Consider the following 414,070-nt stretch of genomic DNA (forward strand, 5'->3'; position numbering starts at 1 on the left):
ACGGCTGAAGTCGCTATCGCAGCCACTGCCCCATTTGGAGGCAGGTCAGCAAGCTGACGTAACTCGGCGTCCCACCAATGCTCTCTTGCGGCACACAGCTTGCCCGGCTCGCCGCAGGGAATTTGGACCAGCCGTTGGCGACTTGTTGCTTAGCCTTCTGTTCGTCGTTGATGCAGTTCTTCAGCGGCTGGCCGACAGAAAGTCCGGCGGCGGCAGCGATATCAAGCTTGCAGCTCCGCGCCACATCGAATTTCGGCACACCGTCAGCTACTGGCATGACCAGCTGCGAGCCGAGCACGATCATCGAAATCGAAATGGGCATTTCTTCCCTCCTGAAGTTTGGTTCATGGCCACGGTGAGGCCGCCCGACAATAATGGTTGTCGAAGCATGGCCTCGTCTATGCAAATTCGGCCTTAGGAGGATGTGTCCCTCATCCCACCGAGCGGGGCAGTAGCCTAAATCAGCGCCGTGGCGGTTTCTGCATAGTCGGCACAGTGGAGTTTGTTAAACTCCCAACATCGTAGTTCTACTTCGCAACCGGGCTGGATCGGCAACGCGCAAGAGGCCGGCATGACATCAAGAGCGCAAGCATCCTGCTTCGGGACACTCACCATTGAGTTCGAGCACCGAAGTTGCACCCAGGCCAGAAAGGCGTTCGAAGCTCGCCGGAGTCGCGGTTCAAACTCGGGTAGCAGGTCGATGCACCCGTGACGGCTCCTGCAAAGCGCAGAGTTCAGCAGGAATAGCCCGATAGGCTTGCCGACTGTCAGGTCCGCGGCGCGACATTATAAAGCCGCCTTTCATCACCTGCCAGTTTGGTTCGCGAAGAAGCATTCGATCAGGTTAAAGGGACCGCAATGCCGAAAGTGAAGGATATTCAGCATCCGAACCCCGTGGCGGGGACGACCATTGCGAAGCGTCAATCCGCCAGTACGGCGCCTACACAGAACAAGGTTTTGAGGTGATGCCGGAGGACGCGCGTCGCCCGGCGATCGTGCTCACTGGTATTGAGAATGCTTGGCCGGAGTGCGAATCCGCGAATCAGCCGTTGTACCGTAGACGAGAAAACAAGTGTGTTGGCAACTAGTACGTACACGCCGCTTTAGCCCGTCACCCCGGTGGCCGAATGTGGGCCTACTCGTGCATCGCTATCTAATCGAGCTGCAGTCGTACGCGCAACTGCTCGACTTTCGCTTCGGTTAGATCAGCCGATGCTGGTCAGACCGGGGAAGTGCTCCAGCAGCCATTCTGACACTGCGGGCATCAGGCCTGTCAGGAACATCACCCCAGCGAGGACCAAGAACGCGCCCATGGTCTTTTCAACGATGCCAAGATACGCCCGCGCACGGCCAAGCACCTGCATGAAGCGGCCGGTAAAGGCAGCCGCAATCAGGAAGGGAACGCCCGTCCCGGCCGAATAGGCAAGCAGCAACAACGCGCCCCGGCCCGCAGTATCTTCGGCGCCCGCCATCAGCAAAACGGCAGCGAGGATGGGTCCGGCGCAGGGCGTCCAGCCGAACGCAAAGGCGAGCCCCATGACGAACGCCCCTGTCAGACCCGCCGGGCGATTCTCGACCTGTACGGTTGCGCTCCGATAAAGCAGCGGAATCCTGAACAGGCCGAGGAAATGCAGGCCCATGACGATGATCAGGGCGCCCGCGACCATGCCGAGCATCGACAGATGAGAGGAGATGAAATGGCCCGCGAGCGAGGCGCTTGAACCTAGGGCGACAAAGACCAGGGAGAAGCCCGCTACGAAGGTCAATGCCGAGACCAGGACGTGCGGCCGCAACTCCGGTCTGTCGCCTGACAGATCCGTTACGGAAACACCGGCCATGTAGCAGAGGAAGGGCGGCACCAGCGGCAGTATGCAGGGTGAGAGAAAGGACAACAGACCGGCAACAAAGGCCGCCCCGAGCGTGACGTCCAGACCCATTGCGTACCCTCACATCTATCACATATGCGAATTTAATGATATAAAGGGCTGAAGAAGTCCAGAGTTGTCACAGGATGCTCAGGTTCACCGCCCCCTTCGCCACTGTCGCGGGCTTTGCGCTGCTCTCGATGGCTCCCTTGCGCGCTGCGGAGCTCGTCATGTTCGAGCGCGCCGGCTGCGTCTGGTGCGCGCGTTTTGACGCCGAGGTCGCGCCGATCTACAGCAAGACCGAGGAGAGCCGGACCGTGCCGTTGCGCCGCGTAGACCGGGACGGCCCTTTACCGGCGGACCTCGCCCGGATCGATCCCGACGCCTTCACGCCGACCTTCGTTGTGGTAGATGAAGGACGCGAGATTGGGCGTATTCGCGGCTATCCGGGGGATGCCTTCTTTTTCGGGCTGTTGGGGCGGATCCTGACCAGCTTAGGATCAGCGTCCGGCCGGTCCTGACCAGCCGTTCTTGAGGATTGTGAAGCAATGCCACTGCCAAAGCTCAAAGATATCGAGGGTTCCGCCGAGCTCGAGAAGATGATCGAGAAGGCGCGCGAGGCCAGCGACATGTTGAAGGCGCTCTCGCACGAATCGCGATTGCTGCTGCTTTGCATCCTGGCAGAGGGAGAGAAGTCGGTCACTGAGCTCGAGCAGTTCCTGGGCGAACGTCAATCGACCGTGTCCCAGCAGTTGGCCCGCCTTCGCCTCGACCGTTTGGTAACGACGCGGCGCGACGGCAAAACAATCTACTACAGTCTCGCCAATGAGGACGTACGCAAAATCCTTACCGCTATCTACGACGTGTTTTGCGAGCCGGTGCGCCGGCGCCGCCGCTAGATCTGCGGCGCTGGATATTTGCATCTTTCTGGCGCAGACTTCTCGAAAAGGGAAGATTGCGAGACCTCCGTGAGGAAATGCTGACCCCTTCGATCGTCGCGTTCGCCTGCGGGCTTACTGCCGGCGCCATACTCGGCGTCGCAGGCCGGGCGGGACGATTCTGCACACTCGCGATGCTGGAAGACGCGTTCTTCGGATCGGATCTTCGCCGGTTGAAGTCCTTTGCGCTCGCAGCAGCTGTTGCCCTGCTGGCAACCCAGACGCTGGTCGAGTTCGGCATCGTCGATCTGTCGCGCTCGATCTACCTGACGCCGTCAATCGGGCTCGGCGGCGCGATCATCGGCGGCCTGATGTTTGGCGTCGGCATGGCGCTGGTAGGCACCTGCGGTTTCGGAACATTGGTGCGGATCGGCGGTGGCGACCTGCGCGCCATCGTCGTTTTCCTCGTGCTCGGCCTTGCGGCGCTGGCCGCCATGCGTGGCCTGACTGGGATGCTGCGCTTAACACTGATCGAGCCGCTGACTTTGCGTCTTTCCGACGGAACCAACCAGACTTTGATGTCCCTGTTCGGCGTGGGTCCCGGTGCCGCCGCGCGCCCTGTCCTGGTCGCAATCATCGTCGCTGCACTCGGATTTTGGGCCCTGGCGGATGGCAAGCTCATCCGCTCGCCGCGACTGCTGGCGTCCGGCCCCGCCGTCGGCGGCGCGATTGCGTTCAGCTGGTTCGCGACAGGCTGGCTCGCGGACGACGAATTCGATCCGGCCCGCGTCAGCTCGCTGACCTTCGTCGCTCCGCTCGGGGACGCCATCCTCTACATCGCGACCTTCTCCGGCGCGCGTCTGAACTTCGGCATCGGCTCGGTCGCCGGCGTCATTGGCGGCTCGCTTGCCGCGGCGATGCTCGCGCGTGGCTTTCGCTGGGAAGCCTGCGACGATGCGCGCGAATTGAAGCGTCATATGGCTGGCGCGCTGCTGATGGGCACCGGCGGAGTAATGTCGATGGGTTGCACCATCGGACAAGGCTTGAGCGCATTCTCAACGCTTGCTGTGTCTGCCCCGTTGACAATGCTGGCCATTGCCTGCGGCGCGCGGCTCGGCCTCGAATTTACCATGACTGGGGAGTGGTGGCCGACGATCCGGAGGTTCTTCGGAGCACGGACCTGACGCGGCTCCCTGCCACCGCAAAACCTGCCGGACGATTGCCCAAACAGGAGCGAGCGCAACGTCCTCCTTAGCTAGGGATGGGGCGCTTTTCGTTCGGTGACCGCAGCGCGATATAAATCGCCGGGATGACGAGCACCGTAAGGAGCGTCGACGACGCCAGTCCAAACAGAAGTGAGATCGCCAGTCCCTGAAAGATCGGATCGAGTAGGATGGTCGCGGCCCCGATCATCGCAGCAAGCGCGGTCAGAAGGATCGGCTTGAAACGGACGGCGCCGGCTTCCAACACCACCTCGCGAAGCGACTTGCCGTCCGCGCTGCTGTGCCTGATGAAATCCACCAGCAGGATCGAGTTGCGCACGATGATGCCGGCAAGCGCGATGAATCCGATCATCGAGGTCGCGGTGAATGGCGCACCCAGCAGCCAGTGCCCGATCAGGATGCCGATCAGGGTCAGCGGGATCGGCGTCAGGATGACGAGCGGCAGGCGGAAGCTCCTGAACTGGGCGACGACCAACACGTAGATGCCGAGGATCGCCGCGCCGAAGGCGGCGCCCATGTCGCGGAAGGTTACCCAGGTGATCTCCCATTCGCCGTCCCACAGCAGCGTTGGACGCGATTCGTCCGCCGGCTGCCCGTGCAGGCTGATCACAGGCTTCGGCAGCTTGCCCCAATCATGGGCATCGACGCGATCGGCAACCGCGAGCATGCCGTAGAGCGGTGCCTCGAAGCGCCCGGCGAGCTCGGCCATCACCATGTCGGCGAAGCGGCCGTCGCGGCGGAAGATTGTCGGCGAGCCCTCCTCCATGGTCGCCTTCACGACCTGGCCGAGCTCGACCACCGTCTTGCTGCCGGGCAAGGTGTTGGCCGGCACCGGGGTCGAGGCCAGTGCCTCATCCCAGACCAGATCACGCTTTCCAAGATGCACCGCGATCTCGATCGGATTGCGGTCTTCGCCGCGATGCGAGTAGCCGATCGAGGTGCCGCCGAACAGGACCTGGATCGTGTCGTAGACGTCGCGCTGCTCGACGCCGAAGAATTCGAGCCGGTCCTGGTCGATCGATAGCCGCAACCGCGGCCGCTTTTCGCCGATGGAATCATCGAGGTCGACGATGAACGGAACTTCCGCGAAGACCTTCTTGAGCTCGGCCGTAACCGCACGGCGCGTGGTCGCATCGGGACCGTAGACCTCGGCGAGCAGCGTCGAGAGCACCGGCGGCCCAGGCGGCACTTCGACCACCTTAATGCTGGTGCCCGCGGACGGAGCCAGCGCCTTCAGCTTCTCGCGGAGCTCGAGCGCGATGTCATGGCTGGCGCGCTTGCGCTCGCCGCGTGCGGTCAGGTTGACCTGCACCTCGCCGAGCTCGGGCCTTTCCCGCAAATAATAGTGCCGCACCAGGCCGTTGAAATTGAAGGGAGCCGGCGTGCCGGCGTAGGACTGCAGCGAGGTGACCTCCGGCAATTGGCGCGCGATCTCGGCCGCGCCGAGCAGCGTGCGCTCGGTCGCCTCCAGGCTCGCTCCTTCCGGCAGGTCGACGACGACCGCGATCTCGGACTTGTTGTCGAACGGCAGCAGCTTGACCGTCACCGACTTGGTCGCAAACAGCGTCATCGACAGCAAAGTGGCGATGCCGACGCCAAGCAGGAATATCCAGGCCGAACGCTTGCTGCGGACGATCGGCGCTGCAAAACGCCGATAGAGCCGGCCAAGACGGCCTTCATTGTGTTCGGCGTGAGCCGCAGCCGCTCCGCCCTTCGGCGCGAGCTTGAGCATCAGCCAGGGCGCGACCACCATGGCGACGAAGAACGAGAACAGCATCGCCGCCGACGCATTGGCCGGGATCGGCGCCATATAGGGACCCATCAGCCCGGACACGAACAGCATCGGCAATAACGCGGCGACGACCGTGAGCGTCGCAACAATGGTGGGATTGCCGACCTCCGCAACAGCTTCGATAGTCGCCTGCAAGCGCGGCCGACCGTCGCGCATGGCCCAGTGGCGCGCGATATTCTCGACCACAACGATGGCGTCGTCGACCAGAATGCCGATCGAGAATATGAGCGCGAATAAGCTGACGCGGTTGATAGTGTAGCCCATCAGATTGGCCGCGAACATCGTGAGCAGGATCGTCGTCGGGATCACGACGAAGGTCACCAACGCCTCGCGCCAGCCGATGGCGATCGCGATCAGCACCACGATCGAAATCGTCGCGAGCCCCAGATGGAACAGCAGCTCGTTGGCCTTCTCGTTGGCGGTCTCGCCATAGTCGCGCGTCACCGTGACCTGGATGTCGTCCGGGATGAGACGCGACTTCAGGCCTTCCAAATGTTTGGCAATGTCATCGGAGACGACAACGGCATTGGCACCGGCACGCTTGGCAAGCGCTAAGCTGACCGCGGGTGTCCGTATCCAGTGCCCCTTGCCGTCTCGCGCATCGTTCCATACCCGGTGCTCGATGGTGCTAGGCCCTACGATGACGGAGGCCACATCCTTGACGTAGACCGGCCGCCCGTCGCGGGTTGTGATGAGCAGAAGTCCGATGTCAGGAATGCCCGAGAGCGTCTGGCCGGCCGCGATGTTGCGAACGGCGCCGGCATTGCGGACCTGACCAGCCAGGAACGAGCGATTGGCATCCTTCACCTTGGCAACGAGCTGCTGCAGCGTAATTCCGAACAACGACAGCTTCTCCGGATCGGGCTCGACTCTGATCTGCTGGGCCGCGCCGCCGGAAATGTAGGTCAGCCCGACATTGTCGACCTTCATCAGCTCCGCGCGCAGCTTGTCGGCGAGCTCGTAGATGCCCTTGTCGGTCCACCGGCTGGCGGCCTCCGGCTTCGGCGACAACGTCAACACAGTCACCGCGACGTCATTGATGCCCCGGCCGACGATCAGCGGCTCGGGAATGCCGACGGGAATGCGATCGAGGTTCGCGCGGATCTTCTCGTGCACCCGCAGGATAGCATCCTCGAACTTGGTGCCGACCAGGAAACGCGCGGTGACCATGACGCGGTCGTCCTCAGTCTGGCTGTAGACATGCTCGACGCCGTCGATAGCCTTGACGATCGATTCTAGCGGTTTCGTCACCAGTTCCACAGCGTCGGGCCCACGCAGGCCATCCGCATTGATGCGGATGTCGACCATCGGCACGCTGATCTGCGGCTCTTCCTCCCGAGGAATCACGATGACGGCAATGAGGCCGACGACGAGCGCCGCGATCAGAAATAGTGGCGTGAGCGGCGATCCGATCGTCGCCCTGGTCAATCGTCCTGACAGCCCGAGATTCACGGCCGCACCAGTTGGTCGCCAGCGACGATGCCGGACAGGATCTCGAGGCCGTCCGGAAGCGCAGGCGTGGCCATGTCACGGCCGCGCTGCACCGGCACCTCGACCGAGCCGTCCGCGTTGCGAAGCTGGACATAGTCGATGCCGAACCGCGTCCTCACATAGCTTGCCGGAATCACGAAAGCGGGCCGCGATGCGCCCGAAATCCAGACCCGAAGCCTGTCACCTACGAAATATTCGCCGAGTCCCTCGACCGTTGCATCCGCGATGACACGCCCCTCTTCGATCTGCGGATAAACGAGCTCGATCACACCCCATTTGGACGCCTCGCCACCGAGCTCCGCGCCATCGACGCGAATCCTGTCGCCGGCCTTGAGAAGGCGTGCATGCCGCTCCGGCACCCGCAGCCGCAGCTTGAAATTCTGCTGGGCCACGGTGGCAATGGCATCGCCGGGCAGCACCACGGAACCGACGGTGACGAGCTTCTTCAGCACGCGACCATCCGACGGCGCCAGCACCTGCCCCTCACTGAGCTGCTGATTAATCACCGCCCGCTCGGCGGTCTTGGCCCGCAGGCCATTCTCGGCGACGTTCAAGGCGGTGCGCTGCTCGTCGAGCTTGACGCGCGGCAAGGTGCCACGCTCGACCAGTCCCTCGATGCGTGTGAAATCGGTCTGCGCCTGATTGGCCTGCGCCTGCAACGCTTCGATCTGTGCATCGAGCGACTTCATTTGCAGGGCGAGCTTGTCGTCGCCGATCGCAGCAATCGCCTGACCGGCGGTGACACGATCGCCTTCCCTCACCTTGAGCTGGACCACGGTACCGCCGATGCGGCCGCGTGCCGGCACCACGCTAATGCTCTCCACCGTCGCGAACACGGCTTTTTCGTCGGCAACCGTCTGTTGCGCAACGGTGAGCAGTTCGGCCGCCTCAAGGCGGGGCGGGACAGAAGCGGCGCCAAATGCTGCCGCCAATCCCAAGGTGAGCACAACGCGTCGCATGAGGCGTACCCGCATAAACATGTGACCATCGCCGCGTTGCGCGGCGTCCTTTCAGTTAATCGGCATTTTCAGGACGGCAGTGTTGATCTCGCTCAACGCGCCGCGGCTCAATCGCTCGTAGCGTTCATTTTGTCCTTGCGGACTTCGGTGCGCAGAAAACTTGGTAGAGCGTCTTCAGAACTTCGCGCGCCGGCTCGCTCGCGATCGAATAGTTGACCGTCTGCGCATCCCGCCGCGCGAACACCAGGCGATCCTTGCGAAGGAGCGCAAGATGCTGCGAGACCGTGGAATAGCGCAACGACAGGAATTCGGCGAGATCGCCGACCGAGCGCTCGCCGTCGATAAGCTGGCAAACAATAAGGAGCCGGTGCCGGTTGGAGAGCGCCTTCAGGAGGTCACTCGCCTGATCCGCCGCGCGCTCCATGATCTCGCTATCAATTTTCATACTTGTTTATATACACATATTCGAATATGTAGTCAATCATCACAGAACGGCTGGGATTAAACCGGCGGCGCATCGAGTCCAATACGGAGAGGTACCCATGGCGGAAGTCGTCGTAATCGGAGCAGGCCTGAGCGGAACGCTGATGGCCTATGAATTGCTGCCCCAGTTGAGAAAGGACGATCGCGTGAGCGTGATCTCGCAGGGCGCGGTCTATCACTTCGTCCCATCGAACCCTTTCTACGAGCGCTTCCTCCTCGACAAGCTCAACATCAACAAGATCAAGGAAATCAGGACCGGCACATGAGTGCAACGCACCAGGTCGTCTGTGGCCATTGCGGGCGGACCAACCGCCTGCCCGCCGAACGCGCGCCGCAAGACGCGCGCTGCGGCGCCTGCCATCAGCCGATGTTCACCGGGCATCCGATCGAAGTCGACGAGGAAGGCTTTGGCCGCCACGTCGCCAACAGCGACATCCCGGTGCTGGTCGACGTCTGGGCGCCCTGGTGCGGTCCCTGCCGCGCCATGGCTCCTCAGTTCGAACGCGCGGCACGCGAGCTGGAGCCGAGGGTCCGAGTGCTGAAACTCAATTCCGAAAATGCACAGGCCCTGTCGTCGCGTCTCAATATTTCGGGCATCCCCACCCTGCTGTTGATGCGCGGCGGCCGCGAAATCGCCCGCCACGCCGGCGCGATGGATGCACGCAGCATCGTCGCCTGGACTGAATCCGGTCTCGCAAATTCGTAAGTTCACTTTGATTCGGAGTATCCCATGAATGTCGACAAAGCCGTTCTCGCCTTCGCAGGATTCGTCGTCCTGCTCGGCCTCGCGCTCGGGACCTATGTGAACGCCTACTGGTATCTGCTGACGGCGTTTGCCGGGCTGAACATGCTTCAGGCCTCGTTCACCGGCTTCTGCCCGGCGGCGATGATCTTCAAGAAGCTCGGCCTGCGCGGCGGCTGCGCGTTCTCCTGATCGCGCGCCTTAAGGAGACAAACGATGACCTATCATTTCTCGAAGACCGTCGATCTGCCGTTCGAGGCTGCGGTCGCGGCCACCACCGCGGCCTTGAAGAACCACGGCTTTGGTGTGCTTACGCAGATCGATGTCAAGGATACGCTGCAGAAGAAGATCGGCGCCGACTTCCGGCCCTATCTGATCCTCGGTGCCTGCAATCCAAAACTCGCCTACCAGGCCCTGACGCTGGAAGACAAGATCGGGACAATGCTTCCTTGCAACGTCGTGGTTCAGCAGCGCGACGGTGGCAAGGTCGAGATCTCTGCGGTCGACCCCGTCGCCTCGATGGCCGCGATCGAGAACCCGGAACTCGGCGCGGTGGCAAACCAGGTACGAGAAATGCTCAAGCAAGTCCTCGCCGAGATTGCCTGAGCCCCCGGCGCCGATTGCGAGGAATTTGCCCATGACCGACGACACATTGATCGAAGGCCCGCTCTACGAGAAGCGCAAGAAGGTCTACCCGCAGTCGGTCCACGGGCGTTTCCGCCGCATCAAATGGGCGATTCTGTGCATCACGCTCGGGGTCTACTATCTGCTGCCCTTCGTACGCTGGGATCGCGGGCCCGGCCTGCCGAGCCAAGCGGTGCTGGTCGACCTGCCGCATCGCCGCTTCTATTTCTTCTTCATCGAGTTGTGGCCGCAGGAGGTCTATTACTTCACAGGCCTGCTCATTATCGCCGCCATGACGCTGTTCCTGATGAATGCGGTCGCGGGGAGGATTTGGTGCGGTTACATGTGCCCGCAGACGGTGTGGACCGACCTGTTCTATGCCGTCGAACGCTGGGTCGAAGGCGACCGGCGCGAGCGCATACTTGGCGATAAGCGCGGCTGGACCTTCGATCATCTTCGCCGTGTTGCGCTCAAGCATTTCCTCTGGATCACGATCGCGTGGTGGACAGGCGGCGCCTGGGTGCTCTATTTCGCCGATGCGCCGACGCTGGTGAAAGAGCTCGCAACCTTCGAGGCGCCTTTCCTCGCCTATCTCTGGATCGGCATCCTGACCGCTACCACCTACCTCTTCGCCGGCCACGCGCGCGAGCAGGTCTGCATCTACATGTGCCCGTGGCCGCGCATCCAGGCGGCCCTCATCGACGAATGGGCACTCAACGTCACCTATCGGCGTGACCGAGGCGAACCGCGGATGTCGGTGAAGAAGGCGGAACTCGCCCGCACTCATGGTGACGTCGCCGGCGACTGCGTCGATTGCCACCAATGCATCAATGTCTGTCCGACCGGCGTCGACATCCGCCACGGCATCCAGCTCGGCTGCATCCAGTGCGGCCTCTGCATCGATGCCTGCGACAATGTCATGCGCGAGATCGGCCGGCCCGCCGGGTTGATCGGCTACGACACCGACATCAACATGGAGCGCCGCCGCGACGGAAAGGCGCCAATCTACCGGATCTTTCGCGCGCGCACGCTGATCTACGTTGTTGCCATCGTAATCGTCGGCAGCATCATGCTGTATTCGCTCGCCACCCGCAGCACGATGGACGTCAACGTTCTGCATGAGCGCAATCCGCTGTTCGTCAAACTCTCGAACGGCGGTGTCCGCAACGACTATACCGTACGCCTTCTCAATAAGGGCGCGGAACGAGGCTTCGCGCTCGACGTCACCGGCCTGCCAGGCGCAATGTTGCGGATTGCGGGCATCGACCGCAAGCCCGACGGCCGACTGGTCGTCGAAGTCGGACAGGACCAGACCCGAGAGGTCAGGATGTCGGTGCAGGTCGGACCGGCGCAGGTGCCGCAGCAGGCGGTAGACGTCGCAATCGAGATCACGGACATCACCAGCGGACAGACCGCCAGCACCCGTGACCATTTCGTACCATCCGACCGATAAGCGCGTCGCCGTGGCGATGCCGCTCGCGACGGTGGATCGACTTTGGCGTGCCGTTGTCGCCGGCCTGTGCGGCAATATCGCGCACGGCACGCTGATGTTCCTGAAGGAGCGGATGGGCTGGCTGCCGACGTTTCAGCCCTATCAGGACCTCCAGCGCATGCTAGGCGAGGCGTTCGGCAGGTCAGTGCAGCCGGCACTCCCCTGGGTGTTGTCGTTCGTCAACGGAACGCTGATCATCAGTCTCGTCTTTTCCCTGATCTACGGCCGGCTACCCGGCCGTAGCGGCGCGGCGAAGGGTTTTGTCCTCGGCCTCGTCGGCTGGGGCGCCATGGGACTTTTCCTGTTTCCCATGCTCGGCCGCGGCCTGTTCGCATCCGGCATAGGGCTCGGATTGTGGCCCGCAGCCTTCTCGCTCGCAATGGTGCTGGCCTATAGCATCTTCGTCGGCATCGCCTATGCGGCGCTCGATCGAACGCGATCAAGGCTCGGTTGACATGACTGCTCGAATTGACGTCTGGCGAAGATATTTCCGATCTTCTCGATCATGATCTCGCCCGATCTAGGCAGCGAGCCAGCGAGCGAGGTCCTCCGGTTTGGGAAGTCCACCCGCATGCACCACTTTTCCGTTGATGACGATACCTGGTGTGGATGCGATTCCGTAGTTCGCGATGGCTTCGTAATCAGTCACCTTTTCGATGGCCACCGGAATGCCAAGCTTATCCGCCTCGGCCTGCAGCATCGCGGCCGTTGTGACGCAGCGTTTGCAGCCGGGTCCCAGCACCTTGATTTCTTTCATGGATGATCTCCGATCGTTAGCTGAAGAACGCGTTGAACAAAAATCCGACGGCAAGTATCCCGGTCGCGACGACTCCGATGAAGACAGCGATGAGCTTGAGACTAAGAACCTTCCGCAGGATGATCATCTCCGGAAGCGACAAGGCGATCACCGACATCATGAAAGCCAGAACTGTTCCGAGCGCGGCGCCCTTCGCGAGAAGGGCTTGAACAACCGGGATAGTGCCGGCCGCGTTCGAGTACATGGGAATTCCGATCACGATCGCGGCGGGCACAGACCACCATGCACCCCGGCCCATGACCGAGGCGAGAAGGTCCGAAGGGACATATCCATGGATGAATGCCCCGGCCGCAATGCCCATGATGATCCAAGGCCAGACCTTGCCCACGATATCTCGCACGGCTTCGAGGCCGGCCTGGATTCGGTCAACGGCTGTGAGGCTCTCCTGCGGCAGTTCGGCGACATTGCCACGAAGATTGCGGACCCATTCTTCCAACCAGCCTTCGAGATGCAGTTTGCCGATCACCCAGCCAGCCGCGATCGCAACAAACAGTCCGAACGCAAGATATGTGAGCGCGACTTTCCAGCCGACCAGGCCAAACAAGAGCCCGAGCGCCACCTCGTTCACCATGGGAGCTGAAATCAAGAATGAGAAGGTGACGCCAAGGGGAACGCCGGCACTGACGAAGCCGATGAACATCGGGACGGCGGAACAAGAGCAGAATGGTGTAAAGATGCCGAGCGCCGCCGCTAGGATGTTGCCGGCTCCTTCCCGCCGACCCGCCAATAGAGCCCGCGTCTTCTCGGCTGAAAAGAAACTGCGCACCACTCCCATGGCAAATACCACGAGAGTCAGCAACATAAGGACCTTCGGCGTGTCGTAGGCAAAAAAGCTGAGCGCCTCACCCAGAGGGCTGTCATGATCGACGGCTACCAGCGCGACGAGCAAGTCGGAGAACGGAATGAGCTGGCTGTAGATGGCGCCCCAGATCAGCAGGGCCACGATCGTTCCCATAACCCACTTGGGGCTTGAGGGAGCACCACCCCGCGTGCGTTCGACCGTTGAGAGCGTCATCCGGCTTGACTTTCCAAGTTGATCCTCAATGCGAGCCCGGCATGAGCGCCTGGTACATCAATAACCTTAGCGCGGGCTCGGCAGTTCGCCTTGACCCATCTCAAGAGCGACGGGAGCTCCAATTTGATCATCGAGCCGCGCGCAGCCGGAGCTCCATTGATTGGGACACAGCTCCAGTGCAGCGGCGAAAAACGAGGGCGAAGGTCACCTACCGAATTCGCCACGGTGCTGGCTCGTCTTACCTCGATTGCGAAATGCGATCACTTAATGGAAGATTTTGTGCCAGCCTCGATAGCGTCAGGCAACGTGTTGATCGGGCGGCCGGCCGACAATTAAAGCAGATGGCCGATATCGACCGATACGCTCGCCGATCTCCTGATTTCAAGTCCACCGCAAACTCAGTCGGCAATTCTCTACTTCCAGCTCCCCCCCCTTCGCCATCTGCGCCAGCGTGCGATAGAGCGATTCGTGAGTCAGCCCGAGCTCGACGGCCCAATCCTTCTTCGACTGGTTCAAGTCGACGACCCCCGCCTCGCCCTCGGTCTCGATGAAGTGGACGATCCGCTCACGCGCGGTCTTGAGGCTCAGCCTTTCCGCGTGGGCGCGCACCTTCCGAAGCTCCCGCGCGAGATGGGCAATCCATCTGTCGCGAAAGTCATTGACGGCAAGCGCTTGGGTGAAGGTTTTTCGCTTGATCGCCAACAGCCGTGTCGGTTCCGCAGCGACTGCGTCGCAGTGGTAGGTCGGCTGGTCGAGGCTTGCTTCGGCCAGAAAGCCGCGCCGCGTCCGCTGCAGAACGATCTCGCTGCCAGTTTTGGATTGGCGGAGCAGCCGAACCTCTCCCGAGAGCACGAAGAACATCGTCTGGGGGCGGTCGCCGCGACGGAACACGGCGCCCTGGCGCTGGATTTCCAAGGACCGCGTGAGCCGCCGGGCCGACTCCGGCAGGGCCGCCAGAAGCGGCGATCCAAGCGACAAGGACTTCCAGTCCGGAGCCGGATGGGATTGAACCCTGAGTTCTTTTTCGATGGTAGGCATATGATCAAGATCATATGCCGTCACCCGCCCTGCGTCTATGGTCTTCCAGGAAACTCAGGAAACTTGCCATGCGCACACTTCTCGCCGTCGCGGTCACGGGCGCCGTGATGCTTTCGGCAGGCCTTGCCGCCGCCCAGCACCACGAGCATCAGAACCACATGGACCACATGAGCCACAAGGACCACGGCGTCTCCGCAGCCGACACGCGTGAATTCGTGAAATTTCCGTCGGAGCTCGTCGAGCACACGATGGCCAATATGCGCGATCACCTCCTTACGCTGCAGCAGATCAACGAAGCCCTCGCCGCCGGAGAGCCGGAAAAAGCCGGGAAGATCGCCGAGAAGCGTCTGGGCATGAGCTCGCTGCGACTGCACGGCGCGGCGGAAGTGGCCAAGTACATGCCGCAGGGCATGCAGGACGCCGGAACTTCGATGCACAAGGCCGCAAGCCGGTTCGCCATCGAGGCACAGAACGTGGGGGTCACCGGCGAGATGAAGCCCGCTCTCGGGGCCCTGGGCGAGGTGATGAACGCCTGCGTGGGCTGCCACGCCAGCTACCGGCTGAGATAGCTCGGTCGAGGCGGGTTGGCCGACGCTTCTAGATTCCAGAGCAAGTGAGGACGCTATGAAGAAATGCCTCCGACGGATGCGCGACGCGGCCAGGCTAGTCGCGACGATTGCCACAATGGGGACGTGCGTTGCGGGCGGTGCATCTACGGCCGCCGACAATCCCCATCAGCATTCGAACGGCTTTCATCACTCGTTCAGCCGAGCCGACGTTTGGGCCAAGGAATTCGATGATCCGAGCCGCGAGGCCTGGCAGAAGCCGGACCAAGTCCTCGATGCGCTGACCCTCGATCGAAAGGCGCTCGTCGCGGATATCGGGGCCGGTACCGGCTATTTCAGCGTCCGCATCGCCAAGCGAGACCCGGAAGGAAAGGTTTTCGCGATCGACGTCGAGCCGGACATGCTGCGCTTCTTGAGCGAACGCGCCCGCCGCGAACACCTGACCAACGTTTTTCCGGTAGTTGCGAACCAGGAAAGCCCGAATATTCCGGAGCCTGTCGACGTGATCCTGATCGTCGACACCTACCACCACATCGACGATCGCACCGGCTATTTCAGTCGTCTGAAAAAATCGCTCCGCCCCCAAGGACGCCTCGCGATCGTGGATTTCAAGCCGGATTCTCCGGAAGGTCCGCCCCCCGAGCATCGGATTTCTGCCGAGAAGGTCACCGAGGAGCTCAAGACGGCCGGGTATTCGCTCGTCGCGGCGCACTCCTTCTTGCCCCGGCAATACTTTCTGGTGTTCACGGCGTCCGGCACGTGATCATCACTGTGTCGTCGGCTTCAGCTTCGGTTTGTGGGGACGAAAGTGGCAGGTGACACGGTGTCGGGCGCAGCGATCGAGGCCGAAGGCCTGACGCTCTACTACGGCGACCGCGCGGCCGTGAATCGGGTCACGTTCTCGGTCGGCCGAGGCGAGATCTTCGGATTTCTCGGTCCCAACGGCGCGGGAAAGAGCACCACGACCCGGATGTTGACCGGCTTCCTCGCTCCCAGCGAAGGATCGGTACGCCTTGCCGGCACCGACGTGGCGAGAGATCCGACGACGGCGCGGGAGCTTATCGGCATCGTTCCGGAGGAGGCGAACGTCTACGCGGACCTGACGGTATGGCAGAACGTCATGCTAATGGCCGAGCTCCACCGGGTCGGCCGGCGCCGTCGCACGGAACGAGGCGCCGAACTTCTCGGCTTGTTCGGCTTGGACGACCGACGGCGCCAGAAGGGGCGCGAACTGTCCAAGGGGCTGCGCCAGCGGCTGATGCTTTGCGGTGCCCTCGTCAGCGATCCCGACATCCTGTTCCTGGACGAACCGACCAGCGGGCTGGACGTGGCGAGCGCGCACATGATCCGGGACATCGTCGTGCGCCTTAATCGCCAGCGCGCGATGACCGTGTTCATCACCACCCACAACATCGAGGAAGCGGGCAACCTTTGCCACCGCGTCGGGATCATCGATCGGGGGCAGCTCGTCGCCATCGACACGCCGCAGCACCTGCGGAGGACGGTCGAGTCGCGTCGGTCGGTCGAGGTGCGCTTTGAAGCCGCGATTGTCCCGCCCGGCGACTTGCTGGACGGACTTGCGACCTCGGAAGTCGTTCCGCTGGCCGATGGCTTCCGCCTTTACACGGCGCACCCTGGTCCGCTGGCGCAGGAGATCGCGACGCGCGCATCGGCAAGAGGGCTGCGCCTCTCAGCGCTCAGCACCCAGGCGCCCAGCCTCGAGGATGTGTTTTTGCACATCACCGCCCACGGGCTGGCGCCGAGCGAGGCGGTTGCTTATGTCGGCTGATCGGACCTGGGCCAGGATTTTTCGGCAAGCCCACGCCGCCTACGTGATCGCAAAGAAGGACGCGGTCATCTACTACCTGAAGCCGCCAGTGGTCAGCTTCGGGATCATCTTTCCCCTTTTCTTCTATCTGGCGTTCGCGGCCGGCCGGAACGTACCGACCGAGAACATGGTGCCCGGCATCATAGCCATGGCGTTGTTCTTCACGGCTTCTTCGGTCGGCCCGCTGATCACGCCTTGGGAACGCCAGGCGCGGACCTACGAACGCCTGGTAACGTCGCCCGCCTCGCTCTGGGCCATCATCGTCGGGGATGCCGCCGCCAGCGCGCTGTTCGGCATTGCGCTCTCGCTGATCCCACTGATGCTAGGATACGCGCTGGCCGGAAGCGTCATCGTCCAGCCGCTGAACTTCTGTTGCGGGATCGTCCTCGGCTCGCTCGCATTCTCCGCGATGGGAATCTTGATCGCATCGCGCGCCACCGACACACCTTCCGAGATTATGATGCTCGCCAATCTCGTCCGGTTGCCGCTGATTTTCATCAGCGGGGTATTCGTGCCACTCCCCGACATGCCGGAATGGGGGCGGCGTGTCGCGCCCTTGTCGCCATTGTCCTATGCGGCCGACCTCATTCGCATCGGGATGGGCGGAACCGGATATTTTCCTCCCTGGCTGGACGTGATTGCGTTGGTGGCGTTCGCTTGCGTGCTCATGTTCTTCGCACATCGCCTCCATCGACGTGCGCAGCGCGCCGGTTAGGCATCTCGATCGTGGGCTACGGTCAAGGAGATGGCCTCGCGCCAAGCGACTGAGCGCCGACGATCCGAGCAGGCGACATCTCGAGCTTTCCGTCGCGCAGCCGGAAAATGTGGTCGAAGCGGTCGAGGATCATCTCGTCGTGAGTCACGCAGATGATCGCCGCATCCTGTTCGACGGCGATCCGGCGCAGCAGGTCCATCACGATCCTGGCACGCTGCGAGTCGAGCGGTGCGGTCGGCTCGTCGGCGAGAATGATGCGGGGCCGGTTGGCGAGCGCGCGCGCAATCGCGACGCGCTGCCCCTCGCCGCCGGACAATTGCGCGGGCATCGCATGTTTGCGATGGCCGACTTCGAGGTAGTCCAGCAATTCGACCGCACGTGCCAGGGCCGCAGACGAACTGAATCCCGCAAGCTGCAGCACCACGGCGACGTTGTCGGCCGCGTCGAGGAACGGGAGCAGATTGGGATACTGGAAAATGAAGCCGATCTTGTCCAGCCGCAGCCGGCGCAAATCCGCCTTGAGCCAGTGGTCGTCGTAGACTGTTTCGCCGTCGAGGGTGATGCGTCCGCTGCTCGGCTGCAGGATGCAGGCGATGCAGTTGAGAAACGTGGTCTTGCCCGATCCGCTCGGGCCCATCAGACCGACGACCTGACCGGGATAGACCTCCATGTTGATGTCGACCAGCGCGTCGACCCGTGCGACCCCCACGCCGAAATACTTGGAGAGGCGCTCGATGCGGACGATCGCTGGTTGGCCGAGCTCGGGCATGGTCCTATCCCGAGCTCGCCAGCGCTTCCGCCGGGTCTATCTTGAGCGCGAGCCGGATGCCCAGCGTGCTGGCGGCGAGGCAGATCACCACCGTCACGACGAACACGATGGCGACGCTGTCGAAGTCCAGCACCAACCGCCGTGGAAAGTAGGGTTTGAAGAGGAGGACGAGCGCGAGTCCTATGAAGTAGCCGAATATCCCCATCGACAGGGCCTGTTCGACGATGAGGCCTATAATGGTCCGATCCGGCGCACCGACGAACTTGAGCGTGGCGATCGAGCGCACCTTGTCCATGGTCAGCGTATAGACGATCAAGGCAATGATGACGGCGGACACGATGATGAGCAGCACCATGATCATGAGCTGCTGCTTGCGCGATTTCTCGATGACCTCCTTGCTCAACAGACGCTCCTGATTGTCTTGCGTCAGCGTCTTGAGGTGTTTCCAGCGCGAAAGCGCGGCGGCAACCTCATTGACAGGGACGTAAGGCGACACCTTGGTGATGACCGCATTTATCTGGTCGCTCGTCTGCAGGGCTCCTCCCCGCGCGACCTCACGCCGCTCGGCCGAGGGAGAAAGCTCGAACTGTAGCGCCTGCGCGTCATGCAACGTGATGTAGCCCACGGGATCGCCGGAAGAGGTGAGTTCATCGCGCATCAGCCCGACGACGGTGAACTTATGACCATGGGTACCCAGGGGGACCTCTTGCCCGAGGGCGAGGCCGGCGGAACGGTCGACGACCATTTCGTAGTGGCTGCGCAAGATATCCCTTCCGGCCAGCAGTCTGCGCGGCCCGCCGGGCCGGTCGTGTTCGAACCCGATGAGGAAGAGGCGGAGCGGCTTGCCGTTCAACTCGGTCTGGATCGACTGATAGGTGACCGCGCCCGCACGCTCAACGCCGTAGACCCGGGCCACAATCTCCCTGGTGTCGCCCGGGATTCGCGATGACTCGGCGAAGGGCCCGTTGGTCCCTGCCTGCACTACCCAGAGATCCGCGTCGGCCGCGCGGGCCTGCCTCAGCGCGTCGTCGATCAGGCCGCCATATACACCGGTGATCACGATCACGATGCCGAGCAGCAGGCTCAATCCGAAGTTTGTCAGGACGAAGCGCAGCAGATTGTGCTTGATGTCCCGATACGCCAGATTCATTTGCGTCGCTCTGCGGCGATTTTGGCCGCGCGGCCGATACGCAGCCCACTGCGCAATTGGTCGACCGCGAGGGCGCTGTCCGGCAGACCGTCAGCAACCTCGTAGCGGCCATCGAGCAGTCGGTGGCCGAGCATCACTTCCCGCTTCTGCAGGCGCCCATCCTCGACGGTCCAGATCGTCCCTCGACCCTGGCCGAGCCCCTCGATCGCAGCTTCCGGAACCAGGAGTGCCTGTGGCAGCCGCTGCGTCCGGATATAGACCTCGGCCTGTTCGCCCAGGTTGAAGCTGTCCGGTATGCGATCGAACGCGATCTCCACCCGACGCTCTTCGTTGACGCGATCGCTTTCCGGTTCGATCCGGGCGACATGTCCCTGCAACCGTTGACTGGGAAGGGATCGCAGGACAAACTCGGCAGGCTCCCCCACGCGGATTTCCCCGGCCTTGCTCTCGTCGATATAGGCGAGCACCCAGACCGATTTCGGGTCGATCAGCGTGAACACCGGCTCTCCGGCCCCAAGCGCCGATCCGAGCTCCTTCAGCCGGGCGGTGACCGTGGCGTCGTAGGGAGCCGTAAGGGTGTGAAAGTCCAGCGTGGCCGCTTGCTGCTGCTGCTGCGCCTTGGCGTCGCCGATGTTGGCCTCTGCCACCAGCACGTCGCTATTCGCCAGGTTCAAATCCGCGAGTGCCGCGTCTTGAGTCGTTTTTGCGGTCTCCGCCGCCTCGACGGAGGTGGAGTTGGTCTGAATCAGTTTTTGCTGGCGTCCGCTGATCCGCGTGGCATTGGCATAGTTGGCTTGCGTCTTCTCGACGCTGGCCTTGGCCCTCTGAAGATTGGCCTCGGTCTGCTCGATGGCCGCCTTGGCCCTGGCGAGCTGTGCCCTCTGCTCGCGGTCGTCGAGACGGGCAAGGACGGCGCCCTTGGTGGCGCGATCACCGACATCCGCACCAAGTTCGACGACCACACCGGAAACCTTGAAACCCACTTTGGATGTGACGCGGGCCTCGACGGTGCCGAGGCCGAAAACCTGGACCGGCACATCTCGCACTGTTCTTGCGACTTGGACGTCGATCGGCCGGGCGAACACCGTCCAGGCCAGAATTCCGGCACCGACGAATGCCGCGAGCCCGACGACAAGCGCAATTGCTCGTCTTGGAGCAATTGAGTTGGCCCACCTCTTCCAAAGGTGGCCCAGCCCGAATCCGACGAAAAAGGCGGCGACGACTGTTCCCGCGATGATGAGCGAGGCGGTTTGCGGAAACGTAAGAGACCCGAGCACATGCGGCTCCGCCCGCCCGAACAGTACAAGAAGCACTCGTCCAGCATGCCAAGCGACGCCCAAGGCGGCCAGCACCAGGCCGGCCTTGATGGGATTGAAGGGCTTTGTGCGGCCCTCCCGAGTCGAGCGATGCGAATCGTCAGCCATTGTTTGCATGAGGGACTCCGCGCCTCGAGCAACCTCGTAGCACCGGCACCCGCGGCAGAGATTGATGAGAATCAAGGATTTCGAGATGACTCAGCCGGCGGGTGAGCGTGCAGCCTGCCCCGGTCGAAGTGTCGGCCGGCGATGCCGCGTTAACATGCGACGACGCCGGTATCGGCCAGCATGTGCCGGTGCCGAAGTTCAAAGGGAGCAGTCTCAGCTCAGTTTGCGCCGGCGAGCGCCCGACATTCCGAGCGTGAACGCGACGGAGAGCGAACTGCAGCCGGCCATTCGGTCTTTGCCGGCGCGTCCGTCATATCCATGCGGCTCTCCTGCGCATGCGTCACGCCGACTTCCGCTACGACTGGGCCTCTTCGCCGCCGCCTCCTCGCTCCTCACCGGCGATAAACATCAACATTTCCTCTTGCCGGCCGTCGCGCAGCCCTTTCGGCCAATCGTCGGCGTGGCCCCTGCCGTCACAGTCCTTCTTCTGTTGAAGCGAGCTTGCATCAAACCAACGGGAGCCAATCAACTGCGTTTCGCGTATTGGTCTTGGACTAGCTTTCTACTGTTGCGGCACCGAGCTCTTGGTTCCGTGCATGAACAACAGCATCTCTTCCATAGTGAGCTTGCCATCCTTGTTGGTGTCCATAGCTTTGAATATTCGTTCGTGAGCGACCTGAAATTCCGATAGCGAGATCGTGCCATCGCCATCGGCGTCCATGAGCGCAAACATCATGCGGAACATGATGGGGGGACCCATCGCGTCACTGCCCATCATGGCGCGCGCCTTCATAGCTCGCCCCATCATACCTCCCATCATATCTCCCCGGCCCATCATCGCCCCGGATTGGCCTGTAGAGGACGTTCCTTGCGAGGACGCCGGTTCCTGGTCCTGTGACGGATGATGGGCTTCGTGATTGCTGTCGATTGAGCGAGCGCGGGATAGCAAAAGGCTGTAAGCAGCAGTGCTGCAGCAATCGTTGGAAATCGCATGGGTATTCTCCGATTTTAGTCTGGGGTATCAACGGTGCCGATCTGAACCGAGTTCGGCTTGAGGCAAATCAACACGCGGTGCGCGAGCGACCCTGCTGCGATGCAGCAGACAGCCAGCTTTGTTTTTGACCTAGGTCAATGCCCTGCGATGCGAGCTCGATCACGCCGAACTCATCGCGGTCAAACGTGCGAGCACATCTTCGACTTCGTCTGACCTCGTAAATTTTCCCAAGCTAAAACGGATTGCTCCCATTCCAATGTTCTCGGGCACGCCCATCGCGGCGAGAACGGGCGAGAGTTCAATCCGCCCCGAGTGGCACGCCGAACCCGTTGATGCCGCCACATCGCTGAGCTGTCCCAGGATGTCCGCCCCGATCCTGCCGACAAACGACACATTGAGGGTGTTGAGCAACCGATGCGTCGCGTGGCCATTTAGGACAACGTGATCGCTGAAACGACTTTGCAGGCCGTGCCACAATTTATCTCGCAGGGCCCGGATGTGCTCCATGGGAGCGAGGTCCTGCGCCAACTCGGAGGCTGCCCCGAGGCCAACCGCGAGCAACGCGCTCTCTGTCCCCGCGCGGCGGCCCAGCTCATGACCGGCGCCGTGGATCAACGGCTCCAATTCGAGACCGCCGCGCACGTAGAGCGCACCGACGCCTTTCGGCGCATAGAGTTTGTGACCCGCGATCGACAAGAGGTCCACCCCGAGTTCGTTGATGTTTGTCGAAATCTTGCCGACCGACTGCGCAGCGTCGGTGTGAAAACGGATGCCGTGCTCCCGCGCGATCTCGCCGATCTCCTCGATTGGCTGGATGGTGCCGACCTCGTTGTTGGCGTGCATGATGCTGATCAGGGTCGTCTGCGGCGTGATAGCGCGTCGGACGTCGTCCGGATCGACGCGGCCTGTTGGGTCCACCTGGACACAAGTAATCGAGGCGCCGAAGCGCTCGAGAAATCGACAGGGCGCAAGAACAGCCGGATGCTCGATGGATGTGACCTGCCATCCGCCGCTGACGCGTTCGACCAACCCATGGGAAAAGATGTCGAGATCGGGCACCCGCGCGGCGAGCCGCTTGGTCCGATCCGCCCATTCGCGGCCACTGGTCGCCAGGATGGCCATGTCGCGTTTGAGGTCCTCCATGACGGCGAAGCCATCCGAATAGCTCACCAGGATCTTGAGGACCGTCACCTGGAAGTTCACGCCCCCTCCGGATCAATCAGCGCCATATCGTGGGCGCACGGGACAGGGCGTCGCGGCCGACCTGCCTGAGGCCCTCGGGAGAAACCTCGCCGTTGGTGGCAGCCTCTAGGATTTTCGATGCGACGTGAGTACGAGCTCCAATCTCGCGGCGCGAGACCCTTTCGCAGACTTCATCAAGGACCACGCGCAAAAGCGCGGTGATTTCCGGGTCGAACATGAAGGGCCCCCACACGGAAGCCACACCCTAGCCCGGTTTTGTCGGCTTGGGATTCAGGCATGTTAAGCTTCGCGACAAATGCGCTCGGAACTTTGAGGAGCAGAGCGCTGCGCCGACGCCAGTATGCAGTCGACGCCGACGGCGGCGCGTCGACTACCACACGCACGAGTGGGGGTCGCGATCTGCTGGTCGCTTCGGTGCGATCTCTCAACCACACCGACGTCGGCTTGCCGGGTGCGAACAGACCAAGCTCGAAGATGGCTGCGACGCCCGCAAGTGATCCGAAGCGGTCATTCCGACCCTAGCCGAAGGGCCGGTGCATATGATTGAATAGCCCGGATCGTCCGAACGCGGAGGCAGTCCCATGGACAAGCTCAGCTTTCAAAATCCCCTTTTCCATACCTATGTAATTGCCGCCTGTATAATGATTCTCAAAGCCGTCATGATGTCGTGGTTGACGGTTGCTCGGATGATGCAGGTAAATGGCGGATTTCGCTCGCCGGAGGACGTCAAGAAGACGATCCTCAACCCCAATCCAAATGCTGAACAATTGGCGCCCAATGAATACGTAAATCGCATTCGGCGAATTCAGCTAAACGATCTTGAAAATTTGCCGTTTTTCTTGGTTGCTGGGTTTCTCTTCATTTTGACCGAGCCATCCATAGCGCTCGCCCAATGGCTGCTTTATGGCTACGTCACCTCACGGCTGTTGCATTTTGCCGCGTATTTCACGGCAAGGACGCACGACACGCGCGCAACGCTCTGGACCCTAGGTTCTCTGATTTTGATCTATATGAGTTGCTGGACGCTTTTTGTTGCATTCCGTCAGTAACAATGTCCCCATCGCTACCGTTGAGGCGGTGCCGCTACATGTCGGCTCAGAGCGGTAGACCGGAAGTTTGCAGCGGAGTGCTAGACTGACGCTTTTGACCCCGAGCGGACCTTGAGCGCCGCTACCACCCTAGAGTTCGAGCAAATCCCGTCCAGCTATAATTTCGCCGGAGAACGCTTTGCGAGCTTCATCCACGAACACCTGATCGGGCACAGCACCATTCCCCGGTACGAAATGACTTAGCACCAGCTTTTTGACGCCTGCGGCTTGAGCCACTTCGCCCGCCTGTTCGACGGTGAGAGCGTTCCCTGAAATGCTTTTGAAAAGATCATCTGCAGTGTCCTTGTCGAACCTGCCCGCCTTCACAGCTTGATCGAGCGCCCTGCGCACTCCCGAAAGATGCTGCGCCTCGCATACGAACACGTCGACGCCCTTGGCAAGCTCTATCAAAGCGTCGGTCTTTCGAGTATCTCCCGAAAAAACGACCGAACGATCAGGCGCCCGTGATCTCCGTACCCACCATCACCATGGAGGGAGACGGATGCAATGAACGTGTTCGTCCTTGCGGTGGACGAGGGAAGCCTCGCGGCGGCGGGGCGCAAGATCGGCCGCTCCCCGGCGGCCGTCAGCCGCGCCATCGCCTTCCTTGAGGAGCGGGTCGGCGCCGAGCTGCTGCACCGGACGACGCGATCGATCAGGCTCAGCGAAGAGGGCGAGCACTACGTGGCGGTCTGTCGCCGCCGAGTTGGAAGAGGCAGACGACATCGCGGCCGGACCGCGCACGGCGCCTCGTGGCCTGCTGACGATAACCGCACCCGTGGTGTCGGGCGAGATGGTGCTCCGACCGATCCTCGATGCGTTTCTCGACGCCTATCCGACGGTCTCGGCAAAGCTCCTGCTGTTCGACCGTTCGGTCAATCTGATCGACGAGGGTGTCGACGTCGCGCTCCGCATCGGCCATCTCGCCGATTCGACGATGGTCGCGGTGCGGGTCGGCGGGGAGCGCGGCAGCCGCTCGACGTCGTTCATCGGAATCCTTCATCTTCGGTTTTTGGCGGTTCTGATCTTCAACATCGGGAATTCGCTCCCTCTCTGCCGCTCGTTCATCCAGCCTCAGGTAATCTCTCCGCGGGGTAGAGATAGCTTCCCGCTCCCGGCTTGTTAGGCTCCCTGCCCAGTCTCGAAAAATCGCTCGACGTCCCCGTCCGTTTTGGTTTCGATGGTTCGCATCCACCTCATCGGCCCGAATGGCGTTTCGCGCGGCTTACCCGGGAGCTCCACCACAACTGCGATCGAGTTGGAGGAAAAGCGAACTTCGGCAAGCACGGTACGGATCCTTTGTATGATCAAGCGTCTGAGGCGAACGAGCTCGTCGCCTGGACGCGCTTTCGAGCCGGCGGGCGAATGCGCGCGCCTCTGCCCAGGAAGATCTCGCTTCGAGCAGATCCATCCGTGCCAACTCCGCTTTCGCGGCCCGGTCGCGGTCGCGCTCTGCAGCGACTATCCCTGCCCTGAGCTCGTTGATTTTCGCCTTGAAAACCGGATCGTCCACGCGACCCGCCGATGCCCCCATTTGCTTGCTGTGTTCGCGACTGGTTTCATAGCCCTATTCGCGAAACCGCTCGCGGCCCCACACGCACCATTGATAGTGGATCGCCACGGGCACGAAATAGTCTTCCGTTCTCACCGGCGGCAGCCCGTCGTTGAAATGCAGAAGCTTGTCCTGGCGCACGATGAGCCCGCAATCGATCAGCTTCTGAAGGGTCGCTTTCGAACAGCGCGGAATCTGGTTGATGGCGATGGCCTCGAAGGCGAGGGTCGCGGCTCTGGTCATGCCCTTGCAAGGATGATCGGTCATGTACTTTAAATCGTGGTTTCGATTTTCTGCTGCTCAGAAGTATTTCGCTCTCGCGCGATGCTTCTGTTCGAAGGCGACAACGCCGGGATCGCCCAGGCGCCGCTCCACTTCGGCATGGCGCAACGCCTTGCGGAGGCACTGGAGCACGAGGCCGTCCTCCTGGAGCCTCTCCGCAATCGCCATCGCGCAGTCGCCCTCCGGATAGTGGTCGACATTGCTGCTCTCGGCGACCTCGATGCACTCCAGCAACCATTCGATCAAAAAGCGTCCTGCGCAGTCCAACGCGAAATCAGGTACGGCGCCGCAGCGCGCGACCATCAAACGCTGGATCCGCTCGACGAGCTCCGCGTCGGAAATATTGGTCTCGATCCGTCCGTAGACGCTACCACCGCGTGCGAAGGCGCCTCCGTAGCGCGTCATCTCTATGTCGAGCCCGAGGTCGAGTTGTTCGTTGATGAAATCGCGGATGCCCGCCATGAAGATACGGACAATCTCGGTCCTGACGTCGGGATGGAAGATCGAGGCCGCGACGGCATCCACGAACGTGTCCGGATCGTAGGGATGGACGCACTTCGCCGCCGCCTCGAACGCCAACCGTTCGATCGCCGCATGGTATGCGCGCTCCCAGCCCGTGCCGTCGAACGCCATGTCGTAGAGCTCTTCCGCCTCGAAGTCCGAGTCCGTCACCGCCACCTCCCGAATATCCATTGGCGAATTATGCCGGCGCGCGGGGGCGAGACAACGAAAAACAAATTTAGTCAATTTGACAAAAATCTTTTGCTGTGGAGAACGGCCGCGATCTCGATTTCGCACCGCCTATAACAAGAACACAGAGTCGAGTCCGGGTTCGGGGGCATGGCTTTTCGTTTGGGGCAATGCCTCAAGGAGTTTGCCGACTTCCATGTTAACTACCTGCATCCCAGCAAGCGCCGTCGTGCCGGTCCAGGATGGGTCAATCGCTTGGCGAAGCGGAGACCATCGTCGCGCAGCTGTTTTAGGGTCTTATTCACGTGGACGGTAGACAAAGCCTTCACGCGCCTGCACTCCCGCGAAGGCATTAACCAATTGCTGCCGTGAGGCTTGAAGCCGTTTACAAGAAAACTTAAGTAGGTGGCTTCGGTTGTACGCATCTGCCATGTGTTTTCCGCGTTCCGCGCGGGTAGGTTTTGCTTTTTTCCGCGTTCGCGCGGGTCCGTTATCAACACCATTAGAACTCCGCGTCCAAGCTTTAGCTTGTATGAAACGGAGACTGCTGTGGTCACACAGAGTTCGGCAGTTCTATGGCTTTCGGAGAAGACGAATGAAGCGGAAGGGTTTGAAGCCAGTGGAAGTTGGTGAGTTTGTGCGGGAGTGGGTTGCGCCGGGCGGTGATGTCACCGGGCAAACCACGGACACAGAGCTCCAAGTCATCTGTGATGCCTATCTGAACCAGGCAAGGGAAGAGGGCTGCGCGGTCGATGGCTCGCTCATGGACGGGCTTGTCGAGCTGCGAGATTGGGTCCGCAGCCGCTGAATGCTTGAACCCGCCGTCACGGCGGGTTCTTTTTAAATTGCATCTGCTTCTTGGATCGACCGGGGTGTACGGTGGCTCGGCTTAAATGAGATGCGATGTAGCGCCCCGGCAACCAAGACGATATTCCCGATGCTTCGCGCCGCTGGTGTTCTCGAACGACACTGTAGATGGCGCACACGGGGTCGCAATAGCGAAGGAAGTTGTGGAAGAATCTCTTCCATCGATTCCCTGCTGGCTTCTTGGTATTAGCCGCGTCAGTGCGAGTTGTTCACCTACACGTTGGCGTTAACGGCGGTCATGGGGTGCTGAGCCCGAGCGGTCATCACGCCAGCCCACCGCTTCCGCAATTCCTCGTCGACGTAGCGCGGCTGCTGCTGGATCCCGTACGCATGCGCCGCCTCAATCCGGGCCTTGTAGTGGATGAGCACGCGGTGAGTGGTGACGACGAAGAGGACCGACTTACTCCACAGCGACGGCTGGTTGGTTAGCCAGCCCACCGCCCGCTGGGCGTGGTGGACGTCGCCGGCGCACACCGCGACGTCAAAGTCCAGGCCCCCCCGGAACGTCGTAGTCGTGCGGCCCGACCTCGCTGTCGATGTCGGCTGCGATGAAGACTTTCATGAGACGAACGATCGTGTGCGCTGCGGCAGAGAGGCAACGCTATTAAGCGGTGCGTCTGATCACGAAAGATAAGCGCCGAACGCTTGCTACGGATTTGCTACGGAGTTTTTCGCCGAAGGACCCATGGCCATAAGCGATTGACTTTATTGCATTTTTGGTAGCGGGAGAGGGACTCGAACCCCCGACCCCAGGATTATGATTCCCGTGCTCTAACCAGCTGAGCTACCCCGCCACAGGGTCGCGAGGGCCGAAACAAGCCGACCTCGCGAACGCGCGGCATATAAGGAAGGGGGCGGCGGGCTGTCAATCCGAGTTTGGCAAAGCTTCCACCTTCGCCAAGGCTTCCGCCTTCGCTAAAGCTTCGGCGGGACATGTCGGCGGGGGATTTGGGCCTTTTGGCGCTGAATCCGTCATGGCCGGGCTGGTCCCGGCCATCCCGGCCGGCCACAAGAACGTGGATGCCCGGGACGAGCCCGGGCATGACGACGAGATTGGGATGCGGAACAGGCTCCGCCTACGCCAAGGCTTCGGCGCGACGAGCTATTTCGGCCGCACCGTCGGGTCGCCGCCGGGGCTGCCGGGGGGCGGGATGACGGGCATGGCGCCGTTCGTGCTGGGCGCCGGGGCGTGCATCTCGGGATCGACGCCGGAGGGCGGGCAGAGCACGCCGTCCGATTTTGCCAATTTATCGCCGAGCGGTTCCCGGGACTGGCCGGTGGTGGTGCCGTCGGCCGAGCGGTTCGGGCGGTCCTGCGGCGTGCAATTGGTCGCATGCTGCGGGGATGGCGGCGCGGTCGCTTGCGGCGGCGTCGCCGGGGCGGGCGGAGCCTGCGCGATCGCGCTGCCGGAGGCGGCGATCAGGAGACTGGCCAGAATGATGTTTGATGTCGTGCGCATGGGAGGGAAACGCGCGGGTCAGCCCGCGTGTTCCGCACCCCCGATCACGATTTGAGGTAGCGGATCAGCGAAAAGTGGCCCATCGGCGGCATCGGGCGGCGCTCGGCCAGCGTAACGCCGCCGTGTTTTGCGGCCCAGTCGACCAGGCGCTGCCATGGAAATTCCGGGCGCCAGCCGAGGCGGCGGGCGAGCGGCGCAAACGCGAGCTCGGAGAGTTTGCGCAAACCTTTTTCGGCCCCGATGTGGTTGACCAGGATCAGCTCGCCGCCGGGCTTCAAGACGCGCATGAACTCGTCGAGCGTGCCTTCGGGATCGGGCACCGCGGTGATGACGTATTGTGCGACCACCGCGTCGAAGAAGTTTTCGGGGAAGGCGAGGTTCTTCGCGTCCATCACCGAGAGTACTTCGACATTGCTCAAGCGCATCGCGCGCACGCGCGATTGCGCCTTGCGCAGCATCGGCTCGGAGATGTCGACCCCGCAAATCTTCGTGGTGCGCGCATAGTCGGAGAGCGACAGCCCGGTGCCGACGCCGACGTCGAGGATGCGGCCGCCGATGCGATCGGCCTCGGCGATGGTCGACTGCCGGCCGGCGTCGAACACCTTGCCGAACACGAGATCATAGACCGGCGCCCAGCGGCCATAGGCCTTCTCGACCCCGGCCCGCGAGATGTCTGCTGCCATGCCCCCTGCCCTGCCTAGATTCTTATTTTGCGCATGATCTGTTCGGAAAACCGCTGCACACTTTTCCGGATCATGCGCTTAGCCGCGGACCGCTTCTGCGAGCGGCCTCGTCGTGCTGCTTGCGGCCTTCGCGGCGGCGCTTTGAATGAAGCCGCCGCCGAGCACGCGGGCCTGGCCGCCAGGTGCGTCGTAGAACACGCAGGCCTGTCCCGGCGAAACGCCCTCTTCGCCGGCGACGAGCTCGACCTCGTAATGGCCGTTCGCGCCGCGCAGCCACGCCGGCTGGGGCGCGCGGGTCGAGCGCACGCGCACGAACATTTCGAGGCCATTGCCGATGGCGCGGTCGATGTCGCCATCGCCGATCCAGTTGACGTCGCGCAACACGATGCGGTGCATCTTCAGCGCCTCGCGCGGGCCGACGACGACGCGGCGGTTGGCGGCCTCCAGCCGCACCACGAACAGCGGCGCGGCGGCTGCGATGCCGAGGCCGCGGCGCTGGCCGATGGTGAAATTGGCGATGCCGTTGTGCCGGCCGAGCACGCGGCCGTCGAGATCGACGATGTCGCCGGGGTCCATCGCGTTCGGCCGCAGGCGGGTGATGATGTCGGTGTAGCGCCCGGTCGGCACGAAGCAGATGTCCTGGCTGTCGTGCTTGTCGGCGACGGCAAGACCGAAGCGCCGCGCCAGCTCGCGCGTCTCGGGCTTGGTCATGTCGCCGAGCGGAAAGCGCAGATAATCGAGCTGCTCCTGCGTGGTCGCGAACAGGAAGTAGCTCTGGTCGCGATCGGCGTCGGCGGCACACACCAGCGCGCGCGAGCCGTCGGCGCGGCGGCGCGAGGCGACGTAATGACCGGTGGCGAGCGCGGTGGCGCCGAGTTCGCGCGCGGTCTTCAAGAGGTCGCGGAACTTGACCGAGCGGTTGCACTCGATGCACGGCACCGGCGTCTCGCCGAGCGCGTAGCTGTCGGCGAAATTGTCGATGACGGATTCGCGAAAGCGATCCTCGTAGTCGAGCACGTAATGGGGAATGCCGAGCTTGGCGGCGACGTCGCGGGCGTCGTGGATGTCCTGGCCGGCGCAGCAGGCGCCCTTGCGATGGGTCGCCGCACCATGGTCATAGAGCTGCAGCGTGATGCCGACAACGTCGTAGCCTTCCGCCTTCAAAAGCGCAGCCGTCGTCGATGAATCGACGCCGCCTGACATGGCAACGACGACCCTGGTATCCTCAGGACGGCCTTCGAGATCCAGACTGTTGAGCATGGGCCTTAAAGCGTTGTGGACGGCGGCGCTGGGCGATCCGCTGGGTGCTTCCGGCGGGACAAAGGCAATCCCCGGGAACCGAGAGTTCCCGAAGGGCGCGGCCTGCCCGGTCGAAAGCGGTTGAGAGCTCTCTCTTTAATATAGGCGGCCTTCCGGTGAAGCAATCACGGACCCCGCAAGGTTTACGGCAATTCTTGCCGGGGAGGCAGAAATGGCGGGGCTTTGGGAGGCTCCGCGGCGGGGCGCGAATTCGTCAACGCATTGATTTGATTGGATAAAATTCCTACCCACAAGGGTGGCCCGCTCCTTGCTACCTCTCATGGCGAAGATGTTTCCAAGGGGTTGCCTGTGGTCGGTCGAACGTCAGATGTCGTGGCAAGCGTGCAAGTCCCAAGCGCGCAGCAAAAGCCTGCCCGGTCGCAAGCGCCGAAAGACAGGTCCAACGACTCCTTTGGCTCGCTGGTGGACAGCAACACCCAGGCGATCAGCGACAGCGCGGCGTCCTCCGTGCAGGACTCCCCGCGCCGCACCGATTCCTCGTCCTCCGCCTCCGACAAGAGCCCGCGCGATCGCTCAGCGAGCGACCAGTCCTCGCAGAGCAAGGCCAGCGACGACGCCAACAATTCCGCGCCCGCCAAAAACGACATCAAGAACGACGCCAAGAGCGACGCCAAGAACGACTCGACGGCTGATGCGGCCAAGGCTGATAGCAAGACCAAGGACAAGCCGGAGGCGTCCGACGCCAAATCGGCCGACAAATCTGCGGACAAATCCGACGAGACCAATGCGGACAAGGCCGGCGGCATCGATGGCCTCGCCGCCGCCGTCGATACCGCCGCCGCCGCGCAAGTCGACGCGACGCAGGCCGCCGTACCCGATCCGAATGCACTCGTGGTCGCCGTGCCGGTCGATTCCAACGCGGCTGCAAACCAAGCCGCCGGCTCCGCCTCCTCGCCGCTGACGATTGCCGCCGCCGGCATCGCCGCCAGCGCATCCATCGCAGCGCAGATCGCCGGCACCAAGACCGATACCGCGACGCCGGGCGACAAGAGCGCCAAGACCGCAAGCGCCAAGGTCGATGCCGACACCTCGGCAGTGCTGGCCGATGCCGCGACCGGGACCACCGATTCGACCGCGGCCGATGCCAAGACCAATGGCGGCCTGATCGCCGCCGTCGACCAGGGCACGCCAAAAACCTCGTTCAAGGCCGCAGTCACTGCGCAAGGCGCGAGCGACGTTTCCAATATCGGCCAGGACACCGGCAAGGCCAACGCCGCGCAGACCTCGGCGACGGCAGCGTCCGCCACCGCGGCGCATCCGCACGCCGACAAGCCGCCGATCGACGCGAACGCGGGCGACACCAAGGCTGGGACTTCCGACCGCACCGCCGATGCGGCACCGGCGACTGCGACACCGCATCCCCATGCGGGCACGCAGGCCGCTGTCCCCACCACCGACACCGGCGCGCAGGCGGCCTCCGCCGTGCAGGCGTCACTGACCAATACGACTTCGGCCGCGACCGCATCGACCGCGACGCTCACGGCGACCGCAGCCACCAATACGGCCATTCCGATCACCGGCGTGCCGATCGAAATTGCCGCCGCCGCACGCGCGGGCAAGACCCGGTTCGACATCAGCCTCGATCCGCTCGACCTCGGCCGCATCGACGTCCGCATCAATGTCGACCGCAACGGACAGGTCACCTCGCATCTCACCGTCGAGAAGCCGGAGACGCTGCAGATGCTGCGGCAAGACGCTCCCCAATTGCAGCGCGCGCTCGACGATGCCGGCCTGAAGACCGGCAGCAACGGGCTGTCCTTCAGTCTGCGCGACCAGAATTCATCGGGCCAGAACTCCGGCCAGAACAACGACAATGGCGGCAATGCCCGCCGGCTGATCGTCAGCGACGAGGACGCAGTTCCCGCGGCCCCGGTCGGGCGCAGCTACGGCCGCATGCTCGGATCGAGCAGCGGCGTCGACATCAGAGTGTGAGGAGTATTCGATCATGACCACCACGAATGCCGCCACCGCCCCTTCCGTCGTCTCGGGCACGACCGACCTGCCGAAATCCTCGTCGAACCCAAGCCTGGGCTCGACCACCGGCGCGACGCTCGCCGGCAACTTCCAGACCTTCCTGACGCTGCTGACGACGCAGCTACAGAACCAGAACCCGCTCGATCCGCTCGACACCAACCAGTTCACCCAGCAGCTGGTGCAGTTCGCCGGGGTCGAGCAGCAGCTCAAGACCAACGACTCGCTGTCCCAGCTCGTCACCCTGCAGCAGACCACGCAGGCGACCCAGGCGCTGGGCTTCGTCGGCAAGACCGCCCTGGTCGACGGCACCACCGGGACCATGACGAATTCGTCGGCGACCTGGCATCTCAACGTGCCGAGCGACGCCACGGTCGACATCACCATCGCCAATGCCAGCGGCCAGACCGTGTTCACCGGCAAATACACCGCCGGCGCCGGCACCGACGTTCCGTTCACCTGGAACGGCCAGGGCAATGACGGCACGCAATGGCCCGACGGCAAGTACACGATCTCGGCCACGGGCAAGGATGTCGCCAACAACAATGTCGGCATCGCTGCGCAGGTGCAGGGCACGGTGTCATCCGTCGACCTGACCCAGTCGCCGCCGCTGCTGACCATCGACGGCGCCAGCTACACGCTGAGCCAGGTCAAGAGCATCATCGCGACGGCCAGCAATTAAAGGCGAAATGCCCCTGGATAACGGTGTCGTCCTGGCGAAGCCAGACCCATTGCCACCGAAAGTCGCTTTGGTTCGTAACCCCGAGTCGTCGTAGCGACTCCTCCCTGGGGTAATGGGTCCTGGCTTTCGCCAGGACGACAATTGGGGTCTTGCAGCGCCGCGCGCAGGCCTCGTTCGTTAGTAAAGTATTTACGAACACCCCCTTCGGCCCGCCTGGACGCACCGTCCCGCCGGCCGAGTCGGCTGCGTTCCAGCCATTTTCAACGAGAATTGTATTGAAGCCTTAGGCTTAGCGGATTTTTAAGCCGGCGCGCGTAGGGTTCCTGAGTGAGTTCAGTGGTTGAGAGTTTGTGAGTACGCCATGACAGAACCCCATCGCCCGAGGGTAAAATACGTCATCGGGCCGGACGGTAGTCCGTTGACGATTGCGGATCTGCCTGCACCCGGCACCAAACGCTGGGTCATCCGCCGCAAGGCCGAGGTCGTCGCCGCAGTTCGTGGCGGTCTTCTCTCCCTCGAGGAGGCCTGCAGCCGTTACACGCTGACGGTTGACGAATTCCTCTCCTGGCAGTTTTCGATCGACCAGCATGGTCTGGCGGGACTTCGCACCACCCGTATCCAACAATATCGCCAGTAGGCAATCCGGAAATCTGCGGCTTTTGACGAAAATCGGCCTCGTCTTGCGAGGCCGATTTTTTTCATGCTTCGTTTTGGCGCGACTTTTGTCGCAGCTCTTAACCTTCGTTAACCATATCGAAACCATCACCTAGGCAATAATTGCCCAGTCGGCCTTTCCTGTGAAAGCAGCCGAATCTGTCGGGGCGGTTGCTTGCAAGGTCTTGCGGACTTTCTGAAGGGTATCGGAGCCGCCCGGTTCGGGGCGATGATCGCGGTCACCGCCGCGCTCGTCGGCTTTTTCGCGTTCGTCATCATGCGCGTCACCACGCCGCAGATGACGACGCTGTTCACCGACCTCAGCGTCGAGGACTCCTCGGGCATCATCAAGGACCTGGAGCGTCAGGGCATCCAGTTCGAGCTGCGCAACGAGGGCACCATCATCATGGTGCCCAAGGACAAGGTCACCCGGCTGCGGATGAAGCTCGCCGAGGGCGGCCTGCCCAAGGGCGGCGGCGTCGGCTACGAGGTGTTCGACAAGTCGGATGCGCTCGGCACCACCTCTTTCGTCCAGAACATCAACCATCTCCGCGCGCTGGAAGGCGAGCTCGCCCGCACCATCCGCGCCATCGACCGCATCCAGGCCGCCCGCGTCCATCTGGTGCTGCCCGAGCGCCCGCTGTTCTCGCGCGAGGCGCCGGAGCCGTCGGCCTCGATCGTGGTGCGGGTCCGCGGCGCGCTGGAAGCCCAGCAGATCCGCGCCATCCGCCACCTCGTCGCCTCGGCCGTGAACGGGCTGAAGCCGCAGCGGGTCTCGATCGTCGACGAGACCGGGCAGCTGCTCGCCGACGGCGCCCAGACCGATCCGGACCAGCAGATCGGCGACGAGCGCCGCACCGCCTTCGAGAAGCGGATGCGCAAGCAGGTCGAGGACATCGTCTCCTCCGTGGTGGGGACGGGACGCGCCCGGGTCCAGCTCTCCGCCGATTTCGACTTCAACAAGGTCACCCAGACCTCGGACAAGTACGATCCCGAAGGCCGCGTGCTGCGCTCGAGCCAGACCCGCGAAGAGCAGAGCATGACCGCCGACAACAACGGCCAGGTCACCGTCAACAACGAATTGCCGGGCAACCAGCAGAACGGCGGCGTTGCGGCCAAGGACCAGAGCAAGAAGAGCGAAGAGACCAACAATTACGAGATCTCCCGCACCACCAAGACCGAGGTGACCGAGGCCGGCCGGGTCAACCGCATCTCGGTCGCGGTGCTGGTCGACGGCATCTACTCCAAGAACGAGAAGGGCGATCTGGCCTACCAGGACCGCACCAAGGAGCAGCTCGACCGCATCGCCACGCTGGTGCGCTCGGCGATCGGCTTCGACCAGAAGCGCGGCGATCAGGTCGAGGTGGTCAATCTGCGCTTTGCCGATGCCCCCTCCACCCCCCCGATCGCCGAGCCGAGCGGCTTACTCGGCATGCTCCAGTTCACCAAGGACGACGTCATGTACTTCGTCGAGCTCGGCGTGATGATGCTGCTCGGCCTGGTCGTGCTGTTCCTGGTGGTCCGGCCGCTGGTCAAGCGCATCCTGGCATCCGACGAAGTCGCAGCCGCCATCTCCGGCGCCCTCACCGGTCCGGCGAGCGACGAGGCCGCGCCTGCCAGCCAGGCGCTCTTGCCGAGCGGCGCCGCGAGCGCGATCGACGTCGCCACGGTCCAGGGCCAGGTCCATGCCCAATCCGTCCATCGCGTCGGCGAACTCGCCGAGCGCAATCCCAACGAGACCGTCGCCATCATCCGCCAATGGCTGACCGAACCCACGAAATAATCGAGAAGTGATCTGATATGGCCGCCGCCCTGCAAAACGCCAATTCCAACGACATCACCAGCGTGATCTCCACGCTCGGTCAGCGTGCGGGCAGCCGCGGAGGCGCGAAGACCGAAGCGGTGGCGGGGCCGAAGCGCGCCGCGATCCTGATGCTGGCGCTCGGCGAGCAATATGGCGGCAAGATCTGGTCGCTGCTCGACGACGACGAGGTGCGCCAGCTCTCCCTGGAAATGTCGACGCTCGGCACTGTCGAGGTCGACACCGTGGAGGACATGCTGCTCGAATTCGTCTCGCGGATGTCGGCCTCCGGCGCGCTGATGGGCAATTTCGACGCCACCGAACGGCTGCTCCAGCAATACCTGGCCCCCGAGCGCGTCAACGGCATCATGGACGAAATCCGCGGCCCCGCCGGCCGCAACATGTGGGAGAAGCTCTCCAACGTGCAGGAAGAGGTGCTCGCCAACTATCTCAAGAACGAATATCCGCAGACCATCGCGGTGGTGCTGTCGAAGCTGAAGCCGGAACACGCCGCGCGCGTGCTCGGCATCTTCCCGGAGGACCTGGCGCTCGACGTCGTCAACCGCATGCTGAAGATGGAGGCGGTGCAGAAGGAGGTGATCGAGAGCGTGGAGAAGACGCTGCGCACCGAATTCATGTCCAATTTGTCACAGACCCGCCGACGCGACGCCCACGAGGTGATGGCGGAAATCTTCAACAATTTCGACCGCCAGACCGAAACGCGCTTCATCACCTCGCTGGAAGAGGACAACCGCGAATCGGCCGAGCGGATCAAGGCGCTGATGTTTACCTTCGACGACCTCGTGAAGCTGGATTCCGGCTCCGCCCAGACCCTGATGCGCAACGTCGACAAGGACAAGCTCGGCGTCGCGCTCAAGAGCGCCAACGAGGACGTCCGCAACTTCTTCTTCGGCAACATGTCCTCGCGTGCGGCAAAAATGCTCCAGGACGACATGGCGGCGATGGGCCCGGTCCGCCTGCGCGACGTCGACGAGGCTCAGGCGCTGCTGGTCAACCTCGCCAAGGATCTCGCCGCCAAGGGCGAGATCATGCTGACCAAGAACCGCGCCGACGACGAGCTGGTGTATTGATGGCCGCTCCGGCAAAATTCCTGTTCGACAACGACTTTGCAGCGCCCGACCGGACGCGCGAGAAGGCCGCCACCGCGGCCGAGATCGCCCAGAAGGTCGCGGAAGCCGAGGCGCGCGCCTATCAGGACGGCTTCGCCGCCGGCCAGCGCGAGGCCAAGGCCGAGAGCGACCGCCGTGTCGCGCTCGCCATGGAAGAGATCAACATCGCCATCCGCGGCATCGCTTCGGGCATCGGCAACATCGAATCCAAGATGGAAACCGAGGCGGTCGACGTCGCGGTCGCGGTGGCGCGCAAGCTGTGCGCCGATCTGGTCGCCGCCGAGCCGCTCGGCGAGATCGTCGCGCTGGTCAAGGACTGCTTCTCGCATCTGGTCGCGACGCCGCATCTCGTCGTCCGCATCAACGACGCGCTCTACGATTCCGCGCGCGAGAACATCGAGCGCCTGGCTAGGCAGAACGGCTTCGAAGGCCGGCTGGTGATTCTGGCCGAACCCGAGATTGCCACCGGCGACTGCCGGATCGAATGGGCCGATGGCGGCGTCGTGCTGGAGCGCGCCGCCATCACGGCCAAGATCGACGAAATGGTGGGACGCTATGTTGCGTCCCGCAGGGGGAGTTAAGCCATGAGCGACACTGACGGACAGGTCCCGCTGCCTGATCTCAACGGCCCGATGCCGCCTACCGGCACCGACGTCGGCTACAACGAGGACGAATACGCGACGCGCGCCGCCGCCGACCTCGAGGCCGTGTTCGACGTTCCGGTGCAGGTCTCGGCCGTGCTCGGCCGCTCCAAGATGGACGTCAGCGAGCTGTTGAAGCTCGGACCCGGGACCGTGCTCGAGCTCGACCGGCGCGTCGGCGAGGCCATCGACATCTATGTCAACAACAAGCTGGTCGCCCGCGGCGAAGTGGTCCTGGTCGAGGACAAGCTCGGCGTGACCATGACCGAAATCATCAAGACTGAACGCGCCTAAAGCGACGACGCGCGGCAGCGCGTCCAGACGGACAGGAGACTGATATGCGGCTTCTCATCGTTGGCACATTGAAGGGCCAGCTCACCACCGCCACCAAGATCGCGATGGCGAACGGCGCCACCGTGACCCACGCCGAGGATAACGAACAGGCAATGCGCGTGCTGCGCGGCGGCAAGGGTGCCGACCTGCTGCTGGTCGACGTCGCCCTCGACATCCGCGATCTCGTGATGCGGCTCGAGGCCGAGCACATCCACGCGCCGATCGTCGCCTGCGGCATCACCAACGACGCCCGCGCCGCGGTCGCCGCGATCCACGCCGGCGCCAAGGAATACATCCCGCTGCCGCCGGACCCGGAACTGATCGCGGCGGTGCTGGCTGCCGTCGCCAACGATTCCCGCGAGCTGGTCTATCGCGACGAGGCGATGGCCAAGGTGATCAAGCTCGCCCAGCAGATCGCAGGCTCGGACGCTTCGGTGATGATCACCGGCGAATCCGGGACAGGCAAGGAAGTGCTGGCTCGCTACGTCCACACCCGCTCGGCCCGCGCCAAGCGCCCGTTCATCTCGATCAACTGCGCCGCGATCCCCGAGCATCTGCTGGAGTCCGAGCTGTTCGGCCACGAGAAGGGTTCCTTCACCGGCGCGATCGCCCGCCGCATCGGCAAGTTCGAGGAGGCAACCGGCGGCACGCTGCTGCTCGACGAAATCTCGGAGATGGACGTCCGCCTGCAATCGAAACTGCTCCGCGCCATCCAGGAGCGCGTGATCGACCGTGTCGGCGGCACCAAGCCCGTCCCGGTGGACATCCGCATCATCGCGACCTCGAACCGCAACCTGGTGGACGCGGTGCGCGAGGGCACGTTCCGCGAGGACCTCTTGTTCCGGCTCAACGTCGTGAACCTGAAGATCCCGCCGCTGCGCGAGCGTCCCGCCGACATTCTCGAGCTCGCCCAGCACTTCGTGAAGAAATACGCCGAAGCCAATGGCGTGCCGATGCGCCCGATCTCGGCGGAAGCGCGCCGGGTGCTGTCCACCAACCGCTGGCAGGGCAACGTCCGCGAACTCGAAAACACCATGCACCGGTCAGTCCTGATGGCGCAGGGCGACGAGATCGGCGCCGATGCGATCCTCACGCCCGACGGCGACCGCCTCGACCTCGCCAAAACCGTGCCGGCCGTGGCCCATGCCACCATGGCCGCCGAGCAGGTGACGCGGGCCCTGGTTGGCCGCACCGTCGCCGACGTCGAGCGTGACCTGATCCTGGAGACGCTGAAGCACTGCCTCGGCAACCGGACCCATGCCGCCAATATCCTGGGCATCTCGATCCGTACGCTGCGCAACAAGCTCAACGAATATTCCGACGGCGGCATTCCGATCACGCCAGCGGGAACGCCGGGTGAATATCCACGCATGCCGATGGTGGGGGCGTAGGCGCTCTACGCTGACTGAGAGAAACGAATGCCCGGGCTGGTCCCGGGCATTTTTCTTTGAGAAGAACGCAAAGCAGTCACCACAATCCGTGGCTTCCGGCGAAAGTCAGGATCCATTACTCAGTGCGAACGGTAAGCCACGCCGACCCATTCGGAGCTACTCTTCCGCCGCGTGAAGCAGTTCACAATCAAACCACAACAAGATGGTTAAAGTCCTCGAGCCGCGCGACGTGATGTCGGGCAGAGCCGCATTGGTCTCGCGAAACGTCCTTTACATCGAAAGGGCATCCCATGAAGAACTCGTCGTGGACCATCTTCCGCCTCTCATTGATTGTAACGCTGCTCGCAGCGTCGGCGCCGCTTGCGCGCGCCGACGTGATCATGGATTGGAATGCAAAGGCCGACGCGATCGCCACTGAAAAGCAAATCCTTCCAGCGCCCCACAGCCGTGCCTTGTCTATGATGCACGTCGCGATGTTCGAGGCGGTCAACGCGATCGATCGCCGGTACGCGCCTTACAAGCTTGCCCTATCCGCGGATCGTTCGACGTCGCGGGGAAGCTGCGGCCGCAGTTGCGGCTCACGACGTGCTGCTGTCGCTCTATCCGGACCTCAAGCCGGAGCTGGATGCGGCGCTGACGAGTTCTCTGGTGCCGATCGCCGACGGCGAGTCCAAGATCGCGGGCATCGGCCTCGGCAAGGAGGCCGCGATGCAGATCATCGCGCTTCGTGAGAACGATGGCAGCGCCGCCCTTGAAACTTACCGGCCCCTGACAACGGCGGGTGCCTACGTTCCGACGACCGTCCCGCTGTTCTCGATCGCGGGCGCGACGACGCCCTGGGTCATGACGTCCGGATCTCAGTATCGCCCCGGCCCGCCGCCGGCGCTCGGTTCAGAGCTGTGGACCCGGGACGTCAACGAAATCCGCGAGGTCGGCAGCCGAACAAGTGTGATCCGGACGCCCGAGCAAACCACGGTCGGTCGATTTTGGTTCTTTGTCGGTGCCCGCACCTACAATCCGATCGTGAGGCAGGCGGCAACGGCCAAGGGCATGGATCTCGTCGACTGCGCCCGGCTGTACGCGCTGACCTCAATTGCCGGCAACGACGCCTTCGTCGCCGTTTTCGACGCGAAGTACCACTACAATTTCTGGCGGCCGATCACGGCCATACGCAACGCCGACCTGACATCGAACGCAGCGACGCCTCGCGACGCATCCTGGCTGCCGCTGGGGGACACGCCGATGCATCCGGAATATCCCTGTGCTCACTGCATTACGTCGGCAGCGATTTCGACCGTGCTCCAGACCATCGTTGGAGATTTCGGCGAGTTCTCGGTGACCAGCCCCACGGCACCAGGCGTCACCCGCAAATGGACGCGGCTCCAGGACTATAGCGACGAAGTCTCCAACGCCCGTATCTGGGCCGGCTTTCACTATCGGTTCTCGACCGAGATCGGCAAGGAGATGGGCCGGAAGATCGGCGCGCTGACCGTCGCCACGCAGCTTCGCGGCGTGGAAGCGATGGCGGAGCCGAGGCGTTAGCCGGTTGCCACACGCTCAACTTCGTTCTGGCGAAAGCCGGGACGACGTGGAAGGCACGGTGCGTCCAATTCCGTGGACCGGCGACATGGCCGCACCGCGTTCTCCGACTAGGTCACACCGGCGCTAGGCCCTATAACCCGCGTGAGAACCACGCGAGGGTCAACATGTCTCAAGCTCAAATCACGGACTGGCTGGCGACGCAGCGGCAGGCGATGATCGACCTGCTGCGCGATGTCGTGAACATCGATTCCGGGTCGTATGACAAGGAAGGCGTCGATGCGGTCGGGGCGCGGTTCGAGCGGCATTTCGCCGAGCATGGCATTCCGTTCCGGCGCGAAAGCCATGCCACATTCGGCGATGCCATCCATGCCGAAGTCGCAAAGCCCGGCAGCAACGAGAAGCCGGTGCTGTTGATGGGACATCGCGACACCGTGTTCGGCAAGGGCGAGGCCGCGCGGCGTCCGTTCACGATTCAAGACAAGCGCGCCTATGGTCCTGGTGTTGCCGACATGAAGTCCGGCGTCGTCATGAACATATTCGTCGCAACCGCGTTCCACAAATTCGGCGGCAACCCGCACCCGATCAAGCTGCTGATCACCTCGGACGAGGAGATCGGCTCGCCCTCCTCGCGGCCGGTGATCGAGCGCGAAGGGCGCGCCGCGCGCGCCGTGTTCAATTCCGAGCCGGGCCGCCCGACCGGCAATATCGTCACGGGGCGCAAGGGCGGCATCTTCATGCATGTCGCGATCACCGGCAAAGCCGCGCATTCCGGCGCCAATTTCGCCGCCGGCGTCAGCGCGATCGGCGAGCTCGCGCACAAGATCGTCCATATCCACGCGCTGACTGATCTCGACAAGGGCATCACGCTCAATGTCGGCCTCGTCTCGGGCGGGCAGTCCGTCAACACGACGGCGCCTTACGCCGAAGGACAGATCGACCTGCGCTACGTCGATCCGGCGGACCGCGCGAGGGTGATGGCCGCGATCGAGACCATCATCGCGACGTCCTACGTTCCTGGCACCAGCGCGACGCTGACGGTCAAAGGCGAGTTCGTGCCGGTGGTACAGAGCGCCGATTCAAGGGCGCTGTTCGAGAACTATCAGGCCGCCGCAAGGCAGGCCGGCCTCACCACGCTCCAGGGCGAGTTCTCCGGCGGCTGCGCCGATTCCGGCTTCACCGCCGCGGTCGGGACACCGACCATCTGCGGGCTCGGCCCGGTCGGCGGGCTCGCGCACTCGCCGGAGGAATATCTCGAGCTCGACAGCATCGTGCCGCGCGCACAGGCGCTGGCGCTGGCGATCTTGCGGGGGTAAAAACAGGTGCCGCGCCCGCCCGCGAAAACCTCACGAATAGCTCGGCGCATCCGGCCTGCGGAAGATCTGGATGGGGTCGCCCGGCACGATCGGATGGCCGCTGAACATCGCATAGGCATAGAGCGCGAGATAGGCGATCGCGAGCGCGCCGACCGCATAGAAGGCCCAGGTCGCGACGCGTTTCATCATTGCGCTCCATTGCTGTCCCGGCGGGAGGCTCAGGCAGCGCTTCTAGAGCGATGAGGAGGAAAACGCCAGCCTGCACGGCCTGTCGCCGGCGGCGATCAAATGCCGCGCCGTACCTGGGTGGGAACGCTGACGTCCGCAAGCCGGAGTGCGTCTTCGTCCTGATCCACCGCCACGTACTGGCCGTGCCAATAGGCCAGCGCAGCGTTGCGGGTCGAATTCCTGACGTCTCTGACACGCCCGATGATGATCCCGTGCGAATGGCGCTCGAAGATCTCTTCGACCTCGCAATCGACGGCGGACAATGCGCCAACCAGCAGCGGAACACCCGAGACCGCCGTCACCCATCTGGCGCCCGCGAAACGATCGGCACCCTTGAGCCCGCCCTTGCCGGCAAAGCGCTCGGCGATGTCGAGCTGATCGGCCGCGAGGATGTTCACGCCGAAGGCGCCGTGGCGCCGGATCAGCGGGAAGGAGGAGGCGTCGCGGTTGATGCTGACGATCAGCGTCGGCGGATCGACCGAGAACGAGCTGACCGAGGTGACGGTCATGCCGGTGATGTCCTTGCCCCGTCCGGCGGTGATGACGCTGACGCCGCCGGTAAGGTGGCGCATGGCGCCGCGGAAATCGGCGGAGGAGACGGCATTTTCGGTCATGAGATCGCGGGGCACTACATTCATGGCTTCGTCCCCAAGCGGGGTCCCTGTCTATCTAGGTACGATCGTCCGCCGACAAAAGGTGGCTCAGGATCGAGCCTTCGAGACCCGCGAGCTCGGCCGAACCGCGTTGGCGGGGCCGGGCCGTGTTAACCACGACGTCATGGGCGATCCGCCCTTCCTCGATCACCAGCACCCGGTCGGCCAGCGCGACCGCCTCGGCGACATCGTGGGTCACCAGGATCGCGGTAAAGCCCTGGTCGCGCCAGACGCGCTCCAGCAACCGTTGCATCGAGATGCGGGTCAACGCGTCCAGCGCGCCAAGCGGCTCGTCGAAGGCGAGCACGCGGGGGCGCGAGACCAGCGCGCGGGCAAGCGCCACGCGCTGCTTCTGGCCGCCCGACAGCACCGAGGGCCACTGGTCGCGCTTGTCGGTCAGTCCGACTTCGGTCAACGCCTTATCGGCGCGTGTATGCGCATCACTGGATGGACGATCGCGGCCAAGGCCGACCTCGACATTGGAGAGAACGCGGGCCCAGGGCAACAGCCGAGGCTCCTGGAACATCACGCGGATATCCTCGGGCTTCACCGCGTCGCCCAGCGAGATGCTGCCGGCTTCGAACTTCTCCAGGCCGGCGATGAGGCGCAGCAGCGTGCTCTTGCCGCAGCCGCTCTTGCCCACGATGGCGACGAACTGGCCGGCGGGGATCTGCAGGTCGATGCCACGCAGCACCTCGTTGTCGCCGTAGGATTTGCGCAGGCCGCAGATGCTGAGCGGCAGGCCAGAGGTCTGCACCGGGCGCTCCTCGCGCACGACGCGGGCGTGAGGCGCGAAATTGGCCCGGCTGGCGAGTTCGGTGTCCGGAAGGGAGGTACGAAGGGCTGTCTGCATGTGATTCCCAGTATGTCTGCTCAGCGTTTCCAATAAGCGGGGTGCCAGGAGAGCGTCAGGCGCTCCAGCACGCGGGAGGCGCTGTCGGCGAGCTTGCCGAGCAGCGCGTAGATCAGGATCGAGAGCACCACGACGTCGATCAGCATGAACTCGCGCGCCTGCATCGCCATGTAGCCGAGCCCCGAGGACGCCGCGATGGTCTCCGCGACGATCAGGGTCAACCACATGATGCCGAGGGCGAAGCGGATGCCGACGAAGATCGAGGGCAGCGCGCCCGGGAAGATCACGCGGCGGAACAGCTCGCCGTCGCTCATGCCGTAGATCCGCCCCATCTCGATCAGCTGCGGGTCGACGGTGCGGATGCCGTGCAGCGTGTTGAGGTAGATCGGGAAGAACACGCCGAGCGCGACCAAAAACAGCTTCGCGCTCTCGTCGATGCCGAACCACAGGATGACCAGCGGGATCAGCGCCAGATGCGGCACGTTGCGCACCATCTGCAGCGTGGTGTCGGTGAGCTTTGACGACAGCTGCGACAGGCCATTGGCGAGGCCGAAGGCAAAGCCGATGCTGCCGCCGATCAGGAAGCCGATCGAGGCGCGCCAGAACGAGACCCAGATGTTGCGAACGAGCTCGCCGGAGAGCAGCAGCTTCCAGCCCGCAAGCAACACGTCGCTCGGCGCCGGCAGCACCCGCGTCGGCACGAAGCCGGTGACGCTGGCGACCTGCCAGATCGCAATGATGGCGAGCGGCACGATCCACTGGATCAGGCCGTCGACGCGCGGCAGGCGCAAACTGCGGGGAAGTGAAACGCTGTCGATCAGACTCATGACTGCGACACCTTCTGTTGCGGACGGAAGTCGCTGCCGACCGTTTCACCAAAAGGACCACCGTTGAAGTGCAGCCTGGTCACGTTGCTGGGCTGCTCCAGCGAGAGCAGCGGAAACACCAGCTCGGCGAAACGATAGGCTTCTTCCAGATGCGGGTAGCCCGACATGATGAAGGTATCGATGCCGATGTCCTGATACTCCCGAATGCGGGCCGCGACCGTCTGGGCGTCGCCGACCAGCGCCGTGCCAGCGCCGCCGCGCACGAGGCCGACACCGGCCCACAGGTTCGGCGCGATCTCGAGCTTGTCGCGCTTGCCGCCGTGAAGCTGCGCCATGCGCTGCTGGCCAACCGAATCCATCCGCGCAAAGTTCTTCTGCGCGGTCGCAATCGTTTCGTCGCTGACGTGCTTGATCAGCTCATTCGCCGCACGCCAGGCCGCGTCATTGGTCTCGCGGACAATCACGTGGAGCCGGATGCCGAAGGATAGTTTTCGACCGCGAGTTGCTGCGACCTCCCTCACCCTCGCGATCTTCTCGGCGACTAAGGCCGGCGGCTCGCCCCAGGTGAGATATTTGTCGACGGTGTCGACGGCGACGTCGATACCGGCATCCGACGAACCGCCGAAATAGAGCGGCGGACGCGGCGACTGAACCGGCGGAAACAGCAGCTTGCCGCCTTCGACATGGATGTGCTTGCCCTCGACATTGACGGTCTTGCCGGCGAGCAGCTCGCCATAGACGTTGAGGAACTCGCGGGTGACCTCGTAGCGCTCGTCATGGGCGAGGAAGATGCCGTCGCCCTTGTTCTCGACGGGATCGCCGCCGGTGACGACGTTGACCAGGAGCCGGCCGTTGGTGATGCGGTCCAGCGTCGCGGTCATGCGCGCGGCCACGCTCGGCGATTGCAGGCCGGGCTTGACCGCCACGAGATAGCGCAGCCGCTCGGTGAACGGCGCGACCGAGGAGGCGACGATCCAGGAATCCTCGCAAGACCGCCCGGTCGGCAGCAGCACGCCGAAATAGCCGAGCTGGTCGGCGGCCTGCGCGATCTGGCGCAGATAGTTGAAATTGACCTCGCGGCCGCCGATGCCGGTGCCGAGATAGCGGCCGTCGCCATGGGTCGGCAGGAACCAGAGGATGTTGGCGTTCGCTTGCTTGCTCATTTGTTTGCTCATGATCCTGGCTTCCGGGCCACGTCGGAAATCTTGATGGATTTGGGAATCAGGTTGAGCGCGAAGAACGCGTCCGCAACCTGCTGCTGATTGGCGATGACGGCATCGGTCAGCGGCTTGATGCCGTAGGATTGCCGCTTCAGCGCGACCTCGACCACCGGGACTGACAGGCCGATGGACGGCGCCAGCTGCTCGGCAACTGCGTGGATGTCGCCCTTGGCCCAGTCATCGACCGCGCTCAGCTCGGCCAGCACGGCGTCGACGATCCTCGGATTGGTTTCGAGGAATTTCTTCGAGGAGAAATAGAACTGGTAGTTGGCGACGATGCCGGTGCCGTCGGCGAGCGTGCGGGCGCCGGTCGCGGCTTCCGCGGCGGCCTGGAACGGATCCCAGATCACCCACGCATCGACCGCGCCGCGCTCGAAAGCGGCGCGCGCATCGGCTGGTGCGAGAAACACCGGCTCGATCTCGGAATATTTGACGCCGGCTTTCTCCAGCGCCTTGACCAGGAGGTAGTGGACATTGGAGCCCTTGTTGAGCGCGACCTTCTTGCCTTTGAGGTCGGCGACCGATTTCAGCGGGCTGTCTTTTGGCACCAGGATCGCCTCGCCCTTCGGCGCCGGCGGCTCGTAGGCGACATACTGGATCGGCGCGCCGGCGGCTTGCGCGAAGATCGGCGGGGCTTCGCCGGTGTTGCCGAAATCGATCGCGCCGATATTGAGCGCCTCGAGCAGCGGCGGGCCGGAGGGGAATTCGGTCCACACCACCTTGTAGCCGTCGGCAGCTAACTTCGGCTCCAGCGTGCCCTTGCTCTTGAGCAGCACCAGCTTGCCGTATTTCTGGTAGCCGATGCGGACGACCTTGTCCTGTCCGTAGGAGGTGCCGACCGCGGCGGCGACGATGCCGATCGACAGCACGATGGCTGCGATCAGACGCTGGATGATACGCCTCATGTTCAAACCCTTTTGAATGGGAAGGCTGGTTGGCACGATCAGGCTGCCGGGTTGCGCCAGACGATGTCGCGGATCACGATCGGCTTCGGGATCAGGCCGAGCTTGTGGAAGCGGTCGGCGACGCCCTGCTGGGTCGTGACGATGTCGTCGGTGACCGGGCCGACCACGAAATTCGCGCGATTGGCGGCGACGGTCTGGATGTCCAGTGGAACGCCGGTGACCGCGGCGAGCGATTTGGCGACCTCGTCGCGGTGCTGTTCGGCCCATTGACCAGCCGCGGTCGTCACATCGATGATCTGCTGCAGGATGGCGCCGTGATTCCTGGCGAATTCGCGGTTGGCGATGAAGAAGGAATTGGTCTTGGTGACTTCGCGCGCATTGATCAGGATGCGGCCGCCCTGCTTGGTCTCGCCGATCGCGAAATACGGATCCCAGATCGCCCAGGCCTCGATGCTGCCATTGGCAAAGGCAGGCCCGGCATCCGGCGGCGTCAGATAGACCGGCGTGATATCGGCATAGGTCAGGCCGGCTTTCTCGAGCGTCTGCACCACGATGTTGTGGGCGCTGGAGCCCTTGGTGAAGCCGACGCGCTTGCCTTTCAAGTCGGCGATGCCGCGGATCGGCGAATCCTTCGGCACCAGGATGCCCTGCCCGTTGGTGATGGGCTGGCCGGCGGCATAGACGATCGCCGCGCCCGCGGCCTGGGCGAACACCGGCGGGGAGTCGCCGACCGCGCCGAAATCGATGCTACCGACATTCATTGCCTCCATCATCGGAGGCCCCGACGAGAACTCGACCCATTTCACGTCGATGCCCAGGGGCGCGAAATGCTTTTCCAGGGCGGCCTGCTGACGCGTGATAACCAGCACGCCGGTCTTCTGGTAGCCGACACGAATGTCCTTCACCGCGCCTTGTGACGTTGCTTGCGCGTTGGCGTGCGAAACGAATGCGGCGGCTGCCGCAGTTCCAACGGATAGTTTGAGAAAATCCCGACGTTGCATCCGACACTCCCGGCCGCGTGCGGCCGTCCTTCATTCGTGCTCGGGAATGATGGGGCGGCTTATCGGAGGTGTCGAGACGCGCGGAAAAATAGCGATGCATGCACTGCGCACGTGGCGGAGCGCATGATTAATCTTTCGATCCACGGAGCGAACGCAGGGGATATTTTTCCGCACGCGAATGTGAAAAACGCACGCAACCGAGCCGAGAAATTAAAAATCGCGAAAACAACCCCATGCACAGTAGCCGGGGCGCGCGAAAACAATGACTTACGCTTATCCGAAATTGACCTTGACTCGTCGGGCAAAACAGGAGCAGGATGGCATCGTGGCGGCGTTGCGGATGGACCGGTCCCTGCCGGCCTAATGCAGCCATCTCACCGGTAGATTCTGCAGCCCGCGAAAGGCCCATCCGCCGATCCGTACCGGCTCGTCGTCGGCGATCTCGAGCCGGCCGGCACGGGCGAACAAGGTCGGCAGTGCGACGTCGGCAATCATGGCGCGCGAGGCCCAGGCGCCGGCGCAGAAATGCGGACCGGCGCCGAACGCGACGCTCTTGGCCGTATCACGCCGCACGTCGAACTGGTCGGCGCGCTCAAAATGCTTCTCGTCGCGGTTGGCGGAGCCGAACATGAGGAATACGCGTTCATCGGTTTCGAACGCGACGTCGCGGATCGTCCACGGCTTTGCGATGCGCCGCGGCGACATGCCGATCGGCGAGATCCAGCGGGCATATTCCTCGAAGGCCTGGAGCCACGTCACCTCGCCCTTGCGCACGAGATCGAGCTGGTCGGGATGGGTCAGCAGCGCCCACACCGTGCCGGCGATCGCCTTGCGCGGCTCGTTCTGGCCGCCGGAGATCGCGAGCTTGACGTTGGCGCGCACGCTCTCCATCGCCATGCCGGACGCGAGGAGCACGCCGAGGATACTCTGGTCGGGATGCTTGCGCATCACCGGCAGGATGTCGTCGATCGCGGCATCGATGCCCGACGTCGCTGCATGGCAACGCGCCTCGACGGCCGCGTCGCCGCTGTAATTGGCGATGCCCTCGATCATGCCCTGTGACCAGGCGTCCATGTCCGCAAAGCCGATATTGGTGAGGCCGGTGATCGACTTCAGGCATTCGCCGGAGAACGGCAACGCGAAGTCGCGCATGAAATCGATCCGCCCGGGCTCGATCGCGTCGATGATGCGGTCGGCATGGGCCTGGAACAGCGCGGCCCAGTGCGCCTTCACCGTCTTCGGCGACACCGTTGGAAACATCGCGCGGCGCTCGACCTGATGCGCCTCGCCGTCCTTGCGCATCATGTTGTGGCCCATCAGCCGGTTCATCAGGCCCGCGGGCTGGTGCGAGGAGAACACGTCGATCTGCTTCTCGGAGATCGAGATATCGTCGCGGCTCGTCAGCAGTGTCGAGCCCAGCTGCGGCACGAAGGCGATCGGCGCCTCCTTGCGCATCGTTGCCAGCATCGGATATGGATCGGCCCAGAATGCGGCCGGGTCGATGTCGATGCGCGGCGCGGTGCTCAAGCTTCGCTCCATTGCTGTTCGCCACCGAGGTTAGCGGCTTCAGGAGGCGCCGTCTGTCCCCAGCGATTGGGACAGCTTCAGTTCAGGCCGCGCGGGCCGGCGAGCAGGCGCAGCACGATCGCAAACAGCTCGCTTTGTGACGAGATGCCGAGCCGCTCATAGGCGCGCTTGCGATAGGTTAGCGTCGAATGCAGGCTGATGCCGAGCGTCTGCGAGATCGCCTCGGAGCTGAAGCCGGAGAGGATGCGCCGGCAAACGTCCTGCTCGCGCGGGGTGAGGCTGGCGAGCGGCGCGCGCGTCGCGAAGAGCGCGGCGAGAGACTGCTCGGTCGTCGCAGCCGAGCCGTGCTGGAAATGGCGTGCCACGCTCGCACTGATGGCCGGTGCGATGGCCTGAAGCCGCGCACGCTGGGGGGCGCTGAAGCGGCCCTGGACAGCGATGCGATAGAAATTGACGTAGAAGCAGGTGTCGTCGACCCAGATCGCGGTCGCGCATTTGTCGACGATGCCGGAATCCACAAAGAACATTTTTCGGTAGCGGGCGCCGTACATGCGCGGCGCGAAGGCGGGCAGCACGAGCGTGGCGCGGCCCTCGCCTTCGAACAGCGCATCGCGGTTGGGATCGGATTGGTGGAACTGGCCGGCATAGGCAGCGCCGAGATCGCCGCCGATCGGGATGTTGCCGGCATCGAGCAGGCAGTGTGCGGCGCCCGCGCGGCTCAGCGCGAACACCATGCAATGCCCGACCCCGGCCTGCCGACGCAACGTCTCGATCAGGACATCAGGGAAATCCGGGCGACCGATGGCAAGCACGGCGGGCGTGACATCCCCAGCTGCCGGATTTGCGGGCGTCCCGCGAGGGCGCATCGTTTTCTCCCCATCGCCCTTTTGACGAAATTTATCAGCAATGGCCGCGCAGCGGAAGGCGGGTGTCGCCCGATATCTCCTGCCACGTCGCCGAGCCGGCGGACGAAGGGGCTCAGGAAGCACTTTTGGCAGAATCCTGTCCATTGCTTTTCCCTTGGCCAGCTCATCGATCAGCTTGTCCAGGTAGCGGATCTCTCGCATCGTGGGTTCTTTGACGTCCTCGACCCGGACGCCGCAAACCACGCCTGTGATCAGGGTTCGCGAAGGATTGATCTTTGGGGCCTTCGCAAAGAAGGTTTCGAAGTCCGTCCCCTGCTCCAGTTGAGCTTCCAATTCCGTCTGACCATAGCCCGTCAGCCAGGAGATGACCTGATCGACCTCTGCTTTGGTACGTCCTTTCTTCTCCGCCTTCGCAACGTAAAGCGGGTAAACGCTTGCGAAGCTGGTGGTATAGATCCTGTGTTTCGCCATAACCACTCCATGGATCTCGCTGCGGCCGAAGGCCTTATACGATATCATCGATGGAGTTGCCTGTAGAGGTTCTGACTGAGAAGCCCCGCGAAGCAATATACGGCGGCAAATGCGCTCCATCAAAGCGCCAGTGATATCGGTCACTGAGCGTTCAAGGCAGTTGCGGCACTCTGCATCGTGCCAGCGCAACCACGTTCCGGGCGGCCGCTGAGGTGACTGTCTCGACAGTGTTTTGCCGGCACCCCCTGCTAGGTTAGCAGAATTCGCACCCAGCAGGGTATGCTCGGATGTGAAGCTTACTCGCCATGTTCGGGTTGATCTCGTAGTCGGCGAGCTTGGCGAGACGCTTGGTCATGGCGTTGTAATAGGCGTGCACCCAGGCGTGCGCGGCGTCTGCGCTGACGAACTGGAAGCCGAGCGCACCAAAGCCCTGGCGGCCGGCGCGCTCGATGGTCGGCAGCTGCGAGCAGGCCATCCACAATGGCGGATGCGGCTTCTGCACCGGTTTTGGCACGACGTTGCGCAACGGGATGTCGAAATATTTGCCGTGGTGCTCGCTTCCTGCGTCCTTGAACATCGGGAAGATCGCGGCGACGGCCTCCTCGAACACCTCTTTCTTGGTCTCCATGTCGCGGCCGAACGGCGTGAGCTCGGTGATGGAGGCGCTCTCGCCCATGCCGAATTCGCAGCGGCCGTTGGAGAGCAGATCGAGCACCGCGACGCGCTCGGCGACACGTGCGGGGTGGTTGGTCGTGAGCTGGAGGATGCCGTGGCCGAGCCGGATGTTCCTGGTGCGCTGGCTCGCGGCTGCGAGAAACGATTCCGGCGAGGGCGAATGCGAGTATTCTTCGAGGAAGTGATGCTCGACAACCCAGGCGTGGTCGTAGCCGAGGCTGTCTGCGAGTTCCATCTGCGAGAGCGCGTTCTGATAGAGGCTGAGCTCGTCGCCGGCCACCCACGGCCGTGGCAGTTGCAGCTCATAGAAGATGCCGAACTTCATGACGCCGTCTCTCCCAGGTTTTTTTGCAGGTTTTCTTGCAAGTTTTCTTGCCGTTTATGTTTTTGTTGCGGGCATCTTAATGGGCGGGGCGGCGCTGTCTACGCAGTCGCAATTCCGCCTTGCGGGAGAAGGTGCTTTTCGGCACGGCGGCCATTCAGGACCACGCCGATGAAGGTGAAGCGCACCAGCAGATGATAGCTCGCCAGCATCGGAGGAAGCGCGACGACGAGAAGAACACCGAACTTGATCAGACCGGGCCAGTCGAGCTGCGACAGCGCGACCTGCAGCGCCATCACGATCGGCAGATGGATCAGATAGAGCCAGTAGGATGCATCGGCGAGATAGCGCCAGGTCGGGCTGAAGCCGGACATGAAGCGGAGCGCGAGGCCGATGACCGCAAAGGTCGAAATCCATATCGCCGGCGCATACAGGATCACGGAGACAAGCCGGAGCGTGGCGAAGCCGAAAGGCAGTTTCGGTGCACCCGGCGCGGACGTCATCGCCCCAACCAGCACGAAACTGATCAGGATCAGAGTGATTGCGAGCAGAAGATGCGGGAGCCAGCGCCGCTCAATCAGTCGCAGCAGATCGATCTGCCGATGCAGCAGCCAGCCGATCGCGAAGGCGGTGCCGAAGCCAATCCAGGCCTGCGCGTTGGTGACGAGCGATTGATCCGGCGTCCTCACGCCCGTCACGTTGATCCAGCGTTGGTCGAGGCAGAAGGCGGCGCCGATCGGGATTGCCAGAACAAGGGGGGCCAGCGGACTTTTCATGATCCCGGCGAAGACGCGGTCAATCACCGCTCGCCACCTGCCTGACGCATTTAGCCAGACAAATGCGCCGCGCAGCAGCAGCACGACGACATAAAGCTCCAGCAGCACATAGATGAACCAGAGATGGGTCAGGGGGAAATTCGGCAGCACCGGTGGCCAGCTGCGGGACCAGCCGCCGTTCGGGAAATGAGACGCCCAGATCGCGATGAAGTACATGGGCGTGAACAGGATCGGCCAACCGATCACGAGCGGCAGCCCGATTCTCAGGAGCCTGTCGCGGACGAAGCCCCTGACGCCCCGGCGATGAAAGCTCATGCGCGCGAAGAAACCCGCCATCAGGAAGAAGGTCGTCATCCGGAAGACGTGGATGGTGAAGGTCAGCAGGCCCAGGAGCAGGCTTGGATGGGTGTCCTGGATGAACCAGAACCGGGGCGTGGCGGGCACGAACGACATGGCCGCGTGCAGGACGATGCCGAGCAGCAGGGCGCCGCCCCTGAGTGCGTCGAGAGCGTGCAGCCGGTCCGATGCAGGGGTGGCGGCGGTCGAAGGTGACATGGGTGGGCTCATTCGGCTGGCGAGAGGATCTGCCGGACAGTCTGCCCAATCCGGGCGCGGCGCTCTTGCCTGATCCAAAAATCGGCTAGCCGATTTCGCGGCGCGGCGGGCTAAGTTCAGCGCTGTCGGGCCGGCTCAGCGCCTCACGCCGGAATTCGGTCGGGGTCATGCCGGTTTCGGCCTTGAACGCGCGATTGAAAGGTCCGATCGACTGGAAGCCCGCATCCATGGCGATGGTCAGCACCGGGACGTCCCGTTGCGTCACGTCGGACAGCGCGAGCCTGGCGTCCTCGATACGGTAGCGGTTCAGGAAAGCGTTGAAGTTGCGATAGCCCAGCCCTTCATTGATCGCCTGGCGCAGCCGATGCTCGGGTACGTCGAGCCGAGCCGCGAGCGCCCCGATCGCGAGACCTTCCTGCCGGTAGGTTCGCTCCACCGTCATCAGATGGTCGAGGCGCCGGAGCAGGATCGGGTCGACGACGACCCGACCCGCGGCTGGGCCGGCGGCCGGGGGTTGCCTCCCCGCCTCGCCGGATGCGATCGCGGCCGTGGCGTCATTGACGGCCATCGCCGGCGCGCTGAACAGGCCGATGCCGGCAAGCATGGCCACCACGAACAGCCCGAGCGCGGTCGGGAGACTGCCCGGCGCGCCAGGAACCGCGACGGGAATTGCGGCGAAGCCGGCGACGGCGACGGTCGCGATGAGCACGACATTGATCGCAAGCATCGCCAGCCGCAGTCGGCGTCGCCGCGCGACCAGATCGGCTCGCCAGGTCTTGACCGTCTGAACCGCAGCAGCGAGGGCCAGCACCAGGGTGGCCAGAGCCAGGACTCGGCCGCCTGCGCCGGCCAAAGCGGGCCAGTTCGCCCAGGCCAGCGTGATCGCAAATCCGAAAACCACGATGCTCAGCCACAGGGCGCCGTGCCAACGCCTCAGCACGAAATCGTCGTCGAACGCCGCGCGCGCCCACAGCCAGAAGACGGCAGGCTGCGCGGACAGGATCGGCAACACCCACCACCACGCCGTTTTGGGGAGATTGGGCGCCGTCGCGATCGCATAGAACATGCCGCCTGCGCACATCGCGATGCCCAGCAAAGCCTGTTGGCCGGTTGCACGACGCAGCAAGGCCACGAGAACGATCAACAGGAACACGCCGCTGGCCGCGCCGCGAAGTCCGAGATCGATCGCCGTCAGCCCTGTCGCGTTCACAACCCGGATCCCCGTTCGATGCCAAACTGTCGCATCGCCTTCGCACGGGTACAACCCAAACTTGCCGTCGTGGCAACGGCCGCAGCGACAGCCGCAGATTGGCGGATTGATCCAGATCAACGCGGCAGCGGCCCGAATGCATCAAAAATGCAGCAAGGCAACGGCCCGGATGCCGTCCCAATCCCCCCATTCAGAGAGACGAGCATGTCGGCGCGTGACGACACGACCGGGCGTGTGCGCCGCAAGCGCATGGAGATTTTCGCATTCCTGTTCCTGACCGCGGTCGTGATGCCCGTCCTCGCGGTCGGAACGGTCGGCTCCTACGGCCTCGCCGTCTGGATCTACCAGATGTTCGCCGGCCCTCCCGGCCCACCGCCCTCCCTGCATTGATCCCTTAAAGCGAAAGACAGGCATCATGGCCCACGCCACACTCAACCGCCGTGCCTTGATCACCGGCCGGGTGCTCAGCGCCGAGCGCGTCATCGCCCCGCCCGGTTGCGAAATCGCCAGCATCATCGTGCAGGCGCGCCCCGAGCGCCTGGACCAGCTGGAAGCCGCGATCACCGCCCTTGCCGGCTGCGAGATCCACGGCCGCGACCCGCGAGGCAAGCTCATCGTCGTGACCGAGGCGCCTGATTCCGGCAGCCTCGGCACCCTGCTCAACACCATCCAGTCGCTGCCGGACGTCTATTCGGCGGCGCTCGTCTTTCACGCCATCGAAACGGCTTAAGGCCGGGAGAGTCGTCATGACATCGCCAAAGCTCGACCGCCGCCAGATGCTGAAGCTCGAGGCCGCCGCCATCGCGGCCGCCGCTGCGGGCATGCCGGCACCGGCGCTCGCCGCGAACCTCATCGCCGAGCGCGACGTCGCCGAACTGAAATGGGACAAGGCCGCCTGCCGCTTCTGCGGCACCGGCTGCTCCGTGATGGTCGCGACCAAGAACAACCGCGTCGTCGCCACCCATGGCGACACCAAGGCCGAGGTCAATCGCGGCCTCAACTGCGTCAAGGGCTACTTCCTCTCCAAGATCATGTACGGCCACGACCGCCTGACGCAGCCGATGCTGCGCAAGACAGGTGGCAAATACGACAAGAACGGCGAGTTCACGCCTGTGTCCTGGACCGAAGCCTTCGACATCATGGAGGTGAAGTGGAAGGAGGCGATCAAGAAGCGCGGGCCGAACGGCGTCGCCATGTTCGGTTCCGGCCAGTGGACGGTTTGGGAGGGCTATGCGGCCGTGAAGCTGTTCAAGGCCGGCTTCCGCACCAACAACATCGACCCCAATGCACGGCACTGCATGGCCTCCGCCGTGGCCGGCATGATGCGCACCTTCGGCATCGACGAGCCGGCCGGCTGCTATGACGACATCGAGGCCACCGACGCCTTCGTGCTGTGGGGCTCCAACATGGCGGAGATGCATCCGATCCTGTGGACGCGCCTCGCCGACCGCAGGCTCTCCGCGCCGCATGTCCGCGTCGCCGTGCTCTCGACCTTCGAGCATCGCTCGTTCGACCTCGCCGACATCGGCATGATCTTCAAGCCGCAGACCGACCTTTACATCCTCAACGCCATCGCCAACCACATCATCAAGACCGGCCGGGTCAACAAGGACTTCGTCGCCGCGCATACCATCTTCAGGCGCGGCCAGACCGACATTGGTTATGGTTTGAGGCCCGAGCATCCGCTGCAGAAGAAGGCGACAGGCGCGGCGAAGGCCAACGATTCCACCGAGATGAGCTACGACGAGTACGTCAAGTTCGTCTCGGACTACACGCTGGAGAAAGCGGCGGAGATGTCGGGCGTGCCGCTCAATCGCCTGGAGGCACTGGCCGACCTCTATGCCGATCCCAAGACCAAGGTGGTCTCGTTCTGGACCATGGGCTTCAACCAGCACACCCGCGGCGTCTGGTGCAACAACCTCGTCTACAACATCCATCTTCTGACCGGGAAGATCTCCTCGCCCGGCAACAGCCCGTTCTCGCTGACCGGCCAGCCCTCGGCCTGCGGCACCGCGCGCGAGGTCGGCACCTTCTCGCACCGCCTGCCGGCCGACATGGTCGTCACCAACAAGGAGCACCGCACCAAGGCCGAGCACATCTGGCAGCTTCCCGAGGGCACCATTCCCGACAAGCCCGGCGCGCACGCCGTGTTGCAAAGCCGGATGCTGAAGGACGGCCTGATCAATGCCTATTGGGTGCAGGTCAACAACAACCTCCAGGCCGGTCCCAACGCCAACGAGGAGACCTATCCGGGTTTCCGCAATCCCGACAATTTCATCGTGGTTTCGGACGCCTATCCCTCGGTGACGGCGCTCGCCGCCGATCTCATCCTGCCGACCGCGATGTGGGTGGAGAAGGAAGGCGCCTACGGCAATGCCGAGCGCCGCACGCAGTTCTGGCACCAGCTCGTCGCTGCCCCGGGCGAGTCGAAGTCCGATCTGTGGCAGCTCATGGAATTCTCAAAGCGCTTCAAGATCGAGGAGGTGTGGCCGGAGGAGCTGATCGCCAAGAAGCCGGACGTTCGCGGCAAGACGCTGTTCGACGTGCTCTACAAGAACGGCCAGGTCGACAAATTCCCGAGTTCGGAGATCGAGGACGGCTACGCCAACGAGGAGTCGAAGGCGTTCGGATTCTACGTGCAGAAGGGCCTGTTCGAGGAATATGCCGCGTTCGGCCGCGGCCATGGTCACGACCTCGCGCCGTTCGACGCCTATCACCGCGAGCGCGGCCTGCGCTGGCCCGTCGTCAACGGCCAGGAGACGAAATGGCGCTTCCGCGAGGGCAGCGACCCCTACGTCAAGCAAGGCACCGACGTGCAGTTCTACGGTTATCCCGACGGCAAGGCGCGGATCTTCGCCCTGCCTTACGAGCCGCCGGCGGAATCGCCCGACAACGAATATCCCTACTGGCTCTCCACCGGCCGCGTGCTGGAGCACTGGCATTCCGGCACCATGACGCGCCGGGTGCCCGAACTCTACAAGGCCTTCCCCGAGGCCGTCTGCTTCATGCATCCTGACGACGCGCAGGAGGCGAAGATCCGCCGCGGCGACGAGGTGAAGGTGGTCTCCCGCCGCGGCTTCATCCGCGTCCGCGTCGAGACGCGCGGCCGCGACCGGCCGCCGCGTGGCCTCGTATTCGTGCCGTGGTTCGACGAATCCAAGCTGATCAACAAGGTGACGCTGGACGCCACCGATCCGATCTCGCTGCAAACCGATTACAAGAAGTGCGCCGTGCGCATCGAGCGGATGAACATGTCATGATGAAACGATTTGGAGTAGCGCTGCTCGCAGTCGCGATCGCGGCTGGCGCGAGTTCGCTGACCGCGCAGACGGTGACGTCAGGTCTGCGCGGCCCGACGCCGCTCAACGACGAAGGCCCGGCCCCGCCGATGCTGCCGAACCGCAACACCTCTGAAAGAGAAGTGCGCAACTATCCGGAACAGCCGCCTGTCATTCCGCACACGATCGACGGCTATCAGATCGACCTCAACGGCAACAAGTGCCTGTCCTGCCATGCGCGGGCGCGCATCGCGGAATCGCAGGCGCCGATGGTCTCGATCACCCACTTCATGGACCGCGACGGCCAGTTTCTGGCTTCGATCTCGCCGCGCCGCTTCTTCTGCACGGAATGCCACGTGCCGCAGAACACCGCCAATCCGCCCGTCAGCAACGACTTCACCGACATCGACACGCTGCTGTCGCGCGCAAGCCCCGGTGGCCGCCGATGACGACGACCGCTGATGAACCCGGCGAGGGACTGAAGGCCAGACGCGGCTTCGTCGCGCGAAGCTGGGACTTCGCGCGCGAGCTCTGGCAGGTGCTGATCCGTCCGAGCTCGGTGTTCGGGCTCGGCGTGCTGGTGCTGGCGGGCTTCATGGCCGGCGTGATCTTCTGGGGCGGCTTCAACACCGCGCTGGAATTGACCAACACCGAAAAATTTTGCACCGGCTGCCACGAGATGAAGGACAACGTCTTCGCCGAGCTGAAGTCGACCATCCATTTCGCCAACCGCTCCGGCGTGCGCGCGACCTGTCCGGATTGCCACGTGCCGCACAACTGGACCGACAAGATCGCCCGCAAGATGCAGGCCTCCAAGGAGGTCTGGGGCAAGATCTTCGGCACGATCGACACCCGCGAGAAATTCCAGGATCACCGGCTCGAACTGGCGGCGCATGAATGGGCGCGCTTCAAGTCCAACGATTCGCTGGAATGCCGGAACTGCCACAGCGCCGATTCCATGGACATCACCAAGCAGTCGCCGCGCGCCTCGGTCGCGCACCAGCGCTTCCTGTTCACCAAGGAAAAGACCTGCATCGACTGCCACAAGGGCATCGCCCACCATCTGCCCGACATGCGCGGCGTTCCCGGCTGGCAATAGGGCGCCCCGCCCGGCTTGAACCAGCGGTGCGAATGGTTAGTTTTGGGGCTGGCGAATCGCTCCGTTTTCGCCCCCTCCTCAAGACAGACATGGCCACATTCACCCCGCATCAGGATGCCGCGCTCAAGGCCGTTGGCGACTGGCTCAAGGCCAAACCCGGCCGCAACGGCACGCCGCCGGTGTTCCGCCTGTTCGGCTATGCCGGCACCGGCAAGACCACGCTGGCGCGGCACATCGCCGACGGCGTCGACGGCGAGGTGAAGTTCGCCGCCTTCACCGGCAAGGCGGCGCTGGTCATGCGCAACAAGGGGTGCGACGAAGCCTCCACCATCCATTCGCTGATCTACCGCACCCGCGAATCCGGTGAGGAGCAGCCCAGCTTCGAGCTGTGGGACGACGCCCCGGCCTCCAAGGCCAAGCTGATCGTGATCGACGAATGCTCGATGGTCGATGCCGAACTGGGCCGCGACCTGATGTCGTTCGACTGCCCGCTGCTGGTGCTGGGCGATCCCGCGCAGCTGCCGCCGATCCAGGGCGGCGGCTTCTTCACCAATACCGAGCCCGACGCGATGCTGACCGAGGTGCACCGCCAGGCCCAGGACGATCCGATCGTGCGGATGTCGATGGACGTCCGCGAGGGCCGCGAGCTCGACATCGGCCGCTACGGCGAGAGCGAGGTGGTGTCGCGCAAGGAGCTCGACCCTGATCGCGTCATGGCCGCCGACCAGGTGCTGGTCGGCCGCAACAACACGCGACGCGCGTACAACATGCGGGTGCGCCAGCGCCAGAACATCGAGGACATCTTCCCCGTCGCCGGCGACAAGCTGGTCTGCCTGCGCAACAACCGCAAGAAGGGCCTGTTCAACGGCGGGCTGTGGCGCGTGAAGTCGCGCAACACCTCGCGCTCGAAATCCCGCATTCTCAGCATGAGACTGTCGCCGGACGAGGATCTCGGCCACAAGGTGACCAAGGTCTCGGTGCGCGCCGATTGCTTCGAGGGCGGCGTCGAGGCGATCGCCTGGGAGCAGCGCAAGCCCTATGACGAGTTCGACTACGGCTACGTGCTGACCGTGCACAAGTCGCAGGGCTCGCAATGGGACGACGTCGTGCTGTTCGACGAGAGCTTTGCGTTTCAGGAGAGCCGGGCGAGGTGGCTGTACACGGGCATCACGCGGGCGGCGAAGCGGCTGAGCATCGTGGTTTGAAACTGCGGTAGTCCGGATGGAGCGCAGCGTAATCCGGGGTTAGCTCCGCGATCGTGATTCCCGGATTTCGCTGCGCTCCACCCGGGCTACGAAGTCACTTCCCCGCGACGAAATAAAAATCCTCGCGCCCCGGCGGCGAGCCGTAGGAAAACGGCTGCTGCTCGTGCTTGGTCACAAGCCAGACATCGTCGCGAACGATGTCGAACAGTTTTCGGATCTCGACGCGCGGCATCTTGATCTCGCGAGCGAGCGCGGTGGCGAACGGGCTGTCGGCGCCGCCGTCGCCATCCATCGCGGTCTCGCCGTGCTTGGCGGCGTAGACCACCATGAAGCCGGCGCCCGGCTCGATGTTGGAAAAGCCCTTGTCCACGAGCTTGAGCGACAGCGTGCGCTGCATGGTCGGCGCGAACGGATTGTCGCGACAGGCATCCAGCATCACCAGACGCACTTTTCGCGCAGCGCCCACCGCCGCGATCACCTGCTCCAGCGCGACCGCCTGGGTCTCGGCGTCCCTGTCGGCGGCGAGCTTGGCGTCGACGGGAACGAGATAATTCACGCCGCCGATCTCGAACCCGTGGCCGGCATAATAGACCACCGCCCAATCCGCCTTCTCCGCCTCGGCGGCAAACGTCTGCAACGCTTCGAAGAACTTGTCGCGGGTGAGGTCGCTGACGGATATCACGGTCTGGAAGCCGACATCGCGCAGCGCGGCTGCGATCATTTTCGAGTCGCGTGGCGGATTGGGCAAGGCGTGGACGTTCTTGTAGGCGCCGTTCCCGATCACCAGCGCCACACGGCGCCCCGTGGATCCGGCCGGTGCCTGCGGGGTCAGCGCGGCCAATCGCTCCTGCGCGATCGCGCGGGCGCGCGCGACGTCGAGCTCGTCGAACTTCGTCAGCGAATAGGCCGCCGCACGATAGTCGGCACGGGCCTGGGCGAGATCCTTCTTGCGCTCGTAGATCTGGCCGCGACCTGAATGTGCCCGGACGTTGTTCGGGTTGATCTGGATGGCCGTGTTGTAGTCCTTCAGCGCGGCGTCGAAATCGCCCTTCAACATGTTGACGTCGGCGCGATTGTTGATCGCGTACGTGTTCTTCGGCTGCTTCTCGATTAGGCCGTTGCAGTCGGCGAAGGCCTGGTCGAACTTGCCCATCATGCCGTAGGTGATGCAGCGGTTGCCGGTGATCTGCTGCGCGGCCGGTTCGATCTTCTCGGCCTCCGCGAAATCGGCAATCGCGCCGTCAAAATCCTGCATCAGCGTGCGCACGCGGGCGCGGTTGGTGTAGCCGAGCAGGAACCTGGGCGCGTATTTGATCGACAGGTTGAAATCGTCGAGCGCGCTTTGCAGCGCACCCCGGCGCAACTGGATGACGCCGCGGTTGTTGTAGGGGACACCGTAGGTCGGGCGCTTCTGGAGCGCGAGGTCGTAGTCCGCCATCGCATGATCGTCCTGGCCCGTCCGCTCATAGGCGAGGCCGCGCAAATTGAGCGTGACGACGTTGTCGGGATCGAGGTCGACGGCCATGGACAAGGTCTCGATGGCGTGGCCGTAGTCGCGCTTGTTGAGCAGTGTGTTACCGCGCACGGAGAGCGCGATGGCCTTGTCCTTGCCGGTGAGCCGGTCGGCGTTGAGCAGCTTGTCGCAGGCCTGCGCCCTCGCCTGTGCATCCGCCTGGCGGTCGCGGCAAATGGCGAGGTCGTCGCCGGGTTGCGGTTCGGCCGCCGCGAGCGAGCTCCAGCCGGCCAGGATGGCGAGCACGACGACGAGGGTCAGGGATGCCACGCGCAGCATGTTGTCAGGTCAGCTCCAGCCACGATTCTCTTAAGTCGATCACCGATCGCGCCGGTTCATCTAGCGCGGAGTTCCGGTCGTCGCCAAGCCGGGCCGCTGGAGGCGGCGCGTTTCACGGACTCGTGTCCCTCCGGCCGTAACAATCGCCCGGTCCGCCCGTATCTCGAATGTCCGAAAATGCCGGGCAGGCTGTTCGCCCGGCCCCAACCGCCCTAGACTGTCAGACCTTCCGAAAGAGGATCGCCATGCGCCGACCTGCCGTCCTGTCCCTGCTCGCCGCAACCACCGCACTGACGCTGGCCTTTGCCGCGCCGACCCGGGCCGCAGAGGATGCGGTCGTGATCCCCGCTCCTGCCGTTGATGTGGCCCCCGCAAGCGGGATCCAGACCGCCGTGATCGCCGGCGGCTGCTTCTGGGGCGTGCAGGGCGTGTTCCAGCACACCGCGGGCGTCGTCAACGCGGTCTCCGGCTACGCCGGCGGCACCAAGGCGACGGCCGACTACCAGACCGTCTCGAGCGGCCGGACCGGCCACGCGGAATCCGTCGAGATCAAATACGACCCCAAGAAGATCTCCTACGGCAAGATCCTGCAGATCTACTTCTCGGTGGCGCACGACCCGACCCAGCTCAACCGGCAGGGCCCCGACACCGGTCCGCAATATCGCTCGGCGATCTTCACCACGTCCGACGAACAGAAGAAGGTGGCCGAGGCCTATATCGCCCAGCTCAACGGCGCCAAGGTCTTCAGCAAGCCGATCGCGACCAAGGTCGGCGCGCTGGAGGCATTCTATCCGGCGGAGGCCTATCACCAGGATTATCTGACCCTGCACCCGAACCAGCCCTATATCGCCTACAACGACCTTCCGAAGGTCGAGAACCTGAAAAAGCTGTTCGCGGATAACTATATCGAGAAGCCGACGCTGGTGAGCGCCAGCAAGGCCACCAACTGAAAAAACGGGAGACCCATGCCCGACACCAAGACGAAAACCACGGACGACAAGGTCATCAAGAGCGAAGAGCAATGGCGCAGCGAGTTGTCGCCGATGCAATTCGCGGTGCTGCGCGAGAAGGCGACCGAGCGTCCCTTCTCCGGCGAATATGAGCACGACCACCGCGCCGGCACCTACACCTGCGCCGGGTGCGGCAACGTGCTGTTCGAGTCCGACGCGAAGTTCGATTCCGGCTGCGGCTGGCCGAGCTTCACCCAACCCGCCGTCGAGGGCCATATCGAAGAGGAGCGGGACGTCAGCCACGGCATGATCCGTACCGAGGTGCTGTGCGCCAAGTGCAGCGGTCATCTCGGCCATGTCTTCCCCGACGGCCCGGGACCGACGGGCTTGCGTTACTGCATCAATTCCGCCGCGCTGAAGCTCGAACCCAAATAAACCTTGCGCGGCGCCGAGTTCCGTCATGGAACCCGGCGCCGCGATGTGCTTTTCTTCCCTGGTGGTGCGGCTGGCTATGGCGTGGCGGCGGCCGCCAGGGAGGATGCCATGACGCTTGGGACCATCCTGATCATCCTGGTGATCATTTATCTCGTCGGCGGCCTGTCGGGCCGCTTCGGCGGCTACGGCTACGGAATGGGTCATTCCGGCATGGGGATCGGCGGCCTCGTCCTGGTGGTGCTGCTCGTGCTGCTGCTCCTTGGCAAGCTGTAGACCATTCAAGTCGCTGATATTCCTGCAATTTCCCGGGCTGCGGAGCTGCCATGCGCAGATTCATCATCTCGCATCGCGGGGGTCGCAATTTTGTCAAAACGGGCTATATTAGAGGACGAAAATGACATGTGCGGCGCCCACTCAATCGTGGCCTCTGCCCGTCCCAACCCCACGCGCTTAAAGCCCCAGAGAGATCACGAGGTCTTTGACCATGCGTCCACTGCGTCCGTTCAACTTCAACACTTCCGCCGAACTCTTCCCCGCTGCGATCCGCAAGAAGAAGCGTGCAGGCTTCACCTATCGCCGGTTCGGCACCGCGGCCGAAGCCGTCCAGTTCGCGATGGAGCAGTTGCCGACGGATTCGCTGAACGGCGCCTATCTCCAAGTCGAAGAAGCGCGCTTCGACCAGAACGGCATCCGGTCGCTCTATGAGAGCGAAGCCTTCCCGCTGCCCCGCCACCGCAAGCCGGTGGAAGCCAGCACCGACGCTGCCGACGCGGCGTAAGTTTTCGTCACGCGCTCCGATGTGCGCTGAAAGCGCGATGGCCCGAAAGGCCGTCGCGCTTTTTGCGTTTTGGGGCGTGTCAGATGCGAGGCTGCTTGTCGAGCCAGCGGCGGAGCAGGCGCACGTTGCGCATGTTGGCACGGAACATGACGTCGAATGCGTCGCCCGCGAACGGGACGATACCGACGACGCCGTCGAGGGCGACATTTCCGAGCATGCGCGCGGTGATGTACCAGGGCGCCCCGAGCGCCCTCGCCTCTTGCACCAGCCAGAGCGAGATCGCGGTGGTGATGATGTCGCCGACGACGGGGATCAACCCGATCAACCCATCGATGCCATAGCCGATGTTGGTTCCGGGCAGCACGAAGGCGACGTCGAGCAGCTTTGCGATCGCCTCGATCCGCGCGATCCGCTGCTCGCGCGTTAGATTGCCAAACGGGTTGCCGGCGAAGGGACTGTCCTTCCCGAACTCGAAGCGAAATTCGCGAAAGCCCTGCCCCAGCGTTTCGGGCCGGATCTCGTGACCGTCCTGATCGATGATCGGCCCACGCCCGTCGGTGCCCGAAGAGGCCGCACCCGAGCGGCTTCCCGAACGGGATCGACGCGGAGCAAGAATATCGTCATCGGACATGGTCATGGCCTGTAGGGAACGCGCCAGCGCGGCGGAGGTTGCTGCGGCGTGATCGAAGGTCGCGCCCTCAAGTCTGTGCCGCCGCCGGCTGCGGCTCCGCGACATATTTATGCACGAGCCAGGATGAAATCACCGCCGGCACGAACCCGACGAGGCCGTACAGGATGAACTGCACCGCGCCCGAGTCCGGCCCGCGCGAGCTGTAGGTCAGCGAGGCCAGGATGAAGGCGAACACGCCGACCAGCAGCATCCGCAGCACCGGGCCGATCCGGCGGACGTGGACCAGGATATCGTCGACCGCACCGATCATCAGCGAGGGCAGGAAGCCGAACAGATAACTGTATTGCAAGGATTTGAAGAACACCGCGAACAGCTTGCCGACCTCAGCGAGACTGGTCTGGGTCCAATAGCCGGACTGATAGGTCGTCGTCAGCAGCAGCAGGAACCCGCCCACGAACGGGCCGACCAGCGCAAACACGAGATAGCGTTTCATCAGGCACCCTCATCCTTCACCTTACTATAGCAGCGCCGCGGGAACCTTGAATAGCGGGGGTGCGGGCTCTGCGCTGGGAACAAGCGGCATAGCGACGGACTTGAAATTCACCTCTCAGATTTGGAGCCGCCGATGTCCCGCAAACTGTTCTTCCTGGCGACGATCGCACTGACGGCCGTGAGCGGCCTGTCGAACGCGCCCGCTCTCGCACAAGGCCATATGGGTTCGCCGCAGGAGCAGCAGGCCTGTTCGCGGGACGCCTCGCGCTTCTGCCGCAAGGACCTCGGCAATGACGGTGCGGTGCAGGCCTGCCTGCAAGCCAACCGGACCAAACTGTCGCGGTCTTGCAGCAAGGTCTTTCAGAGCCACGGCATGTGAGGACCGGAACCATCCCCGGCGAACGGAGAGTGAAGCCATGTTGCGCGACGAACAGCTCTCGATCCTCAGGGACATCAGCCAATCCATCGCCTTTGCCGACGACCGGCACGGCAAGATAGGCGAGCTGATCGCCGACGGTTATGTGATGAAGGACGGAGATCTGTTCGAGCTCACGGCAAAGGGCGTTACGGCGGTCGAAGAGCATGCAGCGCTTGGCGCAAGCGATGTGGAACAAGCGAGCGTATCCTCCGATCGGTTGATCTGATCGCACGCGAGTCGCGTTGTGCGTGACGTGCGCGCAACAATTGCGAATTCCTTTTTGCCTGCCATTGCGGTCGCGCAACAATGGCGCATACTTGGCTCGGGCGGCGCAGCACTTTTCGATTCGAACATCACCAGAGATCGAGCAACCACATGCGGGATTGAGGTCCCGGCGTGATGGCTGAGACATGCGGCAGGTCAAGCCGCGTGCGGCGCCCCAAAACCAAGTGGCTCAAGCCCACGGAACTCGGGGACGCATTCTACATGACACGCAATCAGACGATCGCAACTCTCTTCGCCCTCGCCACCACCGCCATCGCAATCCCGACATCGCCAAGCTTCGCGTTCTCGTCCGAAGCGCAGCAGATGTGCTCGGGCGATGCGATGCGGCTGTGCTCCAGTGAGATCCCCGACATCCCCAGGATCAGGGCCTGCATGGTGCAGAAGAAGGCTCAGGTCAGCCCGGGCTGTCGCGCCGTGATGGACCGCGAGCACGCCGCCGCGACAGGATCGCGCAAGCGGGAAGCAGCCGCGCAATAGAGAGAGCGTATCTGCGGCCATCCTGAGGGCCCGCCCAAGGGGCGGGCCCTCAGGATGAGGTCTCGTTTCGCGGCGAGATATCAAACCCTCATGGTGAGGAGCCCGCCAAGGCTGGCGTCTCGAACCATGCAGGCCGAGGTCTCACGGAGTAGAGATCTAGTCGCCCCACTGCGCGAAGGCGTCGTTGAAGGCGCGCTCGCCGGGAGCGCCCTTCTCGATGGCGATGATGGCGCGGCGCTGGTTGGCGTAGACCAAGGGCACGTCGAACCAGGAGCGCTCCTTCAGCAGCTGGACGTTGCGGCTGCGGTCGGCATCGACGTTGGAGAGGCCGACCAGGAAGAAGCCGTCGGTGACCTTGACCGCGAGGCCTGCGAGCGGCGTGCCGCGTGCCTGCTCGTTCGACTTCATCAGGATGCCCGGCACGTTGGAAACGCCGCCGCCCGGAAAGTCCGGCGGCAGGACGAAGGTCAGCTCCGCGGTGTGGCTCGCCGGCAGCGAGGAGTCGGTGTTGCGGCGGAACGACATCGTCATCTTGAACTTGCGGTCGGGAATCTCGATGTCGGCGCGCACGGCGACGTCGGCCTTCTGGTTGCCCGACGCCTTGATCGGCTCGAGCCGCCACACCACCGAGCCGACATATTGCTTGCCCTTCGGATCGGATGGATCCTCGTCGTAGAGCACGACTTTCTGCGCCACCGGCGCGACCGGCTGGTCGCTGGCCGAGGGCTGGCCGACGCGATCCGGAATCTTGGGCTTGCTCTGCGGCTGAGACGAATCCTTGGGCGCCTCCACCACCTGCGTCGGCGAAGACTTCAACAGGTTGGTCGCGGTCTGGACCAGCTGCTTGCCCCACAGGATGCCGGCACCGACCAGGATCAGCACGATGCCGACGGCGATCGCGCTCTTGAACGGAAAGGCGCGGCCGGTGCGGGCGCGCTTCTTCTTGGGTTCGCGGTCGAGAACGGGGATGTGCGGACGTTGCGACGGCGGCTGCGACGGCGGCGCGTAGCGCTCAGCTTCCTCGATCGATTCGTCGTAGGAATACGGCGCGTCGGCTCCGGCGCCGCGATTCTCCAGGCTCGGCTCGAGCCGGTCGAATTCCGGCGAGGGCGAGGGCACGTTGGCGTAGGTGCGGCGCGCCGCGCGGTTGGCCTGCGCGGCGGCGCCGCCGAGCTCGTTGGCGTCCGCCGTGATGTCGCGGAAGCCGCGCACGCCCGGTGCGGGCGGCAGCGGCGGTGGCGGTCCCATGTCCGGCGGACGGCGCCCACCAGCGCGATCACGTCCGACCGGCGGAGGCTCCGGCATCGACGACGGGGCCGGCGGACCCGGCTGCCGCGGCGCGTCGAAACGCGGGGCCCGCGGCGCACGCGGGGCGTCGCCCTGGTCATCGACATTGAAGGAGGGCCGGTCAGCCCGCGGCGGCGGCGGAGCCGGACGGGTGCGCGGCGGGGCAGCCGTTTGCGGCGCGGGCGAGTTGCCCTCGGTGGCGCGGGTGCTGGCGCGGCGGAAGGCGTCGCCGCTGCCGCTGCTGCGGGCGCCGCCAGCGGGGCGCGAGGCCTCGCGGGCACGCTGGGCCGCCTCTGATTCGACCTTGCGGACGGCCTCTTCCAGCGAGAGGCGCTCGCGGGTGATCTCGGATTCCGAGAGCGGCGGCTGCACGCTGCGGAGCTGCGCGATCAGCGCCGTGCGCGCCCGCTCATAGAGCGCGCGACGGCTCTCGCCGGGAGCGTTGGGGTCCAGGGCGGCAATAGCGCGGGCGATCAGCGGGTAGTAATCAGCCATTTCTACTCAATTATACGCGCGTCCCGGTAAGAGATCGTTAAGCCTCAAACGGATTTTGTACCAGGATAGTATCCTCGCGTTCGGGGCTGGTGGAAAGCAGCGCCACCGGGCACCCCACCAATTCCTCGATCCGGCGGACATATTTGATCGCCTGGGCCGGCAGCTGGGCCCAGGACCGCGCATTGGCGGTCGGCTCCTTCCAGCCCTCGATGGTCTCGTAGATCGGCTCGACCCGGGCCTGGGCGCCTTCGCCCGCCGGGAAATGATCGATCTCCTTGCCGTCCAGCCTGTAGCCGGTGCAGACCTCGATCGAATCGAAGCCGTCGAGGATGTCGAGCTTGGTCAGCGCCAGACCGTTGATGCCGCAGGTCCGGACCGCCTGGCGAACCAGAACCGCATCGAACCAGCCGCAACGGCGGGGCCGCCCGGTATTGGTGCCGAACTCGCGGCCGCGCTCGCCGATCTTGCGGCCGGTCTCGTTGTCCTGCTCGGTCGGGAATGGGCCCTGGCCGACGCGGGTCGTATAGGCCTTGCAGAGGCCGAGCACATAGCCGACCGCGGCGGGGCCGAGGCCCGAGCCGGTCGCCGCCTGCGCCGCCACCGTGTTGGACGAGGTGACGTAAGGGTAGGTGCCGTGATCGACGTCGAGCAGGGCGCCTTGCGCGCCTTCGAACAACATGCGCTTGCCCTCGCGCCGCTTGATGTCGAGCAGCCGCCACACCGTCTCGGCATAGGGCAGGAGCTGCGGCGCGAGCGCGGTCAATTCCTTCACGATCTCCTTGCCGTCGAACTCCGGCAGGCCGAGGCCGCGGCGCAATGCGTTGTGATGCGCCAGCAGCCGGTCGATCTTGTGCGGCAGGGTGTCGAGATCGGCGAGGTCCATCAGGCGGATGGCGCGGCGGCCGACCTTATCCTCGTAGGCCGGGCCAATGCCACGGCGGGTGGTGCCGATCGCGGTCGCCGCATTGGCGGATTCGCGATGCGCGTCGAGTTCGCGGTGCAGCGGCAGGATCAGGGTGACGTTCTCGGCGACCCGCAGATTGTCCGGGCCGACCGCGACGCCCTGCGACCGCAGCTTGGTGACCTCGTCGAGGAAGGCGGCGGGATCGAACACGACGCCGTTGCCGATCACCGACAGCTTCTGCTCGCGCAGCACGCCCGAGGGCAGCAGCGCCAGCTTGTAGGTCTTGCCGTTGATCACCAGCGTGTGGCCGGCGTTATGGCCGCCCTGGAAACGGACGACGATGTCCGCCTGCTCCGACAACCAGTCGACGATCTTGCCCTTTCCTTCGTCGCCCCACTGGGCGCCGACGACGACAACATTGGCCATTCGCGGGTAATCCCTATGCAATCTGTCAGATGCGCCCAGCCCAATCACGGCCGGGGCCGCTCGAACGCGAGGCAGCCAACCGGATAAAGGATGCAGCCTCTCTAGGCAAGCAAGAACGGGACTTTTTCGAGGCCGCGAGCGCACTCCAAGCCTTTGATATCCCCTGAAAATCCAGAAACCTTCGCGGCGGGTGCAATGCTTCGACCAAAGCGTGAGAGGCTGCTTCCGCCGCTGCATGGTCGCGATGCATCCGGCCCCCGTTGATGCAACCTCGATTTCCGTGTCTTTGAACGGGGCCGGGTTTGAACCGGCCCGGGTGCCACCGGGCTGGAGGCTTGGCGCATGACGCGGGGCCACAACAATCCAATGTCCGCCACCGACGAGACCACCGGCGCCGCCACGTCCGGCCACAACTGGATCGCCAACCAGCCCTATCTGCTGCTCAGCATCACCGCGCTGTGCTGGGCGGGCAATGCCATCGTCGGCCGGCTCGCCGCCGGTCACATCCCGCCGGTGACGCTGTCGTTCCTGCGCTGGTTCTTCGCCTTCCTGCTGGTGCTGCCGTTCGCCTGGAAACACCTTGCGCAGGACTGGCCCGCGATCCGCGGCAAGCTCGGCCTGATGGTCACGCTCTCGATCACCGGCATCGGCGCCTTCAACACGCTGCAATATTGGGCGCTGGAGCATACGCAGGCGCTCAACACTCTCCTCTTGCAATCCGCCGCGCCGCTGGTCGTGGCGCTGTGGTCGCTCGCCATCCTCGGCGTCCGCCTCACCGTAGCGCAGGCCTTCGGCGTGCTGCTGTCGATGTGCGGCGTGCTGATCATCCTGCTGCATGGCGACTTCACCACGCTGTCGAACATCGACTTCAACAAGGGCGACCTCATCTTTGTCGTCGCGCTGATCATCTTCGCGCTCTATTCGGTGCTGACCTTGAAGCGGCCGCCGATGCACGGCCTGTCGTTCCTCGCCTTCACGTTCGGCTGCGGTGCTGCCTGTCTCATTCCGCTGGAGATCTGGGAGTTGTCCGCGCGTCCCGGGATGAAGCTCGACGGGCCGAACCTCCTGACCCTCTTCTATGTCGCGGTATTCCCCTCGACGCTCGCCTATCTCTGCTTCAATCGCGGTGTCCGCCTGATCGGCGCCAACCGCGCCGCGCCGTTCTTCCATGTCGTGCCGGTGTTCGGCTCGATCATGGCAATGGCGTTTCTGGGCGAGCACCCGCAGGCGTTCCACTTCATCGGCTTCGCGCTGGTGCTGGCCGGCGTGTTCGTGGCGTCACGGAAGCAGGCGAGCTAGGCTTGGGGCCCGGTTCGATCGGCTGCGATCAAGCGTTTGTCGACGGGTTCATCCACACCATCTCCCAAACATAGCCATCGGGGTCTTCAATGTGTCGGTTGTACATGAAGCCGAGATCCTGCGCCGGATTGGGATCGGCGCGACCGCCCGCAGCCACCGCGCGCGCCAGCGTTGCATCGACGGCATCGCGGTCGTCGACCGTGAGAGCGAACATAGCCTGGCTGTGGCGCCGCGCGTCGCCGATCTCGCGGCTGGTGAATTCACGATACCGGTCGTGGGTCAGCAGCATCACGCCGATCGCGTCCGTGAACATGAGCGACGTCGAATTTGCTCCGGAGAATTGAGGATTCACCGCGCCACCCAGGGCTACGTAGAACGCTGTCGATGCGGCGAGATCGCGTACCGGCAGGTTGACCAGAATCATCTTGGACATTGCTTTTCCTTCGAAAGCGGCTGGAAGCCGCGCTATGGTCTGACATTGGGAACAGAGAGCTCTCAACACTCCTCCCTGGACTGCATTCAAATGTAGCGCGCGGCGCCCATGCAGAGCGCGGCCATGCCCAGCAGGCCGGCCGCCGCACGTTGGGCGGCGGCGATACGTGCACGGAGGTCCTCCGGCTTGCCGGTGCCGCGACGCAAGGCCGCGAGCGCACGAGGACCGATGACAGCCTGAATAGCGGCCGCGATCAGTGCACAGACAGCACCGACGGCGAGCACCTGCTCGGTCGTGCCGAAGCTGTGGGAATGAACGAGATGGCCGAGATAGCCGCCGGTCAGGATGGCAATCGTCGCCGCGCCGAGTTGTGGAAAGACCAGCTGCTCACCGGCAACTCCGCCGATGCGGGCCAGCGCAAAGCTTGATCCCGCCCAGAACACGGACGACAACACATGAAGTGACAAGGCGATCACGAGGGCAGTTTGCATGGCAAGCTCCGAACCGGCTTCTAAATTAGATATACTACATGTATAGTCAATACGTCAACAGAATGGCAAGGCGATGCCGAAGCGCAATTATGTGAGCTCCGCGCGGGCTTCCGCGGCGGCGGCGACGCGCGAGCGCATCATCGCGGCCGGCGCGCGACTCCTACGCGAGGACGCGAGCATTGCGAACTTCTCCCTCGACGTGGTCGCCAAGGCGGCCGGCGTCACGCGATTGACCGTCTACAACCAGTTCGGATCGCGGCGGGGATTGCTGGAGGCCGTGTTCGACGACATCGCGCACCAGGGCGGACTGTTCGAACTGGCCGAGGTGATGACGATGGCGGATCCGCGCGCCGCGCTCGACCGCGTCATCGAAATCTTCTGTACGTTCTGGGGGCGCGATCCCGCCATCGGCGGGCTCAACCAGGCCATCGCGACCGATCCGGAATTCGGCGAGGCGCTGATCGAGCGTAACGAGCGACGGCGCGAATTGCTGACCGCGCTGCTGTCGCGGATCGTGGGCAAGCACGCGGCAAAGCGCGCCATGCGGGACACGGTTGATTTGATCTTCGTGCTGACGAGTTATCCGACGTTTGCAGCGCTGAGCCGGCAGCGGTCGACGGAGGAGGTCTGTCGCTTGCTGCAGACGGCGTGCCACGCGGCTGTGGACGGGCTGAAGTAAGCCGGCAGCAGGCGGCGCTACTTCATCTTGAACTTGCTGTACGCTTCGCTGGTCGCAATGATGACGTGCTCGGCGCAGGCGTTGACGCGGTGCGGATCAGCCTCCGTCTCGTAGGCCTTCGAGGTCATCATGTCGATGAAAGCCGTGACGGTGGGATAATAGACCAGCGCCGCGAAATCCCAGTCGTTGCCCTGCTGCGGGCCGAGCGCGACGGCCCTGGCCTCGCCGGTCCAGAGCAGCGTGCCGCCGCGTGCCTTGATCATCGGCACTGTGACCGCACTGTAGCGCAGATAGGCGTCCCAGCCGGAACCGTCGCCGTCGCCGGAGTGCGCGTGGAAGCGCATCAGGTTCAACATCACCACCGGTGCATGCCGATCGAGCCGATCAAGGCCATCGATGTTCAACATATTAACCGCCAATGCCGCCTCCTCTGGTCATGCCTGCATTGTAGCATTGCGGTCGCATGACTTGTGTCACGACGCAAATCCGGCGCAAGCTCGTATGCAACGCCAATGACGATCGCTTCGCCCGCGCCACCGGCCTCCAATCCGGCCAGTTGGCTCAACAACCAGCCTTATCTGCTGCTCAGCCTGAGCTCGCTGTTCTGGGCCGGCAACATCGTGCTCGCGCGCCACGTCGGCGCGCATGTGCCGCCGCTGACGGTGACCACGATCCGCTGGTTCGGCGTGTTCCTGATCCTCCTGCCCTTCGCCTGGCCGCATCTGAAGCGCGACTGGCCGAATCTGCGCAAGAGCCTGCCGCTGATGCTGTTCCTGTCGCTGGTGGGCTTTGCCTTCAACAACGCGATCTCGTACTGGGCGATGCAGTACACGGAAGCGCTGAACGCGCTGCTGATCCAGTCGGCCGGACCGTTGTTCGTGGCGCTGTGGTCGCTGGTGCTGTTCGGCGTGCGGCTGACCGGTGCGCAGCTCGCCGGCATCGGGATCTCGCTTCTCGGCGTGCTGATCATCATCCTGCGCGGCGATCTCGCCGCGCTCGCGAGCATCAGCTTCAACAGGGGCGACATCATGTTCGCCTCCTCGCTGGTGGCGTTCGGGATCTACTCTGCCTTCATCCCGCGGCGGCCCAAGATCCACCAGCTCTCCTTTCTCTCCTTCACCACCTGCTGCGGCGCGACGATGCTGCTGCCGACCGCGATCTGGGAGGCCTGGAGTGGTCGCGTCCTGCAACTCGACGGGGTGACGCTAGCGACGCTGGGCTACATCCTGATCTTTCCCTCGACGCTGGCCTATCTCTTCTTCAACCGGGGCGTGGCGCTGATCGGCCCGAACCGCGCCGCGCCGTTCTTCCATCTGGTGCCGGTGTTCGGCTCGGCGATGGCGATCCTGCTGCTCGGCGAAAAGATTCAGCCCTTCCACCTGATCGGCTACCTGCTGGTGCTCGCCGGCGTCGTGATCGCCTCGCGCCAGGGTTCTGCGGTGAAGTAATTCCGCGACGCGAGACGAGGCGACAAACTCGCGCCTTCCGATTTCGACGAGGAGACGCTAGGTTCCCCGCCAACCAAAAAAGAGGGAACGACCAGACATGCTTTCAGCGTTGATCCGAAACCTGCGTGCCATCGGCACGGGCGCCCTTTGTCTCGCCGCCGCGTCCGCTGCGCAGGCCGACAATTATCCGAGCCGCAACATCACGCTGGTGCTGCCGTTCGCCGCCGGCAGCGGCACCGACACCACGACGCGGCTGATCTCGCAGCATTTGTCGCAGGCCCTCGGCGTCGGCATCGTCATCGAGAACAAGGCGGGCGCCAACGGCATGATCGCCGCCACCTATGTCGCGCGCGCCGCGCCCGACGGCTACACGCTGCTGGTGACCACCAACACCACGCATTCGGCCAATCCCTATCTGCTCAAAAGCCTGACCTACGATCCGGTCAAGGACTTCACCCCGATCGCGCGCACCGGCGACCTGCCCTTCATGCTGGTGATCCACCCGGAGGTGCCGGCCAAGACCGTCGGCGAGCTCATCGCCTACGGCAAGGCCAATCCGGGCAAGCTGAGCTACGCCTCGGGCTCGTCCTCGGCGATCGTGTCGGGGGCGACCTTTGCACACAATGCCGGGCTCGACCTCCTGCACGTGCCCTACAAGAGCTCGCCGCCGGCGCTCAACGACGTCATGGGCGGCCGCGTCTCGATGATGTTCGTGGACATCCTGACCGGCCTGCCGCATGTCCAGGGCAACGCGCTACGCGCGCTCGCCGTCACGACGAAGGACCGCTCGTCGCTGGTGCCGAACCTGCCCTCGATGCAGGAGGCCGGCGTGCCGGACTTCGACATCTCGTCGTGGCAGGGCTATTTTGGCCCCGCCGGCATGCCCAAGGAGATCGTGACGCGACTCAACGCCGAGATCCGGAAGATCGTCGAGAAGCCGGAGATCAAGGCCCAGCTCGCCACCCTCGGCATGGACGCGTTTTCGGGCACGCCCGAGCAGCTCGGCACGTTCGTGAACGAACAGCTGGTGTTGTGGGAGAAGCTGATCCGCGAGGCAGGGATCGAGAAGCAGTAGGGGCTCGCGAAAGCCGCGCGCTCGGCATTCTCCGTCATGGCCGGGCTTGTCCCGGCCATCCACGTCGATCAAAGCGTCCGGTGTCCAAGAACGTGGATGCCCGGGACAAGCCCGGGCATGACGATAGAGGAGATGGCGTCGCTTTGGTGTGGCGACCTACGCCGCGCGCACCTTGGCGAGGAAGCCGTCGACTGCGCTGCGCAGCGCGCCGGACTGGCTGTCGAGCTCGCGAGCGTTGGTGAGCACGTCGCTTGCCGCCGTGCCGGTCGCTTCCGCGGCCGAGGTGACGCTGCCGATATTGGCGTTGATCTCGTTCGATCCGGCCGCGACCGACTGAATGTTGCGGGCGATCTCGCGGGTCGCCTCGCCTTGCTGCTCGATCGACGCGGAAATGCCCGCGGTGATCTCGCTCATCTCGGCGATGGTCTGAGTGATGCCGCCGATGGCGGCGACCGCATCGCTGGTCGATGTCTGCATCGCCGCGACCTGGGCGGAGATTTCCTCGGTGGCCTTGGCGGTCTGGTTGGCCAGCGCCTTGACTTCGGAAGCGACGACGGCGAAGCCGCGGCCGGATTCACCGGCACGCGCCGCTTCGATGGTGGCGTTGAGGGCGAGCAGATTGGTCTGTGCCGCGATCGAGTGGATCAGCTTGACCACCTCGCCGATCTTCTCGGCGCCGGTGGAGAGTTCCTGCACCGTGGCATTGGTGCGCTCGGCGTCGTTGACAGCGCGGCTCGCCACTTCGGTCGAGCGGGTGACCTGGCGCGAGATCTCCGCAACCGAGCTCGACAGCTCTTCGGCAGCCGCGGCAACCGTGCCGACATTGCCCGACGCTCTCTGCGAGGCCGCGCCGACCGTCGCCGCACGCGACGAGGCGTCGCCGGCGGTCGCGGTCATCGATTGCGCAGTGGCTTGCATGCCCGTCGCAGCCGAGGAGACCGAGCGGACGATACCATTGACGCTGCGTTCGAAGTCGCTGGCGATGCCCTCCATCACGCTGCGACGTTCCGCCGCTGCGCGATCCTTGGCATCGGCTTCGCTCTTCTCGATGTCGCGGATGCGGACAGCGTTGTCCTTGAAGATCTGGACGGTCGACGCCATTGCGCCGACCTCGTCACCACGGCCGACGCCCGGAATGTCGCCGTCGAGCTTGCCCTCGGCGAGATCCTTCATGCGGGCTCCGAGCAGGGCGAGCGGGCGGCTGATGCTGCGACCGATCAGCCAGGCAACGCTGCCGGCGACGATGACGATACCGAGCATGGCCAAGCCGAGCAGCCAGTAGACCGGACCCATCTTGGCGTCGATATCATCGAGATAGGCGCCGGTGCCGAGATACATGTCGAAGCCGGGGACCGCGACCGCGTAGCCGAGCTTGCGGATCGGCTTCTCCTGGCCGGGCTTCACATATTCATAATACAGCAGGATCGAACCATTGGCCTTGACCCCGTCCATCAACTCGGCAGACAGCTTGCGGCCGTTGGTCACGACATCCATGCGGTTGCTGCCGATCTGCTTCGGATCGGGCGCGAGCTGGGTGATGCCGTCATAGGACGTGCCGAACAAATAGCCCGCACCGTTGTCATACGTCATTGCATTGCCGTAGCGACGAATCTCGGCCATCGCCGCATCCTTCGTCAGCTCGCCGGCGTCGACCCGCTTCTTGAGGGCAGCGGCGTAGTTGCGCCCCATCTCCACGATCGCCTTGGCCTGATCGATGCGCGCGTTCACCATCTCCTGCTTCATCAGGTATCCGGCGAGGATCCCGGAAATGCACAGTCCGAACAAGGTGACGCCGACGAGGATGCCGAGCTTGGGGGCGATCTTCATATTGCTTAATTTCACGGGATGCTCCGGCAACACAGGGATAAGGACGCGCGAGTGAATCGATCGAAATCAAATTAACCTTTAGGGGGTGACCCCTTAGCAAGCTGTTACGGGGCGCCCCGTAGAAGCCCGGAGAAGACGTCGAACCAGTCGTATAAATCGCCTCAATGACAACCGGGAATTGTACGCGACCTCCTCGATTTCGCGTAAAAGACGCAAAGGCCCGCGCAAAGCATGGGTCACAACAAGAAACCAAATCGGGAGCAGGACATGCCGAGATACAGGGTGGTGACGCCGAAGGGCGCGAGCTTCACGGTCGCGAGCAGCGATTATTCCTACGAGCGCGAGGCGCTCGATCCGATCGACGCCGAGATCGTCGAGGCGCCGGCCGACGAGGCCGGGTTCATCGCCGCCGCGAAGACAGCGGACGCCATCTACGCCAAGGGCATCCCGATCACCAAGACCATCATCGACGCGCTGGAGAGCTGCAAGGTCATCACGCTGGGCTCGGTCGGCGTCGACAGCGTCGACATCAAGGCCGCGACCGCGCGCGGCATTCCCGTCACCAACATCCCCGACACCTTCATCGAGGAGGTCGCCGACCATGCCATGATGCTGCTGCTCGCTGGCTTCCGCCGGCTGGTCGAGCAGGACCGGATGGTGCGTAGCGGCCGCTGGGCCGAGGGCCGGCCGGCGTTGTCGAAGATACCGCGGCTGATGGGCCAGACGCTCGGCTTCATCTCGTTCGGCCGCGTGGCGCGTGCGGTTGCGAAACGCGCAGCTCCCTTCGGCCTGCGGATGATGGCCTACGATCCCTTCATCCAGGAAACGCTGATGTCCGACCACGGCGTGATTCCGGCGACGCTGAACGAGGTGTTGTCGCAATCCGACTTCGTCTCGATGCACGCCCCCGCCCGGCCCGAGGTGCATCACATGCTCACCGAGAAGCACTTCCGGCAGATGAAGAAGGGGTCCGTCTTCATCAACACGGGTCGCGGCGCCACCGTGGACGAGGAAAGCCTGATCAAGGCGCTTCAGGAGGGCTGGATCGCCCATGCCGCCCTCGACGTGCTGGAGAAGGAGCCGCCCTCGCACAACAATCCGCTGCTCGGCATGGACAATGTCACCCTGACCGCCCACGTCGCCTCCGCCTCGGCACGGTTTGACGAGGCGCGCAAGCGCCGGGTGGGCTACGAATTGTCACTGGTGCTTCAGGGCATGTGGCCGGTAAGCTGCGTCAATCCGTCGGTGCTGCAAGACACCGCGCTCCGCCGCTGGCAGCCTGTCAGCATGGACCGCGGCCCGAACAGCTAGACGGGACGGCCGCGAAGGCGCGCCGGCAACCGGAAAGACCCTTCACCGGCGATCAACGCCGGGAAGGGAAACATATAGGGAGGAACCGATGAGGAACGACATCACGCGTCGTGATGCCTTGGCGCTGGGCCTGTCCGCTGCGGCAATCGCGGCAACCGGTGCTCCGGCAAATGCGCAATCCGCGATCAAGGCCGCGGACGTCCCCACACCGAAACTGCCGATCGAGAAAGGCGCATCCCTGCGCATGCTGCGACCGGTACGTTTCGTCCAGGCCGACGAGGACGTGTTCCGCGCCAATGCGGCCAAATTCACCAAGGAGACCGGGGTCGAGGTCAAGGTCGACTTCGTCGGCTGGGAGGACATCAACCAGCAGACCGCGGTGACCGCGAATTCCGGTGCCGGCCCCGATATTATCATCGGCTTCTCCGATGCGCCGCACATCTATATCGACAAGCTGATCGAGCTGACCGACGTCGCCGACTATGTCGGCAAGCGGTACGGCGGCTGGCTGCCGCTGGCGCAGCGCTACGGCAAGAAGAACAAGAGCGACGCCTGGATCGGACTGCCGTTCGGCGCGACCGCGGGTCCGCTGATCTACCGCAAGTCGATCCTGCGATCGGTCGGCTTCGACAAGGTGCCGGAAGACCATGCCGGAATCCTCGATCTCTGCCAGAAGCTTCAGAAGGCCGGCAAGCCGGCCGGCTTGGCGCTCGGCAACGCCAAGGGCGACGGCAACGGTTTTGCGAACTGGGCGCTGTGGTCGCACAACGCGGCGCTGCTCGACGAAGAGGGGAACGTCGTCATCAACAGCAAGGAGACGATCGCCGCACTGAACTGGGTCAAACAGCTCTATCCGACCTTCATCGCCGGCACGACGTCATGGAACGACGTCAGCAACAACCGCGCCTACGCCGCGCAGGAGATCTCGCTGACCGCCAACGGCGTCTCGCTGTATTTTTCACTGAAGAACGATCCGGCGACCAAGGCGATCGCCGACGACAGCGAACATCAACTGCTGCCGAAGGGTGTCGCCAAGGTCTCGCCGATGGCGGGCCTGACGCTAAACGCCATGCTGTTCAAGCACAGCCAGTACCCCAACGCCGCAAAGGCCTTCCTGCAATACATGCTGGAAAAGGACCAGTACGAGCCGTGGCTCAACGCCAATTCCGGCTACTGGGCCCAGCCGCTCGCGGCTTACGCGGAGGCCAAGGTCTGGAGCGAAGATCCCAAGATCAAGATCTTCAAGGACACCATGAACACCATCTACTATGACGGCTATGCTGGCCCGATCTCGACCGCGACCGGTGCCGTCAGCGCCGACTACGTGCTGATTCAGATGTTCGCATCCGTCGCGACCGGCGCTGCCACGCCGGAAGCCGCAGCCGCGGAAGCCGAGCAGCGCTGCAAGCGGTACTTCCGGCGGCAGAAGTAGCGCTGGCCAAAAGCGCGTCATCGCGAGCGAAGCGAAGCAATCCAGCCTGTCTTCCCAGTTACAGCCTGGATTGCTTCGTCGCCCCAGTGCAAAATTGCTTCGCAATTTTGTTACGGGCTCCTCGCAGTGACGGGCCTGGTGACTTTCAGAGACGGGACAACAAACCGATGTCCGTGACCACACTCTCTTCTCCTGCCCTCGTGCACCGGCAACCCTCCTGGCTGGTGCGCCTGTTCGACTACAAGCCGTTCCTGATCGTGATGTGCCTCGCACCTGCGATCGGGCTGCTCACGGTGTTCCTGACCTATCCGCTCGGCCTCGGCATCTGGCTCGCCTTCACCGACACGACGATCGGCAGAAAAGGCGTCTTCGTCGGCTTCGAGAATTTCCAGTATCTGCTCACCGATTCCCTGTGGTGGAACGCGGTGTTCTACAGCGTGGTCTACACGGGGATCGCGACCTTTGGAAAGTTCGCGCTCGGCTTCTGGCTCGCACTGCTGCTCAACAACCATTTTCCGTTCAAGAGCCTGTTGCGTGCGATCATCCTGATGCCCTGGATCGTGCCGACGGTGCTCTCGGCGCTGGCGTTCTGGTGGATCTACGATCCGCAGTTCTCGATCATCTCCTACCTTCTGGTCGACGTGCTGCACTGGCGCACCACCAATATCGACTTCCTCGGCTCGCCCTGGCCGGCGCGCTTCTCGCTGATCGCCGCCAATATCTGGCGCGGCATTCCCTTCGTCGCGATCTCGCTGCTGGCGGGCCTGCAGACCATTTCGCCCTCGCTCTACGAAGCCGCGATGCTCGATGGCGCCAGCGCCTGGCAGCGGTTCCGCTACATCACCTTCCCGATGATGATGCCGATCCTCGCGATCGTCATGACCTTCTCGATCATCTTCACCTTCACCGATTTCCAGCTGGTCTACGCCATCACCCGGGGCGGCCCCGGCAACTCAACCCATTTGCTGGCAACGCTGGCCTTCCAGCGCGGCATTGCGGGCGGCGAGCTCGGCGAGGGCGCGGCGATTGCGGTGTCGATGATCCCGTTCCTCGTGTTCGCAACGCTGTTCTCTTATTTCGGCCTGGCGCGCCGCAAATGGCAGCAGGGAGAGAGCAATGACTGATACCGCCGCCGAGCCGGCCGCCGTCGCCACCACGCCGCCGGACACCATGGCCTGGGATTCCGGGCTGCGGCGGCTGATGATGATCTATCTGCCGCTCGGCTGCTTCGTGCTGATCCTCCTATTTCCGTTCTACTGGATGACGATCACGTCTTTCAAGCCGAACGCAGAGCTGATGAACTACAAGGAGCACAACCCTTTCTGGATCTCCTCGCCGACGCTGGCCCACATCAAGCACCTGTTGTTCGACACCGCCTATCCGCGCTGGCTGTGGACGACGATGCTGGTCGCGGTCGGGGCGACTACGCTGTCGCTGATCGCGAGCACGCTGGCCGCCTATGCGATCGAGCGCCTGCGCTTCCGCGGCAGTCCCTATGTCGGCCTCGGCATTTACATGGCCTATCTCGTGCCGCCGTCGATCCTGTTCATTCCGCTCGCGACCGTGGTCGTGCAGTTCGGCCTGTTCGACAGCCCGCTTGCGTTGATCCTGGTCTACCCGACCTTCCTGGTGCCGTTCTGCACCTGGCTCCTGATCGGCTATTTCAAGTCGATCCCCTACGAGCTCGAGGAATGCGCGCTGGTGGACGGTGCCACCAGGCTCCAGATCCTGCGGCGGATCACGCTGCCGCTGGCGGTGCCCGGCCTGATCTCGGCCGGCATCTTCTCCTTCACGCTGTCCTGGAACGAGTTCATCTACGCGCTCGCCTTTATCCAGAGCGGCGCCAACAAGACGGTGCCGGTCGCGATCCTGACCGAGCTCGTCACCGGCGACGTCTATCAGTGGGGCGCGCTGATGGCGGGCTCGCTGCTCGGCTCGCTGCCGGTTGCGATCTTCTACTCGCTGTTCGTCGATTACTACGTGTCGTCGCTGACGGGCGCGGTCAAGGAGTAGCTGTCGGCTGCGGCGTTTGGCCCGGTTTCACAAAACTGCAATGCGCGGTCCGCATAAGACGGCCTCCGTTAACAGGAGACGCACATGCGCGCGACTTTGCTTAGTACCGTCGCAACGATCATTCTGACCGCGAGCTCCGCGCTGGCGCAGAGCGAAGGCGAATTCCCCGCCAAGCTCGCCGGCCACGTCGTGATGCCGGCCGCCACGTTCATCGACGCGCCGGCTGATGCTCCCGCCGATCTCAAGACATCCGGTAAATACACCACCGGGAAGCGGGTCGACGCGCTCGGCACGGTGATGGGCAAGTCCTATGAGCGGGCCACCGGCGTGTCGCTGCCGTTCAAGGGCCAGCCGCTGCAGGGCCATTCCGGTATCAAGTCGATGGGGGACGGCACTTTCTGGGTCATCACCGACAACGGCATGGGCGCGCGCGCCAATTCGCCAGATTCGATGCTGTACCTCAACCGCTACAGGATGGATTGGGCCGGCGGCAAGATCGAGCGGCTGGAGACCGTGTTCCTGCACGATCCCGACAGACGCGTGCCGTTCCGCATCGTGCATGAAGACACCGAGAGGCGTTACCTCACCGGCTCCGACTTCGACACCGAAGGTTTCCAGATTATCGGCGACACCTTCTGGATCGGCGACGAGTTCGGCCCCTACATCCTGAAGGCCGACAAGACCGGCAAGATTCTGGCCGTATTCGAGACGGTCGCCGACGGTAAGCCCGTGCGATCGCCGGATCATTGGGCGGTGGCGACCCCGGGCGCGCCGGGTGCGACCTACACCAACGTCAACCTCCGACGCTCCAAGGGTTACGAGGGCTTCGCCGCCTCGAAAGGCGGCAAGTTTCTCTACGGCCTGCTCGAGGGGCCGCTCTGGGATGCCGAGAAAAAGGACTGGGAGAAGGTCGACGGCAAGGAAGCCTCGCGCATCCTCGAATTCGACGTCGCCGCGGAAAAATTCACCGGCCGCTACTGGCAGTATGTGTTCGAGCAGAACGGCAATGCCATCGGCGACTTCAACATGATCGACCCGAGCGCCGGCCTGATCATCGAGCGCGACAACGGCGAAGGCACGCCCGAAAAGGCCTGCCCGCAAGGCACCCGCGGCGAGAACTGCTTCCCCGACGTGGCCAAGTTCAAGCGCGTCTACAAGATCGAGCTCACCGACGCCAATGTCGGCAAGCCCGTGCGCAAGATCGGCTACATCGACCTCCTGAAGATCAGGGATCCCGACAAGAAGGCGAAGAAGCCGCTCAATGACGGCGTCTACACGTTCCCGTTCTTCACCATCGAGAACGTCGATCGTGTCGACGAAACCCACATCATCGTCGGCAATGACAACAATCTGCCGTTCTCGTCCAGCCGCGATCCCAACAAGGCCGACGACGACGAGTTCATGCTGCTCGATGTCGCGGACTTCCTGAAGGCGAAGTAAGCCAGCGCTCTCTCAACGCGGGTCATCGCCCGGCTCGACCGGGCGATCCAGTACGCCGCGGCGCCAGCGATCAAATCGTGAGGCCGCGGCGTACTAGATGCCCCGCCCTCGTGCGTAACTGCGCACTAGGCGGGACATGACGGACAGTGAGCGAGCACGAGGTAAAGACAACTCGCACCTCGGCGCCGCACATCAACCCGCCGGCACGATCACCATGCTCTTGTCCTTCGGCCAGCGAATGCGCCAGACGAAGTTGATGTCCTTGACCTCGCCGGGCTTGGCGTCGAACGACCATTCCAGCACGCCGCGCCGGTCGCGAATGTTGCTTGCGGTCGGCGGCGTGGTCGCAGGCAGCATCTCGACGAGGATGTCCTCGTTCTCGCTGACCGGCAATTGATCCTCAATCGCGACCTTGATCGGGAAGTCGTGACCATTGCGGATCGTCGTCTTGAACGATCGCTCGTCGGTCTTCGACGTCGTGACCAGGAGACCGGCCGAACCTTCGTTGCGCTTGAGCACCGCGCGCTCGATCCTGACCTTGTCGTCGGCGCCGAAGCCGAGCCGCACGATATCGTCCTTGGCCGAAGCCGAGAGTTTGCCGCGGTCGACGAAAGTCCCGTCGCGATAGATTGCGACCTTGCCCGGCAACAGGCTCGTGTCGTCGGTCTGCTTGAAGCTCGCTTCGAGGAAGGCGGTGGGGTCCATCACCGGTGCCGCGCGCACCATGAGATCGGCGGGCACGGTCATCGAGGCGATGCGCAGGCTCTTGGCGCCCTCGGCGGCCCCGAGGCTGACGCGGCCGGGAATTTTGTAGGTGGCCTGGAAGTCACCGATCTCGGCGACCGCCTGCTGCTCTTCGGCGCGTTCGCGGATATCGTCCGCCGCCTTGGCCGCGGAAGTTTCCATCTTGCGCTGCTGCATGGGCGCCGCCGCAGGCATTGCCGAATCCGAAACTGAGCCCAGCGCCCGCGGCTTCGGCACTTGCGGATACTGCGCGACCAGCGAATTCAGCTCCGGCGCGCTGCCGCCGCGGCCGATGCGGACCGTGGAGACGCCGAGCGCGACGTTCGACCAGTCCTCGCCGGTCGCCTGCGTGACCTCGGCGCGGCGGACAAGCTCGAGCTGCGGTTTGCGGTCCTTCGCGCCGGTATCGAGCCGGGCGTCGTAGAGCGGCAGCCAGCGCGCATTACGCACATTGTAGGTGACCCGCAACGTCGCCTTGGTTGCTGCCGGCGCCGCGATGTCCATGCGGACTTCGAGCTTGCTCGGCGGCTTGGCCTTGCGCTCGACTTCGAGCTGGGCGATCTGCCGATCGATCTCGCGCATCTTGCGCGTGGCGTCGCGAACGGCGGTATCGGCGCTCGCAATTTCGTCGCCAACGGCGGCAAAGGCCGTGCGCCATTCGGCAATCGGCCGCGCCTCGCCCTTGTCGCCGATGCCCGCGGGAGAGGCTTCCGCAAAGTGCTCCGCGAATTTGCGCCGCGCAATGGCCGAGTCGATCGCGCCTTGCAGGTCGGCGCGCTGGTCGTTCAGCGCCTCGATGCGCTTGTCCAGCTCCGGCAGATTGACCGGCGCCGCACGCGGCGTTCGCGCATCGATCGTACCGATGGTGAGCTTCGCTCCCCCCTCACCCTCCACCCGGATCGAGGAGGTGTCGAGACCAAGCGGGAAGTCCTTGGCAATGAGCGTCGAGTCACCAGACGGCAGGTCCACCGCGATGACGCGGGTGACGGTCGCGCCATCGGGGTAAACCGTAACGGTATCGATCGCCGATGTGGCGTCCAATTCGGCGGCCCATGACCACGACGCGAATGCCGTGGTCACCAGAACCAGGCTCGTCGTTGCCAAACATTTTGCGGTGATGTGCATCAAGTCCCTCCTCCAAGTCATCGCCGCCGCCAGCCGGACGCGCGATCCAATGCCTCGCCAACACGGTTGGACGCGGCAGGGGAGGAACTGGTTCGATTGGGGTTTCCGTGGGGCGCCGCCGCGGCGGCAGCAAGGCCCGCGACGGAGCGCTTAATCCTGAGGGGTAGAACCCTGCGCGAAGATGCGGCGAAGCAGGTCCGTCACGTTCTTCGCACCGGCCTTCCTCAGAATGCCGGCGCGATAGCCCTCGACCGTGCGCGCGCTCAGATGCATGCGCCGGGCGATCTCCTTGTTGGTCAGGCCCGCGGCGAGATGCTCGAGCACGTCGCCTTCGCGCGCGGACAGGGGTTCGCAGCCGGGCAACCACCGCTGCCGGTTGGAGCCCGGCTGCGCGAACTCGTCGATGGCGGCATCGATCCGGTCGACGATGTCGCGGGTGCGGAACGGCTTCTCGATGAAGTCGGCCGCGCCGCTCCTGATGGCATCCACCGCCATGGCGATGCTGCCGTTTGTCGCGGTCACCAGCACCGGCGCCATGCAGTTTTCCTCGCGCAGGCGCTTGAGCACGTCGAGACCGGAGCGATCGGGCGGCATCTCCAGCAGCACGCAGGCCGGCATCCGCGCCTTGGCCTCCGAGAGCAGAGACGCGCCGTCGGCGAAGCAGATCACGTTGTATGCGCTTTGTTGAAGCGCGGTGGACAATTGTTCGCGGGAGGCGGCATCGGTGTCGATGACGAATACCTCACCCTTGGAAAGCATGTTCCCCGGCATAATTCCGATCCAGCAATGTCTTGGGTCAAATGGTCCGAGACGGCAGCGGGGCCTCGTCGCGCCGCGCCGTCATATGCACGGCATTCACGCCCGTGCTTCGGTTTTACTTATGTATGTTCCACCCGGTTCCCGGATTTGACGGATCGGGACAGAAACTTTACATTTCGGGACATCTGCGGGATGTCCGGCAGGAACGGGTCGCATGACCGACCTCATTCGCAGCGCGGGCTTGAGCTATTACCCGGAGGTCGCCCGGTCGGTCGGGCTCGACCCCAAACACATGATGCGCAAGGTCAGGCTGCCGCTGGCCTGCCTCGACAAGCCCGACACGCCCATTGCCGTCACCGGTCTCCGCCGTCTGCTCGAATTGTCGGCCGAGGCGTCCGGCGCCGAAGATTTCGGCTTGCGGCTTGCTGAACGCGGCGGGCTGACCAATTTCGGCGCGGTCGGCCTGATCGTGCGCGAACAGGCGACCGTTGGTGAAGCCATCGAAGCCTTCTCGCGCTTCATCCCGATCCATCACGACGGCATGAAGCTGGACGTCACCCGCAACAAGCAGACCGTGACCGTCACGCAGCACCTGCGCGGCCGGCAGCCGACCGCGCCGCGCCAGTCGATCGACATGGCGCTCGGCAGCGTCCACCGCATCATCCAGTCGCTGTTCGGCAGCGATTGGCGGCCGCAGGAAGTTCACCTGCATTACCCACCGCCGCTCGACCGCAAACGCTACCGCGAGTTCTACGGCTGCCGTGTGACCTTCAATGCGGAGGCCGATTCGATCCTGTTGTCGGCACACGACATGGAGCGCCGGATCCCGAGCGCGCATCCGCTGATCGCGAGCTATCTGCGCAAGCGGATCGAGGCGATCGAGACGCGGCCGGCAAGCTGGGAGGAGAAGGTCGACGAGGTCGTGCGTCTCCTGCTCGCCGGCGGCGACTGCACGGTCGAGCGCGTCGCCGAACACCTCGCCTGCACCCGGCGTACCATCCACCGCCACCTCGCCGAAGCCGGCACCAGCTTCTCGGCCATTCTCGACGCGCAGCGCGCCGATCTCGTGGTCCAGCTCATCGACGACCCCGGCCGGCCGCTGGCCGACATCGCCGTGCAGCTCGGCTTCTCCGCACGGAGCGCCATGGCCCGCTGGTTTCGCGGCCATTTCGGCTGCACCATCACCGCATGGCGCAAAGGCGCCCGGCCATTGGCGGCAACGGCGGCTTGATTTTCAAGACCGATCACATCACCCGCGCAAACATGCGAAAGCCCGGCGCACCGATGATCGCCTCGAAGGCAGGATCGCGCTTCTCCTCGGCAAGGACAAAGCCGGCCTTGGTATAAGCGCGCTCGGCGGGCTCGTTGCCGATCAGGAACGATATTGTCGCCCGTGCACATCCAGCCGCTCGCCCCTTCTCCAGCGCATGCGCGATCAGTGACTGCACCAGGCCGCGGCCGCGATAGGCGGGATCGGTCGCGACATGCTCGATCATCCAATCGCCTTCGCCGCCCTGAACCCAGCAGGCGCGGGTGTAGCCGCCGCGTTGACGGATGGCCTCCAGCTCTGCCGCGGCGATTCCGGACGCGGCTGCGACTTCCTCGATCGCACGCCAAGCCGCTGGTCCCGTGCCGGCCGCCGGTAGCGCACACAAGGCGGCAGCAGGCTTGCCATCGATCTCGGCGACCAGAAATTGCGAGACGTGCCACATCGACACCGCGCGAGCGGCTGCGACGTGCGCGATGAAATCGCGGCACTGTGTTTCAGGCCAACCGAGCGCAACGTCGAACCAGCCGCGCGGCCGGTAGCCGCGCTGCGATGAAAGGATGGTTTGTGCGATGAAATCGGCGTCTTCGGGACGCGCAGACCGTATCGTCATGCGCGCCCCCTTCGCGAAAACCTTACGTGTTCTTCAGTGCGACGCGAAATTCGGCCTCGGTCTTGGCCTTGACCTCGTCGAGCGAGACGCCGTCGGCGAGCTCGATCAGCGCCATGCCGCCGCTGCCGTGCTTGTCGATGGTGAAGACGGCCAGGTCAGTCACGACCATGTCGACCACGCGCTCGCCGGTCAGCGGCAAATTGCACTGCTTCAGGAGCTTTGGACCGTCCTTGGCCGAATGCTCCATCACCACGACCACGCGCTTGACGCCGGCGACGAGATCCATCGCGCCGCCCATGCCCTTGACCATCTTGCCGGGGATCATCCAGTTGGCGAGATCGCCGTTCTGGGCCACCTGCATGGCGCCGAGGATCGACAGATCCATGTGGCCGCCACGGATCATGCCGAAGGAATCCGCGCTCGAGAAATACGAAGTCGACGGCAGTTCGCTCACGGTCTGCTTGCCGGCGTTGATGAGATCGGCGTCCTCTTCGCCCTCGTACGGGAACGGGCCCATGCCGAGCATGCCGTTCTCGCTCTGAAGGCTGACGTCCATGCCGTCCGGGATGTAGTTCGAGACCAGCGTCGGAATGCCGATGCCGAGATTGACGTAATAGCCGTCACGCAGTTCCTTCGCGGCGCGCGCAGCCATCTGTTCACGGGTCCAGGCCATCTTAGTCTCCTGATCTCAAGCTGCCGTGCGCGGGCGGGTGTTGCGGAATTCGATGCGCTTCTTGGCCGTTCCGACCTCGACGATGCGCTTGACGAAAAGACCGGGCGTGTGGATGTGGTCGGGATTGAGTTCACCGGCCGGAACCAGATGCTCGACCTCGGCCACCGTGACCCTGGCGGCGGTCGCCATCATCGGGTTAAAGTTGCGCGCGGTCTTGCGATAGATGAGGTTACCTGCGGTGTCGCCCTTCCAGGCGTGGACGATGGCGAGGTCGGCGAACAGGCCGCGCTCCATCAGGTATTTCTGTCCGTCGAATTCTTTCACTTCCTTGCCTTCGGCGATCAGCGTGCCGACGCCGGTCTTGGTGTAGAAGGCCGGAATGCCGGCGCCGCCCGCGCGGATGCGCTCGGCCAGCGTGCCCTGCGGATTGAATTCGAGTTCCAGCTCGCCGGCGAGGAATTGCTGGGCGAACAGCTTGTTCTCCCCGACATAGGACGAGATCATCTTCTTGATCTGGCGGGTTTCGAGCAGGCGGCTGAGGCCAATGCCGTCGACGCCGGCATTGTTTGAGACCACCGTCAGGTCCTTGACGCCGGAGTCGCGGATCGCGTCCGACAGCGTCTCGGCGATGCCGCAGAGGCCGAAGCCGCCCGACATAATCATCATGCCGTCTTTCAGAACGCCCTCGAGAGCCGACTTGGCGTCGGGATAGACCTTGTTCATGCAAATTACCTTCGAGTGAACCTTCGGCTTGCAGGCGTCGCGCCTTAGTGGCGGCGATTATTAGGCGAAATCGTCCGAAGCCGTCAATGATACGGGGTTCTCCGCTCCGCCCCCGGGTGATAGAAGCTGCCCAAGCCGTGGGCGCAACCGTTCCCGCGGCCTTGAAAGCGACAAGAAAACCCATCAAGTTGCGGCACTTAACACAATAGGTCTTGGGCGTGGGGCGCGCAGGTTTCCCAGCCCGCCTTCTGGCTCCAGCGACCAACTCGATCAGGACATGCCATTGACCATGGCCCAAGGAATGAAGCGCCTCGGGACGCCGATCGCGGCGCTGCTCGGCGTGGCGCTGATCGCCCTGATCGCGACCTCATGGCTCATCAACCGCGACGCACTGCGCAAGGCCGTGGAAACGCAGATCCGCGACGTCACCGGACTCGAGGTCAACGTCGCAGGCGCGATCGACATTTCGGTGCTGCCGGCAAGCTACATCTCCTTCCATGACGTCGGGCTGAAGGGCGGCGGCACCAGCGATCCCGCGCTCCATGTCGACGTTCTCACCGCGAACCTGCGGCTGCTGCCGCTGCTGCTGCAACGGTTCGAGATCGCCGACCTGACGCTGCTGCGGCCGCGCATCCATGTCAGCCTGAAGCCGGACGGTGAAAGCAACTGGACACCGTTCATCCAGACCATCGCGCGCACCATGAAGCCTGGCGCCGAGAATCAAGTGTCGTTCTCCGAGATCCGGATCCAGGACGGCGTGCTCAATTACGAGGACGCCGCCACGCACGGCACCGAGAAGCTCGAGGACATCGACCTGTCGCTGGCCTGGCCCTCGATCTCGCGCTCCTTCGCTGCGACCGGACAATTCGACTGGCGGGGCGAACGGGTCGACGGCTCGATCAGCTTTTCCGATTTCGTCGCCGCCCTCTCCGGCGAGCGCTCGGGGTTGAAGGCGCGGATCGCGAGCGCACCGCTCAAGCTCGCCTTCGACGGCAGCGTCGCCAATCGCACCAGCCCGATGATGGAGGGTACGCTCACCATCGACAGCCCGTCCTTGCGCAACGCGCTGCGCTGGACCGGCCAGCCGCAGCCCGCCAGCGGCGGCTTCGGCCGTTTCGCGCTGAAGGCGCGGGCCAATGTCGTCGGCGCGTCGATCGCGCTCACCAACGTCAATGTCGAGCTCGACGGCAACACCGCCGAGGGCGTGATGACCTACGCCAATAACGGCCGGCAGACGCTGCAGGCGACGCTCGCAGCCGACGCGCTCGACTTCACCCCCTATATCTCGACTTTCCGCCTGCTCGCGAGCGGCGCGCGCGACTGGAACAGGCAGCTGTTCGATCTCAACGCCTTGTCGACCACCGACCTCGACATGCGCCTGTCGGCCGCCAAGCTGACGGTCGGGACGTCGAAACTCGGCCGCACCGCGATCGGCGCGAATCTCCGCAACGGCACGCTGGCGCTCTCGGTCGGCGAGGCCCAGGTCTATGGCGGCATCGCCAAGGGCTCGTTCGGCATCGCGCGCTCCGACACCGTCGCCGACATCAAGGCGCAATTCCAGTTCACCGACGTCGACCTTCAGGCCTGCGCCTCCGAGCTGTTCGGCATCAACAAGCTGTCCGGGCGCGGCAACATCAACGTCTCGCTCCTCGCGTCCGGCTCGAGCCCGTTCGGCCTCGTGCAGTCGCTCGACGGCAGCGCCACAGTGACCGGGCATGACGGCGCGATCGCGGGCTTCAATGCCGAGCAGCTCCTGAAGCGGCTCGAGCGGCGGCCGCTGTCCGGCGGCGGCAATTTCCGCAACGGCTCTACCCCTTACGACAATCTCACCATCGCGGTGAAGTTCTCCGACGGCGTCGCCACCGCCGAGGACATCCGCGTCGAAGGACCGGCGGCGAAGATCACCATGACCGGTACCGCCTCGGTGCCGACGCGCGAATACGACATGAAGGGCGTGGCCAGCCTCAACAGCGCGTCGGGGTTCGAATTGCCCTTCGTGGTGCAGGGCCCCTGGGACGACCCCCTCGTCTTCCCCGATCCGGAAAGCCTGATCCGCCGTTCGCCGGCCTCTGCGCCCCTGCTCGACATGCTGAAAGACCGCAAGCCGGGCGACGCGGTGCGCTCCGCGATTGAGCGCATCACCGGCACCGGAAAACGTCCCGCACCGGCCGAAGCGCCGACGGCGGAGAACGCCAAGGAAGGCGCGAAGTCCAATTAAGGACGGCGATCAAGCGGCGCCAGCAGATCGGCGCGAATTGATCAGGGCGAATTGATGCGGCGATTGGATCGATGCGCACATTAAGCATCTCCTCTCGCCCGACACCCCACGACCTATGTCTGACAAGAAGCCGCTAGATCGGATAGCGGCCATGCGCTAGTGTTTTATACGACCGGTTAAAAACACCGGCCGTTTGAGGGAGAAAAACGTGAAATCCAAGGTTATTGGCGCAGTATCACTGGCGGTCGCTGCGGCCGGGCTGTTTGCAGCCGCTGCACCCGCATTTGCGCAGCAGAAGACGATTACGGTCTGGTGGGGCAAGGGCTTCTACCGCTCCGAAGACGACGCGCTGCTCGAGACAATCAAGAAGTTCGAAGCCAAGACCGGCATCAAGGTCGAATTGTCGCAGTACGCGATCCAGGACATGATTCCGAAGACGGTCGCCGCACTCGATTCAGGCACCGTGCCCGATGTTGCCTATTCCGACACCTACGACGTGCAGGTCCAGGGCAAGTGGGCCTACGAAGGCAGGCTCGAGGACCTCTCAGACATCATGGAGCCGATCAAGGATCGGTTCGTGCAGAACACGCTGGATGCGTCGATCCTCTATAACGACGTCACCAAGAAGAAGGCCTATTACGGCTTCCCGCTGAAGCAGCAGAGCATGCATGTCGAGATCTGGAACGACATGCTTGAGAAGGCCGGCTTCAAGCTCGCCGACATCCCGACCGACTGGGAAGGCTACTGGACGTTCTGGTGCGACAAGGTGCAACCGGGGATCCGCAAGGCGACCGGCCAGCGCGTCTACGGCGTCGGCCAGCCGATGGGCGTGGAATCCACCGACGCTTTCCAGTCGTTCTACACCTTCATGGATGCCTATCACGTCAAGCTGGTCGACGACGACGGCAAGCTTACGGTCGACGATCCCAAGGTCCGGGAGAACCTGATCAAGGCGATGAAGGACTACACCGACACCTACATCAAGGGCTGCACCCCGCCGTCCTCGACGACCTGGAAGGATCCCGACAACAACGTCGCGTTCCACAACAAGACCATCGTGATGACCCACAACTTCACGATCTCGATCGCGGCGAAGTGGTTCGAGGATTCCCAGAACCAGACGCTCACGCCCGAGCAGCGCGAAGCCGGCAAGAAGGCCTATGGCGAGGACATCATCACCGCGTCCTTCCCGAAGGCTCCGGACGGTTCGACGATCCGCTACCGCTCGGACGTCAAGACCGGGCTGGTCTTCTCCGTGGCCAAGAACAAGGCCGAGGCCAAGCAGTTCATCGCCTTCCTGCTCCAGGAAGAGAACGTCCGCCCCTATATCGAGGGTGCGCTCGGCCGCTGGTTCCCGGTGACGAAGGAAAGCCAAGAGAGCCCGTTCTGGCAGGCTGACCGGCATCGCAAGGCGGTCTACTCGCAGTTCAAGGGCGGCACCGCCGCGTTCGACTTCACCAAGAACTGGAAGTTCACCATCCTGAACAACGAGAACGTCTGGGCCAAGGCGATGAACCGCGTGGTCAGCGAGAAGGTGCCGGTGGACAAGGCGGTCGACGAGCTGATCGCCCGCATCAAGGCGGTCGCGGGCTGATCTCGGACTGCAATAAGGTATATGCTAATACCGGTCGCGGCTCTCCGCGACCGGTTGCTTTCGGTGGGTATGCGATATGGCGATCACACTTTCCGGCTCAGACACAATTCCGGCCCCTCCCCTGTCGGCGCGCCTGACCACGCAGCAGGTCTGGGGCATCTTGCTGCTTGTGCCCTATCTACTCGTCTTCCTGGCCTTCGTCGTCTATCCCGTCGGCTACGGCCTGTGGCTGGCGCGCAGTCCGGCGAACTATGTCGCGCTGTACAACGACCCGATCTTCGCGCGCGCCGCGGTCAACACGCTGATCTTCCTGGTCATCGGCATCAACGTGAAGATGCTGATCGCGCTGTTCCTGTCCGGCTTCTTCGCCCAGCAGCGCCCCTGGATCAAATGGCTGTCGGTGATCTTCATCCTGCCCTGGGCGGTGCCGTCGATCCCGACCATCCTGTCGGTCCGCTTCATGCTCAATCCCGAATGGGGCATGGTCAACCATTTCATCTTCTCTCTCACCGGCGATGACGGGCCGAACTGGCTGAACGATCCGACGGTCGCGCTGACCATGGCGATCGCCGTGCATATCTGGAAGTCGCTGCCGTTCTGGACGCTGATCCTGCTGACCGGGCGGCTCGCGATCCCGCAGGATCTGTACGAGGCGTCCGAGGTCGACGGCGCCAGTCCGTGGCAGAAATTCCGCTTCATCACCTGGCCGTCGATGCAGATGCTCTACGTCACCTGCACGCTGCTCTCGATGATCTGGACGCTCGGCGACTTCAACAGCGTCTATCTGCTCACTGGCGGCGGGCCGGCCGACCTCACGCACGTGCTGTCGACACTCGGCATCCGCTATCTCCGGCTCGACCAGCTCTCGCTTGCGATGGCCTCTATCGTCTGCGCGATACCGCTCGTGCTGCCGCTGATATACTTCATGATGAAACGGTTGTCGCGATGAAGCTTCCCACCCTCCGCGAAGTTGGCACCGAAGCCAAGCTCCTGCTGATCGGCATCCCGGTCTTCATCTGGACCATGATTCCGATCTACCACATGTTCCTGTTCGCGATCTCGCCCAAGGAGGACGCGTTCTCGGGCAAGCTGTGGCCGGATCATCCGACGCTGCACAACTTTCACATCGTGTTCTACCAGGAGCACTATTTCCTGCGAGACTTCTGGATCCAGTTCTGGAACTCGACGGTGATCGCGCTGGCCGCAGGCGCGCTGACCTTGTTCGTCGCGACCGCCGCCGCATTCTCGATCTCGCGGCTTAAGGCGCCGGGCGGCCGCTGGGTGATGAATCTCGCGCTGTTCACCTACTTCATCCCGGCGGCGTTCCTCGCCGTGCCGATGTACCGCACCATGGGCAACTACGGCCTGCTCAACAATCACTGGTCGCTGATCCTGGCGATGGTGACAATCGCTTCGCCTTACGCGATCTGGGTGCTGAAGCAGGCGTCCGACAAGCTGCCGGTCGAGCTCGACGAGGCCGCCGTGATGGACGGCGCGACCACGCTGCAGCTGTTCCGCCTGGTCTATGTGCCGCTGATGATGCCCTCGCTGGTCGCGATCGGCACCTATGCCGTGCTGCTGGCCTGGAACGAATATCTCTACGCGTTCCTGCTCTTGTCCAAGGACACCGATATCACGCTGCCGGTCGCGCTCGGCAACTTCCTCGCCGCCGACGACTCGCCGTGGGAGCTGTTGATGACCACCGGCTTCATCTACGCGCTGCCGCCGGCCGCGGTCTATTACGCCTTCAAGCGCTACATGGTGGGCGGGCTCACGGCCGGTGCGGTGAAGTCCTGAGATCCACGGCGCGCTTTCTTTGGTAGGCAACCAGCAGCGCGATCATCGAGCCGATGAAATAGCCCGCGGTCGCGCCCGAAATCGCGCGGCCGACGACGAGTGCGAGTGCACGGTCGCTCGCATCGACCGCCGAGATCACGCCGACCGCATACTGCAGAGAGAATATGACGAGGTTGCGGATCAGCGCAAAGGCGCCACCCGCGCGGATGATCTCGCCTGTCTTGTGATCGACGTCGAACGGACGCGACGTTAATACGCCGATCGGCAACAACACCAATGCGGCCCCGCCCCAGGCAACCAGCGGCCACGCGCTATCCTGATGTCCGAAGCCAATCCGCGAAATGCCCCAGACGATGAATACGATCGGAACGATCAGCGCACGCCAGATCGGCGTCTTGCGCGGCTGCATCGCCTTGATGCCCTGCCAGACCAGATAGGCGAGCAAGGTCCAGACCCAGAGCGGCGTATGCACCAGGACCTGATAGGCAAACGTCATCATCGCCTCCCGTTATAGCGGCGCCGCGCTCTCGCCCTGCGAGCTCGACAGTTTCGAGGCGAGCGAGGCGATGACGATGACAACAGCAATCAAGGCGATCACCAGCGTGCAGATCGCGTTGATCTCGGGCTTCACTCCGAGCCGCACTTCCGAATAGATCCGGATCGGCAGCGTCGCCGAGCCGGGGCCGGTGGTGAAGCTCGCGATCACGAGATCGTCCAGCGACAGCGTGAAGGCGAGCATCCAGCCCGCGACGATCGCAGGCGCGATCAGCGGCAGCGTTACGGCCACGAACGCGCGCAGGGGGTCGTAGCCGAGATCCATCGCGGCCTCTTCCAAGGAGCGGTCGAGCGAGCCGAGGCGGGACTGCACGACGACGGCGACGAAGCACATCGTCAGCGTGGTATGGGCGATCGTCACCGTCCAGAAGCCGCGCTCCGCGTTTAGCGCCACGAACAGCAGCAGCAGCGACAGTCCGGTGATCACCTCCGGCATCACCAGCGGCGCATAGAGCATGCCGGAGAACAGGGTGCGGCCGCGAAACCGCTCGCCGCGCGACAGCGCCACGGCGGCGAGCGTGCCGATCAGGGTCGCAATGGTTGCCGACGAAACCGCGACGCGCAGGCTCATCCAGGCCGCCTCGATCATGGCGCGGTCATTGAAGAACTCGTGATACCAGCGCAGCGACCAGCCACCCCACACCGTCACCAGCCGCGAGGCATTGAAGGAATAGATCACGAGGATCAGGATCGGCAGATAGAGGAAGGCCAGACCCAGCGAAAGCGAGGCGACGTTGAAGCGGGACAGACGGGAGACCTTGCGCATCGCCTCACCGCCCCTGTTCCAGCTGCCGCTTCTGCAGCCGTTCGTACAGCAGCAGCGGGACCAGCAGCACCACCAACAACACGATGGCCGCGGCGGAGGCGACCGGCCAGTCCTTGTTAGTGAAGAATTCGAGCCACAAGGTCTGGCCGATCATCAGCGCATTGGAGCCGGCCAGGAGATCCGGAATGACGAACTCGCCGACGATGGGGATGAAGCACAGCAGCACGCCGGCGCCGACGCCGGGCAGCGACAGCGGGAAGGTGACGAGCCAGAACACCTGCCAGCGCGGCGCGCCGAGATCGGAGGCGGCCTCCTCCAGCACCGGCTCCATTTTGGCCAGCGTGGCGTAGAGCGGCAGGATCATGAACGGCAGGTAGGAATAGACGATGCCGATATACATCGCGCTGTCGGTGGAGAGCCACACCACGGGCTGACTAACCAGATGCAGCGCCAGCAGTATCTGGTTGAGCAGGCCGTCGTGCTGGAGGATGTTGATCCAGGCATAGATCCGGATCAGGAACGAGGTCCAGAACGGCACGATCACCAGCACCATCGCCACGGCCTGCCAGCGCGCCGGCAGCCGCGCCATGCCGTAGGCGATGGGATAGCCGATCAGGAGCAACAGCGCGGTCGCGGTGACGGCGACGGTGAGGCTACGCACATAGGCGAACACGTAGATATCGTCGGAGACGAGCAGCCTGAAATTGTCGATCGACAGCGCGGCAAAGGCGGCCTTCAGCGCCCCCCATCCCGCCATCAGGTCGAACACCGGCTCGTAAGGCGGCTGCGCGATCGCCGTCTGCGACAGGCTGATCTTCAGCACGAAGCCGAACGGCACCAGGAAGAACAGCACCATCCAGACATAGGGCGCGATCGCGGCAAAGTGAGCCGGTCGCGCAAAAATGCGGCGCCCGCTCATGACGGCAGCACCACGCAGTCGTCGGGCGTGAACCAGGCGACGACAGGCTGGCCCACGCTGTAGGCGTCGACGTCAAGGCGCGCGCTGTTGGCGACCGACGCCTGCACCGTCCCGCCGGCCTCGAGCTTCACCTTGTAAGTGGTGGTGCCGCCGAGATAGCAGATGTCGGCGATCACGCCGTCCAGCTGGTTGATCGCCGTCTCATGACCGGCCTCCCTCGCCGGCCCACGGCGCGACAGCTTGACCTTCTCGGGGCGGATCGCAACCGATAATCTGACCTCACCGAACGGCTCGCGCGGCTCCGCCACCACCAGCGGTCCCGCATCGCGCGTGCCTATGACCAGACGATGACCGTCGCGCAATTTGGACTTGGCGTCGAACAGGTTGATGTCGCCGACAAACTCCGCGATCCAGCGCGAGCGTGGCGCCTCGTAGAGTTCGCGGGGACTCGCGACCTGCGCCAGCCTGCCGTCCCTCATCACGCCGATCCGGCTCGCCATCGTCATCGCCTCTTCCTGGTCGTGGGTGACGATGATGAAGGTCATGCCGAGCCGGCGCTGAAGCTCCATCAGTTCGCCTTGGGTGCTTTCGCGCAGCTTCTTGTCCAGCGCTGCGAGCGGCTCATCGAGCAGAAGGAGCTGCGGGCGTCGCGCCAGTGCACGCGCCAACGCCACGCGCTGGCGCTGTCCCCCGGAGAGCTGGTCGGGCTTGCGCTTCTCGAGTCCGTCGAGCTTCACCAGCGCAACCATCTCCGCCACACGCGTGGCGATGTCTGCGCGCGCCATACCGGCGCGCTTCAGGCCGAAGGCGATGTTGTCGCGCACCGACAGGTGCGGAAACAGCGCGTAGTTCTGGAACATCATGTTGATCGGCCGCTCATGCGGCAGCGCCTGCGCGATGTCCTTGCCGCCGAGCAGAATGCGCCCTTGATCCGGCGCTTCGAAACCGGCGAGCATGCGCAGAAGCGTGGTCTTGCCGCAGCCGCTGGGCCCGAGCAGCGCAAAGAACTCGCCGGCCTTGATGTCGAGCGAGACGCCATCGACGGCCCGGAACGTCCCGAACGTCTTGGCGACGCCCTCGATGCGCAGCAACGGCTCGCCGGCCGCGAGCTGCGTCTCTCCGACCGCAGCCGCAGCCGCGTCTGTTCTGGGCAACTCGTCAGTCATGGTTCCTGCCAACCCCAATCAAGCCGCACGCTAGCGGCCGATCGTCCCTCACTCAACCGGTTAGAGGCCGTTCGTTCACGCATTCGCCATGAACGCAGCCAGCGCATTGCATTCCCCCGCTGACATCGTCAGGCCGAGCTTGGAGCGGCGCCACAGGATGTCCTCGGGAAAACGCGCCCATTCGTGGGTCATGAGATAGCGCACCTCGGCCCCGGTCAGTTCGGGACCGAAGGCGGGGCCGAGATCGTCCCGGGTCTTCGCCTCGGCAAGCACAGCCGATAGCCGCGAGCCATAGGCCGCGACGAGGCGTTGGGCCTGCGCCTCCGAGAGAAAGCGCCAGCGGTCACGCGCAAGATCGACCTCGGTGTCGAAACGATCCCAGGCAAAATCTCCGCCCGGCAGCGCCGCGCCTGCGGTCCAGGGCGGCGACATCGGATAGAACGGCGTCAACTTCGTCACCGCGCGCTCCGCCCGCAGGCGCGAGGTGGTGACGTCACCGCCAAACATCGTGATCAGCGGCGCCTTGCGCCGTCGCGCGTCGAACAGCGTCGTGCCATCACGCCCGCGCGCGGACGCCAGCGTCAGGTTGACGCCGGAGACCGCGCGCACCACGTCGGTCGGGGCAACGCGCTCGCGGAAATAGCGACTGGCCGCTTCGCAGAGATAGCTGACGTCGGCCCCCCGCATCGCGACGATCGCAGGATCGCCGGTGAAATCGTGCGTGACTGTTCCAATCAGTGTGAAATCGCGCGCGATAGGACTCGCGAAGATCAGCCGGCCATCGCTGTTCTGGAAGACGTAGACGTTATCGGAATCGAACAATCGCGGGACGATGATCTGGCTCATCTGCATCGCCGCCACGGCGGGTTGCGGCTGCCGTAGCACGGTCTCGGCGACCATCGACGTCCAGCCGCCGGTGGCGTTGGCCAGTGCCCGGGCCGTGATCGTGCGACGATGGCCGCGGTCGACCACCGCGAGCCGCCATGTGTCGGTTCGATCGGCGCGCACACAGCGCGCTCCAGTCCGAATCACGGCGCCGCGCTCGGCCGCATCCAGTGCCGTGAGCACCACCAGTCGGGAATCGTCGACGACGCAATCCGAATATTCGAAGGCCGTGCCGAATGGTCGTTTCAGCGCGTTGCCGACCGGATGATGCGTGATGTCGAGGGTCGCCGTTGCAGGCAGGCCGCTCCGGCTGGTGAGGCTGTCGTAGAGGAGCAGGCCGACGCGCAGCAGCCATGGTGGGCGCTCGTCGGAATGCGCCGGGATCACGAAGCGCATCGGCCGAACCAGATGCGGCGCGATCCGGAGCCAGATCCGGCGCTCAGCGAGCGCCCGGCGCACCCGGCGGAAGCCGCGCCGTTCCAGAACCGACAGGTCGCCGTGGATCAGCCGCGGCGTTGCCGACGACGCCGCGCCGCCCAGATCGCCCTGCTCCAACAGGATGACCCGCAGGCCGCGGCCGGCGGCATCGCGCGCGAGGCTGACACCGTTCAGGCCGCCGCCGATGATCGCAAAATCGTAATCCGCCATGAAGCCGTCGAATGGGAGCGAAACGCTCGCCATCTCTAGAGCCATTTCCCTTCCGATGAAATCGGAACGGGGCTCTAGATTCTGGTTTGGCGCGTTCTCTTGACGCGAACCCGCATCCGCTGCGCTCGAAAAACGCTCTAGCCGGTCTTGAGCGCAAGCTCCATGACTTCGGCACGACCGACGAGGCCGGCATATTTCCCGATCGGCAGTGGCTTGCCGAGCAGATAGCCCTGCACGCCGTCACAGCCTTCCGCGGCGAGGAAGGCGAGTTGTTCCAGCGTCTCGACGCCTTCGGCGACGATCGACATTTCCAGGCCATGGCCGAGATCGATCACCGCGCGCACGATCGCCGCCGATTGCGGGTTGCGGCCGAGATTGATGATGAAGGCGCGGTCGATCTTGATCTTGTCGAACGGGAACGCCTGGAGATAGCTCAGCGAGGAATAACCGCTGCCGAAATCGTCCATGGAGATGCGCACGCCGAGCGCCTTGAGCCGGCGCAGCAGCGCCAGACCGCGATCGAAGTCCTCGATCAGCACGCCCTCGGTGATCTCGAGCTCGAGCCGACCGGGTGCGAGACCCGTCTCGAGCAGGATGGAATGCACGAGCCCGACCACGTCGCCGTGCATGAACTGCGCCGGCGACAGGTTGACCGCGATCTGAAGCGGCTTCGGCCAGGACGCGGCCTCGCGGCAGGCTTCGCGCAGGATCCACTCGCCCATCTCGACGATCAGGCCGCTTTCCTCCGCGATCGGGATGAATTCGGCCGGGGAGACCTGGCCGCGCACCGGATGCTGCCAGCGCGCCAGCGCCTCGAAGCCGATGATCTCGCTCTCGGCGACGCTGTGGCCCGCTGCTCCCTGCGGCTGGAAGGCGAGCGAGAGCTCGCCGTTCTTGATCGCCATCGAGAGATCCTGGTGCAGCACGCGGCGATCGCGGATCTGCTGGTCCATCTCCGGCTGGAACAGGCTGATCGTGCCGCGCGACTTCTGCTTGGCGCGGAACAGCGCCGCGCCGGCATTGGCGAGCAACGAGGCGGCGTCGGCGCCGTTGTGCGGGAAGATCGACATGCCGGTGGTGACGCCGGCGCGGACCGGGCGGCCGTCGATCTGGAATTCCTTAGCGACGGCATCACCGATCTGCTGCGCCAGCGCGAGACCTGCATCCGGCTGCTTACCGTCGATGATCAGGCCGAACTCGTCGCCGGACAGGCGCGCCACCACGCCGCCGCGCGCGGAGTCCTGGAGCCGCTGGGCCACCTCGACCAGGAGCTTGTCGCCGTGCGCATGACCGAAGACGTCGTTGACCTCCTTGAGACCGTCGAGATCGACGCACAGAACCGCGAACTCCTCGCCGGTGCCCTCGCAGGCCTCGATCATCTGGGTCAACGCCTGCAGGAAAGCGGCACGGTTCGGCAAATCGGTGAGGCCGTCGTGATAGGCCATGTGCGCCATGCGCGACTCGGTCTGCCGGCGATCGGTGACGTCCTCGTGGGTCTTGATCAGATATTGCGGCTCGCCGGTGTCGCTCAGCACGGTGGCGCGGCGGGTGAGGAACAGCCGCAGCCCGTCCTTTGTGGAGATCGGGTGCTCTTCGGTGATCATCCCACGCTTCTTGATCGCGGCTTCGTCGCGCGCGATGATCAGCTTGGCTTCCTTGGGATTGAAGATGTCGGACGCGGTCAGGCCTGTGGCTTCCTCGCGCCTGCGGTTGAGGATCGTCTCGGCGCTGCGGTTGGCGAGCAGGTAGCGGCCGTCCTTGACCTGCTCGACGATCAGGGCCACCGGGATGTTGTCGACCACGAGCTCGAGGAACTTCTTCGTGCTCTCCAGCTCCTTCGACAGCGAGCGGCGATCGGTGATGTCCTCGAACACGAGCATCAGGAATTCGGGCTTGTTGCTCTCGTTGCGGACAACGATCCGGATCGAGGCAACCATGCGTCGCTCACCGGCGCGGTCGACCTCGAATTCGTTGCGAAACTGGCCGTCCGGCGAATCGAGTGCCGTGCGGTCGGTCGCCTCGATGCTGTCCGCCGAGATCGGCGCAAACAGCTCGCGCGCGTTCTTGCCGACGACATGGTCGCGCGAGAAGCCCCAGAACCGCTCATAGGCGCTGTTGGCGAAGATGTAGCGACCATCCTCGATGTTCTTTGCGGCCACGCAGGCCGGCACGTTGTCCAGCACCGTTTCCAGGAACTGCTTGGTGGAGGCGAGCTGCCGCGACAGCCTGCGCTGCTCGCTGACGTCCAGATGCGTCGTCACCGAGCCGCCGTTGGGCAGCACGAAATATTTCACCAGGATGGCCCGCCCGTCCGGCAGTTCGGTGATCAAGCCGTTGGTGCTTGCCGCCTTCTCGTAGAACTCGTCGTTGGAGGCGGCGCCGAGCACCCCGCGCTTGCGTCGCAGCTCAAGGAGTTCGTAGCCGTTCATGTTGGCCCAGAGATCCGACCGCGCCAGGCCGTAAATCTCGATATAGCGGTCGTTGCAGAAGATGACGCGCCGCTGCGCATCCGTCATCACCACGCCCTGGTTGAGATTGTTCATGGCGGAGGAGACGAAGGCATTGCGCCGCAGCTGCAGACGCCTGGTCCGGCGCAGCGAGGAATGGATCCACAGCGCGATCGCGGCGAAGAACGAACAGATCACAATTCCCGCGATCAGGGCTTCCCAGATCACGTTGGGATCAAGCTCGCCGAGATAGCTCGGAGGGGTGAAGCTGTCTGAGAGGGCAAAGGCGCGCGCAGGCGCGACCGCTGCGGCCAGGCACACGACGGCCTGCACCGCAATCGGAAGCGCGCTGCCCGCGTGCCAGTTCTTCTCAGCCATCAGCCACCCGCGATTTCAACGTCGGATTGTCTGGCCTCGCGAGTTTGGATCGGGTAAACGCCTGTACGCGCAACGGAACAATGTGGCATCAAATACGGCAATTGCCCTGACATGATAAATGCTTCCTTAACGGAAAAAGCCCCCGCGTCGCCCTCCCCAGGCGTGGGGCCATCGTCGCTTCGAGCGGACGTCCTGCACGACCATGGATAGGGTGGACTGCGTCGTCATCGGAGCCGGCGTGATCGGGCTCGCGGTGGCTCGAAAGCTGGCGCAAGCCGGGCGCGAGGTGATCGTGCTCGAGCAAGCCGAGGCCATCGGCACCATCACCTCCTCGCGCAACAGCGAGGTGATCCATGCCGGCATCTACTACCGCGCCGGAAGCTGGATGGCGCGCATGTGCGTCGACGGCAAGCACGCGCTCTATCGTTACTGTTCCGAGCGCGGCATCCCGCACAGGAATTGCGGCAAGCTGATCGTCGCGACCAATCCGAAAGAGACCGAGAAGCTGCAATCGATCAAGGCGCATGCCGAGGCCAACGGCGTGCTCGACATGCAGTTGCTCACGGGTGATGCGGCACGTGCGCTGGAGCCGGCGCTCGCCTGTGACGCCGCGCTGCTGTCGCCGTCGACCGGCATCATCGACAGCCACGCCTACATGCTCTCGCTGCGCGGCGAAGCCGAGGACGCGGGCGCGGCCTTCGCGTTTCACACCCCGCTGATCCGTGCCAAGGCGACCGCCGGCGTCATCGAGATCGAGGCGGGCGGCGAAGCGCCGATGACGCTGCAATGCAGCCTCCTCGTCAACGCCGCCGGGCTCTCGGCGACCACCGTGGCGCGCAACATCGAGGGCATGCCGCTGGAACGGATCCCGACGGCCTACCTCGCCAAGGGAAACTACTTCAGCTGCAATGCTAGGGCGCCGTTCTCGCGCCTGATCTATCCGGTGCCCGAGCCCGGTGGCCTAGGGGTGCATCTGACGCTGGACATGGCCGGGCAGGCCCGTTTCGGCCCTGACGTCGAGTGGATCGAGACGATCGACTATGAGGTCGACCCGTCACGCGCCGAGCGCTTCTACCCGGCGATCCGCAAATACTGGCCGACGTTGCCTGACGGTGCTCTCATGCCGAGCTATTCGGGCATCCGCCCGAAGATTGTGCCGCCGGCGGTGGCCACGCAGGATTTCTTGATGCAGGGCCCGCGCGATCACGGCGTCGAAGGCCTGATCAATCTGTTCGGCATCGAGTCGCCCGGATTGACGTCATCGCTCGCGATCGCGGATCACGTCGCCGAGCTCGCAAACATCTAGTGGTTTAAAGCGAATTGGATTCCGGTTGCGCGTAAAGAACTGCGTCCAGACAAGACGCTGGAGCCGCGCAAATCCTTGCACGCTGCGCGCCTTGCAGCAGGGATGAGCGCAAAGGCTCCCATCCCTGCCTGAAAGGGTGCGATCAACTCTACGCTGTTACGGGGTTACTAGTGGAGCGTGTCGCCGTGCCTGAGACGCTCGATCTGGTCCTTGACCATCAACTTCCGGCGCTTCAACTCAACAATTTGCAGGTCGTCTGTTGAAAGGTGCACGAGAGCTTCGTGCAATTCGTTTTCGAGAGTTTTGTGCTTCCGTTCCAATTCAACCAGATGTGCCTGAATTGTCATTCGAAACCTCCTCGGTAGGGGTGAACCTTGGATTCGACCGGACGAGGAAGTGTACATCACCGATTTGTTCTGTCGATGGATATCAGTCGTCGCGCTGTCATTTTTAGAAATTCATATGTAACGAAGCGTGAGTAAGGGAACCACGCGGGAAAAATCCGTGATATCAATGCGCTTGCGCAACGCCGGAGCGACCGCAGAAATATCTCGCGGGAGATCGGCGCGCGACAGCCCGAGATCGCTTGCGATCACGGCGCGCAAGGACGATAGTTTCCACAGGGCATCCACAGCCTTAATCTCACGCCTATCGGTTTTTCGGCCACCGCAGACATGACCAATGAAGATGCGCGCGAACTCGAATCCGAGCTCGCCCGGTTGCACCAGGAACACCGAGATCTCGATGTGGCGATCGATGCACTGCATCAATCGCCCGCCCCCGACCTGTTGCGGTTACAGCGGTTGAAGAAACGCAAGCTGTTGTTGCGTGACCGTATCGCGTTCATCGAAGACCAGATCACGCCCGACATCATCGCCTGATCCACGGGTAGAACTTTACGGCGGCCCCGCCGCACGTAAATCCGCTTGACTCGAAAGGAACAAAATAAGAACATTTGAGCACCCAACACCCCCGGGGAAACCGTCTAAGGAAAATGCAGATGTCGGCAACCGCCCTTCTCGACAACAGCCATTATGAACAAGCCTGCGATCAGGCGATCGCGATGTGCGACGGCAATCTGCGCAGCACCATCAAGGCGCTGATCATGGCCAATGAATATCTGGAGGCCGAGCTGGAAGAATTGCAGGCGGCGGTTTCCGCAGGCTGCATTCCGGAGACCTCGCGCAGCAAGATGCGGAGCAAGAGCAGCGCCGCCTGACTGTCAGCTATCGGAGCCGACCATGTCCGATGTCACCTATTACGTTGCATTACCTTTCCTGACCGACGAGGACGGATCGCCGGTCGCGGGTGCGGCCGAGGAATGCCAGAGCGCGGCGGCCGCGCTACGGCGCGCCGAGATTATGTCGCACGGCGCCGGCCACACCGGCGCGGTCGCGTTCAGCCGCAGCGGCGATCCCATGACCGGCGAATTCGGGGACGCAAAACTGCTCCGCAGCTTCGGCGACGTACCGAAAGACCTCGGCACGCTTTAACTAGCTGCTGACGAGCCTGATGTGCGGCTCGTGCCGCCGGTGCGCCTTGCGCACATACATCGCGGCATCGGCCTCCTCCAGGGCGCGCGTGGCGTCGGATTGCACTCCGAGCAGGGCGACGCCGGCGGAAGCGCCCGCGCTCACGTGCTGGCCGCGAAAGACAAAGGACAATTCGTCGATGGCCTGCTCGAAAGCCGCGGCCTTCGCCTTGGCGTCGGTCTCGCTGAGATTCCAGAGCAGCAGCGCGAACTCGTCGCCGCCGAGCCGGCCGACCACGTCCGAAGCGCGGATCTGCCGCGTCAGCGTGGTGGCAATCGCCTTCAGGACCTCGTCGCCGGCCGCATGGCCGAAGGAATCGTTGATCGGCTTCAACCGATCGACGTCGAGCACGATCAGCGCCCCGCTGGCGCGGTAGCGCTTCATGTAGGCGACGGCGCGGGCGAGCTCGCGTTCGAAGCCGCGCCGGTTCGGAATTTCGAGCAGGAAATCGGTGTCGGCAGCCGCCTCGAGCTCCGCGACCCGCCGCAGCGCCCCCCTGAGCTTGCTCCGGAGCTCGCGGATGGTCGCGTTGATGGCCGGCTCGATGGCCGCTTTGGCCCCGTCATCGGCAGACGCTGCCCGCTGCGACGGCCTGGTCGGACGCCGCGCCGGACCCTTGATCCGACGCTTGGCCGGACGCTTGAGAGCAACTTTGGAGCGGCCGGCACTGGGCTTCGGGCCCTTTTTGGCCTTCGCAGCGCTTGCCCTTTTTGGTTTCTTCATGGGCATCCTGCTCAATGAAGGCTTGCGGGGATTCACCAAGACAGGATAGTTCATTCCCTTCTCCTTGCCACCGCCTTGCGAGCCACCGGCCGGAACCTTTAGTCTGGCCTATCTTTCTGTTTTTCGAGAACAATTCACGTCATGACCGCGCCGATCGCCATCATCATGGGAAGCCAGTCGGACTGGGACACGATGCGGCATGCCGCCGACACGCTCGCAGGGCTCGGCGTTGCCGCCGACACCCGCATCGTTTCGGCCCACCGCACCCCCGACCGGCTGTTTACGTTCGCCAAAGGCGCCAAGACGGCTGGTTACAAGGTCATCATCGCCGGCGCGGGTGGCGCAGCCCACCTGCCCGGCATGGCGGCGGCTCTGACGGAATTGCCCGTGTTCGGCGTCCCCATCGAATCCAGGACGCTCAAGGGCATCGATTCGCTCTATTCGATCGTCCAGATGCCCGCAGGCATCCCGGTCGGCACCCTCGCCATCGGCAAGGCGGGCGCCATCAATGCGGCGTTGCTGGCGGCGGCCGTGCTGGCCTTGTCCGACCCGGCCTTGTCCGATCGCCTCGCCGCCTGGCGCAAGGCGCAGACCGAGGCCGTGGCCGAGCGCCCGGAGGACAAGGCGTGACTGACGCAAAGCAGGTGAAGCTGAAGCCCGGCGACACCATTGGCATCCTCGGCGGCGGACAATTGGGGCGGATGCTGGCCATGGCGGCGGCCCGGCTTGGCCTGCGCTGCCAGGTGTTCTCGCCCGATCCGGACTCACCGGCCTTCGACGTCGTCCTGAATGCGACCTGCGCCGAATATGCCGATGTCGAAGCACTCGAGCTGTTCGCCAACGACGTCGACGTCATCACCTACGAATTTGAGAACGTGCCGTCCGCGGCCGCGATGGTGCTGGATGCGCGCCGCCCGGTGCTGCCCAACCGCAAGATCCTCGAGACCACCCAGGACCGGCTCGCCGAGAAGGATTTCGTGACGCGGCTGGGCATCGGCACCGCAGCCTACGCCGACGTCACCTCGGTCCCGTCATTGCGCGAGGCGATCGCCAGGATCGGCCTTCCGGCGGTGCTGAAGACCCGTCGCTTCGGCTATGACGGCAAGGGCCAGGCCATCATCCGCGAGGGCGACGACGTCGCGAAAGTGTGGACCAGTCTCGCCACCAAATCGGCCATCCTGGAAGCCTTCGTGCCGTACGAGCGTGAGATTTCCGTGATCGCCGCCCGCTCGGCCACGGGCCAGGTCGAGTGTTTCGACGTCACCGAAAACGAGCACCGCGACCACATCCTGAAGATCTCCCGTGCGCCCGCCCGGATCCCGGACGTGCTCGCCGAGGAAGCGCGCAGTATCGCCGGCAAGATCGCGGGCGCGCTCGATTATGTCGGCGTGCTTGCCGTCGAGATGTTCGTGCTCGCCAACGGCACCGGACCCAAGGTGCTGGTCAACGAGATCGCTCCGCGCGTGCACAATTCCGGACATTGGACGCTCGACGGTGCGTCCGTCTCGCAGTTCGAGCAGCACATCCGCGCCATTGCCGGCTGGCCCCTCGGCAAGCCCGTGCGCCACGGCGAAGTCGTCACCATGACCAATCTGATCGGCGACGAGATCAACGAATATGACAAGTGGCTGAGCGTCGCGGGCGCAACGGTGCACATCTACGGCAAGGGCGCGCCGCGTCCGGGCCGCAAGATGGGACATGTCACCGAAGTGCGACCCACGACCGGCAAATAACGGGACCGCGGCGCATGCCGCGATCCCGCTTTGCAGTTATGCCGTCTTCGCGCCCGCGACGACGCCAGTGGGCTCTTCGCTGAGCCAACGATAGATCACCCCGCCCAGCGCGCCGCCGATCAGTGGCGCAACCCAGAACAACCAGAGCTGCGACAGCGCCCAGCCGCCGACGAACAGCGCGGGCCCCGTGCTACGCGCCGGGTTCACGGAGGTGTTGGTGACGGGGATGCTGACGAGATGGATCATCACCAGCGCGAGCCCGATCGCCAGCGGCGCAAAGCCGGCGGGCGCGCGGCCGTGAGTCGCGCCCATGATGATGAACAGGAACATCATGGTCATGACCACCTCGGTGAGGAAGCACACGATCATGCTGTACTGGCCGGGAGAATGGGCATCGTACCCGTTGGACGCGAACCCCTTGCTGACGTCGAAGCCGGGAGCTCCGCTTGCGATGACGTAGAGCAGCCACGCGGCCACGATCGCGCCGGCGACCTGCGCAATCACATAAGGCAGGATCTGTCCGGCCGGAAAACGTCCGCCGGCGGCAAGACCGACAGTGACGGCCGGATTGAGATGACAGCCTGAGATGTGGCCGATCGCATAGGCCATGGTGACCACGCTCAGTCCGAACGCGAGGGAGACACCGACCAGACCGATGCCAACCTGCGGAAAGCCGGCTGCGATCACCGCACTTCCGCAACCTGCGAATGTGAGCCAAAAGGTACCGATAGCTTCGGCCGCGTATTTCTTCATATCCATGTGTCGTCCCCTGCTTTCAAAGATTCCGGAACAAAGCTCCGGAAACGGCCCCACCCTTGGCGTCAAATCTCCCAAATCAGGGCCGCACAGAGGTATTTTGCCTCATTTAATGGCTGAACTTGGCCCGAAAACCCGCTTGGCCGGTGGACATCCCAAGTTTTGTCTGATACATCCGCGCCCTCAAGGTTAAGGGCTTGTGCGTTTCGCCATCCCCTTTGACTTACCAGAATTCAAATCCGATCCACTGAAGAGGATGCCGCGTGCAGGTTCTCGTTCGCGATAACAATGTCGATCAAGCCCTCAAGGCGCTGAAGAAGAAGATGCAGCGCGAGGGTATTTTCCGCGAGATGAAGCTCCGCGGTCACTACGAAAAGCCCTCCGAGAAGAAGGCCCGTGAAAAGGCCGAAGCCGTGCGTCGCGCACGCAAGCTGGCCCGCAAGAAGCTGCAGCGCGAAGGCCTGCTGCCGATGAAGCCGAAGCCGGTGTTCGGTGCTGGCCCCGGCGGTGATCGTGGCGGTCGCGGCGGCCCGGGTGCAGGCGCAGGTGCAAGTGCTGGTCCGCGCGGACCGCGCTGATTTACCCGACTTGAGAGATTTCAGTTTTCGATGACGCGGGCCCCTGGCCCGCGTTATTGTTTTGTGAGCGGTGCCTTGCTGGGATGGGGCACTACCGATGCGGCACTAGCGCGAGCGAACCGTAGATGGCCTCCCCTCTCCCCAAGCGCGGCTTGGCGCGGCTACGGCAGATCTTGCAGCAGCCGTTTGCGCTGGCCTTGATGGGGATTTCGCTATGCGGCTGCTCCTTCGACCTGGGGTCGCTGACGCCGGAGAAGGAGAAGCCGCAGGAGGCACCCAAGGCGGCCACGACCGCTGAGAACGTGGTCAGCGCCGGCAATGTCAGCGAAGCCCAAGCCCATACGGCAAAGGCCCAGGCTCTGGCAAAGTCCGGCGAGACGGCGGCCGCGCTCGATGAATTCAATCACGCGGTCGGACTCGATCCGTACAACGCGCAGGCGCTCTATGGCCGCGCCCTGATCTACCAGGGCAAGAACCAGCACGACTTCGCCATCGCCGATTTCAGTGCCGCGAGCGGCCTTAACCCGCAGAAGGTCGAGCCGCTGCTCGGCCGCGCCACCAGTTATCTCGCCGTCGGCAAGGTCAAGGAGGCCGCGGCCGATCTGGATGAGGCTTCCGAGGCCGATCCCCACAATGCCCAAGTCTGGACCATACGCGGGCAAGCCTATGAACGGCTGGGCGACAGGACCAAGGCGGCGGCGTCCTACACCAAGGCGGTCTCGCTTCGCCCACGCGACGACGCCGCCCGCAGCGGCCTCGCCCGCGTCGGCGGCTGACGAGTCTGGCGCAGCGCGGGCGCCGTCTTAATCCGGGGTGACGCTCTTCGGCAGAACGGAGTGGAACATGGACTTAACGCCCGACAGCATGTCGTCGGCGACATTGGTCTTCGGCCGCGGCATCGACGCGCCGGCATCGGCGCGCAGATCGAGCGGGGGCGCAATCATCGGGACCGGAATATCAGCCGGCGGCGTCAGCCGATTCGGGTTCTCGTTGCCGACCGACGCCGTGTAGGGCGGGCTCGGCTGCGACGAGCCGCCATTGCCATAGGCCTCGGCTGCGGGTGTCGAGACCGTGATCGGCGGCGGCAACGGACGCACCGATGACGTATCCACGGGAATGATACGCGGGGCCTCCGGAGTGCGGGCGGCTTCACGCACCGCAGGCTCCTGAGTCTTCTCGGGCGCCTTGGTCTCGGAAGACTTATTGTCGGAAGCCTTTGTGTCGGCAGCCTTTGTGTCGGAAGCTTTGGCCTCAGCCGCTTTGCTCTCAGGCGACTTGCGCAGGCGCTCGATCGCGGCGCGCACGAGATCGTTGGCGTCGGGGGTTGCGGCCGGCGCGGCAGCAGCGGGCGCCGAATTGGCCTCCACCACCGGGGCGGCGGGAGCGGCTGCACTGACGGCCGGCGTGGACTTGGCGACTGCCTTCTCGCGACCGGACGGCTTGCCGCGCGGGGCGGCCTCGGCCGGTGCCACGTCCGCCGTCGAGGTCTTCGACTCCGCGCCCGGATGATCGGCAGCCTTCTCGGCCGCCGGCTTGTCCGTCACGTTCTTCTCGGAGATGCCCTTGGCCTTGACGCCGGGCGCGGGGAGGTTGGCCACATCGGCGGGCTTGCCGTTCTTGCCGGCCTCGGCGGGCGCCGTCACGGCCGCGGGCGCATCCGCCGCCGGCTTGGCGTTGATGTAATGATTAACGATATACGCCCCGATGATCGTTGCGAGCACCGAGGGGAAGATGTCCATCGAGATTTTAGCGATGTATTTCAGCATTCCGGCCACTCCCCGCGCGATCTGATGCGGGAACTTTGAGGCATAGTGAGGGATCAACTGCGACGGATCAATGGCAAAGGGGTACGCCGGACTTACGACTTCAGCTCAACCTCAAGGAACACGATCTCGGTTGCGGTTTCGTTAAGCACGTCGTGCTGGACGCCGGCCTTGCGAAAATAGGATTTCCCGGCCGCAAGCTGTGCTTTGGACCGCTCGCCATCGGGCGCCACGATGGTCATTTCCCCTCCGACCACGGGAACAATGACGTAGTCCATGCCATGGGTGTGATGCCCGGTGGCGCTGTTTGGCGCGAGCCGCCACTCGGTCACCCGAACCTGCTCATTGTCGACCTGAACCTCGGACTCGGCGGCAAGCATCGGAACTCTCCTGGGGCATATCCGGAAAACCGGTTCAGGGCACGAAAACCACGAACACGTAGACGGCAAATACCACCTTATGGACCAGCCCGAACAGGACATTGGTCCTGCCCGTACCGAAGGTCAGCATGCTCAGGAAGAAGGTCAGGAGCAAAGGCAGGCGGCGCGCCGATCCTGGCCGCGACGGCATCGACCACCAGCGAGAATTTCTTGGACAGCAACACGACCGCCAGCAGCGCAATCAGCAGCAGCACGACGCTGAGCACCAAGGCCCGGCCCGACAGATGCGCCTCGCACGGCCAGCGCCGGAAAGATCCAGGCCGATCGAGGCGTCGGATTGTGCGCGCTCATCCATCGGCTCCAATTGTCTCAGCCGAGCAGTAGCAATCGCGCGGCAGATTCAATGCCAGCGCAGGATCGGAGCGAACGGCAGCAGCGTCAGCAGCACGAACAGCGGGATCAGCACCGCGCTGGCGCGCAGGAAATAACCGAAGAAGCTCGGCATCTCGATGCCGTTCTCGCTGGCGATGCTGCTCACCATGAAATTCGGCGCATTGCCGATATAGGTAAGCGCGCCCATGTAGACTGCGCCCATGGAGATGGAGGCGAGCGTGCCCGAGAGTTCGTGCATCAGCATCTGCGGGTCGCCGCCGGCGAGCTCGAAGAACAACAGATAGGTCGGCGCATTGTCGAGGAACGCCGACATCAGACCGGTGAACCAGAAATAGGCAACCTCGCGCGGCGTGCCGTCCGGAGCGGTCACGGCCGACAACAGCCAGGCGAACGCGCCGTGATGGCCGGCATCGAGCATGGCGATGACCGGGATGATCGCGATGAAAATGCCGGCGAACAGCTTTGCGACTTCGCGGATCGGCTCCCAGGTGAAGCCGTTGGCCTGCCGGTGCTCGTCCGGCGTCAACCACACCGACAGGCCCGCTATGGCCAGCAGCGCCGCGTTGCGGGCGATATCTTCCAGCTCCAGCCTGGTTCCGAGAATGTCGAAAGCGATGCCGGGCTTCCACATCGCCGAGGCCAGCAGGCTCGCGACGATGGCTGCAATCAGCACCAGGTTGACGAGGCCGCGGATGCGGACCGGCTTCGCGGCGCCGGCGGCGCCGAGCAAGGGTTCGCTGCGGAAGCGCCAGACGTCGATGACGACGAAGATCGCGAGCAGCAGTCCGGCAACGATCGCCGTCTGCAGCCAGATGGTCCGCGTGGTCCAGAAGAAGTCGACACCATGCAGGAAGCCGACGAACAGCGGGGGATCGCCGAGCGGGCTCAGCGCGCCACCGACATTGGCGACCAGGATGATGAAGAAGATGACGACATGGGCGTTGTAGCGCCGCGGTCGGTTGGCGCGGATCAGAGGGCGGATCAGGATCATGGCCGCCCCCGTGGTGCCGACGACACTCGCCATCACCGTACCGAGCGCGAGGATGCCGGCATTTGATGCCGACGTCGCCTTGATGTCGCCCGTCACGAGAATGCCGCCAGCCACGACATAGAGCGAGAACAGCAGCACGATGAAGCCGAGATATTCGGCGAGCATGGCGTGAACGAGCGCCGCCAACGTCGCCATGCTCCCGGCCAGGATGACGAGCGAGGCGAGTGCCAGCAGCGACCAGGCCGCGGCGATCTTGCCGTAATGATGGTGCCAGACTTTTGCAAACAGCAGCGGCCCGAGAGCGATCGACAGCAGGAGGCCGGCAAAGGGCAGCGCATACGGCCAGCGCATCGCCGCGCCGTCGAGCCCGGTCGCCGCCCATGCGTGCTGTGGCAACAACACGACGAGGATCGCGGCGATGAACCCGCTCGCGCGCCGAACGACAAGCCGTCTAGAAAGCAATGAAGTGCCTCGCCGTTTCAATCGCACCGAACGCATCGAGATTGTCGTGTCCACCGCCCGCAAAGCGAACGAACTCCTTCGGTTCGTGCGCAAGCGCGAACAGACGCTCTCCGAACACGATGGAAATGGCAAGGTCATCGGTGCCATGCATCACCAATAGCGGCACAGTGACGCGCGGGATGCGCTCGTCGGAATGAAATGGATCTCGCATCAGCAGGCGGACCGGAACGTACCAGAACGATGAAGCTGCAATATCGGCCGTCGATGTATAGGGCGCTTCCAGGATGAGTTTTCCAACACGATGCTCCGAGGCGATCGCGACCGCCACGCCGGTCCCGAGCGAAAAGCCCCACGCGACGATTCGCTCCGCCGCGTAGCGCGCGGTGGTGAAGGCGTAGGCGGCCGCGGCATCGCGCAGCAGGCCCGCCTCGCTCGGCGCCCCGCTCGAGCCGGCATAGCCGCGATAGGACAGCGCGACCAGGCCGGTGCCGTCCGCCGTCATGGCCTTGAGGCGGCTGACGCGACCAGCGAGATAATCGCCATTGCCCGGAAAATACAGGATCACGGGGCGGCCTGGCTTCGCCGGCACGTGCCAGACGATGACATTCTCGCCATCGGAGGTAGTCAGGACGTGCTCTTCGGCCTCGGGGAAGCCTGCGGCGTCCGGCGTGGTGCGACCGACGGGCGGGATCGGAAACAGCATCTCGCGCTGCCTGACATACAGCACGAGGAGACCGGCGCAATAGACGGTCACGAGCAGGATGGCGATCCATTTGACGATGGTCATGATGACGCGACCCGGCCCCTGTTCAGGGTTTGCACCGGCTCGGCAGCAATTTCATGACATCGCCCGAGGCGGGCCGGAACGTCACGGCAGCCGCACGCCGCCTGGTGAGCGGTGTGCCACGCGACGCGCTGCTCGCGCGTCGCATTGGCAATGGCCCGCTTGCCTCCGCGCTACATCGCCTTGACGATGTTCTCGGTGACCTTCTTGGCGTCGCCGAGCAGCATCATGGTGTTGTCGCGATAGAACAGCGGATTGTCGATGCCGGCATAGCCGGAAGCGAGCGAGCGCTTGATGAACATCACGGTGCCGGCCTTCCAGACCTGGAGCACCGGCATGCCGTAGATCGGCGAGGTCTTGTCCTCTTCGGCCGCCGGATTGGTGACGTCGTTGGCGCCGATCACGAAGGCGATATCGGCCTGCGCGAATTCGGAGTTGATGTCCTCGAGCTCGAACACCTCGTCATAGGGCACGTTGGCCTCGGCCAGCAGCACGTTCATGTGGCCGGGCATGCGGCCGGCGACCGGGTGAATGGCGTATTTCACCTCGACGCCTTCTTTCTTCAGGATGTCGCCCATTTCACGCAGCGCATGCTGAGCCTGTGCCACCGCCATGCCATAGCCGGGCACGATGATGACCTTCTGCGCGTTCTTCATGATGAAGGCTGCGTCGTCGGCCGAGCCGAGCTTGGCCGGCTTCTGCTCGCCGCCGCCACCGCCGGCCGCCGCGGTCTCGCCGCCGAAGCCGCCGAGAATGACCGAGATGAAGGAGCGGTTCATCGCGTGGCACATGATGTAGGACAGGATCGCGCCGCTTGATCCCACCAGCGCGCCGGTGATGATCAGCGCGGAATTGCCGAGGGTGAAGCCGATGCCGGCCGCGGCCCAGCCCGAGTACGAGTTAAGCATCGAAATCACGACCGGCATGTCGGCGCCGCCGATCGGGATGATCATGAGGACGCCGAGCGCCAGCGCGATGATGACGATCAGCCAGAAGTCGAGCGCGCTGCCCGTCATGACCAGCCCGACGATGAAGACGACGAGCGCGATCGCGAGCGCAATGTTGATGATGTGGCGGAACGGCAGGATGATCGGCGCACCGCTCATGCGCGCGGACAGCTTCAGGAACGCGATCACCGAGCCGGTGAAGGTCAGCGCGCCGATGGCGACGCCGAGCGACATCTCGACCAGGCTCTGCGGATGGATGTTGCCGGGGCTGCCGATGTCGAAGGCCTCCGGCGCGTAGAACGCACCGGCCGCGACCAGCACCGCGGCCATGCCGACCAGCGAATGGAACGCGGCGACCAGTTCCGGCATTGAGGTCATCGGCACCCGGCGGGCAATCACTGCGCCGACGCTGCCGCCGATCGCGATGCCAAGGATCACGAGGATCCAGGCGAGGCCGTCCGCCGGCGGATGGCTGGCCAGCGTGGTGGCGACCGCGATCGCCATGCCGATCATGCCGAAGAAATTACCCTGCCGCGATGTGGCGGGGCTGGACAGCCCGCGCAGCGACAGGATGAACAGCACACCTGCCACGAGATACAGAACTGCAGCCAGATTGGCGTTCATCTCAGGTCCCCTTTGTCTTTGTCACCCCGAGGTGAACGCCGCTCACTTCACCTTCTTCTTGTACATCGCCAGCATGCGCTGGGTGACAAGGAAGCCGCCGAAGATATTCACGCAGGCGAAAATGAGCGCGATGAAGCCGAAGCCGCGCGCCCAGCCCGAGCCGCTCGAGATCATGCCGACCCCGACCGCGAGCAGCGCACCGACCACGATCACCGAGGAGATCGCATTGGTCACGCTCATCAGCGGCGTATGCAGCGCCGGGGTCACCGACCACACCACGAAATAGCCGACGAAGACGGCGAGAACGAAGATCGACAGCCGGAAGACGAAGGGGTCGACGACCTGTGCAACATGCTCCATGGCGGCTCTCCTTACGCTTTCGGCTGGAAGTTCGGGTGGATGACGGCGCCGTCCCTGGTCAGCGCGGTCGCTTTGACGAGCTCGTCGTCCCAGTTCACGGCCAGCGCCTTGCTGGTCTTGTCGACCATCGTTTCGATGAAGTTGAACAAATTGCGCGCGTAGAGGCTGGAGGCCGACGCCGCGACGCGGCCGGCGACGTTGGTGTAGCCGACGATCTTGATGCCACCGACATCAGCGACCTCGCCCGCCTTGACGCCTTCGACATTGCCGCCGCGCTCGACGGCGAGATCGACCAGCACTGATCCCGGCTTCATCGACTTGACCATGTCAGCCGTGACGAGCCTCGGCGCCGGCCGGCCCGGAATCAGCGCGGTGGTGATCACGATGTCCTGCTTCTTGATGTGCTCGGCGGTGAGCGCGGCCTGCTTGGCCTGGTATTCCTTGGACATTTCCTTGGCGTAGCCGCCGGCGGTCTGCGCGTTCTTGAATTCCTCGTCCTCGACGGCGAGGAATTTTGCACCGAGCGATTCGACCTGCTCCTTGGTGGCGGGCCGGACGTCGGTCGCGGTGACGACGGCGCCGAGACGGCGTGCGGTCGCGATCGCCTGGAGGCCGGCGACGCCGACGCCCATCACGAACACTTTGGCGGCGGGCACCGTGCCGGCCGCGGTCATCATCATCGGGAAGGCGCGTCCGAAGGCCTCGGCGCCCTCGATCACGGCGCGGTAGCCGGCGAGGTTGGCCTGCGAGGACAGCACGTCCATCACCTGCGCGCGCGTGATGCGCGGCATCAATTCCATCGCGAAGGCGGAGACACCGGCATCGGCGATCGTCTTCAGCGCGGCCTCGTTGCCGTAGGGGTCCATGATGGCGATGACGAGCGCGCCGCGCTTGTACTGCGCCAACTCGGAGGCTTCAGGGCGCTTCACCTTGATGATGATGTCGGCGTCCTTCAGCGCGTCGGCGCTGACGGTGGCGCCCACGGCGGTGAATTCGGAGTCCGGCAGGCCCGACTTGAGGCCGGCGCCCGGCTCGACGGCGATCTCGGCGCCCAACGCCTTGAACTTCTTCACCGTATCCGGCGAAGCGGCGACCCGCGGCTCCGACGGATCGATTTCCTTGGCAACGGCGATCTTCATAGGCCCTCCGGCGACGCGGGAAGAAGCGCGCACGCGAACTTAGCGTTACTCCCGCAACGTTGGATACCGGTTTTCAATCCGGCTTGATTGCAAATTTTATAGGCACCGACGACACTGGCGGTGCTGCAGGGGATGAATCAGGTCAGGAAGATCGCCATCAGGATCACGATAAGCGCGACCGAGACCGTGCCGTACTTCACCAGCTTGATGAAGCCCTCGTAGGTCTGCTCGTGGGCAACGTAGTCGTTGCCGTCGGCGGTGCTGTACGCCACTTCGCTATGGTCAGCCATGAATTGTCCCCAGTCGAAAGTCGAATTTCGTGGCTGGGATACCGCAAACTTCCGGGCAGGGCAACGGCACGGAGGCGCGGTTTCCCGGCAAATCAGGTCATTTGGAATTCCAATGGGCGGGAATTCGGCTCAGACCGGTGATCCGCCCGTCAGAGGCGGTCTCCGATGCCACGAGCCGAGGCCTCTCAGCGCAGGCCGAGCGCACGGCGGACTGCGCCGATCGGCTCCACCTTGCTGTCGCAGAAGTTTCGCTTTGCGCAGCGTTCTCCCGGAACGTTGACGACGATTGCATCCGCGCCGGCATCCTCGGTGAGAAAACCGTGGCTCATGTGGAAACCCAGCGCGCGGTAGACCTCGAACTGCTCCTCCGAGAAGAACTGGTCACCGGTGGTTTCATGCGGGAAGGTGTCGTTGCGGCGTGCATAGTCGCGGATGTAGTCGTTCTCGTCTCCGGTCAGGGACGACTTGATGTACACGAGGTACCCCTTTTCCCCCGAGCCGTAGTCGATGGTGCCGACCGCCACGTGCGGTCCGCCCGCCGTGCGCCGGGCCGGGGATTTGGTTGCGTTGCACTTCATCCACTCGAGCGTGGTGTTGCGGATCGGCGTCCACGGCAGATCGATGATGATCCCGAGATCGATGCGCGCATAGCGCTGCAGCGTCACCAGGGATGAGAAATTCATGGGTGCATCGGCTTCGGCGTCAACCGCGATGATCACCTTGCAGCGTCGTCGCAACAACTCGTAGACACCGAGATTCTCGATGTGTCCGCCGTCCGTCAGGTAGACCGCATCGGCATTCTCGTAAAGCCGGCCCGAGATCTCAGACCATAGAAACAAAGGGGTCGAGTGGTGCTGCGGCTTGTCCTTTGTCGAGACCCAGCGCGGGTTCTTCAACCAGTACCCCAGGCGCACGTTGAGGAGCGCCAGGGTCGGGGTCAGCGAGCGGATCGACCCCGAGCCCATGTTCGACGAAGCAGCGGCCCCGGAGATTGCCATCGCGGTCGCAAGATCGAGGCCCGGCGCGACCTTCTCGAATGCCGGTGTATTCGCATAGCCAGTGGCCTCGCTGCCGACGTGCAGCGGCGAGAATATGAAGAAATCCGCGTTCCGTCCCCGCCGATTGGCGAAGTCGGATCCTTGGATGTTCAGCGCGGCGTTGATGATGGGATATGGCGAGGCCAGGCTGCATTTTTTCGATGTCGCGACCGTCATCGCTCCCGCTGGATCGACCCCGTAGACCATCTGATGTAACAGACCGCTCAGCTTCTCCTCGTCGAGCGGAAGGAAATCCCTCCCCTGGTCCAGGCTCGGCATGTTCCGCGACGGCTCCCCGTCGGCGTAATAGAGCGGATTGAACAAGAAGGCCTTGCTGAGGCGATCACGATAGAGCCGGTGCAACGAATTGGCATTCGGCCCGAGAACCCACGACAGGCCGAACATGGCCGAGCCCGACAAGAAGTAGAGCAGCATCATCCGCCAGCTGACACTGTTGCCGAACTGGTACTTCGACCAAGTGAATTTGTCCGGGGACTGCAATGACGCAACGGAAAACAGCCATGCGGGAATGTGCGAGATCGGCCCCACCGGCTTGGAGACGACGACCTTCGCTTCGCGATTGGTGATTTCGGCCGAGAGCTTGCGGGTCGCCGAGTCAAACTGGACATTTCCCTTGACATCGACACCGGCCGCGGGCGGCACGGGTTGCACGCCAGCCGCTCCCCACTCCTCGATCATGGGGTATTGACGGTAGGCGGCGTCGAGGGTCTTGTCGTTCGCGATGCCCCAATAGCAAAGATAGAGATATCCGACCCAGATCAGCAAGGGCAGCGCCAGTCCCGCGACAAGCACGGCTGCTTTCGCCGCATGGGCGAGCAGGCGTGATCCCAGGTCCGAGGCGCCGGCGCCCTTCAGCAGGTCGGCGAATTGCTGCCGGAACAGCGTGACAGCCGCCGCAACCGGCGCAGTGATGGCCGCAAGCGATTGGACCCACTTGATTGCAACGCCGCCAATGATGCCGCCGGACTGAGTCGTGTTAGCGTCGGCGACATCGAACATCTGGGCGATCATGAAGGGCTGAAATTCGAAGAAGCAGATGGCGGCAAGCAGAACGAGATAGGTCGCGCCGACCGTCGACGGATAGCCGCGGAATTCACCTCCCTTGGTCGACGAAATCGATCGCAGCACTGCCCAGCCAAAGAAAAGCGCAAGGCCGAGCAGGACCGCTGCAAGCGAAAGGCCAAAGTGATCGACATTCAGGCAGCTGGCGATCGCACAGATGAGACCCATCGCAAACGCAAGACCGGCCAGGTACCGAAACAGCTCGCGCCGCCCGACTTTGAAAAGGCGCCCGACCAACAAAAGCAGCAAAGCGACAACAAGGCCGACAAGAAAGAAGGCAGGCATCAATCCCAGGCTGGAGAGGGGACCAAGATTGTGGGTGTCGTCGACGCTCAGGCCGAAGAAATTGGTCGTATAGAGTGACGAGCGTGCGGCGTTGGACAGGATCGTGATCACTGCAACGAGCAGTACAACCGGCAGCGTCAGGCTCAGATTGGCAACGAGTCCACGCACGACGATTGCGACGCCGGTGATCAGGTCGCGCGCGCCGGCCGGAACGAGATAGTTCGAGTAATTCCGGATATGGCCCACCGCAGGCGTGTCACTGATCTCATTTGCGCTCTCGGCTCCAGGTGTCGGCGTGCTTCCGAAGACGAAATTCTGCGCCCGCGTCATGGTCGCCGTAAACGAACAGCCGGTGTAACCGCCGCCCGATACGGTCGACAGATAGTCGATGTGCTTGATGAGCCCGTGGTGATTGAAAGCCTGCAAGACGCCGAGGCAGATTGCGGAGGATCGGATCCCGCCGCCTGACAGCGCAAGGCCGACCGTGTCGATCGCCTTTTCGTCGCCAGGGTATGCAACGGGATCCATACCCTGGGCTAGGCGGCGGTTGTTGATGGCTGCGAGCTCGCGCTTGACGATCTTCCGGTGCTGCGTCCCCCACAGCTGCTGTTCCCCCACAGCCCGTGGCGGCTCCACCTTGGGGTCTGGGGCACTGATCCTGGCCATGTTCGCCTCCCTGGCCGAGCACACGCGACGATCAACGATCACAGATTGCATTGCAGGTCGAACCCGCCTGCAAGAATTAGTCCGGTCCCGGGCACAAACGTTCAATGTGCATGGCGGGATCTTTACAACCCGCCTCCCCCGTTGTCGGAACAACGGGACACTCGGACGGCCGACCCGACCTGCTCGCTGCAGCGCTGAAGGCGGTTCGGCTCAGCCCATCGCTTCCAGTTCGTCGATCATGCCGGCGATGACGCTCAGGCCGCCGTCCCAGAACTTTGGATCCTTGGCATCGAGCCCGAACGGCCGCAGCAGTTCGGAATAATGCTTGGTGCCGCCGGCGGCGAGCATGTCGAGATAGCGCTCGGCAAAGCCTTCGGCCGCGTTCTCGTAGACGGCGTAGAGCGAGTTCACGAGACAATCGCCGAATGCATAGGCGTAGACGTAGAACGGCGAATGGATGAAGTGCGGGATGTACATCCAGTAGTTCTCGTAGCCCGCTTTGATCTCGATTGCCGGACCAAGGCTCTCGCCCTGCACCGAGAGCCAGATCTCGCCGAGCCGCGTCGCGGTGAGCTCGCCGTTCTTGCGTTCGGTGTGGACCGCGCGCTCGAAGGAATAGAACGCGATCTGCCGCACCACGGTGTTGATCATGTCCTCGACCTTGCCGGCGAGCAGCGCCTGGCGCTGCCTTGCGCTCCTGGTCTGCGCCAGCAGCCGCCGGAAGGTCAGCATCTCGCCGAACACGCTCGCGGTCTCCGCCAGCGTCAGCGGCGTCGGCGCCATCAACGCGCCGTTCCTGGCCGCCAGCACCTGATGCACGCCATGGCCGAGCTCATGGGCGAGCGTCATCACGTCGCGCGGCTTGCCCTGGTAGTTCATCAGCACGTAGGGGTGCGCGGACGGCGTGGTCGGATGCGAGAAGGCCCCCGGCGCCTTGCCCGGACGTACCGGCGCGTCGATCCAGCGGTCGGCAAAGAAGCGCTCGGCGATATCAGCCATCTTGGGCGAGAAGCCGCGATAGGCGGAGAGCACCATGTTTCGCGCATCGCCCCAGCCGATCACGTCGGTCGCAGCAAAAGGCAGCGGCGCGTTGCGGTCCCAATAGGCCAGGCGCTTCCTGCCGAACCAGCGTGCCTTCAGCGCGTAGTAGCGATGCGACAATTTTGGATAGGCTGCGCGCACCGAGGCGACCAGCGCATCCACCACCTCGCGCTCGACGCGGTTGTTCAGGTGCCGGGAATCTGCGACGTCCTTGAAGCCGCGCCAGCTATCGGAGATGTCCTTGTCTTTGGCCAAAGTGTTGGTGATCAGCGCAAAGGTGCGCTCATTGGCCTTGAAGGTCTTTGCGAGCGCCTCTGCCGCGGCCTTGCGCTTGGCGCCGTCGCGGTCCTGCAACAGATTGAGCGTCGGCTCGATCGCGAGCTCCTTGGGCCCGACCTTGAAGCGCAGGCTCGAAATGGTCTGGTCGAACAGCCGATTGAAGGCGGAATAGCCGGTCTGCGCCTTCTCCAGGAAGAGCTGCTCGAGCTTGTCCTCGAGCTGGTACGGTTTCTCCTTGCGTAGATCCTCGATCCAGGGACGGTAGTGCGCGAGCTCGGTGGCCTGCATCGCGCGGTTCAAAATATCGTCATCGATCCGGTTGAGCTCGAGCGCGAAGAACAGCAGATGCGTCGATGCCGCCGTCAGGCGCTCGGAAACGTCGCCGTAAAACTTTGAAATCTTGGGGTCCACGCTGTCGCCGGCATGAACGAGGCCAGCGTACGAGCCGAGCCGGCCGGCGAGGTCGTCGATCGCCTCATAGCGTCGCACGGCTTCTGCGAGCCATTTTCCGCCATCTTCCTTTGCTGTTCCTGTTGCGAGCTTGCCCTTGTAGTCCGTCTCGAACGCGACGCAATCGGCATCCATCTTTGCGAGATCGCGCGCCACTTCCGGCGCATCGATCCCGGAATAGAGGTCGGCGAGGTTCCACTCCGGAAGCTTGCCGGTCTTGCTCGCAGGCTTTGCGGGTGAAGGTCTGGAGGACTTTGCCTTGATGACCGATTGCTTGGTGCCTGGTTTGCGGAGAGCAGACTTTTTGAGAGCAGACTTTTTGAGTGCAAGCTTGGAGCTCGAATTCATTGTGTGGGAAACCTGTGTTCAACAATCGCGACGGCGGGCGGGGGCATCAGGATTTAACAGTGCGTTAATCGGCTTCGGCCAGAGTGCCCCGATTCGAGACAGATAGTAGTAGCGTGCGGGGAACACCATGGCTGCCAGTATTTTGATCGCCGACGACGACGCTGTAGCCCGCCGGCTGGTCGAAAACATGGTGCAGAAATGCGGCTATGAGACGATCGTGGTGGACTCCGGCGATGCGGCGATCGCCGCCCTCACCGCCCCCGACGCGGCCATCGACGGCGTCATCCTCGATCTCGTGATGCCCGGCCTCGACGGCATGGGCGTGCTGGCGAAAATCCGCGAAGCGGGTCTCAGCATCCCCGTCATCGTGCAGACGGCCCATGGCGGCATCGACAATGTGATCTCGGCGATGCGCGCGGGTGCGGCCGACTTCGTGGTCAAGCCGGTCGGCCTGGAGCGGCTCCAGGTCTCGCTTCGCAACGCGCTCAATTCGTCCGCGCTCAAGGGCGAACTGCAGCGCATCCGTCACAGCCGCGAAGGCCGGCTGACCTTCTCCGACATCATCACACGCGCCGAGGCGATGGCGGGCGTGATGCGCGCGGCGCAGAAAGCAACAAACTCCTCGATCCCGGTGCTGATCGAGGGCGAGTCCGGCGTCGGCAAGGAGATGTTCGCGCGTGCCATTCATGGCAGCGGCGAGCGCAAGGCCAAGCCGTTCGTCGCGGTCAATTGCGGCGCGATCCCCGACAACCTCGTCGAATCCATTCTGTTCGGTCACGAGAAGGGTGCCTTCACCGGCGCCACCGAACGCCACACCGGCAAGTTCGTCGAAGCTCATGGCGGCACGCTGTTCCTGGACGAGGTCAGCGAGCTGCCGCTGAGCGCGCAGGTCAAGCTGCTTCGCGCGCTCCAGGAAGGCGCGGTCGAGGCGGTCGGCGGCCGCAAACCCGTGAAGGTCGACGTCCGCATCATCTCGGCGACCAACCGCAGGCTGCTCGAGCGGGTCAAGCAGGGCCACTTCCGGGAAGACTTGTTCTATCGCCTGCACGTGCTGCCGCTGACGATCCCATCGCTGCGCGCCCGGCGCGAGGACATTCCGCATCTGCTCAGGCATTTCCTGGCGCGCTTTGCCGCCGAGGAGAACCGCCCCATCACCGGCATCAGCGGCGAGGCCGTTGCGCACCTTGCCCAGCTCGATTGGCCCGGCAACATTCGCCAGCTCGAAAACGCGGTCTATCGCGCCGTGGTGATGAGCGAGGGCGACCAGCTTGGCCTCGACGACTTCCCTCTGATCGCCTCGCAGCCGCATCCGGGAACAGACATTCCGACCGCGCCGCTGATGCTGGAGCCGATCGCGGCCCCCTCCGTGGTGTCAGGTAATGAAATACCGATCGCGCCGCTGCCCATGGCGGGTGCCCTCTCAATGCTGACCGCGACCGGCGACGTCCGGCCGCTGGAAGACATTGAGAACGAGATCATCCGTTTCGCGATCTCGCATTACCGCGGGCAGATGTCGGAGGTCGCCCGCCGCCTCAAAATCGGCCGGTCCACCCTCTACCGCAAACTCGATGAAGCCGGAGTTCCCGGCCATGGCGGCAAAAGCGGTGAGGAGACGCACTGAGCCGGACGCGAACGGCGGTTCGTCCGGGCGGAGCGATACGACTGTAAGCCGTTCGTATGACGACGGAATTCGACTGCGATTTGAACCGTGACTTGGAAGTGACAGACACAGGGAAAAGCGCGTGGCAGAAGCGCACAATCCGTTGCCAAGAGGCGTGCTTGAAGTCAGTTTGTCGTGAGTTGTCCCGGGTAGCGCTGGCTGCGAAATCGGGGCCTGTATATCGTCCGCGTAAGATTCGTCTGCGTAGGAATCGTTGCGTGCAGGCGTGCAACTTTCGAGAGGCCGGCGCGGTTTAGCCGAAGCTCAATAGGCGATAACGAAGCTGTTCCACGGGGGACAGTTCACCCGAGGGGTGCGACACAATGCGTGACTGTTTGAACCACCGTGCAGGCTTTGACCGTGTCTTGATCACGGTCGCGGCGACCTTCCTCACGGTATCGGCCAGCTCAGCCCTGGCGCAGGATCAGGCGCACAGCAGCGCTGCCGAGCTCGCGATCGAAGCCGCCATCCCGCGCCCCGAACCCGCAAACGTCCCGCCCCCGACCGCATCAGACATCAAGCTCGACACCACCGCCACGGTGGTGGACCCTGCTAAGGAGCCCGCCAAGGAACCCCTGAAGGCCGAATCCGCCCCCGCGCCGGACAAGGTCGAGACCAAGCCTTCCGACGTCGCCACCACGCCCGCCGCCGAGGCGACGAAGAGCGAGACGGCGAAGACTGAACCTGCCAAGACCGAACCTGCCAAGGCCGACACGGCGATCCCAACGCCGGCCGCGCCCGCCACCGCTGCGGCTCCGGCCTCGGAGCCGGTGAGGGCCGCGAGCAACGTTCCCGCGGCCGACCAGCCGGTCGCCGACAAGCTCAAGGACATCATTGGCGCAAAGGCCTCGCGCTATCTCGACCGTAAGAACGAACGCGCTGCGATCGAGAAGTTCTACGGTGCACGCGACTTCGCGCCGGTCTGGAGCCAGGGCGGCAGCCTGACCGCTGCGGCCAAGGGCGTGATCGCACGGCTGAAGGACGCGGCGTCCGACGGTCTCAATCCCGCCGATTACCCGGTGCCGGACTTCGCGGCCGCCACGACACCCGATACGCTCGCCGATGCCGAGCTCAAGCTCACCGCCAGCATGTTCGACTATGCGCGCCAGGCCCAGAGCGGCCGCATGCACTGGTCGCAGGTCAGCGGCGACATCCTCTATCCCGAGCATCCGGTCGATCCGAACGAGGTGCTCGCCAAGGTCACGACCGCGGCGGACGCCTCCGCGGCGCTCGACAGCTACAATCCGCCGCAAAAACTTTACAAGGAGCTGAAGGCGAAGCTCGCGGAGCTCCGCGGCCAGGGCAACGGCCCGGTGATCGAGATCGCCGATGGTCCGGCGCTGAAATACACCCCGGCCGGCAAGAAGCAGGCTGAAATCGTCGTTGAAGATCCGCGCGTGCCGCAGCTGCGCGCCAAGCTCGGCATCACCGAGAACGCCAGCGACACCCGCTATGACGCGGCGGTCGCCGAAGCCGTGCGCAAATTCCAGAACAGCGCCGAGCTCAAGGCGACCGGCATCCTCGACGACAAGACGGTGAGGGCGATCAACGCCCCGAAGCGCGACAAGCAGATCGACGTGGTGCTGGTGAACATGGAGCGCTGGCGCTGGCTGCCGCGCGACCTGGGCGCGCCCTCGCTGGGCGATGCCTATGTCATCCTCAACATTCCCGACTACACGTTGAAGGTGATGCAGCGCGGCCAACAGGTCTGGACCACCCGCGTCGTCACCGGCAAGCCCGGCACGCATGCGACCCCGCTGCTCACCGAGACGATGAAGTACATCACGGTCAATCCGACCTGGAACGTGCCGCCGTCGATCGTCTACAACGAATATCTGCCGGCGCTTCAGCAGGACCCGACAGTGCTCCAGCGCATGGGCCTCAAGCTCGAACAGAACCGCGATGGTTCGGTGCACATCTCGCAGCCGCCCGGTGAAGCCAACGCGCTCGGCCGCATCCGCTTCAATTTCCCCAACAAGTTCCTGGTCTATCAGCACGACACGCCGGACAAGAACCTGTTCGCCCGGGACGAACGCGCCTTCAGCCACGGCTGCATGCGCGTGCAGAACCCGGATCAGTACGCCTCGGTCCTGCTCAACATCGCGATGCCGAACGAGAAGTACACGCCGGAACGCATCCGCAGCATGTACGGCAAGAGCGAGATCGACCTGAAATTCCCGACCCCGATCCCGGTCAACATCACCTATCAGACCGCATTCGTGGACGATGGCGGCAAGCTGCAATTCCGCAAGGACGTCTATGGCCGCGACGCGACCATGATCAACATCCTGAAGAACGGTCGCGGCAAGGATCTCGAGAACGTCGTCGCGCACTCCCAGCCGAGCTATTCACGCCCGGCGACGACACTGCCGAACGGGGTGTTGGCGGCCAACAACGGCGGCTCGTCCGGGCCGAATTTCTTCGAGCGGCTGTTCGGAGCGCCCACCCCGCCGCCGGCCCCGGTCGGCCGCCGGCCGCAGCAGCAGCGGGTATTCACCCGCTGAGCCAGGCCGCCCGGCGCCTGATTTCCTGAAATTCTGCAGTAAAATCAGCGACCTCATCCTCTGGATGGGGTCGCTTAACGTTAACCATTCTCCACCTGACCTCAGGCAGCGGGCGTTTTTTTGCCACACTCACCCGGTTAGGTTCGCGATCTGACTTGGTTTGGGGGCGGGAAGGTCAACCTCGAATTAACCTTCTCGCTTTAACAAAGCGTTCATCCTCTTTCGCGCGCTAACGGGGTTAGCGGGAGAGTCCATTTTGAACGCTCGTCGACTGGGTGGGCTCTAACGTGCTGACTGGAATCGCACGCCAATTCGCTGTGCTGTCGTTGTCCCATGCGGGAGTGAAGGCCGGATCCAGAATCGGCCTCGCTGCCGTATTGCTGCTTGCTGCCGCGGGTTCAGTTCACAACGCCGCCGCGCTCAACGAGACCAAGACGCTCTCCTTCCACCACACCCATTCCGGCGAAGACCTCACCGTCACCTTCAAGCGCGACGGACGCTACGACGAAGCGGCGCTGAAGCAGCTCAACCACTTCCTGCGCGACTGGCGCAGCCAGGACGAGACGGTCATGGACCGTCACCTCTTCGACATCCTCTGGGAAGTCTACCGCGACGTCGACGGCAAGCAGCCGATCCAGATCATCTCCGCCTACCGCTCGCCCGCGACCAACTCCATGCTCCGCCGCCGCTCCTCCGGCGTGGCGCGCTTCAGCCAGCACATGCTGGGGCATGCGATGGACTTCTACATCCCGAACGTGCCGCTGGAGCAGATCCGCTTCGCCGGCCTGCGCCTCCAGCGCGGCGGCGTCGGCTTCTACCCGACCTCCGGCTCGCCGTTCGTACATCTCGACACCGGCAGCATCCGGCACTGGCCGCGCATGACGCATGACCAGCTCGCCCGGGTCTTCCCGGACGGACGCACCGTCCACCTCCCGACCGACGGCACGCCGTTGAAGGGTTATGAGCTCGCCAAGGCAGAGATCGAGCGGCGCGGCAGCGGCGAGGATTCCGGCAGCAAGTCGAATTTCTTTGCCGCCCTGTTCAAGGGCAAGTCGGCTCCGGCCGCGGCGAGCAACGACGAGGATGACGAGGGCGCGCCCGCCCCGTCCGCGAAGACTGTCGCGCCGACCGTGGTCGCCGCCGCGACCAAGCCGGCCGATCCGGTGCCGACGCCGCGCGCCAAGCCGTCAGTCGCGGCGACGATCCAGCTCGCCTCGGCCGATGCGCAGATCGTCGCGCTTGCCAAGCCGAAGCCGGCCCCCGTGGCTGACAAGCCGGCCGCCGGCAAATCTGCTGACGCCAAGCCCGAGACCCCCGCCGACATCATCAATGCCCGCGGCTTCTGGGATACCCCGACTGCGCCGCAGCAGGCGACGCCGGCCCAAATTGCTGCGCTGAAGGCACGGCAGGCGCTTGCCGCCGCCACCGATCCGCAGCCGACCGCGAGCGTGTCCAGCGCCGCCTATCAGGCGCTGGCCTACGCGCCGGCGTCCGCCTCCCCGGTCGACCGCGCCAATGTCGTCGCCGCCTCTGCGCCGATCCCGCGCTCCGCCCGTCCCGCCGCCGCATCGCGCAACGTTGCGCCCGCGACCGAGATCAACACGGTGGTCGGCAAGCGCATCGACGGCATGGTCGCAACCGCGACCCGGCTCTCCGCAGCCAAGGGCGAAAGCATCTGGCTCAAGATCGTGATGCTGTCGCCGAGCGCCAGCCGCGCGATGTCGGTCACGCTGATGGGCGAGCTCGACACCGCCGCAATGCGCGCCTACTTCGTCAAGCCGCAGTCCGTGATCGCCATGGGTTTTGCCGACGATCCGATGCAGGGCCTGTCCTGCGACAGTTTCTCGGGCACCGCCACCGCCAAACTCGAGACGACGTCCTTCGTCGTACGGACGGCTTCGCTGCGCTGACGTCTTCGCGCGCCGCTAACGCTTCCTCCGTCGATCCAGATGATACGTCAACGCCAGCAACAGGCAGACCGATAGGTCCTGCTTCGGCAGCTTGCCCGACACCGGCAACAGCAACGCCCTGGTCTGCCGATATTCGAACTGATCGGGAAAGCGTTCACGAAAGGTATCGACCAGCGTCGTCTTGCAGTTGAACAGAATCGCGGCGTGCGCGGAGTCCTTCAGGCGGCCGAGCCGGATCGTGCTGCCACTGCCGGTCTCTTCGGTCAGATAAGCAGGCTCGCCCCATTTCAACGTTTCGGTAAGACGGCCGATGCCTTCATGCGCCGCGGCGGCCGCGAAGATCAGCTCGCGTACCCAAAGCAGCCGCTTGCCGATCGACGCCGGAAAAGCATCGTAGGCACGGCTTACCTCGCGCGGCAGCGGCGGCGCAGTCACCGCGGTCTCCTTCGATCGGCATGGTGTCGCCCTGGCGAAAGCCAGGACGACACCGATAGCTCAGATCATCCCCAGTGCTTGCATGTAGGTCTCAAGGATCGTCTCGGCCTCGGCGCGCTCGTTCGGGTCCTGCTTGCGCATGCGCACGATGGTGCGCAGCGCCTTGACGTCGTAGCCGTTGCCCTTGGCCTCGGCGAATACGTCGCGGATGTCGTCGGAGATCGCCTTCTTCTCTTCCTCCAACCGCTCGATGCGCTCGATGATGGACTTGAGCTGGTCCTTGGCAAATTTCGTCGCGGGCTCGTCGTCGCGGACGGCGGCGGAGGTGGCCATCTTGGTACTCCCAATGGAACTGGCAAAACGAGGTGACGCCGGCATCCTCACCGCGCGTGCTGGTTAGACCCTTAGGGTTCGGACCTCTCGCGTTCAAGGCAGCATCGCGCTCGTCCACAGCGCGCCCACACCTTCCTGCGGCGTGTCGAAGAAAGCGGTTGTGTGATGCGACTCAAAGGCACCGCATATCAGGCTGCCGGCGAGGCCGTTCAGTGCCCCGGATGAACCTTCTTCATGGCATCGAGCTGCTCAGGCGTGGCCGCGCCCTGGTATTTCGACTTCCAGGCCTCATAGGGCATGCCATAGACGGCTTCCCGGCTCTCATCCTTGCTCAAGGCGACGCCTTGGGCGTCGGCGGCGTCCTTGAGCCAGTTGGACAGGCAGTTGCGGCAGAAGCCTGCGAGGTTCATCAGGTCGATGTTCTGGACGTCCGTCCGCGTCTTCAAATGATCGACCAGGCGCCGGAAAGCGGCAGCCTCGAGTTCCGTTCTGGTTTTGTCGTCAATTGCCATGGCTGGATCCCTCGGCTTTGCGAATTGGCTGTGACCTGGATGGGTCACCCTTACGAGATCAGGTGGGGCCTGTCACAGATTTTGCCATATCGCGGCGCAAACGGGCGCGAAGCCGGCTTCAGGCAGTTCCTGGGCCCTACGCCAAATCGTCAATGATCTGATATAGCTTCCGCGACAATGATCGCCGAATCTCCCCGCTCCCGCCTTCGCCTGCTCGCCCGGTTGGTCCCGGTGCTGGTGGTTGGCCTGCTGTACCTCTGGGCCAGCCCGGCTTCCGCCGATTTCCGGCTCTGCAACAACACATCGAGCCGGGTCGGCATCGCGCTCGGCTACAAGGATGCCGAGGGCTGGACCACCGAAGGCTGGTGGAACATCTCGTCGCGCTCCTGCGAGACCCTGCTGCGCGGAACTCTGGTGGCCCGCTTCTATTACATCTACGCCATCGACTATGACCGCGGCGGCGAATGGTCGGGCCAGGCTTTCATGTGCTCGCGCGATAAGGAGTTCACCATCCGCGGCACCGAGGATTGCCTTGCGCGCGGCTATGACCGGACCGGCTATTTCGAGGTCGATACCGGCGAGCAGCGGGCCTGGACGGTGCAGCTCACCGATGCCAACGAACAGCCGTCAAAGCAGCAGCGCGTGCCAGGCCTCCCCGGCCCTGTTGGCCCGGGGGTCCCGGGTTTGCCCAATGGCCCGCCCGGTGGTACGCCCCCCGCCGCGCCTGGCCTCCCGCCAGCTCCCTCGCCCCCGTCTGGAAATAAGCCATGAGGCGTCTTCGCCGTATCAAGATTCTCGCGACCCTTGGACCCGCTTCTTCGGACCTCGCGATGATCCGCCGCCTGTTCGAGGCCGGCGCCGACCTCTTCCGCATCAACATGAGCCACACCCCGCATGACAAGATGCGCGAGCTGGTGGCGACGATCCGCAACGTCGAGAGCAGCTATGGAAGGCCGATCGGCATTCTGGTCGATCTCCAGGGGCCAAAGCTCCGGCTCGGTGCCTTCGCCGAAGGCGCGGTCCAGCTCCAGAATGGCCAGACCTTCACGCTCGATTCCGACAAGGCGCCGGGCGACACCACCCGCGTCCAGCTCCCGCATCCGGAGATCCTGGCCGCGCTGCGGCCGGGCCACGCGCTGCTGCTCGACGACGGCAAGGTGCGGCTGATCGCCGAGGAGACCTCGAAGGAGCACGCGGTGACGCGCGTCGTGGTCGGCGGCCGGATGTCCGACCGCAAAGGCGTCAGCCTGCCCGACACCGACCTGCCGGTCTCGGCGATGACGCCGAAGGACCGCGCCGATCTCGAAGCGGCGCTGGTCACCGGCGTCGACTGGATCGCGCTGTCCTTCGTGCAGCGCGCCGACGACGTGCTCGAGGCCAAGAAGATGATCCGCGGCCGTGCGGCGGTGATGGCCAAGATCGAGAAGCCGCAGGCGATCGATCGCCTCGCCGACATCATCGACGCCTCCGACGCCCTGATGGTGGCGCGCGGCGACCTCGGCGTCGAGCTGCCGCTGGAACGCGTGCCGAGCCTGCAGAAGCAGATGACGCGCATGGCGCGGCGCGCCGGCAAGCCGGTGGTGATCGCGACCCAGATGCTGGAATCGATGATCCAGTCGCCGGTGCCGACCCGCGCCGAGGTCTCCGACGTCGCCACCGCCGTCTACGAAGGTGCCGACGCCATCATGCTGTCGGCGGAATCGGCGGCCGGCAAATTCCCGGTCGAGGCCGTCTCGACCATGAATCGCATCGGCGAGGAGGTCGAGCGCGACCCGATTTATCGCTCCGTCATCACCGCACAGCGCCCGGCCCCGGAAGCCACCGCCGGCGATGCCATCGCGGACGCTGCGCGGCAGATCGCCGAGACGCTCGACCTGCCGGCCCTGATCTGCTGGACCAGTTCGGGATCGACCGCCGTGCGCGTGGCGCGCGAGCGGCCGAAGCCGCCGATCGTGGCGATCACGCCGAACGTCGCGGCGGGACGCCGGCTGTCGGTCGTCTGGGGCATACATTGCGTGGTGGCAGAAGATGCGCGCGACCAGGACGACATGGTGAGCCGCGCCGGCCAGATCGCGTTCCGCGACGGCTTCGTCCGGGCGGGCCAGCGCGTGATCATCGTCGCCGGCGTGCCGCTCGGCATCCCCGGCACCACCAACATGGTGCGCATCGCCTCGGTCGGCCCCGAGGGCGAAGCGAATATCTAGCTCCGCCGGCACCCGGCAAACAAAAAATGTCGAAAACAACCCCATGCACAGTAGCCGGCGGGTCCGGCGGATGTGCTGAGGTTTTTTGAAAAGGCGAGCTCGAGCAACGGCCTGGGCGCGATCAGGTCCGCCGGTCGATCAGGATGACGTTTTAGGCCCCAACCAGCGCTTTCGCCGTCGGCAGCAGCGTCTGCTGCACGACGAGCCCCCTGGCGCGGGCGTCCATGACGCCGACCGCGCGGAGCGCCAGCAGCGTCACGGTCTGCACGGCATCGCGCATCCTGGCGGGATCGTCGAGATTGTCCGGCGCGAGCGGTCCGACCAGGGCCTCGTGCAGCGCGCCGAGCAGCGCGGTGGCAGCAAGGGCCGTGTCCTGCGCCGGCAGGTGGCCGGCGCGCACGGCGGCGTCGATCCGCGAGGCCATCTCGCCCGCGATCTCGCGCCGGCTGGCGAGACGTGAAGCGCTGACATCGACATCGACCGGCTCGGCCAGGATGCCCCAGGCGAGCCTGCGCTGTGACAGGGTATGGACAGCCACGGTGGTGACCGCCGCCGCCAGCGCCGAGGACGGCCCCGGCGCGGCATCGGCGGCTCGCCGGATCGCCGTGAGCTCGTCGCGGGAGACTTCGGCAATCAACTCGGAGATCAAATCGGCCTTGGAGGGGAAGTAGCGGTAGACCGTACCCGCAGCGACGCCGGCGCGAACCGCGACTGGCGCAATCTGCACCGCCGCCATCCCGCCTTCCGCCGCCGCCTCCCGCGCCGCCGCCAGTATCGCACTGCGCCGGGCCGCAAGGCGCTTCACCACTTGATGCGTCCGCCGATAAACCATGGCGCGCTTCCTGTCCCACACGCCGGTCGCACGCCTTGCGGCCGAACGCTTCGTCACTGATATCGCAAATCGCCCCGCAAGGACTGAACAACTATTCAGAGTGGATGACAAGGTGCAAATGCATGAAGCGTCACGCAAAAAAAACGCGAGCTCAAACAGCTAAAAACGTCGCGAACTGCTTCGGTGAAGGGGTAACCACGATCGTTACCGCCATCTTAAACCTGCTCCGCGACTGTGCTGCGGTATCGCGATCCCACCTCGGTGCAGCATGGTCGACACGGACGCCCGGACCGCCTGGCAGCTCTTCCACCTGAACTGGCTTCCTATCGCAGCCATGGGCAGCCTGCTGGCGCTGGGCCTCGCCTTCACCGGCCTGAGCCTCGAACCAGTCGCCTATTGGGTGACGCTGGCAGTTGCTGCAGTCTTGCTCGCGCTGGCCTATGGCCACCGCATCGTCAAAGGCGAGCTTGCCGACCCGAAGCTGCTGTTTTCGCTCGGAACGATCGGACAGATCATTCTCACCTGCGCCATCGTCGGACCGCTCAGCTATGTCGCGGCTAAGCTGAACTGGCCGCTGCAGGACCAGGCGCTGCTTGCGATCGACCGTGCACTCGGCCTCGATCCCGAACCGATCGCGCGATACGTCAACGACCATCCCTGGCTCGCGGACTGCCTGGCTCGCGGATATGGGCTGATCAAATTGCCGCTGCTCGGCATTCCCGTCGTGCTGGCACTGACGGCGCACTATATGCGGCTGCAATTGTTCATGCTCGCGATGAGCCTCGCGCTCGCGGTCACCATCGCGATCTCCGCCGTCGTGCCCGCGATCGGCACCTATTGGGGGCTGCAGCTGTCCGCCGCGCATTTTCCCGAAATCAACACCGCGGTCTATGCCGGGCAGTTGCGCGACATCCTCGCGCTTCGCGACGGTAGCCTGCACGAGCTCCAGTTGTTCTTCCTCGCCGGCGTTGTCTCGTTTCCGAGCTTCCACGCCGCATCCGCCGTGCTCTACATGTGGGCGCTGTGGCCGGTGCGCGGCCTCGGCGGCATCGCGGCTGCGCTCAATCTGCTGATGATTGCGGCAACACCGGTGATCGGCGCGCATTACGTCATCGACGTCGCCGGCGGAATCGCAGTCGCCGCAGCGTCGATCTGGGCGGCGAAATTCTATCTCGAATGGCACCGCCGCGCGCAGCAGACGTCTGCCGCGCCTGCGCCGTCGGCGGTCTGGCAGCCCGGCCTCGCGGAATGACAGCCGACAAGTTGCCCTAGGGTCCGCGCGTAGCGGCGTGCCCGCCGGCAACTTTCAATGTTCAATGTTCTCGACGGTGGGAACGCCTGCGCTTTCGGAGCCGCGGCAGACGCTTTGCCGCCCTACAAGCTTGCTACAGCTTCACGACTTCCCAGATCCGGAAATCGTCCGCCAAAAGAAAAGAGCCCCGTCAAGGACGGGGCTCTTTGAATTCGCGATTCGTACAGCGTTACTTGAGGCTGCTCGAGATCGAGGTGAACTTGGCGTTCAACGTGGTGCCCAGGTTATTGACGACAGTGATGATCGCCAGCGCAATGCCGGCGGCGATCAGACCGTATTCAATAGCGGTGGCGCCGGATTCATCTTTCGCAAAACGCGCAACGAGGTTCTTCATAAAGAGCTCCAAATGAGTACACGAGGCTACAACTGATCTGGTCTTTTGGGCTTCCCAGCGCCGCTTGACCATGGAACCGAACGTAGAGGCAAAGAATTGCGCCGCAGTTAATTCGACTGCGGAAACACAGAGCGGTTTGCGTGTATGCGTCGATGGTAAACCGAAATCTAAAACGATCCGTTAAATTGTCGAGACATCAAGCCGGCCCCGCCTCACCGGTTTACCCGGAATTATGACCGCCGTGGTCCAATGTCGATCGCTCGGCACAACGACAAAAACACCAGGACGACGAGGCGGCATGTCCCTTTCCTTTGCCAACAGCATCACGGTGCAGGGTCGTGCGCGAGCCCTGGTGCCGCTGTGCGTCGGTGCGGGCGCCTATCTCTTCTTCGCGTATGTCGGCGACACGCTGCTTCAGGACTCCGACTCGCTCTGGCAGATCAAGATCGGACAATGGATCCTCGATCACCAGGCGCTTCCCTACACGGACTTCTATTCCTTCACCCGTCCGGGGGCGCCCTGGGTTTCGACCTCATGGCTGTCGCAGGTCCTGTTCGCCCTCTCCTATGCGCAATGGGATTGGGCCGGCCCGGTGGTCCTCACCGCGCTTGCGGTCGCATTGTCGGCGGCGATGCTGGTCGGCCTGCTCGAGGCCCATCTGGAAATTCCGCGAGCGGTCCTGTTCGCGATGTTCGCGCTGTTGCTGTCGCTGCACCACGTTCTGGCGCGGCCACACATGCTGGCGCTGCCCGTGATGATCGCGTGGGTCGGCGTATTGATGGCCGCAGCCGACCGCAAGGGCGCCCCGTCATGGTACTGGCTGCCGCTGATGTCCCTGTGGTCGAACCTGCATGGCGGCTTCGTGCTGGGCCTGGCCCTGATCGGCCCGATGTCATTTGTGGCGCTCTGGGGCATGGAGTCCGGCAAGCAGGTCCGACTGCTGTCGCGCTGGTTCCTGTTCGGTGTTGCGGCACTCGCCGCAAGCTGCGTCACGCCTTATGGCTGGCGCACATTGCTCGGCGCGATCAACATCCTCAATCTGGGCGAGCTGCTGACGATCATCTCCGAGTGGGCGCCCGCGAACTTCGCCTCCTTCAACGCATTCGAAGGCGCGCTGTTCGGCCTGATTGCGATCGGGCTGTATCGCGGCCTGACGCTCTCGCCCCCGCGTATTCTTCTGATCCTGCTTCTGACCTGGATGGCGCTCACCCACGTCAGGAGCATCGAGGCCTTCGCCTTCCTGGTGCCGCTGGTGCTGGCCAAGCCCCTCGGCGAACGGTCTGCGCTGCCGCAGCCTGGCACGCAGGGCGGCGAGAGTTGGGCTGCCCGTTACGTCACCGCGACCGGCGCGCTGATGATCGTGGCCGCAGGCTGGACCTCGACCTCACTCTACATGGCGCATCACCGCTTCACCTTCACGATGGATCAGACACCGGTCGCCGCCGTCGATCTGCTCGAGAAACGCAAGGCGCAACGCATCTTCAACGCCTACCAGTTCGGCGGCTATCTGATCTCGCGTGACATCCCGGTCTTCATCGACGGCCGCGCCGAGCTCTACGGCGAAACCTTCGCCATGGACGTCTTCAAGGCCGTGGAGCTCAAGAAGCTCGACAGTCTGACGCGGCTGCTCGACGCGTACCAGATCGACGCCACGCTCATGGTCGCGGACGCACCGGCCGCCCAGGTGCTGGACCACATCAAGGGCTGGAAGCGGCTCTACGCGGACAACATCGCCGTGATCCACGTGCGAACCGGCGGCACAGAGGCCGGCGCGATGCCGGAAGCGGAGTCCTCGAGGGAAGCCGTCAAGTGAGCGCGTCAGCTCAGCAGCCGATATCCGGTCCATCGCGCCGCTGGATCGGAATTCCTCTCGTGATGCTGCCAGCGTTTTCGATCGCAACGCTCTTCGCCTGGGGCGTCCTGATCTCCACCTTCACCCATCCCGGTTGGATCGGGCTGAACCACGTCGCTCCCGGCACCGACTGGATGGTGTTTTACGGCGCCGTCAAATCGTCGCTCGCCGGCAATCTTGCGCTGGTCACCGATGGTGACGCGTTCACGGCCTATCTCAACCAGTCGTTCGCATCATGGCTCACGGTGCCTCTGGAGTTCCGTCCATGGTTCTATCCGCCCGGCTTCCTCGTTCTGCTGCTGCCATTCGCGCCGCTTGGCTTCATCGGCTCCTATGTCGCATTCCAGGCCGCGACCGCAGGCTTCCTGGCCTGGGCGCTTCGCAACCGGTCCGATCAGCCGCAACTGACGCCCTACATCATCGCGGCCGTGCTGGTCTCGCCATCGGCATCTCTCAACCTGGCCGATGGACAATGCGCCTTTCTCGTTGCCGCACTGCTGGTCGCGGGCGTCAGGCTGCTCGGACCGCGACCGCTCCTGGCCGGGGCAATCCTCGGGCTGCTGAGTTTCAAGCCGCAATTCTTCCTGCTCGTCCCGCTCGCGCTAATGGGGGCGCGCCGCTATGGCAGCCTGTGCGCTGCTGCATGCTCGGCATTCGCATTGGCGGCTGCAAGTGCCATGATTTTTGGCGTCGAATTGTGGCTCTGGTGGATACCGCAGGCGTACAACAATCTGGTCAGCCCCGACGCGAAATGGCTGGCCTATGGCCGCATCTGGGGTCACAGCGTGTGGGCCTGCGCGATGCTGCTAGGCCTGCCGGAGCGGCTGGCCTCCATCCTGCAGCTGGCCGCGATCCTTTCGAGCGCGGCGGCAACGTTCGCGGTCTTTCGCTCCTCGCTCCGTACCAACAACAAGCTGATCGTACTGCTTGCGGCAACCGTGCTGGCAGCCCCGCATTCGGGCCCTTATGACGCGACGCTGCTGACGGTCGCCGTCGTGCTGTGGCTTGCCGCATCGATCGATGCTCCACGCTTTCGCGACTGGCTGATCGGGCTCGGCATCTGGATGGTGCCGTTGCTCAGCCCGGCGGTGTATATTCCGGCGGGACGACTATCGCCGCTCCTCATCGTCGCTCTCATCGGCGTCGTGTTCGGCGCGTTGCGCAGTCCGGCAGGGTCTGGCGAGCCGGCAATGTCGCCGCATTCCTGAATCCAATCTGCGGCTGGCGATGCGGGCGCCGAAGTGATGACGCAAACTCCGGAGCGTGTGCCACCACTTCTAGCGTGATTGGCGAGAGATGGTGGGCCCGGCGCTTAGGCACCTTTGCCTGCCGTACTTCTGAGTTTCCAGTGCAACTGCATCAAAATCGTCAATGCGAGCGCAGTGAAGCAAATCCAGACTGTCACCGCGGATCTATTCTGGATTTCTTCGCTGCGCTCGCAATGACGGGCGCTGAGTTGGCACCACCCGCAAATCACCATCACCAACAAAAAACGCGGCGTTTCCGCCGCGTTTTTCAATTCGATCTGCCGTACGCGATTACGCCTGCGGCTGCGGCTCCAGGCCGGGATCCGGATCGGGTCGCGGGCGCGACTTGCCGGCCGGCGGCACGGCCGAGGCGCGCGGTGTGGTCGGCTCGAGCACGGATTCGCGGTTCGGCTTCTTGCCCTTGAGCAGGTCGATGATCTCGTCGCCGGAGAGCGTCTCGAATTCGAGCAGGCCCTTGGCGAGAGCTTCGAGATCGGCGCGCTTCTCGGTGAGAATACGCGTTGCCTCGTTATAGCCTTCTTCGACGAAGCGCCGGATCTCGGTATCGATCTTCTGAACCGTCGCTTCCGATGCGTTCTGGGTGCGCGACACCGACATGCCCAGGAAAACCTCGTCCTGATTCTCGCCGTAGGACACGGTACCGAGCGCCTCGGACAGGCCCCAGCGCGTCACCATCATGCGCGCCAGACGCGTCGCCTGTTCGATGTCGGACGACGCACCCGAGGTTACCTTCTCGCGACCGAAGATCAGCTCTTCGGCGACGCGGCCACCCATCATGATGGCAAGGCGCGAGGTCATCTGCTCCAGCGACATCGACAGCTTGTCACGCTCGGGCAACTGCATGACCATACCCAGCGCACGCCCGCGCGGAATGATGGTCGCCTTGTGGATCGGATCGGTCGCGACGACGTTGAGGCCGACGATGGCGTGGCCGCCCTCGTGATAGGCCGTCAGCAGCTTCTCTTCCTCGGTCATGACGAGCGACTTGCGCTCGGCGCCCATCATCACCTTGTCCTTGGCTTCCTCGAACTCGGCCTGGGTCACCATCCGCTTGTTGCGGCGGGCGGCGGTGAGCGCGGCTTCGTTGACGAGGTTCATCAGGTCGGCGCCGGAGAAACCCGGGGTGCCGCGCGCGATGGTCTTGAGGTTGATATCCGGCGCCAGCGGCACCTTGCGGACGTGGACCTTGAGGATCTGCTCGCGGCCGACGACGTCCGGGTTGGGCACCACGACCTGACGGTCGAAGCGGCCGGGACGCAGCAGCGCGGGATCGAGCACGTCGGGACGGTTGGTCGCGGCGATCAGGATCACGCCCTCGTTGGCCTCGAAGCCGTCCATCTCGACCAGCAACTGGTTCAGCGTCTGCTCGCGCTCGTCATTGCCGCCGCCGAGGCCGGCGCCACGGTGACGACCGACGGCGTCGATTTCGTCGATGAAGATGATGCAGGGCGCGTTCTTCTTAGCCTGCTCGAACATGTCGCGGACGCGGCTGGCGCCGACGCCGACGAACATCTCGACGAAGTCAGAACCCGAAATGGTGAAGAACGGCACGTTGGCTTCGCCCGCGACCGCACGCGCGATCAGGGTCTTGCCGGTGCCGGGAGGTCCGACCAGCAGCACGCCGCGCGGAATTCGGCCGCCGAGGCGCTGGAATTTGCCGGGGTCGCGCAGGAATTCGACGATCTCCTGCAGGTCCTGCTTGGCCTCGTCGACGCCCGCGACGTCCTCGAAGGTGACGCGGCCATGCGCTTCAGTCAGCATTTTTGCGCGCGACTTGCCGAAGCCCATCGCCTTGCCGGCGCCGCCCTGCATCTGCCGCGACAGGAATATCCACACGCCGATCAGCGCGATGAAGGGCAGCCAGGAGACCAGCAGCGAGACGAACCACGGCACGTTGTCGCCGGGCGGCTTCGCGGTGATCTGCACCTTGCTGTCATAGAGGCGCTTCACGAGCGTCGGATCGCTCGGCGCATAGGTCTGGAAGCTCGAGCCGTTGGTGAAGGTGCCGTGAATGTCCGGCCCCTGGATTACGACGTCGCGCACATTGCCGCGGTCAACCTCGCTCAGGAGCTGGGAGAAGGCGATGTCCTGCGAGGAGGCGCGCTGACCCGGATTCTGGAAGAGCGTGAACAACGCCAACAGCAGCAGGACAATGATGACCCAGAGGGCGAAATTGCGCAGATTGGCGTTCATCGATCTTCCTTCGTGGTCGCGCGGATCGCGGCCTGAGCCTTGGGCAGTTATTTGGGCAGCGCGAGGAAATCCCCAAGGAATCCTCTCGGTTAGACGCATACAATCTAGGTGTCGCTCCGGTCGCTGCCAAGGGAACGAGATGGGACTATTTAGCCCATCTTAGTCCGATTCCCGCTGAAATAATGGCGCCCGGATCCGGGTTTTTCCTGCCTGGTTAAGGTGTCCTCACGGCGCGGTCTCGAAATGGCCGGTGCCATGATCCGCCCTTATCCACCCTTGATCCACCCTTGCGCCGGGCCGGCGCCGGGGCGATGCGGATACGTCCCCCGGCAAGGCTGATCAAGGCTCCCGCAAGCGTCTGCTTCAGGGCCGGCCGGCCATTTGCGGGTGCGCGGGCACTTGCGGCAATGGCCTGATCGAGCACGGCCAGGAGGGATTCGACCTTGCCGAGTTCCGCCGGCCCCTCATGCCCGAACGCGTTGATGGCCCGCAGCAGGATCCGCAGCCGGACCTCCTCCGGCAGGGCGGCAAACCCGGAGGCCTCGAAGCTTCGAACGCCGGCCTGCGGCGCATCGCCGCGATCCCGCAAACGGAGGAAGCGCTCGGCTCCATCGGTCAGCACCTCGACGGCCAAATTGGCGCGCGCCAGCCTTGCCGCGAGCCGAGCCAGGCTGCGGGCATCACCGCCCTCCGCCGCGAGCTGCGGCAGCAGCGCACGCAGCCGCGGCCGGGTAAAGGCAGCGTCGTGGTTGGTGGGATCGTCGGCAAAGCCGATCTTCGCCCGCTTCAAGGTCGCGATCAGCTGCGACTTCGGAACATCGAGTAGTGGACGCGCAAGAACGACGCCGTCGCGCTCGGTGAGACGGGCCATCGCCGACAGCCCGGCTAATCCGCTGCCGCGCACAAGCCGCATCAACAGGGTCTCGGCCTGGTCGTCGCGGGTGTGGGCGGTCAGCACGTGGCTCGCACCGGCGAGGCGCGCGGCCTGCACAAGCAGGCGGTAGCGAGCTTCGCGCGCGGCGGCCGGCAGTCCCGTTTTCGGCTTTGCCCCGCGCCAGCGCACGGTCCGGTGCGGCAGGCCAAGCCCGGTTGCGAGACGCTTGACCGCGCGCGCCTCGCGCGCCGCCTCCGGCCGCAAGCCGTGGTCGATGGTGACTACGGTGAGACGCGGGCCGCGCGAAAGGCTGCGATGCCAGCGCGCCGCAAGCCACATCAGCGCCACCGAGTCGGGCCCGCCGGAGACCGCGAGCAGCAGTCCCTGCGCGCCTTTCAGGCCTGCGAAGAGGCGCTTGGCCTCACGCGCCGAGATCGGTGAATTGTCCTCTGACATGACACTGCAATCGTCCGCGGATGGACACTGTTTAGCGCAGCGCCATCCGTCTTGTCAGGATCAATCGCCGCGCCTCAGCACTTCACCCGCTTCTGCTCGCGGTCGACCGCAGCTTTGACGCCGGCGGAAGCGCGCGGATATTTGCGCCCGACTTCACCGAAGGCGGCACACGCCGCCTCCTTCTCCTTCAGCGCCGCCAGCGACTGGCCGAGCCGCAGCAGGGCATCCGGTGCCTTGGCGGATTTGTCGTATTTCGTGGTGACGGCGAGGAAGGCTTCCGCGGAGTCGCGATATTGCTGGCGCTGGAAATAGCTCTCGCCGAGCCAGTATTGCGCGTCACCGAGCAGCGGGTCGCTCGGATATTTCTGCGAGAAATTCTTCATGGTCTGCTCGGCCAGCGCGTAGTCCTTGCGCTGCATGTAGCCGATTCCGAGGTCGAATTCGTCGCGCGGCGTTGCCGAGGGCGGCAGGGTCGCAAGGCCCGTGCCGCCTGATGGCGCGGGAGAGCCGGATGAGACCGGCGGATAGCCGGGCTGCGCAGCCTGAGGCCCGACCGCCTGCGGATAGCGGGGGCCGCTGTTGGCGAGATCAAGCGGTTCGCCGGCGCCACGGCCGCCGGGCGCGCCGCTCGGGGCACCTGCAGGCATCGGTTGCTGCCCGCCGCCGAGCGCGCGCGGCGCACCCGGCGCATTCGGACTCTGGTTCGGGTCGAAGGCATCGCCGCGGCGGCGCGTGCCCGGCGCGCCGGGCGCAGGCTGCTCCTGAACGATCGGTGCCGGAGAGGCGATCTGCGGCTGCTCGTAATTCGGCTGGGCCGCTTGCTGGTGCGGCGGCTGCTGGCGATAGGCCGGCGCGGCTTGTGCGGGCGGCATGGCCGCGACATTGGGCTGGACCGGCGTCTGGCCGGGCGAAGCTTGCGCGCCGCCCTCGAGCGCTCTTAGCCGCTCTTCGAGCTGGCGGTTGCGATATTGCAGCTCTTCGTTCTGACCGGTGAGCTGGCGCAGCTGGTTCTCCAGCCGCTCGATCCGCATCTCGGGATCTGCATCGTCCGATTGTGCGAGGGCGGGCGAGCACAACGAAAGCAGCGCGGCGATCGCCACGGTGCCGGTGAAGACCTTAAATCTGGATGACATCTTGCCCTGACGACGAAAGCGAAATGGCCTGCGACCGAACATTCGACGCGCCACACATTGAAGGGGAGTACGCCAAAACTGTGACTGTAACAAACGGGTTTCTGTCACAGATCGCTGAAACGAAACCGGCGCCCGAGAGGGCGCCGGCATAATCGCTATCTGAAGATGAACGGCGCCTGACCGATCGTCAGGAGCTCGCGTTCAGCACGGTGACGGCGCGGCGGTTCTGCGACCAGCAGGAGATGTCGTTGCAAACGGCCACCGGCCGCTCCTTGCCGTACGAGATCGTGCGCATGCGGTTCGGATCGATGCCGCGCGAGGCGAGGAACGAACGCACCGATTGGGCGCGGCGAGCGCCGAGCGCGATGTTGTATTCGCGGGTGCCGCGTTCGTCGGCATGACCTTCGACGGTGAAGCTGTAGCGCGGATAGCTCTGGAGCCACTGCGCCTGCTTCTCCAGGGTCACGATCGCCTGCGGGGTCAGATCGGTCTGGTCGCTTTCGAAGAACACGCGGTCGCCGACATTGACGACGAAGTCTTGCTGGCTGCCCGGCGTCGCCGCGTTGGCCATCGCATCCGTGGCAGAGTTCTTGTTGGCGCAGGCACCCATCGACAACGCGACGGCAAGCACCGCGGCCAGCTTCAATCCCTGGAGGATGCGCATAGGATGTTTCATTCCGGAGCCTCCACGCTCACGTTTCGTCCACTGCTGTCCGGTCTACAGGGGGTTGGTTAAGCGAACGTTCCGTCAACCTTGATGGAACCTTGCCACAGCCGGTCAAATGCCCCCAACCAGCGAAAAGCAACCGTCATGGTTAATGGGTTGTAAATGTGGCGCGACGGTGAAGGCAAGCCGCAACGACCGGCAAAAACCGCGGCCTTTGCTGGAATTTTAGGCTCGTCGCGTGGGGCCTAGCGGGCAGAACCCGTTGCCGAGACGGCTACGTCCGGGGGCCGCTGCGTGGCCAGCGACACCGGGCGCGCGGCAGCCTGGCGGGGGCTGCTGCGTTGAAACAGCATGCGCCGCTCAAACGCGCTGGAGCGCATGATCGGAAAGCGCGTCAGGACCTTTTCCCGCTGGTTCCGGAAATCGGACGCCATCAGCACGGCCTTCTTGGTGGGCCAGCCCGGAAACCCGCGTGGCTCCGGTGAAATGGTCTCGTGCAGGAAGATGCGACGATAAAACGCCTGGTGGTCGGTCCGGATCATGGCCAGCCCGGTATCGGCGTTGAAATGATCGCAGGCCACAAAGGCCAGCCGCACCGTCAGATAGGGCAGCTCCGGAAAACGCTGGTGCTTTTCGGGATCGGCAACAAACCGGCATGGATCGATGAGAACTTCGCCGCGGTCGAGGCGGGGATGCAGCACGTCGCCAAACACTTCGGTCGTGTAGGACATCCGCCAGTCCGACGTCAGGACGTGAATGCGAACGGAGCTGCAGAGCTCTCCATCGACATAGACCCCGAAATTCCAGGTGTTGGGCGCATCGTCGAAGCGATCGGTTACGCGCCGCGACTCCGACGGCTCGATCAGACCGGCGTGCAGATAGGCCCGGTACCGCATCAAATAGAGGTTGTCTCGGTCCTCGGGAGTTTCGATCAGGCGGTAATCGATGCGGTCAAACAGAGCGGCTCCCCGCGGAAGGAGCACCGTTTGCGGTTCAGCTCCAGACGTCATCCAGTACCCCTACACTCCAAAGCAACTTCTGCGAGTGTGAGGAGATTAATGGTTCATTAACGGAATTGCAAAGGCTTAGAAACGTTAGGGTTAACCTTTGCAGCCCGCAAAAACACGGGCGAACGAGAGCTAAATGCGTTGAAGGAGCGAGGCGGAGAAAGATCAGGCGATCGATCGCGAGGACACCATGACGATGTGGTCCTCAGCCCCGCGGCGGCCATGCGAGGCATTGAGCAATTGGCGAATCCGGACTGCCGGCACCGGCCGGCTGAACAGATAGCCCTGCCCTTCGGTCACGGTGCCGTCGGCGCTGATCAACTCGAGCTGATCATTGGTCTCGATGCCCTCGACCACGACCGCCATGCCGAGATCGGCCGACAGCCGCGCTACGCCGCGCAGCAGCGTCAGCGGCCGGTCGGCATCGATGCCCTCGAGGAAGGAGCGGTCGATCTTCACCTTCTGCATCGGGAAATTGTGCAGGTAGCTGAGGCTCGAATAGCCGGTGCCGAAATCATCCAGCGAAATGCGCACGCCGATCGCATGCAATTGCGACAGGATGTCGTGCGTGAGCTGGGTGTTGCGCAACAGGGAGGATTCGGTGATCTCGATCTCCAGCCGATGCGCCGGGAGCCCCGAAACCTCGAGCGCGTAGCGGATTTCGCTCAAGACGTCGCGCTGGTGGAATTGCTGCGGCGAGAAGTTGACGGCGACGCTGACGCCCTCCGGCCATTTCATGCATTCCATGCAAGCGCGGCGCAGGATCCAGCGGCCGAGATCGACGATCAGCCCCATGTCCTCGGCGACCGGGATGATGTCGATCGGCGAGACCGTGCCGCGCACCGGATGATTCCAGCGCAGCAGCGCCTCGCACGTCGTGATCTTGCCGGATTTCAGATTGACCAGCGGCTGATAGAACAGCTCGAACTCCTCGTTGGCGAGCGCCTTGCGCAGATCGAGCTCGAGGATGCGGCGCGCCTCGACGGTCGCCGCCATCTCGTCGCGGAAGAAGCAGAAGGTGCCGCGGCCGTCGGCCTTGGCCCGGTACAGCGCCATGTCGGCATTCTTGAGCAGCGTGTCTGCGCTGATGCCCTCCGGCAAGGTCAATGCGATGCCGACGCTGGCGCCGATCTCGACCAGATGATTGTCGATGCGGTAACGCTCGCTCAGCCGTTCGACGATCCGGCGCGCCAGCGCAGCGGCGTCCTCGGGCGAGGAGATGTTCTCCTGGAACACGACGAATTCGTCACCGCCGAAGCGGGCGACGAAATCCTCGGGGCGCAGCATCTCGCGCAGACGGTTGGCGACCGCGCACAGGAGCTGGTCGCCGCAGGGATGGCCGAGCGTGTCGTTGACCTGCTTGAACTGGTCGAGGTCGACGAACAGCAGCGCGGACAGGCGCTCGGCGCCGTGCGAGATCGCCAGCAGCCTTTCGATCTCATCGCGGAAATGAACGCGGTTGGGCAGCGCGGTGAGGTCGTCGTAGCGCGCCAGATGCGTGATCTTGGCCTCGGCGCTACGTCGCTCGGTAATGTCCTCGAGCAGCACCACCGCGCCACCGTCAGCCATCGGCTGGACAGTCCAGGACAACGACCGGTTTCGCTGCGTATCGGGATCGGCGGTGATGATCTCCTTGGCTTGCGAACTCTCGATGTCCGCGACGATTCGCTCGCCGCTCCCAGCGGAGATGGATCCCGCGCTCACGCACGCCGCGACGATGTCACGCGCGTTGACCCCGCGCTGCGCGAGACCTTCCGGCAGATTCATCATTGCGCCGAAGCGGTGGTTCATGACCGCCAGCTGTCCGTCGACGCGGAACATGCAGAGGCCGTGCGGCATGTTGTTCAGAGCCGTATCGAACTGGCCGGCGAGCGCGGCTTCACGCTCACGTGCCACGACCGCTCCCATGAAGATTCGATGCAGATTCACCGAGAGCTGCATGATCGCCATCAGGAACGCGGCGCTGACCAGCGCCATCGCGATGTAGTAGGGTGTTCCACGCAGCGCCAAGGCAAGCACGGCCGGGCCGAAGATCAGCACGGCCTGGAGGTGGAAGATCGCAGGCCGGCCATATGCCCTGCCCGCGCCGCCTGCCGCGATTCCGGTCGTGACGGACAAGGCGATCATGTGGGCCACGGCGTCGTCCGTGGCCAACAGGGTGGTGGCGCACCAGATGCCGATCGCAGCCGCCTGGATCTTTGCTCCGATCTGATAGCGCTTCTGCCAGCGTGCGGCCGCCTCGACGGTCATGACCGCGTGACGTGCCTGATAGAGGCGCAGGTCGATCGCCCGCGCGGTCCCGGCCAGGATCAGAAGTGCGACGCACGCCCAGATCAGCGGCTCGCCCGTCCTCAGCGCGGTGAGGGCCGCACCAATCGACACGAAAATGAGTCCCGCCAGCAACGGGCCAGGCGCTTCGAACAGCGAATCGATTTGCGCCGCCGAAGTTTTCGGCGGCCGCTGTTCCGGCTCTCCGCTCTGACTTGCAAACTGCATCTGGTGTTTACGCGCGTCCTGTCTGGAGCGCAGTTTTACCGATCCGGTATGAAGTCTTTCTGAGGGAACATCGTTAAAGTCGAGTTGTTTTGAATGACCAATAGTCGGAATACATCAATAGAAACAAACCCATGGGAAAAGTTTGCCTAGTGCAACCTTAAAGAACAATTATCGCGGGGAAACATCTCGCCAAGTTTTCGGAAAAGGCGCGCGGTCAAATCATCGCGCGCCGGGGGCGGCGGCTAGCCCGATGTCGAGGACAAGAGCGGCGACCATGCCGGGTCGGAGGCGAAGCCCGGCGTCGGCACTTTCAGCTCGTTGCGCCCCGAGATGTCGACGGAGAACAGCGACGGCCCGCCGCTGCCGCCCGGATCGCGGAAGAACATCAGCACGCGGCCGTTCGGCGAGAAGGTCGGACCTTCGTTATGATAGCCGGAGGTGAGAAGCCGTTCGCCGGAGCCGTCCGGCTTCATCACGCCGATCGAAAACTGCCCGCCACCTTGCCTGGTGAAGGCGATGTAATCGCCCCGCGGCGACCACACCGGCGTCGAATAGGTGGCGTTGTTGTCGTCCTTGGAGAAAGAGATGCGCTGCGCCGCTCCGCCGCCCGCGGCCATGACATAGATCTGCGATCTGCCGCCGCGATCGGACTCGAAGCAGATGCGGGTGCCGTCCGGGGAGTAGGAAGGCGAGGTGTCGATCGCGGGCGTGTCGGTGAGGCGCGTGGTCGAGCGCGAGCGCAGATCCATCACGAACAGGTTGGAATTGCCGCCCTGCTGCAGACTCATGATGACGCGCTGGCCGTCCGGCGAGAACCTCGGCGCAAAGGTCATGCCGGGGAAGTTGCCGACGATCTCGCGCTGGCCGGTCTCGATGTTGAACAGGTAGACCTTCGGATCGCCCTGGCCAAATTCCATGTAGGTGATCTCTTGCGAGTTCGGCGAGAAGCGCGGCGTCAGCACGAGGTCGGAGCCGCGGGTCAGATAGCGCACATTGGCGCCGTCCTGGTCCATCATCGCGAGCCGCTTGACGCGGCGCTCTTTCGGCCCGGTCTCGTCAACGAACACCACGCGGCTGTCGAAATAGCCCTTCTCGCCGGTCAGCTTCTCATAGATCTGGTCGGAGATGATGTGGGCGATGCGACGCCAATATTCCGGCGAGGTGAAATATTGTTGGCCGGCGAGCTGCTGGCCCGTGACGACGTCCCACAAGCGGAATTCAGCCTTGAGGCGGCCGTCCGGCTGCCGCGTCATGCGGCCGGTGACGAGGGCCTGCGCGTTCAGGGTCTTCCAGTTCTCGAACTGCGGCGCGACGTCGATGTTGCTGATGCGCTCGATGAAGGCGGCCTGGTCGACCGGCGCAAACAGGCCCGAGCGCTTCAGATTGTTGGTGATGACCTGGGTGACGCCGTTGCCGACGTCACCGTCGGCCGGCGAGCCCGGCACAAAATTGGTGATCGCAATCGGAATCGGCCGAAACTCGGTGGGATCGATGCGGAGCCGTCCCTGCGGCTGCTGGGCCAAGGCTTGTCCGCCCCCCAGCATCGCGAGCGTCGATCCGGTCAGGGTCATGAAGCGGCGGCGGTTCATCGATCGAACGTCATTCATCGCAAAATTCTTTTGTTCGGATGTCACAACATGTCTTTCAGGCCGAAAGTCATCGGAATGAGCTTCCAGCTCTCGTATTGCTGCTTCGGCATGAACGAATAGACCTGACACTGCACGATGGCGCGTCTGGCACTCTCCGCCACCGCCTGTGCGATCGATCGCGACGGTCCCCTCACCGCGACGACGATCGGCTCGGACGCGAGCGATCCGTCGATCTTCATGGGAATGTCGATGTCGGCTTCGTATTGATCCGCATCCTGGCCGTTATAGGTCGGCGTGAAGCAGCGCTTCACCGCCCCCTGGAACGCGCCCCGCCAGGTCGCAATGTTGTTGGCGGCCGTTCCGGTCGTCGATCCCAGCGAGGCCGACGCATTCAGCGTCGAGCCGGCGAGTTCGTGCCGGGTCGCGGCGCGCTTGTCGAGATCGCGCTGGATCTGCGCGGGATCGAAGCTGCGCTCCTTGGGCTTCGGCAGCTGCTGTTGCGGCTGCACCGCCGCGACCTTTTGCTCCGGCGGCTTGGGCGGCGGCTTCTTGGTTTCGAGCTTTTTCTGCAGCTCGGCGATCGGATCTTCCTTGGCCGGGTCAGGCTTTTTTTCCGGCGGCTTCGGTTCTTCCTTGGGCTTCGCCTCAGCGACGGGCTTGGGCGGCTCGGGCTTCTTCTCGACCGGCTTCTCCACGGGTTTTGGCGGCGGCTCCGGCGTCGAGTTGGTCTTGATCAGCTCTTTCTTCTCGGTGACCTTGCCGACAGCGTCTTCCTCGGGCTTGGCTTCCGCGATCTTCTCGACCTTCGGCTTCGGCTCTTTCTTGTCGCCGGTCTTCTGCCCCGACATCATCTGCGCGAGTTGATCGGTGGAGATGATGTCGATCGGCAGCGACTCTTCCGCCGGCACAAAAGCCCTGCTGCTAAAGGTGACGAGCCCCCATCCCAGCACGAGGACGTGGAGGGCAATCGACGCAACGAGTGTCTTGTCGACCTTCACCTTCACGGTTTACCCCTGATCCGCTTCCGTGACGAGCGCCAGCTTCTTGAAGCCTGCGCCGGACAACTGGCCCATGACCTTGGCCACCGTCCCGTAATCCGCCTTCTTGTCGGCACGCAAATAGATGCGTTCCTCGAGCCCGCCGCGCGCGTCCGTGATCGCCTTCAGCTTGGGGATCAGTTCGTTGATCGCGATCTCGGCGTCGTTGATGAACACCTTGCCCTTGATGTCCACCGACATCTGGATCGGCTTCTGGTCGTTGTTTTCGAGGCTCTTGGCCTGGGTCTGCGGCAGGTCGAGCGGCACGCCGACCGTCAACATCGGCGCCGAGACCATGAAGATGATGAGCAGCACCAGCATCACGTCCACCATCGGCGTGACGTTGATTTCGGCCACGACCGGCTTGCGCCGGCCACGGCGCCCACCGCCTCCGGACGAACTCGCAACGTTCATGCCCATGGTCTGGTGCCCAAATTGCCCTTCACACTATACATGCCGTCCGTCAGCCCCGCTCGTCGATCTGGCGCGACAGGATGGCTGAAAATTCATCGGCGAAGCCTTCGAGCCGCTGGGCCTGCCGGTTCACCTCGGAGGTGAACTTATTGTAGAAAATAGTGGCAGGAATGGCGGCGATAAGGCCGACGGCGGTCGCAAACAGCGCCTCCGCGATGCCAGGGGCCACCACCGCCAAAGAGGTGTTTTTCGACGCCGCGATCGACTGGAAGCTCGACATGATGCCCCAGACGGTGCCGAACAGGCCGACGAAGGGGCCTGCGGAGCCGACGGTGGCGAGCACCAGCAGCCGGCGTTCCAGCCGCTCGACCTCGCGGGCGATCGAGACATTCATGACCTTGTCGATGCGCATCTGAAGGCCTGCGACCGAGCGGGCCTGGCTCTCGAACGAACGCTTCCACTCGCGCATCGCGGCGACGAAGCAGGCCGCCATGGAATGTGTCGGCTTGGCCGAGAGCGTGCGATAGAGGTCCTCGATCGACTCGCCGGACCAGAAAGCCTGCTCGAAACGGTCCATCGAGCGGCGGGTGCGGGCAAACAGGAAGATCTTGTCGATGGCGATCGCCCAGACCCAGACCGAGCAGGCGAGAAGCCCCAGCATCACCGCTTTCACGATCCAGTGAGCCTGCCAGAACAGCGCGATCAGCGACACGTCCGCGGAAGCGGCAACCGGAAGGGCTGACTGAGCCACGTCGGCCGGATTCATAAGAAGTATCCTCTCAAGGCGATCGTTACCTGATGTCCCGACCTAATGTCCCGGCCAGCAAATGGCCGCCGGTTCCCCAATAGCCGCGCTAGAACCGGCGCGGCCGGCAAGCCCGCTCAAAGCCTTGTCTTTCTGGGGTGCAGGGCTCGTCCAAAGCCGGCCGCCTGCATTCCCTGCCAAGATGTCAAAACTATGGGCCCGACCCCAAGGCTCAGACTTCAGGCTTTGGGCGCGCGATTGTCCGCAATTACCAGAGCCCGGCGATGGTTAATGCTGGGTTACCGCAGACGAATTTGAGTGCGGGAAAGGGAGGTCGCACAGGGGGATGGGAGGCGCGGCGGGCGGGCCGTGTTCCCGACGGGACGGTGCGCTGCGCCCGGGACAGCAGAGTTCCGCTTTCCCGTGCGCATCAGGAGCGGAGCCCGCTATCCCGGTCAGAGGAACCAGCCTCCGTCCGAAAAATTGTCTGGAAAATCACTTCTCGCGAGGTTTTGCCATGAGCATCAACCCCAAGACGACCGCCGCGGTCGGCGATCATCCGCTCCACCCCATGATCATCCCGTTCCCCGTCGCCTTCCTGGTCGGCGCGCCCATCGCCGATCTCGCCTTCATCGGCACCGGTGACGGCTTTTGGGCCAGAGCCGCGATCTGGCTGATCGGCGCCGGTATTGTGATGGCGCTCGTTGCGGCCGTGGCCGGCTTCACCGACTTCTTCAGCGACGCCCGCATCCGCAGCCTCAATGACGCCTGGTATCACATGATCGGCAATCTCGTAGCCGTCGTGCTGGCCCTGATCAATTTCTACCTCCGCTACGCGCAAGGCGCGGAAGCTGCAATCAAGCCGTGGGGCGTGGCGCTGTCCCTGGTCGTGGTCGGCATTCTGCTTTTCACGGGCTGGAAGGGCTGGGAGTTGGTCTACCGGCATCACGTCGCGGTGCTGGACGCGCCGGGCCAGACCAGTTCGGAGCCGGTCAGCCCGCGTCATGGCGGCGAGAGCCGCCGCCGCGCCGCGTGAACGAGGAGCACGTCGCCTGATGACGTGACGGCGAGTCAGGCCGCGGAAGCGGGCTCTGGGCAATTGGTCAGCCGCGCCGGATTGCCGATTGCGGTGCAGCCCCGGGGCACGTCGCTCGTCACGACGGTGTCGGCGCCGATCTTTGCAAAATCGCCGATTCTGACGTTGCCGAGAATTGTCGCGCCGGAGCCGATGAACACGCCGCGACCAATGAGGCGAGCGCGCCGGCAGTTCCGTGCCACGACCGATGCTGACGTTCTGAAGGATGGTGGCCTCGTCGCCGATCACCACATCGGCACCGATCACGATGCCGGTGGCGTGGTCGAGATACACCGACGATCCCAAGCTCGCCGCCGGATGAATGCTGACCTGCAGGACGTTCGACGCCTCGTTCTGAAACAGCAGCGCCGCGTCACCATGGTCGTGATGCCAGAGCCAGTTCGAGACGCGCCACGCCTGCAAGGCGACGTAGCCCTTCAAGTGCAGCAGCGGCGCCAACACTCCGCTGATGGCCGGATCGCCAAGCACGATGGCCTGCAAGTCGCGGCCGGCCGCCTCGATCAGATCCGGCTGACCATTGAAGGCGTCGCGGGAAAATGTCGTGAAGCGCGCGCGTTCGACCTCGCTGTCGCCAAGCCGGCGTCCGATCAGGTCGGACAGTGCGGCGGTAAAATCGTCATGGACGAGGATGAGTCCGACAAGAGCCTTGCCGAATATGGCGTCGGCTGCCGCGGTGCGCTGCGCCTCGTCGCGGATCTTCTGCCAGAGAGTTTCGCTCGCCATCATCGCCGCTTCCGCCATCGTTGCTGCCTGCGGTATTTTGACGCTTCCTTTTCACTGTCGGCTATAGGCCGTCGGCAGCCCGCGCGCCACGCACCCCGTGAGGCTACGAGCTTGCATGCCAAGCAGTCGGGATCATATATATGGAGGCAGCCGAGTTCCGCCCGTAGCTATGGTCTCAGGTTCGTGCTGCCGCGCTGGCCCGGGTTGCTCAGGCAAAGCATCTCGTTCAAAGCCCCGCAGTGGTCCGCCATCCCCGGGATTGTCGCACACAGCGGCCCTCAGTGCTGCCGAAGCGAATCCCGAATCCCCGTCCTCCAAGGTCACGCCAATACATGTCGCCCAACGCCCCCGCTGACGACCAACACGACGACATCATGTATCCCTCCGCCCTGCCGTTCCTGCTGGTCCATCTCGGCTGCATTGCTGCGATCTGGACCGGCGTTACCTGGCAGGCCATCGCGATCTGCGCCTCACTCTATGTCGTCCGTATGTTTGCGATCGGAGCAGGCTACCACCGCTATTTCTCCCATCGGGCTTTTGCGACCGGTCGAGTGTTTCAGTTCATCCTGGCCTGGCTTGCGCAAAGCACCGCGCAGAAAAGCGTTTTGTGGTGGGCGGCCAAGCATCGACATCATCATCTGCATTCCGATACCGAAGACGACGTGCATTCGCCGCGTCATCGAGGCTTCCTCTACAGTCATCTCGGCTGGATTTTTTACAGGGAGCACGATGGCACCGACCTCGTGAAAGTCGGAGATTTCGCCGCCTATCCGGAGTTGATGTGGCTGCATCGCCTGGAACTCCTGCCAGCCGTCACGCTGGCTGCGCTCTGCTTCCTGGTTGGCGGATGGTCCGGTCTCGTCGTCGGCTTCCTGTGGAGCACCGTGCTGGTCTATCACGCGACCTTCTGCATCAATTCCCTCGCCCACGTGCATGGACGCAAGCGGTACGTGACCGGCGATGATTCACGCAACAATTGGCTGCTGGCCTTGTTCACTCTCGGTGAGGGCTGGCACAACAATCACCACGCCTACCAGAGCAGCGTGCGGCAGGGTTTTCGCTGGTGGGAAATCGACGTCACCTATTACATCCTGAAGGTGCTGTCCTGGTTCGGCATCGTCTGGAACATGAAGTCGCCACCCGAGCAGGTGCTGCGCAACGAGCAGCCGCTTGGCGCACGCGTCATCAACCGGGCGGCCCGCGAGCTTGCCGGACGGTTCGATGCGCAGACCCTGGCGCATGCGATTTCGTCGGCGCTCCGCCGAGCCGATTTGGCCCAGTTGCAACTGCCGACGCTGCACGACATCCTGAGTCGCGCGCACGAAGGTGTCGATGCACTGACGCATCTGCATTTGCCGAAGATTCCGACCCGCGACGAGTTTCTCGCCGAGGCCAAGGCGATGTTTGCGCGAACGCGATCACTGAACGAGATCGTGGACTATGCCTACGAACACTTCCTGGAGTCGGTTCGCGCGCAGCTCGCCACGGCGCGCTGACCAAGTCTCTCTGGACCAGGACTTTCCAGATCAAGACTTTTCCAAACCAAGGCAATCCGGACGGTCGCGGCAGCCTGACGCGCATTCCCAAAATCAAACCGCCCGCCTGCGGGTTGCGCAGGCGGGCGGCTCGGGGCCATCAGGACTTTGGGGGCATGCGCCTGACGGCTTTGAGAGGCGTCAGTCCCGAGATCAAGCTTGAGATCAACCTTGCTGCTGGTCGGTCGGCGGCGGGGTCGGGCGTGTCTTGTGTTGCGCCATGAACTGGTCGAACTCTTCCTTGTCCTTGGCGTGACGCAGACGGTCGAGGAAGTTCTTGAACTCGACCTGCTCCTCCTCGAGCCGCTGCAATGTCTCGGTGCGGTACTCGTCAAAGGCGCGGTTGCCGCTCGAGGGCGGACCGAAGCCAAAGCCGAAACCGTGGCGCTCCATGCGGCCGCGCATACGATCCATCTTGTACTGCATCCGCTCCATCTTGTTCTGCCAGCGATCCTGGTTGCTCCAGCACGACATTCTTCTGCTCCCGAGTGTGAAAAAGAGAAGGGCAAGTCCGATCGGCCACCAGATGATGAAGCCGAGGATGGTCACGGCGATCCAGCCGGGATGCCAGGGCGTATTGAGCATGTGGGGGCGCTCGTATTGTTGGTCCGAAGGGCCGCGCCATCGATTGACATCAGCGGTGTAGGCCATTTCCCTCTCCATGACGGCATCAGCGCCGTTGTGAATGTAAATAACATTTACATAGGTAGATCATCCCGCGGTTTTGTCAAGCCGACCGCCTGACAGGGCGGGGCAATTATTTGGGTAACTTTATTTCGGCTTGCCCCAGGGACCACCGGGCGGCACGCCTGAACCGGAGGATGCCTCCGGCGGCACCGGCGGCGGCTCGGCGCTTTTCGCCGGGGGACGGCGATCGGTCGGGAAGCCGAGACCGCGCAGATAGATCAGCACCTCAGCTTCGAGCAGCTCGTCCGGCGACATCGGCAGCTTTCGACGCGCGGCGTCACCGCGGGAGAACAGCGAGGCCACGCCATGCGCCATGGACCAGATGTGCAGCGCCATCATCATCGCCGGCGGCCGCGGCGTGCCCGGCGGCGCCAGCGCGGCAAGCCGCTCCGCCGCGGCACGAATGATGTTGAAAGCACGCTCGCTGGCCGCCTGGAGCGCCGGATTGGCATCCACCGGGAGGCCAGATTCGAACATCGCGTTGTAGAACGCGGGCTCCTCGCGGGCGAAGGCGAGATAGGCCCTGCCGACACGCTCGAACGCCGTGACGGTGTCGGGCCGTCCGTCGTCCCAAGCCGCGGTCAGGCGCGATTCAAACTGCTCGAAGCCGCGCTGCGCGATCGAGGACAGCAGTTCTTCACGGTCGCGAAAATGCCGGTACGGCGCCGCCGCACTGACGCCGGCCATGCGCGCGGCATCGGCAAAGGTGAAGCCGGCCGCGCCCTTCTCGGCGATCAATCCGAGGGCGGCCTGCAACAGGGCTTCCTTCAGATTGCCGTGGTGATAGCCGCGCTCGGCGCGGCGCGTCTCCTTGCGCCAGCTCATGTGAACGACCTTTACATGAGCCGGCGGTGAAGGTCACTAGCGGCGACGGGTTGATCAGCCCGTATTCTTCCCGGTCCGGCGAGGCGGCCCGAGATCCTAGCCGCTAGGGATCGGCAGCACCGGCATGATCTCGACGCGTTCGCCGGGGAAGATCGTGAAGTGCGGGTGGTTCTCGAACATCTTCGCCGCGGCTTCATGGGACGCTGCGCGCACCACGGTGAAGGCGCCCATCTCGTTGGCGATGTCGGCGATGCCCTTGCCGTCGACCTTCTTGGTCTTGCCGAGCGGGCCGCCCATGGCCTCGATCGCGCCCTGGTGCTTTTCGACCCAGCCTTTCCACGCCGCCATGCCCTCCTGCTCTTTCGCCTTGCGCTCGGCCTCGGGCATCGCATTCCATGCGGTCCATTTGGAACTGGTCTTGCTGCCGAGGAAAACGGCGAGATAGGTGTCGGTGCTCATCGGTTCTCTCCTTTGGTGATGGATAGACGAAGCTGCGGCTATTTCTTCAGGTCGCCGAAACCGGCGGCCTCCCGCACGTCAGGCGGGAAGTCGCTCATCTCCTGCACCTGACGGATCTCGATGATTTCGTTCGGTGCGGCCGGACACCGCCTGGCCCAGGCGATCGCCTCGGCACGCGAGGCAACCTCGATCATCCAGTAGCCGCCCAGGACCTCCTTGGCCTCGGCGAACGGACCATCGGTCACGATGGGCTTGCCGGCCGCAAACGAGACGCGCGCGCCCATCGAGGGCGGGTGCAGGCCGTCGAGCGTGATCAGCACGCCGGCGTCCTTCAGCGCCTCGTTGTAGCGCATCATCGCAGCGACCCGCTCGGGATCGAGTTGAACGTCGGGCGCCGCGGTCTCGTAGCCGAGCGGGATCATCAGCATCATGAATCGCATGAGCACTCCTTGCGTGCTTTTTCGTTCGGGTTGCGCGCCGAGGCGCCACTCCGGATGGGCGGAGCGACGGCCCGGGCCGCCCACCCTCACCTCCAAGACGAAGGAACCTTGACGAAACCGACAGGTGACGAAAATTATTCTGGCGATTATTGGCTGGCCCTAGCGCGCCTGCGGCAGGAAACGCCCGTCCTGCCGGGCAGCGCCGAAATAGACGTCGATGCAGCGAATCTTGCCGCCGGCGAAGGTGAAGAACTCGGTGTTGCGAAAGCTCCTGCCATCTGTCGCCAGGCAGAGATAGGTGACGAAGGCCTCGTCGCCTTGGACGAAAATCCGCTCGATGTCGTGCCGCGCAATCCAGCCGGTGTCCCTCCAGCAACGCTCGAAATAAGCCGCCTTGTCGAGATCGTCGTCGAACGGGCTGGTGAAGCGAAAATCGTCCGCCAACGCGTCGGCGACCCGTTGCCGGTCGTTGCCGAGATAAGCGGCGAAAAGGTCTCGAATCTGGCGCTCGTGGTTGGACATTGCGGATCTCCCTGGCAATGATCCCCTGGAAGACGATCCATCGAGGACCGTCCCGACATCGTGCCTTCGAGTTAAGGCCTTCCTCGTCGGGACGAAAGCGAAGTAAAAAGAGGCTCGCGTTTGCGCGACCCAATCTTTCATAAGGACCGATCAGCCAATGCCCCCTACCCCGCACCGCGTTGCCCTCGTCACCGGAGCCGCGCGTGGCATCGGGCTTGCGACCGCGAAGAAGTTTTTGAGCGAGGGCTGGCGGGTGGCGTTGATCGACATCGAGGGCGAGTTGCTCGGCTGCGCGGTCGCCGAGATCGGCCGGGACGAGGCCACGCTGGCGTTGACCTGCGACGTCTCGGACGCAGCCGCGGTTGCCGCCGCGATGACGACGGTCGAACAGCGGTTTGGCCGGCTCGATGCGCTCGTCAATAATGCCGGCGTTGCCGTGTTCGCGCCGCTGATGGAGACGTCGGAGACCGATTGGCGGCGCGTGCTCGAGGTCAACCTCACCGGCCCGTTCCTCTGCACCAAGGCGGCGGTGCCGCTGATGCGCGACGGCAATGGCGGCGCCATCGTCAACATCACCTCGATCTCGGCAGTGCGCGCCTCGACGCTGCGCTCGGCCTACGGCACCAGCAAGGCCGGCCTCGCGCACCTTACCAAGCAGCTCGCGGTTGAGCTCGCGTCCCTCAACATCCGCGTCAACGCGGTCGCGCCGGGACCGGTCGACACCGCGATGGCGAAGCAGGTGCACACCAGCGAGATCCGCGCCGATTATCACGACGCCATTCCGCTCAACCGCTACGGCCTGGAAGAGGAACTCGCCGAAGCCATCTACTTCCTGTGCTCGGAACGATCGAGCTACATCACCGGACAAATTTTGGCCGTCGATGGCGGCTTCGATGCGGCAGGCATCGGCCTGCCGACGCTGCGCGGCGAGCGGAGGAACGGGTAGGCACCGCGTAGGTTGGCCTAGCGAAGCGTTACCACCTCTTCTCGTCGGCCTATCCTACGGACTCGAATTCGCGGAGGCTTCATGCGGCGCGTCACCTTTCTCAGGGCCCTGATCCTCGCATCCGCGCTGCTCGCCGCCACACCTGCCTCGGCCGAAATCCGCATCATCCAGTCGCCCGGTGGACAGGTCGGGCCGTTCCTCGATTTGTTCGAGAAGGTGCGCGAGAGCGGCGAGCGCGTGGTGATCGACGGTCCCTGCCTGTCCGCCTGCACACTGGTACTGAGCATCGTGCCGGGCGAGCGGATTTGTGTGACAAAACGCGCCGTGCTCGGCTTCCATGCGGCGCGCTCGGTCGATCGGCGCGGACGCTTCTACGCCGAGCCGGAAGCATCCGATGCGGTGCTTGCGGCCTATCCCGGCCCGGTGCGCGACTGGATCAGTCGCCGCGGCGGCCTCTCGTCGCGGTTGCTTCTGCTGAAGGGACGCGACCTCGCCGCGATCTATCCGCGCTGCCGGTGATGATCGACGGACGCGAGTGCCCGGCAAAATTGCGCCGGTCACCTGCTTCGAGAGCTCTAGTAAAAACTCTGGATCAACTCGGTCAATTCCATGCTCGCGCAGATGAGCATACCCCAAAGTGCAAAGTTGATCTGCAGCGCCGCCGCCATCGGTCGCTCCCCTTCCAAGTCCGCCCGCCCCAGTTTTTAGAATTTATGACGGAATAAATAACGATTCTGTCCCGGAGTTCACAGCCTAATATTGCGCCAGTTGTTGTGCGATGCGGTCCGCATCATTTCACGAAGCGGCCTCACTGCTCTCGCAATGTGGTGCGACAGCAGAATTCATAATCGGCCATGTCGGCCACGCGTTTCCCTTAGGTTCCATTTGAGCGGTGCGACGCAAGCTTCGGTAAGCGGACTTGGCGCGTCGCATACAACACCCAAGGGTCCGGCATGATCCGACACGGCTTCGTCTTGCTCACTTTTTGCGCAACGCTCATGGGATGCGTGGTCGCGCCTGCGCAGGATCGCCGTCCGATCGCATGGGACGGCCTCGGTCAGGATCCGAACCGTCCCTCCGGCATCAAGCGTCGCGTGGCGACCCAAGCTCCCGCGGCGAGTGATCCGAATCAGGAGCGGGAGAGAGTCCTCGGCACCTTGCGCCCGTACTCCCCGGCGTGGTGGGCAATCCATGACGAAATCGAAGCGGAGAATGACAGGCAGCTCGGGACAAAGCTCGTGATCTGTCCGCGCTGCGTTCCCTCCTCCCAGCCACCGAGCAATGACGTGACCGGATCGATCCGCTGAGGGGCACGCGGTCGACGCGACGTCCTCATGGGCGCCCCTCTCCCGCATCGTAGAGGAGAGGGGATCGCCGTTCAGCGCGTCAGGCGATCGCGCCTGTCACATTTCCTCGGCCGGGCAGTTCACCATCCAGGGAATGCCGAACTTGTCGACGCACATGCCAAAACCCTTGGCCCAGAACGTCTTGCTGAAGGGCATGGTGACGTTGCCCCCATCGGCGAGCGCGTTGAACTTGCGCTCGCCCTCCGCCGGGTCCGCGACCGTGAGCGAGATCGAAAAGCCCTGCGGCTTGTGAAAATGTTCGCTTGGTGCGTCGGAGGCCATCAGCACGCTGCCGTCGGGCAGCGACATCCGCGCATGCATGATCGTCTTCTCGCGGCCGGGCGCCGCAGCCATGTCCGGCGGTGCGTCCGAAGAACGCATCATGGCGTCGATCTTGCCGCCGAGAACCTTGGCGTAATAATTGAACGCCGCTTCGCAGGTGTCCTGATAGAACAGATAGGGATTGAGCATCGTTTCTCTCCTTTTTGCTTTGGTTCGGGGTGACGGCGCTACTTCTCGGTGAGCTTCTTCAGGCTGGCCAAGCCCGCCTCGAAATCCTTGCCGATCATGTTGTCCATGTTGACGAACACCTGCATGACTTTGGACAGGAACGGGGCCGGACCGGACATCGCCCACGTGACCAGTGTGGCATCGCCTTGCGGCACAAAGGTGAACTCGGCGGTGTTGTGGCCTTCGAAAGGCCGCTCGAAATCGAGCTTGATGCGTAGTTTTGACGACGCACTCGCCTCGAGGATCTCCATATGGCCGGCGCCGACATTGTTGTTGCCGTCCCAGGCATAGGTCGCGCCCTTGCCTTGCGCGGTGCCGCCAAACGCCCGCTTCATCGCAGGATCGCGGTTCTCGTAGGGGGACCAGGCCGTCCAGCGATGGAAATCGGCAACCAAGGGATAGACTGCATTGGCCGGCGCTTTCACGGCGAGGCTGCGCTCGACGCGGAATGTGTCGGGCTTCGTCAGGGCAAAGCCGAGCACGCCCACGATTCCGACCGCGAGCAGGATGGCGATGACGGCAATGGCTTTCAGCATGAATGGCTCCCTGGATACGCTCCTAGGACGAAGGGAGGGGACCGGGCCCGACAAGGCGAAGCGGAAAAATTTGTTATGCCCCAGGCAGGCGCTCCCTACTTCACCTTTGCGCCTTCGACCTTAGCGTCTTGCCTGGCGCCGCCATTGGCGCCCTTGGGCTGGCTGTCCCGGATCAGGCGATCGAGATGCATGCGGATGTGAGCGGCTTCTGCGGACGTGTTGGCGAGGGCGATGGCGCGGTCGAAGGCGATGCGGGCTTCGTCGTTGCGGCCGAGCTGCATCAGGAAGGCGCCGCGCACGCCATAGAAATGGAAGTAGTTGGCAAGCTTTGGCGCCAGCGGCTCGATCAGGTCGAGCGCGGCTTGCGGTCCGCGCACCTTGGAAACCGCGACCGCGCGGTTGAGCGTCACCACCGGCGAGGGCTGCACCACCTCCAGCGCACCATAGAGCAGGTCGATCTGCGCCCAGTCGGTCTCCTCAGGCGTGGAGGCGCGGGCATGCAGCGCAGCAATCGCGGCCTGGATCTGGTAGGGCCCGCTGCGGCGATGGCGTATCGCCTTGTCGATCAGCGCGAGGCCTTCCGCGATCATCGTGCCGTTCCACAGCGAACGATCCTGGTCGTCCAGCAGGATCAGCGAGCCATCCGCGGCAAAGCGCGAGGCACTGCGCGCATGCTGCAACAAGATGAGCGCCGTGAGTCCCATGATCTCCGGCTCGCTCTGGAACAGCCGCAGCAGCAGCCGCGCCAGCCGGATCGCTTCCTCGCACAGCGGCTTTCTGATTTCGGCGGTGTCGCCGCTCGCCGAATAGCCCTCGTTGAAGATCAAATAGATCATCGCCGCGACAACGGCGAGCCGCTCCGAGCGCTCGACCGCGCCCGGCGTTTCAAACGGCGTCCCGGCCTCCGCGACCTTGGCCTTGGCACGCGTGATGCGCTGCTCCATCGCCGCTTCCGACACCAGGAAGGCGCGCGCGATCTGCTTCACCGTCAGGCCGCAGACGATGCGGAGCGCCAGCGCGATCTGCTGCGTTGCCGGCAGCCCTGGATGGCAGCAGATGAACATCAGCCGCAAGATGTCGTCGCGGTAGTGCGAGCCGTCGAGCCGCTCGGCGAGCGCGCCCTCGGCGTCGTCGAGATCGGAGATCGCCTGGTCGTCCTCCGGCAGCGGCTGCTGCTTGCGGGTGCGGCGCACCTCGTCGATGGCAACGTTGCGGCCGACCATGATCAGCCAGGCGGCGGGATCGCGCGGCGGTCCGTTCTGCGGCCAGGTCTTCAGCGCGCGCAGGCAGGCGTTCTGGAAGGCCTCCTCGGCGGTGTCGAGATCGCGGAAATAGCGCAGCAGCGCGCCGACCGCCTGGGGGCGCGCCGAGGTCAGCGCGGTCTCGATCCAGGCGGTATCGGCTTCGCTCATTTCAGATTCCCTCCGGGACTGAACACGCCGACGGGGCGCACCTCGTAGGCGCCGCCGGGATTGGCGGCACCGAGGTCGCGGGCGACATCGAGTGCGTCATCGAGATTCTTGCAATCCACGATATAGAAGCCGAGCAACTGCTCCTTGGTCTCAGCGTAGGGGCCGTCGAGCACCAGTGGCGGGTCCTCCTTGCGCAGCGTCGCTGCCGCAGTGGTCGGCAGCAGCCGCGCCACCGGGCCGAGCCTGCCCTGCTTCGCGAGACCTTCCTGCACCACGGCGAGCTTCTTCATCACGGTCTCGTCCTGGTCCTTGCTCCATGAGCCGACGAAGTCCTCGTCGTGATAGCAAAGGATCGCATAAAGCATGGGCAGTACCTTCTCTGAGCGCTTGTTTTGAAGACGATCCAGTATGCCTTGCCCCGACATGGCTGCGGAAAAAAATTGCAAGAAAAATCCGGCAGATCGTGCCAAGGAGGGCCTTCAAAAGCGGAACTTAAAGAGGCACTTCGAATGACCGTTGGCACCCTGGCCGTCCTGATCAACAGCACGCAGCAGAACTGGCTGCCTGAGCGCTGGAAGGCCCGGTTCGACGCCGTCTGCGGCGGCCGCCGCGTGGTGCTGCTGCCCGATGCCGGGCTCGATCCGGCCGAGGTGCATTATGCCGCGGTGTGGAAGCCGGTGCCGGGCGACCTCGGCTCTTTCCCCAATCTGCGTGCGATCTTCAATCTGGGCGCCGGCGTCGACGCGCTGATGGCGGACAAGAGCCTTCCGAACGTGCCGCTGGTGCGCGTGGCCGTGCCTGATCTGACCGGCCGCATGACCGAATACGTCGTGCAGCACGTGCTGATGCACCACCGCCAGGAGCTTTATCTGCGCCAGTCGCAGCGCGAAAAGCGCTGGGAGCCGACCTATCAATGGCCAGCGAGCGCCGTCACGGTGGGTATCATGGGCCTGGGCACGCTCGGTACTGATGCGGCCGATGTGCTGCGGCGGCTTGGTTTCCGCGTCGCCGGCTGGAGCCGCAGCCCGCGTATCATCGCGGGTGTCGAATGTTTCCATGGCGCCGGGCAAATCGACGCGTTCCTGCGCACGACCGATATTCTCGTCAGCCTATTGCCGCTGACGCCTGATACACACGGCATCCTCAACCGCGACGTCTTCACCAAGCTCAACCGCAAGAGCCCGCTCGGTGCGCCCGTGCTGATCAACGCCGGCCGCGGCGGCCTCCAGAATGAAGCCGACATCCTGGCCTGCCTCGACGACGGCACGCTGGGCGCCGCCTCGCTCGACGTCTTCGTACAGGAGCCGCAGCCGGCGGACAGCCGGTTCTGGACCCATCCCAAGGTTTTGCTGACCCCGCACAACGCCGCCGACACCGACGCCGACGCGATCTCGGCCTATGTCGCCGAGCAGATCGCGCGGTTCGAGGCGTGTGGTGTGCTGGAGAACGTGGTGGACCGGACGCGGGGGTATTAGGCCGCACGCCTGAAAAAGGCACGACCGCTCCCTACCCTCCGTGTCGTCCTGGCGAAAGCCAGGACGACACCAGACTTCTTTGGTCACTCCGTCACCCCCGAAGGCACCCGCTCGGCCGGCATCCCGTTCACCCTCTCTTAGCGAGAAGTTGATAGGTCTCCTTAATCAACGCTCAACGAACGAGTCGGACATGCGCTTCACGCTCGGCCTCAGGATGCGGATCACGGTTGCGCTGGCGGTGACGGCGGCGGCGACCGCCCTGTTCGCCGTGCTCGGGGCGATGTGGATCATTTCCGGCATCATCGACCGGGCCGACCAGCGCGAGCTTCGCAGTCATTACGACGCGCTCCAGTCGCGAATTGCCGAGGAATCCCAGCGCGCCGCCGCCATGAGCGCCGTCGTCGCCGCGATGCCGGCAACGCAGGACGCGATGGCCAAACAGGATCGCAATGCCCTGATCAGCCTGTTCGGGCCGGTGTTTGCTGCGACCAAATCGGAGTACGGCGTCGAACAGTTCCAGTTCCACGTGGCGCCCGCGACCTCGTTCCTGCGCGTGCACTAGCCTGCTAAATTTGGCGACGACCTCTCGGGCTTCCGCAAAACCGTGATCATGGCCAACCAGGAGCGCAAGGTCGTGGTCGGCCTCGAGGGCGGCTTGGCTGGGCTCGGCATCCGCGGCGTCGTGCCGATCGCGCAAGGCGGCAAGCATCTCGGCTCAGTGGAGTTTGGCCTGACCTTCGGCCAGTCCTTCCTCGACGATTTCAAGACCAACCGCCATGTCGACATCGCCTTCCATCTCGCGGACGGCGGCGGCTTCAAGCTGTTCGGCGGCACGCTGAAGGGGAAGAGCTTCTTCGATGCGGCCGATTACGGCCGCGCCGCCGGCGGCGACTTCACGGTACGGCAGGCCAAGCTCGACACGACGCCGGTAGCGGCGCTGCTCGGACCGATCAGGGATTTTTCCGGCAAGCCGCTCGGCGCCGTCGAACTGGTGATGGACAATGCCGACTATGTGGCCTCCGCCGACCGTGCCTGGCTGCTGGCATTCGGCATCGCCGCGCTCGGGCTCGTGCTCGCCGCCATCGTCGGCTATCTCATCGCCCGCAGCATCTCGCGCCCGATCATTTCCATCACCAGCGTGATGCGCGAGCTGGCCGACGGACACCTCGATGTCACCGTCCCCGTCAGCAAGGCGAATGACGAGGTCGGCGCGATGGTCAAGGCTGTCGCGGTGTTCCGCGACAACGCCGTCAACTTCAACCGGCTCCAGGCCGAACAGGCCGACACTAAGGCGCAATCCGAAGCGGAGAAGCGACGCGCGTTCGCCGCGCTCGCCGACAATTTCGAAGCCAGCATCCGCGAGGTCGTCACCACGGTCTCCTCGGCCGCGGTCGAGATGGAGAACACGGCGCGCTCGATGTCTGATATCGTCGAGCGGTCGCGGCAGCAGACCGGCACGGTGTCGTCGGCCTCGGCGCTCGCCTCGGAAAATGTGCAGACGGTCGCTGCCGCCGCGGAAGAGCTGTCGTCGTCCATGACCGAGATCAGCCGGCGCCTTGCGCACGCGACCGCGGTGGTCGGCAAAGCCGCGAGCGACGGACGACGGTCGAACGAGCGCGTGCAAAGTCTGGCCGACGCCGCGCAAAAAATCGGCGACGTCGTCTCCTTCATCAGCGGCATCGCCGAGCAGACCAATCTGCTGGCACTCAACGCGACGATCGAGGCGGCGCGCGCGGGCGAAGCCGGCCGCGGCTTTGCGGTGGTCGCCTCCGAGGTGAAGGCGCTGGCAACCCAGACCGCCAAAGCGACCGAGGAGATCGGCGCCCAGGTCACGGCGGTACAAGGCGAGACCACCGGCGCAGTGGACGGCATCCAGTCGATCTGCGCAACGATCCAGGAGGTCGACGAGATCTCCGCCGCGATCGCCGCCGCCGTCGGCCAGCAGGGCACCGCAACGCAGGAGATCGCCCAGAACGTGCAGCAGGCAGCCGCCCGCACCGGCGAGGTCTCGCAAAACATCGCAGGCGTCACCGCCGGCATCGCCGCGACGGGAACAGCAGCGGAGGAGGTGCTGGGCTCCGCGATCGAGCTGTCAAAGCAATCGCAGCGGCTGCGGGACGAGGTGGACCGCTTCCTCGCGCATATTCGCGCGGCGTAGGCGGGCTACAGGGAGGAGCTGCGGCGCGACGGCGGCAACTCCGAATCTTCGCCAAACCAGATTCGGTGGCTAGGGGTCCTGGCTTTCGCCAGGACGACGTTAGCTCGCGCCACGCAACCGCCTAGCTCTTTCGTCCCACCATCACGTCGATCGCTCCCTTCACGATCGCCTCGAGATCCTTCCGCGACACGCGCGCGCGCGAACGAATGGCAATTGAGTGCACGGTCGCTGAAGCGAGCTGCGCCAGCACGGCGGGATCGGCGCTTTCGGGCAATTCGCCTTTCTCCTTGGCGCGGCGGAAGCAACTCGCAAACGCCTTGTCGAGTTCGTTAAGGCCATCGAGCACCATGGCGCGGATGTCGGGATCGCCGACCGCTTCGGAGGCCGCCGTGACCACGGTGAAGCAGCCGCGCGGGCCGGTTGCGCCGGACAGATAGATGTTCAGCGCGGAGGCGAAGATACGCTCCAGCCGCTGGCGCACGGGCATCTCCTGTCGAAAGATCTCCACCATGGATGCGCGCGCGTCCTCACGGTAGCGCTGATAGCTCTTGATGTAGAGCTCGCGCTTGTCGCCGAAGGCGCCATAGAGGCTCGGGCGATTCATGCCGGTGGCTTCGCTGAGATCGTCGAGCGAGGTCGCGGCGAAACCCTGCGTGCGGAACAGGTCGAGCGCCTTGCCGAGCGCGACCTCGGGTTCGTAGGCGCGCGGACGGCCGCGGCGCTTGGGCTCAGTGGCAGCAGCTGGCGGCTTCGATTTTTGTACCATTTCGCAATTTAATCCTTGACCAACTCCATAATATGCAAGACAGTACAAAAATCAATCTGGCCAGGTTGAGCGCCACTCCAAAAGTCACATCGAAGAATTGCCCAAGGAGGCTCAAGATGGATCTTTATTTCTCGCCGCTCGCCTGTTCGATGGCGAGCCGCGTCGCGCTGTATGAAGCCGGCGCCGAAGCCAATTATCTCGAAGTCGATCCGCCGACCAAGACGGTGCTGAGCGACGGCACCGACTTTCGAACCGTGAACCCGATCGGCCTGGTGCCGACACTGCGGACGGACGACGGCGTGGTGCTGACCGAGAACGCCGCGATCCTGCAATATATCGCCGACCGCTTCCCGCAATCGGGTCTCGGAGCCGCAGCGGGCATCGAGCGCACGCGACTGCATCAATGGCTCTGCTTCATCGGCACCGAGCTGCACAAGGGCCTGTTCATCCCGGTGCTCGACCGCAAGGCGCCGCAGGAGACGAAAGCCTACGCGCTGGAGAAGAACCTGTCGCGGCTGGACTATCTCGACAATTACCTGAAGGGGCGCGACTTCCTGCTCGACCAATTCAGCGTCGCCGACGCCTATCTCGTCACGGTCATCAACTGGACCATGGCGACGCCGCCGATCGAGCTCGCCAAATGGCCGAACGTGAAGGCCTATTACGAACGCCTGCGTCAACGGCCCTCGATCGCCAAGGCGATCGCGGAAGAGTTCGAGCTGTACAAGGCCGAGCAGGCGCGGAAGAAGGCCGCGGCGTAAGCTTTGACGATTGAGGCGCGCCGTCCCGGCTGAGCGGCCGGGACGGCGCAATCTATCCGTACAACACCCTCGGCAGGATCGTGACTATGCCGGGCCAGAGCGTCAGCAGCAGCACGAATCCGACCATGATGAGGAGATAGGGCATCGTGACGCGCGCGATGTAGCCGAGGCCGTCGTCGGTCAGGCCTTGGATCACGAACAGGTTGAAGCCGACCGGCGGCGTGATCTGGGCCATCTCGACCGCGAGCACGAGGAAGATGCCGAACCAGATCTCGTCGAAGCCCGCGCCCTTCACGATCGGCAGCACGATCGGCAGCGTCATCACGATCATCGAGAAGCCATCGAGGAAACAGCCGAGGATCAGATAAAAGATAATCAGCACCACGATCAGCATGAACGGCGATAGCCCCAAGCCCTTCACGAAGGCGGCGACTGCCTGCGGGATGCCGAGGAAGGCCGCGGCGTTGCCGAGGATCGAGGCGCCGAGCACGATCAGCGCGATCATCGAACAGGTCACGACCGAGCCGATCAGCACGTCACGCATCACCTGCTGCGACATCGAGCCCTGCGCCCAGGCGACCAGCGCCGCGCCGAACACGCCGACCGCGGCGGCCTCCGACGGCGTCGCCAGCCCGCCATACATCGAGCCGAGCACGCAGGCGATCAGGAACAGCGCCGGCGCGAGGTCCTTGAGCGCCGCAAACCGTTCGCGCCATGGCACTTGCGAGAGCTTGGCTTCCGCCTCCGGCACCATGCCGGGGTTAAGGGTCGTGTGCAGCATCACCCACCCCATGAAGGTGGCGGCCAGCAGCAGTCCGGGCAGCACCCCGGCCGTGAACAGTTTCAGGATCGAGACGTCGCCGAGCACGCCGTAGATGATCATGATGTTGGATGGCGGGATCAAAAAGCCGAGCGTGCCGGCGCCGGCGAGCGAGCCGATCGCGATGTCGCGGGAATAGCCGCGGCGCAGCAGTTCGTTCAGGGACATGCGGCCGATCACCTGCGTCGTCGCCGCCGACGAGCCGGAGATTGCGGCGAAGATGGTGCAGCCGATCACGTTCACATGCAGAAGACGACCCGGCAAAAGCCCCGCCCAGGGCGCGAGCCCCTGGAACAGAGAACGTGACAGACGGGTGCGAAACAGCAACTCGCCCATCAGGATGAACAGCGGCAGCGCCAGCAGTTCCTGCGTCGTCAAGATGTTCCAGGCGTATTGCGGCAGCAGCTTGTCGAGCGGGATTGAGCGGAACATCGCCAGCAGCAGCGTTGCGGTGAGCGCAAGCGTCAGGCCGATCCATACGCCGCATGCCAGAAGCGCAAACAGGATCCCGAAGAGAGCAATGACTTCGATGGTCATGGTATCCGGTGTCTGCTGGCTGGCGCGTGGGCGATCATTCGACGGGCGAGGCCTTCATGCGGTGGTCCTCCAGCGGCAGGCCGAGCACGGCCTGGATCACGCGCGCCAGGAACTGCAGCGTCAGCAGCAGCATGCCGAAGGTGACGACGGCCTGTGGAAACCACAGCGGGGTGTCGCTCGAGGTCGAGACCTGGCCGCGCACATAGGCGCCGAAGGCGAACTTCGCCATCGACGATGTCAGGAAGGCCATGAAGGCGAAGCCGGCGGCGGCCGACAGGATTTCGATCGCGCGCTGAAACGGAGCGGGGACGTTCTTCAGCAGCAGCACGACACGGATATGGCCGCCGACGCGCAGGGTCATGGCGGCGCCGAAGGTGAAGGACGCCGCCATCAGATAGGAGGAATACTCCCACGCGATCGAGATTGTGGGCGGAAAGAACGGCAGGAAGTTCGAGAGGAAGCGCGTTGCGACCTCGCACAGCATCAGCAGCGTCAGCATCAAGAGGCAGCCGCCACCGATCCAGCCGTCCAGCCGGCCAAGACGGTCGATGCCGTCGAGCAGGATGCGCAGCGGCTCCGGCGCCGCCGCGTTGAGACTATGGGACGACGCAGGCAAAACATCCGCCACTGCAAGTCCTCAGCGCTTCATTTCCGCGAGATAGGCCCGCACCGGCTTGTCGGCCGCCGGCACGCGCTTGACGAAAGCGTCGAGCTGCGGCGCGGTCTTGGCGCGAATGTCCGTGATCATGGCATCCGAGACCGGCACCACCTCCATGCCGCCTTCCTTGAGCCGGTTGAGGCTGTCGACGTCCGCCTTGAGCGAGTTCGCCCAGAAGCCCGGCTCCATCTTCGCGGCAATGCCGGCGACGAGCTGCTGCTGATCGGCACTCAGCGCCTTCCAGGAATCGAGGTTGACGGTGAGCATCTGCGACGACCAGACGTGGTTGGTCGGGTAGATGTATTTCAGGAATTCCCAGAATTTTCCGTCGACGCCCGACACCGACGAGGTGGATACGCCGGAGACCGCGCCCGACGCCAGCGCCGGGATGGTCTCGCCCCACGGAATCATCACCGGCGCCATGCCGACCACGGCCAGCATGTCGACGGCGTTCTTGTCGGGCACGCGGATCTTGATGTTCTTCAAGCCGTCGACATCGGCGACCTTGACCTTGAGATGCAGATATTGCGTCGGCCAGGGCACGATGTAGAGGATCTTCTGGTTGTTGCGCGCGGCGACCTTCTCGTATTCGGGCCGCACGTATTTGTGCAGCACCTTCAATTCGTCCATGGAGCCGCAGAGAAAGGGAATGCTTTCGACGCCCATGAAGGGTTCGTCGCCGACCTGCTGAATATTGAGGACGTCGGCGAGCGGCACCAGACCGTCGCGGACGGCGCGCAGATGCTCGGGGCCCTTGAAGCCGAGCTGTCCACCGGCCTTCACGGTGATCGCGACCGAGCCAGCCGTCTGCTTCTTCACCTCTTCCGCGAAGGCAAACGCGTTCTGGGTGTGGAAATTGCCGTCGGGCCATACCGTCGACATGTCCCAGCTTACCGTCGCCGCTCGCGCGCGGGTCGAGATGTGGCCGGCTGCGAGCAGCGTCGCTGCGCCCGCGGTAAAAGTCCGTCGCGTGATCATTGAGCCCCTCCGTTTGCTACGCGCACGACGCCTGAAGCGTCATCGCGTGTGCCCATAAATTTCAACCGCATTGTCGGCAGACACGAGGCCGCTTTCGATGTCGTCGTTGACGGCTGTCGGCGCGCGCTCCCGGGGATCGCCGATGCCGGCGCCGCCTGGTGTCAGCACCACCAGCCGGTCGTCCGGCGGCACCTGCTGAAAGCCTTTTCCACGCAGCTTCTTGCCGGACTTCAGGCCGACATAGCCGGCCTCGCCGTTCTTGCCGCCATCACGTCCGCGTGGCGGATGATCGATGCGATCGAATGCCGCCAGGATGTCGAACGGCCCATCGACACCGCTGCCGACCTCGATGATCTGGCCGAGGCCCCCGCGGGTTCGCCCTGCCCCGCCGGAATCCGGACGCAGTTCCTTGCGCCAGAAGATCAGCGGCGTCTGCGTCTCGGCGATCTCAACCGGCGTGCCGCGCACGCCGCTGGGATAGGCGGTCGCCGACAGCCCGTCCTTCGCGAAGCGCGCGCCGGTCCCGCCATTGGAGGTCACCGCCATCGAAAATCCGTAATTGCCGCCGGCGCCCGAGCGGGTCTGGCCGCGCACGTTGAGATTCCACAGGCACGAGGTGCCTTCCGCGGGCACGCGCTCGGGAATGATCTGGCGCAGGCAGCCGAACACGACATCGGGCAGCATCTGGCCGATGATGTGGCGCGAGGCGACCGGCGCCGGCTTTGGCGCATTGAGGATCGCGCCTTTGGGAGCCGACACCGTCAGTGGCGAGAGCGAACCGGCATTGTTCGGAATCTGGGAGGCGACGACGCAGCCGAGACCGAACACGGTGTAAGCGATGGTGTAGGACAGAGGCACGTTGATGCCGAACCTGGACGCGGCCGAGGTGCCGTCGAAGTCGACGTGGATGCCTTCGTCCGAGATCGTCAGCACGGCGGCCAGCGTGACCGGCTCATCATAGCCGTCGACCACCATGGTGTTGCGCCAGCTGCCTTTCGGCAGTTTGGCGATCTCGGCCAGCACGGCCTCGCGCGAGCGGTCGCAGATGTAGTCGCCGAGCGCATCGAGCGAGTCGATGCCGAACTCGGTCATCATCTCGACCAGGCGCTCGCAGCCGACGTCGTTGCAGCCGGCGAGCGAATAGGTATCGCCCTCGGTGTCGATCGGCAGCCGCGTGTTGGTGCGGATCATCGCCATCAGCGTCTCGTTGACGACGCCCTGGTCGATCAGCTTCAGCATGGGGATGTAGAGCCCCTCCATGAACACGTCGGTGGCGTCGGGTCCGAAGCCGATGCCGCCGATGTCCATGAGATGGCTGGTGCAGGAAAACAGCGCGACCGGCTTGCCGTCCTTGAAGCAGGGCGTGGTGACGACGAAATCGTTGAGATGGCCGGTGCCCATCCAGGGATCGTTGGTGATGTAGGCGTCGCCCTCCTTCATCGTCTCGATCGGAAAGTGGGCGATGAAGTGCTTGACCGATTCCGCCATCGAGTTGACGTGGCCGGGCGTGCCGGTCACCGCCTGCGCCAGCATCCGTCCCTTGAGGTCGAACACGCCGGCCGAGAGGTCGCCGCATTCGCGCACGATCGGGCTGAAGGCCGTGCGGAGCAGCACCTGCGCCTGCTCCTCGACCACGGCGATCAGCCGGTGCCACATGATCTGAAGGTCGATCAGGCTCGCGCCGCTTGCCTTGCTCATGATCAGGCCGCCTTCCGTTCCATGACGATGCTGCCGGCACCGTCGATATGGGCATCAAAACTGTTGGAGACGAACGTCGAGGTCTCGTCCTCCGCGATCACGGCGGGACCTGCAATCGTCGCGCCTGGCGCCATGTCCTCGCGGCGATAGAGCGGGATCTCGATCACCTCCCCGACCCGGCCATCGAAGAACTTGCGGCTGCCGGTCGCCTTCCCGGCGGGCTTGCGCGTAACGGCCGCGACAATAGGCGGATTGCGCGCCTCGGTCGTCGCAAGCACCGACCAGCTCAAGACCTCGATCGCCGCACCCGGGATCGGCCGCTCGAACATCACCGCATAATCCGCCTCGAACTTCTGACGCAGGCCGGCCAGATCGGCCGTCGCCAGCCGCCGGTTCGGCAGTTCGATCGAGATCTCATGGCCTTGACCGACATAGCGCATGAAGGCCGCGCGGCGCTCGCGGACCGGCGCGCCTGCCGCACCCGTCTCGACCAGCGCACGCGCTTCGGTCACCATCTCCTGGAGCAGATCGGAGACCCCTTCGGTGTCGAAATCGTCGAGCCGCACATGACGGCTGCGCACCAGCTCGTAGGCGATCGGAGCCGCGAGGAAGCCAACGGCCGAGCCGACGCCGGCATTGGAAGGAACGATCACGCGGGAGACACCGATCTTCTCGGCGACGCGCGCCGCATGCAGAGGCGCCGCGCCGCCGAAGGCGATCAGCGTGTGCTGACCGACAATCTCACCGCGCTCGACCGCATGCACGCGCGCCGCGCTCGCCATGTTCTCGCAGACGACCTCGTGCACGGCATAGGCCGCAGTCTCTGCCGACAGACCCAGCGGCTCGCCGACGCTGCGCAGCAGCGCCTGCTTCGAGAGTTCAGGGTCGAGCTTGATCGTGCCACCCGCGAAGTCGTCCGGATCGATCATGCCGAGCGCGACGTCGGCATCCGTCACGGCCGGGCGCAGGCCGCCGCGGCCGTAGCAGGCGGGCCCGGGCTCCGACGAGGCACTCTCAGGACCGACCGTGACGCGCTTCATCGCATCGACATGGGCGATCGAGCCGCCGCCGGCGCCGATCTCGACCATCTCGATCACGGGAATCCGCACCGGCAGACCCGAACCTTTCAGGAAGCGCGCTGCGCGATCGACCTCGAACACGCGCGAGGTCTCGGGCTGGTATTTTTCGATCAGACAGATCTTTGCCGTGGTACCGCCCATATCGAAGGACAGCACCTTGCTCTCGCCGAGACGCGCCGCGATCTGCGCCGCGAAAATGGCGCCGCCGGCAGGACCGGATTCGACGAGGCGCACCGGAAAGCGCCGCGCCGTCTCGATCGAGGTGACACCGCCGCCGGAGGTGACGAGATAGATCGCGCCGCGGTACTGCTCGACCTGCAAGGCGTCGGACATGCGAGCGAGATAACCATCGATTAGCGGCTGCACATAGGCGTTGGCCACTGCAGTCGATGTGCGCTCATATTCGCGGATCTCCGGGCACACCGCGGACGATACGGTCACGGAAATGCCGGGCATCTCCTCACTGATGATCGCGGCCGTGCGGCGCTCGTGCTCGGGATTGGCGTAGGAGTGCAGGAACGCGATTGCGACGCTCTCGACGTTCAGCGCGCGCAATCTTGGCGCGAGCGCGCGCACCGCCGCTTCGTCCAACGGGAGGCGGACGGCGCCATGCGCGTCGATGCGCTCGGGCACGGTGAAGCGCAAAGATCGCGGCGCCAGCGGCTTCGGCTTGTCGATGGAGAGGTCATACTGGTCGTAGCGGCTCTCGGTGCCGATATCGAGCACGTCGCGAAAGCCCTCGGTCGCGATCAACGCCGTCTTGGCGCCGCGACGCTCGATGATGGCGTTGGTCGCGAGCGTCGTGCCGTGAATGAAGACGTCGATGTCGCTGATATAGGCGCGCGCATCAGCGAGAATGAGCCGCATGCCGTCCAGCACCGCCTCTTCCGGCCGCTGCGGCGTCGTCAGCAATTTGCGCGTCTTGCGCACCTCGCCCACGTCCAGCACGATGTCGGTGAACGTGCCACCGATATCGACGGCAAGCCGCACCTCGGCTCCCTCAAGCATTCCAAACTCTCCGTGCTGATCGTCAAGACCGAGGACAAAAGCGCAGCAATTTCCATGCCATGGATGACAGGAACATGCTGCCGTCCAGCTATTCTGCTTGGCACCCATGCAATAGGCAAGGCGTGTTCGCAGGCCGCGCGATCAGAGCAGGAATGCAAGCGCCGCTTCGCAGCGCTCCTCGACCTTCAGCGTGAGGAGATCATCGGCGCGGGTGCGTCCGAGATTGACCGCAGCGATCGGGATTTGCCGTTGCGCGGCCGCCTGCACAAAGCGGAAACCGGAATAGACCATCAGTGACGAGCCGACGATGAGCATGGCGTCCGCCTGCGCCAGATGATCCTGCGCGGTCACGACCACGTCGCGCGGGACGGTCTCGCCGAAGAACACGACGTCGGGCTTGAGGATGCCGCCGCAGGATTCGCAGGCCGGCACCTTGAACGACGAAAAATCCGCATGCTCCAGGTCCGCATCGCCGTCGGGCGCATCGGCCGCGTCGAGCGTCAACCATTCCGCATTGGCGTGGCCGAGCGTCTTCTGGAATTCGCTCCGCGGGGTCTTTTGACCGCAGCCCATGCAGCGGACCAGATCGAGCCGGCCGTGCAGGTCGATCACCTGGCGGTGGCCGGCGGATTGATGCAGCCGGTCGACGTTCTGGGTCAGCAGCATTCCGCAACGCCCGCTCGCCTCGAGCCGGGCGAGCGCGTGATGCGCATCGTTCGGCCTCGCCTGGCCGAACCGCCGCCAGCCGATCAGGCTGCGCGCCCAATAGCGCCGACGCGTATGCTCTTCCGACATGAAAGCCTGGAAGTTCACCGGCTGGGTCCGCTTCCAGTTGCCGTGACTGTCGCGATAATCGGGGATGCCCGAATTGGTGCTGCAGCCAGCGCCGGTCAGCACGAACAGATTTTCGTGCCGTCCGACGAAATCGCGGAGCGGATGATTTGCCATGACGCAGATGTAGTCTGCGCAGGCCGGTTTTGCCAGATGGCGAGGAAGCCCGCTAGCTTGCCCAGTTCTCGCGGAATTCGGGAAACAGCGTCAGACCTCCGCACGCATAGATGGTCTGCCCCGTGATGTAGCTGGCCTCATCCGAGGCGAGGAAGGCGAACACGCCGGCGATCTCCTCCGGCGTGCCGACACGGCCGAGCGGAATGTGGCTGGTGACCACACCGCGCTTTTCCGGATCGCCGGTCCAGGCCGCGTTGATTGGGGTGTCGATCGCGCCTGGACCGACCGCATTGACGCGAATGCCGCGGCCGGCGAATTCGAGTGCCAGCGTGCGTGTCAGATTGGCCATGCCGCCCTTGCTGATGGAATAGGCGAGGTAGCCGGGTTTCGGGATGATCTGGTGGACGCTGGAGCAATTGATGATGCTGCCGCCTGCGCCGCGCGCAACGAAATGCGCGAGCGCCTTCTGGGCGCAGAGCACGGCGCCGTTGAGATTGACGTCGATGATGCGGCGATAGGTGTCGATGTCGAGCGCCTCGCTCGGCGATTCCCGCTGGAAGCCCGCATTGTTGACCAGGCAGTCGAGACGCTTCCAGCGCGCCAGGATCGTCTCGAACATCGCGGCTACGTCCTGCTCGTTGCTGACGTCGGCCCTGACGACGATATGGTCGAGCTTGCCGTGGCCGCGATCGCTCGATGCCGTACGCGCGGACGCGAGCACCTCCTCTGCCTTTTCCGGATGATCGACATAGTTGATGGCGACGGTCGCGCCTTCCTGGGCAAGCCGAATGGCGACGGCGCGGCCGATGCCTTGCGAGGCGCCCGTCACCAGCGCGTATTGGCCGACGAGGCGCGAAGAAAAGGTGGTCGAGCGGTCGATATGTGGCATCGTTCTTCTCCGGGGGACACATCAACATGGAGGGAACCGGCGTTTTGTTCCATCCGTCGGCGCACCGCTGGGATTCACTCCTAGCGGCGAGCCAGTCGCGAAGTCAGGATCTGGTACAGGATGATGGCGCCAAAGGTTGCGGTGCCGATCCCGCCGATCGTGAAGGCGCCGAATTTGAGCGTGAGGTCGCCGGCGCCTGCGGTGAGCGCGACCGCGACGGTGATCAGGTTTGCCGGACTTGAGAAGTCGACCTTGTTCTCGACCCAGATCCGGCCGGCCATTGCGGCGATCAACCCGAACAGCACGATCGAGAGCCCACCGATGACGGGACCCGGGATCGACAGGACCAGCGCGCCGAATTTCGGCGAGAAGCCGAGCACGATCGACACCATCGCCGCGAAGGCAAACAGCAAGGTCGAATAGACCTTCGTCGCCGCCATGACGCCGATGTTTTCGGCATAGGTGGTGACGCCGGTGCCGCCGCCGCAGGCGGCCACCATGGTCGCGAGGCTGTCGGCAAGCAAGGCGCGGCCGAGATAGTCATCGAGGCTCCGGCCCGTCATGGCGCCGACGGCCTTGATGTGACCGAGGTTCTCGGCGACGAGAATGATCGCGACCGGCGCGATCAGGACGATTGCATCGGCCTGGAAGGTCGGCGTGGTAAGACTCGGCAGGCCGATCCACGACGCAGCCGAAACTTGCGTGAAGTCGATCGGCCTGCCGAAGCCGAGGCCGTTCGCGAACAGCAGGTACAAAAGATATCCGCCGATCGCGCCGAGAATGATCGGCAGGCGGCGCCACAGGCCAGGCGCGCCAACGGCAACCACGCCGATGATCAGAACGGTCGCGAGCCCGATTCCTGTGTCGAACGCATTGGCGCTCACTGCCTTGACCGCCACCGGCGCGAGGTTGAGGCCGATCGCGGCGACCACAGCGCCGGTGACGACCGGCGGCAACAGCTTCTCGATCCAGCCAACCCCCGACCACATCACGACCAGCGCGATCAGGCCGTAGAGGACGCCGGCTCCTACGATGCCGCCAAGCGCAACCGACAGGTTCGGGTTCGGCCCGTGCCCGGCATAGCCTGTGGCGGCGATCACGACCGCGATGAACGCGAAGCTCGAGCCGAGGTAGCTCGGCACGCGCCCCGCGACGATGACGAAGAAGATCAGCGTGCCGATGCCGGAAAACAGCACCGCAACATTGGGATCGAACCCCATCAGCAGCGGCGCGATGATCGTCGAGCCCGACATTGCGACGCAATGCTGGAGACCGGAGACGACGGTCTGGCCAAGCGGCAGCCGCTGCTCGGGCATGATCACGCCGGAGGACTTCAGAATCCAACGCGGAAAATAGCCTTGCGCTCGCTCATCGGAGCCCGTTGCAATCGGCATGTTCCCCCCAGTTGCGGTGCAGCGACAGATCTTCGTGCGAACAGATAAAAATGTGATTGTCGCTTCTGCAGCGGCCATCACATGATGCAAATCAAACAAGATCAATACGTCCGGGGCCTATTCTATGACACACATTGCGATCCAGCCAGCCGTCCACCGCCGGCACCAGCCCTGGTACAAGATCCTCTACATTCAGGTGCTGATCGCGATCGCACTCGGGGTGCTCGTCGGCTATTTCTATCCCGATCTCGGCAAGGCCCTGAAGCCGCTCGGCGACGGTTTCATCGCGCTGATCAAGATGATGATCGCGCCGGTGATCTTCTGCACCGTGGTGCACGGCATCTCCTCGATGGGCGACCTCAAGCGCGTCGGTCGGGTCGGGCTGAAGTCGCTGATCTATTTCGAGACGGTCTCGACCGTGGCGCTCGCGGTCGGCCTGCTGGTCGGCGAGGTGCTCCAGCCCGGGCACGGCTTCAACATCGATCCCGCCACGATCGACCCGAAATCGGTGGCGACCTACGTCACCAAGGCCAAGGAAGAAGGCATCGTCGCCCATCTGATGGCGATCATCCCCGACAGCTATCTGGGCGCCATCGCACGCGGCGATCTGTTGCAGGTGCTACTGATCTCGATCCTGTCGGGCTTCGCCATCGCGTTCCTCGGCAAGGCCGGCGAGCCCATTGCGGAGGCGATCGACAAGGCCGCAAAGATGTTCTTCGGCATCATCCGCATCATCGTGCGCGTCGCCCCGATCGGAGCGTTCGGCGCGATGGCGTTCACCGTCGGTGCCTACGGCCTCGGTTCGCTGCTCAACCTCGCGGCCCTGATCGGCACGTTCTATCTCACCAGCATCCTGTTCGTGGTGGTCGTGCTCGGCGCAATCGCGCGGCTCGCCGGCTTCTCGATCTTGCGTTTCATCGCCTACATCAAGGACGAGCTGCTGATCGTGCTCGGCACCTCGTCATCAGAAACGGTGCTGCCGCAGATGATCCAGAAGATGGAGCATCTCGGCGCCTCGCGTTCGGTGGTCGGCCTCGTCATTCCGACCGGTTACAGCTTCAACCTCGACGGCACCAACATCTACATGACGCTGGCAACGCTGTTCCTGGCGCAGGCGACCAATACCCATCTGACCATCTGGCAGGAGCTCGGCATTCTCGGCATCGCCATGATCACCTCGAAGGGCGCCTCTGGCGTGACGGGGGCGGGCTTCATCACGCTGGCGGCGACGCTCTCGATCGTGCCCGACATCCCGATCCAGTCGATTGCGATCCTGGTCGGCATCGACAAGTTCATGAGCGAGTGCCGCGCGCTGACCAATCTGATCGGCAACGGCGTCGCCTGTGTCGTCATCAGCATCTCCGAAGGCGAGCTCGACCGCGATGCGCTGCACGAGACCATGGCCCATCCGCTGGAGATGGGTGAGGCGCTCGAACCGGGCGGCAGCGCCGCCTCCTAGGCCGCGCGCAGGTTGGGCGGCGTCCGGTTCCAACGCGGTAGTTTCCCGGAGTGGTAAATTGGAGCGACGCGAGTCACAACTGCTGCGTTGGGATCACGGATTGATACTCATCTTTTTCCACCCGACGCGCTGGGGGCAGGGCGTCGGGTTTTTGAAAATTGTCGTCGTGCCGAACCGCAAAGCGGGATCAAATGATCCTGCAACCGGCGCGCTGCCTCGGGGCAGCAAGATCGAGCCGTCGGGTAATCCCGATCGCCTGCAAAAACGCCTCATCATGACTGACGACGAGCAGCGCGCCGTCATAGGCCCTCAAGCCCGCTTCGACGGCTTCGATGGATTCGATGTCCAGATGATTGGTCGGCTCGTCGAGGATCAGCAGCGACGGCGGCATCGCTCCGCCCAGCACGCAGGCAAGGCCTGCACGAAACATCTGCCCGCCGCTCAAATGTCCCGCAATCTGCAAGGCGGCATCGGCTCGAAACATGAACCGGGCCAGCGCCGCATGGCATTCATTTGCACCCGCCTTCGGATGGAAGCGCCTGAAGTTATCCAGGATGGAGACCGCGGGATCGAGCAGGCTGGCCTTCTGATCGAACAGCGCAAGATCCGGCCTGACCCGCATGGTGCCGGAGAGCGGACGTAGTTCGCCGGCGACGAGTTTCAGCAGCGTCGTCTTGCCGGAACCGTTGGGTCCGACAATTGCCAGGCGCTCCGGACCAACGATCGCGAGCGATAGATCGCGCAAGACTTCCCGGTCCGGCCGATAGCCGGCGCTGACGCAATCGAGCCAAACCACCTCCCTGCCCGCTGGCAGCCGGGTCGAGGGCAGCTTCACCGACAGCGGCTGAAGAATCTCGATGCGCCGGCGCGCCGTATCAAGGGCCTCAAGCGCATCCGCACGCCGCCGCTCGGCGATCTGCGCGGTCTTGCCGCCGGTGTCTTCGCTACGGTCCTTGCGTGCGCCGGCCAGGATGCGCGGCATGTCGCCCTTGGCGCGCTTCTTCTTGCCCCCGCCGTCCTTGCGCGCTTTCCTCTCCGCGGCCTCCTGCGCTTTCCCGTCGATCTCGGACAGGCGCCTCTGGGCATGCGCGAGGTCGTGCCTGACAGCCGCGAGCGCAACGGCTTTCTGCTCGCAATAACTGCTCCAATTGCCGCCGTATCGCGTAGCTCCGAGCGACCTCAGCTCGACGATCGCATCCATGGTTTCGAGCAGGCTCCGATCGTGGCTGACGACGATCGCCCCACCGCGCCAAGACGCAAGGAAATCGATCACCGCCTTGCGCCCCTCCCGATCGAGATTGTTGGTGGGCTCGTCGAGCAGCAGGAAGTCTGGCTCCGCAAAGATCAGCGCGGCCAGACGAACCCGCGTGACCTGCCCGCCCGACAGGCGGTCGAGCTCGATCTCCGGAGCGACGTCGAACCCGACACGCGCAAGGGCGGACGTAAGCCGTGTTTCGAGGGTCCAATCGACCTCGGAAACCTCCTCGGCCAAGGCATCCCCGCGCTCGGCACGGCGAAGCACATCGAGCGCGGCTCGCGCACCGAACAGGTCGATCACCTTCGCGCCCGCAAGGGGCTGGACGTCCTGGCGCAACAGACCAACGGTTCCGTTGATAGCAACGCGCCCCGATTGAGGAATGTGCTCTCGCGAAATCGACGCAAGCAGCGTCGTCTTCCCGACGCCGTTGCGGCCGACGAGGCCGGTCCGCTCGGCGCCGAACGTCAGATCGATATTGGAAAAAAGAGAGCGGCCGTCAGGCGAGGACAGCGACAGGTTGGACAGGATGATGGAAGCAGGCATGGAATTCCCCGTGAGCAAGGCAGGTCGGCTTTGCGGTCGGGGTCAAATCCATGGATCTCGAATATCCTGTTTGAGGGCTCTCTAACTAATCCCATCGAAGGGCGAGATCAAGGCGAGGCTCTGAGGAACGACGGCGCGCGGAGCGCCGACGTCCGCCGCAGGCCCGCGCGATCAACCCTTGAGCGCGGTGACCACGACCTCGATCAGCGCGCTGCCGCCGAGATCGGCGACGCCGACGGTGGCGCGGGTCGGCAGATTGTCGCCGAAGAACTCGGTCCAGACCGCGTCCATCTCCTTCTTCTTGGAAAGGTCCGTGACGAAGATCGAGGTGCTCACGACGCGCGACTTGTCGGTGCCCGCTTCCTTCAGATAGCCGGCGATCTTGCCGAGGATGTTGCGGGTCTGCTCGCCCATCGACACAGAGGTGTCGTCGGCGATGGTGCCGCCAATGAAGACGAAGCCGTTGGCTTCGACGGCGCGGTGCATGATGGGCGTGCGGATGCTGCGGGTAATGCTCATGATGTCCTCTTTTGCTAGAGCGTGGAGGGGTGGAAACGGTCGATGCCGAGATCGCCGATGCGGGTCTGGGTGCCGCCGTTGACGATCAGCTCCGCCATGACGGCGCCCGCGCCGGGGCCGAGCTGGAAACCGTGCAGCGAAAAACCGAATTGGTGATAGAGGCCCTTGTGCCGGCTGCTCGGTCCAAACACGGGCAGATCGTCCTTGGTCTTGGCCTCGATGCCGGCCCAGGCCCGCATGATCGTCGCGTCGCGCATGACCGGGAACAGCTCGAACACGGTGCGGGCGCTGGTCGCGAGGCTTTTCCAGTCCAACACCGTCTCGTTGCGATCCTGATGGGGCGTAGCCAAATGGCCGCCGCCGATCAGCACCGTGCCGTTCTTGAATTGCTTGAAGGACAGCTTGCGGCCGCGCAGGATCACGACCGGATCGATGAAATGCGGCACGCGCGAGGTGATCATCAACATCGGCGCCACCGTCTCGACCGGAACGGGCTCACCGAGCGCGGCTGCGATGGTCCCGGCCCAGGCGCCGGCGGCATTGACGAGCACCGGCGCGGCAAAGCTCTCGGCGCCGACATCGACATGCCAGAGACCATCGGTGTGCCGGATATTCGTGGCGGCAATGCCCTCGCGCACGGTCGCACCTAGTTGCTCCGCCTTGCGACGGAACGCCGTCGTCGCCTGCGCGGGATTGGCCGCACCGTCGCGGCGCGAGACCACGCCGCCGGGACAGGTCTCGGCCACCGCCGGCACGAGGCGCCGCAGCTCTGCGGCATCGATCAGCTCTTCGTGGGTGAAGCCGAGCGCGTTGAGCTCGGCCACACGTGCGCGGCAGACCGCGAGTTCCTCTTCGTTCTCGGCGACGAGGACCTGGCCATAGCTCTCAAAGCTGCAATCGTCGTCGAGGAGATCGGTGATCTTCTCCCAGATACCCATCGAGCGGATCGAAAGCGGGATTTCGGGGATGTGCCGCGCAAGCTGGCGCACGCCGCCGGCGTTGACACCGGAAGCGTGCCGGCCGGCATAGTCCTTCTCGATCAGCACCGGCTTGAGGCCGGCGAGACACAGATATAGCGCGGTCGAGCACCCGTGGATGCCGCCGCCGACGACGATCGCATCCACGTTTTTCGTCATCCGCGCACCACCGCCTTGATGTCGTCTGCGCTCTTCGGAACGGCGGCGAGCTCGGCGAGCGTGATCGGCTTGACCGGCGCGCGCAGCCGGTAATAGCCAATCTCCTGCGGGCTCTTGCCCCGCGCCTGCGCCATCAGCTCGGTGACGGTGAGGCCGCAGAGCCGGCCCTGGCACGGCCCCATGCCGGTGCGGCGGTAGGCCTTGAGCTGGTTCGGCCCGGTCGCGCCGATCGCGACGGCGTCGAGAATATCCTTTGCGGTGACCTCCTCACAGCGACAGACGATGGTGTCGCCTGCGGGAATGCGAAACTGCGGCGCCGGCCGGAACAGCGTGTCGAGAAAAACGCGACCACGTTCGGCCTTGGCGAGATCGGCGCGGAGGCTCGCCATCGGCGCAGATTTTTTTGCAGCCGCAGGCGCCAACGCCTCCACTGCCGCGCGTGCCGCGATGCGGCCGCGCACTACGGCTGCGTTCGCCCCGCCGATGCCGGCGCCGTCGCCAGCAATCGCAATGCCGGCGACCGACGAATTGCCGCTGGCATCCAGCACCGGAGACCAGCACAATTGCAAATCATCCCAGCGATGCTCGATTCCGGCCGCCATCGCCAGATTGACGTTGGGCACGACGCCCTGGTGCAGCAGCAAGAGATCCGCAAGGACGGTCTCGCGTTTGCCGCCGGCGACATAGCTGACGTTCGCGAGTTGGCCGTCACCAGAGGCAGCAAGCTCGCTGACACCTGAGACGACCTGCACCTTCGCCTTCACCTCGCGCATCATCGACAAGCCCTTGGCGAAATACGGCGAGGTCAGGAAAGCGAAAGCGTGGGGGAGTGCGGCGAAATAGTTTCCGCGCTCGGTGGTGTCGAGAATGCGATCGATGCGACCGCCGAGACGCAAGATCTGCGCGGCGAGCAGCCAGAGCAGCGGCCCCTGCCCCGCGATCACCGTGCGGCCATCCGGCACCAGGGCCGATGTTTTCAACATGGTCTGCGCGGCGCCCGCGGTCATCACGCCCGGAAGCGTCCACCCGGGAATCGGAAACGGCCGCTCCAGCGCGCCGGTCGCGAGGATCACGCGCCTGGCCTTGACGAAGGCGGACGCGCCGCCGACCGAGACGGCGATATCGAGATTGCGATCGAGGCTCCAGACCGTTGCGCGCTGAATGACCTCCGCGTTGCCTGCGCGTAGCGCCTGCACGAGATCGGTACCGACCCAATAGTCCTCACCGAGCTGGCTGCGGTCGGTCACCGGCGTCGAGGCGATGGCACGAAACACCTGGCCTCCGGGGCCGATATTCTCGTCGAGCAGCAGCGTGGACAGGCCGGCTTCGGCGGCCGTCGCGGCGGCGGCAAGGCCGGCAGGCCCGGCCCCGATCACCACGACGTCATATTCTTCGCGCTTGGGAGCCACAGTCATTTCCCGATCTCCCGCTTGCCCTTCTGAATCTCGATCTGCATGCCGTCGGTGACCGGCACCAGGCAGCCCTGTCGGTTGCCGACGCCATCGATGGTGACGAGGCAATCGAAGCACACGCCCATCATGCAATAGGGCAAACGCAGCGCCCCGCTGACTGCGGTCGAACGGCGTGCATCGCAGCTCGAGGCCAGCAGCGCGGCGGAGACGGTGTCGCCCTGCCGCGCCGCGACGGCAACGCCATCGACGAAGATTTGCACCGCTGGCCGCTTGTCCTGCTCGGATCGTTTGAACATCCTGGCTCCTTCAATGTCCCTAGTAGCCGCTGTTGTTCGCGGCACCGGCGGCGCCAAAACGGCTGGCCGAGAACGCGCCGACCAGCTCGGGCTCGAGCGCGCCTTGCGCAACCATCCGCGCGATCTCGAAGGCGTGGTTGGAGGCGAGTGTCACCCCGGAGTGGCAGCAGGCGACGAAGGCACCGGGATGCGTCTCCGACTGGTCGTAGATCGGAAAGCCGTCCTGCGGCATGACGCGGATGCCGGCCCAGCTCCGGACCACGTTGAGCCGCGCGAGATGCGGAAACATGCGCTGGGCGCGATCCGTCATCACGGCGCTGATCGAGTGCTTCAGCGCGCGATCGTCGAGCTCGTCTTCCTTGCTGTCGCCGATCATCACCGTGCCCTCGTCGGTCTGGCGGATCGTGGTCAGCGGATGCGGCAGAAAGGGCATGGTGCGCTCGGTCACCACGATCTGGCCGCGGGTCGGGCCCATCGGGGCGTGGAGACCGACCATCGGCGCCAGGGTCTGGTTAGCATTGCCGGCGGCGAGCACGATCTTGGCGGCACGGAGCTCGCCCTGCGGCGTCGTCAGGCAGAATTCGCCGCTGCTCCTGCTGATCGCCGAGACCGGGCGCTCCGGAAGATAGTCGATGCCGAATGCCTTGAAGCCGGTGTGGAACGCACGAAACGTGCGCAGCGAATTGACGTGACCGTCGAGTGGACAATAACTGCCGCCGGAGACCTCGGGCCCGATCAGCGGCAGCGCCTTCTTCACCTCGGATGCCGGCAGCATCTCCATCTTGTAATCGGCGGCACCCGTCTGGTTGTGCATGCGCTTGACCAGCTCGGCGCGCTGACCGAACTCGTCCTCGCCAAGCGTCAGATGAAAACCGCCGTTCTGCTGAAGCGAGACATCGAGGCCGGTCTGCTGCTTCAGCTCCGAGGCGAGCCTGCTCCACGCCTGTGACGCCTGCACCGTCCAGACGGTATAGGCTGGCATGCCGAGCCCCTTGCTCTGGACCCAAACCAGCGCAAAGTTCGCGCGTGAGGCGCGCTTGGTGATGTCGCCTTCGTCGAGCACGGCCACCTTCTTGCCGAGTCTTCCCAGGCCCCAGGCGATGGCGGAGCCGAGCAATCCGCCGCCGACGACGGCGACGTCGTAATCTGTTCGCATGGATTCTCCTATCGCCCTGTATCGCCCTTGCCGGCGAGCACGCGGTCGAGCCCGTAGAAGCGATCGAGCAGAATGAGGGCGGTCATGGTGATCGCGATCACGCAGGCCGAGACGGACGTCACCAGCGGATCGATGTTGTCCTGGATGTAGAGGAACATGCGCACCGGCAGTGTTTCGGTGCCGGGTCCCGCGAGGAAGACGGTCATGGTGAGATCGTCGAAGGACTGGATGAAGGCGAGCGCCCAGCCGCTGATGACGCCGGGCAGGATCAACGGCAGCGTCACGCGGCGGAATAGCGTCCAGCCGCCGGCACCGAGCGAGACCGCCGCCATCTCGACCGAAAGGTCCATGCCGGTCGCCGCCGCCAGGGTCAGCCGTAGCGCGAACGGAAACACGATGATGACATGCGCGATGATCAGCGCGGCGAAGCTGCCGCCCATCCCGGCCGAGGTGAAGAAGCGCAGGAACGCGATGCCGAGCACGACATGCGGGATCATCAGCGGCGAGAGAAAGAGGGCCGCGAGCGCATCACGGCCGCGGAAGCGATAGCGCGCGATCGCGAGCGCCGCCGGTACCGCGAATAATAGCGCGACGAACGACGATAGTGCGCCCAGGCCAAGGCTGACCCAGAAAGCATGGACGAATTCGGGATAGTTGGCGATCGCCCTGAACCAGCGCAACGAAAAACCGTTTGTCGGCAACGACAGGAAGCCTTCAGGCGTGAACGCAACGAGGCAGACGACGAGGATCGGCGCCACCATGACGATGACAAAGATGGTGTGGAAGATCAGCGCGAGCGGGCCATTCCGGCTCATCGGAACACCTCCGCGTAACGGCGCTCGATCAGTGCGTTGCTGCCGACGACGATCAAGACCAGCGCGGCCAGCAGCAGCGTGGCGACCGCCGCCCCCAGCGGCCAGTTCAGCGTGTTGAGGAACTCGTCATAGGCCAGCGTCGCCGCGACCTTGAGTCGACGGCCGCCGATGATGGCGGGCGTCGCAAACGCGCTGGCCGAGAGCGAGAACACGATGATCGCCCCAGACAGCACGCCCGGCATGATCTGCGGCATGATGATGCGGTGGATGATGGTCGCAGGGCCGGCGCCGAGCGACATCGCGGCATTCTCGATCTGCGGATCGAGCCGCTGCAGCGCCGCCCACACCGACAGCACCATGAACGGCATCATCACGTGCGCGAGTGCGACCACCATGCCGGTTTCGGTGAACATGAAGGGGATAGGCGCGCGGATCAGCCCGGCCGACATCAGCAGCTTATTGACGAGGCCGTTGTTGCCGCCGAACAGCAGCGCCCAGCCGAGCGTCCGCGCCACCACGGAAATCAGCAACGGCCCCAGGATGACCAGGAGAAAAACGCTCTTCCAGCGTCCGCTCATGCGGTTGAGGATGTAGGCTTCGGGTGCACCGAGCACGGCGGTGAGCAGCGTAGTCAGGATCGCGATGCGAAACGTCCGCCCGAACATCTCGGCGTAATAGGGATCGGTTACGATCTCATGCCAGTTCTTGAGGATGAAGACCGGCTCGATGCCCTTGTACTGGCCCCAATCATGGAAGGACAGCATCACGGTCATTGCCAGCGGAATCAGGAGCACGCCGACGAATAGCATCAAAGCGGGCGCCGTCAGCGCCCAGGGCGTGCGTGCGTTTCGTTCCTCGGCGGAAGCGCTCATGCGACGCCCCTCACGCTCATGTCCTCGGGCCGCCAGGTGAGGTGAACGGCCTCGCCTTCGACCGGCTGCGACCGGCCGTCATTCTGGCGGATCACGGTCGCCGGGCCGCATTCGCTCTCGCACTGGAACAGCCAGTGATTGCCCTGGAAGATGCGTGTGACGATCTTTGCGCTGAGGCCCGCGTCGCCAAAGTCGATCCGCTCGGGGCGAATGCTAATGGTGACGGGACCGCTGCGCCCGACATGCGCAGGCGCGCTCCACGAGCCGACAATCAATCGCCCAGGCGCACTGGTCCGATCGATCGTCGCGGCAAAGTCGTTGGTCTTTCCCAAAAACTGCGAGACGAAGGCCGAGGCCGGCTTCTCATAAGTCTCTTGCGGCGTGCCGATCTGCTCGATCCGGCCCTGGCTCATCACCACGATGCGGTCGGACAACGACATCGCCTCGTTCTGGTCGTGGGTGACGAGGATCGTGGTGGTGCCGATGGTACGCTGGATCTGGCGCAGCTCGATCTGCATCTCCTCGCGCAGCTTGGCGTCGAGATTCGATAGCGGCTCGTCGAGCAACAGCACGCTCGGCTTGATCACCAGCGCGCGCGCCAGCGCCACGCGCTGCTGCTGGCCGCCGGACATGCGACGCGGATGGCGATCCTCGTAGCCGGCAAGCCCGACCATCGCGAGCGCTGCGCGAACGCGCTCGGTCCGTTCGCCGCGCGGCACATTGCGCATCTCGAGCCCGAAGGCGACATTCTCGGCCGCGGTCATGTGCGGAAACAGCGCGTAGCTCTGGAACACGATCCCGAGCCCGCGTTTGGCCGGATGGATCGCGGTCAGATCCTTGCCTTGCAGCCGGATCGCGCCGCGGGTGGGATCGAGGAAGCCCGCGATCATCTGCAGGGTCGTGGTCTTGCCGCAGCCGGAGGGGCCGAGAAAGGAGACGAACTCCCCCTTCCCGACCGCGAGACTGAAGTCGTCGACGACAGTCTGCGCTCCGAATTGCTTGGCGACCCCTTCGAGCTCGAGATAGGCCATCGCACTGTCTCCGGGATGACCGATCAGCGCTCGACCTCGCGATTCCAGCGCTTGGTCCATTCCTCGCGCTTCTCGTTGATGACGGTCCAGTCCGGATTATAGAGCTTTGCCGCGCGCTCGCCGATCGGCGCCATCTTGCCGAGCTCGGGCGGGATCACCAGCGATTTCAGCACCGGGCCGTAGCCGTAATCCTTCAGCATCACGAGCTGGATCTTGGGTTCGAGCAGCATCTTGACGAAGCTAGACGCAAGCGGCGAGGCGTTCGGCTTGGTGATCGGACAGGCGGTCGTCAGCAACGTCGCGGCGCCCTCCTTCGGATAGACGAAATCGACGGGGAAGCCGGTATTGGCAAAGCTCTGCACGCGGCCGGTGCCCCACACCGCGATCACAGCCTGCCCGGACTGGAACAGCTCGGTCATCTTGCCCGGCGACGGCTCATAGGCGAGCACGTTCGGATTGATCTGCTCCTTGAAGATCTTGAAGCCGGAATCGACATTGGACTCGCCGCCGCCATTCATCTTCGACAGCATCACCAGCGCTTCGAGGCCATAGGTGTTGTTGATCGGCGGGATCACGAGCTGCTTGGCGTATTTCGTGTCCTTGAGATCGTTCCAGGAGGTCGGCGGCGCCCAGCCCTTCTCCGCAAACACCTTGGTGTTGTACATCAGGCCGGTCGCGACGATGCCGATCGCGACCGCACGATCGTCCTTGAAGCGCGCGGTGTCGTAGAGATCGGTCGGCAGGCCATCGAGCTTGCCGCAGAAGCCGAGTTGGATCGCCTGGTACATCGGGCCGTCGTCAACGATGGCGACGTCGATCTGCTGGTTGCCCTTCTGCGCCTGGAGCTTGGCCAGCGTGTCGGTGGAGTTGCCGGCGACGTACTCGACCTTGACGCCGTTCTCCTTCTCAAAAGTCGGGATCACCTCGTCGCGGATGGTCTTCTCGAACGAGCCGCCATAGCCGGCGACATAGAGCGTCTTTTGCTGAGCCGTGGCAACCGAGGGGGCGGCGATGAGGGCCGCGATGCTGACCGCTGTCAGAAGGCGAAAAGTCTTCATGTGGTCCGATCTCCATACCGGGATGAGGTGACGTGCCGACGAGTCTCGTTGGCTGAACCTTCCGCATTTCCTTCCGCGCAGATCCCTCTCCGACTAGGGCTCCAGCCCTTGCGCGGCGAATTTTGGCGCGATCCGGAGGTTTAAACCCCTCCAATCTGCCGAAAAAGCGGGCCGTCTCCAGCACTGATGAAAAAGATCGCAAACTCCGGCTTCCATCGTCCAATGAATAATGGCAGCCTCTGCATGCCTAAATATTATGAATGGAAATGGGGATGGCCCGGATCAATTCGCGGCAGGTGGAGGCTTTCCGGGCGACGATGCTGACCGGCAGCGTGACGGAGGCGGCGGCGCTGATGACCGTGACGCAGCCGGCGGTCTCCCGGTTGCTGCGCGACCTCCAGGCGCTGTTGAAGATGGAGCTGTTCGAACGGCGCGGCACCGGCCTCGTGCCGACCGCTGCGGCCATGGCACTCTACACCGAAGTCGAGCGCTCCTTCGTCGGCCTCGAACGCATCACCGCGGCAGCCGAGGAAATCCGCGGCCGCCGCACCGGCTCACTGCGGATCGCGGCACTTCCAGCATTGTCGAATGGCTATTTGCCGCGGCTCACCGGGCACTTCCTGAGGGAGCGGCCGAACCTCAACCTCGCTTTCTTCGGCGTGATCTCGCCGATCGTGGTCGACTGGGTACTGAACAATCAGTGCGACGTCGGCTTTGCCGAGGTGCCCATCGCGCATTCGGGCTTGCCGAGCCAGAAGCTGCCGGCGCCCGCGCGTGTGGCTGTACTGCCCACCGGTCACCGCCTCGCGGAAAAGGAAGTGCTGGAGCCCCGCGACTTCGAGGGCGAGACTTTCATCTCGCTGTCGGCGGGCTCGTCGAGCCGCCACCTCGTCGACCAGGTCTTCCATCGCCACGATGTCCGCCGCGTGCTCAGGGTCGAGACCACGCTGTCGGAGATCATGTGCGGCATGGTGTCGTCAGGACTTGGCGTCGCCATCTGCGATCCCTTCACCGCCCAGGAATTTTCCACCCGCGGCGTCGTCGTGCGCCGCTTCCTGCCGCGCATCGACTTCGAATTCTCGGCGGTCTTTCCGGCACAGCGCAGCCCCTCGCCGGTAGCGCTCGATCTGGTCGAGACCATACGCAAGGCGCTCGCCGAATTCGACGAGCCACCCCTCAGCCGTTGAACGCCGCCTGTGCCTCCGGCAGGTCCCAGATCTTGCCAATCGCAGCGGTGCCGGCAGCCGTGATCGCCGCCTCGTCGGCGCCGAGATAGCGGCCGGCATCGACCAGCATGCGGCCGTCGACCATGACCTGATCGATATTGGCGCGATTGGCGAGCGCGATCAGCGCGCGGCGCGGGTCGAACAGCGGCTGAAGATGCGGATGGGTGAGATCGACGATCGTGAGGTCGGCGGTCGCGCCCGGCTCGATACGGCCGAGATCGGGCCGCTTGATGACATCGGCCGCGATTGCCGTGTTCGCCTCGATCAACTCGGGCGCGTTCGCGACATCGGCACGCGCCGAGGTGATCTTGGAGATCAGCGACGCCGCATTGAGCTCGCCGAGCAGGTCCATGTTGTAGCCGTCGGTGCCGACCACCGTGCGCACGCCGTGCTCCGCGAACTGGCTGAAGGCCGCGGTGACGCCGGCGCGCGCGAACACGCGCGGGCAGTTGAGAACCGTCATACCGCGCGCGGCCATCAGCTTGAGATCGTCATCGGTGCTGAACATGCAGTGTGCCGCCATCAGGTCGGGCGCCAGCAGGCCGAGCCAGTCGAGATATTGCGCCGGCGTGCGGCCGCCATAGCGCTTGCCGATGGTTTCGAACTCGGCGCGGCTCTGCGCCATATGCGTCGTGACGGGCACGCCGAGCTCGCGTGCCCGCGCGGCACAGGCCCTCAACAGATCAGGCCCGCAGGTGTCGGTGGCATGCGGACTCATCGCAAGGCCGATGCGGCCGTCGCCGCGATTATTCCAGCGCTGGTAGAGTGCATCCCAGGTCGCCATGTCGGCTGTGCCGTCATCGCCGGAATAGTGCACCACGCCGTCGGGGCCGGCCTTGGCGTCCGACGTCGAGAACAGATAGGGCGCGCCGTAGAAGCGGATGCCCATCTCCTCGGCGGCATCGAACATCTCCGGGATCGAGTTGCGGAACGGCTCCATCACCGTGGTGGCGCCGCCCTTCAGGAGTTGGAGGATGCCGAGCCGCGCGACCGCCATGCGCTCTTCCGCCGACAAGATATCTGCACCGCGCTTGGTCAGCGGCAAAAGCACCGTGTAAACGATGCTCTGATTGTTGCGGCGGCCGTTGCCGTCCTCGGTGTGGCTGCGCGCCAGCGCTTCGGAGAAGCAGTGATTGTGCAGGTTCAACAGGCCCGGCAGAACGAAGCGGCCGGGACGGTCATGCACCTCGTCCGCCCGCGGCTTGTCGCGCGTGACCGCGGCAATCTTCTTGCCTTCGACCAGAACCCAATGGTCGCGCAACACGTCCTGCGCGCCGTCCTTGCGTGACAGCACATAGCTGCCGAAGATTGCGATCATGCTCATGCGGGGCGTACGTTCCAGAAGACGGCGGTGCCGTCGAGAATGCCGGTGATGGCTTTGCGATAGGCGGTCGGCTGCTTGTACAGGCCAATCGGAATATAGGGGATTTCCTGGAAAGCCACCGCCTGGATCTCACGGCAGATGCGCTGCTGCTCCGCGAGCTCGGAGGCCGCCAGCCACTGGCTGCGGAGCCCGGCCATCTTCTCGCTCGCATACCAGCCGGCGACCTTGCCCTCACCACGGATATTGGTGTTGCCGGCCGGATTGAGCCAGTCGATGCCCTGCCAGTTGCCGACCGCCGCGCTCCAGCCGCCCTGCCCGATCGGGTCCTTCTTGAGTTGGCGTTGCAGCACCACGGCGAAATCGAGCCCGGCATATTCGACGTTCATGCCGGCCTTGCGCAAGGAGTCGACGGCGATCTCGCCAAGCGGCTTCTGCGCCAGTGAGTTGGTGGGCACGAGCACCACGACCTTCTTGCCATTATACCCCGCGGCCTTGAGATCGGCCTTCACTTTGGCGTAGTCACGCGGGCCGCGGAAGACATCGAGGCCGACATCGCTGGCCATCGGCGTATTCGGCGCGAAATAGCCGATCGGTGAGACCTGGAAGTTCGGATCGGTACCGGCCACCGCGGTCATGAAGGCGGATTGATCGATGGCCCCCAGGAGCGCGCGGCGAACGGCAGGATTGTCGAACGGTGGCTGAAGATGATTGAGGCGCAGCATGCAGGCGTAACCGCGGGGATCGAGGATCCGCGTCTCGATGTCGCCGGCCGCCTTGATGATCGGCAGCAGGTCGTGTGGCGTGGTCTCTTGCCAGTCCTGCTCCCCGGTCTGCAGCGCGGCGACGCCGGTGCCGGCATCGGGCGTGGTGGTCCAGACCACCCGATCGTAGTGCACGATCTTCGGGCCCGCTGTCCAATCCGGTTTGCCGTCCGTGCGCGGCTGATAGCGCTCGAACCTGGCATACGCGTTGCGCGCACCCTGCACGCGCTCGTCGGCGAGATAGCGGAACGGGCCGCTGCCGATCACTTCGGTGAGCGGCTTGAACGGATCCTGGCCCGCCAGCCGCTCCGGCATCATGAAGCACGCGTTGATCGCGGCCTTGCCCAGCGCTTGCGGCAACAGCGGGAATGGACGTTTGAGGCGGAAGCGGATGGTGCGGTCGTCAGTGGCCGACAGCTCGTCAGTCGCCTCCATCAGCTCGCCGCCAAAGCCGTCGCGCGCGGCCCAGCGGCGGATGCTCGCGACGCAGTCGCGGGCGAGCACGCGCTCGCCATCGTGCCAGAACAGACCGTCGCGCAAGCTGAGGTCCCATTGCAGCCGGTCGCCGGAGACGACATGGCCCGACAGCATCTGAGGCGAGACCTGGAGCGAAGAGCTCATGCCGTAGAGCGTGTCGTAGACCATGAAGCCGTGGTTTCGCGACACTTGTGCCGTCGAATAGATGGGATCGACGAAGGCGAGGTCGATCACCGGAATGAAGCGTAGCGTGGTCTGGGATTCGGCGCGCAGGATGCCCGGAAATGACAGCGCCGGCACCGCGGCTACGGCCTTGAGGAGCGAACGGCGGGAGACGGGCATTGCAAGAGGCTCCTGAAGGATCTTACGTGTTCAACAAGACCGCGCCGATCGCAGCGGCCACCGCCTGCTGCGCCGGCTCGACCACGGGCACACCGATGGCATCCGCAATCGCCGCGCGGTGCGAGGCCATGCCGGCGCAGCCCATCACCACGACATCGGCACGGCATTGCGAGACCAGCGCGCGGCCGGCTTCAATCAACCGTCCCCGGATGTCCGCGCCTGCCGTCTCCGCCGCGCTCGCGCCGACCGACCAGCTTCCGGCATAGCGGCTGTCGATGCCCATCAGCCGCACCATCCGCTGCTGGCGGCGAATGCTCGACGGCGACAGCGCGATGACGCCAAATCGCTCGCCCAGCATCATTGCGCGAAAGATGCCGCACTCGGCGATGCCCATCACCGGGCGCCCGCCGGCCGCCTCGCGCACCGCATGCAGGCCGGGATCACTGAAGCAGGCGAGCACGAAGGCATCCGCATCGGCGCGCGACACACGGTTGACCAGCGGCATCACCATGCTGTCGGCGTCGCGTTGCGAGCTGATGCCCGGCGGCCCCCCGGCAAGGCCGACGACCTCGATTGCGGGTCCGCCGGCGATGCGTAGCGGCGCGACGGCGTCGTCGATCGCCGCCGTCACCGATGCGGAGGAGTTGGGGTTGATGACGAGGATACGGGTCATGGCGTGGCTCAACTTTTTCCGGCCTCGTGGCGCAGGAAGTTGGCCGCGATCTTCTCACCGGTCGTGATCCAGACATCCGGGCACGACTTTGCGTAGGTCAGGAATTCGCGCAGCAGGCGCAGCCGCATCGGTCGACCGCTGCATTGTGGATGCAGCACGGTCGTCACCATCGCGCCCCAGTCTCTGGTTTCGTCGAGCTCGTCCTTCCAGATCGAGAGCACATGCTCCTTGGGGAAAATCGAGCGCGGACTGAAGCGCGCGGACAGGCCGTGCATCCAGTCGTCATAGCTGGCGGTCACCGGCAGCTCGATCGTGCCCGGCTTGCCGTCGGCGAGACGATGGCGATAGGGCCGCACGTCGTCGCGGAACGAGGAGGTGTAGACGATGCCGTGGCGCACTAACGCCACCCGCAGTTCCTCGGTGAATTCGCCGTAGGGCGCGCGGTAGCCGGTCGGCCTGACGCCGAGCCGGCGCTTGAGCGCCTCGAACCCGCGCTCGAGCTCCTCCTCGATCCAGGGATCGCCGGGATCGGGCAACAGATGGTGATAGCCGTGGTGGCCGATCTCGTGACCGGCCTTGAGAATGGCCTCGGCCATCGCCGGATGCGCGTCGACCGACCATCCCGTGACGAAGAAGGTCGCCTTGAGATCGAGCTGTTCGAGCAGCTCCAGGAGCTTCGGCGTGCCGACGCGCGCCTCATAGCCGCCATAGCTCATGGTGATGAGCCGCTGGGCGTGCACCGCGTCCTTGCTGGTCCAGGCGCTCTCCGCGTCCACGTCGAACGACAGGAACATCGCCGAATTGTACGGCTTCGGCCAGGGGTATTCCGGTGCAGGATCCGCGGTGTTGGCCGGAACGAGCGGAATGCTCTGGAGTGCCTTACTGTCCAGCATTGATGGTCGCCTTTTCGAGTGCGTTGTCGGTCAGTTTCCACTTGGCGAGGAGCGTGCGATAGGTGCCATCCGCGATCAGTGCATCGACCGCCTCGAGCATGGCTTGCTGCAGCGCCTTTTCCTTGACCGGCAGAGCGATGCCGGTGAATTGCTGCGCGATGGGCTCGCCCACGGTCGCATAGGTGCCGGGCTCGAGGTCCATGATGTAGGGCAGCGTCTCGTTGCCCTGGGCGGCGGCATCGATGCGGCCCTGCCTGAGCTGGGTGCGGGCGTCGGCCGAGCCGTCGGTGCCGACGAACTGGATCGGATTGGTGCCGCAATTCTTCTCGCTCCAGGCCGCGATCTGCGCGGGGAACATGGTGCGGCGGCTGGCGCCGACCTTCTTGCCACAGAGCGCGGCTGCGTCCTTGAACTCCGCCTTGCGCGACTGCTGCACGAAGAACTGCGGGCCGCTGCGCAAATAATCGACGAAGGACGCGATCTCGTGCCGGCTGGCATAGTCCGTGAAGCCGGACAGGATGGCGTCCACCCGCCCGGTCGAGATCGACGGCATGAACTCGGCAAAGCTGGTCTCCTGCCACTCGATCTTGACGCCGAGCTTGCGGCCGATGGCCTCGCCGAGATCGATGTCGAAGCCGGACAACGCGTTGGTGGCGGGATCGCGGAACTCCATCGGTGGATAGTTCGGCACCAGCGCGACCTTGATGCTGCCGCGCTTGGCGATCTCCGCCGGCAGCTCGACTGCCATGACCGGAGCGCTCATGGCGCCAACGAGTGCCGCCGTAACCAGAAGTCTCTTCATCGATACGCCCCCATTCAGATCACTGCCGAAAGAAATGCCTTGGTACGCTCCTCGCGCGGCGCGCCCAACACATCGGATGCGCGCCCGTGCTCGATGATCGCGCCCTGGTCCATGTAGACGACGCGGTCGGCGGCCTCGCGCGCGAAGCCGAGTTCGTGCGTCACGACCATCATGCTCATGCCGCTCCGCGCCAGCTCCTTCATGACCGCCAAGACCTCGCCGACGAGCTCGGGATCGAGCGCGCTGGTCGGCTCGTCGAACAGCATCAGCATCGGCTTCATGGCAAGCGCGCGGGCAATCGCGACCCGCTGCTGCTGGCCGCCGGAGAGCTGGGCGGGATACGCGTCCGCTTTGGCCGACAATCCGACGCGCCGCAGCAGCTCGATCGCCTCAGCGCGCACCTCGTCGGATTTTCGGCCTTGAACCTGGAGCGGACCCTCTGTGATGTTTTCGAGCGCGGTCTTGTGCGGAAACAGGTTGAAGCGCTGGAACACCATGCCGGTTTTCAGCCGTTGCCGCCCGATTTCGCGCTCGCTGAGCCGATGCAGTCGTCCGCCCTGCTCGCGCACGCCCAGGAGCTCGCCGTCGAGCCAGATGCCGCCGCTGTCGATCGCCGCGAGCTGGTTGATGCAGCGGAGCAGTGTGGTCTTGCCCGAGCCGGAGGCGCCGATCAGACACATCACCTCGCCGGGCCAGACGTCGAGCGTGACGCTCTTGAGAGCCTGGAACTCGCCGAAATTCTTGGCGACGGAGCGAATCGCGACGAGGGGTCTTGTCATCGCGCGAGCCGCAATGTGCCGCGCGCAAAACGGCGTTCGAGCAGCATCTGGAGCGGCGTCAGGATTGAGACGACGAGCAGGTACCAGAGCCCGGCCACGATCAGGAGCTCGATCACGCGCGAATTGGCGTAGTAGATGTTTTCGGCGTTGTGCAGCAGTTCCGGATACTGGATGACGCTGGCGAGCGAGGTCGCCTTCACCATGCCGATGAACTCGTTGCCGAGCGGCGGGATCACCACCCGCATCGCCTGCGGCAGCACGATCCGGCGCAGCGCACGCAGGCGTCCCATGCCAATCGCCTGCGCGGCCTCATATTGCCCGATATCGACTGACAGCATGCCGGCGCGCATCACTTCCGAGGTATAGGCACCCTGGTTGATGCCGAGCCCGAGCAGCGCGGCAAGGAACGGCGTCATGACGTCGACGGCGCGCGCACTCCACAGGCCGGGAATGCCGATGGTCGGAAACACCAGCGCGAGATTGAACCACAGCAGCAGTTGCAGGATCAGCGGCGTGCCGCGGAACAACCAAGTGTAGCCGGCGGCAACGGTCTTCAGTACCGGGTTGGGCGACAGCCGCATGATCGCGACGACGACGCCAAGGAAGATACCGAGCGCCATCGCCAGCACCGCCATCACCATGGTGTTGACGATGCCCTCTATGATCACCTTTGCGGTCAGGAAGCGGCCGACATAAGACCATTCGATCTGGCCGCCCGCAAAAGCGCGCCCGATCAATGCAAGCACGAGGACGATCAGCGCCGCGCTGAGCCAGCGAAACCAGTGCGGCTCGCGCGCGACCCGCATTCCCGACAGATCGGGAAAACCCTCCGCGAGTGCCGGTGCCGGCTTCATTGCGGCGCCGCGTTCAGCATGGGCTGGGCGACCGCGTTGCCGCCAAGGCTCCATTTGTCGAGGACGGCCTTGTAGGAACCGTCGGCGATCATCGCGATGAGCTTCTCGGTCACCACTTCACGAAGCGCCGCATCGTCCTTGCGGAACATGATGCCCTGATAGCCTTTGGCAAAGGGCTCGCCGATCACGCGGTATTTGCCGGGTTCCTGCGTCTGCGCATAAGGCAGCGTCTCGCTGCCCTGTACGGCGGCGTCGATACGGCCCTGCTTGAGCTGGTTGCGAACGTCGATCGAGTTCTCGCCCGGCACGTACTGGATCGCCGGCTTGCCGGCCGGCTCGCAATTCTGCTTGCTCCACTTCTCGATCTCGACCGGGAAGCTGGTGCTGCGGGTGGTCCCGACCTTCTTGCCGCAGAGATCGGTCGCAGCCTTGGCTTCGTTCTCCGCCATCACGAAGAACTGCGGGCCGGTCCCGAGATAATCGACGAAATCTGCGGTCTCGCGCCGCGAGGCGCGATCGGAGATGCCGGAGATGATGAAGTCGGCGCGCCTGGTCTGGAGCGACGGGATCAATTCGGCGAACGGCGTCTCGCTCCAGACGATCTTCACGCCGAGGCGCTTGGCGAGCTCGTTCGCCAGATCGACGTCGAGCCCGACGAGCTCATTCGTTGCGGGATCGCGATATTCCATCGGCGCGTATGTCGAGTTGACCGTGAGCTTCAACGCGCCCGCCTGCTTGATCTCGGCCGGAAGCTCCGCCGCCTGCGCGGACGTGGCGGCCGTCAGCGCTGCGATGCCGAGGAAATACGAGAGGCGCGTCATATCGGCTCCTTTGCCAACGTTGCTGGAACGTCCTGTCAGTCCGCGTCGAGAACCGCGGGTTCGATGACGCCGGCGCGTTCGGTGATCACCCTGTATTGCTCCGGCCGCCGGTGCGCGGCGAAGTTGAACATCTTGTCCTTGCCCTGGCGGCAGAGGTCCAGATCGATATCGGCGACGATCACCTCGTCGGTCAGCGTTGCGGCCTGCGCGACGATGCGGCCATTGGGATCGACGATGCAGGAGCCGCCGATCAGCCCGGAGCCGTCCTCCTCGCCCGCCTTCGCCACCGAGATCGCCCAGGTCGCGTTCATATAGGCGTTGGCCTGCGTCACCAGCGTGGAGTGGAAGGTGCGCAAGGAGGCATCTTCCGTGCTACCGCCATTGGGATCATAGGCCGCCGAATTGTAGCCGATGCAGACAAGCTCGACGCCCTGCAGGCCAAGCACGCGCCAGGATTCCGGCCAGCGGCGATCGTTGCAGATCATCATGCCCATAATGGCGTGGGCCCAGGCCGAGCCGGCGCGGAAGGCCGGAAAGCCGAGGTCGCCATAGTCGAAATAGCGTTTCTCAAGCTGCTGGTAGCGCGCACCTTGTCGCGGCTCGACCGAGCCCGGCAGGTGCACCTTGCGATAGCGGCCGAGCAGCTCGCCGTCGCGGTCAACCAGGATGGCGCAATTGTAGCGGCGTCCATCCGGCGTCAGCTCGGCATAGCCAACATAGAAGCCGACGCGCAGCGCACGCGCACGGTCAAACAAGGCGGCGACGTTCGGGTTCGGCATTCCGCGTTCGAAATAATGGTCGAGCGCGTCGCCTTCGAGCAACCAGCGCGGAAAGAATGTGGTGAAGGCAAGCTCGGGAAACACCACGAGGCTGGCGCCGCGGCCGGCCGCCTCTTCCAGCAGCGCAAGCATCCGCGACAGCGTATGCTCGCGCGGATCGGCTTTTTGCGTCGGCCCCATCTGTGCGGCGGCAGCGCGAAGGACACGAACCAAGATTGCCTCCAATCTGTGCGCAGTGGCGCCTCAATGGGCGGATGAACCCTTTGATGCGACGTGCAAATCCGCGGCCATTACGCGGAAGCGGGGCTGCAAAATCAATTCGTTCTGCTATGATGTTTTGGCCCAGAGTATAATCGGCAGTGATATGAACCTGCGCCAGCTCGAGATTCTCCGCGCCGTCATCCGCCACCGCACCACGGTTGCGGCCGCCGACGAACTGGCGCTGTCGCAGCCTGCCGTCAGCAATGCGCTGAAGACGATGGAGGCGCAGGCGGGTTTTGCGCTGTTCGAGCGCGTCAACAACCGGCTGTTTCCGACCACGGAAGCGATGGCGCTCTACAAGGAGAGCGAGGCGATCTTCGCGCTGCACGCAAAGCTCGAGAACCGCGTGCGCGATCTGCGCGAGAACCGCTCCGGGCATCTCGCGCTGGTCGCGACGCCGCCGCTCGCCTACAGCATCATCCCCGCGGCGCTGTCAGGCTTCCTGCGCCGCCGCCCGGAGACGCGGGTGTTCTTCGACGTGCGGCGCTATGAGGGCATCATCGAAGGCGTGCTCAACCGCGTCGCCGAGCTCGGCTTCGCGCTCGGGCTGACACATCATCCGGGCATCGCCCATGAGGTGGTGCACACCGGCGAGATGGTCTGCGTGCTGCCGCCGCAGCACCCGCTCGCCGACCGGCCGGTGATCTCGGCAGCCGACCTGTCCGGCCTGCCCTTCATCGGGCTCGAGCGCGGCACGCGGCTTGGCGAGGCCGTGCGCGACAGTTTCGCACGCGCCGGCGCGCCGTTCCAGCCGACCGTCGAGGTGCGCTACTGCAACACGGCCTGCGTGCTCGCCGCCGCTGGCGTCGGCGCCGCGGTGGTCGATCCCTTCTCGCCACGGCAGAACGGCGGGACCGGCCTCGCCGTACGGCCGTTCGCGCCGACGACGCACGCCGTGGCCTATATGCTATGGTCGGAAGCCGAGCCGCTGTCGCGCCTGGCCAAGGCGTTTCTCAACGAGGTCCGGAAAGAGAGTGCGCTGCTGGAGCGCACAGCGCCACACCAACAACATGGGGCAGGAAGCGACTGAGCTTGACCTTTACCGGAGGGCACATGGCACGCATCACCATCATCGAGACCGGACAGGTCCCACAAAAATATTGCGAGCGCCACGGTTCATTCCCGGACATGTTCGAGCGCATGGTCCGCGCCGAGGATCCGACAGCTACGGTCGAAATCGTCAGCATCCCGAACGGCGATGCGCTGCCCGATCCGCGCAATTTGGAGGCGGTGCTGATCACCGGCGCGGCCGCCGGCGTCTATGACGGGCTCGACTGGATCGCGCCGCTGGAAGATTTCGTGCGCACGGCCTACGCCAACAGGACACCCATGGTCGGCGTCTGCTTCGGCCATCAGTTGATCGCGCAGGCGCTCGGCGGCACCGTGCGCAAGTCGGAGAAGGGCTGGGGCATCGGCCGGCACGTCTATCAGGTGCTGCCGGACAACGGCGTCGTTGACGGCGAAGCGGTCGCCATCGCCTGCTCGCATCAGGACCAGGTGATGGAGCCGCCCAACGATGCGCTGACGATCCTCTCCTCCGATTTCACCCCGCATGCCGGCCTGCTCTACGCCAACGGCGCGACGCTCACCCTGCAGCCGCATCCGGAGTTCGACGTGGAGTTTGCGCAAGTGTGCTGCGAGCTGCGCATCGGCAAGGCGCCGGAGGATGTCGTTGCCACCGCGAGGGAATCACTGGCGCAGCCGATGGATCACGCCAAGCTTGGTGGCGCGATTGCAAGGTTTCTGGCGAAGCGTACGGCAACGTAGTCCGCAGCTCTCGCCACGCAGACTCTTCCCTTCTCCCCTTGTGGGAGAAGGTGGCGCGAAGCGCCGGATGAGGGGTCTCTATCCGCGGATTCAATCGCGAGAGGTGCTCGCTGAGGGAGACCCCTCACCCGTCTCGCCGCTTCGCGGCGAGCCACCCTCTCCCACAAGGGGAGAGGGAAGAAAGCGACAAGCTCGTCTTGATAGGCCTCAGAACGGATCCGTCCCCAGCCCCACCACATCCGCAGGCCTCGGCCCCGGTGCCGGCCAGTGAAACCGCCGGTCCTTCTCCGCAATCGCGATGTCGTTGATCGAGGCCTCGCGGCGCCGCATCAGGCCGTGCTCGTCGAACTCCCACTGCTCGTTGCCGTAGGAGCGATACCACTGGCCGCTCGCATCGTGCCATTCGTACTGGAAGCGAACCGCGATGCGGTGTTCGTCAAACGCCCAGAGGTCCTTGATCAGGCGGTAGTCGTGCTCCTTCTCCCATTTGCGGGTGAGGAACGTGACGATGGCCTCGCGCCCCTGAAAAACCTCGGAGCGATTGCGCCAGCGGCTGTCCTCGGTATAGGCGAGCGAGACGCGCACCGGGTCGCGCGAATTCCAGGCATCCTCGGCCATGCGGGCCTTTTGCGCTGCGGTCTCACGGGTAAAGGGCGGGAGCGGCGGGCGCGACATGAGGGCCTCATCGGTTGGCGGGAGTGCAATCTATCGCCGCGCGCGGAGGAGTCGAGAGGCCGTCCGCTATCGCCCGATCACGAAATCAGATCAGCCTTCATCAAGGCGCGGATCGATTTCGGGATCGGCTGGGCACGTCCGCCGCTGATGAAGGCGACCTGCACCTCGGCTTTGACCAGCACGACTTCGCCGCGCCGCACCTCCTGCGCCAGCATGATGGAGGCGCCCTTCACGGCGACCGGCCAGGTCACGACATCGAGCACGTCGTCCATCCGGGCAGGCTTGAGGAAATCGAGATGCATCGAGCGCACCACGAAGGCGAAGCTTGCCTCTTCCGCCCCGGCCTGCTCGAACAATGCCTGCTGCTCGGCGCCCATCAGCCGCAGATGATTGGTCCGCCCGCGCTCCATGAAGCGCAGATAGTTGGCGTGATAGACGATGCCGGAAAACTCTGGCTTGCCAACATCGCAACACAGCGCCTTGATTTCATTGGGACGTTGGAGGGCTATAGCGTAAACAAGCGTAGATTTTTCGGCGCCCCTCCCATGACGAACCGCAGCGCCTTCGGGATACGTTGCGCTTTTCCACCGGAAATAGAGGCCACGCGCACGCGGGCCTTGACCAAAAGATCGTCCCCGCGCTGCATGCAGCAGGGTAATCGACGCGCCCTTCACCTCTGCGGGGACTGTGATGATGTCAAGCCGGTCGTCTAAGGCCGCCGGTTTTAGGAATCGATTGTCATTGAGCGGACAACGAAGGCAAAGCTAGGCGCGTCGTTCTGGGCGTTTTTGTAGTTCTCGCTGATGGTTCCGAGCAGGCGCAAGTAATTCGTTCTGCCGCGTTCCATGAAGCGCAAAAAGTTGGCGTGATAAACAATCTGTCCGGCGTCGGTATCTTCGAAATAGACGCGGACGTGCATGTGATGGCGGCCGTTGCGAATTTCACGTCAAGAGAAGCTGTCACAGTACGATTCATCTTATTGCTGTTCCGAGAACCAATCGTCTTGCACAGAGACGCCTTTCTGAGCAATCGCCCAAGCTTTTGGGCTCAGCTCCTGCAATCTGAAAATTCAGCGCCCTGCGTGTGAATCCTTCTCGACGAGTCTTTGACTCTCAGGTCAAAGTACTCCTGCACTTCGAGGAGTTCCAGCAGTTCCAGCAGTTCTTCGAGGGTCGGCTTATCGTTCAAGCACCAACTCCGCATCCTTGTAGCGAAGATGGCGAGAAGCGGCCCTTCACGCGCACCACCGGGTTCACAGGCACTTGCGTGAGCATGTGCTCCCAGGCTGCGGCATGAACTGCCTCGGTCTCTCAGGACGCATCGCCGTGATTTCCGGCGGTTGCGGCGACATCGGCCGAGCCGTGCGCGAGCGGCTAATCTCCTTAGGCGCGAACTAAGCTTGAATCTGATGCTTCGCCTCGCTGGTCAATTTGAAGGCACATACGACGCCTTCGCGGACAACGAAGGAATTGGGTTGGACGCGTCGCGTGCAAGACGTCGTGATTCGCGCCAATCTCCGCCTCGTCCGCCCGGATCGGCTATTCAGCCCACAGTCAATGGCCGTGCACTGGACGAAGTTCTGGTGGAACGCGAACTAGGCTATGTCAACGAACTTCCACGCTGAAGGCATCGCCACCTGTCCAAATGACCCTCTCATGCCATGTGTTACCGAGTGGGTCCGGGTCCACATCGATGCGGGTTGCCACATCATAAGGTAGTGTCTTACATATGCTGAGCGAAGCTCGGCAGCTTGCACACGTAGTCAACTTCCATTTTAGACCCCTGAACCCATGCTCTCTTGCAGAGTCGGTGAACCGGGCGTACCGCTGAGGTTGATGTGAAGATCAAAAAGAACTCGTTGAGTGTCGGCGGGACGTGCTCGAGTAAGCCGCCACTTTCGCCCGTGTTCAGCACGAGACAGTTGCCGCCGAGACTGCCGTCAACGGTCATGTATTTTGCTTCAAGCGGAGGATTGAATGGGACGCGACGGCCCCCGTCCTTTGTAGTGTCTGTGACCACGATCGAGCCTCGCCGGACTTAATCTCTTAGAGAGCAACAATTTTGGTCGCCCTTGCCCGACGAACTCAGCACGCAATGGAACGAACAATCTCGCTTCTCACCGGAGTATGTCGTCTCGGCTTCCGATCGGAGCATTTCGTACGCAATACTTGACGATGCGCCTTTCGGACGTCTAGCTCTGATTGTAACATTATACCGATGTCGATTGATGCAACTCTCAGCGCATTCACGCTGAAATCTCGCGTTTACCCCCCTTTCGTCGGCTGATTCCAGCGCATGCGCGCGCCTGCTGACGCAGCAGAATGCCGCTTTGGTCGGCGGCACCGTTACCGGCAAGGCCCATCTTCCTGGATCCGAGCCGTCAAACAGAATGTTCTGAAGATCGATCGTGAGCGCGAGCAACCTGTTCAGGAAACTCGTGATCGGTGGCAGGTCATCCCTGAGACCATTAATGTCCGTGAGCTTCAGGCCGGTCGCATCCTCGAACCGCTCGAGCGAGCAGCCCTCGACCTTGCCGCCCGCCACCAGCGTGTAGAGTTGGCGCAACGCGTCGCGGCCCTACTGGTTTTCGAGATTGTCCTCTGGCCGGAATAGACCGTGCCCTCCGGTCTGACGTTGTCCGCGCGTGATCGCTCGCAACGTATCGAGCCGGCGGGCGATGGTGCTGAGAAAGCGCTTTTCGGCCTTCACGTCGGTCGCGAAGGGGCGAAACAACGGCGGCTGCGCCCGGTTCGTCCGCTTGGTGCGGCCGAGCCCCTGGATCGCGGCATCGGCCTTCCAACCGGGCTCGAGCAAATAATGACCCGCAGGCGACGCTTCCGCGCCGACAGCTCGGCATGATAGCTCCTCCCCGTGCCGCCCGCGTCGGAGAACACGAGGACCCGCTTGACGTCGTCCATGAACGCCGAGGGTCTCGGCGAGGTTGGCCGAACCGGCGCGGTTTTCGACCACCAGCCGATCGCCCTTGCGCACGATGCGGCGTGAGCGGCCTGTGACCTCCGCGACCATGTCAGTGCCGAAGCGCTGGATCACCTGATCCAGCGCGCCCGGGACCTGCGGCAGCCACGGGAGCTTCTCGATGAGGCGGTCGCGGCGAGCGACGGCCTACCGGCTGTCGACCGGTTGGCCGTCGCGATAGACGGGTCGAGAGCAGAGATTGCCCTCCTGATCGGTGAAAGGCTCGTAGAGCTGCACCGGAAAGGCCGGCGCTCCATCAGTGCCTCGCCGGTCGAGACGAGCTGGATGACAGCGGCATGGCCAGCGTCAAGATCGCGTTCGATCGAGTGGATCAGCGACGGCGTCTTTATCGAACACGATCACAGTGGCCTTGCCAAGCTGCAATCGGCCATGTTGCTCCAGGGCCGGCAGCAAGGTCGGGATCATCACCTTGAGCCGCTTGCCGCATACGCGACGGCGGCGTGCCGAGACTATCAGCCATCAACAATTGCAGAAGGTCCCCGCCGCCAGGACGATAGCGCAGCTGATGATGACTAAGCCGACCACCTAACTAAGGCCGAGACCGTCACGCTTGCCGTCATCGAACAAAACTTTCCTATGCTGGCCGATGCCCAAGCTCTCCAGGCGATCATCCGAAGGAGGCCGAGATGGAGCTCGAACCTCGGATTGATGAATCCAAGCGGAGCCTCATTGCCTCGTTCGCGAATGGGATCGCCAACGATAAGGGCGCGGTGCACGCCGCTATTACGCAACCATGGTCCAATGAAGCTCACATCGCCAAGCTCAAGCTGGTCGAACGGCAGATGTACGGGCGCGCTAAGCTCGATCTTCTTCAGGCTAGGCTGATTGGCGCGCCATAAAAACAATCACGATCATCGAATATGCGTCAGAGCCCCGATTGGATGCGATTACCCCGAACACTGGTTTGACTAGGTCGCAACAGAAGCTTAATGACTTGATTTCAGTGGGGCGCTGGAAGCCAAAAGCTTGAACTAAGCGGCAGATCTATCGAAGCCCTTCCATAGCGAGCCGCAGCGACTTCGGGATGCGCTGCGCCTTTCCGGCTGAAATAAACGCCACGCGTACACGCGCCGTGACAAGGAGATCGTCTCCGCGCCTGCATTCCTGCAGCAACGCAATCGACGCTCCCCTCACCTCTTGCGGGACTGTGACGACGTCAAGCAGGTCATCCAAGACCGCCGGTTTTAGAAAATCGATCGTCATGGAGCGGACAACGAAGGCAAAGCCGGGCGCATCTTTCTTGGCTTCTCTGAGTAGCGCTTGCTGAGTGGTTCCGAGCAGGCGCAAGTAGTTCGTTCTACCGCGTTCCATGAAGCGCAAAAAATTTGCGTGATAAACAATCTGACCGGAGTCAGTATCTTCGAAATAGACGCGGACCTGCATATGATGGCCGCCGTCGCGAATTTCACCATCAAGAGAAGCTGTCACAGTGCGGTTTCCTTACTGCCGTTCTGGGACGAATTGTCTTGCACAGAGGCGCGTTCCGCAGCAAGTGCCAATGGGTTTGGTGCGTGCAGGTTGAGGCTGCCTGGCGCAAGGGCGGTCGGAGACCGGTTGCTTTGCGAGAAGCCGGCACCCCCCTATCCAGATTTCGGGCAAGTCCCGCACGCACGGATGGTTTGCAGAGCTCTTATCGCTGCTCAGCAATCCCCGAGGACCGAGGTCGCCCCACTGGCAAGCGCCTTGATCTCCGCGTACATCTCCGCTTCGCAGGCCAAAGTCGGGATTGCCCGGCAGTGCGGATTGTTCAGCAAGCAGTCCTATTCCGCGAATCCTACCATTCTTAGCAATTGTTAAACTCCGGCCGGTCAGCCATCGCGGCTGGATATTCCAGCTGAGATGGTCATGGAGATCGATGAAACCGGGCAGAATGATCCACGGTACCTTGACCGAAGAGTCGGCCGCGCCGATGCTCTGCGCCCGAGCTCGTCGCTCGGTACGACACGCACCGCGCCTGGCAAGTCCGCGCCGAGCGCTGCCAATAGATCGAAGTCGCTCCGTGGCCACCGCGCCGCAAGAAAGCGACGAGTTCATTTGCATATCCGTCACGTGCCGGGACGCTGCCTTCATGAGCCGGGCGATTCGGTCGTAAGGTGGCCGTTGGAGCAGATGCTCGAGTTCGGCATGAGAGGCCGCCAACGTCATTCAACATTCCGCGTTGTCGTGTTCAGCCGTGTCCGGCTGAAGACGTTAATGTCCGGGACCAGACACTGAGGCGCGAGTATTCCGTCGGTGGACACGAAGCACATGGTTTTGCCCTCTTCAAGCCAGGCTCGCAAATGTCTTTAGTGGCACGTGTATTGCTGGGACACCGTAAATGGATCCGCACGACCATGACGATCTCGCATTCGCCGGCCCAGGAGTTCAAATGAAACTTGCTCGACTCAATGCCTTGGACCTGCGCTATTGAGTGCGGTCCCGCCTAAAGCTTTGCCGCGTCCCTCGCGGGTGCCGCTGTCGTTCTTCGCGTCGGGTAACTCTCAAGACCACCAGACACTACTAGCATTGAGCGCGCTTACTCCCGAGCAAATCCGAACCAGTGTGACACGTTTGGGCGGCTCAGTGTCGAATGCATGCAGCGGCATGCGAATGTTGGCGTCGGACCGGGAGGAAACCAAATCAAGCTTGGTCTCGAGCAATGGCCGCTTCCTGTCGAAGAGGGGAACGGACAGAAGTTGTTCAATGGCACCCTGGAGCAGATCGAGCTCGGCGCCCGACCCGGCGCGGGTCACACTCGAAGGTGGAACACCATTTTCTCCAGCAGTATTCGCACTCCTCAGCCCCTGAAGTCTTTCTCGGTGCCGTTTCGCAACGCCCGAAGGACATTCGGCCACGGCATCTGTCTTCCTCGCCGAACCATAATCATCCCGCGTGTCCCCGAGCGGATGGCGACACTCGGTCTGCTCTACGGTGGTTGCGTCGAGTAGGAGCCGACAAATCCGCGTCTGATCGAATTGCACGACTTCAGTATCGAGCCCGAGCTTAAGAGCGCGATGTGACACGAGCAACGAAGCTGCCATCGGGCCTTGCCTTCACAAGAAAGCTAGAGGAGTTTAAAAAAATGCGTGCGCCGTCCTATTCCGAGGCCTTGGAATTCGCGATCGACCGCTCGTACGACATTAACCTTGACATGTTGAGGTCACGGAATTTGCACCTTGACATGCACAACGATTATCTTGTCGGCACATATCCGCCTCTCAAGGCAATGGGCGACCTGAATGCCGAAAAGTTGTTGCTTCAGGTTTCGTCGTCAATCGATCTCTATTTTCACATCCCCTTCTGTGATCAGTATTGTACCTTTTGCCACTTCGCCAAGGAAATCAATCCATCTTCCGGGCGAGTGGAGCGCTATCTGGCGGCTTTAGATAAAGAGATGAGTTGGTCGGACGCAGCGCTCGGTGGCAGAGCTGTTGAGACTGCTTTTTTTGGAGGCGGCACTCCCTCGTTCTTAACCAACCGTCAACTCGAAACGCTATTTGGCATGATTAGCCGGCGCTTTGACTTGTCTAAGTCGGAAGTGAGTTTCGAATTGCATCCCTCTCTTGCAAAGCAAGCGGACGCTGCAGATCGCATATCCACACTGCTTAGAGCCGGCGTAAACCGCTTCGTATTGGGCGTTCAGAGTCTAGATCCGAGCATTTTACGCATATTGAACCGCGGGCACCACGTGGACGAGGTAGTACAACTAGTAAAGTTACTGAATGAGATGGGCGTTCAGAATCTGTCGCTTGATCTCATGTATGGGTTGCCGCAGCAAACGCTCCGGAGCTGGTACGACTCACTTATCGGGTTACTGGATATGGGAATAGAGAAGTTCAATGTATTCCCATTGATGTTTAAATCTACAGACCCCGTAGCCCGCCATTTGGCTAGGGGACGATATCAATTTGCCGGGGCTAAGGAGCGCATTATCATGCATTTTATGGCCGAGCACATCCTCACGAAACTCGGCTATCGCCATGGGCCGATTTTCTATTGGAGTAAGCAGTCGCAGCCGCACTCAATTCAACAGAGCCGCAAATACGATTCCTGGAACGACAATAATCTGGTCCCGTTTGGGGTTTCCGGGTTTGGTTACATGAGCCAGTGCCAGTTCTATAACGAGGCAGATTTAGATCGCTACCTATATAGGGTTGAGGCGGGCGAGAAGCCTGTGTGGAAGGGTGTTGTCCTGTCGCAAGATGATCTCATGCGCAGAACGGTAATGTTTGCCCTGCGTAGCAGTGGGGTGTTGCTCTCCCGCTTCGAGCGGGAGTTTGGGGTTTCCATCGAGAAATGCTTTGGCCGCGAGCTTGAACTCTTGAATGAGGCAGGACTCATCTGCATTTCGAACGGCCTGCTTTCGCTAACTGCCGCCGGCACTATCAATTCGGGCGCCGTATCGCTGCTATTTTTCTCGAACAATATACTCGAGCGGGTCGCGTACAACGACAGTAGGATAATAGACAAACGAACTGATCTGCTCGAAAAGCACGATTACTCACCGGCCGCACGATACGGGTCAAGTGCCGAAATGCAAGTTGCGTTTCGATGAAGTCGCGTGCGCGCTCATTTATGGTCGCTCCTTTTTCCGGTTCCACCCCGCAAGGCTCGCCCTGCCAGGCGGAGGACATATTTTCGCATCTGTCCGATAGCATTGATCGCCGGCACCGAGAACGCCCGCTTGGGCTTGTCAGCAATTTTGTCGCCGATCAACTGCCGCACTGCATTGCGGAGATCAAATGCAGTGAACGACCAGATGAAGCGGTTAAGGCTCTTGGGCGTAATATCAACGCGATGATTGCGGAGGCGGACTATGAAGCGCAGCTGCTAAGTCTGCCGCAGTCGGACTTCGAGATCGCTAAGACAGACATCCAATATCTCGTAAATTGTGCTTATCAGATGTCTGCGTTTGCCGGCCTTCATCCCGTGGACGCCGAGCTGACGGTGGGAGAGGTACTGATCCGCCTTGCGCGCTCGACTTGTCAACGGCGGCCTGGCATTGAGGTCCTCTCCTATGAAGATATGATCCTTACGAATCCGCTGCAGAACGATCCACGCGTATACTGCCTCGGCGCGGCCGGCGTCGAGGAGCGAGATTTTTGCTTGGGCCACCAGATCATCGAGAGCGGATTGCAGTCAGCAATGGACGCTCTGCTCAAGTTGCGTGATGTGGCCGACGTGGATGCGGGGCAATGTCTTGCGACATGCCTGGAGCGCCTTGAGTCAGCAAACAATGTTCTGACGCGCTTTTATGAACATATGTCGCCGGATTTATTTGGCCAATTTCGTGTGTTTTACGGAAAGAATCCTTATAAGAATACGCTTGGTCCAAGCGGCCGCTTCTCGGCCCGTATTGTGGCGGTCTCGGTGCTACTGGTCGGTGAAGAACTCTTCCACCACAAACCGCAATTTTATAGGGATCTGTACCGGCTGTCCGAATATTATCCGCAGAGATGCATTCACGAGGTATTCCGCTGGCTGTCGTCAGGCAAAGGGAGTGCACCGCTCAAGCCAGGTTGGCTAAAGGGGAAAGCGGACTTTCCCAGGGTTGCGACCATTTCGCCAGTCGTGGAGCATCACGGCGGCGAAATCGGAACGCTGCGCACGTCCTGTGTTTGTGCACTGGATCGGTTTACCCGGATGCATCGTAGTACGGCCTTAAAATATACGGTTGAGCCGGGTCGTCCAGTTGTCGGAGTTGAGGTATCGGAAAGTGTTGAGGCTGTCCTTTCTCAGCGGCTGTTGACAGAGGCGCGCCCGTAAGCCGACGGTGGTCTCTGCGTGGCTAAAAACAAAGGCGCAGGCGTCCGCCACCGGTCGAGAGGTAATAGTCGATGTCTCAAGACGAACTGATCCTTCGTCGGTTCGAGTCCGGGGATAGCGATGATGCATGGCATCTGCACAGAAGCGCATCGCAGGATGTTGGTGTGTGTGGCCCGGAAGGGGCTTGGGAGGATGATTTACGCAATATCGGGGAAGTATACATCGCCTCGGGCGGTGACTTCGTAGTTGCGCATATTGGTCCCCGGTTCGCTGCCATGGGTGGGCTGAAACCTTTTGATGATGATGTCGCAGAACTAAAACGTATGCGGGTCGACCCCGTCTTTCAGCGACGAGGGTTTGGAAGGAGGGTTCTTCGTGAATTGGAGTCGCGAGCTGTTGCTCTCGGTTTCAAGTGGATAATGCTCGATACAACAACGATCCAAGTAGGGGCCCAAAGACTTTATGAGAGCGCTGGCTATGTTCGCCGCAGGGAAGGGATGTTGCACGGATATGCAGTGATCTTCTACGAGAAGCGGCTCATTTGGCCAGGAATGACCCCCGCTGAGCAAATGAGGTTGTGAGACCGGACAATCCAGTGAAACTCTACGGACGCGCAACGAGCACAAATTCAATCACTTGCCCCCTGACTAGCCGAAATGCCCAATCTCGCTCCTTGGGAATGACGTGGAATGCGCTCAGATAAAACCGTATCATCCGCGAGGACTTTCTCATTGAGCTTCGCGAGATCTGCGATCGGAATGAATCGTGTCACTGTAGCTGACAAGGACGTGAAGGTTTCGCGACCGATAGGCCTCGAACGCACGCACAAACTCACGTCTGGCCGAGCCAGCGTTGCATTCAAAACGAGAGCTGATACGGTGTGCCAGCGGCGGATAGGCGAAGACGCTCTGGAGGTGTCGTGGGCTCGCGACGTGAGCCTTGCCAGCCGGCATACAAATCCACCTCGATTCAACCGCAACATTCTGTTGCGTATGGAATCCAAAAGTCCGCTCTTGGCGATGCGGGGTGGTGGATGCACGGGCGCGTCCAATCGCCCCTACCAGCTTGTGGTGGTCGCCCTTCCAGATCGTGATGCTACTCGGGCGTATCGACCGGTTGCGTGCCGTAGCGCTCGCAGGCTCTCAACCAAGGACCCAGCTCGCACCCTTCTGGATCACGATCGAGTACCAAACCTGCATCAAGCAGCTGCGGATCGGGTCTCACCAGCTTCGTGGTGCTCACGCCCGTATTCGGGTCAACTGCCATTCGGTAGTCTCGTTCAAGCAGCTCTCGCAGGCGCTCGATGCGAGCGAACCGGAATGGATGGACCGGTTTAATCATCGGGCCAGGCTCCTCGGGTCGAATGCGAACAATTGGATGATGAAAATGACGGCGGGCGACGGGTTACGTTCATGAGTCGAGCTGTCGGTTCTCCGCCGAATGCCAGTCCGCGCCGTAGAGGCGGATCATCTCCCGACGGGACCGCTCTATGAAGATGCGCTCAACGCAAAAGCCGGCTGTCACTGAAGCCGCCAGCGCAAGGCCGCAGACCATATAGTCATTCATGAAATTCCAAAACATGTTGCAGCCGCCAACTCCCACAAAAGTAAGTGCCATGACCGTATTGCGAAATGCCTTAACCAGTCGTCCGTGAACAAGGCTCTAAGCGATTGAGCAGGAGTCTCTTTTTCGGATTCGAGGCGGTTTGAGATTGCAGGGAATGGGAGGTTGAAGCCGCCAAACCCTGCAATTTTCGTTTGTGGATTCCCTTTCCCTGCGGACCATGATTCTGTGGTGCATCGGAGGGAACGATGCGGCCGAAGAAGCACAGGACGACGGGATCGAACGATCTGTTCCGGGCGCGGCTGGACCAGATCATCAACATGAAGCACGAGTTGGTTCTGCTTGCCGGCAAGATCGATTGGGACTGGATCGACGGCGAGATCGCGCCGCTCTACAGCGAGAACGGCCGGCCGGGGATCGAGACCCGCTTCATGATCGGGCTGTTGTTGCTCAAGCATATCTACGGGCTGTCCGATGAGGGGGTGTGCGAGCGCTGGGTCCACGACCCTTATTTCCAGTTCTTCACCGGCGAAGAGTTTTTCCGGCACGCTTTCCCGCACGAACGCTCGGACCTGAGCCATTGGCGCAAGCGGCTCGGCGACAAGCTGGAGCTGCTGCTGGCCGAGAGCCTGCGGGTGGCGCACGAAGCCGGCGCCTTACGCAGCCAGGACCTCAAGCGCGTCACGGTCGACACCCACGGTGCAGCCGAAGGCCATCACTTTCCCGACCGACGCCAAGCTGCTTCATGCGGCCATCCAGGGCCTCAACCGCCTGGCGAGAAGGCACAGCGTCAGGCTCCGGCAATCCTATTCTCGCGTGGCCAAGGCCGCTGCGATGATGGCGGGCCGCTACGCCCATGCCAAACAGTTCGGGCGGCATCAGCGGCAGTTGCGTATCCTGCGCAGCCGGCTGGGCCGGATCATCCGCGACATCCGTCGCAGGATCGAGGGCCAGCCAGCCCTCGAGGAGGCATTCGCCCTTCCGCTTGGCCGAGCCAGCCAGATCCGCTCCCAGCAGCAGCGCCAGCGCGGCTGGAAGCTCTATTCCTTTCATGCCCCGGAGGTGGAGTGCATCGGCAAAGGCAAGGCCTCAGCCCCTTACGAGTTCGGCGTGAAGGCCTCCATCGTCACCAACAATCGCCGAGCTCCCGGTGGCCTGTTCGTACTGCATGCCAGCTCGCTGCCCGAAAATCCCTACGACGGTCACACCTTGCGGAACGTCATCGACCGGACCGAGACGCTCACCGGATGTCCGATCGAGCGGGCCTATGTCGACAAGGGATACCGCGGCCACGATGCTCAAAATCCACGTCGCGTCTTCATCTCCGGCCAAAAGCGCGGCGTCTTCGGCGTCATCAAGCGCGAGCTGCGCCGCCGCTCCGCCATCGAGCCCATCATCGGCCACATGAAGACCGAAGGTCACCTCGGTCGCTGCTACCTCAAAGGCCGTGCCGGAGACGCCGCCAACGTCATCCTCTCAGCCGTCGGCCACAACTTCCGCCGCATCCTAGCCTGGCTCAGAGAACTCTTGTGCCTGTTCCTGGTCCGACTATGCCGCGTGCTGGCCGGTCCAGCCCCGCTCAATTCGCCTTCTTAACGGACGACTAACCATGTTGCCCCCAGTCAGTGGGAACTTTACCATTGCAACCATGGCGATTAGCAGCGTTTGTCCTTGTTAGGCGCCGTCTTTCTGCTCGAGCGGCCTGGGTCCGCGCGCGCTGTCGACCGCCGGCGCAGCTCATTCGATCGCGTCGGAGTCCTGGCGCGGATTGCCCGATCCGATACAGCTCGTGGACAATGACCTCTACTCTCCGCATCTCCTCCGACGACCACAGGGGTGGCACATCAAAATAACCGAGCACCGGCTCGGCGCTCGGCCGCCCAGGCGAACCGATTCGAGGATGAGAAGCGCCGAGGGCTCGACAGGGTCGGCTACGCCGCGATCCAGCGTGATTTCGGGTATATGCGCCGCATTCCTATGCCGAACGCGAGATAATGGCAGTGAATATGACCTCAAGTTGTATCACGCTAGATGATCCACGTTGCGACCTTTAAGTGACCTCTTTTGGGGCTTCAATATGAAGAGACTTCTGGGACTCTTGCTGCTCGCCCATTCCTTCTTCCTTTCCGCCGAGGCCATCGCACAGGGGCTTCCTGCCCCCTCGTACTGGAAGAATGAACGAGGTTCAGAACTTTTTGTTTGGTCCGCCAATAGCGGGGCAATACAAGGGACTTTCACAAACCATGCTCAAGGGTTTGCGTGCCAGGGCATTCCATATCCTGCATCGGGAGCCGTTAGCCCTGCTGGCTTGTATTTTGTTGTTACCTTTGCCCAGTGCAATTCCTTCACCCGGTGGGTTGGAAAGCTCAACGGGTCTCAAATGCCGACCTCATGGACGCTGTTCTACGTTGACAAGAACGGCAAGCCCGGCAAGTTGAAGGGTGCCGATACATTCACGCGCGTATGGTAGTTTTCAATCTTCTTGCTCTGTCGTGACCTTTGATTGGAAACTCACTCTCGCGAGTTTTTGGCTGCGTCTCTTCGGGAAATGTGGGCTCGCCTTCGTGGAGCACTGGCCTGTCCAGGATCAGCTTCGATGCTGGACAGCCGGCAAGTCGTGCCGAACGGCCCGGGAAAAACATCAAAGGGCCTCTCCCCAAATCCGAAAGGACATTTGAATTTGCGTCCGAATCGCGGGACGATCCGTGCACTACCGTTACTTTTCAGGTCCTTCTTTTGAAGCCGAGCGCGGGCTCCGGCAGATGCCGCTAACATCTGCGGCGGTCGCGTTGCTTGAGTTTGGTTGACGACGTGAATTTTCAGCTCTCGATACCCAGAATTCTCACACAGCGCGATTCGCAGGCTTCGCCGCCGGAAGTAGCCAAGGGCGCGCTCAGTCTAACCGTTCCACGAAGCTGCTTTCTATTGCCGGTTCATGTTGCGCGGCGACAAGATCGCACGTTGGCAACGAGTACGGACTTGATCCCTCTCTAGCCATTAGGTACATCCCGTCATTTGGAATTGGAGATACTTAGTGACGACTGGCATCGTAAAGTGGTTAAACGCGACCCAGGCTATGGATTTATCAAGCTGGATAATGGCGGAGCCGACGTTTTCGTGCACATAGGGCGGTCGAGAAGGCCGGCTATACCGATCTTGCAGAGGGGGCCTTGATCAGGTTCGAGATCAATACTGGCAGCTCAGGCGAGGTGTCCGCAGAAAATCTGCATACAGATGATTCGCGCTATCAGCTACATGATGCGTCAACAGTGATTCGCCTAGGGCGTCAGCATTCTTCGCGCTTACATGCCTCGATCTGACTTCGGCGAAACACTTCAGAGTCGGCAACCTGGCATGAAGGCGCACATCAGTGCTAATACGCGATCTCGTGTTTTTTCAAAACCATTGTATTTCTCATGTAAGAAGATACGCAGCCGCAAGATCTTCGATTGCGGCCCCAACAGACTTGAAGAGAGTGATCTCTTGCTGCGAAAGGCGGCCAGACTTCAAACCATTGGTTAACTCATGAAGATCCCCACAAATCATTGAGGCGTCCCACCGGCCACCCGCAATCGGCTGGAGCAGATCACCGGCTTTTTTGGGGGCACCCGCATAGTATCTACGAACACGGCGGCTGCGGCAAACAGCATCGTCGTCGGTATCACGCATTTCTGGTGTGAATGCGCCGACGAGATCGAGATGTGTTCCTGGCCTGAGGTGCTGGCCTACGATCAGCGGCTCACGTGACGTGGTGGCGCAGCTAACGATGTCCGCCACCGAGAGAGCGTCCGTCAGATCAGCAGCCGGTTTGGCCTTGAGACCCTGATGCTCAAGCGTGTCCGCGAGAGCTTGGACACGTTGCGCATTGCGTCCCCAGACCAGCACGGCTTAATCGGCCTAACTGCGCGATGGGCAACGGCCAAATAGGAGGCGAGCAGGCCGGTTACAATCAGCAGCAGCGTGCGGCTGTCGGGGCGTGAGAGATGTCGTGATGCGAGCGCGGAGGCGGCGGCTGTACGCCGATTAGTGAGTGTTTCGCCATCGATCATTGCGCGCGGCCGGCCGGTTGCCGTCGAACAGCATGTAAAGCGAGGAAAGGCAGGGAGACCGCATGCCCCGCTCTTCGGAAACACGGTCACCAGCTTCACGCCGAGTGCCTTGCCCCGCTCCCAAGCCGGCATTGTCAGGAGACGACCTGGGCTTGCAGCGGTACCAACATTATAGCTCTGCCGCACTGGCATCGCTTCTCCGTCGCGCCGGACGGCTTCGCTTAAGGCATCGATCAACCTTGGATAGTCGAGGCCGGCATCTACCTCTGGGGCGGAGAAATAACGCGACATGATTTCCTCGTTTTCATGCGAAGTTCGGACGAGTTTAGCACCCGTCGCTCCGATGACAGCACGGTCTATACCGCCGCCCCAAAGAGAGGCCGTCGCCAGCGTTTAGAATTCCGTGTGAAGCTCGACTGAACGTACAGAACACAAGAATCGCTCGCCTCGTAGTAACAGATCGAGGTCAATGGCCGCCAGAGCGCGAAGTTGAGTCATGAGCATGCCGATGACAGTCCCATACTTGGCGAACTTGCTTGGGTAATCAGAACCGGGTCTCCATTAGGTGAACAAGTTGGGACCCCGCGATGTAGAAGGCTTCCCGCGCGGCACGAAAGCGTTGCGGTTCAACGGCAGTGACCGGCAGCGGAAGATCGTTCTCCGCGATCTGCCCCAGAACGTACGAAGCCAACACACTGCCAAAGACTGTGCCAGGTGCGATGCCGCGACCGTTGTAACCGCTGAAAGCAACGACGTTGCGGTCGAGCTCGTGAAAGCGCGGCAGGTTGTTCGAGGTCATTCCAATCATGCCGAACCAGCCGGTTTCAAACTCGACATCCTGAAGTCCCGGAAACAGCTTGCGCAACGATCTCAGAGCCCATGCCCGGTGAACGGATGCGCCAATACCCTCAAGGGCACCAACACTGCCAAACACGAGGCGCCCGGAGCGATCCAAGCGAAATGAAGAGAGGACCTCTCGAGTGTCCCACGCTCCCTGCCGTTCAGGCAGGATCGACTTCCTCAGACCATCCGGCAGAGAACCTGTAGCAAAGTTGAAGTAGGGCAGATGGATCTGCTCCTGCCGTACCTGCGACCAAAGTCCTTTACCATAGGCATCCGTCGCAACGATCACCCATTCCGCATCTACCGATCCGCTTTCTGTGCTAATCCTCCAGCGCAGGCCGTTGTGTTGCGCAGTAACAGCCTCGCTCTGTGTGAATATCCTGGCGCCCGCTGCAAGCGCGGCTCTCGCTAGACCGTGCACATAGGCCAGCGGCTGTATCGTCCCGGCGCGCTTATCGAGCAGCGCCCCGCTGTATTCGCCACCGCCCACTTTCCTGCGTGTCTCCTCTGCATTTAGCACTACGACAGGGGCGCCACGCTTCTGCCACTGTTCGGCGCGGGCCTCGATCTCTTGCAAGCCCTTACGTCCGACGGCACAATGCAGGGTACCGGCACGTTCCACTTCACATTCGATGCCATGCTTTTGGATGAGGTCGAACACCTTTTGCGGTCCACGGCCGAGTTGTTCAATCAACCGTTCGCCGAAGGGGGCGCCGAGCGTATCCGGAAGGGTGTCAGGCATCACCCACATGCCCGCGTTAACCAGACCGACGTTCCGGCCCGAACCGCCGAACCCAATTTCGGACGCCTCCAACACCGCGACGCGCGCCCCTCCTTCGGCGAGATGAAGTGCAGACGACAGCCCGGTATATCCAGCGCCAATCACGATCACATCCGCTGCGGTGTCACTGGCGAGGGGAACAGTGTCTGGCGCCGGTGGCGCGGTGAGAGCCCACAATCCATGTGATGCTGAATTGTTTCGCATCCAGAAATCCTCCTACTATTCTTGCTTCTTGATCAGCCCAGGTGGTGCTGCAATCAGTGCCGCGCCTAAGGGTCAAGGATGGATACCATTTCGTCGATATGTGCATCGATCCGTTCGAGAACCTGCCCAGGCACGACGTCGCGTTCTGGAAGAACTGACCACTTGTCGCGCACGGCCGCCGCGGTCTCAGCTACAGCCGTCACCACTGCCCCCTCTGGAAGACGGCTGCGGTTCGCGAAATTGCGCCAGCGCTCTGGAGTCAGGGGCTTGAATGACTTTTCGCCCGCAAGGCTCAATGCTAGACCATCTTTCGGGATATACGAAATTGTTGAGAGCACGTCGTAGATTGGCGCCAACGTAGGCCTCCGTCCGTCTCCAGGATACAGTAACGACCAATTCTTGAGATGCATGTCGCCATTGCCCGTGATCGCGGTGAGCGCAAGACGACGGACAAATTCGATCGCGGAATCGAACGAGACACCGCTGTTCAGCGCGGCCGCGATATTGTGATACGCCGCACCGGTATATTTCTCGGACGGATAGCGGCCGAAGACCTGTGCAAAGTCCTCCATATGCACGCGCGCTGCATCGCCACCGCGATCGAAGCGACGGACAAGAAGCACTTTGCCCGTGGACATGGTGTTAAACTCTTCCGGAATGCTGGCGAAATCCGTCTTTTCGACGAGCTCACGTGCAGGCACTTCCATCCCTAGCGCTTCCGCTAACGCTAGGATCGCGAATTCGTTTTCCGAAAGCCCAATGTGGGTGAGGGAGGGAAATTTCGCGATGTACTGCCCTTGCTCATCGTCGACGGCGAGCGTGATCCCCCCTTCTTTTCCGGTATTTTTGATGACGGAGAGCTTCATCTGGACACCGGCGAGCGAAAAGCGCGCCTTCTTCTTGCCTTCTGATTCTGGCCCGGCCGGAACGGGAACGCCGTCGCTCGGCAACGCTCGTACCGCTCCCGGTAGATTTGTCCCCAGTGCTGCCAAGAGATCGAAGTCGTTTCCAGGTCTTACTGACGCTGCGTGGTGCTTTTCCATTGCTTCGCGCAGTTTCTCTTCGGGCAGCAAGTTCGCGAAGAACGGCGGCAGCGCGCCGCGTATGGGTTTGGGATCCCGGCGGAGGCTGCCATCCGCCGAGCGAAGCGACAGGCTGAAGATCGGAGGGTCGTTCAAGCTCCGATACGCGGGCAAGAGATTGAATGCGCTGTAGTCGCCCGGCGTTCGCACGAGCGTGCCGACGGCAAGATCGTTTAATGAGATGTCGAGCGATTGGATACGTTCAGCCGCGAGGACAGGGTTATTCATGCTCCTCCTCAACATCTGACGTGAACGCAGGATGGTCATCATCGCCCGTAGCTGGCTGCAGCATTGATTGAATAGCCGGTACCATCGCTTGCGGAATCAGCATCATTTCCATGCCAAGGGCGCGAGCAACGTTGACGAGTGTCGTTGCGCGCGCTGCAGCGGCACCCGTTTCAATGTCGCGATAGCGGGGCCTGCTAATGTTCGCCCGGAGGGCGACTTGCTCCTGGGAGAGGCCAGCAGCCCTTCGCGCTCTGCGAAAGTGTAGGCCAAGTTCCTCGAGCAGCGGGTTTGGAGCCGAAGCCATGATATGTTCTCGGATCATTAACACCGAAATGATATGTAAACAGATCACACATCGCAGTCAAGCGAAACGTAAACAGATCTTCTTATCGACAATGATGCTTAAACATATCTTGTTCCAGCGGCAATGTCGTCTGAACTGTTGACCCTGCTGCCAGAATGGCCCTTGGGGCTAATGCGCCTGACGCGATGAAGGAGCCAGATCTTATCGCCAGGTTGACACAGATTCCCATGGCGCTCGCGTGCATTGGCCGCATAGGAATGGCCGCCAGCGAACGAACCGGATCCTGGAACGCGGTGCGTCGCTTTTATGGAACGCCAGTTGAAAGCGGTCGGTAGATGGATCATCGAAGTTCTTCCATGACGCGCCGTCCTAGTGGCGTCGTGCCGAGTCGTTTCCGTGAGGCGCCTTTGGCGCCAAGCAAGTCCGTATTGCCAAATCAATTCCGATGTCCGCCGGCCCGCCTCGATGTAGCTACGAAGCGTCGAACTACCTATCAATTCGTTTTTCATTCTTCGACATGCTTCCCACGACGGCCAATAGCCTGCGGGCGTGACCGGGCCGCTGACGTGGCCACTCGCAGGGCCGCAATGCGAGCGGAGTGGTCTCGGCTAGTACCAGCAACTTTTCTTCTATTCGCGTTGATATCCAATCCTACGACGCGCAATTAACGTGTTCCTATGCAACATCAACCGGAGCATGATGGTCAAATCGGCGGCACTCGACAGGGAAAGTTCGACGACTGCGTTGATTCTCTTGACGTCCCCGCCCAAGAAGCGACCAGGCGAATACACAAGAGCCTCGCTCGCTTCAATCGTGAGAGTTGACGATGGGCCACTTGAAGGAGACGCTCCGCACCATGAAGCGACCTCGGAAGAATCGCGGCATGCCGCCGCCCGCGACGTTCGATATCGATTCGCTGCCGGGCAGCTCAAACTTAACGGCATTAGAAACGGCCGCCGTGATCCGGCGCACGCCTGGAGCCCTGGAGCTATGGCGGCGCAATCCGAACCACCCGCTGAAATGGCGCTACATCGATGGCCGCCCGCTTTACCGAGTTGATGCGGTGCGCGACTATCTGGCCGGACGCGATGAGACAACTAAGTCGTCGCAGCCGCATAATGCTCGCGAAGACGGCCAAGCAATTCGGCCTTGATGGGATCGAGCGGATTCGTCCGCTGCAGGCGCACGACCTTGCCTCCCCGTTTAGCGCCGACCAACTCCGCGATGTAGTCATGAGCAGCTTCGAACGCCATCTTGCGGATGATCCACTGTTCGTCGTGATTGTAGACCTGATCGATCCCGCGCGGCTTTTGCCCGACACACAACCGCTGGATTTCGTTGTCATAGCCGCAGCGTGACATGATGGTTCGCAAGCTGCGCCTTAAGTCATGCATTGTGAACTTGGCGACACCCGCTTCCTTGACCAGGCGGTCGACCAAGTTTGTGAAGCCCGATATCTGGCCGCCGGTCTTCGGTGACGGGAAGACATAGTCCGACGTCGCACGCTGGAAATGTTTTGCGGCCGTAAGCACCTCGTCAACGAGGTGGGTACGCGGCACGTCGTGGTAAACGCCCATCTTGGTCCATGCTGCCTCGAAAGTGATGCGGTCATCCATGACGTGATTTTGCCACTCGATCATGGCTGGCTCGCTGCGGCGCGGGCCGCCAAGTAGGCACATTCGTGTCAATAGCCCAAACGTCCCAAGCTTGCCGGATGCGTGCCAGACTTTGATGATCTCCTCGTCGGGCAGCGCCCGGCCCTTCGTTCGGCGCCCGACCCGCTGCGCGCGCGTCTCCTTGGGCACGCGATAGCCGGCGAGCACGTTGTGCTGGACGTAGCCTTCGCCGACGCACCATTCGAGGAACGTGTGCGTGTGCTTGCGCAAGTCCTTTGCTGCGCCGCGCTTGCCGGTCTTGCCGATCCTGTCCACCGCCGCCATGATTTGCCGTCGCGTGAGCTCGGCGATGGCGAGGTCGAAATGATCTTTCAGACCGCGTCGGAGTGCCGACATAGCCGGTTTCCAGTTGACGACCTGGCGCCCGGTCAGGGACATTTCGTAGGGGCCATCTTCAACGATCAAGGTCGCCAGTGTCGTGCACTGCCGCTCGGCCAGCGCTTGCCGCTTCGCCTCGCGCTTGCCCTCATTGGGATCGATCCCAATGACCACCTCCCCAGCGACGACGGTGGCGGCCCTGCGCGCGGCCTTGTCATTGAATTTGGGCCATGCACCCAGCGTCTTGCGTTGGGTGCCTTTCGTCCCAGGCTTTGTGAACATGAAGACCCAGGTCCTGCCACCCGTCGCGCGCATCCTGATCGCGAGCCCCGGCTGCTCTGTGTCGTGCAGATAGTGCTGCGATTTGCCCGGCGGCAGCGTCGCCGCACGGATGGCCGCGTCAGTGAGTCTCAGGTAGTTCGTCGTTCCTTCAGCTCTGAGAGATTCTTTACTCTTTTCCATCGTTTGTGCTCTCGCTCCTTGCGCCCTGAGACGGGTCGCGGCGATCCTAGAAGAAATGGACCACAAGCCATTGCCTTCGCGTTCCCAGTTAATGTGCCCTAAGGGAAATCCTCTGAAGGGCACAGCAGGGACATACGACATGTGGTAAGGCCAACCGAGGCCACGGATGGTCCAATATGGCCACAAGTCCTTACCTTACAAGGACTTTTGCAATAAAACTATGGCTGGATTAGGTTGGCTACAGTCCACCAGTTGTGGTTCACACGGGAGAGGTCCAAGGTTCGATCCCTTGTGCGCCCACCATTCACCTTCCTGAACCATAATTTGCTGCGGAAGATAACCGACGCTCGGCGGCTGTCTTCACCCGTCCAAATCAAAAACAGCGAAAACAACCCCATGCACAGTAGCCGACCTCAGTCGGATCAATGAGTTACGGGATTGCGACTTTTCCGAAATAGAATTTGACTCGTCGGGCAAAACACCGGCATGATGGCATCATCGCGGGGACCTGAAGCGCGATCGCATCAAGCTTCACGCAACCCGCGCCGGTCGCCAGGCTGCGTACAAACCGACCAGGGTGCTGATAATAACCAGCGCTGCGGCCAGCAGCAGCTGCAATTCTCCATCGTCCGTGGTGCCTACGGACGACACAAGTCTGGTCACCACGACGAACAGAATGCCCACGGAGGCTGCTGCACCCACGCCGAGATAGGCGAGCTCGCGCGTCAGCTTGCGGCCGAGGAGTCCGAGTGCCGTGAAATACATCGCGCAGGCGTTAGGATGAACGAACAGCGCAATGCGCGCGTAAGGACCGTAGGCGTCGAGGAGGGACTCACACCGGTTCAGTGCCGCCTTTGAGGCAACTCGCTGCAACAGCGGTCTGAAAAAACGAGCCTGTCCGTAACTCAGGACGGCGCCCAGGATGATGGCCAGCCATGCCACGATGAAAACGGAGACGTCCGCGGGCTTCGGATTGAGCGCCACGGACATCAAGATGAGAGCGGTTCCGGGGAAATAGCCAAAATACGGGAAGACCGCCTCCAGCAGCACGCAGACGAATATGAAAGCCGGAAACCACGCCGAACCGGTCGCATCCTGGACGATGGCGTTCAGGTCGAAGAGGTTTGTCCTGTACAGGACGAGGTACATGCACATGGCCAACCCGGCCAGCGCGTAAAACGGCAATGCTCCCGATAGAAACCGCCTCATCCAGCTATCGCGCCTTGTTGCGCGGACACAGCGGAAACCATCGATAAACGCCCCCTACCCAATCGACAAAATCTCGATCTCCTGCGCACCGGACCCCACGACATCCCCGACCGCCTTCCCCATCAACGACTTCGCCACCGGTGCCACGAATGAGATCGTGCCGGCCTTGGGATCGGCTTCGTCCTCGCCGACGATGCGATAGGTTTGCACGCGGCCATCGGCGCGGCTGAAGGTCACCGTGCTGCCGAAGGCGACGACATCGGTCGAGGCCGGGGCGGGAATGACCTGCGCCGTGCGCAGCCGTTCGGTGAGATAGCGGGCGTCACGCAAGGGCACCGCCGACTGCCGGCGCTTTTCGTTGACGTCCTCGATGGCTTGCGCGGCTTCATAGGCCTCGCGCGCGTCCTGAAGCTGCTTTTGCAATGCCTGCAAGCCTGCTTCCGTCACGAGGTTTGGATGCGGCGAGATCGGCCGATCCGGCAACAGCGTCTCGGCGGCGGTTTCCGCGCTCTCTTCCTTGGTAAAGGCAACGCTCAAGTCGAAAATCCTGTCGAACTGTTCGGGCTCACGGCCCGCGCCTTCGCGCCGCAAGCAATCGCGGCGGGCAGAAGCTGGCGATCATCCCGGATCATATCTCAAGTACGACGAAACGGCGCAGCTTGAAAACGATGTCCGGCATGGCCTGCCGGAACCGCGTGGCATCCCGGAACGTGGTCGAGAACGGCGCGAAGGTGATCATCGCGTTCCAGTGCCTGTAGCCGTAGACCGTGACGGAGGCGCCGGTCGCCGGAAAATTCTCGAGCTTGCGCAACTCACCCAGGACGAGATCGGCGATCGCTTCAGCAGGCAGCAACTGCTTGCCATCAGGTGTCGTGGCGATCTTCGCTGGCGGCTCGACTGGCTTCGCGGGGGCCAGCGCCGCATCGGGCGCGTTCTCGGAATTTGTTTCGGGCTTGCCCTCGAGGTTGGCCGGCGGCGTATCGGCGGCGGGCGGCTCGACCAGCTCAAATCCGTTCGTCGGCGCGGTCGGCGGCGGAACCTCGATGAGCGGCGGCGGCGCAATGCTTTCTGCGGCGCGCCTGTTGCCTCCCAGGATGCTGCTGATCATGGCCACGAGGCCAGCATCCTTCACGTCGTCACTCATTACTCCCCCCAGGCTTCGACCTACTCTAGCACCGCTCGCGCGGACCGCCACTGGGGATGTATGGCCGGATTCCGTCCGGCCAAGATCCTATTTCACGTGATGGCATTGGCGGGGCGATGCCCGATCACGCCGCGCTGCCGTGCGATCCGTCACTGCTTATCGAACGGAATGTATTGTTGGTATTGCTTCGGCACCGAGCTGCGGTAGCGCGCGGGCACCGTGCCGCTGTCGACCGAGTGATCGATCTCCTGCTGCCGCGTCATCTTCTTCTTCGCCGGCTTCTTCGACGCACTCTTCTTGGAGTCGGTCGGCTGGCTGGAGGTGTCGTTGGTTGCGCCCGGCGCTGCCGGCGTCGCTGCCGGCGCGGCGGTTGTCGCCGCAGGCGCCGCGGTTCCGGCGGCGGCTGGTGCGCCCTGCGCCAACGCGAGCGGTGTCTGCATGAGAAGCGCCAGCGCTGCTGTCGCAGCCAGCAAGTATGATTTCTGCATTAGAACCTCCAAAATACCTGATCCGAATAAGGCAAGCGTATTTCTGCGGGATCGACGCGTGCAAGTCCGTTCACGATGGGCTCGAACCCCATGGTGAACTGTGGCCGAGATCACATTGCCGGCAGCAGGCTGCGTCATGATGCGCCTTGTCGCGAACGCAAAGCATTCTGGCGACACCAATACAGGCATGACTGCGCAACAGACGAGCCAGGCTCGCTGACATTCCCACCCACTCGCTCTCGAAGGAGACTGACATGCGTCGCACGATCCTCACTCTCGCATCGCTCGCGGCCCTGCTCGCCGTAGCATCCCCGGCAGCCCAGGCACATCCTGCGAACGATCGATATTGCATCCAGGGCCGCTCGTGGGGCTATCCCGGCAATTGCCAGTTCGCCAGCTATCAGCAGTGCCTCGCTACCGCCTCCGGCACGTCGTCCTATTGCGGCATCAACCCGCGCTACGCGTTCTCGCAGCAGCGCGACTACTGACGAATTGGCGGCGTGCGCGTATGACGCGCGCGCCGCCACAATTTTTGCGTGAAGACGACCCGCTTCGCCGACGTGCCGGCGAATTGAAACTGTGCGAAGCCGCTTGCGTCCGTCGATGACGAGAATGTTATCCGTCATCAGCACCGAGAAATTCACGATGCGCAGCCGTGGCTTGCGGGCCAAAGGCGCACCTTCCGAAAATTTCGATACCGGGCAATTGTGATCCATCTCGCTCGTGGCAGGCGTGATCGCGCCTAGGCTGCAAACTCCAGCGCGAGAAACCTTAGCCCGATCTTTCCATTCGACTTTTCAGGAAGGTGTTTCAATGAGCAGCCGCCACGCAATTGTTCCGCGCGGTCTGAACGCAACGCGTTCGCCGCTTTCGCAAGGCCGCTTCGGCCGCATGTTCCGCAAGCTCGCACCGGCCAAATTCGGCCCGAACGATTCCAACACGATCGCAAACCTGTCGGCGCTCGCCGACAAGATGGTCGCCGGCTTCGACGGGCCGAAGGACGGACCGGACGCGGAAGAGAGCGGCATTCCCTCGCTCTACACTTATTTCGGCCAGTTCATCGACCACGACATCACCTTCGATCCGGTCAGCTCGCTGACCAAGCAGCAGGACCCCGACGGTCTCGTCGATTTCCGCACGCCGTCGCTCGACATGGACAATGTCTACGGCCGCGGTCCGAACGACCAGCCCTACATGTATGACGGCATCAAGTTCCGCCTCGGCGAAAAGGTCACCGGCGCGGGCGTGCCCGATGCGGTCGATTTGCCGCGCTTCAAGGGCCGCGCGCTGATCGGCGACCCCGCAACGACGAGAACAGCATCGTCTCGCAATTCCAGGCCTTGATGCTGCGCTTTCACAACCGCATGGTCGACGACAATGACAGCCTGTCGTTCGAAGACGTGCAGCAGCGCGTTCGATTCCACTATCAGTATGTGGTGCTGAACGACTTCCTGCCGCGCATCGTCCACGCCAGCGTGCTGGACCAGCTGAAGACCGCGGGTCACTACGATCGCAGCAAGCTCGCTTACTACCATTGGAAGACCTATCCGTTCATGCCGGTCGAGTTCTCGGTCGCGGCCTACCGGCTCGGGCACTCCATGATCCGCCCTGGATACCGGCTGAACGACGCGGCCAACATGCTGCTGCAGATCTTCCCCGATCCCAACAATCCCGACCACAACGCACTGACCGGCTTCCGCGCCATGGGACCGGGACGCGCCATGGACTGGGGCCGCTTCATCGATCTCGACACGCGCCCCTACGGGGTCGAGGACGTCGACACCAATCCCGACAACAAGAGGCGGCTGCAGTTTGCCTATCGCATCGATGCCTCGCTGGTGGACCCGCTGCGCAAGCTGCCGCCGGAAGTCGCGTCCAATCCGGCGTCGCTGGCGCTGCGCAATCTCGAGCGCAGCTGGCGGCTCGGACTGCCGTCGGGCCAGGCCGTCGCCAGGGCGATGAACCTGACGCCGCTGAGCGACGACGAGATCATCATCGGCAAGGCCGTCGACGAGCCCGGGACGGGCGATCCGCAAGTCAAGATCGCGAGCATCGCGAACGGCGCGTTCGCCGGCAACTGTCCGCTGTGGGCTTACATCCTGGCCGAGGCGCGGCAAAACATGACCGACGTGCCAATCTCCGCGACTGGTGGGCCCGCCACGGTCAAGACACCGCAGCTCGGACCGGTGGGCGGTCGCATCGTCGCCGAAGTCTTCCTCGGCATGATGTTCGGAGATAATTCCTCCGTGCTGTCGCTCGACCCGCAATGGACGCCGGTGACCGGCTCCAGCTTCGCGCTGAAGGACCTCGTCGCCTACGCGCTCGGCCAGGGCGATCCGCTGCATTGAGGGGATGACGGTCGATGATGCAAGGCCGCTCGTCGTGCGAGCGGCCTTGTGACCCACTCGCCTCGACGCGCGGGCGGATGGATCCTGGCAGGCGTGCTTCCCTAACGCAAATCCGTCCGCTTCCTGTTGACTCGCATCGCGAATGGAGAAATCCTTCAACAACGCAATTGCCATTGCCGATCTCAGCAGTACGAACTTCGGCGCCCTCGGTTTTATCGGCGCCATCTGACCAGATTTATTCTGAACAGAAACGGAGGGGCCGATGCGCGCGCTCGCCTTGAGAACCGTCTCTCTTCTCGCCCTCGCTACCTTAGGCTCGATTTCCGGCACGCCCGCCGCACGCGCGGAAGACGGGGCCGATGAGCAATTTGGCAAGGTGCACTTCCAGACTTCCTGCAACGAGGTGGCGCAGCGCCGCTTTGATCGCGGGATGCGTTATCAGCACTCGTTCTGGTACCGGCCCGCAAAGGAAATTTTCGAGGAGACGCTGCAGGCCGATCCGGAATGCGCGATCGCCTATTGGGGCATTGCGCTGAGCCTGCTGTACAATCCGCATTTTGCCGCGCCGAAGGAAAACCTCACCGGAGGGCTCGCCGCGCTGCAGAAGGCGAAGGCACTCGGCGCCAAGAGCGAACGCGAACGCGACTATATCGATGCGCTGCTGGCCTTCTATTCGGGCGACGAAAAGACGACGTTTGGACAGCGTGCGCAGGCCTATCTCAGGGCAACCGAAGCCGTCGCCGCGCGCTATCCCGATGATGACGAGGCGCAGATCGCCTACGCCATTACGCTGAACGTCACGGCGTCACCAAACGACAAGTCCTATGCCAACCAGCTCAAGGGCGCCGCTATCCTGGAGCCGATCTTCAAGCGCCAGCCGCGGCATCCCGGCGTCGCACATTACCTGATCCATCTCTATGACTATCCGGCGATCGCAGAGCAAGGACTCGACGCTGCTAAGCGTTATTCCGAGATCGCGCCGGCGGCACCGCACGCCTTGCATATGCCGTCGCACATCTTCACGCGCGTCGGCTACTGGAACGAATCCATCGACGCCAATAGCCGTTCCGCGAAGGCTGCCAAGGAGGGCAAAGACCCCAGCGAGCAGCTGCATGCCGACGATTATATGGTCTACGCGCTGCTCCAGCTTGCGCAGGACAGCCGAGCCAGCGAGGTCATCGCGGACATGATTGCGACCACTGGCTATGTGCCGGCTGTCCGCGCCGGTCCCTACGCGATAGCAGCCAGCCAAGCGCGCTATATGGTCGAGCGCGGTGATTGGCAGGGCGCCGCCGCGCTGAAGGTCGAGCCGAGCCGGTTTGCCTATGTCGATGCGATCACCTATTTCGCCCGCGCCCTTGGCGCCGCGCGCTCCGGCAATGCAGACGCGGCAACGGCGGACATCGCCAAGCTGGCGGAGTTGCGGGACAAGCTGCAGCAGGACAAGGACGCCTATTGGGCCGAAATCGTGGACATTCAGCGGCAGGTCGCTACAGCCTGGCAGCTCAACGCCCTGGGGAAGCAGGCGGATGCGTTGGAAGCGATGCGCCTTGCCGCCGATGCCGAAGACAAGACCGAAAAATCCATCGTGACGCCGGGTCCACTTGCCCCCGCACGCGAGCTTTACGGGACCATGCTGCTCGAACGCGGCATGGCGACGGAGGCATTGGTCGCGTTCGAAAGCACCATGCGCAAGGAGCCGAACCGATTTGGCGCGACGATCGGCGCCGCTCACGCGGCCGAGAAAGCGGGGGATCCTGTGAAGGCCCGCCAGTACTACGCGAAAGTCGTCGAAACCGCGAGAAATGGCGACTCATCGCGAGAGGACCTCGCGGCCGCACGAAAGTTGATGGCTCAGAATTAGCAAAGATGTCGCGGCAACTTCCATGCGCCTGACAAGCAAGCTCGTTGCAACCAGCGCAGCCATTGCACTGTTCTGCTCAGCCACAGCGCTCTGGATATTGCGATCCGGTGAACCGGCACGCGCAACAGCGACCTCCGGCGAGGTTCGCCCAGTGTGGACGGAAATCGACTGGCCTTTCGGTGCGGATCCCTGGGGGAAAGGAAAAGCGTTCCGCTGCAAGGCCGCGGATTGCGGCGGCGAAGTCCAGCTCTACGTTCGCGCCAAGCTCGGCTTTTGCAATTGCGCCACCGGCATTGCCGATGACGGCGACCTCGAGCAGATGGGCGACCTGGCGCTGATTGGGAAGGCAACGCCGACGGCCGCCGGCCGAGAGATCCTTGTCGGTCCAATGCGCGGCCGCAGCCGGGCATATCGCGTCGAGGGGAACGCCAAGGCCGCGCTCTCACTCGCCTTCAATCAACGCTGCGACATGGTGGCCGCGACGGCTTTGCTCGCACCGGGCGCCACCGCGTCGCTCGAGCCGGCGGTGCTGGCGTTCCTCAATAGCGACCGCATGCTGAAATGGGCCGAGATCGCGCTTGGGCTATGACTCAAGGGAATAGCTGAATTAAAGGCGACAATTCGGCACACGCCTTAACGCGCCATCCCGAGGCCGACCTCCTCCAGCCGCGTGGCGAACCAGCGCGACAGCGGCTGATCGAGGACGCCGCTGACATAGACTTCCGAGATCGTCACGTTGTCCTTGTCCAGCACCAGCAGCACGCCGATCCAAAAGGCGAACCAGACATGCGCATCGGTCAACGCCATCAGCTTGTGCTGGTCGTGGTCGAGCGCGGTGTGATTGCTGGCCTTGCGGATCTCCATGGTGAGCAAATTGTTCGGGATCTCGCGCTGATGCACCACGACGTCAGGGTAGATCGACTTGCCCAGATGATCGTCGGTCGAGATGATGGTGCCGTGCGGCAGATGCAGCGTACGCTCGCCTAGCCGGTCGTAGTTGCAATCGACCGACCAGCCGCAGAACTGCTTCTCCAGATGCACGGCGAAGCGGTGCGTGATGGCACGCTCGCCGATGTCCTTCTCGAACAGGAATGTTTCGTGTGCGTAGAAGTCCCGGAGTGCCGCGATCACCTTGTTCAGCTCGGTCTGCATCTTGCCCCCGGCCCTCGGCGCTCCTGATGCGGTGCCCTACATCTGGACTTCGATCAGCCGCGGTCCGGGCTCGGCGACGGCCTCGGCCAGCGCCTTGTTGAACTCGTCCGCGTTGGTGACGGCGCGGCCGGGCACGCCCATGCCCTTGGCCAGTGCCACGAAATCCAGCGTCGGCCGGTCGAGCCGCAGCATGTCGTTGGCGCGCTGTCCGGGCTCGCCGGCGCCGACATTGTCGAACTCGCCGCGCAGGATCTGGTAGATGCGGTTGGCGAACACGATGGTGACGATGTTGAGGTTTTCTCTCGCCTGCGTCCACAGCGACTGGATCGTGTACATCGCGCTGCCGTCGCCGACCATGCAGATCACCTTGCGGTCCGGGCAGGCGATCGCGGCACCGATCGAGAGCGGCGTCGAGAAGCCGATCGAGCCGCCCATGTTCTGGAGCCAGTCGTGCGGAGCAGCCGCCGCTGTCGGCGGGAAGAAGGCGCGGCCGGTGGTGAGGGATTCGTCGACCAGGATCGCGTTCTCCGGAATCGCATAGGCGATCGATTGCGCGATCGAGGCGTGGGTCAGTGCGCCGGTCGGCTTGAGCAGCTCAGCCGCGGCCTGCGGCTTGACGTCCTTCGCGCTGGCCTTCACCGCGCCGGCGAGCGCTTCCAGTGCAGCGACCGAATTCTCCCCCCAGGAGGTCATGCGATGCACCTCGCAGCCCTCGGGCTTGAGGATGCTCGGCTTGTTCGGATAGGCAAAGAACGCCACGGGATCGTCGGACTCGACCAGCACGATATGGCGGAACCTGGCCAGCATCTGCAGCGCGTTGTCGATCACGTAATGGATGCGGTCGATCGAGAAGCGGCCGCGGCCGCGCGCCATCCTGGGACGGAAGGTCGGGCCCATCACGGTGCAACCGGTCTTGGCGGCGATGCGCTCGGCCAGCGCCAGGCCCTGCTCGCTCAGCGCACTGCCGGTCATCAGCAGCAGCGTGCCCTCGCCGTCGCCGTGCAGGATCTTTGCGGCCTGCTCGACCGCCTGCGGCGAATAGCTCGCGCGCTGCTGCTCGGCCGGAACCTCGGCGATGCCGTCCGCTTCGTTCCAGGCGGTGTCGGCGGGCAGGATCAGGGTCGCGATCTGCGGCGGCGCGCTCTTGGCGGCGGCGATCGCCGCGGCACCGTCGGCGGCGACCGATTTGGAGTCCGGCGAAGTGCGGACCCAGGACGACATCGGCCGGGCCAGGCCCTCGATGTCGGAGGTCAGCGGCGCGTTGTAGTCGATGTGGTAGACGGCGTGCTGGCCGACGATGTTGACGATGCCGGAATTCGCCTTCTTGGCGTTGTGCAGATTGGCAAGGCCGTTGGCAAGACCGGGGCCGAGATGCAGCAGCGTCGAGGCCGGCGTGCCCTTCATGCGGAAATAGCCGTCGGCGGCGCCGGTCACCACGCCTTCGAACAGGCCGAGCACGCAACGCATGCCGGGCACGCGGTCGAGCGCTGCGACAAAATGCATCTCGGAGGTGCCGGGGTTGGAGAAGCAGACGTCGACCCCGCCCTTGACCATCGTCCGCACCAGACTTTCCGCACCGTTCATCCGTCAGCTCCCGCAACCGGCAATGTTCCAACAATCCATCCGATCAATCATTGTTCGCTCGTCTCGTCAAAGCAATAGCCGGCGTCGCCGCCCTGCCCCGCGCGGCGATGCGCTGGTTTGGCTAATACTTTCCGGCAAATTGGCGCGGTTGCCGGTTTGGTAACGCCAACCGTTAAGGATGCCCCGTCTCACGAGGCCGTGGCTTGCGGAAAGCCCGCAAATATGGCCTGTAACTTCAGTTGAATCGATTTTTTGCTGGGGGAACAATGATCCGGTATTTTGCCGCGCCGATTGCCGCCATCGCACTGCTGTCGGCGACCGCCGGCGGCGCCTTCGCCGAGGAGTTCGACTCGCGCGACATCATGGGCGGCGGCCCGAATTTCTTCCGCGGCGGCTCGAGCCCAGTTCCCCGCACCACCGTCATGTATAACGGCAACTACGCCCCGGGCACGATCGTGGTGAACACCTCGGAGCGCCGGCTCTATCTGGTGCTCCAGAACGGCCAGGCCCTGCGCTACGGCATCGGTGTCGGCCGCGACGGCTTCCGCTGGGGCGGCGTGCACCGGATCACCGCCAAGAAGGAATGGCCGGACTGGACGCCGCCGTCACAGATGCTGGCGCGCCGGCCGGACCTGCCGCGTCACATGAAGGGCGGCGTCGAAAATCCGCTCGGTGCGCGCGCGATGTATCTGGGCTCGACACTCTATCGCATCCACGGCTCCAACGAGCCGGAGACGATCGGCCAGGCGGTGTCCTCGGGCTGCTTCCGCATGACCAATGACGACGTCACCGACCTCTACGGCCGCGTCGGGGTCGGCACCACGGTGGTCGTGCTGAACAACTAGCAAGAATCGGCGGCGCGTGGATATGCGGCCTTGTGCGTCGGTTCCGAATACGGCAGCGTCGCCTGGCAATGAGCGCATTGGCCCCGTCTCCGTCCGGCTTTCGCATCGTGCTGCTGGCGCTCGCCACCGTCGCGTTCGCGCCTGACACCGCTACCATCGCCGTCGCGGGCGAATTGCCCGCGATCGCTTCGCGCCAGCGCGCCGAGAAGAAGAGCTTTACCGACGGCGAGATCGTCGACGGCTTTCTGAAGACGGCGTTCGGCGCCGAATACCACCTTGCCGGCCGTGTCGATCGCATCCGCAAGTTCGACGGACCGGTGCGCGTGTTCGCCGAGAGCGATCGCGCCGACCGCAAGGCGCAGCTCGCGAAAGTCGTAGCCGACATCGGCAAGCGCGTGCAGCATCTCGACATCGCCATGATCGACTCCAGCGAAGCGGCGAATGTGCGCGTGAAGCTCGTGCGCGACCGCGATCTGTTCCGCACCATCTCGAGCTTCTACGGTGCGGAGAAGGCCCGCGAGATCCGCACCTCGCTCGATCCGCAATGCCTGTCCGGCTTCCGCAAGAACGACAATTTCGAGATCGAGCATTCCGACGTCATCCTCACCGTCGACAACGGCGATTTCACCTTCCTCGACTGCGCCTATGAGGAGCTGCTGCAATCGCTCGGCCCGATCAACGACACCGCCAGCGTGCCCTGGACCATGTTCAACGACAACGTCTCGATGGGCTATTTCGACGTCTATGACCAGTACATCCTCAACCTGCTCTACGATCCCCGCATCAAGGCCGGCATGACCGTGGCTGAGGTCAAGGCGGCGCTGCCCGACGTGCTCACCGATGTACGCATTTGGGTAAGGCGCGTGAACGATCTGAAGGAGTGAGATCGCAAGGGGAGAAGGAAAGCACCGTGGCGCGGCTTTACGCCTTCTTCGCCTTCGACATCAAAAATTGCTGGCGCATCACGTTGTTGCTTCCGTCGTAATATTCGGAGATCAGCGCCTCGAACTCGCTGCGAAAACTCCGCAGCCTGTCCGGCTCGTCCTTGTACTGGGCGACGAGCTTGATCAAAGGCCCGATCGTCGTTTCCATGGTGCGGCGGAAATGCTGCGGGCTGAGTGCGGACGGCGTCATGATGTCCATCTCGAAGGTGATATCCTTCGCTTTCCCTGCGAGACGTTCGGCGACGATCTTCGGATCGCCCCACGACACCGGTGAGGCCACGCCCTCGGGCGGCGGCAGATGGCGGCCGATCAGCGCGAACATCCGGCCGACATAGAGATGCGGCGGCCAGGTGGAGAAGGCGATGGTGCCGCCGGGCTTCAGCACGCGCAGCATCTCGCCGATGGCGACCTTGGGACGCGGCGCGAACATGTGGCCGAACTGGCTGAGCACCACGTCGAACTCGTTGTCGCCATAGGGCAGGCTTTCGGCGTCGCCTTCGGCGAAGTCGACATCGAGATTCGCCAGCTGCGCGTGCTCGCGGGCGCGCTCGAGCAGGACCGGCGACAGGTCGAGACCCCTGACCTTCGCACCGCGGCGCGCCGCCGTGATCGCGGCAACGCCGGTGCCGCATCCGACGTCGAGCAGCATTTGGCCGGTCGCGACCCCGGCGAAGCTCACGAGCTTGGCGGCCGAGGGCGTGGTGAACACTTCCATCGGCGTGAACAGCGACCAGGCTTCCTTCTGGACTGCCTTGAAACCAGCAAACGGGTCTTGGTCGGCCATGGAACTCTCCCTTCGCTCAATGTCAGTTTTTCATGAGGCTGACGACGGATGCCAAAGGTTCAACGCAAGCCCATGACGGCGACGGCTTCGCCTCCCTGGCGGTCCTATTGCACGAGATCGGCAACGATGGTCGCGGCCTTGAGGCCGGTGCCGGTGAGGACCGCGACCGTGGTCTCGGTCGCCTTGATGCTACCGGTGACGGATAGTTTCTCCAGCGCGGCGGCAGCACTTGCGCTGGTCGGCTCGGCGAACAGGCCCTGCCGCGCAAGACGCCGCAGCGCGGCGACGATCTCGTCCTCGGTCAGCGCGACAGTGCCGCCACCGCTCTCGCGCAACGCGCCGATGATCTCGCGCAGGCGCAGCGGATGCTTGATCGCGGTGCCTTCGGCGATGGTCTTGTTCACCTCGCGCGCGACAGGGGTGTCGACGCCGGCCTTGAAGCTTGCATCGATCGGCGAGCAGTTGAGCGGCTGCGCCGCGAACAGGCGCGGCAGCCTGGTGATCTGGCCGGCTTTCAACAGCTCACGGAAACCAAGGGCGCAACCCAAAAGGCTGCTGCCGGCGCCGACGGGCACGATGACGTTGTCGGGGACGCGGAAGCCGAGGTCCTCCCATATCTCATAGGCAAGCGACTTGGTGCCTTCGAGGAAGAACGGTTGCCAATTGTGGCTGGCATAGAAGGTCTGGCTCGACTGCCGGATTGCCTCGGCCTCCGATTCCTCGCGCGGGCCCTCGACCAGCTGCACCGCCGCGCCATAGGCGCGGACCTGCGCGATCTTGGCCGGCGATGTCGAGGCCGGCGCGAGAATCTTCACGCGCATGCCGCCGGCGGCGCCGAGACCCGCCATCGACGAGCCGCCATTGCCGGACGAGTCCTCCAGAATGGCGTCGACGCCGATCTGCCGAAGGAAGGACAGCATCACGGCGGAGCCCCGGTCCTTGAAACTGCCGGTCGGGTTGAACCATTCGAGCTTGAAGAACGGGCGCAGCTCGCCCCAGGCCTGCTGCACCAGTGGCGTGCAGCCTTCGCCGAGCGTGATCGGAGTCTTGATCTCGACCGGCAGCGCCGCCCGGTAGCGCCAGAGCGAACGCGTGCGCGGCTCGATCTCCTCCCGCGACATCCCTGCCCCGGGCGTCACCAGCAGCGGCGTGCGCTCGTCCGAGCACCAGCGCGGCTGGTCCAGCGGATAGAGCTTACCGTTGCGGGGGTCGATGTAGGCGGGGGCGGGCATGGCGGTCTCCAAGGAAGGCGATGCGGCAAAGGCGATCTGTACGTTTTGGTTTGATGACACGTTTTGTCCGGAAACTCGACGCCCGGCACGCCAACCGTGTGGCGCCTCTTGAAAACGTGAAAACCATAATTACTTCATCATCTTACTGCGGTGGCGGAGAGCTCCGCCAGTGCGGTAGCGTGGGACTCGGGCAAGCGCTGCCGGGTCGCGGGACGACAGGAATTTGGCCGCGAACCGCCCCGCCCCCGCGCAGCACGATTAACTTGTCTGTCGCGACTGCCCGCTACAATATGTTGGATTGAGCTCGCGCCGCCGGTGTTCCGCATCGGCAGCGCGACGAGCCAAGGCCCGTCCGAGCGGCGGGCCGTTGGCTTTTTAGGAGTTTGGTCATGAGCCGCGCGAACCGTACCGACCACATCCGCCTCACCTCCCATCCGGAGCCGGGCAGGACAGCCGCCTTCCCGATCCACTGGGGCGCCGCCGACGCACGCACCCGCGGTCCGATCATCGGCACGGTGTCGCGCGCGGGAGATCGCAACGTGATCGGCAGCCATGGCGGCTCCTATGCGATGTACCGCGCGCTCGCGGTGTCCGCCGGCGCGCTCGATCCGATTCGTAGGCCCGACCTCACCAACACGTTTCCCGCGGCGACCATCGGGCCGTTCCCGCAATGGAGCGATCCCGCCAAGATCGTCGCGCTCGATCCCTGGGGGCATCTCGTCGCCGAGAATTTCGGCAAGGACATCGCCGAGGGCATCGACATCAGGCCGAGCATCGCGGTGACGCGCGCGCGGCTGGACCTGCCGGAGATCCGCGAGGCGCTCGCCGCCAAGCGCCTGCGCGCCGACGGCGACGTCGTGCACGCCAATGGCAGCGTGTCGGTGGTGAAGATCGCGATTGATCCGGTCTGGTATCTGCCAGGCCTTGCGGAGCGCTTTGCGACCAACGAGACCGAGCTGCGGCGCACGCTGTTCGAGCAGACCGCCGGCATGTTCCCTGAGCTCGTGACCCGGCCGGACATGAAGGTGTTTCTGCCGCCGATCGGCGGCACCACCGTCTACATGTTCGGCGACGTCACCAAGCTGCCGGACCATCGCACCAAGATCACCTGCCGCGTGCATGACGAGTGCAACGGCTCCGACGTGTTCGGCTCCGATATCTGCACCTGCCGGCCCTACCTCATTCACGGCATCGAGGAATCCGCGCGCGGCGCGCAGGAGGGCGGACTCGGGCTCGTGATCTACAACCGCAAGGAAGGCCGCGCGCTCGGCGAGGTCACGAAGTTCCTGGTCTACAATGCGCGCAAGCGCCAGGAGGACGGCGATGCGGCCGCCGCCTATTTCGAGCGCACCGAATGCGTCGCCGGCGTCCAGGACGCGCGCTTCCAGCAATTGATGCCCGACACCATCCACTGGCTGGGCCTGAAGCGCATCGACCGCTTCCTCTCGATGAGCGACATGAAGCATGACGCTTTGACCTCGCAGGGCATCGACATCGTCGAGCGCGTGCCGATCCCGCCCGAGCTCATTCCCGCCGACGCCTATGTCGAGATCGCCGCGAAGAAGGCCGCCGGCTATTACTCCACCGACATTGCGCCGGAGAAGGACGTCGACGGCGTGGTCGGGCGTTCGCTGGAAAAATACTGATCGATTGATGGCAGACGCTTTGGAATTGCAGGCCCGTTCGCTGCTTAGCGCAGCAGCGGTTCGCGCGCGTGCCGGCGAGATGTTTGGGATCGGTCTGAACGGCGGGCTGACGCATTTCACCATCGATCTCGATCGCATGGATGGCGTTGCCGACGCCGTTCTCGCCGTGACGCGCGAGGCCTATCCGACGCTGGAGATTCCGTTCCATGCGCGCTGGCGGCATTTCGTGCTTGATGGCGTCGACCGTTGGGCGCGGCTCGCGGACGCGACGTCATGGCCCGACCGCGCGGCACGGGCGCGCGCGGAGTTCGACCTTGCCATCGTCAGCGTGCTGCTCGACGCCGGCGCGGGTGCCGCGTGGCGATACCGCGACGCGGTGACGGGACAGAGCATCGGCCGATCCGAGGGACTCGCGATTGCGAGCCTCGACATGTTCGCAAGCGGCCTTTTTTCCCACGATCCCCGCGCGCCCTTCAGGACCGATGCCGACGTGCTCGCGCGACTGCCACTCGCCGCGCTCACTTCGGCCTTTCAGGTGAGCGATGCCAATCCGCTGCTCGGGGTCGAGGGGCGGACCGATCTGCTGCGCCGCTTGGGCAAGCTGGTGGCGGAGCGGGCGGACGTGTTCGGCGCGCACGACACCCCGCGGCCGGGCGGGCTGTTCGATCACATCGCGGCGCAGGCGAAGGGCGGCGCGGTTCCCGCGCCCGCGATTCTCTCGGCGGTGCTGAATCAGCTCGGACCGATCTGGCCGTCGCGGCTGGAGCTTGCCGGGATTCCGCTCGGCGATTGCTGGCGCCACCCGGCGATCAAGGCCGATGACGCTACCGCGGGCCTTGTGCCCCTGCACAAGCTGTCGCAATGGCTGAGCTATTCGTTGATCGAGCCGCTGCAGCGCGCCGGATTCGACGTCACCGACATCGACGGCCTGACCGGGCTTGCCGAATATCGCAATGGCGGGCTGTTCGTCGATCACGAGGTGCTGCGCCTGCGCGACGCCGCCGATGCCGAGCGCGCGCATGCGGTGGATTCCCTGCTCGTCGTCGAGTGGCGCGCGCTGACCGTGGCGCTGCTGGACCGGCTCGCCGAACTGGTCCGCGCCAAACTCGGGCGCACTCCTGAGACATTGCCGCTCGCCAGCATTCTCGAAGGCGGCACCTGGGCCGCGGGCCGCGCCATCGCCTTCGCGCGCCGGCCCGATGGTTCGCCGCCGCTCAAGGTGATCAGCGACGGTACGGTGTTCTAGTCTCTCGTTCGAGTTCGCGGAAACAGATCCTTCATCCGGCGCTTCGCGCCACCTTCTCCCACAAGGGGAGAAGGAAGAAAGGCATCCGATCATGCAAGGCGTCACGATCGTCGATCATCCGTTGGTGCAGCACAAGCTGACCCTGGTGCGGGACAAATCGATCTCGACCAAATCGTTTCGGGAGCTGATCAAGGAGATCGGCATGCTGCTGTGCTACGAGGTGACGCGCGACCTGCCGCTCGCCGATACCGTTATCGAAACGCCGCTGGCGACGATGCATTCGGCCAAGATCGCGGGCAAGAAGCTGGTGTTCGTGCCGATGCTGCGCGCCGGCACCACTTTCGTCGACGGCATGATGGATTTGGTGCCGACCGCGCGCGTCGCCCATATTGGCCTCTACCGCGAGCCGCACAGCTTTGCCGCGGTCGAGTACTTCTTCAAATCGCCGTCCGATCTCAGCGAGCGCCTGGCGATCGTGGTGACGCCCGTGGTTGCGACCGCCAACACGGCTGTGGCCGCAATCGACCGGCTGAAGGAGCGCGGCGCCAAGGATATTCGCCTCGCCTGCCTGATCGCCGCCCCCGAAGGGCTCGAACGGCTGCGCGGACTGCATCCTGACGTGCCGATCTGGACGGCCGCAGTCGATGAAGGTCTCGACGAGAACGGCTTTATCCTGCCGGGCCTCGGCGACGCCGGCGACCGCGCCTACGGGACGAGATAGGCGCCGGCTTGCAAACCGCGTCACGTTAGGAACAGGTTCGCTCGCGCAAGGTTTTCCTGCTCTACGATGGAGAGCACGATGACCTATCAGGATGACCGCAGGGCAGACAGAGCACGCCGCAACAGCCCGGTGGGCTGGGCGATCGGCGCGATCTTCGTGATCGCCGTGGTCGCTGCCGTCTTCTTCTACAATGGACGCGACGTCGGCCCGCAGACCACGACCTCCAATCCGAACAACGCGCCGAGCGTCACCACCGGATCGAATCCACCTGCTGCGCCCGCGAAGTGATGCGCTGAGGGCGGGCCGTCACACCTTGCCGCTGCCGCAGATCCCCTTCAGCGCCTGCCACTCCGCATCCGTGAGCAGCGGCGGGCCGCTGGCGGGGCGGTCTTCTTTCGTCATGCGCGCGAGGCGGTCCTCGGTCAGCGGATGGCTCGCCAGGATCGACGTGAGGCCGCCGCCTTCCTTGCCGGTGATGCGGAACATCAATTCGGCTGCAGGCTTAGGCGAACGGCCGAGCTTGTGCATGATCTCGATGGCAAACGTATCCGCAGCGGTCTCGGCCTCGCGCGAATAGGAAGCCTCAACCACGCTGCGCGAGGCGAAGATCACGGCGCTCGAGCCAGTGACGTCGCCGAACAACAGGCCGATCAGGAACGAGGTGCCGCCGTTGTAGATCAGGCCGCGCATGTTGTCGTAATGCTTGAGATGACCGAGCTCGTGGGCGAGGATGCCGGCGATCTCGTCGGCATTTTCGGCCTTGTCGAGCAGGCCCTTCAGCACGAACACCTTGCCGCCCGGCAGCGCGAACGCGTTCGGCACCGGGGTCGGCAGCACGCCCGCGGTCATGGAATCGTCGTCGAGGCCGGCGGCATCGCGCAGCCGATTGACGAGCTTGACGAAGGCGGCTTTCCCCGCCCCATCCTGGCACTCGCTGCGCCCGAAGATCGTCTTCACCTGAACCTCCGCCGCATCTCCAATGCGCCGCTCGATCGGTTTCGGCACCAGCGGCGCGAGGCGGTCGGCAGCGAGCGGCACGCCGAACAGCACGACGCAGACAATGGAGACGGCGGCAGCCATCGACCAGCCGACGATTTTTGCGACCCCGCGGCGCGAGGTCTGGTGCTCGTCGAGCCGCATGCAGCGCGCGGTCACGTCTGACGCGAGCAGAGCGTCGCGGATTTCCAGCCGGGCCAGCGGCGGAGCGGAAGCGCAGGCGAGCCGCAAGATGCCGGGCGGGCTATCGGCGCAGCGGATGTCGGCATAGGCCCAGCGAACGGGCGTCGCACCCTCTTCGAGGATCTCGAGCGCGTCACCGAGCGTCAGCGCCACCTGCCGCCTGCGGCTCGACACGCCGTCGAAGAAGATCGTCGGCTTTGCGGATTGCGCCGGGACCTCTGTGGACAACTCACTCACAGCTCAGAATCCCGCGACATCGAGTCCATCGGCAAAGCCTTCGCCGAGCGCGCTGGCGAGCTCGGCGCTGCCGCGCACATCCGCCGCGGCTCCGATGTTGTGCACCTCGACAGTTTCCAGCACCTTGGCCCAGAGATCGCGCTGGAGATAGACCCGCATGACGATGTTGAGGGCGAGAGCGAGTGCGAAGTAGCCGATCACCATCATCACCAGCGTCGGGATGCTCTTGGCGGCATTGCCCCGCACCAACGCCTGCTCGACCGAAAGACCGCTCAGCTTGACGACGAGCATGGTCGCTCCGCCGATATAGGCGGCGAAGATGGCCGAGAGCAGCATCCACCAGCCGATCACTTTCCAGTACAACGCGTAGAATGCGTTGTGCGGCAATTGCGAGGACACGCTGACGTCGCCGATGCGGATACCGTCGAGCCACCAGCGCCACTCGCGCGCCTTGAACTCGGCATAGAAGAACGGCGCGAGCGGGAAGATCACCATCGCGATCGGGCTCAGCAGCCACAGCCACCAGCCGCGCTTGAAGAATGTCCAGCCGTCGCCTTCGAAATCGCCGCGTAAATCGCCGTAATGGGTGTGCCGCATCTTGTAGCGTTCGAGCGAGGCCTCGCGCCACGGCAATGCGAGCCCGAGCGTCAGGAACACGAGCAAGCCCCACAGCATGGCGCGGAACGAATAGGCCCAGCCCGATCCGTCCATCCAGAACCGCACGCCGCGCCAGACCGTGCGCGTCAGGCGATAGCGCCGCGCGCGAAAGATCGCAAACTGACCAAAGGCGTAGAAGCTGATGAACAGCGGCGTCGAGGCAAAGCCCTGCCAGCGTTCGAACTCGATACCGACAAGGAAGTAAGCGAGGTAGATCGGCACCAGGATCGCGAGCGCGAACAGGAAGCCGACCAGCAGCTCCTTGGCCCGCCCGGTATATTCGGCGGCGTCGCCATCAACCGCGGTGTTCGCCCACAGATGACGGCGGATGTCGGTGACGAGCCAGAACCGGTAGAAGCCGAAGGTGACGAGCTCGAGCAGGGCACCCTTGGTGACCAATTTGCGAAACTCGGTACGGTTGCCGGTGAAATCGACCCGCGTGGGCGGCAGCGGCGGGGGTAAGGGTTCGGAGCCGATGGGGGCCCATTGCATGTCGTTCACGGCGGCAACCTCGGGGTGCGGACCTGGTTCGATCAAACTTATAGATCAGAGATTAGTCGATCCCCAAGATGGGCGGGTTCGATTTAGCTCGATTCCGGTCGATTTCTGGCACGATTCCACGGCCGAGGGCGTGCGCGAGATCACGTTGTTGGATCAATGGCCTCGTAGTCCGGATGGAGCGCAGTGCAATCCGGGACAGCGGCAGTGGCGGACCGAATCCCGGATTTCGCTCCGCTCCATCCGGGCTACATCACACCCATGTGGCAAAACTCGCCCTTGCTCCGGCGCAGACAACCGGCTGTAATTGCAAATCAAATACCGCAGCGCAGAATTCAACGAGAACGCGCGGTTGATGTCAGGGAGAGCGGTCATGCATGGGACCATCGAAAACGCGGCGAAGCTCGACGCGTTACGCGCACGCGCTACGTCACTGCCGCTGGAGCAGTTCGATCCGGGCGACCCAGAGCTGTTCAGGACCGATACGTTCTGGCCCTATTTCGATCGCCTGCGCCGCGAAGATCCCGTGCACTATTGCAAGGACTCGATGTTCGGGCCGTATTGGTCGGTGACGCGCTACAACGACATCATGGAGATCGAGACCAATCATTCGGTATTCTCCTCGGCCTCCTCGCTCGGCGGCATCACCATCCGCGACATCGATCCGGAACTGCGCCGCGAGAGCTTCATCTCGATGGACCCGCCGCGCCATGCGGCGCAGCGCAAGACCGTGGCGCCGATGTTCACGCCGACGCATCTGGACAATCTCGCGCTCAGCATCCGCCAGCGCTCGGCCGAGTGCCTGGACAATCTGCCCCGCGGCGAGGTGTTCGACTGGGTCGACCATGTCTCGATCGAGCTCACCACGCAGATGCTCGCGGTGCTGTTCGACTTTCCCTGGGAGGATCGCCGCAAGCTGACGCGCTGGTCGGACATCGCGACCACCATTCCCGGCCCCGACGGCCTCGTCGCCACCGAAGACGAGCGTCAGGCCGAGCTGACGGAATGCGCGGGCTATTTCACGCGACTGTGGAAGGAACGCATCGAACAGCCGCCGAAGAGCGACCTGTTGTCGATGATGGCGCATGGCGCCGCGACGCGCGACATGGACGCGAAGAACTTCCTCGGCAATCTCATCCTTCTGATCGTCGGCGGCAACGACACCACCCGCAACACCATGTCGGGCTCGCTCCACGCGCTGAGCCAGCACCCGGAGCAATATCGCAAGCTGCGCGAAAACCCAGCGCTTCTCGACAGCTTCGTGCCGGAAGTGATCCGCTGGCAGACGCCGCTGGCCCATATGCGGCGCACAGCGCTTGCGGACTTCGAGTTCCGCGGCAAGCAGATCAAGAAAGGTGACAAGGTCGTGATGTGGTACGTCTCGGGCAACCGCGACGCCGATGCGATCGAAAAGCCTTACGAATTCATCATTGACCGCGCGCGGCCGCGCACGCATCTCTCGTTCGGCTTCGGCATCCACCGCTGCGTCGGCTTGCGGCTTGCCGAACTCCAGCTCAAGATTATCTGGGAAGAGATCCTCAAGCGATTCGACCATATCGAGGTGGTCGGCGAACCCAAGCGGGTCTATTCGAGTTTCGTGAAGGGTCTTGAAACCTTGCCGGTGAAGATCGCGGCTTAGATTCGCAAAGATGAGTTCGACACGTCCACAAGGAAGCTGTGCCCCCTCTCCCGCACGCGGGAGAGGTCAAGCAAGCAACTGGAGCAAACCACCATGAACATCCAAGCGCCGGTTCAAGTGGACAAGGCCGAACGCATGCGCAGGGCGCGCGAGGAGGCCTATGCGACGCCGCTGGCGCAATTCCACCCGGGCGCGCCCAGGCTGTTCCAGGACGACACCCTGTGGCCGTGGTTCGAGCGGCTGCGCAAGGAAGAGCCGGTGCATTACTGCACCAATGCGCCGATCGAGCCGTATTGGTCGGTGGTGAAGTACAACGACATCATGCATGTCGACACCAATCACGGCCTGTTCTCCTCGGATTCAACGCTCGGCGGCATCGGGATCCGCGACGTGCCGGAAGGCTATGACTGGCCGAGCTTCATCGCCATGGACCAGCCGCGTCATTCGTCGCAGCGCAAGACGGTGTCGCCGATGTTCACGCCGACGCATCTGGACGAACTGGCAAAACTGATCCGCCAGCGCTCGCAGACCGTGCTCGACAATCTGCCGCGCAACGAGACCTTCAATTTCGTCGAGCGCGTCTCGATCGAGCTGACGACGCAGATGCTAGCCACCCTGTTCGACTTCCCCTGGGAAGAACGGCGCAAGCTGACGCGCTGGTCCGATGTCGCGACCGCGCTGCCCAAGAGCGGCATCGTGGCCTCGGCCGAAGAGCGCCGCCGCGAGATGGACGAATGCTACGCCTACATGTCCAAGCTCTGGAACGAGCGCGTCAACTCCGCGCCGCGCAACGACCTGCTGTCGCTGATGGCGCACAACGACGCCACGCGCTTCATGGACCCCGATAATCTCATGGGCAACATCATCCTGCTCATCGTCGGCGGCAACGACACCACGCGCAACACCATGACCGGCTCGGTGCTGGCATTGAACGAGAATCCGGAGCAGTACGACAGGCTGCGCGCCAACCCGGAACTGATCGATTCCATGGTGCCCGAAGTGATCCGCTGGCAGACCCCGCTCGCGCATATGCGGCGCACCGCGCTGCAGGACACTGAAGTTGGCGGCAAGCACATCAAGAAGGGCGACCGCGTCGTGATGTGGTACGTCTCCGGCAATCGCGACGAGGAGATGTTCGAAAAGCCGAACGAGTTCATCATCGACCGCCCGCGGCCGCGGACCCATCTCTCCTTCGGCTTCGGCATCCACCGCTGCGTCGGCATGCGCCTCGCCGAACTCCAGCTCAAGATCGTCTGGGAAGAGATGCTGAAGCGCTTCGACCGCATCGAGGTAGTCGGCGAGCCCAAGCGGATCTATTCGAGCTTCATCAAGGGGTACGAGTCGCTGCCGGTGAGGATTCCGGGGTAGAGTGCTCGCTATACGGCAGGTGTTTCTCAACCTCAGCTGTCATGCTCCGCGACCCGGCTACGCCAAGGCTTCGCCGGGCTGAGGTCCAGGGGCGCCGAAGCTTTAGCGTAGGCGGCAAGCGGGGCATCCAGTATGCCGCGGCTTCTCGGCTCAAGCACTGCGGGCTCTGGAATACTGGATTTGCCCACCTTCGCGGGCAATGACACGCGGGGGTGGATTGAGAGCGGGCGACTCCACCCCAGCTATAAAATTCCGGCATGACAGCTCGCGCAACATGCGATGGGTCGCATACGGCCTTCTGTCCTAAACCGCACCGCCACATCTAACTCAACTTGATGTCCCACACGCCGTCCTTGCGGCAGGCGGCGACTTCCTCGCGCAGGAGGGCGGTGACGGCAAGCGAGGCCGTCGAGACCGGACGGTCGATCGGAGAGGCGAATATGAGTTCGCGCGTCATCGGCTTCGAGACGACAGCCGTTTCCAGCCGCCCGTCCGCGACCTCGCCGTGGACCGACGAGGGCGGCAGCAGCGCGAAGCCGAGGCCTTCCTCGACGAGGCTCGTGAGCACGCGGAACGAATCCGCCTCGAGCTGGACGTTGAGCTTGATCTTGCGCTGGGCCGCCGCATGCTCGATCAGCGCACGGAGACCGTGGGAATGACTGGGCAGCACCAGCCGTTGCCGCAGCAGCCAGCCGACATCGACGCTCTTCTTGCGCGCGAGGCCACAACCGCGCGGACCAACCGCGACGATGTTGTCGCGCCCCAAGCTCTCCACGTTGAGATGCAGATCGGCGGAGCGGCCGTAGAGGATGGCGAGATCCATCTCGCCGCGATGCAGCCATTCGACGAGATGGCCGCTGTAGCTCTCGACGATGCGCAGCGAAATGCCGGGAAATTTTTCGACGCAGCGCCGCGCGAAGCGCGCCGACAGCACGCAGCTCACGGTCGGGACCAGGCCGAGCACGACCTGGCCCGATGGCGGCCCCTTGGACGACTGGATGTCGTCGCGGATCTGGTCGATCTGCCGCACGATACCGGAGGTGCGCGCCAGCAAGAGGCGGCCGGCATCCGTGAGCACCATGCCGCGGCCGTTGCGGGTGAACAATTCCGTGCGCAGCTCGTGTTCCAGGAGCTTGATCTGCCTGGAGAGCGCCGGCTGCGCCACGCGCAACGTATCGGACGCCTTGGAGAGGCTGCCGAGCTCCGCCACGCAACTGAAGGTCCTGAGCTGACGGAAATCCATGCTTGCCAATCCTGGAAGGCTACTCCATACGCTATAGCAAATGAGCATAGGGGGCTGGCAGTGTTTTCACAACGCCAGAGGATCGGCCGGCGTTATCTTAACTGCCGCACATACGGGAAACCCCATGAGTGAAGAACACCACACCGAAGATCACGCCGACATCCGCGAAGCCGTCGCAAAGCTCTGCGCGCAGTTTCCCGGCGAATACTGGCGCAAGCTCGACCGTGAGATGGCCTACCCGAAGGCCTTCGTCGACGCGCTGACCGAGGCCGGCTATCTCTCGGTGCTGATCCCCGAGGAATATGGCGGCGCGGGCTTGAAGCTTTCAGCGGCCGCGGCGATCCTCGAAGAGATCCAGCGCGCGGGCTGCAACGGCGGCGGCTGCCACGCCCAGATGTACACGATGGGCACCGTGCTGCGGCACGGCAATGACGAGCAGAAGGCAAAATATCTGCCGAAGGTCGCGAGCGGCGAATTACGGCTGCAGGCCTTCGGCGTCACCGAGCCGACCAGCGGCACCGACACCACTTCGCTGAAGACCTTCGCGCGCAAGGACGGCAACGCCGGCTACGTCGTCAACGGCCAGAAGATCTGGACCAGCCGCGCCGAACATTCCGACCTGATGCTCCTGCTGGCGCGCACCACGCCGAAGGACCAGGTCAAGAAGCGCACGGATGGACTTTCGGTGTTCATCGTCGACATGCGCGAGGCCAAGAACAAGGGCCTCGAGATCCGCCCGATCCGCACCATGATGAACCATGCCACCACCGAAGTGTTCTTTACCGACATGAAGGTGCCGGCGGAAAATCTGATCGGCGAAGAGGGCAAGGGCTTTCGCTACATCCTCTCCGGCATGAATGCCGAGCGCATTTTGATTGCTGCCGAATGCGTCGGCGACGCCAAATGGTTCATCGCCAAGGCCACCAGCTACGCCAAGGAGCGCAGCGTTTTCGGCCGGCCGATCGGCCAGAACCAAGGCATCCAGTTCCCGATCGCCAAGGCCTACGCCGCGATGCGCGCGGCCGAACTGATGGTGAAGGAAGCGACGCGCAAATACGAGGCCGGGCTCGACTGCGGCGCGGAGGCCAACATGGCCAAGATGCTCGCGGCCGATGCGTCGTGGGAAGCGGCGAATGCCTGCGTCCAGACCCATGGCGGCTTCGGCTTCGCCGAGGAGTACGACGTCGAGCGCAAATTCCGTGAGACGCGGCTCTATCAGGTCGCGCCGATCTCGACCAACCTCGTGCTGTCCTTCATCGCCGAGCACGTCCTCGGCATGCCCCGCTCGTACTGAGGCAGCCATCATGGGAGCACTTGACGGGATCAGGGTGATTGCGGTCGAGCAGGCGGTGGCGGCACCGTTCTGCTCGTCGCGGCTGGCGGATGCCGGCGCGGAAGTCATCAAGATCGAGCGGCCCGAGGGCGATTTTGCCCGCGGCTATGACGCGGCGGCCAAGGGCCAGAGCAGCTACTTCGTGTGGCTCAACCGCGGCAAGCAATCGGCGGTGGTCGATCTCGCCACCAGGGAAGGCTGCGCCGAACTGGAGCGACTGATCGCGAGCGCCGACGTGCTGATCCAGAATCTCAAGCCCGGCTCGATGGACAAGCTCGGCTTTTCGCGGGAGCGGCTCTTGAAGGATTATCCCAGGCTGATTTCATGCACGATCACCGGCTATGGCGACGACGGCCCCTATGCGCACCGCAAGGCCTATGATCTCCTGATCCAGGCCGAGAGCGGCCTTGCCTCGATCACCGGCAATCCCGACGGCGCCTCGCGCGTCGGCATGTCCATCGTCGACGTCGCGACCGGTGCCACCGCGCATGCGGCGATCCTGGAGGCGCTGATCGGGCGCGGACGCACCGGCAAGGGCGCCGACATCCGCATCTCTATGTTCGACGTGATGGCGGACTGGTGCACCGTGCCGCTGCTCAATTCCGAAGCCGGTAATCCGCCCAAGCGCATGGGGCTGCGCCATCCCTCGATCGCGCCCTATGGCGTGTTCACGTCTAGCGACGGCAAGGACATCCTGATTTCGATCCAAAGCGAGCGCGAGTGGAAGACGCTTTGCGCAAAAGTGCTGGACCAGCCCGATCTGCCCGCCGATCCGCGCGTGGCCAACATGGTCGAGCGCGTGCGCAACCGCGACTTCACCGACAAGACGGTCGCGGATGCCTTCGGCAAGATGACGCGCGATGAGCTATTGAAGCGGCTGTCCGAGGCCGACATCGCCTTTGCCGAGGTCAACACCATGGCGGACCTCACCAAGCATCCGCATCTGCGCCGCATCGAGGTGGACACGCCGCAGGGACGCGTCAGCTATCCCGCGCCGGCGCCGATCATTGTCGGCGAGACGCGCAGCTATGGTGCTGTACCGGCGATCGGCGAAAATCCCCAATCCAAGAAATAACAAGAGCGAGGCGTCATGACCGAGAAGCTCGACATCGATCATCTCAGGCAATGGATCGGCCGCAGCGAAGAGGCCACCGACACCGTCACCGCGCAGCTCGTGAAGGGCCTGCGTGCGACGCTGTTCCAGGAGGTCGGCGCGCCCAAGCCGGGCGACGCGGCGCCGTTCACGGTGCATTGGTGCCTGGCGCAGCCGGTGTTTCCGATGTCGATGCTCGGCCCCGACGGCCACCCCACCCGCGGCGGCTTCCTGCCTCCGGTGCCGCTGCCGCGCCGGATGTGGGCCGGCGGCGAGATCGAGTTCCTGCAGCCGCTGCGCGTCGGCGACGAATCGACGCGGAGCTCGCGCATCGCGGACGTACAGGTGAAGACCGGCTCGACCGGCACGCTGTGCTTCGTCTCGGTCGAGCACAGCATCTCCTCGCCGCGCGGCATCGCCATCCGCGAGCGGCAGGACATCGTCTATCGCGAGATGACGACGACGTCCGCGCCGGCAAAGGCGCCGCCTCCGCCGCCGAAGGCGCAGCATCGCCAGACGCATGTCTCCGATCCCGTGCTGCTGTTTCGTTATTCCGCGCTGACCTTCAACGGCCACCGCATCCATTACGACCGCGACTACGTCACCAAGGTCGAGGGATATCCGGGCCTGATCTTCCACGGGCCGTTGCAGGCAACCTTCATCATCGAGATGGCGGCGAAGCTGCGCGGCGGCAAGCCGCCGAAGAAGTTCACCTATCGCGGCCTCCAGCCGCTGTTCGAGGGCTCGGAGTTCTCCATCAACGCCAACGAGACCGCTGATGGCATGGAGCTGTGGACCGCGAACGCGGAGGGGCAGCCGACGATGAAGGGGACCGCGGTGTGGTGATGGTCTCTCCTCGTAATTGCGAGGAGCGAAGCGACGAAGCAATCCAGACTGTCGCCGCGGCGGCATTCTGGATTGCTTCGCTGCGCTCGCAATGACGGGTGAGGTAGCAGCGCCGATGGACAACAGGGAACGGCAACCATGGTGAAGAACGGCAAAGCCACAACCAAATCCGTCACCGTCAAGCAGGCGACGCTCGACCTGCTACGCTCCTTCGGCATCAAGAAGGTATTCGGCAATCCCGGCTCGACCGAGCTGCCGTTCCTGAGCGACTGGCCCGACGACATCGACTACGTGCTCGCGCTTCAGGAAGCCTCCGCCGTCGGCATGGCCGACGGCTATGCGCAGGCGACGCGCAATGCCGGCTTCGTCAATCTGCATTCGGCCGCCGGCGTCGGCAACGCGCTCGGCAACATCTATACCGCGCATCGCAACCAGACGCCGCTGGTGATCACCGCGGGCCAGCAGGCACGCTCGATCCTCCCCTTGCAGGCGTTCCTCTATGCCGAGCGTGCGTCCGAATTCCCGCGGCCTTATGTGAAGTACAGCGTGGAGCCGGCGCGGCCCGAGGACGTTCCGGCCGCCATCGCGCGCGCCTATTACACCGCGATGCAGCCGCCATGCGGGCCGACCTTCGTCTCGATCCCGGTCGACGACTGGGCGCATGCGGCCGCTCCCATCGAAGCACGCAAGGTCAGCCGCGAGATCGGGCCCGAAGCTGACGCGATGAAGGCGCTGGTCACCGCATTCAATTCAGCCAAGCACCCTGCCCTCGTCGTCGGCCCCGGCGTCGATCGCGCCGGCGCGGTCGACCTGATGGTGCGCGTGGCCGAGAAGGCCAGGGCCAGCGTCTGGGTCAGCCCGTTTTCGGCGCGCTGCTCGTTCCCGGAACGTCATCCCCAATTCGCGGGTTTCCTGCATGCCTCGCCGGCGCAATTGTCGGACGCGCTGCGCGAGCACGACCTCGTCGTCGTGATCGGCGCGCCGGTGTTCACCTTCCACGTCGAGGGCCATGCCGCGATCTTCGACGGCGGCGCGACGATCTTCCAGATCACCGATGACCCGGATGCCGCGGCGGTGACGCCGGTCGGCACCAGCATCATCGCGACGATGAAGCCGGCGCTCGCAATGCTGCTCGACCTCTTGCCGGAGAGCAAGCGCGCGGCACCGAAGGGGCGAACGCTGCCGCCGGCCCTGCTAGCCGGCGATCCGTTGCCGGTCGAATTCCTGCTGCATTCGCTGTCGCAGGCGATGCCGGACGGCGCGTCGCTGGTCGAGGAAATCCCCTCGCACCGGCCGGCCATGCAAAAGTTCATGCCGATGCGCGGCCAGGACAGTTTTTACACCATGGCGAGCGGAGGCCTCGGCTACTCGCTGCCGGCCGCGGTCGGCATGGCGCTCGGCAAGCCGACGAGCCGCACGGTGTGCCTGATCGGTGACGGCTCGGCGATGTATTCGATCCAGGCGCTGTGGACCGCCGCGCAGCGCAAGCTGCCGCTCACCATCATCGTCATCAACAATTCCGGCTACGGCGCGATGCGCTCGTTCAGCCAGGTGATGCAGGTGAGGAACGTGCCGGGACTCGAGTTGCCGGGGATCGATTTCGTGCGGCTGGCCGAGGGCATGGGCTGCCATGCGGTGCGGGTGAGCAAGGCGGCCGAACTGGGCGAGGCGCTCAAGCGCGGGATGGCATTCGAAGGGACGAGCCTGGTGGAGGTGGTCGTGGATTCGGCGGTGCCGGTGCTGTACGGGCAGAAGCATTGAGGGCCGACCGTCGTCCTGGCGAAAGCCAGGACGACACCGGAGGTCGTGGCAGGCCCCTTCCTACGTCCCGAAATCTTCCCGCATCTTAGCCTGGATCTTGGCCATGCCGCCGATCCAACGGTCGTAATTCTCGGTCTTCTTGCGCATGTAGCCGAGCACCTGCGGGTGCGGCAGGATCAGGAACGTCTCCTGATCGAGACCGGCGAGCACGTCCTTGGCGACCTGCTCGGGCGAGAGGTCGCCGTCGCCGGATTGCGGGCCTTTGGGGATCGAACGCAGCATGTTGGTGTCCACGCCCTGCGGGCAGAGGATCGAGACACGGATGTTGTGCGCCTTGTGCGAGATCGCGAGATTTTCGGCAAAGCCGACCGCGGCATGCTTGGTGGTGGAGTAAGCCGGGCTGCCGACCTGCGACAGCAGGCCGGCGGCCGAGATCGTGTTAAGGAAATAGCCGCCGCCGCGCGCCTTCATGCGCGGGATCAGATGCCGCGCCGCATAGACATGCGCCATGACGTGGATCGCCCAGCTGCGCTGCCAGGGCTCATCCGAGGCGCCGCCGGCATTGACCGACATCGGGTCGAAGCCGCCGCCGATGCCGGCATTGGAGCAGAACAATTCGATCGGGCCGAACTGACGCTCGGTCTCCTCGATGACGTGGGAAATATCCTTTTCCTGCGCGACATCGCATTTGAAGGCCGCGCCATCCACCGTGGCCGCGACCGCCCGCGCGTTGTCCGCGTCCATGTCGGCGACGACGACCTTGGCCGCACCCGCCTTGTGAAAGGCTTCGCACAGCGCCTTGCCGATGCCGTTGGCGCCGCCCGTGACGACCACGACCTTGCCGGTCACCTGCATGCGACGTCTCCTCTTGTCTTGTACCGTTTTGGCTTATTGCGCTTCGCGGAGCTTGCTCAGCTCAACACGAGGTCGAGCACCGCGGTATAATGGCACGCCGCGCCGGCCAAGACAAAGCCGTGCCAGATCGCATTCTGGAAGCGCAGCCGCCGCCAGGCATGAAAGATCACGCCGAAGCTGTAGAGCAGTCCACCCGCAAGGACGAAGCCCAGCACCAGCGCAGGCAGCGCCTTGACCACGGAATCGTAGAGCATGATGCCGCTCCAGCCCATCGCTAGGTAGATCCCGACCGCAACGCGGTCGAACCGGCCGGGGTAGAGAAGTTTCAGCACGATGCCGAGGAGCGCCACGCACCAGACGCCGGCGAGCAGCACCAGCGCGAACCCACTGTCCTTCACCTCCAGGATGAACGGCGTGTAGGTCGCCGCGATCAGGAGATAGATCGCCGAATGGTCGAAGCGCCGCAGCAGCCATTTGGCCGGCGAGACTGGCCACAGATTATAGGTCGCCGACAACACCAGCATCGAAAGCAGGCCGGCGACGTAGATCGAGACGCCGACGATGTCGGTCGCGTCGGCAAAGAGCACCGTCAGCACCACCAGCACGGTCGCGGCAATGATGCCGCAGAGCACGCCGATCGCGTGGATCACGCCGTCGGCGATCAACTCGGCGCGGTCGTAATGCCAGCCGACCGCGTCGGCGGCTGCGTGGACGGAGGAGGATGCGAGCTGTTTCAATTGGAAGACGGTCATGGCAATCCGCAAGGTGAGTTAATACCCTCTTGTATGGGTGTTTCGGGATCGGCGCGTCGTTCAAACGGCTGATTTGCCGACAAAGACGGTGGAAGTATGAAGCTTGATTTTCCTCAGGCAGTTGCCACTTTTGTGATTAGTCCTTTTTGCCTATCCGCCCTCGCCCGGGATTCCCAACGTTCATATGGCATTTAGTTTCCAGGATATGATCGAGGAGGCGCGCCTGTCGGCTCGGGCGCTGATCGACTACGGCGAGCATTTCTTCAATCCGACGGTACGATTGGGGGTTACCGGCCTGTCCCGGGCCGGCAAGACGGTGTTCATTACCGCGCTGATCCACGGCCTCACCCGTGGCGGCCGGTTTCCGGTGTTCGAGGCCTATTCATCCGGGCGGATCGCGCGGGCGCATCTGGCGCCGCAGCCGGACGACGCGGTGCCGCGCTTTGCCTATGAGAGCCATCTGCGCGCGCTGATCGAGGAGCGGCGCTGGCCGAACTCGACTGTCGACATCAGCGAGCTCAGGCTCGTCATCGACTACCAGCGCCAGAACGGCGCCGACCGCACGCTGACGCTCGACATCGTCGACTATCCCGGCGAGTGGCTGCTCGACCTGCCGCTGCTTCAGAAGAGTTTTGAGCAATGGTCGGCCGAAAGTCTCGCCTTGTCACGCGAGGCGCCGCGCGTCCATCTTGCCGCGGATTGGCACGCGCATCTCGCAACGCTCAAGCCCGAGGCGCGCGAGGACGAGCAGGCGACGCTGACGGCCGCAAAGCTCTTCAGGGGCTATTTGCAAGGCTGCCGCGACGAGCGGTTTGCGATGAGCCTGCTGCCGCCCGGCCGCTTCCTGATGCCGGGCAATCTCGCCGACACACCGGCGCTGACCTTTGCGCCGCTCGACGTACCCGCGGGTGGCCAGGCGCCGGAGGGATCGCTGTGGGCGATGATGGTGCGCCGCTATGAGGCCTACAAGGACGTCGTGGTGCGGCCGTTCTTCCGCGATCATTTTGCTCGGCTCGATCGCCAGATCGTACTGGCCGACGCGCTCGCCGCGTTCAACGCCGGCCCCGAAGCGCTGCACGATCTCGAAGCCGCACTCGCGGGCATTCTCGACTGCTTCAACATCGGCCGCAGCACATTCCTCTCCGGCCTGTTCCGGCCGCGGATCGACCGCGTGCTGTTCGCGGCGACCAAGGCGGATCATCTGCATCATTCCAGCCATGACCGGCTCGAGGCCGTGCTGCGCCGCGCGGTCACCCGCGCCGTTGCGCGCGCGGAAAATACCGGTGCGGCGATCGACGTCGTCGCGCTCGCCGCCGTCCGCGCCACGCGCGAGGCGCAGGTCGCGCATGGCCGTGACAAATTGCCGTCGATCTTGGGAACGCCCGCCGCGGGAGAAAGCGCCGGCGGCGAATTCTTCGACGGCAGCACCGAGGTGGCAACCTTTCCGGGCGACCTGCCCTTGGATCCCGAGCCGTTGTTCAACGGCACCGACGCATTCCGCGGCCTCTCGACCGAGGCCGCCGGGAAGAGCGATTTTCGCTTCCTGCGCTTCCGTCCGCCGAAGCTCGAACGTGAGGGGGCCGACCACCCGGCGCTGCCTCACATCCGCCTCGACCGTGCCTTGCAGTTCCTGATCGGAGACAAATTGTCATGAACGACCGATCGAAGCCACGGCGACCGGCGACGTTCCGGCTCGACGACCCCGGCGTCGTCGTCACCGAGGCCGACGAGACGACCCGGCTCGGCCGTACCACCATCCAGATCACGCCGGAGCCCGATCCGGCGAATTTGCCGGTGCCAATCGCAGCGACGCTTCCGGCGCGGCGCGGCTTTCCCTGGGGCCCAATGTTCTGGTCCGGCGTTGCCGGGCTGACGCTGCTCGGGGTCGGACTCGGCGTCGTCCGTCTGATCGAGGATCTGTTTGCGCGCAGCGACAGCCTCGGCTTCGTCGGAGTGGCCCTTGCCTTCATCACCGCGCTTGCGCTCGCGGTGGTGACCGGACGCGAGGCTTTCGGGCTGGCGCGGCTAGCAACCATCGAAAAGCTGCATCAGCGCGCAGCCGCTGTTCTTGCCAGCGACGATCGCAAGGAGAGCCGCATCATCGTGCAGGATCTGCTCAAGATAGCGCATCAGAACCCGCAGCTCGCGCGCGCCCGTGCCGCCCTGGAGAGCCACGCCGGCGAGATCATCGACGGCGCCGACATGATCCGGCTCGCCGAGCGCGAATTGATGTCGCCGCTGGACATCGAGGCGCGGCGGCTGGTGTCGTCAGCCGCGCAAAAAGTCTCAATCGTCACGGCGGTGAGCCCGCGAGCGGCGATCGACGTGATGTTTGTGTTCATCGTGTCGCTGCGCCTGATCCGCCAGCTCGCTTTCCTCTATGGCGGCCGGCCTGGCGCGCTGGGCATGATCCGCCTGCTCCGCCATGTCATCGCCCATCTCGCCATCACCGGCGGCATGGCGGCGAGCGACAGCCTGGTGCAGCAGATGCTCGGCCACGGCATTGCGGCGAAGCTGTCGCAGCGGCTGGGCGAAGGCATGCTGAATGGATTACTGACGGCGCGGCTCGGCCTCGCCGCAATCGACGTCACACGGCCGTTGCCGTTCGCCGCACTGCCGCCGCCGAAGCTGTCGGACCTCGCGACGGATCTGCTGCGGAAGAAGGACGAGGAAGAGTAGAACGCCATCTTGCGCGGCGGACTCGTTTTCCCCTCTCCCCTTGCGGGAGAGGGTGGCTCGCCGCAGAGCGGCGAGACGGGTGAGGGGTTCTCTCCGCGCGCGCCTCTCGCAGTCGTCTTAGCGGATAGAGACCCCTCATCCGGCGCTTCGCGCCACCTTCTCCCGCAAGGGGAGAAGGAAGAAGGCCGCCTTGCTAGGCGAGCGTACGCCGCTCAAACTCGCCCGCCAGCACGCGCCACCGGAACAGCGGCGAGTCTTTCGGCGGCGACAGCTCTGGGGTCCAGCCGGTGAGCTTTTCCAGCGTGTACGTGTCCATCACGAGACCGCGCCAGCGGCGCTCGACCTGACCGAGCGGCTCGCGCTTGGCGGGGATGTTCTCCCACAGTGATGAGCGATTGTCCGGCTCGCGCCCGACATAGATGCCGACGTGGCCCTTGATCCGGTCCATGCCCGGATCGCGAAAGTCCTGGAAGCGGCCGCGCTCGTTGATCTCGATCACCGGCACCCGGCCCCTGAACAGCCAGCGCATCATGGCATAGGTGCGGTAGTCCGTGGTGGCGATCCAGGTCGCGCCAGTCTCGTCCAATGCGGCCTGTGCGCGCGCGGCGACCTGCTCGTAACCGGACTCGGCACCGATCGGATCGATCTTGCCAAGTAAATTCCAGGGCGCGGCGACGTAGTAGAGGAACACGATGACGACAAAGGCGGTGCCGGAGACCACCGCCGTGTTGACCCAGAACAGCGACGATCTGATCATCCGCGCCGACCATTTTTCACGCGACAGCATGGTGAGGTTGACAGCGGCGGCGGCGAAACCGACCGGCCACATGAACATCGGCCAGGTGTCGCCGACGCGGAGGGTCAGCGATTTCGCCAGGAAATAGAGAAACGGCACCAGGACCGCGGTCGACAGCAAAATCGCGACCGGCTCGCGCGTGCTATAGCCGCGCCACGCCGTCAGCACCACCCCCGTCAGTACCACCGGCAGCATGACGAAGCCGACCAGTCCGAATTGCAGGCCGATGTAGTCGCCGAATGTGCGGAGCGAGATGCCGTAGCTGGTGGTGGCGCGCACACCCTGGAAGCGAATCGCGGCCCAGTCGTGCTGCACGTTCCAGATCAGGACCGGCGAGAACACGGCGATTGCGATCAGGACCGCGAGATAAGGATAGGGGCTGCGCAACCAGCGCCAGCGCCAATCCGGCACCAGCAGAAAGGCGGCAACCGCCGGTGCGAACATGATCACGGTAAATTTCGACAGCATCGCGAGCCCGGCGAACAGGCCGGCCGCGAGCCACCAGCGGCCGTCGCCGCCCTGCGCGAGCCGCACCAGGCACCACATCATTGCCACCGCAAACGGGATCATGGCGACATCGGGCGCGACCTTGGCCATCAGCAGTCCGTAATAGAGCGCGGCCTCCGGCATCAGCACCGCGAGCACGACGGCGCGCACATCATGAGTGAGGCGGCGGACGATGTCCGCGAGCAGGAGCTGCGTCACCAGCATCGCGACGATGCCGCCGAAGCGCACACCGAGTGTGGTGTCGCCGAAGATCGCAGTACCGAACCGGATCAGCCAGGCGATGCCGGGGGGATGATCCAGGAAGCTGAGCGCCGTCTCCTGCGACCAGGTCCAGTAATAGGCCTCGTCCGTGCGCAGCTCGATGACCGAGGCGTAGACGATGCGCAGCAGCGTCATCGCGGCGATGATCGCCGCGGCCATGACGAGCGGCCGGCGCGCCGCGCCGGCGGGGAGCATCGTGATGTCGGGAGCTGTCCTCACGGCGGCGCTTTTCGCCAACCTGGGAGGGGGAGTCAATGTTGGGTACCGTCGTCCCGGATCCGCGTGCGCCCCCGGGGGTGCTTGTCCAGGACGACACGGAGATTGCGGCCGCTTGCCGCGCATGTGATCGGGCGCGCTATCCACCCCCGGAATTAAACGCGACGCTGGCTGTTCTCCTTCATGAACTGATACAACAGAATCATGGCCGCAACCGCATCCACACGATTTTCCGATCTTTCCCGCGCCATCAGCGTACGCCAGGTGCGGCTGGTTTGCGGTGTCATCCTGTTCGCCTATGTGGTCAGCCATTTCCTCAACCATGCGCTCGGCAACATCTCGGTCGATGCCATGGAGATCGGGGTCTACTACCACATGCTGTTCTGGCAGTTCCTGCCGGTTGCGATCGTGTTCTACACGGCGGCGCTCACGCATATGGGGCTCGGCATCTACGCGTTGTATCAGCGCCGGCAGTTCCGTTGGCGGACGGTCGAGCCGCTGCAGCTCGTGCTGGGCTTGAGCATCCCCGCGCTGGTCATGGCGCATGTGATCGGGGTGCGGCTCGGTCAGACGCTTTACGGACACCAAAAACTCTATCCGCAGGAACTCTATCTGTTCTTCGTCGCGTCGAACCGTATCTGGACCATGACGATCCTGCTTCTCATCGCCTGGGTGCACGGCTGCATCGGCATCTATTTCTGGCTTCGCCTCAAACCGTTCTTCACGCGCGCGGCGCCCTATCTGCTCGCGGCTGCCGTGCTGATCCCGACGCTGTCGCTGCTGGGTGTCTACCAGGGTGGCCGCAGCGTCGAGGTCGAGGCCGACGACGGGGAATGGCGGACGCACAATCTCACGCGCCGCCAGCTGGGCACCACGGCAGAGGCCGCGATGCTCGACCGCATCACCGGCGGCCTCACCGCCGGCTATCTCGGACTGCTCGCTTTGGCGCTGCTGGCGCGTGGCGCGCGCGCCCTGTGCGAGCGGCGCGGCGGCATGATCGCGCTGTCCTACGGCAACGGCAAGACGGTGCGCGTCCCCAAGGGCCTCTCCGTGCTGGAAGCGAGCCTGCGCCACAATGTGCCGCATGCCAGCGTCTGCGGCGGCCGCGCCCGCTGCTCGACCTGCCGCATCCGCATCATCGGCGATCATGGCGCCCTGCCCGAGCCGTCGCAGCGCGAGGCGTTCGTGCTCACCCGTGTCGGCACCAGTGACCCCTCGATCAGGCTGGCCTGCCAGCTGCGGCCGACGTCGGATCTCTCCTTCTTCCAGCTCTTCACCGCGCATACGCTTTCGGCGAACACACAGGCCTCGACGCCTGCCAGAATCGGCCAGGAGCGCTATCTCGTCAGCCTGTTCGTGGATATGCGCGGCTCGACGCAGCTGGCCGAGAAGCGGCTGCCGTTCGACACCGTGTTCATCGTCAACCGCTTCCTCGGCGCCGTCTCGCAGGCTGTGATCGAGAATGGCGGCCAGCCGAACCAATTTGTCGGCGACGGCATGCTGGCGCTGTTCGGACTGAGCGCCGATCCGCAAACCGCCTGCCGGCAGGCGCTGAAGGCCGCCGCCGGCATCGCCAGGCATATCGATGAGCTCAACGAGCTCCTGTCCCACGATCTACGCCAGCCGATCCGCTTCGGCATCGGCATCCATGGCGGCGAGGTCATCATCGGTGACATCGGGTATCGCGATCACATCGTCTTCACGGCGCTGGGCGATGCTGTCAACGTCGCGGCCCGCCTCCAGGACATGACCAAGACGCTGGCCTGCGAAGCGATCGTCTCGGAGGAAGTCCGCCGGACCGCCGGCCTTGCCGACGATGCGCTGCCGCAGCAGGAGGTCGCGATCCGCGGCCGCGACGAACCGATGGCCGTGCGTGTGGTTGCGGACGCGAGGGAGCTGTCGGCGCTCGTCGATCCCGGCGAACGCGTCGCGGCGTAACACCGGCTTGCTGCAACGCAGCGGCATGGGCCTGCTGCGAAAGCACGAATTGACTTCATCTGAGTCGTTGCGACAGATGAGTGAGAGATCGCGGTGATGACCGTGATCCAACGAAAAGCTCCGGGAGGAGACCACATGTTCGATCGACGCGACCTGCTCAAAGGAGCGGGCCTTGCCGCTGTTGCGACTGCACTGAACTCGACCAAAGCGCTGGCACTCGACACCGTCGCCCTGCCCTTTGCCAATGGCGAACGGCCTTTGGTGAAATATCCGCAGAAGCGGCCGATGATCGGCCTGACCAGCCGCCCGCCGCAGCTCGAGACGCCGTTCGCGGTGTTCAACGACGGCCCGATCACGCCGAATAACGCGTTCTTCGTGCGCTATCACCTTTCCGACCTGCCCTACAGTCTCGACCCCGACAAGTTCACGCTCGAGGTCAAGGGCAAGGTCGACAAGCCGCTCAAGCTGTCGCTGAAGGATATAAGGAAGATGAAGGCGACCGAGATCGTCGCCGTCAACCAGTGCTCCGGCAACAGCCGCGGCTTCCTGGATCCGCGCGTGGCCGGCGGTCAGCTCGCCAACGGCGCGATGGGCAATGCGCGCTGGCGCGGCGTGCCGCTGAAGGCCGTGCTGGCGATGGCGGGCGTGCAGAGCGGCGCCAAGCAGGTCACCTTCAACGGCATGGACGGTCCGGTCAGCGACAAAACGCCCGATTTCGTCAAGGCGCTCGATATCGATCACGCCAACGACGGTGAGGTGATGCTGGCCTATGGCATGAACGGCGAAGACCTGCCGTTCCTCAACGGCTTTCCGCTGCGCCTGATCGTGCCCGGCTATTTCGGCACCTATTGGGTCAAGCACCTCAACGAGATCACCGTCGTCGACAATGTCTATGACGGGTTCTGGATGAAGTCGGCCTATCGCATTCCGGACACGCCGAACAATGCGGTCGAGCCGGGCACCGCGCCGAAGGCGACGATCCCGATCAACCGCTTCACCATCCGTTCCTTCATCACCAGCGTCCCGGACGGAGCCAAGCTGAAAGCAGGCGGCACGACGCTGCGCGGCATCGCCTTCGACGGCGGCAAGGGTATCAAGGAGGTCGCGGTCTCCACCGACGGCGGGAAGACCTGGACCAACGCCAGGCTCGGCAAGGATCTCGGCAAATACTCATTCCGTGAATGGACGCTGCCGGTGAAGCTCGCGGCGGGCTCCCACGAGCTCAAGGTGCGCGCCACCGGCAATGGCGGCGAAACCCAGCCGGATACGCCGCGCTGGAATCCGGCGGGTTACTTGCGCAACGTCGTCGAAACCGTCCGCGTTACCGTGGCTTGAGGGGAATGATCATGCAGCGCACCGTTTTCCTCGCCATCACGCTCGCCCTCGCCGCCGTGGTGGGTTCGGCACTTGCAGCACCGGTCAATTACAAGACCCCCGATGAGGTCGCGGCGTTCAAGCTCGGGCCCAATCTCGAAGTCGTGCAGGGCAATTGCAGCGCCTGCCACTCCGCCGACTACATCAACACGCAGCCGCCGATGAAGGACAAGAAAGGTTTCTGGCAGGCCGAGGTGACCAAGATGATCAAGGTCTATGGCGCCCCCATCGACGATGCCGATGTCAGCAAGATCGTCGATTATCTGGCCGCGACTTATTGACGGATGGCGCGCGGCGCGCCGACCAAGTGACCGCGAAAAGGGCAAATCCGGCAAAAACGCCGCGAAGTTGAGCGGAATTCGCCGAAATGCCGATGTGGTTTGAGCTACCAAGCCAGCCACATTCCGCGTATCGTATTAGGACCGAACCGGCCGGTTGGCGGGGACTGGCGGTTCGAGATCTCGGAGGAAGACCCGCGGAGAAGTCGTGATGGCTAAAGGTACGGTCAAGTGGTTCAACCCGACGAAGGGTTATGGATTTATCCAGCCTGCGTCGGGCGGCAAGGATGTGTTCGTGCATATCTCGGCAGTGCAGAAAGCCGGTCTGTCGTCCCTGAACGAAGGACAGACGGTTGAATATGAAGAGATCGCAAACCGAGGCAAAAGCTCCGCAGAGAACCTCAAAGTATAAGCCCGCCGGCTTTTGCTAACTCCCGGATCGATCCGGGAGCCGGGCCAAGAAATTTTAGAAACGGTCAGTGCACTCGACGACAGGCGTTGCGATTGCACAGGGAGAACTATTTGCCCGCGAAGACCGCCCATTGGACGCCACAGCAATGACAATCGCGACGGCACTTCGTTAGTCCACCGGCAATGGTGCGTCGCGCTTGATCTCCTCCATCACCGCATAGGTTCGCGTTTCGCGCACGCCGGGCATCGACAGCAAGGTCTCGCCGAGGAAGCGCCGATACGCAGCCATGTCTGCCAGCCGCGCCTTCACAAGATAGTCGAAGCCGCCGGCGACCATGTGACACTCCAGCACCTCGGGCGCCAGCTTCACCGCGCGGGCAAAACGCTCGAAATTGTCGGGCGTGGTCTTGTCGAGCAGCACTTCGACAAACACCAGGAGGCCGAGGCCGAGCCGGTGCGGGTTTAGCCGCGCGCCATAGCCCTCGATAAAGCCCTCTCGCTGCAAACGCTTCAGCCGTTCGCCGATCGAGGTCGGCGACAGCCCAATGCGCTCCGCGAGCTCGACATTGGCGATTCGCCCGTCCTGCTGCAAAATCGAGAGGATCTTCCGGTCGGTTCGATCTAATTCCATATTCCGTAAGGTCAAATGACTGGGCGACTTCATTTTCTAAGCCGAATGAGCTAAATTGTCTATCGAGCTAAGGTAGCGTGGGCATTATCCTGAATTGAAGCCACAGGACACGCCATGCCGAACATTCCGCCTCCCTTCTCCGCCGCCTACGCGCCCGATGACGCCGATATCGCCGCGCGCCTTTTGCCATCTGTGCATCTCGGCCCGCCGCAGGAGGCGCGGATCGATCGCACCGCGACGCGGCTGATCGAAGCCATCCGCAAGCGCGACGACCGGCTTGGTGGAGTCGAGGATATGCTGCGGGAATTTGCGCTCTCGACCAAGGAAGGGCTGGCCTTGATGGTGCTGGCCGAGGCCCTGTTGCGCGTGCCGGACGCGCGCACCGCCGACCAGTTCATCGAGGACAAGCTCGGCGAGGGCGACTTCATCCACCACGAGACCAAGTCCACCGCCTTCCTGGTCAACGCCTCGGCCTGGGCATTGGGCCTCTCGGCGCGGGTGATCCAGCCCGGCGAGACGCCCGATGGCACCATCGGCCGGCTGGTGAAGCGGCTGGGCGCACCCGCCGTGCGCACCGCCACGCGCCAGGCGATGCGGCTGATGGGAAATCATTTCGTGCTGGGGGAGACCATCGCGCAGGCCTTGGAGCGGGCCCGGCCGCGCTCCGGCGAGAGGCAGCGCTATTCCTTCGACATGCTCGGCGAAGGCGCCCGCACCGCCACCGACGCAAGGCGATATTTCGACGCCTATGCCAGCGCGATTCTGACTATCGGCAAGGCGGCGGGCAGCCATCCCCTGCCCGATCGGCCCGGCATCTCCGTCAAGCTGTCGGCGCTGCATCCGCGCTTCGAGGCAATCAGCCGCGACGGTGTGATGGCCGAGCTGGTGCCGCAACTGCTGGACCTGGCGCAGCGCGCCAAGGTCCATGATCTCAACTTCACCGTCGACGCCGAGGAAGCCGACCGGCTGGAATTGTCCCTCGACGTGATTGCGGCAACGCTCGCCGATCCCTCGCTTGCCGGTTGGGACGGATTTGGCCTCGCGATCCAGGCCTATCAGAAGCGCGCCGGCGACGTGATCGACTATGTCGATGCGCTCGCCCGGGCGCACGACCGCAAGCTGATGGTGCGGCTGGTCAAGGGCGCCTATTGGGACACCGAGATCAAGCGCGCGCAGGAGCGCGGGCTCGACGGCTATCCCGTGTTCACCCGCAAGGCGATGACGGATCTGAACTACGTCGCCTGCGCTCAAAAGCTGTTGAGTCTGCGGCCACGCATCTTCCCGCAATTCGCCACCCATAACGCGCTGAGCGTCGCGACCGTGCTGGAGCTTGCCGGTGCGAACGGCGGCTTCGAATTCCAGCGCCTGCACGGCATGGGCGAGGCGCTCTACGAGCAGCTCGCCAAGGATCACCCGGACATCGCCTACCGCACCTACGCCCCGGTCGGCAGCCATCGCGACCTGCTCGCCTATCTGGTGCGGCGACTGTTGGAGAACGGCGCCAACTCCTCCTTCGTGGCGCAAGCGTCCGATTATCGCGTGCCGGTTACGGCGCTGTTGCAGCGCCCGGCGGATGCCATCGTCCGGCCGCAGCACGCGGCCCATCCCAAGATTCCGTTGCCGGGCGACCTGTTCGCGCCCGAGCGGCGCAATTCGCGCGGCGTCGAATTCGGCGCGCGCGCCGCGCTCGACCGGTTGCTGACGGAGGTCAAAGCCGAGACGATCGACCTCAAGCCGATCGCGGACGCAACGCCGGATCAGGCCAATGCGGCAGTGGCTGCGGCGCGCGCCGGCTTTGCCGCCTGGAGCCGGACACCCGCAGCCACGCGCGCGGCGGCGCTGGAGCAGGCCGCGCATCTTCTGGAGAACCGCGCGCCCCATTTCATAGCGCTGCTGCAACGCGAGGGCGGCAAGACGCTCGACGATGCGCTGTCGGAGCTGCGCGAGGCCACCGACTTCTGCCGCTATTATGCCGCGCAGGGTCGCAAGCTGTTCGGCAACGATGTGGCGATGCCGGGCCCGACCGGCGAGAGCAATGCGCTGGCCATGCGCGGCCGCGGCGTCTTCGTGGCAATCTCGCCATGGAATTTTCCGCTGGCGATCTTCCTCGGCCAGGTCACGGCGGCGCTGATGGCCGGCAACAGCGTGGTGGCCAAGCCCGCAGAGCAGACCCCGCGCATCGCGGTCGAGGCGGTGCGGCTGCTGCACGAGGCCGGCATCCCCGCAAGCGCATTGCACCTCGTCACTGGCGACGGCCGCATCGGCGCCGCACTGGCCGCGCACCCCGATATCGGTGGAATCGTCTTCACCGGATCGACCGAGGTCGCGCGCAGCATCAACCGGGCGCTGGCAGCCAAGGACGGGCCGATCGTGCCGCTGATCGCGGAGACCGGCGGCATCAACACCATGATCGCGGATGCGACCGCGTTGCCAGAGCAGGTCGCGGACGACGTCGTCACCTCGGCGTTTCGTTCCGCCGGCCAGCGCTGCTCGGCGCTGCGGCTGCTGTTCGTGCAGGAGGACGTAGCCGACCGCATGATCGAGATGATCGCGGGCGCGGCGCGCGAGTTGAAGATCGGCGATCCAAGCGACGTCGCGACCCATATCGGGCCGGTGATCGATGTCGAGGCCAAGCAGCGCCTCGATGCGCACATCGCACGCATGAAGAGAGAGGCGCGGCTGCACTTTGCCGGCACCGCGCCGGAGGGCTGCTTCGTGGCGCCGCACATCTTCGAGCTTGGGGATGCCGGCCAGCTCACCGAGGAGGTGTTCGGCCCGATCCTCCACGTCGTGCGCTATCGTGCGGAAAATCTCGAACGCGTCCTGCAAGCGATCGAGCGCACCGGCTACGGGCTGACGCTCGGCATCCACTCCCGCATTGACGATACGATCGAGGCGATCGTCGACCGCGTCCAGATCGGCAACATCTACGTCAACCGCAACATGATCGGTGCCGTGGTTGGCGTGCAGCCGTTCGGCGGCAACGGCCTGTCCGGAACCGGCCCGAAAGCCGGCGGCCCGCACTACCTCGCGCGCTTTGCGACCGAGCAGACCGTGACGATCAACACCGCAGCAGCCGGCGGCAATGCTGCCCTGCTCGCAGGGGATGAGTGAGGCGCGGCGAGGAGCGTTGCATCCCGCCGAAACATCGGTCTAATGCTGCCGTGACGTGGCCCTCGCCAATTCCAGCGCGCGGGATACAACACGAGTGAGGGAGCAACGCCGCAATGGAAAAGGGCATTTTTGCAGGGCTCAAGGTGCTGGATTGCGCGAGTTTCATCGCAGCACCAGCGGCCGCGACCGTGCTGTCGGATTTCGGCGCCGAAGTCGTCAAGATCGAGCCGCCCGGCGCCGGCGATCCCTACCGCAATCTGCCCAACATTCCGGGCTATCCGACCAGCGAGCACAATTTCGCCTGGCTGCTGGAGGCCCGCAACAAGAAGAGCATCGCGCTCGACCTCGCAAAGCCCGAGGCGCAGGCCGTGCTCTACAAGCTGGTCGAAGAGGCCGACGTCTTCATCACCAACATGCCGCCGCCGGTGCGCACCAAGCTCGGCATCACCTATGACCATCTCGCCCATCTCAATGATCGCCTGATCTACGCCTCGTTCACCGGTTATGGCGAGAAAGGCGAAGAGGCCAACAAGCCCGGCTTCGACAGCAACGCCTATTGGGCGCGCTCCGGCCTGATGGACCTCGTCCGCGCCGACACCGACACGACGCCAGCCCGCTCGGTCGCCGGCATGGGCGACCATCCCTGCGCCATGGCATTCTACGGCGCGATCGTCACCGCGCTGTACCAGCGCGAGAAGACCGGCAAGGGCTCGCACGTCGCCTCCAATCTGATGGCGAACGGCGTGTGGGCTGCGAGCGTGCTGGCGCAGGCAAAGCTCTGCGGCGCCAAGTTCGCCGAGCGGCGGCCGCGCGAACGCGCGTTGAACGCGGTCGCCAACCACTACCAGTGCAAGGACGGCCGCTGGCTGATCCTGTCACTGCTGAGCGAAGAGAAACAGTTTCCGACGCTGGCCAGGTGTCTCGGCCGCGAAGATCTCATCACCGACCCGCGCTTTGCCACCAAGCCCGACCGCCACGCCCGCTCCGTCGAGCTGATCAAGATCTTTGACGAGACCTTTGCGACCAAGGATCTCGCCGAATGGCGCAAGATCCTCGACGGCAACGGTCTCGTGTTCGGCATCGTCGGCATCCTGGACGACATCCCGAACGACAAGCAGATGCTTGACAACGAAGTTCTAGTGCCATTCGAAAACGACACCATGCTCACCATCTCCAGCCCGATCTGGATCGACGGCGCCAAGAAAGTGCAGCCGCGCAAGCCGCCCGACGTCGGCGAGCACAGTGACGAAATTTTGCGCGGCGCGGGATACGATGACGCCGCGATCAAGCAGCTGCGGTCGCAGGGGGCTGTGGGGTAAGGAGCTGACAGCGGTCATACATCCACGCTGTCGTCCCGGCGAAGGCCGGGACCCATATCCCAGAGAGGAAGAGGTCGAACGAAGCTGATAACTCCAAATCTTCGCCAAACTGCGTTCGGTGGTTATGGGTCCCGGCCTTCGCCGGGACGACGACGTAGATCGCTTCAACAATCACAGTCATCGCGAGGTCCCATGCCCAGCTACCGCCTGCACTACTTCCCCGAATCCGGCAACAGCTACAAGCTGGGGCTGATGCTGACGCTTTGCGGCGAGAGGTTCGAGCCGGTCTGGACCGATTTTGGCGGCGGCGTCACGCGCACGCCGGAATGGCGCAAGAGCGTGAACGAGATGGGTGAGATTCCCGTGCTCGAAGTCGACGGTGTGAAGATGACGCAGACCGCGCCTCTCCTGCTCAAGCTTGCCGAGCAGCACGGGCGTTTCGGCGCCGAGACCGAGGAGGAAAAGTTCGAGCTGCTGCGCTGGCTGTTCTGGGACAACCACAAGCTCACCGGCTACATGGCGACCTACCGCTTCATGCGCGCCTTCACGCAAAGCAACGATCCGCAGGTGCTGAAACATTTTCGCAGGCGGCTCGAAGACTTTCTCGGCATTCTCGACGGTCATCTCCAGCACAACGAATTCGCGATCGGAACCAGGCCGACCGTCGCCGATATCTCGATGATGGCCTATCTGCATTATCCGAGCGACGAGCACGGCTTCGACTTCGCGGAAAGCTATCCCGCCATTCACGCCTGGCTTGGCCGCATGGCCACACTGCCCGGCTGGCAGCCGGCCTACGAGCTGCTGCCCGGCAAGCGGATGACGAATTACGCGAAGTGAGGGCGCGGCTACTTCAGCGCCAGCCAGCCGAGCGTGAACAGGATTCCGCCGATGATGACGACGACCGCGACCGCCCAGGTGCTGACGCGGATGCTGCCGGTAACCTGCTTGGCCTCTTCATTCTGCGCGATCTCGCGATTGCGCTCCTTGTTGGCTTCGCTGGAGTCCGTCATGGGTCATCCAAACCGGTTCGAGACAGCCTAACGCGTCTTGATGAAGCACATGCCGATGCGGCGCGAAGCCGCGGCAGCCTGACAGGTCAATCCTTTAGCACAGCTCCATGACGTAAAACTCCTGTCGGTCGATCGCGATCCCGCATTTTCCAGGGAACAGTGCGCGCCCCAGCCGTCCTGATATTCGGTCCCCGCCAGCTCAGTGCTGCCGCGGGTCTGCGGCCGGCTGGCAAATCCACGTGAGAAATCAGGACGTTTGCCTGCGGCCATCGCGGTCAGGATGTCACGGCGGCGGACCTGGTCGCCAAGAAAATGCGGCGAGGCCGGCACGATGGTCAAGTTGGACGGCTTGTCCGCAAGCCAATCAACGCCCGGGAAGTGAAAGCCGCCGATGCCGCGGGTCTGGTGGCAGCCGGCGCAGGTGACGTCATTGAGGCGGCGCTGGAAGCCCGCGACCGAGCGGACGTTCTGGATGTCCCCGCGCGCAGCAGCTTGCTTCAACGCACCAACCACATCGTTGTCGGAGAAGACCGGCTCGCCCTGTCCCTCTCCGTTGCGCTCCCCTTGCACCATCCCGAACTCCGGCTGCAACGGAGAAGCATCGAGGCCGGCTGGCGTCGGCACGATTGCAGCCTTGGCCAGGAATTTCTCGGGGATCAGCACCGTACCGCGATCGAAGTCGCGAAGATGATCGGGCGCGAGCAGCCAATCCCTGAAGTCGCGCCGGAGATCATTGTCAGCGAGAATGCGGTCGCGGTCGATCTGGTTCTCCAGCGTCGATTCCTCGAACGTCTTCGAGGCGGCGTCGTACTTGAACACCTTGAGCAGATAGTCGGAGCGGAAATCGTGCAGCGCCGATTTCGCCGCAACTGAGATCTGAATGTTGGTCTCGATGCGATCGAGCATCGCATCGTAAGGGAAGAAGTCGCTGCCGATCAGCCCCTGCCAGTCGCCATTGCCGAGCCAGCGTCGCGCGACCTCGGCGCAGGTGATCGGCTTGCCGTTCCCGTCCATCTGGCGCACGTCGCGCGCCTTCATCACCAGATTGAGCGTCATCGGCAGCCGCGTGGCTGTCCTGCCGCCATCCGGTTTGGTCTCGAAACGCACAAGACGATAGATCAGCCTGATCTCGCCGCAGGAGTCTTCCGAGACATAGGCCCGGTCCATGCGGTTGACGATGCCGGCCAGCACGAAACGGGTGTCGCGGGATTTCAGATTGGCGCGATCGAACAATTGTACGTCGAAGCCCTCGCCGACGCCGATGGTCTCGGTCGGATATGCCGCCTTCTGCTGGGCGACGTAGCGATCGATCTCCGCCTCGATCGCGGGAGGAATCTCCTTGAGCTGCGACAACCACGAAAACATCAGATCGGTCGTCAGCGGAAAGTTCGCGTTCCGCTCCGGCCACAACAGGCGCGAGATCGTGAGCGCATCGTGCTGGTCGAGCTCGCGCAGGAGATCGGGATCGGTGATCGCCGTGCCGCGTGCCAGTTGCGCGTTCTCCGCGGCCAACAACGACACGATGCCGCCGAAAAATACGGCGGCGGCAACGAGAATTCGCAAGGCGCGGCTCATGCCTCAGGTAACACCGCGCAGGGACGGCTATTCAAGCAAAAAGGCGCTTCACATCGTGGTGAAGCGCCTTTTCGGAAATCGGATATGGGCCGCTCAGCGCGCGACGATCAGCCCCTTGCTGGTGACGACGACCCAGCGGCCGTCCTGACGGCGGATCGCATCGACACGGCCAACCCCTGGGATGGGGTCACCGGCATACACCTCGTAGAGGCCACCGCGGCCCTCGACCAGTGCGCCGCCGTTGGAGACGTCGCGCAGCACCCAGCCTTCGACCGTCGGCAACCGGCCGACCTCGGTCTTGGGTGCGACGGGAGCCGGCGCAGCTGCGGCGGTTGCAACCTGGGTCGGTGCGATCGAACCAGTGGTCTCCTTGGCGGGCACGGCGGCTGCGGCCTGGACGGGCGCCGCGGGCGGGGTGGCGCGGAGCTTGTCGACCGTCTCGGACAGCTTTGCGATCTTGGCCATTGGCTCGGCCTGCGCCTTCTCGAGCTTGTCGAGGCGGTCGTTGGTCCGGTTGAACTGGCCGAGGCCGGTCTTGGAGGTATGCTCGACGTTGGCTTTGAGCGCGACGACATCGGCATCAATCCGGGCGACCGAGGATTCCAGCGCGCTGGTGTCGGCAACCTGTGCCGGCGCGGAGCTTGCGAAGTGCATCATCCCTGCGGTCGCGAGCGCGCCGCTGATGGCGCCGACACTGGCTGCAATCGCCACTACCGCGGCCATCGCCGACAGGCGGCGCGCGCCGCCGCTCTCGCGCGGCTCGTCCGCCTTCACATGCGGCGCAAACTCCTCACGGTCCCAGGACCGCTCTGCGGGTGCCATGACGATGAGCTTGCCGGGCTTTGGCTCGGACTTGGTCTCGGCTTTGGGCTCAACCTGGGCCTCGAACTTCGGCACCTCGATCCGCGGCGGCTCAATCTCGATCGGATCAGGCTTGGGCGGCGCCTCGTGGTCAGGGGCAATCGAAGGGGCCTCGATTCCCGCAGACTCGACGGCCTGCGGCGCGGTCGCGGCGGCTTCGACGACGCTCGTCTGCTCACCGGTCGTTTGGGCAGCCTGCTCAGCCATTGGTTCGCTCACAGCTCAAATACTCCACTCTGGATTGACCTTTTGGTAACTTTCATTGCTTGCGAAATCCTTACTTCGGGACCCGCTTACCGAAATTTTAGGGAGTCATCCGGGGCCGAATTGGGCCGGGAACGTGGAACCGGTGTGGCGGGTATGAAGCAATTTGTAACCGGGCGAAGATGAACGGCCGCGCAACGGACAGGGTCTGCCGCCCCCACGTGGTCAACGACGGGAGTGGATGACGCCCGCTCTGTCCACATCACTGTCCGTCACATCAGCACCGGTGCATCCGGCAGCTCGTTGGGGTGCGGGCCGCTTGACGGAAAGTGCTTTGTCAGCTCCCGGGACACCGCCTCGATGCCGCCGATCACGCCGCGCTCGAACTGCCCCGACCTGAACTCGACTTCCATGGCGCGGCAGATGCTCTCCCAACGCTCGCCACCAACCTTCGCATCGATACCGCGGTCGGCGATGATCTCGACATCGCGGTCGGCGAGCAGGAGATAGATCAGGACACCATTGTTGTGCGCGGTGTCCCAGATGCGCAGTTGCGAGAACACGTCAAGCGCGCGCTCGCGCGCCGGCTGGTTGCGAAACAGCGGGCCGCCGTCGAGCGCGCCTTCCACCACGAAGCGGAGCTGGCCGGAATGGCTGGCTTCGCCGCGCTTGATCGCCTGCTCGATGCGGCCGAGCACGCCCTTCGGGAACACCTGCTTGGCACGCCAATGGTGCTGGAGCAGATGCCGGGTGATGCGCCTGATGCTCATGACCTACCAGCTCCCCGAGGCGCCGCCGCCGCCAAAACTGCCGCCACCACCGCTGAAGCCGCCGCTCGACGACGACCCGCTGCTCCAGCCGCCGGATGACGAGCCGCTCGACCACGAGCCACGACGCGAGGACCCCGTGCCCGATCCCGCCCCAAACAGATCGGCGATAAACGTCAGGACAGCGCCGAGCACACCGACGCCCAGTCCGATGACCGCTGAGCCGATCACGAACCAGGCGAGGACACCAACGATCGCTCCCGTTATTCCCGAACCGAACAGCCGCCCGAACATGGAGCGCAGGATGCCTCCGATGACCAGCGGGCCGAACAGCAGGAAGTAGAAAAGCGGCTCGACGTCGTTCCAATCGCCGAAATTCACGCTGCGCGAGGGCGTCGGCAGCGGCTCGCCGTCGATGACGCGGATCATGCGGTCGACGCCCGCCGTGATGCCGCCGGCGAAATCGCCGCTCCTGAATTTCGGCGTGATGGCTTCATCGATGATGCGCCGCGACGTGACGTCGGTGAGCGCGCCCTCGAGGCCGTAACCGACCTCGATGCGCAAATGCCGGTCGTTCTTGGCCACAACGAGGATGGCGCCGTCGTCGACCTTCTTGCGTCCGATCTTCCAGGCCTCCGCGACGCGGATCGCGAATTGCTCGATGGTCTCCGGGTCCGTCGTCGGCACGATCAGGACGGCGATCTGGCTGCCCTTGCGCATCTCGAAGTCCTGCAGCTTTTGCGACAGCGCGGCGATGTCGCCGCTGGAGAGCGTGCCGGTCTGATCGACCACGCGGCCGGTCAGTTGCGGCACGGCGACATCGGCTGAGGCGGGGAGCGCAAAGGTGAACAGGAGCGCGAAGACGAGGACGAATGCTGAGAAGCCCAAAACGGCACGCCACAACATCGTTGTCATCGCCCGCGAAGGCGGGCGATCCAGTATTCCAGAGGCAGCAGTGATTGAACCGTGAAGCCGCGGCGTACTGGATTCCCCGCTTTCGCGGGGAATGACGGTGGTGGGTGGGGCATGCATCGGGGTCGAAGGCACTTACTTCGACGGCGCGGGCGCCGGATTGAAATCGACCTTCGGCGCGGTCGAGATTTCCTTCTCGTTCGCGACCGTGAAGTTCGGCTTTTCCTTGTAGCCGAACATCATCGCCGTGACGTTGCTCGGGAACGAACGGATGGTGACGTTATAGTCCTGCACCGCCTTGATGTAGCGGTTGCGCGCCACCGTGATGCGGTTCTCGGTGCCTTCGAGCTGCGACATCAAATCCTTGAACAGCGCATCCGACTTGAGCTGGGGGTAGTTCTCGGTGACCACGAGCAGCCGCGACAGCGCGCCGGAGAGTTCGCCCTGGGCGGCCTGGAATTTCTGGAATGCGGCGGGATCGTTCAGCACCTCGGGCGTCGCCTGGATGCTGCCGACCTTGGCGCGGGCATTGGTGACGCCGAGCAGCACGTCCTTCTCCTGCTGCGCAAAACCCTTCACCGAGTTGACGAGGTTGGGCACGAGATCGGCGCGACGCTGATACTGGTTCACGACCTCGGACCAATTGGCCTTGATCTGCTCGTCCTCGCTCTGGATCGCGTTATAGCCGCAATTGGTGAGGCTCAACGAGGCCAGCGCCGCCAGCACGGTCAGGATCTTGCGCATCAAATTTCTCCCGGTGGAATCGGGCGCAAGCTACCAGATTGCGCGCGCGAGATGCCAGACATCTTGCGTCCCGGCCGTGGCCTGTGAAAAGCAGCCGATGTACGCAAGCCTCTTGCTTAATCCTGGCTGTAATAGTCAACTTGAGGGAACAATAATGCCAGGTCGGGAACGCCAGGGGAACGCGATGAGCTCGTTCGAGACCATCCTCGTGGAGAGGCCGGAGCCGGCGATTGCCCGGGTCGTGATGAACCGGCCCGACGCGCGCAACGCGCAGAACCTGCAAATGACCTACGATCTCAACGCCGCCTTCGACGAGGCGGTGCAGGACGACGCGGTCAAGGTGATCATTCTCGCCGGCAATGGTCCGCACTTCTCCTCAGGCCATGACCTGCGACCCGGCAGCAAGAATGAAGCGGGCGTGGATTTTCCGCCGATCGGAAATTGGGGCGGCTTCGCCGAAGCAAACGCCCATGGCCGCTTCGCGCGCGAGCAGGAGATCTATCTCCAGATCACCCGGCGCTGGCGCAACCTCGCCAAGCCGACCATTGCAGAGGTTCACGGCAAGTGCATCGCCGGCGGCCTGATGCTGGCCTGGGCCTGCGATCTCATCATCGCGAGTGGCGATGCGCAGTTCTGCGATCCCGTGGTCACCATGGGTGTCTGCGGCGTCGAATGGTTCGTGCATCCCTGGGAGCTCGGCCCGCGCAAGGCCAAGGAATTTCTGTTCACGGCCGACGCATGGAGCGCGCAGGAGGCGCATCAACTCGGGATGGTCAACCGGGTCGTGCCGCGCGCAGAGCTGTCATCCGCCGTGCTGGCGCTGGCGCGCAAAATCGCGTCAAAACCGTCCTTTGCGCTGAAGCTGACCAAGGAAGCCGTGAATCGTTCGGTTGACGTGATGGGCCAACCGGCTGCAATCGACCAGGCCTTTGCGCTGCATCAGCTCTGTCACGCGCATAATCTTCAGGAATTCGGCATGATCGTCGATCCATCGGGCCTACACCCCTCCGTCCGCAAGCCGCCGGCCGCCGCGGAGTAGACGGATGGATCTCAATCTCAGCGACGAGCAACGCCTGCTGCGCGAAAGCGCGGAGCGCTTCGTGGCCGAAAGCTACGATGCCGATCACCGCCGCAAGATGGCGAACGATCCGCTCGGCTTCAGTCCGGCGGTGTGGAAACAATTCGCAGAACTGGGCTGGCTGGCGCTGCCGATCGCGGAGGAGTGTGGCGGGCTCGGCGGCAGCGCGGTCGAGATCGGCATTTTGATGGAAGCCTTCGGCCGCGGGCTTGTGTCGGAGCCGTATATCGCGTCGGTCGTGCTTGGCGCCGCGTTGATCGAGCGATGCGGCAGCATGGCGCAGAAGCAGGCCATCCTGCCGAAGATCGCGGACGGATCGTTGAAGCTCGCGCTCGCGCATTCCGAGCGCGCGGCGCGGTTCGATCTTGCCAAGGTCGCAACCACCGCCCACAGCACGGCGCAAGGCTGGCGCCTGGCCGGTCGCAAGATTGCCGTGCTCGATGGCCACGCCGCCGACGAGATCATCGTCTCCGCGCATATCCATGATCATCAGGGCTCCTCCGGCCGCATCGGCCTGTTCCTGGTGCAGGCGACAACTCCGAGTGTTGCGATCTCCGACTACGAGCGCCTCGGCGGCGGGCGGGCCTGCAACATCGAGCTGTCGGACGTGCAACTGCCGGAGGATGCCTTGCTCGGCAACGGGCATGACGCGCTGCCGGCAATCGAATGGGCTGTTGATCGCGCCATGGCTGCGCTTGGCGCCGAGGCCGTCGGCATCATGCAGGTACTGCTGGATACTACGCTGGAGTACACAAAAATCCGGAAGCAATTCGGCCGGCCGCTCGCCGCCAACCAGGTGATCCGCCACCGCCTTGCCGACATGGCGGTGCAGGTCGACGAAGCGCGCTCGATGGCGTTGCGCGCCGCGCTGAAGCTCGACGCCGATCCGGTCGAGCGCGCGCGGGCCGCGTCGGGCGCGAAGGCGAAGATCGGCAGATCTGCGCGCTTCGTCGGCGAGCAGTCGATCCAGCTTCACGGCGGCATGGGCGTCACCGAGGAGCTCGAGGTCGGCGCCTATTTCAAGCGGCTGGTCGCGTTCGACACGCTGTTCGGCGGCAGCGCCCACCATTATGGCCGCCACGCCCGGCTTGGCCGCGCCAGCGTGCCGGCCTGATACAAGGAGCGCATCATGGACCTGTCGTTCAATGCCGAGGAGCGCGCCTTCCAGGACGAGGTGCGCGGCTTCATTGCCAGAAACCTCACCGAGGAGATGAAGCGCGCGACGGCGCTGACGCCGTCGGTGTTCTCCGATCCCGATATCGGCATGGCCTGGCAGCGCACGCTGCACAAGCAAGGCTGGGGCGCGCCGGGCTGGCCGGTCGAGCATGGCGGGCCGGATTGGACCCCGGCGCAGCGCTGGATCTTCGAGACTGAAAGCGCGCGGGCCGGCGTGCCCAATGTCAATGTGATGGGCGTGAAGATGGTCGGGCCCGTCATCATCGGCTTCGGCTCGGCGGAGCAGAAGAACTTCTACCTGCCGCGCATTCTGTCCGGTGAGGATTATTGGTGCCAAGGCTATTCCGAGCCGGGCTCCGGCTCCGATCTCTCCTCGCTGAAGACGCGCGCGGTGCGCGATGGCGACGACTACGTCATCAACGGCACCAAGATCTGGACCACGCATGCCCACCACGCCAATCGCATGTTCGCGCTGGTGCGCACCAGCGACGGGCCACGGCAGCAGGACGGCATCAGCTTCATCCTGATCGACATGAAGACACCGGGCATCACGACGCGTCCTATCCTCACCATCGGCGGCGACCACGAGGTTAACCAGGTATTCTTCGACGACGTGCGCGTTCCCGTGGCGAACCGCGTCGGCGAGGAAGGCAAGGGCTGGACCTACGGCAAGTATCTGCTCGAGTTCGAGCGCGGCTCCGGCATCGCCTCGGCGAAGCTGCGCGAGGGGCTGAAGGCGATCGCGGAGCTTGCCGAGTCCGATCTGACGGGCCGCGCGATCGACAGTCCCGACATCGCGACGCGCATCTCCGAAGTCGAGGTCGACATCGACGCGCTGGAGATGACCGAGCTGCGCGTGCTGTCGGCGCTGCAGACCGGACAGAATCCCGGTGCGGTGTCGTCGATCCTGAAGCTGCGCAACAGCGAGATCCGCCAGGCCGTGACCCGGCTCGGCGCCGACGTGATCGGCCATGACGCCCTCGCGGTCGAGCCGATGCGCCCGCTCTACAAGCTCAACCACGAGCCGGCGATGCCGGAGGAGATGCTGACGGTGATGCCGGAATATCTCAACGGCCGCGCCTATACGATCTTCGGCGGCACCTCGGAGATCCAGCGCGATATTATTGCGAAGATGATGTTGGGGATCTGAGGGGCACTGGCGCTACATTCTCACTGTCGTCCCGGTCTCACTGTCGTCCCGGCGAAGGCCGGGACGACGAGTTGGATTTGTGGCGACAGCCAGCACGACAATGGCCGCTAACCGCCCACCTTCGCATCCCGGATCGCCTGCCAGATCTTCTGCGGCGTCAGGGGCGTGTTGAGCTGGGTGATGCCGAGCTCGGCGAGCGCATCCATCACGCCGTTGGTGACGCAAGGGGGGCCACCGATGGCGCCGGATTCGCCGCAGCCCTTGGCGCCGAGCGGATTGGTGCGACAGGGCGCGGAATCGTCGAGCGTCACCACGATCGGCGGAACGTCGTCGGCGCGCGGGATGCAATAGTCCTGGTAGCTCGCGGTGAGCAGCTGGCCGTCGGCATCATAGGACACCCCCTCATACAGCGCCTGGCCGATACCCTGCGCCACACCGCCATGGATCTGTCCCGTCACCAGCATCGGGTTCACCGCGACACCGACGTCGTCGACCGTGGTGTAGCGCACGACCTTGGAGACGCCGGTCTCGGGATCGATTTCGACCTCGCAGATATGGGTGCCGTTCGGCCAGCTCGGACCGTCCACCTCGCCTTCGGAATCGACGCTGAGCTTTGCGCCGCCTTCTTTCTCGGCAATGTCGAACAGGCTGATGCGGCGGTCGGTGCCGACCACGGTGAGCATGCCGCCCTGATATTCAATGTCCTCGATCGAGGTCTCCAGCACGTTCGCCGCCTTCTCGCGCGCCTTCTGGATCAGATCGTTGGATGAGACCGCGACCGCCGTGCCGCCGACGAACAGCGAACGCGAGCCGACGCTGCCGAAGCCCGTCGCCAGATCGGTGTCGCCCTGGACCACGTCGATCTTGTCCATGGGGATGCCGAGCGTGTCGGAGATCATCTGGGTGTAGGTGGTCTGCAACCCCTGCCCCATCGCCATGGTGCCGGAATGCAGGACGACGCGGCCCTGCGCGGTCGCATGCAGGCTGACCTTCTCGGTGTGGGCGCGGCCGCCGGTCCATTCGATATAGGAGGTGAGCCCGCGGCCGTAGAGCAGGCCCTTCTTCTTCGCCGCCTTCTTGCGCGCGGCAAAGCCGTCCCAATCCGCAAGCTTCACGGCACGATCGAGCATGTGCGCGAAGGCGCCGGAATCGTAAACCTGCCCTGCAGCGTTGGTGTAGGGCAGTTGCGCCGGCTTGATGTAGTTGGCTTTCCGGATCGCGCGCGGGTCCATGCCGATTTTTCGCGCGGCCGCGTCGAACAGGCGCTCGACGATGAACACGGCCTCCGGGCGGCCCGCACCGCGATAAGCGCCGACCGGCGCGGTGTGGGTCATCACCGACTTCACCTCGAAATGTACCAGCGGCAAATCGTAGACGCCGGTCTGCACGAACGGCCCCAGCACCAGCGGGATGATGTTGGCCGCGCCTGAGGAATATGCGCCGGTGCAGCCGATCGAGCTGACGCGGTAGGCCAGCACCTTGCCCTTCTCGTCGAGCGCGAAGGAAGCTGTCGAGGTAAGATCGCGGCCGTGGGTGCCACCGACGAATTCGTCGGTGCGGTCGCCGCGCCAGCGGATCTTCCTGTTCAGCTTGGTTGCGGCATAGGCGACGATGCCGTCCTCGGGATAGAGGTTGGTCTTCTGGCCAAAGCCGCCGCCGATATCGCCGACCAGCACGCGAACGCTGTCCTTCGGACGCTTCAGCACGGCCTCGGCCAGCACGTCGCGGGTCGAGGCAGGCGTCTGCGACTGCACATGCAGCAGGAGGCGGCCGGACGTCTTGTCGATCTCGGCAATGGTCGAGCGCGGCTCCATCGCCGACGGCACCAGGCGCTGGCTGACGAGATCGAGCTCGACGGTATGCGCCGCCCTGGCAAAAGCCTCGTCCACCTTGGCGGCATCGCCGTAAGCCATCGCGCCGACGATGTTGTCGGGGGCCTCCGGCCACACCACGGGCGCGCCGGGCCTGACCGCCTCGACCGGATCGACCACCGCCGGCTGCACGTCATATTCGACCACGATCGCTTCGGCCGCGCCCTGCGCGTCGGCACGCGAGGAGGCCACCACGGCGGCCACGGCCTCGCCGGCATAGCGCACGACTTCGTGCGCCAGCAGGCGGCGTGGCGGCACCGTCATCGGCTTGCCGTCGGGGCGCTTGAAGATGCTCAAGGTCGGGATGACGCCGATGTCGTCCTTGACGAGGTCGGCGCCGGTATAGACCGCGGTCACGCCGGGCATCGCCGTGGCGGCGCTGGTGTCGATCGAGACGATCTTCGCATGGGCATGCGGCGAGCGCAGCAGGTACAACCACAGCGCGCCATCTTCCGGCTTGTCGTCGATGAACTGCCCCTTCCCGGTGAGCAGTCGCTGGTCTTCCAAACGCTTGACGGGCTGCCCCGCTCCGAAACGCAAATTGCCGGGAAGAATGTTCATTCCACCATGTCCTTGAAACCCAGAAAACGACCGCGGGGGTTTTAGCCGATTTTGCGGTCGATACAACCGAGCCGCGGCACATCTGCATTGCGTGTCACGCCCGCTTTGGCCGCAGATTGCCGGGTCAGGAGCGCTCTATGTCGATGATGCCCACATTGATATCACGGGTGTCCGAATCCCGCTTTACCGTGAGGCGAACGGTCTTACCGGCACCGGCCTGCTCGAGCGCATCAGTCAGGTCGGAGAGCCGCCGCACCGGCTTGCCTTCCACCGCGGTGATGATGTCTCCGACCGTTCCAGTCGACAAGTTGACACCGCGAATCCCCGCCTGTTCCGCAGGGCTGCCGGGGGCTGTCCGGACCACGATCACCCCTTGGACGCCAAGCCGCGTCGACACATCCTCGCTGGCGGCGACGATGCCGATGCCGGGCGTCGGCACGCGGCCATTGCGAATGAGCTCGGGGACAATCCGGTTCACGACGTCCACCGGCACCGCGAAACCGATGCCTGCATTCGAGCCGGACGGCGATATGATCGCAGTCGTGACGCCGATCAGCCGGCCGGCGGAGTCCAGCAGCGGCCCGCCTGAATTGCCCGGGTTGATTGCGGCATCCGTCTGGATGACATTGGCAATCTCCCGGCCGCCATGGGTCGGAAGCCTCCGCTTGAGGGCACTGATGATGCCGCTCGTCATCGACTGATCTAGCCCGAAAGGATTGCCGATCGCAAACGCGGATTGCCCGACTTTCAGGTCGGTCGAGCTGCCGAGAGCCACCTGCGGTGGAAGCTCGCGCACGCTGCGGATCCGCAGGACCGCAAGATCGTAATTGGGGGCGGTGCCGATCAGATCAACCCGAGCCACCTCTCCCGACGCAAAGCGCACCGCGAGCTCGCCGCCATTGGCCACGACATGGTTGTTCGTGACGAGATGCCCGTCGCGGTCCCAGACAAATCCCGTGCCGGAAGCGCCGCCCTGCCCCTCCTCTCCCATGACAGGAGTAGCGGCCGATCTCACCGCAACCTGGACAACCGAGGGCGACACTCGTTCGAAGATGTCGATGGTGGCCCTTTCGGCCTCGGACAGCGGACCACGTTGCTCGACGGCGCGCGCGGAGGGGGTTGTCCATGGCGCATGCTGGACCTTCACGGCAGTTACCACGAGCAGCAGGGCGGCAAAAGCCGCCGCAATGATTGCGTAGCGACGATTCATCAGTGATCACCGTGTCGTATGCTGAAGACGATCTCTCGAATGCACATGCCGGGAGGTGACAGAGCCAGCTCACGCAGCAACGTCGAAAATGAATGGAAGTTTCTCGAATCGGGCAGCTAAGGACGGTTCCGCTGCCCGTGCCGGGGCCCATTGCCGCGTGACAAACCGCTACGCCAGCTCCCGCAATGCCGCTTCTACGACCTTGCGCGCATCGGCGGTGAGAGCGGCCTGCGGCGGGACAGGATCGCCGACGTCGTACCCCTGGATGGCCAAGCCGGCCTTGATGCAGGCCGCCAGGTTGAAGCGGGCAAAAGCTTCGTTGATGCGCCACAGCCTGCGCTGGAGCGCCATCGCCTCGTCCCAGCGGCCGGCCTTGCAGAGGTCGTAGAGCGCGACGCTCTGGCGCGGAATGATGCAGGCGGGGCCCGCCATCCAGCCGAGGCCGCCGATCAGCATCACCGCGGCCGGGATATGGGCGGAGGCGGAGAACACCCGCAAGGCATCGCCGCAGCGGTTCATGATCGAGAGCAGCCGGCCGGTGTTGGTCGAGGCGTCCTTGATGTAGCCGATGCGCGGATGTTCGGCGAGGCGCGCGATGATTTCGAGGGTGAGATCGGAGCGCTGGAATTGCGGATTGGTATAGATGACGACGGGGATGTCCACGGCATCCGCGATGGCGCGGAAATAGGATTCGATCTGGGCGTCGGCGAGCGGGAAATACGCTTCCAGGATCGCCAGAATGCCGTCGGCGCCGAGCTTCTGATACGCCTTCGCCTGCGCCACCGCATCTGCCGTCGAGGTGGAGGCGACGCCCGCGACAACAGGCACACGTCCCCTTGCCGCCTCGATCGTGGTCTGCACGACCGCGGTGCGTTGGGCGGCGTTGAGATAGGCGAACTCGCCGGTCGAGCCGAGCGGGGTCAGACCGTGGACGCCCGCGCCGATCAGATCGTCGCAGAGCTTTGCGAGGACGTTCGTCCGCACCGCGCCATCGGCAGCGACGGGAGAGACGAGATAAGGGAAGACGCCGCGAAAATCGGACATGTCAGGTGTGAATCCCGGAAACTGGCTAGCGCCTGACGGTCTTACCAACGCTCGTGCCGGCGATCAAATCCTGATCAGCCGCACCCGCGTGCCCCAGGGATCGATCGCCTCAACGCCGTCCGCTAGCGCCGTGACTTTCGCGCCGCCCTTGCGCAGGCGCTCTTCCTGTGCGGCGAGCAGATCCTGCTTAGCTGTCACCAGCGAGAACCAGGCGAGCCCCGTTGTCTGATCGTCGCGTTGGCCGGCGCCCTCGCTCTGCCACACGTTTATGCCGAGATGATGATGGTAGCGTCCCGACGACAGGAACGCGGCGCCGTTGCGGCTGCGGGTCGGGTCGAGTCCGATCGTGCCGTGGTAGAAATTCTGCGCCTGCGCGAGGTCGCCGACGCGCAGATGCATGTGGCCGATGCGCATTCCGTCCGGTGCCTTGGCATAATCAGGCACGCGCGTATTGGTCAGCGACAGCAGGTCGGGAATGTCGAGCTCGTCGGCCGCCATCTTCACGCTGCCTTCGCTCCACTGCCATTGCGAGGGATCGCGGTCGGCATAGACCTCGATGCCGTTACCTTCGGGATCGTCGAGATAGACGGATTCGCTGACGAGATGATCGGCAAAGCCCGACAGCGGCACGCGATGCGAAGCGGCTGCTACCAGCCAGCGGGCCAAGTCCTTGCGGGTCGGCATCAGGAAGGCGGTGTGATAGAGGCCGGCGGCGTTGCGCGGCTCGATCTCGGCATCAGGACGGGCCTCCAGCACCAGCAGCGCGATGCCGGCCGTGCCGAGCTTGGCGGCGCTCGCCGAGCGTTCCATCACGGTGAGCCCGATCACGTCGCGGTAGTAGTTCGCAACCTTGTCGAGATTCTTCACCCGGAGCGTCACCATGCCGACGCGCATCGGCGTGCGGCTGGCATAGGTCGGACCGCCGCCCTGCGGTGTGCCCTCGGCGCGCGCCGCGCCCGCAGCCGCCATTGCGAGCGAGCTGGCGCCGGCGAGTTGAAGCAGGGTGCGGCGGGTAAGGTCGATGGTCATCAATCAGGGCTCGCAAAAAGGCTTGAGGCCGTACGGCACAAGGTCGAGCCGATTGCTACACGTTCCCGTGAGCGGCTCCAATCACATGTTCGTCGGCCGTGCTCTTACGGACCAGCTTCCCTGCTTATTTCCTGGCCATGCGGCCAGTTACGCGATCGCCCGCGACATCCCAGATTGAGGACAGCTTTACAGGAGCCTGCCATGACCGACTCAACTCCCCTGACTTCGCTGTCGTCCGCGCTCGCGGATATGGTGTCCCGCACCGCGCCGTCCGTCGTCGCCGTCCATTCGCATCGTTCCCGCGCCACCGGCTTCGTCTGGAAACCCGGCCTGATCGTCACCGCCGACGAGGCGCTGGCCGACGAGGGCGACGTCGAGATCGGCCTCCCCGACGGCAGCACCGCGGCCGCCACGATCGCCGGCCGCGACCATACGACGGATATCGCACTGCTGCGCGCCGATACGGCGATTGCCCCGGTCAAGCTGGCCACAATTGTGCCGCCCCTTGGCGCGTTGTCGGTCGTCGTCGCCACCAACCGCGATACGCCGAGCGCCGCGCTCGCGATGGTGTCGCAGTCCGGCAAGAGCTGGCGCTCCCTGCGCGGCGGCGACATCGACGCGCGGATCGAGCTCGACGTCCGCTTGCGCTCCAGCCAGCAGGGCGGCCTCGCGCTCGACGCATCGGGCGAAGCCTTCGGCATGGCCGTGCTCGGCCCGAGGCGTGTGCTGGTGATCCCGACAGCGACGATCGAGCGGGTCGCGGCCCAGTTAGAGGCGCGCGGCCGCATCGCACGCGGATATCTCGGCCTCGGGCTGCAGCCGGTCCGGCTCGACGACGGCGTCGGCGCGATGGTGATGAATGTCGACAAGGCCGGCCCTTCGGCGGCGGCCGGCATCCGCCAGGGCGACGTCATCGTCGCGGTCAACGACCAGAAGCTGTCCGGCGTGCGCGCGCTGTCGCGGACGCTGGGTCCGGCGAGCGTGGGCGCGGTGGTCGATATCGCGGCGCGCCGCGGCGGCGAGCCGGTCAGCTTCAAGGTCACGATCGGCGAGAGGCCGGCGGCGTGAGCGAGGACATCGCGCCCGAGATCGTGTTGGCTTTGGAGATCGACGATCCCGCCCTCGCCGATCGCCTGGCTGCTCTGCTCGGCAATATCGCCGGGCTTCGCCTCGCCGAACCCGGCGAGAAAGCCGCCGCGACGATTGTCACTCGCGATCCGCGCATCATGCCTGAGGACATTGCGCTGACGCAACGTGAGCTCGACGTGCTGGCGTTGATGGCGGAAGGCGGCTCCAACAAGATGATCGCGCGTCAGCTCGGCATTTCCGTCCACACGGTGAAATTCCATGTCGGCTCGCTGCTCGACAAGCTCGACGCTACCGGCCGCACCGATGCGGTGGCACATGCGGCCCGCCGCGGCGTGATCGAGCTCTAGGTCGGGTGCGGCGGGAAGCTGAGCTGGACCGTCAGGCCCGGCGCGTTGTCGTGCAGGGCAATCTCGGCACCATGGAGGCGAGCGACCGCGGCGACCAGGCTTAAGCCAAGGCCGTTACCCGGGGTGTAGCGGCTCTGCTCGAGCCGGTAGAAGCGTTTGAACACGTGATCGCGCTGATCCGCCGGAATGCCCGGGCCGTCGTCGGCGATCGCGATCGTCGCACCGCCGTCGGTGCTGCTGCAGGTGACGGTCACCTGCCCGCCTTTGCAGCCGTGCTTGATCGCGTTGTCGACGAGATTGGCGATAGCGTCGAACAGCAGGTCGCGATCGCCAATAATCGCCACCTCGCGATCGCCGCCGAGGCTGAGCCGCGTCGCAACCTGTTCGGCGGCGGCATCGTAGAGCTCGACGACCTCGCCGGCGATTTCGGCGAGATTGAGGGTGCGAAACGCACTACGGCGGGCGCGGGTCTCGATCTCCGAGATGCGCGTGATGGAGGCGAACATGCCGAGCACGGCGTCGAGATCGGCGATGGTGTCACCGATCAGCGCCGCGTCGGCCTCGCCATTGCGCGAGGCGTGATAAGCCTTTTCCAGCCGACCCCGCATGCGCGTCAGCGGCGTACGCAAATCATGGGCGACGTTGTCGCTGACCTGCTTGACCTCTCCCATCAAAGTCTCGATGCGGTCGAGCATCTGGTTGAGGTTTTCGGCGACCCGGTCCCATTCGTCGTGACTGCCGCGCAAGGGAATGCGCTGGTCGAGGCCCGACATCATGATGGCGCGGCTGGTGGCGTTGATCTCCTCGATCCGCCCGACCGTGCGGCGCGTCACCAGCACCGCGGCGAGCCCGGCGAGCACCAGCATCAGCACGGCGACAGCGGCCATTGCGAGCTCGATCATCGCGGTGAAGCCGCTGTGGTCGCCGGCATCGCCGACACGGCTCTGCACATAGGCGATCGTGCCGAAATAGACATAGGCCATGATCGCCGCGACGATCAGCCCGAACGCCGCGATCGCGATCAGCGCAAGGCGGAAGGTCGAGGAGCGGAGCGTTTTAGCCAGGAGCACGGAGACAATATCCGATGCCGCGGATGGTGTGGATCAGCGGATAGGCCTGGGCATCATCGACCTTGCGACGGACGCGTCCGACATAGACGTCGATGATGTTGGTGGAGGGATCGAAATGCAGATCCCAGACATGCTGGAGCAGCATCGCACGCGAGACGACGCGGCCCTCGTTGCGGACCAGATATTCGAGTAATTGGAATTCCCGCGGCAACAGCGGAATCTTCCGGCCGCGGCGGCTCGCGCTGCGTGCGATCAGGTCGATGGCGAGATCGCCGACCCGCAGGATCGTCTCCTTGGCGACGGTGTCGCTGCGCCGGCCGAGTGCCTCCAGCCGCGCCAGCAATTCGGTGAAGGAGAACGGCTTGACGAGATAATCGTCGCCGCCGGCCCGCAAGCCGCGCACGCGGTCGTCGACCTCGCCAAGTGCGGAAATGATTAGGAACGGCGCGGCGATGCCGTCGTCGCGCAACTGGCGCATCACGCTGATGCCGTCGATATCGGGCAGCATGCGGTCGATGGTGATCACGGCATAGTCGCGCGCGGCGCCATGGCTGAGCGCTTCGCGCCCGGTGGCGGCGAGATCGACGTCGTAGCCGGAAGTCGTCAGCTCCTCGACGAGCTGGCCTGCGGTTTCCGCGTCGTCCTCGACGACCAGAATGCGGCGGTGAGCTCCGGTCATGACAAACTCCGCGCGACGATCGCCACCAGACTATCCCGTTCCGGGGCTGAGCGGAACCGTCCGATGACGATCGCGACAATGGTGCGGTACGGCGATGCTAGTACCAAGAGTCTCCGCACACATTGACCCATTGCCACCCATAGGGCGTCAAGCTCCTGCGCCAGCAGCCGTCATAGTAGCCGGCATAGATGAAAGGTGCTCCGAAGAAGAAGCGATGGTGTTGCCGGAAGAAGGCATGGCGGCCGATGAAGGGCCTGCCGTGCCAGCCGGAGCCAGCGAAGCGCGGCCCGATCGCCGCATGCGCGAAACGTGCACCGCCAAAGCCCGGGCCGCCGAAACGGGCGCCGCCCATGCCGCCGACGCGCATACCACCGAAGCCACCGGTGTGCATGCCGCCGCCGAAGCCTCCCGTGTGCATGCCGCCGCCACCGAAATGCCCACCACCGCCGAATCCGCCATGACCGCCACCGCCACCGCCACCGCCTCTGGCAAGCACCGGTGAAGCGAGCGCCATCACCGCTGCGATCGTCACCGCGGTGAGGCCTTTGAGAATCCTGTTGTCCATCGAAGCATCCTCCGTGCTGCGCGACAATATTCTGCCGCGCGAGGAGGATCAGATGAGAGGAAGGGACAGGCGCCTTCAACTTACAAACGCGCCAGATTCTGACGCGGAAGTTAGGGAGACGCTGCTCTCTCACTCGCTCGCCCCGTTCTTGCGGGGAGAGGGTGGGGTGAGAGCGGGGAGAGGTTAGAAGCTACGCCCGCTTGCCGCCGTTTTTCTCGGCCGCGCGGCGCAGCGCTTCGGCGAGCGCACCGCCGCCGGAAGACTCCTGCTGGCGCGGGGCCGACGACGTCATGCGGGACGGGTTACGTGAGCTGTTATCCCGCTGCATGCCGGGCGCGTCCTTCTTGGCGCCGACCTCGTCGTCGAGCCGTAGTGTCAACGAGATACGCTTGCGCGCGACCTCGAAGTCTAGCACCTTCACTTTGACGATGTCGCCGGGCTTCACCACTTCACGGGGATCCTTGATGTAGGTCTTGGACATCGCCGAGATGTGCACGAGGCCGTCCTGGTGCACGCCGATATCGACGAAGGCGCCGAACGCCGCGACGTTGGTTACGGTGCCCTCGAGGATCATGCCCTTCTTGAGGTGCTTGATCTCCTCGACGCCGTCCATGAACACAGCTGCCTTGAAGGCCGGACGCGGGTCGCGACCGGGCTTCTCGAGCTCGCGCAGGATGTCGGTGACGGTCGGCAGACCAAACGTCTCGTCCACGAAGTCTTTCGGCTTCAGCGTGCGAACGATGTCGCTGCTGCCGATCAGCGCCTTGATGTCGCTCTTGGTGGCGCTGAGAATCCGGCGCACCACCGGATAGGCTTCCGGATGCACACCGGAGGCGTCGAGCGGGTCCTCGCCGCCGAGGATGCGCAGGAAGCCCGCGCACTGCTCGAACGCCTTGGGGCCGAGCCGCGGCACGTCCTTCAACGCCTTGCGCGACTTGAACGGCCCGTTGGCGTCGCGGTGTGCCACGATGCTCGAGGCGAGGCCGGAGCCGACGCCCGACACGCGCGCGAGCAGCGGAGCGGACGCGGTGTTGACGTCGACGCCGACGGCGTTCACGCAGTCTTCGACCACGGCGTCGAGGGATTTGGCGAGCTTGGCCTGGCCTAGGTCGTGCTGGTACTGGCCGACGCCGATCGCCTTGGGTTCGATCTTGACGAGCTCGGCGAGAGGATCCTGGAGCCGCCGCGCGATTGACACCGCGCCGCGCAGGGTGACGTCGAGGCCCGGCAACTCCTCCGAGGCGAACGCCGAGGCCGAATAAACCGACGCGCCGGCTTCCGACACCACGATCTTGGTCATCTTCAAGTCGGGCAGGCCCTTGACGAGGTCGGCCGCGAGCTTGTCGGTCTCGCGCGAGGCGGTGCCGTTGCCGATCGCGATCAGCTCGACACGATGTTTCAGCGCGAGCTTGCCGAGGATCGCAAGCGCCTCGTTCCACTGCCGCTGCGGCTCGTGCGGATAGATCACGGCGGTATCCACCACCTTGCCGGTCGCGTCGGTGACGGCGACCTTGACCCCGGTGCGGAAGCCGGGATCGAGACCCATGGTGACGCGGGTGCCGGCGGGCGCCGCGAGCAGCAAGTCGCGCAGATTCGAGGCGAACACGCGCACGGCCTCTGTCTCGGCCGCATTCCACAGCCGCATGCGCAGGTCGATGTTGAGATGCACCTGGATCTTGGTGCGCCAGGCCCAGCGCACGGTATCGATCATCCAGCGGTCGCCGGCGCGCTTAAGGTCGGCGATGCCGAACCGCTTCATGATCTTCAGTTCATAGACGCTCGGCACGCCGGGCGGCGATGGTTCGGCCTCGGCCTGGATCTGGAGATCGAGGATTTCTTCTTTCTCGCCGCGGAACATTGCGAGGATTCGGTGCGAGGGCAGCTTGGTCAGCGGCTCGGAGAACTCGAAATAGTCGGCAAACTTTTCGCCCTCGGTTTTCTTGCCGTCGCGCACCTTGGAGGTCATGCGCGCATTAGTCCACACCTCCTCGCGAAGCGCGCCGATCAGGTCGGCGTCTTCGTCGAAGCGCTCGACCAGGATGGCGCGGGCGCCATCGAGTGCCGCAGCGGCATCGGCAACGCCCTTCTCGGGATTGACGAAGGCTTCAGCGACCACCTTCGGATCGTTGTTGGGCTCGGCCATGAGCTGAAAGGCGAGCGGCTCGAGCCCGGCTTCCTTGGCGATCTCGGCCTTGGTGCGGCGCTTCGGCTTAAACGGCAGATAGATGTCTTCGAGGCGCGCCTTGCTGTCGGCAGCGAGAATGGAGGCCTCCAGCGCGGCATCGAGCTTGCCCTGCTCGCGGACCGATTCGAGGATGGCCTTGCGGCGGTCCTCGAGCTCGCGCAGGTAACCCAGGCGCTCCTCCAGCGTGCGCAATTGTGCGTCGTCGAGCGCACCGGTCGCTTCCTTGCGGTAGCGGGCGATGAAGGGAACCGTGGCGCCGCCGTCGAGCAGCGCCACTGTCGCCTCGACCTGCTCCGCCCGAACCCCAAGCTCCTGCGCAATTTTCTGGTTGATATTTACCACGCGAGAACCCCTCTATCCAAGCACGCATCGCGGAGGCGAACCACCGGCTGCGGGACGCCGCTTATGGACCAATCGGGGTTGATTCATCAAGGTGCGGCGGACGACCGTCGACAAGGGATTTTTTGTCGAAGCGATGCGATCTCGCCACAATCGTGGGTGCTACGCAGACGGCGCACGTCCTGCTGTCGTCCTGGCTTTCGCCAGGACGACGACGGGGATTGCCTCGACACCTTGACAGGCGCCCCGGTTCAGCGGCTGTTTTGTCTGCCGGACTCCTGAACTTCATGTGAGGATTATAATGCGGACGACATCGGTCGGCGTCTTCAAGGTCGCCACCAGAGGCCCCGGCGACGTCTCCGGATTGATGAGCATGATCGGCTCCGGCGCGATCGATCCGGCATCCATCCTGGCGATCCTCGGCAAGACCGAAGGCAACGGCGGCGTCAACGACTTTACCCGGGAATATGCCGTTGCCGCGCTGTGCACGGCGCTGGCGCCGCAGCTCGGGCTGTCGCCGCAGGAGGTCGAGCAACGCATCGCCTTCGTGATGTCGGGCGGCACCGAGGGCGTGCTCAGCCCGCACATCACGGTGTTCACGCGCCAGGACATTCTACAGCGCCCGGCAGGCCTCTCCGGCAAGCGCCTGAGCATCGGCATGGCGCACACGCGGGATTTTCTCCCTGAAGAGCTCGGCCGCTCCGCTCAGATCACGGAGACAGCCAAGGCCGTGAAGGCCGCGATGGCGGATGCCGGGATCGCCGATCCCGCCGACGTCCATTTCGTGCAGATCAAATGCCCGCTGCTCACCAGCGAGCGCGTCGAAGCGGCGAATGCGCGCGGTCACAAGACAGCGACGACCAGCGCCTACAGTTCGATGGCCTATTCGCGCGGCGCTTCCGCACTCGGCGTTGCGGTCGCGCTCGGCGAGATCGCAACCGGCGTTCGTGATGAGGACGTGCTGCGACGCTACGATCTGTTCTCGAACGTCGCCTCGACCTCGTCCGGGATCGAGCTCATGCATAACGTCGTCATCGTGCTCGGCAATTCGATGTCCTCGACGAGCGAATTCGAGATCGGGCATGCCGTGATGAGCGATGCGATCGACACCGCGGCGGTGCTTGCGGCGTTGGAGAGCGTTGGGCTCCGTGCCGGGCAACAGACGACGACCGGCAGCAAGCTTGTCAACATCTTCGCTAAGGCCGAGGCCTCCCCTGATGGCTGCGTGCGCGGCTTCCGCCACACCATGCTCGAAGATACCGATATCAGCTCGACACGCCACGCCCGGGCTGCCGTTGGCGGGTTGATTGCCGGCCTCGCCGGCACTGGTGCGGTCTACGTCTCCGGCGGCGCCGAGCATCAGGGCCCAGCCGGCGGCGGCCCGGTCGCGGTGATCGCAAAGTTCTCCAATTGATGCGCGCGCATGCAATTCGGGATTACCTCTCCATCCGGCGCAACCCTGCCCTTCGCGCCGCTCAGTTGATTAAAGTGTTCCTGTGCGAAACTAAGGTGGCGCCGCACGAAGAGGTTTGGATCGCATGACTTTCCCGATGAGCTGGAACGAATGGGCGCAGCACGATGGCGTGGGGCTGGCCGCGCGCGTCCGCAAGGGCGAGCTCACGGCAAAGGAGTTGGCGCGCCAGGCCGCCGCGGGCGTCGCCAAGGTCAATCCGGCACTGTCGGGCGTGGTCGAGCTGTTCGATGACGTGATCGCCGATCCGGCCAAGGACGGCGCCAATCTCGCCGGCCCGTTCGCAGGCCTGCCCTTCCTGATGAAGGACCTCGGCCCGACCATGAAGGGGCGGCTCCAGGAGATGGGCTCGCTGTTAATGCGCGGCAATCGCGCCAGCGCCGACACGTTCCTGACCGGCAAATTCCGCCAGGCCGGACTGAACCTGATCGGACGCACCACGACACCGGAGTTCGGCGTCTGCAGCTCGGCCGACAATCCGGCCGTCTATGTCACGCGCAATCCCTGGGACACCGACTACACCACCTGCGGCTCGTCGGCCGGGAGCGCCGCAATGGTCGCGGCCGGCGTGGTGCCGATCGCACACGCGACTGACGGCGGCGGCTCGATCCGCATTCCCGCCGGCGTCAACGGCAATATCGGCTTGAAAGTCTCGCGCGGCGTGTTCTCGCTCGCACCGCACATGTCCGATCTCACCGGCCTCGTCTCGATCCAGGGCTGCCAGTCGCGCTCGGTGCGCGACACCGCCGCCTTCGTCGACCATGCAAGGGGAGCGGCGCCCGGCGAATTCATGCCGTTCTGGACCACGGCGCAGCCTTATTCCGAGATGATCAAGCGCGACCCGTCAAAGCTTCGTATCGCGCTGTCGCACAGCTGGGGCGACTACACCGCGACGCCCGAGATCGCGGCCGAGCTGGCGAAGGCCGGCCGCTTCCTCGAAGGCCTCGGCCATCACGTCGACTACGCCCTGCCCGAACTCGAGTTCCGCGCCGCGTTCGAGGCGCAGACCACCTGCTACATCTCGAATTTTGCCGTGGTGATCTCCAACATGCTCGCCGCGCGCGGACTGGAACGGCCGCCGGAAGATCTCATCGAACCCATGAATATCCGGATCTGGGAAGCCGGCCGGCATACGAGCTTCGCCGAGCGGGCGAAGATGCAAGGCGTGTTCAACACGACCTCGCGCGCCTTCGGCGCCTTCTTCGAGCAGTGGGACGTGATCTTGACCCCGATCACGGCGCTGCCGACGCCGAAGGTCGGCACCCGGGAATATCTCACCATCTCCGACAACCCCGACGTGCTCGACTGGTTCGGCAATCTTTGGCGCTTCTTCGCCTTCACGCCGCTCGCCAATCTCTGCGGCATGCCGGCGATCTCGATGCCGATGGCCACGCAGGACCACGGCCTGCCGCTGGGCATCCAGGCGATTGCGAAGCAGGCCAATGACGGCCTCCTGCTGCAACTCGCCGCCCAGATCGAGCGCGCGCTCGACGGCAAGTGGAACGACGGCAGGAAGCCGAAGGTGCATGTGAGCTGAGCGAGTTGATCGCATTAACTTGCGATCCGCGAACGGCCTCAGTTCTTCACCGAGGGAATTTCCTCCGGCCGGGGCTGCTGCTGGCCCTGCTGGTACATTGCCAGCGCCTTTTCGAGCGCTTCGCGCAGAGCCAGCGCCGCGGCCACGCTGCAACGCAGATGCGCGGTCTGGACCACATCAACCCTGACGGCGGCGCCGACCGGCATCAGAAGGTTCGCCGCAAGCTCGATTTGAATCGCGCCGTTGTGGTGGCCGAAGCAGGATGCACCGTCGAAATAGATGATCGGCGCCCGCTCCGAGCTCGATGTCGAAATGATGACGGGCCCCTGGCTGGTGACGGGCGTTTCGGGATCGGCCATGGGCACTCCTTACGGCTGGTCGAACGAACGAGGCGCCCACCATCGTTGCTTCGGCCCGCCCTGTCGAGGCCAAACCGCCCCCGGCACCCACCGTGGGACGCGCATTCGGGGTTTTGCGCCGCGCCCGCCACTGGTCTAGAACGTCCTCATGTCCAGCTCACCGACCACACTTTCGTTCGAGGACCTCGCCGAGGCGATCAAGGGTCGCCGCTCCGATTACGGCCAGATCAGCGGGCTCCAGCTCGACCGCTTCGCACCGCGCGAAGCCTGGTCCAGCCTGCCCTACCGGCCGGTCTTTGTCGGTGACACCGAGACCGGCGTCCTGCATGGCGGGGTCGTCACCGCGATGCTGGACGAGAGTTGCGGCATGGCGGTGCAACTCGCGCTGGACGGCACAAGCGCGATCGCGACGCTCGATCTGCGCATCGACTATCAGAAGCCGGCAACGCCGGGCCTCGACATCAAGGCGCATTCGGTCTGCTACCGCACCACGCGTTCGATTGCCTTCGTGCGCTCCACCGCCTATCAGGAGTCCGAGGACGATCCGGTCGCGACCGCGACCGCCTGTTTCATGATCGGCGCCAACCGCACCAACATGCTCGCGGATCGCAGGATGGATTCGCCCGGCATCCCGAGGCTGGAGGCGCCGGACGATCCGGAAGGCCCGTTCGCCAACAGCCCGTTCGCACGCTGCCTCGGCATTCGCGTCAACGACGACGGCACACTGACGATGCCGTTCTCGCCAAAGATCATCGGCAATCCGATTCTGCCTGCGATCCATGGCGGCATGACCGGCGCCTTCCTCGAAACCACCGCGATCTTCGGAGTGGCCCGTGAACTCGGCGCCACCGCACTGCCCAAGCCGATCGGACTGACCGTCAACTATCTGCGCTCCGGCCGCGCGCTCGACACGTTCGCCAACGTCTCGATCGTGAAACAGGGCCGGCGCATCGTCGCCTTCGAGGCACGGGCCTGGCAGGACGATGCGAACAAGCCGATCGCCACAGCCTTCGGCCATTTCATGCTGCGGCCGACGCCCGGAAACGACGAGGAATAGGCGCATTTTCCCTTGACGGCCAAGGTCTGGGCCACAACGATAGCGCGTCCCCTCACGAGAGGTATTGGCTTGCGGCATCCGCTCGACATCATCGCCATGTTCGCCGCGCTCTGGCTGCTGGCAGCGATGGTGCTCGACGCGCTGACGCCGAAGGAGCTGACGACGGTGATGATCGGCATCGCCATCGGACCCGCCGTCGTCATCACCGCCGTGTTCTACTATCTGCGCTGCCCGCGCACCGATTTCGCGGTGATGTTCGCCGCGCTTTGGCTGATCTCCGACATCGGCATCGCGTTCATCTCGCCAACGCAGCTGCCCCACTTTCTGATCGCGCTCGGCTTCGTGCCGGCGCTGCTGATCGGGATCGTGCTGCACTGGCAACGCTTCCAGCGCCGCCATGAGCGGCTGCCCGTGCCATCGGTCAAGCGCGGCTAGCGCGGCAGCAAATTGGTCTTGGCGAGATCGACGACCTCGTCGCCGCGGCCGTTCATCACGGCGCGCAAGACCCAGAGGCTGAAGCCCTTGATCTGTTCGGGCGTGATGGTCGGCGGCATCGACAGCTCCTGCTTGGCGGTGACCACATCGAGCAGCGCCGGTCCGTGGTGGGCCAGCATCTCCTTCATCGCACCTGGGAAGCTCGCCGGGATCCTCGACCCGCCTTGCGAAGATACCCATCGCGCGCGCCATCGCCGCGAAGTCCGGATTCTCCAGATCGACATTGGTGTCGACGAAACCGGCCGCCTTCATCTCCAGTGCGACGAAGCCGAGCACGCCGTTGTTGAAGATGACCACCTTCACCGGCAGCTTCATCTGCGTCAGCGTGATCAGATCGCCCATCAGCATGGTGAAGCCCCCGTCGCCGGAGAGCGAGATCACCTGCCGGCCGGGCTGCGCGGCCTGCGCGCCGATCGCCTGCGGCATGGCGTTGGCCATCGAGCCGTGCACGAACGAGCCGATCAGCCGGCGGCGTCCGTTCATCTCGAGATAGCGCGCGGCCCACACCGTCGGCGTGCCGACATCGGCGGTGAACACCGCATCATCGCTCGCATGGTCGCTGATGACCTTTGCCAGGTATTGCGGATGGATTGGTTTGCTGCCCGGCGTGCCCTTGGCGAGCGAGTCGAGGCCTTCGCGCGCCTTCTTGTAATGCGCGATCGCATCGTCGAGGTGCTTGCGCTGCGTCTTGGATTTCAGAAGCGGCAGCAGCGCCTCGAGGGTGAGCTTGACGTCGCCGACCAGGCCGAGGTCGATCTTGCAGCGGCGCCCGAGATTTTCCGGACGGATGTCGATCTGCGCGATCTTGGCATCGGTCGGGAAGAACTGCTTGTAGGGAAAATCGGTCCCGAGCATCACCAGCGCGTCGCAGGCGTGCATGGCGGCATAGCCGGAGGAGAAGCCGATGAAGCCGGTCATGCCGACATCGTAGGGATTGTCGTATTCGACATGCTCCTTTCCGCCCAGCGCATGCACGATCGGGCTCTTCAAGGCTTCCGCAAGCTGCATCAGCGGCGCATGCGCGCCGGCGCAGCCGCGACCGCAGAACAGGGTGATGCGTTCGGCGCCGTTCAGGAGATCCGCAAGCGCCTTCAACTCATCCGCCTGCGGCACAACCTTCGGCGCCGACAGCGCAAGGCCACGCGCCGTCGACAGCGCGCGCTTGGGTGGGCTGCGGAAGGCGACGTCGCCCGGCATGGCGACAACGGCGACGCCGCGCATGCCGACCGCCGCGCGGATCGCGTTTTCCAGCACGTAGGGAAGCTGACTCGGATCGGAGACCAGCTCGCAATAATGGCTGCACTCGCGGAACAGGTTTTGCGGATGCGTCTCCTGGAAATAGCCGCTGCCGATCTCGGCGGTCGGAATTTGCGCGGCGATCGCCAGCACGGGAACGCGGCTGCGATGGGCGTCGAACAGGCCGTTGATCAGATGCAGATTGCCGGGACCACACGAGCCCGCGCACACCGCAAGGCTGCCCGTCATTTCCGCTTCCCCGGCGGCGGCGAAGGCCGCGACCTCCTCGTGCCGGACATGGATCCATTCGATCGTGCCGCGCCGCCGCAGCGCTTCGGTCAGCGCATTCAGACTGTCGCCGACGATGCCGTAGATGCGCTTGACGCCAGCCTGTTCGAGCGTTGCCACGAACAGATCGGCTACATTGTTGATCGCCATGTCGGTCTCCTGATCTCGCTGGTGCAGCAAGATAGGATAACGTGCGACCGTGACGACATCACGGCTTGTTTATTGCCGCTTCAGTCTTTCGCAATCGCCCGATCGTAGGCCGCGATCGTCAATTTTGCGCGAGCGGCAACGTCCGTTACCGTCATGCCGGGCTTGTAGAGGTTGGAGCCCAGCCCGAACGCCGTCACGCCACCCTCGATGTACTCCGCGAAATTCTGGTCGGAGACGCCGCCGACGGCGGCGATCATCACGCCGGCCGGCAGCACGGCGCGGATCGCGGCGATGCCGGACGCGCCGAGCACGCTTGCCGGAAAGAACTTCAGGCCAGAGGCGCCGGAGCGCGCGGCCAGCAGCGCCTCGGTCGGCGAAAACACGCCCGGCAACGTGACCATGGCGTATTGGTGCGCACGCGTGAGCACCTGCGTATCGACATTCGGCGAGACCATCAGCTTGCCGCCGACATCGTTGAGCCGATCGACATCCGCTGTGGTCAGCACCGTGCCGGCGCCGATCAGCACGCCGGCCGGCGCGAGCTTGACGGCGGTGGCGATGGAGCGGAACGGATCGGGCGAGTTTAGCGGGATCTCGATCGCGGTCATGCCGGCCTCGATCAGCACGCCGACGATGGCCTGCGTTTCCTCGGGCTTCACGCCGCGCAGGATCGCAAGCAGTGGCCGCTTCATCGCCGGAAAGGGAACGCTCATTTCAACAGTCCTCTCATTTCGTCCAGATCGCGGCAGCCGCCATCGACAGACCGCGGCGGACCGCTTCATCGGCATCGACGGGGTTCACGGTGACCGACAACGCATCGAAAGCCAACGTGTACAGCATCGCGAGCCGCCCCGAGGCAATCAACGTAATGCCTGCTTTCGGCACGGCGCCGGAGAGCCCGGCGGCCAGCTCGATGCCGATCAAAGTGCCCGACAGCGTTTCGCGCGCCGCGGCCGGTGTGCTCCCGAACAGAAGCTGACGCGAGCGCGCGCCGAACAGAAAATTGGCCGCGAACGACGGCGCCTCATACGCAGCTCTCACCGCCGCCTTGAAGCTCGCGACGTCCTCGGCGTCTTCGGCGCCTGCGACCGCAAGCGACAAGATCGTCTCGCGCGACACAACGCTGAAGAGCTCGCCGGTCATGAAGGTGGAGAAATGCGCGATCGTATCGTCCTTCAGGCGTACCCATTTCGAATGCGTGCCGGGCATGCAGACCAGCGCCTCACCTGCGGCATCGAGACCAAGCGCGCCGAGCAGCTGTGTCTCCTCGCCGCGCATCACGTCCGGCGCTCTTGTATCGCGCTGCGCGATACCCGGCAGGATGCGGATATCGCGTGCTTCGCCCGGCACGTGCGCGGCCTGCTCCAGGACGGCCGCGAGCGGCGCGGGTGTATCGACATATCCGGCTTCGACCCAGCCCGTCTTGGCGCCGGCCATGCCGCAGACCAGAACCGGCAGATGAGCTGGTGCTTCGACGGCGGCAAGATGGGATTGCAGCACGGCCGCGAAGCCGGTCTTTGCCGCCGCCAGCATGCCCTCGCCGCTGCGGCGTTCGGCCAGCACTACGCCGGTACGATCGATCAACCAGAGCCGGAAGCTGCTGGTGCCCCAGTCCACCGCGACGTAAGCGGGTTCGGTCATCTCGGTTCTCGTCCTCGTCTCACCGGCAAGACGCCGTCTCGCGACAATGAGACGACGGCCCGCAAATTCGCCACGGGATATCGGCTATTGCCGCCGCAAACCAGCGTTTTCTCGCTGGACTGAGCCGCTGTAGCGCTGGCACACCGCTTGCGGAGCGGTGGCACACCGCTTGCTCAAGCAACCCTGCTCACGTCCGTGAACCGCGCAATAAGACGCGTCAACATCAGATGAGGAAACCCATGGAGATCGGCTATTTCACGATGCCTTCGCACCCGCCGGAGTGCGGCCTGAAGGAAGGGAACGACTGGGACCTGCAGGTCATGCGCTGGCTCGACGAGCTCGGCTATCAGGAGGCCTGGGTCGGCGAGCACCATACCGCGCCCTGGGAACCCAATCCCACGCCCGATCTGCTGATCGCGCAGGCGCTGATGCAGACCAAGAATATCCGTATCGGGCCGGGCGGCTTCCTGCTGCCCTATCACCACCCGGCCGAGCTCGCCAACCGCGTCGCCATGCTCGATCACCTCTCGGGAGGTCGGCTCAATTTCGGCGTCGCGGCGAGCGGCCTGCCGAGCGACTGGGCCATGTTCAATGTCGACGGCATGAGCGGACAGAACCGCGACATGACGCGCGAGGCGCTGGAGATCATTCTGAAGATGTGGAGCGATCCCGCGCCCTGGACCTACAAGGGCAAATTCTGGACGGTGACCAAGCCGGACACGATGTTCGACTTCTTGAAACCCCACATCAAGCCGTTGCAGACGCCGCACCCGCCGATCGGCGTCGCTGGGCTCTCGAAGAACTCGGACACGCTGAAGCTCGCCGGCGAGCGCGGCTTCATTCCAATGAGCCTCAACCTGAACCCGGCCTATGTCGGCAGTCATTGGGATTCGGTTGTAGCCGGTGCCGCCAAGACCGGGCGCAAGCCGGACCGGGCCGATTGGCGGCTGGTGCGCGAGGTGTTCGTCGCCGATACCGACGAGGAAGCGTGGCGGCTCTCGACCGGCGACATGATGGGCCGGATGATGGGCGAGTACTTCCTGCCGCTGCTCGGCCATTTCGGCTTCAAGGACTATCTGAAGCACGCGCCCGACGTGCCCGATAGCGACGTCACCGTCGAATATTGCGCCAAGCGGAACTGGATCGTCGGCTCGCCAGCGACCGTCGCCGAGAAAATCGAGAAGATCTACGAGGAGGTCGGCGGCTTCGGCGTGCTGCTGGTGTTCGGCTTCGACTACAAGCACAAGGCTGAAGCCTGGCATCACTCGCTGTCGCTGCTGAAGAACGAGGTGATGCCGCGCCTGAAGCATCTCGGCTCCGCGAAGAAGGCGGCTTGACCCGACGCGGGTGCGGCGCGATCGTGCCGCACCCACATCCATTTCGGAGATTTCCGCGTGACGGTGGACGCCAGTGCTTTCGACGCTAAGAATTTCAAGCAGGCGATGCGCCAGTGCGCCGGCGCGGTCGCGCTGGTGACGGTCGGCGCCGAGCACGGCAAGCGCACGGGGCTGACGGTGACCTCGGCCTGCTCACTGTCGGACTCGCCACCATCCCTGATCGTGTGCGTCAACCGCAACGCCAGTGCGCACGCGCGCATCCGCGAGGAAGGCGCGTTCGCGATCAACTTCCTGCACGAGGACCACGCCCTCCTGGCGCTTACCTTCAGTGGCCAGAAGGGCGTCAATGGCGACGACCGTTTTGCGTTCGGGGAGTGGACGCGTGGGGTGACCGGCGCGCCGGTGCTGAGCGATGCGGTCGCCGCATTCGACTGCGTGCTGGCGCAGGAATTCGAGACCAAGACGCATTCGATCTTCGTCGGCGAGGTGCGCGGCGCATCGCATTCCGACGGGGCGGCGCCGCTCGTGTATCTGCGCAGCAGCTTCCACGCCCCGCGCGAAATCCGCGGCACCGTGACAGTCGGCGACCTCGACTCGCGACATCTGAGCTGGAGCGATTTTTCGTAGAGAGCGGCGGCAGGCTCGCTGCCGCTCCCGTCTCCCCTTGCGGGAGAAGGTGGCGCGAAGCGCCGGATGAGGGGTATCTCTCCGCGGACTCAGAAGCAAGAGAGTCAAGTGCGGAGAGATACCCCTCGCCCGTCTCGCCGCGTTCGCGGCGAGCCGCCCTCTCCCGCAAGGGGAGAGGGAAGAAAGATCGCTACTGCGTCGTCTCGATCTTCAACTGCTTGATCTTGCGATACAGCGTGGCGCGGCTCAGCTTCAGCGCGCGCGCTGTTTCCGTCACGCGGCCGCCGTGTTTGCGCAAGGCTTCGACGATCGCCGCGCGCTCCGCCGCTGCGAGATCCGGCTCCGCCCTTCCACCAAACGGCGGCAGATCGAGGTCGGCATCGGTGATGACGTCGTCCTCCGCCGTGCAGCCGGCGAGCCGCAGCACATGCCGAAGCTGGCGCATGTTGCCGGGATAGGGATAGGCCGCGAGCCGCGCCCAGGCCTCGTCCGAGAGCGAGCAATTCGGCGCCTCCTCGTGAGCGATCTGGCGGATGACGTCGTCGCGGTCGGCGCGCTCGCGCAAGGCCGGCAGCCGCACCTCCATGCCGCGCAGACGGAAATATAGGTCGGTGCGGAAGGCGCCCTCCTCGGCCATGCGGCCGAGATCGCGATGGGTGGCGCTGATCAGGCGAATGTCGACCGGCACGGGCTTCAGCGCGCCGAGCGGCCAGACTTCGCGGTTCTCCAGCACCCGTAGCAGCCGCGTCTGCAGCGCGATCGGCATGTCGCCGATCTCGTCGAGGAACAGCGTGCCGCCGTCTGCCTGCACGATCAGGCCCTTCGAGCCGTCGCGGCGTGCGCCGGTGAAGGCGCCGGCCTCGTAGCCGAACAGCTCGGCATCGATCAGGCTTTCCGGCATCGCCGCGCAGTTCAGCGCGACATAGTTGTGGCGCGCGCGATTGCCGGCTGCGTGAATGGCACGGGCGAACACATCCTTGCCGACGCCGGTCTCGCCATGCAGCAGCACCGGCAGATTGCGATCGCCGATGCTTCTAAGTCGCTTCACGCTCCTGATCAGGCTGGGATCGCGTCCGGCGAGCCGCTGCAGCGCATCGAAGCGATCGACCGGTGCATCGCGGCGCGGCGCGAGCGGACGGGTCGAGGCCCTCGCCCGCAGCGGCGGCGCGACATGGCCGTGCCCTAGTGAACTGCCATCGGCCCGGCGCAGTTCGACGAGATCGTCTGCGTCGCGCGCGGCGGGATGGTCGAATTTGACATAGCGCGACAGATCGATGCCGGCTGCGATCAAGCCGTCGGTGAGACCCAGCAGTGCGCGCGCCGAACGGCAGGCGCCGACGATGCGGCGATCGTCGTCATAGGCGAGCAGGCCGCCGCCGCCGTCGCCCGGCACGGTCGCGATCCAGGCGTTGCGGAAATGACTGCGGAAGATCGCGCCCTCCATGCGCCGCGTTGCCTCCATCGTCACCGCGAGCGCAAGCTGATGCGCGGTGCGTTCGAGGTCCTCGCGGCAGGAGGTGATGTTCACGGCGCCTGCGAGCCGTCCCGCCTGGTCAAACAGCGGCGTCACGGCGCAGGAAAACATGTGCCACTGCGCGCGAAAATGCTCGTCGCGATGCACCAGGATCGGCTTCTGCTCGGCGAGCGCGGTGCCGAGCCCATTGGTGCCTTCGGAGGCCTCGGAAAAATTCGAGCCTGTGTAGATCTTCCAGTCCATGAATAGTCGTGCGTCGGCCTCGCCGGGCAGGCGGCTGAACAGCATGGTTGCGTTCACGTCTGCCAGGTTGACGCAATAACCGGCACCGCGCAGTACCCGGGCGAGGTCGTCGAGCTCCGGTGTTGCAAGCCGGATCGTCTCCTCCATGGGTTCGGCGACGTGACGGATCTCGGCTTCGGTGAGCGTCTGCGGCGGCCCCTGACGGCCGGGATCGAGCTTGTGGCTGACCAGGCAGCGCCGCCAGGAATTGGCAATGCGCGAAGAGGCATCGACGTCGGCCAAGCGGTCTATAACCTGATTGGCGACGGACAAGACACGGGCGACATGGTTCGAGGCCGAAAGGCTGGCCATCGCGGACGTCTCCACCCTGCATTATTGTGCAAAGTCTGGCACCGCAGGCGGGGATGTCAATCGGGAACCGGGAACGCGGCGAAGCGCAATCAGAATTGCTGCACCGCCCTCACCACGTATCAATACAGGGCCGCTTCTTCCCAGTCCGCGCCGGCGGCTTCGGCACCGAGCGCAGGCCCGCCATGATCCAGCGCCTGGTCTCGGCGGGGTCGATGACGTTGTCGATCTCGAACACGGAGGCGATCGAGACCGCCTTGCCGTTGGCATAGAGCTCGGCGACCTTGTTGCGATAGTAAGTCTCGCGCTCGACGGGGTCGGCGATCGCCTCCATCTCCTTGCGGAAGCCGAGGCGGACGTAACCCTCCAGGCCCATGCCGCCGAACTCGCCGGTCGGCCAGGCCGCGGTGAAGAATGAGGCGTGGAAGCCACCGCCAATCATCGACTGTGCACCCAGCCCATAGCCCTTGCGCAGCACGATGCCGAACAACGGCACAGTCAGGCTCGCGCCTGTCACGAACATGCGCGAGACGTGGCGCACGATTGCCGTCTTCTCGGCTTCCGGACCGACCATGAAGCCGGGCGTGTCGCACAGCGAGACGATCGGCAGATCGAAGGCGTCGCAGAGCTGGAGGAAGCGCGCGGCCTTGTCGCCGGCATCGGCGTCGATCGCACCGCCGAGATGCCGCGGATTGTTGGCGATCAGGCCGAACGGCTTGCCCTCGACACGGATCAACGCCGTGATCATGCCGACACCGTAGTCGCGGCGCAGCTCCAGCACGGACTCCTTATCCGCGACGAGGTCGATCACGCTGCGGATGTCGTAGACGCGCAGGCGGTTCTCGGGGATCGCGCGGCGCAGCAGGCGCTGGTCGGCGGCCTGCCAGTCCGTCACCGCACCCTGGAAATAGGATAGGTATTTTTGCGCAACGGATGTTGCCTCTTCTTCGTCCTCGACGAGGATGTCGATCACGCCGTTCGGCGACTGGAACGTAACAGGACCGACCTCGGCCGGGTGATAGACACCGAGCCCGCCGCCTTCGATCATCGCGGGGCCCCCCATGCCGATCGAGGCGTTTTTGGTTGCGATGATGACATCGCAGCAGCCGAGCATCGCGGCATTACCGGCGAAGCAATAGCCGGAGACGATGCCGATAACCGGCACCAGACCCGAGAGCCTTGCGAACTGCACGAAGGACGGACCATCAAGCCCGGTCATGCCGAGCCGGTCGGTATCGCCGGGGCGGCCGCCGCCGCCCTCGGCATAGAACACCAGCGGCACGCGCCAGTCTTCCGCGAGCGTCAGCATGCGGTCGATCTTCTTGTGGTTCATGTGGCCTTGCGTGCCCGCGAGCACGGTGTAGTCGTAGGCCACGACGATGCAGCGCCCGCCTTCGGGACCGAACTTCTCGGCGTTCACGGTCGCGACGCCCATGACGAGGCCGTCGGCCGGCGTGTTCTTGACGAGATCGTCGAGCTTGCGCCGGCGCCGCTGCGCCGCAATCGCAAGGCTGCCGTACTCCATGAACGAGTCGTCGTCGACGAGCTGCGCGACATTCTCGCGCGCGGTGCGCTGATTGGTGTTGCGGCGGCGCTCGACGGAGGCAGGGCGATTTTCGTCGAGCGTGTTGGCCTGGCGGGCGATCAGTTCGGCGAGATCAGGACGGATGTGGTCGAGATCGACATCGGTTTCCGTTGCCGACGCGTCCGCCGCAACGTCGAGCGGCTCCAGATACATGATCGGCTCGCCATGCATCAGCGTGATACCGTCGCCGGCGAGTAGCTTCGTGACGCGGCCGCCCTGCTCGGCCATGACCAGATGTTCCATTTTCATGGATTCGATCACGGCGAGCTGCTGGCCCGGGCGCACGACCTCGCCTTCCTTCACCTGAATAGTGACAATGGTCCCCTGCAAGGGTGCCGCGACCATCACTGTGCCTTCGGGCACGGTCTGTGCCGTATGCGCCTCGGTGCCGGGACCGCCGTTTCGCTCCGTCGCTGCAAAATAAAGTGGTTTGGCCGCGCCATCCGCGGCTTCGACGAGCTTGCCCATGTTGCAATCGATGAAGTCGGTCGCGATGCGGTTGGACCTGAAGTCGGGATGCGCCAGCACCGCCTGGAGGAAGGCGATGTTGGTGATGACGCCGTCGATCCGAAACTCGCGCAAGGCGCGCGAAGCCTTGGCGACCACGTCGTGCCAGGCTTCACCGGGCGTATGCACGATGACCTTTGCCAGCAGCGAGTCGAAGGCGGCGCTGGTCTTGTAGCCGGCATAACCGAAACTATCGACGCGGACGCCGGGGCCCGACGGCGGTTCGAACACGGCGAGCACGCCGCCGGTCGGGTGCGTCGCGCCTAGCTCGTCCAGTGTCTCCATGTTGACGCGGAGCTGCATGGCATAGCCGCGCGGTTTCGGGATCGAGCCTTGCGCCAGGCCGAGCGAGGCAAGCGAGGCACCGGCGGCGACCGCGAGCTGGGCGCGGACGAGATCGAGGCCGAGCACCTCTTCCGTCACGGTGTGCTCGACCTGAAGCCGCGGGTTGGCCTCGATGAAGGCAAAACTGTCTTCGGCGGCACCGTCGACCAGGAACTCGAACGTGCCGAGATTGTCGTACGACGCGGCCACGGCGAGTTGCTTCGCCGCCGCGATGATACGGCCACGCAAGCCGTCGCTGAGCGACGGGCTCGGCGCCACCTCGATCAGCTTCTGGTGTCGGCGCTGAATGGTGCATTCGCGCTCCCAGAGGTGGGAGATCGCGCCGTCGCGATCGCCGATGATCTGCACCTCGATATGGCGCGCCTGCCGGATCAACCGCTCGGCATAGACGCCGTCGAAGCCGAACGCGGCCTTGGCCTCGGACTGGCAGCGCGCATAGGCCTCCGCGAGATCGGCAGCGCGCTCGACCACGCGCATGCCGCGCCCGCCGCCGCCGGCCATTGCCTTGATCACGATTGCCGCGTTGCTGCCGAGCGAGGTGAAGAACGCCGCGATGTCCTCCAGCGAGGACGGCCCGCTGGTGCCGGCGATGATCGGGACGCCGCAGCGCTTTGCCAGTTGCCGTGCCGCCACCTTGTCGCCGAACAACTCGAGCGCCGCGGCCCGGGGCCCGACGAAGGCGATGCCTGCATCGGCGCAGGCCTTCGCGAACGCAGCGTTCTCGCTGAGGAAGCCGTAGCCGGGATGCACGGCGTCGCAGCCTGCGCTCTTCGCCGCCTTGACCACGGCCTCGATGTCGAGATAGGCCCGCGCGCCGCGACCGGGGATTTCGACGGCCTCGTCGGCAACCCGCACATGCAGCGACATCGCATCGTCCGCGGGATGGATCGCGACCGTCGCGATGCCGGAATCGGCTGCGGCGCGCGCGATGCGGATGGCGATCTCGCCGCGATTGGCGATCAGGAGCTTCTTGAACGACATGCAGCGTCTCCATGCCCGCGTGCCCAAGCGCGGGTCGGCAGGTCCCATGGTTCTGCTTCGTCACTTTAACCGAGGCCGTCAAGGGCAAGAACGCGGTCCCGACGACCGTTCCCGCGGGCCGGAATTTCAATCGGTCGCGCGCGCCGTGATGAGGCGAATAATCCGCGCCACGGCAGACGGGATCGGCGCGATGATCGGCACGGTGAACATCGGCTGAAGCTCGCACGCAGCTTCGCCCAGCGGGCCGCCACCGATGATGACCGCCTCCGCGCCATCCTGTGCGATGCAGGCCTCGACCGCGCCGGCAAGCGCCGCACGCAATCGCGCCGGATCGCCCATCAGGTCTTGCGGATCGCCTTTGGCGAAGCGGGCGCCGGTATAACGCGATCGTAACCCCAGCGCGTCCGGCACGGCGTCGATCTTCGATTCCAGCAGCGGCGTCGTGGTCGCCACGCCGAAGCGACGGCCGTTCTCGGCGGCTGCCAGCATGGAGGACTGACCGATACCGACCGCGGGCCGTTTAACCGCGGCTTTGATCCCGGCCAACCCGGGATCGCCGAACGCCGCGACGATGATGCCGTCGCATGCATGCCGGTTCGACTGCGCGATCTCCAGAACTTCGATGGAAGCTGCATCCAGCGCATCCGGCGTCACGATCATTTGCGGCGCGCGCGTTGCGGTCGCGCCGTCGATGTCGAAGCCGTCCACGGCGGCCGACCTCGCGATGGCGACCATCATCTCAGTGGTCGCCACAGAACTGTTCGGATTGATCAGGAGAATGCGCGCGCTCATTCTCCTGCTATACTAGGCCGCCCGTACCCCCGCAACGAAAGCACTGACCTCGTCTTCCAGCGATTGCAGCTTCTGCGACAGCCGGCCGCTCGATTGCAGCACGAGGCCGGCGGCCTGGCCGGTCTCCGCCGTCGCGTCGGTCACACCCGAGATGTTCTGCGAAACCTGGTCGGTGCCGGAGGCGGCCTCCCGTACGCTGTGCGCGATCGCCGCCGTCGCGGCGCCCTGCTCCTCGACGGCTGCGGCGATCGACGAGGAAATTTCGTTGACCTCCATGATGGTCTTGCGAATGCTGTCGATGTTGCCGACCACCTGGTTGGTCTCGGCCTGGATCGCCGATATCTGCGCGCCGATCTCGTCGGTCGCCTTCGCGGTCTGGCTCGCCAGCGACTTCACTTCGCTTGCCACCACTGCAAAACCCTTGCCGGCCTCGCCGGCGCGCGCCGCCTCGATGGTGGCGTTGAGCGCGAGCAGATTGGTCTGCGAGGCGATCTGGTTGATGAGGTCGATGACCTCGCCGATCTTGTGCGCGGCTGCAGCAAGTCCCTGCACGGTGTCGTTGGTGCGTTGACCGTCGGCGGCGGCCTTGTCGGCCACGCTTGCAGCCTGCGCGACGCGCTGGCTGATCTCGGCGATCGAGGACGACAGCTGCCCGGCGGCGGAGGCCACCGTCTGCACGTTGCTCGAGGCCTGCTGGCAGGCGGTGGCGACGAGGCTCGCACGGTCGGTCGCCTTGTCGGCGGTCTCGGACATGCCCTGCGCGGCCTGCTGCATCGCGCGCGCCTCCTTGAACACGTCGCGGACGACGGCTTGAACGTTCGCTTCGAACTTGCCGGCGAGGTCGGTCATCGTCTTGCGCTTCTCCTCGTCGGCCTTCTGCTTCGTCTCCTGCTGTTCGGCGTGCATGCGGCCGACCGCCGACGCATTGTCCTTGAACACGGCGAGCGCCTTGGCGAGCCCGCCGATCTCGTCGCGACGATCGGTATGGGGCACGTCGAACGCGCTGTCGCCGGCGGCGAGGCGGTCGGTCAGTGCCGTGATCTTCGCCAGCGGCCGGGTCACGCTGCGGCCGATCACGAAGGAGGCGCCGAGCACGAGCACGAACACGACCAGGCACACCAGGGCGAAGGTCATCGCATTCTGGCGGAAAACGGCGTCGACGTCGTCGAGATAGATCCCGGTGCCGATGATCCAGCCCCAGGGCGCAAAGCCCTTCACATAGGAGATTTTCCCGACCGGCTGGTCGAAGCCGGGCTTCGGCCAGAGGTAGCTGTAGAAGCCCGCGCCCTGCTTTTTGACGACGTCGACGAAGCCGACGAACAGCGCGTTGCCGGACGGATCCTTCATCCCGGAGAGATCCTTGCCGTCGAGTTCGGGCTTGATCGGATGCATGACCATCTTGGGGGTCATGTCGTTCAGCCAGAAATACTCGACCTTGTCGTAGCGCAGGCTCTTGATCTCCGCGATCGCGCCGGCCTGGGCCTGCTCGCGCGGGAGTTTTCCTTCGCTCTCGAGCTTCTGGTAGTGCGCCAGGATGCCGTAGCCGACGTCGACCAAGTGCTGCGTCTTGGCCTGACGATCGGCGATCATCTGCGCGCGCAAGGTCGAGAGCGCGATCGGCGCCAGCGCGATCATGCCAAGGAGGCTGATGCCGACAATCAGGACCAGCTTGAAACTGATGCGGGAGAAAAACATTGGTGCTCGCAAGATTTGGAAGGCTGATATGCCAGTTTATCCCGCGCCCCTTAGCAAAGCTTTAAGCATTCGGGTTCCCCCACCCCGCAAAACTCCATGCATCCTACCGGCATGCCGCAGACGGCTCGCAGGCTCGCGAGGCTGGCTGCATCCGAGATGCGAACTCTTCAAAACTAGAAGACCTCGACATCGCCCCTCCGAGCGTTGACTTGCAGGGGGCTCTGACGGAACGATCGGCGCAGATCATCGGCGCCAGCCGGGGCATGGGCGCAGCCGGAGGCCAGAGGCTCAATGCACCAATCGACATCGACAGGGTCTCTCGACCTTCCGGCGCTGAGCGCAGCGGAGCGGCTCTTCATTTGGGGATTTCGGGCCAAGGCGCGCAGCGGAAGCGCCGTTCCGACCGCGGCCGACATCCAGCAAGTGACGACCATTTTGGCGTGGGCGACGCCGTGCCTTCGCTGGAATCCATCATCGAGATCTTTGCCTGCACGGCGCATACGGCCATCGCGGTGCACTGCCCGACCTGCCCCCGCATGTCCGACAGCGAGCACAGCATGTTACGGGCGATCGCGGCCGCGCAGAAAGAGCGCGACGATATCGCGCGCGAGCAGTTCGAATGCTGGCTGCCGCCAGTCGGCGCCGATTGGGCTCTCGCACCCGTGCGGGGGCTTGCAACGATCTTCCGCATGGCGGGTCTCATCCTGCCCGACCGGCACGTTCCGTCTTTGGACCATGACCAGACGATGGCGATGAAGAGCTGGCTGGTCGGAAGCCCCACGTTGCACTGACCGGGATCGCGCATGATGCAGGATAGTTGCGGCTCTGTGCCTGCCACGGAAGCCGGCGAGGCGCGGCTCTGTCCGCTTCAGGCCGCGCTTGCGACGCGGCCTGACGTCGAGAGCTACGATGATTTTGGCCGCGTCACGCTCTCGCTGTTCCGGTTCATCGCTGCCGCCTATACGACCGGCGCGTCCGATTGCTGGGAGGCGGCCTATCGCTTTGCCGACGAGGCGCCTGGCATCACCGACAGCCCGCTGCTGGTCGCACGCGTTGCCGCGCTCGTCAGAATCCTGCGCAGCGGCCGGCCCTGCCAATTGTGCTTCATGCCGCCGTCGTGCCGACGCCTGTCGAAGGACGAGGCGGAATTGATGCGACTGCTGGCGGTGGCACGCGGCAAGCAGCCGGGCGAGCTCCAAACTGTCGTCTGCCAGTTCGTCGGCAACGAGAACGAGACCGTGACGACGCGGGCGGTCAACGCGCTCGCGGTCTGCTGACACCTAGCCGCCCTTCCTGCCGAGCACGAGATCGATGGTGTGGGACGCGATCTTGCGCAGCTGCGCCTCGTCGCCGAAGGCACGTTCGAGCACGGCGAGGCCGCGCGTCACCGTGATGATGTGCAGCGCCGCGGCCGCGGAATTGCCGTTGAATTCACCGCGCGCCGCACCTGCCGACAACGTCTCCTGAACCAGAACGGTGATGCGCGAGATGAGGTTCGCGAAGGCCTGCCGCGCCTCCTCGTCCAGCCCCTCGCCTTCGGCCGCGCCGAGCTCCATCAGCCCGCGCGTCGTCGGGCATCCGCGCGGCGGCGTGCCGGCGCGGAAGTTGCTGATGGTCAGGTCGAAGAACGCGGTGAGGCGCTTTCGCAATGAGCCCGCGCCGAGCGCCTTTTGCAGCGCAAGGAGATAATCGGCCGCATAGCGCTCATAGGCCTGCAGGAACAGCGCCTCCTTGGTGCCGAAGGCGTTGTAGAGGCTGCCGCGCTGGACACCGGCGTCGCGCGCGATGTCCGACAGCGAGGTGCCGCGCACGCCCTTGCGCCAGAACTGGTCGAAGGCGATACGCAGGACATCGTCGTGGTCGAACTCGCGCGGCCTCAAGCTTTGCCCCTATCAAGCATATTTGACACGATGTCAAAAACATGATTTCTTGACGCCGCGTCAAAAACAAACTGGGGCCGATGCGCCCTTTCGTCAATGAGGATTTCGCGATGCCTCTCCTCCACATCTCGATGCGCGCCGGAAAGCCGGAAGCTTACCGGAAGGCAATCCTCGGCGGCCTCTACCGCGCCATGCGTGAGGCCCTGAACGTCCCTGAAGGCGACGAGTTCATGACCATCAGCGAGCATTCGCCCGCGAACTTCCGCTGCGGCAATGCCTACAGCGTCACGCGCAGCGACGATGCCGTGCTGATCCAGATCACCGTGTTCGCCTCGCGCACCCCCGAGCAGAAGAAGGCCCTGTACCGGCGGATCGCGGACCTGCTCGGCGAAAACCCGGGCCTCCGCCCCGAGGACGTGTTCGTCAACGTCCTCGATGCGCCCGCGGAGAACTGGTCCGTTGGAAATGGCATCGCGCAATTCGCCTGAAGCGGCAGCTTCACCGATCCGCAACGCAGGTCTCCATGATCCCGTCGAGCTCCGCCTTCGAGAGCACGCCTAGCTCGACGATGAAAACAATCCGCGCGCACGGCAGAGCCGGGGCATCGCCAACGGCGAGCGCGGCATCGCTAACGGCGAGCGCGGCATCTGCAGGGGCGAGCGTGGCGCGGCCGGCCGCGAATTGAAACACCATCTGGCGCCCGGGCTGCTCGACGGTCTCCAACAGGCCTTTTGCCCGCGCGAGTTTTGGCGCGAGGCGGCCGATGGCCTGCTGCAAGCGGGCGAGCGAAAGTGGCTGGTCCGAGGTCCAGCTCAGGGTTTCGAAGCGTTGCTCTGCCGGACGTTTCGGTCCGGGTTTGCGCGGCGCGGGCGCACGATCGACGGTCGCGGGAAACAGCAGCGCGGACGGAATCTCGCCGTGCTGCGCGTCGACCACCACGGCAGGAACGCGCTGTGCGCGGATGGCCTCGCGGATACGCCCGCCCGCACCCTCATCCGCCAGATCCAGCTTGCTCAGCGCCACGATGTCGGCGACGCGCAGCTGCGAGCGGTGCAGCGCGTCGTCGAGAGCGGCCGGCGGTGTCGCCGTGTCCATCACGCAGAGCACCGTTTCCAACGGCGCTTCGCGCAGGATCACGGGATCCATCAAATTGCGGACGATCTCGGCGGGATCGGCGACGCCGCTGGTCTCGATGACGATGTATTCCGGCTTCGGATCACGCCGCAGCAGCGTCGCAAGCGTGCGCAGCAGGTCGCCTTCGAGCGAGCAGCAGATGCAGCCATTGGCGAGGCTGACCACGCCGTCGCTCGCGCCGGCGATCAGCTCGGCATCGATGTTGATCGCACCGAAATCGTTGACCACAGCGGCGATCCGCCGCCCCTCCGCATGCGCCAGCAGATGGTTCACGACAGTGGTCTTGCCGGCCCCCAGAAAGCCCGTCACCAGGAGAATGGGGACCGGCATGTCTCAGCTCCCGACGACGGGACGGCGCACGGGACGGCCGGGCCGCACCGCGACGTCCAGCACACCATCTGTGATTAACGGCTGGCCGCTGACGATCAGATGCCGCACGCCTTCGGAGGGACGGTTCATCGCCGTGAAGGTCGCGCGGTCCGAGAGCTTCTCGTAGTCGAACACGACGATGTCGGCATCGGCATCCTTCGCGAGCCGACCTTTTGCGCGCATCGCGGGCGTGCTCTGCGACAGGATCTCCGCCGGGATCAGCGCGCATTTGCGCACGCCTTCGAGCAGCGACACGGTCTTGCGCTCGCGCACCCATTCGCGGATGAATTTCGTGAAGCAGCCCGCCGAGCGCGGATGCGAGGTGGCGTCATTCGGCAGCGGCCAGGCATCGCCGGTGTAGGTCTTGCCGTCCGACGTCGTCCACGGCATCGCGTCGGAGGCGATCGCGCCGCCGGGATAGAGCACCGACATGTCGAGGAGGTCGCGGTGATGCGCATTGTTCTCGGTGTCGAGGATGTGCCACAGCACCAGCGAGGACGGCTCTTCCGCCTGCGCCTTCAGGAGCTCCTCGCGATCGCTGAAGCGATGGCCGTCGGTGACCCGCTGCACGGAATCGTAACCGGTGCCGTTGCGCTCGACGAATTCGGGGTCGCTGAAGAAGGCGGCCGCCAGCACGGTCGAGCCGGTGCCGTAGGGATAGGCCTCGACCGTGATGGGCAGGCCCTGCGCCTGCGCTTTCGCGATCAGCACGCGGCAGCGCTCGACGTCGGTCTTGCTCGACGAGTTGAAATGGCAGATGTGCATGTGCGCGCCGGTGGCTCCGGCATAGCCGATCAGGCGGATATAGGCTTCCGCCGCGCTCTCGGGATCGATGCGCGACATGTAGGCGACATGGGTGAAGGTCGGCACGTCCTGCGCGGCCGCGAGCTGGCAGACCGCGGTCAGCTCCTGCACGCCGGCGCCCGGCGCATAGGCGTTCAAGATCCCGATGCCGATGCCGCCCTCGTTCAGACCGCGCGAAAGGCGCTCGAGAATGCCGGCAACCTCCGCATCGCTGGCCACATTGTCCATCCAGCGGCGATCGCGCATGGCGTTGCCGAACGCCTCCAGCGAGCTCTCCGCATTGGAGCCCGTCATCGCGCCGATACGCGCGAAAGCCCAATTGGTGGCCGCGCCGTAGTTCAGCACGCGCCCCTTCCGCGCCTGGCGCTCATACCAGGATCCGACCGGCAGCACGCCCGCTTCGAGATCGAGCGTGGTCGTGACGCCGTCGAACGCCTGCATCCGATCCGCGGGGAGCGACTGGCCATGCGCATGAAGGTCGATGAAGCCGGGGGCGACCACGAGCCCGGTCGCGTCGATCGTCCGCTCGGCGCTTCCGAGCGAGGCGCCAATCGCGGCGATCCTGCCGTCCACGACCGCCACATCACCAACCGCGTCCATTCCGCTGGCGGGATCCACCACCCGGCCGCCAGAGATCACCAAGCCGCTCATATCAAAATTCCTCCGCGCTGAATTCGCATCAAGGCAGATTCCGGGAGGGACGACCACCTCCACCGATGCTGACGCATCATGCTCGCAAGGAAGGCTCGAAAGGGAGGCTCGAAAGGGAGGTCAGTTTGCATGCGGGTTGCGGATACGCGCTCGCAGCCTCGCGGCATGTTTTGCCCGAGCTATGCTTCTCGCTTCACCCCCTCGAAAAGAAAGGGCGCAGGGAAGACCGGGCGCCGGCTGGCACCCATAAAAACCCCCATGCGAACTGATTGCACACGCAATGCATAGGGGAGACACAGGGCAGCCGAGACCAGGCCTTCCCTGCGCGATGGTTTGACGGCCTATGCCGCGCTCTCCCCGGAGACGAGTTCCTTTTTGTCTCCGTCACCCCCGCGAAATGCACGGCACCGCGCCGGTTGACGCGCTGACGCCTTCGCAAAGGCTTGACCGTAGCAACGACGGCCAGGACCACACGGTTTCGCCGTACGCAGGCTGACCCTGCTTCGCCAAGAGGCTTCGCAGGACATGCCTGCTTCGCCAGAGGCTTCGCGAGGTCTGGGCGCCGTCCGTCGATGCGGTTCGTGCCGTGCTCACGAGGTTCATCTCGCCCTGCACGCAACAAGCCCGCCTTTAACGCCGCCCGCGTCCACCGCAACTCCCAGCCCGCGTTCGTGACGACGTACGACCGCCCCTTTTGTGGGCTGGGATGGCCGACACATACGATATTTCCGAATTTCGGTAAACTGGAATATTTTTGCGGAGAGGGATTGACTTGCGTTTGCGGCTGTTTCGCCCAACCGGCGGAGACGACGGACTGCACGACCATGCAATGGACCGCAGAGCAGCTCCGCCGTCTTCTCGCCCCCATTATCATTCAGAGATGTAGCGGGGCGCTACGGTGGGCAAAGTTCCCAAAGGTTTTGTGTGATCGCTCGACGTCTCCTGCAACGCGACCCTCGTCATTCTATTTCGCGCCGCGCTCTCCTCGGCGGATTTATGTCGGCGGGGACCGCCCTCGCGCTTGGCGGATGCGCCGGCTTGGGTGCGACCGGGGCGCGTTTCGACGCGTCATCGTTATCCCTTGACCCCACATTGCTCGTCACCACCACGCGCAAGCCGGTGAACGGCGGTCGCACGAAGCCCTGGTTCGGGCCGGAGCGCGCGACGACCATGACAATCGCGCGGGCGAAGCTGGGGGCGCCGGACGAGAGCCGCCTTTCTCTGGCCTCGGTTGGACTTGGCGATTGGCGCCTTGACCGGGTCGAACCGGTGTCGGCCGACGTTGGCGATCTCGTTGCGCAGGCCGGCGGAGGAGACGTGCTGATCTATGTGCACGGCTTCAAGCAGACGTTCGAGACGGCGGTGCTGGATGGCGCCCATCTCTCCGATGGGATCAAGTTCCGCGGCCGGACCATGGTGTTCTCCTGGCCCTCCAAGGCAGGACTGTTCGACTATGCCTATGACCGCGACAGTGCGATGTGGTCCCGCGACGAGTTCGAGCGCGTGCTCTCCACACTCGTGTCGGCGCCAGGCACCGGCCGCGTGAACATCGTTGCGCACAGCATGGGAACCATGCTGTCGCTCGAAAGCCTGCGTCAGCTCTATGCGCGATACGGCGACACAGTGACGAGCAAGATCGGCGCCGTGGTGTTTGCCGCGCCCGATATCGACATGGACGTGTTCTCGTCAGCGATCCAGCGCATCGGTCCGCTTGCGGGCAAAATCACCGTGATCGCCGCGACGAACGATCGCGCACTGGCGTTGTCGGGACAGATCGCAGGTGGAATGACCAGGGTCGGCGCCGCCGAAAAAGCCGTCATCGCGCGCCTCGGCGTACGCGTGGTCGATGCGTCAGCGGAAGGCTGGGGCATCATCAACCACGATCTTTTTCTGTCGAATGCCGAAGTGCAGCGGGTGATCCGCCGCTCGATCGACGGCACGATCGCTTAGGAGAGCGCCTGCGCGGCATGAGTTTGATGCGTCGCGATCAATGACACCGAAGCGACAACCAACTACAATGGCAATTTTCGCTCGGCGATGATCCGCACAGGCGGAAAGGCGACGCAATCCACCACGTCGAACAACACTTCAATGTTGCGGTCAAACGCGTGCGCGAAGTCCATCGCATCATCGCGGCGTTCATCGGCAATAGCAGTGCCGAGCGTGCAATGGGGCGTCCAAGCGCCGGGCCGGTAGTGAGGACGACAATGCGCTGGATCGATTGCCGCGCTGATGATGCCGTGGATGCGAGCCAGGGATTCGTTGGCCTCCGGCTCCGCCCAGAGGACAAGCGGAGAAGCTTCGAACCAGCGAATTCGTTTGAACCTGATCCGCAGTTGCCTCTCGCCAGAACTAGCTGCCAGCATTGCATCGCACGCAGCCTTCTCGTGAGCCGCCGGGGAATCGTAGATGGCAAACGTAAAATGAGGCCGGTAGCCAAGGGCACGCATCGAGGGCTCGGCCTCGAAGACGGCAACCTGATGCCACAGCCGCACGATCTCGCCTGCTGAATCGTTGTCAGACCGGATATTGATCGCCAATGCCACAGGCGCACCCAAGGGGCGGAACAATCAAATCGAGATCAGGGGAAAGGCTGGCTTCAAGACAATGGCGCTCCCTAGGGGAATCGAACCCCTGTTTCAGCCTTGAGAGGGCCGCGTCCTAACCGCTAGACGAAGGGAGCGTTGAGGGAGAGGACATAGCCTCGAATTTTGCCGGCGGCAAGCGGGGATCGAGGGGTTTCGGATGCTCGCTCTCCGCTGTCGTCCTGGCGAATGCCAGGACCCACCAGTCCCCGCAACCACACCAGCCGGTGTTATGGGTCCTGGCCTTCGCCAGGAAGACGATGGCGGCGAGTTCCGAGGCCGTACTCACGGCTCATTGGCGAATTTCAGCTTTCCAGCCGGCTTCAACGTGTGGGCATCGAAGGTGCGGATCTCGGTGACGCCGCCGATGTCGAGCGTGATCACGAGCCGGTCGCCGGCGACGCCGCTCGAGACGATTTTGGCGCCCTTCGGGAGAGTCGCGGTGACGTCGCCTGCCGGCTCGGGCGCCCTTCCCTCGGACTTGAAAAGGCGGTAGCCCACCGCGATCAGCACGGCGCAGATTGCCAGCGCCGTGGTCAACCCCGCGACCAGCATCATCCGCCGCACCCGCGCGAACAGCGCGGCCTGCTCGGGGCTCGGTTCGGGAACAACGGTATCAGACGTCGTCATGGAAAATTCTGGCTCTGCGCAAAGGTTGGAGGTTGTCGTCGAAGGCTCCGAGGGCTCGACCCGGCTCGACCGCGTGCTGGCGCTGCACCTTGCCGAGCTATCGCGATCGAGGCTGAAAGCCCTGATTCTGGGGGGCGCGGTGAGCCTCAGGGACGCCGCGATCCGGGACCCCGCTTATCACGTCGCCTCCGGCGATACGATCACAATCGACGTGCCGGAAGCGGCCGCGCCGGAGCCGAAAGGCGAGGATATCGCCCTCGAGATCGTGTTCGAGGACGACGACATCGTCGTCCTCAACAAGCCGAAGGGGCTGGTGGTGCATCCCGCGGCGGGCCACGAGACCGGTACGCTGGTCAATGCGCTGATCGCCCATTGCGGCGGCTCGCTCTCCGGCATCGGCGGGGTGCGCCGGCCCGGCATCGTGCACCGGCTGGACAAGGACACCACCGGGTTGATGGTGGTCGCCAAGAACGACCTCGCGCATGCCTCGCTCACCGCGCAATTCGCCGATCACGGCCGTACCGGGCCGATGCGGCGCGGCTACATGGCCTTCGCCTGGGGGCTGCCGGGCCGCCATCGCGGCACCGTGGACGCGCCGATCGACCGTCACCCGCATGCGCGCGAGAAAATGGCGGTGCGCCAGGGCGGCCGCGAGGCCGTGACGCATTGGGAGCTTCTGGAGAGTTTTGCCGGACGCGACGGCAAGCCGATCGCGACGCTGCTCGCCTGCGAACTCGAGACCGGACGCACCCATCAGATCCGCGTCCACCTCGCCCATATCGGCCACCCCCTGATGGGCGACGCCGTCTACGGCCCGCATTTCAAGACCAAGGCGAACCAGCTGGGCCCCGAGTCGCAGGCCGCCCTCGCCGCGCTGGGGCGGCAGGCGCTGCACGCCTACCTGCTGGTATTGGAGCACCCGAGGACTGGAGAATTACTTCACTGGGAGACGCCTCTGCCGGAGGATTTGCTTCTCCTTCAGGGGGCCCTCAAGGCGGCGCTATGACGCAGGCCGCTTCAGAAATGCTTTACATTACAAAAAGTTATAGCTGCCACACGGGGACGTGACGTCAGCAATCCTTCCCTTTTTGCCTTCCGATGGAGTATATTGCGCTTGCGTTGAAGACCAACGCGGAACATCGCAGCACCGATCGGCTTTAACCAAGCGGTCGTCTGCCTGGCCCGCCGCTATCGGGGGCCTGAACCTGTTTGGAGGGCGCACTATGGCCCGTACAGCTACCCTGCCGGTCCTTAATGGCGAATCCGGCCTTTCCCGTTACCTCGGCGAAATCCGCAAGTTTCCGATGCTGGAACCCCAGCAGGAATACATGCTCGCCAAGCGTTGGCGCGAGCACGATGATCGCGACGCCGCGCACCAACTCGTCACCAGCCATCTCCGTCTCGTGGCCAAGATCGCCATGGGCTATCGCGGCTACGGCCTGCCGATCTCCGAGGTCGTCTCAGAAGGCAATGTCGGCCTGATGCAGGCGGTGAAGCGGTTCGAGCCCGAGAAGGGCTTCCGTCTCGCAACCTACGCGATGTGGTGGATCAAGGCCTCGATTCAAGAGTACATCCTGCGTTCGTGGTCGCTCGTGAAGATGGGCACCACCGCGAACCAGAAGAAGCTGTTCTTCAACCTGCGCAAGGCGAAGAGCAAGATTTCCGCACTGGACGAAGGCGATCTCCGCCCCGACCAGGTGGCCATCATTGCCAAGCGTCTCGGCGTCACGGCTCAGGACGTGGTCGACATGAACCGCCGCCTCGGTGGCGACGCGTCGCTCAACGCTCCGATCCGCGACGACGGCGAAGCCGGCGAATGGCAGGACTGGCTGGTCGACAATTCGCCCAACCAGGAAGCCATGCTGGCGGAGCACGAGGAGTATGATCACCGCCGTGACGCCCTGAACGGCGCCATGGGCGTGCTCAACCCGCGCGAACGCCGCATCTTCGAGGCGCGCCGCCTCGCCGATGAGCCGATGACGCTGGAAGACCTGGCTGCCGAGTTCGGCGTGTCGCGCGAGCGCGTCCGCCAGATCGAGGTCCGCGCCTTCGAGAAGGTGCAGTCCGCGGTCAAGGGCACGATCGCAAAGGCCGAACAGGCCGCGCTGGAAGCCGCGCTCTAAGCGCGAGGTTTTTAGCGCCAGAGTTTGGCGGATCGACAAGTGACAGAAAGCCGGCGGCAACGCCGGCTTTTTTGTTTGGACGCAACTCTCGCCGTCATGCCACGCGAAGGCGGGGCATCCAGTACGCCGCGGCGCTTGTTGCAAGAGCGAGGTCTCCAATGCAGGCCTCCGGAATACTGGATCGCCCGGCTAAACCGGGCGATGACAGCGGGGTTGTGGCTCTGCCTTGAACCCGCGCTGCCGGTCGACCGACCAAAAGCATCGGGCCGACAGCATCAAGAGAACGGACACGCACCGTGTCGATCATCCTGCAATCCACCGTCGGCGGTTTCTCCGCCCAGTTCATGCGGAAGCTGCCGCTGGTCGAGCAGGCGATGCGCGACCACGGGCTCGAGCCGTCGGAGTTCGTGATCTCGAAGGACTACGCCTCGACCGCGACGATCCCGCTGATGGGTCCGTTCTTCTTCAACTACAGCGTCTACTTCGGCGACGAGACATTCACCGTCACCGAGCCGAACGACATGGTGTTCCTGGACTACTTCTTCAAACGCGTGCTGGCGGCGGATGACCCGCCGGAACTGCCGCGGCGGCCGGGCTTGATCCGGCGGCTGTTCGGCTGGATGTCGCAACCGGTGTAGCTCGTCACTCCCCCCAAACCCGCGCCAGCGTCGCGAGCCAGCAGCCTTCGCAATAGCGGGCGTCCTTGTAGTCGATCCAGTTGTGCGCATAGACGCGGTCGAGCGGGATGCCGTAGCGCGCGCGCAGGATCTGGACGAGGATCTTCCACGCCGCGACCTGCGCCGCGGTCGGGCCCGTCGTGACGTCGGGATAGTTGCCGGCGAACTCGACGCCGATCGAATTGTCGCGCACCACCTGGCGATAGGTCGGCTTGTTGTCGATGTACTTGTTGTCGTTGCGGTTGGCACCATCGCCGTGGGTCGGCACCAGGTTTTCCGCGACCGCCCAATAGACGGTGCCGTCGGTCTCGACCCACAATGTGACGCCGCGACGCGTGGGGTTCTTCGCTTGCACCTCGGCACCGCCCCGCGCCGAGCCGGCCGGTCCCTCGGTCTGGTGCACGATGATGTTGCGCCACGGTTTTGCGTTGCCGACGTCACCCCATGGCGCCAGCCACACCATCTTCAGGCCGGGAATGTCGGGCGTGCCGGAGGCGCGCGCGAGCTTTGCGAGCTCGGCGTCGGTCGCAGCGGCAGGTGCGATCAGAGTGAGAGCGGCGAGAACGGCCGCGAGCAGGCGAGAGATCATCATGCGGGTCCAATGCGGACCTGACGTTAGCACGCCCTTACGCGAATTTGCGCAAGGCCTCGCCTGGACCGATCGGGTCAGGCATGAGCGGCGGCGCCGGATCGTGGACGGCAAAGTCGTTCTTGCCGTTCTTCTTGGCCGCATAGAGCGCGTGGTCGGCATGCGCGATCAGGCGGTCCGGAAACTGGCCGACGCCGCGGTCCCACTGCGCTACCCCGATCGAGATCGCGATCGGAATGTCGACGCCGGTGCAGGTGACGGCATCCTGGCGGCAGACCTCGAGCACGCGGCGGGCGATCGCAGCCGCCTCGCGCAAGGTCGACGAGGGCAGCACGACGCAGAATTCGTCGCCGCCGGTGCGGGCGAGCATGTCGCCGGGCCTCAAGCGCGTCTGCGCCATCAGGGTGAAGTGCTGGAGGCAGGCATCGCCCGCGGCATGGCCATGGGTGTCGTTGATGGTCTTGAAGCCGTCGAGATCGATGACCAGCAGCGAGAACGGCTCGCTGCTGCGCTCCGAGCGGGCGCATTCTTCGCTCAGCCGCTGCAACAAATGCCGCCGGTTGGCGACGCCGGTGAGATCGTCGAGTAGCGCGAGGTCGGCGACCTCGTTGCGCAAGCTGTCCATCGCCATCAGCAGGAAGCCGAAATTGAGCGTCATGGACAGGAACAGGAGACCCAGCACCATGACGCCATGAGCCTGGCCGCCGGCGCTTGCCGAGAAATCGCCGCCGAGCAGATTGCCCACCGTGCGGACGACGAGGATCGCGATAATGGCGAGGATGACGATGCCGGACAGCCGGGCGCCCGGACTGACGCGGCCTTCCGGCGGCGACAGCAACAGACGCAGCGCCAGCACCAGCGGCACGGCCTGACCGAGCGTGTAGCAGAGCATGCGCAGCTGCATGTTGTCGAAGCCGACCACGAAGAACACGACGCCGGCGAGGCTTAAGCCTGCTGTTGCGATCATGACGCGCCATGAGACGGGCCGGTGATAGAAGCGTTGAATGCCCATGGCGGCAAGGCAGCTCGCCGCGATGACGCCGGCAGCGCCAAGCAGGAGCGGCAACGGAGACGCGACGAACAGGCGCAGCAGGGCCGTCATCGCGCCGGTCGCGCCGATAAAGGACGATGCCATCCAGAACCGCGCGGCCGCGAATTTCGGATAGGTGCGCATCACGTAGGCCCAGATCAGGCCGAGCGCCAGGAAGTTGACGACGAACACGGTCCAGAGTGTCGGCACGTTCAGCATGGCGCACGCGGCGCGCGCAGCGTCGCGCCCTCCGTCCCTGCCAGCTGACCGTCCATGATCCCGTCCCCGTTTTCTTTGGGGGGACAATGCCGCCGCCGCGCTTAACGGAGTCTCACTGCGATCCGCGAAAGCATGACTTTGGTTTTGGATTCATGAACGGCTGGCGCATTGTCGGATCGTTAGGCATGCCGGCGATGCGGATTCGTGAGCTAAAATCACCCGAAAATGCATCTGAGCTGTGGATAACGCGATGACACGGATGTGACAGCGCGGGGCAGAAGCGCGCGAATCTGCTGAGCTTGTCATCGAGGATGTTGCGAGGCTGGCCCTCCGCCGAGCATCCCTCGTGTCGCGTTTCACCATTAACCCTGAAGAGGATCCTATGGCTAAGAAAGCGAAGAAGGCGAAGAAGGCGACGAAGAAGAAGGCCAAGAAGGCAGCGAAGAAGAAGTAGCGAGGCTTCTTATTCTTTGCCCGGGTGGAGCACGCTCCGCCCGGGCGTCGGGTGGGAGTTCTGAGTTGGAAGATGGCGGGCGCAAGGCCCGCTTTTTTGTTGGCTGGAGAAGCTATCGCTCCGCGAACGCCAGCTTGGCGCCGAGCGCGGCGAAGCCGGCGGCAAAACTCCGGCGCAGCCAGGCCATGACACGCGGGCGGGAGATGACGCGCTCGCGCACCGATGCCGCACAGAGGCCGTAGACCACGAACACCGCAAACGTCATCGCCATGAAGGCGCCGCTCAATTGCAGCATTCGCGCCAGCACATGGGCTTCGTCCGCGGCGATGAACTGCGGCAGGAAAGCCAGGAAGAAGATCGACAGCTTCGGATTGAGGATGTTGATCAGGAAGCCGGTCACGATCACCCGACCGACCGAACGCTCGCGGATCTCGCCGTCGACTGCCAGCGCCCCGGTCTCGCGCAGCGCCTGCCAGGACATGTAGAGCAGATAGGCGACACCGCACCATTTCAGCGCGGCGAAGGCGAGCGCGCTGGTGTGGAGCACGGCGGCGAGCCCCAGCATCGCGGCCGTCATGTGCGGCACGATTCCGAGGGTGCAGCCGAAGGCAGCGGCGATGCTCGCGCGCGAGCCGCGGGTCAGCGCGGCCGCCAGCGTGTAGAGCACGCCGGTGCCGGGCGAGGCGACGACGATCAGCGAGGTGAGCAGGAAGGACAAGGTCATGGACCGACCTTATCACCGCGCCGCGGACCACGAAAGCCGGCCTGCCGGATCGACCCTCAGGACAGCTGCGCGATCTCGGCCTCGCGGAGCACGTCGAGCGGCGCCCATGGCTTGGCCCAGAACTTCGCGCCGTTCGGCAAGGCCTGCATCAAGGGCCGGCCGGAGGTGACGACGACGTCGAGCTTCGGGTTGCGGTCCTTGGCGACATGCGCGAGCTCGACGCCGTTCATGCGGCCGGCAAGCTGAACGTCGGTCATCATCAGGCAGAGCGCGCCGGCGCTCTTCTCCAGCACAAGCTCGGCCGCCTCGGCGCTCTCGCATTGAATGACGTCGTAGCCGCTTTCTTCGAGAAGAAGACTGAGCATCTCCCTCTGCATGAGGTCGTCTTCCACGATCAGTGCGGTGGCTCGAAACGGCTTTGCTTGTCCCATCGGCGGCTCCCAATGCTGCCTGTCTTCATCAAGTAACGTAGGTTAAGGTGGGAACCGCCATGCGGTTCGGTTCCAATATGAAAAAATGTAAATCATAGTTCCGCTCAAGTGGCTCGACGGGGGAATCATCATGACTGCAATCCGCGGCGCCGCCGCTATCACCGGAGCGGCAAGCGGCATCGGCCGCGCACTGGCGATCGAGCTTGCACGGCGCGGCTGCGATCTCGCGCTCGCCGATCGCGACGAGCCCGGGCTGAAGACGCTCGCGGCCGAGATCGGCGCCGCAAGCAAGCTCAGCCTGCATCGCGTCGATGTCAGCAAGCCCGACGACATCGCGCAATTCGCGCGTGAGGCGGCCACCGCGCATCCCGCACTTGGCATCGTCGTCAACAATGCCGGCGTTGCACTGATGGGATCGTTCGAGGAGATCGACCAGGCGCAGATGGACTGGCTGTTCGACATCAATTTCTGGGGCGTGGTGCACGGCACGCGCGCCTTCCTGCCGCATCTGAAGACGCTGGGCGAGGCACACATCGTCAATTTGTCCTCGATCTTCGGCATCATCGCCCCGCCGGGACAGTCGGCCTATGCCGCGGCGAAATTCGCGGTGCGCGGCTTTTCCGAGAGCGTGCGGCACGAGCTGGCCATGGCGGGCAGCCCTGTCAGGCTGTCGGTCGTGCATCCTGGCGGCGTCGCCACCGCCATCGCCCGCAACTCGCGCACCGGGGTCGGCGTCACCGACAACGCACGCCGGTCGCAATCGATCGAGCGGTTCGAGAACGCGGCAAGGACCACGCCCCGGGACGCCGCGCTGCGCATCATCAAGGGCATCGAGAGAAACGAGCCGCGCATCCTGATCGGCAACGACGCCCGCTTCATGGATCTCCTGCAGCGCTTCCGCCCGGCAACGTACTGGGCGCCGTTGCAGCGCAAGCTGGAGAGGATGGCGAAGGGGACGGAGTGAGGGGCGCCGTCGAATTAAACCGTCGTCCTGGCGAGCGTTCACGGACCTCTCCGTTGTCACTCCCCGCGAAGGCGGGGAATCCAGTACGCCGCAGCCTCTCCGTATTCTCGCGCGGTCTCTGGAATACTGGATCGCCCGCCTTCGCGGGCGATGACACCAAGTATGTGCGCGAGTGCTCCGTCTCTTTGGCTCCCCTCACTGCCCCGCCAGCCGATCGGCAAAATACCCGATCGTCTTGCGATAGATCACCGCCCTGTTCCATTCGCGCATGGCCTCGAAATTGGCGGTGCCTTCGCCGTAGGGCTGGCCCATCTTGAAGCCGCTGGTGTGGAGCAGGTTCGCGGTCGAGGCGAGCACGTCGGGGACGCTGTGGCGGAGATCGACGTGGCCGTCGCCGTCGAAATCGACGCCGTACTTGATGTAGGAGGACGGCAGGAACTGGGTCTGGCCGATCTCGCCCGCATAGGCGCCGATCAGGTCGCGCAGCGGCAGGTCACCGCGCTGCACGATCTTCAGCGCCGCGAGCAGCTCGCCCTGGAATAGCTCGGTGCGGCGGCAGTCATGCGCGAGCGTCGCCAGCGTGCGGACCACCGGCAGCTTGCCGATGTCGCCCTTGCCGAAATCGCTCTCCAGCCCCCAGATCGCAACCAGGATATAGCGGGGCACGCCGAACTGCTGCTCGATGCGTGAGAGCAGCGCGGCATGGCGCTGCAACAGCGCCTTGCCGCCATTGATGCGGCCGGGGCCGACGCGGGTCGAGACATACTGCTCGAAGCTCTTGTTGAAGGTGTAGCGCTGGCGCCGGTCGAAGGCGAGCACCGCGCCGTCCTGCTGCACGCCGCTGAGCGCCGCGCTGGTCACGCTCGCCGAGACGCCGGCGGCCTGCGCTTCCGAGGCCATGCTGGCGACAAAGCTGTTGAAGTCGCCGCCGCAGCGCGCGGCTTGCGCCGATCCGCCGGCCAGACAGGCGATGAAGGCGATGGCCAAGGCGTATTTCGACATTCGGATGAATCCTACAGGGAATGGGCGGGAGAGCGGCGCGCGATCATGCCCGGGAACCAGATTCGCGTCAAAGCGGCAAATCCTCACCAGAACCAATCGCATCCTGGCTCGACGAATGAAGTCCGATGTCGCGACCACTGCATATCTCATGCGCTCGCTGCGGCATCGCAGCGCCAGCGATTTGCCTTGCCATGGCATGGCGCCGGTTATAACATTCTATTCTAGGTTGTCGCCCCGCCAGCCCCGGGCGACGCTGAAGACCAAAATAAACGGCGGGCTTCGCGGCCCGCCGTTTGTTGAGGCAAGGGTGAGGCAAGGATCTCCTAAGGAGCGCATCGGGTTTTACGAAGCGTTGGACTCTTCCGCCCGACATCGAGGCGCCTCGTAAATGGGTTCGTCGATCGATCGCGCAGCTGGTTCTGCCGCTGCAGGGTCCGCGCCCAGCCACCGGAAACCTGCCAAAGTCATTTGACTATGGCCCCCTGATCGACGAAAAGCCGGCCATGGCCAAAAAACCCGGAACCAATCCCAAGGGCGAATTCGCCTTTTTCAACGTCTTCTATGAAGACGGCTCACAACGCTCCAACCGGCGCGTGCCCGCCGAATTGCTCGGCGGCCTCGACGGCGACGAGCCGGCCCGCGCCTATATCATGGAGCAGGACCGCGAGATCGCCGAAAAATCCGGCCGCCCGGCGCTTGAGATCAAGAACCTCGAGCGGGTCGGCGCGAAGAAGAAGTAGGTCAATCCAGGCAGGCGCTCACCAGCGTCCGCTCCGCCTGTTCCAGGCAAACAGCAGATCGGCAAACCGGTCATAGAAGAACCTGGTGAACGGCAGCGCCACGCGATTTCCGAACAACCCCGCAAGCCACCCCTCCCTCGGCGTCAGCCTCCACAGCGCAATCGCGACATCCGCGCCGACGATGAGTTGGCCGGCCTCATCGGTCGCATGCAGGCGGCGCCTGATGTCGCCGAGCGTGGCGCCAAAGCACGCCAGCGCCTCGGGCTGCTCGTTGATATCCCTGAATTCGATCCTACCCGCGCGCACCAGCGCCAACAGCTTGTTGCGCTGCCAGTCGATGCCGGCATTGCAGACAGGGCAACGGGTGTTGTACCAGACGGTGAGGTGAGCCGGCATCATCAAAGCATAGATGTCGATCCTTGCGACGTCGAGGCTGGAGCCATCCACCCGGAATTCCAGAATCGATGCGCCTCTCTGGTCGGGTGTATATTCGATTGGAAAAGCATGAGCCTCTATTGGGCTGAACGCTGTCGAAGTAGGCGTGAACGAAAACGGCGGGCTTTCGCCCGCCGTTCTTGTTTCAACAGACCACCAAGTGGCGGCGTTTGAACTAGTTATCCAGGAACGACCGCAGCTTCCTTGACCTTGACGGATGCTTCAACTTTCGCAGCGCCTTCGCCTCGATCTGTCGAATACGCTCTCTCGTCACCGAGAACTGCTGGCCGACTTCTTCCAGCGTGTGGTCGGTGTTCATGCCGATGCCGAAGCGCATGCGCAGCACGCGTTCTTCGCGCGGGGTGAGCGAGGCCAGCACGCGCGTGGTGGTCTCGCGCAGGTTGGACTGGATCGCGGCGTCGATCGGCAGGATCGCGTTCTTGTCCTCGATGAAATCGCCGAGGTGTGAATCCTCTTCGTCACCGACGGGCGTCTCCAGCGACAACGGCTCCTTGGCGATCTTGAGGACTTTTCGGACTTTCTCCAGCGGCATGCCGAGCTTCTCGGCCAATTCCTCAGGAGTGGGCTCGCGGCCGATCTCGTTGAGCATCTGGCGCGAGGTGCGCACGATCTTGTTGATCGTCTCGATCATGTGCACGGGGATGCGGATGGTACGCGCCTGGTCGGCGATCGAGCGGGTGATCGCCTGCCGGATCCACCACGTGGCGTAGGTCGAGAACTTGTAGCCGCGGCGATACTCGAACTTGTCGACCGCCTTCATCAGGCCGATGTTGCCTTCCTGGATCAGGTCGAGGAACTGCAGGCCGCGATTGGTGTATTTCTTGGCGATCGAGATCACGAGACGGAGGTTGGCTTCCACCATCTCCTTCTTGGCCTGGCGGGCTTCGCGCTCGCCCTTCTGCACCGAGTGCACGATCTTGCGGAACTCGATGATCTCCAAGCCGGTCAGCGCAGCTAACTGATGCACCTCGTGGCGGAGGTCCTTGATGCGGTCCTTCTCGTGATGGACGAAGTTCTTCCAGCCCTTGGCCGACAGCTTCGAGACACGGTTGAGCCAGCGCGGATCGAGCTCCGAGCCGGTGTAGTTGCGCAGGAAGTCTTCGCGCGCGACGCCATGGCTGTCGGCAAGGCGCATCAGGCGGCCCTCATGCGAGACGAGGCGCTTGTTGATGTCGTAGAGCTGCTCGACGAGACTGTCGATACGCGCCTGGTTCAGGCGCAGCGACTTCACCTCGACGATGATCTCGTCCTTGAGCTTGCGGTATTTGCGCTCTTGGTGCGGCGAGAGCGAGGGCCCGTGCGAGGTGCTCTCGAGCTGGTTCTGGATGTCCTGCTCTTGCAGCTTGCGCAGCTTCTTGTAGCTGTCGGCGATCTTGTCGAAGATCTCGACGACCTTCGGCTTGAGCTCGGCCTCGATCGCCGCAAGCGACATCTGGTTCTCGAACTCGTCGTCCTCGTCCATGTCGGCTTCGGCGGCGGATTCCGCCGGATCCTTCGCGGCGTCGCCGACATTGCCGGGCGCAGGCGCGGCGCGGAACGGGGTCGGCGCCGGCGGTGCGGCCGGCGGCGCGACATGCGCGGGCGCGGCGCCGGTGGCCTGGCCGCCTTCGGCCGTCGCTTCACCGGTCTCGCCGTTCGGACCGGCGATCATCGCATTGTTCATGCCGGCCTTGGCATCGGGCCCGGCATAGGTGGCTTCGAGATCGATGATGTCACGAAGAAAGATTTTTCCTTCGTTGAGCTCGTCGCGCCAGATGATGATGGCCTGGAAGGTCAGCGGGCTTTCGCACAGACCTGCGATCATCGCCTCGCGGCCGGCCTCGATGCGCTTCGCAATCGCAATTTCGCCTTCGCGCGACAGCAGCTCGACGGTGCCCATCTCGCGCAGATACATGCGCACGGGATCGTCGGTGCGCTCGCCCGGCTCGCTCTTCTTGACCTCGGTGACGGCCTTCTGGGTGACTTCGACGAGCTCGTTGTCGGTCTCGTCCTCGCCGCCTTCGTCCTTGTCCTCCTCGCCTTCGCTATCGTCGGCTTCGGTGACGTTGATGCCCATGTCCGAGAGCATGGACATGATGTCCTCGATCTGCTCGGGAGAGGTCTGGTCGGACGGCAAAACTTCGTTGAGCTGATCGAAGGTCACGAAGCCGCGCTTCTTGGCCTGCTTGATCATCTTCTTCACGGCCGCGTCGGACAGATCGAGCAACGGCGAGGGCGCGTCCTGGGAGTCCTTCTCCGGCGCGTCCGCTGCCTTGTCGTCTTTTTCCTTGTCCTTCGCCTGCAGCGTCTTTGCCTTGGTGGCCATCCATTGCTCCTAAACGCGTTTCACACAGACGTTCGCCGCGCCCGCGCAAAATCACTTGAACCTGTTGCTCGATGCTCTCGCTTCGTCAGATCTCGACACGGAAAGGGCGGCGCGGACCTCTTGTCGCCACCCCCGACCTTTCACTCGCCGGATTTGCCTAACGCTTCGTAGAGCCTCTTTGTCGCAGCGGATACAGGTGTAGTGCCAACAGCAATTGCGCGGATTCATTCCTGACGCGTCTGTTCTGCCTGCGGCCGCCTGGTGGCCAAAGTGCTACAAGACCGTTAAGCCTCGATTAACCCTGTTTTTGCCGCCAAACCTCGGATTTGGCGAGTCTTTTAGCGGTTCCGGTCCCGGCCGTCCGCATGATTCTTTCATCACACGCTCTTCTGGAACCGGCCCGACAGCTCGCCAAAACCCTCGATCAGGGCCTCGGTGCCGTCGACTTCGCCTATCCGAGCCTTGACGTCGCGCAGCCACGCCATGTTGGCCTCGCTGGGATCATCCCCCAAGGCCAGCTCGGCGTCTTTCAGCTCTCTAAGTAGTGAATGGTACTGCCGATGCAAGGCGACCAGCTGATGCCAGGTGGAGAGAACGTCGTCCCGTGCGGCGCCCTCACGGGCGCCCCACACCGCCGCGGTCGTGATACCGCTCTCAACCCTTTGAAGAGCCTGCGAAAATCCGCCCTTCTCGAGATCGCTGCGCATCTTCTCGGCGAGCTCGCCGGGGTCCGGCGAATGGTGATGGTCGTTGGCAAAGGCGGCGATGATGCCGGCCCGGAGCTTATGGACCTCGGGATGGGCGAGCTCCAGGGCCGCGACTTCCTCGAGATGATCGTGCAGCAGCCAGGGGTGATTGATCAGGATTTGCAGGATCAGGGCCTCCCGGCGGGAGATGGCGCTGCGCTGGCCGCGCATGATCGGGCTTGCCGCGAGCTGCGCGCTCGCCGCCTGGTAGGGTCCGGAGGGCAGCTGGATGGGCCCGGGTGGGCCGCGGCGGCCTCCAAATCCCTGACCGCCGAATCGATTCGCGCCTCCCCCACCGCGGGGCTGGAACTGACGGCCGGCCGAGCCGGGGCGGAAATTGCCACGGCCGCCGCCGAAGCCGCCGCGTGCGCCTTCGGGGGCAAAGGCGCGCTGAAGCCGCTCGGCAAGATCCTGCCGGTAATAGCGCCGCACCACCTCGTCGCGGATGCCGTTGGAGAGCTCCTTGATGCGCGCCTCTAGCGCGGCGCGGCGCTCGGGCGTGGCGAAATTGCCGCCTTCGAGCTCGCGCGACCAGATCATCTCGGCGAGCGGACGCGCCGCCGCGATCACCTCCTCGATCGCGCCACGACCGCCGGAGCGCACGAGATCGTCGGGGTCCTGCCCTTCCGGCAGCAGGGCGAAGCGCAGACTCTTGCCGGGCGCGAGGAAGGGTAAGGCGAGATCCGCGGCACGATAAGCGGCTTTCTGGCCGGCGCGGTCGCCGTCGAAGCAGAGGATCGGCTCGTCCGCCATTTTCCAGAGCAGCGCGAGCTGGTTTTCAGTGAGCGCGGTGCCGAGCGGCGCCACGCTGCCGGCAAAGCCCGCGGTGACCATGGCGATGACGTCGACATAGCCTTCGACCACGATGAGGGGGCTGCCGTCATGGGTGGCTTTGCGCGCGGTCTGGTGGTTGTACAGATTGTCGCCCTTGTGGAAGAGCGGCGTCTCCGGCGAGTTCAGGTACTTGGCCGGAACGTCCTTCTCCAGCGCGCGCCCGCCGAAGGCGATGACGCGGCCGCGCAGATCCATGATCGGAAACATCACGCGATCGCGGAAGCGATCATAGGGCACCGGGATGTCGTTGCCGGCCACCAGCATGCCGGTTTCGACCATGTCGTCGACGGAGACGCCGAGCTTGCCGAGATGCTCTTTCAGCGCAAAGCGATCAGGTGGCGCATAGCCCAGCCGAAACTGCAATTGCGTCGCCGGCGAGATCGCGCGGTCGGCGAGATAGCCGCGCGCCTTGGCGCCGACGCGCGAGGCCAGCGTCTCGGCAAAGAACTTGGCGGCGAGATCCATGACGTCATGCAGCGAGCGGCGCCGCTGCTCCTGACGCGCTGCATCCGGCGTCACCGCTGGCAGCGGCAGGCCCGCCATATTGGCGAGCCGCTCCACGGCCTCCGCGAACGGCAGGCCGTCGGTCTCCATCATGAAGCTGATGATGTCGCCGTGCTTGCCGGAGGAGAAGTCGTGGTAAAAGCCCTTCTGGTCGTTGACGTAGAAGGACGGCGTCTTTTCCTGCTGGAACGGCGACAGCCCCTTCCACTCTCGCCCCGCCTTCTTCAGTTTGACGCGCTTGCCCACGACTTCGGAGACCGAAAGCCGGGCCCGAAGCTCGTCGAGGAATTGGGGCGTGAAGCGCATCAGGTTGATTTCTGGGGTGAGTCGGGCGTTTTGCCAACGAATAGGCATATAAGGATGCCCCCGGGAAATACGATGCACTTAGGGCTTCTCCCGGCTATTCACAGGTCGAAGATTCGACGGAAAGCTTGAACCCGGCCCGGTTCCACGCTTCCATGGGGGCCATGTTCAGGACCTTCCGAGGCGGCCAGAGCGGGGGTTGGCGCATCACCTCGATTTCGCCGGTGACGGGCGAGCCCCTCGCCTTCATGCCAACGCTGTCGGTCACCGACAGCGAGGCCATCGCGTTGCCGCTGGTGCCCTCGCGCAATGCTTGGCGCCTGGTCGGTGTCGCGAGCAGCTTGCGCTACACCGAGCGCCCGGAGAAGCAGCAGCTCACTGCCGTGCAGGCCGGCCTCGGCCGGCTGGAAGCAACCAGTGGGGCGCTGATCCCGATCCGCAAGTCGCAGGCCTGGTGGGATCTGACCCAGGAAGAGCGCCGCAGGATCTTCGAGGACAAGTCGCATCACATCGCGAACAGCCTGCGCTTCCTGCCTGCGATTGCGCGGCAGCTCTATCATTGCCGCGACCTCGGCGGGCCCTTCGACTTCCTGACCTGGTTCGAATTCGCGCCTGCGCACGCCTCGCTGTTCGAGGAGCTGGTCGCGATGCTCAGGCGAACCGAGGAGTGGAGTTATGTCGAGCGCGAGGTCGACGTGCGCGCAGTGAAGGAAGTGCTGTCGGGCTAGAGCCCAAGAAAGCGGCCGGATTCGATGCGCGGCAGATCGGTGACGGGCCAGTTGTAGATGTAAGTCCAGGCCGGTGCCGTCACCCCGTCTGCACCTGTCACGTCGACCAGCTGGCGCAGATATTCGGTCGGCTCCGGAAAGCCCTCGCCGCAGGCCTCGTACATGTCGAGCTCGCGCAAGAGTTCGTCGGGCACGCGCAGGTGAAAGAGTTCGCCGTGGGCGCGGTCGGACGGCACATCGGAGAGCAGCAGCCCCGGATAATGCGTCACCAGAACGAGCCGGCCGCGGCAGGTCGCTTCACCCAGAAAATCCGCGTGGCCCGCAAGCAACCGCGCCATCGGATGGTCGAAGCCGCGCATCAGCGTGCCGTAGACGAAGAGACGATTGGAGGTCATGGCCTTCTATAACCATCAATCGGCAGCGTGCAAATCGCAGCGGATCTACAAAACCTCCGCCTCGAGTGTCTCGCCGCTGCATTGCTCGTCCGACACCACCCTGATGGTCACGTCCATGGCGTCGAACGCGCCGGCAGGGCCGATATAGACGCCGTGCAGCGGGATTGCCTGGCGCGGATCGCGGGCGACCGCGACGCGGATGAGGTCGCGGGTGCCGACGATGCCGTTGGTCGGATCGAACTCGATCCAGCCCGCGCTGGGCAGGTAGACCTGGACCCAGGCATGCGTCGAACCGCCGCCGACATGGCGCTGCTCGATATCCTCCGGCAGGAAGATGTAGCCGGAGACGAATCGTGCGGCGATTCCGAGATGACGCAGCGCCTCGATCATGAACAGAGCGTAGTCGCGGCAGGTTCCGCTACCGGACTGCAAGGTGTCGAGCGGATGCTGCGTGCCCAGCTCGTGGCGCTTGCGGTACTTGAACCGCTCGCGGATACCGTGGGTCATGCCGCTCAGGATCTTGAAGGTCGGCGTCGGCGCGTCCTCGTCGAGAAAGCCGCGCGCCCATTCCGCGATCTCGCCATCGGGATCGGTATATTGCGGCGTGATGTAGTGGACGAGGTCGGGAAACTCCTCATCGTCATACGCGAAAGGATAGAAATAGGCCGAGTCGTCCGGCGTCAGCGCGAACTCCTCGACCGGATTGTGCTCGACGGTGACGTGCCAGTCGAAGATCAGCGCGTCCGCGCGCTCGTCGAAATTCGCGATCGCGACGGAATTGCCGAACACGTCGTGGATCCAGTGCAGCGACATCGGCTCGGGCGATATCTCGAGCCTGGAGTCGAGCACGCGCAGATCATGCCCGTCGCGCGGCCGCAGCATGATCCTGTGTTCGCCGAACGCCACGGGGCGGGTGTAGCGATATTCGGTCTTGTGATGAATCGTCAGCAACGGCATCGTCAGGCAATCATGGTGATGTCGGGCGGACCGATCTATAGCAATCCCGCCCGATTCTTCGGGGTGACTGCTGTTTCATTAGGCAATCAGGATGGCTTTAGACACAATCGGGGCGACCAATCAACTCCTCAGCGAGGGTGACGTCCCCCCGGTGCACGAGGTGAATGCGCAAGGGACATCGCCTTTTTTGCTCACCTCGGACCACTACGGAAGGGTCCTGCCGGCTGCGCTTGGCGATCTTGGCGTCGCCGAGAACGAGCTGACGCGGCATATCGCCTGGGACATCGGCATTGGGGGCGTCGCCGACCGGCTGGCAGAGATGCTGGGCGCACATCTGATCGCCCAGCGCTATTCGCGGCTGGTGATCGACTGCAACCGCCCGCCCGCCGCCGTGAGCTCGATTCCCCTGATTTCCGAAGCAACCGCGATCCCGCGCAACGAGGGAATTTCGGAGCAGGAGCGCAAAGCGCGCCGCCGCGAGATTTTCGAGCCCTATCACCGGCATATCCATGCCGCGATCGACCGCCGCGTGCACGACAAGCGGCCGACGGTGCTGGTGTCGCTGCACAGCTTCACGCCCGTTTACGCCGGCGTCGCGCGTCCCTGGCACATCGGCGCGCTCTACAATCGCGACACCGTGCTGCCGCAGCTGCTGCTCAGGCATCTCCGCAGCGAGAGCGATCTCGTCGTGGGCGACAACGAGCCCTATGCGGTGAACGACCTCACCGACTACACCATCCCCGTGCACGGCGAAGCTCGCGGCCTCGTCAATACCGGCATTGAGATCCGCCAGGATCTGATCGCCGACCAGTCTGGCCAGCAACAATGGGCCGAGCGGCTGGCGCGGATTTTTGCAGAGATCGAGGTTGAACTGCGGGCGGAAAGGCTGGTCGATTAGCCCGACGGCGGTTATTTCGCCCTGGTCAGCGCCAGCCAGATGCCGCCGCCGATCATGAAGCCGCCGGAGATGCGCGACATCATGCGGGTGCGGCGAGCCGAGAAGAACTTCCGGGCCCGCCCCGCGGCGATGGCGTAGAGCGCGTCCGTCATCACCGCAGTGACCATGAAGGTGGCTCCCAGCAGCGCGACCTGCGGGAAGTGGTCGCGGTTCATGTCCATGAACTGCGGGATGAAGGCGCCGAAGAACACCAGCACCTTCGGGTTCGACAGCAGCACCAGGAAACCTTGCAGGAAGAATCCGCCGCGCGGCGGCGCCGGCGGCTCATCCACATTGACGCCCTCGACCGGCGCCCAGATCAGCTTGATGCCGAGCCAGACCAGATAGGCGGCGCCGGCAAAGCGCACCCAGTCGAACCAATACCCCATGGTCGCCATCAGCGAGGTCAGTCCGACCGCGACGATGCCGATGACGATAGCGAGGCCGGCCTGCGCACCGGCCACATTGGTCAGCGCCGCGCGCGTGCCGTGGCGCAGCCCGTTGGCGATAACGAGGGTGACGATCGGCCCCGGCAACAGCGCGAGCGCGATGCAGGCGGCAAGGAAGGCGAGATAGGCTTGCAGAGACATCATGGGGAGGACTCGCTGGGAGCGGTTTGCGGCATTAATGCATGGCGAGGGCGGGAACGGAAGTCACGACCTTGCGCTTGACATGCAATCATTTGGTTGCCTATTATCGCCGCCATGGATGAGGTCTTCAAAGCGCTCGCCGATGCGTCACGACGGTCGCTGCTCGACAGACTTCACGCCAGGAACGGCCAGACGCTGAACGAACTCTGTGAAGGCCTCGCGATGACGCGCCAGGCCGTGACCAAGCACCTTGCCATTCTGGAAGAGGCCAATCTGGTCACGACCATCAGGCACGGCCGCGAGAAGCTGCACTATCTCAATCCGGTTCCGATCCATCAGATCGGCGAACGCTGGATCAAGAAATTCGAGCGCGGCAAGCTCGCCGCACTCGGCGAGTTGAAACGCCAGTTGGAGAAGCGTGATGAGTAAGCCGCAATTCGTCTATGTCACCTACATCGAGACAACGCCAACGAGGCTGTGGGAGGCGCTGACATCGAGCGAGTTCACCAAGCAATACTGGTTCGGCGCCGAGGTCAGGTCCGACTGGAAAATCGGCTCCCCTTTCGCGCTGCTGCTGGACGGCGAGACCACCGATTCCGGCGAGATCCTCGAAGCCGATCCGCCGCGGCGGCTGTCTTACAGCTTCAAGCACCAAAAATACGAGGAGCTGCGCGGTGAGCCGATCTCGCGGGTGGTCTTTACCATCGAACCGTTCGGCTCGCTCGTGCGTTTGACGGTGCTGCATGACGGCTTCGTCGAAGGCGGCAAATATTTCGGCGCCGTTTCCAACGGGTGGCCGGCGATCCTGTCCGGGCTCAAGAGCCTGCTGGAAAGCGGCAAGGTGCTGGCCATTCCGCACGCAGCCCTCAACAAGGGATTCGATGCAAGATGAACCTCGATCGGTTCAAGCCGCTCACCGTCTACACGATTTACATCGCCGCGACGCCGGACCAGGTGTGGGAGGCGCTGACCTCCGCCGAGTTCAGCCGCCAATATTTTTCCGGCTTTGCGGTCGAGATGGAGCCAAGACTCGGCGGCAAATTCGTCGTGCGCGCGCCTGATGGCTCGGAACACATTTCGGGCGATGTGTTCGAATACGATCCGCCGAACAAGCTGACGGTGACGTGGAACGTCAACTGGCCCGACCTCGTCGCAAAGCTCGGCGCGACGCTTGTCACTTACGAGATTGAACAAGCCGGCGAGGCCGTCCGCCTCACCGTGAGCGAACGCCACGACCGCCCGCTCAGCGACGACATCCTTTCCGGCGGCCGCACCGGCTGGCCCGCAATCCTGTCGGGGCTGAAGAGCCTGCTGGAAACGGGCAAGGCGCCGCAGATCAAGATGGCGCCGCCGGCGCAGATGCTGGAAGCGTTGAAGGCGATGGGTATCAAGACGCCGTAGCGGGCGAACTCCGTGTCGTCATCGCTTCTTCTTCACCGGAGGCGGATTGATTTCGTCGATCTTGCGACTGCAATCCGCTTCCGAGTCGTGCGGGCCCGAGACAAAGGTCCCACTGACCTTGATCGCGTACCAGCCCGACTCGACGCCGAGCCGGAGCGCTTCTTCTGTCTTGACGTGCCGTGGCGAGAGAGCTTGCATCGGTTGAGTTTGCATCGGGTGCTTTCGGTTGGCGTTCGATCTCATGATCGATCGCGGTGAAACCTTCAGGTGTCCGCGGCACGCGCCTGCCGCGTCCAACTCACCGCTGGAGTGGGCAATATGCGCGACGACCGCTGTTACGACGTCGCTACGAGTCGGCTCCGCCGCTGCGAGGGAATGAGGCGCTTCACGTCGCGCGAATAGTCGTGGCGCTGCATAGGCGCAGAAACGACAGATCTTTCGACATTCCCGCACCGTGCGCGCAATCGCCGCAATTAGCTATCATTTTCTCGCCCGTGCCGCACTTTTGAGGCGCCAATTGCCGCCCGCGACCGAATAAGCCGTCAAAGCCTTGTGATCGGCCGCTTCGTAGCCATGTTACGAGCTTAGCCAAGGGAAAATCGTATGAAGCTCCGCGTCGGGTTTGAGATGCTGTACGAATTCCCGCAGCCCACGCCTATGATCATGGTGCTGGGCACGCACTTCACCCGCGCCTCCGATGTCATCGTGCCCGACCTGCTGACCACCAGACCCTCGGTGCCGATCACTCCCTATCGCGACCTCTTCGGCAATTGGTGCAGCCGCATCGTGGCGCCGGCTGGCGCCTTTCGCCTTGCCGGCGACGGCGTCGTGAGCGACAGCGGCCTGCCCGATCCAGTGTTCCCGAACGCGGCTCAGCACGCCGTCGAGGCGCTGCCGACCGACACGCTCGTCTATCTGCTCGGCAGTCGCTACTGCGAGACCGATCGCCTGTCGGATATCGCATGGAAGTTGTTCGAGCACACGCCGCCCGGCTGGGCGCGGGTCCAGGCCATCTGCGATTTCGTTCATCGTCACATCGCCTTCGGCTATGAGCACGCGCGCGCGACCAAGACGGCGCGGGAAGCCTACGACGAAGGCAAGGGCGTGTGCCGCGACTATGCTCATCTTGCCATCGCGTTCTGCCGCTGCATGAACATCCCGGCGCGTTACTGCACCGGTTATCTCAGCGACATCGGCACGCCGAAGCCCTGGGCCGTGGGAGATTTCGCCGGCTGGTTTGAGGCTTATCTCGGCGGAAGCTGGCACATGTTCGATCCGCGCAACAACACGCCGCGGATCGGTCGCGTGTTGATCGCACAAGGACGCGATGCCGCGGACGTCCCGATCACCCAAACCTTCGGTCCGAATACCCTTGTCAATTTCAAGGTATGGACCGACGAGGTTGCCTGATGACAGACAGCAGCGTTGCACTCAGCGCCGATGAATTTGCGTCCTTGGCCGAGATCGGCAAGGGCAAGGCGCAAGGCGAAATCCCGCAAGCGCACGGCGAGCGCCTGACCAACCTCGGTTATGCAATCAGGCGCCTCGGCGAACTCGAACTGACCTCATCCGGCGAACGCCGGCTGGCAACCGGCGAATAGCTCGCTGCCGTTGCGTCCGGCTTCCCGCTACGCCACCGGCACCACGATCCGCCGATAAAGATGCCAGGTCGCGTGCCCGAGCACGGGCAGCGTCACCACCAGCCCCAGAAAATACGGCAGCGCCGAGACGATCAGGACCATCACGATCACCGCGGCCCAGCCAATCATCGGCAGCGGGCTGGCCACGACCGCGCGCACGCTTGTCACCATCGCCGTGACGAAATCGACCTCGCGGTCGAGCAGCAGCGGAAACGACACGACCGTCAGCGAAAACAGGATCAGCGACAGCACCGCGCCGACCGCGTTGCCGATGCCGAGGAACAGCAGGCCCTCGTTCGTGGTCAGCACCACCGTCATGAACTCCTGCAGGCTCGAGAACGAGGCATGCAGGCCAAGCAGCAGCGCGATCAGAAGCCGCACCTGATACATCCAGACCACGAACACGAACAGCGTGACGAAGGCCATCCAGCCGATCTCGCTGCGCGCGCGCACAGCCGACCAGATCGCGCCGAGCGAGACGGGCTCGCCGCGCTCGCGACGGCGGCTGACTTCATAGAGCCCGATCGCCACGAATGGCCCGAGCAGCGCGAAGCCGGCGGCCAGCGGATAGACCAGATAGACCATGCCGAACGCAGTGAAGCACAGCATGATGGCGATGCCGCCGGCGGCGTAGAGCGTACCGAAGCAGAGGCCGTAAAGCGGCAGCGCCTGGAAATCCCGCAGGCCTTCGACCAGCGCCTCGGCGATGTCGGTCGCCGCGACGGGACGCACCACCGGGTCGACCTTGCCCGAAATGGACATCAGCTTCCTCCTCGTTCGCCGGCGCGATCTCCGTCGCACGCGGATTGACTCGATCTTAGCGTCCCCGCGGCAGGTGCGCACGCGCGAGTTGTTGGCTGGACGACAGTATCCCGAAGCCGCCGGCGCAGACCCGGGAAAACCACCGCGCCGACGGCGCGCGTCCTTCGGGAAGCTCATCCGTCCTGCCCGCGGCTCGAAATCTTTCCCCGTCGGGGACTTTTTCGACCCGATGCCTATGGACTGAGCGGCGGGTGGTGCCGCAAATTGAGTCTTTGAACGAGCGCGATGACTCGAATGGACCGTCCGACCGATGAGCTTGCGTACCCGACTACTGATACTCGTCATCGCGGCCATGCTGGTGCCGGCGAGCCTCGTCGGGCTGCGTTTCGTGCAGAACCGGAGCAGTGAAGTCAACGCCGCCCTGGCCAATCTGTCGGCCTCGGCCGACGACATTGCGAGCGATCTGGGTGGGAAGATTCAGGGCACCGCTCAGCTTCACTATGGTCTGGCCCGCGCGCGCGACCTCGACACGCGCGACAAGGCGGCGTGCTCGGCGTTTCTGTCGGACGTGCGCGAGGAATACCCTCAGTTCACGGGAATCCTGACCATCGATCCGGACGGCAGCCTGTTCTGCGACTCGCTGCGGACCAACCGCACCCTCGATCTGAGGGATCGCGCCTATTTCAAGCAGGCCCTGGTCTCGCGCAACGTCGTGGTTGAGCCGGTATTCGGCCGGCTGACCGGAATATCGGTGCTCCAGATCGCATATCCGGTGCGATCGGAGGCGGGCGCGCTGAAGCTGGTGCTGCTTGCCTCGTTCAACCTGCGCAAATTCGCCGAGTATCACCACAAGCGGCTGCTCGCCGAGAAGGATATTCTGCTCATCGACGGCAAGGGCACCGTTCTCGTCGCTCCCTTGGGAGCCGGCTGGACCGCGCCCGTGGGCGCGTCGATCGCGGGATCCGACCTGCTCGGCTTCGCGACGGCTCCCGATCAAAAGGCATTTCAGGAAGTGACCGATCGCGACGGCCGCACGCAGGTCTGGGCCGTCGCCCACTCACCTTCGATCCGTGATGCCGGCCTCTACATCCTGGTCGGACGGTCCAAGGACGGATTGGTCGCGGCGGCGAATCGCCGGCTCTATGAGGATATGGCGATCCTCGCGGTGGCCTTGCTGCTGCTGCTGGCCGGCGTATGGATCCTCGCGACCGTGAGCGTCGGGCGCCAGGTCGGGCGGCTCGCCAACATGGCGAAGAGACTCGGGCTCGGCGATCTCAACGCGCGAATTCCTCCTCCCCATCCGCGCGGCGAGCTGGGCGGATTGATGACCCTGCTCAACGACACTGCCGAATCGCTTGAGCAGCAACGGGCGGCCATCGCGGACCTCAACCAGAAGCTCAGCCAATCCCAGAAGATGGAGGCCATGGGTCAGCTCACCGGCGGTGTGGCGCATGACTTCAACAATCTCCTCACCGTCATTCTCGGCAATTCGGAGCACCTTGCCGACAGGCTGGCGGGGAACAAGGAGTTGCACCGGATCGCCGGCGACATCGCGACAGCTGCCGAACGCGGCTCCGACCTGACGCGGAGCCTGCTCGCCTTCGCGCGCAAGCAGCCCCTGAGGCCGCGAGACATCGACATCGGCGAAAAGATTAAGGAGGTGGAGCACTTGTTGCGCCGCCCCTTGGGCGAGCACATCGAATGCACCTTCGCGCTCGCACCGGACCTGTGGTTGATCAGCGTCGATCCCGGCCAGCTCACGACTGCGCTGCTCAATCTCGTGCTCAACGCGCGCGATGTCATGCAGTTGGGCGGCAGGCTGACCATCGAGGCGCGCAACGTCTCGCTCGGTGAATCCGACTTGGACATCAATGGCGAACCGCGACCAGGCGACTATGTCATGGTGGCCGTGATCGACACCGGCAGCGGCATGACCGCCGAGGTGGCGAGCCGGGCGTTCGAGCCGTTCTTCACCACCAAGGAGGTCGGCAAGGGGACCGGGCTCGGCCTGAGCATGGTCTACGGTTTTGTGCGGCAGTCCGGCGGGCTGGTGCAGATGCAGTCCGCACCGAGACAAGGCAGCACCGTCAGGCTGTTCTTTCCCCGCCTGGCAACACCGCCAAACGAGGACGCCTCACCCGCCGAAGGGATCGTCACGCGCGAAGGAAGCGAGACCATTCTCGTCGTCGAAGACAACGACATGGTTCGGACTTATGTCGAAAGCGAGCTGAAGACGCTCGGCTATCGCGTCATCACGGCCGCGAGCGGCCCGGCGGCGCTCGACTTGTTGCGCCAGTCCGGGGATATCGACCTGCTGTTCACCGACGTCGTGATGCCCGGCGGCATGTTCGGGCCGGAGCTTGCCCGGCAAGCAATCCAGCTGCGACCCGGGCTCAAGGTGCTCTTCACCTCCGGCTACAGCCAAAATCCGGTCTCGGCGCCCGACGCAATCGGCGATGCCCGCATCCTGACCAAGCCGTTCCGGCGGCGAGACCTCGCCGCCATGCTGCGATCTGCGCTGTCGACGCCGTCGCGGTAGTCAGGAGCGCGACGCGAGGAGAAGCGCCGCACCCAGATTGGCCACGAACAAGGCCGCGTCGATGACGAAGATCCTGAGCATCGGGCCTTTCAACACGGGCCAATAAGCGACCCCGACGCGTCCTCCGCGCAGCAGGACCGGAAGGTTGTAGGCGAACTGGCTGAAATGGCAGGCGGCAAAGAACAGGAACAGCACCAGCTGCGCTTCGACCGGCTGGAAGAAGACCGGACGGGCTGCCAGAAGGTAGAGCGACAGAAGGCCGATCGGCAGATTGATGCCGCCAAGGAATGCCACGCTGGCCGACAATGTCGGCGCGATCGGATTGGTGCGCTCTTCCCGCGGCAGGAGAATCTTCAGTGTATTGGCTTGCGCAATGCTGAACTGGATGAAGGCGCCGCCGAACCAGAGCGCGTTGAGGAGCAGCACGATATCCGAAAGACGCATGGCGGAGCCCTCCCACGGCTCGTTGGCCAGGAAAGTGGCAAAGCCCGCTCCTCATGTCAACCATGTTGACTTCAGGAATCGTCAGTTGGTGTCGGCGATCGCCTCCATCACGCCCATCCACGCAGCCGCACCTGTCGCTCCGACGCGATCGAACGCCTCGCGCAGCACCTTGCGCTCGTGGTCCGATGCGCGCTGCTCGATGCGCTGCCCCGCGGCCGTCAGGCGCAGCAGCTTCGAGCGATGCTGCTCGGGCGAGCGTTTTGAGGTCAGGAGCTTGCGCTCAAGCAACAAATTGAGCGGCCGGTTCAGGGCCTGCTTGGAAATGCCGAGGATCTCGATCAGCGAGCCGATCGCGATATCGGGCCGGCGCGCCACCACGTAGAGGATGCGATGGTGCGGGCGCGACAGTCCTTGCTTGGCGAGATATGCGTCGGCTTCGAGTGTCATGCCGCGCCAGCCGTAATACATGAGCTCCAGCGCCGCATCGAGTTCGCTCAGCTTCGCAAGTGAAGCGCGGTGAAGCCCCGCGGCTTGAGACGTCTTTGCCATTGCAGGAAGCTAACCCCTCGTCCGCAGCTCGCGCCGCAGCACCTTTCCGGTGGCGGTCATTGGAAGTGTCTCCGCGAACTCCACGAACCGTGGGTATTCGTGGGCGGCGAGTTGCACCTTGACGAACTCCTGGATCTCGCGCGCGAGTGCGTCGCTGGCGGCAAAGCCCGGGCGCAGCACGATCCAGGCCTTGATCGATTCAGTGCGGATCGGATCGGGAATGCCGACCACCGCCGCCATCGCCACCGCCGGGTGCTTCATCAGCGTGTGCTCGATTTCGGACGGGCCGACACGATAGCCGGCGGTGGTGATGACGTCGTCCTCGCGGCTGACGTACCAGAAGTAACCGTCCTCGTCCTGCACCCCGAGATCGCCGGTGAGCAGGAACTCGCCGGCATATTTCTTCGACGTTGCCTCCGGATTGCGCCAGTATTCGAGCATCGTGCAAGGACAGGGTTGGCGCACCCCGATGATGCCGCGCTGGCCACGTGGCTGCTCCTCGCCTCTGTCATTGACGATGCGGACGTCGAAACCCGGCGTCGCCTTGCCCATCGAACCGGGGCGGATCGGAAACAGATTCGCGTTGCTGCCGATCACGAGATTGCATTCGGTCTGGCCAAACACCTCGTGCGCGTCGACGCCGAAGGTCTCGCGCACCCAGCCGAGCAGCTCGCCGCCGAGGGACTCGCCGCCGGTAAAGATGCTGCGCAGCTTGATGCCGGAATGCGTCACGCCGGCCTGCCGCATCAGCTTCAGCGCGGTCGGCGGCAGGAACACATTACGCACGCCGAGATCGGCCATCATCTGCATCGCCGCTTGCGGCTCGAACTTTCGCGCGCGGTGACCGACCAGGGGAATGCCGTGGTACCAGAACGCGAACAGGCCGTTGATGAGGCCGCCGATCCAGGCCCAGTCCGCCGGCGTCCACATCAGATCGCCGGGGCGCGGCAGGAAGTTGTGGCACATCTCGACATTGGGGAGATGTCCGAGCACGACGCGGTGGGCGTGCAGCGCGCCCTTCGGATTGCCCGTCGTGCCCGAGGTGTAGATGATCAGCGCGGGATCGTCAGCAGACGTGTCCACCAGCCTGAAGTCGGGCGATGCAGCCTTGACCGAATTCCAGAACGATGTCGTACCCGCCGGCGTTCGTTCGCCAACGATGTAGACCTTCTTCAGCTCCGGCAGACGGTCGCGAATCTTCGAAAGCTTCTCCCAGCCACCCTCGTCGGTGACGATCGCCCTCGCTTGCGAGTTCGACAGGCGGAATTCCAGCGCGTCTTCGCCGAACAATGCGAACAGCGGAATGGAGATCATCGCCGAACGGAACGCGGCCATGTGCGCGATCGGCAGCTCCAGCGACTGCGACAGGAACACCGCGACGCGGTCGCCGCGGACAAGGCCATCCGCCCTCAGCACATTGGCGAAGCGGCGCGACATCTCCGCGACATCGTCGAAGGATGTGCGCGTGATGGCGCCGTTCTCATCGAGATAGACCAGCGCCAGCCGGCCGGTGCCGTCGGCGTGGCGATCGCAGCAGGCCTCCGCCAGGTTGAAGCGCGCCGGGATCTCCCAGCGGAAATTGCCGTAGAGTTCGTCATAGGTGCTGGCTTCGGTGAGCATGGTCGTTTCCCGGCAGCGTCGTCTGACCGGACTTGTCCCGGCCATCCACGTTCTTGTTTGACCTGAGTTTAAGGGCGCGGATGCCCGGGACAAGTCCGGGCCTGACGGAGAATGCGTCTCAGCGCACCGTCCGGAAGAACTTTCTGACCTCGCCGACATACAGCTCCGGCTGCTCGAATGCGGCGAAATGGCCGCCCTTCTCCATCTCGCTCCAATGCGTGATGTTGCGGAAGTTCGGCTCCATCCAGCGCCGCACCGGCGTGATGATCTCCCTGGGAAAGACAGCCACGCCCGTCGGCACCTTGACGACCGGCGTGGTCCGGCGCTTGCCAAAGCTTTCCCAATAGAGCCGCGCCGACGAGGTCGCGGTCTCCGTCGCCCAGTAGAGCATGACGTTGTCGAGCAGCTCGTCCTTGGTGAAGATGTTCTCGGGATGACCGTTGCAATCGGTCCAGGCCCAGAATTTTTCCAGAATCCAGGCCGCCTGCCCGCTCGCCGAATCCGTCAAGCCGTAGCCGAGTGTCTGCGGCCGCGTCGATTGCTGCTTCGAATAGCCGGAGTCGAGGTCGACGTAATGCTGGAGGCCGGCGAGCGCGCGCTTCTCTTCCGGCGTCGGTTCGCCCTCGACTTTCGGCGCGGCGTTGAAGGCGAGCGTGATGTGGATGCCGGCGCAATGCTCGGCGTCCTGCATGCCAAGCGAGGTCGTCACTGCCGAGCCCCAGTCGCCGCCCTGCGCGCCGTACCTGATATAGCCGAGCCGGTCCATCAGCTGGGCCCAGGTCGCGGCGATACGATCGACGCCCCAGCCGGTGGTCTTGGGTTTGCCGGAAAAGCCAAAGCCCGGCAGCGACGGGCAGACAACGTGGAAGGCATCGGCAGGATTGCCGCCATGCGCGACAGGATCGACCAAGGGCGCGATCACCTTCTGGAATTCGACGATCGAGCCGGGCCAGCCATGGGTGATGATCAGCGGCAGTGCCGACGGCTCCTTCGAGCGCGCATGCAGGAAGTGGATGTCGAGCCCGTCGATCTCGGTGGTGAACTGCTCGAAGCAGTTGAGTTTCGCTTCGCGCGCGCGCCAGTCGTAGCCATCAGCCCAATAGGTGCAGATTTCCTGGATCCATGCCAGCGGCGCGCCCTGGCTCCAATCATCGACCAGCTCCGCCTCCGGCCAGCGCGTGCGGGCGAGGCGCGACTTGAGGTCGGTGAGGACGTCGTCGCTGATGGCGATGCGGAACGGCTTGATGGCGGTCATGGGAGAGGCCCTGCTCATCGGAGGTTCTCGTCATGGCCGGGCTCGTCCCGGCCATCCACGTTCTTTCTCTCCATTTTGAAGAACGTGGATGCCCGGCACAAGGCCGGGCGTGACCAGGATGATAGTCTGTCAGCTCCTGGCAAACCTTCGGCGCGGCCGCCTAGCCCGTCAGAGCAGCCTTCACCAAACCAGAGGCCTTGCCGAAATCCATCTGGCCGGCGTACTTGGTCTTCAACACGGCGATCACCTTGCCCATGTCCTTCATGCCGGCGGCGCCGGTCTCGGCGATCGCGTCCGAGATCACCTTCTTGACGTCGTCATCCGACATCTGCTTCGGCAAGTACGCGGAGATCACCGCGATCTCGTCGCGCTCCTGCGCGGCGAGTTCGGCACGGCCGCCCTTCTCGTAGAGCTCAACCGATTCCTGGCGCTGCTTGATCATCTTCTGAAACACGCCGAGCAAGTCCGCGTCCGAGAGCGGCGGCTTGCCGTTGCCGCGCGCCTCGATGTCGGCGTTCTTGATGGTCGAGTTGACCATGCGCAGCGTGGACAGCTTGCGCTCTTCCTTGGCCTTCATGGCCTCCTTGACCGCATTGTTGATGTCGTCGCGCAGCATGATCGTGATCCCCTAGACTATCCGACGCCTGATCTAGGCCGTTCGCAGCCCGGAGACAACCGGGGTTCCCAGCCATTCGACCAGCGCCCGCACCGTCGCCGCAGGCTGCTCCGGTTGCGGCAGGTGTCCGCAATTCTCCAGAACGACGAGCCTTGCGCCGGCAATGCCCTCCGCCATCTCCTTCGAGAATGCGTTGGGAATCGTGTTGTCCTGATCGCCCGTCAGCACCAATGTCGGGCATTTGATCGTCGCAAGCGTCGGCCGTGAATCCACCCGCGCGATGATCGCGGTCTGCTGCCGCAGATAGCCTTCGACGCCGACGTCATCGCCCTGCTCGTGTACGAGCTGGCGAATGCCTGCATCGTCGCGGCGCGACGGATGCACCAGTTCGGGAAACATCTCCTCGCGCGCGGCACGCAGCTCCCCGCGCCGGGCCAGCTCCATCAGGCCGCGGCGGCGTGCGGTCGCCTCCTCCGTGTCGGGCCGCGCCTGAGTGTTGATCAGCGCGAGCCTGGCCACCCGCTCGGGCGCCTGGCGCATGATCTCGAGGGCGATGTAGCCGCCCATGGAATGGCCGGCGAGCGCGAAGCGCGGCGGCGCCTCGCTCAGCACCCGCCGGGCGATCGCCGCCATGCTGTCATCGCGAATATGGTTGGCGACCATCACCGGGCCGAACTGCCACAGCGACGGGATCACCGGTGCATAGATCCGGGCCGAGGAGGCTAATCCCGGAACCAGCAGAATCGGCGTCGTCTGGTCCATTATTGCCTCCCGAGCCCCGGAATTTGCCGGAAATTATGCTGCGGAGCTTAGGGGCCCAAGCCGACCTGTCAAATATGCAAAAACGCATGTGAATCGGCGCATCTCCGCTTTGACGGCAGCGCCCGCGGGGACTATGAACCGGGCTCATGACACAACATGATAACGATCACGCTTGGCCGGACCACAAACCGACCGCGCTGTTGGTGCTTGCCGACGGCACGGTGCTCGAAGGCTTTGGCCTCGGCGCCGAAGGCCAAGCCGTCGGCGAGGTCTGCTTCAACACCGCGATGACCGGCTATGAGGAGATCCTCACCGATCCCTCTTATGCCGGCCAGCTCATCACCTTCACCTTCCCGCATATCGGCAATGTCGGCACTAACGACGACGACATCGAGACGGTGAACATGGCCGCGACGCCCGGCGCGCGCGGCGTGATCCTGCGCACCGCGATCACCGATCCCTCGAACTATCGCGCCACCAAGCACCTCGACCAGTGGCTGAAGGCGCGCGGCATCATCGGCCTCTCCGGCATCGACACCCGCGCGCTGACCGCGCTGATCCGCAACAAGGGCATGCCCAACGCCGTAATCGCGCACGCCAGGGACGGCGAGTTCGACCTGCACGGCTTGAAGGAAGAAGCGCGCGAATGGCCCGGCCTCGAGGGCATGGACCTGGTGCCAATGGTCACCTCAGGCCAGCGCTTCACCTGGGACGAGACGCCCTGGCTCTGGGACAAGGGCTTTGGCCGCCAGGACAAGCCTGAGTTCAACGTGGTCGCCATCGATTACGGCATCAAGCGCAACATTCTGCGCCTGCTCGCCGGCGTCGGCTGCAAGGTAACGGTGGTGCCGGCAACGACGTCGTCCGAGGATATCCTGGCGATGAAGCCGGATGGCGTGTTCCTGTCGAACGGTCCCGGCGATCCGGCCGCGACCGGCAAATATGCCGTGCCCGTGATCCAGGACGTGATCAAGTCGGGCACGCCGACATTCGGAATTTGCCTTGGCCATCAGATGCTCGGCCTCGCCGTCGGCGCCAAGACCAAGAAGATGCACCAGGGCCATCACGGCGCCAATCATCCCGTGAAGGACGAGACCACCGGCAAGGTCGAGATCACCTCGATGAACCACGGCTTTGCCGTCGACGAGAGCACCCTGCCGACGGGCGCGACGCAGACCCACATCTCGCTGTTCGACGGCTCCAATTGCGGCATCCAGCTCGACGGCAAGCCGGTGTTCTCGGTGCAGTACCACCCCGAGGCCTCACCGGGTCCGCGCGACTCGCACTATCTGTTCCAGCGCTTTGCCGATCTGATGCGGCAGAACAAGAGCGTGTAGGGCGCGCGCTCTCCTGCAACTGCTTTGACGACATCGAGCCCGGGCCTTCGCCCGGGCTCTTGTCGTTCCGGGCGCAGCGCAGCGCGAATCCGGAATGACAGCGGAACGAGGAACGCCGCTTAACTCCCTTCGTTGATCACTGCTACGCTCACGCAGGAGCCTCTTATGTCTGTCGTCCGCGACAATGCCGAGCCGCTCGCCATCGTATTTGAGGATGACGGGCTCGTGCCCAACAATATCCTCCCCTTCCTGGTCTACCAGGCCGCGGTGAAGCTCGATTCCAGACAGCCGGAAGAGACGATCGAACGCTTGTTCGAAGCGAACGGCTGGGGCGGCACGTGGCGCAATGGCGTGTTCGATTATCTGCATTATCACGCAACGGTGCACGAGGTGCTCGGCGTTGCGCGTGGCAGCGCGCGCGTCCGCTTCGGCGGCGACCACGGCCAGGAGCTGGAGATCAAGGCCGGCGACGTCGCGATCCTGCCCGCCGGCACAGGTCACCAACGCATCAAGGCCAGCGCGGATTTCTGCGTGATCGGCGCCTATCCGCCGGGCGCGAAGATGGAGGTCACCCGCGCAACACCGGAGAACCACGCCAAGGCGCTGAAGACGATTCCAAACGTCGCGCGGCCGCCGGCCGATCCGGTGACGGGCAAGAACGGGGCGTTGATGCGGTTGTGGCGGTAGCTACAAAGACGGTGCAGTAGGGTGGGCAAAGCGAAGCTTGCCCACCAAACAGTTTGAACTGCGGAGAGATAGTGGGCACGGCGCGCGAAGAGCGCGCCTTTGGCCACCCTACGACAGTGTGCCCCTACGCCTCGTTCGCGCCTTCCTGTCTTGTGGCTTCGAACAGGAACCAGGTGCGGCGCTCGGTCTCGTCGATGAAGTTCTCGAGGATGCTGGCGCTGGCGACGTCGCCGGCGTCGTCGCAGACCTCGTGCGCCTTGCGCATTGCGGCGGCGACATGCTTGTTGTCCTGCATCAGCTCGCGCAGCATCTCGCGCGGCGGGACATAGTCTTCGTTGTTGTCCTTGATGGTCTGGAGCTTGGCGATCTGCCCGATCGATTTCAGCGTGGTGCCGCCGATCTTGCGGACGCGCTCGGCGAGCTGGTCGGTGGTGGCGAAGATCTGGTCGGACTGCTCGTCGAGCAGCAGATGATAGTCGCGGAAATGCCGGCCGCTGATGTGCCAGTGGAAATTCTTGGTCTTCAGATACAGCGCGAACGCGTCGGCCAGAAGCACGTTGAGTGCCTCCGAAACCTTGTTGACCGCCTGGGACGACAGATCGGTGGGCGTGTCGAGGTCGGGCGAGACCTTTTGTGGAGCTTTGCTCACGGGAAACCTTCCTGTTAGGACGCAGACATTGACGGCGCGCCGCCGCACCCCTAACGCAGGCGGGCAGCGCCGGTTCCTGCAACGGAACCGTTTGGCCGGGGCCCTCGACGACCATGGACGATTGGATCGATTATTACGACTCGACGCACACGATCTATGTCAGCAAGCTGCATCGCGACTTGCACTTCCAGATCATCGCGCGGGACATCATCGGCTACATCTCTTCGCCCGAGGCGACCGTGCTCGACTATGCCTGCGGCGAGGCGCTGTCGGCGAGCCAGGTCGCGGCGGCCTGCGGCAAGCTGATCCTCGCCGAGCCTGCGCCCGGCGTACGCGGCCGGTTGATCGCGCGGTTTGCCCCGAACACGAAAATCCGCGTCCGCTCGCTCGACGACGTCCGCAAGATGCAGGAGCAGTCGATCGATCTCGTCGTGATGAACTCGGTCGCGCAATACATGACGCCGGACGAGCTCGACGCCGCGCTCCTCAACTTCTCCCGTATCCTGAAGCCCTCGGGCAAGCTCGTGCTGGGCGATATCCTCCAGCCCAATGTCGGCATGTTCAGGGACGTTACGGCGCTGCTCAGCTTCGGCCTGCGTCACGGCTTTTTGAAAGATGCACTGATCGGGCTGATCAGCACCGCACTGTCGGATTACCGTCAGCTGCGAACGCGCATCGGGTTACAGCGCTACAGTGAGGAGGAGATCACCGCCACGCTCAAGGGAGTCGGCTTCGCGGTCCAGCGTGCTCACCGCAATATCGGCCACAATAGCTGGCGCATGACGTTCGTCGCGCGGCCGCCGCTGGTCCGTTGAGCTTGGTGGATCCGTTAAGCATAACGTCTGCCTGAGGTGGCTTGTCGCACCCCGATCGGTAATGATCGCCGCGGCCCGGTGGCGGAAGTGTCTACGCGAGGGCGATGCATCGCTCTTTATCCTGGTTCAAATCCAGGCCGGGTCTCCACGCTTCGCCCCTCACGGGGCTACGCGTGGCGCAGCCACGCGAGGCCCGAAGGGGGCTAAGCGTGTCCGGCGTAGCTGGAGCGAAGGGCAAGCGTAGAGGGACTGGCCGCCCAATCCTCAATCAGCCTCAACCACTTCACATTCCGACACAAGCCGCAGCCGGTCGGCATCTTTTGCCGCGGAGGTGATGACAGCATCGAGCAGGCCCGGAAAGCGTGCGTCCAGATCGTCGCGGCGCAGGCGCACGAAGCGGTTGGTGCCGGCGACGCGGGTCTGCATCAGGCCGCATTCGCGCAGCTTGGCGAAGTGATAGGCAAGATTCGACTTGCCGCTGAGCCCGTTGAAATCGCCACAGCACAGCTCGCCGCTGACACGTTCCTGCTGCGCGAGCTGGTACACGATCGCCAATCTGATCGGATCGCTCAGGCAATCCAGAACCATCGGCAGTTCGATCTGCTCGCGGGTGGGGTGGGGTGGGGTGCGGCTCATCGTCCGAAGAGCATAGCGAAATGACCTGGATGTTCAATAGTTCTTGAACCAATTGACTCCTGACCCGGTCCCATCAATAGTTCAATAAACGTTGAACATAGGGATTTCTCCGATGAGCGTATTCTGGTTGGCCTTGGGAGCCTTTGCGATCGGCACGGAAGGCTTTGTCATTGCTGGGCTTTTGCCGTCGATCGCCACGGACCTGGCGATTTCCGTCCCCGCCGCCGGGCAGTTGGTCACAGCCTACGCCCTCACCTATGCGGTCGGCTCGCCGATCTTGGCGGTGACACTGAACAATATCGACCGCCGCACCGTGCTGGCCTTGGCGCTATCGACCTTCATCGCCGGAAACCTCGCGGCGATGGTGGCGTCGAATTACGCCCTGCTGCTGGCCTCGCGCATGCTGATGGCGCTGGGCTCCGGGCTGTGCATGCCGACCGCGCTGGCCGTATCCGTGGCCGTCGCCGCGCCGGAGCGACGCGGCCGCGCGGTGGCGCTGGTTACCTCGGGCCTCACGGTTGCGACCGTCATCGGCGTTCCCCTCGGCAATCTCGTCGGCAGCCTGCTCGGCTGGCGCGCGACCTTTGCCATGGTCGCCCTGATCGGTGCCGTTGCGCTCGCCGGCCTCCTGCTCGGTCTGCCCCGCGGCCTGCCACGCAACACGGCCTCGCTCAGCGATCGGCTGGCAGTGGCGCGTCACCGCAATGTCCTGACGGCGCTTCTGATCACGATTTTATGGGCGCTCGGTGGCTTCACCGTCTTCACCTATTTCGCGGTCCCGCTGCGCGGCCTTGGATTCGATGCGTCGCAGATCAGCCTCGCGCTGCTGGTGTTCGGCGGCGCCGCCGCGATCGGGAACATGTTCGGTGGCGTCCTGGCCGACCGGCTCGGCACGCTCGCCACAGCAGGTCTCGGACTTGCCGGCATGGCCAGCGCGCTGATCCTGCATTCGCTGGTCCTGAAGCTGATGCCGGAACAGGCGCATTACGCGGTGCTAGGTGCGATCTTCCTCTGGGGCATCTCGGGATGGGCGTTCTACCCGGCCCAGGTCGCCAGCATCATCCGGATCGAGCCACAGGCCTCGATGATCGCGCTCTCGCTCAACGCCTCGGCCATGTATCTCGGCTTTGCGATCGGCGGTGCCTTGGGCGGCGCCGTGCTTGCGGCGTGGAGCCCCGCCGATCTCGGCTGGGTCGGCGGATTAAGCGTTTCGGCGGCTCTTCTGGTCCATCTCGCCCGCGGTTGGCAGGCCCGGCCAAAACCGGTCAAAATTGCCGGTTGATGGGCGTTTTTCGGGGTTTCGCCGCCCGGAAAACTGGTCTAAGACCCACCCCGCGCGCGAGGGGGGACCACCGCGCTCTCGGCCAAAGGGACGCGCAGCAGGCGCGCCCTTTTTTTGTGCCCAAATTCCACTTCGGCGAGAGTTGATGCCCAAACGTACAGACATCACCACCATCCTGATCATCGGCGCCGGTCCCATCGTGATCGGCCAGGCCTGCGAGTTCGACTATTCGGGCACCCAGGCGGTGAAGACGCTGAAGGAAGAGGGCTATCGCATCGTCCTCGTCAATTCCAATCCGGCCACCATCATGACCGATCCGGAATTGGCTGATGCGACCTATATCGAGCCGATCACGCCAGAGATCGTCGCGAAAATCATCGAGAAGGAACGTCACGTCATTCCCGGCGGCTTCGCGCTGCTGCCGACCATGGGCGGACAGACCGCGCTGAACTGCGCGCTGTCGCTGCGCCAGCAAGGCACGCTCGACAAGTTCGACGTCGAGATGATCGGGGCCACCGCGGACGCGATCGACAAGGCCGAGGACCGCCAGCTGTTCCGCGAGGCCATGACCAAGATCGGGCTCGAGACGCCTAAGTCGCGGCTCGCCAACGCCTCCGCCCTGAAGAAGTCGTTCCGCGACAAGTACCAGGCCGAACGCGCCAAGGCATCGGGCGCTGCACTCGAAGAACTCGAGCGGCAATGGACACTCGGCGAAAGCGACCGCCGCAAGCGCTACCAGGAATATGCGCTTGGCCAGGCGCTGATGGCGCTGTCCGAGATCGGCCTGCCCGCGATCATCCGCCCCTCCTTCACCATGGGCGGCACCGGCGGTGGCATTGCCTACAACAAGGAAGAGTTCCTCGACATCATCGAGCGCGGCCTGGATGCGTCTCCCACCAACGAAGTGCTGATCGAAGAATCCGTGCTCGGCTGGAAAGAGTACGAGATGGAGGTGGTGCGCGACAAGAACGACAATTGCATCATCGTCTGCTCGATCGAGAACCTCGATCCGATGGGCGTTCACACCGGCGATTCCATCACGGTGGCGCCGGCGCTGACGCTGACCGACAAGGAATACCAGATCATGCGCGACGCCTCGCTGGCGGTGCTGCGCGAGATCGGCGTCGAGACCGGCGGCTCCAACGTGCAGTTCGGCGTCAATCCCGAAGACGGCCGCATGGTCGTCATCGAGATGAACCCGCGCGTGTCGCGTTCCTCCGCCCTGGCTTCGAAAGCCACCGGCTTTCCGATCGCAAAGGTCGCCGCCAAGCTTGCGGTCGGCTACACGCTCGACGAAATCGCCAACGACATCACCGGCGGCGCCACGCCGGCCTCGTTCGAGCCGACGATCGACTATGTCGTCACCAAGGTGCCGCGTTTCGCTTTCGAGAAATTCCCCGGTGCCTCCACCACGCTGACTACGTCGATGAAGTCGGTCGGCGAAGTCATGGCGATCGGCCGCACCTTCCAGGAAAGCCTTCAGAAAGCATTGCGCGGGCTCGAGACCGGCCTCACCGGCCTCGACGAGATCGAGATCGAAGGTCTCGGTCGCGACGACGATAAGAATGCGATCCGCGCTGCGCTGGGCACGCCGACACCGAACCGGCTGCTCCAGGTCGGGCAGGCGATGCGGCTCGGCTGGTCGGACGAGGAGATCTTCAATTCCTGCAAGATCGATCCGTGGTTCCTCAGCGAGATGCGCGGCATCGTCGAGATGGAAGCGAAGGTCCGCAAGAACGGCCTGCCGGGCAACGCCTTCGGCATGCGCACGCTCAAGGCCATGGGCTTCTCCGATGCCCGGCTCGCGGTGATCGCAGAGACGACGGAGGCCGAGGTCACGGCGAAGCGACACGCGCTCGGCGTTCGCCCGGTCTACAAGCGCATCGACACCTGCGCGGCCGAGTTCGCTTCGCCCACCGCCTACATGTACTCGACCTATGAGGCGCCGTTCGCGGGCGCGCCTGCGGACGAGAGCTCGCCGTCCGACAAGAAGAAGGTCATCATCCTCGGCGGCGGACCGAACCGCATCGGCCAGGGCATCGAGTTCGACTATTGCTGCTGTCACGCCTGCTTCGCGCTGCACGACGCCGGCTACGAATCCATCATGGTGAACTGCAACCCGGAGACGGTGTCGACCGACTACGACACCGCCGACCGGCTCTATTTCGAGCCGCTCACCGCCGAGGACGTGCTGGAGATCATCGCGAAGGAACGCACGAACGGCACGCTGCACGGCGTGATCGTGCAGTTCGGCGGCCAGACCCCGCTCAAGCTCGCGCGCGCGCTGGAAGCCGCCGAAGTGCCGATCCTCGGCACCTCGCCCGACGCCATCGACCTTGCGGAAGACCGCGACCGCTTCAAGCGGGTGCTCGACAAGCTGCGGCTGACGCAGCCCAAGAACGGCATCGCCTATTCGGTCGAGCAAGCGCGCCTGGTCGCAACCGATCTCGGGCTGCCCCTGGTGGTGCGCCCGTCCTACGTGCTCGGCGGCCGCGCGATGCAAATCATCCGCGAGGAAAACCAGCTCAGTGATTACCTGCTCGGCACGCTGCCGGAGCTGGTGCCGGGCGACGTCAAGGCGCGCTACCCGAACGACAAGACCGGCCAGATCAACACCGTGCTCGGCAAGAACCCACTGCTGTTCGACCGCTATCTGTCCGATGCGACCGAGATCGACGTCGACTGCCTCTGCGACGGCAAGGACACCTTCATCGTCGGCATCATGGAGCACATCGAGGAAGCCGGCATCCATTCCGGCGACAGCGCCTGCTCGCTGCCGCCGCACTCGCTGGACGACAAGATGATCGAGGAGCTGGAGCGGCAGACCCGCGAGCTGGCCCTCGGCCTCGACGTCGTCGGCCTGATGAATGTGCAATACGCCATCAAGGACGGCGAGATCTACGTGCTCGAAGTCAATCCGCGGGCCTCGCGCACGGTGCCCTTTGTCGCCAAGGTGGTCGGTACGCCGGTGGCGAAGATCGCGGCGCGCATCATGGCCGGCGAGAAGCTCGCCGATTTCAACCTGAAGAAGGCGAACCTCGATCATGTCGGCGTGAAGGAATCGGTGTTTCCGTTCGCCCGCTTCCCCGGGGTCGATACCGTGCTCGGCCCCGAGATGCGCTCGACCGGCGAGGTCATGGGCATCGACCGCTCCTTTGCGGTGGCGTTCGCCAAGAGCCAGCTCGGCGGCGGCACGCGGGTGCCGCGCAAGGGCACGGTGTTCGTTTCGGTTCGCGAGAGCGACAAGACGCGCATCACCGAGGCCGTTCGCGAGCTGCATTCGCTCGGCTTCAAGGTGCTGGCGACGTCGGGCACGGCCCGCTTCCTGACCGACCAGGGGATCCCGACCGAGAAGGTGAACAAGGTGCTGGAGGGCCGGCCGCACATCGTCGATGCCATCACCAATGGCGACGTCCAGCTCGTCTTCAACACCACCGAAGGCCCGCAGGCGCTCGCCGACAGCCGTTCTCTGCGGCGCGCGGCCCTCTTGCATAAAGTGCCGTATTACACCACTCTTTCCGGGGCCGTGGCGGCCGCGCAGGGCATCCGCGCCTATCTGGGCGGGGACCTTGAGGTTCGGACCCTGCAGAGCTACTTTTCGGAAACCTGATCGCGAGCGAGGCCCAACCTTCTGTTAGTGATTGGCGGTGAAGCCACTATGGCCGGAGGAACTGTCCGGCCATATGGTTGTTCTGTTCCGGTGCCAAGCCCATATGAACGTTCGGCGGCACGCGCGTTGAGCCCCCGGACAGACTGACGAATCAAGTTGCGTGCGCGCTGACTTTTCAGGGCGCGCGCGACCGAAGGACGAGAGAAGAGATGGAAAAGGTACCGATGACAGCGGGCGGCTTTGCCGCGCTCGGGGAAGAACTGAAGAAGCGCCAGTCGGAGGACCGTCCGCGGATCATCGAGCATATCGCCGAGGCGCGCTCGCACGGAGACCTTTCGGAGAACGCGGAATACCACGCCGCGAAGGAAGAGCAGTCCCACAATGAAGGCCGCATCGCCGAGCTCGAGGACAAGCTGGCGCGCGCCGACATCATCGACATCTCGAAGCTGTCCGGCGACACCATCAAGTTCGGCGCGACCGTGACACTGGTCGACGAGGACACCGAAAAGAAGACGGTGTGGCAGATCGTCGGCGAGGTCGAGGCCGACGCCAAGAAGGGCCGCATCTCCATCACCTCGCCGCTCGCGCGCGCGCTGATCGGCAAGAAGAAGGGCTCAACCGTCGAGGTCAACGCACCCGGCGGCGCCAAGGCTTATGAGATCACCAAGGTGGAGTGGCGGTAACGATTTGCCGTCGCGCGTGATTTGAAAAGGCCGCGCGATGCGCGGCCTTTTTATATCTAGTGTTGCCGAGGGGGTGCGGCTTACTCCACCTCGCTCCGCCTGCGGGGAGAGGACGAACTACCTTCTTCCTCTCACGTCGAGCGGCACGGCCGCCTCGTATTTCGAATTGTGCAGCACCAGCGAGGTCCGCACGTTGCGGACGTGCGGGGCGGCGGTCAGGTGGGTGACGAAATCCTGGAAGGTGGCCATGTCGGGTGCGACGCATTTCAGGATGAAATCGACTTCGCCCGACAGCATCCAGCACTCGCGCACCAGCGGCTCGGCGCGGACGAACTCCTCGAAGGCGCGCAAATCGGCCTCCGCCTGGCTGGAGAGGTGCACTGCGGCAAACACCGTGACGTCGAAGCCGAGCTTGCGTGCATCCAGAAGCCCGCGATAGCCGTGGATATACCCCTCCTCCTCCAGCGCCCGCACGCGGCGCAGGCAGGGCGGGGGCGAAATGCCGACGCGCTTGGCCAGCTCGACATTCGTGATTCGACCGTCGGCCTGAATCTCGGTGAGAATCTTCAGGTCGATCTCGTCTAGGTTCCGCGACACGTGATTGGAACTCCTGGTCTTGCGGCGGTATCGGTGGCTTTGTCGCAATCCTCATAGCCCAGACCGCACGACCGGCGCAATTTTATTGCGCGTGCAGCGCAATCGACTTTTGTTCCCTGTTGGAAAAATCCGCCGATAGGGAATGCAATTCTTGCATAGCTCACCAGAAGGCTTAGATTACCTCTGATATTTCAGCGCCTCCGCGAGGCCTCCCGGCACGTTCCGCGCCCGCGCTGCAGTCCCCCGTGAAAGGCATCTGTCGAAATGTCCGCCGCTGTCCATGCAAAGGTCGTCATCATCGGCTCCGGCCCCGCAGGCTACACGGCGGCGATCTACGCCGCGCGCGCGATGCTCGAGCCGATCCTGATCCAGGGCATCCAGGCAGGCGGCCAGCTCACCATCACCACCGAGGTCGAGAACTATCCCGGCTTCGCCGACGTGATCCAGGGCCCCTGGCTGATGGAGCAGATGGAGAAGCAGGCGCTGCATGTGGGCACCCAGATCAAGACCGATCTGGTGACGAAGCTCGACACCTCGCAGCGACCCTTTCGCCTCACCTGCGATAGCGGTGACGTCTATCTCGCCGACACCGTGATCCTCGCCACCGGCGCCCAGGCGCGCTGGCTCGGGCTGCCGTCCGAAGCGAAATTCCAGGGCGGCGGCGTGTCGGCCTGTGCCACCTGTGACGGCTTCTTCTACCGCAACAAGCAAGTCGTGGTGGTCGGCGGCGGCAATACCGCGGTCGAAGAAGCCCTGTATCTCACCAACCATGCCTCGCAGGTCACCATCGTGCATCGTCGCGATCACTTCCGCGCCGAACGCATCCTGCAGGAGCGTCTGTTCAAGCACCCGAAGATCAAGGTGGTCTGGGACTCAGCCGTCGACGAGATCTGCGGCACCGAGAACCCGAACAAGGTCACCCATGTGCGACTCAAGAACGTCAAGTCCGGCGCGTTGACCGATGTGCCGACCGACGGCGTCTTCATCGCCATCGGGCATGCCCCGGCGACCGAGCTCGTGGCTGGGCAGGTCAAGCTGAAACCGTCGGGCTATGTCGAGGTCGCCCCGAACTCGACCGCGACCTCGGTCCCCGGCCTGTTCGCCGCCGGCGACGTCGCCGACGAGACCTATCGTCAAGCGGTCACGGCGGCCGGCCTCGGCTGCATGGCGGCGCTCGAGGCGGAACGATTTTTGGCCCTGCGCGCCAGCGAGCGCGCGGCAGCGGAATAGACATCATGGCAAGAACACGCGACGGATTTACGGATATGGACTGGGACAAGCTGAAGGTGTTTCACGCCGCGGCGGAAGCGGGCAGCTTCACGCACGCGGGCGAGCAGCTCGGCCTGTCGCAATCGGCGGTGTCACGCCAGGTCTCGGCACTGGAGCAGGAGCTCTCGGTCTCGCTGTTCCACCGCCACGCCCGCGGCCTGATCCTCACCGAACAGGGCGACCTCCTGTTCCGCACCGCCCATGACGTCTTCATGCAGCTGCAGGCGGCGCGCGCGAAACTGACCGACAGCCGCGAGCGGCCGAGCGGCGATCTCAAGATCACCACCACGCCCGGCGTCGGCATCAACTGGCTGATCCCCAGGCTCGGCGAATTCACCGCGCTCTATCCGGAAATCCGGATCTCGCTGATCGTCACCGACGAGGAGCTCGACCTGTCGATGCGGGAGGCCGACGTCGCGATCCGCACCCGCAAGCCGACGCAGCCGGATCTCATTCAGCGCAAGCTGTTCGCGATGGGCTTCCACGCCTATTGCTCGCCTGATTACATCAAGCGCTTCGGCACGCCGCGCACGCTGGAGGAGCTCGACTCCCACCGCATCATCACGCTCTCTGACGGCAACTTCGCCCCGCATCTTCAGAACCGCAACTGGCTGGTCGAAGCGGGGCGCAACGGCTCGGGTCCGCGCGAAGCCTATTTCAGGGTCAACAACATTCTCGGCCTCGTCCGCGCCTGTCAGCAGGGCCTCGGCATCGCGGCGCTGCCGGACTATCTGATCGAAGAACAGAGCCGCCTCGTGCAGCTGTTCGGCGAATCGGATTCGATCCAGCTCGATACGTATTTTGTTTATCCGGAAGAGCTGAAGACGGTCGCGCGCGTGCAAGTGTTCCGCGACTTCGTGGTGAGCAAAGCGCAGCGCTGGCCGTCCTGATTTCCGCATGTCTGACATGCGGCTTGGACGCTTGATGCATGGCGCGAGGCTAGCCCATAATGTTTCTACGCTGAGCCTTCGCGTTGCGCATTTGTCCCCCTCCTCCAGTGGCGCGGGAGTTCAGTAATCCCTCTTGGAAGGTGATTGTGTCGGCCTCACGTGGCCAATACCTTAAGCCGGGCTCGATCGAGCCCGGCTTTTTTTTGGCAAATCCGGCCATCGCCCTCCGCGTGTATTGACAGTTCCATGCTTACCCCGCATCATTTGCGAATGATCACGAAGTCGTGCGCAATCTCCTCGCAGGCAGTCGCCTCGAAAAAAGGCCCCCATCTGGGGACCTCGGATTTTTGCGCGCGCTAACAGCCTTCGTCATCGCGAGCCGAAACTTCGAAAACCCCGCCGCCTGGACGGGGTTTTTTCATGTGCCCCGTCTCAGGATTTTTCCCGAGAAGGAGATGGAACATGACCGGACTACAGGAACAATTGCACGGGCTCTGGCTGCCGCTGATAACGCCGTTTCGCGACGGCGCTCTCGACGAGAGGTCGCTGCGCCGGCTGACACGGCATTACAGCGGGCAGGCCGTCGACGGCTTCATCCTGGGGGCGACCTCCGGTGAAGGCATGACGCTGCGCGAAGCCGAACTCGAACGCCTCGTCGCCATCGTGCGCGACGAGCTGACCACCGCCCACAGCAAGCTTCCGATCTGCCTCGGACTTTCAGGCGCGGACACCTCGCGGCTGAAGGAGCGTCTCGACGAGACCGCGGACTGGCCGATCGACGGTTATCTGATCGCGAGCCCGTATTATGTGCGGCCGTCGCAGCGGGGGCTGCTGGCGCATTTCGAGGCGCTCGCCGATCACGCCGCCTGGCCGTTCGCGCTCTACAACATTCCCTATCGCACCTCGGTCAACATCACCAACCAGACGCTGCTGCGGCTCGCCGGGCATCCGAGCATCATCGGCCTGAAGGATTGCGGCGCGAGCCGCGAGCAATCCATCGCGCTGCTGCGCGACCGCCCTGCGGACTTTCGCGTGCTGACCGGCGAGGATGCGAATTATTTCGAGGCGCTCAGCGACGGCGCCGATGGCGGCATCGTGCTGTCAGCCCATCTCGAGACCGCGACGTTCGCGGCTGTCCATGCCGAGCTGAAGCGCGGCAATCACGATGCAGCGCTGGCGCGCTGGCAGGAGGTCGCGGACCTGACGCGCCTGTTGTTCACCGAGCCCAGTCCCGCCCCGGCAAAATACTGGCTGTGGCGCGCGGGCCTGATCGACAGCCCCGAAGTGCGCCTGCCGATGGTCGAGATCGGCAGCGAACTCGCCGTGCAGCTCGATTGCGAGATCGAACGGCGGATGCAAGTCGCGGCTTAGATGCTTCACCTCTCCCGGCAGGCTTCCCTTCTCTCTTGCGGGAGAAGGGAAGACGCACCGTGGTTAACCCCGCCCCAACGGCCTTCGCTGCTGCCGCATGGCGCATCCACGGCTCGTTTACGCAAACGCGCCTATCGTCTTCATTCAAAGTCTTTTCAAATGGGGGAATGATCATGGGGCAACGCATCCGCCCGACGGCGGCAGACATGTTCGCGTCGGCTGATTTCTTGCGGGGAATTGTGGTGGTGTCGTCGTTCGGCTTCTGGGCGGTGATGCTCGGCCTGATGCCGGTGCTGGTGTTTCGAGTCTGGCTGGCGTGATGCCAGCGCGCCGCGATGGTTAACTCGTGGTAGCAGCTGTGTTCAAAAGCGCGCGAAACTGCGACCCGGAATTTTAAAATATCCCGTGTAGCGTTCATGCCCATAAGCGAAGAAATCGCGGGGGCGTTTGTGAATAGTCATAACGAGATGGCGTCGCATTACGACGCTGGACAGCAGGGCTTTACCACCGAGGACATTCTGTGGGCCGCCGGCATCTGGTCGGTGATCCTCACTCTGTCGCCGGTGATCGTGTTCTACATGCTGATGGTGGCGTAACTTCCATCCACTTTCTTGAGCACGATCTTATCGGAAAACCGCTTCACACTTTTCCGGATCGTGCTCGCCCAAAAACGCAAAACGCGCGGATGTCCGCGCGTTTTTCGTCCGGGGAATGATTTATGAAAATTACGCCGCCTGCTTGTGCATTGCGCCGGACGCCGACGCCGTGCCGCGAATAGCCTTTACCGAACGTTCGATCGCCGCCCACAGCCTTGCGATTTCCTGCGCCGCACGGCTCTCGGCCTGATATTCCCGCGCGCCCTCGCCGTGGCTCAGCGCCATCAGCAGATCCGAACGGTTAGTGATCTGGCCGCCCCACACCGGAGCACGGAACTTCGCCAACGCCTCGCGGGCGATGGTGACGATCGGGCTTTCGGACTCGTCGCGGCGCGCCGGCGCACCGTTGAGCACGACCGCGTAGGGCTTGCGTGCCGCACGGCACATCTGGATGGTTTCCTGCACCGCGTTGACGTCGAACACGCCGGGACGGGCGGGAATCACCACCATGGTGGCGTTGCGGATGGCGTCGTCGACGACGGCCGACAGGTTCGGCGGCGTGTCGATCAACACCCATTCATAACCGTCGCGCTTGGCCGCGGAGACGATGCCGCTGACCGAGTTCACCGCGGACTTGATCGGCGGTTCGTTGGTGCCACGCAGCTTGTGCCACAGCGTGAGCGAGCCTTGCGGATCCGCATCGACGAGCAGGATCGGCTTGGTCGCCTTGATCTGCGCGGCGAGATGTGCGGCCAGCGTACTCTTGCCTGAGCCACCTTTACGCGATGCAAAAACAATAACGTTCATACCTCTGCCTCCAGATTGACCCCAGGCGGCGAAAATGAATCACCGCGGTGATTCGGGAAAGAAAAATTTATCATAAGTTATGCTGGCGCCATGAAATAAGAAAGCGCGTTGGCTTTTGAGTCACACTACTGCGTGCGACGACGGGTGCGAGCTGCATCGCAACACCTTCACGCCAGCAATCGTGCGTTTTTTGAGCAGCCTTGGCAGGACGAAGCGGAATGCAACCTCGCCGCGCAATCCGTTTCGCTAGCCGTTTCCGTCCTGCCTTATCGCAAGCTTCCGCACGCCGAGGCGAACAAAAGGAGTCCGGTGGCTGGTGTGGGGCTGATGCCTGGGTCAGTTTGACTCAAGGGGCGAGCGAACGAGGGCTGGACACGCAAATGCCCGGGACATCAAACGCACTGCGCGCTGTGGCCCGGGCATGATCGAGTTTCAAAAAGGGAACGCGGCGCCCGCGTTCAGCCTTCGCTGGCTTTCTTCTTCTTGGCCGGCTTGGTGCTCTTCTTCGCCGTCCGGCCCGAGCTCCTGGGCGCGATGCTGGTCGGCTTGCCGGCGCGGGGCGCGGCCGCCATGCCCGGCTCCGGTCCAGGCCGGAAGAACGCGCGGCACTGCGGCGAGAGCTGCGACTTCTTCTGGATCATGCAGGCGGTGATGGCGTCGACGTTCGGAACGAACTCGCCGCACAGCCGCATCGCATCCGGCGTGCAGGCCTGCTGCTCCTCCTGGGAGTAGGCAAAGCCTTCACCCGGCTGGATCAGGACGGCCAGGGCGATCCCCGTGATCGCGGCAGCCGTGTATGTCTTCACGGATTTCTTAAAGCGGAACGCCGGCATCGATCCCCCAAATGTCGAGTCGGAGACGATAGTGGGTGAACGGGGGTTCGTTGGCAACCGAGGGGAGATGCGAAAGGCGGGACGTGTGCGGTCTCGGCAACAGGGACCCCCAAAACAAAAAACGCGAAAACAACCCCATGCACAGTAGCCAAGTCCATGTGGCGATTGAACTTTGCGGATCGCGATTTGCGGATTTTACGAAATGAGGTTTGACTCGTCGGGCAAAACAGGAGCATGATGCCATCATCACAGAACGTGCGTGGGGTGGTCGGCTTGTCTCCTGCGCTGGACAAAAGCGTGAGCGGGAGCGGAGACGATTGCATGGAGCGACATGAGGCGGAGCTGCCGCTGTCCGGCGTGACGGTGGTCTCGCTCGAGCAGGCGATCGCGGCTCCTCTTGCCAGCCGGCATCTTGCGGACTGGGGCGCGCGCGTCATCAAGATCGAGCGGCCGGGCGACGGCGATTTCTGCCGCGACTACGATCACGTGATGAACGGGATGTCCAGCCAGTTCGTCTGGACCAACAGGTCGAAGGAAAGCCTCGCCATCGACATCAAGAGCCCTGAAGGCCAGGAGGTGCTCAAGGCCCTGCTGCCGCAGGCCGACGTCTTCATCCAGAACCTGGCGCCCGGCGCGGCGGAGCGGCTGGGCCTCGATGCCGCATCGCTGCTGCGGAAGTATCCCCGGATCATCGCCTGCGACGTGTCGGGCTATGGCGCGGGCGGTCCCTACAGCGACAAGAAGGCCTACGATCTCCTCGTGCAGTGCGAGGCCGGCGTTCTCGCCATCAACGGCACCGAGGCGGAGCCCGCCAAGGTTGGGCTGTCGGTGGTCGATATCGCCACCGGCATGTACATCCTCAACGGCGTGCTGATGGCGCTATATCGCCGCGAGCGCACCGGCAAGGGCACCGCCTTCCAGGCCTCGCTGTTCGATTCCATCACGGACTGGATGAGCTATCCCGCCTTCTATACGCAGAGTACGGGCCGGCCACTGCCGCGAACCGGGGCAAGGCACGCAACGATAGCGCCGTATGGCCCGTTCCGCGTCGGAGACGGCAACACGATTTTCTTCGGCATCCAGAACGACCGGGAATGGCGATCGCTGTGCGCCGTCGTGCTTGGCGAGGCGGCCCTTGCCGACCACCCCCGCTTCCGCAGCAATCCGCTGCGCATGCAGAACAGGGACGATCTGCAGGTCCATATCGAGCAGCGTTTTGCAGCGATGACCAGTGACGAGGTGCTGCGGCTGCTCGACGAGGCCTCGATCGCCAACGCGCATCTGAATTCGGTCGAGGCTTTCCTGGAGCACGAGCAGCTCCGCGCCCGCTCCCGGGTGCAAACGGTGGGATCTCGTTGCGGCCCGGTGATGAGCTTCCTGCCGGCTCTCACCATTCCCGGCCTGTCGCCCCGGATGGATCCCGTGCCTGACGTCGGGCAACACAACCAATCCATCCTCAGCGAACTCGGTCTCGCAAAGGAGACATGACGATGGCCCCTCAGCGGCCGACGCGGGTCTATCTGGCCGTTCCGGCGCATCGCTCCCGTCTCGTCGCCAAGGCGGCTGCCTCGGCCGCGGATGCGGTGTTTATGGATCTCGAGGACGCCGTCCCGCCCTCCGAGAAGAGCGCGGCGCTGGAGGAAGCTGCGCGGGCGCTATCCTCGCTGGATTGGGGCAACAAGGTCGTCGCCGTCAGGCTCAACGCCGTCGACAGCCCCTTCATCGCGCAGGAAATCGGCACGCTCGCTGCGCTTCCCAGATTGGATTCGGTGATCGTGCCGAAGGCGGAGCGCGCGAGCGACATCGCCGCCATTGCCGATCAGCTGCGCGCCGCCGCGCCGGATCGCCCCTCGCCTGTGGCGCTCGAACTGCTGATCGAGACTGCGCTCGGTCTCGTCAATGTCGACGCGCTCGCGGCCGCGCACGACAGCGTCGCCGCCCTTCATCTCGGCGTCGGCGATTTCGCGGCGTCGATCGGCGCCCGCTCCTCGGAAATCGGCGCGTCGCCGGACGACTACCGCCATGTCGGCTCCATCCAGAGCGGCTATGCCACCGCCCCGCTCGATCTGTTCGCCTATCCGATGATGCGCCTGCTGGTGGCGGCGCGCGCGTTCGGCCTGCGCGCCATCGACGGTCCGTGCGGCGCGTTCCGGGATGGCAGACTGACGGAAAGCAGCGCGCTCAAGGCGGCTGCGATGGGTTTTGACGGCAAGCAGGTGATCCATCCCGACCAGATCGAGCCGACGCTGCGGGCGTTCGTCCCGTCCGACACCGAGCTCGCGCACGCGCGGCGGGTGGTCGCGGCCATGGAGCACGCCGAGGCGCAGGGCCAGGGCGCGGTGACGCTCGACGGCAAGATGATCGACTATGCCAATGTGCGGATGGCGCGCCGGATCATCGAGATGGGGTCGTAGCGGCGCATGACCACGGTGCTGATCGTCGCGCCGGTGTTTGCGCTGATCGCGGCCGGCTATGCCGCGGTGCTGTTTCGCTTCGTCTCGGAGACCGCGCACAAGGGCATCAGCGAATTCGCCTTCAGCATCGCGATTCCCGCGCTGCTGTTCCGCACCATCGTCGTCTCGGAATTTTCCGGCGTCAGCCCGTGGCGGATGTGGGGCGCCTATTACGGCGCGCTCGCGCTGACCTGGATCGCGGCGCTCCTGCTCTCGGCGCTGCTGCGGCAGCGGCGCGAGGACCGCGAGGACGGCGTCGTGTTCGCGATCGGCTCGGTCTACGGCAACATCGTGATGCTCGGCATTCCCCTGACGCTCTCGGCGCTCGGCAATGAGGCGGCAGGCCCGATGGCGCTGATCCTGTCGGTGAACACGCCGCTGCTCTGGCTCTGCGGCACGCTGCAGATGGAGCTGGTCGACCGCAAGCAGACCGCCTCTGCCGCGTCGCTGATCCTGCCGGTGCTGCGCGATCTCGCCCGCAACCCGATCATGCTCGCGATCGGCTTCGGCCTCGTCTGGCGCCTCACCGGCCTCGGCCTGCATCCCGTCGTCGACCGGACCGTCGAGCTGCTGGCGCAGGCGGGATCGCCGGCGGCGCTGATCGCGCTCGGCATCAATCTGTTCAGGTTCGAGGTCAAGGGCGAGATGTTGAGCGTGGTCGTGATGAGCGCGCTCAAACTGCTGGCGATGCCGGCGGCCGCCTTCGCGCTGGCAAGGATGCTCGACCTGCCGCCACTCGCGGCCGGCGTCGTCGTGCTGTTTGCGGCGATGCCGACCGGCGCCAATGCGTATATCTTCGCGGTACAGTATCAGCGGCTGGTGAACCCGGTATCGGGCGCGGTGGCGCTGGGCACGCTGCTGGCGGCTGTGACGTTGCCGGTGGTGGTGTGGGTGGTGGCGAGGTGAGGCAGGCTGTGCGCGATAACTCGCTTGGAGCAAAACTTCTTTGATGTCATCCAGCTGTTGGCATCGAACGCAATCCGCATATCAGCGTTCGTGGCGACACCTTGTCGTCGCTGTCCAAAGCCGTGTGATCTGCGTGGAACCCCTGACAGCACACGCGTGATAAATCCATTTCGGCGCATTGAACCGGTCCAAACGCTCAACTGACCAAAAAGAGATCTGCAATAAAGGAGCAGTTCCATGGGCATTCCCAAAGATGGGACGGTTTCGGTCCGCATCACATGCGTTGGTCACGCCAGCCGACGCTGGAGAGGTGCCCGCACGAAGGCGGCGGCATCCGCACTGAACCAACGCCTATCGGAATTCAGGGCGAAAACGATCTTCGACCAGGTCGATCCCATCGTCAAAATGCAGCTGCCGGGATTGCCCGTCGCGCTTGGCCAAAAGGCAGTCGGGAGCACGGAACCGTTTCCGACGGCCGGCGAAGATAACGCCGCCATCGATCGCAGTGTCGTCCTCATGGTCGACCTGGTTTGGACAGGTACGGGCGGTTACAAGAAGGTGCACCGTCCGCCTCGGCTTGTTTATGCGCCGAGCACCTTCTGGGAGATGAAAATCGCAGCGCTCTTTGGCGCCTCGGGTATCGGCGTCAAATCGAGCTTGCTCCGCGTGAAGATCAAGAACTTGAGTACAGGGCGCGAACTTTCGCTTTTTGGGCCGATTATCGGCGGTGATCTGACCATCGGTGCCGGCATGTTCAAGAAGGTGCCCAAGGTGTCGCCCGTGAGCTTCGACAAGTTCGATCCCAAACAATTGCGGGATGCGCAAGTGGGCAAGCCGGTCGTGTTCACGACGCCGCTCATGGACTTCGAAGACTGGATCAACGGATCGGAAGGCCAGCTCGTGCGGGTCGTTCACGGTCATCTTAAAACCGGCGTGACCAAGTCGCAGACCAGCTTTCTCCAGTTCGTCAGCGTCGATACTCATCCCGGCTCATTGGTCTTCGATCTGAAGGCGCTCGGTTTCTCGTTGGGTATTCCCGAGGTATCCAATCAGGTGCAATCCGGAACACTCAAAGCCGAAAATCATCCGTCAGACCAGTATCTCGTCGACACACCTGATGACGTTGTTCCTGTCCAAGTCGCACAGCACCGCAGCGAAGGCCTTCTGATCAGCTTCCCAACTGAAAAACATCACTGGACGGATTTGAGTTCGAGCCAGCAAGAGGAAGTGAAGCGATTTGTGTTGAACAGAACGGCAGCCATTCGCGCTTTGTCTGACTTCAAGGATGTGGTCGCCCCGACGCCGTGATGGGGCGGGTAGCTGGCAGACTGATTTCCCGACGGAGCTGTGGCTTCGTGCTTCGAGGGGGCGAGAAGCCGAGCATCCTGGTGGTATGCGCGCTCGACCCAATGCAGGTGCCGACCTGCGCGAATACGTACATCTTCGCCGTGCAGTATCAGCGGCGGGTGAACCCGGTGTCAGTTGCGGTGGCTCCGGGCACGCTGCTGGCGGCGGTGACGTTGCCGGTGGTGGTGTGGGTGGTGGCGAGGTGAGGTGGTCGGCGGCTTGGCGAGTGCGCCGCACCACCTCCCAAATACAATCAGCGCAGGCCCAGGAACGAGAGCACCACACCAATCACGACGACGAGTCCGACCAAATAGATAATGCCGTTCATGTCTGAGCTCCTCAGCGTTGTCAGTCCTGCCGCAACACAAACACTCCAGGTCGTGAAAAGGTTCGGCGTTGCCCGACGCCGATTTCTCCTGAAATGGGGGAACGAAAGCGACCGATCCTGCTTCGTGGCGTGCTGAGCCTTCGCCCCCCCTCAACTGATGATTTTGCGTTTACACGCAAAGGTCGCTAGACTGACTTGATACGTCCTGCAGGGAGGGTGATATGGGACAGCGTGAAGAGAGACTGGCAGTGATCAGAAGCGCTTACGCAGCACGCGATGGCGGTGACGCCGAGGGCTTGGTGACAGCCTTTCATCCCGAGGGCTTGTTCACCTTGATGGGCGACAAGAGCGCGCTCGCACTGACAGGGAGCATGCAAGGGCACCCGACCCTGCGTGGAGCTTTCAGTAGATTGATTGATGAATTCGGCTTCGAAGGTCGCGAAATCCTGGCTGAGCTGGTCGACGGAGATCGCGTCGCCGTCCATTCCCGCCTCGTCGTTCGATACCGCCCGACCGGGCAGGCTTCAAGCACCGAGATCCTGGATCTGTTCAGATTTAAGGACGGCAAGATCATCGAGCTGATCGAGTTTGCGGACACTGCGCAGATCAAGGCGATGATTGCGTGACGCGTGGTGAGGTTCTGTTAGTGTCGCCTGACGTTGGTGAGTTTGGTGCACTGTCATAGTAATTCGAATTGTATGACGTTCAGGCTGTGAACCTGACTGCCGAAAGAGTTATTGAACACGCTGGCCCGCGCGCCAGGCCATCTGCCAGAAGTCCGCCTCGAGTCGGGTGGCTTCCTTGAAGATCGCAATCAGCTCTGCCTCGCGGGCCGGTGTGGCGTAGAGATCGGCGAGATGCTCCATGTGCGCCTGCGCTTTGGCAGCGACCTCCTGGTACGGCGCGCCGGCATACTCGGCGATCCAGACGCGGTAGGCGTTCGTCGCAGCGTCCGCGAGGGGGAGCGAGGCGAGCCGCGTTGCGATCTCCGCGTACCCGATCACGCAGGGGGCAAGCGCCACCTTGAGCGCCAGCAGATCGCCGCGCATTCCTGCGTCGAGCACGTAGCGTGTATAGGCCAGCATCTCGGCCGCCGGCGGGGCCTGTTCAAGGTCGGCCGGGGACAGACCCCAATCGGCGCAGAGCTTCACATGCAGGTTCATCTCGACATCGAGGATAGCCGAAAGGCCGGCCGCGGCTTCACGCATGTCGGCAAGTCGGGGCGACTTGTAGACCGCGAGCGCGTAGGCGCGAGCAAACTCGATGAGGAACAAATAGTCCTGAACGAGGTAGTGACGAAACGCCGCTTCGGGGAGCGAGCCGTCTGCCAATCCGCTCGTGAAGGGATGCTCGGTGTAAGCCCGCCACTCAACGGATGCTGCTGTCTTGAGACGCTCGAAGAAACTCACGATCTTTTTCGCCCGGCTTGCTTGTCCATGAACGTCTTTTGGCTCGCTACCGATAGCGCATTGCGAACGGGGGAGCTACGGTGACCGCGCACAAAACTCACTTTAAGCAGCGTTGCGGATGGGCACTCCCCGCATCGGGAGTTTTGCGTCACCGTAACCCCAAGAGTTTTAAAAGGAACGGCTGGCCGACTTGTCCGGCGCCGCACTGCCCCAGCACTGTATGAGCGGGCTTCAAGTACAGGCTAACTGAGCGCCGAATTTCAAGGTCGGCATGCGTGCAACAGCTCGATGCCGAATCCAGCTAACCTGTAGTAGTCGGTTTGACCAGAAAGATGCCGCGACAAACAGCGAGCAATTACCAAATTTTCGATCGAAACAGCCGCTAGAGTCTCGCGAATACTCAATCGGTCCGCAAAGATTTTTGGATCAACAGTTGCCTGATTGGGGTTTTGGACGAGCGCGCGAGCCTCTTGCAATAGAAGTGCATCAAGCGGCTGCAGCTTCTGGAGAGCAGCAACGAACTCGGGTCGGACATCCGCGGCACGATCGGTGTCCATCGCATTAGCTAAAAGTCTTGCCCAAATCTCCTGCATCTCCGTGCGAGATTCTTGCTGGGCTGCTTCCAGCAACGGTATAGCGATTTGCTCTGGCAGTTCGGTCGTCTTAGCGTCGCGCTCCCGCAATATCTCCTGTGTTCGCCGGGTTATTGCATCCAGTCGCCGGTGCCGTGCAGCGTGGAGCGGGTCTCCAATCAGAATACCGTAAACATCGGCGATTTGCTGAGAACTGGCCTTCACAAGGTCCAGCGCCTTGCTGGCGGCTTTTGCGCTTTCTTCAATCGCGCCTTCGTACGGTGCCTTGTCGGTCATTCGCTTATTCCCCGAGCTTAAAGCCAGCGATAGGCGGCCCAGCCGACCTTGACGAGAGCAAATTGCAACCAAGGACTAAGATTGCCAACTCCCAACTTTTTGATGCGCCTGAATGTAGGGGCCAAACAGCTTGGGAGCAGTCCGGTAATACTCGTTCAGCTCATTCATTCGATCATAGTGCAGCTTCGGGCCAGCCGGGTCGTGTAGTTTGATTGCAGAGTTCGAGTCCATCAGATCGATGATCACAATTCGGATGCGCTCAAGATATTCGTTGACGTCTGGTCCAAAATAAAACGGCGCTTTTTCGATTGCCTCCGCGTACTCATAAAGTGTGCCATCGTCTGGTTGTCCGGAGGACATGGTCTTGGCTACCACATGTCTTATTGCTTCAAAGATTGCTATACGGCAGTCGAACAGCTCTAGCACGACGCGCTCATTCTCGGTTTGCCAGTTTTGTTTGGCAACTTCTGCCTGGAGGCGAGCCGCCTCAGCTTGGGAGCTTCCTAGGCGATAGGCGACGAAAGCCGCAGCTCCGGCCGCGATGACACCGGCGCTTCCTTACGTGAACAACGATAGACGGCCCAGCCAGCGAGAAACGCGACGGCGAGCAGCACCGCGTTGCGGCGGGAGGCGAGCCATCCGAAGGTTCTAACAGAAGGCGCGCGCCAAGGCGCCCCGAAAGGGGCTTGGCAGATTAACGCTTCGGTGTTCGGATGTCCGTGGGCGTGAAATTAGGACCTGGGCTATTGCCGCGTCTTCACACACGCGTCCACCGCGTAAGCGCACTGCTCCCCGGCAGTTAGGAGACCGCCAGTTGGGCCGGTGTAGTTCATTGAAGAGACCTGGCCGCCGGCAAACACCACATTGATCTTGCAAAAGCGACGTGAGCTGACCGCGGTGGCGCCGTACCGATCGCCGCTGACGCTGGCGACCTCCATGCCATTGCCGGAATCATAGCCCCAGACCTCGGTCGCGCCCTCGGCCGCTTTGTTGGCCGGTGCGCCCATACAAGAGAGCACCTGCTCCTTTGACATGCCTACCATTTGCGTTCGTGCATCTTGGGCGATTTCGGCGCGCTGAAAAGCGCAACCACATAGCGCGACGCCAAGCGCTACGATTCCCAAAACTCGCATGTTCTATTCCCCCAGCCGTGCATCCAACCGCAACGTACGGGGAAGCGCAACCTAAACGCGCTGCAACAAAAGAGATTCCGGTTACAGTGCGTGAAATTGGGATTACAGAAAACGAGTGCCCTGGGATCGAGAGGTTAGTGCACTGTTATGGGTAACCTGGCAGGTCGACTAACCCCACGTCTCAAGCGGCAATCTGCTATTGCGGCGTTTTGTCTATGTGCCCCTCTGTCCGCTTGTCGCCTCGCTTGCAGGCTGTGGTACGGCGCAATATGCGTTCACGCCGATCCGACAAGCTACTGCAAGTGCAATGCCGACCACAGGAACCAAGACAACTGCCGATAAACCAACGACAGAGCCAATTCCAGCGGCTATGGCGCCTACGACTTCAACCTTATGCTTGTTAGTGAGGCTCTCGATCTTTTTTGCGCAAGTCCTTGTAAGAGGGGTCTCCGCAATGAACTTGCGCACCTCTTCCATCACTCGACGGAAAAAACTATGCGACCCGCTACTTGCTCCAAAAGGGAAGGTGTTCTCGGGACCGACCCTGGACAGCCAATTCTGACCGATTTCCTCTAAGCTCGTTTCCATTGGAGAGCATCGCTTCTATAGTCTTTGCATGAGCGGCCGGAAGCGCTCCTATCCAATCAAGTGACGTAGAATTTTCGAAATCGAAGGTCATGACTGCAACTCGCGAATGTACTCAGCGGAAATCGCGTGGGTGGTCTGATGCAAGGTATGAGGGTCAACACCGCCCAAGCTGATGCCGCCACCTGCCCTAGGAGCGTAACTGCCGATTATCATCGCTGCGATGGTTCGCCCATCGCTGAGCAAAACTGGGCTCCCGGACTGCCCCGGACGCGCTTGAACGTTCAAGATAATGAGCAACGATAGTGATCTTTGTCCCGGTCGGATCTGCATCGGTCTTCTCAAGACGCAAATGTGCCGGGGCTTAAGGTGTCTGAGAATTGCACCGCTGGTACAGTTGGGTGGGCTCGAACCACCGACCTCCTGTTCCACAGACAGGCGCTCTAACCAACTGAGCTACAACTGCATCCTTGCGAGCCGCCCGAGGGGCGCCCTTGATAGGGCCGGTCACCGAGGGGGGCTGGAGGCGGAAACTAGGTGCAACGGGCGTTTTTGGCAAGGCCGCAACACCCTCAAAACGTCCCGCAAACGAGGTTATTTCCAAAGCAAAACCCGGGCTCTAGGCCCGGGTTTCTTAATTCAAACGACCCGGCCAGATCAGGCGGCGGGGTAGAGCTTCGCGGCGGAGGCCTTGATCGGCTCGGCGGCGGCAGTGGCCGCGCGCTGGGTGATCTCGGCGAGCTCCCGGGCCTGGGCCTGGAAGGTTTCGAGCTGCGTCTTGGAATGGTTGGTCCACAGCGCGAACGCATCCTGCGGCGCCTTCACGCTGAACAGCTCCTGGGTGAAGTCGAGATGGGCCTTGGTGTTGGCCTTCGCGAACTCCATCAGCTTGGCGGTGTATTCGCTGACGCCCTTGTGGGCGGACGCGAACACGGCCTCGACGGTGCCGTTGTGGGTTTCGGCGGCGTCCTTGAACTTGGCGTAGTTCTCGCGGGCCTGCGACACGCCCTTTTCGGCGAACGCACGCATCTGCTCCGGAACCTCGAACGGAATGACGGAGGCGGAGAATGGATCAGTCGTACCTGTCATGCTTTGTCCCTCACACTAATGAAAAAACGGAGTGAGCCTTCAGGCGCGCCCGCCGGCCAACCGGGTGACGGGTGCGAAGACTGGAAACACAAAACGAATGATGGCTCGCCCAGCGCGGAGACCATGCCTGCCTAAGATGTCAACATTGTGCAACGCAACGGGTTTTGGGGTGCATTGCGCAAATTTAATCGCGGGGAGGATGAGGTTCCCGGTATGGGGAACCGGTGGTTGAGGTAATCAGGTGGTGCCTGAGCGCGCGCCTCGTCCTTTGAGACGACCGCTGCGCGATCTCCTCAGGATGAGGCTGGGCGGCATGGGTATCTGCGGACGCGGGGATCTCGAAGAATGGGGATGCGAACGGGCTACGGCTTGCGGGGTCAGGGACATTAAGGTTATCGCGGCTTTAGGCCTTGGCGCATAGGCTTCGGCCGTGGACCTGCCCGGCCCTGCGGGCGATACTAACCCTTTCTTAAGGCTGTCATTCCCGGCAGCCTGATGCGCACAAGCGGGACGCGAAGCCGGTCGGATGACGAGTTCGGATTTCCAGTTGCGAGGCGTGGGCGATCCCCGGCTGGCCGTGCACGCGACCTCGCCGCTGCCCGTCTGGCTGTGGTCGATCGACGGCACGCGCGTGCTCTGGGCCAATCCGGTCGGGGCAAGACTGTTCGGCGCGGCCCATGCCACGGCGCTCGCAGACAAGACCTTCGGGCCCGCCGACAGCCACCGCCGCCAGATCATCCGGCTTGCCGGCCGGCTGCCTCCGAACGGCGCGATCCGGCTCGAACGGCTGCGCGGCTTCGGCGCGCGGTTGGGCACTCTGATGACCTGCGCCTGCGCCCGGCTCGACTTCGCCGATGGCGGCCGCGCCGTGCTGGTCACCGCGATGGACCCCGGCTTGCGCACCATGCCGCTGGTCGAGCGGCTGCTTCGTCTGGTCGACGGCGCCAAGACGCCGATGGCGGCGTTCGCACCCGACGGCCTGTTCGTCGGGGCCAGCGAAACGGCCCGCACCCTGCTCGGCTTCCGCGATCTCACCGAGGGCGGCCTCGAACAGGCGCGCAGCGATGCGCTCAGCCTTGGCCGCGCCGAGACGCCGATCGGCATCGGCCAGATGGTGCTGCAGCGGGTCGGCAGCGGGGCCGATGTCGGCCTGGTCGCGCTGATCGAGCCTGCCGTGCAGCAGGCGGCGGCTGCGACTGATGAGGTCGAGTCCGAGGCCGCCGAAGAGGTCGCGCGCGAAGAGATCGCCCGAGAAGACATCGCTCAGCATGAGGCTGCGCCGTCCGCTGCTCCAGCCGCCGTACCGCAGGATGTGCAAGCGGCGCCGTCGCACGAGGCGCCATCAGAGATCGCGCTGTTCGACGCCTTCGCCGAGCCGGTCGACGCGCCGCAAGCAACGATCGCGCACGAACCGCCCGTAAGCGAGCCGGCGACCGAGATCGTCTCGATCCAGCAAGCCGTCGAGCAAGCGGCCGAAGCGCGCGCCGAGGTCGAACCGAAGACTCCGGTTGAAAACTCGGCCGAAGCCATGGTGTCGCCGCAGGCCGCGCCGACCGTAACCGGCATGGTCGAGCCGCCGTCGGGCCACGAAGAGCCGCCCGCACCGCGTCAGCATCCGCTGCGCTTCCTCTGGAAGGCGGATGCAGAGGGCCGCTTTGTGCTTCTGTCCGACGAATTCATCCACCTGATCGGTGCGCGCACCGCCGCCGGCTTCGACCGCCCCTGGCGCGAGATCGCCGACGCCTTCGCGCTCGATCCTGAGAGCCGCGTGGCGCAGGCGCTTGCGAGCAAGGACACCTGGGCCGGGATCACCGTGAACTGGCCGGCCGATGGCGGCGAGCATCTGCCGGTCGAGCTTGCCGGACTTCCGGTTTATGACGGCGAGCGCAATTTCGCGGGCTTCAGGGGATTTGGCGTCTGCCGCGATCTCGACGGCCTCAACCGGCTCGATGCGCTCAGGCGTTTTGAGCTTTTGGCCGAACCGGCGGCGCCGCAAAGCCTGTCCGCCAATGTGGTCGAGCCGGAGCCCGAGCCAGAGCCGCCGCCTCCGCCGATCGAGCCGCCCGCACCTGAGCCTGAAGCTGAACTGCCCGAACCCACACCCGACGCGAATTCACATCCAACCGATCCGGAACCGCCAGTGGAAACGCCTCCCAATGTCCTGCCGTTCCGAGCGCCCGGCGACACGCGATCGCCGACGCTGACGCCGGTCGAGAACAGCGCGTTCAACGAGCTCGCCCGCCAATTGTCCGAGCGCCTCGAACGCGACAAGGAAACCATCGCGGCATCGTCCGAGCCGCCGGATGCCGAGATCACGCCTGAGGCGGCGACGCCGGAGCCCGAGCCTGAGACGCCGCACGCGCCGGCCGAATGGCTGACCGCGCCCGCGCCGCCCGCGCACGGCCACAGCCCGCGCGACCGCGCGCTGCTCGACCTGCTGCCGACCGGCATCCTGATCTACCGGCTCGACCGCCTGCTCTACGCCAACCCCGCGTTTCTCGCGCGCATGGGCTATGCCAGCCTGAGCGCACTGGAGAATGCCGGCGGGCTGGATGCGCTCTATGTCGAGCCGGGCGTGTCCGCGGCCAGCAGCACGTCGCAAGCCGGCACGCCTGTCACGATCAGCGCGACGCTCGCCAATGGCGAAGCGCCGCTGCCGACCACCGAGGCGCATCTGCACGCGATCGACTGGGACGGCGAGAGCGCGCATGCGCTGATCTGCGCGCTGCCGCAGGCTGCGCCCGTCATCGCCGAGACCGTCACCGCCGAGACCATTGTCCCCGAGACCTTCCCCACCGCGCCGGAGCCCGACGCCGGCGAGGCGGCCGCGGAAGATCTCGCCGCGATCCTCGACACCACGGCCGAGGGCATCGTGATGTTCGATGCCGAAGGCAACATCCACGCCTGCAACCGCAGCGCCGAGGCGCTGTTCGGCTATGACGGCGAGACGCTGATGCAGCAGAATCTGGTGACGCTGTTCGCGCCGGAGAGCCAGCATGTCGTGATCGACTATCTGGAAAACCTCAAGAGCCAGGACATCGCGAGCCTGCTCGACCACGGCCGCGAGGTGCTGGGGCGCGAGAAGAAGGGCGGCGTCATTCCGCTCGCGATGATCATGGGCCGCACCCGGCCCGACGGCCCGAACTTCTTCGCCGTGTTCCGCGATCTCTCGCACAGCAAGCAGGGCGAGAGCGAGCTGACGCAGGCGCGACGTCTGGTCGACGGCGCGGCCAATGCCAAGGCCGACATGCTGGCGCGGATCAGTCACGAGATCCGCACGCCGCTGAACGCCATCATCGGCTTCTCGGAGGTGATGATCTCGGAACGCTTCGGCACGCTCGGCAACGAGCGCTACGGCGAGTACATGAAGGACATCCGCGCCTCCGGCGAGCGCGTCATCGCCATCATCGACGACCTGCTCGAGCTGTCGCGGATCGAGACCGGCAAGCTCGACCTCAACTTCGCCAACCTCAACCTCAACGATCTCGTCGAGGCCTGCGTGGTGGTGATGCAGCCGCAGGCCAATCGCGAGCGCATCATCATCCGCACCTCGCTCGGCCATGCCCTGCCGCAGGTGAGCGCGGATGCGCGCGCGATGCGGCAGATCACCATGAACCTGATCTCGAACTCGATCCGGCTCGCCAGCGCCGGCGGCCAGGTCATCGTCTCGACCGCGCTCACCGACCGCGGCGAGGTCGCACTTCGCATCCGCGACACCGGTCACGGCCTCAGCGAGCGCGAAGTCGCCGCCGCGATGGAGCCGTTCCGCACGCCGCCGCCCGGCGACGCCGAAGACAGTTCGGCGCTGAGCTTGTCGCTGACCAAGGCCCTGGTCGAAGCCAACCGCGCCCGCTTCAACATCAAGAGCGCGGCGAACTCCGGCTCGCTGATCGAGGTGGTGTTCGCACCGGCACTGGCGCAGGCGTAAGCGGCGAACGCGATTTCCTGCCCGCGGTGCACGGGCGGCTTCGGCCGAGCCGCGCCCCGCGAAGGGCGCCAGCTCATTGCGACTTCTTCCCGAGCGGAACCGAAGCCCCTCGTTGCGGCTTGAAGCCTGGACCCAGCGTTTCTCCTGCTGATCAGTTCGACACTGCAGCTCCGCACTCCAGCGACTTCAAATGACCGAACGAGCGAAATCCGTGGCATCGAAGCAGCGTCCGCCCAAGCGGAGCGAGGCGGTGCGGAGCGACAGAGGCCCGACCACGACTGAGCGAAAGCCGCTGCCTACCGGCGCAGGCGCGCGCATGAACGCCCGAGTCGTGCTTGCCCTTGCGCTGGTCGCACTCGCGTTGTGGACGGCGGCGGGCTTTCTGCCCGCGGTGATCTGGGCCGCGATACTCGCAACCAGCCTGTGGCCGCTCTACACCAAGTTTGCGGCACGCGTGACCTCCGGCCGCTCCAGCCTGGCCCCGCTGGTCTTCACGCTCGTCGTCGCCCTCATCCTGTTTACGCCGATGTCGCTTGCCGTCTATCAGATCGCGCAGCAAGGCGATCTGCTCGTGGGCTGGATGAAACAGGCCGGAGAGAGCGGGATCGAAGTGCCTGATTGGCTCGCCCGCCTTCCGATCGCCGCAGAGAGCATCGAGCAGTGGTGGCGCAGCAATCTTTCCGATCCCAAAGCCGCGACCGCATGGCTGAAAAGCGTCAACGCAGACAACGCATCGGAACTGTTTCGAACGTTCGGCGGACAGCTGCTTCATCGCCTGTTTCTTCTGTTCTTTTCGCTGATCGCCTTGTTCGTCTTGCTGCGCAACGGCCGGTCGATCTCGGACCGCGTGCTGGAAACTTGCGATCGGCTTTTCGGTGAGGCGGGAGAGGGTCTCGCCGAGCAAATGGTCGATGCGATCCGCGGCACCGTGAACGGTACGGTGCTGGTCGCCGCAGGCGAGGGATTATTGATCGGCGTGGCCTATTTCGTCGCGGGCGTGCCGCATGCCATCGTATTCACAATATTGACCACGGCCTTCGCCATGCTTCCGTTCGGCGCCTGGCTCGCTTTCACCGCTGCGGCGGTGGTGCTGGTCTCTGGCGGAGGCAGCGGCTTCGCAGCCGCGGGCGTCTTCTTCTGGGGCGCGATCGTCATGTTGGCCGGCGATCATTTCGTCTGGCCGACCCTGGTCGGCGACTCGGCGCGGCTGCCGTTTCTGTTCGCGTTTGTCGGGATCTTCGGAGGCTTGGCTGCCTTCGGCCTTCTGGGCTTGTTTCTCGGCCCGGTGATCATGTCGGCGTTGCTGGTGGTCTGGCGCGAGTGGGTGTTCCGACCTGTCGCGCCCGAGAAGAACGGTTGAGTTGCCGCGGGCGTATCCCCAAGCACACGCCAGAAAGCAAAAGGCACGGCGCTTGCGACGCCGTGCCTTCCGCATTCATGAGGCTCGATCTCAGCTGTAGATTTCGAACAGTCCCGCGCCGCCCTGGCCGCCGCCGATGCACATCGTCACGACGCCCCACTTCGCCTTGCGGCGCTTGCCTTCCTGGAGGATGTGGCCGGTGAGCCGCGCGCCGGTCATGCCGAACGGATGGCCGATCGGCGCTGGCGAAGGCATAAGGCGAGATCAGGCTGGGACTGGACTGGCGGCTGCCTTTACGTAGTGGCGCAACCCGCTCGGACATGTAGTATGGCCCTGCCGGAGCGGGGTACCAAATTGGACGGAATCAATCTTCACGATCCCCTCTTCGCCACCTATGTCGTTGCCGCCAGCTTGATCATCCTCAAGGCCGTGGCGATGTCGTGGCTCACCGTGGTCCGGATGGTGAGGGCCCAGGGCGGCTACCGTTCGCCGGAGGACATCAAGAAGACACCACTGAATCCCGCACCCGATCCGGCGCAGCTTCTTCCCAACGAAGATGTGGAGCGGATCCGCCGGATCCAGATGAACGATCTCGAGAGCCTGCCGTATTTCCTGGCCGCGGGCTTTCTTTATGTTCTCACAAAGCCGTCGCTGCTTCTCGCGCAATGCCTGCTCTACGGCTACGTTGCCTCACGCCTGCTGCATTTTCTCGCCTATCTCACCGGGCAAATTCACGACATTCGCGCAATGCTGTGGACCGTCGGCTCGGTCATCCTGGTCTTCATGACCGTGCGCACGCTGCTCGTTGCACTCGGCGCTTGAGGCTCAGTCGGCCACGCCGGCGATCTGCTGGGCCGAAAGGTAGCGTTCAAGCGCCTCGTGCTGCTTGAAAAAGCGCATGGCGCGCAGATCGCGGATCGTCGTTTTTTGTGCCGCATCGCGAACCCGGGTGACCTCGCGGGCTTCCTCCAGCCGGCCGACCCCGACCAGGTTGGCCGCGAGCATGCGATGTCCGGTGCCGTTGCTCGGATTGTGCCGAACCGACTTGCGCGCCCAGGCAACGCCCTCCTCGTACTGCCCGAGGGCAAAGTAGGACGCGGTCAGTCCCGTCATCCACATATGGAGCATGCTGTCCTCGGGGCTGAGGACGAGAGACCGATGCAGGCATGCGAGTGCGTTGGCATAATCGCCTCCCATGCTGTCGATCATTCCGAGTACACCCCATGCGAAAGCCGAACTCGGATTGAGCCTTGCGGCTTCGCTGGCGTGAATGCGCCCCTGATCGTTGTCGCCGGCGGGCCCAAACAGCGTGAAGCCATAGACAGCGTGGGCGAAAGCGTCCCCACTATCCTGCTCGACGGCGCGGCGCGCCAGACCGACCGCCTCGGACGCGGCATCCGCAGACATGTTGGCGCCGAGCGGCGGAGCCATCACGAGTCCCCAAGCCAGCGCCGCCAGCGTCGCCGTTCGCTCCTGATCGAGGCTCAGAGACCGCCGAAGCAGATCGATGGCCTTGACGATACCTTCGCGGGTGCCGCCCCATAAATGATGAAGGCCGCGCAAATACAGATCATAGGCCGAAAGATCAGTTGGCGGCTTGCGGCGTGCGCGTTCGATCTCGGCGCTACGAACGGCGGGATCGACGACTGCGGCAACACTGCTGCTGACGTCGTCCTGCAGGTCGAAGATGTCGACCAGGGGGCGATCGTAGCGATTGGACCAGACCTGGGCCTCGCTTCCGGTATGAGTGAGCTCGGCCGAGACGCGAATGCGGTTGCCCGCCTTGCGAATATGACCGCTCAGGACGTATTGCGCACCGAGTTGCTGCGCAATCTGCCGGCTGGTCATTCCCTTGTCCCGAAGGGCAAAGCTCGATCCGGCCGCGATCACCACCAGCTCGCGAAAGCGCGATAGAGCGGTGATGATGTCTGCAGTGACGCCATCGGCGAAGTAGTCCTGTTCGGTTTCATCACCCATGTTGCGGAACGGAAGCACCGCCACGGAGGGCCTGTCGTTGCCGAACACGTGCTCCGCCTGGTGCGAAAGGTCTGCCGTCGGCTCCGCTGCCGGCAGAACGATCTTCTGCTCCTGGACCTTGCGCAATTCCGCAGCCAGCGCGCTGGTTGTGGCATCGGGCGCGGTGCCGAGCTCTTGCTTCAGAAAGGCAACGACGGCCTGATAATATTTGAGCGCCTCGGCGTTGCGGCCGGCCGCGGACAACGCGCGCATGATCAGGCGGTGCGCATCCTCGCGCATGCTGTTGAGTGCATTGGCGCGCTGGCCGGCGAGCAGGGCATCGCCGGCACGTCCGTCGGACAGTTCCTGGTCGCCGAGCGCTACCATCGCGCCGACAGCCAGCTCCGATAACCGCTCGCGTTCGCCGGCCACCCACTCGCTCCAGCCCTCAGCGTTGACCGCGATGTCATCGACGAGGCGCCCGCGATAGAGATCTGCCGCCGCGGTCAGCGCGTCACGGCTGCCCTTTCTGACAAGCCGCTCGAATTGCGGCACATCGCAGGTGATCACAACGGCATTCAACGAAATGAATTCGCCGTCACTCCTGAGAGCACTCTGACCAAGAACTTGACGCAGCTTGAACAGGGCCTGTCGCAGGTTTTGCTTCGCCTGCGCTTCGAAGTGCGATCCCCACAGCAAGGTCGAGAGTTTTTCGCGGTGCTGAGGCTGAGGTGCCGTGTAGGCCAGATAGGCCAGCAATCCCGCGAGCTTCTTGTTCGGTAAGCTGACGGCACCGTCCGGCCCGATCAGTTCAAAACGTCCAAGAAGTGCGAGAGTAAAACTTGGGCTGGGCGCGGGTGCAGTTTCGGTCATTCCGCCTCAAAAATAAGCAGATGCGCTCACGGATATACATCCTACACGAATTGCCGCCTTAGCGAACAATATTAACGCTGCAGTGACGGCCGAGTGACGCCGGCGACGACGACAGTGGGTTCAGATCGCATCGCGACGAGATGCCGGTTGGTTGATCGACGCGGAGCAATTTCATCCGGAAGTCAGCGTGCGCGCGCATCACCTCATCATGATCGTCGTTGGCTTGTTCGTGGTTCTCGCCGGATTCGACGCAGCGTTGACGACCTTTGCACACCCGACACTCAGGGCCGCTTCGCAGTCGGCGCCGCCCGTCGCACCGCTCCTTTTCGGAGGCGACTGATCGCACGCCGGCATCACAACAGCCATCAAACAGGAGGTCGCATTGACCGACATCGCACAGCAGGGAAGACAATCGCAGAGGTTTCTCGCGTCCGACCAAGAACAGCGATTGGTTGCGATGTGGAGACTTGGAGTGGTCGCCTTCTATGGCTCGCTCCTGGCGCTGGTGATTGCCTTCGCGGCAATGAGCAAGGCGCCCCGAGAGCGCCAAGCCAACCTCGCCTCCGACGATTTCGTTACCCACTACATTTCGAACCCGCCGGCGCCGTAGGCGATCGGGACGAGCGACAGCAAAGCATATGAGGACAATCGTGAACAATCACAACCGTGCTGCGTCTCCAATTCGGGCCAGATCTCCGGCATCGCACGACAGAAAGCGAACAGGCGGCGAGACGCGCCTGATGATCCTCGTTCTGCTGGGATTCGGCCTCGTTCACGTGATCGGCGCGATCCTGATTCAGCGCGCGTCGACCGAGCCAGGTGATCCGCCCCTGATCCTCGCTTCGCACACCGACTGACGGCCGCCACATGCAGCCGGTTCATGGGATTTGAAAAACCAGGAGGCAACATGCCAGCAATCATACGCACGATTTCCCGCACGGTCCTCTCGGTCATCGGTGCCGAATTGGCGAAGCACGCCCTCCTGTTGTGCGCAGCGTGCGCCTTTGTGTTCGTGCTCTCACGAACCTACGGCCTGGATTTGAGCGCCGGATTCTTCTGACGTTCGCAATGGCGGCCGACATGACTGAAATCTGAAGACGCATCGTCGTTGATGCGTAAGTCCAGAGGAGCTGATATGTACGTTGGCCGGATATTGTCCACGCTTGGCGGACAAGGACCCATGCTCCTGGTGATCTCGCTTTGCGCAGGGCTGGTGATCACTCCCTTCGCTCATCTCGGCTACGATCTTTTGCCTTTTTCGGCATTTCTTCTGACGCTGGGCTCGTTTCTTACGGCGGGTCTTGCCCCCTCTGAAGCCAGCATTCGTCCGCTCCTGATGGGCGTGGTGCTTGCCTGGGTTGGCCTGGTGCTGCCATTCGCTGCTGCGATTCTGCTGTCCTTTGCTCCGCTTGATCCTGCGCTGCGGGCCGGCGTTCTGCTTTCATTGCTGGCGCCGCCGGTCGGAAGCGCCGCTGCGATCGCCGGAATGCTCGGTTTGCGACCACGTCTCGCACTGCTCGTTTCCATCGCACTGACCTTGCTCACGCCGATCTCGATTCCGAGTTTTGCCACGGTGCTCGGACTTGGAATTGCATTCGACATGGGCAGGCTGGCGATCCGGCTCTTCAGCATTATCGGCGCTGCAGGCCTGGTGGCCTTCTTAGCCATGAGGTTTCGTCGTCATGTGATTCCTGTTCTGCCCGATCAAAGCGCCGCCACCGGGATCGCCGTTGTCGGGCTCATGATCGTGGGGCTTGCCACCTCGCAAGGCATACGGGCGCAATGGACCAGCAACGCCCTGCGTTTCGACGTGATGCTCGCCGCGGCGATCGTGTTCAATTTCGGTCTGTGCGTCCTCGCTGCCATGACGTTCGCGAGACAGGGGTGGCAAACCGCCGGTACCATCGGTCTCGTGAGCGGAAACCGCAACGTCACGCTCGTGTGGGCAGCGGCGAGCTTCGGTCTGCCGTCGCTGGCGGAAGATTATGTCGCTGCGTGCGTCATCCCGGTCCTCGCGCTTCCCCTCATCATCAAGCTTTGTCTTAGACTACCATCCTTCAGCCGCTTCATCCCACAAAACCGATGACCCAAAGAGTACACGCCTGACCTGGTGCTCAAACAACAAGGCACGGCGCTTGCGACGCCGTGCCTTCCGCATTCATGAGGCTCGATCTCAGCTGTAGATTTCGAACAGTCCCGCGCCGCCCTGGCCGCCGCCGATGCACATCGTCACGACGCCCCACTTCGCCTTGCGGCGCTTGCCCTCCTGGAGGATGTGGCCGGTGAGCCGCGCGCCGGTCATGCCGAACGGATGGCCGATCGCGATCGATCCGCCGTTGACATTGTACTTGGCGGGATCGATGCCGAGCTTGTCGCGCGAATAGAGACACTGGCTGGCGAAGGCTTCATTGAGCTCCCAGAGATCGATGTCGTCGATCTTCAGGCCATGACGCTTCAACAGCTTCGGCACGGCAAAGATCGGGCCGATGCCCATCTCGTCCGGCTCGCAACCCGCGGCCGCCCAGGCGACGAAGCGGCCCATGGGATTGAGGCCGCGCTTCTCCGCGTCCTTGGCTTCCATCAGCACCACGGCCGCGGCGCCGTCCGACAGCTGGCTGGCGTTGCCGGCCGTGACGAACTTGCCGGGGCCCCTGACGGGCTCGAGCTTGGCGAGACCTTCCAGCGTGGTCTCGGGCCGGTTGCACTCGTCGCGGTCGACGACGTAATCGACGATCGACTCGGCCTTGGTCGCCTTGTCGACCACCTTCATCTTAGTCTTCATCGGGACGATCTCGTCCTTGAACTTGCCGGCCTGCTGCGCGGCGGCCATGCGGCGCTGCGACTCCAGCGAATACTCGTCCTGATATTCACGGCTGAGATTGTAGCGCTCGGCGACGATATCGGCGGTGTCAATCATCGCCATGAAGATCGCCGGTGCCGTCTTGAGCAGTTCGGGATCGATCGATTCCTTCGGCGTGCCGCCGCCCGGCATCGAGATGCTCTCGACGCCGCCTGCGACGATGCAGTCGGAACCGTCCGAGCGGATCGAGTTGGCGGCCATCGCGATGGTCTGGAGACCGGACGAGCAGAACCGGTTCACCGAGACGCCCCCGGTCGATTTCGGCATTCCCGCCAGCAGCGCGGCCTGGCGGCCGATGTTCGGCGCGCCATGAGCGCAATTGCCGAGATAGCAATCCTCGACATAGTCCTTCTCGACGCCGGCGCGGTCGACTGCGTGGTGAATGGCGTGGGCCGCGAGCGACATCGGCGGGGTGATGTTGAACCCGCCGCGGCCGGATTTCGCGAGGCCCGTGCGTGCATAGGAAACGATGACGGCTTCACGCATTGTTTTCTCCCTTTCGAACGATTTTGACCGGAGCATCGGTCGAGGTTTCTCGGCGCCATTGGTACACAATGTCCGGCGGTCGCGGGAGAAATAAAAACGCCGCCCTCGCGAGAGGGCGGCGTTGTTCCGCGGGTCGGAATATGTCGGCGGATCAGAACGTCAGCGCCTTGACCTGCTTGACCTGCGGCAGAGCCTGCACCTTGGCAAGCAGATCGGCCGGCACCGCGCCGTCGACCTCGATCAGCGCGATGGCATCGGAGCCCGGCGCAACGCGGCCAAGATGGAAGGTCGCGATGTTGATCTTGGCATCGCCGAGCAGGCTCGCGAACTTGCCTATGAAACCCGGCTTGTCCTCGTTGGTCACGTAGATCATCGACTTGCCAAATTCAGCGTCGACGCGGATGCCCTTGATGTCGACCAGGCGCGGCTTGCCGTCGGCATAGACCGTGCCCGAGACCGACCGCTCCTGCCGCTCGGTGGTGACGGTGACGGTGATCAGGCTTTCATAGTCACTCTGGGCGGCGCGGACGATCTCGTCCACCACCATGCCGCGCTCCTTGGCGACGACGGGCGCGGAGACGACGTTGACCTCACCCAGCATCGGCCGCAGCAGGCCCGACAGCACGGCGGAGGTGATCGCCTTGATCTTCATCTCGGCCACGTGGCCCTCATAGGTGATCTCGACCTTGAGGATGCCGCTCTCGGTGAGCTGTCCCGCGAACGAACCGAGCTTTTCAGCGAGCGCGATGAACGGCTTCAGCTTCGGCGCCTCTTCCGCCGTGATCGAGGGGAAGTTGACGGCATTCGAGATCGCGCCGGTGAGCAGGTAATCCGACATCTGCTCGGCAACCTGGAGCGCGACGTTCTCCTGCGCCTCGGTGGTGGACGCGCCGAGATGCGGCGTGCAGATCACGTTGGGATGACCGAACAGCACATTCGCGGTGGCGGGCTCCTCGACAAAGACGTCGAAAGCGGCGCCGGCGATGTGCTTGGAATTCAAAGCGTTGACCACGGCCTGCTCGTCGACGAGACCGCCGCGGGCGCAGTTGATCAGGCGCACGCCCTTCTTCATCTTGGCGATCGCGGCTGCGTCGATGATGTTCCTGGTCTTCTCGGTGAGCGGGGTGTGCAGGGTGATGAAGTCGGCGCGCTTGAAGAGGTCGTCGAGCTCGACCTTCTCGACGCCGATGTCCCTGGCGCGCTCCGGCGACAGGAACGGATCGAACGCGATCACCTTCATGCGCAGGCCGAGCGCGCGGTCGGCGACGATCGAGCCGATGTTGCCGCAGCCGACGACTCCGAGCACCTTGCCGGTGATCTCGACGCCCATGAAGCGGTTCTTCTCCCACTTGCCGGCCTGGGTCGAAGCGTCCGCCTGCGGAATCTCGCGCGCCAGCGCCAGCATCAGGGTGATGGCGTGCTCGGCGGTCGTGATCGAATTGCCGAACGGCGTGTTCATCACGATGATACCCTTGGCCGTGGCGGCAGGAATCTCGACGTTGTCGACGCCGATGCCGGCGCGGCCGATCACCTTGAGGTTGGTCGCCTTCTCGAGGATCTTCGCGGTCGCCTTGGTCGCGGAGCGGATCGCGAGGCCGTCGTAATTGCCGATGATCTCGGCGAGCTTGTCCTTGTCCTTGCCGAGATTGGGCTGGAAGTCGACCTCGACGCCGCGGTCTTTGAAGATCTGCACGGCAGCGGGAGAGAGCGCGTCGGAAATGAGAACTTTGGGTTTGGTCATGGAGATGTGTCCTTCGCCGTCCCTAGAGGGAGATCGGCCTGAGGGCCGGAATGGGGAATTGCTCGGAAGCTCTTTGCTCTCCCTCTCCCCGTTCTTACGGGGAGAGGGTCGGGGTGAGGGGCAGCCACAGGCGAGGTGCTCGCGGAGAGAGCCCCTCACCCGGATCGCTGCGCGACCCGACCTCTCCCCGTAAGAACGGGGAGAGGTAAAAACTACGCCGCCTTGGCGAGCGCGGCCTTGGTCTCGGCGAAGGCCCAGTCGATCCACTGGGTCAGCAGCGCGACATCACTGGCCTCGACGGTGGCGCCGCACCAGATACGCAGGCCGGCGGGCGCATCGCGATAGTAGGCGAAGTCGTAGCCCGCGCCCTCTTTCTCGACCAGCGCCACCAGCTTCTTGCTGAACTCGGCCTGCGCGTCCTCGGAGAGTGAGGTGATCGCGGGATCGGTGAACTTCAGGCACACCGAAGTGTTGGAGCGGATTGCGGCGTCCTTGGCGAGGAAGTCGATCCAGGGCGTCTTAGCCTTCCAGTCGGCGAGCACCTTGGTGTTGGCGTCGGCGCGCGCGATCAACGCCTTCAGGCCGCCGATCGACTTGGCCCAGTTCAGTGCGTCGAGATAATCCTCGACGCAGAGCATCGACGGCGTGTTGATGGTCTCGCCGACGAAAATGCCTTCGTTGATCTTGCCGCCCTTGGTCATGCGGAAAATCTTCGGCAGCGGCCAGGCCGGCTTGTAGGTTTCGAGCCGCTCCACCGCGCGGGGCGACAGGATCAGCATGCCATGCGCGGCTTCGCCGCCGAGCGCCTTCTGCCAGGAGAAGGTGACGACGTCGAGCTTGGCCCAGTCGAGGGGTTGCGCGAACGCGGCCGAGGTGGCGTCGCAGATGGTCAGGCCTTCGCGGGTCGCGCTGATCCAGTCGGCGTTCGGCACGCGCACGCCCGAGGTGGTGCCGTTCCAGGTGAAGACGACGTCGGACTTCGGATCGACCTTGGAGAGGTCGGGGATCTCACCGTAAGCCGCGTTGAGCTTGGTGACGTCCTTGAGCTTCAATTCCTTGACGATGTCGCTGACCCAGCCCTCGCCAAAGGATTCCCAGGCGAGCGTGGTGACGGGCCGCGCACCCAGCATCGACCACAGCGCCATCTCGACCGCGCCGGTATCGGAGGCCGGCACGATGCCGATGCGATAATCAGCGGGCACTTCGAGCACTTCGCGCGTCAAATCGATCGCTAGCTTGAGCTTGGTCTTGCCGACCTTCGCGCGATGCGAACGGCCGAGCGCTGCGTCCTTGAGATTTTGGGCATTCCATCCGGGGCGCTTGGCGCAGGGGCCGGAGGAAAAATGCGGCATGTTCGGCCGCGAAGCGGGCTTCGCTACAGTCATCGTCTACCCTTCCAGATAGTAAGCCTCCCGTTGGGGGGAGGTGTCCCGCCGCGGCTGATACGGGAATCGGGAAGACCAGTCAAGGAAGTTCCGGCGCCTCACGCGCGGGTGATGGCGCCTCCGGTGCGATCTTGGGGGAATCGACCACCGCCAGCGCGTTCAGCAAGCCCGTGGCATCGCTGATCAATTGCGCGGCGCGGCGGCGGCTGCCGACTTTCAAAATGCATTTGTCATTGGCCTGCACGACGTAGTCGTTGCCGACCTTGATCATCGAATAGCTTGTCATCGAAATCCCCGAACCGATCGAGCCCGGTTTCGACGTCCCGTAGCACCGTTCGTTCCTTCACCAACGTGAACGCCGTGACGGTGGTTTATCAGCTCTTAATATGAACGTACGCGCGATCCGATTTCGCTGATCGCGCAAGGCTCATAGCGTGCTGCGTCAAAAGCGGACAGTCATGCCGACGTGACTCGCCGTGAACCCAAGCCGCTTGTAGAAGCGCTGCGCATCTGTTCGCGTCTGATGCGTCAGCAGTTCGACGAGATTGCAACCGCGCGCTTTCGCTTCCGTCACCGCCCATTGCACCAATTGCTCGCCGATGCCGCGGCTGCGGCAATCGGAAGCGACGCGGACGTCTTCGAGCAGACCGCGCAAGCCGCCTTGCGAGCTGAGACCCGGCAGGATCGCGAGCTGCAGGCAGCCGACCACCCTGCCCTCACTCTCGACAACCACAAGCTGGATATTTTGATCGCGCTCGACCCGCGCGAATGCCTCGTAATAGGACGCATGCAACGGGTCTTCCACGCGCTCGCGTGCGCTCCCGAGATGATCGTCGGCGAGCATCGTCACGATCGCAGCAACATCTTCGCGGCGCGCGGGACGAATGGAGACAGATTCGGCGTTCATAAAGTTACTCCTGCCTCAAGCGCGCCTAACGCACCTTGGGTAGCCCGAGAAAGGTCTCGGCTTCGCCGATCCAGCGGCGGATGGCGGCATAGCGACCGAGATCGAAGCCGCCTTCATGCGCGACGCGCGTATAGGCAAGCAGCGAGACGTCGGCAAGCGAAACGTCATCACCGGCGAAGAAGCGGTTTGCCGCCAGATGCTGCTCCATGCGATCGAGCGCCGCGTAGCCGCGCTTGACCTTTTCAGGATCGAGCTCGGAGGCGTCCTTGCCGAGATAGACGAGCTGGAAGCGGCACACCGCGATATAGGGCTCGTGGCTGTATTGTTCCCAGAACAGCCATTCGTCCATCTTGGCGGCAGTGAAGGCGTCGCCCGGAATGAGCGCACTGTCGCGCGCGAGATAGCGGATGATGGCATTGGACTGCGCCAGCGTGCGACCGTCGTCGAAAGCGACGGTGGGCACCTGGCCGGCACCGTTCATCTGGAGGAATTGCGGCGTACGGGTCTCGCCCTTGCGGGTGTCGATCTCGATCCACTCGTAGAGCACCGCGAGCTTGTCGCAGACCCACTTCACCTTCAGACAATTGCCGGAATTGCTATCGCCGTAGATCCGCATCGGTGCCCCCGCGCATTCGGCGACAGAGCATCAGGACGGAAGGAATCTGTCAACAGGAAGCGGGCGACTCAGAACTGGTAGCCAATGCCGACGCGGAAGTTATTCAGGCCGACAGTGATGTCCTTCACGTCCGAGAAGCCGACATGCTCCCATTCGCCGCGAACCAGGATGTTGTTGCAGATCGCGTACTCGACACCGATACCGGCCGTCCATCCGTACATGAAGCTGTTGGTGCGCAGCTCAGTCTTGTTAAACGTACCCGTGTCAATCGTGTCCTGTCGATGGATCGTCGCCGTAACACCGCCCAGGACAATCGACTCGTCATAGTCGTCATGCTTGATGTAGGACACCGTCGCGAATCGCGAAACTTCAGCGCGCCCAATCGCCAGACCGGCGAAGGCATAGGGCATGAAGTCGCCGCCGTCCCAACCGACCCGACCGCGGAAGGTGGCGTAATCCTTCAGCTTTAGCGCAGCACCACCACCGAGTGAAGTGACGTAGGTATAGGTATGGCCCGTTGGCGCCGTCTCACCGTCGAGAATGCGTGTCATGGAATCACTTGCCGAGCTCGATATATTCTTCATGTAGCTGTAATTGGCCTCGACGCCGAACACTGCATCGTAGAGCTGCCAATTGCGGCCGACATAGGCGCCAAACCCGGTCGACTGCACGTGGTTACTCGGCAGCAGCGACCAGCCGCCGACTGGCGCCTCAAGGATGCTGTTGCGAAGCATGAAGTCGGTCATCGTCTTCGGAGCATGACTGAAATCAACATCGGTCGTGGCAAACCCGAACTGGCCGCCAACATAAAAACCGTCCCAGTTGTGGGACGTCTTTGACAGCCCGTCGGTGAAGCTGCCTCGGAGGATGGGAAGATCGGAGAGATCGGCCGCGTGCGCCGCAGAGACCGTCCCCAACATCGCCACCGCCAACAAAAGCCTACGCATCGAACGCTCCATCGAACTCGAACTTTCGCTCGTGATCATGGCCCGTTAACCTTAACCAATGGTTGCGCCGGAGGCTTTCGTCGCCGCCCGCCATGAAAAATACGCAAAGCAAAACGGCGCGGGATGATCCCGCGCCGTTAAGAGAGATTAAGCGATGAGGCTGACGATCAGCCCTTGGTGACGAGCGGCGGCATGTAGGCCGGCGGGCTGTCGAGATTCCAGCGCACGCCGAGCTTCAGGTCGTGCGAGGTAATGTCCTTGAACTTGAAAACGTTGCCGGTGGTTGCCCCGGTGTAGGTCGACAAGACACCGGTTTGCCCCTCACCCATATCGACATAGCTGTAGGCCAGTTCGAGAACGAGGTTGGGATTGACCTTGTACGCGAGACCCGCATGGGCAGCCCACGCCAGGTTCCACTTCGAACCGGCTGGTGCGCTCGAGAAGCTCGCCGTCGAGAACGCAAGATCGTTGATGCCGGTATCGGTAAAGTTCGAGATGGAGACGCGTGCGCCGCCAACGCCGGCACCGATGAACGGCGTGATGCACCACCAGGTGCCCAGGTCGACATACGCGTTCGCCAAGACCAGCCATTCGGACTTGGATGCGCTGTAATTATCGATCCCGCTGTAGGGCACGCCGCCCGCGGTTCCGGTGAAACGATCCGTTCCCTTGAAATTCGAATTGCCGCGATACTGCCCGGTCACGTCCGCGCGGAACCAATTGTTGAACCGGTAACCCGCGCCGAGGCCAAAGATGCCGGCGGTGTCGAACGACGACTGCTGATTGAACGAGGTGAGCTGCGAATAGGCGGACTCGCGACCGTAGTGGAGATCGCTCGTCTTCTGATTGCTGAAGCCGACGTCGCCGCGCAGGTACCAGCCACCGAAGTCGGCGGGCGGAGCCGGGGGCGCGTACATCGGAGGGGGCGCCGCGATCGGCATGTCGGCGGCGAACGCCATCGAGGAGATCAGGGTTGCCGCACCCGCGGCAAGGAGAGACTTAACGCTACGCATTGGCTTCGTCCTTTTGGCCGGTGAGGCAATACGGCGCCTCACGTTCTGGAAACTCACGGCCCGGACGATGCCAGCAAATGCTTAAGCGCCACTTAACCCTAATTTTTAAGGTTGATTTTTCTCAACTCGCACGCGCGGGCGTCGCGAGCGTTGCAAAAATGCAGCGCCAAATGCGACGCCGTCGCCGCATTTCCTAACGATGTATGAAGCCGCGTTGCAGCAAGTCAGGATATGTTAACGCGCGTGCCGCGGCAGCTTGGGCAGGAATACCGCAAGCAGGCCGATCGCCGGCAGATAGGCGCAAACCTGGTAGACGAACGCGATCGAGGTGTGGTCGGCGAGCTTGCCGAGCACGGCGGCGCCCAGGCCGCCGATGCCGAAGGCGACACCGAAGAATACGCCGGAGATCATGCCGAAGCGGTGCGGTACCAGCTCCTGCGCGAACACGATGATCGACGACGTCGTCGAGGAGATGATCAGGCCGATGAGCACGGACAGCACCGCGCTCGCATAGAGCCCGGCATAGGGCAGCGCCAGCGTGAACGGCAGCGCCCCCAGGATCGAGATCCAGATCACGATCTTGCGGCCGAAGCGATCGCCCAGGGGACCACCGAGAAAAGCGCCGACCGCGTTCGCTGCGAGGAAAATGAAGAGATACATCTGCGCGGCTTGCGTCGATACGCCGAAGCGGTCGATCAGATAGAAGATGTAGTAGCTCGACAGGCTCGAGACGTAGAGCTGCTTCGAGAACAGCAGCGCGACCAGCACGAGGAGCGCAACGACGACGCGACGCGAATTCGGCGCGTCGGGATGGGCTTGATCCACCACCGCCTTCTTCGCCTTGATCTGCGGTTCGTACCAGCGGCCGATGCGCCAGAGGATGAGGATCGCGAGGAAGGCGATCGAGGAGAACCAGGCGATGCTGCCCTGCCCGAACGGCACGACGATGAGCGCGGCGAGCACCGGTCCCATCGAGGTGCCAAAACTGCCGCCGAGCTGGAACACCGATTGCGCAAAACCGTAACGGCCGCCGGAGGCGAGCCGCGCGATGCGCGCCGACTCCGGGTGAAACACCGCCGAGCCGAGGCCGACCAGAGCGGCGGCGACGAGGATGACCAGATATTGGTGGGCGGCACTGAGCAGCAACAGACCGAAGAAGGTCGAGGCCATGCCGATCGACAGCGAATAGGGCTGCGCCTTCTTGTCGGTGTAGTGGCCGACCACCGGCTGGAGCAGCGAGGCCGTGAACTGGAAGGCCAGCGTGATCATGCCGATCTGCGCGAAGTCGAGCGCGTAGGTGTCCTTCAGGATCGGATACACCGAAGCGATCAGCGACTGCATGGTGTCGTTGAGGAAGTGCGAGAAGCTGATGCCGGCCAGCACGACATAGGCCGGCCCCGCGGCACTTTTGGCGCCGGGTGCGACGTCGCTGACGAGGACGGGCTCCGTCAGTGTTTCCTCTGAGACGACGACAGGCTTGTTCACTGGAGCATCCCGGCGGGCGCGGCAGATTGCCGCGACAAGCTAGTTACGATGCGCGCGGCGACCGATCCACCGCCAAACGCCCATGGCTGGAATGCGCTTCGCCAGATTTCGCGGCCAAACTGCGGCCTGCATGGTTCGAGACGCCCGCCTGTGGCGGGCTCCTCACCATGAGGGTCTACGTCTTCGCCTGGAAACAAAACCTCATCCTGAGGAGCCCGCGAAAGCGGGCATCTCGAAGGATGGCTGCGAGTTCAGGCCGCGGCGTTCCCGAGCGCCGAGACGATGGTATCGACGACGTCCTCGACCAGGATGCGATCCTCGCCCTCGCCCATGACGCGGATCACCGGCTCGGTGCCGGAGGAGCGGATCAGCAGGCGGCCGTGGCCGTTGAGCCGCTGCTCGCCGTCGGAGATCGCCGATTTGACGTCGGAATTGTCGAGCGGCTTGCCGCCCTTGTGACGGACGTTCTTCAGGATCTGCGGCAGCGGATCGAAACGGTGGCAGACTTCCGACACCGGCCGGCGCAGCTTCTGCACCACGGCAAGCACCTGCAATGCGGCCACGAAGCCGTCCCCGGTGGTGGCGTAGTCGGACAGGATGATGTGGCCGGACTGCTCGCCACCGAGATTGTAGCCGCCGTTCAGCATCTGCTCGAGCACGTAGCGATCGCCGACCGGCGTGCGCACGAGATCGAGCCCCTGCGCATTAAGGAAGCGCTCGAGCCCGAGGTTCGACATCACGGTGGCGACGATGCCCGATCGCGACAGCCGACCGTCTTCCTTCCAGCTCTGCGCGATAACCGCGAGCAGCTGGTCGCCGTCGACGATGTGGCCGCGCTCGTCGACCAGGATGACGCGATCGGCGTCACCGTCGAGCGCGATACCGATGTCGGCGCGCATCTCGCGCACCTTCTTCGACAGCGCTTCCGGCGAGGTGGAGCCGCATTCCTTGTTGATGTTGAAACCGTCGGGCTCGACCCCGATCGGGATCACGTCGGCGCCCAGCTCCCACAGCGCTTCCGGCACCACCTTGTAGGCGGCGCCATTGGCGCAATCGACCACGACGCGCAGGCCGTCGAGTGACAGATCGCGCGGCAGCGTCCGCTTGGCGAATTCGATGTAGCGGTCATGCACGCCGTCGATGCGGCGGGCGCGGCCGAGACTGGCGCTCTGGGCGAGACGCTTGTCGATGGGCTCATCGAGCAGCTGCTCGATCTGCTTCTCGACGTCGTCGGAGAGCTTGAAGCCCTGCGGCCCGAACAGCTTGATGCCGTTGTCCTCGAACAGATTATGCGAGGCGGAGATCATCACGCCGAGATCGGCGCGCATCGACTTGGTCAGCATCGCGACCGCGGGCGTCGGCATCGGGCCGACCAGCAGCACGTCCATGCCGACCGAAGTGAAGCCCGCGACCATCGCGTATTCGATCATGTAGCCGGACAGGCGGGTGTCCTTGCCGATCACGACCCTGTGGCGGTGGTCACCGCGCTGAAACGCCAGGCCTGCGGCCTGGCCGACCTTGAGCGCGAGCTCCGGCGTGATCAGTCCGTTGGCGCGGCCCCGGATCCCGTCCGTCCCGAAATATTTGCGGCTCATATCGTCCCCCACGCAACAACCAGGGATCCCCAGCGCAACCTCCGGGTGCCCAAGCGGGACCCGCATCCCTGATTTGCTGAGGTCTTATAGAGCCATCACGGCTAACTTGGCTTCAAAAAATATGATGAATCATTACGGAACCGGGCGGCTCCCGGCCCCGATAACGTCTTGTTAACATTATATTCCGTTGAAGATACTGGAACAGGGCGGAACCGGCACCTAGTCCGAGCGCTTCACATGGCCGTCGGCGCGGCTCGGCGCCGGCTGGGTGACACTGACGGGATCGGAGCCCGGAAAGGTCTCTTCCAGACCCTCCTCCAGCGCTTCCTCGAGATCATGCTTCTCCTTGATCTCCTCCGGCGTCGGTCCGGTGTGCGGCCTGGTCATGGCGCCCTCCTCTCCACAAAGGATTTGCAAACGATTTGGCTGTGCATCCAACCATGCTAGATGACCCCTCGATCTTCCGATGCAAGAGTCTTCCCATACAAGACTCTTCCGACAAGACGGGCCGGGAAACGTTCATGAAGCACATCACCTGTATCGACGATCTTCGCACACTGCATCAGCGCCGCGTGCCGAAGGCGTTCTTCGATTATTGCGACCGCGGCTCCTACGCCGAGGAAACGCTGCGCGCCAACCGCGAAGACATGCAGGCGATCAAGTTCCGCCAGCGCATTCTGGTCGACGTCTCCAAACGCGACACCGCGACCACGATCCTCGGCGAGCCCTCGACCATGCCGCTAATCCTCGCGCCGGTGGGCCTGCTCGGCATGCAGCATGGCGATGGCGAGATCCATGCCTGCCGTGCCGCGCAAGCGGCCGGTATCCCGTTCACGCAGTCGACGATGTCGATCTGCTCGATCGAGGACATCGCGGCCAATGTCGAGAAGCCGTTCTGGTTCCAGCTCTACGTGATGAAGGACCGCGGCTTCATCAAGGAGTTGATCCAGCGCGCGATCGCGGCGAAATGCTCCGCGCTGGTGCTGACCGTCGATCTCCAGGTCATCGGCCAGCGCCACCAGGACATCAAGAACGGCATGACGATCCCCCCCGAGTGGACGATGTCTAAATTTCTGGATTTCGCCACAAAGCCCGCGTGGGTCTCCGGCGTGCTGCGGGGCAAGCGCCGTACCTTCGGCAACATCGCCGGCCACGTGAAGAACACCGAGGACCTCAATCGCCTCGCCGAATGGACCGCCTCGCAGTTCGACACGTCGTTGAACTGGAAGGACGTCGAGTGGGTCCGCAGCATCTGGCCGGGCAAGCTGATCATCAAGGGCATTCTGGACGTCGAGGACGCCGAGGAAGCCGCCAAGACCGGCGCGCAGGCTCTCGTCGTCTCGAACCATGGCGGCCGTCAGCTCGACGGCGCGCCGTCATCGATCGAGGTGCTGCCCGAGATCGCCGAGGCGGTCGGTGACAGGATGGAGATCATGTTCGACGGCGGCATCCGCTCCGGCCAGGACGTGATGCGCGCGCTCGCGCTCGGCGCGAAGTCCTGCATGATCGGCCGCGCCTACGCCTATGGCCTTGGCGCCGGCGGCCAGGCCGGCGTCGCCAAGGCGATCGACATCATCCAGAAGGAGCTGCTCACCACCATGGGCCTGTGCGGCGTCAACCGGATTGACGAAATCGACGAACATATCATCGCGATGTGAACCGCAGCGGCAGTGCCGTAGGGCGGGCAAAGCGAAGCGTGCCCACCAATTCGCAAATCGTAGGGTGGGCACGGCGCTTCGCGCCTTTGCCCACCCTAAGATTTCAGCGTTCGCCCTCACATCGGCGGCGTCACCCCGTCGCGGCCGACATTCACCCGGTTGGCCTCAAGCGAACCATCGTCCTTCTTCACCGCGCCGAAAATGATCAGCTTGGCGCCGGGCTTGAGCTCGGATTTGTCGCTGGCGACGAAGGTGACGATCGGCGTGTCCGGCGGCACCACGACTTTCTTCTCGCCGTCCTTGTACTTGACCGTGATGTTCTGGCCGTCGGTGCCCTTCACCGTCTGCGCCACGGTGGCGTTGGTCATGGTCGAGTTGGCGCGCGCGTCCCAGGGACGAAAACCTTCGGCCGCGCCGCGCTGGTTTTCGGGGAAGATGTGCACCGCGATCGCCTTCTGGGTGCCGTCGGGCTCGGGCAGGCCGGTGACGCCGATATAGGAGCCGTCCTTGATCTCCGACAACGACGTCTTCACCACCGCGAAGACGGCGACGTTGTCGGTCATGCGCACCTTCACGTCGGTTCCTTCGCGGGTCTTGATGCCGAGCGTGTTGCCGTCGACGCTCTCGATGGTGCCGCGGATGCGGACCGTCGGCGTCTGCTGCGCCAGGGCGGATGACGTGACGATGCAGGCGGCGAACGCGGCCACGCCGAGGCGTGATATCCAGGTTCTCTTCGACATGTTGTTATTCTCCATTTACATCGGCGGCGTCAGGCCGTCGCGGCCGACGCTGACGCGGTTGGTTTCGAATGAGCCGTCCGGCAGCTGCTTCATGAAGGCGATCACCTTGGCGCCGGCCTTCAGATCGGATCTGTCGCCGGGGACAAAGGTCACCACCGGCGTATTGTCGGCGACGAACACCTTCTTCTCGCCGTCCTTGTACTTGACCAGCAGCGTATGGCCGTCATTGCCGACCACGCTCTCCGACACGGTCGCATTGGTCATGCTGGAATTGGGCTTGAGGTCATAGGGTCGCGAGCCCTCGCCGGTGCCGCGCATGCTCTCCGGAAACACGTGCACCTCGACCGCGTTCGCGCCTCCGTCCGGTCCCGGCACGGTGGTGGCGCCGACGAAGGAGCCGGGCTTGATGTCGGCAAGTGAAATCCTGGTAATGCCCGACACGTTCACGTCGGAGGCGATGTGCAGCTTGACATCCTCGCCGCTGCGCGCCTTGACCTGCATCGTGTCGCCATTGACGCTTTCGATCGTGCCTCGCACGCGCGTCGGCACCGGCGCCCTTTGCGCAAGGGCCGAGAGAGTCGAGACGGCCACCATCGCGACGGCGATGAGCGGACGTGTGAAAGTTGCACGTTGAACAGACATGATGGTCTCCGATTGCGCCCTATTGTCCCTACGGACATAGAACTCCGGAGATTACGCGCTATTCTCTCAAGTCTTTGTGAGATCGGCCTCGACCAGCGCACGCAGCTCGGCCGTGACCTGCGGCCGCTGGCCGAACCACAGCTCGAAGCCGCGGACCGCCTGATGCAGCAGCATGCCGAGCCCGTCGGCGGTCTTCAACCCGCGCGCCTGTGCGGCCGCCAGCAGCGGCGTCACCAGCGGGACATAGACGAGATCGGCGATCACGGCGCCATCCGGCAGGCGCGCCACTTCAAGGTCGAGTGAAGGCTGACCGTGCATGCCGAGCGAGGTCGTGTTCACGAGAAGTTTTGCACGCGGCAGAATGTGGTCGATGCCATCCCACGCAACAGGATGCACCTTCGGCCCGAACTGCCTTGCAAGCATCTCGGCCCGGCCGACGGTGCGATTGGCGAGATGGACGCGCTTGATGCCGCGTTCAAGCAACCCGAACACGATGGCGCGCGAGGAGCCGCCGGCGCCGAGCACCAGCGCCTCTTCGGCTGCGTCCCAGCCGGGCGCGCTGGCATCGAGATTGCCGATAAAGCCCTCGACGTCGGTGTTGGTCGAGCGCAGCTCGCCGTCTGCAAACCAAAGCGTGTTGGCCGCACCGACCGCTCGCGCGCGGGCATCGGGCGTCGACAGCTCGAGCACGCCTTCCTTGTGCGGGATGGTGACGTTGGCGCCGACGAAGCCGCGCAGCGACAGCCGCAGGACGAAGTCACGCAAATTATCGGGTGGAACCGCCTCGATGACATAGCCGCCCTCGATCCCGAGCGTGCGCAGCCAATAACGATGGATCAGCGGCGAGCGCGAATGCGCGGCCGGCCATCCGATCAGGCAGGCTGCGGGAGCCTTGGTCACGGTCGTCCTCCCCTGGGGTGGTTTCGGAGGCGATCCATTTCGCGTCCCGCAGGCGCTGTCAAGCGCGCGGGGCCGTCTCGGGAGAGGCTCGACGTCAGGTCGTGCCCGCCTCACCACCCGCGGGCAGCGCCGCGCCGCCCTTGATGTCGGCGACCGCACGCGCGATGGTCTCGCGATAGCGCGCGCGTGGCGGCGTGACGCCATGGGTGAGCAGCGCACGGCGGACCGCAGGCGACGCCCCTGTGATGAACAGCCGGATGCCCTGGCGGTGGGCCTTGGCGGCGACGCGGCCGAGCACGTTGGCCGCGGTCGAATCCAGGAACGGCACGTCGGCGAAATCGACCATAAAACCCTTGCGCTTGTCGGCGATGCCGTCGAGCACGCTGCCGATCGCCGAGGCCGCGCCGAAGAAGAACGCGCCGGTGATGCGATAGACCAGCACGTCGCGATCGACCGCGAGTGCGGGGTCGTAAGGCACGCGCCCGCCATTATCGTCATCGGGACGATCGGCGGCCACCAGTGGCGATCGTTCCTCGATGCCCGTCATTTCCGCCATGCGATGGATGAACAGGACCGCGCCAAGCGCGAAGCCAACCAGAATGCCCTCGGTCAGATCGCGGAAGATGGTGAGCAGGAAGGTTGCGAGCAGCACGACGGCATCGCCCCATGACGAGCGCAGGAGCGTCGCGAATTCGTGCTTCTCCGCCATGGTCCAGGCCACCACGACGAGCACGGCGGCGAGCGCGGCCAGCGGGATGTAGCTCGCGAGCGGCGCTGCGATCAGCATGAACAGCAGCAGGAAAACCGAATGCAGCATGCCCGCGAGCGGCCCCCGCGCGCCGGCGCGGATGTTGGTCGCCGTGCGCGCGATCAGCCCCGTGACACAGATGCCGCCGAACACCGCCGCGCCGACATTGGCGGCACCTTGCGCCACCAGCTCGCAATTGGAGCGGTGACGGCGTCCGGTCATGCCGTCGGCCACCACCGCCGACAGCAGCGATTCGATGGCGGCGAGCAGTGCGAAGGAGATCGCATCGGGCAGCACGGCGGTCGCCTTCGCGAGCGAGAATGCAGGCAAGGCTGGCGAGGGCAGTTCCCGCGGAATGCCGCCGAAGCGCGATCCGACGGTCTCGACCGGCAGCGACAGCACGGCACATGCGACCGCCGCGAGCACGACCGCGATCAGGATACCGGGCCAGGACGGCAGCCAGCGTCGCAGGCCGGCGATGATGGCAATGCTGACGATCGCAACCGCGACGGCCGACGGATTGACGGTGTGCAGGCCCCCGGCAAGCGCGACGAGTTTCGGGACGAATTCGCTGGGCTCCTTCGCGAGGAGCGTGATCCCGCCGAGATCGCGCAGCTGGCTGGCGAAGATGATGACGGCGATGCCGGCCGTGAAGCCAACCGTCACAGGATATGGAATGAACTTGATATAGGTGCCGATCCGCAGGAAGCCCGCAGCGATCAGGAACAGGCCCGCCATCAGCGTGGCCAGGACCACGCCGTCAACCCCGTGACGGTCGGCGGTCGCCGCAACCAGCACAATGAAGGCGCCGGCCGGACCGCCGATCTGGAATCGGCTGCCGCCGAGCAGTGACGCAATGAAGCCGCCGACAACAGCGGTGTAGAGTCCGCGGTCCGGCGTCACGCCCGAAGCGATCGCGATCGCCATCGACAACGGCAACGCGACGATCGCGACCGTGAGGCCCGCGAACACATCGGCACGGAAATCCGATAAGCCATAGCCCTCGCGCCATACGGTGACGAGCTTTGGCAGATAGAGTTCGGTAAAGGTCGGCCGACGAGGCTGGTGCAGCTTGCCTGCGTGTTCGCCTGTGATGCTCATTTCAGCAAAATGCTCCGCTGCCCACAACGCTCCGATGCATCGTGCGGCCGCGTATCGGGGCGCGACGGTGCGTTAGTTAAGACTGCTCCCGAGCATGATCATTGCGGGATCATGCTCCCACCCGACGCGGCGGCCCCGGCTCCTTGAGCCGAACGCCGCGTCCGCCGCCTTCGCTGCGCGCCTGTTCGCCGATCAGCTCGACGCCGGCGCGATCAAAGGCTTCGACCACTTTCATCAAGGTCTCGACCACGCCGCGGACATTGCCGGTGCTCGCCTCCATCCGCTGAATGGTCGGCAGCGAAACGCCTGCGAGCTCCGCCAAGGCCCTCTGGTCAATGCCGAGCAGCGCACGCGCTGCCCGCATCTGGAACGACGTGATCACCTTGGCCTCACGTATGAAAGATTATAAATGATGTCTGGAGCATGCACAATGATGTAAAATACATCATAAACGACCGAACGCAAGGGGAAGCTCGCCATGCGAGCCATCCGTCTCCACCGTCATTGCGAGGAGCGAAGCGACGAAGCAATCCAGAATTCCTCCGCGGAAAGACTGGATTGCTTCCGCCTTCGCTAAAGCTTCGGCGGACAAGTCGCTGCGCTCACACTGACGGTTGGGAGGAGCAGCGTGAGTCCAACCTTCGCCACGCCCATTGTGAAGCCCGTCACCCCACCCCTCTCCCCGTAAGAACGGCGAGAGGGAGTGAGACAGTGATGCGTCCCTTACTTCGGCAGACCGATCACGCCGCGTGCTGATGCGCTGCGATGATCTGGTCGGCGGCGCGCCCCGTGACTTCGGCCATGTGGTCGAACTGGCGGGTGAAGCTGCCGGCGCCTGCCGTGGCCGAGCGCAACTCAACGATCAATTCGCCGATCTCGGCTTCCGGCATCATGGCGCGGACGCAGTCCCATCCGCTCCAGCCGTCGCGGGTGTCAAAGCCGAGGATCTGGCCGCGCCGTGCCGACAGAATCGCATTGATCTTGGCGGTGGCGTCGGTCGGGCAGACGATCTCGACCACATGGATCGGCTCCAGCAGCACCGACTGGCATTGCGGCAGGCCCTCGGTGAGCCCGACCCGCGCCGCCGTGCGGAAGGCGAGGTCGGAGGAATCGACGCTATGATAGGAGCCGTCGGTCAGCGTCACCTGCAAATCGGTGACCGGGAAACCGAGCGGGCCGCGGGCGAGCCCGTCGATGACCCCCTCTTCCACCGCGCCGATGTAGTTGCGCGGGACCGCGCCGCCGACCACCTTCTCGGCGAACTTGAAGCCCTCGCCGCGCGGCAGCGGCCTGATGTCGAGCACGACATCGCCGAACTGGCCATGCCCGCCAGACTGTTTCTTGTGGCGGCCGCGCTGGACGATCGGCTTGCGGATGGTTTCCTGATAGCCGATCGCGGGGGGATGCGAAGCGACCTTGACGCCGAAACGATCGCGCAGCCGCTCGCTCGCGACGCGCAAGTGCATCTCGCCCTGACCCCACAGCACGGTGTCGTGGGTCTGCGCGTTCATCACGAAGACGAGCGAGGGGTCCTCCTCGTGCAGCCGCATCAGCGCCTGGCCGAGCTTGACGTCGTCCTTGCGGTCGGTGGCCGCAACCGAGATCGCGAGCACCGGCGGAGTGGGTTCTACGGCGGTTAGCGCTGCCGGCTGGATCTTGCCGCTCGAGACCGTGTCGCCGGTCTTGATCGGGTCGAGCTTGGCGAGCGCCACCGTATCGCCGGCTTCCGCCGCGGTACGCTTGGTGTCGTAGGCCCCGGTGACGGCGAGGATGCCGGAGATGCGGCTGGCCCCTCCGGAGGAGGCTTGCAGCGTGGCACCGTCGTCGAGATGGCCAGCGAGCATGCGCGTCAGCGACAGCTTGCCGCCGTGCTGCGAATGCAACGTCTTGAAGACGAAGCCGAGGGCGTCCCTCGTTTCGGGAACGCCGAGACGTTTTGCCGTTTCCGCGATACCGGGCGCCTCGTGGCGCAACGCTTTCATCAAACGCAGCACGCCGTTTTCGCGTGCGGCGGCGCCCAGCAGCACGGGGCAGATCAGCCCGTCGCGCAATTCGCGGGCGAGATCGTCGAACACGGCATCGCGCGGCGGCTGGATGTCCTCGAGCAGCTGCTCCATCAGCGCATCGTCGTGATCGGCGAGCTTCTCCAGCATCGAAAAGCGGGCCTCCTTCTCGCGATCGAGATCGCCGCCTTGGAGCGCGACCACTTCGGAGGCCTTGTGCTCGCGGTAAATGAACGCACGCTCCAGCGCGAGATCGACGAAGCCCTCGATCAGTTCGTCCTTCCAGATCGGGATCTGGCGCAGCACCAGCGGTACGCGCGAGGCGGGCTGGAGCATCTCGAGCGTCTCGCGGATGCGCTTGTTGGCGCGGTCGATCTTGTTGAGGAACAGGAAACGCGGGATCTCCAGCTCCTCCAGCTCGCGCAGGATGATCTGAAGCTGCGGCAGCTTCTTCTCGTCGGCTTCGCAGACCACGATTGCGGCATCGACCGCAGGCAGCGCGGCGCGCATGTCGTGGGCAAATTCGACGGAACCGGGACAATCGAGGAAGGTGTAGCTGTCGCCCATGAAACTCGTGGTGACGGCAGTCAGCCCGACGGTCATCTTGTGATGACGGGCCTCTGGCGTGGCGTCGCCGACGGAGGTTCCGGCATCGACGCTGCCGGCGCGCGGGATTGCGCCCGTTCGCGCCAGGATGGCTTCGAGAAGTGTGGTTTTACCGCTTTGGAAAGGGCCCACCAGCGCGATGCACCGTGGACCTCGGGGACTTCTGACGTCTTGTCCCATTCGCCGCCTCCTTGGTGTGGAGCTCGGCCCATGATTGGGTCGGCAAACGCTGATGCTCTGCCCGTCCCCGAGATTTGGCAAGCATCAAAAATCGCTGCGGTGCGTCGTCGGTATTTCCTCCTCTCCCGGAGAGAGGTTGAGGAGGAGCGCTTCGGCTGGCGCCGAGTCTCAACGTCCCGGGCGGAGTTCCAGGCTCTCGAGGCCGGCGGCGACGTTGAGGCCGACCTGGCCCTGCACGCTGAGCGGCTGGAGCGCGATCGAATTGTTGGAGCCGCCGACCAGCACGTTGCCGCCGAGACCGACACCGACCGAGGCGCTGCCCTGCGCACCGGCGTAGTTGCCGGCGAGGTCGCCCGGGCCGAGCCGGTTCACCGGCGCGAACACGCCCCACGCCAAAGCCGTCTCCTGTGTGATGCCGATATCCAGACCGACCTTGCGGATCGTCGCAACGTAACGGTCGTCCGGCAAACCATCGACGCGCAGCACGCAACCGAGATGGGTCACCGATCCCACGATGAAGCCCACGCTGGCGCCGCCGCGGCATTCGAGCACGCCCACCTGCACCATCCGCGATTGCGCGCTGGCGCCCGTAACGGAGGCGACGAGGCTCGCAACGGCAAGCCCGGCGAGGAGGAGTGAACGGCGCATGAATATCTCCGGCGATGAATGTGATGCGAGCATGGAGGCGCGGCACACGCCGCGCGATGGTCTATGCCACAACAGTTCCGGTGGCGCCAGATCGTGCAGACTTGAAAGAAAAAGGGCCCGCATTGCGCGGGCCCTTTGATGTCACTTCATGTCTGTGAGTTCAGCGCAGATTGCCGCAGAAGCGCTGGATGCGCTTGCAGGCGTCTTCGAGGTCCGAGGTCTTGGTCGCGTAGGAGATGCGGAACGCGGGGCCGAGGCCGAAGGCCGAACCCTGCACCACGGCGACGCCTTCGGTCTCCAGCAGTTCGGTGACGAACGTCTCGTCATTGTCGATCACCTTGCCCGACGGCGCGGTCTTGCCGATGGTGCCGGCGCAGGACGGATAGACGTAGAAGGCGCCCTCGGGCCGCGGGCACTCGATGCCCTTGGCCTGGTTCAGCATGGAGACGACGAGATCGCGGCGCTCCTTGAAGACCTTGTTGTTGGCGGGGATGAAGTCCTGCGGACCGTTCAGCGCCTCAACCGCGGCCCATTGCGCGATCGACGACGGGTTCGAGGTCGACTGCGACTGGATCGTCGACATCGCCTTGATGAGCTGCGCCGGACCGCCGGCATAGCCGATGCGCCAGCCGGTCATGCAATAGGCCTTCGACACGCCGTTCACGGTGAGCGTGCGGTCGTAGAGTTTCGGCTCGACCTGCGCGACCGTGGTGAACTGGAAGTCGTCATAGACGAGGTGCTCGTACATGTCGTCGGTCATCACCCACACATGCGGATGCTTGACCAGCACGTCGGTGAGCGCCTTCAGCTCGGTCCTGGTGTAGGCAGCTCCCGTCGGGTTCGACGGCGAGCACAGGATCACCCATTTGGTCTTCGGCGTGATCGCGCGCTCGAGTGCCTCGGCCTGGAGCTTGAAGCCGGTCGCGGCGGTGCAGACCACCGGCACCGGCTCGCCGCCGGCGAGCGCCACCATCTCGGGATAGCTGACCCAGTACGGCGCGGGGATGATCACCTCGTCGCCCGGATTGATGGTTGCCATCAGCGCGTTGTAGAGCACCTGCTTGCCGCCGGTGCCGACGATGATCTGGTTCGCCTTGTAGACGACGCCGTTCTCGCGCTGAAACTTGGCGATAATGGCTTCCTTCAACTCGGGAATGCCGTCGACCGCGGTGTACTTGGTCTTGCCGGCTTCGATGGCGTGGATCGCGGCCAGCTTGATGTTCGCGGGCGTGTCGAAGTCGGGCTCGCCGGCGCCGAGACCGATGACGTTGCGGCCCGCCGCTTTCAGCGCACGTGCTTTATCCGTGACCGCGATGGTCGCGGACGGCTTCACACGGTCGAGCGCAGCGGCAAGGAAGGACATCGTCATCTCCTGACAAGCGTCGTGAGCCCTTTGGCTTCACGACTCCGATTGTGGGAATGAACCACCCTAAAACGAGTGCCGTTGCACCGCAAGAAACTTCGGTCCGATCCCGCAAAAGTTTACGTGTCTGGCGTTTCGAGCCGCGATTTCCCGCAATATTCCGTAACTTTGCCGCGCAAACCCCTTATATCCGACAACGCGTGCCCTCGGAGCAATTTTGCGGGCCATGACGATGCGGAAGCTTCAGTGCCCAAGACGCGACCGCGGTGCTCGCACACGATCGCGTCGAGCAACGCACTTGCGCGTTGACGCAAGCGTGAACTGAGTTGGATGGTCGCACGGAAATGATCTTCCGCCGCATTGCAATGCGGTAGGGTTTTCGAGTTTTTCTATTGGCCGGGTCTTGCGGCGGATTCGCATCGGCATCATTGTTTAGCCGCGTTGCGGGGCAACAAGCGCCGCGCCCTCCCGTCGTCCGGAATCATCCCCAGAATGTACAAGCTCTATTCGATGCAGCGCTCGGGCAACAGCTACAAGGTCCGCCTTGCGCTGGCGCTGCTGAACTTGCCGTACGAAGCGGTCGAGGTGGACATTCTGCGCGGCGAGAGCCGCACCCCGGACTTCCTGGCCAAGAACCCATCCGGCCAGGTGCCGCTGCTCGAGGTCGGCGACGATCGCTATCTCGCCGAGTCCAACGCCATTCTCTGGTACGTCGCCGTCGGCACGCCGCTCGCGCCGGAGAACCGCATCGATCGCGCCGACGCGCTGCAATGGATGTTCTTCGAGCAGCACGCGCTGGAGCCGAACATCGGCGCGGCCTATTTCTGGCTGTCGCTGGTGAGGGGCGGCCGCGACCTCCAGACTCATTCGCTGGAGGACTGGATGGAGCGCGGCTATGGCGCGCTCCAGGTGATGGAGAATCATCTCAGGACCAACGCCTATTTCGCCGCCCGCCAGCTCACGGTCGCCGACATCGCGCTGTACGGCTATACCCACCTCGCCGACCGCTGCGACTTCGACCTCTCGACCTTCCCGGCGATCCGGGACTGGCTGAAGCGCGTGGAAGCGGCGCCTGGCTACGTCGCAATGGACTGGCGGCCGGCCGACATCGAGGACCCCGCCAGCATCGCCGCTGGTGCCTGAGGGGCGAGCTCTGGCAAATAGCGGGCATAAAGGTCACCATTGCCGCAATCTCGCCATTTTCGCTCGATTGGCCGCCGCAATATTGCCGATTGCAACAGTGAAATTGTTCGATGTCGCGGGTGATTCGCTCGCGCGTTGAAGGATTTAGACCATGATTCGGGCGTCCGGCACGGCAGGCTTTCAGGGCCCACCCGCTACCGTTTCGTCTTCCCGGCTGACCAACGCGGTCGCGGCCTCGCTCGCCGTCGCCGCGCTCTCGTTGTGCCTGATCGTCACCCTGACGGTGCTGTCGACCAAGGCGACCATGGCGATGGGCCTGCCGGTCTGATTCCCGCTTCATCCTGGACCCGCCTTCAAGGCGCCGCATGGCCCGCGCCGACCGGCATCGCGACAGGACGTCGATGAAATCACCTGTGGTCATCGTTGCAATCACCCTGACCGCGGCCATCCTGGTCGCGGCATCGCTGTTGATCTTCGTCGGCACGCGCAAGGGCCAGGGGACGTCGAAGCTGAATGCGCCCGCGCTGCAACAACGTCTCAAGCACGCGCACTTGGTCTAAAATCATCCGAAAGCTTTGCGCGAGACCCAAAGCGCACCTTAAGCACACCGCGCGAAACCGCATCGCAATGGCGCAATGTTCGGTCAGTGTTGCCGCCTTACCTCGTTCAGGAAGGAGCGAGACAGCCCCATGCGGTTGGGATGGCGTGCGATCTCCGGTCCGGCGCTGACGGCAGCGACTTTGCTGCTGACGGTGTTTTTCGATCGCTTCGTCCCCACTCCCTGGCCCGCGCCGCTGCTCGTCTGCATCGTGGCGCTCGCCGGCGCGCTCTCGGGTCCCGCTTCCGCCGTCGCCAGCGCAGCCATCGCCGTCATCGGCGCGGCACTGCTGCTTCTCAGCCGGCACGGCGTTGCAGGCCTTACCACGGCGGATATGATCCAGCTCGGCCTCCTGGCCGCGACGGCCGCGGGCACCGCAGGCATCACCGGCCTGATGCGCCAGCGGCTGCTCGGCACGTTTGCCGCCGAGCGTCGGAGTCACGCCATCGCCGCGCGGCTGTCGGCCGCGCTCGACCAGGTCGATATCGGCATCGTGCTGCTCGATGCCGAGACGCGCGCCGAATTCATCAACCGCGCGTTCCGCGATTATTTTGCGGTGCCGGACGACATCGCCGACGGCAAGCCGCCGTTCGTCGCGCTGATGTATCACGGCCGCGACACCGGCGCGTTCGAATTGCCCGAGGACGAACTCGGCACCTTCATCGCTCAGCGCATGGAGATGGTCCGGATCGGCGATGCCACGCCGATCAACATCGCCTTGCGCAATGGCGAGGTGTTGCGCTTCGTCTGTGCCGCGCTGCCCGACGGCGGCCGCATGCTGAGCTACACGCCGGTGACCGACCTCGTGCGCCACACCGATGCGCCGTCCCGCGCCGACTACTACCGCTCGCTGCGCGATCCCGCGGGCCGCAAGCTGATCCGGTATCTGCGCGTCGCGGAGTGATGCGCGATTGATCAGCACGTCCATCATCACGTATGAAGGACGCCTCATCGATCGCGGGAATTTCATATGTCGCTCACCATTCGCCCCGTCACCAGGCAGGACTACGATCAATGGCTGCCGCTGTGGGACGGCTACAACGCCTTCTACGGCCGCTCCGGTCCGACCGCGCTCTCGCCCGAAATCACGCGCGTGACATGGCAGCGCTTTTTCGATGCCTATGAGCCGGTGCACGGATTGGTCGCCGAGAGTGACGGCCGCCTGCTCGGGATGACGAATTACCTGTTTCACCGCAGCACCACCGCGATCGAGCCGTCCTGCTATCTGCAGGACCTGTTCACGACCGAGGCCGCGCGCGGCAAGGGCGTCGGCTCGGCGCTGATCCACGGCGTCTACGAGCGCGCAAAGCTCATGGGATCGCCGCGCGTGTACTGGCAGACGCACGAGACCAACGTGACGGCGCAGCGCCTGTACGACAAGGTCGCCGAGCGTTCCGGGTTCATCGTCTATCGCAAGATCTTCTGATCCTCGCGATCGCGCCGCCTGTGGATAACTCTGTCTGTCACCTGCGCGTAACATAGCGGGACTAGGCTGCAGCTGCGTCTGGTCAGCCCCCCGTCACCGATCAAGCGCCCCAAAGCGGTCCCCGTCAGTCGCCGCGTCTGACAGGGGCCGCATTTTTTTGTCGGCAGTCCTTGTCGGCAGCCTTGTCAGCATGGCAGCAACGCGGCGCACGGCTTGCTGCGGCGGGGCACCGCGGTCACAATGCGCCCCTGCCCATCTCCGACGGGGATCTCCCATGGAAATTCGCAATCTCGGCGCCTCCGGCCTGCGCGTGTCTGCGGTCGGGCTTGGCTGCAACAATTTCGGCCAGCGCACGGACCTGGAGACCTCGCGCAAGGTGATCCACGGCGCGCTCGATCTCGGCATCACGCTGTTCGACACCGCCGACATCTATGCCGGCATGGGCGGTTCGGAAACGGTGCTCGGCACCGTGCTCGGCGACCGCCGCAAGGAGATCGTGCTCGCCACCAAATTCTCCAAGCCGATGGCGGCCGACGGAACCAAGCAGGGCGCTTCGCGCCGCTACATCATGAACGCAGTCGAGGCGAGCCTGACGCGGCTCAAGACCGACTACATCGATCTCTATCAGCAGCACGATTACGACCCGCTGACTCCGATGGAGGAGACGCTGCGCGCGCTCGACGATCTCGTCCGTCAAGGCAAGGTGCGCTACATCGGCAATTCCAATTTTCCGGCCTGGCGCCTAGCGGAGGCCGAGTTCACCGCGCGCGCGATGAATGTCAGCCGCTTCGTCTCTTGCCAGGACGAATACAGCCTGCTGGTGCGCGACATCGAAAAGGATCTGCTGCCGGCGGCACAAGAGTACAAGCTCGGCCTGCTGCCGTTCTTCCCGCTCGCAAGCGGGCTGCTCACCGGCAAGTACCAGCGCGGCGCGGCCGCCCCGACCGATACGCGCTTCGGCAAGGTACCGGCATTACGCGACCGCTATGTCACGCCGCGCAACGAGGACATCGTCGAGAAGCTCACGGCATTTGCGAAAGCGCGCGGGCACAGCATGCTCGAGCTCGCCTTCTCCTGGCTCGCCGCGCGCCCGCAAGTGTCGAGCGTGATTGCCGGCGCCACCCGCGTCGCGCAGGTCGAGGAGAACGTGAAGGCGATTGCGTGGAAACTCGGTGCGGAGGAGATGGCGGAGATCGACAAGATCACGCTGGGCTGATCTTTGCGGCGGCGCGCGCTACTTGGCGCCGCGCCCCACCGTCTGCATCACCTCGAAGCCCTCGAACTGGGGATGGCCGAGATAGGTCGGCTTGGTGTCGCCGGCCCGCGCGTGCGCGGCACGAAAGGCATCCGATTTGGTCCAGGCCTCGAACGCCGCATGGTTCGCCCACACCGTGTGCGAGGCGTACAGCGTGTGATCCTCGAGCTCGGGGCCACGCAGCAGATGAAACTCGACGAAGCCCGGCACCTTGTCCAAATGAGTATCGCGCGAAAGCCAGACCTGTTCGAAAGCAGCCTCGGAGCCCTTGGCGACGCGGAAGCGGTTCATGGCGATGTACATGGGTGATGGTCTCCTGACGTTCGGCCGATCATGTCGTCATTCCGGGACGCGCCGCAAGGTGCGGGCCCCGGAATCGTAGGTTAAGCAACCAACCCCTTCATCGGACGTGCGCTTGCGCTATCTGGAAACACCGTCTCGGCCAGCACGCGATCCGACAGGCCGAACTGGCCCTGCAGCACGCCCTTGATCACGGAGCGCAGATCGGTGGTGGGCTTGAGGTCGCGGGCCTCGAAAAGGTTGGCGGGCTTGAGGCCGGGCCAGTCGGCGATGACGCGGCCGCCCTTCACCGCGCCGCCGGCGAGCAGCGCGATCGTTCCCGTGCCGTGATCGGTGCCGTCTGTGCCGTTGATGCGCGCGGTGCGGCCGAATTCGGTGGCGACCACGACGACGGTGTCGCGCCAGCGTTCCCCTAAGCCGCTTTCGAACTCGGCGAGCGCACCGTCGAGCCCGCCGAGCAGGAATGCGAGGCGACCGACAGGGCCGCCTTCATTGGCGTGCGTGTCCCAGCCATCGAACGCGAGCGCCGCGATGCGCGGGCCGTCGTCGGACGCCATCAGTTTTGCGGCGCCGCGCGCGACCTGCCGCATCTGCGCGACCGCGTTGCCCGGCTTCGGCTTCATGTCGTCGCCGCTCGCGGCCTTTTCCAGCGCAAGGCCCTGCGACAGCACAGCCGCCAGCGCGGGATCGCGGTGACGATAGAGCTCGACCAGACGCATTGCGGTGTCGTCATCGGCTTGCGGCAGCGCCACCGGCGCCCAGCCGACGGTCGGCGCATTGCCGCGCAGCACCAGCGGCGTGGTCGGGCCGACGGCAAGAGCACTCGACACCCGCTCGCCGCGCGGCAGCGCTTCCAGCGCGCGGTTGAGCCAACCGGATTGCACGCGCCCCGGGCCGGCATAGCCGCTTTCGAGCACGTCCTGGCCGTCGAAATGCGAGCGGTCGCGATAGGGCGTCGCGACCGCGTGGATCACCGCGGCGTGCCTGTCGCGATACATGCGTGCGAACTCAGGCATCGCCGGATGCAGCGCAAAGAAAGTATCGAGCATGATCGCGGGATGCGCACCGTCCGCCGTGAGCGCGATCGCCCCGTGCAGGCCGGCATAATCGGGATCGCCGACGGGCGCGACGGTCGAAAGCCCATCAAGCGCGCCGCGCAGGATCACCACGATCAGGCGAGGATCGCGGCCATCCGCGGCGCGCGCGAATTTCGGCAAGTAAGCCCAGGCCGCGAACGAGGCGCCGCCAAGCAGGAGGCCGCGCCGCGAGGTGAGGAGCCGGTTCTCGACGCAGTCGATCATCATCATCTCCTCTGCATTTCGGGCGACATCAACAGCAGCGCCAGCGCCTGCTGCCGCGACTCCGCGCGCTCGATGGTCCGCCGCGTTTCGATCGAGGCCGCATCCGCGGCGGCAAATTCCAACAAATCGAGCGGGTCGATGTTGGGCCCAAGCCGCGCGCCCATTTGCGCGGCAATGTCGAGCCGGAGCTTGATGCCTTCCGGCGCAGCCCAGGCGGCATTGGTGTCGGCGAAACCATTCGGGCCGGCCGGCGACCACAGCGGCTGGCCCAGCAGATTGAGGTTGTTGAGATAGGCGCCGGGATCCTCCGGCACGCGCGCGAGCAGCCGGCCGCTCGCGACCAGGAAATCATAAGGGCTGCGCATCTTCGTCAGTGGCGCCTTCCACGCCTCGTCGGAATCGACCAGTGCGGTTGCCAGCGCTTTGAGATCCCCGTCGGTCTTGATGAAGACATCGCGCAGTCGCGCCACCAGCGCCGGCGGCGGATCGTCGGCGACGAAGTGGCGGACGAATTTGGTGGCGATGAAGCTCGCGGTCGAGGGATGGCGTGCGATGTCCGCGAGGGCGGCTTCGCCTTGCGCAAGGCCGGTCGGCTCGTAGGTCTTGCCGAGCAGCATTTGCGGCCCGGGCTGGTGCGCATTGACGTTGAACACGAACGAACCGGGCGCTCCCAGCTGTCCCTGCCGGCCAGCAAAGGTCCAGCCGGTGATGATGCGCGCGAGCGAGGTGACGTCGTCCTGCGTATAGCCGCCGCCGACGCCGAGCGTATGCAGCTCCATGATCTCGCGCGCGAGATTTTCGTTCAGCCCGCGCTTGCGGTTCTGGCCCGCGCGCGAGTCCGGTCCGAGCGATTGCTGGTTGTCGAGGAAGAACAGCATCGCCGGATGCTGCTCCACCGCTTTCAGCATGTCGGCGAAACGTCCGAGCACATGCGGCCTGATCGCCTCGCGCTCGAACGCACCGGCCCAGATCCGCGCCAGCTCGCCCTTGCTGGCGGAGATGCAGAAATGGTTGGACCAGAACACGACCAGCCGTTCGGTGAAGCCGCACTCGACCAGCGTCGCGCGCTGCAACCGCGCCAGTGCCTCGGCGCGAAAGGTTTTTTGGATGACGTTGAGCGGCTGCGGGGCGGGTTTTGCGGCAGGCGGCGCGGCCGCGTTGGGCTGCATAGTGTCCGGCTTGGCCATATTGTCCGCCGGCTTGTTGTCAGCCGGCTTATTGTTACCGGGCTTGGCCTCGGCCATCTGGCCGGCGATCTCGGTTGCCACGGCGTTCAGCGAGAGATTGCGGCGCGGTCCGGGCCTCTGATCGGCCGGCGCTTGCAACGGCGCTTCAGTCGGCGCGCCGGCCTTCGCGGCGGCCTCGCGCGCCTGCTTGACCTGATCCTGATAGGCGAACACGGCCTGCCCGAGCTGCGGCGCGGATTGCAGGCCCGGCGCCTCCAGCAGCACACCGTTGGGACGAGTGAGTTCCGCCTTCACAAAGCCGCGAGGATCGGAGGCCGCGTTGATGAGATCGCCGGATGCGCCGCCGCGGGCGCCGAAGCCGAAACGGTTGAGCGCGACGAGCGCGGCTTGCGAATCGCGGGCCATCGATATGTCCTTCGCGCGCTGCCAACCGCTTTCCCGATACGTGCGCGAGGCCTAATATACCGCAGCGGGAGATGAACCCGGCATGAAAACGACAGCCCGGCTTTTGCGCAAATCATGACAAATCGGCAAGACATTCCGGCGCAGCAACCCCGCCGCCTCGCCTGCTCTCGTTGCGGCGCCGAGTTCGGCTGCGACCTCTCCGGCACCTGCTGGTGCGCGGAAGAAACGGCGCGGCTGCCGATGCCGGTCAAGGGCGAGGATTGCTTGTGCCGGGCGTGCTTGCGTGCGGCGGCGGAGGCAACATAACCCTCCGCGTCCGCGGTATGGGTCCTAGCTTTCGCCAGGACGACGTTGAGGAGAGACGGCTCGCGACAACTACACTGGATGCCCCGGGGACTTCCGTGCCATGCCGTCGAACGCATCCAGCAGCTTTTCGCGCCAGGCGTAAACCGGGTCGTCCGCTTCCAGCAGCTTGAACGGGCTCGTCGCGCGCGCCCACTGAAAACCGCCGAACACGATGTAGTCGGCATAGTTCGGTGCGGCGCCGCCGATGAAGGGCTGCTTCTTGAGGGTCTGCCGCATCACCTCGAGCGATTTGCGGAAGGCGACCACGCCGGCATCGCGGCTGGCCATGATCTCTTCCAGCCTCTTGCCGCCGAAACGGGCCTCGCGCGACTGGCGGAAATAGGCGGCGTCGACCTCATCCAGATTGTTGGGAATGTCGGCGATGATCAATGGAAAGATGCCGCCGACGATGGCGATGTCGCCCCAGACATTGAGCATGCGTGCCATGGCGCGCCCGCCCTCGCCGCCAAACAGCGACGGACGATCCGGAAACTTGTCTTCGAGATAGATCGCGATCGTCCAGGAATCGACCACCGGCTGGTCGTGATGCAGCAGCACCGGAACCTTCTCCGAGCCATGTGGCGCGATCGCGCTCTTCTCGGTGAAGCGCCAGGGCAACGTTTCCGCCGAAAGGCCCTTGTGCGCCAGTGCCATTCGCGTGCGCCAGCAGAACGGGCTGAACGGTCGCGAGGCGTCTGTGCCGACGAGTTCGAAGAGTTTGAGCGACATGAAAGGGTCTCCCGGTATTCCGTCATTGCACGCGAAGCGAAGCAATCCAGGACTGCCGCCGCGGAAGCATTCTGGATTGCTTCGCTTGCGCTCGCAACGACGGATGTGGAGAGCTAGCGCCCGTTCGTGCGCAGCAGCCTCTCGCCGTCCTCCGTCACCGCGATCACCAGCCCCATTCCGGGCAGCGTCTCGCGCGCGACATAGCCGCGGTCGGCGGCGTCTTCCCAGATGGTGAGGCGCGGGCACGACGTCTTCCAGGTCGCGATCACCTCGGCATAGGCGCGGGGCTCGCGCGCAACCCACTCGACGAAGTCCAGCACCAGCGGGTCGGCAGTCTCGCTCATTGCAAACCTCCCTTGTCGAAGGCTGCCAGCACCGGCGTGCGGACCAGCAGCCAGCTGCCATAGGCGATATAGTAGCAGGCGATGGTGGTGATCAGCTTCATCGACCAGGCCACGAATTGCTGATCGGTCATGGCTTCGAGGATGCGCCGCGCCAGCGTGGTGCCGAGCATGGATGCTGCGATCGCGACGGCCGCGAGCACGGGATCGAGCGTCGCCGCCTGGTCGATCACGCCGCCGAAATAGATCAGCTTGCTGAAATGGCTGACGAGCTGGCACATCGCCTTGGTCGCCACCTTCTCGCGCCGGCCGAAATCGCCGCCGAGGAAGAAGGTGTCGAGCAGCGGCCCCGACACGCCGGTCATCAGCATGAGGCCCATGCAGATCGTGCCGTAGACGGTGCCCTGCCAGAGACGGTCGGGATCCGGCTTGATGTTGGCGGGCAGCAGCCGGGCCATGAACGGCGTGATCCCGAGCAGCAGCAGCGCGACCGGCTTGTCCGGTACGTAGCGCGTGAGCGACCACGCCGCGAGCGCGACGGCCGCGCCGACCATATAGTTCGCGACCGGGCGCCAGCGGATATGCGTCCGCCAGAGAAAGGCGCGCCAGCCGTTCGAGGTCATCTGCGTGATCGCATGCAGCACCATCGCGGTCGGCAGCGGCATCAAGGCCAGCAGCACGCCGATCAGGATCAGCCCGCCCGCCATGCCGAACAGCCCCGACAGGAACGCGGTGCCGACCATCAGCAATCCAAGGGCAGCGATCATGATGGGCGTCACGTAAAAATCTCCCGACCTTCTCCCCGCTCGCGGCGCGAAGCGAAGGAAACGTGCCCCGCTTGCCCCGTCTACGCAAACTGAGTTATCTTGGCCTGGCATCAGCTTTCCTGAGGGTCGGTCATTTGCGGCGCTTGCTGTTTCTCAACGGCATCAAGGCATTCGAGGCCGCGGCGCGGGCCGGCAGCTTTGCCGCGGCCGGCCTCGAGCTGAGCGTATCGGCAGCCGCCGTGAGCCGCATGGTGCACATCCTGGAAGAACGGCTCGGCGTCGCGCTGTTCGAGCGCAAGGCCAACAAGCTGCTGCTGACGCAGGCGGGCCGCGCCTATCAGAGCGGGCTGACGCCGATCTTCGATGCGCTCGCAAGCCTCACCGCGCAGGTGACGGCGCCCTCGAGCGTCCGCGTGCTCACCATCGGCATCGGCCACACCTTTGCGATGCGCTGGCTGATCCCGCGCCTGTCGGAGTTTCGCAGCGAAGAGCCCGACATCGAGGTGCGCTTCACCACCGGCGGCGCGTCGGTGCCGTTCGGCGAGGACTGGAGCTGCGGCATCCAGCTCGGCACCGGCGACTGGCCGGGGCTGGTGGCCGAGCCGCTGTTCGCCGGCGACCTCACGCCGGTCTGCGTGCCCCGCCTCGCCTCCTCGCTGAAGCGCCCGGCCGATCTCAAGGCACCGAGCCTGATCCGCGTCGCGCATTCGCCCGAGGACTGGCCGATCTGGCTCAAGGCCGCAAACCTCGCGCGCGTCAACGCGCGGGGACCGGAGTTCCAGTTCTACGGCCAGGCGCTTCAGGCTGCCGCCGACGGGCTCGGAATCGCCATGGGCATCCGACCCTATATCGACGACGACCTCGCCGCCGGCCGGCTGGTGGCGCCATTCGAGCTCTCGGTGCCCAAGGGCATGCGCTGGTACCTGCTCTATCGCAGCTTCCAGACCGAGCAGCGCGACTTTGCCGCGTTCCGCCGGTGGATCATGCGCGTGGCGTCGGAACCCGCCGCCCGTCCCGTCCGCCGGCCCGGCCGCACCAGCGCGCGGAACTGACGCTGCTATCGGACTTTGGCAAAAAAGCCCGCCGCTTGTGAACGGCTTCACATCCCAGAATCCGCAAACGTGGTCCCCTGACCCTCCAACAAGGCGCTCGAATAAAACATTTTGGGGACTGCAATGACGACCCTTTACGACGGCTTTGACATCGAATCCTTCGAAGCTGGCCAGGGGCTGTGGCACGCCCGGATCCGGCGTGCCGATTTCAGCCCGGTTGCCATCGACGGCGTGCTGTTTCCGGCCATGGAAGTCGGCTTCGCCTGGCCTGATCCCGATGCCGCGATTGCCCATGCCAAGCACCACATCGATCGCTTCCGCCGGCGGGCCGACGACAGCGACGACGAATAAGCGAGCGGGACTGCAGGCGAACCAAGGAACGGCGCAGGGTCAAAGGGGGAAATCGGTCATGTCAGTCATCGAATTCGAAGACACGCCGCGGCCGAGGATTTACACCCGCAATGTGTTGTCCAGCTGCCCGGAATGCGAGGGCGATCTCACGGTGCTCCGCGTGATCGGCGGCCGTGCCGGATGCGAGTATTGGACCATGCGCTGCACCGATTGCGGCGGCATCCATCTCGACATCCTCGAGCCGCGTCAGGCAGCCGGGGACGATGAGGGACCGCTGCCGGCGGCCTGATCGCAAGATCCCAAGGCCTGCTGCCAACCTGCTGTCAGCAGTCTGAGCATTGCCGGGCATTCGCTCTTTATTGCGAGGCGGACTCGCCCCATATTCGGAGCATGGCGAAGAAACCTGCATCCTCCGAAAAATCCGGCAAATCCCCCAAGGCCAAGGCTCCGAACGCGAAGGCGCCGAATTCCAAGGCGTCTCGCCCCGACGTGCAGCCGATCGGGCCGGCGTTGGCCGAGTTGCTCAATCCCGCGATCAATCGCGGCGGTGCCGGGCTCGGATCGGGCACCGGACTGCAGCCGCCGCCGGACAATTCGCGCGATCGCCGCTCCGGAGGCGAGGCCGCCGCGCATCGCGCGCGGGCCTCGACGCCGAAAGAGTTTCCGCAGGACAATACGAGGCCAATGCCGCTGCGGCCCAATCCGCAGCCGCCCGGCGCCCGCGACGCGGGCTTCGACGAGGCGCCGCAGGCCAATTACGGAACCGCGGCCACGATACCGACGCTCGATCCGGAACTGGCGCGTCAGCTCGGCCTCCCGACGGAAGAGGACGATGCCGAAGCCCTGGCTCGTCCGCCGCGCAGCAAGATGGAGGCGCTCGGCGTCAAGGCCACCGCCGACGCGCTGGAATCGCTGATCCGCGAGGGCCGGCCGGAGTTCCGCAAGGACGACGGCTCCACCAGGGTGTGGACCCCGCATCGGCCGCCGCGCCCGGAAAAGTCCGAAGGCGGCGTGCGCTTCGAGATCAAGTCGCATTATGAGCCGCGCGGCGACCAGCCAACCGCGATCGCCGAGCTGGTCGAGGGCATCAACCGCAACGACCGCTCGCAGGTGCTGCTCGGCGTGACCGGCTCCGGCAAGACCTACACCATGGCCAAGGTGATCGAGGCGACGCAGCGGCCCGCCATCATCCTGGCACCGAACAAGACGCTCGCCGCCCAGCTCTATGGCGAGTTCAAGAGCTTCTTCCCCGACAACGCGGTCGAGTATTTCGTCAGCTATTACGACTATTACCAGCCGGAAGCGTATGTCCCTCGCACCGACACCTACATAGAAAAGGACTCCTCGATCAACGAGCAGATCGACCGCATGCGCCACTCGGCGACGCGCGCGCTGCTCGAACGCGACGACGTCATCATCGTTGCCTCGGTGTCCTGCATCTACGGTATCGGCTCGGTCGAAACCTACACCGCGATGACCTTTGCCCTGAAGAAGGGCGAGCGCATCGACCAGCGCCAGCTGATCGCCGACCTCGTCGCGCTGCAGTACAAGCGCACCCAGGCCGATTTTACCCGCGGCACATTTCGCGTGCGCGGCGATGTCATCGACATCTTCCCGGCGCACTATGAAGACCGTGCCTGGCGCGTGAACCTGTTCGGCGACACCGTCGAGACCATCGAGGAGTTCGACCCGCTCACCGGCCACAAGCAGGACGAGCTCGAATTCATCAAGATCTACGCCAACTCGCACTATGTGACGCCGCGCCCGACGCTGGTGCAGGCGATCAAGTCGATCAAATCCGAATTGAAGATGCGGCTGGACCAGCTCCACGACCAGGGCCGCCTGCTGGAAGCGCAAAGACTGGAGCAACGCACCACCTTCGACCTCGAGATGATGGAGGCAACCGGAAGCTGCGCCGGCATCGAGAACTATTCGCGCTATCTCACCGGGCGCCTGCCCGGCGAGCCGCCGCCGACGCTGTTCGAATATGTGCCCGACAACGCGCTGGTGTTCGCCGACGAGAGCCACGTCACCGTTCCCCAGATCGGCGGCATGTTCCGCGGCGACTTCCGCCGCAAGGCGACGCTCGCCGAATATGGCTTCCGGCTGCCCTCTTGCATGGACAACCGCCCGCTGCGCTTCGAGGAATGGGACATGATGCGGCCGCAGACCATCGCGGTCTCCGCGACGCCCAGCGCCTGGGAGATCAACGAGAGCGGCGGCGTGTTCGTCGAGCAGGTGATTCGCCCGACCGGTCTGATTGATCCGCCGGTCCACATCCGCCCGGCCCGCACCCAAGTCGACGATCTCGTCGGCGAGGTCCGGGCCACGGCGCAGGCCGGCTATCGCTCGCTGATTACGGTGCTGACAAAGCGCATGGCGGAGGATCTCACCGAATATCTGCATGAGCAGGGCATTCGCGTTCGCTACATGCACAGCGATATCGACACCATCGAACGCATCGAGATCATTCGCGATCTGCGGCTCGGCGCGTTCGACGCGCTGGTCGGCATCAATTTGCTGCGCGAAGGCCTCGACATTCCCGAATGCGCGCTGGTCGCGATCCTCGACGCCGACAAGGAAGGCTTCCTGCGCAGCGAAACCTCGCTGATCCAGACCATCGGCCGCGCCGCGCGCAACGTCGACGGCAAGGTGATCCTCTATGCCGACCAGATGACGGGATCGATGGAGCGCGCCATCGCCGAAACCGACCGCCGCCGCGAGAAGCAGGTCGAGTACAACACGGCGCATGGCATCACGCCGGAGAGCATCAAGAAGTCGATCGGCGACATCATGAACAGCGTCTACGAGCGCGATCACGTGCTGGTCGAGATCGGCGGCCACGACATGACCGACGACGTCATCTCGATCGGCCACAATTTTGAAGCCGTGCTCGGCGATCTCGAGACGAGGATGCGCGAGGCCGCCGCCGATCTGAACTTCGAGGAAGCCGCGCGCCTGCGCGACGAGGTCAAGCGCCTGCGCGCCACCGAGCTCGCGGTGGTCGACGATCCCACCGTCAAGCAGCGCACGGTGCAGGGCAAGGCCGGAGCCTATGCGGGCGCGAAGAAATACGGCGACGCCGCCAATTTGCCGGTCAGCGCGCTGAAGAACAAGAGCGCCGCCACAGCGCTCAAGGCCAGCGGCAGCAAGGGCTCGCGAATCCACAAGCCGCATCTCGACGAGATGCACGGCCCGGAATCGTTGCCATATCGGGGCGACCGCGCGCTGCCGTCGAAGCCGTTCGGTGGCGAGAGCCGCATCATCCAGCCGACGGATTCAAGGCAGTCAGGGCGATATGGGACAGCGTGAAGAGAGACTGGCAGTGATCAGAAGCGCTTACGCAGCACGCGCGTTCGCGCCACTCGTCCCG

At 64.0% G+C, this 414,070-nt stretch carries 398 protein-coding genes, 3 tRNA genes and 13 pseudogenes; 178 read left to right on the forward strand and 236 right to left on the reverse strand.

The window, feature by feature from the left end; genetic code table 11:
* Positions 1-13 precede the first annotated feature (13 nt).
* Both IVB36_RS23120 and IVB36_RS23125 read right to left on the reverse strand, forming a co-directional pair.
* Positions 14-322 (reverse strand): hypothetical protein, encoded by a 309-nt coding sequence (locus IVB36_RS23120; RefSeq protein WP_247393109.1) that lies wholly within the window; start codon positions 320-322, stop codon positions 14-16.
* 883 nt (positions 323-1,205) lie between these two features.
* Positions 1,206-1,937, reverse strand: a complete 732-nt coding sequence (locus IVB36_RS23125) for a cytochrome c biogenesis protein CcdA (RefSeq protein WP_247393111.1) — start codon at positions 1,935-1,937, stop codon at positions 1,206-1,208.
* Positions 1,938-2,065: 128 nt separating this feature from the next.
* Here IVB36_RS23125 and IVB36_RS23130 point away from each other — a divergent pair, with 128 nt between their 5' ends.
* The 3 genes from IVB36_RS23130 to IVB36_RS23140 all read left to right on the forward strand — a co-directional run bounded on the left by IVB36_RS23130 (position 2,066) and on the right by IVB36_RS23140 (position 3,927).
* Complete coding sequence (locus tag IVB36_RS23130; protein WP_247393257.1) at positions 2,066-2,386, forward strand: thioredoxin; 321 nt, start codon at positions 2,066-2,068, stop codon at positions 2,384-2,386.
* 27 nt (positions 2,387-2,413) lie between these two features.
* On the forward strand, positions 2,414-2,764 hold the full coding sequence (locus IVB36_RS23135; RefSeq protein ID WP_247393120.1) for a metalloregulator ArsR/SmtB family transcription factor: 351 nt from the start codon (positions 2,414-2,416) through the stop codon (positions 2,762-2,764).
* 77 nt (positions 2,765-2,841) lie between these two features.
* Positions 2,842-3,927 carry a YeeE/YedE family protein gene (locus tag IVB36_RS23140; RefSeq protein WP_247393122.1) on the forward strand — a complete coding sequence of 362 codons (1,086 nt, stop codon included), beginning with the start codon at positions 2,842-2,844 and terminating at the stop codon, positions 3,925-3,927.
* A gap of 67 nt (positions 3,928-3,994) precedes the next feature.
* Here the strand turns inward: IVB36_RS23140 and IVB36_RS23145 are convergent, their stop codons facing one another.
* The 3 genes from IVB36_RS23145 to IVB36_RS23155 form a co-directional block, all read right to left on the reverse strand.
* On the reverse strand, positions 3,995-7,210 hold the full coding sequence (locus IVB36_RS23145) for an efflux RND transporter permease subunit (protein WP_247393124.1): 3,216 nt from the start codon (positions 7,208-7,210) through the stop codon (positions 3,995-3,997).
* The gene (locus tag IVB36_RS23150) at positions 7,207-8,208 is read right to left on the reverse strand and encodes an efflux RND transporter periplasmic adaptor subunit (protein ID WP_247393133.1); all 1,002 of its coding nucleotides are present in this window, start codon (positions 8,206-8,208) and stop codon (positions 7,207-7,209) included. Before IVB36_RS23150 ends, IVB36_RS23145 begins: the two co-directional genes overlap by 4 nt.
* 124 nt (positions 8,209-8,332) lie before the next feature.
* On the reverse strand, positions 8,333-8,632 hold the full coding sequence (locus IVB36_RS23155) for a metalloregulator ArsR/SmtB family transcription factor (protein WP_247393258.1): 300 nt from the start codon (positions 8,630-8,632) through the stop codon (positions 8,333-8,335).
* Positions 8,633-8,750: 118 nt separating this feature from the next.
* On the opposite strand from IVB36_RS23155, the gene IVB36_RS23160 reads away from it, so the two are divergent.
* The 6 genes from IVB36_RS23160 to IVB36_RS23185 are packed head-to-tail and all read left to right on the forward strand — an operon-like array spanning position 8,751 to position 12,003.
* Entirely contained in the window at positions 8,751-8,957 is a 207-nt protein-coding gene (locus IVB36_RS23160) for a hypothetical protein (RefSeq protein WP_247393135.1), read from the forward strand.
* On the forward strand, positions 8,954-9,397 hold the full coding sequence (gene trxC, locus IVB36_RS23165) for a thioredoxin TrxC (RefSeq protein WP_247393137.1): 444 nt from the start codon (positions 8,954-8,956) through the stop codon (positions 9,395-9,397). The genes IVB36_RS23160 and trxC overlap by 4 nt, the downstream gene beginning before the upstream one ends.
* 24 nt (positions 9,398-9,421) lie before the next feature.
* A complete protein-coding gene (locus tag IVB36_RS23170) occupies positions 9,422-9,625 on the forward strand; it encodes a DUF2892 domain-containing protein (protein ID WP_247393139.1) in 204 nt (67 codons plus the stop codon).
* Between the two features lie 24 nt (positions 9,626-9,649).
* Positions 9,650-10,039 carry a DUF302 domain-containing protein gene (locus IVB36_RS23175; protein ID WP_247393140.1) on the forward strand — a complete coding sequence of 130 codons (390 nt, stop codon included), beginning with the start codon at positions 9,650-9,652 and terminating at the stop codon, positions 10,037-10,039.
* 31 nt (positions 10,040-10,070) lie between these two features.
* Positions 10,071-11,510 carry a cytochrome c oxidase accessory protein CcoG gene (ccoG, locus tag IVB36_RS23180; RefSeq protein WP_247393142.1) on the forward strand — a complete coding sequence of 480 codons (1,440 nt, stop codon included), beginning with the start codon at positions 10,071-10,073 and terminating at the stop codon, positions 11,508-11,510.
* Positions 11,482-12,003 carry a DUF6789 family protein gene (locus IVB36_RS23185; RefSeq protein ID WP_247393145.1) on the forward strand — a complete coding sequence of 174 codons (522 nt, stop codon included), beginning with the start codon at positions 11,482-11,484 and terminating at the stop codon, positions 12,001-12,003. The genes ccoG and IVB36_RS23185 overlap by 29 nt, the downstream gene beginning before the upstream one ends.
* 66 nt (positions 12,004-12,069) lie before the next feature.
* On the opposite strand, the gene IVB36_RS23190 is transcribed toward IVB36_RS23185, so the two are convergent.
* The 3 genes from IVB36_RS23190 to IVB36_RS23200 form a co-directional block, all read right to left on the reverse strand.
* Positions 12,070-12,306 carry a thioredoxin family protein gene (locus tag IVB36_RS23190; RefSeq protein WP_247393154.1) on the reverse strand — a complete coding sequence of 79 codons (237 nt, stop codon included), beginning with the start codon at positions 12,304-12,306 and terminating at the stop codon, positions 12,070-12,072.
* 16 nt (positions 12,307-12,322) lie between these two features.
* Complete coding sequence (locus IVB36_RS23195; protein ID WP_346731061.1) at positions 12,323-13,321, reverse strand: permease; 999 nt, start codon at positions 13,319-13,321, stop codon at positions 12,323-12,325.
* A 441-nt stretch (positions 13,322-13,762) separates the two neighbouring features.
* The gene (locus IVB36_RS23200) at positions 13,763-14,419 is read right to left on the reverse strand and encodes a Crp/Fnr family transcriptional regulator (protein WP_247393160.1); all 657 of its coding nucleotides are present in this window, start codon (positions 14,417-14,419) and stop codon (positions 13,763-13,765) included.
* Positions 14,420-14,487: 68 nt separating this feature from the next.
* Here IVB36_RS23200 and IVB36_RS23205 point away from each other — a divergent pair, with 68 nt between their 5' ends.
* From IVB36_RS23205 to IVB36_RS23220, 4 genes are all read left to right on the forward strand, one after another.
* Entirely contained in the window at positions 14,488-14,988 is a 501-nt protein-coding gene (locus IVB36_RS23205) for a hypothetical protein (RefSeq protein WP_247393162.1), read from the forward strand.
* A gap of 76 nt (positions 14,989-15,064) precedes the next feature.
* Positions 15,065-15,748: a class I SAM-dependent methyltransferase gene (locus tag IVB36_RS23210; protein WP_247393163.1), complete on the forward strand. Its 684-nt coding sequence runs from the start codon at positions 15,065-15,067 to the stop codon at positions 15,746-15,748.
* Positions 15,749-15,793: 45 nt separating this feature from the next.
* Positions 15,794-16,774 carry an ABC transporter ATP-binding protein gene (locus tag IVB36_RS23215; RefSeq protein ID WP_247393165.1) on the forward strand — a complete coding sequence of 327 codons (981 nt, stop codon included), beginning with the start codon at positions 15,794-15,796 and terminating at the stop codon, positions 16,772-16,774.
* Complete coding sequence (locus tag IVB36_RS23220; protein ID WP_247393167.1) at positions 16,764-17,528, forward strand: ABC transporter permease; 765 nt, start codon at positions 16,764-16,766, stop codon at positions 17,526-17,528. Before IVB36_RS23215 ends, IVB36_RS23220 begins: the two co-directional genes overlap by 11 nt.
* Before the next feature lie 22 nt (positions 17,529-17,550).
* Here the strand turns inward: IVB36_RS23220 and IVB36_RS23225 are convergent, their stop codons facing one another.
* From IVB36_RS23225 to IVB36_RS23250, 6 genes are all read right to left on the reverse strand, one after another.
* The gene (locus IVB36_RS23225) at positions 17,551-18,297 is read right to left on the reverse strand and encodes an ABC transporter ATP-binding protein (protein WP_247393169.1); all 747 of its coding nucleotides are present in this window, start codon (positions 18,295-18,297) and stop codon (positions 17,551-17,553) included.
* Positions 18,298-18,301: 4 nt separating this feature from the next.
* A complete protein-coding gene (locus IVB36_RS23230) occupies positions 18,302-19,447 on the reverse strand; it encodes an ABC transporter permease (protein WP_247393170.1) in 1,146 nt (381 codons plus the stop codon).
* Positions 19,444-20,871: an efflux RND transporter periplasmic adaptor subunit gene (locus IVB36_RS23235; RefSeq protein WP_247393171.1), complete on the reverse strand. Its 1,428-nt coding sequence runs from the start codon at positions 20,869-20,871 to the stop codon at positions 19,444-19,446. The genes IVB36_RS23230 and IVB36_RS23235 overlap by 4 nt, the downstream gene beginning before the upstream one ends.
* 562 nt (positions 20,872-21,433) lie before the next feature.
* Complete coding sequence (locus IVB36_RS40535) at positions 21,434-21,664, reverse strand: EF-hand domain-containing protein (protein ID WP_346731062.1); 231 nt, start codon at positions 21,662-21,664, stop codon at positions 21,434-21,436.
* A gap of 360 nt (positions 21,665-22,024) precedes the next feature.
* Positions 22,025-23,068, reverse strand: a complete 1,044-nt coding sequence (locus IVB36_RS23245) for a cysteine desulfurase family protein (RefSeq protein WP_247393175.1) — start codon at positions 23,066-23,068, stop codon at positions 22,025-22,027.
* Positions 23,069-23,084: 16 nt separating this feature from the next.
* On the reverse strand, positions 23,085-23,285 hold the full coding sequence (locus IVB36_RS23250) for a hypothetical protein (protein WP_247393180.1): 201 nt from the start codon (positions 23,283-23,285) through the stop codon (positions 23,085-23,087).
* Between the two features lie 364 nt (positions 23,286-23,649).
* On the opposite strand from IVB36_RS23250, the gene IVB36_RS23255 reads away from it, so the two are divergent.
* A complete protein-coding gene (locus IVB36_RS23255; RefSeq protein WP_247393184.1) occupies positions 23,650-24,117 on the forward strand; it encodes an MAPEG family protein in 468 nt (155 codons plus the stop codon).
* A gap of 129 nt (positions 24,118-24,246) precedes the next feature.
* Here IVB36_RS23255 and IVB36_RS23260 read toward each other — a convergent pair whose 3' ends face one another.
* Positions 24,247-24,567 (reverse strand): hypothetical protein, encoded by a 321-nt coding sequence (locus IVB36_RS23260; RefSeq protein ID WP_247393187.1) that lies wholly within the window; start codon positions 24,565-24,567, stop codon positions 24,247-24,249.
* Positions 24,568-24,663: 96 nt separating this feature from the next.
* Between IVB36_RS23260 and IVB36_RS23265 the strand changes: the two are divergent.
* Positions 24,664-25,114 (forward strand): annotated as a pseudogene (locus IVB36_RS23265) (LysR family transcriptional regulator); the annotation flags it as partial.
* A gap of 609 nt (positions 25,115-25,723) precedes the next feature.
* On the opposite strand, the gene IVB36_RS23270 reads toward IVB36_RS23265, so the two are convergent.
* Positions 25,724-25,975: a hypothetical protein gene (locus IVB36_RS23270; RefSeq protein WP_247393189.1), complete on the reverse strand. Its 252-nt coding sequence runs from the start codon at positions 25,973-25,975 to the stop codon at positions 25,724-25,726.
* A 33-nt stretch (positions 25,976-26,008) separates the two neighbouring features.
* Positions 26,009-26,662, reverse strand: coding sequence for a hypothetical protein (locus IVB36_RS23275; protein WP_247393191.1), 654 nt, complete (start codon positions 26,660-26,662; stop codon positions 26,009-26,011).
* A 613-nt stretch (positions 26,663-27,275) separates the two neighbouring features.
* Here IVB36_RS23275 and IVB36_RS23280 point away from each other — a divergent pair.
* The gene (locus tag IVB36_RS23280; RefSeq protein ID WP_247393193.1) at positions 27,276-27,488 is read left to right on the forward strand and encodes a hypothetical protein; all 213 of its coding nucleotides are present in this window, start codon (positions 27,276-27,278) and stop codon (positions 27,486-27,488) included.
* 272 nt (positions 27,489-27,760) lie between these two features.
* On the opposite strand, the gene IVB36_RS23285 is transcribed toward IVB36_RS23280, so the two are convergent.
* The 5 genes from IVB36_RS23285 to mnmA all read right to left on the reverse strand — a co-directional run bounded on the left by IVB36_RS23285 (position 27,761) and on the right by mnmA (position 30,949).
* The gene (locus tag IVB36_RS23285) at positions 27,761-28,021 is read right to left on the reverse strand and encodes a hypothetical protein (protein ID WP_247393200.1); all 261 of its coding nucleotides are present in this window, start codon (positions 28,019-28,021) and stop codon (positions 27,761-27,763) included.
* Between the two features lie 243 nt (positions 28,022-28,264).
* A tRNA-Met gene (locus tag IVB36_RS23290) sits at positions 28,265-28,341 on the reverse strand.
* Between the two features lie 308 nt (positions 28,342-28,649).
* The gene (locus IVB36_RS23295; protein ID WP_063994841.1) at positions 28,650-29,006 is read right to left on the reverse strand and encodes a hypothetical protein; all 357 of its coding nucleotides are present in this window, start codon (positions 29,004-29,006) and stop codon (positions 28,650-28,652) included.
* A 44-nt stretch (positions 29,007-29,050) separates the two neighbouring features.
* Entirely contained in the window at positions 29,051-29,689 is a 639-nt protein-coding gene (locus IVB36_RS23300) for a class I SAM-dependent methyltransferase (RefSeq protein WP_018453892.1), read from the reverse strand.
* Between the two features lie 78 nt (positions 29,690-29,767).
* A complete protein-coding gene (gene mnmA / locus IVB36_RS23305; protein ID WP_027570436.1) occupies positions 29,768-30,949 on the reverse strand; it encodes a tRNA 2-thiouridine(34) synthase MnmA in 1,182 nt (393 codons plus the stop codon).
* A gap of 348 nt (positions 30,950-31,297) precedes the next feature.
* Between mnmA and IVB36_RS23310 the strand changes: the two genes are divergently transcribed.
* The 10 genes from IVB36_RS23310 to IVB36_RS23355 all read left to right on the forward strand — a co-directional run bounded on the left by IVB36_RS23310 (position 31,298) and on the right by IVB36_RS23355 (position 42,467).
* A complete protein-coding gene (locus IVB36_RS23310; RefSeq protein ID WP_247366673.1) occupies positions 31,298-32,941 on the forward strand; it encodes a flagellar hook-length control protein FliK in 1,644 nt (547 codons plus the stop codon).
* Positions 32,942-32,954: 13 nt separating this feature from the next.
* Positions 32,955-33,662, forward strand: a complete 708-nt coding sequence (locus tag IVB36_RS23315) for a flagellar hook capping FlgD N-terminal domain-containing protein (RefSeq protein WP_018453889.1) — start codon at positions 32,955-32,957, stop codon at positions 33,660-33,662.
* 361 nt (positions 33,663-34,023) lie between these two features.
* Positions 34,024-34,299 carry a DUF1153 domain-containing protein gene (locus tag IVB36_RS23320; protein WP_002714638.1) on the forward strand — a complete coding sequence of 92 codons (276 nt, stop codon included), beginning with the start codon at positions 34,024-34,026 and terminating at the stop codon, positions 34,297-34,299.
* A 192-nt stretch (positions 34,300-34,491) separates the two neighbouring features.
* Positions 34,492-36,099, forward strand: coding sequence for a flagellar basal-body MS-ring/collar protein FliF (fliF, locus tag IVB36_RS23325; RefSeq protein ID WP_085349194.1), 1,608 nt, complete (start codon positions 34,492-34,494; stop codon positions 36,097-36,099).
* A 17-nt stretch (positions 36,100-36,116) separates the two neighbouring features.
* Positions 36,117-37,208, forward strand: a complete 1,092-nt coding sequence (fliG, locus tag IVB36_RS23330; protein WP_018453886.1) for a flagellar motor switch protein FliG — start codon at positions 36,117-36,119, stop codon at positions 37,206-37,208.
* Complete coding sequence (locus IVB36_RS23335; protein WP_018453885.1) at positions 37,208-37,828, forward strand: FliH/SctL family protein; 621 nt, start codon at positions 37,208-37,210, stop codon at positions 37,826-37,828. The genes fliG and IVB36_RS23335 overlap by 1 nt, the downstream gene beginning before the upstream one ends.
* 3 nt (positions 37,829-37,831) lie before the next feature.
* A complete protein-coding gene (gene fliN / locus IVB36_RS23340; protein ID WP_007596160.1) occupies positions 37,832-38,182 on the forward strand; it encodes a flagellar motor switch protein FliN in 351 nt (116 codons plus the stop codon).
* Positions 38,183-38,226: 44 nt separating this feature from the next.
* A complete protein-coding gene (locus IVB36_RS23345) occupies positions 38,227-39,612 on the forward strand; it encodes a sigma-54 dependent transcriptional regulator (protein WP_247393210.1) in 1,386 nt (461 codons plus the stop codon).
* A 585-nt stretch (positions 39,613-40,197) separates the two neighbouring features.
* Positions 40,198-41,154 carry a vanadium-dependent haloperoxidase gene (locus IVB36_RS23350; RefSeq protein ID WP_247393212.1) on the forward strand — a complete coding sequence of 319 codons (957 nt, stop codon included), beginning with the start codon at positions 40,198-40,200 and terminating at the stop codon, positions 41,152-41,154.
* Between the two features lie 164 nt (positions 41,155-41,318).
* Complete coding sequence (locus IVB36_RS23355; protein WP_085349193.1) at positions 41,319-42,467, forward strand: M20 family metallopeptidase; 1,149 nt, start codon at positions 41,319-41,321, stop codon at positions 42,465-42,467.
* A gap of 30 nt (positions 42,468-42,497) precedes the next feature.
* On the opposite strand, the gene IVB36_RS23360 is transcribed toward IVB36_RS23355, so the two are convergent.
* The 13 genes and pseudogenes from IVB36_RS23360 to IVB36_RS23420 form a co-directional block, all read right to left on the reverse strand.
* Positions 42,498-42,656 (reverse strand): hypothetical protein, encoded by a 159-nt coding sequence (locus IVB36_RS23360; RefSeq protein ID WP_018453881.1) that lies wholly within the window; start codon positions 42,654-42,656, stop codon positions 42,498-42,500.
* A 95-nt stretch (positions 42,657-42,751) separates the two neighbouring features.
* A complete protein-coding gene (locus IVB36_RS23365) occupies positions 42,752-43,333 on the reverse strand; it encodes a flavin reductase family protein (RefSeq protein WP_026232615.1) in 582 nt (193 codons plus the stop codon).
* Positions 43,334-43,364: 31 nt separating this feature from the next.
* A complete protein-coding gene (locus IVB36_RS23370) occupies positions 43,365-44,201 on the reverse strand; it encodes an ATP-binding cassette domain-containing protein (RefSeq protein ID WP_018453879.1) in 837 nt (278 codons plus the stop codon).
* A gap of 20 nt (positions 44,202-44,221) precedes the next feature.
* Positions 44,222-45,028 carry an aliphatic sulfonate ABC transporter permease SsuC gene (gene ssuC, locus IVB36_RS23375; RefSeq protein ID WP_018453878.1) on the reverse strand — a complete coding sequence of 269 codons (807 nt, stop codon included), beginning with the start codon at positions 45,026-45,028 and terminating at the stop codon, positions 44,222-44,224.
* Positions 45,025-46,191, reverse strand: coding sequence for an FMNH2-dependent alkanesulfonate monooxygenase (ssuD, locus tag IVB36_RS23380; RefSeq protein ID WP_245288374.1), 1,167 nt, complete (start codon positions 46,189-46,191; stop codon positions 45,025-45,027). Before ssuD ends, ssuC begins: the two co-directional genes overlap by 4 nt.
* 8 nt (positions 46,192-46,199) lie before the next feature.
* Entirely contained in the window at positions 46,200-47,153 is a 954-nt protein-coding gene (locus IVB36_RS23385; protein ID WP_018453876.1) for a sulfonate ABC transporter substrate-binding protein, read from the reverse strand.
* Between the two features lie 38 nt (positions 47,154-47,191).
* A complete protein-coding gene (locus IVB36_RS23390; RefSeq protein WP_026232614.1) occupies positions 47,192-48,154 on the reverse strand; it encodes a sulfonate ABC transporter substrate-binding protein in 963 nt (320 codons plus the stop codon).
* Positions 48,155-48,514: 360 nt separating this feature from the next.
* Entirely contained in the window at positions 48,515-49,681 is a 1,167-nt protein-coding gene (locus IVB36_RS23395; protein WP_247393213.1) for a cytochrome P450, read from the reverse strand.
* Between the two features lie 77 nt (positions 49,682-49,758).
* Positions 49,759-50,547 (reverse strand): helix-turn-helix transcriptional regulator, encoded by a 789-nt coding sequence (locus IVB36_RS23400; RefSeq protein WP_026232612.1) that lies wholly within the window; start codon positions 50,545-50,547, stop codon positions 49,759-49,761.
* A gap of 129 nt (positions 50,548-50,676) precedes the next feature.
* A pseudogene (locus IVB36_RS23405) lies at positions 50,677-51,018 on the reverse strand (DUF2200 domain-containing protein); the annotation flags it as partial.
* 291 nt (positions 51,019-51,309) lie between these two features.
* Positions 51,310-52,018: pseudogene (locus IVB36_RS23410) on the reverse strand (LLM class flavin-dependent oxidoreductase); the annotation flags it as partial.
* A 98-nt stretch (positions 52,019-52,116) separates the two neighbouring features.
* Complete coding sequence (locus IVB36_RS23415; protein ID WP_247393217.1) at positions 52,117-53,346, reverse strand: acyltransferase family protein; 1,230 nt, start codon at positions 53,344-53,346, stop codon at positions 52,117-52,119.
* An 85-nt stretch (positions 53,347-53,431) separates the two neighbouring features.
* Positions 53,432-54,556, reverse strand: a complete 1,125-nt coding sequence (locus IVB36_RS23420; protein ID WP_247337663.1) for a helix-turn-helix domain-containing protein — start codon at positions 54,554-54,556, stop codon at positions 53,432-53,434.
* A gap of 204 nt (positions 54,557-54,760) precedes the next feature.
* On the opposite strand from IVB36_RS23420, the gene napE reads away from it, so the two are divergent.
* The 6 genes from napE (at position 54,761) to IVB36_RS23450 (ending at position 60,138) form a co-directional block, all read left to right on the forward strand.
* Positions 54,761-54,946 carry a periplasmic nitrate reductase, NapE protein gene (gene napE / locus IVB36_RS23425; protein ID WP_085349182.1) on the forward strand — a complete coding sequence of 62 codons (186 nt, stop codon included), beginning with the start codon at positions 54,761-54,763 and terminating at the stop codon, positions 54,944-54,946.
* Between the two features lie 25 nt (positions 54,947-54,971).
* On the forward strand, positions 54,972-55,286 hold the full coding sequence (locus IVB36_RS23430; RefSeq protein ID WP_085349181.1) for a chaperone NapD: 315 nt from the start codon (positions 54,972-54,974) through the stop codon (positions 55,284-55,286).
* Between the two features lie 16 nt (positions 55,287-55,302).
* A complete protein-coding gene (napA, locus tag IVB36_RS23435) occupies positions 55,303-57,816 on the forward strand; it encodes a nitrate reductase catalytic subunit NapA (protein ID WP_247337662.1) in 2,514 nt (837 codons plus the stop codon).
* Positions 57,813-58,283: a nitrate reductase cytochrome c-type subunit gene (locus IVB36_RS23440; RefSeq protein ID WP_007614113.1), complete on the forward strand. Its 471-nt coding sequence runs from the start codon at positions 57,813-57,815 to the stop codon at positions 58,281-58,283. The genes napA and IVB36_RS23440 overlap by 4 nt, the downstream gene beginning before the upstream one ends.
* Positions 58,280-58,933: a NapC/NirT family cytochrome c gene (locus tag IVB36_RS23445; RefSeq protein ID WP_018453867.1), complete on the forward strand. Its 654-nt coding sequence runs from the start codon at positions 58,280-58,282 to the stop codon at positions 58,931-58,933. Before IVB36_RS23440 ends, IVB36_RS23445 begins: the two co-directional genes overlap by 4 nt.
* Before the next feature lie 89 nt (positions 58,934-59,022).
* Positions 59,023-60,138, forward strand: a complete 1,116-nt coding sequence (locus IVB36_RS23450; RefSeq protein ID WP_018453866.1) for an ATP-dependent RecD-like DNA helicase — start codon at positions 59,023-59,025, stop codon at positions 60,136-60,138.
* Positions 60,139-60,232: 94 nt separating this feature from the next.
* On the opposite strand, the gene IVB36_RS23455 is transcribed toward IVB36_RS23450, so the two are convergent.
* Positions 60,233-61,930 carry a caspase family protein gene (locus IVB36_RS23455; protein ID WP_085359416.1) on the reverse strand — a complete coding sequence of 566 codons (1,698 nt, stop codon included), beginning with the start codon at positions 61,928-61,930 and terminating at the stop codon, positions 60,233-60,235.
* A gap of 245 nt (positions 61,931-62,175) precedes the next feature.
* Between IVB36_RS23455 and msrA the strand changes: the two genes are divergently transcribed.
* The 4 genes from msrA (at position 62,176) to IVB36_RS23475 (ending at position 64,093) form a co-directional block, all read left to right on the forward strand.
* Positions 62,176-62,880, forward strand: coding sequence for a peptide-methionine (S)-S-oxide reductase MsrA (msrA, locus tag IVB36_RS23460; protein ID WP_018453864.1), 705 nt, complete (start codon positions 62,176-62,178; stop codon positions 62,878-62,880).
* 15 nt (positions 62,881-62,895) lie between these two features.
* A complete protein-coding gene (msrB, locus tag IVB36_RS23465; RefSeq protein ID WP_018453863.1) occupies positions 62,896-63,315 on the forward strand; it encodes a peptide-methionine (R)-S-oxide reductase MsrB in 420 nt (139 codons plus the stop codon).
* Between the two features lie 108 nt (positions 63,316-63,423).
* Positions 63,424-63,588: a DUF3309 family protein gene (locus tag IVB36_RS23470; RefSeq protein ID WP_083926348.1), complete on the forward strand. Its 165-nt coding sequence runs from the start codon at positions 63,424-63,426 to the stop codon at positions 63,586-63,588.
* 211 nt (positions 63,589-63,799) lie between these two features.
* Complete coding sequence (locus IVB36_RS23475) at positions 63,800-64,093, forward strand: hypothetical protein (protein WP_007596188.1); 294 nt, start codon at positions 63,800-63,802, stop codon at positions 64,091-64,093.
* Between the two features lie 79 nt (positions 64,094-64,172).
* On the opposite strand, the gene IVB36_RS23480 is transcribed toward IVB36_RS23475, so the two are convergent.
* Entirely contained in the window at positions 64,173-64,730 is a 558-nt protein-coding gene (locus IVB36_RS23480; RefSeq protein ID WP_247294068.1) for a DUF4112 domain-containing protein, read from the reverse strand.
* A gap of 61 nt (positions 64,731-64,791) precedes the next feature.
* The gene (locus IVB36_RS23485; protein ID WP_085349175.1) at positions 64,792-65,217 is read right to left on the reverse strand and encodes a DUF5413 family protein; all 426 of its coding nucleotides are present in this window, start codon (positions 65,215-65,217) and stop codon (positions 64,792-64,794) included.
* Positions 65,218-65,349: 132 nt separating this feature from the next.
* Between IVB36_RS23485 and IVB36_RS23490 the strand changes: the two genes are divergently transcribed.
* The 3 genes from IVB36_RS23490 (at position 65,350) to IVB36_RS23500 (ending at position 66,396) form a co-directional block, all read left to right on the forward strand.
* Entirely contained in the window at positions 65,350-65,595 is a 246-nt protein-coding gene (locus IVB36_RS23490; RefSeq protein WP_026232611.1) for a cysteine rich repeat-containing protein, read from the forward strand.
* Between the two features lie 37 nt (positions 65,596-65,632).
* Positions 65,633-65,860 (forward strand): hypothetical protein, encoded by a 228-nt coding sequence (locus IVB36_RS23495; protein ID WP_018453858.1) that lies wholly within the window; start codon positions 65,633-65,635, stop codon positions 65,858-65,860.
* Between the two features lie 260 nt (positions 65,861-66,120).
* Positions 66,121-66,396: a hypothetical protein gene (locus IVB36_RS23500; RefSeq protein WP_051112961.1), complete on the forward strand. Its 276-nt coding sequence runs from the start codon at positions 66,121-66,123 to the stop codon at positions 66,394-66,396.
* Positions 66,397-66,552: 156 nt separating this feature from the next.
* On the opposite strand, the gene IVB36_RS23505 is transcribed toward IVB36_RS23500, so the two are convergent.
* Positions 66,553-68,178: a hypothetical protein gene (locus IVB36_RS23505; RefSeq protein ID WP_018453856.1), complete on the reverse strand. Its 1,626-nt coding sequence runs from the start codon at positions 68,176-68,178 to the stop codon at positions 66,553-66,555.
* A 37-nt stretch (positions 68,179-68,215) separates the two neighbouring features.
* Entirely contained in the window at positions 68,216-69,508 is a 1,293-nt protein-coding gene (locus IVB36_RS23510) for an adenylosuccinate synthase (protein ID WP_018453855.1), read from the reverse strand.
* Positions 69,509-69,874: 366 nt separating this feature from the next.
* Here IVB36_RS23510 and IVB36_RS23515 point away from each other — a divergent pair, with 366 nt between their 5' ends.
* Positions 69,875-70,807 carry a DMT family transporter gene (locus tag IVB36_RS23515; RefSeq protein ID WP_018453854.1) on the forward strand — a complete coding sequence of 311 codons (933 nt, stop codon included), beginning with the start codon at positions 69,875-69,877 and terminating at the stop codon, positions 70,805-70,807.
* 28 nt (positions 70,808-70,835) lie between these two features.
* Here the strand turns inward: IVB36_RS23515 and IVB36_RS23520 are convergent, their stop codons facing one another.
* Both IVB36_RS23520 and IVB36_RS23525 read right to left on the reverse strand, forming a co-directional pair.
* Positions 70,836-71,240, reverse strand: a complete 405-nt coding sequence (locus tag IVB36_RS23520; RefSeq protein ID WP_018453853.1) for a VOC family protein — start codon at positions 71,238-71,240, stop codon at positions 70,836-70,838.
* 86 nt (positions 71,241-71,326) lie between these two features.
* Positions 71,327-71,731 carry a hypothetical protein gene (locus IVB36_RS23525; RefSeq protein ID WP_018453852.1) on the reverse strand — a complete coding sequence of 135 codons (405 nt, stop codon included), beginning with the start codon at positions 71,729-71,731 and terminating at the stop codon, positions 71,327-71,329.
* A 73-nt stretch (positions 71,732-71,804) separates the two neighbouring features.
* Between IVB36_RS23525 and IVB36_RS23530 the strand changes: the two genes are divergently transcribed.
* Positions 71,805-72,410 (forward strand): TetR/AcrR family transcriptional regulator, encoded by a 606-nt coding sequence (locus tag IVB36_RS23530; protein ID WP_018453851.1) that lies wholly within the window; start codon positions 71,805-71,807, stop codon positions 72,408-72,410.
* A gap of 17 nt (positions 72,411-72,427) precedes the next feature.
* Here IVB36_RS23530 and IVB36_RS23535 read toward each other — a convergent pair whose 3' ends face one another.
* Complete coding sequence (locus IVB36_RS23535) at positions 72,428-72,817, reverse strand: hypothetical protein (protein WP_018453850.1); 390 nt, start codon at positions 72,815-72,817, stop codon at positions 72,428-72,430.
* Positions 72,818-72,922: 105 nt separating this feature from the next.
* Here IVB36_RS23535 and IVB36_RS23540 point away from each other — a divergent pair, with 105 nt between their 5' ends.
* Together IVB36_RS23540 and IVB36_RS23545 are read left to right on the forward strand one after the other, a co-directional pair.
* On the forward strand, positions 72,923-73,858 hold the full coding sequence (locus IVB36_RS23540) for a DMT family transporter (protein ID WP_007614154.1): 936 nt from the start codon (positions 72,923-72,925) through the stop codon (positions 73,856-73,858).
* A 97-nt stretch (positions 73,859-73,955) separates the two neighbouring features.
* Positions 73,956-74,933, forward strand: coding sequence for a tripartite tricarboxylate transporter substrate binding protein (locus tag IVB36_RS23545; RefSeq protein ID WP_018453849.1), 978 nt, complete (start codon positions 73,956-73,958; stop codon positions 74,931-74,933).
* A 156-nt stretch (positions 74,934-75,089) separates the two neighbouring features.
* Here IVB36_RS23545 and IVB36_RS23550 read toward each other — a convergent pair whose 3' ends face one another.
* Positions 75,090-76,775, reverse strand: coding sequence for a methyl-accepting chemotaxis protein (locus tag IVB36_RS23550; protein ID WP_026232608.1), 1,686 nt, complete (start codon positions 76,773-76,775; stop codon positions 75,090-75,092).
* 252 nt (positions 76,776-77,027) lie between these two features.
* Between IVB36_RS23550 and IVB36_RS23555 the strand changes: the two genes are divergently transcribed.
* The 5 genes from IVB36_RS23555 (at position 77,028) to IVB36_RS23575 (ending at position 82,956) form a co-directional block, all read left to right on the forward strand.
* Positions 77,028-78,071, forward strand: a complete 1,044-nt coding sequence (locus IVB36_RS23555; RefSeq protein WP_026232607.1) for a C-terminal binding protein — start codon at positions 77,028-77,030, stop codon at positions 78,069-78,071.
* An 88-nt stretch (positions 78,072-78,159) separates the two neighbouring features.
* Entirely contained in the window at positions 78,160-79,503 is a 1,344-nt protein-coding gene (locus tag IVB36_RS23560; RefSeq protein WP_018453846.1) for an extracellular solute-binding protein, read from the forward strand.
* A gap of 167 nt (positions 79,504-79,670) precedes the next feature.
* Positions 79,671-80,627 (forward strand): sugar ABC transporter permease, encoded by a 957-nt coding sequence (locus IVB36_RS23565; RefSeq protein ID WP_018453845.1) that lies wholly within the window; start codon positions 79,671-79,673, stop codon positions 80,625-80,627.
* Positions 80,620-81,516, forward strand: coding sequence for a carbohydrate ABC transporter permease (locus tag IVB36_RS23570; protein WP_018453844.1), 897 nt, complete (start codon positions 80,620-80,622; stop codon positions 81,514-81,516). The genes IVB36_RS23565 and IVB36_RS23570 overlap by 8 nt, the downstream gene beginning before the upstream one ends.
* 84 nt (positions 81,517-81,600) lie before the next feature.
* Positions 81,601-82,956 (forward strand): esterase-like activity of phytase family protein, encoded by a 1,356-nt coding sequence (locus tag IVB36_RS23575; RefSeq protein ID WP_247294061.1) that lies wholly within the window; start codon positions 81,601-81,603, stop codon positions 82,954-82,956.
* A gap of 192 nt (positions 82,957-83,148) precedes the next feature.
* On the opposite strand, the gene IVB36_RS23580 is transcribed toward IVB36_RS23575, so the two are convergent.
* Both IVB36_RS23580 and IVB36_RS23585 read right to left on the reverse strand, forming a co-directional pair.
* The gene (locus IVB36_RS23580) at positions 83,149-84,825 is read right to left on the reverse strand and encodes a mucoidy inhibitor MuiA family protein (protein WP_247393219.1); all 1,677 of its coding nucleotides are present in this window, start codon (positions 84,823-84,825) and stop codon (positions 83,149-83,151) included.
* A 150-nt stretch (positions 84,826-84,975) separates the two neighbouring features.
* On the reverse strand, positions 84,976-85,596 hold the full coding sequence (locus IVB36_RS23585; protein ID WP_026232606.1) for a response regulator: 621 nt from the start codon (positions 85,594-85,596) through the stop codon (positions 84,976-84,978).
* Between the two features lie 202 nt (positions 85,597-85,798).
* On the opposite strand from IVB36_RS23585, the gene IVB36_RS23590 reads away from it, so the two are divergent.
* Positions 85,799-86,815 (forward strand): AraC family transcriptional regulator, encoded by a 1,017-nt coding sequence (locus IVB36_RS23590; RefSeq protein WP_247393221.1) that lies wholly within the window; start codon positions 85,799-85,801, stop codon positions 86,813-86,815.
* A gap of 13 nt (positions 86,816-86,828) precedes the next feature.
* Here the strand turns inward: IVB36_RS23590 and IVB36_RS23595 are convergent, their stop codons facing one another.
* From IVB36_RS23595 to IVB36_RS23605, 3 genes are read right to left on the reverse strand one after another with little or no spacing between them, the layout of a single operon-like run.
* Positions 86,829-87,464: a GNAT family N-acetyltransferase gene (locus tag IVB36_RS23595; RefSeq protein WP_018453839.1), complete on the reverse strand. Its 636-nt coding sequence runs from the start codon at positions 87,462-87,464 to the stop codon at positions 86,829-86,831.
* 22 nt (positions 87,465-87,486) lie between these two features.
* Positions 87,487-88,137 carry a CoA transferase subunit B gene (locus IVB36_RS23600; RefSeq protein ID WP_007596236.1) on the reverse strand — a complete coding sequence of 217 codons (651 nt, stop codon included), beginning with the start codon at positions 88,135-88,137 and terminating at the stop codon, positions 87,487-87,489.
* A 15-nt stretch (positions 88,138-88,152) separates the two neighbouring features.
* Positions 88,153-88,860, reverse strand: a complete 708-nt coding sequence (locus IVB36_RS23605; protein WP_018453837.1) for a CoA transferase subunit A — start codon at positions 88,858-88,860, stop codon at positions 88,153-88,155.
* A 289-nt stretch (positions 88,861-89,149) separates the two neighbouring features.
* Between IVB36_RS23605 and IVB36_RS23610 the strand changes: the two genes are divergently transcribed.
* The 4 genes from IVB36_RS23610 (at position 89,150) to IVB36_RS23625 (ending at position 94,469) form a co-directional block, all read left to right on the forward strand.
* Positions 89,150-91,078, forward strand: a complete 1,929-nt coding sequence (locus tag IVB36_RS23610) for an AsmA family protein (protein WP_162496341.1) — start codon at positions 89,150-89,152, stop codon at positions 91,076-91,078.
* A 208-nt stretch (positions 91,079-91,286) separates the two neighbouring features.
* Complete coding sequence (locus IVB36_RS23615; protein WP_018453835.1) at positions 91,287-92,672, forward strand: ABC transporter substrate-binding protein; 1,386 nt, start codon at positions 91,287-91,289, stop codon at positions 92,670-92,672.
* Positions 92,673-92,748: 76 nt separating this feature from the next.
* A complete protein-coding gene (locus IVB36_RS23620; protein WP_018453834.1) occupies positions 92,749-93,621 on the forward strand; it encodes a sugar ABC transporter permease in 873 nt (290 codons plus the stop codon).
* Entirely contained in the window at positions 93,618-94,469 is an 852-nt protein-coding gene (locus IVB36_RS23625; protein WP_018453833.1) for a carbohydrate ABC transporter permease, read from the forward strand. Before IVB36_RS23620 ends, IVB36_RS23625 begins: the two co-directional genes overlap by 4 nt.
* On the opposite strand, the gene IVB36_RS23630 is transcribed toward IVB36_RS23625, so the two are convergent.
* The 6 genes from IVB36_RS23630 to IVB36_RS23655 form a co-directional block, all read right to left on the reverse strand.
* The gene (locus tag IVB36_RS23630) at positions 94,444-94,965 is read right to left on the reverse strand and encodes a DUF6622 family protein (RefSeq protein ID WP_018453832.1); all 522 of its coding nucleotides are present in this window, start codon (positions 94,963-94,965) and stop codon (positions 94,444-94,446) included. The genes IVB36_RS23625 and IVB36_RS23630 overlap by 26 nt on opposite strands.
* Before the next feature lie 12 nt (positions 94,966-94,977).
* Positions 94,978-95,790: an ABC transporter permease subunit gene (locus IVB36_RS23635; RefSeq protein ID WP_018453831.1), complete on the reverse strand. Its 813-nt coding sequence runs from the start codon at positions 95,788-95,790 to the stop codon at positions 94,978-94,980.
* A gap of 4 nt (positions 95,791-95,794) precedes the next feature.
* Positions 95,795-96,709, reverse strand: coding sequence for an ABC transporter permease (locus IVB36_RS23640; protein ID WP_018453830.1), 915 nt, complete (start codon positions 96,707-96,709; stop codon positions 95,795-95,797).
* A complete protein-coding gene (locus tag IVB36_RS23645) occupies positions 96,706-97,875 on the reverse strand; it encodes an ABC transporter ATP-binding protein (protein ID WP_026232604.1) in 1,170 nt (389 codons plus the stop codon). Before IVB36_RS23645 ends, IVB36_RS23640 begins: the two co-directional genes overlap by 4 nt.
* Before the next feature lie 75 nt (positions 97,876-97,950).
* Positions 97,951-99,408 (reverse strand): glycerol-3-phosphate dehydrogenase, encoded by a 1,458-nt coding sequence (locus IVB36_RS23650; protein ID WP_026232603.1) that lies wholly within the window; start codon positions 99,406-99,408, stop codon positions 97,951-97,953.
* Positions 99,409-99,545: 137 nt separating this feature from the next.
* Positions 99,546-102,233 carry an EAL domain-containing protein gene (locus IVB36_RS23655; RefSeq protein WP_018453827.1) on the reverse strand — a complete coding sequence of 896 codons (2,688 nt, stop codon included), beginning with the start codon at positions 102,231-102,233 and terminating at the stop codon, positions 99,546-99,548.
* Positions 102,234-102,435: 202 nt separating this feature from the next.
* On the opposite strand from IVB36_RS23655, the gene IVB36_RS23660 reads away from it, so the two are divergent.
* Positions 102,436-103,539, forward strand: coding sequence for an NAD(P)/FAD-dependent oxidoreductase (locus IVB36_RS23660; RefSeq protein WP_018453826.1), 1,104 nt, complete (start codon positions 102,436-102,438; stop codon positions 103,537-103,539).
* Positions 103,540-103,706: 167 nt separating this feature from the next.
* Here IVB36_RS23660 and IVB36_RS23665 read toward each other — a convergent pair whose 3' ends face one another.
* Both IVB36_RS23665 and IVB36_RS23670 read right to left on the reverse strand, forming a co-directional pair.
* Positions 103,707-103,886, reverse strand: coding sequence for a DUF465 domain-containing protein (locus tag IVB36_RS23665; protein WP_007596254.1), 180 nt, complete (start codon positions 103,884-103,886; stop codon positions 103,707-103,709).
* A gap of 111 nt (positions 103,887-103,997) precedes the next feature.
* Positions 103,998-104,144 carry a hypothetical protein gene (locus IVB36_RS23670; protein WP_240543946.1) on the reverse strand — a complete coding sequence of 49 codons (147 nt, stop codon included), beginning with the start codon at positions 104,142-104,144 and terminating at the stop codon, positions 103,998-104,000.
* Positions 104,145-104,213: 69 nt separating this feature from the next.
* On the opposite strand from IVB36_RS23670, the gene IVB36_RS23675 reads away from it, so the two are divergent.
* The 3 genes from IVB36_RS23675 to IVB36_RS23685 all read left to right on the forward strand — a co-directional run bounded on the left by IVB36_RS23675 (position 104,214) and on the right by IVB36_RS23685 (position 105,032).
* Entirely contained in the window at positions 104,214-104,420 is a 207-nt protein-coding gene (locus tag IVB36_RS23675; RefSeq protein WP_007596255.1) for a DUF465 domain-containing protein, read from the forward strand.
* 119 nt (positions 104,421-104,539) lie between these two features.
* On the forward strand, positions 104,540-104,758 hold the full coding sequence (locus tag IVB36_RS23680) for a hypothetical protein (RefSeq protein ID WP_007614210.1): 219 nt from the start codon (positions 104,540-104,542) through the stop codon (positions 104,756-104,758).
* A gap of 22 nt (positions 104,759-104,780) precedes the next feature.
* Positions 104,781-105,032, forward strand: a complete 252-nt coding sequence (locus IVB36_RS23685; protein WP_007614211.1) for a hypothetical protein — start codon at positions 104,781-104,783, stop codon at positions 105,030-105,032.
* Here IVB36_RS23685 and IVB36_RS23690 read toward each other — a convergent pair whose 3' ends face one another.
* Positions 105,033-105,794, reverse strand: coding sequence for a GGDEF domain-containing protein (locus IVB36_RS23690; protein WP_018453822.1), 762 nt, complete (start codon positions 105,792-105,794; stop codon positions 105,033-105,035).
* A gap of 141 nt (positions 105,795-105,935) precedes the next feature.
* Here IVB36_RS23690 and purE point away from each other — a divergent pair, with 141 nt between their 5' ends.
* Positions 105,936-106,424 carry a 5-(carboxyamino)imidazole ribonucleotide mutase gene (gene purE / locus IVB36_RS23695; RefSeq protein ID WP_007614214.1) on the forward strand — a complete coding sequence of 163 codons (489 nt, stop codon included), beginning with the start codon at positions 105,936-105,938 and terminating at the stop codon, positions 106,422-106,424.
* Positions 106,421-107,527 carry a 5-(carboxyamino)imidazole ribonucleotide synthase gene (locus IVB36_RS23700; protein ID WP_018453821.1) on the forward strand — a complete coding sequence of 369 codons (1,107 nt, stop codon included), beginning with the start codon at positions 106,421-106,423 and terminating at the stop codon, positions 107,525-107,527. The genes purE and IVB36_RS23700 overlap by 4 nt, the downstream gene beginning before the upstream one ends.
* A 36-nt stretch (positions 107,528-107,563) precedes the next feature.
* On the opposite strand, the gene aqpZ is transcribed toward IVB36_RS23700, so the two are convergent.
* Complete coding sequence (gene aqpZ / locus IVB36_RS23705) at positions 107,564-108,286, reverse strand: aquaporin Z (RefSeq protein ID WP_018453820.1); 723 nt, start codon at positions 108,284-108,286, stop codon at positions 107,564-107,566.
* Between the two features lie 260 nt (positions 108,287-108,546).
* On the opposite strand from aqpZ, the gene rpsU reads away from it, so the two are divergent.
* Both rpsU and IVB36_RS23715 read left to right on the forward strand, forming a co-directional pair.
* The gene (gene rpsU, locus IVB36_RS23710) at positions 108,547-108,861 is read left to right on the forward strand and encodes a 30S ribosomal protein S21 (protein ID WP_007614218.1); all 315 of its coding nucleotides are present in this window, start codon (positions 108,547-108,549) and stop codon (positions 108,859-108,861) included.
* Between the two features lie 125 nt (positions 108,862-108,986).
* Positions 108,987-109,637: a tetratricopeptide repeat protein gene (locus IVB36_RS23715; protein ID WP_026232602.1), complete on the forward strand. Its 651-nt coding sequence runs from the start codon at positions 108,987-108,989 to the stop codon at positions 109,635-109,637.
* A gap of 27 nt (positions 109,638-109,664) precedes the next feature.
* Here IVB36_RS23715 and IVB36_RS23720 read toward each other — a convergent pair whose 3' ends face one another.
* The 11 genes and pseudogenes from IVB36_RS23720 to IVB36_RS23770 all read right to left on the reverse strand — a co-directional run bounded on the left by IVB36_RS23720 (position 109,665) and on the right by IVB36_RS23770 (position 122,183).
* Positions 109,665-110,627, reverse strand: coding sequence for a hypothetical protein (locus IVB36_RS23720; protein ID WP_018453818.1), 963 nt, complete (start codon positions 110,625-110,627; stop codon positions 109,665-109,667).
* Positions 110,628-110,719: 92 nt separating this feature from the next.
* Complete coding sequence (locus IVB36_RS23725; RefSeq protein ID WP_018453817.1) at positions 110,720-111,004, reverse strand: cupin domain-containing protein; 285 nt, start codon at positions 111,002-111,004, stop codon at positions 110,720-110,722.
* A gap of 34 nt (positions 111,005-111,038) precedes the next feature.
* Positions 111,039-111,294: pseudogene (locus IVB36_RS23730) on the reverse strand (ionic transporter y4hA); the annotation flags it as partial.
* Positions 111,295-111,404: 110 nt separating this feature from the next.
* Positions 111,405-112,886 (reverse strand): sodium:proton antiporter, encoded by a 1,482-nt coding sequence (locus IVB36_RS23735; protein ID WP_026232601.1) that lies wholly within the window; start codon positions 112,884-112,886, stop codon positions 111,405-111,407.
* Positions 112,840-113,637, reverse strand: coding sequence for an alpha/beta hydrolase (locus tag IVB36_RS23740; RefSeq protein WP_018453814.1), 798 nt, complete (start codon positions 113,635-113,637; stop codon positions 112,840-112,842). Before IVB36_RS23740 ends, IVB36_RS23735 begins: the two co-directional genes overlap by 47 nt.
* 170 nt (positions 113,638-113,807) lie before the next feature.
* A complete protein-coding gene (locus IVB36_RS23745; RefSeq protein WP_018453813.1) occupies positions 113,808-115,205 on the reverse strand; it encodes an NAD(P)(+) transhydrogenase (Re/Si-specific) subunit beta in 1,398 nt (465 codons plus the stop codon).
* A gap of 42 nt (positions 115,206-115,247) precedes the next feature.
* Positions 115,248-115,565, reverse strand: a complete 318-nt coding sequence (locus IVB36_RS23750) for a proton-translocating transhydrogenase family protein (protein ID WP_018453812.1) — start codon at positions 115,563-115,565, stop codon at positions 115,248-115,250.
* Positions 115,566-115,576: 11 nt separating this feature from the next.
* Positions 115,577-116,704, reverse strand: coding sequence for a Re/Si-specific NAD(P)(+) transhydrogenase subunit alpha (locus IVB36_RS23755; RefSeq protein ID WP_018453811.1), 1,128 nt, complete (start codon positions 116,702-116,704; stop codon positions 115,577-115,579).
* Positions 116,705-116,841: 137 nt separating this feature from the next.
* Positions 116,842-116,994: an aa3-type cytochrome c oxidase subunit IV gene (locus IVB36_RS23760; protein ID WP_007596280.1), complete on the reverse strand. Its 153-nt coding sequence runs from the start codon at positions 116,992-116,994 to the stop codon at positions 116,842-116,844.
* 185 nt (positions 116,995-117,179) lie between these two features.
* The gene (locus IVB36_RS23765; RefSeq protein WP_026232600.1) at positions 117,180-120,065 is read right to left on the reverse strand and encodes a cell division protein; all 2,886 of its coding nucleotides are present in this window, start codon (positions 120,063-120,065) and stop codon (positions 117,180-117,182) included.
* Between the two features lie 210 nt (positions 120,066-120,275).
* Positions 120,276-122,183, reverse strand: a complete 1,908-nt coding sequence (locus IVB36_RS23770; protein WP_018453809.1) for a M3 family oligoendopeptidase — start codon at positions 122,181-122,183, stop codon at positions 120,276-120,278.
* Positions 122,184-122,310: 127 nt separating this feature from the next.
* On the opposite strand from IVB36_RS23770, the gene IVB36_RS23775 reads away from it, so the two are divergent.
* From IVB36_RS23775 to IVB36_RS23785, 3 genes are all read left to right on the forward strand, one after another.
* Positions 122,311-123,804, forward strand: a complete 1,494-nt coding sequence (locus IVB36_RS23775) for a sigma-54 dependent transcriptional regulator (RefSeq protein WP_018453808.1) — start codon at positions 122,311-122,313, stop codon at positions 123,802-123,804.
* Positions 123,805-124,166: 362 nt separating this feature from the next.
* A complete protein-coding gene (locus IVB36_RS23780; RefSeq protein ID WP_026232599.1) occupies positions 124,167-126,347 on the forward strand; it encodes a L,D-transpeptidase family protein in 2,181 nt (726 codons plus the stop codon).
* 275 nt (positions 126,348-126,622) lie between these two features.
* On the forward strand, positions 126,623-128,257 hold the full coding sequence (locus IVB36_RS23785; protein WP_026232598.1) for a DUF882 domain-containing protein: 1,635 nt from the start codon (positions 126,623-126,625) through the stop codon (positions 128,255-128,257).
* A gap of 15 nt (positions 128,258-128,272) precedes the next feature.
* On the opposite strand, the gene IVB36_RS23790 is transcribed toward IVB36_RS23785, so the two are convergent.
* The 3 genes from IVB36_RS23790 to IVB36_RS23800 all read right to left on the reverse strand — a co-directional run bounded on the left by IVB36_RS23790 (position 128,273) and on the right by IVB36_RS23800 (position 129,537).
* Positions 128,273-128,692 (reverse strand): hypothetical protein, encoded by a 420-nt coding sequence (locus IVB36_RS23790; protein WP_018453805.1) that lies wholly within the window; start codon positions 128,690-128,692, stop codon positions 128,273-128,275.
* Between the two features lie 60 nt (positions 128,693-128,752).
* On the reverse strand, positions 128,753-129,025 hold the full coding sequence (locus tag IVB36_RS23795) for a DUF2312 domain-containing protein (RefSeq protein WP_007596286.1): 273 nt from the start codon (positions 129,023-129,025) through the stop codon (positions 128,753-128,755).
* Positions 129,026-129,234: 209 nt separating this feature from the next.
* Positions 129,235-129,537, reverse strand: coding sequence for a DUF1244 domain-containing protein (locus IVB36_RS23800; RefSeq protein ID WP_007596287.1), 303 nt, complete (start codon positions 129,535-129,537; stop codon positions 129,235-129,237).
* 177 nt (positions 129,538-129,714) lie between these two features.
* Between IVB36_RS23800 and IVB36_RS23805 the strand changes: the two genes are divergently transcribed.
* Together IVB36_RS23805 and pyk are read left to right on the forward strand one after the other, a co-directional pair.
* Positions 129,715-130,308 carry a DUF1036 domain-containing protein gene (locus tag IVB36_RS23805; RefSeq protein ID WP_018453803.1) on the forward strand — a complete coding sequence of 198 codons (594 nt, stop codon included), beginning with the start codon at positions 129,715-129,717 and terminating at the stop codon, positions 130,306-130,308.
* Positions 130,305-131,741: a pyruvate kinase gene (gene pyk / locus IVB36_RS23810; RefSeq protein ID WP_026232597.1), complete on the forward strand. Its 1,437-nt coding sequence runs from the start codon at positions 130,305-130,307 to the stop codon at positions 131,739-131,741. The genes IVB36_RS23805 and pyk overlap by 4 nt, the downstream gene beginning before the upstream one ends.
* A gap of 151 nt (positions 131,742-131,892) precedes the next feature.
* On the opposite strand, the gene IVB36_RS23815 is transcribed toward pyk, so the two are convergent.
* Positions 131,893-132,573 (reverse strand): TetR/AcrR family transcriptional regulator, encoded by a 681-nt coding sequence (locus tag IVB36_RS23815; protein WP_026232596.1) that lies wholly within the window; start codon positions 132,571-132,573, stop codon positions 131,893-131,895.
* A gap of 268 nt (positions 132,574-132,841) precedes the next feature.
* On the opposite strand from IVB36_RS23815, the gene IVB36_RS23820 reads away from it, so the two are divergent.
* Positions 132,842-133,825, forward strand: coding sequence for a phosphatase PAP2 family protein (locus tag IVB36_RS23820; protein WP_018453800.1), 984 nt, complete (start codon positions 132,842-132,844; stop codon positions 133,823-133,825).
* A 229-nt stretch (positions 133,826-134,054) separates the two neighbouring features.
* Here IVB36_RS23820 and IVB36_RS23825 read toward each other — a convergent pair whose 3' ends face one another.
* Positions 134,055-134,219 carry a Flp family type IVb pilin gene (locus IVB36_RS23825; RefSeq protein WP_007614256.1) on the reverse strand — a complete coding sequence of 55 codons (165 nt, stop codon included), beginning with the start codon at positions 134,217-134,219 and terminating at the stop codon, positions 134,055-134,057.
* Positions 134,220-134,517: 298 nt separating this feature from the next.
* Between IVB36_RS23825 and IVB36_RS23830 the strand changes: the two genes are divergently transcribed.
* Entirely contained in the window at positions 134,518-136,032 is a 1,515-nt protein-coding gene (locus IVB36_RS23830) for a hypothetical protein (protein WP_204512217.1), read from the forward strand.
* A 62-nt stretch (positions 136,033-136,094) separates the two neighbouring features.
* Complete coding sequence (locus IVB36_RS23835) at positions 136,095-137,279, forward strand: glycosyltransferase family 87 protein (protein ID WP_018453798.1); 1,185 nt, start codon at positions 136,095-136,097, stop codon at positions 137,277-137,279.
* A gap of 330 nt (positions 137,280-137,609) precedes the next feature.
* On the opposite strand, the gene ftsH is transcribed toward IVB36_RS23835, so the two are convergent.
* The 10 genes from ftsH to tolQ form a co-directional block, all read right to left on the reverse strand.
* Complete coding sequence (ftsH, locus tag IVB36_RS23840; protein ID WP_007596301.1) at positions 137,610-139,532, reverse strand: ATP-dependent zinc metalloprotease FtsH; 1,923 nt, start codon at positions 139,530-139,532, stop codon at positions 137,610-137,612.
* Positions 139,533-139,746: 214 nt separating this feature from the next.
* A complete protein-coding gene (tilS, locus tag IVB36_RS23845; RefSeq protein WP_018453796.1) occupies positions 139,747-140,862 on the reverse strand; it encodes a tRNA lysidine(34) synthetase TilS in 1,116 nt (371 codons plus the stop codon).
* A 74-nt stretch (positions 140,863-140,936) separates the two neighbouring features.
* Positions 140,937-141,995 (reverse strand): tol-pal system protein YbgF, encoded by a 1,059-nt coding sequence (ybgF, locus tag IVB36_RS23850; RefSeq protein ID WP_018453795.1) that lies wholly within the window; start codon positions 141,993-141,995, stop codon positions 140,937-140,939.
* A 187-nt stretch (positions 141,996-142,182) separates the two neighbouring features.
* Positions 142,183-142,671, reverse strand: coding sequence for a peptidoglycan-associated lipoprotein Pal (pal, locus tag IVB36_RS23855; protein WP_026232595.1), 489 nt, complete (start codon positions 142,669-142,671; stop codon positions 142,183-142,185).
* Between the two features lie 236 nt (positions 142,672-142,907).
* Positions 142,908-143,672: a hypothetical protein gene (locus IVB36_RS23860; RefSeq protein WP_026232594.1), complete on the reverse strand. Its 765-nt coding sequence runs from the start codon at positions 143,670-143,672 to the stop codon at positions 142,908-142,910.
* A gap of 162 nt (positions 143,673-143,834) precedes the next feature.
* Positions 143,835-146,165 carry an EAL domain-containing protein gene (locus IVB36_RS23865; protein WP_018453792.1) on the reverse strand — a complete coding sequence of 777 codons (2,331 nt, stop codon included), beginning with the start codon at positions 146,163-146,165 and terminating at the stop codon, positions 143,835-143,837.
* A gap of 242 nt (positions 146,166-146,407) precedes the next feature.
* The gene (gene tolB, locus IVB36_RS23870) at positions 146,408-147,754 is read right to left on the reverse strand and encodes a Tol-Pal system beta propeller repeat protein TolB (RefSeq protein ID WP_026232593.1); all 1,347 of its coding nucleotides are present in this window, start codon (positions 147,752-147,754) and stop codon (positions 146,408-146,410) included.
* 41 nt (positions 147,755-147,795) lie between these two features.
* Complete coding sequence (locus IVB36_RS23875; protein ID WP_018453790.1) at positions 147,796-148,758, reverse strand: hypothetical protein; 963 nt, start codon at positions 148,756-148,758, stop codon at positions 147,796-147,798.
* 3 nt (positions 148,759-148,761) lie between these two features.
* Complete coding sequence (gene tolR, locus IVB36_RS23880; protein WP_018453789.1) at positions 148,762-149,211, reverse strand: protein TolR; 450 nt, start codon at positions 149,209-149,211, stop codon at positions 148,762-148,764.
* 43 nt (positions 149,212-149,254) lie between these two features.
* Complete coding sequence (gene tolQ, locus IVB36_RS23885) at positions 149,255-149,971, reverse strand: protein TolQ (RefSeq protein ID WP_007596319.1); 717 nt, start codon at positions 149,969-149,971, stop codon at positions 149,255-149,257.
* A gap of 496 nt (positions 149,972-150,467) precedes the next feature.
* Between tolQ and IVB36_RS23890 the strand changes: the two genes are divergently transcribed.
* Complete coding sequence (locus IVB36_RS23890; protein ID WP_018453788.1) at positions 150,468-150,986, forward strand: DUF2231 domain-containing protein; 519 nt, start codon at positions 150,468-150,470, stop codon at positions 150,984-150,986.
* Positions 150,987-151,021: 35 nt separating this feature from the next.
* Here the strand turns inward: IVB36_RS23890 and IVB36_RS23895 are convergent.
* Positions 151,022-151,787, reverse strand: a pseudogene (locus IVB36_RS23895) (serine acetyltransferase).
* Between the two features lie 314 nt (positions 151,788-152,101).
* On the opposite strand from IVB36_RS23895, the gene IVB36_RS23900 reads away from it, so the two are divergent.
* Entirely contained in the window at positions 152,102-153,265 is a 1,164-nt protein-coding gene (locus IVB36_RS23900; protein WP_018453786.1) for an acyl-CoA desaturase, read from the forward strand.
* Positions 153,266-153,469: 204 nt separating this feature from the next.
* Here IVB36_RS23900 and IVB36_RS23905 read toward each other — a convergent pair whose 3' ends face one another.
* From IVB36_RS23905 to IVB36_RS23925, 5 genes are all read right to left on the reverse strand, one after another.
* On the reverse strand, positions 153,470-153,955 hold the full coding sequence (locus tag IVB36_RS23905) for a DUF2852 domain-containing protein (RefSeq protein WP_018453785.1): 486 nt from the start codon (positions 153,953-153,955) through the stop codon (positions 153,470-153,472).
* Between the two features lie 120 nt (positions 153,956-154,075).
* Entirely contained in the window at positions 154,076-154,816 is a 741-nt protein-coding gene (locus tag IVB36_RS23910) for a TetR/AcrR family transcriptional regulator (protein WP_085348908.1), read from the reverse strand.
* Positions 154,817-154,912: 96 nt separating this feature from the next.
* Positions 154,913-155,275: a YciI family protein gene (locus tag IVB36_RS23915; RefSeq protein WP_018453783.1), complete on the reverse strand. Its 363-nt coding sequence runs from the start codon at positions 155,273-155,275 to the stop codon at positions 154,913-154,915.
* A 38-nt stretch (positions 155,276-155,313) separates the two neighbouring features.
* Positions 155,314-155,715 (reverse strand): YciI family protein, encoded by a 402-nt coding sequence (locus IVB36_RS23920; protein ID WP_247294054.1) that lies wholly within the window; start codon positions 155,713-155,715, stop codon positions 155,314-155,316.
* Positions 155,716-155,874: 159 nt separating this feature from the next.
* Positions 155,875-156,237 carry a nuclear transport factor 2 family protein gene (locus IVB36_RS23925; protein ID WP_018453781.1) on the reverse strand — a complete coding sequence of 121 codons (363 nt, stop codon included), beginning with the start codon at positions 156,235-156,237 and terminating at the stop codon, positions 155,875-155,877.
* A 157-nt stretch (positions 156,238-156,394) separates the two neighbouring features.
* Between IVB36_RS23925 and IVB36_RS23930 the strand changes: the two genes are divergently transcribed.
* The 3 genes from IVB36_RS23930 to IVB36_RS23940 all read left to right on the forward strand — a co-directional run bounded on the left by IVB36_RS23930 (position 156,395) and on the right by IVB36_RS23940 (position 158,490).
* A complete protein-coding gene (locus IVB36_RS23930; protein WP_018453780.1) occupies positions 156,395-157,183 on the forward strand; it encodes an SDR family oxidoreductase in 789 nt (262 codons plus the stop codon).
* An 81-nt stretch (positions 157,184-157,264) separates the two neighbouring features.
* Positions 157,265-157,702 carry a hypothetical protein gene (locus IVB36_RS23935; RefSeq protein ID WP_018453779.1) on the forward strand — a complete coding sequence of 146 codons (438 nt, stop codon included), beginning with the start codon at positions 157,265-157,267 and terminating at the stop codon, positions 157,700-157,702.
* 434 nt (positions 157,703-158,136) lie between these two features.
* Positions 158,137-158,490 carry a hypothetical protein gene (locus IVB36_RS23940; protein WP_018453777.1) on the forward strand — a complete coding sequence of 118 codons (354 nt, stop codon included), beginning with the start codon at positions 158,137-158,139 and terminating at the stop codon, positions 158,488-158,490.
* 96 nt (positions 158,491-158,586) lie between these two features.
* On the opposite strand, the gene IVB36_RS23945 is transcribed toward IVB36_RS23940, so the two are convergent.
* The 4 genes from IVB36_RS23945 to IVB36_RS23960 form a co-directional block, all read right to left on the reverse strand.
* Positions 158,587-159,000: a VOC family protein gene (locus tag IVB36_RS23945; protein WP_204512222.1), complete on the reverse strand. Its 414-nt coding sequence runs from the start codon at positions 158,998-159,000 to the stop codon at positions 158,587-158,589.
* Positions 159,001-159,038: 38 nt separating this feature from the next.
* Positions 159,039-159,575: an SRPBCC family protein gene (locus IVB36_RS23950; RefSeq protein ID WP_018453775.1), complete on the reverse strand. Its 537-nt coding sequence runs from the start codon at positions 159,573-159,575 to the stop codon at positions 159,039-159,041.
* 95 nt (positions 159,576-159,670) lie between these two features.
* Complete coding sequence (locus tag IVB36_RS23955) at positions 159,671-160,987, reverse strand: RNA polymerase sigma factor (RefSeq protein WP_018453774.1); 1,317 nt, start codon at positions 160,985-160,987, stop codon at positions 159,671-159,673.
* Positions 160,984-161,352, reverse strand: a complete 369-nt coding sequence (locus tag IVB36_RS23960; protein WP_026232592.1) for a YciI family protein — start codon at positions 161,350-161,352, stop codon at positions 160,984-160,986. Before IVB36_RS23960 ends, IVB36_RS23955 begins: the two co-directional genes overlap by 4 nt.
* Before the next feature lie 144 nt (positions 161,353-161,496).
* Between IVB36_RS23960 and IVB36_RS23965 the strand changes: the two genes are divergently transcribed.
* Both IVB36_RS23965 and IVB36_RS40540 read left to right on the forward strand, forming a co-directional pair.
* Positions 161,497-162,462 (forward strand): glyoxylate/hydroxypyruvate reductase A, encoded by a 966-nt coding sequence (locus IVB36_RS23965; protein WP_018453772.1) that lies wholly within the window; start codon positions 161,497-161,499, stop codon positions 162,460-162,462.
* 190 nt (positions 162,463-162,652) lie between these two features.
* Positions 162,653-164,620 (forward strand): annotated as a pseudogene (locus IVB36_RS40540) (cache domain-containing protein).
* Positions 164,621-164,741: 121 nt separating this feature from the next.
* On the opposite strand, the gene IVB36_RS23980 reads toward IVB36_RS40540, so the two are convergent.
* The gene (locus tag IVB36_RS23980; protein WP_018453770.1) at positions 164,742-165,386 is read right to left on the reverse strand and encodes a TetR/AcrR family transcriptional regulator; all 645 of its coding nucleotides are present in this window, start codon (positions 165,384-165,386) and stop codon (positions 164,742-164,744) included.
* Positions 165,387-165,502: 116 nt separating this feature from the next.
* Between IVB36_RS23980 and IVB36_RS23985 the strand changes: the two genes are divergently transcribed.
* Entirely contained in the window at positions 165,503-166,147 is a 645-nt protein-coding gene (locus tag IVB36_RS23985) for a glutathione binding-like protein (protein WP_018453769.1), read from the forward strand.
* A gap of 52 nt (positions 166,148-166,199) precedes the next feature.
* Here the strand turns inward: IVB36_RS23985 and IVB36_RS23990 are convergent, their stop codons facing one another.
* The 8 genes from IVB36_RS23990 to IVB36_RS24025 all read right to left on the reverse strand — a co-directional run bounded on the left by IVB36_RS23990 (position 166,200) and on the right by IVB36_RS24025 (position 176,156).
* Positions 166,200-167,504 carry a TRAP transporter large permease subunit gene (locus tag IVB36_RS23990; protein ID WP_018453768.1) on the reverse strand — a complete coding sequence of 435 codons (1,305 nt, stop codon included), beginning with the start codon at positions 167,502-167,504 and terminating at the stop codon, positions 166,200-166,202.
* Between the two features lie 34 nt (positions 167,505-167,538).
* A complete protein-coding gene (locus IVB36_RS23995; RefSeq protein ID WP_018453767.1) occupies positions 167,539-168,132 on the reverse strand; it encodes a TRAP transporter small permease in 594 nt (197 codons plus the stop codon).
* A gap of 9 nt (positions 168,133-168,141) precedes the next feature.
* Positions 168,142-169,140, reverse strand: a complete 999-nt coding sequence (locus tag IVB36_RS24000) for a TRAP transporter substrate-binding protein (protein WP_018453766.1) — start codon at positions 169,138-169,140, stop codon at positions 168,142-168,144.
* Between the two features lie 39 nt (positions 169,141-169,179).
* On the reverse strand, positions 169,180-170,838 hold the full coding sequence (locus IVB36_RS24005) for a hydantoinase B/oxoprolinase family protein (protein WP_018453765.1): 1,659 nt from the start codon (positions 170,836-170,838) through the stop codon (positions 169,180-169,182).
* 2 nt (positions 170,839-170,840) lie between these two features.
* Positions 170,841-172,925 (reverse strand): hydantoinase/oxoprolinase family protein, encoded by a 2,085-nt coding sequence (locus tag IVB36_RS24010; RefSeq protein WP_018453764.1) that lies wholly within the window; start codon positions 172,923-172,925, stop codon positions 170,841-170,843.
* Positions 172,926-173,066: 141 nt separating this feature from the next.
* On the reverse strand, positions 173,067-173,873 hold the full coding sequence (locus tag IVB36_RS24015; RefSeq protein WP_018453763.1) for an NAD-dependent protein deacetylase: 807 nt from the start codon (positions 173,871-173,873) through the stop codon (positions 173,067-173,069).
* Between the two features lie 52 nt (positions 173,874-173,925).
* Positions 173,926-174,762, reverse strand: coding sequence for an SDR family oxidoreductase (locus IVB36_RS24020; RefSeq protein WP_247294038.1), 837 nt, complete (start codon positions 174,760-174,762; stop codon positions 173,926-173,928).
* Positions 174,763-174,842: 80 nt separating this feature from the next.
* Positions 174,843-176,156 carry a solute carrier family 23 protein gene (locus IVB36_RS24025; RefSeq protein WP_085394694.1) on the reverse strand — a complete coding sequence of 438 codons (1,314 nt, stop codon included), beginning with the start codon at positions 176,154-176,156 and terminating at the stop codon, positions 174,843-174,845.
* Between the two features lie 124 nt (positions 176,157-176,280).
* On the opposite strand from IVB36_RS24025, the gene IVB36_RS24030 reads away from it, so the two are divergent.
* Complete coding sequence (locus tag IVB36_RS24030; RefSeq protein WP_018453760.1) at positions 176,281-177,615, forward strand: dicarboxylate/amino acid:cation symporter; 1,335 nt, start codon at positions 176,281-176,283, stop codon at positions 177,613-177,615.
* Positions 177,616-177,802: 187 nt separating this feature from the next.
* Here IVB36_RS24030 and IVB36_RS24035 read toward each other — a convergent pair whose 3' ends face one another.
* The 10 genes from IVB36_RS24035 to IVB36_RS24080 form a co-directional block, all read right to left on the reverse strand.
* The gene (locus tag IVB36_RS24035; RefSeq protein WP_247294036.1) at positions 177,803-179,416 is read right to left on the reverse strand and encodes an ABC-F family ATP-binding cassette domain-containing protein; all 1,614 of its coding nucleotides are present in this window, start codon (positions 179,414-179,416) and stop codon (positions 177,803-177,805) included.
* 171 nt (positions 179,417-179,587) lie between these two features.
* A complete protein-coding gene (locus IVB36_RS24040; RefSeq protein ID WP_007596366.1) occupies positions 179,588-179,935 on the reverse strand; it encodes a RidA family protein in 348 nt (115 codons plus the stop codon).
* Between the two features lie 14 nt (positions 179,936-179,949).
* Positions 179,950-181,071, reverse strand: coding sequence for an FAD-dependent oxidoreductase (locus IVB36_RS24045; RefSeq protein WP_018453758.1), 1,122 nt, complete (start codon positions 181,069-181,071; stop codon positions 179,950-179,952).
* A complete protein-coding gene (locus IVB36_RS24050; protein WP_018453757.1) occupies positions 181,068-182,486 on the reverse strand; it encodes a (2Fe-2S)-binding protein in 1,419 nt (472 codons plus the stop codon). The genes IVB36_RS24045 and IVB36_RS24050 overlap by 4 nt, the downstream gene beginning before the upstream one ends.
* A complete protein-coding gene (locus tag IVB36_RS24055; protein WP_018453756.1) occupies positions 182,483-182,779 on the reverse strand; it encodes a (2Fe-2S)-binding protein in 297 nt (98 codons plus the stop codon). The genes IVB36_RS24050 and IVB36_RS24055 overlap by 4 nt, the downstream gene beginning before the upstream one ends.
* A 19-nt stretch (positions 182,780-182,798) precedes the next feature.
* Complete coding sequence (locus IVB36_RS24060) at positions 182,799-183,935, reverse strand: FAD-dependent oxidoreductase (RefSeq protein WP_018453755.1); 1,137 nt, start codon at positions 183,933-183,935, stop codon at positions 182,799-182,801.
* Positions 183,936-183,943: 8 nt separating this feature from the next.
* On the reverse strand, positions 183,944-184,750 hold the full coding sequence (locus IVB36_RS24065; protein ID WP_018453754.1) for an ABC transporter permease: 807 nt from the start codon (positions 184,748-184,750) through the stop codon (positions 183,944-183,946).
* Positions 184,747-185,622 carry an ABC transporter permease gene (locus IVB36_RS24070; RefSeq protein WP_018453753.1) on the reverse strand — a complete coding sequence of 292 codons (876 nt, stop codon included), beginning with the start codon at positions 185,620-185,622 and terminating at the stop codon, positions 184,747-184,749. Before IVB36_RS24070 ends, IVB36_RS24065 begins: the two co-directional genes overlap by 4 nt.
* On the reverse strand, positions 185,619-186,653 hold the full coding sequence (locus IVB36_RS24075; protein ID WP_026232591.1) for an ABC transporter ATP-binding protein: 1,035 nt from the start codon (positions 186,651-186,653) through the stop codon (positions 185,619-185,621). The genes IVB36_RS24070 and IVB36_RS24075 overlap by 4 nt, the downstream gene beginning before the upstream one ends.
* 23 nt (positions 186,654-186,676) lie before the next feature.
* Entirely contained in the window at positions 186,677-187,711 is a 1,035-nt protein-coding gene (locus tag IVB36_RS24080; protein ID WP_018453751.1) for an ABC transporter substrate-binding protein, read from the reverse strand.
* Positions 187,712-187,983: 272 nt separating this feature from the next.
* Between IVB36_RS24080 and IVB36_RS24085 the strand changes: the two genes are divergently transcribed.
* Positions 187,984-188,898 carry a LysR substrate-binding domain-containing protein gene (locus IVB36_RS24085; RefSeq protein WP_018453750.1) on the forward strand — a complete coding sequence of 305 codons (915 nt, stop codon included), beginning with the start codon at positions 187,984-187,986 and terminating at the stop codon, positions 188,896-188,898.
* Here IVB36_RS24085 and IVB36_RS24090 read toward each other — a convergent pair.
* From IVB36_RS24090 to IVB36_RS24130, 9 genes are read right to left on the reverse strand one after another with little or no spacing between them, the layout of a single operon-like run.
* A complete protein-coding gene (locus tag IVB36_RS24090; RefSeq protein WP_247393232.1) occupies positions 188,888-190,261 on the reverse strand; it encodes an amidohydrolase family protein in 1,374 nt (457 codons plus the stop codon). The two genes, IVB36_RS24085 and IVB36_RS24090, sit on opposite strands and share 11 nt — an antisense overlap.
* Positions 190,258-191,841, reverse strand: a complete 1,584-nt coding sequence (locus IVB36_RS24095; protein ID WP_018453748.1) for an ABC transporter substrate-binding protein — start codon at positions 191,839-191,841, stop codon at positions 190,258-190,260. Before IVB36_RS24095 ends, IVB36_RS24090 begins: the two co-directional genes overlap by 4 nt.
* Positions 191,842-191,863: 22 nt before the next feature.
* On the reverse strand, positions 191,864-192,514 hold the full coding sequence (locus IVB36_RS24100; protein WP_247294022.1) for an aspartate/glutamate racemase family protein: 651 nt from the start codon (positions 192,512-192,514) through the stop codon (positions 191,864-191,866).
* 8 nt (positions 192,515-192,522) lie between these two features.
* The gene (locus IVB36_RS24105) at positions 192,523-193,407 is read right to left on the reverse strand and encodes a polysaccharide deacetylase (RefSeq protein WP_018453746.1); all 885 of its coding nucleotides are present in this window, start codon (positions 193,405-193,407) and stop codon (positions 192,523-192,525) included.
* On the reverse strand, positions 193,394-194,209 hold the full coding sequence (locus tag IVB36_RS24110) for an ABC transporter substrate-binding protein (protein ID WP_026232589.1): 816 nt from the start codon (positions 194,207-194,209) through the stop codon (positions 193,394-193,396). The genes IVB36_RS24105 and IVB36_RS24110 overlap by 14 nt, the downstream gene beginning before the upstream one ends.
* Before the next feature lie 14 nt (positions 194,210-194,223).
* Positions 194,224-194,988, reverse strand: coding sequence for an amino acid ABC transporter ATP-binding protein (locus tag IVB36_RS24115; RefSeq protein ID WP_018453744.1), 765 nt, complete (start codon positions 194,986-194,988; stop codon positions 194,224-194,226).
* Complete coding sequence (locus IVB36_RS24120; RefSeq protein WP_018453743.1) at positions 194,985-195,842, reverse strand: amino acid ABC transporter permease; 858 nt, start codon at positions 195,840-195,842, stop codon at positions 194,985-194,987. Before IVB36_RS24120 ends, IVB36_RS24115 begins: the two co-directional genes overlap by 4 nt.
* The gene (locus tag IVB36_RS24125) at positions 195,839-196,663 is read right to left on the reverse strand and encodes an ABC transporter substrate-binding protein (protein ID WP_247294020.1); all 825 of its coding nucleotides are present in this window, start codon (positions 196,661-196,663) and stop codon (positions 195,839-195,841) included. Before IVB36_RS24125 ends, IVB36_RS24120 begins: the two co-directional genes overlap by 4 nt.
* 35 nt (positions 196,664-196,698) lie before the next feature.
* Positions 196,699-197,655 (reverse strand): N-carbamoyl-D-amino-acid hydrolase, encoded by a 957-nt coding sequence (locus tag IVB36_RS24130; protein ID WP_083926347.1) that lies wholly within the window; start codon positions 197,653-197,655, stop codon positions 196,699-196,701.
* Positions 197,656-197,806: 151 nt separating this feature from the next.
* On the opposite strand from IVB36_RS24130, the gene IVB36_RS24135 reads away from it, so the two are divergent.
* Together IVB36_RS24135 and IVB36_RS24140 are read left to right on the forward strand one after the other, a co-directional pair.
* Positions 197,807-198,733, forward strand: coding sequence for a LysR family transcriptional regulator (locus tag IVB36_RS24135; protein WP_018453740.1), 927 nt, complete (start codon positions 197,807-197,809; stop codon positions 198,731-198,733).
* Positions 198,734-198,756: 23 nt separating this feature from the next.
* Positions 198,757-199,470, forward strand: a complete 714-nt coding sequence (locus IVB36_RS24140) for a type 1 glutamine amidotransferase (protein ID WP_018453739.1) — start codon at positions 198,757-198,759, stop codon at positions 199,468-199,470.
* Positions 199,471-199,677: 207 nt separating this feature from the next.
* Here the strand turns inward: IVB36_RS24140 and IVB36_RS24145 are convergent, their stop codons facing one another.
* The 5 genes and pseudogenes from IVB36_RS24145 to IVB36_RS40545 all read right to left on the reverse strand — a co-directional run bounded on the left by IVB36_RS24145 (position 199,678) and on the right by IVB36_RS40545 (position 203,172).
* Positions 199,678-200,145 (reverse strand): nuclear transport factor 2 family protein, encoded by a 468-nt coding sequence (locus IVB36_RS24145; RefSeq protein WP_018453738.1) that lies wholly within the window; start codon positions 200,143-200,145, stop codon positions 199,678-199,680.
* A gap of 77 nt (positions 200,146-200,222) precedes the next feature.
* Positions 200,223-200,654, reverse strand: coding sequence for a YbgC/FadM family acyl-CoA thioesterase (locus IVB36_RS24150; RefSeq protein WP_247393260.1), 432 nt, complete (start codon positions 200,652-200,654; stop codon positions 200,223-200,225).
* Positions 200,651-201,064, reverse strand: a pseudogene (locus IVB36_RS24155) (YbgC/FadM family acyl-CoA thioesterase). Before IVB36_RS24155 ends, IVB36_RS24150 begins: the two are co-directional and overlap by 4 nt.
* A 128-nt stretch (positions 201,065-201,192) precedes the next feature.
* The gene (locus tag IVB36_RS24160) at positions 201,193-201,333 is read right to left on the reverse strand and encodes a hypothetical protein (protein ID WP_247337642.1); all 141 of its coding nucleotides are present in this window, start codon (positions 201,331-201,333) and stop codon (positions 201,193-201,195) included.
* An 849-nt stretch (positions 201,334-202,182) separates the two neighbouring features.
* Positions 202,183-203,172 (reverse strand): annotated as a pseudogene (locus tag IVB36_RS40545) (strawberry notch C-terminal domain-containing protein).
* 596 nt (positions 203,173-203,768) lie between these two features.
* On the opposite strand from IVB36_RS40545, the gene IVB36_RS24175 reads away from it, so the two are divergent.
* A complete protein-coding gene (locus tag IVB36_RS24175) occupies positions 203,769-203,981 on the forward strand; it encodes a hypothetical protein (protein WP_247393237.1) in 213 nt (70 codons plus the stop codon).
* A 145-nt stretch (positions 203,982-204,126) separates the two neighbouring features.
* On the opposite strand, the gene ybgC is transcribed toward IVB36_RS24175, so the two are convergent.
* Positions 204,127-204,570, reverse strand: a complete 444-nt coding sequence (gene ybgC / locus IVB36_RS24180; RefSeq protein WP_026232585.1) for a tol-pal system-associated acyl-CoA thioesterase — start codon at positions 204,568-204,570, stop codon at positions 204,127-204,129.
* A 1,633-nt stretch (positions 204,571-206,203) separates the two neighbouring features.
* On the opposite strand from ybgC, the gene IVB36_RS24185 reads away from it, so the two are divergent.
* From IVB36_RS24185 to IVB36_RS24195, 3 genes are all read left to right on the forward strand, one after another.
* On the forward strand, positions 206,204-207,676 hold the full coding sequence (locus IVB36_RS24185; RefSeq protein WP_247393238.1) for a coproporphyrinogen-III oxidase family protein: 1,473 nt from the start codon (positions 206,204-206,206) through the stop codon (positions 207,674-207,676).
* Positions 207,673-208,887, forward strand: coding sequence for a hypothetical protein (locus IVB36_RS24190; protein WP_247393239.1), 1,215 nt, complete (start codon positions 207,673-207,675; stop codon positions 208,885-208,887). The genes IVB36_RS24185 and IVB36_RS24190 overlap by 4 nt, the downstream gene beginning before the upstream one ends.
* Before the next feature lie 71 nt (positions 208,888-208,958).
* On the forward strand, positions 208,959-209,468 hold the full coding sequence (locus IVB36_RS24195) for a GNAT family N-acetyltransferase (protein WP_026232583.1): 510 nt from the start codon (positions 208,959-208,961) through the stop codon (positions 209,466-209,468).
* A gap of 514 nt (positions 209,469-209,982) precedes the next feature.
* Here IVB36_RS24195 and IVB36_RS24200 read toward each other — a convergent pair.
* The gene (locus tag IVB36_RS24200) at positions 209,983-210,228 is read right to left on the reverse strand and encodes a hypothetical protein (RefSeq protein ID WP_247282434.1); all 246 of its coding nucleotides are present in this window, start codon (positions 210,226-210,228) and stop codon (positions 209,983-209,985) included.
* 470 nt (positions 210,229-210,698) lie between these two features.
* On the opposite strand from IVB36_RS24200, the pseudogene IVB36_RS24205 reads away from it, so the two are divergent.
* From IVB36_RS24205 to IVB36_RS24215, 3 genes and pseudogenes are all read left to right on the forward strand, one after another.
* Positions 210,699-212,046 (forward strand): annotated as a pseudogene (locus tag IVB36_RS24205) (IS5 family transposase).
* 481 nt (positions 212,047-212,527) lie between these two features.
* Positions 212,528-212,920: an avidin/streptavidin family protein gene (locus IVB36_RS24210; protein ID WP_039798703.1), complete on the forward strand. Its 393-nt coding sequence runs from the start codon at positions 212,528-212,530 to the stop codon at positions 212,918-212,920.
* Between the two features lie 564 nt (positions 212,921-213,484).
* Positions 213,485-213,677, forward strand: a pseudogene (locus tag IVB36_RS24215) (cold shock domain-containing protein); the annotation flags it as partial.
* A gap of 187 nt (positions 213,678-213,864) precedes the next feature.
* On the opposite strand, the gene IVB36_RS40550 reads toward IVB36_RS24215, so the two are convergent.
* The 5 genes from IVB36_RS40550 to IVB36_RS24235 form a co-directional block, all read right to left on the reverse strand.
* On the reverse strand, positions 213,865-214,335 hold the full coding sequence (locus IVB36_RS40550) for a hypothetical protein (RefSeq protein WP_346731063.1): 471 nt from the start codon (positions 214,333-214,335) through the stop codon (positions 213,865-213,867).
* Positions 214,242-214,790 (reverse strand): hypothetical protein, encoded by a 549-nt coding sequence (locus tag IVB36_RS40555; protein WP_346731064.1) that lies wholly within the window; start codon positions 214,788-214,790, stop codon positions 214,242-214,244. Before IVB36_RS40555 ends, IVB36_RS40550 begins: the two co-directional genes overlap by 94 nt.
* Before the next feature lie 253 nt (positions 214,791-215,043).
* Positions 215,044-216,327, reverse strand: a complete 1,284-nt coding sequence (locus tag IVB36_RS24225) for an FAD-binding oxidoreductase (protein WP_247393242.1) — start codon at positions 216,325-216,327, stop codon at positions 215,044-215,046.
* A 65-nt stretch (positions 216,328-216,392) separates the two neighbouring features.
* Positions 216,393-217,637 carry a type II toxin-antitoxin system HipA family toxin gene (locus IVB36_RS24230; RefSeq protein WP_247393244.1) on the reverse strand — a complete coding sequence of 415 codons (1,245 nt, stop codon included), beginning with the start codon at positions 217,635-217,637 and terminating at the stop codon, positions 216,393-216,395.
* Positions 217,630-217,941 (reverse strand): helix-turn-helix transcriptional regulator, encoded by a 312-nt coding sequence (locus tag IVB36_RS24235; protein WP_026232580.1) that lies wholly within the window; start codon positions 217,939-217,941, stop codon positions 217,630-217,632. The genes IVB36_RS24230 and IVB36_RS24235 overlap by 8 nt, the downstream gene beginning before the upstream one ends.
* An 826-nt stretch (positions 217,942-218,767) precedes the next feature.
* Between IVB36_RS24235 and IVB36_RS24240 the strand changes: the two genes are divergently transcribed.
* Positions 218,768-219,094, forward strand: coding sequence for a hypothetical protein (locus IVB36_RS24240; RefSeq protein ID WP_083926328.1), 327 nt, complete (start codon positions 218,768-218,770; stop codon positions 219,092-219,094).
* Here the strand turns inward: IVB36_RS24240 and IVB36_RS24245 are convergent.
* The 5 genes from IVB36_RS24245 to IVB36_RS24265 form a co-directional block, all read right to left on the reverse strand.
* Positions 219,039-220,397, reverse strand: coding sequence for an integrase arm-type DNA-binding domain-containing protein (locus tag IVB36_RS24245; protein WP_247393262.1), 1,359 nt, complete (start codon positions 220,395-220,397; stop codon positions 219,039-219,041). The two genes, IVB36_RS24240 and IVB36_RS24245, sit on opposite strands and share 56 nt — an antisense overlap.
* 531 nt (positions 220,398-220,928) lie before the next feature.
* On the reverse strand, positions 220,929-221,606 hold the full coding sequence (locus IVB36_RS24250; protein WP_247393246.1) for a hypothetical protein: 678 nt from the start codon (positions 221,604-221,606) through the stop codon (positions 220,929-220,931).
* Positions 221,607-221,660: 54 nt separating this feature from the next.
* Entirely contained in the window at positions 221,661-222,143 is a 483-nt protein-coding gene (gene greA / locus IVB36_RS24255; protein WP_026232577.1) for a transcription elongation factor GreA, read from the reverse strand.
* Positions 222,144-222,234: 91 nt separating this feature from the next.
* The gene (locus tag IVB36_RS24260; protein WP_018453702.1) at positions 222,235-222,750 is read right to left on the reverse strand and encodes a hypothetical protein; all 516 of its coding nucleotides are present in this window, start codon (positions 222,748-222,750) and stop codon (positions 222,235-222,237) included.
* A gap of 149 nt (positions 222,751-222,899) precedes the next feature.
* A complete protein-coding gene (locus IVB36_RS24265) occupies positions 222,900-223,238 on the reverse strand; it encodes a hypothetical protein (RefSeq protein WP_018453701.1) in 339 nt (112 codons plus the stop codon).
* A 254-nt stretch (positions 223,239-223,492) separates the two neighbouring features.
* Here IVB36_RS24265 and IVB36_RS24270 point away from each other — a divergent pair, with 254 nt between their 5' ends.
* The 4 genes and pseudogenes from IVB36_RS24270 to IVB36_RS24290 all read left to right on the forward strand — a co-directional run bounded on the left by IVB36_RS24270 (position 223,493) and on the right by IVB36_RS24290 (position 228,039).
* A complete protein-coding gene (locus IVB36_RS24270) occupies positions 223,493-223,726 on the forward strand; it encodes a DUF3551 domain-containing protein (RefSeq protein ID WP_007596464.1) in 234 nt (77 codons plus the stop codon).
* Positions 223,727-224,051: 325 nt separating this feature from the next.
* A pseudogene (locus tag IVB36_RS24280) lies at positions 224,052-225,586 on the forward strand (heme peroxidase family protein).
* Positions 225,587-225,848: 262 nt separating this feature from the next.
* Positions 225,849-227,450, forward strand: a complete 1,602-nt coding sequence (locus IVB36_RS24285; RefSeq protein WP_018453700.1) for a hypothetical protein — start codon at positions 225,849-225,851, stop codon at positions 227,448-227,450.
* 151 nt (positions 227,451-227,601) lie between these two features.
* A complete protein-coding gene (locus tag IVB36_RS24290; protein WP_247361033.1) occupies positions 227,602-228,039 on the forward strand; it encodes a hypothetical protein in 438 nt (145 codons plus the stop codon).
* Positions 228,040-228,083: 44 nt separating this feature from the next.
* On the opposite strand, the gene IVB36_RS24295 is transcribed toward IVB36_RS24290, so the two are convergent.
* On the reverse strand, positions 228,084-228,602 hold the full coding sequence (locus IVB36_RS24295) for a hypothetical protein (protein ID WP_018453698.1): 519 nt from the start codon (positions 228,600-228,602) through the stop codon (positions 228,084-228,086).
* A gap of 36 nt (positions 228,603-228,638) precedes the next feature.
* Positions 228,639-230,186: an acetolactate synthase large subunit gene (locus IVB36_RS24300; RefSeq protein WP_085349553.1), complete on the reverse strand. Its 1,548-nt coding sequence runs from the start codon at positions 230,184-230,186 to the stop codon at positions 228,639-228,641.
* A 266-nt stretch (positions 230,187-230,452) separates the two neighbouring features.
* Here IVB36_RS24300 and IVB36_RS24305 point away from each other — a divergent pair, with 266 nt between their 5' ends.
* A complete protein-coding gene (locus IVB36_RS24305) occupies positions 230,453-231,031 on the forward strand; it encodes a L,D-transpeptidase (protein WP_007596474.1) in 579 nt (192 codons plus the stop codon).
* Between the two features lie 68 nt (positions 231,032-231,099).
* Positions 231,100-231,915, forward strand: a complete 816-nt coding sequence (locus tag IVB36_RS24310; protein WP_018453696.1) for a DUF2927 domain-containing protein — start codon at positions 231,100-231,102, stop codon at positions 231,913-231,915.
* Between the two features lie 37 nt (positions 231,916-231,952).
* Here IVB36_RS24310 and IVB36_RS24315 read toward each other — a convergent pair whose 3' ends face one another.
* Both IVB36_RS24315 and IVB36_RS24320 read right to left on the reverse strand, forming a co-directional pair.
* Positions 231,953-232,759: a class I SAM-dependent methyltransferase gene (locus tag IVB36_RS24315; RefSeq protein ID WP_018453695.1), complete on the reverse strand. Its 807-nt coding sequence runs from the start codon at positions 232,757-232,759 to the stop codon at positions 231,953-231,955.
* Positions 232,760-232,863: 104 nt separating this feature from the next.
* Positions 232,864-233,991, reverse strand: a complete 1,128-nt coding sequence (locus tag IVB36_RS24320) for a threonine synthase (RefSeq protein WP_026232576.1) — start codon at positions 233,989-233,991, stop codon at positions 232,864-232,866.
* A gap of 389 nt (positions 233,992-234,380) precedes the next feature.
* Here IVB36_RS24320 and IVB36_RS24325 point away from each other — a divergent pair, with 389 nt between their 5' ends.
* The 4 genes from IVB36_RS24325 (at position 234,381) to IVB36_RS24340 (ending at position 237,892) form a co-directional block, all read left to right on the forward strand.
* Positions 234,381-235,637: a GTP cyclohydrolase II gene (locus tag IVB36_RS24325; protein ID WP_018453693.1), complete on the forward strand. Its 1,257-nt coding sequence runs from the start codon at positions 234,381-234,383 to the stop codon at positions 235,635-235,637.
* Between the two features lie 7 nt (positions 235,638-235,644).
* On the forward strand, positions 235,645-236,883 hold the full coding sequence (locus IVB36_RS24330; protein WP_247296112.1) for a URC4/urg3 family protein: 1,239 nt from the start codon (positions 235,645-235,647) through the stop codon (positions 236,881-236,883).
* Positions 236,884-236,974: 91 nt separating this feature from the next.
* On the forward strand, positions 236,975-237,604 hold the full coding sequence (gene upp, locus IVB36_RS24335) for a uracil phosphoribosyltransferase (RefSeq protein ID WP_007614501.1): 630 nt from the start codon (positions 236,975-236,977) through the stop codon (positions 237,602-237,604).
* Between the two features lie 78 nt (positions 237,605-237,682).
* Positions 237,683-237,892 (forward strand): hypothetical protein, encoded by a 210-nt coding sequence (locus IVB36_RS24340; protein ID WP_026232575.1) that lies wholly within the window; start codon positions 237,683-237,685, stop codon positions 237,890-237,892.
* 18 nt (positions 237,893-237,910) lie between these two features.
* Here IVB36_RS24340 and IVB36_RS24345 read toward each other — a convergent pair whose 3' ends face one another.
* The gene (locus IVB36_RS24345) at positions 237,911-239,020 is read right to left on the reverse strand and encodes a M48 family metallopeptidase (RefSeq protein WP_247369661.1); all 1,110 of its coding nucleotides are present in this window, start codon (positions 239,018-239,020) and stop codon (positions 237,911-237,913) included.
* Positions 239,021-239,023: 3 nt separating this feature from the next.
* Positions 239,024-240,178 (reverse strand): YjgN family protein, encoded by a 1,155-nt coding sequence (locus IVB36_RS24350; protein ID WP_039798822.1) that lies wholly within the window; start codon positions 240,176-240,178, stop codon positions 239,024-239,026.
* Between the two features lie 370 nt (positions 240,179-240,548).
* Between IVB36_RS24350 and IVB36_RS24355 the strand changes: the two genes are divergently transcribed.
* Positions 240,549-241,814 carry a cytochrome P450 gene (locus IVB36_RS24355; protein ID WP_018453688.1) on the forward strand — a complete coding sequence of 422 codons (1,266 nt, stop codon included), beginning with the start codon at positions 240,549-240,551 and terminating at the stop codon, positions 241,812-241,814.
* Positions 241,815-241,907: 93 nt separating this feature from the next.
* Positions 241,908-243,182 carry a cytochrome P450 gene (locus IVB36_RS24360; RefSeq protein ID WP_018453687.1) on the forward strand — a complete coding sequence of 425 codons (1,275 nt, stop codon included), beginning with the start codon at positions 241,908-241,910 and terminating at the stop codon, positions 243,180-243,182.
* 322 nt (positions 243,183-243,504) lie between these two features.
* Here IVB36_RS24360 and IVB36_RS24365 read toward each other — a convergent pair whose 3' ends face one another.
* On the reverse strand, positions 243,505-244,425 hold the full coding sequence (locus IVB36_RS24365) for a LysR substrate-binding domain-containing protein (RefSeq protein ID WP_085349559.1): 921 nt from the start codon (positions 244,423-244,425) through the stop codon (positions 243,505-243,507).
* Between the two features lie 124 nt (positions 244,426-244,549).
* On the opposite strand from IVB36_RS24365, the gene IVB36_RS24370 reads away from it, so the two are divergent.
* From IVB36_RS24370 to mdlC, 4 genes are all read left to right on the forward strand, one after another.
* Positions 244,550-245,719: an acyl-CoA dehydrogenase family protein gene (locus IVB36_RS24370; RefSeq protein WP_018453685.1), complete on the forward strand. Its 1,170-nt coding sequence runs from the start codon at positions 244,550-244,552 to the stop codon at positions 245,717-245,719.
* 10 nt (positions 245,720-245,729) lie between these two features.
* Positions 245,730-246,833, forward strand: a complete 1,104-nt coding sequence (locus IVB36_RS24375; RefSeq protein ID WP_026232572.1) for a CaiB/BaiF CoA-transferase family protein — start codon at positions 245,730-245,732, stop codon at positions 246,831-246,833.
* A 15-nt stretch (positions 246,834-246,848) separates the two neighbouring features.
* The gene (locus IVB36_RS24380) at positions 246,849-247,697 is read left to right on the forward strand and encodes a MaoC family dehydratase N-terminal domain-containing protein (RefSeq protein WP_018453683.1); all 849 of its coding nucleotides are present in this window, start codon (positions 246,849-246,851) and stop codon (positions 247,695-247,697) included.
* A gap of 138 nt (positions 247,698-247,835) precedes the next feature.
* Positions 247,836-249,458 (forward strand): benzoylformate decarboxylase, encoded by a 1,623-nt coding sequence (mdlC, locus tag IVB36_RS24385; RefSeq protein ID WP_247296115.1) that lies wholly within the window; start codon positions 247,836-247,838, stop codon positions 249,456-249,458.
* Between the two features lie 60 nt (positions 249,459-249,518).
* On the opposite strand, the gene IVB36_RS24390 is transcribed toward mdlC, so the two are convergent.
* The gene (locus IVB36_RS24390) at positions 249,519-250,313 is read right to left on the reverse strand and encodes an SDR family oxidoreductase (protein WP_018453681.1); all 795 of its coding nucleotides are present in this window, start codon (positions 250,311-250,313) and stop codon (positions 249,519-249,521) included.
* A gap of 56 nt (positions 250,314-250,369) precedes the next feature.
* Positions 250,370-251,065 carry a hemolysin III family protein gene (locus IVB36_RS24395; RefSeq protein ID WP_018453680.1) on the reverse strand — a complete coding sequence of 232 codons (696 nt, stop codon included), beginning with the start codon at positions 251,063-251,065 and terminating at the stop codon, positions 250,370-250,372.
* Between the two features lie 184 nt (positions 251,066-251,249).
* Here IVB36_RS24395 and IVB36_RS24400 point away from each other — a divergent pair, with 184 nt between their 5' ends.
* Together IVB36_RS24400 and IVB36_RS24405 are read left to right on the forward strand one after the other, a co-directional pair.
* The gene (locus IVB36_RS24400; RefSeq protein ID WP_026232571.1) at positions 251,250-252,719 is read left to right on the forward strand and encodes a YcjX family protein; all 1,470 of its coding nucleotides are present in this window, start codon (positions 251,250-251,252) and stop codon (positions 252,717-252,719) included.
* The gene (locus IVB36_RS24405) at positions 252,716-253,744 is read left to right on the forward strand and encodes a TIGR01620 family protein (RefSeq protein ID WP_018453678.1); all 1,029 of its coding nucleotides are present in this window, start codon (positions 252,716-252,718) and stop codon (positions 253,742-253,744) included. Before IVB36_RS24400 ends, IVB36_RS24405 begins: the two co-directional genes overlap by 4 nt.
* Positions 253,745-253,937: 193 nt before the next feature.
* On the opposite strand, the gene IVB36_RS24410 is transcribed toward IVB36_RS24405, so the two are convergent.
* Positions 253,938-255,503, reverse strand: a complete 1,566-nt coding sequence (locus IVB36_RS24410; RefSeq protein WP_018453677.1) for a glycosyltransferase family 39 protein — start codon at positions 255,501-255,503, stop codon at positions 253,938-253,940.
* Between the two features lie 225 nt (positions 255,504-255,728).
* Between IVB36_RS24410 and IVB36_RS24415 the strand changes: the two genes are divergently transcribed.
* From IVB36_RS24415 to IVB36_RS24430, 4 genes are all read left to right on the forward strand, one after another.
* Entirely contained in the window at positions 255,729-257,462 is a 1,734-nt protein-coding gene (locus tag IVB36_RS24415) for an adenylate/guanylate cyclase domain-containing protein (RefSeq protein ID WP_018453676.1), read from the forward strand.
* 135 nt (positions 257,463-257,597) lie between these two features.
* Positions 257,598-258,797, forward strand: a complete 1,200-nt coding sequence (locus IVB36_RS24420; RefSeq protein WP_018453675.1) for a molybdopterin-dependent oxidoreductase — start codon at positions 257,598-257,600, stop codon at positions 258,795-258,797.
* A gap of 11 nt (positions 258,798-258,808) precedes the next feature.
* Positions 258,809-259,117, forward strand: coding sequence for a sulfite:cytochrome C oxidoreductase subunit B (locus tag IVB36_RS24425; protein ID WP_026232570.1), 309 nt, complete (start codon positions 258,809-258,811; stop codon positions 259,115-259,117).
* A 208-nt stretch (positions 259,118-259,325) separates the two neighbouring features.
* Positions 259,326-259,526: a cold shock domain-containing protein gene (locus IVB36_RS24430; protein WP_007596519.1), complete on the forward strand. Its 201-nt coding sequence runs from the start codon at positions 259,326-259,328 to the stop codon at positions 259,524-259,526.
* A gap of 168 nt (positions 259,527-259,694) precedes the next feature.
* Here the strand turns inward: IVB36_RS24430 and IVB36_RS24435 are convergent, their stop codons facing one another.
* The gene (locus tag IVB36_RS24435; RefSeq protein WP_018453673.1) at positions 259,695-260,156 is read right to left on the reverse strand and encodes an Lrp/AsnC ligand binding domain-containing protein; all 462 of its coding nucleotides are present in this window, start codon (positions 260,154-260,156) and stop codon (positions 259,695-259,697) included.
* 114 nt (positions 260,157-260,270) lie between these two features.
* Between IVB36_RS24435 and putA the strand changes: the two genes are divergently transcribed.
* From putA to IVB36_RS24450, 3 genes are all read left to right on the forward strand, one after another.
* Positions 260,271-263,270, forward strand: coding sequence for a bifunctional proline dehydrogenase/L-glutamate gamma-semialdehyde dehydrogenase PutA (gene putA / locus IVB36_RS24440; RefSeq protein WP_018453672.1), 3,000 nt, complete (start codon positions 260,271-260,273; stop codon positions 263,268-263,270).
* Positions 263,271-263,383: 113 nt separating this feature from the next.
* Positions 263,384-264,589 (forward strand): CoA transferase, encoded by a 1,206-nt coding sequence (locus IVB36_RS24445; RefSeq protein WP_018453671.1) that lies wholly within the window; start codon positions 263,384-263,386, stop codon positions 264,587-264,589.
* Positions 264,590-264,781: 192 nt separating this feature from the next.
* Entirely contained in the window at positions 264,782-265,429 is a 648-nt protein-coding gene (locus IVB36_RS24450) for a glutathione S-transferase family protein (RefSeq protein WP_018453670.1), read from the forward strand.
* Positions 265,430-265,437: 8 nt separating this feature from the next.
* Here the strand turns inward: IVB36_RS24450 and IVB36_RS24455 are convergent, their stop codons facing one another.
* From IVB36_RS24455 to IVB36_RS24480, 6 genes are all read right to left on the reverse strand, one after another.
* The gene (locus IVB36_RS24455) at positions 265,438-265,602 is read right to left on the reverse strand and encodes a hypothetical protein (RefSeq protein ID WP_007596528.1); all 165 of its coding nucleotides are present in this window, start codon (positions 265,600-265,602) and stop codon (positions 265,438-265,440) included.
* A gap of 27 nt (positions 265,603-265,629) precedes the next feature.
* Complete coding sequence (locus tag IVB36_RS24460; RefSeq protein ID WP_247296117.1) at positions 265,630-267,177, reverse strand: hypothetical protein; 1,548 nt, start codon at positions 267,175-267,177, stop codon at positions 265,630-265,632.
* 93 nt (positions 267,178-267,270) lie between these two features.
* The gene (locus IVB36_RS24465; RefSeq protein WP_018453668.1) at positions 267,271-268,245 is read right to left on the reverse strand and encodes a hypothetical protein; all 975 of its coding nucleotides are present in this window, start codon (positions 268,243-268,245) and stop codon (positions 267,271-267,273) included.
* A gap of 269 nt (positions 268,246-268,514) precedes the next feature.
* Entirely contained in the window at positions 268,515-269,012 is a 498-nt protein-coding gene (locus tag IVB36_RS24470) for a TPM domain-containing protein (protein ID WP_018453667.1), read from the reverse strand.
* Between the two features lie 3 nt (positions 269,013-269,015).
* Complete coding sequence (locus tag IVB36_RS24475; RefSeq protein ID WP_085349575.1) at positions 269,016-269,924, reverse strand: YgcG family protein; 909 nt, start codon at positions 269,922-269,924, stop codon at positions 269,016-269,018.
* Positions 269,925-270,056: 132 nt separating this feature from the next.
* The gene (locus IVB36_RS24480) at positions 270,057-270,665 is read right to left on the reverse strand and encodes a LemA family protein (RefSeq protein ID WP_018453665.1); all 609 of its coding nucleotides are present in this window, start codon (positions 270,663-270,665) and stop codon (positions 270,057-270,059) included.
* Positions 270,666-270,849: 184 nt separating this feature from the next.
* On the opposite strand from IVB36_RS24480, the gene IVB36_RS24485 reads away from it, so the two are divergent.
* From IVB36_RS24485 to IVB36_RS24495, 3 genes are read left to right on the forward strand one after another with little or no spacing between them, the layout of a single operon-like run.
* Positions 270,850-271,704, forward strand: a complete 855-nt coding sequence (locus tag IVB36_RS24485) for an enoyl-CoA hydratase (protein ID WP_204512297.1) — start codon at positions 270,850-270,852, stop codon at positions 271,702-271,704.
* A gap of 4 nt (positions 271,705-271,708) precedes the next feature.
* Entirely contained in the window at positions 271,709-272,857 is a 1,149-nt protein-coding gene (locus IVB36_RS24490; protein ID WP_085360485.1) for an acyl-CoA dehydrogenase, read from the forward strand.
* A 15-nt stretch (positions 272,858-272,872) separates the two neighbouring features.
* Complete coding sequence (locus tag IVB36_RS24495) at positions 272,873-274,069, forward strand: acyl-CoA dehydrogenase family protein (protein ID WP_204512298.1); 1,197 nt, start codon at positions 272,873-272,875, stop codon at positions 274,067-274,069.
* Between the two features lie 107 nt (positions 274,070-274,176).
* On the opposite strand, the gene IVB36_RS24500 is transcribed toward IVB36_RS24495, so the two are convergent.
* The 4 genes from IVB36_RS24500 to IVB36_RS24515 all read right to left on the reverse strand — a co-directional run bounded on the left by IVB36_RS24500 (position 274,177) and on the right by IVB36_RS24515 (position 279,784).
* Positions 274,177-276,501 (reverse strand): xanthine dehydrogenase family protein molybdopterin-binding subunit, encoded by a 2,325-nt coding sequence (locus tag IVB36_RS24500; protein WP_085349579.1) that lies wholly within the window; start codon positions 276,499-276,501, stop codon positions 274,177-274,179.
* A gap of 124 nt (positions 276,502-276,625) precedes the next feature.
* Positions 276,626-277,711 (reverse strand): trypsin-like peptidase domain-containing protein, encoded by a 1,086-nt coding sequence (locus IVB36_RS24505; protein ID WP_247296122.1) that lies wholly within the window; start codon positions 277,709-277,711, stop codon positions 276,626-276,628.
* A gap of 168 nt (positions 277,712-277,879) precedes the next feature.
* On the reverse strand, positions 277,880-278,755 hold the full coding sequence (locus IVB36_RS24510) for a dihydrodipicolinate synthase family protein (RefSeq protein WP_018453659.1): 876 nt from the start codon (positions 278,753-278,755) through the stop codon (positions 277,880-277,882).
* Between the two features lie 63 nt (positions 278,756-278,818).
* The gene (locus IVB36_RS24515) at positions 278,819-279,784 is read right to left on the reverse strand and encodes a VOC family protein (protein WP_085349580.1); all 966 of its coding nucleotides are present in this window, start codon (positions 279,782-279,784) and stop codon (positions 278,819-278,821) included.
* Between the two features lie 201 nt (positions 279,785-279,985).
* Between IVB36_RS24515 and IVB36_RS24520 the strand changes: the two genes are divergently transcribed.
* Positions 279,986-280,852: a S1C family serine protease gene (locus IVB36_RS24520; RefSeq protein WP_018453657.1), complete on the forward strand. Its 867-nt coding sequence runs from the start codon at positions 279,986-279,988 to the stop codon at positions 280,850-280,852.
* A complete protein-coding gene (locus IVB36_RS24525) occupies positions 280,849-281,220 on the forward strand; it encodes a helix-turn-helix transcriptional regulator (protein ID WP_007614569.1) in 372 nt (123 codons plus the stop codon). Before IVB36_RS24520 ends, IVB36_RS24525 begins: the two co-directional genes overlap by 4 nt.
* Here the strand turns inward: IVB36_RS24525 and IVB36_RS24530 are convergent.
* The 4 genes from IVB36_RS24530 to IVB36_RS24545 all read right to left on the reverse strand — a co-directional run bounded on the left by IVB36_RS24530 (position 281,217) and on the right by IVB36_RS24545 (position 286,061).
* A complete protein-coding gene (locus tag IVB36_RS24530) occupies positions 281,217-282,290 on the reverse strand; it encodes a HAMP domain-containing sensor histidine kinase (RefSeq protein WP_018453655.1) in 1,074 nt (357 codons plus the stop codon). The two genes, IVB36_RS24525 and IVB36_RS24530, sit on opposite strands and share 4 nt — an antisense overlap.
* Complete coding sequence (locus tag IVB36_RS24535; RefSeq protein ID WP_018453654.1) at positions 282,277-282,969, reverse strand: response regulator transcription factor; 693 nt, start codon at positions 282,967-282,969, stop codon at positions 282,277-282,279. Before IVB36_RS24535 ends, IVB36_RS24530 begins: the two co-directional genes overlap by 14 nt.
* Positions 282,970-283,066: 97 nt before the next feature.
* The gene (locus tag IVB36_RS24540) at positions 283,067-283,534 is read right to left on the reverse strand and encodes a hypothetical protein (protein WP_085349581.1); all 468 of its coding nucleotides are present in this window, start codon (positions 283,532-283,534) and stop codon (positions 283,067-283,069) included.
* Positions 283,535-283,724: 190 nt separating this feature from the next.
* Positions 283,725-286,061 (reverse strand): Tex family protein, encoded by a 2,337-nt coding sequence (locus IVB36_RS24545; protein WP_247296124.1) that lies wholly within the window; start codon positions 286,059-286,061, stop codon positions 283,725-283,727.
* A gap of 298 nt (positions 286,062-286,359) precedes the next feature.
* Between IVB36_RS24545 and IVB36_RS24550 the strand changes: the two genes are divergently transcribed.
* Positions 286,360-287,472: a ring-opening amidohydrolase gene (locus IVB36_RS24550; protein WP_247296127.1), complete on the forward strand. Its 1,113-nt coding sequence runs from the start codon at positions 286,360-286,362 to the stop codon at positions 287,470-287,472.
* Positions 287,473-287,596: 124 nt separating this feature from the next.
* On the forward strand, positions 287,597-289,066 hold the full coding sequence (locus tag IVB36_RS24555) for an amidase (RefSeq protein ID WP_247296130.1): 1,470 nt from the start codon (positions 287,597-287,599) through the stop codon (positions 289,064-289,066).
* Between the two features lie 38 nt (positions 289,067-289,104).
* Here the strand turns inward: IVB36_RS24555 and IVB36_RS24560 are convergent, their stop codons facing one another.
* A complete protein-coding gene (locus tag IVB36_RS24560; RefSeq protein ID WP_204512303.1) occupies positions 289,105-289,425 on the reverse strand; it encodes a hypothetical protein in 321 nt (106 codons plus the stop codon).
* A 148-nt stretch (positions 289,426-289,573) separates the two neighbouring features.
* On the opposite strand from IVB36_RS24560, the gene IVB36_RS24565 reads away from it, so the two are divergent.
* Together IVB36_RS24565 and IVB36_RS24570 are read left to right on the forward strand one after the other, a co-directional pair.
* The gene (locus IVB36_RS24565; protein WP_204512304.1) at positions 289,574-290,482 is read left to right on the forward strand and encodes a PaaI family thioesterase; all 909 of its coding nucleotides are present in this window, start codon (positions 289,574-289,576) and stop codon (positions 290,480-290,482) included.
* 69 nt (positions 290,483-290,551) lie between these two features.
* A complete protein-coding gene (locus IVB36_RS24570) occupies positions 290,552-290,917 on the forward strand; it encodes a hypothetical protein (RefSeq protein WP_166517536.1) in 366 nt (121 codons plus the stop codon).
* On the opposite strand, the pseudogene poxB reads toward IVB36_RS24570, so the two are convergent.
* The 3 genes and pseudogenes from poxB to IVB36_RS24585 form a co-directional block, all read right to left on the reverse strand.
* Positions 290,914-292,651 (reverse strand): annotated as a pseudogene (poxB, locus tag IVB36_RS24575) (ubiquinone-dependent pyruvate dehydrogenase). The gene IVB36_RS24570 and the pseudogene poxB sit on opposite strands and share 4 nt — an antisense overlap.
* Positions 292,652-292,731: 80 nt before the next feature.
* Positions 292,732-293,364 (reverse strand): 2-dehydro-3-deoxy-6-phosphogalactonate aldolase, encoded by a 633-nt coding sequence (locus IVB36_RS24580; RefSeq protein ID WP_204512306.1) that lies wholly within the window; start codon positions 293,362-293,364, stop codon positions 292,732-292,734.
* 13 nt (positions 293,365-293,377) lie between these two features.
* Positions 293,378-294,292 (reverse strand): 2-dehydro-3-deoxygalactonokinase, encoded by a 915-nt coding sequence (locus tag IVB36_RS24585; RefSeq protein WP_018453643.1) that lies wholly within the window; start codon positions 294,290-294,292, stop codon positions 293,378-293,380.
* Between the two features lie 239 nt (positions 294,293-294,531).
* On the opposite strand from IVB36_RS24585, the gene IVB36_RS24590 reads away from it, so the two are divergent.
* Together IVB36_RS24590 and IVB36_RS24595 are read left to right on the forward strand one after the other, a co-directional pair.
* Positions 294,532-295,629, forward strand: a complete 1,098-nt coding sequence (locus tag IVB36_RS24590) for an LLM class flavin-dependent oxidoreductase (protein ID WP_018453642.1) — start codon at positions 294,532-294,534, stop codon at positions 295,627-295,629.
* A 57-nt stretch (positions 295,630-295,686) separates the two neighbouring features.
* Positions 295,687-296,256 (forward strand): flavin reductase family protein, encoded by a 570-nt coding sequence (locus tag IVB36_RS24595; protein WP_204512308.1) that lies wholly within the window; start codon positions 295,687-295,689, stop codon positions 296,254-296,256.
* 190 nt (positions 296,257-296,446) lie between these two features.
* Here IVB36_RS24595 and IVB36_RS24600 read toward each other — a convergent pair whose 3' ends face one another.
* The 4 genes from IVB36_RS24600 to IVB36_RS24615 form a co-directional block, all read right to left on the reverse strand.
* Complete coding sequence (locus IVB36_RS24600; protein ID WP_247296133.1) at positions 296,447-298,324, reverse strand: sigma-54-dependent Fis family transcriptional regulator; 1,878 nt, start codon at positions 298,322-298,324, stop codon at positions 296,447-296,449.
* Between the two features lie 109 nt (positions 298,325-298,433).
* Positions 298,434-301,739, reverse strand: a complete 3,306-nt coding sequence (locus tag IVB36_RS24605) for a carboxyl transferase domain-containing protein (protein ID WP_247296135.1) — start codon at positions 301,737-301,739, stop codon at positions 298,434-298,436.
* Between the two features lie 126 nt (positions 301,740-301,865).
* Positions 301,866-302,531 carry an aspartate/glutamate racemase family protein gene (locus IVB36_RS24610; protein WP_247296136.1) on the reverse strand — a complete coding sequence of 222 codons (666 nt, stop codon included), beginning with the start codon at positions 302,529-302,531 and terminating at the stop codon, positions 301,866-301,868.
* Between the two features lie 12 nt (positions 302,532-302,543).
* Positions 302,544-304,226, reverse strand: a complete 1,683-nt coding sequence (locus IVB36_RS24615) for a cache domain-containing protein (protein WP_018453637.1) — start codon at positions 304,224-304,226, stop codon at positions 302,544-302,546.
* 440 nt (positions 304,227-304,666) lie between these two features.
* On the opposite strand from IVB36_RS24615, the gene IVB36_RS24620 reads away from it, so the two are divergent.
* Both IVB36_RS24620 and IVB36_RS24625 read left to right on the forward strand, forming a co-directional pair.
* Entirely contained in the window at positions 304,667-305,017 is a 351-nt protein-coding gene (locus IVB36_RS24620; protein WP_018453636.1) for a hypothetical protein, read from the forward strand.
* A gap of 12 nt (positions 305,018-305,029) precedes the next feature.
* Positions 305,030-305,503 (forward strand): hypothetical protein, encoded by a 474-nt coding sequence (locus tag IVB36_RS24625; RefSeq protein WP_247296140.1) that lies wholly within the window; start codon positions 305,030-305,032, stop codon positions 305,501-305,503.
* Between the two features lie 3 nt (positions 305,504-305,506).
* On the opposite strand, the gene IVB36_RS24630 is transcribed toward IVB36_RS24625, so the two are convergent.
* Positions 305,507-306,106 (reverse strand): TetR/AcrR family transcriptional regulator, encoded by a 600-nt coding sequence (locus IVB36_RS24630; RefSeq protein WP_247296142.1) that lies wholly within the window; start codon positions 306,104-306,106, stop codon positions 305,507-305,509.
* A 110-nt stretch (positions 306,107-306,216) separates the two neighbouring features.
* On the opposite strand from IVB36_RS24630, the gene IVB36_RS24635 reads away from it, so the two are divergent.
* Positions 306,217-306,594, forward strand: coding sequence for a tautomerase family protein (locus IVB36_RS24635; protein ID WP_247296144.1), 378 nt, complete (start codon positions 306,217-306,219; stop codon positions 306,592-306,594).
* A gap of 10 nt (positions 306,595-306,604) precedes the next feature.
* Here the strand turns inward: IVB36_RS24635 and IVB36_RS24640 are convergent, their stop codons facing one another.
* Positions 306,605-307,570 carry a GTP-binding protein gene (locus IVB36_RS24640; RefSeq protein WP_247296146.1) on the reverse strand — a complete coding sequence of 322 codons (966 nt, stop codon included), beginning with the start codon at positions 307,568-307,570 and terminating at the stop codon, positions 306,605-306,607.
* 3 nt (positions 307,571-307,573) lie between these two features.
* Positions 307,574-309,064: an amidohydrolase family protein gene (locus IVB36_RS24645; protein ID WP_247296148.1), complete on the reverse strand. Its 1,491-nt coding sequence runs from the start codon at positions 309,062-309,064 to the stop codon at positions 307,574-307,576.
* A 924-nt stretch (positions 309,065-309,988) separates the two neighbouring features.
* Here IVB36_RS24645 and IVB36_RS24650 point away from each other — a divergent pair.
* A complete protein-coding gene (locus tag IVB36_RS24650) occupies positions 309,989-311,014 on the forward strand; it encodes an alpha/beta hydrolase (protein ID WP_085349595.1) in 1,026 nt (341 codons plus the stop codon).
* A gap of 62 nt (positions 311,015-311,076) precedes the next feature.
* Here IVB36_RS24650 and IVB36_RS24655 read toward each other — a convergent pair whose 3' ends face one another.
* From IVB36_RS24655 to IVB36_RS24665, 3 genes are all read right to left on the reverse strand, one after another.
* Positions 311,077-311,610, reverse strand: coding sequence for a 2'-5' RNA ligase family protein (locus IVB36_RS24655; protein ID WP_085349596.1), 534 nt, complete (start codon positions 311,608-311,610; stop codon positions 311,077-311,079).
* Positions 311,611-311,672: 62 nt separating this feature from the next.
* Positions 311,673-311,747, reverse strand: a tRNA-Glu gene (locus IVB36_RS24660).
* A 187-nt stretch (positions 311,748-311,934) separates the two neighbouring features.
* Positions 311,935-312,279: a hypothetical protein gene (locus tag IVB36_RS24665; protein ID WP_247296153.1), complete on the reverse strand. Its 345-nt coding sequence runs from the start codon at positions 312,277-312,279 to the stop codon at positions 311,935-311,937.
* Between IVB36_RS24665 and IVB36_RS24670 the strand changes: the two genes are divergently transcribed.
* From IVB36_RS24670 to IVB36_RS24680, 3 genes are all read left to right on the forward strand, one after another.
* The gene (locus tag IVB36_RS24670; RefSeq protein ID WP_247296155.1) at positions 312,278-313,285 is read left to right on the forward strand and encodes an RluA family pseudouridine synthase; all 1,008 of its coding nucleotides are present in this window, start codon (positions 312,278-312,280) and stop codon (positions 313,283-313,285) included. The genes IVB36_RS24665 and IVB36_RS24670 overlap by 2 nt on opposite strands.
* Before the next feature lie 217 nt (positions 313,286-313,502).
* The gene (gene rpoH, locus IVB36_RS24675; RefSeq protein WP_007596598.1) at positions 313,503-314,402 is read left to right on the forward strand and encodes an RNA polymerase sigma factor RpoH; all 900 of its coding nucleotides are present in this window, start codon (positions 313,503-313,505) and stop codon (positions 314,400-314,402) included.
* A 296-nt stretch (positions 314,403-314,698) separates the two neighbouring features.
* Positions 314,699-315,040 carry a hypothetical protein gene (locus tag IVB36_RS24680; protein ID WP_027520274.1) on the forward strand — a complete coding sequence of 114 codons (342 nt, stop codon included), beginning with the start codon at positions 314,699-314,701 and terminating at the stop codon, positions 315,038-315,040.
* Between the two features lie 4 nt (positions 315,041-315,044).
* On the opposite strand, the gene IVB36_RS24685 is transcribed toward IVB36_RS24680, so the two are convergent.
* From IVB36_RS24685 to IVB36_RS24700, 4 genes are all read right to left on the reverse strand, one after another.
* The gene (locus tag IVB36_RS24685; RefSeq protein WP_247296157.1) at positions 315,045-315,671 is read right to left on the reverse strand and encodes a peptidoglycan recognition family protein; all 627 of its coding nucleotides are present in this window, start codon (positions 315,669-315,671) and stop codon (positions 315,045-315,047) included.
* A gap of 34 nt (positions 315,672-315,705) precedes the next feature.
* Positions 315,706-316,917, reverse strand: coding sequence for a GGDEF domain-containing protein (locus IVB36_RS24690; RefSeq protein ID WP_247296158.1), 1,212 nt, complete (start codon positions 316,915-316,917; stop codon positions 315,706-315,708).
* Between the two features lie 566 nt (positions 316,918-317,483).
* The gene (locus tag IVB36_RS24695; protein WP_247296161.1) at positions 317,484-318,095 is read right to left on the reverse strand and encodes a LysE family translocator; all 612 of its coding nucleotides are present in this window, start codon (positions 318,093-318,095) and stop codon (positions 317,484-317,486) included.
* A gap of 56 nt (positions 318,096-318,151) precedes the next feature.
* Complete coding sequence (locus IVB36_RS24700) at positions 318,152-318,526, reverse strand: response regulator (protein ID WP_018453620.1); 375 nt, start codon at positions 318,524-318,526, stop codon at positions 318,152-318,154.
* Positions 318,527-318,656: 130 nt separating this feature from the next.
* Between IVB36_RS24700 and IVB36_RS24705 the strand changes: the two genes are divergently transcribed.
* Positions 318,657-319,490 (forward strand): SDR family oxidoreductase, encoded by an 834-nt coding sequence (locus tag IVB36_RS24705; RefSeq protein WP_247361002.1) that lies wholly within the window; start codon positions 318,657-318,659, stop codon positions 319,488-319,490.
* Positions 319,491-319,685: 195 nt separating this feature from the next.
* Here the strand turns inward: IVB36_RS24705 and IVB36_RS24710 are convergent, their stop codons facing one another.
* Positions 319,686-320,492 carry a lytic murein transglycosylase gene (locus IVB36_RS24710; protein WP_085360517.1) on the reverse strand — a complete coding sequence of 269 codons (807 nt, stop codon included), beginning with the start codon at positions 320,490-320,492 and terminating at the stop codon, positions 319,686-319,688.
* 503 nt (positions 320,493-320,995) lie between these two features.
* Here IVB36_RS24710 and IVB36_RS24715 point away from each other — a divergent pair.
* The gene (locus IVB36_RS24715) at positions 320,996-321,232 is read left to right on the forward strand and encodes a hypothetical protein (RefSeq protein ID WP_007614643.1); all 237 of its coding nucleotides are present in this window, start codon (positions 320,996-320,998) and stop codon (positions 321,230-321,232) included.
* Positions 321,233-321,250: 18 nt separating this feature from the next.
* Here the strand turns inward: IVB36_RS24715 and IVB36_RS24720 are convergent, their stop codons facing one another.
* From IVB36_RS24720 to dnaG, 3 genes are all read right to left on the reverse strand, one after another.
* Positions 321,251-321,628 carry a DCC1-like thiol-disulfide oxidoreductase family protein gene (locus IVB36_RS24720; RefSeq protein ID WP_247296247.1) on the reverse strand — a complete coding sequence of 126 codons (378 nt, stop codon included), beginning with the start codon at positions 321,626-321,628 and terminating at the stop codon, positions 321,251-321,253.
* Positions 321,629-321,842: 214 nt separating this feature from the next.
* On the reverse strand, positions 321,843-323,993 hold the full coding sequence (gene rpoD, locus IVB36_RS24725) for an RNA polymerase sigma factor RpoD (RefSeq protein ID WP_247296166.1): 2,151 nt from the start codon (positions 323,991-323,993) through the stop codon (positions 321,843-321,845).
* A 377-nt stretch (positions 323,994-324,370) separates the two neighbouring features.
* Positions 324,371-326,383: a DNA primase gene (dnaG, locus tag IVB36_RS24730; protein WP_247296168.1), complete on the reverse strand. Its 2,013-nt coding sequence runs from the start codon at positions 326,381-326,383 to the stop codon at positions 324,371-324,373.
* 161 nt (positions 326,384-326,544) lie between these two features.
* On the opposite strand from dnaG, the gene IVB36_RS24735 reads away from it, so the two are divergent.
* Positions 326,545-327,108: a chlorite dismutase family protein gene (locus IVB36_RS24735; RefSeq protein WP_018453613.1), complete on the forward strand. Its 564-nt coding sequence runs from the start codon at positions 326,545-326,547 to the stop codon at positions 327,106-327,108.
* Here IVB36_RS24735 and IVB36_RS24740 read toward each other — a convergent pair.
* Positions 327,105-327,503 carry a gamma-glutamylcyclotransferase family protein gene (locus IVB36_RS24740; protein WP_247296171.1) on the reverse strand — a complete coding sequence of 133 codons (399 nt, stop codon included), beginning with the start codon at positions 327,501-327,503 and terminating at the stop codon, positions 327,105-327,107. The two genes, IVB36_RS24735 and IVB36_RS24740, sit on opposite strands and share 4 nt — an antisense overlap.
* A gap of 45 nt (positions 327,504-327,548) precedes the next feature.
* Positions 327,549-328,460 carry a transglutaminase family protein gene (locus IVB36_RS24745; RefSeq protein ID WP_018453611.1) on the reverse strand — a complete coding sequence of 304 codons (912 nt, stop codon included), beginning with the start codon at positions 328,458-328,460 and terminating at the stop codon, positions 327,549-327,551.
* Positions 328,461-328,551: 91 nt separating this feature from the next.
* Between IVB36_RS24745 and IVB36_RS24750 the strand changes: the two genes are divergently transcribed.
* On the forward strand, positions 328,552-329,358 hold the full coding sequence (locus IVB36_RS24750; RefSeq protein WP_247296173.1) for an N-formylglutamate amidohydrolase: 807 nt from the start codon (positions 328,552-328,554) through the stop codon (positions 329,356-329,358).
* Positions 329,359-329,369: 11 nt separating this feature from the next.
* On the opposite strand, the gene IVB36_RS24755 is transcribed toward IVB36_RS24750, so the two are convergent.
* A complete protein-coding gene (locus tag IVB36_RS24755) occupies positions 329,370-329,990 on the reverse strand; it encodes a LysE family translocator (RefSeq protein ID WP_085384410.1) in 621 nt (206 codons plus the stop codon).
* 111 nt (positions 329,991-330,101) lie between these two features.
* Here IVB36_RS24755 and IVB36_RS24760 point away from each other — a divergent pair, with 111 nt between their 5' ends.
* Genes IVB36_RS24760 through IVB36_RS24770 form a run of 3 tightly spaced genes read left to right on the forward strand, consistent with a single transcriptional unit; the run spans position 330,102 to position 331,388 of the window.
* A complete protein-coding gene (locus tag IVB36_RS24760) occupies positions 330,102-330,416 on the forward strand; it encodes a metalloregulator ArsR/SmtB family transcription factor (protein ID WP_007614659.1) in 315 nt (104 codons plus the stop codon).
* Positions 330,409-330,879 (forward strand): SRPBCC family protein, encoded by a 471-nt coding sequence (locus IVB36_RS24765; protein ID WP_204512327.1) that lies wholly within the window; start codon positions 330,409-330,411, stop codon positions 330,877-330,879. The genes IVB36_RS24760 and IVB36_RS24765 overlap by 8 nt, the downstream gene beginning before the upstream one ends.
* Positions 330,876-331,388: an SRPBCC family protein gene (locus tag IVB36_RS24770; RefSeq protein WP_247361000.1), complete on the forward strand. Its 513-nt coding sequence runs from the start codon at positions 330,876-330,878 to the stop codon at positions 331,386-331,388. Before IVB36_RS24765 ends, IVB36_RS24770 begins: the two co-directional genes overlap by 4 nt.
* An 18-nt stretch (positions 331,389-331,406) precedes the next feature.
* Here IVB36_RS24770 and IVB36_RS24775 read toward each other — a convergent pair whose 3' ends face one another.
* Positions 331,407-331,631, reverse strand: coding sequence for a hypothetical protein (locus IVB36_RS24775; RefSeq protein WP_007614662.1), 225 nt, complete (start codon positions 331,629-331,631; stop codon positions 331,407-331,409).
* A gap of 360 nt (positions 331,632-331,991) precedes the next feature.
* Here IVB36_RS24775 and IVB36_RS24780 point away from each other — a divergent pair, with 360 nt between their 5' ends.
* Positions 331,992-332,798: a transglutaminase family protein gene (locus IVB36_RS24780; RefSeq protein ID WP_018453605.1), complete on the forward strand. Its 807-nt coding sequence runs from the start codon at positions 331,992-331,994 to the stop codon at positions 332,796-332,798.
* Positions 332,798-332,989 (forward strand): hypothetical protein, encoded by a 192-nt coding sequence (locus IVB36_RS24785; protein ID WP_018453604.1) that lies wholly within the window; start codon positions 332,798-332,800, stop codon positions 332,987-332,989. Before IVB36_RS24780 ends, IVB36_RS24785 begins: the two co-directional genes overlap by 1 nt.
* A 27-nt stretch (positions 332,990-333,016) precedes the next feature.
* Here IVB36_RS24785 and IVB36_RS24790 read toward each other — a convergent pair whose 3' ends face one another.
* Positions 333,017-333,790: a DUF2189 domain-containing protein gene (locus tag IVB36_RS24790; RefSeq protein ID WP_018453603.1), complete on the reverse strand. Its 774-nt coding sequence runs from the start codon at positions 333,788-333,790 to the stop codon at positions 333,017-333,019.
* A 310-nt stretch (positions 333,791-334,100) separates the two neighbouring features.
* Between IVB36_RS24790 and IVB36_RS24795 the strand changes: the two genes are divergently transcribed.
* Positions 334,101-336,329 (forward strand): ATP-binding protein, encoded by a 2,229-nt coding sequence (locus IVB36_RS24795; protein ID WP_247296177.1) that lies wholly within the window; start codon positions 334,101-334,103, stop codon positions 336,327-336,329.
* On the opposite strand, the gene IVB36_RS24800 is transcribed toward IVB36_RS24795, so the two are convergent.
* The 6 genes from IVB36_RS24800 to IVB36_RS24825 all read right to left on the reverse strand — a co-directional run bounded on the left by IVB36_RS24800 (position 336,330) and on the right by IVB36_RS24825 (position 341,575).
* Positions 336,330-336,773, reverse strand: coding sequence for a hypothetical protein (locus IVB36_RS24800; protein WP_018453601.1), 444 nt, complete (start codon positions 336,771-336,773; stop codon positions 336,330-336,332). It lies immediately after the preceding gene.
* Between the two features lie 81 nt (positions 336,774-336,854).
* The gene (locus IVB36_RS24805) at positions 336,855-337,322 is read right to left on the reverse strand and encodes a MarR family transcriptional regulator (RefSeq protein WP_018453600.1); all 468 of its coding nucleotides are present in this window, start codon (positions 337,320-337,322) and stop codon (positions 336,855-336,857) included.
* A 9-nt stretch (positions 337,323-337,331) separates the two neighbouring features.
* Positions 337,332-338,942: an acyl-CoA synthetase gene (locus IVB36_RS24810; protein ID WP_204512330.1), complete on the reverse strand. Its 1,611-nt coding sequence runs from the start codon at positions 338,940-338,942 to the stop codon at positions 337,332-337,334.
* 118 nt (positions 338,943-339,060) lie between these two features.
* Positions 339,061-340,197 carry an epoxide hydrolase family protein gene (locus IVB36_RS24815; RefSeq protein WP_247296249.1) on the reverse strand — a complete coding sequence of 379 codons (1,137 nt, stop codon included), beginning with the start codon at positions 340,195-340,197 and terminating at the stop codon, positions 339,061-339,063.
* 160 nt (positions 340,198-340,357) lie between these two features.
* Positions 340,358-340,813 (reverse strand): GatB/YqeY domain-containing protein, encoded by a 456-nt coding sequence (locus IVB36_RS24820; protein ID WP_018453597.1) that lies wholly within the window; start codon positions 340,811-340,813, stop codon positions 340,358-340,360.
* Between the two features lie 33 nt (positions 340,814-340,846).
* Positions 340,847-341,575 (reverse strand): alpha/beta hydrolase, encoded by a 729-nt coding sequence (locus IVB36_RS24825; RefSeq protein ID WP_204512331.1) that lies wholly within the window; start codon positions 341,573-341,575, stop codon positions 340,847-340,849.
* 146 nt (positions 341,576-341,721) lie between these two features.
* Between IVB36_RS24825 and carA the strand changes: the two genes are divergently transcribed.
* Together carA and IVB36_RS24835 are read left to right on the forward strand one after the other, a co-directional pair.
* Positions 341,722-342,912: a glutamine-hydrolyzing carbamoyl-phosphate synthase small subunit gene (carA, locus tag IVB36_RS24830; RefSeq protein ID WP_026232561.1), complete on the forward strand. Its 1,191-nt coding sequence runs from the start codon at positions 341,722-341,724 to the stop codon at positions 342,910-342,912.
* 165 nt (positions 342,913-343,077) lie between these two features.
* A complete protein-coding gene (locus tag IVB36_RS24835) occupies positions 343,078-343,599 on the forward strand; it encodes a hypothetical protein (RefSeq protein ID WP_247360997.1) in 522 nt (173 codons plus the stop codon).
* Positions 343,600-343,723: 124 nt separating this feature from the next.
* On the opposite strand, the gene IVB36_RS24840 is transcribed toward IVB36_RS24835, so the two are convergent.
* Positions 343,724-344,248: a DNA starvation/stationary phase protection protein gene (locus tag IVB36_RS24840; protein WP_007596666.1), complete on the reverse strand. Its 525-nt coding sequence runs from the start codon at positions 344,246-344,248 to the stop codon at positions 343,724-343,726.
* Positions 344,249-344,361: 113 nt separating this feature from the next.
* Between IVB36_RS24840 and IVB36_RS24845 the strand changes: the two genes are divergently transcribed.
* Complete coding sequence (locus IVB36_RS24845) at positions 344,362-345,063, forward strand: class I SAM-dependent methyltransferase (protein ID WP_247296182.1); 702 nt, start codon at positions 344,362-344,364, stop codon at positions 345,061-345,063.
* A gap of 264 nt (positions 345,064-345,327) precedes the next feature.
* Here the strand turns inward: IVB36_RS24845 and IVB36_RS24850 are convergent, their stop codons facing one another.
* Positions 345,328-345,699, reverse strand: coding sequence for a helix-turn-helix transcriptional regulator (locus IVB36_RS24850; RefSeq protein ID WP_247296184.1), 372 nt, complete (start codon positions 345,697-345,699; stop codon positions 345,328-345,330).
* 112 nt (positions 345,700-345,811) lie between these two features.
* Between IVB36_RS24850 and IVB36_RS24855 the strand changes: the two genes are divergently transcribed.
* From IVB36_RS24855 to greA (IVB36_RS24865), 3 genes are all read left to right on the forward strand, one after another.
* Positions 345,812-346,981 carry an MFS transporter gene (locus tag IVB36_RS24855; protein WP_247296186.1) on the forward strand — a complete coding sequence of 390 codons (1,170 nt, stop codon included), beginning with the start codon at positions 345,812-345,814 and terminating at the stop codon, positions 346,979-346,981.
* 145 nt (positions 346,982-347,126) lie between these two features.
* Positions 347,127-350,591 (forward strand): carbamoyl-phosphate synthase large subunit, encoded by a 3,465-nt coding sequence (carB, locus tag IVB36_RS24860; RefSeq protein WP_247393250.1) that lies wholly within the window; start codon positions 347,127-347,129, stop codon positions 350,589-350,591.
* Positions 350,592-350,800: 209 nt separating this feature from the next.
* On the forward strand, positions 350,801-351,274 hold the full coding sequence (gene greA, locus IVB36_RS24865; protein WP_007596674.1) for a transcription elongation factor GreA: 474 nt from the start codon (positions 350,801-350,803) through the stop codon (positions 351,272-351,274).
* A gap of 117 nt (positions 351,275-351,391) precedes the next feature.
* Here greA (IVB36_RS24865) and IVB36_RS24870 read toward each other — a convergent pair whose 3' ends face one another.
* Positions 351,392-351,871 (reverse strand): Lrp/AsnC family transcriptional regulator, encoded by a 480-nt coding sequence (locus tag IVB36_RS24870; RefSeq protein ID WP_007596676.1) that lies wholly within the window; start codon positions 351,869-351,871, stop codon positions 351,392-351,394.
* A 264-nt stretch (positions 351,872-352,135) separates the two neighbouring features.
* Here IVB36_RS24870 and trxB point away from each other — a divergent pair, with 264 nt between their 5' ends.
* The 5 genes from trxB to IVB36_RS24895 all read left to right on the forward strand — a co-directional run bounded on the left by trxB (position 352,136) and on the right by IVB36_RS24895 (position 355,997).
* On the forward strand, positions 352,136-353,101 hold the full coding sequence (trxB, locus tag IVB36_RS24875) for a thioredoxin-disulfide reductase (RefSeq protein WP_247296188.1): 966 nt from the start codon (positions 352,136-352,138) through the stop codon (positions 353,099-353,101).
* Between the two features lie 5 nt (positions 353,102-353,106).
* Positions 353,107-354,030, forward strand: a complete 924-nt coding sequence (locus tag IVB36_RS24880; RefSeq protein ID WP_007614700.1) for a LysR family transcriptional regulator — start codon at positions 353,107-353,109, stop codon at positions 354,028-354,030.
* 462 nt (positions 354,031-354,492) lie between these two features.
* The gene (locus IVB36_RS24885) at positions 354,493-355,401 is read left to right on the forward strand and encodes a 4-hydroxy-tetrahydrodipicolinate synthase (protein ID WP_247296191.1); all 909 of its coding nucleotides are present in this window, start codon (positions 354,493-354,495) and stop codon (positions 355,399-355,401) included.
* A gap of 173 nt (positions 355,402-355,574) precedes the next feature.
* Complete coding sequence (locus tag IVB36_RS24890) at positions 355,575-355,721, forward strand: hypothetical protein (RefSeq protein ID WP_166517545.1); 147 nt, start codon at positions 355,575-355,577, stop codon at positions 355,719-355,721.
* Between the two features lie 96 nt (positions 355,722-355,817).
* The gene (locus tag IVB36_RS24895) at positions 355,818-355,997 is read left to right on the forward strand and encodes a hypothetical protein (protein ID WP_007596684.1); all 180 of its coding nucleotides are present in this window, start codon (positions 355,818-355,820) and stop codon (positions 355,995-355,997) included.
* A gap of 129 nt (positions 355,998-356,126) precedes the next feature.
* Here IVB36_RS24895 and IVB36_RS24900 read toward each other — a convergent pair whose 3' ends face one another.
* Positions 356,127-356,804, reverse strand: coding sequence for a ParA family protein (locus IVB36_RS24900; RefSeq protein WP_007596685.1), 678 nt, complete (start codon positions 356,802-356,804; stop codon positions 356,127-356,129).
* A gap of 458 nt (positions 356,805-357,262) precedes the next feature.
* Complete coding sequence (locus IVB36_RS24905; RefSeq protein ID WP_247296193.1) at positions 357,263-357,637, reverse strand: hypothetical protein; 375 nt, start codon at positions 357,635-357,637, stop codon at positions 357,263-357,265.
* A gap of 321 nt (positions 357,638-357,958) precedes the next feature.
* Here IVB36_RS24905 and IVB36_RS24910 point away from each other — a divergent pair, with 321 nt between their 5' ends.
* From IVB36_RS24910 to IVB36_RS24935, 6 genes are all read left to right on the forward strand, one after another.
* The gene (locus tag IVB36_RS24910; RefSeq protein WP_247296195.1) at positions 357,959-359,125 is read left to right on the forward strand and encodes a CaiB/BaiF CoA-transferase family protein; all 1,167 of its coding nucleotides are present in this window, start codon (positions 357,959-357,961) and stop codon (positions 359,123-359,125) included.
* Positions 359,122-360,051, forward strand: coding sequence for a CoA ester lyase (locus IVB36_RS24915; RefSeq protein ID WP_247376394.1), 930 nt, complete (start codon positions 359,122-359,124; stop codon positions 360,049-360,051). Before IVB36_RS24910 ends, IVB36_RS24915 begins: the two co-directional genes overlap by 4 nt.
* Before the next feature lie 6 nt (positions 360,052-360,057).
* A complete protein-coding gene (locus IVB36_RS24920) occupies positions 360,058-360,996 on the forward strand; it encodes an AEC family transporter (protein WP_247296200.1) in 939 nt (312 codons plus the stop codon).
* A 237-nt stretch (positions 360,997-361,233) separates the two neighbouring features.
* Positions 361,234-362,304 (forward strand): hypothetical protein, encoded by a 1,071-nt coding sequence (locus tag IVB36_RS24925; RefSeq protein WP_204512338.1) that lies wholly within the window; start codon positions 361,234-361,236, stop codon positions 362,302-362,304.
* 101 nt (positions 362,305-362,405) lie between these two features.
* Positions 362,406-362,549, forward strand: a complete 144-nt coding sequence (locus tag IVB36_RS24930) for a hypothetical protein (RefSeq protein ID WP_247296202.1) — start codon at positions 362,406-362,408, stop codon at positions 362,547-362,549.
* 343 nt (positions 362,550-362,892) lie between these two features.
* Positions 362,893-363,297, forward strand: coding sequence for a nuclear transport factor 2 family protein (locus tag IVB36_RS24935; protein WP_247296203.1), 405 nt, complete (start codon positions 362,893-362,895; stop codon positions 363,295-363,297).
* 108 nt (positions 363,298-363,405) lie between these two features.
* On the opposite strand, the gene tenA is transcribed toward IVB36_RS24935, so the two are convergent.
* The 6 genes from tenA to IVB36_RS24965 form a co-directional block, all read right to left on the reverse strand.
* Positions 363,406-364,080 (reverse strand): thiaminase II, encoded by a 675-nt coding sequence (tenA, locus tag IVB36_RS24940; RefSeq protein ID WP_247296205.1) that lies wholly within the window; start codon positions 364,078-364,080, stop codon positions 363,406-363,408.
* Between the two features lie 260 nt (positions 364,081-364,340).
* A complete protein-coding gene (locus IVB36_RS24945; protein WP_247296207.1) occupies positions 364,341-364,949 on the reverse strand; it encodes an Abi-alpha family protein in 609 nt (202 codons plus the stop codon).
* Positions 364,950-365,024: 75 nt separating this feature from the next.
* A complete protein-coding gene (locus tag IVB36_RS24950) occupies positions 365,025-365,375 on the reverse strand; it encodes a hypothetical protein (protein ID WP_247296209.1) in 351 nt (116 codons plus the stop codon).
* 317 nt (positions 365,376-365,692) lie between these two features.
* On the reverse strand, positions 365,693-365,992 hold the full coding sequence (locus IVB36_RS24955; RefSeq protein ID WP_247296211.1) for a hypothetical protein: 300 nt from the start codon (positions 365,990-365,992) through the stop codon (positions 365,693-365,695).
* A 1,064-nt stretch (positions 365,993-367,056) separates the two neighbouring features.
* Positions 367,057-367,133 (reverse strand) — tRNA-His (locus IVB36_RS24960).
* 191 nt (positions 367,134-367,324) lie between these two features.
* Positions 367,325-367,756, reverse strand: coding sequence for a phasin (locus IVB36_RS24965; RefSeq protein ID WP_018453573.1), 432 nt, complete (start codon positions 367,754-367,756; stop codon positions 367,325-367,327).
* Between the two features lie 526 nt (positions 367,757-368,282).
* On the opposite strand from IVB36_RS24965, the gene IVB36_RS24970 reads away from it, so the two are divergent.
* Both IVB36_RS24970 and IVB36_RS24975 read left to right on the forward strand, forming a co-directional pair.
* Positions 368,283-371,684, forward strand: a complete 3,402-nt coding sequence (locus tag IVB36_RS24970; protein ID WP_247360985.1) for a PAS domain-containing protein — start codon at positions 368,283-368,285, stop codon at positions 371,682-371,684.
* A gap of 316 nt (positions 371,685-372,000) precedes the next feature.
* Positions 372,001-373,044: an AI-2E family transporter gene (locus tag IVB36_RS24975; protein ID WP_063745866.1), complete on the forward strand. Its 1,044-nt coding sequence runs from the start codon at positions 372,001-372,003 to the stop codon at positions 373,042-373,044.
* Positions 373,045-373,134: 90 nt separating this feature from the next.
* Here the strand turns inward: IVB36_RS24975 and IVB36_RS24980 are convergent.
* Positions 373,135-373,281, reverse strand: a pseudogene (locus tag IVB36_RS24980) (acetyl-CoA C-acyltransferase); the annotation flags it as partial.
* A gap of 90 nt (positions 373,282-373,371) precedes the next feature.
* Between IVB36_RS24980 and IVB36_RS24985 the strand changes: the two are divergent.
* Complete coding sequence (locus IVB36_RS24985) at positions 373,372-373,866, forward strand: MAPEG family protein (protein ID WP_143273320.1); 495 nt, start codon at positions 373,372-373,374, stop codon at positions 373,864-373,866.
* A 3-nt stretch (positions 373,867-373,869) separates the two neighbouring features.
* Here IVB36_RS24985 and IVB36_RS24990 read toward each other — a convergent pair whose 3' ends face one another.
* A complete protein-coding gene (locus IVB36_RS24990; protein ID WP_247296216.1) occupies positions 373,870-375,873 on the reverse strand; it encodes a BTAD domain-containing putative transcriptional regulator in 2,004 nt (667 codons plus the stop codon).
* 151 nt (positions 375,874-376,024) lie between these two features.
* On the opposite strand from IVB36_RS24990, the gene IVB36_RS24995 reads away from it, so the two are divergent.
* The 4 genes from IVB36_RS24995 (at position 376,025) to IVB36_RS25010 (ending at position 377,959) form a co-directional block, all read left to right on the forward strand.
* Positions 376,025-376,213, forward strand: coding sequence for a hypothetical protein (locus IVB36_RS24995; RefSeq protein ID WP_018453567.1), 189 nt, complete (start codon positions 376,025-376,027; stop codon positions 376,211-376,213).
* 42 nt (positions 376,214-376,255) lie between these two features.
* Positions 376,256-376,483: a hypothetical protein gene (locus IVB36_RS25000; protein ID WP_085348786.1), complete on the forward strand. Its 228-nt coding sequence runs from the start codon at positions 376,256-376,258 to the stop codon at positions 376,481-376,483.
* Positions 376,484-376,780: 297 nt separating this feature from the next.
* Complete coding sequence (locus IVB36_RS25005) at positions 376,781-376,933, forward strand: hypothetical protein (RefSeq protein WP_018453564.1); 153 nt, start codon at positions 376,781-376,783, stop codon at positions 376,931-376,933.
* 120 nt (positions 376,934-377,053) lie between these two features.
* Positions 377,054-377,959, forward strand: coding sequence for a hypothetical protein (locus IVB36_RS25010; RefSeq protein WP_247393252.1), 906 nt, complete (start codon positions 377,054-377,056; stop codon positions 377,957-377,959).
* An 87-nt stretch (positions 377,960-378,046) separates the two neighbouring features.
* On the opposite strand, the gene IVB36_RS25015 is transcribed toward IVB36_RS25010, so the two are convergent.
* From IVB36_RS25015 to IVB36_RS25065, 11 genes are all read right to left on the reverse strand, one after another.
* Positions 378,047-379,219: an acetyl-CoA C-acyltransferase gene (locus tag IVB36_RS25015; protein ID WP_007596708.1), complete on the reverse strand. Its 1,173-nt coding sequence runs from the start codon at positions 379,217-379,219 to the stop codon at positions 378,047-378,049.
* A gap of 151 nt (positions 379,220-379,370) precedes the next feature.
* On the reverse strand, positions 379,371-380,960 hold the full coding sequence (serA, locus tag IVB36_RS25020) for a phosphoglycerate dehydrogenase (protein ID WP_247337608.1): 1,590 nt from the start codon (positions 380,958-380,960) through the stop codon (positions 379,371-379,373).
* Between the two features lie 212 nt (positions 380,961-381,172).
* Entirely contained in the window at positions 381,173-382,345 is a 1,173-nt protein-coding gene (locus tag IVB36_RS25025) for a phosphoserine transaminase (protein WP_247296226.1), read from the reverse strand.
* A 79-nt stretch (positions 382,346-382,424) separates the two neighbouring features.
* The gene (locus tag IVB36_RS25030; RefSeq protein WP_240543165.1) at positions 382,425-382,616 is read right to left on the reverse strand and encodes a hypothetical protein; all 192 of its coding nucleotides are present in this window, start codon (positions 382,614-382,616) and stop codon (positions 382,425-382,427) included.
* Positions 382,617-382,787: 171 nt separating this feature from the next.
* A complete protein-coding gene (locus IVB36_RS25035; RefSeq protein WP_018453559.1) occupies positions 382,788-383,252 on the reverse strand; it encodes a GNAT family N-acetyltransferase in 465 nt (154 codons plus the stop codon).
* Between the two features lie 25 nt (positions 383,253-383,277).
* Entirely contained in the window at positions 383,278-383,868 is a 591-nt protein-coding gene (locus tag IVB36_RS25040) for a glutathione S-transferase family protein (RefSeq protein WP_018453558.1), read from the reverse strand.
* A gap of 68 nt (positions 383,869-383,936) precedes the next feature.
* Positions 383,937-384,854: an outer membrane beta-barrel protein gene (locus tag IVB36_RS25045; RefSeq protein WP_085348794.1), complete on the reverse strand. Its 918-nt coding sequence runs from the start codon at positions 384,852-384,854 to the stop codon at positions 383,937-383,939.
* 128 nt (positions 384,855-384,982) lie between these two features.
* On the reverse strand, positions 384,983-385,828 hold the full coding sequence (locus IVB36_RS25050; RefSeq protein ID WP_240543166.1) for an outer membrane beta-barrel protein: 846 nt from the start codon (positions 385,826-385,828) through the stop codon (positions 384,983-384,985).
* Between the two features lie 234 nt (positions 385,829-386,062).
* Positions 386,063-387,313 carry an MFS transporter gene (locus tag IVB36_RS25055; RefSeq protein WP_247296232.1) on the reverse strand — a complete coding sequence of 417 codons (1,251 nt, stop codon included), beginning with the start codon at positions 387,311-387,313 and terminating at the stop codon, positions 386,063-386,065.
* 251 nt (positions 387,314-387,564) lie between these two features.
* The gene (gene glmM, locus IVB36_RS25060; RefSeq protein WP_018453554.1) at positions 387,565-388,908 is read right to left on the reverse strand and encodes a phosphoglucosamine mutase; all 1,344 of its coding nucleotides are present in this window, start codon (positions 388,906-388,908) and stop codon (positions 387,565-387,567) included.
* Between the two features lie 219 nt (positions 388,909-389,127).
* Positions 389,128-389,295 (reverse strand): hypothetical protein, encoded by a 168-nt coding sequence (locus IVB36_RS25065; protein WP_018453553.1) that lies wholly within the window; start codon positions 389,293-389,295, stop codon positions 389,128-389,130.
* 134 nt (positions 389,296-389,429) lie between these two features.
* On the opposite strand from IVB36_RS25065, the gene IVB36_RS25070 reads away from it, so the two are divergent.
* Positions 389,430-390,566: an alpha-hydroxy acid oxidase gene (locus IVB36_RS25070; RefSeq protein ID WP_018453552.1), complete on the forward strand. Its 1,137-nt coding sequence runs from the start codon at positions 389,430-389,432 to the stop codon at positions 390,564-390,566.
* A gap of 116 nt (positions 390,567-390,682) precedes the next feature.
* Here the strand turns inward: IVB36_RS25070 and IVB36_RS25075 are convergent, their stop codons facing one another.
* The 8 genes from IVB36_RS25075 to IVB36_RS25110 form a co-directional block, all read right to left on the reverse strand.
* Positions 390,683-391,306: a hypothetical protein gene (locus IVB36_RS25075; protein WP_026232553.1), complete on the reverse strand. Its 624-nt coding sequence runs from the start codon at positions 391,304-391,306 to the stop codon at positions 390,683-390,685.
* Positions 391,307-391,321: 15 nt separating this feature from the next.
* Complete coding sequence (locus tag IVB36_RS25080; protein WP_085348798.1) at positions 391,322-391,948, reverse strand: hypothetical protein; 627 nt, start codon at positions 391,946-391,948, stop codon at positions 391,322-391,324.
* 66 nt (positions 391,949-392,014) lie between these two features.
* The gene (locus IVB36_RS25085) at positions 392,015-392,848 is read right to left on the reverse strand and encodes a shikimate dehydrogenase (protein WP_204512354.1); all 834 of its coding nucleotides are present in this window, start codon (positions 392,846-392,848) and stop codon (positions 392,015-392,017) included.
* 94 nt (positions 392,849-392,942) lie between these two features.
* Positions 392,943-394,697 (reverse strand): SulP family inorganic anion transporter, encoded by a 1,755-nt coding sequence (locus IVB36_RS25090; RefSeq protein WP_247296238.1) that lies wholly within the window; start codon positions 394,695-394,697, stop codon positions 392,943-392,945.
* Between the two features lie 109 nt (positions 394,698-394,806).
* A complete protein-coding gene (locus IVB36_RS25095; protein ID WP_007614761.1) occupies positions 394,807-395,079 on the reverse strand; it encodes a helix-turn-helix transcriptional regulator in 273 nt (90 codons plus the stop codon).
* Positions 395,080-395,437: 358 nt separating this feature from the next.
* Positions 395,438-397,486 carry an elongation factor G gene (locus IVB36_RS25100; RefSeq protein ID WP_026232552.1) on the reverse strand — a complete coding sequence of 683 codons (2,049 nt, stop codon included), beginning with the start codon at positions 397,484-397,486 and terminating at the stop codon, positions 395,438-395,440.
* A 168-nt stretch (positions 397,487-397,654) separates the two neighbouring features.
* Entirely contained in the window at positions 397,655-398,134 is a 480-nt protein-coding gene (locus IVB36_RS25105) for a DUF992 domain-containing protein (protein WP_026232551.1), read from the reverse strand.
* Between the two features lie 160 nt (positions 398,135-398,294).
* Positions 398,295-399,497: a pyridoxal phosphate-dependent aminotransferase gene (locus tag IVB36_RS25110; protein ID WP_007596745.1), complete on the reverse strand. Its 1,203-nt coding sequence runs from the start codon at positions 399,495-399,497 to the stop codon at positions 398,295-398,297.
* A 492-nt stretch (positions 399,498-399,989) separates the two neighbouring features.
* Between IVB36_RS25110 and IVB36_RS25115 the strand changes: the two genes are divergently transcribed.
* The 6 genes from IVB36_RS25115 (at position 399,990) to IVB36_RS25140 (ending at position 403,880) form a co-directional block, all read left to right on the forward strand.
* A complete protein-coding gene (locus IVB36_RS25115) occupies positions 399,990-400,640 on the forward strand; it encodes a glutathione S-transferase family protein (protein WP_018453545.1) in 651 nt (216 codons plus the stop codon).
* 151 nt (positions 400,641-400,791) lie between these two features.
* A complete protein-coding gene (locus tag IVB36_RS25120; RefSeq protein WP_007614766.1) occupies positions 400,792-400,968 on the forward strand; it encodes a hypothetical protein in 177 nt (58 codons plus the stop codon).
* Between the two features lie 37 nt (positions 400,969-401,005).
* Positions 401,006-401,200, forward strand: a complete 195-nt coding sequence (locus IVB36_RS25125) for a hypothetical protein (protein WP_018453544.1) — start codon at positions 401,006-401,008, stop codon at positions 401,198-401,200.
* 129 nt (positions 401,201-401,329) lie between these two features.
* Positions 401,330-402,142: a PAS-domain containing protein gene (locus tag IVB36_RS25130; protein WP_018453543.1), complete on the forward strand. Its 813-nt coding sequence runs from the start codon at positions 401,330-401,332 to the stop codon at positions 402,140-402,142.
* Between the two features lie 66 nt (positions 402,143-402,208).
* Entirely contained in the window at positions 402,209-402,664 is a 456-nt protein-coding gene (locus tag IVB36_RS25135; protein ID WP_018453542.1) for a GNAT family N-acetyltransferase, read from the forward strand.
* 274 nt (positions 402,665-402,938) lie between these two features.
* The gene (locus tag IVB36_RS25140; protein ID WP_018453541.1) at positions 402,939-403,880 is read left to right on the forward strand and encodes an aldo/keto reductase; all 942 of its coding nucleotides are present in this window, start codon (positions 402,939-402,941) and stop codon (positions 403,878-403,880) included.
* Positions 403,881-403,898: 18 nt separating this feature from the next.
* Here IVB36_RS25140 and IVB36_RS25145 read toward each other — a convergent pair whose 3' ends face one another.
* From IVB36_RS25145 to IVB36_RS25155, 3 genes are all read right to left on the reverse strand, one after another.
* Positions 403,899-404,222 (reverse strand): antibiotic biosynthesis monooxygenase, encoded by a 324-nt coding sequence (locus IVB36_RS25145; protein ID WP_007596764.1) that lies wholly within the window; start codon positions 404,220-404,222, stop codon positions 403,899-403,901.
* 80 nt (positions 404,223-404,302) lie between these two features.
* Positions 404,303-405,520 carry a DUF1501 domain-containing protein gene (locus IVB36_RS25150; protein ID WP_026232550.1) on the reverse strand — a complete coding sequence of 406 codons (1,218 nt, stop codon included), beginning with the start codon at positions 405,518-405,520 and terminating at the stop codon, positions 404,303-404,305.
* Between the two features lie 2 nt (positions 405,521-405,522).
* A complete protein-coding gene (locus IVB36_RS25155; RefSeq protein WP_018453539.1) occupies positions 405,523-407,112 on the reverse strand; it encodes a DUF1800 family protein in 1,590 nt (529 codons plus the stop codon).
* A gap of 114 nt (positions 407,113-407,226) precedes the next feature.
* On the opposite strand from IVB36_RS25155, the gene IVB36_RS25160 reads away from it, so the two are divergent.
* Entirely contained in the window at positions 407,227-407,418 is a 192-nt protein-coding gene (locus tag IVB36_RS25160; protein ID WP_083926324.1) for a cysteine-rich CWC family protein, read from the forward strand.
* Positions 407,419-407,487: 69 nt separating this feature from the next.
* Here IVB36_RS25160 and IVB36_RS25165 read toward each other — a convergent pair whose 3' ends face one another.
* The 3 genes from IVB36_RS25165 to IVB36_RS25175 form a co-directional block, all read right to left on the reverse strand.
* A complete protein-coding gene (locus IVB36_RS25165) occupies positions 407,488-408,186 on the reverse strand; it encodes a glutathione S-transferase family protein (RefSeq protein WP_018453538.1) in 699 nt (232 codons plus the stop codon).
* 113 nt (positions 408,187-408,299) lie between these two features.
* On the reverse strand, positions 408,300-408,530 hold the full coding sequence (locus tag IVB36_RS25170) for a hypothetical protein (protein ID WP_018453537.1): 231 nt from the start codon (positions 408,528-408,530) through the stop codon (positions 408,300-408,302).
* Positions 408,527-409,306 carry a sulfite exporter TauE/SafE family protein gene (locus IVB36_RS25175; protein WP_026232549.1) on the reverse strand — a complete coding sequence of 260 codons (780 nt, stop codon included), beginning with the start codon at positions 409,304-409,306 and terminating at the stop codon, positions 408,527-408,529. Before IVB36_RS25175 ends, IVB36_RS25170 begins: the two co-directional genes overlap by 4 nt.
* A 122-nt stretch (positions 409,307-409,428) precedes the next feature.
* Here IVB36_RS25175 and IVB36_RS25180 point away from each other — a divergent pair, with 122 nt between their 5' ends.
* From IVB36_RS25180 to uvrB, 4 genes are all read left to right on the forward strand, one after another.
* The gene (locus tag IVB36_RS25180; protein WP_247369030.1) at positions 409,429-410,346 is read left to right on the forward strand and encodes a LysR substrate-binding domain-containing protein; all 918 of its coding nucleotides are present in this window, start codon (positions 409,429-409,431) and stop codon (positions 410,344-410,346) included.
* 123 nt (positions 410,347-410,469) lie between these two features.
* A complete protein-coding gene (locus IVB36_RS25185) occupies positions 410,470-410,697 on the forward strand; it encodes a hypothetical protein (RefSeq protein ID WP_007596778.1) in 228 nt (75 codons plus the stop codon).
* A gap of 58 nt (positions 410,698-410,755) precedes the next feature.
* Positions 410,756-410,986, forward strand: coding sequence for a hypothetical protein (locus IVB36_RS25190; RefSeq protein WP_018453534.1), 231 nt, complete (start codon positions 410,756-410,758; stop codon positions 410,984-410,986).
* Between the two features lie 101 nt (positions 410,987-411,087).
* Positions 411,088-414,009 carry an excinuclease ABC subunit UvrB gene (uvrB, locus tag IVB36_RS25195; RefSeq protein WP_247393255.1) on the forward strand — a complete coding sequence of 974 codons (2,922 nt, stop codon included), beginning with the start codon at positions 411,088-411,090 and terminating at the stop codon, positions 414,007-414,009.
* Positions 414,010-414,070 lie beyond the last annotated feature (61 nt).

This window comes from Bradyrhizobium sp. 35, from assembly GCF_023073215.1.
Taxonomy (GTDB): domain Bacteria; phylum Pseudomonadota; class Alphaproteobacteria; order Rhizobiales; family Xanthobacteraceae; genus Bradyrhizobium; species Bradyrhizobium canariense_D.

Coding starts and splice junctions, on each gene's coding strand:
- IVB36_RS24665 (WP_247296153.1), bottom strand. CDS start 312,279: ATGACGACGTCTGATACCGTTGTTCCCGAACCGAGCCCCGAGCAGGCC.
- IVB36_RS24010 (WP_018453764.1), bottom strand. CDS start 172,925: ATGCTTGAGGGAGCCGAGGTGCGGCTTGCCGTCGATATCGGTGGCACG.
- IVB36_RS23135 (WP_247393120.1), top strand. CDS start 2,414: ATGCCACTGCCAAAGCTCAAAGATATCGAGGGTTCCGCCGAGCTCGAG.
- IVB36_RS24685 (WP_247296157.1), bottom strand. CDS start 315,671: ATGATGATCTCTCGCCTGCTCGCGGCCGTTCTCGCCGCTCTCACTCTG.
- IVB36_RS24835 (WP_247360997.1), top strand. CDS start 343,078: ATGTCTGTCGTCCGCGACAATGCCGAGCCGCTCGCCATCGTATTTGAG.
- IVB36_RS24370 (WP_018453685.1), top strand. CDS start 244,550: ATGAGTGAAGAACACCACACCGAAGATCACGCCGACATCCGCGAAGCC.
- pal (WP_026232595.1), bottom strand. CDS start 142,671: ATGAAACATCCTATGCGCATCCTCCAGGGATTGAAGCTGGCCGCGGTG.
- IVB36_RS25170 (WP_018453537.1), bottom strand. CDS start 408,530: ATGAGCGAGACTGCCGACCCGCTGGTGCTGGACTTCGTCGAGTGGGTT.
- IVB36_RS23370 (WP_018453879.1), bottom strand. CDS start 44,201: ATGCAGACAGCCCTTCGTACCTCCCTTCCGGACACCGAACTCGCCAGC.
- IVB36_RS24235 (WP_026232580.1), bottom strand. CDS start 217,941: ATGGCTTCGGCTCCAAACCCGCTGCTCGAGGAACTTGGCCTACACTTT.
- IVB36_RS23835 (WP_018453798.1), top strand. CDS start 136,095: ATGCTGCCAGCGTTTTCGATCGCAACGCTCTTCGCCTGGGGCGTCCTG.
- IVB36_RS24920 (WP_247296200.1), top strand. CDS start 360,058: ATGACCACGGTGCTGATCGTCGCGCCGGTGTTTGCGCTGATCGCGGCC.
- uvrB (WP_247393255.1), top strand. CDS start 411,088: ATGGCGAAGAAACCTGCATCCTCCGAAAAATCCGGCAAATCCCCCAAG.
- IVB36_RS24210 (WP_039798703.1), top strand. CDS start 212,528: ATGAAGAGACTTCTGGGACTCTTGCTGCTCGCCCATTCCTTCTTCCTT.
- IVB36_RS24435 (WP_018453673.1), bottom strand. CDS start 260,156: ATGGAATTAGATCGAACCGACCGGAAGATCCTCTCGATTTTGCAGCAG.
- IVB36_RS25115 (WP_018453545.1), top strand. CDS start 399,990: ATGTACAAGCTCTATTCGATGCAGCGCTCGGGCAACAGCTACAAGGTC.
- IVB36_RS23960 (WP_026232592.1), bottom strand. CDS start 161,352: ATGCTTTATGCGATCCTTTGCTATCACGACGAGGACTTCGTCGGCTCA.
- IVB36_RS24075 (WP_026232591.1), bottom strand. CDS start 186,653: ATGGCCTATCTCGAGCTCGAAGGGGTCGCCAAGCAATTCGGAGCGCAG.
- IVB36_RS24355 (WP_018453688.1), top strand. CDS start 240,549: ATGCATGGGACCATCGAAAACGCGGCGAAGCTCGACGCGTTACGCGCA.
- IVB36_RS25120 (WP_007614766.1), top strand. CDS start 400,792: ATGATTCGGGCGTCCGGCACGGCAGGCTTTCAGGGCCCACCCGCTACC.
- serA (WP_247337608.1), bottom strand. CDS start 380,960: ATGACCAAACCCAAAGTTCTCATTTCCGACGCGCTCTCTCCCGCTGCC.
- mnmA (WP_027570436.1), bottom strand. CDS start 30,949: ATGCTCAACAGTCTGGATCTCGAAGGCCGTCCTGAGGATACCAGGGTC.
- IVB36_RS24605 (WP_247296135.1), bottom strand. CDS start 301,739: ATGTCGTTCAAGAAGCTCCTGATCGCCAATCGCGGCGAGATCGCCATC.
- IVB36_RS23920 (WP_247294054.1), bottom strand. CDS start 155,715: ATGCGATTCATGATGCTGATGATCCCGCTCGGCTACGAGACCGCGGCG.
- ftsH (WP_007596301.1), bottom strand. CDS start 139,532: ATGAACGCCAATCTGCGCAATTTCGCCCTCTGGGTCATCATTGTCCTG.
- IVB36_RS24740 (WP_247296171.1), bottom strand. CDS start 327,503: ATGACCTCCAATCGTCTCTTCGTCTACGGCACGCTGATGCGCGGCTTC.
- trxB (WP_247296188.1), top strand. CDS start 352,136: ATGTCCGCCGCTGTCCATGCAAAGGTCGTCATCATCGGCTCCGGCCCC.
- IVB36_RS25190 (WP_018453534.1), top strand. CDS start 410,756: ATGTCAGTCATCGAATTCGAAGACACGCCGCGGCCGAGGATTTACACC.
- IVB36_RS23910 (WP_085348908.1), bottom strand. CDS start 154,816: ATGAGCTGGCGCAAGGAGACGCGCCGCGCCGAGCGCGGCTATCACCAC.
- IVB36_RS24600 (WP_247296133.1), bottom strand. CDS start 298,324: ATGGCCAGCCTTTCGGCCTCGAACCATGTCGCCCGTGTCTTGTCCGTC.
- IVB36_RS24590 (WP_018453642.1), top strand. CDS start 294,532: ATGGAGATCGGCTATTTCACGATGCCTTCGCACCCGCCGGAGTGCGGC.
- IVB36_RS23120 (WP_247393109.1), bottom strand. CDS start 322: ATGCCCATTTCGATTTCGATGATCGTGCTCGGCTCGCAGCTGGTCATG.
- IVB36_RS24715 (WP_007614643.1), top strand. CDS start 320,996: ATGGCCAAAAAACCCGGAACCAATCCCAAGGGCGAATTCGCCTTTTTC.
- fliG (WP_018453886.1), top strand. CDS start 36,117: ATGGCCGCCGCCCTGCAAAACGCCAATTCCAACGACATCACCAGCGTG.
- IVB36_RS24625 (WP_247296140.1), top strand. CDS start 305,030: ATGATGCAGGATAGTTGCGGCTCTGTGCCTGCCACGGAAGCCGGCGAG.
- IVB36_RS24515 (WP_085349580.1), bottom strand. CDS start 279,784: ATGACCATCGACCTTACCCGCCGCACCCTGCTTCAACTCGCCGGCGCC.
- IVB36_RS23715 (WP_026232602.1), top strand. CDS start 108,987: ATGGCCTCCCCTCTCCCCAAGCGCGGCTTGGCGCGGCTACGGCAGATC.
- IVB36_RS24805 (WP_018453600.1), bottom strand. CDS start 337,322: ATGGCAAAGACGTCTCAAGCCGCGGGGCTTCACCGCGCTTCACTTGCG.
- IVB36_RS24310 (WP_018453696.1), top strand. CDS start 231,100: ATGAGCGCATTGGCCCCGTCTCCGTCCGGCTTTCGCATCGTGCTGCTG.
- IVB36_RS23220 (WP_247393167.1), top strand. CDS start 16,764: ATGTCGGCTGATCGGACCTGGGCCAGGATTTTTCGGCAAGCCCACGCC.
- IVB36_RS24615 (WP_018453637.1), bottom strand. CDS start 304,226: ATGTTTTTCTCCCGCATCAGTTTCAAGCTGGTCCTGATTGTCGGCATC.
- IVB36_RS23155 (WP_247393258.1), bottom strand. CDS start 8,632: ATGGAGCGCGCGGCGGATCAGGCGAGTGACCTCCTGAAGGCGCTCTCC.
- IVB36_RS24755 (WP_085384410.1), bottom strand. CDS start 329,990: ATGATGTCTCTGCAAGCCTATCTCGCCTTCCTTGCCGCCTGCATCGCG.
- IVB36_RS23990 (WP_018453768.1), bottom strand. CDS start 167,504: ATGACCATCGAAGTCATTGCTCTCTTCGGGATCCTGTTTGCGCTTCTG.
- IVB36_RS24455 (WP_007596528.1), bottom strand. CDS start 265,602: ATGACGGACTCCAGCGAAGCCAACAAGGAGCGCAATCGCGAGATCGCG.
- IVB36_RS24750 (WP_247296173.1), top strand. CDS start 328,552: ATGGCTTTAGACACAATCGGGGCGACCAATCAACTCCTCAGCGAGGGT.
- IVB36_RS23475 (WP_007596188.1), top strand. CDS start 63,800: ATGCGTCCACTGCGTCCGTTCAACTTCAACACTTCCGCCGAACTCTTC.
- IVB36_RS23300 (WP_018453892.1), bottom strand. CDS start 29,689: ATGGCAGCAGACATCTCGCGGGCCGGGGTCGAGAAGGCCTATGGCCGC.
- IVB36_RS23140 (WP_247393122.1), top strand. CDS start 2,842: ATGCTGACCCCTTCGATCGTCGCGTTCGCCTGCGGGCTTACTGCCGGC.
- IVB36_RS23565 (WP_018453845.1), top strand. CDS start 79,671: ATGTCCGTGACCACACTCTCTTCTCCTGCCCTCGTGCACCGGCAACCC.
- IVB36_RS23190 (WP_247393154.1), bottom strand. CDS start 12,306: ATGAAAGAAATCAAGGTGCTGGGACCCGGCTGCAAACGCTGCGTCACA.
- IVB36_RS24185 (WP_247393238.1), top strand. CDS start 206,204: ATGCGTGCGCCGTCCTATTCCGAGGCCTTGGAATTCGCGATCGACCGC.
- IVB36_RS23200 (WP_247393160.1), bottom strand. CDS start 14,419: ATGCCTACCATCGAAAAAGAACTCAGGGTTCAATCCCATCCGGCTCCG.
- IVB36_RS23450 (WP_018453866.1), top strand. CDS start 59,023: ATGGCCACATTCACCCCGCATCAGGATGCCGCGCTCAAGGCCGTTGGC.
- IVB36_RS24065 (WP_018453754.1), bottom strand. CDS start 184,750: ATGAGCCGGAATGGCCCGCTCGCGCTGATCTTCCACACCATCTTTGTC.
- IVB36_RS24555 (WP_247296130.1), top strand. CDS start 287,597: ATGACTTTCCCGATGAGCTGGAACGAATGGGCGCAGCACGATGGCGTG.
- IVB36_RS23535 (WP_018453850.1), bottom strand. CDS start 72,817: ATGTTGAACATCGATGGCCTTGATCGGCTCGATCGGCATGCACCGGTG.
- IVB36_RS23295 (WP_063994841.1), bottom strand. CDS start 29,006: ATGCGCACGACATCAAACATCATTCTGGCCAGTCTCCTGATCGCCGCC.
- IVB36_RS24500 (WP_085349579.1), bottom strand. CDS start 276,501: ATGAACATTCTTCCCGGCAATTTGCGTTTCGGAGCGGGGCAGCCCGTC.
- IVB36_RS23430 (WP_085349181.1), top strand. CDS start 54,972: ATGGCCCACGCCACACTCAACCGCCGTGCCTTGATCACCGGCCGGGTG.
- IVB36_RS24765 (WP_204512327.1), top strand. CDS start 330,409: ATGAGTAAGCCGCAATTCGTCTATGTCACCTACATCGAGACAACGCCA.
- IVB36_RS24240 (WP_083926328.1), top strand. CDS start 218,768: ATGGGCCACTTGAAGGAGACGCTCCGCACCATGAAGCGACCTCGGAAG.
- trxC (WP_247393137.1), top strand. CDS start 8,954: ATGAGTGCAACGCACCAGGTCGTCTGTGGCCATTGCGGGCGGACCAAC.
- IVB36_RS25135 (WP_018453542.1), top strand. CDS start 402,209: ATGTCGCTCACCATTCGCCCCGTCACCAGGCAGGACTACGATCAATGG.
- IVB36_RS23335 (WP_018453885.1), top strand. CDS start 37,208: ATGGCCGCTCCGGCAAAATTCCTGTTCGACAACGACTTTGCAGCGCCC.
- IVB36_RS24015 (WP_018453763.1), bottom strand. CDS start 173,873: ATGGCAAATCATCCGCTCCGCGATTTCGTCGGACGGCACGAAAATCTG.
- IVB36_RS23860 (WP_026232594.1), bottom strand. CDS start 143,672: ATGACGTCTGGAGCTGAACCGCAAACGGTGCTCCTTCCGCGGGGAGCC.
- IVB36_RS24425 (WP_026232570.1), top strand. CDS start 258,809: ATGCAGCGCACCGTTTTCCTCGCCATCACGCTCGCCCTCGCCGCCGTG.
- IVB36_RS23655 (WP_018453827.1), bottom strand. CDS start 102,233: ATGGCTGAGAAGAACTGGCACGCGGGCAGCGCGCTTCCGATTGCGGTG.
- IVB36_RS24775 (WP_007614662.1), bottom strand. CDS start 331,631: ATGAGATCGAACGCCAACCGAAAGCACCCGATGCAAACTCAACCGATG.
- IVB36_RS23780 (WP_026232599.1), top strand. CDS start 124,167: ATGCGTGACTGTTTGAACCACCGTGCAGGCTTTGACCGTGTCTTGATC.
- IVB36_RS24450 (WP_018453670.1), top strand. CDS start 264,782: ATGCCCAGCTACCGCCTGCACTACTTCCCCGAATCCGGCAACAGCTAC.
- IVB36_RS23600 (WP_007596236.1), bottom strand. CDS start 88,137: ATGGCCTGGACCCGTGAACAGATGGCTGCGCGCGCCGCGAAGGAACTG.
- IVB36_RS23525 (WP_018453852.1), bottom strand. CDS start 71,731: ATGCAAACTGCCCTCGTGATCGCCTTGTCACTTCATGTGTTGTCGTCC.
- IVB36_RS23390 (WP_026232614.1), bottom strand. CDS start 48,154: ATGCAACGTCGGGATTTTCTCAAACTATCCGTTGGAACTGCGGCAGCC.
- IVB36_RS23270 (WP_247393189.1), bottom strand. CDS start 25,975: ATGACCGATCATCCTTGCAAGGGCATGACCAGAGCCGCGACCCTCGCC.
- IVB36_RS24070 (WP_018453753.1), bottom strand. CDS start 185,622: ATGAGCGCTTCCGCCGAGGAACGAAACGCACGCACGCCCTGGGCGCTG.
- IVB36_RS23900 (WP_018453786.1), top strand. CDS start 152,102: ATGTCGCCCAACGCCCCCGCTGACGACCAACACGACGACATCATGTAT.
- IVB36_RS24120 (WP_018453743.1), bottom strand. CDS start 195,842: ATGAAGCCGGCACCGGCACTCGCGGAGGGTTTTCCCGATCTGTCGGGA.
- IVB36_RS24710 (WP_085360517.1), bottom strand. CDS start 320,492: ATGTCGAAATACGCCTTGGCCATCGCCTTCATCGCCTGTCTGGCCGGC.
- IVB36_RS24495 (WP_204512298.1), top strand. CDS start 272,873: ATGGACCTGTCGTTCAATGCCGAGGAGCGCGCCTTCCAGGACGAGGTG.
- IVB36_RS24320 (WP_026232576.1), bottom strand. CDS start 233,991: ATGCCCGCCCCCGCCTACATCGACCCCCGCAACGGTAAGCTCTATCCG.
- IVB36_RS25140 (WP_018453541.1), top strand. CDS start 402,939: ATGGAAATTCGCAATCTCGGCGCCTCCGGCCTGCGCGTGTCTGCGGTC.
- fliN (WP_007596160.1), top strand. CDS start 37,832: ATGAGCGACACTGACGGACAGGTCCCGCTGCCTGATCTCAACGGCCCG.
- IVB36_RS23505 (WP_018453856.1), bottom strand. CDS start 68,178: ATGGCTGATTACTACCCGCTGATCGCCCGCGCTATTGCCGCCCTGGAC.
- rpoH (WP_007596598.1), top strand. CDS start 313,503: ATGGCCCGTACAGCTACCCTGCCGGTCCTTAATGGCGAATCCGGCCTT.
- IVB36_RS23950 (WP_018453775.1), bottom strand. CDS start 159,575: ATGCTGAAAGCCATTGCCGTCATCGCCATCCTGCTCGCGGTCGGAATC.
- IVB36_RS23365 (WP_026232615.1), bottom strand. CDS start 43,333: ATGAATGTAGTGCCCCGCGATCTCATGACCGAAAATGCCGTCTCCTCC.
- IVB36_RS23905 (WP_018453785.1), bottom strand. CDS start 153,955: ATGGCCTACACCGCTGATGTCAATCGATGGCGCGGCCCTTCGGACCAA.
- IVB36_RS24800 (WP_018453601.1), bottom strand. CDS start 336,773: ATGCGTCTTTCGGATATCGTGCTGCTCCTCAACGCGCTCTGGTTCGGC.
- IVB36_RS24195 (WP_026232583.1), top strand. CDS start 208,959: ATGTCTCAAGACGAACTGATCCTTCGTCGGTTCGAGTCCGGGGATAGC.
- IVB36_RS24080 (WP_018453751.1), bottom strand. CDS start 187,711: ATGAAGACTTTTCGCCTTCTGACAGCGGTCAGCATCGCGGCCCTCATC.
- IVB36_RS24380 (WP_018453683.1), top strand. CDS start 246,849: ATGACCGAGAAGCTCGACATCGATCATCTCAGGCAATGGATCGGCCGC.
- IVB36_RS23815 (WP_026232596.1), bottom strand. CDS start 132,573: ATGGTTTATCGGCGGACGCATCAAGTGGTGAAGCGCCTTGCGGCCCGG.
- IVB36_RS24670 (WP_247296155.1), top strand. CDS start 312,278: ATGGAAAATTCTGGCTCTGCGCAAAGGTTGGAGGTTGTCGTCGAAGGC.
- IVB36_RS24020 (WP_247294038.1), bottom strand. CDS start 174,762: ATGCCACATATCGACCGCTCGACCACCTTTTCTTCGCGCCTCGTCGGC.
- IVB36_RS23360 (WP_018453881.1), bottom strand. CDS start 42,656: ATGATGAAACGCGTCGCGACCTGGGCCTTCTATGCGGTCGGCGCGCTC.
- IVB36_RS23385 (WP_018453876.1), bottom strand. CDS start 47,153: ATGAGGCGTATCATCCAGCGTCTGATCGCAGCCATCGTGCTGTCGATC.
- IVB36_RS23175 (WP_247393140.1), top strand. CDS start 9,650: ATGACCTATCATTTCTCGAAGACCGTCGATCTGCCGTTCGAGGCTGCG.
- ybgF (WP_018453795.1), bottom strand. CDS start 141,995: ATGTCATCCAGATTTAAGGTCTTCACCGGCACCGTGGCGATCGCCGCG.
- IVB36_RS23170 (WP_247393139.1), top strand. CDS start 9,422: ATGAATGTCGACAAAGCCGTTCTCGCCTTCGCAGGATTCGTCGTCCTG.
- IVB36_RS23720 (WP_018453818.1), bottom strand. CDS start 110,627: ATGCTGAAATACATCGCTAAAATCTCGATGGACATCTTCCCCTCGGTG.
- IVB36_RS23660 (WP_018453826.1), top strand. CDS start 102,436: ATGGATAGGGTGGACTGCGTCGTCATCGGAGCCGGCGTGATCGGGCTC.
- IVB36_RS23315 (WP_018453889.1), top strand. CDS start 32,955: ATGACCACCACGAATGCCGCCACCGCCCCTTCCGTCGTCTCGGGCACG.
- IVB36_RS23830 (WP_204512217.1), top strand. CDS start 134,518: ATGTCCCTTTCCTTTGCCAACAGCATCACGGTGCAGGGTCGTGCGCGA.
- IVB36_RS24640 (WP_247296146.1), bottom strand. CDS start 307,570: ATGCCGGTCCCCATTCTCCTGGTGACGGGCTTTCTGGGGGCCGGCAAG.
- IVB36_RS24225 (WP_247393242.1), bottom strand. CDS start 216,327: ATGCGAAACAATTCAGCATCACATGGATTGTGGGCTCTCACCGCGCCA.
- IVB36_RS25080 (WP_085348798.1), bottom strand. CDS start 391,948: ATGTCTGTTCAACGTGCAACTTTCACACGTCCGCTCATCGCCGTCGCG.
- IVB36_RS24970 (WP_247360985.1), top strand. CDS start 368,283: ATGACGAGTTCGGATTTCCAGTTGCGAGGCGTGGGCGATCCCCGGCTG.
- msrA (WP_018453864.1), top strand. CDS start 62,176: ATGCGCCGACCTGCCGTCCTGTCCCTGCTCGCCGCAACCACCGCACTG.
- IVB36_RS23635 (WP_018453831.1), bottom strand. CDS start 95,790: ATGCGCAAGGTCTCCCGTCTGTCCCGCTTCAACGTCGCCTCGCTTTCG.
- IVB36_RS23590 (WP_247393221.1), top strand. CDS start 85,799: ATGACCGACCTCATTCGCAGCGCGGGCTTGAGCTATTACCCGGAGGTC.
- IVB36_RS24990 (WP_247296216.1), bottom strand. CDS start 375,873: ATGACCGAAACTGCACCCGCGCCCAGCCCAAGTTTTACTCTCGCACTT.
- IVB36_RS24695 (WP_247296161.1), bottom strand. CDS start 318,095: ATGACCTTGTCCTTCCTGCTCACCTCGCTGATCGTCGTCGCCTCGCCC.
- IVB36_RS24910 (WP_247296195.1), top strand. CDS start 357,959: ATGGAGCGACATGAGGCGGAGCTGCCGCTGTCCGGCGTGACGGTGGTC.
- IVB36_RS23930 (WP_018453780.1), top strand. CDS start 156,395: ATGCCCCCTACCCCGCACCGCGTTGCCCTCGTCACCGGAGCCGCGCGT.
- IVB36_RS24245 (WP_247393262.1), bottom strand. CDS start 220,397: ATGGAAAAGAGTAAAGAATCTCTCAGAGCTGAAGGAACGACGAACTAC.
- IVB36_RS23865 (WP_018453792.1), bottom strand. CDS start 146,165: ATGCAGTTTGCAAGTCAGAGCGGAGAGCCGGAACAGCGGCCGCCGAAA.
- IVB36_RS24720 (WP_247296247.1), bottom strand. CDS start 321,628: ATGCCGGCTCACCTCACCGTCTGGTACAACACCCGTTGCCCTGTCTGC.
- IVB36_RS24085 (WP_018453750.1), top strand. CDS start 187,984: ATGGCCCGGATCAATTCGCGGCAGGTGGAGGCTTTCCGGGCGACGATG.
- IVB36_RS24445 (WP_018453671.1), top strand. CDS start 263,384: ATGGAAAAGGGCATTTTTGCAGGGCTCAAGGTGCTGGATTGCGCGAGT.
- IVB36_RS25130 (WP_018453543.1), top strand. CDS start 401,330: ATGCGGTTGGGATGGCGTGCGATCTCCGGTCCGGCGCTGACGGCAGCG.
- IVB36_RS23980 (WP_018453770.1), bottom strand. CDS start 165,386: ATGGTACAAAAATCGAAGCCGCCAGCTGCTGCCACTGAGCCCAAGCGC.
- ssuD (WP_245288374.1), bottom strand. CDS start 46,191: ATGAGCAAGCAAGCGAACGCCAACATCCTCTGGTTCCTGCCGACCCAT.
- IVB36_RS24810 (WP_204512330.1), bottom strand. CDS start 338,942: ATGCTCACCGAAGCCAGCACCTATGACGAACTCTACGGCAATTTCCGC.
- IVB36_RS25015 (WP_007596708.1), bottom strand. CDS start 379,219: ATGCGTGAAGCCGTCATCGTTTCCTATGCACGCACGGGCCTCGCGAAA.
- IVB36_RS24375 (WP_026232572.1), top strand. CDS start 245,730: ATGGGAGCACTTGACGGGATCAGGGTGATTGCGGTCGAGCAGGCGGTG.
- IVB36_RS23495 (WP_018453858.1), top strand. CDS start 65,633: ATGTTGCGCGACGAACAGCTCTCGATCCTCAGGGACATCAGCCAATCC.
- IVB36_RS23320 (WP_002714638.1), top strand. CDS start 34,024: ATGACAGAACCCCATCGCCCGAGGGTAAAATACGTCATCGGGCCGGAC.
- IVB36_RS23750 (WP_018453812.1), bottom strand. CDS start 115,565: ATGGAGCATGTTGCACAGGTCGTCGACCCCTTCGTCTTCCGGCTGTCG.
- IVB36_RS23540 (WP_007614154.1), top strand. CDS start 72,923: ATGACGATCGCTTCGCCCGCGCCACCGGCCTCCAATCCGGCCAGTTGG.
- IVB36_RS23685 (WP_007614211.1), top strand. CDS start 104,781: ATGTCCGATGTCACCTATTACGTTGCATTACCTTTCCTGACCGACGAG.
- IVB36_RS24585 (WP_018453643.1), bottom strand. CDS start 294,292: ATGACCGAACCCGCTTACGTCGCGGTGGACTGGGGCACCAGCAGCTTC.
- IVB36_RS23640 (WP_018453830.1), bottom strand. CDS start 96,709: ATGAGCGGGCGCCGCATTTTTGCGCGACCGGCTCACTTTGCCGCGATC.
- IVB36_RS24460 (WP_247296117.1), bottom strand. CDS start 267,177: ATGAGCCGCGCCTTGCGAATTCTCGTTGCCGCCGCCGTATTTTTCGGC.
- IVB36_RS24030 (WP_018453760.1), top strand. CDS start 176,281: ATGACACACATTGCGATCCAGCCAGCCGTCCACCGCCGGCACCAGCCC.
- ssuC (WP_018453878.1), bottom strand. CDS start 45,028: ATGAGTCTGATCGACAGCGTTTCACTTCCCCGCAGTTTGCGCCTGCCG.
- IVB36_RS24405 (WP_018453678.1), top strand. CDS start 252,716: ATGAACGACCGATCGAAGCCACGGCGACCGGCGACGTTCCGGCTCGAC.
- IVB36_RS23765 (WP_026232600.1), bottom strand. CDS start 120,065: ATGGCCAGGATCAGTGCCCCAGACCCCAAGGTGGAGCCGCCACGGGCT.
- napA (WP_247337662.1), top strand. CDS start 55,303: ATGACATCGCCAAAGCTCGACCGCCGCCAGATGCTGAAGCTCGAGGCC.
- IVB36_RS24790 (WP_018453603.1), bottom strand. CDS start 333,790: ATGTCCATTTCGGGCAAGGTCGACCCGGTGGTGCGTCCCGTCGCGGCG.
- IVB36_RS24475 (WP_085349575.1), bottom strand. CDS start 269,924: ATGACAACGATGTTGTGGCGTGCCGTTTTGGGCTTCTCAGCATTCGTC.
- IVB36_RS25105 (WP_026232551.1), bottom strand. CDS start 398,134: ATGCGCCGTTCACTCCTCCTCGCCGGGCTTGCCGTTGCGAGCCTCGTC.
- IVB36_RS23555 (WP_026232607.1), top strand. CDS start 77,028: ATGCCGAGATACAGGGTGGTGACGCCGAAGGGCGCGAGCTTCACGGTC.
- IVB36_RS24540 (WP_085349581.1), bottom strand. CDS start 283,534: ATGGACAACAGGATTCTCAAAGGCCTCACCGCGGTGACGATCGCAGCG.
- IVB36_RS24270 (WP_007596464.1), top strand. CDS start 223,493: ATGCGTCGCACGATCCTCACTCTCGCATCGCTCGCGGCCCTGCTCGCC.
- IVB36_RS24060 (WP_018453755.1), bottom strand. CDS start 183,935: ATGCGAACAGATTACGACGTCGCCGTCGTCGGCGGCGGATTGCTCGGC.
- IVB36_RS23650 (WP_026232603.1), bottom strand. CDS start 99,408: ATGGCGGATTACGATTTTGCGATCATCGGCGGCGGCCTGAACGGTGTC.
- IVB36_RS24965 (WP_018453573.1), bottom strand. CDS start 367,756: ATGACAGGTACGACTGATCCATTCTCCGCCTCCGTCATTCCGTTCGAG.
- IVB36_RS24250 (WP_247393246.1), bottom strand. CDS start 221,606: ATGAGGCGGTTTCTATCGGGAGCATTGCCGTTTTACGCGCTGGCCGGG.
- IVB36_RS23580 (WP_247393219.1), bottom strand. CDS start 84,825: ATGCACATCACCGCAAAATGTTTGGCAACGACGAGCCTGGTTCTGGTG.
- IVB36_RS23195 (WP_346731061.1), bottom strand. CDS start 13,321: ATGGGAACGATCGTGGCCCTGCTGATCTGGGGCGCCATCTACAGCCAG.
- IVB36_RS24400 (WP_026232571.1), top strand. CDS start 251,250: ATGGCATTTAGTTTCCAGGATATGATCGAGGAGGCGCGCCTGTCGGCT.
- msrB (WP_018453863.1), top strand. CDS start 62,896: ATGCCCGACACCAAGACGAAAACCACGGACGACAAGGTCATCAAGAGC.
- IVB36_RS23570 (WP_018453844.1), top strand. CDS start 80,620: ATGACTGATACCGCCGCCGAGCCGGCCGCCGTCGCCACCACGCCGCCG.
- ccoG (WP_247393142.1), top strand. CDS start 10,071: ATGACCGACGACACATTGATCGAAGGCCCGCTCTACGAGAAGCGCAAG.
- IVB36_RS24565 (WP_204512304.1), top strand. CDS start 289,574: ATGTCCAGCTCACCGACCACACTTTCGTTCGAGGACCTCGCCGAGGCG.
- IVB36_RS24190 (WP_247393239.1), top strand. CDS start 207,673: ATGAAGTCGCGTGCGCGCTCATTTATGGTCGCTCCTTTTTCCGGTTCC.
- IVB36_RS24260 (WP_018453702.1), bottom strand. CDS start 222,750: ATGAGTGACGACGTGAAGGATGCTGGCCTCGTGGCCATGATCAGCAGC.
- IVB36_RS24560 (WP_204512303.1), bottom strand. CDS start 289,425: ATGGCCGATCCCGAAACGCCCGTCACCAGCCAGGGGCCCGTCATCATT.
- IVB36_RS24200 (WP_247282434.1), bottom strand. CDS start 210,228: ATGATTAAACCGGTCCATCCATTCCGGTTCGCTCGCATCGAGCGCCTG.
- IVB36_RS24490 (WP_085360485.1), top strand. CDS start 271,709: ATGGATCTCAATCTCAGCGACGAGCAACGCCTGCTGCGCGAAAGCGCG.
- IVB36_RS24105 (WP_018453746.1), bottom strand. CDS start 193,407: ATGCTGGACAGTAAGGCACTCCAGAGCATTCCGCTCGTTCCGGCCAAC.
- IVB36_RS24955 (WP_247296211.1), bottom strand. CDS start 365,992: ATGGTAGGCATGTCAAAGGAGCAGGTGCTCTCTTGTATGGGCGCACCG.
- IVB36_RS23925 (WP_018453781.1), bottom strand. CDS start 156,237: ATGTCCAACCACGAGCGCCAGATTCGAGACCTTTTCGCCGCTTATCTC.
- IVB36_RS24230 (WP_247393244.1), bottom strand. CDS start 217,637: ATGAATAACCCTGTCCTCGCGGCTGAACGTATCCAATCGCTCGACATC.
- IVB36_RS24295 (WP_018453698.1), bottom strand. CDS start 228,602: ATGCAGACCGAGCTGAACAAGGTGATCGCGGCACTCCGGGACTTCTAC.
- IVB36_RS24900 (WP_007596685.1), bottom strand. CDS start 356,804: ATGAACGTTATTGTTTTTGCATCGCGTAAAGGTGGCTCAGGCAAGAGT.
- IVB36_RS23345 (WP_247393210.1), top strand. CDS start 38,227: ATGCGGCTTCTCATCGTTGGCACATTGAAGGGCCAGCTCACCACCGCC.
- IVB36_RS24175 (WP_247393237.1), top strand. CDS start 203,769: ATGGAGCTCGAACCTCGGATTGATGAATCCAAGCGGAGCCTCATTGCC.
- IVB36_RS23945 (WP_204512222.1), bottom strand. CDS start 159,000: ATGCTCAATCCCTATCTGTTCTATCAGGACACCTGCGAAGCGGCGTTC.
- IVB36_RS24550 (WP_247296127.1), top strand. CDS start 286,360: ATGCGGACGACATCGGTCGGCGTCTTCAAGGTCGCCACCAGAGGCCCC.
- IVB36_RS24855 (WP_247296186.1), top strand. CDS start 345,812: ATGAGCGTATTCTGGTTGGCCTTGGGAGCCTTTGCGATCGGCACGGAA.
- IVB36_RS23470 (WP_083926348.1), top strand. CDS start 63,424: ATGACGCTTGGGACCATCCTGATCATCCTGGTGATCATTTATCTCGTC.
- IVB36_RS23675 (WP_007596255.1), top strand. CDS start 104,214: ATGACCAATGAAGATGCGCGCGAACTCGAATCCGAGCTCGCCCGGTTG.
- IVB36_RS24410 (WP_018453677.1), bottom strand. CDS start 255,503: ATGCTCCCCGCCGGCGCGGCGCGCCGGCCGCTCGTCATGGCCGCGGCG.
- IVB36_RS24815 (WP_247296249.1), bottom strand. CDS start 340,197: ATGACCGCCATCAAGCCGTTCCGCATCGCCATCAGCGACGACGTCCTC.
- IVB36_RS24780 (WP_018453605.1), top strand. CDS start 331,992: ATGAAGCTCCGCGTCGGGTTTGAGATGCTGTACGAATTCCCGCAGCCC.
- purE (WP_007614214.1), top strand. CDS start 105,936: ATGACCGCGCCGATCGCCATCATCATGGGAAGCCAGTCGGACTGGGAC.
- IVB36_RS24825 (WP_204512331.1), bottom strand. CDS start 341,575: ATGGACCAGACGACGCCGATTCTGCTGGTTCCGGGATTAGCCTCCTCG.
- IVB36_RS24125 (WP_247294020.1), bottom strand. CDS start 196,663: ATGACGCGCCTCTCGTATTTCCTCGGCATCGCAGCGCTGACGGCCGCC.
- IVB36_RS24505 (WP_247296122.1), bottom strand. CDS start 277,711: ATGAATCGTCGCTACGCAATCATTGCGGCGGCTTTTGCCGCCCTGCTG.
- IVB36_RS23745 (WP_018453813.1), bottom strand. CDS start 115,205: ATGAACGCCAATCTGGCTGCAGTTCTGTATCTCGTGGCAGGTGTGCTG.
- IVB36_RS25065 (WP_018453553.1), bottom strand. CDS start 389,295: ATGACCAGGCCGCACACCGGACCGACGCCGGAGGAGATCAAGGAGAAG.
- IVB36_RS23740 (WP_018453814.1), bottom strand. CDS start 113,637: ATGACCATCGTCAAATGGATCGCCATCCTGCTCGTGACCGTCTATTGC.
- IVB36_RS23485 (WP_085349175.1), bottom strand. CDS start 65,217: ATGAAACGCTATCTCGTGTTTGCGCTGGTCGGCCCGTTCGTGGGCGGG.
- IVB36_RS23225 (WP_247393169.1), bottom strand. CDS start 18,297: ATGCCCGAGCTCGGCCAACCAGCGATCGTCCGCATCGAGCGCCTCTCC.
- carB (WP_247393250.1), top strand. CDS start 347,127: ATGCCCAAACGTACAGACATCACCACCATCCTGATCATCGGCGCCGGT.
- IVB36_RS23355 (WP_085349193.1), top strand. CDS start 41,319: ATGTCTCAAGCTCAAATCACGGACTGGCTGGCGACGCAGCGGCAGGCG.
- IVB36_RS23680 (WP_007614210.1), top strand. CDS start 104,540: ATGTCGGCAACCGCCCTTCTCGACAACAGCCATTATGAACAAGCCTGC.
- IVB36_RS24930 (WP_247296202.1), top strand. CDS start 362,406: ATGCAGGTGCCGACCTGCGCGAATACGTACATCTTCGCCGTGCAGTAT.
- IVB36_RS24485 (WP_204512297.1), top strand. CDS start 270,850: ATGAGCTCGTTCGAGACCATCCTCGTGGAGAGGCCGGAGCCGGCGATT.
- IVB36_RS25035 (WP_018453559.1), bottom strand. CDS start 383,252: ATGAACGCCGAATCTGTCTCCATTCGTCCCGCGCGCCGCGAAGATGTT.
- IVB36_RS25160 (WP_083926324.1), top strand. CDS start 407,227: ATGACAAATCGGCAAGACATTCCGGCGCAGCAACCCCGCCGCCTCGCC.
- glmM (WP_018453554.1), bottom strand. CDS start 388,908: ATGAGCCGCAAATATTTCGGGACGGACGGGATCCGGGGCCGCGCCAAC.
- IVB36_RS25150 (WP_026232550.1), bottom strand. CDS start 405,520: ATGATCGACTGCGTCGAGAACCGGCTCCTCACCTCGCGGCGCGGCCTC.
- IVB36_RS23610 (WP_162496341.1), top strand. CDS start 89,150: ATGGCCCAAGGAATGAAGCGCCTCGGGACGCCGATCGCGGCGCTGCTC.
- IVB36_RS23935 (WP_018453779.1), top strand. CDS start 157,265: ATGCGGCGCGTCACCTTTCTCAGGGCCCTGATCCTCGCATCCGCGCTG.
- IVB36_RS23915 (WP_018453783.1), bottom strand. CDS start 155,275: ATGAGCACCGACACCTATCTCGCCGTTTTCCTCGGCAGCAAGACCAGT.
- IVB36_RS24100 (WP_247294022.1), bottom strand. CDS start 192,514: ATGACCCGTATCCTCGTCATCAACCCCAACTCCTCCGCATCGGTGACG.
- IVB36_RS24510 (WP_018453659.1), bottom strand. CDS start 278,755: ATGTCCGATTTTCGCGGCGTCTTCCCTTATCTCGTCTCTCCCGTCGCT.
- IVB36_RS23255 (WP_247393184.1), top strand. CDS start 23,650: ATGGACAAGCTCAGCTTTCAAAATCCCCTTTTCCATACCTATGTAATT.
- IVB36_RS24140 (WP_018453739.1), top strand. CDS start 198,757: ATGGCACGCATCACCATCATCGAGACCGGACAGGTCCCACAAAAATAT.
- IVB36_RS23455 (WP_085359416.1), bottom strand. CDS start 61,930: ATGCTGCGCGTGGCATCCCTGACCCTCGTCGTCGTGCTCGCCATCCTG.
- IVB36_RS24000 (WP_018453766.1), bottom strand. CDS start 169,140: ATGATCACGCGACGGACTTTTACCGCGGGCGCAGCGACGCTGCTCGCA.
- IVB36_RS24265 (WP_018453701.1), bottom strand. CDS start 223,238: ATGCAGAAATCATACTTGCTGGCTGCGACAGCAGCGCTGGCGCTTCTC.
- IVB36_RS24985 (WP_143273320.1), top strand. CDS start 373,372: ATGGCCCTGCCGGAGCGGGGTACCAAATTGGACGGAATCAATCTTCAC.
- IVB36_RS23510 (WP_018453855.1), bottom strand. CDS start 69,508: ATGGCCAATGTTGTCGTCGTCGGCGCCCAGTGGGGCGACGAAGGAAAG.
- IVB36_RS23515 (WP_018453854.1), top strand. CDS start 69,875: ATGTCCGCCACCGACGAGACCACCGGCGCCGCCACGTCCGGCCACAAC.
- IVB36_RS25040 (WP_018453558.1), bottom strand. CDS start 383,868: ATGCGGATCTACGGCGATAGCAATTCCGGCAATTGTCTGAAGGTGAAG.
- IVB36_RS24465 (WP_018453668.1), bottom strand. CDS start 268,245: ATGGCTGAGCAGGCTGCCCAAACGACCGGTGAGCAGACGAGCGTCGTC.
- tolQ (WP_007596319.1), bottom strand. CDS start 149,971: ATGAATCCGGCCGACGTGGCTCAGTCAGCCCTTCCGGTTGCCGCTTCC.
- IVB36_RS23985 (WP_018453769.1), top strand. CDS start 165,503: ATGGATCTTTATTTCTCGCCGCTCGCCTGTTCGATGGCGAGCCGCGTC.
- IVB36_RS24300 (WP_085349553.1), bottom strand. CDS start 230,186: ATGAACGGTGCGGAAAGTCTGGTGCGGACGATGGTCAAGGGCGGGGTC.
- IVB36_RS24480 (WP_018453665.1), bottom strand. CDS start 270,665: ATGCGCAAGATCCTGACCGTGCTGGCGGCGCTGGCCTCGTTGAGCCTC.
- IVB36_RS23575 (WP_247294061.1), top strand. CDS start 81,601: ATGCGCGCGACTTTGCTTAGTACCGTCGCAACGATCATTCTGACCGCG.
- greA (WP_007596674.1), top strand. CDS start 350,801: ATGGAAAAGGTACCGATGACAGCGGGCGGCTTTGCCGCGCTCGGGGAA.
- IVB36_RS24890 (WP_166517545.1), top strand. CDS start 355,575: ATGGGGCAACGCATCCGCCCGACGGCGGCAGACATGTTCGCGTCGGCT.
- IVB36_RS23210 (WP_247393163.1), top strand. CDS start 15,065: ATGCGCGACGCGGCCAGGCTAGTCGCGACGATTGCCACAATGGGGACG.
- IVB36_RS25090 (WP_247296238.1), bottom strand. CDS start 394,697: ATGAGCATCACAGGCGAACACGCAGGCAAGCTGCACCAGCCTCGTCGG.
- IVB36_RS24110 (WP_026232589.1), bottom strand. CDS start 194,209: ATGAAGAGACTTCTGGTTACGGCGGCACTCGTTGGCGCCATGAGCGCT.
- IVB36_RS23130 (WP_247393257.1), top strand. CDS start 2,066: ATGGCTCCCTTGCGCGCTGCGGAGCTCGTCATGTTCGAGCGCGCCGGC.
- IVB36_RS24005 (WP_018453765.1), bottom strand. CDS start 170,838: ATGAGCAAGGCAAGCGGCGCGAGCCTGATCGACCTTCAGATCATGTGG.
- IVB36_RS24050 (WP_018453757.1), bottom strand. CDS start 182,486: ATGACTGTGGCTCCCAAGCGCGAAGAATATGACGTCGTGGTGATCGGG.
- IVB36_RS23605 (WP_018453837.1), bottom strand. CDS start 88,860: ATGAACAAGGTCTATCCCGACGCCAAGTCGGCTCTCGAGGGCGTTCTG.
- IVB36_RS23890 (WP_018453788.1), top strand. CDS start 150,468: ATGAGCATCAACCCCAAGACGACCGCCGCGGTCGGCGATCATCCGCTC.
- IVB36_RS24795 (WP_247296177.1), top strand. CDS start 334,101: ATGAGCTTGCGTACCCGACTACTGATACTCGTCATCGCGGCCATGCTG.
- IVB36_RS23150 (WP_247393133.1), bottom strand. CDS start 8,208: ATGCGACGCGTTGTGCTCACCTTGGGATTGGCGGCAGCATTTGGCGCC.
- IVB36_RS25100 (WP_026232552.1), bottom strand. CDS start 397,486: ATGGGACAAGACGTCAGAAGTCCCCGAGGTCCACGGTGCATCGCGCTG.
- IVB36_RS23770 (WP_018453809.1), bottom strand. CDS start 122,183: ATGAATTCGAGCTCCAAGCTTGCACTCAAAAAGTCTGCTCTCAAAAAG.
- IVB36_RS25050 (WP_240543166.1), bottom strand. CDS start 385,828: ATGCGTAGCGTTAAGTCTCTCCTTGCCGCGGGTGCGGCAACCCTGATC.
- IVB36_RS24770 (WP_247361000.1), top strand. CDS start 330,876: ATGAACCTCGATCGGTTCAAGCCGCTCACCGTCTACACGATTTACATC.
- IVB36_RS23280 (WP_247393193.1), top strand. CDS start 27,276: ATGAAGCGGAAGGGTTTGAAGCCAGTGGAAGTTGGTGAGTTTGTGCGG.
- IVB36_RS23205 (WP_247393162.1), top strand. CDS start 14,488: ATGCGCACACTTCTCGCCGTCGCGGTCACGGGCGCCGTGATGCTTTCG.
- IVB36_RS24430 (WP_007596519.1), top strand. CDS start 259,326: ATGGCTAAAGGTACGGTCAAGTGGTTCAACCCGACGAAGGGTTATGGA.
- IVB36_RS25165 (WP_018453538.1), bottom strand. CDS start 408,186: ATGTCGCTCAAACTCTTCGAACTCGTCGGCACAGACGCCTCGCGACCG.
- IVB36_RS23690 (WP_018453822.1), bottom strand. CDS start 105,794: ATGAAGAAACCAAAAAGGGCAAGCGCTGCGAAGGCCAAAAAGGGCCCG.
- IVB36_RS23775 (WP_018453808.1), top strand. CDS start 122,311: ATGGCTGCCAGTATTTTGATCGCCGACGACGACGCTGTAGCCCGCCGG.
- IVB36_RS24635 (WP_247296144.1), top strand. CDS start 306,217: ATGCCTCTCCTCCACATCTCGATGCGCGCCGGAAAGCCGGAAGCTTAC.
- IVB36_RS23230 (WP_247393170.1), bottom strand. CDS start 19,447: ATGAATCTGGCGTATCGGGACATCAAGCACAATCTGCTGCGCTTCGTC.
- IVB36_RS25145 (WP_007596764.1), bottom strand. CDS start 404,222: ATGTACATCGCCATGAACCGCTTCCGCGTCGCCAAGGGCTCCGAGGCT.
- IVB36_RS23955 (WP_018453774.1), bottom strand. CDS start 160,987: ATGAGCGAAGCCGATACCGCCTGGATCGAGACCGCGCTGACCTCGGCG.
- IVB36_RS24330 (WP_247296112.1), top strand. CDS start 235,645: ATGGCAGACGCTTTGGAATTGCAGGCCCGTTCGCTGCTTAGCGCAGCA.
- tolR (WP_018453789.1), bottom strand. CDS start 149,211: ATGGGCATGAACGTTGCGAGTTCGTCCGGAGGCGGTGGGCGCCGTGGC.
- IVB36_RS24055 (WP_018453756.1), bottom strand. CDS start 182,779: ATGTTCAAACGATCCGAGCAGGACAAGCGGCCAGCGGTGCAAATCTTC.
- IVB36_RS23735 (WP_026232601.1), bottom strand. CDS start 112,886: ATGCGTTCGGTGCGATTGAAACGGCGAGGCACTTCATTGCTTTCTAGA.
- IVB36_RS24700 (WP_018453620.1), bottom strand. CDS start 318,526: ATGGGACAAGCAAAGCCGTTTCGAGCCACCGCACTGATCGTGGAAGAC.
- IVB36_RS25045 (WP_085348794.1), bottom strand. CDS start 384,854: ATGATCACGAGCGAAAGTTCGAGTTCGATGGAGCGTTCGATGCGTAGG.
- IVB36_RS23795 (WP_007596286.1), bottom strand. CDS start 129,025: ATGGCCACCTCCGCCGCCGTCCGCGACGACGAGCCCGCGACGAAATTT.
- IVB36_RS24760 (WP_007614659.1), top strand. CDS start 330,102: ATGGATGAGGTCTTCAAAGCGCTCGCCGATGCGTCACGACGGTCGCTG.
- IVB36_RS24925 (WP_204512338.1), top strand. CDS start 361,234: ATGGGCATTCCCAAAGATGGGACGGTTTCGGTCCGCATCACATGCGTT.
- putA (WP_018453672.1), top strand. CDS start 260,271: ATGCCGAACATTCCGCCTCCCTTCTCCGCCGCCTACGCGCCCGATGAC.
- IVB36_RS23965 (WP_018453772.1), top strand. CDS start 161,497: ATGACCGTTGGCACCCTGGCCGTCCTGATCAACAGCACGCAGCAGAAC.
- aqpZ (WP_018453820.1), bottom strand. CDS start 108,286: ATGGATATGAAGAAATACGCGGCCGAAGCTATCGGTACCTTTTGGCTC.
- IVB36_RS40535 (WP_346731062.1), bottom strand. CDS start 21,664: ATGAAGGCGCGCGCCATGATGGGCAGTGACGCGATGGGTCCCCCCATC.
- IVB36_RS24885 (WP_247296191.1), top strand. CDS start 354,493: ATGACCGGACTACAGGAACAATTGCACGGGCTCTGGCTGCCGCTGATA.
- pyk (WP_026232597.1), top strand. CDS start 130,305: ATGAGGCGTCTTCGCCGTATCAAGATTCTCGCGACCCTTGGACCCGCT.
- IVB36_RS24735 (WP_018453613.1), top strand. CDS start 326,545: ATGTTCAGGACCTTCCGAGGCGGCCAGAGCGGGGGTTGGCGCATCACC.
- IVB36_RS24935 (WP_247296203.1), top strand. CDS start 362,893: ATGGGACAGCGTGAAGAGAGACTGGCAGTGATCAGAAGCGCTTACGCA.
- IVB36_RS24025 (WP_085394694.1), bottom strand. CDS start 176,156: ATGCCGATTGCAACGGGCTCCGATGAGCGAGCGCAAGGCTATTTTCCG.
- IVB36_RS24145 (WP_018453738.1), bottom strand. CDS start 200,145: ATGTCGCGCCCGCCGCTCCCGCCCTTTACCCGTGAGACCGCAGCGCAA.
- IVB36_RS23530 (WP_018453851.1), top strand. CDS start 71,805: ATGCCGAAGCGCAATTATGTGAGCTCCGCGCGGGCTTCCGCGGCGGCG.
- IVB36_RS23800 (WP_007596287.1), bottom strand. CDS start 129,537: ATGGCAATTGACGACAAAACCAGAACGGAACTCGAGGCTGCCGCTTTC.
- upp (WP_007614501.1), top strand. CDS start 236,975: ATGCAAGGCGTCACGATCGTCGATCATCCGTTGGTGCAGCACAAGCTG.
- IVB36_RS25005 (WP_018453564.1), top strand. CDS start 376,781: ATGCCAGCAATCATACGCACGATTTCCCGCACGGTCCTCTCGGTCATC.
- IVB36_RS25110 (WP_007596745.1), bottom strand. CDS start 399,497: ATGTCCTTCCTTGCCGCTGCGCTCGACCGTGTGAAGCCGTCCGCGACC.
- IVB36_RS24045 (WP_018453758.1), bottom strand. CDS start 181,071: ATGACGAAAAACGTGGATGCGATCGTCGTCGGCGGCGGCATCCACGGG.
- IVB36_RS23415 (WP_247393217.1), bottom strand. CDS start 53,346: ATGTCACCTTCGACCGCCGCCACCCCTGCATCGGACCGGCTGCACGCT.
- IVB36_RS23585 (WP_026232606.1), bottom strand. CDS start 85,596: ATGCCGGGGAACATGCTTTCCAAGGGTGAGGTATTCGTCATCGACACC.
- IVB36_RS24690 (WP_247296158.1), bottom strand. CDS start 316,917: ATGCTGAACGTGCCGACACTCTGGACCGTGTTCGTCGTCAACTTCCTG.
- IVB36_RS25075 (WP_026232553.1), bottom strand. CDS start 391,306: ATGTCGAAGAGAACCTGGATATCACGCCTCGGCGTGGCCGCGTTCGCC.
- IVB36_RS24470 (WP_018453667.1), bottom strand. CDS start 269,012: ATGAGCATCAGGCGCATCACCCGGCATCTGCTCCAGCACCATTGGCGT.
- IVB36_RS23630 (WP_018453832.1), bottom strand. CDS start 94,965: ATGACGTTTGCCTATCAGGTCCTGGTGCATACGCCGCTCTGGGTCTGG.
- IVB36_RS24035 (WP_247294036.1), bottom strand. CDS start 179,416: ATGCCTGCTTCCATCATCCTGTCCAACCTGTCGCTGTCCTCGCCTGAC.
- IVB36_RS23125 (WP_247393111.1), bottom strand. CDS start 1,937: ATGGGTCTGGACGTCACGCTCGGGGCGGCCTTTGTTGCCGGTCTGTTG.
- IVB36_RS24305 (WP_007596474.1), top strand. CDS start 230,453: ATGATCCGGTATTTTGCCGCGCCGATTGCCGCCATCGCACTGCTGTCG.
- IVB36_RS24705 (WP_247361002.1), top strand. CDS start 318,657: ATGACTGCAATCCGCGGCGCCGCCGCTATCACCGGAGCGGCAAGCGGC.
- IVB36_RS24785 (WP_018453604.1), top strand. CDS start 332,798: ATGACAGACAGCAGCGTTGCACTCAGCGCCGATGAATTTGCGTCCTTG.
- IVB36_RS24395 (WP_018453680.1), bottom strand. CDS start 251,065: ATGACCGTCTTCCAATTGAAACAGCTCGCATCCTCCTCCGTCCACGCA.
- IVB36_RS23500 (WP_051112961.1), top strand. CDS start 66,121: ATGACACGCAATCAGACGATCGCAACTCTCTTCGCCCTCGCCACCACC.
- IVB36_RS23595 (WP_018453839.1), bottom strand. CDS start 87,464: ATGACGATACGGTCTGCGCGTCCCGAAGACGCCGATTTCATCGCACAA.
- IVB36_RS23725 (WP_018453817.1), bottom strand. CDS start 111,004: ATGCTTGCCGCCGAGTCCGAGGTTCAGGTCGACAATGAGCAGGTTCGG.
- IVB36_RS25010 (WP_247393252.1), top strand. CDS start 377,054: ATGCTCCTGGTGATCTCGCTTTGCGCAGGGCTGGTGATCACTCCCTTC.
- IVB36_RS23250 (WP_247393180.1), bottom strand. CDS start 23,285: ATGTTCGACCCGGAAATCACCGCGCTTTTGCGCGTGGTCCTTGATGAA.
- IVB36_RS23400 (WP_026232612.1), bottom strand. CDS start 50,547: ATGCGCCCTCGCGGGACGCCCGCAAATCCGGCAGCTGGGGATGTCACG.
- IVB36_RS24580 (WP_204512306.1), bottom strand. CDS start 293,364: ATGAGCGTTCCCTTTCCGGCGATGAAGCGGCCACTGCTTGCGATCCTG.
- IVB36_RS24390 (WP_018453681.1), bottom strand. CDS start 250,313: ATGCAGGTGACCGGCAAGGTCGTGGTCGTCACGGGCGGCGCCAACGGC.
- IVB36_RS23620 (WP_018453834.1), top strand. CDS start 92,749: ATGGCGATCACACTTTCCGGCTCAGACACAATTCCGGCCCCTCCCCTG.
- carA (WP_026232561.1), top strand. CDS start 341,722: ATGACACAACATGATAACGATCACGCTTGGCCGGACCACAAACCGACC.
- dnaG (WP_247296168.1), bottom strand. CDS start 326,383: ATGCGCTTCACGCCCCAATTCCTCGACGAGCTTCGGGCCCGGCTTTCG.
- IVB36_RS24895 (WP_007596684.1), top strand. CDS start 355,818: ATGCCCATAAGCGAAGAAATCGCGGGGGCGTTTGTGAATAGTCATAAC.
- IVB36_RS23440 (WP_007614113.1), top strand. CDS start 57,813: ATGATGAAACGATTTGGAGTAGCGCTGCTCGCAGTCGCGATCGCGGCT.
- IVB36_RS24905 (WP_247296193.1), bottom strand. CDS start 357,637: ATGCCGGCGTTCCGCTTTAAGAAATCCGTGAAGACATACACGGCTGCC.
- IVB36_RS24040 (WP_007596366.1), bottom strand. CDS start 179,935: ATGAGCATTACCCGCAGCATCCGCACGCCCATCATGCACCGCGCCGTC.
- IVB36_RS24095 (WP_018453748.1), bottom strand. CDS start 191,841: ATGCCCGTCTCCCGCCGTTCGCTCCTCAAGGCCGTAGCCGCGGTGCCG.
- napE (WP_085349182.1), top strand. CDS start 54,761: ATGTCGGCGCGTGACGACACGACCGGGCGTGTGCGCCGCAAGCGCATG.
- IVB36_RS24880 (WP_007614700.1), top strand. CDS start 353,107: ATGGCAAGAACACGCGACGGATTTACGGATATGGACTGGGACAAGCTG.
- IVB36_RS23480 (WP_247294068.1), bottom strand. CDS start 64,730: ATGACCATGTCCGATGACGATATTCTTGCTCCGCGTCGATCCCGTTCG.
- IVB36_RS24365 (WP_085349559.1), bottom strand. CDS start 244,425: ATGGATTTCCGTCAGCTCAGGACCTTCAGTTGCGTGGCGGAGCTCGGC.
- IVB36_RS24285 (WP_018453700.1), top strand. CDS start 225,849: ATGCGCGCGCTCGCCTTGAGAACCGTCTCTCTTCTCGCCCTCGCTACC.
- IVB36_RS24610 (WP_247296136.1), bottom strand. CDS start 302,531: ATGAGCGCGCGCATTCTCCTGATCAATCCGAACAGTTCTGTGGCGACC.
- IVB36_RS24340 (WP_026232575.1), top strand. CDS start 237,683: ATGACCTATCAGGATGACCGCAGGGCAGACAGAGCACGCCGCAACAGC.
- IVB36_RS24845 (WP_247296182.1), top strand. CDS start 344,362: ATGGACGATTGGATCGATTATTACGACTCGACGCACACGATCTATGTC.
- IVB36_RS23490 (WP_026232611.1), top strand. CDS start 65,350: ATGTCCCGCAAACTGTTCTTCCTGGCGACGATCGCACTGACGGCCGTG.
- IVB36_RS25030 (WP_240543165.1), bottom strand. CDS start 382,616: ATGATCAAGGTCGGCAACGACTACGTCGTGCAGGCCAATGACAAATGC.
- IVB36_RS24325 (WP_018453693.1), top strand. CDS start 234,381: ATGAGCCGCGCGAACCGTACCGACCACATCCGCCTCACCTCCCATCCG.
- IVB36_RS23160 (WP_247393135.1), top strand. CDS start 8,751: ATGGCGGAAGTCGTCGTAATCGGAGCAGGCCTGAGCGGAACGCTGATG.
- IVB36_RS23820 (WP_018453800.1), top strand. CDS start 132,842: ATGGTCGACACGGACGCCCGGACCGCCTGGCAGCTCTTCCACCTGAAC.
- IVB36_RS23645 (WP_026232604.1), bottom strand. CDS start 97,875: ATGACTGACGAGTTGCCCAGAACAGACGCGGCTGCGGCTGCGGTCGGA.
- IVB36_RS23760 (WP_007596280.1), bottom strand. CDS start 116,994: ATGGCTGACCATAGCGAAGTGGCGTACAGCACCGCCGACGGCAACGAC.
- IVB36_RS25125 (WP_018453544.1), top strand. CDS start 401,006: ATGGCCCGCGCCGACCGGCATCGCGACAGGACGTCGATGAAATCACCT.
- IVB36_RS24535 (WP_018453654.1), bottom strand. CDS start 282,969: ATGACCGGAGCTCACCGCCGCATTCTGGTCGTCGAGGACGACGCGGAA.
- IVB36_RS24420 (WP_018453675.1), top strand. CDS start 257,598: ATGTTCGATCGACGCGACCTGCTCAAAGGAGCGGGCCTTGCCGCTGTT.
- IVB36_RS24820 (WP_018453597.1), bottom strand. CDS start 340,813: ATGCTGCGCGACGACATCAACAATGCGGTCAAGGAGGCCATGAAGGCC.
- IVB36_RS24315 (WP_018453695.1), bottom strand. CDS start 232,759: ATGGCCGACCAAGACCCGTTTGCTGGTTTCAAGGCAGTCCAGAAGGAA.
- IVB36_RS23445 (WP_018453867.1), top strand. CDS start 58,280: ATGACGACGACCGCTGATGAACCCGGCGAGGGACTGAAGGCCAGACGC.
- IVB36_RS25155 (WP_018453539.1), bottom strand. CDS start 407,112: ATGGCCCGCGATTCGCAAGCCGCGCTCGTCGCGCTCAACCGTTTCGGC.
- IVB36_RS24360 (WP_018453687.1), top strand. CDS start 241,908: ATGAACATCCAAGCGCCGGTTCAAGTGGACAAGGCCGAACGCATGCGC.
- IVB36_RS24115 (WP_018453744.1), bottom strand. CDS start 194,988: ATGACAAGACCCCTCGTCGCGATTCGCTCCGTCGCCAAGAATTTCGGC.
- IVB36_RS23520 (WP_018453853.1), bottom strand. CDS start 71,240: ATGTCCAAGATGATTCTGGTCAACCTGCCGGTACGCGATCTCGCCGCA.
- IVB36_RS24135 (WP_018453740.1), top strand. CDS start 197,807: ATGAACCTGCGCCAGCTCGAGATTCTCCGCGCCGTCATCCGCCACCGC.
- tolB (WP_026232593.1), bottom strand. CDS start 147,754: ATGAACCGCCGCCGCTTCATGACCCTGACCGGATCGACGCTCGCGATG.
- IVB36_RS40555 (WP_346731064.1), bottom strand. CDS start 214,790: ATGTCGCGTTATTTCTCCGCCCCAGAGGTAGATGCCGGCCTCGACTAT.
- IVB36_RS25185 (WP_007596778.1), top strand. CDS start 410,470: ATGACGACCCTTTACGACGGCTTTGACATCGAATCCTTCGAAGCTGGC.
- IVB36_RS23560 (WP_018453846.1), top strand. CDS start 78,160: ATGAGGAACGACATCACGCGTCGTGATGCCTTGGCGCTGGGCCTGTCC.
- tilS (WP_018453796.1), bottom strand. CDS start 140,862: ATGTCAGAGGACAATTCACCGATCTCGGCGCGTGAGGCCAAGCGCCTC.
- IVB36_RS24850 (WP_247296184.1), bottom strand. CDS start 345,699: ATGAGCCGCACCCCACCCCACCCCACCCGCGAGCAGATCGAACTGCCG.
- IVB36_RS24945 (WP_247296207.1), bottom strand. CDS start 364,949: ATGACCGACAAGGCACCGTACGAAGGCGCGATTGAAGAAAGCGCAAAA.
- mdlC (WP_247296115.1), top strand. CDS start 247,836: ATGGTGAAGAACGGCAAAGCCACAACCAAATCCGTCACCGTCAAGCAG.
- IVB36_RS23235 (WP_247393171.1), bottom strand. CDS start 20,871: ATGGCTGACGATTCGCATCGCTCGACTCGGGAGGGCCGCACAAAGCCC.
- IVB36_RS23625 (WP_018453833.1), top strand. CDS start 93,618: ATGAAGCTTCCCACCCTCCGCGAAGTTGGCACCGAAGCCAAGCTCCTG.
- IVB36_RS24645 (WP_247296148.1), bottom strand. CDS start 309,064: ATGAGCGGCTTGGTGATCTCTGGCGGCCGGGTGGTGGATCCCGCCAGC.
- rpoD (WP_247296166.1), bottom strand. CDS start 323,993: ATGGCCACCAAGGCAAAGACGCTGCAGGCGAAGGACAAGGAAAAAGAC.
- IVB36_RS24520 (WP_018453657.1), top strand. CDS start 279,986: ATGACCGACTCAACTCCCCTGACTTCGCTGTCGTCCGCGCTCGCGGAT.
- IVB36_RS23825 (WP_007614256.1), bottom strand. CDS start 134,219: ATGAAGAACCTCGTTGCGCGTTTTGCGAAAGATGAATCCGGCGCCACC.
- IVB36_RS24090 (WP_247393232.1), bottom strand. CDS start 190,261: ATGAGCATGATCGCAATCTTCGGCAGCTATGTGCTGTCACGCAAGGAC.
- IVB36_RS24415 (WP_018453676.1), top strand. CDS start 255,729: ATGGCCGCAACCGCATCCACACGATTTTCCGATCTTTCCCGCGCCATC.
- IVB36_RS24975 (WP_063745866.1), top strand. CDS start 372,001: ATGAACGCCCGAGTCGTGCTTGCCCTTGCGCTGGTCGCACTCGCGTTG.
- IVB36_RS23665 (WP_007596254.1), bottom strand. CDS start 103,886: ATGACAATTCAGGCACATCTGGTTGAATTGGAACGGAAGCACAAAACT.
- IVB36_RS23545 (WP_018453849.1), top strand. CDS start 73,956: ATGCTTTCAGCGTTGATCCGAAACCTGCGTGCCATCGGCACGGGCGCC.
- IVB36_RS24915 (WP_247376394.1), top strand. CDS start 359,122: ATGACGATGGCCCCTCAGCGGCCGACGCGGGTCTATCTGGCCGTTCCG.
- IVB36_RS23755 (WP_018453811.1), bottom strand. CDS start 116,704: ATGAAGATCGCCGTTGCCAAGGAAATCGATCCGTCGGAGCCGCGGGTC.
- IVB36_RS25070 (WP_018453552.1), top strand. CDS start 389,430: ATGAAGCACATCACCTGTATCGACGATCTTCGCACACTGCATCAGCGC.
- IVB36_RS23940 (WP_018453777.1), top strand. CDS start 158,137: ATGATCCGACACGGCTTCGTCTTGCTCACTTTTTGCGCAACGCTCATG.
- IVB36_RS24745 (WP_018453611.1), bottom strand. CDS start 328,460: ATGCCGTTGCTGACGATTCATCACAAGACCGAATATCGCTACACCCGC.
- IVB36_RS25025 (WP_247296226.1), bottom strand. CDS start 382,345: ATGACTGTAGCGAAGCCCGCTTCGCGGCCGAACATGCCGCATTTTTCC.
- IVB36_RS23805 (WP_018453803.1), top strand. CDS start 129,715: ATGATCGCCGAATCTCCCCGCTCCCGCCTTCGCCTGCTCGCCCGGTTG.